This window comes from Paenibacillus tepidiphilus (genome assembly GCF_008635795.1).
GTDB classification, from domain to species: Bacteria; Bacillota; Bacilli; order Paenibacillales; family Paenibacillaceae; genus Paenibacillus_AQ; species Paenibacillus_AQ tepidiphilus.
This window is the reverse complement of the sequence record NZ_VWRQ01000002.1, coordinates 115,344-474,682: the sequence shown is the minus strand read 5'-3', so window position 1 is coordinate 474,682 and position 359,339 is coordinate 115,344. Positions and strand designations below refer to the sequence as shown.

The 359,339-nt window shown below is 53.5% G+C and carries 298 protein-coding genes, 9 tRNA genes, 2 rRNA genes, 1 other RNA gene, 3 pseudogenes and 1 other annotated feature (1 of these 314 only partly in view); of the genes and pseudogenes, 264 read left to right on the top strand and 49 right to left on the bottom strand.

Annotated elements, in window-relative coordinates; translation table 11 throughout:
* The 18 genes and pseudogenes from F1379_RS04210 to F1379_RS30610 form a co-directional block, all read left to right on the top strand.
* A 23S ribosomal RNA gene (locus tag F1379_RS04210) occupies positions 1–141 on the top strand; the annotation flags it as partial.
* Between the two features lie 207 nt (positions 142–348).
* A 5S ribosomal RNA gene (rrf, locus tag F1379_RS04205) occupies positions 349–465 on the top strand.
* 597 nt (positions 466–1,062) lie between these two features.
* Positions 1,063–1,134: transfer RNA gene (locus F1379_RS04200), tRNA-Glu, on the top strand.
* A gap of 70 nt (positions 1,135–1,204) precedes the next feature.
* Positions 1,205–1,280 (top strand) — tRNA-Val (locus tag F1379_RS04195).
* Between the two features lie 29 nt (positions 1,281–1,309).
* Positions 1,310–1,383, top strand: a tRNA-Met gene (locus tag F1379_RS04190).
* Positions 1,384–1,417: 34 nt separating this feature from the next.
* Positions 1,418–1,494 (top strand) — tRNA-Asp (locus F1379_RS04185).
* 34 nt (positions 1,495–1,528) lie between these two features.
* Positions 1,529–1,603 (top strand) — tRNA-Gly (locus tag F1379_RS04180).
* 6 nt (positions 1,604–1,609) lie between these two features.
* Positions 1,610–1,686: transfer RNA gene (locus F1379_RS04175), tRNA-Arg, on the top strand.
* Positions 1,687–2,251: 565 nt separating this feature from the next.
* Positions 2,252–2,701 carry a hypothetical protein gene (locus F1379_RS04170; RefSeq protein ID WP_150266635.1) on the top strand — a complete coding sequence of 150 codons (450 nt, stop codon included), beginning with the start codon at positions 2,252–2,254 and terminating at the stop codon, positions 2,699–2,701.
* A 49-nt stretch (positions 2,702–2,750) separates the two neighbouring features.
* Entirely contained in the window at positions 2,751–4,916 is a 2,166-nt protein-coding gene (locus tag F1379_RS04165) for an anthranilate synthase component I (RefSeq protein WP_150266633.1), read from the top strand.
* A gap of 287 nt (positions 4,917–5,203) precedes the next feature.
* Positions 5,204–6,595 carry an MATE family efflux transporter gene (locus F1379_RS04160; protein ID WP_162551071.1) on the top strand — a complete coding sequence of 464 codons (1,392 nt, stop codon included), beginning with the start codon at positions 5,204–5,206 and terminating at the stop codon, positions 6,593–6,595.
* A gap of 60 nt (positions 6,596–6,655) precedes the next feature.
* The gene (locus tag F1379_RS04155; protein WP_150266629.1) at positions 6,656–7,273 is read left to right on the top strand and encodes a type 2 periplasmic-binding domain-containing protein; all 618 of its coding nucleotides are present in this window, start codon (positions 6,656–6,658) and stop codon (positions 7,271–7,273) included.
* Positions 7,274–7,275: 2 nt separating this feature from the next.
* Complete coding sequence (locus F1379_RS04150; protein WP_150266627.1) at positions 7,276–7,872, top strand: cupin domain-containing protein; 597 nt, start codon at positions 7,276–7,278, stop codon at positions 7,870–7,872.
* Complete coding sequence (locus F1379_RS04145) at positions 7,873–9,507, top strand: B12-binding domain-containing radical SAM protein (protein WP_150266625.1); 1,635 nt, start codon at positions 7,873–7,875, stop codon at positions 9,505–9,507. It begins immediately after the preceding gene.
* 68 nt (positions 9,508–9,575) lie between these two features.
* Positions 9,576–10,892, top strand: coding sequence for a radical SAM family heme chaperone HemW (gene hemW / locus F1379_RS04140; protein WP_150266623.1), 1,317 nt, complete (start codon positions 9,576–9,578; stop codon positions 10,890–10,892).
* A gap of 25 nt (positions 10,893–10,917) precedes the next feature.
* Positions 10,918–12,315 (top strand): phenylacetate--CoA ligase family protein, encoded by a 1,398-nt coding sequence (locus F1379_RS04135; protein WP_150266620.1) that lies wholly within the window; start codon positions 10,918–10,920, stop codon positions 12,313–12,315.
* 1 nt (position 12,316) lies between these two features.
* Positions 12,317–14,026, top strand: coding sequence for a thiamine pyrophosphate-binding protein (locus F1379_RS04130; RefSeq protein ID WP_150266618.1), 1,710 nt, complete (start codon positions 12,317–12,319; stop codon positions 14,024–14,026).
* A 390-nt stretch (positions 14,027–14,416) separates the two neighbouring features.
* Positions 14,417–15,017 (top strand): annotated as a pseudogene (locus F1379_RS30610) (group II intron maturase-specific domain-containing protein); the annotation flags it as partial.
* Between the two features lie 79 nt (positions 15,018–15,096).
* Here F1379_RS30610 and fabV read toward each other — a convergent pair.
* Positions 15,097–16,287 (bottom strand): enoyl-ACP reductase FabV, encoded by a 1,191-nt coding sequence (fabV, locus tag F1379_RS04120; RefSeq protein ID WP_150266614.1) that lies wholly within the window; start codon positions 16,285–16,287, stop codon positions 15,097–15,099.
* 179 nt (positions 16,288–16,466) lie between these two features.
* Here fabV and F1379_RS04115 point away from each other — a divergent pair, with 179 nt between their 5' ends.
* From F1379_RS04115 to yajC, 12 genes are all read left to right on the top strand, one after another.
* A complete protein-coding gene (locus tag F1379_RS04115; protein ID WP_162551070.1) occupies positions 16,467–17,441 on the top strand; it encodes an ornithine cyclodeaminase family protein in 975 nt (324 codons plus the stop codon).
* Between the two features lie 71 nt (positions 17,442–17,512).
* Positions 17,513–18,673, top strand: coding sequence for a dipeptidase (locus F1379_RS04110; protein WP_150266610.1), 1,161 nt, complete (start codon positions 17,513–17,515; stop codon positions 18,671–18,673).
* A gap of 12 nt (positions 18,674–18,685) precedes the next feature.
* Positions 18,686–20,812 (top strand): CocE/NonD family hydrolase, encoded by a 2,127-nt coding sequence (locus tag F1379_RS04105; RefSeq protein ID WP_162551069.1) that lies wholly within the window; start codon positions 18,686–18,688, stop codon positions 20,810–20,812.
* 87 nt (positions 20,813–20,899) lie between these two features.
* Positions 20,900–22,153 (top strand): serpin family protein, encoded by a 1,254-nt coding sequence (locus F1379_RS04100; RefSeq protein ID WP_150266606.1) that lies wholly within the window; start codon positions 20,900–20,902, stop codon positions 22,151–22,153.
* 123 nt (positions 22,154–22,276) lie between these two features.
* Entirely contained in the window at positions 22,277–23,008 is a 732-nt protein-coding gene (locus F1379_RS04095; protein ID WP_162551068.1) for a BofC C-terminal domain-containing protein, read from the top strand.
* Positions 23,009–23,222: 214 nt separating this feature from the next.
* A complete protein-coding gene (gene ruvC, locus F1379_RS04090) occupies positions 23,223–23,726 on the top strand; it encodes a crossover junction endodeoxyribonuclease RuvC (RefSeq protein WP_150266602.1) in 504 nt (167 codons plus the stop codon).
* The gene (ruvA, locus tag F1379_RS04085; RefSeq protein ID WP_150266600.1) at positions 23,723–24,340 is read left to right on the top strand and encodes a Holliday junction branch migration protein RuvA; all 618 of its coding nucleotides are present in this window, start codon (positions 23,723–23,725) and stop codon (positions 24,338–24,340) included. Before ruvC ends, ruvA begins: the two co-directional genes overlap by 4 nt.
* Positions 24,341–24,407: 67 nt before the next feature.
* A complete protein-coding gene (ruvB, locus tag F1379_RS04080) occupies positions 24,408–25,415 on the top strand; it encodes a Holliday junction branch migration DNA helicase RuvB (protein ID WP_150266598.1) in 1,008 nt (335 codons plus the stop codon).
* A 79-nt stretch (positions 25,416–25,494) separates the two neighbouring features.
* Positions 25,495–27,594, top strand: a complete 2,100-nt coding sequence (locus F1379_RS04075; RefSeq protein WP_150266596.1) for a SpoIID/LytB domain-containing protein — start codon at positions 25,495–25,497, stop codon at positions 27,592–27,594.
* Positions 27,595–27,623: 29 nt separating this feature from the next.
* Entirely contained in the window at positions 27,624–28,652 is a 1,029-nt protein-coding gene (gene queA / locus F1379_RS04070; protein WP_150266594.1) for a tRNA preQ1(34) S-adenosylmethionine ribosyltransferase-isomerase QueA, read from the top strand.
* 23 nt (positions 28,653–28,675) lie between these two features.
* A complete protein-coding gene (gene tgt, locus F1379_RS04065; RefSeq protein ID WP_150266592.1) occupies positions 28,676–29,812 on the top strand; it encodes a tRNA guanosine(34) transglycosylase Tgt in 1,137 nt (378 codons plus the stop codon).
* 101 nt (positions 29,813–29,913) lie between these two features.
* The gene (yajC, locus tag F1379_RS04060) at positions 29,914–30,231 is read left to right on the top strand and encodes a preprotein translocase subunit YajC (RefSeq protein ID WP_239004541.1); all 318 of its coding nucleotides are present in this window, start codon (positions 29,914–29,916) and stop codon (positions 30,229–30,231) included.
* A gap of 121 nt (positions 30,232–30,352) precedes the next feature.
* Here the strand turns inward: yajC and F1379_RS04055 are convergent, their stop codons facing one another.
* Both F1379_RS04055 and F1379_RS04050 read right to left on the bottom strand, forming a co-directional pair.
* Positions 30,353–31,192: a phosphatase PAP2 family protein gene (locus F1379_RS04055; RefSeq protein WP_239004540.1), complete on the bottom strand. Its 840-nt coding sequence runs from the start codon at positions 31,190–31,192 to the stop codon at positions 30,353–30,355.
* A 99-nt stretch (positions 31,193–31,291) separates the two neighbouring features.
* Positions 31,292–31,684: a TIGR04086 family membrane protein gene (locus tag F1379_RS04050; RefSeq protein ID WP_150266588.1), complete on the bottom strand. Its 393-nt coding sequence runs from the start codon at positions 31,682–31,684 to the stop codon at positions 31,292–31,294.
* Between the two features lie 210 nt (positions 31,685–31,894).
* Between F1379_RS04050 and F1379_RS04045 the strand changes: the two genes are divergently transcribed.
* Entirely contained in the window at positions 31,895–32,659 is a 765-nt protein-coding gene (locus tag F1379_RS04045) for a YetF domain-containing protein (protein ID WP_150266585.1), read from the top strand.
* A gap of 14 nt (positions 32,660–32,673) precedes the next feature.
* Here the strand turns inward: F1379_RS04045 and spoVB are convergent, their stop codons facing one another.
* A complete protein-coding gene (gene spoVB / locus F1379_RS04040; protein WP_150266583.1) occupies positions 32,674–34,257 on the bottom strand; it encodes a stage V sporulation protein B in 1,584 nt (527 codons plus the stop codon).
* 195 nt (positions 34,258–34,452) lie between these two features.
* Between spoVB and F1379_RS04035 the strand changes: the two genes are divergently transcribed.
* From F1379_RS04035 to F1379_RS04010, 6 genes are all read left to right on the top strand, one after another.
* A complete protein-coding gene (locus F1379_RS04035; RefSeq protein ID WP_150266581.1) occupies positions 34,453–34,707 on the top strand; it encodes a post-transcriptional regulator in 255 nt (84 codons plus the stop codon).
* A 218-nt stretch (positions 34,708–34,925) separates the two neighbouring features.
* Complete coding sequence (secD, locus tag F1379_RS04030; RefSeq protein WP_150266579.1) at positions 34,926–36,176, top strand: protein translocase subunit SecD; 1,251 nt, start codon at positions 34,926–34,928, stop codon at positions 36,174–36,176.
* A complete protein-coding gene (secF, locus tag F1379_RS04025) occupies positions 36,166–37,068 on the top strand; it encodes a protein translocase subunit SecF (protein ID WP_150266577.1) in 903 nt (300 codons plus the stop codon). Before secD ends, secF begins: the two co-directional genes overlap by 11 nt.
* A 122-nt stretch (positions 37,069–37,190) precedes the next feature.
* Entirely contained in the window at positions 37,191–38,156 is a 966-nt protein-coding gene (locus F1379_RS04020; RefSeq protein WP_150266575.1) for a cation diffusion facilitator family transporter, read from the top strand.
* A 29-nt stretch (positions 38,157–38,185) separates the two neighbouring features.
* Positions 38,186–40,585: a single-stranded-DNA-specific exonuclease RecJ gene (recJ, locus tag F1379_RS04015; RefSeq protein ID WP_150266573.1), complete on the top strand. Its 2,400-nt coding sequence runs from the start codon at positions 38,186–38,188 to the stop codon at positions 40,583–40,585.
* A gap of 391 nt (positions 40,586–40,976) precedes the next feature.
* Positions 40,977–41,495 (top strand): adenine phosphoribosyltransferase, encoded by a 519-nt coding sequence (locus tag F1379_RS04010; protein WP_150266571.1) that lies wholly within the window; start codon positions 40,977–40,979, stop codon positions 41,493–41,495.
* Positions 41,496–41,616: 121 nt separating this feature from the next.
* Here the strand turns inward: F1379_RS04010 and uraA are convergent, their stop codons facing one another.
* Positions 41,617–42,924, bottom strand: a complete 1,308-nt coding sequence (gene uraA, locus F1379_RS04005) for a uracil permease (protein WP_150266703.1) — start codon at positions 42,922–42,924, stop codon at positions 41,617–41,619.
* 377 nt (positions 42,925–43,301) lie between these two features.
* Between uraA and F1379_RS04000 the strand changes: the two genes are divergently transcribed.
* The 11 genes from F1379_RS04000 (at position 43,302) to F1379_RS03955 (ending at position 56,797) form a co-directional block, all read left to right on the top strand.
* Positions 43,302–45,482: a RelA/SpoT family protein gene (locus tag F1379_RS04000; RefSeq protein ID WP_150266568.1), complete on the top strand. Its 2,181-nt coding sequence runs from the start codon at positions 43,302–43,304 to the stop codon at positions 45,480–45,482.
* Between the two features lie 24 nt (positions 45,483–45,506).
* Positions 45,507–45,950: a D-aminoacyl-tRNA deacylase gene (gene dtd, locus F1379_RS03995; RefSeq protein ID WP_150266566.1), complete on the top strand. Its 444-nt coding sequence runs from the start codon at positions 45,507–45,509 to the stop codon at positions 45,948–45,950.
* Positions 45,951–46,166: 216 nt separating this feature from the next.
* The gene (locus F1379_RS29705; RefSeq protein ID WP_162551067.1) at positions 46,167–46,322 is read left to right on the top strand and encodes a hypothetical protein; all 156 of its coding nucleotides are present in this window, start codon (positions 46,167–46,169) and stop codon (positions 46,320–46,322) included.
* 146 nt (positions 46,323–46,468) lie between these two features.
* Entirely contained in the window at positions 46,469–46,975 is a 507-nt protein-coding gene (locus tag F1379_RS03990) for a type 1 glutamine amidotransferase domain-containing protein (protein WP_150266564.1), read from the top strand.
* A 47-nt stretch (positions 46,976–47,022) separates the two neighbouring features.
* A complete protein-coding gene (locus tag F1379_RS03985; RefSeq protein WP_150266562.1) occupies positions 47,023–47,463 on the top strand; it encodes a hypothetical protein in 441 nt (146 codons plus the stop codon).
* A gap of 801 nt (positions 47,464–48,264) precedes the next feature.
* Entirely contained in the window at positions 48,265–49,521 is a 1,257-nt protein-coding gene (gene hisS, locus F1379_RS03980; RefSeq protein ID WP_150266560.1) for a histidine--tRNA ligase, read from the top strand.
* A gap of 73 nt (positions 49,522–49,594) precedes the next feature.
* Positions 49,595–51,370: an aspartate--tRNA ligase gene (gene aspS, locus F1379_RS03975; protein ID WP_150266558.1), complete on the top strand. Its 1,776-nt coding sequence runs from the start codon at positions 49,595–49,597 to the stop codon at positions 51,368–51,370.
* 67 nt (positions 51,371–51,437) lie between these two features.
* Positions 51,438–52,193: a tRNA threonylcarbamoyladenosine dehydratase gene (locus F1379_RS03970; RefSeq protein WP_150266556.1), complete on the top strand. Its 756-nt coding sequence runs from the start codon at positions 51,438–51,440 to the stop codon at positions 52,191–52,193.
* Positions 52,190–52,840: a YdeI/OmpD-associated family protein gene (locus F1379_RS03965; RefSeq protein WP_150266554.1), complete on the top strand. Its 651-nt coding sequence runs from the start codon at positions 52,190–52,192 to the stop codon at positions 52,838–52,840. Before F1379_RS03970 ends, F1379_RS03965 begins: the two co-directional genes overlap by 4 nt.
* A 298-nt stretch (positions 52,841–53,138) precedes the next feature.
* The gene (locus F1379_RS03960; RefSeq protein ID WP_150266552.1) at positions 53,139–54,440 is read left to right on the top strand and encodes an NCS2 family permease; all 1,302 of its coding nucleotides are present in this window, start codon (positions 53,139–53,141) and stop codon (positions 54,438–54,440) included.
* 149 nt (positions 54,441–54,589) lie between these two features.
* Positions 54,590–56,797, top strand: a complete 2,208-nt coding sequence (locus tag F1379_RS03955) for a HelD family protein (RefSeq protein ID WP_150266550.1) — start codon at positions 54,590–54,592, stop codon at positions 56,795–56,797.
* Positions 56,798–56,987: 190 nt separating this feature from the next.
* Here the strand turns inward: F1379_RS03955 and F1379_RS03950 are convergent, their stop codons facing one another.
* From F1379_RS03950 to F1379_RS03935, 4 genes are all read right to left on the bottom strand, one after another.
* Positions 56,988–59,003: a methyl-accepting chemotaxis protein gene (locus F1379_RS03950; protein ID WP_150266548.1), complete on the bottom strand. Its 2,016-nt coding sequence runs from the start codon at positions 59,001–59,003 to the stop codon at positions 56,988–56,990.
* Positions 59,004–59,184: 181 nt separating this feature from the next.
* Positions 59,185–60,177 (bottom strand): hypothetical protein, encoded by a 993-nt coding sequence (locus tag F1379_RS03945; RefSeq protein ID WP_150266546.1) that lies wholly within the window; start codon positions 60,175–60,177, stop codon positions 59,185–59,187.
* A gap of 45 nt (positions 60,178–60,222) precedes the next feature.
* Positions 60,223–60,996 carry a PHP domain-containing protein gene (locus F1379_RS03940; RefSeq protein ID WP_150266544.1) on the bottom strand — a complete coding sequence of 258 codons (774 nt, stop codon included), beginning with the start codon at positions 60,994–60,996 and terminating at the stop codon, positions 60,223–60,225.
* A gap of 15 nt (positions 60,997–61,011) precedes the next feature.
* On the bottom strand, positions 61,012–61,764 hold the full coding sequence (locus F1379_RS03935) for a radical SAM protein (protein WP_150266543.1): 753 nt from the start codon (positions 61,762–61,764) through the stop codon (positions 61,012–61,014).
* 549 nt (positions 61,765–62,313) lie between these two features.
* On the opposite strand from F1379_RS03935, the gene F1379_RS03930 reads away from it, so the two are divergent.
* The 6 genes from F1379_RS03930 (at position 62,314) to F1379_RS03905 (ending at position 70,918) form a co-directional block, all read left to right on the top strand.
* Positions 62,314–62,595, top strand: coding sequence for a CD3324 family protein (locus F1379_RS03930; RefSeq protein WP_150266541.1), 282 nt, complete (start codon positions 62,314–62,316; stop codon positions 62,593–62,595).
* 119 nt (positions 62,596–62,714) lie between these two features.
* Complete coding sequence (locus F1379_RS03925; RefSeq protein ID WP_150266539.1) at positions 62,715–64,019, top strand: replication-associated recombination protein A; 1,305 nt, start codon at positions 62,715–62,717, stop codon at positions 64,017–64,019.
* A gap of 19 nt (positions 64,020–64,038) precedes the next feature.
* Positions 64,039–64,443 (top strand): fluoride efflux transporter CrcB, encoded by a 405-nt coding sequence (gene crcB / locus F1379_RS03920; RefSeq protein WP_150266536.1) that lies wholly within the window; start codon positions 64,039–64,041, stop codon positions 64,441–64,443.
* Positions 64,440–64,793: a fluoride efflux transporter CrcB gene (crcB, locus tag F1379_RS03915; RefSeq protein ID WP_150266534.1), complete on the top strand. Its 354-nt coding sequence runs from the start codon at positions 64,440–64,442 to the stop codon at positions 64,791–64,793. Before crcB (F1379_RS03920) ends, crcB (F1379_RS03915) begins: the two co-directional genes overlap by 4 nt.
* Positions 64,794–65,201: 408 nt before the next feature.
* The gene (locus F1379_RS03910; protein WP_338046057.1) at positions 65,202–67,889 is read left to right on the top strand and encodes a glycoside hydrolase family 9 protein; all 2,688 of its coding nucleotides are present in this window, start codon (positions 65,202–65,204) and stop codon (positions 67,887–67,889) included.
* A gap of 83 nt (positions 67,890–67,972) precedes the next feature.
* Entirely contained in the window at positions 67,973–70,918 is a 2,946-nt protein-coding gene (locus tag F1379_RS03905; RefSeq protein WP_150266700.1) for a glycoside hydrolase family 48 protein, read from the top strand.
* 183 nt (positions 70,919–71,101) lie between these two features.
* Here the strand turns inward: F1379_RS03905 and mnmA are convergent, their stop codons facing one another.
* Positions 71,102–72,223 carry a tRNA 2-thiouridine(34) synthase MnmA gene (gene mnmA, locus F1379_RS03900; RefSeq protein ID WP_150266530.1) on the bottom strand — a complete coding sequence of 374 codons (1,122 nt, stop codon included), beginning with the start codon at positions 72,221–72,223 and terminating at the stop codon, positions 71,102–71,104.
* A gap of 314 nt (positions 72,224–72,537) precedes the next feature.
* Between mnmA and cymR the strand changes: the two genes are divergently transcribed.
* Together cymR and F1379_RS03890 are read left to right on the top strand one after the other, a co-directional pair.
* A complete protein-coding gene (gene cymR / locus F1379_RS03895; protein ID WP_150266528.1) occupies positions 72,538–72,957 on the top strand; it encodes a cysteine metabolism transcriptional regulator CymR in 420 nt (139 codons plus the stop codon).
* A 960-nt stretch (positions 72,958–73,917) separates the two neighbouring features.
* The gene (locus tag F1379_RS03890; protein ID WP_150266526.1) at positions 73,918–74,175 is read left to right on the top strand and encodes a GlsB/YeaQ/YmgE family stress response membrane protein; all 258 of its coding nucleotides are present in this window, start codon (positions 73,918–73,920) and stop codon (positions 74,173–74,175) included.
* Between the two features lie 179 nt (positions 74,176–74,354).
* Here F1379_RS03890 and F1379_RS03885 read toward each other — a convergent pair whose 3' ends face one another.
* The gene (locus F1379_RS03885) at positions 74,355–74,546 is read right to left on the bottom strand and encodes a hypothetical protein (RefSeq protein ID WP_150266524.1); all 192 of its coding nucleotides are present in this window, start codon (positions 74,544–74,546) and stop codon (positions 74,355–74,357) included.
* 155 nt (positions 74,547–74,701) lie between these two features.
* Here F1379_RS03885 and F1379_RS29970 point away from each other — a divergent pair, with 155 nt between their 5' ends.
* The gene (locus tag F1379_RS29970; RefSeq protein ID WP_203457025.1) at positions 74,702–74,872 is read left to right on the top strand and encodes a hypothetical protein; all 171 of its coding nucleotides are present in this window, start codon (positions 74,702–74,704) and stop codon (positions 74,870–74,872) included.
* Between the two features lie 216 nt (positions 74,873–75,088).
* Here the strand turns inward: F1379_RS29970 and F1379_RS03880 are convergent, their stop codons facing one another.
* The 8 genes from F1379_RS03880 to F1379_RS03845 form a co-directional block, all read right to left on the bottom strand.
* Entirely contained in the window at positions 75,089–76,105 is a 1,017-nt protein-coding gene (locus tag F1379_RS03880) for an ABC transporter ATP-binding protein (RefSeq protein ID WP_275262106.1), read from the bottom strand.
* A complete protein-coding gene (locus tag F1379_RS03875) occupies positions 76,102–77,118 on the bottom strand; it encodes an ABC transporter ATP-binding protein (RefSeq protein WP_150266522.1) in 1,017 nt (338 codons plus the stop codon). The genes F1379_RS03880 and F1379_RS03875 overlap by 4 nt, the downstream gene beginning before the upstream one ends.
* The gene (locus F1379_RS03870) at positions 77,085–78,095 is read right to left on the bottom strand and encodes an ABC transporter permease (protein ID WP_150266520.1); all 1,011 of its coding nucleotides are present in this window, start codon (positions 78,093–78,095) and stop codon (positions 77,085–77,087) included. Before F1379_RS03870 ends, F1379_RS03875 begins: the two co-directional genes overlap by 34 nt.
* Positions 78,092–79,063: an ABC transporter permease gene (locus tag F1379_RS03865; protein WP_150266518.1), complete on the bottom strand. Its 972-nt coding sequence runs from the start codon at positions 79,061–79,063 to the stop codon at positions 78,092–78,094. Before F1379_RS03865 ends, F1379_RS03870 begins: the two co-directional genes overlap by 4 nt.
* 112 nt (positions 79,064–79,175) lie before the next feature.
* Positions 79,176–80,915, bottom strand: coding sequence for an ABC transporter substrate-binding protein (locus F1379_RS03860; protein WP_150266515.1), 1,740 nt, complete (start codon positions 80,913–80,915; stop codon positions 79,176–79,178).
* A 513-nt stretch (positions 80,916–81,428) separates the two neighbouring features.
* Entirely contained in the window at positions 81,429–81,863 is a 435-nt protein-coding gene (locus F1379_RS03855) for a hypothetical protein (protein ID WP_150266513.1), read from the bottom strand.
* A 201-nt stretch (positions 81,864–82,064) separates the two neighbouring features.
* Positions 82,065–82,733, bottom strand: a complete 669-nt coding sequence (locus F1379_RS03850) for an SOS response-associated peptidase (protein WP_150266511.1) — start codon at positions 82,731–82,733, stop codon at positions 82,065–82,067.
* Positions 82,734–82,838: 105 nt separating this feature from the next.
* Positions 82,839–85,694 carry a glycosyl hydrolase 115 family protein gene (locus F1379_RS03845; protein WP_150266509.1) on the bottom strand — a complete coding sequence of 952 codons (2,856 nt, stop codon included), beginning with the start codon at positions 85,692–85,694 and terminating at the stop codon, positions 82,839–82,841.
* Positions 85,695–86,027: 333 nt separating this feature from the next.
* On the opposite strand from F1379_RS03845, the gene F1379_RS03840 reads away from it, so the two are divergent.
* The 5 genes from F1379_RS03840 to leuS all read left to right on the top strand — a co-directional run bounded on the left by F1379_RS03840 (position 86,028) and on the right by leuS (position 92,163).
* Positions 86,028–87,173, top strand: coding sequence for a cysteine desulfurase family protein (locus F1379_RS03840; protein ID WP_150266507.1), 1,146 nt, complete (start codon positions 86,028–86,030; stop codon positions 87,171–87,173).
* Positions 87,174–87,270: 97 nt separating this feature from the next.
* Positions 87,271–87,792, top strand: coding sequence for a PRC-barrel domain-containing protein (locus F1379_RS03835; protein WP_150266504.1), 522 nt, complete (start codon positions 87,271–87,273; stop codon positions 87,790–87,792).
* A gap of 14 nt (positions 87,793–87,806) precedes the next feature.
* On the top strand, positions 87,807–88,016 hold the full coding sequence (locus F1379_RS03830) for a hypothetical protein (RefSeq protein WP_150266502.1): 210 nt from the start codon (positions 87,807–87,809) through the stop codon (positions 88,014–88,016).
* Between the two features lie 195 nt (positions 88,017–88,211).
* Positions 88,212–89,279: an AI-2E family transporter gene (locus F1379_RS03825; protein WP_150266499.1), complete on the top strand. Its 1,068-nt coding sequence runs from the start codon at positions 88,212–88,214 to the stop codon at positions 89,277–89,279.
* A gap of 82 nt (positions 89,280–89,361) precedes the next feature.
* Positions 89,362–89,622, top strand: a binding site (T-box leader).
* A gap of 90 nt (positions 89,623–89,712) precedes the next feature.
* Positions 89,713–92,163: a leucine--tRNA ligase gene (gene leuS, locus F1379_RS03820; RefSeq protein ID WP_150266497.1), complete on the top strand. Its 2,451-nt coding sequence runs from the start codon at positions 89,713–89,715 to the stop codon at positions 92,161–92,163.
* A 140-nt stretch (positions 92,164–92,303) separates the two neighbouring features.
* On the opposite strand, the gene comER is transcribed toward leuS, so the two are convergent.
* Positions 92,304–93,155 (bottom strand): late competence protein ComER, encoded by an 852-nt coding sequence (comER, locus tag F1379_RS03815; protein WP_150266495.1) that lies wholly within the window; start codon positions 93,153–93,155, stop codon positions 92,304–92,306.
* 246 nt (positions 93,156–93,401) lie between these two features.
* Between comER and F1379_RS30225 the strand changes: the two genes are divergently transcribed.
* From F1379_RS30225 to F1379_RS03780, 7 genes are all read left to right on the top strand, one after another.
* Positions 93,402–94,118, top strand: a complete 717-nt coding sequence (locus tag F1379_RS30225) for a ComEA family DNA-binding protein (RefSeq protein ID WP_150266493.1) — start codon at positions 93,402–93,404, stop codon at positions 94,116–94,118.
* Positions 94,119–94,247: 129 nt separating this feature from the next.
* Positions 94,248–94,766, top strand: coding sequence for a deoxycytidylate deaminase (locus F1379_RS03805; RefSeq protein ID WP_150266491.1), 519 nt, complete (start codon positions 94,248–94,250; stop codon positions 94,764–94,766).
* A gap of 132 nt (positions 94,767–94,898) precedes the next feature.
* Positions 94,899–97,769, top strand: a complete 2,871-nt coding sequence (locus F1379_RS03800; protein ID WP_150266489.1) for a ComEC/Rec2 family competence protein — start codon at positions 94,899–94,901, stop codon at positions 97,767–97,769.
* A gap of 136 nt (positions 97,770–97,905) precedes the next feature.
* Entirely contained in the window at positions 97,906–99,162 is a 1,257-nt protein-coding gene (locus F1379_RS03795) for an MFS transporter (RefSeq protein WP_150266486.1), read from the top strand.
* A 181-nt stretch (positions 99,163–99,343) separates the two neighbouring features.
* Positions 99,344–99,883, top strand: a complete 540-nt coding sequence (locus F1379_RS03790; protein ID WP_239004539.1) for an RNA polymerase sigma factor — start codon at positions 99,344–99,346, stop codon at positions 99,881–99,883.
* Positions 99,880–100,953 (top strand): hypothetical protein, encoded by a 1,074-nt coding sequence (locus F1379_RS03785; protein ID WP_150266484.1) that lies wholly within the window; start codon positions 99,880–99,882, stop codon positions 100,951–100,953. The genes F1379_RS03790 and F1379_RS03785 overlap by 4 nt, the downstream gene beginning before the upstream one ends.
* Before the next feature lie 126 nt (positions 100,954–101,079).
* A complete protein-coding gene (locus F1379_RS03780; protein WP_150266482.1) occupies positions 101,080–102,132 on the top strand; it encodes a LacI family DNA-binding transcriptional regulator in 1,053 nt (350 codons plus the stop codon).
* A gap of 155 nt (positions 102,133–102,287) precedes the next feature.
* Here the strand turns inward: F1379_RS03780 and F1379_RS03775 are convergent, their stop codons facing one another.
* Positions 102,288–103,232, bottom strand: coding sequence for a sugar kinase (locus tag F1379_RS03775; RefSeq protein WP_150266480.1), 945 nt, complete (start codon positions 103,230–103,232; stop codon positions 102,288–102,290).
* 351 nt (positions 103,233–103,583) lie between these two features.
* On the opposite strand from F1379_RS03775, the gene F1379_RS03770 reads away from it, so the two are divergent.
* The 5 genes from F1379_RS03770 (at position 103,584) to holA (ending at position 108,107) form a co-directional block, all read left to right on the top strand.
* A complete protein-coding gene (locus F1379_RS03770; RefSeq protein WP_150266477.1) occupies positions 103,584–104,225 on the top strand; it encodes a bifunctional 2-keto-4-hydroxyglutarate aldolase/2-keto-3-deoxy-6-phosphogluconate aldolase in 642 nt (213 codons plus the stop codon).
* A gap of 269 nt (positions 104,226–104,494) precedes the next feature.
* On the top strand, positions 104,495–104,737 hold the full coding sequence (locus F1379_RS03765; protein ID WP_150266475.1) for a hypothetical protein: 243 nt from the start codon (positions 104,495–104,497) through the stop codon (positions 104,735–104,737).
* A 248-nt stretch (positions 104,738–104,985) separates the two neighbouring features.
* The gene (locus F1379_RS03760) at positions 104,986–105,534 is read left to right on the top strand and encodes an RNA polymerase sigma factor (RefSeq protein WP_150266473.1); all 549 of its coding nucleotides are present in this window, start codon (positions 104,986–104,988) and stop codon (positions 105,532–105,534) included.
* Positions 105,531–106,784 carry an anti-sigma factor family protein gene (locus F1379_RS03755; RefSeq protein ID WP_150266471.1) on the top strand — a complete coding sequence of 418 codons (1,254 nt, stop codon included), beginning with the start codon at positions 105,531–105,533 and terminating at the stop codon, positions 106,782–106,784. The genes F1379_RS03760 and F1379_RS03755 overlap by 4 nt, the downstream gene beginning before the upstream one ends.
* Before the next feature lie 300 nt (positions 106,785–107,084).
* Positions 107,085–108,107, top strand: coding sequence for a DNA polymerase III subunit delta (gene holA / locus F1379_RS03750; protein ID WP_150266469.1), 1,023 nt, complete (start codon positions 107,085–107,087; stop codon positions 108,105–108,107).
* Positions 108,108–108,293: 186 nt separating this feature from the next.
* On the opposite strand, the gene rpsT is transcribed toward holA, so the two are convergent.
* Positions 108,294–108,566, bottom strand: a complete 273-nt coding sequence (gene rpsT / locus F1379_RS03745; RefSeq protein WP_150266467.1) for a 30S ribosomal protein S20 — start codon at positions 108,564–108,566, stop codon at positions 108,294–108,296.
* Between the two features lie 273 nt (positions 108,567–108,839).
* On the opposite strand from rpsT, the gene gpr reads away from it, so the two are divergent.
* The 12 genes from gpr (at position 108,840) to dnaJ (ending at position 123,211) form a co-directional block, all read left to right on the top strand.
* A complete protein-coding gene (gpr, locus tag F1379_RS03740; RefSeq protein ID WP_150266465.1) occupies positions 108,840–109,856 on the top strand; it encodes a GPR endopeptidase in 1,017 nt (338 codons plus the stop codon).
* Positions 109,857–110,024: 168 nt separating this feature from the next.
* Complete coding sequence (locus F1379_RS03735; protein WP_150266463.1) at positions 110,025–110,873, top strand: helix-turn-helix domain-containing protein; 849 nt, start codon at positions 110,025–110,027, stop codon at positions 110,871–110,873.
* 48 nt (positions 110,874–110,921) lie between these two features.
* Positions 110,922–112,244 carry a serine hydrolase domain-containing protein gene (locus tag F1379_RS03730; RefSeq protein WP_150266461.1) on the top strand — a complete coding sequence of 441 codons (1,323 nt, stop codon included), beginning with the start codon at positions 110,922–110,924 and terminating at the stop codon, positions 112,242–112,244.
* 173 nt (positions 112,245–112,417) lie between these two features.
* Complete coding sequence (locus F1379_RS03725) at positions 112,418–113,776, top strand: stage II sporulation protein P (protein ID WP_150266459.1); 1,359 nt, start codon at positions 112,418–112,420, stop codon at positions 113,774–113,776.
* 55 nt (positions 113,777–113,831) lie between these two features.
* Positions 113,832–114,338, top strand: coding sequence for a hypothetical protein (locus F1379_RS03720; protein WP_150266456.1), 507 nt, complete (start codon positions 113,832–113,834; stop codon positions 114,336–114,338).
* A gap of 98 nt (positions 114,339–114,436) precedes the next feature.
* Positions 114,437–116,251, top strand: coding sequence for a translation elongation factor 4 (gene lepA, locus F1379_RS03715; protein ID WP_150266454.1), 1,815 nt, complete (start codon positions 114,437–114,439; stop codon positions 116,249–116,251).
* Positions 116,252–116,342: 91 nt separating this feature from the next.
* On the top strand, positions 116,343–117,515 hold the full coding sequence (gene hemW / locus F1379_RS03710; RefSeq protein WP_150266451.1) for a radical SAM family heme chaperone HemW: 1,173 nt from the start codon (positions 116,343–116,345) through the stop codon (positions 117,513–117,515).
* A 75-nt stretch (positions 117,516–117,590) separates the two neighbouring features.
* Entirely contained in the window at positions 117,591–118,100 is a 510-nt protein-coding gene (locus tag F1379_RS03705; RefSeq protein ID WP_150266449.1) for an N-acetyltransferase, read from the top strand.
* A gap of 163 nt (positions 118,101–118,263) precedes the next feature.
* Positions 118,264–119,295 (top strand): heat-inducible transcriptional repressor HrcA, encoded by a 1,032-nt coding sequence (gene hrcA / locus F1379_RS03700; RefSeq protein WP_150266447.1) that lies wholly within the window; start codon positions 118,264–118,266, stop codon positions 119,293–119,295.
* A gap of 71 nt (positions 119,296–119,366) precedes the next feature.
* A complete protein-coding gene (gene grpE, locus F1379_RS03695; RefSeq protein WP_150266445.1) occupies positions 119,367–119,960 on the top strand; it encodes a nucleotide exchange factor GrpE in 594 nt (197 codons plus the stop codon).
* Between the two features lie 164 nt (positions 119,961–120,124).
* The gene (gene dnaK, locus F1379_RS03690) at positions 120,125–121,963 is read left to right on the top strand and encodes a molecular chaperone DnaK (RefSeq protein ID WP_150266443.1); all 1,839 of its coding nucleotides are present in this window, start codon (positions 120,125–120,127) and stop codon (positions 121,961–121,963) included.
* Positions 121,964–122,086: 123 nt separating this feature from the next.
* Positions 122,087–123,211, top strand: coding sequence for a molecular chaperone DnaJ (gene dnaJ / locus F1379_RS03685; RefSeq protein ID WP_150266441.1), 1,125 nt, complete (start codon positions 122,087–122,089; stop codon positions 123,209–123,211).
* 140 nt (positions 123,212–123,351) lie between these two features.
* On the opposite strand, the gene F1379_RS30510 is transcribed toward dnaJ, so the two are convergent.
* The gene (locus F1379_RS30510) at positions 123,352–127,467 is read right to left on the bottom strand and encodes a S8 family serine peptidase (RefSeq protein WP_150266439.1); all 4,116 of its coding nucleotides are present in this window, start codon (positions 127,465–127,467) and stop codon (positions 123,352–123,354) included.
* Between the two features lie 538 nt (positions 127,468–128,005).
* Between F1379_RS30510 and F1379_RS03675 the strand changes: the two genes are divergently transcribed.
* From F1379_RS03675 to F1379_RS03600, 16 genes are all read left to right on the top strand, one after another.
* Entirely contained in the window at positions 128,006–128,377 is a 372-nt protein-coding gene (locus F1379_RS03675) for a hypothetical protein (RefSeq protein WP_150266436.1), read from the top strand.
* 34 nt (positions 128,378–128,411) lie between these two features.
* On the top strand, positions 128,412–128,591 hold the full coding sequence (locus tag F1379_RS03670; RefSeq protein WP_150266434.1) for a YfhD family protein: 180 nt from the start codon (positions 128,412–128,414) through the stop codon (positions 128,589–128,591).
* 188 nt (positions 128,592–128,779) lie between these two features.
* Positions 128,780–129,505, top strand: a complete 726-nt coding sequence (locus F1379_RS03665) for an NPCBM/NEW2 domain-containing protein (protein WP_150266432.1) — start codon at positions 128,780–128,782, stop codon at positions 129,503–129,505.
* A gap of 252 nt (positions 129,506–129,757) precedes the next feature.
* Complete coding sequence (locus F1379_RS03660) at positions 129,758–130,852, top strand: LCP family protein (RefSeq protein WP_150266429.1); 1,095 nt, start codon at positions 129,758–129,760, stop codon at positions 130,850–130,852.
* A gap of 267 nt (positions 130,853–131,119) precedes the next feature.
* Complete coding sequence (locus F1379_RS03655; protein WP_150266427.1) at positions 131,120–133,552, top strand: bifunctional diguanylate cyclase/phosphodiesterase; 2,433 nt, start codon at positions 131,120–131,122, stop codon at positions 133,550–133,552.
* A 115-nt stretch (positions 133,553–133,667) separates the two neighbouring features.
* Positions 133,668–134,228 (top strand): RNA polymerase sigma factor, encoded by a 561-nt coding sequence (locus F1379_RS03650; RefSeq protein WP_150266425.1) that lies wholly within the window; start codon positions 133,668–133,670, stop codon positions 134,226–134,228.
* Entirely contained in the window at positions 134,188–135,885 is a 1,698-nt protein-coding gene (locus tag F1379_RS03645) for a DUF4179 domain-containing protein (protein ID WP_150266423.1), read from the top strand. Before F1379_RS03650 ends, F1379_RS03645 begins: the two co-directional genes overlap by 41 nt.
* 235 nt (positions 135,886–136,120) lie before the next feature.
* Positions 136,121–136,699, top strand: a complete 579-nt coding sequence (locus F1379_RS03640; RefSeq protein WP_150266421.1) for a DNA-3-methyladenine glycosylase I — start codon at positions 136,121–136,123, stop codon at positions 136,697–136,699.
* 196 nt (positions 136,700–136,895) lie between these two features.
* Positions 136,896–137,954, top strand: a complete 1,059-nt coding sequence (gene prmA, locus F1379_RS03635) for a 50S ribosomal protein L11 methyltransferase (RefSeq protein WP_150266419.1) — start codon at positions 136,896–136,898, stop codon at positions 137,952–137,954.
* A gap of 2 nt (positions 137,955–137,956) precedes the next feature.
* Positions 137,957–138,643, top strand: coding sequence for a site-2 protease family protein (locus tag F1379_RS03630; RefSeq protein WP_150266416.1), 687 nt, complete (start codon positions 137,957–137,959; stop codon positions 138,641–138,643).
* A gap of 156 nt (positions 138,644–138,799) precedes the next feature.
* Positions 138,800–139,564, top strand: a complete 765-nt coding sequence (locus F1379_RS03625; RefSeq protein WP_150266414.1) for an RsmE family RNA methyltransferase — start codon at positions 138,800–138,802, stop codon at positions 139,562–139,564.
* Between the two features lie 3 nt (positions 139,565–139,567).
* Positions 139,568–140,911, top strand: a complete 1,344-nt coding sequence (gene mtaB, locus F1379_RS03620; RefSeq protein ID WP_150266411.1) for a tRNA (N(6)-L-threonylcarbamoyladenosine(37)-C(2))-methylthiotransferase MtaB — start codon at positions 139,568–139,570, stop codon at positions 140,909–140,911.
* 282 nt (positions 140,912–141,193) lie between these two features.
* Positions 141,194–143,437: an Ig-like domain-containing protein gene (locus tag F1379_RS03615; protein ID WP_150266409.1), complete on the top strand. Its 2,244-nt coding sequence runs from the start codon at positions 141,194–141,196 to the stop codon at positions 143,435–143,437.
* A 285-nt stretch (positions 143,438–143,722) separates the two neighbouring features.
* Entirely contained in the window at positions 143,723–144,283 is a 561-nt protein-coding gene (locus F1379_RS03610; RefSeq protein ID WP_203457024.1) for an ECF-type riboflavin transporter substrate-binding protein, read from the top strand.
* 87 nt (positions 144,284–144,370) lie between these two features.
* Positions 144,371–146,077: an ABC transporter ATP-binding protein gene (locus F1379_RS03605; protein WP_150266405.1), complete on the top strand. Its 1,707-nt coding sequence runs from the start codon at positions 144,371–144,373 to the stop codon at positions 146,075–146,077.
* A complete protein-coding gene (locus F1379_RS03600) occupies positions 146,074–146,901 on the top strand; it encodes an energy-coupling factor transporter transmembrane component T family protein (RefSeq protein WP_150266403.1) in 828 nt (275 codons plus the stop codon). The genes F1379_RS03605 and F1379_RS03600 overlap by 4 nt, the downstream gene beginning before the upstream one ends.
* A gap of 85 nt (positions 146,902–146,986) precedes the next feature.
* Here the strand turns inward: F1379_RS03600 and F1379_RS03595 are convergent, their stop codons facing one another.
* Complete coding sequence (locus F1379_RS03595) at positions 146,987–147,976, bottom strand: Na/Pi cotransporter family protein (RefSeq protein ID WP_150266401.1); 990 nt, start codon at positions 147,974–147,976, stop codon at positions 146,987–146,989.
* 129 nt (positions 147,977–148,105) lie between these two features.
* Between F1379_RS03595 and F1379_RS03590 the strand changes: the two genes are divergently transcribed.
* The 5 genes from F1379_RS03590 to F1379_RS03570 all read left to right on the top strand — a co-directional run bounded on the left by F1379_RS03590 (position 148,106) and on the right by F1379_RS03570 (position 162,320).
* Positions 148,106–149,503: a class I SAM-dependent rRNA methyltransferase gene (locus F1379_RS03590; RefSeq protein WP_150266399.1), complete on the top strand. Its 1,398-nt coding sequence runs from the start codon at positions 148,106–148,108 to the stop codon at positions 149,501–149,503.
* A 539-nt stretch (positions 149,504–150,042) separates the two neighbouring features.
* On the top strand, positions 150,043–153,564 hold the full coding sequence (gene addB / locus F1379_RS03585) for a helicase-exonuclease AddAB subunit AddB (RefSeq protein WP_150266397.1): 3,522 nt from the start codon (positions 150,043–150,045) through the stop codon (positions 153,562–153,564).
* Complete coding sequence (locus tag F1379_RS03580) at positions 153,561–157,658, top strand: UvrD-helicase domain-containing protein (protein ID WP_150266395.1); 4,098 nt, start codon at positions 153,561–153,563, stop codon at positions 157,656–157,658. Before addB ends, F1379_RS03580 begins: the two co-directional genes overlap by 4 nt.
* Before the next feature lie 58 nt (positions 157,659–157,716).
* A complete protein-coding gene (locus F1379_RS03575; RefSeq protein ID WP_150266392.1) occupies positions 157,717–158,907 on the top strand; it encodes an exonuclease SbcCD subunit D in 1,191 nt (396 codons plus the stop codon).
* A complete protein-coding gene (locus F1379_RS03570; protein ID WP_150266390.1) occupies positions 158,904–162,320 on the top strand; it encodes an AAA family ATPase in 3,417 nt (1,138 codons plus the stop codon). The genes F1379_RS03575 and F1379_RS03570 overlap by 4 nt, the downstream gene beginning before the upstream one ends.
* 284 nt (positions 162,321–162,604) lie before the next feature.
* On the opposite strand, the gene F1379_RS03565 is transcribed toward F1379_RS03570, so the two are convergent.
* Complete coding sequence (locus F1379_RS03565; RefSeq protein WP_150266389.1) at positions 162,605–163,177, bottom strand: RNA-binding protein; 573 nt, start codon at positions 163,175–163,177, stop codon at positions 162,605–162,607.
* A 293-nt stretch (positions 163,178–163,470) separates the two neighbouring features.
* Between F1379_RS03565 and F1379_RS03560 the strand changes: the two genes are divergently transcribed.
* From F1379_RS03560 to rnpB, 24 genes are all read left to right on the top strand, one after another.
* Positions 163,471–163,830: a histidine triad nucleotide-binding protein gene (locus F1379_RS03560; protein WP_150266387.1), complete on the top strand. Its 360-nt coding sequence runs from the start codon at positions 163,471–163,473 to the stop codon at positions 163,828–163,830.
* A 138-nt stretch (positions 163,831–163,968) separates the two neighbouring features.
* Entirely contained in the window at positions 163,969–164,142 is a 174-nt protein-coding gene (gene rpsU / locus F1379_RS03555) for a 30S ribosomal protein S21 (RefSeq protein WP_005547957.1), read from the top strand.
* A gap of 15 nt (positions 164,143–164,157) precedes the next feature.
* Positions 164,158–164,601 carry a GatB/YqeY domain-containing protein gene (locus tag F1379_RS03550; protein WP_150266384.1) on the top strand — a complete coding sequence of 148 codons (444 nt, stop codon included), beginning with the start codon at positions 164,158–164,160 and terminating at the stop codon, positions 164,599–164,601.
* Positions 164,602–164,754: 153 nt separating this feature from the next.
* Positions 164,755–166,119, top strand: coding sequence for an NfeD family protein (locus F1379_RS03545; protein WP_150266694.1), 1,365 nt, complete (start codon positions 164,755–164,757; stop codon positions 166,117–166,119).
* Between the two features lie 51 nt (positions 166,120–166,170).
* Positions 166,171–167,172: a flotillin-like protein FloA gene (floA, locus tag F1379_RS03540; RefSeq protein ID WP_150266382.1), complete on the top strand. Its 1,002-nt coding sequence runs from the start codon at positions 166,171–166,173 to the stop codon at positions 167,170–167,172.
* A gap of 15 nt (positions 167,173–167,187) precedes the next feature.
* On the top strand, positions 167,188–167,805 hold the full coding sequence (locus F1379_RS03535; protein ID WP_150266380.1) for a hypothetical protein: 618 nt from the start codon (positions 167,188–167,190) through the stop codon (positions 167,803–167,805).
* Positions 167,806–167,927: 122 nt separating this feature from the next.
* Positions 167,928–168,221 (top strand): sporulation protein YqfC, encoded by a 294-nt coding sequence (gene yqfC / locus F1379_RS03530; protein ID WP_150266377.1) that lies wholly within the window; start codon positions 167,928–167,930, stop codon positions 168,219–168,221.
* On the top strand, positions 168,218–169,408 hold the full coding sequence (gene yqfD / locus F1379_RS03525; RefSeq protein ID WP_150266374.1) for a sporulation protein YqfD: 1,191 nt from the start codon (positions 168,218–168,220) through the stop codon (positions 169,406–169,408). The genes yqfC and yqfD overlap by 4 nt, the downstream gene beginning before the upstream one ends.
* Before the next feature lie 6 nt (positions 169,409–169,414).
* Complete coding sequence (locus tag F1379_RS03520; protein WP_150266372.1) at positions 169,415–170,386, top strand: PhoH family protein; 972 nt, start codon at positions 169,415–169,417, stop codon at positions 170,384–170,386.
* 17 nt (positions 170,387–170,403) lie between these two features.
* The gene (locus tag F1379_RS03515) at positions 170,404–172,659 is read left to right on the top strand and encodes an HD family phosphohydrolase (RefSeq protein ID WP_150266370.1); all 2,256 of its coding nucleotides are present in this window, start codon (positions 170,404–170,406) and stop codon (positions 172,657–172,659) included.
* A complete protein-coding gene (gene ybeY, locus F1379_RS03510; protein WP_150266367.1) occupies positions 172,656–173,153 on the top strand; it encodes an rRNA maturation RNase YbeY in 498 nt (165 codons plus the stop codon). The genes F1379_RS03515 and ybeY overlap by 4 nt, the downstream gene beginning before the upstream one ends.
* Positions 173,153–173,548, top strand: coding sequence for a diacylglycerol kinase family protein (locus F1379_RS03505; protein WP_150266365.1), 396 nt, complete (start codon positions 173,153–173,155; stop codon positions 173,546–173,548). The genes ybeY and F1379_RS03505 overlap by 1 nt, the downstream gene beginning before the upstream one ends.
* A 1,128-nt stretch (positions 173,549–174,676) precedes the next feature.
* Entirely contained in the window at positions 174,677–175,570 is an 894-nt protein-coding gene (era, locus tag F1379_RS03500; RefSeq protein ID WP_150266363.1) for a GTPase Era, read from the top strand.
* A gap of 107 nt (positions 175,571–175,677) precedes the next feature.
* The gene (locus F1379_RS03495) at positions 175,678–175,821 is read left to right on the top strand and encodes a YqzL family protein (RefSeq protein WP_150266361.1); all 144 of its coding nucleotides are present in this window, start codon (positions 175,678–175,680) and stop codon (positions 175,819–175,821) included.
* Positions 175,822–175,857: 36 nt separating this feature from the next.
* On the top strand, positions 175,858–176,613 hold the full coding sequence (gene recO, locus F1379_RS03490; RefSeq protein WP_150266359.1) for a DNA repair protein RecO: 756 nt from the start codon (positions 175,858–175,860) through the stop codon (positions 176,611–176,613).
* A 421-nt stretch (positions 176,614–177,034) separates the two neighbouring features.
* On the top strand, positions 177,035–177,922 hold the full coding sequence (gene glyQ, locus F1379_RS03485; RefSeq protein ID WP_150266356.1) for a glycine--tRNA ligase subunit alpha: 888 nt from the start codon (positions 177,035–177,037) through the stop codon (positions 177,920–177,922).
* A complete protein-coding gene (gene glyS, locus F1379_RS03480) occupies positions 177,915–179,996 on the top strand; it encodes a glycine--tRNA ligase subunit beta (protein ID WP_150266354.1) in 2,082 nt (693 codons plus the stop codon). The genes glyQ and glyS overlap by 8 nt, the downstream gene beginning before the upstream one ends.
* 220 nt (positions 179,997–180,216) lie before the next feature.
* The gene (locus F1379_RS03475) at positions 180,217–180,690 is read left to right on the top strand and encodes a YaiI/YqxD family protein (RefSeq protein ID WP_150266351.1); all 474 of its coding nucleotides are present in this window, start codon (positions 180,217–180,219) and stop codon (positions 180,688–180,690) included.
* A 40-nt stretch (positions 180,691–180,730) separates the two neighbouring features.
* A complete protein-coding gene (dnaG, locus tag F1379_RS03470; RefSeq protein ID WP_150266349.1) occupies positions 180,731–182,551 on the top strand; it encodes a DNA primase in 1,821 nt (606 codons plus the stop codon).
* A gap of 40 nt (positions 182,552–182,591) precedes the next feature.
* Positions 182,592–183,722, top strand: coding sequence for an RNA polymerase sigma factor RpoD (gene rpoD / locus F1379_RS03465; RefSeq protein ID WP_150266347.1), 1,131 nt, complete (start codon positions 182,592–182,594; stop codon positions 183,720–183,722).
* A 92-nt stretch (positions 183,723–183,814) separates the two neighbouring features.
* Entirely contained in the window at positions 183,815–184,639 is an 825-nt protein-coding gene (locus F1379_RS03460) for a hypothetical protein (RefSeq protein WP_150266345.1), read from the top strand.
* Entirely contained in the window at positions 184,636–185,415 is a 780-nt protein-coding gene (locus tag F1379_RS03455; RefSeq protein WP_150266343.1) for a tRNA (adenine(22)-N(1))-methyltransferase, read from the top strand. Before F1379_RS03460 ends, F1379_RS03455 begins: the two co-directional genes overlap by 4 nt.
* Complete coding sequence (locus F1379_RS03450; protein ID WP_150266340.1) at positions 185,391–186,506, top strand: Nif3-like dinuclear metal center hexameric protein; 1,116 nt, start codon at positions 185,391–185,393, stop codon at positions 186,504–186,506. Before F1379_RS03455 ends, F1379_RS03450 begins: the two co-directional genes overlap by 25 nt.
* A gap of 135 nt (positions 186,507–186,641) precedes the next feature.
* An RNA gene (gene rnpB, locus F1379_RS03445) (RNase P RNA component class A) lies at positions 186,642–187,049 on the top strand.
* Positions 187,050–187,166: 117 nt separating this feature from the next.
* On the opposite strand, the gene F1379_RS03440 is transcribed toward rnpB, so the two are convergent.
* Positions 187,167–188,387 carry an aminotransferase-like domain-containing protein gene (locus tag F1379_RS03440; protein ID WP_150266338.1) on the bottom strand — a complete coding sequence of 407 codons (1,221 nt, stop codon included), beginning with the start codon at positions 188,385–188,387 and terminating at the stop codon, positions 187,167–187,169.
* A gap of 93 nt (positions 188,388–188,480) precedes the next feature.
* Between F1379_RS03440 and pdxR the strand changes: the two genes are divergently transcribed.
* A complete protein-coding gene (pdxR, locus tag F1379_RS03435) occupies positions 188,481–189,923 on the top strand; it encodes a MocR-like pyridoxine biosynthesis transcription factor PdxR (protein WP_150266336.1) in 1,443 nt (480 codons plus the stop codon).
* Here the strand turns inward: pdxR and F1379_RS03430 are convergent.
* Positions 189,920–191,812 (bottom strand): S8 family peptidase, encoded by a 1,893-nt coding sequence (locus F1379_RS03430; protein WP_150266334.1) that lies wholly within the window; start codon positions 191,810–191,812, stop codon positions 189,920–189,922. The genes pdxR and F1379_RS03430 overlap by 4 nt on opposite strands.
* 216 nt (positions 191,813–192,028) lie before the next feature.
* Here F1379_RS03430 and F1379_RS03425 point away from each other — a divergent pair, with 216 nt between their 5' ends.
* From F1379_RS03425 to F1379_RS03375, 11 genes are all read left to right on the top strand, one after another.
* Positions 192,029–192,526, top strand: a complete 498-nt coding sequence (locus F1379_RS03425; RefSeq protein WP_150266332.1) for a YpuI family protein — start codon at positions 192,029–192,031, stop codon at positions 192,524–192,526.
* 199 nt (positions 192,527–192,725) lie between these two features.
* Positions 192,726–192,947: a DUF1540 domain-containing protein gene (locus tag F1379_RS03420; RefSeq protein ID WP_203457023.1), complete on the top strand. Its 222-nt coding sequence runs from the start codon at positions 192,726–192,728 to the stop codon at positions 192,945–192,947.
* A gap of 11 nt (positions 192,948–192,958) precedes the next feature.
* The gene (locus F1379_RS03415) at positions 192,959–193,354 is read left to right on the top strand and encodes a hypothetical protein (protein ID WP_150266329.1); all 396 of its coding nucleotides are present in this window, start codon (positions 192,959–192,961) and stop codon (positions 193,352–193,354) included.
* A gap of 185 nt (positions 193,355–193,539) precedes the next feature.
* Positions 193,540–194,253 (top strand): lytic transglycosylase domain-containing protein, encoded by a 714-nt coding sequence (locus F1379_RS03410; RefSeq protein ID WP_150266327.1) that lies wholly within the window; start codon positions 193,540–193,542, stop codon positions 194,251–194,253.
* Positions 194,254–194,365: 112 nt separating this feature from the next.
* Positions 194,366–195,514: a cysteine desulfurase family protein gene (locus F1379_RS03405; RefSeq protein WP_150266325.1), complete on the top strand. Its 1,149-nt coding sequence runs from the start codon at positions 194,366–194,368 to the stop codon at positions 195,512–195,514.
* A gap of 6 nt (positions 195,515–195,520) precedes the next feature.
* Positions 195,521–196,798, top strand: a complete 1,278-nt coding sequence (thiI, locus tag F1379_RS03400; protein WP_239004538.1) for a tRNA uracil 4-sulfurtransferase ThiI — start codon at positions 195,521–195,523, stop codon at positions 196,796–196,798.
* Positions 196,799–196,890: 92 nt separating this feature from the next.
* Positions 196,891–197,550, top strand: a complete 660-nt coding sequence (locus tag F1379_RS03395) for a TerC family protein (RefSeq protein WP_150266323.1) — start codon at positions 196,891–196,893, stop codon at positions 197,548–197,550.
* A 225-nt stretch (positions 197,551–197,775) separates the two neighbouring features.
* Positions 197,776–198,285 carry a hypothetical protein gene (locus F1379_RS03390; RefSeq protein ID WP_150266321.1) on the top strand — a complete coding sequence of 170 codons (510 nt, stop codon included), beginning with the start codon at positions 197,776–197,778 and terminating at the stop codon, positions 198,283–198,285.
* A 229-nt stretch (positions 198,286–198,514) separates the two neighbouring features.
* A complete protein-coding gene (typA, locus tag F1379_RS03385) occupies positions 198,515–200,359 on the top strand; it encodes a translational GTPase TypA (RefSeq protein ID WP_150266318.1) in 1,845 nt (614 codons plus the stop codon).
* Positions 200,360–200,538: 179 nt separating this feature from the next.
* Positions 200,539–201,606: an LCP family protein gene (locus F1379_RS03380; RefSeq protein WP_150266316.1), complete on the top strand. Its 1,068-nt coding sequence runs from the start codon at positions 200,539–200,541 to the stop codon at positions 201,604–201,606.
* Positions 201,607–201,679: 73 nt separating this feature from the next.
* Positions 201,680–202,135: a pyridoxamine 5'-phosphate oxidase family protein gene (locus F1379_RS03375; RefSeq protein ID WP_150266313.1), complete on the top strand. Its 456-nt coding sequence runs from the start codon at positions 201,680–201,682 to the stop codon at positions 202,133–202,135.
* A 109-nt stretch (positions 202,136–202,244) separates the two neighbouring features.
* On the opposite strand, the gene F1379_RS03370 is transcribed toward F1379_RS03375, so the two are convergent.
* Positions 202,245–202,805: a YhcN/YlaJ family sporulation lipoprotein gene (locus tag F1379_RS03370; protein ID WP_150266310.1), complete on the bottom strand. Its 561-nt coding sequence runs from the start codon at positions 202,803–202,805 to the stop codon at positions 202,245–202,247.
* A gap of 105 nt (positions 202,806–202,910) precedes the next feature.
* Here F1379_RS03370 and F1379_RS03365 point away from each other — a divergent pair, with 105 nt between their 5' ends.
* Both F1379_RS03365 and F1379_RS03360 read left to right on the top strand, forming a co-directional pair.
* The gene (locus tag F1379_RS03365; protein ID WP_150266308.1) at positions 202,911–204,242 is read left to right on the top strand and encodes a PhoH family protein; all 1,332 of its coding nucleotides are present in this window, start codon (positions 202,911–202,913) and stop codon (positions 204,240–204,242) included.
* Between the two features lie 224 nt (positions 204,243–204,466).
* A complete protein-coding gene (locus F1379_RS03360; RefSeq protein ID WP_150266306.1) occupies positions 204,467–205,696 on the top strand; it encodes an extracellular solute-binding protein in 1,230 nt (409 codons plus the stop codon).
* Here F1379_RS03360 and F1379_RS03355 read toward each other — a convergent pair.
* Positions 205,688–206,824, bottom strand: a complete 1,137-nt coding sequence (locus F1379_RS03355; protein WP_239004537.1) for a coiled-coil domain-containing protein — start codon at positions 206,822–206,824, stop codon at positions 205,688–205,690. The two genes, F1379_RS03360 and F1379_RS03355, sit on opposite strands and share 9 nt — an antisense overlap.
* Before the next feature lie 411 nt (positions 206,825–207,235).
* Between F1379_RS03355 and F1379_RS03350 the strand changes: the two genes are divergently transcribed.
* The 10 genes and pseudogenes from F1379_RS03350 to F1379_RS03305 all read left to right on the top strand — a co-directional run bounded on the left by F1379_RS03350 (position 207,236) and on the right by F1379_RS03305 (position 218,001).
* On the top strand, positions 207,236–207,886 hold the full coding sequence (locus F1379_RS03350; protein WP_150266304.1) for an RsfA family transcriptional regulator: 651 nt from the start codon (positions 207,236–207,238) through the stop codon (positions 207,884–207,886).
* A 124-nt stretch (positions 207,887–208,010) separates the two neighbouring features.
* Complete coding sequence (locus F1379_RS03345) at positions 208,011–208,997, top strand: ketopantoate reductase family protein (RefSeq protein ID WP_150266302.1); 987 nt, start codon at positions 208,011–208,013, stop codon at positions 208,995–208,997.
* Between the two features lie 6 nt (positions 208,998–209,003).
* Entirely contained in the window at positions 209,004–209,390 is a 387-nt protein-coding gene (locus tag F1379_RS03340; protein WP_150266300.1) for a DUF3397 domain-containing protein, read from the top strand.
* Between the two features lie 150 nt (positions 209,391–209,540).
* Complete coding sequence (locus F1379_RS03335; RefSeq protein ID WP_150266298.1) at positions 209,541–211,268, top strand: peptide ABC transporter substrate-binding protein; 1,728 nt, start codon at positions 209,541–209,543, stop codon at positions 211,266–211,268.
* A gap of 227 nt (positions 211,269–211,495) precedes the next feature.
* Entirely contained in the window at positions 211,496–212,428 is a 933-nt protein-coding gene (locus tag F1379_RS03330; protein WP_150266686.1) for an ABC transporter permease, read from the top strand.
* Between the two features lie 3 nt (positions 212,429–212,431).
* On the top strand, positions 212,432–213,379 hold the full coding sequence (locus tag F1379_RS03325) for an ABC transporter permease (RefSeq protein ID WP_150266296.1): 948 nt from the start codon (positions 212,432–212,434) through the stop codon (positions 213,377–213,379).
* Between the two features lie 9 nt (positions 213,380–213,388).
* Positions 213,389–213,796 (top strand): annotated as a pseudogene (locus tag F1379_RS03320) (ATP-binding cassette domain-containing protein); the annotation flags it as partial.
* A gap of 162 nt (positions 213,797–213,958) precedes the next feature.
* Positions 213,959–214,879: an ABC transporter ATP-binding protein gene (locus F1379_RS03315; RefSeq protein ID WP_150266294.1), complete on the top strand. Its 921-nt coding sequence runs from the start codon at positions 213,959–213,961 to the stop codon at positions 214,877–214,879.
* Positions 214,880–215,070: 191 nt separating this feature from the next.
* The gene (gene bshC, locus F1379_RS03310; RefSeq protein WP_150266292.1) at positions 215,071–216,702 is read left to right on the top strand and encodes a bacillithiol biosynthesis cysteine-adding enzyme BshC; all 1,632 of its coding nucleotides are present in this window, start codon (positions 215,071–215,073) and stop codon (positions 216,700–216,702) included.
* A 27-nt stretch (positions 216,703–216,729) separates the two neighbouring features.
* Positions 216,730–218,001 (top strand): adenosylhomocysteinase, encoded by a 1,272-nt coding sequence (locus F1379_RS03305; RefSeq protein WP_150266290.1) that lies wholly within the window; start codon positions 216,730–216,732, stop codon positions 217,999–218,001.
* 79 nt (positions 218,002–218,080) lie between these two features.
* On the opposite strand, the gene F1379_RS03300 is transcribed toward F1379_RS03305, so the two are convergent.
* On the bottom strand, positions 218,081–218,887 hold the full coding sequence (locus F1379_RS03300; protein WP_150266288.1) for an alpha/beta fold hydrolase: 807 nt from the start codon (positions 218,885–218,887) through the stop codon (positions 218,081–218,083).
* Positions 218,888–219,202: 315 nt separating this feature from the next.
* Here F1379_RS03300 and mraZ point away from each other — a divergent pair, with 315 nt between their 5' ends.
* From mraZ to F1379_RS03160, 28 genes are all read left to right on the top strand, one after another.
* A complete protein-coding gene (mraZ, locus tag F1379_RS03295) occupies positions 219,203–219,640 on the top strand; it encodes a division/cell wall cluster transcriptional repressor MraZ (protein ID WP_150266285.1) in 438 nt (145 codons plus the stop codon).
* A gap of 42 nt (positions 219,641–219,682) precedes the next feature.
* A complete protein-coding gene (gene rsmH, locus F1379_RS03290; RefSeq protein WP_150266283.1) occupies positions 219,683–220,636 on the top strand; it encodes a 16S rRNA (cytosine(1402)-N(4))-methyltransferase RsmH in 954 nt (317 codons plus the stop codon).
* 24 nt (positions 220,637–220,660) lie between these two features.
* Positions 220,661–221,038 (top strand): cell division protein FtsL, encoded by a 378-nt coding sequence (locus F1379_RS03285; RefSeq protein WP_150266281.1) that lies wholly within the window; start codon positions 220,661–220,663, stop codon positions 221,036–221,038.
* 56 nt (positions 221,039–221,094) lie between these two features.
* On the top strand, positions 221,095–223,335 hold the full coding sequence (locus F1379_RS03280; protein ID WP_150266279.1) for a PASTA domain-containing penicillin-binding protein: 2,241 nt from the start codon (positions 221,095–221,097) through the stop codon (positions 223,333–223,335).
* Positions 223,336–223,453: 118 nt separating this feature from the next.
* A complete protein-coding gene (locus F1379_RS03275; protein ID WP_150266277.1) occupies positions 223,454–225,379 on the top strand; it encodes a stage V sporulation protein D in 1,926 nt (641 codons plus the stop codon).
* A 47-nt stretch (positions 225,380–225,426) separates the two neighbouring features.
* Entirely contained in the window at positions 225,427–226,917 is a 1,491-nt protein-coding gene (locus F1379_RS03270) for a UDP-N-acetylmuramoyl-L-alanyl-D-glutamate--2,6-diaminopimelate ligase (protein ID WP_150266275.1), read from the top strand.
* A complete protein-coding gene (locus tag F1379_RS03265) occupies positions 226,917–228,308 on the top strand; it encodes a UDP-N-acetylmuramoyl-tripeptide--D-alanyl-D-alanine ligase (protein WP_150266684.1) in 1,392 nt (463 codons plus the stop codon). The genes F1379_RS03270 and F1379_RS03265 overlap by 1 nt, the downstream gene beginning before the upstream one ends.
* Before the next feature lie 56 nt (positions 228,309–228,364).
* Positions 228,365–229,330 carry a phospho-N-acetylmuramoyl-pentapeptide-transferase gene (mraY, locus tag F1379_RS03260; RefSeq protein ID WP_150266273.1) on the top strand — a complete coding sequence of 322 codons (966 nt, stop codon included), beginning with the start codon at positions 228,365–228,367 and terminating at the stop codon, positions 229,328–229,330.
* A gap of 3 nt (positions 229,331–229,333) precedes the next feature.
* Entirely contained in the window at positions 229,334–230,752 is a 1,419-nt protein-coding gene (murD, locus tag F1379_RS03255; protein WP_150266271.1) for a UDP-N-acetylmuramoyl-L-alanine--D-glutamate ligase, read from the top strand.
* Between the two features lie 49 nt (positions 230,753–230,801).
* Positions 230,802–231,899, top strand: coding sequence for a stage V sporulation protein E (gene spoVE / locus F1379_RS03250; protein WP_150266269.1), 1,098 nt, complete (start codon positions 230,802–230,804; stop codon positions 231,897–231,899).
* Between the two features lie 6 nt (positions 231,900–231,905).
* Positions 231,906–233,024, top strand: a complete 1,119-nt coding sequence (murG, locus tag F1379_RS03245) for an undecaprenyldiphospho-muramoylpentapeptide beta-N-acetylglucosaminyltransferase (protein ID WP_150266267.1) — start codon at positions 231,906–231,908, stop codon at positions 233,022–233,024.
* A 238-nt stretch (positions 233,025–233,262) separates the two neighbouring features.
* Positions 233,263–234,546 (top strand): UDP-N-acetylglucosamine 1-carboxyvinyltransferase, encoded by a 1,284-nt coding sequence (gene murA, locus F1379_RS03240; RefSeq protein ID WP_150266265.1) that lies wholly within the window; start codon positions 233,263–233,265, stop codon positions 234,544–234,546.
* Positions 234,547–234,612: 66 nt separating this feature from the next.
* Complete coding sequence (locus F1379_RS03235; RefSeq protein WP_150266263.1) at positions 234,613–235,383, top strand: cell division protein FtsQ/DivIB; 771 nt, start codon at positions 234,613–234,615, stop codon at positions 235,381–235,383.
* 355 nt (positions 235,384–235,738) lie between these two features.
* Positions 235,739–236,998 carry a cell division protein FtsA gene (ftsA, locus tag F1379_RS03230; RefSeq protein WP_150266261.1) on the top strand — a complete coding sequence of 420 codons (1,260 nt, stop codon included), beginning with the start codon at positions 235,739–235,741 and terminating at the stop codon, positions 236,996–236,998.
* 63 nt (positions 236,999–237,061) lie between these two features.
* Positions 237,062–238,180 carry a cell division protein FtsZ gene (gene ftsZ / locus F1379_RS03225; protein WP_150266259.1) on the top strand — a complete coding sequence of 373 codons (1,119 nt, stop codon included), beginning with the start codon at positions 237,062–237,064 and terminating at the stop codon, positions 238,178–238,180.
* Positions 238,181–238,301: 121 nt separating this feature from the next.
* On the top strand, positions 238,302–239,186 hold the full coding sequence (locus tag F1379_RS03220; protein WP_150266256.1) for an Rpn family recombination-promoting nuclease/putative transposase: 885 nt from the start codon (positions 238,302–238,304) through the stop codon (positions 239,184–239,186).
* A gap of 219 nt (positions 239,187–239,405) precedes the next feature.
* Entirely contained in the window at positions 239,406–240,359 is a 954-nt protein-coding gene (gene spoIIGA / locus F1379_RS03215) for a sigma-E processing peptidase SpoIIGA (RefSeq protein WP_150266682.1), read from the top strand.
* 88 nt (positions 240,360–240,447) lie between these two features.
* A complete protein-coding gene (sigE, locus tag F1379_RS03210; RefSeq protein WP_150266254.1) occupies positions 240,448–241,167 on the top strand; it encodes an RNA polymerase sporulation sigma factor SigE in 720 nt (239 codons plus the stop codon).
* A gap of 93 nt (positions 241,168–241,260) precedes the next feature.
* Positions 241,261–242,043 carry an RNA polymerase sporulation sigma factor SigG gene (gene sigG, locus F1379_RS03205; RefSeq protein WP_150266251.1) on the top strand — a complete coding sequence of 261 codons (783 nt, stop codon included), beginning with the start codon at positions 241,261–241,263 and terminating at the stop codon, positions 242,041–242,043.
* A 176-nt stretch (positions 242,044–242,219) separates the two neighbouring features.
* The gene (locus F1379_RS03200) at positions 242,220–242,564 is read left to right on the top strand and encodes a YlmC/YmxH family sporulation protein (RefSeq protein WP_150266249.1); all 345 of its coding nucleotides are present in this window, start codon (positions 242,220–242,222) and stop codon (positions 242,562–242,564) included.
* Between the two features lie 229 nt (positions 242,565–242,793).
* On the top strand, positions 242,794–243,648 hold the full coding sequence (pgeF, locus tag F1379_RS03195; protein ID WP_150266246.1) for a peptidoglycan editing factor PgeF: 855 nt from the start codon (positions 242,794–242,796) through the stop codon (positions 243,646–243,648).
* Positions 243,645–244,352, top strand: coding sequence for a YggS family pyridoxal phosphate-dependent enzyme (locus tag F1379_RS03190; RefSeq protein WP_239004536.1), 708 nt, complete (start codon positions 243,645–243,647; stop codon positions 244,350–244,352). Before pgeF ends, F1379_RS03190 begins: the two co-directional genes overlap by 4 nt.
* A complete protein-coding gene (locus F1379_RS03185; RefSeq protein ID WP_150266244.1) occupies positions 244,352–244,792 on the top strand; it encodes a cell division protein SepF in 441 nt (146 codons plus the stop codon). The genes F1379_RS03190 and F1379_RS03185 overlap by 1 nt, the downstream gene beginning before the upstream one ends.
* A gap of 7 nt (positions 244,793–244,799) precedes the next feature.
* Positions 244,800–245,069, top strand: a complete 270-nt coding sequence (locus F1379_RS03180; protein ID WP_150266242.1) for a YggT family protein — start codon at positions 244,800–244,802, stop codon at positions 245,067–245,069.
* A gap of 9 nt (positions 245,070–245,078) precedes the next feature.
* On the top strand, positions 245,079–245,861 hold the full coding sequence (locus tag F1379_RS03175) for a YlmH family RNA-binding protein (RefSeq protein ID WP_203457022.1): 783 nt from the start codon (positions 245,079–245,081) through the stop codon (positions 245,859–245,861).
* A 201-nt stretch (positions 245,862–246,062) separates the two neighbouring features.
* A complete protein-coding gene (locus F1379_RS03170) occupies positions 246,063–246,551 on the top strand; it encodes a DivIVA domain-containing protein (RefSeq protein ID WP_150266238.1) in 489 nt (162 codons plus the stop codon).
* Between the two features lie 1,415 nt (positions 246,552–247,966).
* Positions 247,967–251,059 (top strand): isoleucine--tRNA ligase, encoded by a 3,093-nt coding sequence (ileS, locus tag F1379_RS03165; RefSeq protein ID WP_150266235.1) that lies wholly within the window; start codon positions 247,967–247,969, stop codon positions 251,057–251,059.
* Positions 251,060–251,376: 317 nt separating this feature from the next.
* Positions 251,377–251,661, top strand: a complete 285-nt coding sequence (locus tag F1379_RS03160) for a DUF5665 domain-containing protein (protein WP_420850472.1) — start codon at positions 251,377–251,379, stop codon at positions 251,659–251,661.
* Between the two features lie 237 nt (positions 251,662–251,898).
* Here F1379_RS03160 and F1379_RS03155 read toward each other — a convergent pair whose 3' ends face one another.
* Positions 251,899–252,630 carry a TraR/DksA C4-type zinc finger protein gene (locus F1379_RS03155; protein WP_150266231.1) on the bottom strand — a complete coding sequence of 244 codons (732 nt, stop codon included), beginning with the start codon at positions 252,628–252,630 and terminating at the stop codon, positions 251,899–251,901.
* 241 nt (positions 252,631–252,871) lie between these two features.
* Between F1379_RS03155 and lspA the strand changes: the two genes are divergently transcribed.
* The 3 genes from lspA to F1379_RS03140 all read left to right on the top strand — a co-directional run bounded on the left by lspA (position 252,872) and on the right by F1379_RS03140 (position 255,710).
* Complete coding sequence (gene lspA, locus F1379_RS03150; RefSeq protein ID WP_150266678.1) at positions 252,872–253,375, top strand: signal peptidase II; 504 nt, start codon at positions 252,872–252,874, stop codon at positions 253,373–253,375.
* The gene (locus F1379_RS03145; RefSeq protein WP_150266229.1) at positions 253,372–254,334 is read left to right on the top strand and encodes an RluA family pseudouridine synthase; all 963 of its coding nucleotides are present in this window, start codon (positions 253,372–253,374) and stop codon (positions 254,332–254,334) included. Before lspA ends, F1379_RS03145 begins: the two co-directional genes overlap by 4 nt.
* 122 nt (positions 254,335–254,456) lie before the next feature.
* On the top strand, positions 254,457–255,710 hold the full coding sequence (locus tag F1379_RS03140) for an LL-diaminopimelate aminotransferase (RefSeq protein WP_150266227.1): 1,254 nt from the start codon (positions 254,457–254,459) through the stop codon (positions 255,708–255,710).
* 70 nt (positions 255,711–255,780) lie between these two features.
* Here the strand turns inward: F1379_RS03140 and F1379_RS03135 are convergent, their stop codons facing one another.
* Together F1379_RS03135 and F1379_RS03130 are read right to left on the bottom strand one after the other, a co-directional pair.
* Positions 255,781–256,380, bottom strand: coding sequence for a hypothetical protein (locus F1379_RS03135; protein WP_150266225.1), 600 nt, complete (start codon positions 256,378–256,380; stop codon positions 255,781–255,783).
* Between the two features lie 151 nt (positions 256,381–256,531).
* Complete coding sequence (locus tag F1379_RS03130) at positions 256,532–257,092, bottom strand: GNAT family N-acetyltransferase (protein ID WP_150266223.1); 561 nt, start codon at positions 257,090–257,092, stop codon at positions 256,532–256,534.
* Between the two features lie 99 nt (positions 257,093–257,191).
* Between F1379_RS03130 and F1379_RS03125 the strand changes: the two genes are divergently transcribed.
* From F1379_RS03125 to F1379_RS03075, 12 genes are all read left to right on the top strand, one after another.
* Complete coding sequence (locus F1379_RS03125; protein WP_150266221.1) at positions 257,192–257,776, top strand: TetR/AcrR family transcriptional regulator; 585 nt, start codon at positions 257,192–257,194, stop codon at positions 257,774–257,776.
* A gap of 182 nt (positions 257,777–257,958) precedes the next feature.
* Positions 257,959–259,896, top strand: a complete 1,938-nt coding sequence (baiCD, locus tag F1379_RS03120; RefSeq protein WP_150266220.1) for a bile acid Fe-S flavoenzyme BaiCD — start codon at positions 257,959–257,961, stop codon at positions 259,894–259,896.
* Positions 259,897–260,290: 394 nt separating this feature from the next.
* Positions 260,291–260,872 (top strand): bifunctional pyr operon transcriptional regulator/uracil phosphoribosyltransferase PyrR, encoded by a 582-nt coding sequence (gene pyrR, locus F1379_RS03115; RefSeq protein WP_150266218.1) that lies wholly within the window; start codon positions 260,291–260,293, stop codon positions 260,870–260,872.
* 2 nt (positions 260,873–260,874) lie between these two features.
* Positions 260,875–261,783: an aspartate carbamoyltransferase catalytic subunit gene (locus F1379_RS03110; protein WP_150266216.1), complete on the top strand. Its 909-nt coding sequence runs from the start codon at positions 260,875–260,877 to the stop codon at positions 261,781–261,783.
* Positions 261,784–261,892: 109 nt separating this feature from the next.
* Entirely contained in the window at positions 261,893–263,167 is a 1,275-nt protein-coding gene (locus F1379_RS03105) for a dihydroorotase (RefSeq protein ID WP_420850471.1), read from the top strand.
* 130 nt (positions 263,168–263,297) lie between these two features.
* A complete protein-coding gene (gene carA / locus F1379_RS03100) occupies positions 263,298–264,476 on the top strand; it encodes a glutamine-hydrolyzing carbamoyl-phosphate synthase small subunit (RefSeq protein WP_150266212.1) in 1,179 nt (392 codons plus the stop codon).
* Position 264,477: 1 nt separating this feature from the next.
* The gene (carB, locus tag F1379_RS03095) at positions 264,478–267,696 is read left to right on the top strand and encodes a carbamoyl-phosphate synthase large subunit (protein WP_150266210.1); all 3,219 of its coding nucleotides are present in this window, start codon (positions 264,478–264,480) and stop codon (positions 267,694–267,696) included.
* Between the two features lie 121 nt (positions 267,697–267,817).
* Positions 267,818–268,555, top strand: a complete 738-nt coding sequence (gene pyrF / locus F1379_RS03090) for an orotidine-5'-phosphate decarboxylase (RefSeq protein ID WP_150266208.1) — start codon at positions 267,818–267,820, stop codon at positions 268,553–268,555.
* Complete coding sequence (gene pyrE / locus F1379_RS03085) at positions 268,552–269,193, top strand: orotate phosphoribosyltransferase (protein WP_150266206.1); 642 nt, start codon at positions 268,552–268,554, stop codon at positions 269,191–269,193. The genes pyrF and pyrE overlap by 4 nt, the downstream gene beginning before the upstream one ends.
* A gap of 182 nt (positions 269,194–269,375) precedes the next feature.
* Positions 269,376–269,540: a hypothetical protein gene (locus F1379_RS29960; RefSeq protein ID WP_019909365.1), complete on the top strand. Its 165-nt coding sequence runs from the start codon at positions 269,376–269,378 to the stop codon at positions 269,538–269,540.
* A 75-nt stretch (positions 269,541–269,615) separates the two neighbouring features.
* Positions 269,616–269,689: transfer RNA gene (locus F1379_RS03080), tRNA-Met, on the top strand.
* Between the two features lie 47 nt (positions 269,690–269,736).
* Positions 269,737–269,810 (top strand) — tRNA-Ile (locus F1379_RS03075).
* Between the two features lie 467 nt (positions 269,811–270,277).
* Here the strand turns inward: F1379_RS03075 and F1379_RS03070 are convergent.
* A complete protein-coding gene (locus F1379_RS03070; RefSeq protein ID WP_162551065.1) occupies positions 270,278–271,279 on the bottom strand; it encodes a VanZ family protein in 1,002 nt (333 codons plus the stop codon).
* Between the two features lie 252 nt (positions 271,280–271,531).
* Here F1379_RS03070 and F1379_RS30795 point away from each other — a divergent pair, with 252 nt between their 5' ends.
* Complete coding sequence (locus F1379_RS30795) at positions 271,532–271,690, top strand: YhjD family protein (protein ID WP_476739479.1); 159 nt, start codon at positions 271,532–271,534, stop codon at positions 271,688–271,690.
* Between the two features lie 63 nt (positions 271,691–271,753).
* On the opposite strand, the pseudogene F1379_RS30790 reads toward F1379_RS30795, so the two are convergent.
* Both F1379_RS30790 and F1379_RS29955 read right to left on the bottom strand, forming a co-directional pair.
* Positions 271,754–271,822, bottom strand: a pseudogene (locus F1379_RS30790) (helix-turn-helix domain-containing protein); the annotation flags it as partial.
* A 345-nt stretch (positions 271,823–272,167) separates the two neighbouring features.
* Positions 272,168–272,326, bottom strand: a complete 159-nt coding sequence (locus tag F1379_RS29955; RefSeq protein WP_203457021.1) for a glycine zipper domain-containing protein — start codon at positions 272,324–272,326, stop codon at positions 272,168–272,170.
* 338 nt (positions 272,327–272,664) lie between these two features.
* Here F1379_RS29955 and F1379_RS03060 point away from each other — a divergent pair, with 338 nt between their 5' ends.
* The 3 genes from F1379_RS03060 (at position 272,665) to F1379_RS03050 (ending at position 276,394) form a co-directional block, all read left to right on the top strand.
* Positions 272,665–275,061, top strand: a complete 2,397-nt coding sequence (locus tag F1379_RS03060) for an alpha-L-arabinofuranosidase C-terminal domain-containing protein (protein WP_150266199.1) — start codon at positions 272,665–272,667, stop codon at positions 275,059–275,061.
* Between the two features lie 173 nt (positions 275,062–275,234).
* Positions 275,235–275,366 carry a YjcZ family sporulation protein gene (locus F1379_RS03055; RefSeq protein ID WP_150266197.1) on the top strand — a complete coding sequence of 44 codons (132 nt, stop codon included), beginning with the start codon at positions 275,235–275,237 and terminating at the stop codon, positions 275,364–275,366.
* A 254-nt stretch (positions 275,367–275,620) separates the two neighbouring features.
* Entirely contained in the window at positions 275,621–276,394 is a 774-nt protein-coding gene (locus tag F1379_RS03050; RefSeq protein ID WP_239004534.1) for a 2-phosphosulfolactate phosphatase, read from the top strand.
* 3 nt (positions 276,395–276,397) lie between these two features.
* On the opposite strand, the gene F1379_RS03045 is transcribed toward F1379_RS03050, so the two are convergent.
* The gene (locus tag F1379_RS03045) at positions 276,398–276,610 is read right to left on the bottom strand and encodes a hypothetical protein (RefSeq protein ID WP_150266193.1); all 213 of its coding nucleotides are present in this window, start codon (positions 276,608–276,610) and stop codon (positions 276,398–276,400) included.
* 58 nt (positions 276,611–276,668) lie between these two features.
* On the opposite strand from F1379_RS03045, the gene F1379_RS03040 reads away from it, so the two are divergent.
* Positions 276,669–277,265: a hypothetical protein gene (locus F1379_RS03040; protein ID WP_150266191.1), complete on the top strand. Its 597-nt coding sequence runs from the start codon at positions 276,669–276,671 to the stop codon at positions 277,263–277,265.
* 166 nt (positions 277,266–277,431) lie between these two features.
* Here the strand turns inward: F1379_RS03040 and F1379_RS03035 are convergent, their stop codons facing one another.
* Positions 277,432–277,974 carry an ImmA/IrrE family metallo-endopeptidase gene (locus F1379_RS03035; protein WP_150266189.1) on the bottom strand — a complete coding sequence of 181 codons (543 nt, stop codon included), beginning with the start codon at positions 277,972–277,974 and terminating at the stop codon, positions 277,432–277,434.
* A gap of 211 nt (positions 277,975–278,185) precedes the next feature.
* Positions 278,186–278,362: a YjfB family protein gene (locus F1379_RS03030; RefSeq protein WP_150266187.1), complete on the bottom strand. Its 177-nt coding sequence runs from the start codon at positions 278,360–278,362 to the stop codon at positions 278,186–278,188.
* 171 nt (positions 278,363–278,533) lie between these two features.
* Between F1379_RS03030 and F1379_RS30205 the strand changes: the two genes are divergently transcribed.
* The gene (locus tag F1379_RS30205; protein WP_239004533.1) at positions 278,534–278,692 is read left to right on the top strand and encodes a hypothetical protein; all 159 of its coding nucleotides are present in this window, start codon (positions 278,534–278,536) and stop codon (positions 278,690–278,692) included.
* Positions 278,693–278,748: 56 nt separating this feature from the next.
* Here F1379_RS30205 and F1379_RS30505 read toward each other — a convergent pair whose 3' ends face one another.
* Together F1379_RS30505 and F1379_RS03020 are read right to left on the bottom strand one after the other, a co-directional pair.
* Positions 278,749–278,883, bottom strand: coding sequence for a hypothetical protein (locus tag F1379_RS30505; protein WP_275262080.1), 135 nt, complete (start codon positions 278,881–278,883; stop codon positions 278,749–278,751).
* Positions 278,884–278,988: 105 nt separating this feature from the next.
* Entirely contained in the window at positions 278,989–279,426 is a 438-nt protein-coding gene (locus F1379_RS03020; RefSeq protein ID WP_150266185.1) for a NucA/NucB deoxyribonuclease domain-containing protein, read from the bottom strand.
* Positions 279,427–279,578: 152 nt separating this feature from the next.
* On the opposite strand from F1379_RS03020, the gene F1379_RS03015 reads away from it, so the two are divergent.
* The 4 genes from F1379_RS03015 (at position 279,579) to F1379_RS03000 (ending at position 283,218) form a co-directional block, all read left to right on the top strand.
* Positions 279,579–279,977, top strand: a complete 399-nt coding sequence (locus F1379_RS03015; RefSeq protein WP_203457028.1) for a cytidine deaminase — start codon at positions 279,579–279,581, stop codon at positions 279,975–279,977.
* Positions 279,978–280,087: 110 nt separating this feature from the next.
* Positions 280,088–281,578: a glycosyl hydrolase gene (locus F1379_RS03010; RefSeq protein WP_150266181.1), complete on the top strand. Its 1,491-nt coding sequence runs from the start codon at positions 280,088–280,090 to the stop codon at positions 281,576–281,578.
* 470 nt (positions 281,579–282,048) lie between these two features.
* On the top strand, positions 282,049–282,684 hold the full coding sequence (locus F1379_RS03005) for a hypothetical protein (RefSeq protein ID WP_150266179.1): 636 nt from the start codon (positions 282,049–282,051) through the stop codon (positions 282,682–282,684).
* A 213-nt stretch (positions 282,685–282,897) separates the two neighbouring features.
* Positions 282,898–283,218 (top strand): YolD-like family protein, encoded by a 321-nt coding sequence (locus F1379_RS03000; RefSeq protein WP_150266177.1) that lies wholly within the window; start codon positions 282,898–282,900, stop codon positions 283,216–283,218.
* A gap of 73 nt (positions 283,219–283,291) precedes the next feature.
* Here F1379_RS03000 and F1379_RS29950 read toward each other — a convergent pair whose 3' ends face one another.
* A complete protein-coding gene (locus F1379_RS29950; RefSeq protein ID WP_203457020.1) occupies positions 283,292–283,441 on the bottom strand; it encodes a hypothetical protein in 150 nt (49 codons plus the stop codon).
* Between the two features lie 140 nt (positions 283,442–283,581).
* Here F1379_RS29950 and F1379_RS02995 point away from each other — a divergent pair, with 140 nt between their 5' ends.
* From F1379_RS02995 to F1379_RS02905, 20 genes are all read left to right on the top strand, one after another.
* The gene (locus F1379_RS02995; RefSeq protein WP_150266175.1) at positions 283,582–284,259 is read left to right on the top strand and encodes a M15 family metallopeptidase; all 678 of its coding nucleotides are present in this window, start codon (positions 283,582–283,584) and stop codon (positions 284,257–284,259) included.
* Positions 284,260–284,339: 80 nt separating this feature from the next.
* Positions 284,340–284,831, top strand: coding sequence for a WGxxGxxG family protein (locus tag F1379_RS30200; protein ID WP_150266173.1), 492 nt, complete (start codon positions 284,340–284,342; stop codon positions 284,829–284,831).
* A gap of 237 nt (positions 284,832–285,068) precedes the next feature.
* A tRNA-Leu gene (locus F1379_RS02985) sits at positions 285,069–285,154 on the top strand.
* A gap of 226 nt (positions 285,155–285,380) precedes the next feature.
* Positions 285,381–286,337, top strand: coding sequence for a prenyltransferase/squalene oxidase repeat-containing protein (locus tag F1379_RS02980; protein WP_203457019.1), 957 nt, complete (start codon positions 285,381–285,383; stop codon positions 286,335–286,337).
* Between the two features lie 211 nt (positions 286,338–286,548).
* On the top strand, positions 286,549–288,687 hold the full coding sequence (locus tag F1379_RS02975; protein ID WP_162551063.1) for an S-layer homology domain-containing protein: 2,139 nt from the start codon (positions 286,549–286,551) through the stop codon (positions 288,685–288,687).
* A 39-nt stretch (positions 288,688–288,726) separates the two neighbouring features.
* Positions 288,727–288,930, top strand: a complete 204-nt coding sequence (locus tag F1379_RS02970) for a hypothetical protein (RefSeq protein ID WP_150266169.1) — start codon at positions 288,727–288,729, stop codon at positions 288,928–288,930.
* A 455-nt stretch (positions 288,931–289,385) separates the two neighbouring features.
* Positions 289,386–289,841: a YhfM domain-containing protein gene (locus tag F1379_RS02965; protein ID WP_150266167.1), complete on the top strand. Its 456-nt coding sequence runs from the start codon at positions 289,386–289,388 to the stop codon at positions 289,839–289,841.
* A gap of 149 nt (positions 289,842–289,990) precedes the next feature.
* Positions 289,991–290,716, top strand: coding sequence for an SDR family NAD(P)-dependent oxidoreductase (locus F1379_RS02960; RefSeq protein WP_150266164.1), 726 nt, complete (start codon positions 289,991–289,993; stop codon positions 290,714–290,716).
* Between the two features lie 531 nt (positions 290,717–291,247).
* Positions 291,248–291,880, top strand: coding sequence for a ThuA domain-containing protein (locus F1379_RS02955; protein ID WP_150266162.1), 633 nt, complete (start codon positions 291,248–291,250; stop codon positions 291,878–291,880).
* Positions 291,881–292,507: 627 nt separating this feature from the next.
* Entirely contained in the window at positions 292,508–293,143 is a 636-nt protein-coding gene (locus F1379_RS02950; RefSeq protein ID WP_239004532.1) for a LysE family transporter, read from the top strand.
* Positions 293,144–293,672: 529 nt separating this feature from the next.
* Complete coding sequence (locus tag F1379_RS02945) at positions 293,673–294,620, top strand: hypothetical protein (protein ID WP_150266160.1); 948 nt, start codon at positions 293,673–293,675, stop codon at positions 294,618–294,620.
* A complete protein-coding gene (locus F1379_RS02940; RefSeq protein ID WP_150266158.1) occupies positions 294,607–294,825 on the top strand; it encodes a hypothetical protein in 219 nt (72 codons plus the stop codon). The genes F1379_RS02945 and F1379_RS02940 overlap by 14 nt, the downstream gene beginning before the upstream one ends.
* Before the next feature lie 108 nt (positions 294,826–294,933).
* Positions 294,934–295,086, top strand: coding sequence for a hypothetical protein (locus F1379_RS29700; RefSeq protein WP_162551062.1), 153 nt, complete (start codon positions 294,934–294,936; stop codon positions 295,084–295,086).
* 141 nt (positions 295,087–295,227) lie between these two features.
* Positions 295,228–296,919 carry a M3 family oligoendopeptidase gene (locus F1379_RS02935; RefSeq protein WP_150266156.1) on the top strand — a complete coding sequence of 564 codons (1,692 nt, stop codon included), beginning with the start codon at positions 295,228–295,230 and terminating at the stop codon, positions 296,917–296,919.
* A 101-nt stretch (positions 296,920–297,020) separates the two neighbouring features.
* Positions 297,021–298,106: a hypothetical protein gene (locus F1379_RS02930; RefSeq protein ID WP_150266154.1), complete on the top strand. Its 1,086-nt coding sequence runs from the start codon at positions 297,021–297,023 to the stop codon at positions 298,104–298,106.
* Between the two features lie 1,281 nt (positions 298,107–299,387).
* Positions 299,388–300,398 carry a LacI family DNA-binding transcriptional regulator gene (locus F1379_RS02925; RefSeq protein ID WP_150266151.1) on the top strand — a complete coding sequence of 337 codons (1,011 nt, stop codon included), beginning with the start codon at positions 299,388–299,390 and terminating at the stop codon, positions 300,396–300,398.
* Between the two features lie 17 nt (positions 300,399–300,415).
* Positions 300,416–301,882 carry an extracellular solute-binding protein gene (locus F1379_RS02920; protein WP_150266149.1) on the top strand — a complete coding sequence of 489 codons (1,467 nt, stop codon included), beginning with the start codon at positions 300,416–300,418 and terminating at the stop codon, positions 301,880–301,882.
* A 104-nt stretch (positions 301,883–301,986) separates the two neighbouring features.
* A complete protein-coding gene (locus F1379_RS02915) occupies positions 301,987–302,862 on the top strand; it encodes an ABC transporter permease subunit (protein WP_150266147.1) in 876 nt (291 codons plus the stop codon).
* A gap of 15 nt (positions 302,863–302,877) precedes the next feature.
* On the top strand, positions 302,878–303,813 hold the full coding sequence (locus tag F1379_RS02910) for a carbohydrate ABC transporter permease (RefSeq protein WP_150266145.1): 936 nt from the start codon (positions 302,878–302,880) through the stop codon (positions 303,811–303,813).
* Positions 303,814–303,915: 102 nt separating this feature from the next.
* A complete protein-coding gene (locus tag F1379_RS02905; protein ID WP_150266143.1) occupies positions 303,916–305,454 on the top strand; it encodes a CehA/McbA family metallohydrolase in 1,539 nt (512 codons plus the stop codon).
* A 229-nt stretch (positions 305,455–305,683) separates the two neighbouring features.
* On the opposite strand, the gene F1379_RS02900 is transcribed toward F1379_RS02905, so the two are convergent.
* A complete protein-coding gene (locus F1379_RS02900; protein ID WP_150266141.1) occupies positions 305,684–305,989 on the bottom strand; it encodes a DUF6809 family protein in 306 nt (101 codons plus the stop codon).
* A gap of 384 nt (positions 305,990–306,373) precedes the next feature.
* Between F1379_RS02900 and F1379_RS02895 the strand changes: the two genes are divergently transcribed.
* The 6 genes from F1379_RS02895 to F1379_RS02870 all read left to right on the top strand — a co-directional run bounded on the left by F1379_RS02895 (position 306,374) and on the right by F1379_RS02870 (position 315,531).
* Entirely contained in the window at positions 306,374–310,216 is a 3,843-nt protein-coding gene (locus F1379_RS02895) for a reverse transcriptase domain-containing protein (protein ID WP_150266139.1), read from the top strand.
* A gap of 35 nt (positions 310,217–310,251) precedes the next feature.
* Positions 310,252–311,517: a hypothetical protein gene (locus tag F1379_RS02890; RefSeq protein ID WP_150266137.1), complete on the top strand. Its 1,266-nt coding sequence runs from the start codon at positions 310,252–310,254 to the stop codon at positions 311,515–311,517.
* A 369-nt stretch (positions 311,518–311,886) separates the two neighbouring features.
* The gene (locus F1379_RS02885; protein WP_150266669.1) at positions 311,887–313,125 is read left to right on the top strand and encodes an FprA family A-type flavoprotein; all 1,239 of its coding nucleotides are present in this window, start codon (positions 311,887–311,889) and stop codon (positions 313,123–313,125) included.
* A gap of 14 nt (positions 313,126–313,139) precedes the next feature.
* On the top strand, positions 313,140–314,366 hold the full coding sequence (locus F1379_RS02880) for an NAD(P)/FAD-dependent oxidoreductase (RefSeq protein ID WP_150266135.1): 1,227 nt from the start codon (positions 313,140–313,142) through the stop codon (positions 314,364–314,366).
* A gap of 221 nt (positions 314,367–314,587) precedes the next feature.
* A complete protein-coding gene (gene rd / locus F1379_RS02875) occupies positions 314,588–314,767 on the top strand; it encodes a rubredoxin (RefSeq protein ID WP_150266133.1) in 180 nt (59 codons plus the stop codon).
* Between the two features lie 50 nt (positions 314,768–314,817).
* Positions 314,818–315,531: a Crp/Fnr family transcriptional regulator gene (locus F1379_RS02870; protein WP_150266131.1), complete on the top strand. Its 714-nt coding sequence runs from the start codon at positions 314,818–314,820 to the stop codon at positions 315,529–315,531.
* Positions 315,532–316,012: 481 nt separating this feature from the next.
* On the opposite strand, the gene F1379_RS29695 is transcribed toward F1379_RS02870, so the two are convergent.
* Positions 316,013–316,159 (bottom strand): hypothetical protein, encoded by a 147-nt coding sequence (locus F1379_RS29695; RefSeq protein ID WP_162551061.1) that lies wholly within the window; start codon positions 316,157–316,159, stop codon positions 316,013–316,015.
* Between the two features lie 204 nt (positions 316,160–316,363).
* Between F1379_RS29695 and F1379_RS02865 the strand changes: the two genes are divergently transcribed.
* From F1379_RS02865 to F1379_RS02845, 5 genes are all read left to right on the top strand, one after another.
* Positions 316,364–317,032 carry a hypothetical protein gene (locus F1379_RS02865; RefSeq protein ID WP_150266129.1) on the top strand — a complete coding sequence of 223 codons (669 nt, stop codon included), beginning with the start codon at positions 316,364–316,366 and terminating at the stop codon, positions 317,030–317,032.
* A gap of 107 nt (positions 317,033–317,139) precedes the next feature.
* Complete coding sequence (locus tag F1379_RS02860) at positions 317,140–318,009, top strand: hypothetical protein (RefSeq protein WP_150266127.1); 870 nt, start codon at positions 317,140–317,142, stop codon at positions 318,007–318,009.
* Positions 318,010–318,034: 25 nt separating this feature from the next.
* A complete protein-coding gene (locus F1379_RS02855; RefSeq protein WP_150266125.1) occupies positions 318,035–318,439 on the top strand; it encodes a putative periplasmic lipoprotein in 405 nt (134 codons plus the stop codon).
* Between the two features lie 44 nt (positions 318,440–318,483).
* Positions 318,484–318,849 carry a hypothetical protein gene (locus F1379_RS29940; protein WP_203457032.1) on the top strand — a complete coding sequence of 122 codons (366 nt, stop codon included), beginning with the start codon at positions 318,484–318,486 and terminating at the stop codon, positions 318,847–318,849.
* 199 nt (positions 318,850–319,048) lie between these two features.
* Entirely contained in the window at positions 319,049–319,243 is a 195-nt protein-coding gene (locus F1379_RS02845) for a hypothetical protein (RefSeq protein WP_150266122.1), read from the top strand.
* 213 nt (positions 319,244–319,456) lie between these two features.
* On the opposite strand, the gene F1379_RS02840 is transcribed toward F1379_RS02845, so the two are convergent.
* Positions 319,457–320,026 (bottom strand): GNAT family N-acetyltransferase, encoded by a 570-nt coding sequence (locus F1379_RS02840; protein ID WP_150266120.1) that lies wholly within the window; start codon positions 320,024–320,026, stop codon positions 319,457–319,459.
* A gap of 264 nt (positions 320,027–320,290) precedes the next feature.
* Between F1379_RS02840 and F1379_RS02835 the strand changes: the two genes are divergently transcribed.
* The 3 genes from F1379_RS02835 to F1379_RS02825 all read left to right on the top strand — a co-directional run bounded on the left by F1379_RS02835 (position 320,291) and on the right by F1379_RS02825 (position 326,524).
* Positions 320,291–324,304, top strand: a complete 4,014-nt coding sequence (locus tag F1379_RS02835) for an S-layer homology domain-containing protein (protein ID WP_150266118.1) — start codon at positions 320,291–320,293, stop codon at positions 324,302–324,304.
* A gap of 307 nt (positions 324,305–324,611) precedes the next feature.
* Positions 324,612–325,619 carry a membrane protein insertase YidC gene (gene yidC / locus F1379_RS02830; protein ID WP_239004531.1) on the top strand — a complete coding sequence of 336 codons (1,008 nt, stop codon included), beginning with the start codon at positions 324,612–324,614 and terminating at the stop codon, positions 325,617–325,619.
* A gap of 197 nt (positions 325,620–325,816) precedes the next feature.
* The gene (locus F1379_RS02825; RefSeq protein ID WP_150266116.1) at positions 325,817–326,524 is read left to right on the top strand and encodes a Type 1 glutamine amidotransferase-like domain-containing protein; all 708 of its coding nucleotides are present in this window, start codon (positions 325,817–325,819) and stop codon (positions 326,522–326,524) included.
* Between the two features lie 124 nt (positions 326,525–326,648).
* Here the strand turns inward: F1379_RS02825 and F1379_RS02820 are convergent, their stop codons facing one another.
* The 3 genes from F1379_RS02820 to F1379_RS02810 form a co-directional block, all read right to left on the bottom strand.
* Positions 326,649–327,212 (bottom strand): chloramphenicol phosphotransferase CPT family protein, encoded by a 564-nt coding sequence (locus F1379_RS02820; protein ID WP_150266114.1) that lies wholly within the window; start codon positions 327,210–327,212, stop codon positions 326,649–326,651.
* 97 nt (positions 327,213–327,309) lie between these two features.
* A complete protein-coding gene (locus F1379_RS02815) occupies positions 327,310–328,179 on the bottom strand; it encodes an RCC1 domain-containing protein (protein WP_150266112.1) in 870 nt (289 codons plus the stop codon).
* Between the two features lie 5 nt (positions 328,180–328,184).
* A complete protein-coding gene (locus F1379_RS02810) occupies positions 328,185–328,877 on the bottom strand; it encodes a DUF6273 domain-containing protein (RefSeq protein ID WP_150266110.1) in 693 nt (230 codons plus the stop codon).
* 157 nt (positions 328,878–329,034) lie between these two features.
* On the opposite strand from F1379_RS02810, the gene F1379_RS02805 reads away from it, so the two are divergent.
* Positions 329,035–329,757 carry a MerR family DNA-binding transcriptional regulator gene (locus F1379_RS02805; protein ID WP_150266107.1) on the top strand — a complete coding sequence of 241 codons (723 nt, stop codon included), beginning with the start codon at positions 329,035–329,037 and terminating at the stop codon, positions 329,755–329,757.
* The gene (locus F1379_RS02800) at positions 329,754–330,551 is read left to right on the top strand and encodes an aminoglycoside phosphotransferase family protein (RefSeq protein ID WP_150266105.1); all 798 of its coding nucleotides are present in this window, start codon (positions 329,754–329,756) and stop codon (positions 330,549–330,551) included. The genes F1379_RS02805 and F1379_RS02800 overlap by 4 nt, the downstream gene beginning before the upstream one ends.
* A 9-nt stretch (positions 330,552–330,560) precedes the next feature.
* Here the strand turns inward: F1379_RS02800 and F1379_RS02795 are convergent, their stop codons facing one another.
* Positions 330,561–331,049: an LURP-one-related/scramblase family protein gene (locus F1379_RS02795; protein ID WP_150266103.1), complete on the bottom strand. Its 489-nt coding sequence runs from the start codon at positions 331,047–331,049 to the stop codon at positions 330,561–330,563.
* Between the two features lie 241 nt (positions 331,050–331,290).
* On the opposite strand from F1379_RS02795, the gene F1379_RS02790 reads away from it, so the two are divergent.
* The 20 genes from F1379_RS02790 to F1379_RS02705 form a co-directional block, all read left to right on the top strand.
* The gene (locus F1379_RS02790) at positions 331,291–331,686 is read left to right on the top strand and encodes a GntR family transcriptional regulator (protein WP_150266101.1); all 396 of its coding nucleotides are present in this window, start codon (positions 331,291–331,293) and stop codon (positions 331,684–331,686) included.
* Positions 331,687–331,688: 2 nt separating this feature from the next.
* The gene (locus F1379_RS02785; RefSeq protein ID WP_150266099.1) at positions 331,689–332,228 is read left to right on the top strand and encodes a hypothetical protein; all 540 of its coding nucleotides are present in this window, start codon (positions 331,689–331,691) and stop codon (positions 332,226–332,228) included.
* Positions 332,229–332,231: 3 nt separating this feature from the next.
* Complete coding sequence (locus F1379_RS02780) at positions 332,232–332,762, top strand: DUF5808 domain-containing protein (RefSeq protein ID WP_150266097.1); 531 nt, start codon at positions 332,232–332,234, stop codon at positions 332,760–332,762.
* Between the two features lie 29 nt (positions 332,763–332,791).
* The gene (locus F1379_RS02775; protein ID WP_150266095.1) at positions 332,792–334,963 is read left to right on the top strand and encodes a serine hydrolase domain-containing protein; all 2,172 of its coding nucleotides are present in this window, start codon (positions 332,792–332,794) and stop codon (positions 334,961–334,963) included.
* Between the two features lie 19 nt (positions 334,964–334,982).
* Positions 334,983–335,576: a DUF2441 domain-containing protein gene (locus tag F1379_RS02770; RefSeq protein ID WP_150266093.1), complete on the top strand. Its 594-nt coding sequence runs from the start codon at positions 334,983–334,985 to the stop codon at positions 335,574–335,576.
* An 89-nt stretch (positions 335,577–335,665) separates the two neighbouring features.
* Positions 335,666–336,544 carry an EamA family transporter RarD gene (gene rarD / locus F1379_RS02765; protein WP_150266091.1) on the top strand — a complete coding sequence of 293 codons (879 nt, stop codon included), beginning with the start codon at positions 335,666–335,668 and terminating at the stop codon, positions 336,542–336,544.
* Positions 336,545–336,798: 254 nt separating this feature from the next.
* Entirely contained in the window at positions 336,799–339,693 is a 2,895-nt protein-coding gene (locus tag F1379_RS02760; protein WP_150266089.1) for a P-loop NTPase fold protein, read from the top strand.
* A 331-nt stretch (positions 339,694–340,024) separates the two neighbouring features.
* Entirely contained in the window at positions 340,025–340,996 is a 972-nt protein-coding gene (locus F1379_RS30195; RefSeq protein ID WP_239004530.1) for a family 43 glycosylhydrolase, read from the top strand.
* A gap of 49 nt (positions 340,997–341,045) precedes the next feature.
* Complete coding sequence (locus F1379_RS30190) at positions 341,046–341,237, top strand: hypothetical protein (RefSeq protein ID WP_239004529.1); 192 nt, start codon at positions 341,046–341,048, stop codon at positions 341,235–341,237.
* A complete protein-coding gene (locus F1379_RS30185; RefSeq protein WP_239004528.1) occupies positions 341,234–341,542 on the top strand; it encodes a hypothetical protein in 309 nt (102 codons plus the stop codon). Before F1379_RS30190 ends, F1379_RS30185 begins: the two co-directional genes overlap by 4 nt.
* Positions 341,543–341,908: 366 nt before the next feature.
* Positions 341,909–342,775 (top strand): ABC transporter permease, encoded by an 867-nt coding sequence (locus F1379_RS02750; protein ID WP_239004543.1) that lies wholly within the window; start codon positions 341,909–341,911, stop codon positions 342,773–342,775.
* A 33-nt stretch (positions 342,776–342,808) separates the two neighbouring features.
* Positions 342,809–343,705 carry a carbohydrate ABC transporter permease gene (locus F1379_RS02745; protein WP_150266087.1) on the top strand — a complete coding sequence of 299 codons (897 nt, stop codon included), beginning with the start codon at positions 342,809–342,811 and terminating at the stop codon, positions 343,703–343,705.
* 62 nt (positions 343,706–343,767) lie between these two features.
* Positions 343,768–345,384 (top strand): extracellular solute-binding protein, encoded by a 1,617-nt coding sequence (locus tag F1379_RS02740; protein ID WP_150266085.1) that lies wholly within the window; start codon positions 343,768–343,770, stop codon positions 345,382–345,384.
* 618 nt (positions 345,385–346,002) lie between these two features.
* Positions 346,003–348,378, top strand: a complete 2,376-nt coding sequence (galA, locus tag F1379_RS02735) for a beta-galactosidase GalA (protein WP_239004527.1) — start codon at positions 346,003–346,005, stop codon at positions 348,376–348,378.
* A gap of 88 nt (positions 348,379–348,466) precedes the next feature.
* Positions 348,467–350,206, top strand: a complete 1,740-nt coding sequence (locus tag F1379_RS02730) for a sensor histidine kinase (protein WP_150266083.1) — start codon at positions 348,467–348,469, stop codon at positions 350,204–350,206.
* A 45-nt stretch (positions 350,207–350,251) separates the two neighbouring features.
* A complete protein-coding gene (locus tag F1379_RS02725) occupies positions 350,252–351,811 on the top strand; it encodes a response regulator (protein WP_150266081.1) in 1,560 nt (519 codons plus the stop codon).
* Positions 351,812–352,063: 252 nt separating this feature from the next.
* On the top strand, positions 352,064–352,990 hold the full coding sequence (locus F1379_RS02720; RefSeq protein ID WP_150266079.1) for an ABC transporter permease: 927 nt from the start codon (positions 352,064–352,066) through the stop codon (positions 352,988–352,990).
* A gap of 39 nt (positions 352,991–353,029) precedes the next feature.
* Positions 353,030–353,935: a carbohydrate ABC transporter permease gene (locus F1379_RS02715; RefSeq protein WP_150266657.1), complete on the top strand. Its 906-nt coding sequence runs from the start codon at positions 353,030–353,032 to the stop codon at positions 353,933–353,935.
* Positions 353,936–354,004: 69 nt separating this feature from the next.
* Positions 354,005–355,591, top strand: a complete 1,587-nt coding sequence (locus F1379_RS02710; RefSeq protein WP_150266077.1) for a DUF3502 domain-containing protein — start codon at positions 354,005–354,007, stop codon at positions 355,589–355,591.
* Between the two features lie 105 nt (positions 355,592–355,696).
* On the top strand, positions 355,697–359,339 hold the 5' portion of the coding sequence (locus F1379_RS02705) for a glycosyl hydrolase 53 family protein (protein ID WP_150266075.1). 146 nt of this gene lie beyond the right edge of the window; only the first 3,643 of its 3,789 coding nucleotides appear in the window; its start codon is at positions 355,697–355,699; its stop codon lies off the right edge, out of view.

The window sequence follows — 359,339 nt, the reverse complement described above, 5'->3', positions numbered from 1 at the left end:
GCATCTAAGCGTGAAGCCCCCCTCAAGATGAGATTTCCCAGTATGTAAGACCCCTTGAAGACGACGAGGTAGATAGGTTGGAGGTGGAAGTGCAGTAATGCATGGAGCTGACCAATACTAATCGGTCGAGGGCTTATCCAAAAACTACCCCAAAAAGTGAAGAAGAGGCTGATGAAGCGGATTCCGAATACTTTCCGGGGGCCCCGAAGAGATGAAGGGCAAACACAAATTCGTTTCGATCCAGTTTTCAGGCGATTGAGGCCTGCAACACCTTAAGCTGCATGTCCTTTTGAAGGACTGATATTTTCTCGCAGCGATTTCGAGGAGCGTAAGCTTCGAAAAATCATGTTTGGTGGCGATGGCGGAGGGGTTCCACGCGTACCCATCCCGAACACGACCGTTAAGCCCTCCAGCGCCGATGGTACTTGGACCGAAGGGTCCTGGGAGAGTAGGACGCCGCCAAGCACTGAAGACCACTGCTGATTAGTCAGCGGTGGTTTTTTGTTTTACGTTAAGAAGGAATATGAGTATAGGAGGTTGCTGCAGTATGATCATATGGATCAATGAAGCTTTTGGGTCAGGCAAAACATCGGCTGCACTAGAACTGCACCGGGCTGCTTGAATTAGCCGGGAATTATCCCGGGGTGGTAATTGTGCTTATGGCGATTACGGATCCGGGATTATTATTATGACATCCTTGGCAGATTACAGGAGCAGAAAGTGACTGTTCAATCCACATTACCCTCTACGTGCCCCGGGAGACGTTTCTGGCACGATTAATCGGGCGATGGGAAGAGGTGGACTCCTGGCCGGCCAGACAGATTGGCAGATGTCTGGCTGGCTTTGAGCATCTGCTGTTCTTCCTGCGCCTGTATAGAGAAGGAATGATATCCCTCAAGTGGCCCAGTCGATTGCAGAAATGCTAAACCAGCATGTATTGCCGGATGCCGCCTTAGACACCTGAAAATATTTATGAAAAACTACTGAAAAGAGCAATTAAACTATTGCATTATAATCTTATAGTTGATATAATCTTATTTGTTGCTAAAAGATATTACATACGGCCCGTTGGTCAAGGGGTTAAGACACCTCCCTTTCACGGAGGTAACATGGGTTCGAATCCCATACGGGTCATTGATTTTTTTGAAAAAATACTTGCTTTTTGAATAAAATCATGTTATGATAATTAAGTTGCTTCTTCGATGGAGGCTTAGCTCAGCTGGGAGAGCATCTGCCTTACAAGCAGAGGGTCGGGGGTTCGAACCCCTCAGCCTCCACCAGCAGAACTCAATAGCAATACTTTTACTGACGCGGGGTGGAGCAGCCCGGTAGCTCGTCGGGCTCATAACCCGAAGGCCGCAGGTTCAAATCCTGCCCCCGCAATTATCTCCATTTGCTGGAGAGAGCTTTAAATCGCGGAACCGTGGTGTAGAGGCCTAACATGCCTGCCTGTCACGCAGGAGACCGCGGGTTCGAATCCCGTCGGTTCCGCCATTCATTTATTAGTTTGCTTCACCAGTTACCTATTGCGGACGTGGCTCAGCGGTAGAGCATCGCCTTGCCAAGGCGAGGGTCGCGGGTTCGATTCCCGTCGTCCGCTCCATAATTTGCGCCCTTAGCTCAGCTGGATAGAGCGTTTGACTACGAATCAAAAGGTCGGGAGTTCGAATCTCTCAGGGCGCGCCATTTTATACATGTTAATGAAGTGTCCATGAGGTGCGGCTAACGCATTGCTTGGGCGTTTTTTATTTTATAGCTTTATATTGCTTTGCATAGATATTGTGGTGGCGTTACAGAATGGCAGACGCGCTGCATTCAAATAAAACTAACAAAGAAATCGCCTGTTTTGGTAAATGGAGGTACCACCTGACCATTCCCAAATAGGGCGATTTTTTTGTATATTCAAATTTCTGCAAACAAGCGTCATTACCGAAGTACAGGTTGCCAAGTTCAAGGAACGATGATCGAAAACAGCGGGTGACCGGAGAATTGTCGTGAGGCTCGACCCTTTTTCTTATTTGTGCATCGCCATTGTGCCTACATTATTATTTTAGCTTGATCACAGAAAAGCGGAGAGCAGAAAGATACAAAATGCCTTGACGCTGAGATTTCGATATGAGATTATATTACAAAAAAATAAAAAAAATCTAAAAATATATTATTAAAAATATATTCATAATACTTCTATAGAGAATGGTGTTCCTTAATATAAGTCAGGATTTTTTATAATGTTTATTATGGGGGCAAAGGTATGGAGAATACTATAAAGATTCAGGATATGATCCTTGGATTGTTTAAGGGAATCGATCTGGAGAATCACTTTAGTGTGGATGCACAAGTCACCTATAGAGTAAGCCAAAAGGACAATGTCTTTTTTCAGAAGAAGTTGGGACTGAATACAATTAAGCAACAGATCGCCTCTGTAAAGGTTGTATATGATTTGTTGTTTAAAAGTTACTCGACGCACCTATTGCAGATCATTGAAAAACATAACATGGTCGTTGCTGAGTGGTGCCTGGATGCGGTTACAATCGAAGATGAAGACATTGGCATTCACATCTTATCCTTATTTGAAGTGAATGACGAACATAAGATCGTCAAGGAGGTACAGTACTGGGAAGACAGCGACATGATAAGTCGGCTAATACATAAATTAAAATTGGCGAATAGGGTAGAGGAGGGCTTGAAGAAAATGGGCTAATGCTCCAAGAAATATATGATAACAATAAATTATTGAGGGAGCTAATCCGATGAATATTTCATCTCAATTTTCATTCATGCCATATGTAAGTGAACAAACGACCCAGGGAGATATTATTGTGACTTGTTCAGCTGAGAAGCTTAATCTGGAAAACGCGCTGGATGATATATTGAACAATATCAATCATCAAAGAGGAGCGATATTTTCCAGCAGCTACGAGTATCCCGACCGGTACTCCAGATGGGATGTCGGTTTTGTTAATCCATGTATTGAAATCAAAGCCTACAGTAAACATTTTCAGATTAACGCTCTGAATGAACGTGGGCAAGTATTGTTGATAAGTATATATAATAAGTTAAATCTGTTTAACGAAATCCAATTGCAAGATTGCTCAGAGTCCAGCATAAATGGGCAAATTATCGAGAGTGATAATGTCTTTTCTGAAGAAAAACGCAGCAAGCAACCAACTGTCTTTACTATGATTCGGGCGATTAACGAGTTATTATACTTGCCGGGAGAAAATATTCTTGGCTTATATGGAGCATTTGGATATGATCTTATATTTCAGTTTGAACCGATTGAGTTCAACCATCTTCGGGATGATGCTCAGCCAGATATGGTATTGTATTTGCCTGACAGTTATGTGGTTGTTGATCACCAATTGGCCATTGCCTACAATGTTTCATATGAATTTCGTGCCGAAGGGAAGGATACAGCTGGTTTGGAACGAAGCGGGCCCTGGATGAATTATGAACCGGAGACAGATAATTATGAGATGAAGGAACATAAATACGGAGATTATGCAAAAATAGTTAAAGAAGCGCTGAAATCTTTCAAGAAAGGGGATCTCTTTGAGGTCGTAGCCTCCCAAACAATATATAAACATTGCAGTTTAAAGCCTTCAGAGATATTTCAAAGACTGAAGAAAATTAATCCTAGCCCTTACGGCTTTATTATTAACATGGGCAGCGAGTTTCTAGTCGGAGCCTCTCCTGAAATGTTCGTCAGAGTTGAGGGCGACAGGGTTGAAACTTGCCCGATTTCAGGTACGATAAAGCGCGGGAAAAATGCAATTGAGGATGCAGAACAAATAAGATTATTGCTCGATTCACGGAAAGAAGAATCGGAACTGACGATGTGCACGGATGTCGACAGAAATGATAAATCAAGAATTTGCATCCCTGGCTCGGTCAGGGTGATCAGCAGAAGACAACTGGAGATCTATTCACGATTAATTCATACTGTGGACCATGTTGAAGGTACATTGGACCAAGGATATGATGCCCTTGATGCATTTTTAACTCATATGTGGTCTGTTACAGTTACCGGAGCGCCGAAGAAAGCGGCCATAAAGTGGTTGGAAACTCACGAGAGCTCTACGAGAAAATGGTACGGCGGTGCTGTAGGGTTCATGACTTTTGACGGGAATCTCAACACAGGACTCACACTGAGGACTATTAATCTCAAGAATGGCCTTGCCGAAATAAAGGTGGGAGCTACTTTATTGTACGACTCCAATCCTGAGGATGAGGAGAACGAAACATATATTAAGGCATCTGCCCTCCTAAGTTCGATTGATACTGGATTTCATATTGAGGATAATCATGATATAGAACCGAGTAGGGTGGGCCAAGGAAAGAGAATTCTTTTTGTCGATCATGAGGATTCATTTGTCCTAACCTTAGCTAATTATTTCAAACAAACGGGTGCGGAGGTCAGTGTTTTCAGGGCTCCTTATGCAAGACAAATGCTAAGTGAGGGGAAGGAGCATTATGATTTAGTCGTGCTATCCCCGGGACCAGGCCAGCCTGCAGACTTTCAACTGAATGAAACGATCAAAATTTGTATAGCCAAGAGGATACCAACTTTTGGGGTATGTTTAGGGTTGCAGGGAATCGTAGAGTATTTTGGCGGTGTACTTGATGAATTAACCTATCCCCAGCATGGCAAATCCTCCATTGTAAAGACAAGCGGTCACAGTAAATTGTGGGTGGGGCTCCAATCTGAATTCACAGTGGGAAGGTACCATTCCCTCTATGCCCTGGAAGTCCCTGAAGAACTATGCATTACAGCGGTTTCTGAAGATGGCGTTGTTATGGCTATAGAACATGTTGATTTACCGATCGTTGCTGTTCAATTTCATCCAGAGTCTATTATGACGCTTAAAGATGATGTTGGGCTAAGAATCATCGAAAATATGATTTCTTATCTTTAGACATGTGAAGCAATTTATATAATCGAGAAACAGCGCTTTTCGGGTTGCTCCGAGGAGCGCTGTTTGTTGTGCGTCGGCAGATAGATGAGGAATATCCGCATTGAAGGTAAAATATGTATGTACAAACGAAAGTGAGAAATATTAGAAAAAGTGTATTTATTCACAAAAAGTATACAAATGAGTATTTCAAAAAAACGGAAATATAGTAATATAATATATTAAGAAATATTGAATAAAAAGTAAAAATTATTAATATTTATAACATGAACTTGAGAGGGGGGTGCCGGATGAGCGAAAAGGCCGGAATGGATTTAACAGTAGGGAGCGTGCCAAAGAAGTTGATTATGTTCTCCATACCAGTACTTTTGTCAAATTTCTTGTTCACTGGCTACAGCATCATCAATATGGTATGGGTTGGAAATATACTGGGTGATGACGCAGTAGGAGCGATTGCAGTGAGTTATCCGGTAGTTTTGCTGCTTATCGCGGTTGCCCAGGGCTTAACGATCGGTGCGTCCATTCTGGTCGCACATTATTATGGGGCTAAAGACAACGGGGCTATAGAGAAGATAGTATTTAACTCCTTTATAATTACAGTATCCCTTATGGTTATTCTGACAGCAGGCAGTCTTCTTTTGTCGGATACAATTCTATCCATGATGGGGACTCCTAGCATTATTTTCAGGATGGCATCTGAATATTTATTCATTAGCATTATCAGTTTCATTTTTACATATCTTTATTTTTTGTTCAGTTCAATCCTCAGAGGAATTGGAGTCACATGGACGCCCTTAGTCATCCTTGCCATTTCAACGGGATTAAATGCGATTTTAGATCCACTGCTGATTATTGGCATTGGCCCGTTCCCGCGCCTAGGACTTAACGGAGCGGCATTAGCTGACCTGATCGCCCAAGGTGTGGTATTCACAGTGGGGTATATATACATATTGAGAAACTATCCGCTTGTCCGAATCAGGTTCGGCAATGGAAAACTGAGCCGAAAAATGATGGCCAGCTTAATAAAGATCGGAATTCCAATTGTCGTGCAGCAAACCCTCGTTTCGCTGGGTTCAGTATTCGTTACATCGTTCGTGAATGGCTTCGGAAATGTTGCGATATCGGCCTTCGGAGCTGGCAGTAAGATCGATTCAATGGTCTCGCTGTTAACACTGGCGGTCTCCATGTCAGTAAACTCATTTACAAGCCAGAATATCGGTGCCCAGAAGCTGGACCGGGTAAAAGAAGCTTTTAAATACGGTATGATCATCAATGTTGCTGCTGTTTCGCTTATCGTCGCAGGATCACTGTTGATCCCTCAGCAAATGATATCCATCTTTGTGAGCGACAAGGAAGTCCTTGATATAGGCAGCATCTATCTCAGGATATCCGGCTTAGGATACCTGCTATTGGCAGTTGCCTTTGTATCAAATGGAATTATTAATGGTGCCGGGAAAACAATGGTGACGATGATGATCTCCGTGTTTTCGCTATGGTGCGTCCGTATTCCTTTAGCCTGGGGACTTTCAAGAACAAGGATGGAATTGAAGGGAATCTGGATCGCTATCGTAATCAGCCTGGCTGTGACAACCATTATTAGTTTATTGTATTATTCTTCAGGAAAATGGACGAAATCCTTAGCTACCAAAGAACTTCCCTCCAAAGAGGTGTCTGTTCCCTGAATGACAGCATGAGTTTAGCTTAGTTGAGATGAGTTGTTTTTGAGATGAGGAGGAGAATAGGTGAAAGGAATTGCGGAAAGCTTATTTTTGGATGAAGAAGAATTACGGGGGTTCATTTACAGAACAAAGACCGTCAGGCTTGGAACCATGGGTCCTGAGCAAACCTCAAGCGCACAAGTGGCACAATTTTTGTCAGGCATCATCAAGGAGAACTATGCTTGCGATTCAATCCAGTTGAGCCTGGAGAATAATTTTGATCGAGTGCTGGAAAGTTTGCATGGCAATCGAACCAACCTCATATTGGTGCCGAACGCGTATGAGAAAATTAAGGACATCTATTGGAACGGGCAGATCCGCTTTCTATCCGTATTTCTTAAGGCAACTACCGATTATGGAATTGCTGGGAATACTGCGAACTGTCTGTCTGAGAAGCGCCGTTTCCAAATTGCAAGTTGCTCTGCAGTAGATACATTGGTGGATCAATTATTGCCTGGAATCGAATATGAAATCATTGATGTGTATTCTACAGCAGCGGCAGCCGAATGTGTAAAGAACAATAAAGCCGATTTAGCTATTACAAATGTGAAATCGGCAGCGGCATATGAGCTGAGCTTCTGCTCACCCATATTTCACGCTAAGATTCCATGGTCATTATTCACTTTAGCGGAGGGTAATTGAGCATGAGAGTTAATAATTTTATTAAATGGGATAGCGGAATAATACAGAATAGTTCTTTTCACCGCAACTTGACCCTCATCGTTTCTTACATTCCTCCTTTGACAAATCTAAGCCCCCACAATCACATAGAGCCACAGATGGGGATTTGCCTCTCCAACGAATTTATGTTCAGCGCAAATCATACACAGAGAAATCTTCATCCGGATGATGCCTACATTATTGGTTCCAATGTTCAACATTCAGCAGTCAATACATCCCACAAAGGCGCCTATGGGGTTGATATCAAGTTTTACGATGAGTGTATAGGAGATCATGAGCCTCTTTATCTGAAATTGGACGCTGGATACGAGAATCAATATATAAAGATAACAAAAGTATTCGGTGACGATCTTAAATACAGCATAGCAGAACTCGCTCATTATCATTATTTAATCGCCGGAGTGGGTACTGCAGATGATGCGGATTACGATATCGATCACGGCTATCAAATGTTCAATATCCAGGATAATCCTAACATAGTCTCATATGCCCTCTCCGGACAAGCTGCACTTTTGATCCAAGTGAAGGAAGATGTGTTTCATACGGGAGGAGGCTTATAAATGGATAAGGAAAACTTCAAAATTTCACTGATTGCGACAACACAAGTGAATTTAGGAATTAAGGCCATCTCAGGAGCGCTGCTTGCCGACGGATTTCTGCCAGATGTTCTTTTTCTGGATATTGTCGATAAGTACTATCCGCAGAGGATCATTGACCAAGTCATGGAGGTTGTACGCCAGTCTTCAATTATAGGAATTTCTACGGTCGAAATTGGTTTTGAAAGAGCGAAGCAATTAATTAGTGTGATAAAAACCGAATCTCCTGAGACAGTAGTATTAATCGGAGGGATTTATGCGATACTCAACCCCGACAATTGTATTGAAGTTGCGGATATTGTTTGCATCGGCGAAGGTGAGCAGACGGTAGTCGATCTGGCGAATAAGTTAGCAGACGGGGACGACTATTCACAGATTCCGAACCTATGGATCCGTCATGCTGACGGGAGTATTCAAAGAAATGATAGAGCTGCTCTGGTTCACGACTTGGATGCTTTACCGTATTCCGACCATTTTTCGCAAACCAGGCATTACTACATCAATGAATTAGAATTGAAAACCTCCGATCAATTAATACAGCCGGAGCGGGCCACACTTAAGTATTCATACAATTTTTATATCATGCTGTCACGGGGCTGCCATCTTGCTTGCTCCTATTGCAGCGCTCCTGCGCTAAAGAGCGCCTTGAAGGGGACAGGACGCTTTCTGCGGCATCGTTCCATAGCCAGCGCGATGGATGAGCTTCAGCATGTGATTCGGACAGTTCCCAGGATTGATTTCATATACTTCTTCGATGATGATTTTTGCCTGAGGAGCGAGGAGGATATAGAGGCGTTTTCCCGTGAGTACAAAGAGAAAATCAATATCCCCTTTTTTTGTTATGGCACACCCAAGACGGTGACATATACGAAGATAAAAAATTTGCTGAGCGCCGGTCTGGATAAATTTGTGTTTGGAATACAAAGCGGAAGCGACCGGATTTTGAAAGAGGTCTATAACCGGCGCGAGTTTCAAGAGCATGTATTTAAGGCTGCGGACAGCTTATCCCGAGCAATCGATGATCATTACCGGGAGACGGGGAACCGGTTAATCCCGACATTCGACATTATATACAATAATCCATGGGAGCAGAAAGAAGACCTGATCGCATCCATTGAGGCGGTAATGAGGCTACATGATTATTTTAAGGAATTTATTCTGTTTACGATGCCTTTAAACATTTTTAGATCTACCCCTTTATATGCTAAGGCAATAAGAGACGGCGTAATAACGGAGCAGACTAGTGATTCGGAACGTAAGGTAGACATCAGTTATCAGCAAGCAGTAGAGAACTTGAGGAGAGATTCCAAGCATCTATATTTGAATTCGATTATGTATCTAATGAGGTATGACCATACCGAACAAAAAGCAGGCTTTCTGCCGGTAAACTTTGTGCGGAATTGGCTTATGAGCTCCAAAAATATCGAAAGGGCCGAAAAGTGGGACAGTAACCGGGCGTTTAGAGGCCTGATAATATTCGTCCTGTACATTCTGCCTACCAGGGACCGGAAATTCTTCCTGAAGCTCAGGTTCAAAAATGTGCTTGCTTCGCATGAATCCAATAAAAAAGTCAGGAGTATCCAAGTCAATGACCGATGAGGGCAAGAAGCAGAAGGATGTTCCGCAGGAAAAGTCCAAAGTGATAACTCAGATAGGGGATTATTGAAATGAAGAAGATAAACTTTGATTGGGACAGAAGTAAGCAGTATTTTTTTCTTTACCCGCCTATGGCTTTGCTCGAACCATTACATCCGGATGTTCTGTTCAGAAAGGAACTGGCATTATACTTTCATGTTCCGTTTTGTGAAAAGAAATGTACGTACTGCTATTATGTTTCGCTACCCAAAAACCAGCAGAAGGATGAGATCGTCCAACGATATTTCGAAGCATTGAAATCGGAATTTCGGATGTATATTAAATTATTGAAGCATATGAAAGTCGTGATTAAATCTATATACTTCGGGGGAGGTACACCCACGCTGGTGGCTCCCAAATACTTGATCGAATTAATTGATATGGTGTACGACAACTTTGAAGTTTCCGAAGAAATCGAGATAACGACCGATAGCTGTCCCAGCACGCTTAGCGAAGAAAACATCGGCCGGCTGAAAGAGAACAAGGTTAACCGGGTGTGCATGGGCGTTCAAACCTTTAATGATGATATATTGAAGAGAATCAACAGAAGCCACACTGCCGAGCTTGCTGTTGAAAAGCTGGGATTGCTTAAGAAAATGGGGATACAAGAACGGATTATTGATATCATGTATGGTTTGCCTAATCAGAGCCTGGATCAGTTCCATAAAGATATTCAAGTCATTAAAGAAATGGAGCCGGAAGGCGTTTCCTTTTACAAACTGAGCATTAGGCCGAGTACAGAGATGTATCATAGCTTAAATCAAAGGGATGACCGGTATCCTTCCAATGAAGATATTTCTGAATTTATTGATACCCTTATCCGCGAAATGCGCTCAGCCGCCTACAAGCATGTTGCATCGCCCTCCTTCTCTAAACAGCCGTATGATTTCAAGCACCAGCATCATTGCTGGAGCGGCGGAGAGTATATCGGGATGGGGGTCTCCTCCTTTTCGTATTTCAACAATTTCACGTATACAAATGTGCGCTCCATCTCTAAATATCTCAAATGCATTGAAGAAGGGACTTTTCCGCTAGATGTGGGTAAGGAACTAAGCTCAATTGAGCGGCTACATCGCGATGTATCCTTCCAGGTGAAGCTGTTGGAAATTGAAAGAGTCAAATTGTCGCAGAAGCATGGTATCAATGTCAGTGAATATTTCCAAGACGAATTCGGATTCTTGCTTGCCAATAATTTGGCTTGTGAAAAACCGGAACGCAATGAATTGTATGTTACGGATCACGGCGTAGAATACAATGACAGCATTTCACGAATTTTTTACAGCAGCAGCATTAATGATCAACTGGATCGGATAAACACTGCAGATAATCTGAAAAGAAATTTGATTTAATAAATCCGAGCATGGAGGCTACCAAATGACGATAATGAATGTACATGGAGATTTTGAAAAAGATTATCTTGAACTGTTAAATGATTTCCATAACCACAAGCTGGATGCCGGTGATCTGAATGCTTACCGTGAGGAAATGCTTCATGAAGTTTTTAAATATGTAAAAGTACACTCTGAATATTATGGCACAAAATTTAAAGATATTGATGAAGCCGAATTTGCCTTGAACGGACTCTCTTCACTGCCGTTTACGACCAAAGCTGACCTGCGTGAGGCAGAGACAGGGATTCTGAGCGGGAAGTTAAAGGATTCAGGATATTATTATGAAACAACCGGAACAACAGGGAAAGCGACGCTGTGCTTAAGAAATAAAAATGATATTATCCGGATCAATAACAGCATTATGGAAGGCGTAAAGCCTTTATTGCAGAAGGTCTCGGCATTGTCACAAAAGGCTATTGGAATTATGGGGCCGACCGAGCTGCATTCCACCGGCGATACCATTGGAAAAATCTTTTTGGATATGGATTACTGCATTTTTAAAATATGGCCTTACTCCCCCGTGGTCGGATTCAAGAAAACGCTGCAGCTGCTCAGAGACCATCAGATTGAAGTCCTCCTTGGGACACCAGGCGTTGTTCAGACGTTATATAAAGCCAGTATCAAATACGGTTACGCAATCAGTGATTTCAACATTAAGGTTATCCTGTTAATAGGAGAAATGTGTACAGCAGAAATGCAGCGCAATATCGGAAATATCTGGAGTGCGGATGTTTATAATTTTCTTTACGGCTCGCAGGAAGTGGGTCATGCTGCAGTGCTGGCTCCAGACAGGAAGTTCTACACGCTTCCGTTCAACTATATGTATGAGATCGTTGAAGTCGAAGGCGACCGGTTACTAAGCAGTGGGGAGAGCGGCGAACTAGTGCTTACTATGATACAGCCGAATTCTGCCAAACCGTTAATTCGCTACCGCACCGGCGATGTAGCTATACTGCATGCGCATGTTCACAATCATCTAGGTTGCTCACAGCAAATTGAATTTAAGGGGCGAATCAAAGACCTCATTACGATTGAGAACAAAACCTATTATCCCGAAGATATAGAGAATATAATTATGAGACACTTCAACACATGCATCGGGTACCAGATAACCATTGATCATGAGAATGGCACAGATCGTGTAGCAATCGATTTGGAGTTTGCCAGCCCTGTAAACAGCAGCGAGCTTAATCATTTACAGCAGGAATGGATTCATACCATAGGCGGAAAATGCCAGATTTATGCCGTTGATGAGCTGGAAGCGATCGCTAATCTAGGGGCGCTGGTCAGCTGGAAATCAGCACGGATTACCGATAAACGGTGTGCAGAAGACAGCGAAAAGACGGTTGCGCGCACGTTAGCGGCAAATCGGGGGTATTGATATGGTCAGCGGTCTTAATGGTTCTACGATACTAGCCCAAAGTCTCAAGCTATTAGGGGTAGAACAGGCATTTGGGGTTGTGGGATTGGTGGCCAGTTCCCTCATCGATGCACTCTGCAACGAAGGGATTGAATATATCGGTGCCCGGCATGAAGCGTCAGCGGTATATATGGCAGATTCGTGGATACAGGTAACCCGAAGGGTGGCGGTGTGTATCCTGCCGGGTGCGCCCGGAGTTACAAATGCAGTGTCCGGAATTGTTCGTGCGAGTTTGGCCAATACGCCCTTACTTGTAATTATCGGCACCAATGTCAGCACCAAAAACGATCGAGGGAATTTACAGGATATGAAATGCGAGCCCATGTTGTCGGAATATGTGAAAGATTATAAAATAGTGCCGACTGCGGAACGAATTCCTGAATATGTGAGAATGGTGTGCAAAAAAATGCTAGCGGGAAGACCAGGCCCCGTATGTCTGGAAATACCTTTTGAGGTCCAGCTCTCCCGGCGTGACTCTGGCCAATATGATCTATCTATTGTGCAGGAGAACAGGCTATGGAATAAAAGTGTTGCCGTTGAAGAGGACATCGTATCCCTGGCGGGTATGCTTGTACAGTCGGACAGACCGGTTATTATCGGAGGAAGCGGAGTCTGGTGGTCATATGCAGAGCATGAAGTATGCGAGTTGTCGCGATTGCTGGAAATTCCGTATTTCGGAATCAGCCTGGCCCGCGGTGTTGTGCCCGACGATAATGAATTGTCTATGGGGGTTGGCAGCCCGATGACAAGTACACTCACCCATTATGCTTTTGCGAATGCCGACTTAATTGTGGCTATCGGAGCAAGATTCAACTTCGCGCTCGCCTTCGGAAATGAACCCTATTACGGGAGTTCAGAACGGCAGGCAATCGTCCAGATTGATATTGAGCCCGGTGAATTGAACGCGAACAAAATGAATTTGAAATTGGGCTTGGTCGGCGACGCCAAAGAAACGCTAAAAGCACTATTGCGCCAACTCGGCAAGCTGGATTGCCGGAAGCGAAGCAGGGACTGGGTTTCCGACTTAATATCGCTAAAAGAAGAGGAACAGCTTATGCTGCAAACGAAGAGTGAATCACAGGGCCAGGTTCATCCATATGATGTCATGCAGTCGATCAATTCCCTGTCAGGACGAGGGAATTATTTTGTTAGAGACGGGTCCCATGCGGGGCAATGGCTGATAAAGCATCTGCGTGTATTTTCTCCAGGTAGAGTCCTCAGTTCTCCGAATGGCACGCTTGGCCTGATGGGTGCCGGTTTACCAATGGCCATTGGAATCAAAGCCGCTTATCCGCAAGAGGAGGTCGTGCTGTACACCGGAGACGGTTCATTCGGGTTTCACATCGGAGAAATTCAAACGGCGATCCAATATAACCTGAAAATTATCATTATCATTCATAATAATAGCGCATGGGGATCATGTAAATTTGAACAAAGAAACACTTTTAACATGAAAGCGTACCGCGGGGTAGAGTTACCTTGCAATGCGTATCACGAGGTTGTCAAGGCTTTTGGTGGCGAGGGAGTAAGTGTAAGAACAGTTGAGGAGTTTAATAATGCTTACCAAACTGCCTTAGCCAGCACCAAAACTTATTGTATTAATGTTGAACTGTCTGAATGCAATGATGTCCCTGACTTTTACTTAATGGATATCCATAAGAAAACGCTGTAATCTATCTACTGAAATAAGATTCGGGCAGGAGAGAGAACGGGGCTATTTTGTTTATCCATGGTCGGTACGAATCTGAAGATGTGAAGCCGGCGGAAACGTTTAGATAATGTTAGGTTGTGTTATTTATTGCTGGTGAGAAAAGAGCCGATTCCGATTAAGGAACGGCTCTTATTATTAGTACGCCCAGCATGGGCGTCATCTCTAGGGTGAAAGTCCCGAGCGGGGGCTGGCAAGCACCTACCGTTAGCCAAGAGCAAGGGTGTCCATCGCGAGGTGGAATATGAAGGAAGCTGGAGGCAAATGAACGAGCCAAGGTACACGAACTCGATTTGAGGCAAGGCTAGCTGGATGAGTCACCATAACATGACGAAATCCGAAGTCGCCAAGAGTTTCGTGCGCTATGCGGACGACTGCAACATCTTTGTAGCGAGTTAAACGAGCAGGAACACGCGTCATGGAATCGGTAAGTCGGTTTGTAGAAGGAAAGCTAAAACTAAAAGTGAAGCGGGAGAAAAGTGCGGTGGCCAGACCTTGGCACCGAAAGTTCTTAGGATTCAGTTTCCTGAGTCAGAAACAGGCGACGATTCGAATAGCACCGAAGAGCCTCTCAGCTTTTAAAGAAAGGATTCGAGAGTTAACCAATCGAACCTGGTCCATTTCCATGGAAGAAAGGATTAACCGACTGAATCACTATCTGATGGGTTGGCTCGGTTATTTCCGTCTAGCCGCGGCGAAGACACGCTTCCAAACACTGGACCAGTGGATTCGGAGGAGACTTCGAATGTGTCTGTGGAAACAGTGGAAACGAGTACGTACACGAATCCGTGAGCTTCAAGCACTCGGGGTTCCAAAGTGGGTTTGTATTAAGATGGCCAACTCGCGGCGAGGTGCGTGGGAAATGTCCCGGAACACGAATAACGCCCTTACGACTTCCTACTGGGAAGCGAAAGGGCTGAAAAGTTTGCTTACTCGTTATCTGGAACTTTGTTAACCTTTTTGGAACCGCAGTATGCGGACCCGCATGTACGGTGGTGTGAGAGGTCAGGGGCTAGCCGCCCCTATCTACTCGATTAATATAGATTTGGAATCCCTACCGCCGGATCGGTATCGGCTTCGTAATCCACGCCTGCGGTCCGGAAGCCGAAGAGGTTGAAGAAATCTTCGCGGTAACCCTCCAGATCGGTCAGCTCCGAAGCGTTCTCCGTATTCAGCTCATTCCAGCGGCGCATCACTTCCTCCTGGACGTCCGCGCGCATCTCCCAATCGTCGATGCGGATCAGGTGGCTGCTGTTGCCGGAAGCGGCTCCGCCGGCATAGAGATGTTCCGCGAACAGGCGGTACATTTGCTGGATGCAGTTCTCATGCAGCTCCTTCTCCTTCATCACTTTGTAGAGTGCGGAGATATAGAGTGGTACTACGGGAATGGCCGCGCTGGACTGGGTAACCAGAGCTTTATTGACGGAAACAAATGCCCGTCCACCTGTAGCGCTAAGCTGTCCGTTCAGCTCAATTGCGGTCTTCTCCAGGTCGTTCTTGGCTTGGCCAATCGTTCCTTCCTTGTAGATCGGATGAGTCACTTCCGGTCCGATGTAGGAGTAAGCGACAGTGGTCGCTCCGTCCGCCAGTACGCCCGCTTCCCGCAGCTGGTCGATCCACATTCCCCAATCCTCGCCGCCCATAACAGCAATAGTCTGGCGAACCTCATCGTCAGTAGCCGGCTCAATGGTGGCCGTGGAGACTTCACCGGTATGGAAGTTCAAGGTTTGGTTGGAATAAGCTTCGCCAACAGGTTTGATTACGGAAGAGAAGACTTCTCCGGTAACCGGATGGGTACGCCGCGGGGATGCCACGCTATATACCACGAGGTCTACGGTGCCGTATTCGGCTTTGATCAGTTCGATAGTTTTGGCTTTGATCTCATTCGAGAAGGCATCGCCAACGATGCTGTGGGATTTAATACCCTGCTTGGCGGCTTCACGTTCAAAGGCGGCGGAGTTATACCAGCCGGCTGAGGCGGTGCGGCTGCCTTCCGCGGCTTTGTCGAAATAGACGCCGATGGTATTGGCGCCGGCGCCAAAGGCGGCGGTGATTCGGGAAGCAAGTCCGTATCCGGTGGATGCGCCGATGACGAGTACATTTGCGGGTCCGTTCAATGGCGCTTGCGCTTTTACATAGTCAATCTGCTGCTGAACCTGCTTGGCGCATCCTTCCGGATGGGCGGTGGTGCAGATAAAGCCGCGTGTTTTTGGTTGAATAATCATCAAGGTTATCCCCTTTGTTCAGTATTGGCTTGGTTTCACTATTATTGAGTATAGCAAATGATCGCCTGGAAAGATAAGTTTTGAAGCAATTTTAACCGGGACATCTCTCATCATACAAATAAATGCGCTATGATGAAAGGTGTAGGAGTACGAGTGCTAAGAAAGGGAGGCGGATAAGAATGCTGGTAATTAACCGGACAGAAGCGGCAGAGCTGCTGACCATGGAGGCCTGCATTGAAATCATGGCGGAGGTACTCGCCGATCTGTCGGCTGGAAGGGCACTGCAGAGCCTGCGCCAGGTAATGCCGCTGGAGGCGGGCAACCTGCTCGGGCTGATGCCCGGCTATTTGAAGCAGGAAGCAGTGGCCGGTGCGAAGCTGATCAGCGTATTTCCGCATAATCATGCGCTGGGTTTGCCGTCGCACCAGGGAGCTGTGGCCTTGTTCGATGCGGCTGGCGGCGTTCTCCGCGCCCTGGTGGACGGGCGGGCGATTACAGCCATCCGGACAGCGGCGGCCAGCGCCGCAGCCACCCGTGTGCTCGCCAGAGAAGACGCGGCAGAGCTGGCGATAATCGGCACCGGCGAGCAGGCGGCAAGCCATCTGGAGGCGATGCTGAAGGTGCGGAATATCCGGCGTGTCCGGGTATGGAGCCGGTCGAAGGGCAAAGCGCAGCAATTCGCGGCAGAACAGGCGGCCAGATGGAGCACGGAGGTAACGGCCGCCGGAACGGTTCGCGAGGCGGTACACCATGCGGATATCATCTGTACGGTGACTGCAGCGGCCGAGCCTGTCCTGCGCGGTGAATGGGTGCGGCCCGGGACACATATCAATGCAGTGGGTGCCTGCCGGCCCCATGAGCGTGAGCTGGATTCGGCGCTGGTGGCTTCATCCAGGCTGTTCGTGGACCGGCGGGAATCGGCCGTGAACGAGGCCGGCGACTACCTGATTCCGCTGCAGGAAGGGGTAATAGGCGCCGAACATATTGCCGGCGAAATCGGCGAATGGTTCGAACGCCGTGTAAGCGGCAGAACAGGGGAACAAGAGATAACCTTGTTCAAGAGCCTGGGCCTCGCCGTCCAGGATTTAGCGGCGGCAAACTATATTTACAAGCGGGCCTTGGCACTGCACCGGGGAACTGAGATACCCTGGTGACAGGCTCATTCATACCAAAATATGATTCTCAGAACTTTCATATTCATCAAGAGTGGTGGAGGGACAGGCAGATGAACGAACAGGATGGCTGGTATGATTTTAAATTGACGGTGGAGCAGGAGCGGCGGGCGCAGCGCCTGCATGAGGAGAACATCAATATTGATCTGCTGTTCCAGGGGCCCTTGTCGCCCCGGGCGATTCCCGTAGAGGTCTCCGACCGGCTGCGCACGCTGTGCGAGCCCTACAAGGAGGAACCGCTTGTTTACAGCGGTATGCCCGCCAAGCTGCTGGTCCGCATGGCGGCACGCGGAGAGCTCCCCCAGTACAGGGAAGAATGGTACAAGTCCGGCATCACCGCCGGCAACCGTGAGCTTCATCTGGATGACAGGGAAACTATGATCAGCAGCATGTCCGAGGTGCAGCTGCAGTTCGATTCCGCGGACTGGCTGGTCAAGGCGCTGAAAGCCGAAGATATCCGCAGCGCCAAGCGCAACGGACAGAAGGCCGGGATCATTACGGCGCAGGAAACGGACGGAATCGGCAACGATCTCGGATTGCTCGATTCGCTGTACCAATTCGGTCTGCGGATTCTGCAGTTGACCTACAACAATCAGAATCTGATCGGCTCCGGCTGTGCTGAGCCGGGAAATGGCGGTCTGTCGAGCTATGGCCTCCGGTTTGTCCAACGTCTGAACGAGCTGGGCATCATCGTCGATACAGGCCATTGCGGCCGGCAGACGACGCTTGACGCCTGCCGGGTATCCAGCGCTCCGGTTATCGCTTCGCATACCGGAGCTGAAGCCGTCTATTCGCATATGCGCTGCAAAAGCGATGAGGAAATCACCGCGATTGCCGGTACTGGCGGGGTGATCGGTATTTTTGCGATGCCGTGGTTTGTTCATGGTGATCCGAAGAATACAACCCTGGACCATGTATTGGACCACATGGAGCATGTCATTCACCTCGTCGGCGTAGATCATGTCGGCATTGGCACCGACTGGCCCATGAGCGATGTGGAGTGGTCGCTGATCTATTTCAAGGAGCGGATTGCACCGCGGCTGGGGTTCGCTCCGGGGGATGGGCCATCCACGGAAACGGTGAAAGGGCTGGAGAAATACAGCCGCTTCGGCAATTTCACCCGCGGACTTGTCGGGCGCGGATATAGTGATGAGGACATCGCCAAGATCATGGGCGGCAATTGGCTGCGCGTTTTTGAACAAATTTGCGGATAAGGGGACAGGATGATGAAGTCTTACATACAAGATGCTGTTTATAATTTCTACTGTTCGGGCATTTATGCGGGGAAGATACGTTTTACGGAACATGGAGTCATGCATGCCGGTGTGGATGTCCGCAGACGGACGCAAATGCAGGAGAACAGGCTGGACCCCTTGGGTAAATATGTGCTGCCGCTAAGCCGGATTGCCCAAAGCCTTGATGTATATAGCGGAGCACAATGGAACCAAAACGAGATCATGCTGGAGAATGGTGACGTGTATCAGCGGCATATCACGTATGAAGCCGAGATTGAGGGTAGGAAGCTGGCTTCCCAGGTATGGGCGCTGCGGGGCGGGACGGCACTGGACCTTGTAACGGTGAACGGCGAGATCATTGCTTTTGTAGCGCCTAACCGCTACGGGATTGAACTCATTGTCAAGGAAGGCTTCGAACCGCTTACACCTCTTGCCGTCTACGCTGAGCCGCTGCTGTCCAAACCGGAATACGGGGTCAACGACCTCGGCACCTATCTGGTCCCGATGCGTGACGGGGTCCGCCTGGCGACGGATGTCTACCTGCCCGAAGGCATTGAGCCGGGGACGAAGCTGCCGACCATTGTGGTGAGAACCTGTTATGACCGCAACGGGAAAAAAGAAATTTTCATGCGCTGGGCCAACCGGGGGTATGCCGTTGTTAACCAGGATGTGCGTGGACGTGCTGATTCGGAAGGGCAACTGGTGCCCTTCTATCATGAGCGGGATGACGGCTATGACACGATTGACTGGATCATTGCGCAGGAGTGGAGCAACGGAAAGGTTGGGATGTGGGGCGCTTCCTACCTGGGTTATGTCGTGGTTGCTGCCGCAACCAGCGGTCATCCGAATCTGAAGGCAGTGGTGGATGAGGTCAATGTCGGATCCCCGTTCACCGATACGGCGCGCAAGGGAGGCACGCTCTGCTCCTGGCCGCTGCTGTCCTGGACACTGGCGCAGTCGGTGGGGACGCGGACGGATTTTGACATCTTCGGCGGCATCACAGTGAATCCGGAAGCGGCTGTCGATGCCAGACCCATTAAGGAGATTCCACAGCAAATGATCGGCAAAGCGTCGGGACCGTGGGAGCTTTGGAGCCGTCATCCCGAGTACGACGAATTCTGGAAGAATTGCACCTTCACCGAAAGGGGCGATCAGGTCAAGGTGCCGATGTATGTCATCTCCGGATGGTATGACGGCGACAGCCCCGGTGTCTCGGAAACCTGGCGGATGCTGAGCGAGCATGATGTGCCCCACCGCAAAATCCGTCTTGGCCCCTGGGAGCATGGGCCGAACCGTTCCCGGGATCTGCCCGGCGTGGCCTTCGGCAACGATGCGGTGGTGTATGATTACGACGTCTCCGTGCTGCGCTGGTTTGACCGCTTCCTCAAAGAGATCAGGAATGGCATTGAAGAGGAGCCGCGGGCGTCTTATTATGTGGTCGGCGAAAACCGCTGGCGAACCTCGGAAGATTGGACCCCGGCCGAGGCGGTGGTTACGCCGTTCTATCTGGGCGGAGAGGGCCGGGCCAATTCGTCGCTGGGCGACGGCTTGCTGCTGCAGCAACCAGAAGCGGATTCGCCTGCGGATACCTATATCTACAATCCGGCCGATCCCGTGGCCGACAGCGGTGAACGCGAGCCGGAGAATATGCGGAAGCACGAGCTCCGCAGCGATATTCTGGTATATACAAGCGAGCCGCTGGAGGACGCCTTGACGGTGGCCGGAGAGCTCTCCGCGGTTCTCTATGCCGCAAGCACTGGCCGCGATACGGATTGGGTGGTTACGCTCAGCGATGTGCATGAGAACGGCGATTCCATCCGGCTGTCGAACTACATTGTCCGGGCTAAATACAGGCATGGGCTGCAGCGGCCTGAGCTGCTGGTGCCGGGGCAGGCCGAAAGGTACGATATTTTTCTGCAAAATATCGCTCACAGGTTCGCGGCGGGACACCGGATTCGCGTGACCGTAACGTCCTCGAGCAAGTTCGTGTCCTTCCCGAACACCAATACGGGAAACAACCCGTATGAGGATGATGAGCCGGTGGCCGTGCGGCAAACCATTTACCATAATACGGAGTATCCAAGCCATATCAAGCTGCCGGTTATTTCGGATCTGTAAGGCTTCCGATGCAACTTTCACCGGGTTGTCCGCGTTTATATCAGTAAATATTTTCCTGTACATAGATGTGAAAGGAGAAAGAATCGGATGAATTTGCATTTGAAGCGTTTTGCTCTGGCGGCGTTGCCATTGGCCCTTCTTCTGACGAGCTGCGGTTCAAAGGGTCAGGCTCCGGACACTCCTGAAGTTCAGGCTGCCGAAATACAGCCGGTCACGGGCCTTGGGGAGCAAATCAACCGGCTTGGCCTGGAGTTGTTCGGTAAGTTACGGCAGGAGCAGCAGGGCAATCTCATTATTTCGCCGTATAGCATCTATTCGGCGCTGGCCCTCGCTTATAACGGCAGTGCCGGAGAGACTGCGGAAGAACTGGGTCAACTGCTCGGCTACAAGCCCGGAGAACGCAGTCTCATGAATCAGGAGCATCTGGCATTAATGGAGCATTTGGAGACAACGGCGGAGGACATTGAGCTGAAGATTGCGAACTCGGTATGGGTGGAGCAGGGGCTGACACTACGGGAGCCTTACAGGAAGCAGTCGGACACCTATTATTCAGCCTCCATTCATACCGCAGAGTTAGCCAGTGAACAGGCCGTCACCGACATTAATAAGTGGGTGTCTGAGCAGACAAAGGGCAGGATCAGCAGGATGCTGGAGACGCCGATTACCCCCGATCCCGCTACCGTCCTGCTAAATGCGCTTTACTTCGCCGCAGGGTGGCAGCAGGTCTTCCCGGAGGAGAATACGGCAGCAGGGGATTTCGCCGTGGATAAGGCTACGACTGTGCAGGCCATGATGATGCAGCGCAGCGGCATGTATATGTATGCCGAAACCGAAGACTGGCAGGCGGTCCGGCTCCCCTTCAGCAATAGCAGTATGGGCATGCTGATTCTTCTGCCCGGGAAGCATTCCTCGGTGCAGGAGCTGACGGAGCGCCTCTCCAGGGGGGAGATTCCGCCGGTGGAGCAAATGGAAGGCAAGACGGGATCGTTGACTCTGCCGCAGTTCTCGGCGAGCTTCGATACAGATTTGAAGGAAGCGGTGCGGGCGCTGGGAGTAAAGTTGGCCTTTGATAAACGGCGGGGTGATTTCTCGGAGCTGGTTAAGCTAAAGGACCCGCTGTATATTGACCGTATTCTCCATAAGACGTTCATCCATGTCGACGAGAAAGGAACGGAGGGTGCGGCTTCTACACTGGTTGGAATGCTGGCAGGCGGTGCCCCGCCGCAGGACGAACCGTTTGAAATGCAGGTGAACCGGCCATTTATAATGGCCGTGGAAGATTGGGCGAGCGGGTCCTGGCTGTTCCTGGGGGCCATTGAGAATCCGCTGGACCCGTCGTAACCCGGAGAACCTTGTTATACTGAAGATTTGCTTAACTTGTTCTAACGACCGCATAATTCATCCCTGCACAGGTCATAATAGGCAAAAAACCAGAATGAAGGGATGAACGTGAACGCTTTCCGTTTGAAAAAACAACTGTGGCGGCGCTGGAGACGGTGGAAGAATGCCCCGTGGGTCGGCGCGGCCTGTATCATTCTGACACTGCTGGCCTGGCGCGGCATGCAGGTGCCCGAGACCATGAGCCGCCTGCTGAGCCGTCCGGCCATGAACATGCCGGATCTGCTGAGCGGACTGCCCGGCGGCACAGGAGAGAGCATTGTGGCAGCTGTGGCTCCGGCTCCCCCGGAAGGGCAGGATAATCATCCGGCACTCGAACGCAGCGAGCTGCTGGCAGCGATAGTCAAAGAGAATGTACACCGGAGGGTTCATCTGCAGACGACTTATGTATCCGGCGAGGAAGTAACGACTCTTCCCGGAAAGCGCAGTCCGGCAGAGCAGAAGCTGCTGGTGGAAGGCCATCCGGGCTGGAGCGGCTGGATCAGCGGCGACAGTGATTTGTGGCTGGAGCATAAGGTGAACGATCTGTCACCCCTGGCCAAGAGAGATGCCTATATCGGCGTGGACGAGCACGGCAATCTGACGCTGTTCAAGGGTAAGCCTGCAGCGGAGAAGGCGCTGAAGACTTTTTTTCAAATGGATATGGGCTTGATGAAATCGTCGCTGCCGGCAGAAATCTGGGAGCAGCTTCACGAAGGCATCCGGGTGCAGGACATTGAAGAATACAACAGCGTGCTCTCCACCTTCAGCGATTATGTGCGGGATTCGGCGGAGCAGGCCATGCAGAGAAAACAATAATATAAGAGCCGATTCTTGAAGGTCGTTCCCTGCCGGCTGGCGGGGGCGGCCTTTTTGGCATTCCGGAGATGCATCAGCCTGATTGTAAAGGCTTCGCCTGTTTTTAAGACAGAAGACAAAGTTTTTCGCTCTGCCCGAGGGATTTTTGTTATAATGTTATAAAGGAATACATATGTTCGCTTTAAGCTTGCTTGTGATAAGGGAGAGAATGGATTTGCGCATCTTGGGAATTGACCCGGGGCTGGCGATTGTCGGCTTCGGGTTCGTAGATAAGGAAGGCAATAAAGTAACGCCGGTGCAGTACGGCTGCATTCAGACCGAGGCGCATACGCCTGATGGAGAACGTCTGCAGCATGTCTATGAGGGCATGGTGCAGCTGCTGGACCGGTACAAGCCCGATGCAGTGGCGTTTGAGAAGCTGTTCTTCAGCCGCAATGTGACCACGGCGCTGCCGGTGGCTCAGGCTCGCGGCGTACTGGTGCTGGCGGCGGTGCAGCGGGGGCTGCCGATCGCAGAATACACACCGATTCAAGTGAAGCAGGCGGTGGTCGGTTACGGCAAAGCGGAGAAGAAGCAGGTGCAGGAAATGGTTAAAGTGCTGTTGAAGCTAAGCGCTGTTCCGAAGCCGGACGATGTGGCCGATGCTTTGGCGGTCGCCGTGTGCCATGCCCATTCAGTCAGTCTTAATTCCAAATTAAATGAGGTATTGCGAAAATGATAGATTTCTTGCGGGGACCGGTTGTCCATTTGGAAACGGAATATGTGGTGCTTGACGTTCAGGGGGTAGGGTATCGGGTGTTCTGCCCGAATCCATACGCTTTTGCCAAGACGGAAGGGCCTGTAATGGTATATATCCATTATCATACACGCGAAGATGCAACGCAGCTGTTCGGCTTCGCCACGCGGGAGGAGCAGAAGCTGTTCCGCAAGCTGATTGAAGTGTCGGGCATCGGCCCGCGTGTAGCGCTGGGCATCCTGACCGGGGGAACGCCGGATCAGCTGATTTCGGCAATTTATCAGGAGAATATCACCTTCCTTACCCGGTTGCCGGGCATCGGCAAGAAGACGGCACAGCGGATGATTCTTGATCTGCGCGACAAGCTCGACGGTCTGAGCGCGGTGTCGATGCAGACCGGACTGTTCGCCGTAGCACAGGAGGAGCTGGATACCGCCACGCCGTGGCAGGAAGCCAGGGATGCGCTGAAGGCGCTCGGCTATACGGAAGCGGAGCTGGACCGCGTCTGGCTGACGATGAAGAAGGAAGGCTCGGACCGAGGGACGGTCGATGCGCTGATGAAGAAGGCGCTGGGTCATTTATTCATAGCCAAGTAAGTATATGGTGGGTTCATTCACCGCAGAAGGGTAGGGGGAAGCCCCGGAGAATTGGAGTGATAAAGATATGGACGACCGGATTATATCGGCGAATCTAATGATGGACGAGCAGGCGGTCGAACTGAGCCTGCGGCCCCGTTATCTGGGTGAGTATATCGGACAGACCCAGGTGAAGGAGAATCTCAAGATATATATTGAAGCGGCCAAAATGCGGAGCGAGGCGCTGGATCATGTGCTGCTCTACGGGCCGCCGGGACTCGGCAAGACAACGCTGGCTAACATTATCGCCAACGAGCTGGGGGTTAATCTGCGGACGACCTCAGGCCCGGCGATTGAGCGGGCCGGCGATCTGGCGGCGCTGCTGACCAATCTGCAGGAGGGCGATGTGCTCTTCATCGACGAAATCCACCGCCTGCACCGGACGGTGGAGGAGGTCATGTATCCCGCGATGGAGGATTTCGCGCTGGATATTATGATCGGCAAGGGGCCGAGTGCGCGTTCGGTGCGGCTGGATCTCCCGCCGTTTACGCTTATAGGCGCTACTACGCGCGCCGGGCTGCTGTCCGCACCGCTGCGCGACCGCTTCGGCGTCGTCAGCCGGCTGGAATATTATACGATTGATGAGCTGAGCTACATCATTTCGCGCAACGCCGAGCTTCTGGGTGTGGAGATTGTCGGTGACGCTGCCGAAGAGATTGCCCTGCGCTCACGGGGAACGCCGCGGATCGCCAACCGGCTGCTGAAGCGGGTACGCGATTTCGCCCAGGTGCGCGGCGACGGGATCATCACGCCGGACGCAGCCGGTGAATCGCTGAAGATGCTGCAGGTCGATCCGCGCGGGCTGGACAGTATTGACCATAAGATGCTGCGGGCAATGATTTCTTCCTTCCGCGGCGGTCCGGTCGGGCTGGACACAATTGCCGCCACCATCGGTGAAGAGAGCCAGACCATCGAGGATGTCTATGAGCCGTATCTGCTGCAGATCGGCTTCCTGCAGCGCACACCGCGGGGCCGGGTGGTCACCCCGGCAGCCTATCACCATCTGGGCTTGCCGCTGCCGCCTGAGCAGCATTAAGCGGCTGAGTCTATGGCACCAAGTAAATTCAGGAACGCCACACATAAATGAGATTAAGACATATCTTAGGAGGCTTACGATGAATTTTCGCAGGCGCACATCAGGGCGGACGGGACTTCTGGGCCGCGGCTTGCTGGCGGCGGCGGTGCTGGCCGGCAGCTTCTTCGGTCCTGCAGCCTACAGCCATGCCGCCACAAATACAACCATCCGGGTAGCGTTATATGCCGATATCGGCAGCAAATATAAGTCCACAACACCGCAGGTAACCCTGCAGTCGGACAAGGCCTTTACGTTGAACTCCGCTACAGGCGGTTCGGTACCGCTGATTACGGTGCCGGGCGGAAGCAAAATCCGTGTCAGCCTGGACAATTATAAGGTAAAGGTGCTGGAGACGCCTTCCTGGCAGGCAGCAGCCGACGCGGCGAAGAAGCTGCAGTCGACCTCGGACAAGCCGCAGGTGTTCCTTGCCTCGCGAAGCGGAGGTAATGTGTACCAGCTGTACACCGGACCATACGCCAGCGAAAGCGCGGCCAAGGAAGGACTGGCCCGGGTAGGCAAGGCCAGTCTGTCAATCCCCTCCGGACAGGCGCCGGCACTGGCCGGAACCAAGCATCTGACGGCGGGCCAGTATGCCAGCCTGGAGGAAGCGGGCAGTGCAGCGGGCCAGCTCAGGGCGGCCGGGTACGACGCCTGGCCGGTGGCGGTAGGTAGCGATGGCGGCAGCGCGCGCTATGAGGTATGGACCGGCGAAGCGGCCGGCGACGCGGAGCTCGCCGCGCTGCAAGTGACGCTGGCGGCCGCAATGCCGCAGCTGGCGCTTGCCCCTGCGGCGTCGCCCGGGCTGATTGTCCGCACCGACGCCGGACTCGACTGGAGCAGCGAGACACAGGCCGCGCACTATGTCGTCTCCGGAAGCGGCGCCAAGTTTATGGCGGTGGGCAACGACGCCGGGATTAATATGGCCGAGCGCTCCAAACGGACTTACCGCGGCAATCTGGAGCTCAGCGGGTTATCCGGTTCGCTGGCGGTCATCAACGAGGTTCCGCTGGAACAGTATCTGTATGCGGTTGTCGGCGGCGAGGTATCGTCCAGCTGGCCTGAAGAAGCGCTGAAGGCCCAGGCCGTGGCTGCGCGCAGCTACGCGCTGGCGCAGGGCACGAAGTTCGACGTGGCGCATGTGGTGGATACTACACTTAGCCAGGTCTATAACGGTATCGGGGCAGAAGCGCCAAGCATCATCAAGGCGGTGGACGCGACGGCCGGAGAGGTGCTGATGAACGGCGGCAAGCTTGTGGAGGCCGTCTTCTCCTCCAATGCCGGCGGCATGACGGCTGAGCCGGCAGAGGTATGGGCGAACGGCGGCGATGCCTTTGCAAGTAAGCCGAGCAGCGGGGATGTCTCCGCCGCCGCAGCGAAGAAATGGTATTACCTGCAGCTGGCAAGCGGTGTCTCGGGCTATGCCCGGGAAGATAATATCAAGCTGACCGGACAGACCACTTCCGGGGGACTGCGCATCGCCACAGCCACGACTGACGGCGTCAATATCCGGCCGTTGCCGGTTATTGAGAGCAGCGTGAAGCCGGTGGGCCAGCTGAATCCGGGCGACAATGCCGCGGTACTGGACACAGTCTATGAATCTGGCAGCTATAGTTGGATTAAGGGCCCGTATACCTCTGCCGACCTGCTGAAGAGCCTGTCCGGCAAGACCAGCAGTACGCTGCCCTCCTCGATTGTCAGCCTGCAGGTCACGCAGCGCGGAGCTTCGGGACGGGCCACGCAGGTTAAGGCCAACGGCAATATTTTGCAGGTAAAATATCCGGATTTGTTCCGTTCGGCCTTCGGCGGATTGCCAAGTACGCTGTTTGATATTGTACCGGCCGGCAGTTATACTGTATTAGGCGCTGACGGTACTACATCCACTGTAGGATCTGCCCAGAACGCCGGCGTACTGTCCGCTTCCGGCAAAGTGTCGGGACAAGCCGCAGGAACGGTGGTCTTGGGCGCAGATGGCAAGGCGAGAGCGGTCAGCGGCAGCTCCGGCTTCTATTTCATCGGCTGGGGCAATGGCCACGGGCTTGGTATGTCGCAATGGGGCGTCAAGGGAATGGCCGATCAGGGGTATGATTACAGGGAAATATTGCAACACTATTTTAACAACGTTACTATAGTTAATGAATAAACACTCAAGTTAAGGAATGGATAAACAGCATGAATGTAGAGGACTACGACTTTCATTTACCGGAGGAACTGATCGCCCAGACTCCGCTGGCAGACCGCAGCGCTTCGAGGCTGCTGATGCTGGACAAGGAGAACGGAGCGATAGAGCACCGGATTTTTAGCGATATATTGGAGCAGTTTGCAGAAGGTGACACACTTGTTCTGAACGATACGCGGGTTATTCCGGCCAGGCTCTTCGGTGTCAAGGAAGACACAGGGGCCAAAGCGGAGGTATTGCTGCTCAAGAATCTCGGGGAAGACCGCTGGGAAGCACTGGTTAAGCCAGGAAAGAAGCTGAAGACCGGTGCCGTCATCGTGTTCGGCGAGGAGCTGCGCGCGGTCATTGAGGAAGAGTCGGATATGGGCGGGCGGACGCTGCGCTTTATGTACTCCGGTATTTTCCAGGAAATCCTGGACAGGCTTGGCACAATGCCGCTTCCGCCGTATATTAAGGAAACGCTGGAAGACCGGGAACGTTATCAGACCGTGTATGCCCGCCATGAAGGCTCGGCGGCTGCGCCGACGGCAGGCCTGCATTTCACCGAGGAGCTGCTGGAGCGTATTGCCGCCAAAGGCGTGACCATCGCCTATCTGACGCTGCATGTCGGTCTCGGCACCTTCCGGCCAATGTCGGTAGAGAAGGTGGAGGAGCATGTTATGCATGCCGAGTACTATGAGCTGTCCCGGGAGACCGCAGAGGTGCTGAATGAAGCGCGGGCGCGGGGCGGACGAATTATTGCAGTGGGTACTACTTCCTGCCGGACGCTGGAAACGGTGGGACGGGATTTCGGGGACAAGCCGTTTGAGGCGTGCAGCGGCTGGACTGATATTTTTATCTATCCCGGATACCGCTTTACGGTTGTGAATGCGCTGATCACCAATTTCCATCTGCCGAAGTCCACGCTCGTCATGCTGGTAAGCGCATTGGCCGGCCGGGAGCATATTATGGCCGCTTATGAGGAAGCCGTTGAACAGAAATACCGCTTCTTCAGCTTCGGCGATGCAATGTTTATCTATTAAGCAAGAGAAAGGGTTAAGTATAAATGGCAGCAATTACTTATGAACATATCAAGACCTGCAAGCAGTCCGGAGCGCGACTCGGCCGGGTGCATACACCGCACGGCATTATCGAGACCCCGACATTTATGCCGGTAGGCACACAGGCAACGGTCAAGACCATGAGTCCCGAGGAATTGAAGGATATGAACGCACAGATTATTCTGAGCAACACGTATCATTTGTTCCTTCGTCCGGGGCATGACATTGTACGTGAAGCGGGCGGGCTGCATAAATTCATGAACTGGGATCGGCCGATTCTGACGGACAGCGGCGGCTTCCAGGTATTCTCGCTGAGTGAAATGCGTAAGATCTCCGAGGAAGGCGTGCATTTCCGCTCCCATCTGAACGGTGATCCGAAATTTCTGTCGCCGGAGGTGGCGATGGAGGTGCAGAACGCGCTCGGTTCGGATATTATGATGGCTTTTGACGAGTGCCCGCCTTATCCGGCGGAGTATGATTACGTGAAAAAGTCGCTGGAGCGGACGACGCGCTGGGCGGAACGGTGTCTGAAGAGCCATGCCCGTCCGAATGATCAGGGGCTGTTCGCCATCGTCCAAGGCGGCATGTATGAGGATCTGCGCCGCCAGAGCGCGGCAGATTTGACTTCCATGGATTTCCCGGGGTATGCTATTGGTGGACTCAGTGTAGGTGAATCGAAGCAGATTATGTATGAGGTATTGGATTATACCGTTCCGCTCCTGCCGCAGAACAAACCCCGTTATTTGATGGGGGTCGGCTCGCCCGACGCGCTGCTGGAAGGTGCGATCCGTGGAGTAGATATGTTTGATTGCGTTCTGCCAACCCGTATCGCCCGCAATGGCACGACTATGACCAGCCAAGGACGACTCGTTGTACGCAATGCCCAGTATGCCCGCGACTTCGGACCGCTTGATCCGGAATGCGGCTGCTACACCTGCCGGAATTATTCCCGTGCGTATTTGCGTCATTTGATCAAAGCCGACGAGACCTTCGGTTTGCGGCTGACAACATACCATAACCTGTATTTCCTGGTAGACCTGATGCGCAAGGTGCGCGAGGCCATCATGGAAGACCGGCTGCTTGATTTTCGCGATGAGTTTTTTGCACAATACGGAATGCATAACAATTCCAAAGGATTCTAGTACGCCCGCAACTCTTGAACCATGAGCAATTGACGGCGTTTTTACTTCGAGTACTAGAGAATTAAGATGTGCGGGTACGCATGTCGAAAGGGGGGAATGAAGTGTTTCAATCGCAATTACTGGCAAACGAAGCAGGCAGTGCCGGCGGTATTCTCGGTTTGGTTGGTCCGTTTGTCCTTATGTTTGTCGTGTTCTATTTCCTGCTTATCCGTCCGCAGCAGAAGAAGACCAAGACGCGCAACGCGATGCTGAAGGCGCTCAAGAAAGGCGACAAGATCGTTACGATCGGCGGCCTGCACGGAACGATTATGGAGATTTCCGATGATATCGTCGTGCTGAGAGTCAACGATGTAACGAAGCTGACCTTTGACCGCGGATCGATCAGCCACGCGGTGGCTGAGCCGGAGGATAAAGAGTAGAACATCAATAAGAAAGCGGCTTCTCTCAGGAGAGGGCCGCTTTTTTTGCTGCGTTTTGATTTATACGCTGGTTAATGAAAGTGGAAGTATTGTTCCAACAGCAAGCCAGTCACCGCAATCACTACTGTGTATCAGCAGTACTGCTGCGCAGAGTGAGCGGCTCTTCCTGCCCGCGCAGGGTCAGCTTGGCCAGCCTGACGGCCACGGAGGTCGATACGACGGCCAGCAGCGCTCCTCCCAGCATATCGCTGAGCCAGTGAATGCCCAGATAGAAGATGCCGAAGATAATAAAGGCGGCCGAGACTGAAGTAATGGCCATCCAGCGGCGGTTGCCTGAGCGGTAGGCGAGCAGCGCCGTAGATAATGAAATCGCCGTGTGCAGGCTGGGGAAACAGTTGTTCAGCCCGGAGAGCGGCCGGTATTCCGTCTCGAAGCGGGGGAACACGTCCAGCATTACAAACCGGACTCCCGCAGGAGCGTAGGCCCACACCTCGTTAACCGGATAATAGAGAAAGAACGGAATCGCAATGGCGTAATTCAGAATAATGGCATAGCAGCTGGCGTACAGCATAATGCGGTTCTTATCCAGCAGGTAGACGCCCAGCGAGGCGGCGAGCACGGATTGCAGCATGAAAATATAAAAAAATACGATGACCGGCGTCAGCCAGGGCGAATAGAACAGCTCCTGCACGAGTCGGACGAAATGGCCCTCTATTCCAAAGACAAAGGGGGTGAAATCCGTGTGCAGGTTCAGGCGGTGTTCAATTTGCAGCTCAAACTTGTTCAGGGCGAGTATACCGACCATGCCTAAAACGACCAGTACAAATTTGTACGACCGGAGCATTTCTTTGCCAATCTCGGCGAATGCCAGCAGGGGATTGCGCAGGCTGCCGAGCCAGATCAGCAGAAAGACCAGCGCTACCGTATAGAAAACCACAGCGTTCATGGATTGGTACAGCAAAACAATCGAATCCTCCTTGGGTACTGACTAAAACCTAATGCACACACAGTGTAACATATATTCAGGAACGGTTTCGATTTTTGCCAAATTAAATTTCGGTCAGGACTTCTGTAAGTTAACGCCAAACATTCCGCCAAGCGCCCCGATGGCCGCCGCCGCCAGCACCCACAGGGTATCCATGCCCGATGGTGAGCTGTCCAGTGCCAGGAACCCGATCAAGAGCACGATTATTCCGTAGAAAATCCCCGTCAGCGCACCCTGGTACCAGCCTTTGCGGGAGGCTCTGCGTCCGGCGGTCAGTCCCCCGAATGCGGCTGCAATCCCGTGTACCATGTAAGTGTACGTCGCCAGATCCTGCTCGCTAAGTCCGCTGCCCCATAGCAGCAGGGATAGCACAAATGCGCCCAGCAGCATCCACACGAAGGAACGGCATAAGCCGGATAACACCGGATTAGCGATTCTCCAAGAGAACAGGCGCCGAATAATATGCATGGTCCAACCTCCTAATGATTGATTTGCTATTACCATTCTATGGGTGGGCTTGCCCCATTAGTACAAGAATGACAAGCCCTGCTGATTTACCAGTAATTTATAGAGCGGCTTGCCGAATGTTCCCTTGGCAGGCAGGCCAGAATAGGGGTACATTCCTCCACCTGCCTAATCTTGATGCGGGTGAGACGCGTAAAGGGGAGCGAAGAGAATATGTTCCAGCAGATTCTCAACCATGTAGCGCTGACTGTGCTGATGTACATCTTCATTTTCCTGAGCATGCGGATTATGGGGAAACGGGAAATCGGCAAGCTCTCGGTCTTTGACCTGACCATATCGATTATGATTGCGGAGATCGCCGTGTTTGTCATCGATGATGTCAAACGTCCGATCCGCGACGGGCTGGTGCCAATGGTTACCCTGGTTATGATCCAGGTGATTGTCGCCTGGCTCAGCCTGCGGAGCCGGAAGCTGCGCCTTCTGATCGACGGCAAGCCGAGCGTACTGATCTCCGGCGGCAAGCTGCACAAGGATGAAATGCGCAAGCAGAGATATAATTTGGACGATTTGCTGCTGCAGCTCAGAGGGCAGAATATCGACAGCCCGGCGGATGTGGAATTCGCCATTCTTGAAACCAGCGGCCAGCTCACGGTCATTGAAAAAGATAAGGGTGTATCCTCCTCCAACCAGAGCGGCAACAGCAGCAGCGGCGCCGACAAAAAGCAGCAAAACAAAGCAGACAGCACCCCGCAAACCCCGGCCGTGAAGCTGCCTATAGACAAAATCCGCTACGAGGGGCTTCCGATCCCGCTGATTATGGACGGAAAGGTGCAGGACGATAACCTGGAGCTGATCGGAAAAACACGGTTCTGGCTCCGCACGCAAATCCGGCAAAAAGGGGTAAATGATTTCCGCGATGTCTTTCTCTGCTCCATCGACCACAAAGGTCAGATTTATGTAGACCCGCAGCGGACGTGACCCGCTGCGTCGGGTCAACGCCGCCGCTTCAGAAACGGCAGATGCTCCAGGTCACGCGCGGATATGAGGCCGGTAAGCAGGCATAGACCGAGATAAATGGCCATCCCGCAGATAGCCGAAATCAGGAATTTCAGCCAATCAGCGCCCGGGAGCGGCACTGAGGTATAGATATAGGACATACCCGCCGCCATGATAACCAAGGCGGCTACAGTCTTTATGGGATCGCTGACACGCACGGAAAGCTTGATCAGCCTGACCACGCTGTAGCCATGCAGCAAGGTCACAAGGACACTGTTGACGATGATGGCAATGATCGCTCCGTAGATCCCGAATTCAGGCCGCGAAGCAAGCAGCAGGATCAGCAGGATCTTGATTACGGCGCCGATCAGCGTGTTCAGCAGCGCCCGGCCGGGACGGTCCATCGCCTGCAGGGCTGCCTGCAGGGGGGACTGTATATACAGAAAAAGGGCAAACGGTGCCATCAGCCGGAGCATTGGGGCAGTATCTGCGTTACCATACAATATCGTGCAAAGCGGAACCGCAAAAATATACATAACAGCCACAAAGGGAGCCCCGGTAACCATGGCGAGCCGCAGGGCCTGCTGCAGCCGCTTGTGAATGGTGGGCATATCCTGGCGGGCAGCCGCTTCCGACAAGGACGGCACCAATGAAACCGCCAGAGAGGAGCTGAGCACGCCGGGCAGCAGCAGCAGCGGGATCACCATGCCCTGCAGCGAACCATACTGTGCCGTAGCCGCTGCTGCAGCGATTCCGGCCAGAGCCAGACTGCGCGCAGTGATGATGGATTCCAGCAGGTAAGAGAAGGAGCCGACCAGCCGGCCGGCGGTCACCGGTACGGCGATACGCAGCATCCGGCGCAGCAGTCTTTTGCCGGATGGTTCTTCCCCGGCAGAAGGGGCATCTGGCTGGACCACGGCGGAGGAAGCAGGGGCCGCCTTGTCCTTTTTTAACGAATAGGCATACTGCCAAAGCAGGACCAGCATCCCGGCCAGTTCGCCCACGGTTACGCCCAGCATCGCTCCGGCCGCCGCAAAGGCAATGCCCTTCGGGAGGAGCAGCCAGGCAAACCAAAGCATAAAGAAAATACGGATAACCGATTCCAGCACCGAAGACAAGGCAGAGGGAATCATGTTCTGTTTGCCCTGGAAGTAGCCCCGGTAAACCGCCGAAACTGCCACAATCGAGATCATCGGAATCATGCTGACAAAGGTATAATAGACGCGCTTGTCAGTCAGGATAACGTTGGCCACCCATGGAGCGGCGAAATAAGCAGCCAGTGTAAACAGCAAGCCCAGTGCGGTGCTGAGGGCAAGACCGGTATGCAGAATGCGCCTGGATTTGTCTGTCTGGTTCTCGCCTTCCGCCTCCGCGACCATTTTGGCGATGGCCAGCGGGATGCCGCCGGTAATGACGGTAACCAGCACAATAAAAAAGGGATAAGCCAGCTGATAGAGTCCCACCCCTTCGGCGCCCATGACACGGGGCAGAGCAATGCGGGGAATAAAACCCAGCATGCGGTTGATAATGCCGGCAGCCAGGAGGATCAGCGTACCTTGGATGAAGCTTTGTTTCTTCAATGGGCATTCCTTCTTCCCGTGATAAAATGGAAACCCGTTCACCGGTGTTTGTCCGTATAATTTATAGATATGCTGCATTAGGGCAACTCCATGACAAGCATTGGATGTGCAACTTTCGGCAGGCAAGCAGGAAAGCGAATGGGCGGGGGCGAATAGGTATAGGGATATTAGCGGGATTTGGGAGGTGTAAGACACGTGGAATCGGCAGATTGGGAGTATGACGAGCTTAGTGCGGATATCGAGGCCATGTGCGACAGCAAAGCGGAAGAATTCCGGCTCCTTGGCTACGAATATGTAACCGGGAAGGATATTTGGGAATGTGTCAGCCGCAGCTATGCCAAGGAAGGCAAGCCGCCTCTGCACAAGCTGGTGAACGATATCTATTCACTGAAGGCCGGAACTTATATGAATTATTTGACAATTTCCGCATATCGGGGCTTAAACCTATAAAAAGGAACCTTTTTCTTTTGCAATGAGGTACCGGAAGCAGTAAAGTAGAGTAGTGCCAATCAAGCTTTCTCAATCCAAACGGAGGGCTATCCGCAGGCGGCGGAGCCGGCCGTTTTCTTTGTGCCGTCAATAGTCCGGTAATCTGGTGGAAATTGACGGTGATTTCGCACGTGGCTATAATAGGAATATTGAGTAATGAAAGGGGAACTAGCAAGAGCATGAAAAGACTTATGGGCTTTATCATTACCGTGCTCGTATTAACAGGGGTCATGGCGGTTACCACTCCCGGCCTGCTGGACAAGGTTCGGCTTGGCCTTGACCTGAAAGGCGGATTCGAAATTCTGTACGAGGCAGAGCCGATGGATATCGGGGCCGAATTAACCCGGGCCTCACTGCAGAAGACGGCGGAAAGTCTCGAGAAGCGGGCGAACGCGCTGGGTACAAGCGAGCCTGAAGTAACTACTGAAGGAACGAACCGTATCCGTCTGAAGATTGCGGGTGTAACCGATGAAGCGGAAGTCCGCAAGAAGATGAAGGAACCGGCTGTACTGACGTTCCGCAGCGCTGCTGAAGGCGACGCAGCGGGAACCTACAGCAAGATTGAGATGGTGGGCAGTGACTTCGTCGAAGGCGCAGCCGAGGTTCAACGCGACCAGCTGAACCAGCCGGTTATCCAAATCAAGGTGAAGGATAAGGACAAATTCGCTGAGATCACGAAGCGTCTGCTGGGCAAGAATCTGGCGATTTATCTGGACGAACGCCAGTTGTCCGATCCGGTGGTGCAAGCTGTACTTACTGACGGCACTGCATCGATCTCCGGCAACTACACCCTGGATTCCGCCCGCGAGCTTGCGGATACGATAAACCTGGGCGCCCTGCCGCTGAAGCTGACCGAGAAATATTCACAGAGCGTCGGCGCGACACTAGGTAAGCAATCCCTTGATCAGACTGTCCGTGCAGGCATTGTTGGTTCCATTATTATATTGATTTTCATGATCGGCATGTACCGGCTTCCGGGCGTCCTGGCCAGCTTCGCGCTGCTTCTGCATACGTGGCTGCTGATCGCCGTATTTGTGGTCGCCGACTTTACACTGACCCTGCCCGGTATCGCCGCGTTTATCCTGGGTATTGGGATGGCGGTCGATGCCAATATCATTACCAATGAGCGGATCCGCGAAGAGATGCGCAGCGGCAAGAGCATTCTGTCCTCCGTCAAGGCTGGAAATAAAATTTCGTTCCGGACGGTCATGGATGCCAACGTCACCACCATTATCGTTGCGGCTGTTATGTTTGCCTTCGGTACAGGCGCAGTTAAAGGCTTTGCTCTGATACTGATTGTCGAAATTGTGCTCAGTATCGTAACCAACCTTTATTTTGCCCATTGGCTGCTTACCCTGCTGGTTAAATCCGGCATGCTCAAGAAGCCGAAGCAATTTGGGGTAAAGGAGAGTGAAATCAGTGCGCTTTAAGAAGGAACTGGATTTTGTACACTTAAGCAAGTATTTCTTTATATTTTCGATCGTGCTGACAATTCTCGGAGTACTCTTCCTGGCGATCTTCGGCCTGAACTACAGCGTTGATTTCAAGGCGGGCTCCAATGTGGACGTATCCTTGTCCAAGAATATTACAACCGAGCAGCTCCAGCCTGCGCTGGATTCGCTGAATCTCTCGCATGAGCCCAGCATTACACTCGGTGAGAATCGGGTGAACATCCGTTACGATGAAGTGCTGGATGATACGCAAAGTCAAGCTCTGCAAGCCGAGATTACCAAGCTCGACGATCAGGCATCCTTTGAGATCAATACGGTTGATACGGAAATGGCCAAGGAGCTGGCACGCAATGCCATTTACTCTGTCCTGCTGGCTTCTATCGGTATTATCATCTATGTCAGCATCCGCTTTGAATGGCGCTTCGCGCTGGCGGCGATTGTGGCCCTGCTGCATGACGCATTTATGGTCGTATCGATCTTCTCCATCTTCCGCTTGGAGGTGGATTTGACCTTTATTGTAGCGGTTTTGACCATTATCGGTTATTCCATCAATGATACCATCGTTATCTTTGACCGGATCCGCGAGAACCTGCGGTTCGGTAAACAGAAGACGTATGAGGATTTGAAGGCACTCGTCAACAAGAGTGTGGCACAGACCCTTATGCGCTCCCTGTATACGGCATTCACTGTATTTATTGCCGCGTTCTTCCTGCTTGTTCTGGGCGGAGAATCGATCAAGATGTTCTCGCTGGCCATGGTCATCGGACTTCTCTTCGGGGCATATTCCTCCATCTTTATCGCAAGCCCGCTCTGGCTGCTGCTCAAGAAGCGCCAGAAGCCATCGACGAAGAGCGCTCCGGCCAAGGCCTAATAGTTGCTATGCCTCGAAAAGCCGCGTCAAAGGCGACGCGGCTTTTCCAACTTCTTTCGTTACCAATGATGCGTAAGCCATCATCAAGAGATTACTTGCCAAAGGTAAGGGGGGGCCGCGTTATGAACGATGAACAATCACCGCGCACTGAGACGGTTGCCTGGGGCGGAATTGTCAGTGATATCGCCCTGGCTGTGATCAAGGGAGGCTTTGGGTATTTCTCCGGCAGCAAGGCGCTGCTCGGGGATGCCATATATTCCGGGGCGGATGCCGCTTCAAAGCTTGTGGAGACGTTTCCGTGGCGGCCTGGGCGGAATAGCGCCAAACGGCGGGTCCGCACGTTGGAACGGCGGGACAACAAGGAACCGGTAATGGCGGTTCTGATGTCTGTTTTGATTCTGATGTTCGGATTGCAAATCGCTTTTTCGGCGATCCGCGATCTGACCAGGGGGCATTTCTCAGCTCCGGGCGAGTTCGCCATTGTAGTCGTCCTGCTATCCATTGTGCTGAAAGAGGCCGTATTTCAGTATCAGTACCGGTATTTCCGTAAAAAGGGTGACGGGAGCCATGCGGCTTATGCGGAAAGCCACCGTTTCAGTCTGTACAGCTCATTTACCGTTTCGCTGGGGATTGCGGGGGCAGTCGCCGGCGGCGAGAACTATTTGGATTTCCATCCGCTGCTCTATCTGGATCCGATTGCCGCACTCTTGACCAGTTGTCTGATTGTACGCAAAGGCTACCAGCTGATTGCATCATCTATTTACGGCAAGAAGCATCACGAGCTGCCTGCCTCCGATACAGCCAATTTCGTGGAGACCGTGCAGCGGGTGCACGGCGTAATCCGTGTGGAATATTTAAAGGCGACGGAAGAGGGCAGCTATGTCAATCTCGAAGTCAAAATCAGCGTCAATCCGCGGATCACGGTGATAGAGGCGCAGGATATTTCGGAATGCGCCCGCAAGCTGCTGCAGCACCGCTTTGTACATGTAGGCGAGGTGCACATGGATGTTGTACCGTATGATCCGGGCTATCCCTACAAGAGCAACCACGAGCTCGTGGACAATGAACTTCCCTCGCTGCTTCAGTAGTTTGCAAGGTGAGAGAAAGGTGAGCATAATTGCTTTATTCAAAAACCAAGTGGCATTCTCCGGCAGCCGACCCCGACGTTGTTTCGGGGTTGGCCGGGAGCCTTTCCATTTCTCCTCTGCTGTCCAGTCTGCTGGTAACCAGAGGGCTCCACACGCCTGAAGAGGCTTTGGCTTTCCTGGACGGGGGAGTAGATGACCGGCATGACCCCTTCCTGTTGAAGGGGATGGCTGAAGCAGTTCCCCGTATTAGAAAGGCTCTGCAAGATGAAGAACATATCCTGGTGTACGGTGACTATGATGCAGACGGTGTCTCCAGCACCTCGCTGATGATCTATCTGCTTCGTCATCTTGGCGCTTCTTTTGATATATACATTCCCCACCGGGCCAATGAAGGCTATGGCCTGCATAACCATGCGCTGGACTGGGCGCTTCAGCAAGGCGTATCACTGATTATAACTGTCGATACGGGAATCAGCGCGTATGGGCAAATCGCCTATGCCTCATCGCTGGGTATCGACGTCATTGTAACCGACCATCACGAGCCGCCGGAACAGCTGCCGGAGGCTTACGCGCTGATTAATCCGAAGCAGCATGATTGCCCTTATCCGTTCAAAGGCCTGGCCGGTGTAGGCGTTGCCTATAAGCTGGCGGAGGCACTGCTCGGCGATGAGGTTCCTGCGGAGTGGGCGGAGATTGCCGCCATCGGCACGGTCGCCGATCTGATGCCTCTGCTGGGAGAGAACCGCCGGTTAGTGCGGAATGGTCTTGCGAGCATGCGCAATTCGCCTTATCCCGGCATTCGCGCTCTGTCCGAGGTCAGCGGAATCACGCTGAACACGGTTAGTGCGGTCAACATTGCCTTCGGCATGGCACCGCGCATTAATGCCAGCGGCCGGCTCGATCATGCCGGCCGCGCGGTGGCGCTCCTGACTGCGGAGCAGCCGCAGGAAGCGCTGCGGCTTGCCGAAGAGCTGGACCTGCTGAACAAGGAGCGCCAGCAGGTTGTAGAGCGTATCGTTGCCGAGGCCGTGGCACGGCTGGAGGAGCGGACCGGAGACGGACCGCTGCCGCATATCATTGTCCTGGCGGGGCAGGGCTGGAATGTCGGTGTGGTCGGCATTGTTGCTTCCAAGCTGCTGGAGCGCTATTACCGCCCGGTCATCATCCTTGATATCCATCCCGAGACGGGAATGTGCAAGGGCTCGGCCCGCTCCATTCCCGGTCTTGATATTTATGCGGCGCTTTCCTCCTGTGCCGGGCTTATGGACCATTACGGCGGCCATCCGGCTGCTGCCGGAATGAGCCTGCATATGGATCAGCTGGAGGCGTTCGCTGCGGCGCTAGATGACTATGCGGCCTCCGTACTCACACCGGAGCATCTCGTGCCGGTAACCGCCGCGGACGGTGAAGTTTCGATCGCCGAGCTGACGCTGCAGGCGGCCGGCGACTTGGAGCGGCTCGCGCCCTTTGGCATGGCTAATCCGCTGCCGAAGTTCATCGTACGCGGTGCAGTGGTGAAGGAGACCCGGACAATGGGGCAGGAGTCCAGGCATCTGAAGCTTGTCCTTCAGCAGGGCAGGCAGTCTATTGAAGCAGTAGCTTTCGGCAAAGGCCCGCTGGCCGCTCTGCTGCCTGCAGGTACGCCGGTTGACGTTCTCGGCGAGCTGACGGTCAATGAGTGGAACGGCTCCCGCAAGCCGCAGCTGATGCTCCAGGACCTCGCGGTGCCGGTGCCGCAGCTGTTCGATCTGCGCGGAGCGGCAGATGCGGTGAAGCAGGCGGTGCGGCTGAAGCAGCAGCTGCAGACCGGTGGAGGGAGCTTCAGCGCAGCGGCGGTGTTCCACAGCAGCCGCACTTCGCCGCTCGGCGAGCTGAAGGGGATGCAGCTGTGGGTATACGACGAGGAGACGGGGATCACCCCGCTTCATCCGGGAGCGGACAGCGGCTCCGCCGATGAAAGGGTTTCCCTGCTGTGTCTGCTCGATACGCCGGAAACGCCGGAGCAGCTCGATGCGGTGCTCGCCGCTTTCCCGCAGGCTGACAATATTGCGCTGCTGCATTCGCTGCGGGACCGGCGGGACCGTCTGCAAACTCCTACACGCGAGCATTTCGCCGTCCTTTATAAGCTGCTGGCGGCGGTTGCAGGTTCACCTGCACCGGAGCATGAAGTGCTGCTGCGGCTGAGCCGCCAGTCGGCGCTTGGGATACGGATGGTGGGCAAAATGCTGGATGTATTTGCCGAGCTGGATTTCATTACCCGCGAAAGCGGAATGATTACCTTTGTGACAAAGCCGGCGGCCAAGAGCCTGACGGCTGCGCGGAGTTTTGTCCGTTTAGGCGAGACGGCGGAGATGGAGCGTTACTTCATGGAGGGCAGCCCGGATGAGCTGGAGCATTGGATGCAGACCCGCCGTTTGGGTGCATCCTAAAGAGCGAATCCTAGTTATTGTTGTCCAATTAATTACTGGTTATGGGTGGACAAGTATAAGATGGCCATGCGCTAATGGATCATACAGCCGTTATTTCGCTGAGCAGCCCGGATTTGCCGATATAACGGACCCAGATGCCGCTATTCTTGTAAAACAGACAAGTCAGGCTAATGCTCACAAACCAAGCGCATGCTTTCGAAGCAAGTTTTGTACGATGCAGATACCGTGAGGCTTCCCTCACAAAACTAAGCCTATGCTTCCGAAGCAAGTTTTGTACGATGCAGACACCGTGAGGCTTCCCTCACAAAACTAAGCCTATGCTTTCGAAGCAAGTTTTGTACGATGCAGACACCGTGAGGCTTCCCTCACAAAACTTTTAGGAGATGATCAAATGGATTTTAAAAACAGTATCCGTGTAATACCCGATTTCCCGCAGCCGGGAATCAGCTTTAAAGATATCACCACCCTGCTCAAGGACGGCGAGCTGTACCGGGACGCCATCAACGAGCTGAAGGCACTTGTCGCCCATATGAAGATTGATGTCATCGCCGGTCCGGAAGCGCGCGGCTTTGTGGTTGGCGCTCCGCTGGCTTATGCCTTGGGTGTAGGCTTCGTGCCGATCCGCAAGAGCGGCAAGCTGCCCTATGAGACAATCGAAGTCGGCTACGATCTGGAATACGGCAAGGACACGCTGGCTATGCATACCGATGCAATCCAGCCGGGGCAAAATGTGCTGATCGCCGACGATCTGCTGGCAACCGGCGGCACGATCGCCACTTCGGTCAGTCTGGTGGAGCAGCTTGGCGGCAATGTGGTTGGCGCCGCTTTCCTGATCGAGCTGTCCCAGCTTGCCGGCCGTAACAAGCTGCCGGGCGTAGAGGTTGTATCGCTGCTCACGTACGAGGATTAAACGGGGCTTCTTTTCCCGGGAAATAAAAAGCGGAATGCTGTCGGTTTACGATGGCATTCCGCTTTTTTGCATATGCTTGTCATAAAAATTACTTCATTAATAATATCATACTATTCAGGGCTTAATGAGCGGATTTCTCGCCTTCCTGCTCATTGGACAGACCCAGAACCTCGATCAACTTGAAGAACAGTGCCAGTACCATACCGACAATCGTTGCCAGCGCCATGCCCTTCAGTTCAACTTCACCGAAGGTCAGCTTAGCGCCGCTGATACCGGTTACGAGTACCAGAGAAGCCATGATCATGTTGGTGGCCTTGGAGAAATCAACCTTCTGCTCCACGAAGATGCGCAGACCGGAAGCGGCGATAACGCCGAAGAGCAGTAAGGATACGCCGCCCATGACAGCAGACGGAATGTTGGCGATGACCGACGAGAAGGTTCCGGAGAACGAAAGCAGAATGGCGATGATGGCTGCGCCGCCAATGACGAATATGGAATATACTTTGGTAAGTGCCATAACGCCGATGTTCTCGCCGTACGTTGTATTTGGCGTAGAGCCGACTAAGCCGGAAATGATGGTTGAAATGCCGTTGCCCATCAGCGAGCGGTCAAGACCGGGGTCTTTGGCCAGGTCTTTGCCTACTATGTTGCTTGTAACGAGCAGATGGCCGATATGTTCAACGATAACGACGATGGATACGGGGATAATTGTGAAAACGACCTGCCAATCAAAGGACGGTGTCACAATGGTTGGAGCCGCCAGAAAACTTGCATCGGAGATGGCTGCAGTATCGACTTGTTTCAAAATCAGGGCCAGCACATATCCGGTTACGATACCGATCAGGATATGGATGATCTTGGGGAAGCCGCGGAACAGTACAGCGCCGATTACGGTCACGCCGAGTGTCACCATGGACAACGCAACGGTCTTCGGATCGGGAGACCAGTCTGCAGGGGCATTATTGGGAGCAATCAATCCGGCCATCTGCGCAGCCACTGGTACCAGCTCAAGACCGATGGTGGCGACGATGGCACCCATAGCTGCCGGAGGGAATACAACGTCAATCCAGCCGGTTCCCGCATAACGAATGATTAACGCGATAAGCACGAAGATGATGCCGGTAATGATAAAGGCGCCCAAAGCAAGCGAATATCCATGCTCGTGGTCCCCTTTATAATTATCGAGTACGCTAAGCACCGGTGAAATAAAGGCAAAGCTGGAGCCAAGGTAAGCGGGGATTTTGCCGCGGCAGATAAGAATGTAGAGCAGGGTACCGATGCCGTTCATCAACAGGATCATGCCCGGGTCTACCCCGAACAGGTTAGGGACAAGCACCGTACTGCCGAACATGGCGAACAGATGCTGCAGACTCAGCAGAAATCCGGGACCGAACGGGAGCTTTTCATTAACTTGAATTTCGCGTTGCAATGAGTTCACTTCTCTTTCTCTATGTGGTTTTTAGGAATGCTTGCGGAAAACCGCTTTTTCTAGATTAATGAGTACGGCGACATTTTACAACAACATTTTTTGCCCGCCACGAAATTGACTATTCTTGAGCCTGCACAGTGACAGGAATGCCATGCAATGGGAAGTGTTGACGTAATCCGCCGCAAGCGTCATAATAATAGACAACTTTAAACTTGTGTGCAGTTTGCCCTTGCTTGCCTGGCTTTAACCGTGAAGGAGGCTTAGGGCCGCTTCCGCTTACAGGATAAAACTCCGGCAGGAGTTTTTTCTTAACATATTAAGACTAGAGAAATCCCGGGAGGGATTTTTCATATAGAAAGGAAACGGATACGACGAGAATGGGCATAGAGCAATTAATCGAAAAGGCTAGCGCCTATATAAAAGAAAAGGATCTTCTCCGCATCCGCGAAGCTTACGAATTTGCCGATCAGGCCCATCACGGGCAGGTCCGGAAGTCGGGGGAGCCTTATATCCTGCATCCTCTGGCCGTAGCGGATATTGTCGTCAATATGCAGATGGATCTGATCTCGATTATTGCGGCACTGCTGCATGATGTCGTAGAAGATACCACGGTTTCGCTGGAGCAGATCCGCGAGAAATTCGGCGAGACCTGTGCCATGCTCGTGGACGGCCTTACCAAGCTGGAGCGCATCCGCTTCCGGTCCAAGGAAGAGCAGCAGAACGAGAATTACCGCAAAATGTTTATTGCCATGGCTCAGGATATCCGGGTCATTGTCATCAAGCTGGCAGACCGTCTGCATAATATGCGCACACTCAAGTACCAGTCGGAAGAGAGCCAGCGGCGGATTTCTTACGAGACTCTGGAGATTTTTTGTCCGATTGCTGACCGTCTGGGGATATCAGCGATTAAATGGGAGATGGAGGATATCGCGCTCCGTTATCTCAATCCGCAGCAGTACTACCGCATTGCCAATCTGATGCACAAGAAGCGGGCCGAGCGTGAGCAGTTCATCGACAGTGTCATCGGCCGCATCCGCACCAAGCTGGACGAAATGGGCATTGAAGGCGATCTTTCCGGCCGTCCGAAGCATATTTACAGCGTGTATAACAAAATGAGCACCAAGAACAAGCAGTTCAATGAAATTTACGACTTGCTGGCGATCCGGATCATCGTTGATAACATTAAGGACTGCTACGCGACTTTAGGCATTATTCATACGCTTTGGAAGCCAATGCCCGGCCGGTTCAAGGACTATATCGCCATGCCAAAAGCGAATATGTATCAATCGCTGCATACTACCGTTGTGGGGCCCGGCGGAGAGCCGACGGAAGTGCAGATCCGCACCTGGGAGATGCACCGCACCGCAGAGTTCGGGATCGCTGCCCACTGGGCCTATAAAGAAGGGAATGCGACCGCTGCCAACCCGGAGAACCGGATGCCGTTCTTCCGCGAAATTCTCGAGCTCCAGCACGAAGCGAAGGATGCCGAGGAATTTGTCGAATCGCTTAAAATGGACTTTTTCTCCGACCTTGTATTTGTGTTTACACCCAAGGGAGAAGTGGTGGAGCTGCCGGCAGGCTCAGTGCCGCTGGATTTTGCGTTCCGCATCCACACGGAGGTCGGGAACCGCACAATCGGTGCCAAGGTCAATGGCCGGATTGTGCCGCTTGATCATAAGCTGAAGACAGGCGATATCGTGGAGATTCTTACTTCCAAGAATTCATACGGGCCAAGCCGCGACTGGCTGAAGATTGCCCAGTCCTCGCATGCCCGCAGCAAAATCAAGCAATGGTTCAAGAAAGAGAAGCGCGAAGAGAACGTGGAGAAGGGCCGCGAAGCGGTGGAACGCGAGCTGAAGCGGCTCAGCATGGAGGTCTCCGATTTTCTTACGGAGGATAAGCTCAGCGAAGTCGCCAAGAAGTTTGCTTTTGGCGATGTCGAGGATATGCTCTCCGCTGTAGGCTTCGGAGGGATCACTGCTGCCCAGATTGCCAACAAGCTGACTGAGAAGGTCCGCAGGGAGCAGGAAGAGGCGGCAGGACATCTGGAATTGTCCAGCGAAATGAAGGAGATCAAGTCGAGCGGCGAGAAACGCAATCAGCCGACCAACGGGGTCCGTGTTAAGGGCATCGACAATCTGCTGGTTCGTTTCGCACGATGTTGCAACCCCGTTCCGGGGGATGATATCGTCGGGTACGTAACACGCGGACGCGGAGTATCCGTTCACCGCGCGGATTGTCCGAACATTCCGACCGAGGGCGACGGTGAAGATGCGGCCCGGGTGATCGATGTCGAATGGGAAGGCAGCATGGAGGCGAATTACAGCGTCGACATTGAAATTACCGGCCATGACCGCAACGGGCTTCTCAATGAAGTGCTGCAGGCCGTCTCTGAGAGTAAGACGAATATCTCAGCCGTTACCGGCCGCTCCGACAAGAACAAGATGGCGATGATCCATATGACGATCCTGATCCGTAATACCGATCATTTGCAATCGGTAGTGGACCGCGTTAAACGGGTCAAGGATGTATATACAGTGAACCGTATTATGCAATAGCAGCAAGGAGCTGAACAGGAAGACATGAGAGTGGTGGTGCAGCGCTGCAAGGAAGCGCAGGTGACCGTAGACGGTGAAGTAACGGGGGCAATCAGAGCAGGGCTGATGCTGCTGGTCGGCGTCACTCACGGGGATACCGAGAAGGACGCCGCTTATTTGGCCGACAAGGTAGCCGGCTTGCGTATCTTCGAGGATGAAGCAGGTAAAATGAACCATAGCGTCACCGATACGAACGGGGCAATCCTTTCGGTGTCGCAGTTCACGCTGTACGGCGACTGCCGCAAAGGGCGGCGCCCGAATTTCATGGCTGCGGCGGCTCCGGATGAAGCGAAGCGGCTGTATGACTATTTCAACGAGCAATTACGTCAGAGTGGACTCCAGGTGGAGACCGGCGTATTCGGGGCGATGATGGATGTGTCACTCGTGAACTGGGGACCTGTAACTCTGCTGCTGGACAGCCGCCCGTAAACTCAATAAAGCAAGAATGCTGTGTGCAGGCTCCAAGCGGCACGCAGCTTTTTTTTGTCCAGCTGTCCGGAAATTCCGGATGGCTCGTTGGTGCGCAAGTTGAGCTCATACAGGAAGGCCCTCCACCTCCTCTTACAGGCCGGTTGCAGGCGGATAGAGCGATGCCGGGCTGGTTAAACTAAAGAGAAGCATTCTTTACAGAGGACGGGATAACATATGAGGCAATCGCAGAAAGCCTGGATATTGAGCAGAATCTCCCCCGCAGCGGCTTCGGTTACGGCCGAGGCGCTGGCTGGCGCCAAAGTCACCGGAGAGCTGCATGAACAGCAGCTGCTGAGCGGCTGGCGCCGCACTATGCTCCCACGCACCTGATTGCATACTGCCGCTGCTGCGCTGGCTGTTTACTCCCGGCAGAGGGGGGCGAGCTCATGACGAAAGCGTTAACTTTTGGTTAGAAAGCACTGCAATCAGGGTAATAGAACATCAAGAACAAGAATAGCAGAAAGGAGAACTTATCCATGAGTAAGGTTGCATTTCTGCTCGCCAGCGGATTTGAAGATTCTGAAATGAAGGTTCCTTATGACGAAGTCATCAAAGCGGGGCATCAGGCTGACATTATCGGCCTGAACAAGAATGAGACCCTGCAGGGCAAGAAGGGAGAGGCCTCATATACTGCCGACAAAGCGATCAGCGAGGTCAAGGCGGAAGAATATGATGCCATTGTGATCCCGGGCGGTTCTTCACCGGAGAACCTGCGGCTCGACGCTGACATCATTACCTTTGTAAAGGACGCAGATGCAGCGGGCAAACCGATTGCCTCCATCTGCCATGGCCCGCAGATCCTGATCAGCGCTGAGCTGCTGCAGGGCCGCACCATCACATCCTATCCTCCGCTGCAAGATGACGTGGTGAACGCCGGCGCGGAATTTAAGGATGAAGAAGTCGTCGTTGACGGCAATTTCATTACATCACGCACACCGAAGGATGAGCCCGCTTTTGTGCGTGAGCTGCTTAAGGTGTTGTAATAGAGTATTAAGATATTCCATTAACTACTCCTAAGGAGGGAAAGATCATGAGTAAAAGAATTCAGGCGTATTTCAGGTCGGAGGATGAAGCGGAAGGTGCCAAAACATCACTGATACCGTACGGCGTAGGGGATATGGAGGTCTCTGCACTGACCGACCCGCTGCGTATCGACGGAAAGCATAGACGCAATATTCTTTTGCCGCTGGTTCCGTATAACAATTCCGCAATGGCGGGGGGCGCATTCGGTGCCGTAGGCTCTGCAGATATCGCAGCCGGGACCGTTGTAGTGCCATCCGTTGCCTTGAACGATGATGAACTGGACCGCAGGGATTTGGGCAGAGACCCAGAGCACAGCGAGGTTTATGCGCAGGATGGAGATTTGGACGATATCCGTTACGTGATGGATTTGAAGATTGCCGACGAGAGATATCATGAGGTGGTAGAGGTCCTGCGCGGCAAACATGCTTATGTAGAGGTATTTGATTAAGTCCGGTTTCCATACCACCGGTTTTAGCTTCGGCCATCCCTGCTTAACAGGGGTGGCCGAAGTTTTTTGTTGGACAATATTACTTGCACAAATTTTTTGTCTGAATTATGCAATCATTTGTCATAAACTGCTAGACAATAAATATGCTGATGGTGTACAGTGGATAAGGCGAGATCAGGGGGATGGACGGACTTATAAAACGCTTTCTTGAATGTAATATAACTGTAATATTACATACATGATTCCTTAATATAGCGTGTTTATAATAAAAGCATGACCCCCTTTTTTATAATATATGTTCTTGGACCTGCGGGATTCGCCTGCAGGTCATTTTTTTTGCATTCTGCGGAATCGAAGGGGATTTAGCTGCTTTCCCGTTTTTTTAATTTACTTTCTTGACTTTAGCGCAGTGGTTCAGTAGAATCTAACAATATACGGAATGTTATACACGTTTTGATGACGGGAACAAGTAATCCGGTACCCACAACCCCAGAGAGGAATCCCGGCTAATAGCGGTGATTTTACCGTTATAATGCCTGTGCTGCAAGGATTCTGTTGATGCACGGATGAATGACCTCCCCGAGAACGCACGGCGAAAGCGGGCCAGCCGGTAGTGGCCTGATGTCAGTAGCCGTAGCGCGTAGGCGGGCGTTAACCGCTGTGAGCGGAGCTCAGCTGCTATTGGCTGGTCCGGAATGTGGGTGGTACCACGGGTGATTACATTTGGAATGATAATCCCTCGTCCCTGTTTGTAAACAGGGATGGGGGATTTTTTGCTTTTATATCAGGAGGGATCAGGCTGTGGGTAAAGAAAGATTCGAGAAACCAACGGGTACGCAGGACGTGCTGCCCGGTGCCGTAGAGAAATGGCAGGTCGTGGAGGCCAAGGCAAGAGACCTTTGCCGGCGCTTCAATTACCGGGAGATCCGGACGCCAATGTTCGAGCATACCGAGCTCTTCGAACGCGGTGTAGGGGAAACCACGGACATTGTCGAAGGCGAAATGTATACCTTTAAGGACAAAGGCGAACGTGATTTGGCGCTTCGTCCGGAAGGCACGGCGGGCGTTGTACGGGCATACGTGCAGAACAAGCTGTATGGTGAGCCGGATGTCAGCAAGCTGTATTACATCGGGCCTATGTTCCGCTATGAGCGGCCGCAGGCGGGACGCTACCGCCAGTTCCATCAATTCGGCATCGAGGCGTTCGGTGCAGTTGATCCGGCAATTGATGCGGAGGTCATCTCCCTTGGCTACCAATTTTACAAGGACCTAGGCCTGAAGGAAGTGCGGGTTGAGCTGAACTCCGTCGGCAATGCCCCAAGCCGTGCCGCATACCGGGAGAAGCTGCTCGCTTTCTTAACACCGATGCATGACCGGCTGTGCAAGGACTGCCAGCGCCGGATGGACCGCAATCCGCTGCGCGTACTGGACTGCAAGGTGGATCAGGATAAATTCGGGGATGCGCCGTCGATTCTGGACAGTCTGGATGAGGAGTGCAGCACGCATTTTGCCAAAGTCAGAGGCCATCTGGATGCCATGGGCGTTGCTTATAGCATTAATCCACGATTGGTGCGGGGACTGGATTACTACACCCATACCGCGTTTGAATACAAGGCGGCCGGAATCGGCACCATTGATACGGTCGGCGGCGGGGGCCGGTACAACGGCCTGGTTGAAGAGATCGGCGGGCCGGATCAGCCGGGCATCGGCTTCGGAATTGGTCTGGAGCGTATTCTGCTGATTCTGGAGAATCAAGGCGTGGAGCTGGAGACGGTAAAGCCGCTGGATGTGTATCTGGTGGCGCTCGGCGAAGCCGCTGATCTGGAAATTACGAAGCAGCTGTTCACGCTGCGCGCTCAGGGCATCTCGGCGGAACGGGATTATCTGGGCCGCAAAATGAAGGCGCAAATGAAGTCGGCCGACCGCTTGTCGGCGCGGTATACGGCGATTCTTGGCGATGATGAGCTGCAGAATGGTGTCATTACCGTTAAGGCGATGGCAACGGGCGAGCAGCGCACCGTCAAGCTGGAAGAACTGGCGCAGGCGCTGGCTGATTAAACGGCAGACCTCTGTCACCAAGCGGGTAGAGACAAGATAGCATGTCTATATTAATCATAAAGGGGTAAATGAGATGAGTAGAAGCCATTGCGGACAATTGACACTGGAGCATATCGGCCAGACTGTGACACTGAACGGCTGGGTACAGACCCGCCGCGATCTGGGGGGCGTGCTGTTCATCGACCTGCGCGACCGTACAGGCATTGTGCAAATCGTCTTCAACCCGGACTATTCCGGTGAAGCCTTGCAGACTGCCGATAAGGTAAGAAGTGAATATGTGCTCTCCGTTACGGGTAAAGTTGTAAAAAGAGATCCGGAAACGGTCAACCCGAATCTGCCGACCGGCGAGATCGAGGTCCGTATTACGGAAATCGAAGTGCTGAACTCCGCAAAGACTCCGCCATTCTTCATCGAGGACGGGGTGGAAGTCGATGAGTCGCTGCGCATGAAATACCGTTATCTCGACCTGCGCCGCCCGGAAATGCACAAGACGCTGCTGCTCCGCTCCAAGACGACCAAGATTTTCCGCGATTTTCTGGACGGTGAAGGCTTCATAGATGTAGAAACGCCGATTCTGACCAAGAGCTCCCCCGAAGGCGCACGCGACTATCTGGTTCCTAGCCGGGTGCATGAAGGCGAATTCTTCGCGCTGCCACAGTCCCCTCAGATCTACAAGCAATTGCTGATGGTGGGCGGTATTGAGCGGTATTACCAGATCGCCCGCTGCTTCCGTGACGAGGACCTGCGTGCCGACCGCCAGCCGGAATTCACGCAGGTCGACATCGAGACCTCCTTCATGTCGCAGGAAGACCTGCTGGGCATGATGGAGCAGCTGATGCAGCGCCTCCTGAGAGAAACTATTGGCGTAGAGGTGGCTCTGCCGTTCCAGCGCCTGACTTATGCAGATGCCATGGGTAAATACGGCTCGGATAAACCGGACCTGCGCTTCGGACTCGAACTGGTGGAAATGAACGATATTGTAGCAACCAGCGGCGTCAAGGTGTTCGCTTCCGTTATCGAAAAAGGCGGCGAAGTGAAGTGCCTCAACGCGAAGGGCTGCGGCACCTGGACCCGTAAGGAGATCGACGATCTCGGACCTTATGCTGCCCGCTACGGCGCCAAGGGTCTGGCCTGGATTCAGGTCAAAGACGGCGAATTCAAAGGACCGATCGTGAAGTTCTTCACCGAGGAAGAAATCGCCGCCGTGAAAGAGCGGACCGGTGCCGAGGATGGCGACCTGCTGCTCTTCTCCGCCGACACTAAGAAAGTGGTCGCTGATGTACTCGGCGCGCTGCGCCTTAAGATCGGCCGCCAGCTCGGGCTGATCGACGACAGTGTGTTCAAGTTCGCTTGGGTAACCGACTTCCCGCTGCTTGGCTATGACGAGGAACAGAAACGTTATGTGGCGGAGCACCATCCGTTCACCCGCCCGAATGATGAAGACCTGCATATGCTTGAATCCGACCCGGGCGCAGTCCGTGCACAGGCCTATGACCTTGTGTTGAACGGCTACGAAGTGGGCGGCGGCTCCCAGCGTATCTACAAGCGCGATGTCCAGGAGAAGATGTTTGACGCGCTTGGATTTACTCCGGAAGTAGCCTACGAGAAATTCGGTTACCTGATGGATGCCTTTGAATACGGCACGCCGCCGCACGGCGGGATCGCCTTTGGCCTTGACCGCCTGGTGATGCTGCTGGCAGGACGCAGCAACCTGCGCGAAACCATTGCCTTCCCTAAGACGGCCAGCGCCACCGACCTGCTGATGGACGCACCGTCTCCGGTAGACAATGCGCAGCTGGAGCAGCTGCACATCAAACTGGCTCCAAAGCCGGTAAAAGCGAAAAATTAATCATCCGGCCCGCCGCCAGGCTTGTTATCCGCCTGCGGCGGAGCCGTTTAAAGGAGGATTTATCCTTATGCTGCATCAGTTCTCGCGTACAGAGCTGGCTATCGGGCCGGAAGGCCTGGATATACTGAAGAACAGCACCGTTGCGGTGCTCGGCATCGGCGGCGTCGGTGCTATGGCCGTTGAAGCGCTGGCACGTACCGGCGTAGGCCGCATTATCCTCATCGACAAGGATTCGGTTGATATCACGAATGTCAACCGGCAGATCCATGCGCTGACCACGACGATCGGCCAGAAGAAGGCCGACCTGATGGTCGACCGGGTGAAGCTGATCAATCCGGAAATCGAAGCGATTGCGCTGAACATGTTCTACACGGAAGAAACCTATGAAGAGCTGTTTAAATACAAGCCGGATTTTGTAATCGATGCGTCGGATACAATCATTTACAAGATTCATCTGATCAAGGAATGCCTCTCCCGGGGCATCCCGATGATTTCAAGCATGGGTGCGGCCAACAAAATGGACCCGACCCGCTTCCGGGTAGCCGACATCTCCAAGACGGAGATGGACCCGATCGCCCGCGTCATCCGCCAGAAGCTGCGCAAGGACGGCATCAAAAAAGGCGTGAAGGTCGTGTTCTCGACCGAACAGCCTGTGAAGCCGCGCGTGGACGTCACCGAGCAGATCGTACCGGCGGATGCCCCGGACCGGCGTAAGGCTAAGCAGCCGCCGGCGAGCAATTCGTATGTACCGCCAGTCGTTGGACTCATCATGGTCAGCGTGGCCGTGAAGGATCTGCTGGAGGCCGGCGGCATCAGCGTATGAATACGGCACTGATGAAGAAGCTGCGCCTGCCGGAAGTCGGCAAAGTGCTTGTCCTGCAGCCGCCGGACGGCTTCCTGCAGGAGCTGGGGCTGGATACGGACGCCGCATCCGCTACAGACGGGATGCAGGGCGCCTATGATTATGTCCAGTTATTTGCGGAGAGTGTCAGCGAGCTGGAGCAGTACGGCCCGCAGGCGCTGGCTGCGATCAAGCATGACGGTCTGCTGTGGATCTGCTATCCGAAGGGCAGCTCCAAGCTCAAGACCGACCTCAGCCGGGACAAGGGCTGGGAGCTGGTCTGGAACGCAGGCTATGAAGGCATCTCGCTGATCTCCATCGACGGGACGTGGTCAGCGATGCGGTTCCGGCCACTGGGAGCGACTTCCCGCCGTCGTCCGGAAGGCTCAGGGGCCGTTTCCAAGCCGAAAGCGCCTGCCGCTGAGCTACCTGTGCCCCAGGAGCTGCAGGCGGCGCTGGACCGGAACGAAGCGGCGTTTGCCTTCTTCCAAGAGCTTGCCCTTTCTCACCGCAAGGCCTACATTACCTGGATTACGGACGCAAAGCGGGAGGAGACCCGTACGGCTCGGATCGCTCAGACCGTGGAGAAGCTTGTACTCGGGAGGAGAAATCCTTCAGACAAGGGCTGATAAATAGAGTCAGAAGAGAAAGATTGGAAGGGCGTACGGCCGGACAACCGGCTGCTTTCGCCCTTTTTGCTGCTAATTAGTTAGGGTCTCAAGGTTCCTGCAAGGGTCCTGAACCGGAGGCCGTGTTATAACCCCACTATGTGGGGTTATGTTGTGTTTAAGATTCAAGTTCAGGTTATTCGGTTTTGCCGGCGCCGATTGTTGGCATAATAGTGGGGCCGGGAAGCGGGAGCTGAATAGGGTCCCTCCAATTGGGGTATAGCCTGAGCGGAACCGAAAGATTAGTGGAGGTAGGAATATGAATACGAATTTTTGGCGGAACAGCGTGGGGCTTCAGCCGGGAGATAACTGGAAAAAGGAAATCCCGGCAGGCATCCTGTCTTATTTTGCCTCTGTATATATTGTAATGGTCAATGCAGCGATCCTGCATGATGCAGGTGTGCCGCTGCGTCCGGCGATGGTCGCTACGCTGCTGACGGCGATCACCGGCTGTCTTCTGATGGCCTTCGGCGGCAAATCGCCAATTGTGGTGGTGCCGGGCATGGGGATCAACGCTTTCTTCACCTATACGCTGGTGCACTCGATGAAGCTCGATTGGCGTGAGGCGTTCGCCGTTGTGGTGGTTACGGGCGTGCTCTTTGCCGTTGTTGCCTTTACCTCATTGTACCGGATTCTGAGCGAAGCGATTCCCCGCAATCTGCAGCATGCGATAACAGCGGGCATCGGCCTCTTTCTGACCTTCATCGGTCTGCAAAAAAGCGGAATCGTCATTGCCCATCAGACGACGTTTGTGGCCATCGGGCATTTCAGCGATCCGGCGGTCATTACCTCCTGTGTTACGCTCATTCTGGCCTTGGTGCTGTTCATCCGCGGCACGCGCGGCGGCCTTCTGATCAGTATGGCGGTGGGCACGGGGCTTGCTTATTTGCTGGGCGCCGCGCATAAGCCGGAGCAGACCGGGACGGGGCATGTATTTACCGGATACGGAGGCTTGTTCGCAGGCATGGATTTCGGCGGGCTGATCAGCCTCGTCTTCTGGATTGCCGTGTTTCTGCTGCTCCTTATTGTTGTGTTCGAGAATATCGGGCTGATCGCGTCCCAGACGCTGATGGCCGGACGTCCGGAGCGCTTCAAGAGCAGCCTGCGGGCGCTTTCGCTTGCCAACATCGCCGCCGGCGTCTTCGGCAGCAGCCCGGTCGTGGCCGCCGCTGAATCGACCGCAGGCATCGCCGCCGGGGGACGCACCGGACTGACCCCGCTTGTTACCGGGGGGTTATTCGCTGCTACCTTTCTGTTCATCCCGCTGCTGGCGTATGTGCCGGACAGTGCCATCGCCCCGATCCTGATCGTCATCGGCGGCCTGATGCTGCAGAGCGTCCGGGAAATGGAGCTTGGCGATTTGACGGAGCTATTCCCTGCCTTTCTGATTATGGTCATGATCCCGTTCACCTACAGCATTGTAGACGGCATGGCCTTCGGGTTTATTACTTATCCGATCATCAAGCTGGCGATGGGCCGGGGCAAAGAGGTGCCACCGGCGCTGTATGGTATCGCCGCTCTGTTCGTCGCTAACTTCGTGGTGCATGCCCTGATGGGATAACCCTGCAAGGTAACAGCTCCGCATGAATAATTTCTATATGGGCAAGAAATAAATGGCTTTTCCGGCGTCGCTATGATACAATTGGTTTCCTTTTTGTGTGAGCTTGTTCAGTCTTGCACGAGGAAATAACTTTTAGGAGGTAACTGAAATTGGCGGACAACTTTCAAAGTGCCTATCAAGAGGAAGAAGACAGGCTGAACGACACGCTGACGGAAATTGATTCGGCGCTGGAAAGGCTGCAGAATACTCCGGTATATACGGGACATGATTATACGGAGCAGGTGCTGGAGGATTCAAGGGAGCAGCGGCGCCATGATTTAACCAAGGTCAGACAGGAGCCGTATTTCGGACGGCTCGACTTCCAGGAGAACGGAACGGATGAACCCAAGGCGCTCTATATCGGCAAAATTGGAGTAGACCGCGAACAGGTAAGCGACCGTCCGCTAGTCATCGACTGGCGCGCACCGGTTGCAAGCCTGTTCTATTCGTTTACAGGAGGGACGGACCCGGCTTCTTATGAAGCGCCGGAAGGGCTGATTGAGGGGCTGGTCTACCTCAAGCGCAACGTAGTGATCCGCAAGCGGATTCTGGAACGGGTGGCGGATACGTACGACCGGGACAGCGATGCACCGGCCGTATCCGACGAATTCCTCGTCTACCGGCTGGGAGAGAACAAGGACAACAAGCTCCGCGATATCGTCTCCACGATACAGGAGGAGCAGGATAAGATCATCCGCGCCGCCAAGAACACCGCACTGATTATCCAGGGGGTGGCGGGCAGCGGAAAAACGACAGTCGCGCTGCACCGATTGGCGTTCCTGCTGTATCAGTACAAGGAGCAGGTTACAGCCGAGCGGATGATTATTTTTGCACCGAACCGGATGTTCCTTGATTATATTTCCGATGTGCTTCCGGAGCTGGGCGTCGGCAATATCATGCAGAATACATTTCCGGATTGGGCGGCAGGCATGCTGAATCTTACCCTGCCTGAGCAGGATACATCGGAAACGCTGAACCGCTGGTTTGAACGGGAAGGCGGAATGCCGGAGATCACCGCAGAGACGCCGGGGCGGTTCAAAGGCTCCACTGCACTGATGGGCGTGATTGAGGATGCCGTCCGGCTGCTGGAGAACGGAGCGGTGCCCGAAGGGGATTTCAGCCCGTGGGAAGGGACAGTGCTGCGCCGCTCGATGATTCTGCGCTGGTACAACGACGAATATGCTCCCTACCCGCCGGCCAAGCGCAAGGAGCGTGTGATGGCCCGAATACACCGCTGGATCGAAATGGAGCTGAAGAAGAGCCCGTCGGCGGCTGCCCTGAAGGACCGTAAGAAGAAAGCTGCCGCCCGCGAGAAGGCCTACAGCACCAAATGGCCGAAATATGATCCGCTGACCATTTACAAGCAGATCTTCCGGGCAGCCAAGACGCCGGAGCACTGGCCGTCCGAAGCGCCGGAGGCGATCCCGGCGGGGGTGCTGAAGGAAACAGCCAAGGATCTCAAGAAAGGGCTGATACGCGAGGAAGACCTGCCGCCGCTGCTCTACATCCATTATTTGCTCAGCGGCAACGAAGGCAGCGAGCGCTTCGACCATGTCGTCATCGACGAAGCGCAGGACTTCTCGCCATTTCAGATTGCTGTGCTCGATTTGTATGTACGCGGTCATTCTTTTACGATATTGGGCGATCTGTCCCAGGGCATCCATGCCTATAAAGGTGTGCATGACTGGGATGAGATGCAGCGGCTCTTCGCGGGTGACCATACGGCCTATCACGCGCTTACCCGAAGCTACCGGTCCACCATGGAAATCATCGAGTTTGCAAATGGCATACTGACCACCGGGGTTGGCAGCCCGCTGCTCGCCGTTCCGGTCTTCCGCAGCGGCAACCCGGTCCGGCTGATATCTTACAGTGACAGGCGGCCGGGTGTTCATGAAGCTGTGGAGGCAGGGTCCGCCGGTGAGCGCTTCGAAGCCATCCGCGCGGCTCTGGCCGCGTTGTCTGGGCGGGAATACCGCACGGTGGCCGTATTGACCCGCACGCTGCGCGAAGCGGAGGAGCTGTATGCCGGGCTGACGGCGCATTTTGCCGAGCTTCACCTGATCGACGGCAGCATGACCGAATACCTTGGCGGACTGTCGGTGCTGCCGGTCTATTTGTCCAAGGGGCTGGAGTTCGATGCGGTCATTCTGGCCGATGCGGACAACGGGCATTACGGCCCGGCAGCGTGGGATGCGAAGCTGATGTACGTCGGCTGCACCCGGGCGCTGCATGAGCTGTGGCTGATGTCGGGCGGGGAGTTACCGGCCTATATCAAGGCCCAGGAAGAAGTCAGCGCCATGGGCTGGCCGGAGACATAGCCACTTATAGAGGCAATGGACATGAAAGGCATCTTCAGGCTGTAAATAGCCGGAGATGCCTTTTGTTGCATGTGATGGATGGCTCATCACGAACAAGACCCTCCCAGTGTCGTGGAGGCTCCCGAGGATATATGAGCGGAGCTCGACGCAAAAAAGCCCCTTGAACGAATCATTCAAGGGGCGGCGCATGTTATTTCCCGTTCTCCGGGCGGCTGTCGAAACGGAACCGCTCCACCTGCTTCTGCATGTCTTCCGCCATGGTGGACAAGGAGGCGGAGGAGGAGGTGATTTCCTGCATGGAAGCGAGCTGCTCTTCCGTCGCCGCGGTTACGCTCTGGAAGGAGTCCAGCGACGCACGGGAGATCGAGGCCATCTCCTGGACGGAAGCGGCAACCTCGGCGGAGCTGGCCGACATCTGCTCGGCGACGGCCGAGACCTCGTGAATCTGCTCGCTGACATGGCGGGTGGAATGCTCAATCTGCTGGAAGGCTGCACTGGCTTCCAGGGTAAGCGTAATGCCTTGCTCCACATCGGCGGACACGCGGTGCTTCATCATCTCGTAAGCGCTGGAGATCAGTCCCAGCATCTCGGTAATCGTATCGCGGATCTCGTCCGCGCTCGTATTGGAGGCTTCGGCGAGCTTGCGTACTTCTCCGGCGACGACGGCGAAGCCTCGCCCCTGTTCTCCGGCGCGGGCCGCTTCAATCGCCGCATTCAGCGACAGGAGATTGGTCTGCTTGGCGATGGCCGCAATGGAGGTGCTGGCTTCGGCGACCCTGGCGCTGAGGCCGTTCAGCTCGGCAATCAGACTGCCCGACTGCTGCACAGACTGGCGGATGGTGGACATCTGCTCGCTGACATGGCGGATTTTACCGCTGCCGGTGCCGACATCCTGCTCGGTTGCTCCTGCGGCTTCGACGATGGACTCTGCGGCCGAAGCAATCCTGAGAATGGCCGTGGACATTTCGTCCATCGTGATGGCCACCTCGGCGGATGCATGGGCCTGGGCTTCCGCTCCCCGCGTGGATTCCTCTACCAGCTCGGTGACGTACTCGACCGCTTTGCTGTTCTCGTTCGTGCTGGCAGAGAGCTGCTCGCTGGCTGCGGCGAGCTGTCCCGAGGTATCGGCCACATCCTGCACCATCAGCCGCAGCGAAGTCACCATCGCATTGTAATTGTCGGCAAGCTGGCCGATTTCGTCAACGCGTGTAGTGTGTACCGCCTCGTCCAGGTGCCCCTCGCTTACTCTCCGGGCGGATTGATTAAGCTGAAGGAGAGGCTCGGTGATGCGGCGGATGATGAAGAAGGTTACCACGGCGGCCAGAACTAGCGCCGTGATGAGAACAATGGCTGAATTAATCAGGATAGGATAAGCGGCCTCCGTATATTCCTTCTCCGGTAGCACGCCCGTCAGCTTGAAGCCGGTCAGTGCATTCGTTATATAAAATCCGTCCATATCTGAGCCGGCAGTATCTGTATAAGCGACCTGACCGGAAGGTGCGCGCAACTGGTCCAGCAGCTTGCCGGTTACCGGCTCAGCCACCTCCATGTTCGGATGATAAATAACCTTATTGTTATTGTCCAGGATATATACATAGCCGCTGGAGCCCAGGCTCACCGTCTGGGCAAGCTCCCTGATTCCCTCCATGCTGAGACTGATGCTGATTGCTCCTTGGCCGTCATTTAGTGCACGTGAAATCGGCAGAATGTAAGACTTTGTCACCTGGGAGAAAATCGGATCAATGACCGAAGTCCGCTCAGGGCTCTTGAGGGCATCGATGTACCAGTCCCGAACCCGCGGATCGTAATCCTCCATTTCCGTTTGCGGCGCGAACAGGTATGCTCCAGCGTTGTTGCCGGCGGCAATAATATCGATTTCTGGATGTTCTTCTTTGAATTTATCAATCAGCCGCTGAACCCGGGCTGTGTCGCCTGTCAGGTCTGTGGAGGAAATCTGGTAAGCCAGCTCATTGACACTGGCGCTTTCGAGTTCAATGAGCTGTGTAAGGGTCTGGTCGAGCAGCTCAATGCTGGATAAGGTAGTATTGGCCATCCGGGTCCGCAGCTCCGAGCGGGAGGTTTCCGACGAGATAATGGCCACTAGAAGAGTGGGCAGCACAACTACGGCAATAATGAACAGCATAAGCTCGGTCCGAAGTTTTTTGATGCGGAATATCTGTCTTAAAGGCTTCCGAAGGTGTGGCATAGTAAGTCCCCCTTATCTTCCATATCTCGAAGGTAATAGATAATTACTATATCTTTCGACATTAATCGACTAAAATTTTAGTGATTCGTCAAAATACTTTGATCATGAGAATAAAAAAATAGCGATATAAAGTTTCCTTTATTTCGCCATTTAAGCTTATATTTTATTATGACACTTTAAGTTAAGTATTCTGTATAAGCAGCATACCAATCAGGCCTTTTTCTTTTTCAATTGCCGAATGCAGCCGGCTTTTAATATTTAATAGTAATTTATCATTTTTTTGCAATACATTATATTTGAGAACGATATTCCGCAGAGTCCTGTAGTCATCTTTAAGAGGGGCGTATTCCTTAATGATGGAATCTGCAACATAAAGCGGTGAATGCTCCTTCAAATACATTAAGCGCATTTCCATTAATATTTTATGCTCCATAAATAAATGAAAGGCTCTTTTATCCAGAAAGACGAATTTCTCCTGTTCAATGATCCCATTAATATTATCGAGCATGAATTCCATAGCCTGAATGCCGTAAATCGTATGCTCTTTGATGAACATATTGACCGATGGGGTCGAATGGAGATAATGTCCAAGAGTAGCTAATATCTGAGTCGGATCAATCGCGACACCTTCTTCCGGGTGCCTTTCGAAAAGATGAATATTGTGGTAAAATTCCACATCGGCATGGATGCTCCAGTACCCTTGTTCCATTTCCTCAAAAGAGCATTCAGTCTTTATATACTTCCCGTCCGCCAAGTTGTCAGCTATATATATAGTTTGGCTTGCCCGATCATAGCCGTATACAAGTATTTCGTGCCATAATTCCGCCTTGCGGTAATGCTCTGACATGGATAAATAAAACCGGTCCACGTAAAAATACAGATACATACCGTTATCAATTGAATGGATAATACAATCGACTATTGACCCGTTAAAGCGGTCTGAAGACCACTTTCTCGGAATGATGTAATGATTTAACCATGGACAATTATCAAATAACAGATGGTGATGGTCAAAGAAATAGCTATTCCAGTCTGGGACATATTTAATTTGAATAAAGTTGTTATACACCCAGGGCCATATAGCGGGATCATCTGAAAGGATTGAAAAAATACTGCCGTAGATATTATAAGTATAGATCACAGGGTCATTTAAACTTAAAATTTTGGAGTTCACCTGGAAACCCCCCAGTTAAGATTATTTCTTACTAGGAAAATTAAGTCATGTTAAACTATCGTGAACAGGATTCAAGGCCGCAAAGTGTGTGGTATATCTAAACCCGGTCTGAAGCAGCAATTGTTGATAATATTCAAAGCTGGCGCTTAGCTGTTGAACTGAACCGGATCGTGTAGCAAGTGAAATCAAGCTTCCGCCGAGTTCATGATAACGTGTAAGGAAGGGCGTGAGCTTATCAGCCACGAAAGAGGCCTGTTCACTTTGGGTTGTTATAAAATTCACATTTAACTCAATGCATTTATATTCGCTGATCAGCGCTTTCAGCAGCATATCTAACCAGTCCATTCGATCCTGACGGCTATCAAAGGGCTCGCCTGGGCTAGAACCAGCAGCCATGTAAGCCCATTCAATTAATGGCTCAATGCAGCTGATCCCGTTTATATACCGCAAATACTTTAGTTTCCTCAACTCTTCATCGGGGCTCGACACAGTTAATACTCTGGGATCCGCAGAGGCAAGAACATAATCGACAGGATAACGGCTGGCAATGTTCATAGTAGCCTCGAAATCAGTGAAATCCGTGTGAAGCTCTATGCCTTTGTATATCTTTAACATCTGGAAATAGTGCATTTTCTTTTGAAATATGGTTTCAGCGTTCTCACCGTAATTGGCCCAAGATTTATGGGATTGTTGTGTCTCTGCAGGCAACAGTGGCTGGGTAAAAGCTATACCTTTACGGCCGAGGCGGATGGCCTCGCTGCACACGGTATCGATTAATCCTTCGGAGACTAATGCCATGGATACATGTGAATCGATCATGGTGCACCCCTTAAGTTAATATTTTGGCAGAATTTCTAGAGGGTCGAGGTTATCAATTTGGTTTTGCCAGGTGGGGGAAAGAATGGTTTCATCGTTGACGCCAGTGGCTTTGAGATTATGATACATCCCGCAGAGCGAGCAGACCTTGTCATACATATTCATAAGCGTATCGAAATTCAAGTCTTCTACATTTCTGACGGCAATTTCATGGTTAAACAATCTTGCGATGGACCCGCCGATTGAGCAGCAGTAGAAGCCGGAGAAATTAAGGCCAATTCCGCATTCCTCAGAAACCCAGCAGCCTCTGTAGCGGTGGTTCTTGAAAGCATAAATGTCACGGGGAGCAATATGGCTTAACGAGAAGCCAGGTATGAAGTTATCTACCTTGCCGGAATTCTCGATAATGATATCAGGATAAGCAGTTTGAATCTGATCCAGCTTATTGCGGGTAAAACTGGTTGTCCCGTTCGAAACAACCCTTAAATCGAGCTGTTTGTTGTAATCAGCTTTATATGTATACAGCAACTCAATTATGATATCAATTTGGGGGTGAATGGTTGGCTCGCCACCAATGAGCTTGATTTGTTCCCAAGGATGATTAGAAGTAATAGATTGATCAATAAATCTTCGGATCTGTTCAACACTCATGTTATGCTCTTTGACGGGAGGAGCCACAGAGATACCTCTGTTACAATTATGGCATTTCAGGGTGCATAAGTACGTGATATCGATCTCCAGTTTGTAAATATTAGGTATAAACGGATGCATGAATTCACCTCGGAATTTTTTATGTGAAAAGGAAAAAAAAAGAACTACATATAATACCAAATGTACATTTGTTTTGTATAAATATATATGAAATATGTCTCTGTAAGATCAGGGGTTATAGCATTAAAAGTGATCATACAGTTTAACGGAAATGCTTTTGGGGCTACACTATTTTTCTGGTGAAGAACGGTTAAAACTGTTCTTGGTCTTGTAACCCCCCTGCACCTATGGCTTAATAATAAGTGTCCGGCCGGGCAGAATCTTTCTGGAAGGAGGCTGATTGAAATGATCAAAGTATACGAGGTGGTTTCCGTCTAAGACGGAAACCTTATAAACCGGGAGGCCGCGAGGCCTCCTTCTTACTAAGACGGAAAGCTGCTGTGAAGCAGGCAGAACTTTGAGGATAGACGATAACCGCAGGGTTTAATATAATGAAATTACGGTATTTACCAAATCTGAGGAGAAGAAAGGAGGCAGGTGTTATGGAATGGACTGTTAATGCAGTGGTCGGAACGACGGCAACACACCTGTTGAAGGAGGAAACGCAACGTGAGTTACGTAAATGGAAAGGATGTGCTTCCCCCCCGCCTGCTCGAAGAGCTTCAGGGGTACATCCAGGGTGAACTGCTCTACATACCCAAGAAGAGTGAACAACGGGTAAGATGGGGCGAGAACAGCGGATCGCGGCAGGAGATTGCCAGCCGCAACGCAGAGATCTACTGCAGTCACAGCGAAGGCTGTTCGGTTAATGAGCTGCAGAAGCGCTATCACCTGTCGGAAGAAAGCATCCGTAAGATTATCTCAAAAATGCGGCTGGCGATGAACCGCTAGTCCTTCACTTTGAACAAAGAGCATGGCGCCCGCCCGGAAGCGGAGGTCATGCTCTTTTTAATTTGTGGTATGATAGGGGAAGGTGTTTCACGCGAAATACAGATCAAGGAAGTGGAATGATGGATTTATTCTCGTTCGGGCAAGAACAGACCGGCGGCCGCCTGCTGGCGGACCGCATGCGTCCGGAGAGTCTCGATGAATATATCGGACAGGAGCATATTGTCGGCAAGGGCAAGCTGCTGCGCCGGGCAATTGAAGCGGACCAGGTCTCGTCGATCCTGCTATACGGCCCGCCGGGCTGCGGCAAGACGACGCTGGCCCATATTATATCCAAGTCGACGCAAGGGGAGTTCGTGCGGCTGAACGCTGTGGAAGCTTCCGTCAAAGACGTGCGCGAGGTAATTGAGCGCGCGCAGAGCAACAAAGCGCTTTACGGTACGAAGACGATTCTGTTCCTGGACGAGGTGCACCGCTTCAACAGCTCGCGCCAGGATGCGCTGCTGCCTGCGGTCGAGAAGGGCACGATCATCTTTATCGGGGCCACGACGGAGAACCCGTTCCATTATGTGAACGGGGCCTTGATCAGCCGCTCCACGCTGTTCCAGCTGGAGGCGCTGACCAGCGAGCACAGCCTGCTCGCGATGAAGCGGGCCTTGGCCGACGAGCAGCGTGGCCTGGGCTTCATGAAGCTGCAGGCGGACGAGGACGCCCTGCAGCATATCGCCGCCATGGCGAACGGCGATATCCGCCGCGCGCTGAACGCGCTGGAGCTGGCGGCGATGACCACGTCGCCGGAGCCGGACGGCAGCGTGCATATTACGCTGGAGGTGGCGGAGGAGTCGATCCGCCGGCCGACGGTCAAGGCCGACGAGTCCACGCAGTACGACGTGCTCTCGGCCTTCCACAAGAGCATCCGCGGCTCCAGCGATGCGGCGCTGTTCTGGTTCCTGTATGCCGTCGAGAAGCTCGGCATGGACCCGATGACCTTCATCCGCCGCCTGATCGCCGCCAGCAGCGAGGACATCGGCCTGGCCAATCCGCAGGCGATGGTACAGGCGGTCAGCGCACTGGAGGCATACCGCAACAACGGCTGGCCGGAGGCCAAGCTGAATATCGCCCAGGCGATTCTGTTTGCGGTGGAGAGCCCGAAATCAAATGCGGTCGTTATGGCGATTGACAACGCCATGAATACGATGGAGGAGCTGCGTTCGGCGGAGGTGCCGCTGCATCTGCGCGACGCCCATTATAAAGGGGCGGTGAAGCTGGGGCATGAAGGGTACCAGTATCCGCATAACTTTCCGGGGCATTATGTGAAGCAGGACTACCTGCCCAAGGAAATTGCGCGCCGCGTATTCTACCAGGCGACCGAACAGGGTAATGAGGCCAAGATCCGCCATAATCAGGAGCTGCGCCGCAAGCAGTAGCGGCTGGGAGACGATAAGGATGAACAATCTCGTTTATATTGCGCTGGGTGCTTTTGCCGGCGCCATATGCCGTTATGGCATAACACTCGCGTTGCCTGTGCAGGAGAGTGGATTTCCCCTGGCAATTCTGCTGATTAACTTCCTCGGCTGCCTGTTTCTCGGCTGGTTCTTCACGCGGAGCTCCGGCGCGGCTAAGTTCCCGCCGCAGCTGCGGCTGATGATCGGCACTGGCTTTACCGGTACCTTCACCACCTTCTCTTCATTTACCGTTGATACGGTGAAGCTGCTGGAATCGGGGAACGGAGGCATTGCGTTGCTGTACCTTGGCTTCAGCATCTTCGGCGGCCTGGCCCTCAGCTGGCTTGGAGTTCTGCTGGGCGGATATGCCGCGAAGGGCAAGGGCAGGGGAGGAGATGCAGCATGATCTGGTGGGTAGGGGCAGGCGGGGTGCTCGGAGCAATCAGCCGCTACGGACTCGGCCAATATATCGGCAGGAAGACCGGGGGACGGTTTCCCTGGGGAACGCTGCTGATCAATGTCGCCGGTTCTTTGCTGCTGGGAATGCTGGCCGGAGCCAAAGGCCACCTGCCGGAGGCGGTGTATTATTTTGGCGGAACCGGCTTCTGCGGCGGCTTTACGACATTCTCGACCTTCGGGTATGAGACCATGCAGCTGCTGGAGCGGAAGCAAAAGGGCGGTGCCCTGCTGTATGTGCTGGGATCGGCAGTGCTTGGGCTGGCCGCTGCCTGGGCAGGGTTGGCTTTGTTCAGATAGCTGCTATCATCCATAGATTATAGAGTGCGTACTAAACGCCGTTTTTGTCCGAAGAGGAGCTTTCCTTTTTTGGCAAAAGCGGCGTTTTTTAGGCGGGCTGCAGGCAGAAAACTCGGATTCTCACGAAATACTTACAAAACTTTCTATATTTTATAGAAATTTTACTATATTCGTATAGAATTTTTGTTCGGTATATGGTATATATTTACATAGGATGAAAAACATCCTAGAATATCAGAAAGCGGGGTGGAGCTATTCCAATTAAAAGTATCCTGAGGCGGAAAATATCGCTTGGGGAGGTTTGGTTGTCGGAAAGGTAGTTAAGCACTGGGAAATCTATGTAACGGAAGGAGAAAGGCTAAAATGGGCAAAAGGATCAAAAGAAATTCAGCGTTATCCTTGAGTTTAATGTTAGCGGTTACATTAACAGGTGCTATAAATCATCCCACAGTGAGTAAAGCCGCGGCGGCCGACCAGAATTATGCCGAGGCACTGCAGAAATCGATTTATTTCTATGAGACCCAGCGTTCAGGCGATCTTCCGGCTAATAACCGGGTACAGTGGCGGGGAGATTCCGCGCTGCAGGACGGGGCTGATGTCGGGCATGATTTAACGGGCGGCTGGTATGATGCGGGAGATCATGTCAAGTTCGGATTCCCGATGGCTTATACAGCGACCATGCTTGCCTGGTCAGTATACGAGTATAAGGATGGTTATGTTCAGGCCGGACAGTATGAGGAGATTCTGGACAATATCCGCTGGGCGACGGATTATTTCATTAAAGCCCATACCGCTCCCAATGAGCTGTGGGGGCAGGTCGGCAACGGAACGGCGGATCATAACTGGTGGGGTCCGGCGGAAGTGATGCAGATGGCCCGCCCGGCCTACAAGATTGATGCAACCCATCCCGGTTCCGATCTGGCCGGGGAGACAGCTGCGGCGCTGGCATCGGCGGCAATTATCTTCCGGGATTCGGACCCCGCATACGCGGACAAGCTTCTATTGCACGCCAAGCAGTTGTATTCCTTCGCCGATACGTACCGCGGCAACTATTCCGACAGCATTACCGACGTCAAGCAATTCTATAATTCATGGAGCGGCTATGCCGATGAGTTGAGCTGGGGCGGCATCTGGCTGTATCTGGCCACCGGTGAGCAGGCTTATCTTGACAAGGCAGTAGCGGCCAGCGATTTATGGGGCAAGAACCAGTCGGGCTTGTGGGACTATAAATGGACACAATCCTGGGATGACAAGCATTACGGTGCCCAACTGCTGCTGGCCCGGCTTACCGGCGACAGCAAATTCGTCCAATCGACGGAGCGTAACATGCAGTTCTGGACCACCGGCGTCAGCGGATCGGGTGAACGGGTAACATATACGCCGGGCGGGCTCGCCCATCTGGACCAATGGGGGGCGCTGCGCTATTCTGCCAACCAGGCGTTCCTGGCCTTCGTCTATTCAGACTGGGTCAGTGACTCTGCCAAGAGTACTGCGGCACGTACCTTTGCCGAGAAACAGATCGGTTATATGCTGGGCGACAATCCGCGGAACAGCAGTTATGTGATCGGATACGGCAATAACTCGCCGCAGCATCCGCATCACCGCACTTCGCATGGTTCCTGGGCGGACAGCCAGACAGTGCCGGCCAACCACCGCCACATTCTCTACGGCGCGCTGGTAGGCGGACCTTCCGCAACCGATGCTTATACCGATTCGATTGGCGATTATGTCTCCAATGAAGTTGCAACCGATTACAACTCAGCCTTCACCGGAGCCCTGGCCAAAATGATGCTGCTGCACGGACAGGGAGACCAGCCGCTCGCGAACTTCCCGGCAGCGGAAACGCCGGAGGATGAAATGTTCGTCGAAGCTTCCGTCAATGCCAGCGGCAGCAATTTCGTGGAAATCCGCGCGCTGCTCAACAACCGCACGGGTTGGCCGGCACGCGCCAGCAAGACGATGTCCTTCAATTATTATCTGGACATCAGCGAAGCGGTCGCCGCCGGATACGGTCCGGAGGATATTACCGTTACCGCAGGCGGTTACAACCAGGGCGCAACGGTATCGGCGCTTCAGCCCTATGATGCCGCGAACCATATTTATTACACCAAAGTGGATTTCACCGGTACCAATATTTATCCCGGCGGTCAATCCGCTTACCGTAAGGAAGTTCAGTTCCGGATCGCCGGACCGCTGAACACAACCTTCTGGAACAATGCCAATGACTTCTCCTTCCAGGGAGTATCCACCGGCGCGTCCTCGCCGGCCAAGACACCGTATATTCCGGTATTCGATGCGGGAGTCAAGGTGTTTGGCGAGCTGCCGTCCGGCGGCAATCCGGGTGAACCGCAGGTGCCCGGGCGGCCTGCAGGGCTTGCAGCCGTTGCAGGCGACGGCAAGGTCAGTCTGAGCTGGAACGCAGTCAGCGGCGCAAGCAGCTACAGCGTCAAGCGTTCCACGACCAGCGGAGGACCATATACGGTGCTGTCCACGGTAACAAGTCCCTTGTACACCGACAACACTGTAGTTAATGGAACAACCTATTATTACGTCATTACTGCGTCTAACAGCGTAGGAGAAAGCGTTGCATCCGTTCAAGTCAGCGCGGTGCCTGCGGATACGCCGGATCCGGTCATCGGGGATCTGCGTGTGGAATACCGCACGAACGATACCAATCCGGCGGATAATCAGATGCGTCCGCTCTTCCGGATTGTGAATACGGGCAGCACCACAGTACCGCTCAGCGGCCTCAAGCTCCGTTACTACTTCACGGTAGACGGTGACAAGGCGCAGCAGTTCCATAGCGATTACGCCGTGGTGGGCAGCGGCAATGTCAGCGGCACCTTTGTGAAGGTGGACCCTGCCAAGACCGGGGCCGACTACTATCTGGAAATCTCCTTCAGTGCAGCGGCCGGAAGTCTGGCTCCGGGAGCAAGCAGCGGCGAGATTCAGACGCGTACCAACAAGAGCGACTGGAGTAACTATAACGAGAGCAATGATTATTCCTACAGCGCGGCACAAACCGCATACGGTGAATGGACGAAGGTGACCTTGTACCGCGATGGCGCACTTGTCTGGGGTATTGAGCCTCAATAAAACCTATATTGGAAAGGAGCATGCCGATAATGAAAAGATTAAAAGCTGTTAAGAAATCAAAAATGATAAAAAAGCCGGCTACGATGCTGATGTCCTCCCTTCTGGCCCTCGCGCTTTCTACCGGAGGAGTGGCGTATAGCCCTCAAACGGTCAATGCCGCCGCAGCTTCGACGGAGGCGACAAGATTCCTGACCTTGTACGAGCAATTGAAAAACCCGGCGAACGGTTATTTCTCTGCGGAGGGCATTCCCTACCATGCGGTAGAGACCTTGATGAGCGAGGCTCCGGACTATGGGCATATGACGACCTCAGAGGCTTACAGCTACTGGATGTGGCTTGAGGTTCTGTACGGCTACCATACCGGAGACTGGAGCAAGCTGGAAGCCGCCTGGGATAACATGGAGAAGTATATTATCCCGATTGATGAGGGTGACGGCAAACAGGAGCAGCCGACCATGAGCTACTACAATCCGAACAGTCCGGCCACCTACGCATCAGAATATAACCAGCCTGACAAATACCCGAGCCAGCTCGGCGGCCAGTATGCCGCAGGCAAAGATCCGCTCGACAGCGAGCTGAAGGCTGCTTACGGCAATAACCAGACGTATCTGATGCACTGGCTCGTGGACGTGGATAACTGGTACGGCTTCGGCAATCTGCTGAATCCGACCCATACCGCCGCTTATGTCAACACCTTCCAGCGCGGTGAGCAAGAATCCGTATGGGAAGCCGTTCCGCATCCGTCCCAGGACGACAAGAGCTTCGGCAAGACCGGCGAAGGCTTCATGACCCTGTTCACGAAGGAAGCTAATGTCCCGGCAGCCCAGTGGCGGTATACCAACGCGACAGATGCTGATGCGCGGGCAGTGCAGGCAATGTATTGGGCCCAGGAGCTGGGCTACAACAATACCGTTTATCTGAACAAAGCCAAGAAGATGGGCGACTATCTGCGTTACGGGATGTACGACAAGTATTTCCAGAAGGTCGGCAGTGCGGCGGATGGTACACCGAATGCAGGGACGGGGAAGGATTCCAATCAGTATCTGCTCGCCTGGTATACGGCTTGGGGCGGCGGTCTGGGCACTACGGGCAACTGGGCCTGGAGAATTGGCGCAAGCCATGCGCATCAGGGCTATCAGAATGTAGTGGCTGCCTATGCGCTGTCTGAAGGCGGTCTGGTGCCGGCATCGGCCACCGCAGGCACCGACTGGGCTAACTCACTGAAGCGGCAGCTGGAGTTCTACACCTGGCTGCAGTCTGATGAGGGCGCGATTGCAGGCGGAGCCACCAACAGCTATGACGGAGCATACAAGGCGTATCCGGCCGGTACAAGCACCTTCTACGGCATGGCTTACGATGATGCCCCGGTCTATCATGATCCGCCGTCCAACAACTGGTTCGGCATGCAGGCCTGGAGCGTGGAACGTGTAGCCGAGCTGTACTATATCCTGGCAGCCAGCGGTGACACGACCTCCGAGAATTTCCGGATGGCCAAGCAGGTGGTAGAGAACTGGGTGGATTGGTCCACCGATTACGCCTTTGCCGGCAAGCGGCCGGTGAGCGATGCCGACGGCTACTACCTGAACAGCCAGGGCAGCCGTATCCTCGGCGGAGACAATCCGCAGGTGGCCACCGTATCGGCTCCCGGCGAGTTCTGGATTCCGGGCAATGTGGAGTGGTCCGGCCAGCCGGATACCTGGACCAGCTTCGCAGCAAGCGACGGCAACAGCAACTTGAAAGCCGTCACCAAGAGTCCAAGCCAGGATGCCGGCGTGCTCGGTAGCTACATCAAGGCGCTGACCTTCTTCGCTGCAGGTACCCGCGCCGAGACCGGCAGCTACACAACGCTGGGCGCCCAGGCCCAAACCCTGGCGAAATCCATGCTGGATAACGCTTGGGGCTATAATGACGGCATCGGCATCACGACGACCGAAGCCCGCGGGGACTACTTCCGTTACTTCACAAAGGAAGTCTATTTCCCGGCAGGCTGGACCGGAACCTTCGGCCAAGGCAATACGATTCCGGGCAGCAACACGGTAGCCTCCGATCCGGCCAAGGGCGGAAACGGCGTCTATGCCAGCTACACGGATATCCGCCCGGATATTACGAATGATCCGAGCTGGTCGTATCTGCTGAACAAATACAATACATCCTATAACAAGACCACGAAGACCTGGGAGAACGGAGCGCCGGAATTCAAGTATCACCGCTTCTGGGCCCAGGTGGACATGGCCACAGCCTATGCTGAGTATGACCGCTTGATCAACAACGGCGGACCGGTCGAGCCAGCCGCTCCCAAAGCGCCGTCCAAGCCGGCCGCAACTGCCGGTGACAAGCTGGTGACGCTGAGCTGGAATAACGTTTCCGGTGCAGCCAGCTATACGGTGAAACGCGCAACCGTAAGCGGGGGGCCTTACACGGATGTTGCCACTGTAACGCAGGCGGCATACAGCGACAGCAGCGTGGTGAACGGAACGACCTACTACTATGTGGTCAGTGCGGCCAACAGCGTGGGCAGCAGCCCGAATTCGCCGGAGGTCAGCGCCAAGCCGGCAGCCGTGGTCGTCCCGGCCGGTAATCTCGCCGTCCAATACAAGACCAACGACACCAGTCCGGGCGACAACCAAATCCGTCCGCAACTGCGTATCGTCAATAACGGAACCACTGCAGTGGACCTGAAAAATGTAAAACTGCGGTATTACTACACCATTGACGGTGAAAAGGCGCAGCAATTTAACGTCGACTATGCAACCCTCGGCAGCGGCAATGTGCAGGGCAGCTTTGTGAAGCTGACACCTGGGGTCAGCGGTGCCGACCATTATGTGGAAATTTCCTTTACAGCGGCGGCAGGCAGCCTTGCTCCCGGTGCGAACACCGGCGAAATCCAGCTCCGCTTCAACAAGTCGGACTGGAGCAATTATAATGAAACCGGTGATTACTCCTATGACGCAACGAAGAGCGCTTATGCCGACTGGAACAAGGTCACACTGTACCTGAACGGCAGCTTGGCTTGGGGTATCGAGCCGTAAGCGGCTCCGGTCTGAACCGGCGCTGAGCTGAGCTTAGCTTAGCGCCCGGAGGCGGCAGCGCTTGTCTGCAGGCTTCGCGCCACGCATAAACACAAAACAAAACCTCCTGTCCGGGATATCTCCGGGCAGGAGGTTTTGCATTGATGCTGATGTTGAAACCATGCCTTACGCCGAAGGCTGCTGTTAACCCTGCGGCAGCGGCACGAGCTTCTCCGCGTATTCGATAGTTCCGCCGCCCAGGCATTCGTCTCCCTGGTAGAAGACAACGGCTTGTCCCGGTGTGATCGCTTTCTGCTGTACGTCAAAGGCCACATGCACGGTTCCGTCTTCCCGGGCCGTCAAGGTTACACCCTGGTCAGGCTGGCGGTAGCGGAATTTGGCCGTGCATTTCAGCGGTTCATTGCCGAGCGAACCGCCGGCTGTCCAGGAAATGCCGGAGGCAACCAGGCCGGTGGAGTAGAGGCTCGGGTGCTTGTCGCCCTGGACCACATACAGGATGTTGCGCTCCAGGTCTTTCTCGGCCACAAACCATGGCTCACCGGTACCGGAGCCGCCGATGCCCAGCCCTTGGCGCTGACCCAGTGTATAGTACATCAGGCCGTCATGGCGGCCTTTGACCTCACCGGTGGCGATATCAATCATCTCGCCCGACTTGGCGGGCAGATAATTGCTGAGGAATTCGCGGAAATTGCGTTCACCGATGAAGCATACGCCGGTGCTGTCTTTTTTCTTCGCCGTATACAGTCCGGCTTCCTCGGCAATGCGGCGGACCTCCGGCTTCGGCAGGTGCCCGATCGGGAACATCGCTTTCGAGAGCTGGTACTGGTTCAGCGCATTCAGGAAATAGGTCTGGTCTTTATTGTTGTCCACACCGCGCAGCAGCTTGTACACACCGTCCTCCTGAATTACCCGGGCGTAATGACCGGTAGCGACATAATCGGCACCGAGCTGCAGCGCTTTGTTCAGGAATTCACCGAACTTAATCTCACGGTTGCACATCACATCCGGATTTGGCGTCCGGCCCGCCTTATATTCATCGAGGAAATAGGAAAAGACTTTATCATAGTATTCCTTCTCGAAATTAACGGTATAGTAAGGAATATCGATTTGCTCGCAAACGCGGCGCACATCTTCGGCATCGGTCTCGGCCGTGCATACACCGAACTCGTCGGTATCGTCCCAATTCTTCATGAAGATACCAATGACGTCATAGCCCTGCTGCTTCAGCAGAAGCGCCGTAACGGAGGAATCCACGCCTCCGGACATGCCGACGACGACGCGTGTATCCTGAACTGCTTTGGTCATCGTTTTATCACCATTTTCTATGCCAAAATACCGGTTCTCCAAACAGAGCATCCGGCTCAAACCATATTATATCATACCTGTCTACCCATAGAGGTCTAAGCGAACCCTCAGGAGCGGTTATCGGCAGAAATCGTAACCTTTTGTCCACCGGGGGTGAACATTCGGACAAAAAATTATGTTTTCCGCTCCAAAATTGGCGGGGGATATGTTAACATAAACTAAGAGCAAATATCGGAATAGGGTGATATCGCTACAGCTTATTTTCCCCAATCCCTGACATTTATAGCCACAACTAAACCGAAAGAGGTGCCCCTTTGAAAATATCGACAAAAGGACGTTACGGATTAACCATTATGATGGAGCTTGCGCTGAAATTCGGCGAAGGCCCTACCTCATTGAAGAGCATCGCCGAGAAAAACGGCTTGTCCGAGCATTATCTGGAGCAGTTGATTGCTCCTCTGCGCAATGCAGGACTCGTGAAGAGTATCCGCGGCGCGTACGGCGGCTACATTCTGTCCCGCGAAGCCGGTACCATTACTGCCGGTGACATTATCCGCGTGCTGGAAGGCCCGATCTCGCCGGTTGATTTCACCGAAGAAGACGACCCGGCCAAGCGCGACCTGTGGCTGCGCATCCGCGACAGCATCGCCGAGGTGCTGGACTCCACGACGCTGCTCGACCTGATCAATTACAAAGAAGAGTCACATGTAGACAATTACATGTTCTATATTTAACGGTTGATTTCAGGTTCAGTATGAACTAAAGATAACGAATAATAACCAGAAGATAGTGGTGAGCAGGAACCTGCACAACTGAAAAAACTCGTCCTTCTCAAGAAATGGGGTGGACGAGTTTTTTTCTCGCCGGTTTTTCCATCAATTTTTTATTCTTGATACAGACTAGTACCTTGACCGCATCAAATTGTAGCTATGCACCATCTATTTGCGAGTAAGGCTGGGGACGTCGGTACCTACATCCCTTTCCCGTGAACAGGCCGACAAACAGCACAGTCCGGCTAATCAATCCTATTGTAGGCGAAAAATCGACCACAATGTCTTGCCGTGGAGGAAAACATACCCATTGTAGTCGAAAAACCGACCACAATGGGCTAGCGTGAAGGTAAATAGAGCAAACGTAGGCGAAAAATCGACCATAATCCACAAACCAAGCGAACCGAACGAAAAGCAGGACAGTACCTTAAAGTTTACATATTAGCTCCTTTGCAGGGTTAGTGGAAAATCGCCATCTAATTTCACCTGTACGTTAGTGTTTACATCGCCGAATTGGCTGCATAGAACGGCTCCAGCAAGAAGTGCTTTATAACAGAGCATGCTCGAGGGGAATTAAGCACTTATACCCTGGAATTTGAATTGGTCGAGGTACTAAGCGACTCTTCTCTAAAATAGCCACCGAAGGTTCCGGCACCTCTCTGGTGCCATACTGCCTGCTTTTAATCGTATTTTTCAGCTGGATCCTCTCGGGAAATTATTGGAGGTTCGTCTGATTCTCTCTTTTTTAGGCGGGCGCGGCAGATACCCAACTCGCACTTGCAGAGCTGTATGAGCTGGTCCTGGCCGGTCAACTGCAACCGGAAGTACCCATGGAGGGTGAGTAAAGAGATAAGATTATAGCCTGCGTTCACCTATCCTAATTTCCCACATACCTTGAATAAACCACTCGAAGGGGGAAGAGCAATGTATCTGCTATGGGTAATCATTGTCGGGGGCATTATCGGCTGGTTAAGCGGAAATCTGATTGGCCGTGATGTTCCAGGTGGCGTGCTGGGAAATGTGATTGCCGGGTTCATCGGTTCCTGGCTTGGCACTGAGCTGCTGGGACCAAGAGGTCCTGTTGTAGGCGGCTTTCATATCATTCCGGCCATTGTCGGGTCTATCGTTGCTTTGCTGATATTTTTCGCCCTGGCCCGCAGCGGCGCTTTCCGGCGACGTTAATCCTTCCAGTGGCTCTAGCTGCAAAGCCTTCAAAGAGTCCCTCCTTAAAGCCGAGGAGGGATGTTTATACAAATTTTAAAACACCTTTAAATCGTCAAATCCGGCGTTTCGGATGTACTTGAGATATGAAGCTCGAAAGTGACGGCGACAGCACTGCGGACTGCCATCACGAAGAGGATTTATTTATAGACATAAGAAATATATTCGATGGTCTCCTTAGCAATAGTTATTAATCCGAATCCGGTATCTAACTCTATGAAGTTGTAATCATACCCGTATCCTAACCAGCCTGCGAATATTTCACCACTAATAACTTGAATTTTGACTGGCTCTTGTTTAATAATGGCTTCTTCAATTAAATTATTGTCCATATGATTCCACCACCAAATAGATATATTTGTAAGTATCATTAAACGAATATCGTGAAAATAATCTGAATAAATAGATATTTATGGAAAATAATTTTGAATATTGCACCAGGTAGACTATAATTATTACTATACAATTCTTTGCAGGAGGGGAATGATTGGACAATCAGGAGCTGAAAATTCAGGAGCTGGAAGAACGGGTCTCGAACTTGGAGAAGACAACGGGCCATGGTCCGCGGAAATTCATATGGATCACACTAAGCATCATTCTTGGATTATCAGTGATATTAATGCTGATAGGAGTTCTCCAGTTCGTGTCTAATGGCTAAAACAATTTATTACATTTACCGGATATTCCCTTAACAAACGCATGTTAGTCTAGACATATCCCCAGCATGTATGTAACGCATACGTTCATGAACCTCTTGGCCCTGCCGGTTATCCGGCGGGGTTCTTTTTTGCCGGCAGATGTTGGTCCTACGTAAAAAAAGCAACCCCTGTCCAGTATAGGACAGAGGCTGTTTCTTAAAGCTGCGCCGGGCGTCTCAGCCCAGCGGATAATGGCAGGCCGCCCAGCGTCCGGGGGCCTTTTGCTCCAGCGGCGGCTCCTCCCGCCGGCATTTGTCCTGCACGAACGGGCAGCGTGTATGGAAGCGGCAGCCGGCAGGCGGGTTGGCCGGTGAAGGCACATCGCCCTGCAGGACGATCCGTTCCTGCTTGCGCCGCACGCTCGGCTTCGGAATGGCCGAGAGCAAAGCGGCGGAGTAAGGATGCAGCGGTGCGGCGAATAAGGCCTCGGTCTCTGCGACCTCCACGAGCTTGCCCAGATACATTACGCCGACACGGTCGGAGATATGGCGGACGACGTTGAGGCCGTGCGCGATAAAAAGAAAGGTAAGGCCCAGCTCCCGCTGCAGCTTCATCAGCAGGTTGATCACCTGAGACTGTACGGACACGTCAAGCGCGGAGACCGCTTCATCGGCAACGATGAACTGCGGATTCAGGGCAATCGCCCGGGCGATGCCGATCCGCTGGCGCTGACCGCCGGAGAATTCATGCGGATAGCGGTTTCTGCGGCTGGCATCAAGCCCGACCAGCTCCATCAGCTCCACGACACGGGCATCAATCTCTTTCCCGGACATGTTGCGGTGAATGCGCAGCGGCTCCCCGATAATGTCCTTGACGAGGAAGCGCGGATTCAGCGAACCGAACGGGTCCTGGAATATGATCTGCATCTCTTCGCGCAGCTTGCGCAGCTCCTGCTGGCTGATGGCATGAATGTTGCGCCCGCCATACAGCACTTGACCGTCGGTTGCACTCTGCAGCCGCAGAAGCACGCGCCCGAAGGTGGACTTGCCGCAGCCGGATTCACCGACGAGGCCGAAGGTCTCCCCTTTACGGATGGCCAGATTGACACCATCAACGGCCTTGACCTGGCCGACGGTGCGGTTGAAGAGGCCCTTGGTGATAGGGAAATATTTTGTAATATTCTTAGCTTCCACCAGAATTTCATCCGGCGAAACAAGACGTTGATCCGCGATAGCGGCCGGCTCCTTCATCATCGCTTCCCACCTCGCTCGTTAGTGCCGCTCCAGACCGGCTTATCTTCAAACAGCCAGCAGGCTGCCCGGTGCTGCCCGGAGATAAGGAAATCCGGTGGCTCCTGACTGCGGCAGATGTCCATGGCATGCGGGCAACGCGGATGAAACCGGCAGCCGGATGGAAGCTGGCCAAGCGGAGGAATGGTACCCCGGATTGTATACAGCTCGCCGCCCCGTTCGCCTTCGAATCCGGGAATGGACTGCAGCAAGCCTACTGTGTACGGATGGCTTGGCTGGTCGAAGATGTCTATGGCGCTGCCCTCCTCGACAATGGCTCCGGCATACATGACGGCGATCCGGTCGGCCATCTCGGCGGCCACTCCCATATCATGGGTGATGAGGAGTATGGACATGCCAAGCTCCTCCTGAAGGTTGCGCAGCAGGTCAAGAATCTGCGCCTGTACGGTCACGTCCAGCGCCGTTGTTGGCTCGTCAGCAATCAGCAGCTCCGGCCTGCAGGCCAGGGCAATGGCGATGACCACCCGCTGGCACATCCCTCCGGATAATTCATGGGGATATTGCTTGGCCCGGATCTCCGGGGCGGGAATACCGACCAGCCGCAGCAGCTCGATCGCCTGTTTCATTGCTTCCCCCGGGCTTTTCTCCTGATGCAGCCGCAGGCTCTCGGCAATTTGCTCACCGACGGTGAAGACGGGATTTAGGGAGGACATGGGGTCCTGGAAGATCATCGCGATCCGGTCACCCCGGATACTGCGCATTTCCTCTTGCTTCTTGGCGGTGAGATCCTCTCCGTGGAAATGGATGCCGCCATCCAGAATCATGCCTCCGGCATATTCAATCAGCCGCATAATGGCAAGTGAGGTGACGCTTTTGCCGCTGCCGGATTCGCCGACCAGGCATACCGTCTGGCCTTTGCCGATGGATATGGAGATTTCGTCCGTTGCTTTAACGAGCCCGTGTTCTGTGGCAAAGCCGGCGGTCAGTTTTCGGATTTCGAGTAGGTTTTCCGCCATTTGTCGAGCCTCCTCCGGGATTTGATGCCTTGCTGTCTGGGATCTAACGCATCCCGTATGCCATCGCCGATAAAGTTGACGGCCAGAACCACAACGAGAATGCAAAGGCCTGGATACAGTGCCTGTAGGGGATCAATGAGCATAAACTCCTGAGCGTTGCTGAGCATGAGTCCCCAGCTGGTAGCTGGTGCCTGAATGCCGAGTCCAAGATAGGACAAGGCCGATTCGCTCAGAATCGCGCCGCCGACCATAAGAGTGGCATTGACGATAATCGGAAAGCTTGCATTGCGCAGCAAATGCCGGAAAATAATATCCCAGTTTGATACGCCAATCGCTTTGGCGGCTTCGACATACTGCATTTCACGCAGCTGCAGAAAGTTTCCGCGCACCAGCCGGGCGATGCTCATCCAGCTGGTCAGCGCCAGAATCAGAATCATATATTTGATCTGCGTTCCAAAGATCGCCATCACGAGAATATTCAGAAACAGGGTGGGTACGGAACTCATGACATCGACAATCCGCATAAATACAGTATCTACCCAGCCGCCAAAATAGCCGGAAATCGCTCCGATTACCGATCCAATCACTACAGAGGCGAGTGCAACCGAGAAACCGATAAGCAAGGAAATACGTGCACTGTACAGCAGGCGGGCGAAGATATCGCGGCCCAGTTCATCCGTCCCCAGCAGATGATCCGTGGCACCAGGACCCAGATTGGCGTTCATCAAATCGATGGCTGCCGGATCATAAGGGGTCAGAAGAGGCGCGAGAAAGGCAATTATGATAAAAAAGAGCAATACGATCAATCCGCCCATGGCGAACGGATTACGGGAAAACTTCTTCCACAGCATGACCCAGGGTCCAGGAGGGCGTTTGACAACAGAATCCGCCGGCGGCACAGGCTTCGGGTCGAGCGGAGCCGGGCCGGTGCTTTGGCTGGACAGGGCTCCGGAAAGTCCGGTATTATCGATGCTCATGCAGTTTTCCCCCCTTGCTTGCCCAGCTTCACGCGGGGATCGACGACAGAGTAGAGAATATCGGCGAGCAGATTGCCAATGACAACCATAACCGCTGTGACAATCGTAATGGCCATCAGAACCGAGTATTCACGGGATATGGCCATTTCGACGTACCAGCGGCCCATGCCGGGCCAGTTGAATACGTTTTCGGTCAGAACGGCGCCGCCGACGAGAATCGGCAGATCCATACCCAAAAGCGTAATGATCGGGATCAGGGCATTGCGCAGCGCATGGCGGAATACGACCTTGCGTTCTACGACTCCCTTGGCGCGTGCGGTACGGATATAATCCTGATCCAGCACCTCCAGCATGCTGGCCCGTGCATATTTCATATAGGAAGCCAGGAAGCCGAGAGACAGCACCGTGACAGGCAGCACCAGATGCATGAACAAATCGCCGATCTCCCCTTCATGTCCCCGCGAATACATATCAGACAACGGGAACCAGTCCAGCTTGAGTGAGAAATACTGCTGGAGCATGATACCGAACCAGAAGGTAGGCATGGCGAAACCGAGATATGAAATAAAGGAGGCCGTCTGATCCGAAAGCCCGTACACCTTGGTGCTGTTGTAGATTCCCCAAGGAATGGCAATCAGGATGGAGACCAGCCAGGCCGAGCCCATCAGAATGAAGGTCTTGCCGATTCGGGGCCATATAAGCTCGCCAATAGGGAGATGATTTTTGAATGTATACCCCAGATCCCCCTGCAGCAAACCACCGACCCATTTGAGGTATTGCACAGGCAACGGCTTGTCGAGTCCGAGATTCTTAGCCTGCTGTTCCATGACTTCAGGGGTAAGCCCTGGTGAAAGCATCATCTGGGTAGGACCGCCGGGGGCGGCATGAATCAGTAAAAAGGTAACGATGGTTATCAAAAAAATGACCACTACAGACTGCGCAATTCGACGGATCAGATATTCTGTCATGGATGCTCCTCCTAGAGATTAAAAGGGGAATGATATCCCCACTTGGAAACAAAAGGAGAAGGAGAAAGAGAAACTCTTTCCCCTCCGCAATTTCATTTTCCTGAATCCGTGTCTAGTCTGTTACCCACCATTTGATAGCGTGGAAATACTGGCCGTAGCCGAGCGATGGTTCCGGAGCATCTTCTTCCGCCCATTGTACTCTAGGACCGGTGCCAATGGCTGTTCCGTACTGGTACATGAAGATATATGGCAGGTCAGTGGAAATTTCCTTACCCAGTTCCTTGTAGACAGCCTTGCGCTCTTCCTGATTTACAGTGGAATAGCCGTCTACCCAAAGCTGGTCGAGCTTCTCGTTCTTATACCAGCCGGTATTTTGTCCGGCCGGCGGGAAGTACTTGGAGGAGTAAATGCTTTCAGCATCAGGGTCCGGATTGTTAAGCGACCAGGACAGCAAGATCGCCTGGTATTTACCTGTGTTGACGTTGTTTTCAATCCAGGCGGCGAAGTCAATGGCTTTCGGAGTGACTTCAATGCCGACTTCCTTCAGGTTCTGCTGGATAACTGCTGCTACCTGTTCGCGGCGGCTGTTGCCGGCATTGTACTGCAGCTCGAAGGAGAAGCGGTGGCCGTCTTTGGCCAGAATGCCGTCAGTGCCGGCTACCCAGCCGTCCTCGGCCAGCAGCTTCTTGGCAGTTTCAGCATTGTAGTCATAGTTAACGGCGGCTTCGCCCGGATCAGCCCAGGTGTCAGGCAGGAAAGGCGCGTTCATCAGGGCGCCGACGCCCTTGAGAATGTTGTCAACCATTCCTTGACGGTTTAATGCATGTGCAATGGCTTGACGGGTCTTCTGGCCTTCGAACAATCCGAAGTTACCTTCAAAGTTCTTAGGGTCGAAATTGAAGCCCAGGTACTCATAAATAGGTCCCGGTTTGTCGATAACGGCAATGGAATCATCGGCTTTGACTGCTTCTACCTGTGTTACCGGAATTGCACCAACCTGGTCAACATCGCCTTTGAGCAGTGCCTGAATCTCAGTGTTCTGGTCGGCGTAGATTTTGTAGACGATCTGGGCGATATGCGGTTTAACTTCGCCCCAATAGTTCGAGTCTACATCCAGCGTGTGGCCTTCGCCTTGCTTCCATTCTGTCCATTTCCAAGGACCGCTTGTTACCGTCTTGGCCGGGTCTGTTCCGAAGCCGCTCTTGGCGATTTCAGCCGGAGCAACATCCTTCAGTACATGCTCAGGCACGATTGCCTGGCAAAGGGAATATAAGAACGGTGCGTAAACTTGCTTCATCGTGAACTTGACGGTCTGGTCATCCACTTTCTCAACCGATTTAACCTTGTCGTATTGGCTGATCAGCGGGGAGCCTGTTTCCGGAATTATTGCAGTCTGTACGGTATAGATAACGTCGTCGGCCGTAATGGCTTCGCCGTCGGTCCATTTAATGTTATCTTTCAATTTAACGGTGTAAGTAAGGCCGTCTTCGGAGATTTCCGGTAAATCCGCTGCCAGCGACCAAGGTTCAGCTACTACGTTGCCTGCGCGGTCCAGGTCATACAAGCTGGCAAAAATAAACTGGGCAACATCGCCCGAACTGGTGTCACCAATCAAGAGCGGATTGAGATTGACAATATCAGAGAAGGTACTGAAGACGATAGTGCCGCCGTCAACCGGGCCGTCTGCGGCCGGTTCAGCACTGGCAGGAGCCTCGCTGGTGGTGGGAGCTTCAGTGCTTTCCGCCGTAGCGTTAGGGGTATTTGCATTGTTGTTGCTGCTGCAGCCTGTAAATAAGATTCCGATTAATGAAACGATGAGTAAGATCGACCACCAATTTCTCTTTTTCGCCATTCCTGTTACTCCTCCTTTTTACGGTTAGGGAAATGAGTATTACCGGAGATTGGGCCTGGAGGCGTTAATCTATGATGTCTTCCAATCTGATGTTCCACGTGCTGTGAAGAACCTGTAAGCTTAGTTCCAACCCCCTCGATAATAAATGCCAATACTGTAATTGGGCCTTTAAACATCAGGAGAGTCGCGTCTGCCGAATGCCGGCTCCAAATGACCGACGGTCAATTCAGGAGAAGACGCGGCTCCCGATTGGGAGGCTCACCCTGTACATTTAAATTATGGTTTATCATACATGTGAATAAATATTACGTCAATATATTATTGTCCTTTTTTTGGGCTGTTTTTTGTCGGTTCTGATATGTAAAGACTTTCATTTTAATAGGGTGTCAGATAGTAAAATTCTATTGGATATATAAAATGTATTTATATGGTTGTTATATTTGATGACTTTTGCCCAAAAATAGCTCCCTTGGCAGTGACGCCGGTACGGGAGCTGTTAAAATATTCATATGCTTATCCGGCCACGGCTATACCGCTGAAGCTGCGCGCTCCAAGGTCCGCATTGCGGATTGCCGACACTACGGCAGTGTATTGGATTTGACCTGCCAGTACATCGGCTGCGGGCGGATAATCGACGGCAGTAATGTTCACCAGTTCATTAACATTGCTCTGTTCATTAATGTCACCCGGATACACGGTAGAGAAAATGAGCGTGTTGTTGCGATAGATTCCAAAAGTAATATCATTGCTCACAATAACGCTGGGGTAAATCGTCAACCGCACATAAGCGCTCAGGGTAACTCTGACCAAAGAGACATTCCCTGGAGCAATGCCCGTTGTCTGCAGTCCGATATTGCCGAACTGATATCCATTTCGAGCCAGGCTAACGGGCGGTGTATCCATGGTGCTGTCCTGCGACATCCGCATGTCCAGAAATTGAATCGCCACTTGTACTCACCTAACCTTTCATAGAAGATACTGCAATCTATGAACGAGCTTAGTAGACGGACTGTATCCTTGCTGATAACTGGAGCTTTTTAAGGTAAAAATCAACGGAAGGGAAGAAATGAAGAGGGGGCGGTAAAGATCTGGAGGCAGGGAGGGAGCATCTCTTATCTTGAAGTCCGGGTTATAACGGGCCGGAGCTTCTCAAGCCTCCCTGATAAGCTCCTTGTAGTCATTGCGTACCTTGCCGACTTCAGCAGAAACCGGATAGGCCCGCATGAGACGGGCGTCGTAAGGCTGCAGCAGCTTCATCAGCCCAGAGACATCCTGGTTGCCGCGGTCCAGCCAATACGCTTCCGCGCCCTGCGGGAGAATGACCGGCATCCGGTCATGAATATCCATCATCAGGCTGTTGGATTCCGTCGTAATGATGGTGCAGGTACCGAGCCTGTTTCCGTCCGGACCGACCCAGATATCATAAAGACCGGCCAGCGAGAAGACACCCTCGTCTTTCAGCATGATCCGCATCGGCTGCTTGGCGCCGGACAGCGGCTTCCATTCGTAGAATCCGTCAGCGGGAACGATGCAGCGGCGGGAGCCGACGAGCTTGCGGAACGAAGCCTTTTCCAGCAGCGTTTCGGCGCGGGCATTAATCATTTTGCTGCCGATCCGGTCGTCCTTCGCCCACGAAGGGACAAGACCCCAGCGAAGTTCGCCAAGCCGGTTGTGCTTGCCGTCGTGAATAACCGCCGGAATCATCTGCATCGGGGCTACGTTATATCTGGGCTCATAATGGGCGATGGCGGCATCTCCGGTCAGATAATGCAGCATCAGCTCATCCATAGTAACTGTAATGGTATATCTTCCGCACATGGTGCCCCGCCTCCTGTAGTTGTGCTGTTATCTAATGCTTCTTGCTTCAAATTGTAACGAAACCAGCCCGCCGGTTCAACACGGCGGGCGGAAAAGGAGAATATTTCAAACCGGAAGCCGGAAATAGCTTTCCGGCGGACCTAAGTAGCTTGGCTGCAGGCCGCCTGTATCAATAATGATTTTCTGCAGTATTGTAATGGGGTCCACCATCCAGATCCGGAGAGTGTGATAACCGGCTTCCGCCAGCTCACAGTCTACAGAAGCCGTACGGATATTGTAAATCACGCTTTGCTCCCACTCCTCCGCTTCGGTGGATACTTCCTCGCCGGGATACAGTGCTGCTGCGATAGCGGCCGGACCGTCGTCGAAGGATATACCTGCCCGCAGGCCCATGCCCGGTACGAAATTCAGAGAGGGGGCAAGCAGCAGCGTGACTGTAACCTTGCCAGGCCGCCGGAGGTAGACCCGGTATTCCAGATGGGGCGAATTCGTCCTGTCCGGACTGTCCGCAGCCGGCAGGTCTGGCGGGAATACAGCAATGGATGACAAGGTGCGCCCATAGTCCGGAATTATCCGCCACTGTGCGCCGCATGCCGGATGCTCTGCGCTATAGTGCTCCGCTTCAATAGAGATGACGCCGCCGCTTTCCATGTGGCCGGTAATTGTCCCGCGCTGCGGAGCAGCCGGATAGTCGAGGACTACACCGATCTGGACGGATGTCCCTTCAGAGCCGAAAATGTTCAGTTCAGCCTCCTCCCGAGCATTTGCCGGCGCCGCCTCCCAGTCAATATCCACCCATACCTTTGTCTGTTCCTGGACTTCACCAACCGACGTGGACAGGATAATCCAAGGAGCGCTGCATTCGATGGTAAAAGTAAAAGAATCTTTCCGTTTATTGAAGATTTCAATGTATCGCTTCTCCCGGCTGTAGACACTGAACTCCGGCAAGCGGCAGGGGGTTCCGTCCGCAGTTGGCCACACCTTTACAGACCCTTCAACCGCGATCCCCATTTCGGAGCCGAGAGGAGTGTGTACTGCTCCCAGCTCAGGCATCTCGTTTACCGGCGGCTGGTTCCAGTAGGTGTACCCGATATGCGTCTGATCCATCATATGCTTCCATTTACCTCCGGCCAGCATATGGTTGTAGTAATGCGTCAGCTCTGCATCAGCTGCGAACAGGCGCTTGGCTGCCGCAGCTTCACTATTGGCTGATGCCCTCCCCTGGTCGGCATACAGCAGGCTGCGTGCTGCCCGCAGGTGCAGCTCCAGCACGACTGCCGAGGCCTTGGCCGGGTACAGCACCAACTGGTAGAAGGCATCCTGCAGTTGGCCGGGCATCTCGTTGTACAGAATCTCCGCCCGGCCCACAATCTCATTATAATCGGCCATTACGGTATCGGCTTCCTTATAGTGAATCAAGCTGTACAGTGAAACGGCATTCAGCAGCTCCGGCTTCAGGCGGCCGTTATACTTGGTATAGCGCAGCAGGATCTCGGCCGCATCTTCCGCATAGGCTTCGCCGAATTGCCTTTTGCTCCATTCCACAGCGTAATCCTTCAGGTTATCTGCCGTATATGCCGGGAAATTCCAGGCCAGCCGCAGAAAAAATTCCAGCGGGAATTCCATCGGCTTCAAATCGCCGACATTAAGCACCCAGATCCGGTCTGCACCAAAGGTATAGGCTTTATGCATCTGCTCCCAAATCTTTGGTAGCGGAACCGTGCAGAGCCATTTATAAGAGCGGGGACCGCCGACATAGTCAAGGTGGTAGTAAATACCTGCGCCTCCGGAGCGGCTGCGTTCCCCGGTTGACGGCACACGCCGCAAATTGCCGTGATTGTCGTCCGACCACAGCAGGGTCACATCATCCGGGACGCTCATGCCGTGGTTATAATAATCCTGAACCTCTTTGTACAAAGCCCACAGCTGCGGGGTATCCGCCGGATCGCGGCCGGTTTCCTGCGAGATAATCGTGCGCTGGTCCTCCACGATCTGCTCCAGCAGCCGGATTTTGCCTTCGAAGGACAAATCTCCGCCCATCGCCTCGTCCCCGTCTCCCCGCATGCCGATTGTAACGATATTCTCGAACGCGGCGCTGCGGCGGATGCCTTCCTCCCAGAAGGGGTACAGATTCTCCTTGTTTACGGCATAATCCCACGGCCCCTTCTTGTGTTTCTTCCAGTCGCCGTGCGGGCGCTGCATCGGTTCATGGTGAGAGGTGCCTATAATGATGCCATACTCATGAGCAGTAGCGGCATTGCGTTCATCGTCTTCATAGAAGGTGTTGTCCCACATGGCGGGCCAGAGGAAATTGGCCTTCAGCCGCAGCAGCAGCTCAAATACCTTCTCATAGAAGGTATGGTCAAAATCGCCGAAATTGTCGCGGACCCAGGCCATAAGCGAGGGCCCTTCATCATTCAGGAAGATGCCTCGGTATTTCACAGAGGGTTCTCCCTGCTTGTAAATACCCGGTATGACATACAAGGCTTCCTGCAAAGGCACCGGGACGTCGGCCCACCAATACCAGGGCGAAACGCCGATTTGCTCGCAAAGCTCGTAAATGCCATAGATGGTGCCCCGCCGGTCGCTGCCGGCAATGACCAGGCATTGTCCGAGTTGCCCGGCAGGAGCGGATATTGTTTGAATGACAAAGCTTTCCCATTTGCCGGCAAGACCGGCTGTGTCAAGCTTTCCGCCAGTGGCAAGCGAATGAAGCAACTGACCGTGGACGGTGCCGATAATGACGAGCGGCCGGAGAGGATCACAATGTTCTTCCAATCGGGAGATCAGCTCCGGCTGAACTCCGGTGACCCTGGCGATGTCCTGCATGAGATCTTTGGCGGCACGCAGAATACCCGGCGGTTCTTCCGGGGCGACCAATATGGCTGCGGCGGCATGGTGATGGACAAGCGGCAAATAGTCAGCTTGTTCCGAATACGTGATAAAATTGGCGGTAAACATTCGTATCCTCCAAGGTTTATTTTTGATGCGTCCGTTATTGTGGCTGCGATGCCCCATCATGCTACCATATCGCTATTCGGCTACGGTAGTATAAATGAAAAGGGTTTCACGAGAAAACTATTGAATAATCCCGTAGTTTTGTTTATTTCAACTGTTTATCAATTCAACTATTTAATGAAGGAAGACAGAAGAATTATTGTGCGGGATCAAACCGTCTGTTTCCTAAATGTTACAATATTGTGTTTATTGGTCGGTAGCAAAAGGGGCGTTTCAGCAGTATAATCATATAGCCTGTAAGAACTTTGAGAATAAATAGAAGCGGAGAACACATAGATGAAGCCTATATATCTGGATCACGCCGCCTCAACCCCGGTTCATCCCGAGGTGGCCAGGGTCATGTATCAGATGCTCTTGGAGCAGCACGGCAACGCCTCCAGCGTGCACACGTTCGGACGCGCCGCCAAAAAAATCGTCAGCGGCGCGCGCGACACCATCGCGGGCTTTTTGGGCTGTGCGCCGGATGAATGGATATTTACGAGCGGGGGCACGGAGAGCGACAATCTGGCGCTGTTCGGTGCGGCCGAAGCTTCGGCGGACAAAGGCAAACACATTATTACGACAGCGGCTGAGCATCATGCGGTGCTACATACTTGCTCCGAGCTTGAGAAGCAGGGGTACAGCGTGACTTATCTCCCGGTAGACTCCACCGGGCGTGTCTCCCTCTCCGATGTGGAGGCGGCTCTGCGCGAAGATACCGTTCTAATCAGCGTTATGTACGTGAACAATGAGGTAGGTACAGTTCAGCCCATTGAAGAGATCGGCAGGCTTGCAGGTGAACTGGGCATTCTCTTTCATGTTGATTCCGTTCAGGCGCTGGGCGCGTTGCCGCTCACACTGCGTGAGCTGCCCGTAGACTATATGAGCTTCGCGGCGCATAAGATCAACGGCCCGCAGGGCATCGGCGGACTGTACGTGCGGCGCGGTGCTCCGCTGGCCGCAAGACAGCACGGCGGGCTGCAGGAGCGCGGCCGCCGGGCCGGTACGGAAAGCCTGGCCGGCACCGCCGGCTTTGCCAAAGCGGTAGAGCTGGCTGCCGGCGGGCTCGGCGAAAGACAGGCGCACGCGCTGGAGCTGCGGAATGCGCTGCTGACGGAGCTGGAGCACCGGATTGGACGGGAAGCCTATGTCCTGAACGGCAATCCGGAGCATTTTGTACCGGGGATTGTGAATCTGAGCTTTCCCGGAATCCGGACCGATGTGATGCTGATGAACCTTGATATGGAGGGGATTGCAGCTGCCAGCGGCTCCGCCTGTACCTCGGGTTCGCTGGAGTTGTCGCATGTGCTGCAGGCGATGAAGCTTCCGGAAGAAGTTTTGTACTCTGCGGTTCGCTTTAGCACAGGTTTGGGTAATACTAATGAAGAAATACGGCTGGCTGCACAAAAAGTTGAAACTATTTTGAAACGGCTCCGTAAATAACACTAGGCTTTTTCCAGTCTTGTGTCCGAATATGCGTATATGCGCTTTATAGCCCTGTTAACACTTAACAATCTACTAAGTAAGGGGACTGGGGGCCATGAAACTTCAGGATATGATCGGCCTGACTATATATGAGGTTGAAGATGGTAACGAAATCGGCAAAATTGTTGATTGTTTACTGGATTCAAACTGGAATATTACGGGTATTGAACTGGAAAGCAAATCATTCTTCTCCGGTCATGTGAAAGTTGTGGCATGGGAGGATATCGTAGCTTATGGTGAGGATGCGGTTATGATCCGCAGTAAAGATGCTATTGTTAAGGCCGACACTGACCATATACCATATACTTTTCTTTTGGGAAAGAACAAACTGAAGGATATGCAGGTGCTTACCGCTTCCGGGACGATACTTGGACGGATATCCGATGTTTATTTTGACCAGAAGTTGGGAAACACAATAGTAGCGCTGGAAATCAGTGACGGACTGGTTACGGATTTGATCGAAGGCCGCAAATGGCTGCCTTGTTCTCACGAAATGTCCATTGGGGAGAATGCAGTATTGGTACCCGCAAGGAGTGAAGAACGGCTGCAAAAAGCCATTAATATTGCTAACGGATAGGTGGAATGTATGTTATGAAATGTCCAAACTGTGGCTCCAAGGATATCGGCAAGATCGGTTCACACCAGTTCTATTGCTGGGGTTGTTTCATCGAACTGACGGTTAACGGAGAAAAAATGTCGGTGTATCAAGTGGAAGAAGACGGCACGCTCAGTTCTCTGGACGATTTGTTCTCGGGAGAAGATATTGCACAGGATTTCCCGCAAATCCACGCCTCTTCCTGAACCTGAACGGTTGTCAGCAGCCCTGAACGGGTACATATAATAGTCGAAACAAGCGTCAATCGCCTTTCAGCAAGCTATTTGCTGAGGGTTATTGGCGCTTTTTTGCTTTATTCTCTGCCGGCGGCGGTTAATTTGCATCCAGCATACACATACTTAGGGAGAAGCCCGTCCAGATTGCCGCTAGGGGGTACACGCATGGAGAAATGGTTCCAAAGCAAGGGATTCCGCTGGATGATCGGAGTGCTGCTCGCCTTGATCATTCTTTATTTCATATGGCTGCTGCGTCCGATGCTGCATGTCATCTTCCTGTTTCTCAAAGCGATTCTCGCCCCGTTTCTGGCGGCGCTGATCCTGTCCTACGTCCTTAATCCGGTGGTCAAAATGCTGGGCAAACGCAAAATGCCGCGCGGCGTCGCCGTTCTGCTGATCTACGCCGTGTTCCTGCTGGCGCTTGCGGTTATCGCCATTAACCTGATTCCCATGTTCATTAGGCAGCTGGAGGAACTGAACGAGCATTTGCCGGAAATAACCCTGCATGCCCAGGGTCTGATGAACAATATGAATACCGATCTCATGCCGCGCGGCGTGGAGATGGGGATGAACAGCTGGTTCCTGCAGCTGGAGAACCGGCTGGCTAAAGGAATTTCGCATTTTCTCGACAATATCGGTACAACGATCGGCGTAGTATTCAACGCGTTTATCGTGCCGTTCCTTGTATTCTATATACTTAAGGACTTTGACGTATTTGAACGGATGCTTGTATCCTGCCTGCCCCGTTCACGCCGCAAGTCAATCGTGAAGCTGCTAAAGGATATTGATAACGCTCTGGGAAGCTACATTCGCGGGCAGTTGTTCGTCTGCCTGATCATCGGCATTCTCGCCTATATCGGCTATGAGCTGATCGGAATGCCTTATCCGCTGCTGTTTGCCTGCCTGGTGGCGCTCTTTGACATCGTGCCTTATCTGGGTCCTTTTCTCGGAGCGGCGCCTGCTGTAGTCATGGCTTCGACAGTCTCCTTCAAGCTGGTATTGTATGTGGTGGTGGTGAACACCCTTTGCCAGATGATCGAAAGCAATATTGTCTCGCCGCAGGTGGTCGGACGGACGCTGCATCTGCATCCGCTGCTGATTATTTTTGCGCTGCTGGTTGGGGGCGAGGTTGCAGGCATGCTTGGACTGATTCTGGCTGTACCGGTGTTCGCCGCCGGGAAGGTGGTCATTCAGCATGTGCTCACTTACTATATCCGGCGCAAGCCGGTGTAAAGGGCTGCGCTCCAACCCATTGACTCTGGCGCAGGCTTTTGTATATAATATGTTGTAATCTTACGAATAAGCCTTTCCATATCGCAATTCGATGAAGAGGAGCAGTAGTTCGCGTAACATTATCCAGAGAGCCGGTGTGTGGTGGAAGCCGGTTAATGAAGCGGAATGAACTCACCTCGGAGTAACGGTACAAGCCTCGTACAACCGCAATTACCTGCGGAATACGGCGGTGAACTGCCGTCGCCTCACCCCCGTTACCGGGTGTCTAAAGTGAGTGGCCGGATAAAGTATATCCGCCGCTAACTAGGGTGGTACCACGGGAATTCAACCTCTCGTCCCTAGCGATTATACGCTGGGGATGGGAGGTTTTTTGTATTACATCGTAAGTTTGCCTAACCAATGAGAGCAGCAATACTCCAAGGAGGAGCGTACCATGAGTGACAATCAAACCGGCGGCACAGCCGCTGCAGGCTACCGCGCCCAGCAAATCGAGCCGAAGTGGCAGAAATACTGGGATGAACACAAGACCTTCAAGACCGGAGAAGACGCCGATAAACCTAAATTCTATGCCCTCGACATGTTTCCTTACCCTTCCGGTGCGGGACTTCACGTAGGACATCCAGAGGGGTATACTGCGACGGATATCGTCTCCCGCTATAAACGGATGCGCGGTTACAATGTGCTGCACCCGATGGGCTGGGATGCCTTCGGCCTTCCGGCGGAACAGTATGCCATGGATACCGGACAGCATCCGCGGGAAATTACGATCAAGAATATCGACAACTTCCGCCGCCAGATCAAATCGCTCGGGTTCTCTTATGACTGGGACCGTGAGATCAGTACAACGGATCCGGGCTATTATAAATGGACGCAATGGATCTTCATCCAGCTGTACAACAGAGGCCTGGCCTATGTGGATGAGGTATCGGTGAACTGGTGTGAAGCGCTCGGCACTGTGCTGGCGAACGAAGAAGTCATCGACGGCAAGAGCGAACGCGGCGGCCATCCGGTCGTGCGCAGACCGATGCGCCAGTGGGTGCTGAAGATTACGGAATACGCTGAACGCCTGCTCCAGGATCTGGAGGAGCTGGACTGGGAAGAAAGCATTAAGGATATGCAGCGCAACTGGATTGGCAAATCGACCGGTGCGGAAGTCACATTCGCCATCGACGGCCATGATGCTGTCCTGGAAGTGTTCACCACCCGTCCGGATACACTGTTCGGTGCCAGCTACTGCGTGCTGGCGCCGGAGCATAAGCTGGTTGATCTTATTACAACGGACGCGCAGAAGGGCGCAATTGCGGATTACCGTGAGAAGGCTTCCCGCAAGAGCGATCTGGAGCGGACTGACTTGGCCAAGGAGAAGACCGGGGTATTTACCGGCGCTTATGCGGTGAATCCGGTAAACGGCGCCAAGCTGCCGGTCTGGATTGCCGATTATGTGCTGGCAGGCTATGGTACCGGAGCCATTATGGCCGTGCCTGGCCACGATGCACGGGACTGGGAGTTCGCCAAGCAGTTCGGTCTGGACATCATCGAAGTGGTTGGCGGCGGCAATGTGCAGGAAGAGGCCTTCACCGGTGACGGCCCGCATGTCAATTCCGGCTTCCTGAATGGACTGAGTAATAGCGAAGCTATCGCCAAGATGATTGCCCACCTGGAAGAGCAGGGCAGCGGCAAAGGCAAGGTCACTTACCGGCTCCGCGACTGGCTGTTTAGCCGCCAGCGCTATTGGGGCGAGCCGATTCCGATCCTGCATCTGGAAGACGGCACCATGAAGACCGTTCCGGTTGACCAATTGCCGCTGCTGCTGCCGGAGGTCGATTCAATCCGGCCTTCCGGAACAGGTGAGTCCCCGCTGGCGAATGTGACCGATTGGGTAGAAACCGTGGATCCCAAGACTGGCATGAAAGCCCGTCGCGAGACGAACACGATGCCGCAATGGGCCGGCAGCTGCTGGTATTACCTGCGTTACATTGATCCGCATAACGACAAGGAGCTGTGCTCGCCGCAGCTGCAGAAGGAGTGGCTGCCGGTCGACCTGTACATCGGGGGTGCCGAGCACGCGGTGCTGCATTTGCTGTATGCCCGCTTCTGGCATAAGGTGCTGTACGATATCGGCGTGGTCGACACGAAGGAGCCGTTCCACAAGCTGGTGAACCAGGGCATGATCCTGGGCAACAACAACGAGAAGATGAGCAAGTCGCGCGGCAATGTCATCAATCCGGATGAAATTGTTGATGCTTACGGAGCGGATACGCTGCGCGTCTATGAAATGTTCATGGGACCGCTGGAAGCGACCAAGCCATGGAACGAAAAAGGCGTGGAAGGTATTCACCGCTTCCTTTCCCGCGTATGGCGTTTGTTCGTCGGCGAGGACGGCCGTCTGAACAGCAAGATTACTGCGGACGGCGGCACCGACGAGTTCAAGCGGACCTGGCATAAGACGCTGAAGAAAGTCACTGAGGACTTCGAGCATCTGCGCTTCAATACAGCGATCAGCCAGCTGATGATCTTCGTCAACGATGCCTATAAGCAGGACACCCTGTCCCGCGAAGCGGCAGAGAACTTCGTGCAGATGCTGTCGCCGCTGGCGCCGCATATCGCCGAGGAGCTGTGGCAACTGCTGGGCCATGAGGAGAGCGTCACCTATGTGGCGTGGCCGGCATATGATGAAGCCTGGACCGTGGACGCCGAGGTGGAGATCGCGGTGCAGGTCAACGGCAAAATCGTGCAGCGCGCGATGATTGCCCAGGATATGGGCAAAGAAGCTATGGAAGCATTCGCGCTGGAACTGCCGAATGTGAAGACGGCGACCGAGGGCAAAACCGTACGCAAGATCATTGCGGTTCCCGGCAAGCTCGTCAATATTGTAGTGGGTTAAGCGAAGAACGCATCATTGCCCGCAGCTACGGAGAGATCCGTGCTGCGGGCTTTATTGTTATTGTGGAAGGCGCCGGATAGAGCAGCACAAGTGGGCCTGCATGGACAGTGGAGCGGTTTGGAGGGCTGTCCTGCGAATTTTCAGCGGTCCAGCGGCTCCTGTACAAACCCTGCCTTGCCGAACAGCTCATTAAGCCGCTCTACGTCTTCATCATATTTGTCATGGGTAGTCGTAATAAGCCGTTCGAAGACGCCTTCCAGACTCCCGCGCAGATGATTCAGCGCCTCGGCTGTAATGCCGCCGCGCACGGCCACCCTCTCCTGCAGCTCCTGCGGGGAGAAATGGCCTTCGGTCAGCAGCTTGCCTGTTCCGAGCAGCATCTCGCCGGCCAGACGGCTGACCAGCGATTCGTCAATCCCCGTCGCTTCTACGGCTGCTGCAATCCAGCGCTCCAGAAAGAAGCTGATAAATGCCGGACCGCAAGAAGAGAAATCGGAGGCGATCCGCGTGTGGCTTTCGGGAATTTCTGCCGGAACGCCGATGAAGGACAACAGCTGCAGCAGCATCAGCCTGTCTTGCTTATTGATTCTGCTGCCGAATACGCACAGAGACGTGCCGCTTCTGACGCAGTGGGTGATGCTGGGGATCACCTTGGCAATTTTAGCCGGTAGAGCAGCCTCCAGATGGTACAGCTGAACGGGGCTGGTGATGGAGACGACGATTTGCTCGCTGTGCAGGCAAGAGGCGATTTCATCCGTCAGCGTTTTAAATTCAAGCGGTTTGACGCAGAGGAAGAGTATGTCGCTTCCGGCTGCGGTCTCCCGGTTATTGCTGCAAAGCGTAATGCCGGGATAGCGGCTCTGGAGCTGCAGCAGCTTGTGCCTGCTGCGGTTGCTGGCGAGTACATCGCCGGGCGCAAGCGCGCCGGAGGCCAGAAAGGCCTCGATCAAGAGTCCGCCCATACTGCCGGTTCCGATAAATCCCACCTTCATCCTGTGCTACCTCCTTTCTGGTATTGCTGTGCTTTCAGGAGTGCTCTTCGTTAAATGTATGCATGCGGAACTTGGACTGATGACATGAATCTTCATAAGGCAGCAAATAAATTCCACAGATGCGCTGTATAGGATGGACTCAATCATGTATAAATAATCAGCTTACCGATGTTAAAAAGGTGAGGCTGTACCCTTACAGCTATAATTACTGGCTTTTCAAGTTAATGAATAGGGGAGAACGGACTGATGAATAAAAGTGCAATCCTAACGGGTGTAGCCGCACTGCTGCTGGGCGGGGGACTGGTGTGGGCTGCTGACCACGGCAAGGAAGAAGGTATTGGCGGCTGGAAGACAATGAATGCTTCTATGGCAGAGGCAGTCGGAGCAGAGGACGACGGAGCCGTGAACGGAAGTGGCGGAGACAGCAGTGCTGGCGGGAGCGGTGCCGGAGCGAAGGCTGGAGCTGCCCAAGAGCCGGGCAGCACCGCTGCGGGCGGAGCCATGAACGGTGACACTGGCAGCGCGGCTGCGGGCGGAGCCATGAACGGTAACGCTGGCAGCGTGGCTGCCGGAGGGATAAGCCCGGGAGCGGCAGCGGTGGACGGCTCCGGGCCGGCTACCGAGGGGAGCGCGTCCGCCTTGAGCCGGCCGGACCAGGCCGCCTCCGGGGGCAGCGGAACGGCTGGCGGGTCAACCGCCTCAACCGCCGGAGGGGCTGCCGATGGTGCAGGCGCAGCACCTCCGGCGCCTGCGCCTGCGGTTACCTTGGAAGGCAGAATCAATGTCAACACTGCCGGCGTAGCCGAGCTGATGGATTTGCCGGGAATCGGCGAGAAGAAAGCCCAGGCAATCATCGAATACCGAGGATTGAACGGAAATTTTCGCAATCTGTCCGACCTGGGCGAAGTTAAGGGCATCGGCGAGAAGATGCTGGAGAAGCTGAAGGATAGCGTTGTGTTCTAAGATGGTATTCTGATGGGGTTCTATGGGGTTCTAGGGAATGGACTAAATCGCGTAGCTTGTCATAGTGACAGATGGCGTCAATATGCTACAATAGTGAACAACAATAACGAGAGAAAGTGGAGAGTAACGATGACTGTGGCCTACCGCAAAAATTGGGATACTTACTTTATGGATATTGCCTGCATGGTCTCCACCCGCTCCCGCTGTCCGCGCCGCCATGTCGGCGCTGTATTGGTGCAGGGCAAGAAGCTGCTGGGCACCGCATACAACGGGGCGCCGATGGGCGTTCCCGACTGCTCGGAGGCTGGCTGCATGGTATCCGAGCAGTATGAACGGGAAATCGTGGACGGTGCCGAGACAGTCGTGATGAAGCAGCGCTGCATCCGTACGATCCATGCGGAGCAGAATCTGCTGCTGTTCACCGACCGGAGCGACCGGGAAGGCAGCACCGTCTATGTGACGGACGAGCCCTGCTGGACCTGTGCCAATATGCTGGCCAACAGCGGGATTGTGGAGATCGTGTATTTGCGCCCGTACCGCAAGGATATGGAGAAGGTCGAGGCCATGCTGGCATCGAAGGGCATCATCTTCCGCCGGCTGGAGCATTATGAGCCGCCGAAGGAAACGATGATTTCCATTTCGGAATAACCGCACATAGCGGCCTGAACTGAAGAGCATGAAGGGGAAGAACCCCTGCGGACGCAGCTTGCGTATGCAGGGGTTCTTTGATGTGTGCAGGTGATTGCGTGTTCACCTGTTAGCGGATTTTCTGGGGGAGGGATGATAGTGAAAATAAGACCGCTGGTTAGCATCGCGGTATGGTGGATTGCCGGGAGCGCCGCCGCTTGTCTGTTCTCCGGGACCCGGCTGCTGCTGGCCGGAGCCGGTTGTCTGCTGCTCATAGCTGTATGGACGGTTAGCCGGAAATACGGCTGGAAGTATACGGCGAGCCTCGGAATGGCGCTGCTGGCTTCTGTACTATATTGGGAGTGGAACGAAGGGCGGAATGTCAGTGAGCTGACGGAGATATTGTCAGCCGAAGTCTCTGCCGCAGAGCTTAACGAAATGCCGGTGCAGGTTGAAGGGATCATCGTGTCTGCGGTGGAACGCGACGGCGACCGGGTGGACTTCACCTTGAAGCTCAGCGGCATCGCCAGCGGGTCAGATGGGGTGCATTCCGAGGTGGCGGTCTCGGCAGGTAAAGACGCTGACGAACAAGCTGCGGGTATGCCAAACGCGGCCGGACTGGCCCTATTCAATCAGGCTGAAGCAACTGGAGCTGGGCATACGCTTCAGTCGGTGCACGGGGAACGCACAGTCGTACAGGTCAAGCTCCAGGCGGAAGCAGAGATTGCCGTGGCTGCCGGCTGGCGGCGGGGCGACCGGGTAACGATGAACGGGGAACTGGCGCTGCCGTCCGAGGCCCGGAACTTCGGCGGTTTTGATTACCGTGCTTACCTGCATACCCAGCGCATCCACTGGCTATTGAAGGTTACCGGTACGGACGCTGTGCGGGCGAAGGAGCCAAGCTCATGGAACCCCGCCCGGCTGCTGCGCTGGAACGATGCCGCGCGCGCTGCCCTCGGCTCGGAGATGGACCGGCTCTTTCAGGTCCGTCATGCCGGATATATGAAAGGGCTGGTCATCGGGATACAGGATGAGCTTGACCCGGAGACGTTCCGGCAGTTCTCCCAACTGGGACTAACCCATATTCTCGCTATTTCCGGAATGCATGTGGCGGTGTATGTTGGCGCTTTGCTATTTATCCTGCGGCGGCTGCGGCTGAGCAGGGAGACAGCGCTGACGGTGGTCTTCATGCTGGTGCCGCTGTATGTGCTGCTCTCCGGTGCGGGTCCATCTGTTGTCCGCGCCGGGCTGATGAGCATGACTGGCCTGCTGGCAGCCCGGCTGGGTCTGCTTAAAGACGGAATGAATATCCTTGCGCTTGCAGCATTGCTGATGCTGGTCTGGAATCCCTATTTCCTGCTTAGCGTCAGCTTTCAGCTTTCGTTTCTGGTTACAGCAGGTCTGATGATCTATGTGCCGCTGGCGGCTCCGCTGCTTAGCCGCCTTCCCAAATGGCTGGCGGGCGCATTGAATGTAACCTTGATCGCCCAATGCGTTTCTTTCCCATTGACGATTTATTACTTCAATCAGTTCTCGCTGCTGTCCTTTGCGGCCAACCTGGTGCTGGTGCCGTTCATCACCTTCCTGGTGCTGCCGCTGGGGACGGCGGCGTTGCTGCTGGCACAATTGTTGCCTGAGGCTGCGCACCGAGTGGCGCAGGCGGCAGAGCTGCTGAATAACGCCACCTTCAAGCTGGTGGAGTGGATCAATGGTTATTCCGGAGGTGTACTCATCTGGCGCTCGCCTTCCCTGCTGTGGATCGGGGCCTATTATCTGCTGTTATACGGGCTGCTGTATGTACTGAAGCGGCGGGCAGATGCCAGGGCGGCTCCGCATGATATGGAAGATGAGACCCGGCCGCTCGCGGAGCTTGCCGGAGGCATGAATCAAACAGCAGGTGAGGCTGAAGGCATACGGGGCGGTGTATTGGGGCGGATTAAGAGCGGCTCGCCATTCCGGAAGCAGAAACGTTCCGGCCTTACTGACGGAGATGGACGGCCAAACGGGTCATCAGCGCGCCCCGGGACAGCCCTGCAACCGGACTGGCACGCTGCGTCTTCCTGGACTGGTCTTGCCGCCTGGGGCTGCGCTGCAGGACTAGCCCTGCTGCTGGTGCTCGGCTACCGGCCGGTCAGTCTCGGCGGTGCGGGGCAGATCAGCTATCTCGATGTAGGCCAAGGTGACAGCATCCTGATTACCACGCCCGGCGGCGGACATATTCTGGTGGACGGCGGCGGCACGTTGAACTTTGGCAAGAAGGAGGAGTGGCGTATCCGCCGCGATCCGTTCGAGGTGGGAGCCAAGACGCTGCTGCCCTTGCTCAAGCAGCGGGGCGTCCACCGGCTGGATGCCGTCATTCTGACGCATGGCGATCAGGATCATGCCGGAGGCTTGCAGGCGGTCCTGGAAGGAATGCCTGTCGATGCACTGTTGTTCAACGGCACACTCGCTGACTCGCAGGCGTACGAAGAGCTGATGTGCACCGCACTGCAGAAGAAGGTGAAGCTGTATGCCGTACACCAGGGAATGTCACTTGTACCCGATGCCGGGACGACGCTCCATTTCCTGTGGCCGGAGATGCGCACGCAGGACGGCACTTTGGCTGACGCGATCCCGCTGGCGGAGGAGCAGAACCATGATTCAGTAGCCTTCCGTCTGATGATGAACGGCCACAGTCTGCTTTTTACCGGAGATATGGACAAAGCGGCGGAGCTGGAGATTGTTGAGGCGGCGGAGCGGGCAGGTATCGCGGGAGCCGCTCCGGTCGAAGTACTGAAGGCCGCCCATCACGGCAGCAAGACCTCAACCGGCGCAGGATGGCTTCAGTTCTGGCAGCCGAAGACGGCGGTGATTTCTGCCGGAGTAAATAACCCGTACGGCCATCCTAATGGCGAGGTGCTTGAGCGGCTCAATACAGCCGGGATACAGGTCTACCGCACGGATCTGCATGGGGAAATTCAGATGAAAGTGAGCAAGGAGGGGATCGTGGTGAGGCATAGGCTGGAGGGGAATGCCGGGAACTGAGAGTAAGCGCGTCATGAATACTATTTTGAGTGCAGGGGTGTCGGAATTGTCATAGGCTTTCCATTTCAATTTATTGGATAATAAGCTCCAAAAAGAAAATGTGTTTTTAGACATTTTCACCGGGGGAGGGCCGTAAATGAAAACTTTGCTCAAGGCGGATGGGTCAGGGCGAGCGCTGCATCTAGAAGACAGCTACAAGAAGATCAGTATATTTTACATTCTGCTCATGGGGATTTATCAGATGGCAGATAAAATGTACGGCTCCGGGTTTGTGGCATTTATGAATGCGGGCGGGCTGACTGCCGTGCAAATCGGGTTCGTACTGAGCTTTCAGGATCTGGCCCTGGCCGTATTCGATTATCCTTCAGGAAATTTGGCTGACCGCCATGGCCGTAAGAAGACGGGCAGCGCGGGACTCCTCATCTGGGGAATCAGTCTGATTACTTTCGGCTTATCCTCCAGCTTTGTCCATTTTCTGCTCTCCTCTTTACTGATGGCCATCGGCCTTGCCCTGTTCAGCGGCTCGCATTTCTCCTGGTATATCGACGAGCTGATCAGGCTGAACAAATATGAATTCCGGGCCAAAATCCTGCCGTGGAACCGGGGCATCATTATGAGCTTTTCCGTCGCCGGGGCGCTCCTCGCTTCTTATCTGGTGAGATGGAACATTCAGACCCCGCTTATTGTTGCCGGGATACTGGCGATTGCGGGCGGGATCATATCCTTTCTGGTTTTCCAGGACAATTATGGAGAAGGGGCCGAGACTCGCTTTTTCAGGCAGCTGCATTTCAATACGAGGCAATTTGCCAGGGATAAGGCAATGAAGATTATACTCGCGAAAAATATATTTTCCACCTTCGGGTTCTCAATATTTATTCTTTATTGGCAGCTGTATGCTGTTAACGTGCTGAAGCTGGATTATCGTGTGCTCGGTATTGTGCTGATTGGCATGACATTAATTCTGACCGTAAGTAACTTTATCGTTTCTTATCTTACGAAGTTTTTTGATAACTACCGTATTACGATTTTGGGAGAAGTGCTTGTAATCGCCGGGTTTGCTGTACTTTCTTTCCAGGGGAGTCTGCTGCTCTTTTTCACCGGTATCATCTTGCTGGAGCTTGGTCTCGGTATTGACGGAGCTTCCATGAACACTTGGGTGCAGGATCATATCGGCAGCCAGAACCGGTCAAGCTATAACTCGGCGCTCAGTTCACTGGGGTCTTTGACCGGGTTTGTGATGCTGCTGGTATCCGGACTTATTGTCGACCATGTTGCACCTTCATTCATTTGGCTGATGGCGGGGGCAGGGGGTGCGTTTTCGCTGGGTGTTCTGATTCTATATGCTCCATTTCTTCGGAAGCACGCGGATGTTCTGCTGGAGAAACAAGCATGAAGCTGATAAAGCCTTTTTTTCTGGTTACCGACGATTTTCCGCTTGGTATCCTCATCCCACAGATGAGGATTTTTTTATGGGCAATGTCGCAGAGGCAGATGAGGAAATAAAATATATTTTCTAAAAAACGGGAACCAAATCAGTTCCGGCAAGTCTTATTGGTCAAGGGGGGGGACAACTAATGCTGCAAAGTAAAGAGATTCCGCTGATTGAAGTGAGGGCACAGGCTGTTCCGCTGAGAGAAATGATGGAGCTTTACGGCTCGGATGTATGGCACTACGCATTTTTTCTGACCCGCAGCCGGGAAGCGGCGGATGATATCAGCCAGGAGGTATTCCTGAAGGCATACCGGAGCGCAGGAGCTTACCGCGGACAAGCGAGCTTCAAAACCTGGCTGTTGACCATCACGCGGAATACGTCTTTTAGCTGGAGACGGGGCAGCTTTTGGCGCCGTTTTCTGCCGCTTGGCAGCGATGGCGATACCCGTCAGACACGCTCAGCAGAGACGGAGGCACTTGGCAAACAATATACGAACCGGATCTGGGAGCTGATTATGGAGCTTCCGGACAAATACCGGGAGGTGCTGGTGCTGGATATGCGGGAGGAGCTGCCGGTGGCTGAGATGGCTGTGCTGCTCGGCGTGGCCGAAGGAACGGTGAAGTCCCGTCTGTCAAGGGCAAGAGAGAAGATCAGAACGGCGATAAAGGAGGAGCAGTTATGAGCGGGAATGTTAAGACAGAACAGGGACAAATGACCCCGGGAGAGCGGGACTGGTACCGTAAGGCGGGCAGGCGGCCCTTCCATGAGGATGGCTTTACTCCACAGTTAATGGCTCGAATTGAGGAGGGAGCAAAGGGCCACTCCACTGGTAGAGGGCTTCTCCGGCCGGCGGTGAGATATGCCGGAGCTTGCCTTGCTGCGATGGTGTTGCTGGGAATGTTCTTCTTACCACTCGGTGGATGGGAGCGGGAGAACCTTTCCTCGAAGCTGAGCACAATTCTTATGCCTGAGCATACTGCGGAGGAGGTCTCTCCTGCTTCGGCGGCAGCACCCGCAGTACAAGACGATATCCCGAAGGGCTCGGCGCTCTTCTATATCGACGGACAGCGATACTATATGCCGTTGCCCTACGACCGGGACAGATCCCGTGCCCTCGCTGTGGAGACCTCGGAGGGCATTGTCTGGTCGCCCCCGCCGCCCGTCGTCAATTATCTCAAGCCGAAGCTGAAACATAACACAGAGCCGTACTCGCTATATTTGACGCCAAAGGGTCATGCGGAGCTGTCGGCTGACACGGCTCAGAGGATTTACACTTTTCCGCTGTATGCGGGAGGGGCGAATTCGTATTATGAGCTGGGTTGGCTAACCGGCGTTGAGGATAATATTGTTATGACTTATGCGAGCTATGAACTCGGAAAAACCAGAAGCTATAAAGAGCCGCGACTGGCGGTTATTGATTTGAAGCAAGTGGCTGCTGGAGAACCGGCGGTACCGGGTGTTTTATGGGAATTTAAGAAGAGTAATAACCCGTCCCTGCTCGCTGTGAACAATGAGCAAGAAGAGTTGCTACTGGTATACTATACCGATTTTAAAAATAACAAAAAGCAAATCGATGCAAGCGCCATTGATATGGCTACGGGAACAGTAAGGAAGGTAAGTGAAGTATCCGAAATTCTGTATCCGTCATTTGAGCCTATAGAAATACAATATAAGGTGGGTCAAACGGAGTACACTGCGGAAACGATGCTTTTTGCCGGGAGAGAGTGGTCGGATGGTGTGTTCATGCCCTGATGCTTCTAAAGTGAGGGATATTTAGGTTTCTCGGGACACTTTCCTGCTTGTTTAGGACGGTTCTTATAGTAAATTTACTAAAAAAAAGCTATACTCTTTGGTATACCAAGGAGTGGAGCGGGTAAGATGAAGAAGCTGACCATCGAGGATGTGGCGCAGAAAGCGGGCGTGTCCAAAAGCACGGTCTCGCAATTTTTGAATAAACGCTTTAAGTATATGAGCGAAGCGACCCGGAACCGGATCGCCGAAGTCATCGAGGAGCTGAACTATCAGCCGAACGGCCTGGCCCGCAGTCTTAAGCAGAACCGCACGCATATGGTCGGCATCATTGTGGCCAATATCGATTACTCGTTGTCGATCCAGTGCATCCGGGCGATTGAGCATGAGCTGCAGCGCCACGGCATACAGGTGATTATTTGCAATGCGGACGAGAACGCGGAGAAGGAGAACACGTATGTGGAAACCTTGATCGCACGGCAGGTGGACGGGCTGATTATTTTCCCGGCCGGGCATCATCCTGAAACGTACGGCAGACTGGTGGAAGCGGAGTACCCGCTTGTGTTCATGGACCGGCTGGTGGATGGGGTGACGACGCAAAGCCTGCTGCTGGACAACGAGATGGCTGCCAAGACAGCCGTCCGTGAGCTGGTGCGCCATGGCCATAAGGATATTGCGATCCTCTCCTTGCCGCTCGGCGAGCAGGCGATTACGCCGCGCAAGGAACGGATGAGCGGTTACAAGAAGGCGATGGAGGAAGCGGGATTGCCGCTGCGTGCCGAGTATATGTGCAGTGTGCCCCGGGAGGACATTTCCGCCGCGTTGAACGGCTTGCAGCGTCTGCAAGGGCCGCCCACCGGTCTGGTAGCCGCCAATGATCTGGTGCTGGGCGAGATTCTGAAGTACGCCAACCGCCAGGCTGTTGCAATTCCGGGACAGTGGTCCGTCATCGGCATCGACGATGCGGAGTTTGCGCAGATCTACAACCCGCCGATCACGACCATCCGGCAGCCGGCCTATGAAATGGGTGTGCAGGCAGCCAAGCTGATGCTGTCGCTGATCGAGGATCAGGGCGCGGCGGTGCCGATTACCTACCGTTTTCCGCCGTCATTGCAGCCGGGACAGTCGGTCGGGGCGCCCTCCTTGCAGTCGGGGGCAGTTCACCCGCCTGCCCGGGACTAATCCGGAAAGGCGACGTAGTGTCCGCGAATACCAGTTTACTTGCAAAAGCCCCTCCCCGTTCAGTTACGAACGGGGAGGGGCTTTTTGAGCTGCAGGCACAACGACGAGCCAGCAGCTGTCAGCAAGAAGCCTGCCGGCAGTTAGCCTTACGCGCCCTAGCCCATAAAAGACGCGAGCGCGGCGCGGGTCGGCAGGCCGTCCATGTCGCCCGGCGACATGACCGCCAGTGCGCCGATGGCATTGCCGCGGCGGACGGCTTCGGCGGCCGGCAGCTGCTCCAGCAGCGCGCTGATGACACCGACAGCGAAGCCGTCGCCGGCGCCGACGGTGTCGACGACCTGCTCCACCTTGAAGCCGTCGACATAGCCTTCCTCGCCGGCGGAAGATTTGTAATAGGCGCCTTCAGGTCCGAGCTTGATCACGACGAGGGAGACGCCAAGCTGCAGATAGAAGTCGGCGATCTCTTCCGGCGTGTCGAGTCCGGTCAGCTTCTTGCCTTCTCCGAGTCCCGGCAGGAACCAGTCGCAGCGCCCCGCCAGATCGTTGATCGTGCTGACCATTGTCTCGGTATCGGGCCACAGGGTCGGGCGCAGGTTGGGATCGAGGGAGACTGTCTTGCCTTGGGACTTCATGAACTCCATGGCATGCTTGGAGAATTCCAGGCAGCTCGGCGAGAGCGCCGCTGAGATGCTGGTGACATGGAGGTGTCCCGCGGAAGCAAAGTAACCGGGATCAAAGTCGGCGAGGCTCAGCTTGGAGGCGGCAGAATTTTTGCGGTAGTATTCCACTTTAGGGTCGCCTTCAATTACTTTGGATTTCAGCAGCATGCCGGTAGAGAATTGCTTGGTATACGATATACTGGCGGTGTCGATGCCTTCCCGGTGAAGCGTATTCACGATAAACTGGCCGAAGCTGTCTTCGCCGAGTTTAGTGACATAGCCGGTAGGGTGTTCAAGTCGCGACAGACCTGTGGCCACATTGCTCTCGGCTCCGGCCAGCGCCCGCGAAAATGAAGAAATCTCATGCAGCTCTCCGACTTCATTGGCGTAGAACATCGCCATCGGTTCTCCGAATGTGACAACGTCGAGTGTTTTGCTCATTAATGGTTCCTCCTCAGGGGGATCAGGAATTTTCCCTGTATAAGTGCTTGTGATTCAAAATTATCACATAAATCGGTTTTGTACAATAATCTTCACAGGATTAACTCGGCCTATTGAGCTTGAATAAGTGGACTCAAGGAGCTGAATCCCTTAATGTATTCGGCAATAATCCATATAAGCAGCCGGTTGGAGGCGCTAAGCTTCATAAATAAATATTGACTGGAGCGCTATTTATTATTACTATTTTGGTAGAACATGCGGTTATGGATTAGTAAAATCAATAAAATAATTTATCTAAACTATTATTCTATTGCTTCTTTTTCAAGAAAAGCAGGAGAGGATTGTTAAACGATGAAGAAATTAAAAGTGCTTGATAACCTGTTGTCTGTCGGTGTGGTGGCCGTTATCCGCGCGGATAATGCCGACGATGCCTACCGGATGTCTGTAGCCTGTATTGAAGGCGGACTGAACAACATTGAAGTCACCTTCACTACTCCGGATGCCGATGTTGCGATTAAACGGCTGGCCGCCGATTACGGCGATAAGGCAGTCATTGGCGCCGGCACGGTGCTCGATCCGCTGACCGCAAGAATTGCGATTCTGGCCGGTGCGGAGTTCGTGGTCAGCCCTTCTTTTGAAGAAGAGTCGGCCAAAATGTGCAATCTTTACGGCATTCCTTATATGCCCGGCTGCATGACGCTGAATGAAATGAAGGAAGCGCTGAAGCTGGGAGTTGACGTCCTGAAGCTGTTCCCGGGCAGTGCGTTTGGACCGGATTTCGTCAAAGCGGTCAAGGGGCCAATGCCGCATGTCAACATTATGCCTACAGGCGGCGTAGATCTGAATAATATGGACAAGTGGATCAAGAACGGCTGTATCGCGGTCGGAATCGGGGGCAACTTGACTGCGCCGGCCAAAGAAGGACGCTATGACCAGATTACCGAGCTGGCTGCACAATATGTGGCGAAGTTCAAGGAGATCAAGGGAGCGTAATTCAAGGAAAGCACAGCTGCGGCAACACAAGCATTACACATATAAATAAGAACACTGTGCCCCAGTCGGCGGGGCAACGGCTAACAGGCCGGCCAGATCTCTGGCCGGCCTGTTACCGTTAAGAGCAAAGCGGAATGTGCGGCTGCCTGCGGCTCTTGCCCGTCCTCTGCATATTTCTTCCGGAAAATGCCCAAGGCTAGGATACGAACTTAAGGATGCTCGATCCAGCGCAATCCTCAGGTGCAGGGCGTAGGCCGGAAGGAGCCGACATGACGGAACATAGCAGCGATCAGCGGAAACTAAGCCGGGCAGAGAACGAAGAGGAAGCGACGCATGTGCTGATTACCTCATCCGACCATGGCTGCAAAGTCACAGTGGGCCAAATATACCGGCTGGAACGGAATTACAATAATCCTCATTTATTCATGTACGGAGAAGGGTATGTATTAGATAACGAAGGTAAGGTGAATTTTGCCGTTATGCTTCTCTGCGGCTTGGAATTTCTTAAATAGAACCGCGGTGCCGGACCTGCTTACATTCTTGTAACTTATTTCTGCAAAAAGAGTATTTGAAGATTTCAATCCGCCCTTGTATGCTTAGGAAGGATTACGGACGCTTCCGCAGTGCAGTCTTGCTGAAACGGGAGAACGGATAAGACGTAACAAGTAAAGTTTGGTATGGTAAAAATAAGATTTTACAGGCTTGCAACAAATCCGCAGTCTTGCCCGTCAGTAAGATTGCATAGAGAGGGGGAACCTTCGTGGTGGAGCAGGGACTCATCAGAGCCGCTCAAGCGGGCGATCGCGACGCTCTAATCACCCTATTGCGAGAAATTGAAGGACATGTGTATAAGACGGCCTTCTACATTTTGCATAATGAACAGGATGCCCTGGATGCCTCACAGGAGGCGCTTATCCGGGTATATACCAAAATTGGCTCCTACGAGGAGAAGGCCCAGTTCAAGACCTGGGTGCAGCGGATCGTCACCAACATCTGCATCGACAAATTCAGAAGGACGAAGCCGACGGTCTCCATCGACGAGCATGAAATGGTATTTAAAGACAAAAGCAATGTGGAACGCGAGGTCATGTCCGGGTATTTGGCGGAGGATATCCGCGAGGCGATCGACCAGCTTCCCGAGCATCACCGGACGGTGGTCGTACTGCGTTATTTACAGGATTTATCTTACAACGAGATTGCGGATTGTCTGGACCTGCCGCTGAATACGGTGAAATCGTACCTGTTCCGGGCCAGGCAGCAGCTGCAAAATAGACTTCAGGAGTATCAGAAAGGTGGTGTATCGGGATGAATTGTGCGGAGGTGACAGAATGGATGCACCGCTATTTGGATCATGACCTCAGCCAGGAAGAGATGATTGAAATGTTTCGTCATATCGACGATTGTCCTTCCTGTGCGGAGACATTCGAACGGCTCACACTGCTCTCCAAGCAATTGGAAGAGCTTCCGGATGTCAAACCCCCTTTCAGTCTGGTCGATGCCATTATGCCGCGCTTGGACGAACTGGACCGTGAGAATGCGGTGCCGGTACAGCCGGCAGCGGCGGAAGAGAACCAGCCGGTGCCGATTGGCAGCCGCGCCGGACGCGGCAAATCCGTGCGCAAGAGATCGACGCTGGCCACGCGGACAGGCATCGGCGCCGTAGCGGCCGCGGTGCTGCTGCTGATTGCCGTTGTCCGGATGCCGGAGAGCATGCCGACTGCGGATACAGATAACGCATTGCAGTATTCTATGAATACGGCTTTGGAGAATAACGCGGTCGAACCGGAATTTACGGAGTCAACCGCCGATAGCAGCGAAATGGCAAAGATAAGCACGTTCAGCGGCGAGACAGACGGTACGGATGCAGGCAGCGATGCAGCGGATAGTGCCGCCGTTGACACGGGCGCAGCGGACCTGGCTGCGCCGACGGAGATGGCGACGCCGGCAACCGAAGTGCCTGCAGCGGATGCTACGCCGCGCACAACCAAGGCTCCGGCCAGGGCCAAGCAAGCGCCTCCGGTGAAATCGGGAAGCGGGGCGGCTACGGCTAAGCCGGAGCAAGACAATAACGCGGCCGCCAATGCACCTGCGGCAAATATGGAAGCCGCCGACGTTAATCCTGATCAGCGGGGCGATGAGCGGGCTAATCCTGCCAGTACGGAATTCGGAATTATGGGAATTCTGCCGGGACTGACCGCGTCTGATGAGCCTATGGCCTCCCCGGACGGGCGTTACGCCGCCGAACTCGAGCTGGCCGGGCAGCAACTGGTGATCTACAGCCTGCCCGCTGATGAAGCGGAGACGGAGCGGACAGCCGTCGCTACTCTTCCGTTGACCGGGGTGTGGGTCTCCGGCTCCTGGTCGGAGGACAGTCTGGAGTTCACTTATGTGACGGAAACGAACGGCGTGGAGAGCGCCAGCACATACAGCGTGCTGACAGGGGGAGCTGGTTCGCCATCCGTTGCCCCGGATGCTTCCGCACCGGGCGCAACGCCGTCTGCCGGCGCGAGTGCGACTCCGACTCCGGGGGCAACAGGCACTCCCGGCACCCATAAATAATCGGCAGGCCGAGGAACGTTTTGGCAGCCTGCGGAATATGCTGGTTAATGAAAGAAAAGGATAGAACTGCAAGTGTCTCATCGGTATGACCGGCGGCCGGAAAGTTTCTAGAGCTTCTCCTACCGTCGTTTATATAGATGCGCCGCCGAAACGGAGCAACTGCTTGGCACCCGCTGCCGCAGCTGCTCCGTTTTCTTGCGGGTGCATAACGGACGCCAAATGCTGCCTGCGGCTATGTTTGCAGGCTTTTTTTTGCTAGAATATTTAAATACGACTGAAGAACGAAGGGGAAGTTGCAGGATGGATGCCAAAGCGGCGGCTAAAGACATTAAACAAGGAAAGATATCCCCGCTGTATGTGCTGTACGGCACCGAAAAATTCCGGATGAATGAATTTGCGGCCTTTCTGGAGGAGCAGCTGATCGCCAAGGAGGACCGCGATTTCGCGGTTATTCCGTTTGACCTTGCAGAAACGCCGGTGCAGGCGGTAGTGGAGGAAGCAGAGACAGTACCGTTCATGGTAGAGCGCAAGCTGCTGCTGGTCAAGGATGCCTCCCTCTTTATGGCAGGCGGCAAAGAGAATGCCAGGCTGGAGCACCGGGTGGAGGCGCTGAGCGATTACCTGCAGCATCCCGCCGACTTCAGTGTCATTGTGTTTCTGGTGGCGGGCGACAAGCTGGATGAACGCAAAAAAATCGTTAAAGCGGCCAAAGCCGCCGGCACGGTACTGGCGTTCAATCCGCTTGGCGCGGAGGAGCTGCTGCGCTGGGTGGAGAAGGGCTTCCGTGACCGGGGGTGCAGCGCGGCCCCCGGTACGGCGGAGGCGCTGGTCGCCAGCGCCGGAACCGGGCTGCAGGGCTTGTCCGGAGAAATGGACAAGCTGAGCCTGTTCGCCGGACCCGGAGGCACGGTGGATACGGCGGCAGTGGAGAGCCTGGTGCACCGCGGAACCGAACAGAACGTGTTTAACCTGGTGGAGGATATTGCCAACCTGCGGCTGGACAAAGCCTTGGCGACGCTGTACGAGCTGCTGAAGCAGCGCGAGGAGCCGATCAAAATCGCCGCGCTGATTGCCCGCCAGTTCCGGATGATTCTGCAGGTTAAGGACCTGTCCGCCCAGAGCTACTCCCAAGGGCAGATTGCCTCACAGCTCGGCCTGCATCCCTATGCGGTCAAGCTGGCCGGTGAGCAGGGGCGCAAATTCGAGGGCCGGCGCTTGCGGCTTATCCTCAGTGAGCTGGCCGATCTGGATTACCAAATGAAGACCGGCGGAATCGACAAGGTACTGGGGCTGGAGATGTTCATGCTTCGCCTGGGCGCCTGATTCGGCCTGCAGCTCACAATACCAATAAGCCGGTTACCCCGCTGCAGCAGCAGGGAACCGGCTTATTTCAATTTCAGTACGTCTATCGGAAACGTATGATGACATAAAAAAACCCAACCGTATGCAGCATAACGGTCAGGTTCTTATGGTTGCTCAATATCATTGTCACTCTAAGGATTGGGCGGTTTACGCTTCAGCCTTCAGAGCGTTCAATTTCTTCGCCAAGCGGGATTTCTTGCGGGCAGCCGCATTTTTATGAATCAGGCCTTTGGTTACGGCCTTGTCCAGCTTCTTCGAAGCAGCTTGGAAAGCAGCTTGAGCAGTTTCAACTTCCGTTCCGGCCAGAGCAGTGTCGGCAGTCTTCACGGCAGTGCGGAGCGCAGATTTCTGGGAAGCGTTCAGTGCACGGCGTTTCTCGATCGTCTTCACACGTTTAACCGCGGATTTGATATTTGGCATTACATTCACCTCCTGAAAGACATTACAATCAGCTAATTCACAACTTAAAATATCTTAGCATGACCACCCGCAAAAAGCAAGACTTTAGCTTAAGAGAAAAACTGCCGGTTCCGCAGCTTTTGCACAGAAAAACTGCCAAAGCTGTATAAAGCGCCAGCATCTCTCGCACACTACCCGTGAACAGGCATGAGGCTCCGCAGCGGCTGAAGCTATTACCCAAGCTGATGTAGGGAATAGAGTGCTTAATAACTTTGGAGGAGGCTAAAGCGATCTATGGAACTGGACCTTCAGCTGTATTCAACACGGACGGATCTGGCGCTGGAAGCCAAGGAGATGGCCCAAGGGCCGCAGAAGACCCCGATTCCGGGTGTCAATGAAGAAGTGGACGAAGCGGATGGCATCAAGGTGACGCGGCTGGCTGTGGCCAATCATGCCGGTTCCCAGGCTATCGGGCGGGCCATCGGAAATTATGTCACCCTGGAGGTTCCGGGACTGCGAGGGGGGGACACGGGACTGGCGCAGCGGGTCTCCGAGGTGTTCGCCCGTGAATTTGAACAGTTTCTGGAGCGGATCGGCATCACCAAGGATTCCTCCGTACTGATTGTCGGCCTCGGCAACTGGAATGTCACACCGGACTCCCTGGGCCCGCTGGTGGTGGAGAATGCCCTGATAACCCGGCAGTTCTTCGAGCTGGTCCCCGAGCAGGTGTCTCCCGGCTACCGCAAGGTCAGCGCCATTGCCCCCGGCGTGCTGGGATTAACCGGCATTGAGTCGAGTGAGGTGGTGCAGGGGATCGTGGACCGCACGAAGCCTGATGCCATCATCGCCATTGACGCGCTGGCCTCCCGCTCATTGGAGCGGGTCAATACAACCATTCAAATTGCCGACATCGGCATCCATCCCGGCTCGGGGATCGGCAACAAGCGCCGCGGCCTGACCAGAGAGATTCTCGGCGTTCCCTGCATCGCCATCGGCGTTCCGACGGTATGCTATGCCTCGACAATCGTTAACAATGTGCTGGAAATGATGAAGAATCATTTTGGCCAGATCAATAATGGAAGCGGCGCTGCGCATACCAAAGAAATTATGGGTATGCTCGACGATATTTCCGAGCATGAGCGTCTGGCCCTCGTCAAAGAGGTGCTTGAGCCGCTGGGCCATGATCTCATCGTTACGCCTAAGGAAATCGACGAGTTCATTGAAGAGATTGCCAATATTGTCGCCAGCGGTCTGAACGCTGCACTGCATGATGCCGTGGACCCGGGCAACGTCGGTGCTTATACACATTAACCATGAAGTAGTAACGATCATAGCCTGCACCGGATGCCGTATAAGCGGCGGTGCGGGCTTTTTTGCCGTTCCTTGGGTTAGCTGCTTCATTCTATAAATGAATCACATCCGTAAAAGAGCAGTTGCAGTAGAATCATATACATAGATGTAAGAAGACCAGGAGGAGTTATGAAATCGTTATATACCCCGGTACAGTTCTACTCACCCGTGATCGATCCCGCAGCCGGTTACCGGGAATGGAAGCCGTGCAAGGCACTGGAGGATAGCATTTATTGCTATTGGTACATGCCCAGGTGCAGCGGCTTCGATCCGGCAAGGCTTCCGGCAGGCCGGCATGAAATGATTGCCCCTGACGGTTGTATCGACATCGTGCTGCGCATAGAGCCTTCAACCGCTGCAGAGTGCCTCATAGTGGGGACCTTAGAGCGGTCCCTCATGGCGGATTTGGAGGTGGCCAGGATGCAGACAGTGGGCATCCGTTTTTATCCGGGAGGACTGCAGCGGTTTCTGCGGGAGCCGGCCTGTCTTTTTACCAATCAGATCCGCAGTCTGGGGGAGGTCAGCCGGGCCTTTGCGGCGGAATTGCAGGAAGTGATCGGACTGAGCGGCTCTGCTCCAGAACGGATCCGGGGCCTGGAGCAGTATCTGCTCGGCAGATGGCAACGCAGCGATGTCCGGGATGCGGTGTTTCGGAATGCGCTGAACACTATTTATCTGGCCAAAGGCGATATCACCGTCAAGGAGCTCTCCCGCAGGGAATGCGTAAGCGAGAAGCAGTTGGGACGTATTTTCCGGGAGCACGCCGGTGTGGGCACTAAAACCTTCGCACGGATCATCCGCTTCCAGCATGCCCTTACGGCTCTCCATACCCCTGAGATCCGCACGCTCACCGACGCCGCGATTGGCGGAGGGTATTACGATCAGGCCCATTTCATCCATGAATTCAAAAGCTTCAGCGGCCTCCTCCCCTCTGATTACCGTGAGATGCTGCCGGGCTTGTCCGTTTTTTACAAGTAAGACGGTGCTTCATCCTTTTATAATCAGTTGTGTAAAGGAGGAGAGAAGATGGACAAGCTTCAAGCGGAACTGAAGCAGTATATGAGGGCTTGGGCGGAAGAGGGGCGGTTCAGCGGAAGTGTCATGGTGGCCCAAGGCGAATCTGTGCTTCTGCACGAAGGGTATGGCTACGCCAACCTGGAATTTTGTATCCCCAATACAGCCAGCACCAAATACAATATTGCCAGTGTGACTAAAATGTTCACGGCCGTAGCCGTTATGCAGCTGCATGAACAAGGAAATCTCGATCTTGAGGACTCCCTGGCCGAATATGTACCAGAGTATATACATGCGGGGGCGGTTACCCTGCATCATTTGCTGGCCTCTCTGTCCGGCATACCGGAATACACAGAGCTGCCTGAATACAATGTCAGAATCCCGCTTGCAGTAACGGAGATCCTGGCCTGGCTGAACCGGTATCCGCTGCAGGCTGAGCCGGGTACGCAGGTAGATAAAAGCAACTCCAACTATATTCTGCTGGCTATGGTCGTGGAGCGCGTGTCAGGGATGCCGCTGGAGGAATATTTCAAATGTATGCTGTTTGAGCCGCTCGGACTCACTTCTACAGGGGTCTGCTATAACGAAGATGTTATTCCCGGCAAAGCCTGCGGCTACTCGTATTCCGGCGAAGGTGCCGTGCGTGCGGAGTATTACGAGCAGACCGGTGCTTATGGCAGCGGATATCTGTATTCAAGTGCGGAGGATTTGCTGAAATGGGTCCGTGCCCTGGAGAACGGTGTTATTATCACCGCGGACTCCTACCGGAAGATGACAACACCCTATGGATACCTGTGGTATATGGAAGCTTCGAGCGGATACGGCTGCTTTGTCAAAAATAATCCGGCAGACGAAATGTTCATGGACGGCAACATCTACGGGTACACCTGTACCGTCCGCAGCCATAGCTGCCGGAACACAGTGTTCATTGTGCTCGGCAACAATGATGCCATTGCCATATCCAGACTGGTCCAGGGACTGCAGGCCATGGTGTTCGCCCAGCCAGTCAGCGGCCCGATCCGGCCGCAAACCATCGAAACCGCCGATTGCGAACGGTACAGGCATCTGACTGGGAAATATGTGTTCCCGCCGATGGACTGGAGCTTTACGATCAGCCTGGAAGATGGGCGGCTGCAGGTGGACCGCTTGTTTATCCAGAGGGCCAGACGGGAGAAATTCCGGCTGGGGCTTGTAGCGGAGGCTGAGGATTCAGTTACCTTTGCCTGCGAGGTATGCGACAGTACATATGTTTTTCGCAAAAACACCGCTGATCATGACTTCCAGGCAGACTACTTGTTCGACGCCTTAAAGCTTACCTATGTACGGACAATCTGACTTTCGCGATATGAAGTCTATTGCCTTGATCCCCCTCCCCGCTTTGCGGGGATTTTTTGTGCTGCTATATCGGGTCTATCTTTTTGCTGGATTTTATAGTTCTAGTATTCTCCTTCAGCTCATAGATTTGAAGTATAAGAGATTACAATGGGCTGGAGGAGGACATAACAATAATGAACAGAAAATGGTTTCAGCTATGGAATATGGCCCGGCTGCGGGACAAGCTGCTGGATGTCCTGTCGCTGGGAAGAACGCTGCTGCTGCTGGCCGGAGGTTCGCTTGTGTTTTTTATGCTGCTGGGTGCCGGCGGGGTCGCCGGACAGAAGCTGAATAGTTCGCCTGTTCCGTCGATGAAAGGGCTGGCCGCATCGCTCTCCAGCGGTTTTTTTATGGAGCTGCTGGGGATGGAGGTGCCGCATTTGCCCAAGGGCGAAGAGCCGTCATCCTTTTCTGCGCAAAATATATCCTCCTTCGCCTTCCGGCTGCTGACGAACATTGATCCGGAGAACCCGAAGAGCCTCCTCTCGCGCGAGGTGCCGGGAATGGCGGCGGATGATCCGTTTCTGCTGCGCAAAGGGTCGGGAGGCTCGGCAGGCGCTCCGGCCGATTATCATCCCGGACCGGACGAGCTGGCCGGTGATGTGCCGCCGGATAACGGCGGAAATGCAAGCGGGGGCGATACTGCGGATAAGCCGGAATCCACCCCCGCAGCGGATGCTCCGGTTGTCACTGCCCCGGCGGCTACCCAGGCTCCCGGAGGCGGCGGTGCGGAGTCCGGAGACCCCGGAGATCCAGGCAACGGGGCGATGAGCGCGCAGGATACTTCCATTAAACGGATTCTGATCTATCATTCGCATCCGCGCGAGGCGTATAATCCGCTGCTGGGCGCCACGAGCGACAATCCCAGCTCAGCCGTTCCCGGCAAAAACGTGATGCTGGTAGGTTCATATATTACGAAGCAACTGGAGAAGCACGGCATCGGAACCGTGCATATGCAGGAGGATTACGCTACTGAAGTGGCGGACTATAATTGGAATTTCTCTTATAAATATTCACGGATTACCGTTAAGGCCGCTATGGCGGCCAATAAAGAAATGGATGCGATGTTTGACATTCACCGGGACTCCCAGCGCCATGGCAAGACGACGGCAGTCATCGACGGCCAAAACTATGCGCAGGTCTATTTTATACTGGGACATGGCAACAAGGACTGGAAGAAAAATGAGGCCTTCGCGAATAAAATCCATCAGCGGCTGGAGAAGAGCTATCCCGGCTTGTCGCGCGGCATCTGGGGCAAGTCCTCGGGGAACGGGAACAACGGGGAGTACAACCAGTCATTGTCACCTAACAGTGTACTGATCGAGGTAGGCGGCATCGACAACACGGGCGAAGAGCTGAAGCGTACGGCCGAGGTGCTGGCCGATACGATTGCCGAAGTGTACTGGGAAAGCCAGGGGGCGCAGCAGGCTTCGGTCTCCGGCAAGACTGGCGGCGGCACAGCGGAGGCCGGAGAATCGTCCCCCGCTTCCTGAGTCTGGAACAAGCCGGCACGCAAATTAATATGTTAAATCACGGGAGGGACAGGCAATGTCGCGGATAGGCAGAAGATTGGCAATGGCCGGAATATGGGCGGGGATCGGGTTGTTGGTCGGTCTGCAGTTCGGGAGCGGCGGCACCGGAACGGCAGAAGCGGCATTGCCGGACTGGAAACGGATAAGCGGTGCATGGCAGAATGGGCTAAGCTCCGGAACACAGCAGCCGCCGGCCTCATCCGGACAGGCGGCCCAGAGTGAGCAAACAGGCTATCTGTATGTGCCAGTGGTGATTGATCCGGCGACAGGAGCCTATACCCTGGTTCCGGCCCGGCAGCAGAAGGAGTCCGGAGACAGCGGCAGCGCGCCGCAGAAACAGGATGCGCAGCAGGAGATTCCCGGCTACAGCACCATGAGTCCGGAGCAAATCCTTATTCCGGACAGTCAAAAGCCCACGGTGGATGTGCTGGCGGACAAGACTGCAGGACTCTTACAGCAGGTTTCGCAGAAGGGTATCCGCTGGGTGGTTTCCTTCTTTGACTCGGCGGAAGATCAGCAGTAGCGCATCGTGTAAAGGATTCCGGAAATGGCGGGATTGCTGGAGAAAGCTCGTACTGCTATAATAAGAGGATTAACATAGGCTGTCTGTGGGGGTAAGGAATGACTGACATTCAGAAAAGACAACAACAAATCCGCAATTTCTCGATTATTGCACATATAGACCACGGGAAGTCAACGCTTGCCGACCGTATCCTGGAATACACCGGGGCCTTGTCCTCGCGGGAGATGCAGGAGCAGGTGCTTGACCAGATGGATCTGGAGCGCGAGCGCGGAATCACCATCAAGCTGCAGGCTGTGCGGCTCACCTACCGCGCCGACGACGGTCAGGAGTATTTGCTGAACCTGATTGATACCCCGGGGCATGTGGACTTTACGTATGAAGTATCCCGCAGCTTGGCCGCCTGTGAAGGCGCGCTGCTGGTCGTGGACGCGGCGCAGGGAATTGAAGCCCAGACGCTGGCCAACGTGTACCTGGCACTGGACAACAACCTGGAAATCCTTCCGGTCATCAACAAGATTGACCTGCCGAGCGCCGACCCTGAGCGGGTGAAGCAGGAGATTGAGGATGTAATCGGGCTGGATGCCAGCGAAGCGGTTCTGGCTTCGGCCAAGGCCGGCATCGGAATCAAGGAGATCCTGGAGCAGGTCGTCAAGCAGGTGCCGGCGCCTACGGGCGATGCCGCAGCACCGCTCAAGGCATTGATCTTCGACTCCCATTACGATCCGTACAAGGGTGTTATCGTCTATGTGCGCGTCATCGACGGCAAGATCCGCGCCGGCTCCAAGATCAAGATGATGGCTACCGAGAAAGTGTTCGACGTCATCGAGGTCGGCGCCTTTATGCCGCGCATGAGCATCGTTGAAGAGCTGAACATCGGCGACGTCGGCTTCATCGTCGCCGGGATCAAGCATGTGGGCGATACCCGTGTAGGTGACACAGTGACGGATGCGAAGAATCCGACACCGGAGCCGCTTCCCGGCTACCGTAAGATTAACCCGATGGTATACTGCGGTCTCTATCCGATCGAGACCTCGGATTACAATGATCTGCGTGAAGCGCTGGAGAAGCTGCAGCTGAACGATGCTTCGCTCAGCTTTGAGCCGGAGAGCTCCAGCGCCCTTGGCTTCGGCTTCCGCTGCGGCTTCCTGGGTCTTCTGCACATGGAGATTATCCAGGAACGGATTGAGCGGGAGTTCAATCTGCCGCTGATCACAACCGCGCCAAGCGTAATTTACCGGATCCAGCTGACCAACGGCGAGACGCTCCAGATCGACAATCCGTCGAACTATCCGGAGCTCAGCACCATTGATTATGTGGAGGAGCCGTATGTAAAGGCTGCGATTATCGTTCCGAACGATTTTGTCGGCACTGTCATGGAGCTCTGCCAGAACAAACGCGGCGAGTTCATCAACATGGAGTATCTGGACACGAACCGGGTTACGATCACTTATGAAATTCCGCTTTCGGAAATCGTATACGACTTCTTCGATCAGCTCAAATCGGGCACGAAGGGGTATGCCTCGTTCGACTATGAAGTCTCCGGTTACCGCCAGTCGAATCTGGTGAAGATGGACATTCTGCTGAACGGTGAACAGGTGGACGCCCTGTCCTTCATTGTGCACCGTGACCGTGCCTACAACCGCGGCCGGATCATCTGCGAGAAGCTGCGCGGCATCATCCCGCGGCAGATGTTCGAGGTGCCGATCCAGGCATCGGTCGGTACGAAGATCGTCGCCCGCGAGACGGTTAAGGCGATGCGCAAGAACGTGCTCGCCAAATGCTACGGCGGCGACATCTCGCGTAAGCGGAAGCTGCTGGAGAAGCAGAAGGAAGGCAAGAAGCGCATGAAGCAGGTCGGCAGCGTGGAAGTGCCGCAGGAAGCGTTCATGGCGGTCCTGAAGATCGACGAATAAAGAGGACAATGAACACCAGTGCCTGACCTGAGGGAAGCCGCGAGGCTTCCCTTTTCTGGTCATCCCCATTTAGATAACAAAGGAGACAGCTATGATGAAACCTGACAATGGCCGTCCCCCGGAGGCCGTATATATTCATATCCCGTTTTGCACCAACAAGTGCTTTTATTGCGATTTCAATTCTTATGTACTGAAGGATCAGCCGGTCATGGAGTATTTGCAGGCGCTTGACCGCGAGATGGAGCTGACGGTACAAGAGACGCCGCCCGGCGTCATTAAGACGATCTTCGTCGGAGGCGGAACGCCAACGGTGCTGAAGCCGGATGAGATGGCCTACTTCCTGGCATCGGTCCGCAAGCATTTCCCGGACTGGGATGAGAATATCGAATTCTCAATGGAAGCTAACCCCGGAACCACGGATATCGACAAGCTAAAAGTTATGCAGGAGGGCGGCGTTAACCGGGTCAGCTTCGGCGTGCAGGCCTTCCAGAATGAGCTGCTGAGCGGGATCGGCCGGATTCACAATGTCGATGACGTGTACCGCAGTCTGGAGAATGCCCGTGCGGTGGGTCTGACCAACCTCTCGGTCGATCTGATGTTCGGACTGCCGAACCAGACGGTGGATATGCTCCGCGAGAGTGTACGGCGGGCGCTGGAGCTTGGGCTGCCGCATTACTCTATATACAGCCTGAAGGTGGAGGAGAATACCCTTTTCCACACCCTGTTCAACAAGAACAAGCTGCCGCTTCCGAGCGAAGAGGATGAACTGGAGATGTACCTGCTGCTGATGAACGAGATGGAAGCGGCGGGCTATATTCAATACGAGATCAGCAATTTCGCCAAGCCGGGCATGGAGAGCCGCCACAACATGACTTATTGGCGCAATGAGGATTATTATGGCCTGGGTGCCGGAGCGCATGGATATATAGGCCGGATGCGGCATATGAATATCAAGGGCGTTAATCCTTATAATGAGGCGACGCGCAGCGGGCTGCCGCGCCTGGATACGTTCGGGATCAGCGAGCAGGAGGCGATGGAGGACTTTATGATGGTCGGCCTGCGGATGCGTGAAGGGGTGTCGGAGCAGGCGTTCCGGGCGCAGTTCGGCAAACCGCTGCAGGAGATTTTTGGCGCGCCGCTGCATAAGATGCTGAAGGCGGGGCTGCTTGAACAGAGCGGCGGAATGTACCGGCTCAGCAAGCAGGGCATTCTGTTCGGAAACGATGTATTCGGGGAGTTTGTCGGCGCATTGACGGAAATTTAATTTTTAAAATAACCCTTGAATTGTAATTCACCCTGTTGTATATTTATTCATATTAATAACAAGGGGTGAGTCAGAGTGCTTGTCAAGACGGAAAGTGTCCGGAAGGAAGCTCCCAAGGGAGAATCGGCAGTCATTTGCAGAAAAGCTACAGTGGAGGATGTGGAGCCGCTGTACTTGATGATAGAGGAGTATGCAGAACGCGGAATTATGCTTCCCCGTTCTAGGCAAGCGCTGACCCGCCAGATCGACCAGTTCGTCGTTGCCGAAATTGGCGGCAGATTCGTCGGCTGCGGCTCGCTGTTCAGACTCGGTGCTGATCTGGTGGAAGTCCGTTCCATTGGCCTGCGGGATGAAGGCAAGGGCAAGGGCGTCGGCTCGAAGATTCTGGAGCTCCTGACTGAAGAAGCCCGCCGTCAAGGGATTCCGAAGATTATGGCCTTGACCTATGCGGTGGATTTCTTTCTGAGAAACGGTTTTACCGTCGTGGAGAAGGAGATTTTCCCGGAGAAGGTCTGGACCGATTGTGTGAATTGCAAAAAGCAGCACGCCTGCGATGAAATTGCCGTACTCAAGATGCTTCAATAACATACCGGGATTTAACCGGATAAACACATAGAAAACGCGTTCAAATGCTGAACTGATCTTGACAATGTCAACGTCAGTTTGGTATTTTTGTATTAGCGGTTAGCACTCATCTGGATAGAGTGCTAACGAATCGGAGGACCAGAGCCGGATAGGAGGGAATAACATGTTAACCGAACGCCAAAGAATGATACTTAATGCGATCGTGGATGATTATATTTCTTCCGCCGAGCCTGTTGGCTCGCGCAGCATCTCTAAGCGCGGGGATGTAGGATACAGTCCTGCAACCATCCGCAATGAGATGGCTGATCTGGAGGAATTAGGCTTTCTCGAGCAGCCCCATACATCGGCGGGAAGAATTCCTTCCCATAAAGGCTACCGCTATTATGTAGATCATCTGTTGCCGTGGAGTTCCACCAATCCGGCTGAAATCGGCGCGATCCGCGCTTTTTTCGCTGATAAGCTGAACCAGACGGAGCAGGTGGTCCAGCATGCGGCGATGATCCTTTCCAATATGACGAACTATACTTCCATCCTGCTGGGACCGGAGGTTTTTCATACTTCCTTGCGCCATTTTCAGCTCTTGCCGCTGGACGGCAATCATGCCGTAGCGATTATCGTAACGAGCACGGGGCAGGTGGAGAACCGGACGGTACAGATTCCGCCCGAAATTTCCGTCTCCGAGATGGAGAAGGTTGTGAATCTGCTGAACAGCAAGCTGGTCAACGTGCCGCTGTATAAGCTGAAGAGCCGGCTCTACTCCGAGCTTGCCGAAGAGATGCAGCGCCATATATCCCACTATGAAGAATTGATGAAGGTGCTGGACACGGCGCTTGAGAGCGACCATGAACAGCGCATCTACCTCAGCGGGGCCACGAATATGCTCACCCAGCCGGAGTTCAAGGACGTTGACAAGGTGAAGACCATTCTGGATTTGCTGGAGGAAACGCCGACGCTGCTGAAGATGCTGACTCCGGCTTCCGAAGGCACGGGTATACAGGTGCGGATCGGGACGGAGAATAAGCATGAGGCCTTTGCCAACTGCAGTCTGATTACGGCCACCTATTCGCTGGACGGCAAGGCGCTGGGCAGCATCGGCATTCTGGGTCCGACGCGGATGGAGTATGCGCGTGTAATCGGCATCCTGGGTGTCCTTTCCCGGGATTTGACAGCGATGCTGGCACACTGGTATAAGTGAACATAGTGATTATTACATGAAGTGGATGTTTTCAAAGAATGTGTGGATGATTACAAGGAGGTGAACACAACTTGAAAGAGGAACAGGTTCAAGATACCCAAGAAATTAAAGATCAGGTTATACATGAAGAGCAGGCTGCCGAAGAGGTTGAAGGCGCTGCTGACGCTGCGGCAGAAGCAGCCGGTTCGGAAGAGCCGGGTGAAGCTGCAGGCGGCGGTGAGGCCGCCAGAAAGCTCCAGCAGCTGGCCGATGAATATCAGACGCGTGCACTGCGTGTACAGGCTGACTTCGATAACTTCCGCCGGCGTACCCAGAAGGAGAAGGAGGAACTGGCGCAATATGCCACCTCCAAGCTCGTCACCGAATTGCTTCCGGTACTGGACAATTTCGAACGCGCCATCGCTACAGCTCCCACCGGTTCTGATGCCGAGGCGTTCGGCAAGGGCGTAAATATGATTTTCCGCCAATTGGAAGGGGTATTGAAGTCTGAAGGGCTTGTGGCTATGGAGACGGTAGGACAGCCGTTTAACCCTGAATTTCATCAGGCGATCATGCAGGTGGAGAGCGAGGAGCATGAGGAAGGCATCGTGACGGAAGAAGTCCAGAAGGGCTATTTCCTGAAGGATAAAGTGCTTCGTCCCGCCATGGTTAAAGTCAGCATGTAGTCTGTTCATATAGCCAGGCAGAATCAGCCGCCATATGGAGAGATCCAGCCGCATTTGTATGAGGCCGGACGATTTCCTGCGCGGGTACTTACGATACTATTATCACGCAATGCATATAACAGGAGCCGCGGGCTCCGGACAATTATCTGAGGAGGCACATTACAGTGAGCAAAGTTATTGGTATTGACCTTGGAACAACCAACTCTTGCGTTGCCGTTATGGAAGGCGGCGAAGCTGTTGTAATTCCAAACCCTGAGGGTGCGCGCACAACCCCTTCGGTGGTAGGCTTCAAGAAAGACGGCGAACGCATTGTCGGCGAAACGGCGAAGCGTCAGGCCATCACGAACCCTGACCGGACAATCAGCTCGATCAAGCGCCATATGGGTACCGGCCATAAAGAAAGCATCGACAGCAAGGATTATTCCCCTCAGGAAATCTCGGCGATGATTCTGCAGAAGCTGAAATCCGATGCCGAAGCTTATCTCGGCCAACCGGTAACCCAGGCGGTTATTACCGTACCGGCTTACTTCAATGACGGACAACGTCAGGCAACCAAGGATGCAGGCAAGATTGCCGGTCTGGAAGTGCTGCGTATCGTCAACGAGCCTACTGCGGCTGCTCTGGCTTATGGTCTGGAGAAATCCGAAGACCAGACAATTCTGGTCTATGACCTTGGCGGCGGTACATTCGACGTTTCGATTCTTGAGCTGGGCGACGGCTTCTTCGAAGTAAAAGCTACAAGCGGCGACAACCGTCTCGGCGGCGACGACTTCGACCAGAAGGTTATCGATCACCTCGTAGCCGAATTCAAGAAAGAACAGGGCATCGACCTGAGCAAGGACAAGGCAGCTGTTCAACGTTTGAAGGATGCTGCAGAAAAAGCGAAGAAAGAGCTCTCCGGCGTGCTGACCACGACGGTATCCCTGCCGTTCATCACCGTAGTAGACGGCGTTCCACAGCATCTTGAGGTCAACCTGACCCGTGCGAAATTCGACGAGCTGACTGCTGATCTGGTTGAACGCACGCTTGGACCTACCCGTCAAGCGCTGAACGATGCCGGCATGACTCCTGCCGACCTGGACAAGATTGTTCTGGTAGGGGGTTCTACCCGTATTCCAGCCGTACAGGAAGCGATTAAGAAGCTGACCGGCAAAGACCCGCATAAGGGTGTTAACCCGGATGAGGTTGTCGCTTTGGGCGCCGCTGTCCAAGCAGGCGTACTGACCGGTGACGTCAAGGATGTGGTCCTGCTCGACGTGACTCCGCTGTCCCTGGGTATCGAAACCGCAGGCGGTGTGTTCACGAAGATGATCGAACGCAACACGACGATTCCTACCAGCAAATCGCAGGTGTTCTCGACCTTTGCCGACAACCAGCCAAGCGTAGAAATCCACGTGCTGCAGGGTGAACGCCAAATGGCGAACGGCAACAAGACGCTGGGACGCTTCATGCTGAACGACATTCCGCCGGCACCGCGCGGTGTACCGCAAATCGAAGTTACCTTTGATATCGATGCCAACGGTATCGTTAACGTATCTGCTACGGACAAAGGCACAGGCAAGAGCCAGAAGATCACCATCACTTCTTCCAGCGGCCTCAGCGATGCCGAAGTGGAACAAATGATGAAGGATGCCGAGCTGCATGCCGAAGAAGACCGCAAGCGCAAGGAACTGGTGGAAGCCAAGAACTCCGCCGACCAGCTCGTATACTCCACGGACAAAGTGATCAAGGATCTCGGCGACAAGGTGGACGCTTCCGAAATCGAGAAAGCCAACGCCGCCAAGGATAAGGTGAAGGCTGCGCTGGAAACCGACGACCTGGAGCAGATCAACGCCGCTGTGGAAGAGCTGAACGGAATCGTACAGCAGCTGTCCGTGAAGCTGTATGAGCAAGCTGCACAGGCAGAGCAGGGTGCTGAAGGAGCTCAAGGAGCTGCCGAAGGCGCGAAGAAAGACAATGTTGTGGACGCCGACTACGAGGTTGTTGACGACGAGAAGAAGTAAGGGTAACCTTAAGCGATAAGCTGCATTTTGTAAAAGGGAAGGTCAAACCCGGGGCATCCCGTGTTTTGACCTCCCTTTTAAAATGTCAGGGGAACCATCAGTTGATGTGCGGAGGTGAAGACAGTGGCAGATAAACGCGATTATTATGAGGTCCTGGGTGTCGGCAAGGACGCATCCGACGACGAGATCAAGAAGGCGTACCGCAAGCTGGCGCGCCAGTACCATCCGGACGTCAACAAGGCCAGCGATGCGGAGGCGAAGTTCAAGGAAGTGAAGGAAGCCTACGACGTGCTGAGTGACGGCCAGCAGCGTGCCCGGTATGACCAATACGGGCATATTGACCCGAACCAGGGAATGGGCGGATTTGGCAGCGGAGGCGGCGATTTCGGCGGCCTTGGCGATATTTTCGATATGTTCTTTGGTGGCGGCGGAGGCCGCCGCGATCCGAATGCGCCGCAGCGAGGCGGCGATTTGCAGTATACGATGACCATTGAATTCAAGGAAGCGGTGTTCGGCAAAGAGACCGACATTACCATTCCGCGCACGGAGACCTGCGACACCTGCTTCGGCTCCGGAGCAAAGCCCGGCACCAAGCCGGAGACCTGCTCGGTATGCCGCGGCAGCGGCCAGCAGGAATTCGTACAGAATACGCCGCTCGGACAAATGCGCAATCGCCGTCCGTGCTCCAATTGCAGCGGCACAGGCAAGATTATCAAGGAGAAATGCGGCACCTGCGGCGGCAACGGCAAGGTTAAGCGCCAGCGCAAGATTCATGTACGCATTCCGGCCGGTGTGGACGACGGAGCACAAATGCGTCTCAGCGGCGAAGGCGAAAGCGGTACACGCGGCGGCCCGGCCGGCGATCTGTATATTGTGTTCCGTGTGAAGAGCCATGACTTCTTCGTCCGCGAGGGCGACGATATTATGTGCGAGGTTCCGCTTACCTTTGCCCAGGCAGCGCTCGGTGATGAAATTGAGATCCCGACGCTGACCGAGAAGGTGAAGCTGCGCATTCCGGCCGGCACACAGACCGGCACTTACTTCCGCCTGAAAGGCAAAGGCGTACCCCGCCTGCGCGGAACGGGCACAGGTGACCAGCATGTGCAGGTAATTGTAGTAACTCCAAGCAAGCTGAGTGATGAACAAAAGGACCTGCTGCGTCAGTTCGCCTCTTATGACGGTGAAGAGACCCATGAACAGGAACAATCCTTCTTCGACCGTGTAAAGCGGGCGTTTCGCGGGGACTGATTCATAACGGAAAGATTGCAACGACAAAAAGGATCGTGTACAGCCGTTTGGCCGTACACGATCCTTTTTGTTGTGTTCATTCAAGTCTACCCGGCTCCGGATGAACCGGAGTCGGAGCCGGGTAGGAACTTAGTGAAGGCTTATTCGATTAGACCCGCCTTGCTCAGCAATGCGTAGAGAGCAGCAGCGGCAGCCTCACGGGTTGCCGGAGCGGTCGGATTGAAGCTGTTGCCCTGGTCTGCGCTGACAATGCCTGCGGCAGACAGGATCTGCAGGCTGTCCTTGGCATAAGGTGCAATCTTCGCGCTGTCTGCATACGTTGTGAAGGACGGATTAGCTGCCTTCAGCTCGGTACCGGTCAGCTTCAGCGCTCTGTCCAGAATCACCGCCAGCTCTTGGCGTGTTACATTCTGGGTCGGTGCAAATTTACCGTTACCGATACCCAGAATGAGTCCGGCCTTGGAGGCAGCGGCTACATCCCCGGCGTACCAGGCGGACGCACTTACGTCGCTGAAGGTTACTTTGGCTTCAGTGCGCAGACCCAGTGCACGGGTCAGCAGTGCGGTGAATTCTGCACGGGTCAGGTTGCTCTTCGGCGCGAAGGTGGTGGCCGAAGTGCCCTGGATAATCAGCTTGTTGGCCAGAGCCTGGATTGCGGCAGCCGAACTCGAGGCTGCGATATCCGTGAAGGCTGCAGCCGGTTTACTTACAGCGGCATAAGTCGAGAAGCCCGGACGGGTTACAGTTACCAGTGTTGTGCCATCCGCTTGCGGCTTGAACACGGAAGCTACCGGAGTAACCACACCGTTCTCTTCAAACAGTACGCCGGCGGTTTGCGGTTTAACTTCTCCCGGTACCGTGAAGCTGCGCGGAATGAAGACATTGGTTGGAACCTCGAGATATGTGCTGCTTGTAGCCGTTGTCCAGGAAGCCTCGAATGATACCGGAGTGCCAATTACAGTGGAGCCGGTAACGCTTGCTGTCAGGCTCGCTGCAGCGTTAGTTGCTTGTTTGAGGTCCAGCTTGAAGTTCCCGCCTGCAGGCGCTTTAGCCAGCAGGGATACCGGCAATGCTACGGAAGAACCGTCAACGCTGACGATAATCTGGCTGTCGCTGTGAATAGCCGACAGCTGAGCCACTTGAGAAGCACTCAGTACCAGCTCGGCTGACTTGCCGGTTGTTGAAGCCAGCGAGATAATGACAGCGGTCTTCGTGTTCGCGGCATTGGCCAGTGCAGTCTTCAGATCATTGTCGGAGACGCTGATCGTTGTAACTCCATCCTTCAATGTAGTTGCAGGTGTAACAGAAACCTGCTGTGCTCCTTCTTCTACAAGTGCTGCAGCGCCGGCTGGAGCAGCAGGAGCAGGAACGGCACCACCGCCGCCGCCGGTTCCCCCGTTGCCGGAGACAGGTACATTGCTGTCAATGAAGCGGAACGAAGTGTAGGTGACATAATACGGATCTTCGTCCGGATCGACTTTAACAGGTGTTTTAGAGTTATCTCCCACAGTGGCGGCCAGCACTTGAAGCTTGTAAATGCCGTCGGTCAACGCAGCGGATACCGGTTGGCCGCTGGCGTCCAGAATCGGATCTCCGTTCTCATCATAAGGATGATACGTTGCGCCGATAACGGTGGAATATTTGCCCGGCTTGAAGTATTCGGTGGCGGAAGCGGTGGCTTCGGCTTTGAAGTAGCCTTTGGTCACATCATCCATGCCAACCAGATCCACTTCATAATAGTTCACTTCATCGGCTTTTAACTGGAAATTGAGGGTACTAAATGCATCTTTGTAGACGATCGGATTGCTGATCACGGCTTCCTGAACGCCGGTACCCTGATCCGGTTGCTGTGCAACTGTGTCGACATGAACTGTAAACGGCAGATGCAGCGTCGGTTGACCCGCAGCCTTCAGGACTACGTTGCCTTGGTAGGCCTCTTCAGGGCTGGCATCGGCGGATACGTTAACCTTCAGGTTAAAGGCCTGTGTTCCATAGGCCGCAGCGGTTACGGTTTGTGTATCGAGAGTTGCCGTAACCTCATCATTTCCATAGTTCCATTCTACAGAAGCGGAGTAAGTCAGCTCGCTGTTGCTTACATTCTTGAGCTGCAGCGTCTTGCTTGCTTCTGAGCCCGGCAGCAGTACGCCGAAGCCGGTGGAAGGGTTATAGTTGACTACATCCTTCCAGGCATAGCTTTCGTCCAGAATGCGGATATTCTCCACAGCCTGCAGCAGCGCAGGTGTCAGAATGGCATTCTCGACATTGGCCCGGCCTGTACCTTGATAGTAGAGATCCTCCGGATCTCCGTTGTACAGCAATTCTTGTGCAGTATTTCCAAGAGCTGCCCGGATATCAAACGGAGTATATTCCGGGTGGGCTTGCTTGATCAGCAGCGCCAGGCCTGCGATATGCGGCGTAGCCATACTGGTACCTTGAATACGGTTCAGGGCTTCGCTGTAATCGCCGCCGTATGCCGGCCATGTGGAGAGTACGGCAACGCCCGGAGCTGTAATGTCCGGCTTGATGCTCAGGTTGGCATCCACATTCGGGCCGGCGGAGGAGAACGAGGCTACGGTGTCGCCGGCAGTAGCCTTAGGATCATACGTCTTGTCAAAGGTGAAGTATACTTCATCGCTTTCGCTGGCAAGAATGGCTTTCGCTAATTCGCGCCCTTCTTTACCCTTGATGTCAAAGGCCGGAATGCTTTGATAGGTGTCTCCCAGAATGCTGCCGATATAACCTGTGCGGTCTTCGACATCTAGATTGGCTTCTTTATGCGATTTGCCATCGGGTCCAGTTACCGTTTTGAAGTTTCCGTTGAAAATTACGATGGCTTTAGCACCTTTATTCTTGGCGATGGCTATCTTGTCGGCAAAGGCCAGATCGCCGCGGGACACCAGAACGACAGAATCTGTGATGTCGCCCTCAGGGTAGTCCTCTTCCGCACCCAAGTCGGCATAAACTACCTTTACTGGCTCGGTGCCGATAATATCAGCGAAGTTATCCTTGTCAAGTTCATAAGACATAACGTTAAAAGGATGGTACGTATCGTACGTTACCGATGTAACGGAGTTTGCAATCTCCGCTTTAAATTTGCCGGTGAACCAATCGAGCGGACTATCGACCGCACCGACGGAAATTGCCAGCTGGGATACCGCAGGCGAACCGAGTGTGAAGTAGTCAGGACCGTTGTTGCCGTTGGCAATGACGGCTACTACGCCGGACAATACGGCATTGTTAATGGCAATGCTGTCCGGAGAGTTGACATCCTTCTCGCTGTCGGAACCAAGCGACAGGTTAATGACATCCATGCCGTCCTGAACTGCGCGCTCGATACCGTCGATAACTTGTGCCGAGGACCCGGAGGAAGTGGCTGGATTGTCAAGGTTACGGCCAAGCACCTTATAGGCGTACAGATCGGCACCCGGTGCGACGCCCTTCTGGGACGTTTCAAAGGTCTGCGTGTATTGGCCAATAATAGTTCCGGCTACATGCGTCCCGTGATAAGTTCCGTTATAACCAACTTTGTAAGGATCCTTGTCGGGGGTCAGCGGTACTTCTTCATAAGGATCATTGTCCTGATAGAAGGAATCGTATCCGCCTTTATAGGCAGCCTTAATATCCGGGTGCTTGTAATCCACCCCGGTATCAATGACGCCTACCTTCAGCCCCTCGCCTGTGTAGCCGTTATCCCAGGCCCAGGTCGCGTGAATCTGCTGAAGCGGCGCGATGTCGTTAGTGTAAGTAGCCTCGGTTACCGTCTCGTAAGGCAGCGTATACCAGGTGCTGTTCGGATAAATGGAGGTAACACCGGAGATTTTCGCCAGTTCAGGTATCTTGTTAGCGGGCACAGTCACTTCAAAACCGTTAAGAACGGTATCATATTGATAGTTGACGGTGAGGTCGATCCCTTTCTTCTCTGCAGTGCTCAGTACCGATTCCTGCTGGCTCTTTACGGTCGCTTCGGTAGCCGTCTTGGCCAGGGAGGACAAGCCCTGCTTAGCAGCATATTGGCCGAAGGCAGCCGGCTGGCCGCTAAGCTGTACGATAACGCGGACATCCTTTGCAGAGCTGGTGTCGATCTGAGGAGAGATAAAAGATGATTTCGCGCTTTGCGATAAGGAATTCAATTCGATGGTCGATAATGGCGATTGCAAGCTTTGGGCGGCAAAGGCCGACCCTGGAACCAAGCCGGCCGTTACGCCGAGCGACAAGGTTATGATGGAAAGCTTGCGAGGTAGTTTATTCCACTCCAAATGTAATCCCCTCCATGTATGTTTGTGTTCATCCCCATTTTTCCGACCGCCGACGGCTGCTTCCGGATTCTCCTTTTCTACTAATCCTCTTAATTTCCGTCTAATCTAGTAGGAAAAATATTAAGAAGATTTTACCACCGGTAAAATGTAAAATCCACTCCCAAATCATCATTATTTTGAAATAGTTTAAGAAAGGTAACATCAACTTATCAATTTACTGGTTCTTTTAGCATATAAGAGGGTCGAAAGAGTAAGACTTGAGATGGGAAAAACGCTTCCGAGTTAGGAAATATTACACGCTTTATGAAGGGACTGTTTCAGTGGAGTAAAGGGGTAAAATGTGAAAATGTTGCCGAAAATTGTAGAATGATACGAGGGAATATCTATATCCGAGAGAATATATCGGGAAAATGTCGAGAAGTGTAAAGCTCCGTGTTGCAGAACAATTTTCGCAAATGCGCATAAAAAAAGGTTACCTCCGCACAATAAGCAGAGACCGTTTAAGGTTAGCCATTTCATGCGGAAAGCAGGGATCACCTTGTCCGAAAAAAGTATACTTGCGTACTTCAAATCGCCTGAGGAAGCGGAAGGTGTCTCGCGTAAGCTGCAGGCTTTGCGTGTTATCGACATGTCCATTGACAGCTTCAGTAAATACCCCGGGAACACACAATACTCGGGAAATAATCCGCTTACCGGAGATATTCCCAGTCTGGCGGTGATGACGCTGAATTCGTCGATGGACAGCCATTCAGCCGGAATATTGGCGGCTGCGGATGCCAGCGCAAGCGGAATGAGCCATGGCGGCGACGGCGGACCCACCGGGCGCAACATATTGCTTACCGTTGTTATTGACAGCGAATACCATGACCAGGCACTGCGCATTATTGAAGAGGCCGGAGGTTTGATTTAGTCTAAGAAGCATTAAGGAAACGGAGATGAATGCGATGGACCGGGAAAATTCGAATATTTACTCCAAGACTGACAAAATGAAAATGCTGTATGAAGCCAAGGCGGAGGATGTGGAATTCTCGGCGGCTGAAGCCGATGCGGACGACCTGGAAGCACAGGACCGTGCTCTGGAAGCAGACAAGCGCCAGCTGCATGAGATTCTAAAAAAAGAATAGCCGGCTTTTGGTAATAGAAATATCGGGGATAACGACCTGTGCTAGGGCACAGGTTTCTTTTATTTTGACGTCACATTTTACAAGTAAATAATTTTTGTTTGTACATTATGTGACAATGAAGGGACTATATTGAAAGGATAGAATATATATATTTTAAAAATACATACGTAAGTTGGGAGTGCATTTGGATGAAAGATAAAGCAAAGGGATTAGTTTTTGGAATAGTCATAGGCACTATGATAACGGGGACATCAGCCTTCGCAGCTACTGGTACCAAACTAAACGTAATGCTGGAAAATGTGAAGTTTATGTTTAATGGTGTACATAAGCAAACCACACAAACGATTATTTATAACGGTCAGCTCTATGCGCCGGTGAAAAACATAGCCCAAGGTCTGGGTGAAGGATTTACATATGATGGGGCAAACAAGACTGCTTGGATCGGCCAAAAGCAAGGAGCGTCGAAATATCTCGATGAGCTTAGTTATGCAAGAATTGATGGACCCTATAAAGATCGGTTGTATTTTAAAAATTGGGAAACCCCTAAAGGACTTAAATTCCGTATTGCCGACCAGCAATATTTGCATGGACTGGGAGCAATACTAGATAGTTATTCTTATAATGAAGATGCGGAAGTATCGATTGACTACAACTTTAATGGTAAGTACAAAAAACTTTCCGGTTACATCGGTGTGGATGATTACACTAAGGATACCGACAATACAGGAGCTATTGTTATTATAGGAGACGGTCAGGAACTATACCGCAAAGAAGAAATCCGTGGAGGAGATTTACCCACAAAGCTGGACATTGATGTATCCGGGGTACTAAAACTGCAAATCCAGTTCTTATCTTCACGGGACGATGGTCAGCAAATTGATCTAGTATTTGGTGAGGCTAAATTAAGCCAGTAAATTTAACAATAAAATAAGCAGCCGATGCTCATGCATTGGCTGTATTTTTTTGTGCTAATCGCCATAATGACTCTATACCCCGTTGCCCCTGTCTACAAGAAGTCTTGTTTTATATATTCCAAATAACGTGTCTGTAATTTTCAAGGACAAATAGAGTAGTAAAAGTGACAGGTATCATAGTAACATTATACTCATGTGATATTTTTTACATATTGCTGTATATTTTTCGCAGAAAGAGGTAGCGGAGGAATTATGAAAAATAACGATAAGAAAAAGCCGGCACCGGAATTAAACCGTACGGTCAAGCAAAAAGCCAAAAGACGGAAGCAAAAAAGAAAGAAGTTAGGTCTGATCATTCTGGGCGTTGTTGCTGCGGCGGGTATCTTATCTTTTATTTTCCGTAAAGAATTAATGATGTTCGGATTTGACCATGTTGTGGCGCCTACGGTGGAAGGTACGCTGAAGAATTCATATGAACCGTTGAGCGATGACGGGAAGGAAAACACGGAGACTCCGGCTTCGCTCAAAGGCGATTCGCCGTTCTCATTATTGTTGCTTGGTACGGACCAGCGGAAGAATGAGAACGGACTGTCCGACTCCATTATATATACGGTTGTACGGCCCGAAGACAATAAGGTCCTGTTCGTTTCCATTCCCCGGGATTCCTATACGAAGATTATCGGAGCAGAGGACGTCAAGGGAGCAAGAAGAGAGACGAAGATTAACGCAGCGCATTCTTACGGAGGTGCGCAAATGAGTGTGGATACCGTAGAGAACCTGCTGGATGCACCTATCCAGTATTATGCCACGATCAATTTTCATGGACTTGTGGATGTTGTAGATGCGCTGGACGGAGTGGAGCTCCCTATTACCAAGCTGATCGAGAACAAGAACCCGGCGCATGAGAAGCTGCGGATCGAGCCGAATAAACCGATTTACTCGGGAAAAGAAGCGCTGATGTATGTGAGATACCGTGAGGATTCCGATTTCAAGCGGACGGAGCGGCAGCGGATATTTCTGAAGGCGGTAATGGACCGGATGAAGAATATTAAGAATATCGCCAATATCAAGGACATTATGGGCATCGCGGGCGAGAATTTCAAAACCAACATGAAGGCCGATTTCATGCTCGACCTGGCGAAGCAGGTGATCTTTGAAGGCGGCACGCCGGAGATCACAAGCCATATGCTGCAAGGTTCCGATAAACGGACGGATCAGTGGTACTACATTCTGGATGATGAGGATGTGCAGAATACCCATGAACTGATAGAGTTGTGGCTCGATCCGGATACGGCGGTAAGTGAGCTGGTTACAGAGGCTGGAGACAACGCTCTACCAAATCAGTAAGGAACATTTACGTTATTAATTAAATTCTTATATAATTTTCATTCTGGTTTAAGCTTGGGGCGGTATAGTAATCCCATGACCCCCTTACAATAGACCTTGGCCCCGCCGGTAATCCGGCGGGGTCCTTTTTTTCTCCCGCTGAAAAATGGCGGCGAATAAATCCGGTCATAAAAAGTTTTGACAAAAGTGTCGATTAAGTTGGAATTGTGTCGATATATATACTAATGTCCTTCCGAATTGACCAAAGAAGAGAAAGGGGGGCTGGAAATGGAGCATATGCATGCTTCCCATGACTTGATACTTGTCCTGTTCTCGTATGTAATTGCAGCGGCTTCCTCATATACAGTGCTTGATTTGGCGGCGCGCGTTGGAGAAGCCAAGGCTAGCAGACGGTGGAAATGGCTTGTCTTCGGCTCCGTTCTGATGGGGATGGGCATCTGGTCAGCCCACTTCATCGGGATGCTGGCTTTAAATTTGTCCGTGCCCGTTAAATACAATTTGCTGAAAGTGCTGCTGTCCATAGTGGTCGCAGTCCTTGCTTCATTTATTGCGCTGGCGACGATTGACCGTTGCCGGGCCGGAATCCGGCAAATGCTCGGCGGAGGCATTCTGCTGGCCGCCGGAATTGCGGGTATGCATTACATAGGAATGTCAGCGATGCAGATCGGCATTATGTACCGCCCCGGCTATGTGGTATTGTCGGTTGCCGTTGCCTATGCAGCCGCTGTCGCAGCGCTGAGGCTGTCATTGTCGGCCATGGCCGGAAGCGATAAGCAAGGCGGCTGGAGAAAGCTGTGCGGCGGCCTCGTGCTGGGCGCGGCGATTGCCGGCATGCATTATACCGGGATGCTTGCGGCGCAGTTTGTGCCGGAGCATCTGTACGAGGATATGTCCGGAGTGGTCCTGGAACAGAAATGGCTGGCTTATCTCATTGCCGGCGGGATGCTGCTTACCCTCTGGCTGTCCCTGATTGGCCTCAGTATTTCACGGCGGTTCTCCCACAAGGACACGGAGATTCTGGTGAACGAAAAATGGTACCGCTCTCTCTATGAGCACAATCAGGACGGCATTCTGTCCGTGGATCTCGATTTGCGGATTATCGGCGTTAACCCTGCGGCTTCCCGGATTACCGGGATCAGCCAAGGGATTTTGCAGGAGCGGAGCCTTGATTTCTTTCTCAACATTGTGCTGGAGGAAGACCGCGGGCGGATGCATGAGCTGTTCAGCCGATCTTTTGGCGGAGAGCATGTCAGCTATGAAACGACGATTATTCATCAAGAGGGACACCATGTGGATATCAGCGTCATTAATGCTCCGGTTACGGTAGACGGACAGGTGGTCGGCACCTATGTGATTGCCAGAGATGTGACAGAGGACAAGCGGGCCAAGGAGCGGAATCATTATCTGGCCTTTCACGATGAATTGACCGGACTGCCCAACCGCCGGATGTTCAATCAGCTGCTGGAGCAGGCCATCGAGACGCACAGCGGAAAGCGGGAGCCGTTCGGCGTTATGGTGCTGGATCTCGACCGGTTCAAAATGATCAACGATTCGCTGGGCCATCTGTATGGCGACATGTTCCTGAAAGAGATGAGCAGCCGCATCAGGAACAGCGTGGTGAATGAGAATGTGGTTCTGGCCCGTCTCGGCGGGGATGAATTCGCCCTGCTGTGCCGCTTCACCCGCAAGCAGATGAATGCCACGGACATCGCCGAGTCCATGATTGCTGCGGTAACACAGCCGTATCATCTGAAGGAACGCGAGTTCTACGCCACGATGAGTATCGGGATCGCCTTTTTTCCATATCACGGAGAAGATCCTGTTCAACTGCTGAAGAATGCCGACACCGCCATGTACGAGGTGAAAAAGAACGGCAAAAACGACTATCATTTCTTCTCCGAGGAGTTAAACGGCGAGCTGCTGGAACGCCTTGAGCTCGAAGGGGATTTGCGCAGGGCTCTGGAGCGGGATGAATTTGTGCTCCATTATCAGCCGCAGGTGCGAGAGGACCGCAAAGCGGTCGTCGGGGTGGAAGCGCTGGTCCGTTGGCAGCATCCCCGGCGGGGGCTGCTCTCGCCGGGTGTCTTTATCCCGCTGGCCGAAGAAATGGGCCTGATTGTGGAGCTGGGGCAATGGGTGCTGCGCGAAGCCTGCCGGCAGATGCGCCGGTGGCATGAGGCAGGCGGGCCGCTGGTTCCGGTGGCGGTTAATCTGTCCTCCCAGCAGTTTCATCAGTACAACTTGCTGGAGGAAATTATGGGCATTCTGGAGGAGAGCGGGCTCGCCCCGGAGTATCTGGAGCTGGAAATTACGGAGAGCATGATGATGAACGCGGCGATTTCCTCCGAGGTGCTTAGCGGACTGGCCAAAACCGGAATCCGCATCAGTCTGGATGACTTCGGCACCGGCTACAGCTCGCTCAGCTATCTGAGACTGTATCCCATCCATAAGGTGAAGATCGACAGATCCTTTATCCGGGATATTGTGTCTAACAAGGATGACCGGGCGATCGTAGCTGCGATCATCACGCTGGCGCGCCATTTGAAGATGGAAGTGATCGCCGAAGGCATCGAGACCCGCGAGCAGCTGGGCATTCTGCTGGACAAGGGCTGCCGGGAGTTTCAGGGCTACTATTACAGCCGGCCGCTGCCGGCTCATGAGATTGCCGAAACCTTTTTGCTTGCTGCACGGACCTCATAGGTCCGTGTTTTTTGTGATTTGCAAAATAAGGAAAACAATTATACTGGGTAAAATGAACCTTTTGCCGCCGGCGATTGTTTAATAGACAGTTTGACCGGAAAGGAGGAGCTAACGTTTGAAGAGCAGCCGGGAGTTATTTGAGACCTACAGCAAGGAAGTCTACCGGACTTGTTACTTTATGGTACATGACGCCGGTGATGCCGAGGATCTCTGCCAGGAAGTATTCATCACCGTGCTTCGCAGCCCTTGGCGGGACGTGAAGTATCTGCGGGCCTGGATCCTGAAAATTGCCGTCAATGCCTGCCTGAACCATCTGAAACGCAGCCGCAGCTTATCGCGCAAGGTGTCGGATCATGCGTTTATGCTTGCCGGAAGGGAAGCGGAGGCGCCGGAAGAGGTGGCGGAGGAACGTGAACAGGCGGAGCGGCTTGCAGAGGCCATGGAGAGGCTGCCGGATAAAATCCGTGCCGTGCTTACTCTGCGGTACATGCATGACCTTAGTCTGGCTGAAATTGCGGAAGCCCTGTCCATCCCGCTGGGAACAGCCAAATCCAGGCAGCATAAGGGACTGAAGCTGATGAAAGAACTGCTGAAGAATAGCGGGATGCTTGAGAGTGAAGGGGGAAACGGTGTATATGAACAAGCTGGAACATATACTGAAGCGGCACTTAAATAGTAAGAAGGATGTTCCGTATCCCGATTTCGGCGCAATGTGGGAACGGCTCGAGCAGGAGGAGCGTGCTTCGGCAGAGGCGATGGCAGCCGGTTCCAATCCGGTACGGCCTTGGAATATGCGGGGGAGGAGAACTCCGGGCTCCGGCTCCATGCATCATTGGCGGAGGATGGCCGTTGCAGCTTCGCTCTGCGCGCTGCTGGCTGCTGCACCGGTATATGCAGCCATTCAAAACTATGATGACTGGTCTCCGCTGCTGCGCTTAAGAGAAGGCGTTCAGACGGCACTGGACAGCCAGCTGGGTCAGCAGCTGGAGCAGTCCGTCACCCATGCGGGAAACACACTTACGCTGCATACGGCAGTAGTGGATGAGAACCGGACCGTCATCCTGTATACACTGGATGTGGGCGAGCGGAATCCGGATTATGACTGGCGGTTTCCTGATGCCTTACTGATGAGCGCAAACGGTAAGACAGCTGAAGACAGTATGAACTACGTTTTCTGGGATGAAGAAGCGCAGCGGTATAGCGGTTTTGTTGAAAGCGACTGGGCGCCTAAGCAAAAGACGGAGTCCGTTAGTTTGACATTTCCCGTCCTGGCGGCAACCAGTATCCAGGAAGTAGACTTGCCGCTCAATATCAGCAACCCAGCCAAGCAGAGCTTTGATATCGCTCAGGGGGGCATTGGAACCCTTACGGTCCAGCCTTTTGTCTCCAGCAAAGAAGTGATGCTCTCCTCGGCGGTTACCTTAACAGAACCGGATGCCAGAGAAACGGCTGCTCCGGAAATTACAGTAACCCTCGGCGGAGAACCTGTGCAGCAGCTGCCAAAAGGAAAGGTTGGCGCACCGGGGGACAACGGCGAATATACGATGCTGCAGTATTACAAAACGGAGGATTTGGCGAAGGGAGAGCCGGTCTTTAAGCTGCAATACAGCAGAATGGAAGAACGGATCGAGACCCCGTTTACCTTTGATTTAATGCTGAGCAAGAAGCAGATGGAGAGCGGTACGATTAAAACGGCGGTGAACAAGCCGCTGGAGGCCGGAAGCAATGTAGCGGTCATCAAGAATATGGTGATTACGCCGACGCAAATCCGCGTATATGTGCGGACTAAGGATAGTAATCAGCCTGCATACCGCCAAGGCTTGCTGGAGGTCGGCGGACGGACGCTGGAGGGAACCGGATATTCGGCATATAACAGGAACGATCCAGACCTATATGGACTTACCTTTGAGCGTCCGAGGGATCTGACCGTCCACGCTGATACTCCGATTACCTTCGTTGGCCGCTATAAGGTGACTGAACATAAGGGTGAGAAGGAACCGCTGCTGCTTACGGATATATCAGAAACGAGGCAAACGCTCATTCATCAGACAGGCGGCTATCCCGTTACTTGGACCTACTATATGAAGGGCAATGATTTGTTTGTGGAAACGTACAGCGACGACAGCCGTTTCGGCGGCGTCAATCAGACGCATATTGGTCTGGGCAAGAATAAACTTCTCGGAATGCCGGTTACGATGAATTTTTCTGGAGACGGAGATAATAAGGCTGTGGATGTGTATAAGGATTTCAAGGGTACGGAAGCATCTATTTACATGTTCTCCTACACCACCGATGATCCGGAAAAAGAGACACGCGTGCAGCTTCGGCCGTGAGAATGTTGCGATAAGTCAAAGAACGTTCGGGTTCCATGGGAGCGCGGGCGTTTTTTTCTTTTGTATATCATGCCATAGCCCCACTTTGTGGGGTTATTTTGCTTTACTTAAACTTCGGGTTATTCGGAAACGGGCTGGTATTTTGCCTGGTGTTCCTTTATCTTAAGAAGAGCCGGATCGCGGGCGGAAATGCCCCGATTCATTCTATATTTCTGCAGCCAAGGAGGACAAGCCGATGAACCGTACCCGCTGCGGCTGGGTTAACGAGGACCCGCTGTATATCGCCTATCATGATGAGGAATGGGGCAAGCCGCTTTACGAGGACCGCAAGCTGTTTGAGCTGCTGATGCTGGAAGGGATGCAGGCAGGGCTGAGCTGGTACACCGTCCTGAAGAAGCGCGAGCATTTCCGGGAGGTATTCGACGGCTTTGATCCGTTATTAATTGTACAGTACGATGAAGCCAAGCTGGAACAGTTGATGCAGGATCCCGGCATTATCCGCAATAAGCTGAAGATCAATGCCATCGTCCGCAATGCGGGCGTGTATTTGCAGATTTGCCGCGAAGAGGGCAGCTTTGCCCGTTATGTGTGGAGCTTTGCCGGCGGCAAGCCGCTGGTCAATGCCTGGGGGAACCGGAGCGAGGTGCCGGCAACGACCCCGGCCTCGGATGCCATGAGCAAAGCGCTGGCCCGCAAAGGGATGAAATTTGTCGGTTCGACCATCTGCTATGCCTTCATGCAGGCTTCCGGCATGGTGGACGATCACACGCTGGACTGCTTCTGCCACGGTAAAGGCGCTGCACTCCGGGGATGACGCTGCTTTTGGCGCTCCCATCCTATATAATGGTATACTATATGGGCAACAAAACTAAGCGTATGCTTCCGATGCAAGTTTTGTGAGAAGCTGCACTGAAGGATTAGGCAACAAAACTAAGCATATGCTTACGAAGCAAGTTTTGTAAGAAGCTGTGCTGAAGGATCAGGCAACAAAACTTTTAGGAGGACCCATAATGTTATGGCATGAATTAACGGTACATACAACGGAAGAGGCGCAGGAGATGGTATCCAATCTGCTGTATGAAGCCGGGGCGGGCGGCGTGTCCATTGAGGAGTCCGGCTCGCTCAGCAAGACACGGGAAACGCGCTACGGCGAGCTGTATGATGAGCCGCTGAATGATATTCCGCTCGGCGAAGCGGTAATTAAAGGCTATTACTCTGAGTCGGTATCCATGGATGAAGTGGTCAGCGAGGTCGCGCCGCGTGTAGAGGAGCTGCGCTCCTTCGGCATCGACCCCGGCAAAGCGCTGATCTCCTGGAGAACGGTCGACGAGGATGACTGGGCCCATGCCTGGAAGCAGTATTTCAAGCCGCTGCGCGTCTCGGAGCGGCTGACGATCAAGCCGACCTGGGAGGAGTATACCCCTTCGTCACCACAGGAACGCATCATTGAGCTGGACCCCGGAATGGCGTTCGGAACGGGAACCCATCCTACGACGGCATTGTGTCTGCGCGCATTAGAGAAGCATATCGTGGGCGGCGAAGAAGTCATCGACGTCGGCACCGGCTCCGGCATTCTGGCGGTAGGCGCGGTGCTGCTGGGAGCAGGCTCTGTCCTGGCGCTTGACCTCGATCCGGTCGCTGTGGAGAGTGCCCGCCAGAATGTAGAGCTGAATGGGCTGTCCCGGGCGATTACCGTCAAGGAAAGCGACCTGCTGTCCTTGCTCGGAGGCAGCGGAGCCACGGATACGGATGCGGCCAACCTGTGGCCCGCGGCCAGAGGTGAGCACCGCACGGATGCAGGCGAAGCGGCGCAGGCTGCGGATGCACCGGAAACGCTGGGGGTCAAGCTGCCGGTGCAAATCGTGGTGGCCAATATTCTGGCGGAGATTCTGGTGCTGTTTACAGAGGATGTATACCGGGCGCTGCAGCCCGGAGGCGTATATATCAGCTCCGGCATCTATAAAGATAAGGAGAAGCTGGTGGGCGATGCATTGATTGCCTCGGGCTTTGAGATTATGGAAGTGTCCCGCGAAGAAGATTGGGTGGCGTTTACGGCCGGAAAGAGGTAGACATGGATTTTCTGGAAAGTATTTTAATCGTTCCGCTGGAGCAGCTGCCGTTCCTGCTCATTACACTGGTGATTGCTTTTACCGTGCATGAGTTCAGCCATGCCTATTTCGCCAACAAATTCGGTGATCCAACGGCACGGCTGCTGGGACGGATGACACTGAATCCTACGGTGCATTTCGATTTCTTCGGCATTATTCTGCTCCTGATTGCCGGCTTCGGCTGGGCCCGGCCGGTTCCCGTGAACCGCGAGAACTTCAGCCGTCCGCGTCTGATGGGCGTTATTGTCTCTGCTGCGGGACCGCTCAGCAATTTGCTCCTGGGTATCCTCGGAACGCTGGTCTATGCTGCGTTTGCGGCGACAGGCGTATTCGATGCCGTATCTAACGACAAGCTGCTGCAGGCGCTGTATTGGTTCTTTGGACATTTTATTCAACTGAACTTCTTCCTGTTTGTCTTCAACCTGATCCCGCTTCCGCCGCTCGACGGCTACCGGATTATCGAAGACCTGGCTCCGCGCCCGCTGCGCGGAAGATTGCAGCAGTACGAAACCTGGCTTTCCCTGCTGTTCCTGCTGATTATATTTATCCCGGGCCTGCGGGCATACACCATTACTCCGCTGAGTGCCTTTGCCAGCAGCATGTCACTGGATTTCCTGCAATTGTTCTTTAAATTGTTCGGCGGGGTTTAAAGCTTCCTTTGGGGTGGTCAGCCCGCTGTAAACATTGTATGATGGACTGTGTTGTTTTTTAGGGTGATTTATGTGTCAGAAGCGGCGGCCGTCGTCCTGGAGAATGCAGGAATGCCGCCGCTTTTATGCTGAATAATGAACAGGATGAGGATGACTATGCAGCGTTATTTCGTAAACCCGGAGCAGTTCGGCGCAGATACTGCAGTGATTTGCGGCGAGGATGCCCGCCATATTGCCAAAGTCATGCGCGGCAAGGCCGGCGACAAGCTGATTGTCAGCGACGGCGTGCAGCGCGAAGCCCTGGCGGAAATATCCGCCATTGAAATCGGCGAGGTTACCGTTCATATACTGGAGCCGCTGGCCATGAGCCGTGAACCGCGGCTGAAGATAACCGTGGCCCAGAGTCTGCCCAAAGGGGACAAGCTGGAAACGGTGATTCAGAAATGCACCGAGATCGGCGCCGTAGCCTTTGCCCCGTTCCTCTCGGAGCGTACCATCGTGCAATACGACGAGCGCAAGGAGGGCAAACGGCTGGAGCGCTGGCGCAAAATATGCAAGGAGGCGGCGGAGCAGGCTCACCGCAACATTGTTCCCGAGGTTCATGCTCCGGTCAGCTGGAAGCAGCTGCTGGCGGGCTTCGGCGAATATGATGCTGTATATTTCTGCTATGAGAAAGAGGAAGGGCTGCAGCTGCGCTCGGCGGTTGCCCCGTGGCTGGCTGGGCTTAAGTCTGAAGCACCAGGGAAGGTGCTGGTAGTCGTCGGTCCTGAAGGCGGCTTCAGCGAGGCCGAGTGCGCAGCGGCTGAAGCCGCCGGTGCGGTATCCGTAGGGCTGGGCAAGCGTATCCTGCGCTGCGAGACGGCGGGCATGGTGGCCGCAGCCTGTATCCTTTATGAATCCGGAGAAATGGGGGAAGCTTGAACAATGCCATCCGTAGCATTTTATACTTTAGGTTGTAAGGTCAATTTCTACGACACTGAAGCCATCTGGCAGCTTTTCAAAAATGAAGGTTACGAGCAGGTTGACTTCGAAGGGCCTGCCGATGTGTATCTGATCAACACCTGCACGGTCACCAACACCGGCGACAAGAAGAGCCGGCAGATGATCCGCCGTGCCGTGCGCCGCAATCCGGAGGCGATTGTCGCCGTGACGGGCTGCTACGCCCAAACCTCGCCGGGTGAAATTCTGGACATTCCCGGCGTTGACCTGGTTATCGGCAACCAGGACCGCGACCAGATTATGACTCATGTGAACCAGATTCAGCAGTCGCGCCAGCCGGTCAATGCCGTGCGTAATATCATGAAGACGCGCGAGTTCGAGGAGCTGGACGTACCGGGATTTGCGGACCGGACGCGGGCGTTCCTGAAGATTCAGGACGGCTGCAACAACTTCTGCACGTTCTGCATTATTCCATGGTCGCGTGGGCTGTCGCGCAGCCGTGATCCGCAGTCGATTGTCAAGCAGGCGCACCAAATGGTGGAAGCCGGTTATAAGGAGTTTGTGCTTACCGGTATCCACACCGGCGGCTATGGCGATGATCTGGACAACTACCGGTTGTCCGACCTGCTGTGGGAGCTGGATAAGGTCGACGGGCTGGAACGCGTGCGCATCAGCTCGATTGAAGCCAGTCAGATTGACGGGAGGCTGCTGGAGGTGCTGGGCAGCAGCTCCAAGATGTGCCGCCATCTGCACATTCCGCTGCAGGCCGGACATAATGATGTGCTGAAAGCGATGCGCCGGAAATACACGACGGAAGAGTACTTCACCAAGATGCAAATGATCCGCCAGGCCATGCCGGATGTGGGAATTACAACCGACGTCATCGTCGGCTTCCCGGGCGAGACCGACGAAATGTTCCGGGCTGGCTATGACTTCATGAAGGCGGTCAACTACTCCGAGATGCATGTGTTCCCGTATTCCAAACGGACGGGCACACCGGCGGCGCGGATGACGAATCAGGTCGATGAGGAGATTAAAAATGCCCGCGTGCAGGAGCTGATCGATCTCTCCGAGGAGATGCAGCTGGCGTATGCACAGCGGTTCGTCGGCCAGACGCTGTCCGTTATCGCTGAACGTTCGGCGAAGGATGCACCCGGACGCGAGGTGCAGCATGGCTTTTCTGACAACTACCTGCAGGTCTTCTTTGACGGCGATGATTCGCTGCAGGGAGAGCTCTGCCAGGTCAAGATTACGGAGGCGGGCATCAATGAATGCAAGGGTGAGCTGATCCGCGTCGGCGGTGGCACCCTGCACTCTGCAGTGCGTTAACTGTTGGCGGAAGCATCGCCAGCAGCAGATAACGAAAGACAGGATTCTTCGAAGGGGCGACTTTGCCTCCTTCTATTAACCTATAAGAAACGGCTGGCACTTGTTTGCAAGGTGCCTGCCGTTTTTTTATAGACGAGTGTATAGTTATAAAGTCCTGAATTCGTCTGTCCGCTGACAATCTGCTGATAAAAGGTAAAAAAAACGGGCCCGATTGTCGATATAGTGGAAGAGTGTGGCAATGTCGGCCACAAATATTATTCTTACTGCCTAAGGAGAGAACAGATGACTGTGTACAGGAAAACGACGAAAATGCTCCTCATCATGATATTGCTCATCGCCGCAGCATTTCCGGTAAACGTCTTTGCCGCTACTGGCGACATCAACTCCATTGAGTTCGAAAGCTCGGCCAAAGTGGAGATGACCGTCGGCCAGACACCGAAGCAGCTTAAGGTATATGCGAACCTGGAAGGCTCGTCCTCCAAAAAGGATGTCACGGCAGCAGCCGTATGGACCTCCTCCAAAACCGATGTCGTCAAGGTAATCAACGGCCTGATTACGCCGATTGATACCGGGACAGCCTTAATTACCGCTACCTACAAAGATGCGGTGGCTACACTGGAAGTGTCTGTCACCCACCCGTTCAAGGAATTGACCCTGGAGCGCAGCTCCGAAGGGAATTATAAGCTGGGCGACGACGAGGAGACGCTGCTCGTCAAAGCCACGGCGGTGGGCGGAGAATCCGCCACAGCCAAGAAGGACGTAACGGAAGATGCCGAATGGAGCAGCTCCAGCACCGGCGTGCTGACGATCTCCAAAGGCCAGATTACGCTGGTCGGCGAAGGCACGGCAACCATTACGGCCAAGTACAAGGGATTGACGGCTACTTTCAAGGCCGTGGTGCAGCTCCCGTATTCGGCACTGGTGCTGAAGCAGTCCGGCAAAGAAGTCAAGGAGCTGGAAATGCTGGTCGGCGATGACCCTGTGCAGCTGACGGCAGTGACTAAGGCCACTGCGGACAGCACAGAAGAGAACATCGCTGACAAGGCAGAGTGGACCAGCTCCAGCGAGAATGTAGCCAAGGTGGAAGACGGCAAGATTACAGTATCAGCCGCAGGCAAAGCCGTCGTTACCGCCAGCTACCTCGGCGTATCCAAATCAGTGGATGTCTATGTGCGCGCCCCGTATGAAGCGCTGCTGCTTGATCCTTCCGGCGATCAAAGCCTGTTCCTGGGCGAGAGCCTGGAAGTGAAGGCGGAGATGCGCAACGCTGTTAACTCTACGGTTAATGAATCGGCCAGTGCGGTATGGACCTCCGATAATGCGCTGAATGTAACAGTAACCAAGAATACTTCCGGCACCGCTGCGGAGGCTTCGGCAACCGTTGCCGCCAAGGCCGTCGGCAGTGCAGTGATCAAAGCCGAGAATCTGGGTGTCAGCAAATCGTTTAAAGTTACAGTGTATCCAACGATGACTGAACTGACAGCCGACAAGAACGAGCTTGAGCTTTACACCGCAGATTCCGCAAGCCTGCCGAAGGTGACCGGCACGAAGCTGGACGGTTCGAAGCAGGATATATCCTCAGAGATGGAGTGGAGCTCGGCGGATGAGGATATTGTGACTGTTAAGGACGACAAGCTTGTGGCCGGCGAAGCCGGAACCGTCACGCTTACGGGAAAGATTAAGGAAGGCAATGTCTCCGCTTCGCCGTCCTCCATCCGCTCGGCAAGCGTGCAGGTGAAAGTAACCGTCCAGAACAAAGTGCTGGTACTGATCGGGCCGGACGACGCTTTCGGCCTTGTTATCGGGGAAGAGAGACCGCTGCCGCAGGTTACGGCTGTACTGGAGAACGGCGATGAGCTGGATGTCTCGGATACCATCACCTGGGAGCTCAGCAACAGCAATGCGGTAATTAAACAAACCGCAAGCGGCAAGACCGTCAAGGGGCTTATCAAAGGCTCCTCCAGCCTGAAGGGCACCTATGCCAACAAGACGATCAGCATTCCTGTGACCGTTGAGCAGAAGGTTGTGAAGCTGGTGGTTGAACCGGCCACGCTGGAATTGAATATCAAGGGCTCCAAAACGATCAAAGTGACCGGAACCTACTCCAACGGCAAGACAGCGAATTTCTCCAGCTCGATGAACTGGGTGTCCTCCAATCCGGAGATCGCAACAGTAAAAGGTACGTCCGTCAAAGCGGTAGCCGAGGGTTCCGTTACACTGACCGGCTCGTATCAGGGCATCAGCGCTACCGTTAAGGTCAATATTGTACCTAAGCTGACCAAACTGACGGTGAACGAGAACAAGCTGGCCCTCGCTCCTGGCGGAGTCAAGACGGTGGCTGTTACTGCGCTGTACGATACAGGCAAGACCGCCAATGTAACCGGCGCCGTCGTCTGGACCAGCTCCAAGCCTTCGGTGGCCACGGTAAATGCTTCGGGCACCATTACCGCCGTCTCCAAGGGCTCGGCCTCCATTAAGGGCAAGCTGGGCAACAAGACGGTAACGGTATCCGTTTCAGTGAAATAGAATCAGCGCCTGCCGGTGCCTGTTAATCAAGGCATTCGAATAAGCAGGCAGATCTGAATATCCGCAAAATGCTGCACGGAGCAGCGTTTTGCGGTTTTTTTGTATAACGGTACCCGGCATAACGTAGTTACAACAAGAAGAATGGCAGTGGGATTACATATATGGAATAATAACTGTAGCAATCCCGAGTAATTCGATGTATAATAGCCGAAAAATACATCCGGGCAATCATCCAGAGCGTGGTTACATAGGTTCAAACCATACCATATTAGGGAGATGAGGCTGATGGCAAGGCGGAACGGATTGTCGATCATAACGATTGTAGCGATTGGTATCGGGTCGGCGTTGTTTGTGATTTTGGGAAGATTCGGTTCGATTCCTTCCGGGATTCCCAACACCAGCATTGAAACGACGTATGCGCTGCTCGCTTTGTTCTCGTTGCTGTACGGGCCGGTTGCGGGGCTCTTGATCGGACTGATCGGCCATACGCTTAAGGACGCTTTCTTTTACGGTTCACCTTGGTTCAGTTGGGTGATCTCCTCCGGTCTGGTCGGGCTTATCATCGGTCTGGCGGCTTCGCGGATTTCCATTGCGGATGGTAACTTCGGGCGCAAAGAGATCATTACCTTCAATGTGGCCCAGGTGGCCGCCAACGCCATCGCCTGGTTCGCCGTGGCCCCGGTGCTCGATATTCTGATCTATGCGGAGCCGGCGGACAAAGTATTTACACAAGGACTCGTTGCCGGAGCGGCGAATATGGTGACTGTGGGTGTGATCGGAACGTTGCTGGCCGCGGCCTTTGCGAAGACCCGTACAAAGCAGGGGAGCCTGCGCAAGCTGAATTAGCGGTAGAAGCCAGCAGCAAGACCGGTGAATTTCACCGGTCTTTTTCATTGAAGCTGTTCTGGAAATCGAGGAAGGGGATGTGCAGGCATGAGCCCAAATATTATTGAGTTCGAGCATTTCTCGTTTACATACCGCAGCCAGCAGGAGCCCACGCTCCGGGATATTACGCTCAGTATTGCCGCCGGGGAGAAGGTACTGATTGCCGGTCCATCCGGTTCCGGAAAAAGCACGCTGGCCCATTGTCTGAACGGGCTGATTCCATTTGTACATGAAGGAGCGTCAGACGGGCGCTTGACCGTCAAGGGACGGAATCCGCGTGAGCTATCCATTGCCGCCGTCTCCGAGATGGTCGGAACGGTGCTGCAGGACCCTGACGGGCAGTTTGTCGGGCTGACCGTCGGCGAGGACATTGCCTTCGGCCTGGAGAACCGGGAGGTGCCCCTTGCCGAAATGAACCGGCGGGTCACCGCCGCAGCAGCGGCCGTCGGCATCGAGGAGCTGCTGGGAGCTTCCCCGCAGGAGCTCTCGGGCGGACAAAAGCAGAAGACAATGCTGGCCGGAGTGCTGGCCCTGAATACGGATATTTTGCTGTTTGACGAGCCCCTGGCCAGTCTTGATCCGGCGTCCGGCGCCCAGGTTATTGAATGGATAGACCGGATCGCACAGGAGACCGGCAAGACGGTTATCCTCGTGGAGCACCGGCTGGAGGAGGTACTCCACCGTCCGGTGGACCGCATCATTGTTATGGAGGATGGCAGAATTGTGGCGGACTTTTCTCCTGCGCAGCTGCTAGCCTCGGAAGTACTGGCAGGTGCTGGTCTCCGTGAACCGCTTTATCTGTCGGCGCTGAAATATGCAGGCTGCACAATTACCGAGGAGATGCAGCCGCAGCATCCGGATAAGCTGCAACTTGGGGAGAAGCAGCTCACCGGGCTGCGGGAGTGGCAGGCCAGCCGGGCGGGCAGCCGGAGTTGTCCAGCCTATCCGCCGCTGCTGGAGCTGCAGGAGATCACTTTCGGTTACGGCAAGGAAGGACCGGTGCTGCAGCAAGTGTCCTTCACTGCGGGCAGGGGAGAAATGCTCTGCATCGCCGGCCGCAACGGGGCCGGCAAATCGACGCTGTCCCGGCTCATCTGCGGCCTGTACAAGCCGGACTCCGGCCGTATCCTTCTGAACGGGCGGGATATCGGCAGGGATTCGATCAGGGAACGGGCGCAGCATATCGGCTATGTCATGCAGAATCCTAACCATATGCTCTCGAAGCATCTGCTGCATGACGAAATTGCTCTGGGGCTGCGGCTTCGGGGGTTCGGGGAGGAGGAGATCCGGGAGCGGGTGCGGAAGACACTGCAGATTTGCGGTCTGCTGCCGTTCCGCGAATGGCCGGTGTCCGCGCTCAGCTACGGGCAGAAGAAGCGGGTCACTATCGCTTCGATTCTGGTGCTTGAGCCGGAGATTCTCATTCTCGACGAACCGACAGCCGGACAGGATTACGGCTCTTATCATGAGATGATGGAATTCCTGCTGGAGCTGCAGCAGCGCAGGATTACGGTCATCATCATCACGCATGACATGCATCTGATGCTGGAATATGCGCAGCGGACGGTGGTGCTGTCCGGGGGAAGGAAGCTGGCCGACGGCAGACCTGAGCACGTGCTTGCGGACAAGCAGATTGCGGACAGCGCCAACCTGCGGGAAACCTCGCTCTATTCCCTGGCGCGGCGGGCAGGCTTTACTGAGCCGGAGGAGTTTGTGCGCCGGTATATCGACGATGACAGGAGGCGGCGTCCATGAGGGCAAGAATGCTGACGTTCACCAGGCAGGATTCGCCGGTCCACCGCTTGAACGGAGCCGCCAAGCTGATTATTTTTATCCTCTGGTCAGTCTCGGCGATGATTACATACGATACCAGATGTCTGCTGGCCATGCTGCTGCTGTCGCTTGCCGCCTTCCGGATGTCCAGGGTGAAGTTCGGCGATTATGCTGTTGTGCTCTATGTAATCCTGCTCTTCCTGGTGCTGAACCAGATGGCTATCTTCGTGTTCTCACCGCTGGAAGGAACACGAATATACGGCACACGGCATGAGCTTGTCCATTTGGCAGGACGTTACACGGTGACGGCGGAGCAACTATTCTATCAGCTGAATGTCGCATTGAAATATGCTGTCGTCATTCCGCTGGCCATCCTGTTCCTGCTCACGACGGACCCGGGAGAATTCGCCGCTTCGCTGAACCGGATCGGGGTTAACTACAAGATTGCCTATGCCGTCTCGCTGGCTCTGCGCTATATCCCCGATATCCAGCGCGACTATGAGCAGATTTCCTTCTCGGCCCAGGCGCGGGGAATTGACATCTCCCGCAGGGAGAAGCTGCCTAAACGGATAAAGAACATGATCTCCATCCTGACGCCGCTGATTCTCAGCAGCATTGAGCGGATCGAACGGATCAGCGCCGCTATGGAGCTGCGCGGCTTTGGGACCGGCCGCAGACGTACCTGGTTCCGGTCAAAGCCGTTCACCTTCGGCGATTGGGTCGCTGTCGGCTCCGTATGTGCCATCGTCGCCGTTTCTGCCGTTATTACCTTTTATGACGGATCGCGGTTTTATTCGATTTTTTGAATACGGGAAATATTAGTTTTAGCGTGCGGTTTGAAGTATAATAAGACAGCGATTAGAGGGGCCGGTGCATGCTGCCCGCCGGAATTCAGCTCTGCCAGCGCTGTTCTAGCCTGGACCAGAGCGGCAGATAGCACAGCGGCAGGGCAAGCAGCGAGCAGACCACATTAAAGATGGTCTGGGCATGCGCCAGCTGGGAGGCAGAGCCCCCGCCGAAGGCGGCAGCCAGATCGGCGAGCTGAGCAGTGAAGGGCAGGAACAGCAGGGCACCGCCGACATTGAGTATCACATGGGAGAGTGCGACGAACATGCCGGAGGCCGATCCGCCTACGGCGGAGATGACGGCAGTGAAGCAGGTGCCGATGTTGGCGCCGAGCACGATGGCGATGCCGATCTCGGGCGGCATCACGCCGGAGGCGGCCAGCCCCATCGCCATGCCGATCACCGCCGCGCTGCTGTGCAGGAGCGCGGTCAGGCAGGCCCCGGCGGCCAGCCCCCACAGTGCGCTGGTGGCGGCATGCGCCATGAACCAGCGGAACAGGCCGCTGGCCTCCAGCGCGGGGCCGATGGACTGCATGACCGCGATGCCCCACAGGACCAGCGCGAAGCCGGCGAGCGCCAGGCTGGTGAACTGGAGCGGTTCAGCGGCGCGGCGCAAAGCTCTGCCGGCGGGACGGAAGCCGGGCAGCAATTCGCCGAGCATGACCCCGGCGGCCCACAGGGTAAGGGAGCCGGCCAGCAGCGGCCCGGCCATTCCGCTGATGTTCAGCCCGATCAGCTCGGTGGTCAGGCAGGTGCCGATATTGCTGCCAAGGATAATGCCGAGCGTGCGGGAATAGGTCAGGAGCCCGGCATTGACCATTCCGATGGTCAGCACCGTTACGGCAGTGCTGCTCTGCAGCAATGCCGACAGCAGGGCGCTGACGGTCATGCCTTTGAGCGGGGTGGACGTCGCCTTGTCCATGGCGTGCGCCAGCAGCGGTCCGGCCAGCCTGGACAGGGCGGTCTCCATCAGCTTCATCCCGGCAAGAAAGATCACCAGGCCATATATGACGGGAAACAGGACATCTCGGATCATAAGGGAGCTCCTTCCGGACAGGGTTGTACATCAATATATGAAGCCCGGATGGAGGACATGTATAATATCGCAACACAGAACCGGCCTTGAACAGAATCAGGCCGGCATCAGAACAGGGAGTTGAACGCATTGGTATCGGTAATATTGGAACGCAGCCGCAAGAAGCGGCTGGAGCAGGGACATCCGTGGGTATACGCCAGCGAAGTGGCTTCACTTGAGGGCGAGGCGCAGCCGGGCGGGCTGGTGGAGGTACGAAGCCACCAGGGCCGTTATCTGGGGACAGGCTATTATAATCCTTCGTCGCAGATCCGGGTCAGAATGGTATCGGCGTCTCCCCTGACAGCCATGGATACGGCATTTTTTACAGAACGTCTGGCTAACTGCCTGCAGCACCGGGAGCGCTTCCTGCCGGGGGCGGATGCTTACCGGCTTGTATACGGGGAAGCAGACTTTCTGCCAGGGCTGATCGTTGACCGGTTTGCGGATGTGCTGGTCGTGCAGATTCTGACGCTGGGCATGGACCTGTGCCGCGCCGAAATCGTTGAGGTGCTGACGGCTGTCCTGCAGCCGCGCGGCATTTACGAGCGCAGCGATGTAGCCGTACGCGAGCTGGAAGGGCTGGAGCTGCGGACCGGCGTGCTGTACGGCGAAGTTCCGCGCCATGTGACGGTTGAAGAGAACGGGCTCAAGGTGATCGTTGATATTGAAGAGGGGCAGAAGACCGGCTACTTCTTCGATCAGCGTGAGAACCGGGCCGCCATCGAACCGCTGATCAAGGGCTGGGGGGCGCGCAGCGGTATTACCCTTCAGGAAATCACCGCCGAAGACGGAACGGTGCTCAAGGCTCCGGTGAACAAGAGCGGCAAGCAGGTAAGCTTCCCGTACTGGGATGGAGCCACAGTGCTGGAATGCTTCGCCCATACCGGCAGCTTTACGCTGCATGCCTGCAAATACGGGGCGAAGAAGGTAACCTGCCTCGACGTGTCGGCGCATGCCATCGAAAGTGCCAAGGCCAATGTGGAGCTGAACGGATTTAGCGACCGCGTTGAGTTTGTGGTGGATGACGCCTTCGCGTACCTGCGCAACCAGGTCAAGGGGCTGGAGGAGCGCACGGAGCGGGCGACGGGCGATGGAGCCCAGACCGGCGGCAAACCGGCGGCCAAAGCCGATACCTCGAAGCCGATGACGGCTGGCGGCGGACGCACCTGGGATGTCGTCATCCTTGACCCTCCGGCTTTTGCCAAGACCAAGAGCGCCGTGGCCGGTGCATGCCGGGGCTACAAGGATATCAATCTGCACGGCATGAAGCTGGTCAACGAGGGCGGCTATCTCGTCACCGCAAGCTGCTCGTACCATATGCAGCCGCAGCTGTTCCTGGATACGATCCAGGAAGCGGCCAAGGATGCAGGCAAGGTGCTGCGGCTGATTGAGTGGCGTGCCGCCGGCAAGGATCATCCGCAAATTCTCGGCGTGGATGAAGGACACTATTTGAAATTTGCGATCTTTGAAGTGCGCAGCAAAAAGTAAACTGCCGGAAACGGCAGTATGTACTAACGCCGCGTACGGAATAACGCTGCGGCTGGAGAGACCTGGAACTATGCGGGAGCATGGTTTCCGGGCCTTTTTGCGTTAGGGGATACATTTATATTCCTGATCGCTGACCACGCTCAATGCTGTATGGATGTTTCTGGCTTGATTCCCCGGTTGCCGTTCGATATTCTGCGGCACCTATACTGCGGCTGCGGATGAACGCCCGGACCGGAGATAAAGACTGCCGCTGACAGGGGCTGTGGAGAAATATATGATTTTGTGCAGATATGCTGAGGCAGGGTGTTGAAATTTTGTGCAGATAAGCTGAGGCAGGGTGTTGAAATTTTGTGCAGATATGCTGAGGCAGGGTGTTGAAATCTAGCTTGACAGATTTCAGAGACTTGCAAACATTGGCAAACGTATGTTCCCGCTGGTAGAGTTGTGTTATAATGTTGGGACGAGTATTGTGGCTGCGAACGCTCCTTGTTTTGGGTCCGGGAGCTGACTTTGAAGGCCACGGAAGGAGTCTTTCGGCGATGACGGTACACTTTATGCTTGGCCGCTCGGGCAGCGGCAAGACCACGAAGATACGGGAGGCAATCTCTGCGGAGCTCCGGAAGGAGCCGCTGGGAGCGCCGATTATTCTGCTTGTTCCGGAGCAGGGGTCGTTCGGTGCGGAGCGCGGTCTGCTGGAGACCGGCGGAGTCAAGGGCAGCCTGCGGGCGCAGACCCTGAGCTTCTCGCGGCTGGCTTACCGGGTAAAGCAGGAGACCGGAGGCAGCAGCAGTCTGCCAATCAGCGAGGAAGGCAAGAAGATGCTGCTCTACAAGATTATCCGGCGGCGCAAGGATGAGCTGAAGCTGTTCGGCGCCTCCAGCGACCGGCCGGGCTTTGTCGAGCGGCTTAGCGACCTGCATACAGAACTGAAGCGCTGCTGCTTCGGTGCTTCCGATCTCGAGGAGCAGCTCTCCCGGCTCGGCGATTCTGCCGGCGGCAGCCCGATTCTCAGCGGCAAGCTGGATGATCTGCGCATCGTGTTCGGTGAGCTGGAGCAGGAGATGTCACAGCTGTATATCGATGAAGAGGACCGGATGGCCGAGCTGGCGGGGAATCTGGCGGATTCCGCCTATGTGCGGGGAGCGGAAATCTGGGTGGACGGCTTCCATGGGTTTACGAACCAGGAATATACGGTGCTCCGTGGTCTGATGCTCCATGCATCCAAGATTACAGTAGCGCTGACGCTGGACCGGATCTATCCGGCGGGGGGGCAGCCGCATGAGCTGGAGCTGTTTCATCCTACCGCCGTCACTTATATCAAGCTGCGCGGGATGGCCGAAGAGCTGGGGCTTGACGTCTGGGACGAGCTGCTGAACCAGGCAGTGCCGCCAAGATTTGCAGACCGTCCTGCCCTTGCCCATCTGGAGCGCGGGTTCGCCCGGCGGGTCCGCTGGAGCGGGGAGACCGGGGCGGTTGAAGCGGCGATTGCTGTGAGCGCGGCGGTCTCGCGGCGTACGGAAGTCGAGAGCGCACTTGGCGAGATGATCCGGCTGGCGCGCGAAGAAGGGGCCAGATATGCTGAAATGGCTGTATTTATGCGCAATATTGCCGACTATGAATCGTTTATCGCGCCGCTATTCGAAGAATACAGCGTTCCGTTCTTTCTGGATCAGAAGGCTGAGGAGCTGCATCATCCGCTGGTGGAATTGATCCGTTCCGCGCTGGATGTGGTGCGCCGGCGCTGGCGCTACGAGGATGTGTTCCGCTGCGTGAAGACCGAGCTGCTGCTGCCCGGGGACAGCGGACTTGCCCGCGAGGATATGGATGCGCTGGAGAATTATGTGCTGGCCTGCGGCATCCAGGGCTACCGCTGGACCGACGGAAAGCCGTGGAGGGGCATTCCCAGCCTGTCGCTGGAGAGCACTCCGGCGGTAGACGGCGAGATGCTGGAGCGGATGGAACGCTGCCGGAACGCGATTACGGACGTGCTGCACCCTTTCGAGAAGCGGGTGAAGAAGAGCAAGACGGCGCTTGATTTGTGTTCGGCGGTGTACATGCTGCTGCAGGAGAGCGGCGCCGCCCACAGGCTTGAACAGCTCAGCGCGGCCGCGCTTGAACTGGGTCAGCCGGTGCGGGCCCGGGAGCACACCCAGTTATGGGGAGCGGTGCTGAATCTGCTTGATCAGATTGCTGAAATGATGGGCCCGGAAAGCATGGACTTCGCCATGTTCGCCGGTGTGCTGGAGACGGGGCTGGCTGAACTTAAGATGGGCCTTGTGCCGCCGGCGCTTGACCAGGTGCTGGTAGGGACGATGGACCGTACCCGCGTATCCGGTATTAAATATGCCTTTCTCCTGGGCTTCAATGAAGGCGTGGTGCCCGCCCAGTTCAAGGAAGACGGCATTCTGACCGAAGGGGAGCGGCTGACGCTGGAGCATGCCGGGATGGAGCTTGGCCCAGGCTCTTCGCGCCGCCTGCTGGATGAACGTTTCCTGATCTACAACACGCTTACGGCGGCAAGCCGGAAGTTATGGATCAGCTATGCCACTGCAGACGAAGAGGGCAAAGCGCTGCTTCCTTCGGAGATTATCCGTCATCTGCTCGGGATGTATCCTGAAGGGCTGGCAGTACGTCCGGTTACCGGGTTCCCTTCGGCGGTGCTGCCGGGAGAAGAGGCAGCGGGAGAAGCGCAGCATCTCGGCTTTGTCGGAGGAGCGGAGCAGACGCTGCGGATGCTGATGCTGCAGCTGCGGCAATGGCGTCAAGGCGTAGAGATACCGGCCCTGTGGTGGGATGTCTATAACTGGTTTGCTCAGGATTATGAACAGAGCTCCCGATTGAAGCGGCAGCTTCAGTCGCTCTTTTACCGCAATGAAGGGAAGCCGCTGAAGCAGGAGACCAGCCTGCGTCTGTACGGGGGAACCACGCTGCGCGGAAGCGTGTCGCGGATGGAGAAATTCGTCTCCTGCGCGTTTTCGCATTTTGCTTCCTATGGCCTCAGACTGAAAGAACGCCAGCTGTACAAGCTGCAGGCGCCCGATATCGGCCAGCTGTTCCATGCCGCACTGAGCGACATGGCCAAGCGGCTGCAGGAGAAGGGCCGGGGCTGGGGCAGCATGACGGAGGAAGAGTGCCGCCGCGAAGCCGGGGAGACCGTGGAACGCCTGTCGCCGCTGCTGCAGGGCGAGATTCTGATGAGCAGCAAGCGGTACGGCTACATCAAACGCAAGCTGAAGAACATCGTCAGCCGGGCCACCGTCATTCTGGGCGAGCATGCCCGCCGGGGCAGCTTCGAGCCGGTGGGGCTGGAGCTGGACTTCGGTCCCGGACAGGACCTGCCGCCGCTGCGGATTACACTGCCGAACGGCTGTGTGATGGAGGTGGTCGGCCGGATTGACCGCGTGGATATGGCCGAGGGCGAGCAGGGGGTGCTGCTGCGGGTCATTGACTACAAATCCAGCCAGCAGGACCTTAAGCTGCATGAGGTGTACTACGGTCTGGCGCTGCAGATGCTGACCTATCTGGATGTGCTGCTGACTTATTCCGAGCAGTGGCTGGGCAAGCCGGCGCTTCCTGCGGGCACACTGTATTTTCATGTGCATGACCCGCTGCTCTCTTCGCCGAATGGCTTGAATCAGGAACAGGCCCGGCAGGAGCTGCTGAAGCGGTTCAAAATGAAGGGGCTGCTGACCGCCGATCCGGGCGTGGTCTCCTTGATGGATGCCGGATTGGAGAAGGGGCATTCCTCGATCGTACCGGTGGCACTGAAGAGCGACGGAAGCTTCTACAGCAGCGCTTCGGTAGCTACGCCCGAACAGTGGAGGCATCTGCTGTCTGCGGTCCGCAGCAACATCAGAGATATTGGAACACGAATCACCGAAGGCGATGTGGAGATCAAGCCGTACAAGCTTCAGCAGGAGACGGCCTGCACCTTCTGCGCCTACCGGCCGGTGTGCCAGTTCGACGAGAGCGTGGAAGGAAACGGGTTCAAGCAGCTGGACAAGCCGGGCAAAGAAGCCGTCTGGGATTTGTTATCCCGCAAAGGAGGAGAGAATCTGTGAGCAGGCAAACGAACATCGCACCGAAGCCGGAAGGAAGCCTGTGGAGCGACGATCAATGGCGCGCCATCGCCGAGGGCGGCGACGATATTCTGGTTGCGGCGGCGGCCGGTTCGGGCAAAACGGCGGTGCTGGTGGAACGTATCATCCGCCGGATCGCCGACCCGGAGAGCGGCTTCAGCGTGGAGCGGCTGCTGGTGGCCACCTTTACCAAAGCGGCGGCTGCCGAGATGCGCGAACGTATCCGTGAAGCGCTGGAGCGCAAGCTGGAAGAGGACGGGGCCGAAGAGAACGAGCATCTGCGCCGCCAGCTGGCGATGCTGGGCAGAGCTTCGATCACGACGCTGCACTCCTTCTGCCTGGACGTCATCCGGCGGTACTACCAGATGATCCCGCTTGATCCCGGCTTCCGGATTCTCAATGAACACGAAGCGGAGATGATGCGCCAGGAGCTGCTGGAGGAGCTGCTGGAGGAGAAGTATACAGAGCTTGGCGAGGACGGGGAAGACAGCGTATTCGTCACCTTTGCCGACTGGTTCAGCGGCGAACGCAGCGACGATGCCGTGCATGCGCTGATTCAGCGGCTGCATGATTTTGCACGCAGCCATCCGTGGCCGGAGCAGTGGCTGCGCGATACGGCGGCGGCTTTTGCGCTGAGCGATACAGAGGCGCTTGGGCGCACTTCCTGGGTGCAAAGCATACTGGAGGAAGCGAGGCTGACGCTCGACGGCGCTGTCAGTGAACTGCTGCAGGGACATGAACTAGCATTGCAGCCCGGAGGCCCAGCCCCTTACGCTGAGAACCTGGAAGCAGATCTGGAACAGGTGCGGGCTTTGCGGGAAGCGGTCGAGACCCGGCCGTGGGCGGAGCTTTATGATATTTTCGTGGAAATATCATTTACGAAGCTGAAGCCCTGCAAGAAGGACGCGACCGATCCCCGGCTGCAGGAGATGGTCAAGGAGCTGCGTGAACGCGTCAAGAAAAGTCTGCTGGAGCTGCAGAAATCATTGTTCGGCCGGCCGGCGGAGGCTTATCTGGCCGAGCTTGGCGAAGCGGCTCCGCTGATGGCTGAGCTGGCCGAGACGGTCATCGAATTCGGCGAGCGGTACCGGAAGGAGAAAGCGGGAAGGGCGCTGGTCGATTTCAGCGACCTGGAGCATTACTGCCTGCAGATTCTGCGCCATGAAGATTCCGCTCCGGGCCAGCCACTCCCGTCGGATGCGGCGCTGGAATACCGCAGCCAGTTCGACGAGGTGCTGCTCGATGAATACCAGGACACGAACAGTGTCCAGGAGGAAATTGTGCGGCTCATCTCCCGTGAGTCGCCGGGCAACCGGTTCATGGTCGGCGATATGAAGCAGAGTATCTACCGTTTCCGGCTCGCCGAGCCGGGACTGTTCCTGGACAAGTATAACAGCTTCGGAACGGGCAAAGTGGCCGGCGGGGATGATTCGGGTCACGGAAACGAAATTGGAAGTGCCCGGGGCGGCTCCGGCGGCATAGTCATTGATTTGGCGCGCAATTTCCGCAGCCGCCGCGAGGTGGTGGATGCGGTGAATATGATATTCCGCCAGGTGATGAACCGTACGGTGGCAGAGATCGGCTATGACCGGCGCGCCGAGCTGGTCTACGGGGCGCATTTCCCGGGGACGGCAGAAACGGCGGCGGACCCCTATTTCACGCCCGAGCTGCTGCTGATTGACCGGGGAGCTGCCGGGCGGTCCGGGGATGAAGAGGGCGATGGAGATTCACCTTCTCCGGAGAATGAGACGGCAGAGAGCGAAACGGCACAGCTGGAAGCGCGGGCGATTGCCCGGCGCATCTCGCAGATGACCGGACGAACCGGAACCGCGCCGCTGCTTATCTATGACAAGGCCCTTCGCCTGATGCGTCCTGTGGTTTACGGTGATATTGTCATTCTGCTGCGCTCCGCCCGTCTATGGACACCTCTTATGCTGGAGGAGCTGCGTCTGGAGGGCATCCCGGCGGCCGGCGATGTGAACAAGGGTTATTTCCAGGCGACTGAGGTTGAGATTGCGCTGTCGCTTCTGCAGGTCGTAGACAATCCCCGCCAGGATATTCCGCTGGCCGGGGTGCTGCGGTCACCTGTTGTCAGCTTGAGCGAAGAAGAGCTGGCACTGGTGCGTCTCTGCAGCAGGGGCGCTTTCTATGATGCGCTGCTGGCGGCTGCCGGCGAAGGACAGGAGGCTGGAGGAGCGGATACCGCTCCGGTGCAGTTAAGCCTGGACATCTTCGCAGGCCCGCCGTACGGCGCGGCAGACGCGGAGACGGCCGCTGCACAGACCGCTGCGGCAGCGGAAGCCTTCACGGATGGCGGTTACAGCGCCCCTGCGGATGCGGCGTCGCGCATCACCCCTGAGCTGAAGAAGAAGCTCCGGTATTTCCTGGGACAGCTGGAGGGCTGGAGAACGGCAGCCCGGCAGGGCAGCCTTGGTACGCTCATCTGGAGAATATACTCGGAAAGCGGGTATCTGGAATGGCTGGGCGGCCTTCCCGGCGGCTTTCAGCGGCAGAACAACCTGAAAGCCCTATATGACCGGGCAATACAGTTTGAACGCGACACCTCTGCGCGGGGCCTGTTCCGCTTCCTGCAGTTTATCTCGCGGGTACGGGAGAACGGGGGGGATCTCGGCGTGGCCGGCGGAAGCCCCGAGGAAGCCGGCGGCGTGCGGATTATGACGATCCACAAATCCAAAGGACTGGAGTTTCCCGTGGTCTTCCTTGCCGGCATGGCCAAGCCCTTTAACCGCGAAGACCTGCATTCCCCGTTCCTGATGCATAAGGAGCTGGGCTTCGGGCCGCGGTTTGTACAGCGCGAGACCCGGGTCACTTATCCGACACTCCCCTATCTGGCCATTAACCGGCGCTCGCGTCTGGAGCTGCTGGCAGAGGAGATGCGGGTGCTCTATGTCGGCTTGACCCGGCCCCGAGACAAAATGATTCTGGTCGGCACTGTGCGGGATTTAGCCCGCACTGCAGCAGGCTGGAGCAGCATGCAGAGCCGGGAGGAGCTGCTGCTGGAGGCTCCGCTGCTTGCCAGAGGCCGCAGCTATCTCGACTGGGTCGGTCCGGCGCTGATCCGGCATCCCGCAGCGGCAATCCTGCGCAAGCTGGCCGGTGAGGGCGGCGCCGTATCCGGCGCGCTGCACGGCGATCCGGCGAACTGGAGCATCGCTGTCTGGAATGCCGCCGAGCTGGGACCCGGGGCGTATGCTGCGGCCGGCGGAGCACAGGACGGCGAAGAACGGCAGCTGGCGCAGGAAGCGCTGCGCCGTGCCCGTCCGGTTCCGTTCCCTGGCACCTCCGCTGCCGGGGAGATCGCAGAGAGACTTGAATGGAGCTATAGCCATTCCGCAGCCTCCGTCATTCCGGCCAAGACATCCGTCACGGAGCTCAAAGGCATGCTCGCGCTGCAGGAGCAGCCTTCCTATGATTTGCTGGAAGAGAGAAGTGCTGCCGGACAGCCGGGAGCACGTGTGGAGCAGCTGCATCTGCAGCGGCCGAAATTTATGGAGAAACGGGGCCTGACCGGTGCGGAGCGCGGGACAGCCTATCATACGCTGATGCAGCATGTTCCTCTGGACAGCCCGGTTGATCTTGCGGTTGTGGAGGAAACGCTGGCCCGCCTGACCCGGGTAGCGATTCTCAGCGCGGAGCAGGCGGAGGCCATTGATCCTGCCCAGGCTGCGGCTTTCTACGACAGTGAACTGGGCGGACGTCTGCTGGCGGCCTCCTGGAAGCGCAGGGAGCAGCCCTTCAGCTACATGCTTCCGGCAAGCGAAGCCTATCTTGGACTTGAATTCCTTGATGAGTCTGCATCGGCTGCGGCCGGAGCGGACGGCGGCGTGCTGATTCAGGGAATTATCGACTGCCTGTTCCGCGAGAACGGCCGTCTGATTCTGCTGGACTACAAAACCGATGCCGTACTGGAGCATACGGGCGGCCTCGGGGTGCTCAAGGAGAAATACCGCTTTCAGCTGGAGCTGTATGTAAAAGCACTGCAGGATATTCTGGGTGAGCCTGTAGAAGAGATATGGCTGTACTTTTTTGACGGCGGACATGCCGTGCGACTATAAACTGCTACGCTACTATATTGATGAACACCGCATGGAGCGGCGGGGAAAAGAGGAAATTATGCGCATATTGCATACGGGTGACTGGCATCTGGGACGAACGCTGGAAGGACGGAGCCGGCAGAAGGAGCAGGAGCAGTTCGTAGATGAACTGGTGGATATTGCAGACAGGGAACAGGCTGACCTGATCCTGATGGCCGGAGATGTCTATGATTCGGTCAATCCGCCCGCGGCGGCGGAGCAGCTGTTCTACGAAGCTGCCGCGCGGCTGACGGCCGGAGGAAGACCCCTGGTGGTCATCTCCGGAAACCATGATCAGCCGGAGCGTGTGGCCTCCGTATCCCCGCTGGTCAAGAAATCCGGCATCACGCTGGTCGGGATGCCGACGCTTGAACCGGTAACGGTGGGGGCGGTACGGACCGGGGAGCTGGCGCATATTGCCGCGCTGCCGTATCCGTCGGAAGCGCGGCTTGGTGAGCTGCTGGCCGGGGATAGCGGCGAAGAGGAGCTGCGGCTGGCTTACAGCGCGCGGGTCGGCGGACTGATGAAGCGTCTCGGGAGGGAATTCTCGCCGCGTACGGTCAATCTGGCGATGAGCCACATCTATGTGCTCGGCGGCGTGGAATGTGATTCGGAGCGGCCGATTCAGATCGGCGGTGCTTATACGGTCGATCCGTCCGCCCTCTCCTGCGGCGCACAGTATACGGCACTGGGACATCTGCACCGTGCACAGCGGGTGAAAGGCGACCATCCCATCCGGTACAGCGGCTCGCCGCTCGCTTACAGCTTCTCGGAGGCGGGGCAGGCCAAATCGGTGACGATGCTTGATATCGCGCCGGGCGGCGCTCCGGAGATTTCGGAGATTTATTTGAGCTGCGGACGTCCGCTGGTCACCTGGAAGGTGGGTGGCGGCCTGGAAGAGGTGTACGCCTGGCTGGATGAAGGCCGGGACGCCCATGCATTTATTGATCTGGAGCTGCGGCTGACCGAAGCACTGTCGCTGCCGGACATTCAGCGTCTGCGCAAGGCGAGGGAAGGGATAGTGCATATCCGTCCGGTATATCCGCAAATGGAGGCTGAGCTGGAGGAGACTGCCCGCTCGCGGATGCCGGTGCAGGAGCTGTTCCGCAGGTTCTACCAGCGCCAGACCGGCGGCGCCGAGCCCGAGGACAGCCTGGTTGAGCTGTTCCTCGAGCTGGCACAGGATGAAGCGCGGACGCAGCCGGAAGAGGAAGAGGTGAAGCAGGGATGAAACCGATTCTGCTGAAGGTTGCCGGACTGCAGAGCTACCGGGAACAACAGGAAATTGACTTCACCAGCCTGACCGAGACGGGCCTGTTCGGTATTTTTGGCCCGACGGGCAGCGGTAAATCCAGTCTGCTGGATGCGATTACGCTGGCGATGTACGGCAAGGTGGAGCGCGCTGTAAACGGTACGCAGGGCATTATGAATCACTCGGAGGACCAGCTCAGTGTAGCTTTCACCTTCGAATTGGCCTCGGAGCGCGGTCCACGGCGCTTCCGGGTGGAGCGCCGGTTCAAGCGGACCGGGGAGCAGTCTGTCAGCAATACCATCAGCCGCTTCATCGAGGTGCTCCCGGACGGCGACCAGGTGCTCGCCGACAAGCTGGCCGATGTAACGCGCTGCGTAGAAGAGCATATCGGGCTGAAGATGGATGACTTCACCCGTGCGGTGGTTCTGCCGCAGGGTAAATTTGCCGAATTCCTGTCCCTGCGCGGTGTGGACCGGCGGCAGATGCTGCAGCGGCTCTTTCATCTGGAGCAGTACGGGGATCAGCTGGCCCAGAAGCTGTCGAAGCGCAGCAAGGAGAACGAGGCGGTGCTGCGGGCGCTGGAAGCGGAGCAGCAGGGGCTGGGCAGCGCCGGCAAGGAGGATGTCGACGCCGCCGCGCAGCGGCTTGAGGAAGCGGTCCGCCAGGCGGCGGAATGCCGCGCTGCACTGGAAGCGGCCGAGCAGCTTGCCGCGCGCTATGCCAAGATCCGCGAGCTGCAGGAGGAGCGCTCGCGCCATGAGGCGCAGCAGCGGGAGCTGCAGCGCCAGGAGGAGGGCATCGCGCTCCTGGAGCGGCGGCTGCTGCAGGCTGACGAAGCCGAGAAGCGCCTGCCGGCGCTCAAGGCCTGGCGGAGTGCCGAGGAGGCCTGGCAGGGCCGGCTGGCCCGCGCCGAGGCCCAGGAGACCTTAAGCGCCGCCGCCGAGCGGGAGGCGGAGCGTGCGGCCCGCGCCGAGGCGGAGGCCCAGGCGGCGCTGGCCGGGGAGGAGCCGGCCCTCCGGCAGGGGGCCGACATGTACCGGCGCGCGCTGGAGCTCGAAGGCGAGCTCAGGGCGCTGCAGCAGGAGCGCGCGGCGGCTGCGGCGCGCGCGGAGGAGACCTCCCGCGGGCTGGCGGCCAAGCGGGAGGCGCTGGTACGGGAGCGCGAGCTTTTGGCCAAGGGCCAAAAGCGCCAGCAGGAGCTGCAGCAGAGCCTGCAGCCGCTGGAGGTGCGCTCCCGGGAACGCACATCTCTGCAGGAAGCGATGCAGAGATTGCAGGGGCTGCGCGCCGCCGAAGCGCAGAGCGAGGCGGCGGAGCGCGAGCGCCAGGGCCGCGCGGCTACGCTCGCCGCGGCCCGGAGCAAGCTGGCCGCGGCCGAGGAGCGGCGGCTGGCGCTGGAGAATGCGCGCGGCGGGCAGCTCGCCGCCGCAGCCGTCCAGCGCGAGGCGCTGGCGGCTGCGGCCCGCGAGGCGGCCGGCGCCGCGCTTGCGCTGGAGGACCACGCCGCTGCGCTGGAAGCGGCGCGGAAGGAGCAGGAGGCGCACCGGCTCTCGCGGGTGCTGGCCCAAGGGCTGCAGGACGGTGCGGCTTGCCCGGTATGCGGCAGCCTGGAGCATCCCGCGCCTGCATTGCAGGACGAGGATGGCGGACAGGAGAGTCTGGAGGCCCGGCTGCGCGAGACCCGGATGCTGGAACGCCGTGCGGCGGAGACGCACCGCGACCTGCTCAGTCTGCTGGAGCAGGACAAGACGGCGCTGGAGCAGCTCTTCGGTGCGGACGGGGCCGGCGGCGTGGGACAATCGCCGGCTGCGGCGGCTGCGGAGCACCCTGAGGCGGCACCTGCAGTGACCGGCCCCGTGCCGGATACGGCTGCGCTCGGCCGGCTGGAGAACCGGCTTGCGGAGCTGAAGGACCGCTCCGGCGAGCTGCGCCGCGCCGCCGCCGACTGGCAGCGCGCCTTGCAGGAGCAGGCGCAGGTCTGCCATAAGGAAGCTGCGGCTGCGGAGGCGGAGGCCTCGTGGCTGAACGGGCTAAATGTGAAGGTGGAGGAGCAGGCTGCCGCGCTGCAGGCGCAGCGCAGCGAATGGACCCGGCTGTTCCCCGGGCTGGCACCGGAAGAGGTGGAGGCGGCCTTCCGGGAGATGCAGCGGAAGGATGAGCAGGCGGAGGATATCCGCGGGCGGCTGAACATCAGCGTGAAATTCCTCGACGAGAAGAATGCAGCCGTACAGTCGCTGCAAGAGGAGACTGTGGCGCTGGACAAGGAATTGGCCCAGTGGAGTGCGCAGCTGGAAGGCAAAGAAGCGCTGGCGCGCGAGAAAGAGCAGCGCCTGCTGCAATGGACCGGCGGCAAGCCGGCAGCCGGCCTGCTGGAGGAATGCGAGCGGCGGCTGCAGATGCTGCAGCAGGCGCTGGAGCTCGCTAAGGAAAGCCACCGGAAGGCGGCGGAAGCGGCGCAGCGGGAGAGTAAGGAAGCGGCAATCCTTCGTCAGGCGGCGGAATCCGCGCAGGAGCATGCGAAGGAGGCGGCGGCAAGCTGGGAGGAGAGCCTGAGCGTTTCGCCGTTCGCAACAGCTGCAGAGGTTGAAGGTGCAGCGCTGGGGACGGAGGAGCGCCGTACAGCGGATGAGCGGGTGCGCGCACACCGGAGCGGTGAGGCTGAGGTGACGGCTCAGCTGCGCAGCATTGCGGAGAAGCTGGACGGCGCTTCGCTCAGCGAAGAGGAGTGGCAGGACAGCCGGGAGGCAGTCCGCAGCTGCAAGGAAGGCGATGAGAGCGCCCTGCAGAACAGAGCCAAGGCGGAACGCGACCTTGAGGATTTGCGGCAGCGCCATATCCGCTGGATGGAGCTGGAGGAGCAGAGGGCGGCGGTATCCGTAGTCCAGGAGCGGCTGATCAAGCTGCAGAGCGTGCTGCGCGGCAACGCCTTTGTGGAGTATATTGCAGAAGAGCAGCTGATGCAGGTCTGCCAGGCCGCCTCGCAGCGGCTGCGGTTCCTGAGCAAGCAGCGCTATGCCCTTGAGGTCGATTCCGGCGGCGGGTTCGTGATCCGCGACGACGGCAACGGCGGCGTCCGGCGGCCGGTCTCAACGCTGTCGGGCGGCGAGACCTTTCTGACCTCGCTGTCGCTGGCGCTGGCCTTATCGGCGCAGATACAATTACGCGGACAGTATCCGCTGCAATTCTTTTTCCTGGATGAAGGCTTCGGCACCCTGGATTCAGAGCTGCTGGATACGGTCATCACTTCGCTCGAGCGCTTGCACAGCGACCAGCTGTCGGTCGGCGTCATCAGCCATGTGCCTGAGCTGCGGGCGCGGCTGCCGCGCAAGCTGGTTGTCGTGCCGGCTTCGCCGGGAGGCAGCGGCTCACGCATTGTTTTGGAAAAAATGTGAAATTAGAGGGTTGGTGTGACAGTGATCACAGATACACCACCAACCCCCTGTTATAATACAGCTAAGCCGACATCATTTGAAACACCTCGGCGGACGTATGACAGGGAATTTTCTTCCGTATCATACGTCCGCCGCCGGATCAGCGTTATGCGCTGATAGGGTGTTTCTTTTTTTTTGTCTTTTTTTGTGTTCTGGCGGGATGGGGGTGTTACTTAGCCCCCATTCCGCCAGAGCTGTATCTGATACAGTAAGCGAATATATGAAGATTCCGGCAGGCCAGCGGATCAAAGCGTGGAGAATTGAATTTCGGCTACTGCCGTCCAGCCATTGGCGGCTGCAGTCCGAAAGAAAACCTCGATGGCGTAGATACCCTTTACTTCGAAGCTATTGGTATACTCAGCCGATTTGTACCAGAAGCTGCTGCCCTTCTCCTTGATCTGCCTGGAATCAAGCGTGACGGTTTTGCCGGCGGGATCGGTGAGTGTCATTTTTAGCTCGGAAATTTCTGTTTCCAGACTGTCGACCTGGACCAGCGCCGAGATCTTGTTGCTGACACCGCTTCGCACCTTGCCGAAGATTTGGCCTTCTCCGTCCATCAGCACCAGATTGACGTTGGGCTTAAAGATGCGGACCGACTTGCCGGAGTCATCTGTAGCGAGGATGAAATGCAGGTTGTCAGGCAGTTGTTCGGCAGGAAGATAGGCTTTGCCGCCGGTGATGATCCCGGACTGCTTCAGCAGCTTGTTGTTCAGATAGACGGCAAGCTCGGAATCGCCGGATGCGGCATACAGCACGGACCCGCCGGACAGGCTCAGCAGTAACAGCGTTAATACAGACAGCTTCGTCATTTTCTTCATCGTTTGGCCCCCTATAGCTTGTTTAATGCTGATTATACCGCAAATATGGTAAATAGTTGCAGAATAATCCATCTTGCGGCAAAATAAAAGGTGCTACAGTATACGCGTACAGGAATCCTCTTGGGCATGTTTGTGCGACTTTCACAATCCGGCGTTATCCTGTATGATTTAAAGACTAAGCTATCCGGTTTATCGCCTGTCCGGTCTGTGGCCGGAAGGGAAACGCCTGTTGGCTGCCGCAGCGTATGCGGCCTTGGATAAGCACATTCACCCATTTTTTTAGGAGGCCACCCATGGAAACTGTATTCAGTAAAATCATCGAAGGAACCATTCCTGCACGGAAAGTATTTGAGAATGAGCGGATTCTGGCATTTTATGATATTGAACCTGCCGCTCCCGTCCATGTGCTGATCATCCCGAAGAAGCCGATCCCGTCGATGAACGATGTGACTGCCGAGGATCTGCCCTTGATCGGAGAAATGCACGCGGTGGCACAGCAGATTGCCCGGGAGCTCGGTATCGCAGACACCGGCTACCGCCTGATCAACAACTGCGGACCGGACAGTGGACAGGCTGTTCCCCATTTGCATTATCACCTGCTCGGGGGCGGCAAACTGGGCGCTTTGGTCGGGAATTCGGCTTCTCACGCATAAACATAAATTTAAATTGATAATTCCTGCCAGAAAAAAGAATAACACGAAGGTTGACACCATATTTCGCTATGACCTATAATGAAGTTTGATGAACCGTGTTATGCTCTTGGACGGTCTGGTCGGAGGGAGGGAAAACTGGTGTCTGAAACGAAAGTTCGTAAAAACGAGACAATTGATGCTGCACTTCGTCGCTTTAAACGTTCCATCGCAAAAGATGGTGTCTTGGCTGAGGTGAAGAAACGCAAGCATTATGAGAAGCCAAGCGTTAAGCGCAAGAAGAAGTCTGAGGCTGCTCGTAAGAGAAAGTTTTAGGAGGATTACCCACGCATGAATCTTAGCGAACGATTGAACGAAGATATGAAGCAAGCGATGAAGAGTAAGGACAAGTTCACACTCTCCACCATTCGAATGGTTCGTTCTACGATAAAGTATCTTGAAATAGATTTGAAGAGAACATTAGACGACAGCGAAGTGCTTGATATCCTTAGTCGTGAAATCAAACAGCGCAAAGATGCCCTCCAAGAATTTGAGACAGCGGGTCGCGACGAGCTTGCCGCGAATACGAAGGCAGAAATCGAGATTATCAGCAAGTATCTTCCTGAGCAGCTTTCCGAAGAAGAAATTAAAGTAATTGTACAGCAGACCATCCAGGAAACCGGTGCTTCTTCGAAAAGTGATATGGGTAAGGTCATGAGCGCACTGATGCCCAAGGTCAAAGGTCGCGCCGATGGTAAACTCGTGAACCAAGCGGTTCAGCAATTTCTGCATTAATATGACGCTAACAACACCCCTTTTATAAGGGGTGTTTTTCATTTTCAGGGTAGTTTGAAGAAGACCGTTTTTTGAAACGGCATTCGGTCTGTAACGTACTAAAGAATGCGTACTGGGGGATATTGAAAGGAAGGGGGTTGCAAGTTGAATTCTATGCGAAAATGGATTTTAACCGGCGTTGCGGTCATGCTGCTGCTGATGCTCTTCGTGCCTTCAGTTCTGGCTGCGGCAGGTACAGAAAAGGAAGGTCCGGCTGGCGGAGCTGCCAAACAGGTACCGGTTTTTATTATTCCGGTCGACCAGGAGATTGAACGCGGTCTGCAGAGCTTTCTGGAGCGCGGGTTTGAAGAGGCTGCCAATTACGGTGCCGGGCTGATCGTGCTGGAGATTGATACACCGGGAGGACTTGTGAATACCGCAGAGCAAATCGGCACGCTGGTCAGGGAAAGTGATATTCCGACAGCCGCCTATATTAAAGGCGACGCCGCATCGGCCGGCAGCTATATCGCCCTCAATGCGGATACGATCATCATGAAGCCCGGCAGTATGATAGGCGCCGCTTCACTGGTCGACAGATATGGCAACAGTGTGGACGATGCGAAAATAATCTCGTACTGGAAGTCGAAAATGGTCGGAGCCGCAGAATTAAACGGCCGGGACCCTGACATTGCCGCCGGTATGATGGATAAGAGCCTTGTGCTGAATAAGCCGCAGCTTGGCGTGACTAAGGAGCAGGGTGAGATCATCGCCATGACCGGCGAGGAAGCGCTGAAGGCGGGTTATGCGGAGCATTTGGCCGACACGCCTGAGGAAGCTGTCGCCTGGCTCGGTTACTCCACCGATGATGTCTACCGCATTAAGCAGTCGGGAGCTGAGAAGCTGTCGCATTTTCTGACGAACCCGGTCGTCATGACCGTTCTGCTCTTTGTCGGCATTGCCGGGATCCTCATTGAGCTGCTGGTGCCGGGCTTTGGGGTGCCGGGCATTGTCGGGATTATTGCATTCGTGCTGTACTTCTTCGGCAATTACGTAGCGGGTTTTGCCGGGGCAGAAACGTGGCTGCTGTTCATTCTGGGGCTGGTGCTGCTGATTCTGGAGCTGTTTGTACCCAGCTTCGGTATTCTTGGCCTGCTCGGCTCGGTCAGTCTGGTGGCCGGGGTGGTCCGGGCGGCGTTCAGCTATACCCATGCCTTCTTCAGCCTGGGGATCGCTTGTGCCGCAGCGACAGTGGTCGTTGTCATCGTTGCCGTTGCTTTTAAAGAACGCGGCATCTGGAACCGGTTCATCCTGCAGGAGAATCTGACCAAGGAGCAGGGATTTGTGCCGACCGCGGAGAAATTGAATCTGGTCGGTGCCTTCGGCATCAGCCTGACTCCGCTGCGTCCTGCCGGTACGGCAGAGGTGGCCGGTGAACGGGTCGATGTGGTTACGGAAGGCGGATTCATTGACACCGGTGTGAACATTACGGTTGTAAAGGTTGAAGGAGGCCGCGTGGTTGTCAAGAAAGTCTGGGAATAGCGCGGCGGTATGCAGAGTCTTATCACTAATATCGGAGGTTGGGCAAACATTATGTTAGAAGCGTCTACGATAACGTTATTGCTGGTTGTGGTGCTGGTCATCATCGTGCTGAGTGTATTCTTCAGCTTCTTCCCGGTCATGCTCTGGGTATCCGCCTGGGCAGCCGGCGTAAAGATCAGCATTATTACTCTGGTGGCCATGCGGCTGCGGCGGGTCACGCCGAGCCGGATTGTCAATCCGCTGATCAAGGCGACCAAAGCCGGTCTTGGCGTCAACATCAACCAGCTTGAAAGTCATTACCTGGCCGGGGGCAACGTGGACCGCGTGGTCAACGCCCTGATTGCCGCCCAGCGTGCGGATATTCCGCTGGAATTCACCCGCGCTGCGGCAATTGATCTGGCAGGCCGCGATGTACTGCAGGCGGTGCAGATGAGCGTTAACCCGCGTGTCATTGAGACGCCGATTGTCGCCGCTGTGGCCAAGAACGGGATCGAAGTAAAGGTTAAAGCACGCGTGACCGTGCGCGCCAACATCGACCGCCTGGTCGGGGGCGCCGGCGAAGAGACGATTATCGCCCGTGTCGGGGAAGGCATTGTCACTACGGTCGGCTCCAGTAACTCCCATAAGGATGTATTGGAGAATCCGGATTCCATCTCGCGTACGGTATTGTCCAAGGGTCTGGATTCCGGCACCGCCTTCGAGATTCTCTCGATTGATATCGCCGATGTCGATGTAGGCAAGAACATCGGGGCTTATCTGCAGACCGAGCAGGCTGAAGCGGACAAACGGATTGCCCAGGCCAAGGCGGAGGAACGCCGGGCGATGGCGGTCGCCCATGAGCAGGAGATGAAGGCGCGCGTGGTCGAGATGAAGGCGCTCGTCGTGGAGGCCGAATCCCAGGTGCCGCAAGCGATGGCCGAGGCGCTGCGCTCCGGACAGCTTGGTGTGATGGACTATCTCAATCTGAAGAATATCGAGGCCGACACACAAATGCGCGGCTCGCTCGGCAAGCTGGGCGACGGGGAAGACCCGAACCGCCCAACCAATAAATAAGGGATGTGAATTCCCATGAGCAGCCTGATCTACATCATTGCGATTATTATCTTCGCGCTTGTCTCCAACCGCAGTAAATTCGGCAAGCCGAAGAGCGGTTCTCCTCCGCGCGGCGGTATGCCGACTTTCGGCGGGGGCGGGGATGAAGGGCCTTCCATGTTTCCGCGGCGCAGCGCAGGCGGAGAACGCCCCGCAGGCAAGGCCAGCGGCTTCCCGGCGCCGGTGGACCGTCCGGACCGCCCTGCGGCGCGCCACGCCGACGCAGATTCCCGCGGGCGTACAGAGCCCGCGCAATGGGAGGGGCGGCCTGAACGCTCTGCCCCCGGCAGCGGTGAAGGCCTCTCGCTGGAGGCGGGCAGCGGCGCCCTTGACGACATAGCTGTCCGCAACGCGCAAATGCAGCAGGAGTTCGAACGGCTGCAGGCCGCTTTTGACGCGGCGGGGTCAACGCCGCAGCAGGGTTCATCCGCGCGGGAGCATAATCCCGCCGCAGACGGCCTGGAAGCGGCGCAGACAGCTGCCTGGGGCAGCCTGGCGGATAACCGCGCAGCCTTGCGCAGCGGCGTCATCTGGGCCGAAATTCTCGGCCCGCCGCGCTCCCGCAAGCCGCATTCCACGCGGCGGCAAGGGTAAGACCATGAAGCAGCAAGCCCCGGATCGTTCCGGGGCTTGCTTTTTTATGCGGCAGTTCTTCTCATAAAACCTTGCGCCCGCGCATAAGGTGTACAGAAGGCAGGAAGGGGGCACGTCGATTTATGACCCGTATCGGCCGCAGGCTGCGGGGATGGACAAACGGGGTACTGTCACTTCCGCAGGACGTCCTGCAGGAGCTGCCCCGGATCACCCTGATCGGCAATAAGGAGCTTTATATAGAGAATCATCGCGGTGTGCTGCACTTTTCCTCCGGAGAGATCAAGCTTGCGCTGGCCAGCGGTACGCTGGAGATTTCGGGAGAAGGCCTGAGTATCCGCAGCATTCTCGGCCAGGAGCTGGCCGTAGAAGGGATTATCGGCGAAATCAGATATAAGGGAAGCGAGGAGAAACGATGAAAGCACCGCCTCTGTCATGGCTGCGGGGGTTCGTTACACTGCATGTGACGGGTCCGCAGGTGGAAAGTTTATTGAATGCTGTCACCGAAGCAGGCATCATTATCTGGAATGTGAAGCCTGCCGGGGACGGCGCTTCGCTGCGCCTGCTGCTGGATGATTTCTTTGCGCTTCGGCCGCTGCTGAGGAAGACAGGCTGCCGGATGCATGTCACCGCCAGGACGGGGCTGCCCTTCCGTATTGCGCGGCTGTGGCGGCGTAAGCTTTTTACGGCAGGCATGCTGGTGTTCGGGGCAGGGCTCCTCCTGCTGTGCTCCATGATATGGAGCGTCAAGGTCGAAGGGAACGAGCGGATCGCCTCCGAGGACATTCTGGAAGCCGCCCGCCAGGAGGGGGTATATCCGTTTCAATGGATTTGGCGGCTGGACGAGCCGGACAAGCTGTCGCGGGAGCTTACCTCCAAGGTTCCGGGGTTATCCTGGGTCGGGCTGCAGCGGACGGGGACGAGCATTACCATCCAGGTGGTGGAAGCTGACCGGCCGGAGAACAAGCCTCTGCATACCCAGCGTCACCTGATCAGCCGGAGCGATGCGGTAGTCACCTCCATTTATGCAGAGCAAGGCCGGCCGGTGGTCGGGCCCAATTCACGGGTTAAAAAGGGACAAATTCTGATCTCCGGCGCTCTTGGCGATGAGGAGAATATTGAATACGTTGTTGCCAAAGGGGAAGTCAGAGGGCTGGTCTGGCATGAATATAACATTGAAGTACCGCTGCAAAGAAAAAACAGTTCCTATACAGGTGAACGCAAGGACCGTCTCTATCTGGTGCTGGGCCATTATGCGGTGCAGCTGTGGGGCTACGGCAAATCGGATTATACGGAATCACGGACGCTGACGGAGCAGGATATGCTGACCTGGCGTTCCCTGCGCCTGCCGCTCGGCATGATGACCGAGAAGGAAATGGAAGTATCGGAGACCGCTGTGAAGCTGACGGCGGAAGAGGCCAAAGCGGAAGGCCTGCTGCGGGCGAAAAGTGATATCTATGCCCGTTACGGCGCAGACAGCGTAATAAAAAGTCAAAAAATTTTGCATGAGAAGAGAGAGAATGGTAAAGTTTATATGAAAGTGCTGTTTGAAGTGGAAGAGAGAATTGCGGAAGAGCTTCCGTTAGTAAACAACCGAGGAGAATGAGGCTATTTGTCAGAACAGACTGCAAGCATTCGTATATCTTTGCAAAATGCGGGGGAAGCGCAAGCCTTGTTCGGCCCGCAGGACGGATTTCTGAAATTGATTGAGCAGGGCATCCCTGCTGTGATTGACTCTCGTGAAGCAGAAATTACAGTGCGCGGCGGCGGGCGGGAAGTGGATAAGCTGGAACAGCTGTTTCAGGTATTGTTGTCACTGATCCGCAGCGGCTACATCCTGAGCGAGCGCGATGTGCAATATGCGGTTGAGCTGGCCAAGGACTACCAGGCCGATCAACTGCTTGATTTGTTCAAGGGAGAAATTACGACGACCTTCCGGGGCAAGCCGATCCGGGTTAAGACCATCGGGCAGAAGCATTATGTAACCACGATCAAGAAGAAGGATATCGTCTTCGGCATCGGGCCTGCAGGTACAGGCAAAACCTATCTTGCCGTCGTACTGGCCGTGGCTGCGCTGAAGGAAGGCGCCGTCAAGCGCATTGTGCTGACCCGGCCGGCGGTGGAAGCGGGAGAGAGTCTGGGCTTTTTGCCGGGAGATCTCCAGGAGAAGGTAGATCCGTATCTCCGTCCGCTATATGATGCCCTTTACGATGTGATGGGTCCCGACCAGGTGGCCAAAGCGCTGGAACGGGGATTGATTGAAATTGCCCCGCTCGCCTACATGCGCGGACGGACGCTGGATGACTCGTTTATTATTCTGGATGAAGCGCAGAATACGACACCGGAGCAGATGAAGATGTTCCTGACCCGGCTGGGCTTCGGTTCCAAGATGGTCATCACGGGCGATGTGACCCAGATTGATCTGCCGCGCGGTAAGAAATCGGGATTAATCGAGGCTAAGAACATCCTGTCGGGCATTGAGGAGCTTGGATTCGTGTACTTTGCGGAGCAGGATGTCGTGCGGCATTCCCTGGTGCAGAAAATCATCGTAGCCTATGACCGTTTCGCCGAAAACCTCGAATAACAAAGGGGAATTGTCCCATGGCTTCAAAACAACCTTCGAAATTAAGCGGATTTGTATACAGTAATAACGGCTGGAAGTATAGCGCGGCGACGCGCTATGCTCTTTTCCTGCTGCTGGGGGTGTTTCTGTATGTCAGTCTCGCCCCGGATTTGCTGCCCAAACGCTATGATATTAAAGAGAATACTTACAGTGCCAAAGAGATTCCCGCACCCAAACAGATCCTTGACACCAAAGCGACGCTGAAGGCGCAGGAGACTGCTGCTGAAGCTGTCAGTAACCGCTATACGATCATTCCGCTGCGCGCGGATACCGTGATTAATGCGCTGCTAGACCGGATCGACGGACTCAATCAGGATGATCTGATCTCGCAAACCGAGAAAGTGGATATTTACAAAGAGGTCATTCCGCAGCGGGCCAATGATTATATTGTCAGCTTTATTAATTCCAGCCGCAACTCAGGCACTTATTCCGATACGCTGCTCACTGAAATGCAAAGAGTCATTGAGGAGCAGGCTTACGTTATTCCGGAGGAGACTTATATCAAAATTCCGCGGCTGACCGCCCAGGATATCATTGAGATGAAGCCGGTTGCCCGGGACATCGTCACCAAGCTGATGAACGACCAGATTACGGACGCTCAGGCGGCGCGCGCCAAGGTGGCAGAGCAGGTCAGCACCAGCTCGCTTAGCCAGCGCACTGCGCGAGAAGTGGTGCAGGAGCTGGTACGACTGGTGATTACGCCCAATAAATTTTACGATGAGGAAGCGACCAAAGAAGCCAAGGTGCAGGCACGCGAGAACACGCCGGATGTGTATATTGAGCAGGGGGATACCCTTGTTGCCAAGGGCGATCTGATTACGCCCGAGCTGTATGAGCTGCTCGATGAGAATGATCTGCTCAGCAGTGAGATCAATTACTGGCCGCAGCTTGCACTTCTGCTGCTCTCGGCGCTCCTTGCATCCGGACTGCTGATGTTTATCCGCTACACTGGAGGCACGGCCGGCTTTAAGTATAACAATTCCCAATTGCTGATGCTGGTGCTGGTCATTCTGATTACCATCGTGACGATGCGGCTGGCCGCTTTTCTGCAGACGGATACACGGTATTATGTAGGCTTCCTGGCTCCGGTCGCATTAGGCGCAATGCTGATTGCGATGCTTCTGGATACGTCGCTGGCCTTCTTCTGTTCGGTATTGTTCAGTATTCTTTCCAGTATTATATTAAATGTGCATCAGAATACGGTATTTGACTTCACCTTCGGCTTTTTTGCACTGGTGGTATCGCTGGTTGCCATCTTCGCCACCCACCGTGCGGGCCAGCGTTCCACGCTGCTGAAGGGCGGGATTATGGTTTCGCTGTTCGGTTCTGTCACCGTATTCATGCTGACGCTACTGGGCGGCGGGGTATGGAATGAGACCCAGACGCTGTATGCGATCGGCTTTGCATTTGCCGGAGGATTGCTGACGGCTGTGCTCGTGATCGGCCTGATGCCGTTCTTCGAGGCGACGTTCGGTATTCTGTCCGCGCTGAAGCTTGTGGAGCTGTCGAACCCGAATCATCCTTTGCTGCGTAAGCTCTTGACCGAGACCCCGGGCACGTATCATCACAGTGTAATGGTCGGCAACCTGTCTGAAGCGGCTGCGGAAGCGATTGGCGCAGACGGTCTGCTCTGCCGTGTAGGCTCGTATTATCATGATATCGGAAAGACGAAGCGTCCGTTCTATTTCATAGAGAATCAGAACAATATGGAGAATCCGCATGATTCCATCGAACCGAAGCTCAGTAAGTCGATTATTGTCGCCCATGCCCGCGACGGGGTGGAAATGCTTAAGGAGTACAAGCTTCCGAAGCCGATCCGCGATATTGCCGAGCAGCACCACGGTACGACGTTCCTGCATTATTTTTATCATAAAGCCTTGAAGTTGGCTGAGGAGAAGGGCACTGAGCCGGATTTCACCGAAGAGGATTTCCGTTATCCCGGACCGAAGGCGCAGTCCAAGGAAGCGGCGGTCGTCGGCATTGCCGACAGCGTGGAGGCGGCGGTCCGTTCCCTGCGCCAGCCAACCGTGGTTCAGGTCGAGACCATGATCGAGAAAATTATTAAAAGCCGTCTGGATGACCACCAGTTCGATGATTGCGATCTGACGATCAAGGAACTGGACACCATTGCGCGGACGCTGAAGGAAACGGTAATGGGAATCTTCCATTCGCGGATTGAATATCCCGAAGAAGTGAAAAAGCAGAAGAAAGAGGAAGGAGCCGTAAACCCATGAGTCTGGACCTGGTTTGGGACAACGAACAAGAGCAATATACGATTAGCGATGAGCTGATCGCACTGCTGGATAGAATTCTGCAGCAAGCGGCCGAAGCCGAAGGACTGGACAACGGGGAGGTCGCGCTGACCTTCGTCGATAATGACCGCATTCACGAGCTTAACCGCGAGTATCGGGGGATTGACCGTCCGACGGATGTGCTCTCCTTTGCGCTGAATGAGACCGGGGAAGACGAGCCGGAGATTGTGTATGAGCTGGAAGAGGGCGAGGACGAAGGAGAACTGCCGAATGTCCTCGGCGATATCATCATCTCGGTGGAGCGTGCCCGGGAGCAGGCGCTTGATTACGGCCATTCGCTGGAGCGGGAATTAGGGTTTCTGTTCGTGCACGGCTTCCTGCATCTGCTCGGCTATGACCACCAGGATGAGGCGGCGGAAGCCGAAATGATGTCCAAGCAGGAAGCGGTACTGGCTCAGGTCGGGTTGACGCGCTGATGGTCAAGAACACGGCGGCGGGACATAAGAAGTTCTGGCATTCATTCCGCTATGCGGTGCAAGGGATTGTGGCGGCTTTTAAATCCGAGCTGAATATGAAGGTACACTGCGGCCTGACCCTGATCGTACTCGCCGCCGCCGCCGTATTCAGGCTGCCGGCTTCCAAGTGGATGCTGCTGCTGCTGGCCGTTACGCTCGTACTGAGCACGGAGCTGCTGAATACGGCGATTGAGGCCACGATTGACCTCGTATCGCCGGAGCTTCATCCTCTGGCCAAGAAAGCTAAAGACACCGCCGCCGGAGCAGTACTGCTGATGGCGGTCTTTGCCGTTATCGTGGGGATTTATGTTTTTTATGGCCCGGTGATGGACTGGATCCAGGGACTTATGTCATAATCAGCTTACAACTTTCGGCTTGGCATCAGGCGGACCGTGTATACGCTCCGCCCTATTGGTATCTTTGCGTGTGCTTGTTACAGTAAATTCATTGCTTTGTGCATACACTAATGCTGCTATAAGGTTCAGCGATCCAATGTGGACAAGTGCAGCGTGTAAGTAGAAGAGGAGCAGCAGATACTAACTGGATAGCGCTTGAAAGTAACTGAATGGATTTCACCGCCGGGGTCACGGCACAAGAAGTGGTTTCCTGGTTGTTCACGCTGAAAACAGACGTATTGCTCGGAGAAATACAAGGTAACGGACACAGGAGACGTTATTCTCAGTAAACGCCTCCTAATTTCGCCGTAACGGACCGAGAATCCGCTATTTCGGCAAAAAGAGACTGGAACGCCGACTTTCGGCGTGATTAAGGTCGCTTGAGTCCGTTAACTCTGCAATTTAGCCCTATAAGCTAAAATAAGGGCTCTAGTGTCCGTAAGACGCGCGCAGTTAGTGTCTGGTCACTGGTGTCCGTAAAATGCTGGTGTTTGGTCACTAGTTCCCGTAAGGTGCACGCAGTTGGTGTCAGCTCACTGGTAAGCACCAGAGCTAAAGCGCATCGTACACTGACGATGCGCCTGCAACGCCGCGAAGCGGCCGTTGCCACTAGCCCCACAGAACAGCATCGCTGCCGACTAACTCCTCCCGCGCCGCTGTAAAGCGGGTTCCCGGAGGGAACGAAAAGCGCTCGATGCTCCAATACCGCCAACAATCCTCCGCCGCTGCTCTGCCGCCCAATTCCGGGTGTCCAGAGGGCCGGGGCCCTTGGGGTCCCCCTTGGCTAAGGGGGATTTAGGGGGATCGAAAGGTATGGATTGAAGAGGTATGGATTGAAAGGATGCCCCACAGAACAGCATCGCTGCCCAGTAACTCCTCCCGCGCCGCTGCAAAGCGGGTTCCCGGAGGGAACGACAAGCGCTCAATGCTCCAATACCGCGAACAATCCTCGACCGCTGCTCTGCCGCCCAATTCCGGGTGTCCAGAGGGCCGGGGCCCTTGGGGTCCCCCTTGGCTAAGGGGGATTTAGGGGGATCGAAAAAGCTTTTGAAATAGTTTTTAATGTTTTGAAAAAGAAGGGAAGATTGTATGAAATTCAAATCCGGGTTTGTCGCCATTATCGGCAGACCAAATGTAGGCAAATCGACGCTGATGAACCAGGTGATCGGCCAGAAGATCGCCATTATGTCGGACAAGCCGCAGACGACGCGCAACAAAATCCACGGGGTGTACACGGCGAATAACTCGCAGATCGTGTTCCTGGACACGCCGGGTATCCATAAAAGACAGTCCAAGCTGGGCGATTACATGAATCAAACGGCTATTGGCACTCTTGGTGAAGTCGAGGCTGTTCTGTTTCTCGTCGATGCTTCCGAAGGGCTGGGCGGCGGCGACCGCTTTATCGCCGAGCAGCTGAAGCAGGTGAAGACGCCGGTATTCCTGGTGCTTAACAAGATCGACAAGCTCGCACCGGAGGCGCTGCTGCCGCTGATTGAGCAGTACCGCAAGCTGCATGAGTTCGCCGAAATCGTACCAATTTCCGCTAAGATGGGCAACAATGTGAACACCCTGCTGGAGCAAATCGGTAAATATCTGCCGGAAGGCCCGCAGTATTATCCGGACGACCAGGTGACGGACCATCCGGAGCAGTTCGTCTGCGCGGAGCTGATCCGCGAGAAGATTCTGCATATGACACGCGAAGAAATTCCGCATTCCATTGCTGTGACCATCGAAGATATGCGGGTGGCCGAGAATGGAGTCGTGCACATCTCCGCAGTGATTTTTGTCGAGCGCGATTCCCAGAAGGGGATTATTATCGGCAAGCAGGGCGCTATGCTCAAGGAAGTCGGCAGACGGGCGCGGACCGATATCGAGAATTTGCTCGGCTCGAAGATTTTTCTGGAACTTTGGGTGAAAGTGAAAAAAGACTGGCGCAATCAGGACCGCGTACTGCGTGACCTCGGCTTCCACAAAGACCTGTAAACCCTTCTTCGGCCGTTTCTGGCAGGAATTGCACGGATAGTTCCCGGCTCAGCGCACATCCTATCTTTGAAGAGACATCGTGTTTCCTAAAGAAAGGATGAATACGAATGCGAGATTTTTCGTGGAAGTATTTTGCAATGACTGGAGATGTCGATGCTTATCTGCTGTACAAAGAATCCAGGGCACCGCTGGAAGACAGCGGAATGCTGCTGACGGAAGAAGAGTCGGATCTTGATGAAGAAGCGCAGTAGGGACTGGTTGCTTGCCGAGTGGTTGGGAGACGAGGCATGTTACACAGGGTGGAAGGGATTGTCCTCCGCAACATGGACTACGGCGAGGGGAACGCGATCATTACGCTTTGCACCGAAAATGCGGGCAAAGTAGGCGTGCTCGTGCGCGGTGCCAAAAAAGTCCGCAGCCGGCATGCGGCACTCATCCAGCCGTTTACGGTGGGAGAATTTGTGTTCTTCCGTAACAACGGCGGACTGGGAACGCTGAATGCCGGAGAAATTACACAGTCTCATCATGCCCTGCGCGGGGATTTGTATCTGGCAGCCTATGCCTCTTATGCCTGCGAGCTGCTTGACCGTGTCCTGCATGATGAAGAGACGGGCAGCTTCTGGTACCGCCAATTGTCTGCCTGCCTGAATGCCCTTGAGGATGGTAAGGAGCCTGGAGTTATCATTAATGTTTTTGAGATGAAAATACTGCAGGCCGCCGGCTACGGCCCGCAGCTGGATACCTGTATTGCCTGCGGCCAGGAGCGGCCCGACGAGCAGCTGCGGATCAGCCCCCGCCTTGGCGGGGTGCTGTGCCGCGCCTGCTCGCACAATGATCCGCCGGCGCTTGAGGTCTCACCGCGCGCGCTGAAGCTGCTGCGCTTGTTCGCTGCGGTGGACCTGACCCGACTCGGCAATGTCAGTGTGAAAGAGGAAACTCAGGCGGAGCTGAAGAAAATCATGCGTTCTTTTGTGGACATGCAGCTGGGGCTGCGGCTGAAGTCAAGAAGCTTTCTGGACCAGCTCGATAAATACAATATTTGACGAAATTCGTTTTTTCCGTTACTATAGGAGCAGTTTCTTTTTTAAGGCCGCTCTTGCTTCAGGAAGAAGACGTGCAGTGATCGGGAAAGTAATGAATCATGGTCAACTATAGAGAGCCGGGGACGGTGGAAGCCCGGCGGGACGATGTTCATGAAATGGCGCCCGGGAGTGCGGAAGCGGCGGAATGAAAAGTGGATTTCGCTTTTGGCGTAATCAAGTAGGGTGGAACCGCGGGAGTAAGTAACAGCTCTCGTCCCTATGTCTGAATTTCAGGCATGGGGGCGGGAGCTTTTTTGCCTGTGCAGGACCGGATTGTCAGTTTCCGGTGACCGCGCGGGAATAGAAGCACCGCCTCCATCGCAGAAGCAACGGGTTATAACAATAACCGGCAGTTCACATTAGAAGCGAAGGAGCGGTAGCAATGAATTTTCAGCAGATGATCTTAACGCTGCAGCAGTTCTGGTCCAAAGAGAACTGTATTCTCGTCCAGCCGTATGATACGGAGAAAGGGGCGGGCACGATGAATCCCATGACCTTTCTGCGGTCGCTGGGACCTGAGCCGTGGAAGGTAGCTTATGTTGAGCCTTCCCGCCGTCCGTCCGACGGACGTTACGGGGAGAACCCGAACCGGCTGTATCAGCATCACCAGTTCCAGGTCATCATCAAGCCGTCCCCGGACAACATTCAGGAAATGTACCTGGAGAGTCTGAAGGCGCTGGGTGTGGACCCGCTGCTGCATGATATCCGGTTCGTTGAGGACAACTGGGAGAACCCGTCGCTCGGCTGTGCCGGACTTGGCTGGGAAGTGTGGCTGGACGGTATGGAAATCACCCAGTTTACGTACTTCCAGCAGGTGGGCGGTATTGAGACGAATCCGGTCGCTGTGGAAATCACCTACGGCATGGAGCGTCTCGCCTCCTACATTCAGGAGAAGGAGAATGTGTTTGATCTGGAGTGGGTGGACGGCGTAACTTACGGCGACGTGTTCCATCAGCCGGAGGTTGAGCATTCCACGTACACCTTTGAGGTATCCGATGTCAAAATGCTGTTCAGCCTCTTTAACACCTACGAAGAGGAAGCGAAGCGGGCGATGGAGAAGCATCTGGTGTTCCCGGCTTACGATTATGTGCTGAAATGCTCGCACACCTTCAATTTGCTGGATGCGCGCGGCGCAATCAGTGTAACGGAACGTACCGGTTTCCTTACAAGAGTACGTAACTTAGCCCGTACCGTGGCGGCGACATACCTGGAGGAACGCGAGAAGCTGGGCTTCCCGCTCCTGAAGAAAGAAGGTGCTGACCTTGTCTAAGGATATTTTGTTTGAGATTGGTCTGGAAGAAGTGCCTGCGCGGTTTCTCCGGGCAGCGATGGAGCAGCTGCAGGACAAGACTGAGAAATGGCTGGAGTCCTCACGGATTACGCACAGCGGAGTTCAGGCGTATGCCACGCCGCGCCGCCTTGCGGTGCTGGTGAAGGCTGCCGCCGAGCGTCAGACCGATGTGAGCGAGGAAGTGAAGGGACCATCCCGCAAAATCGCTCTGGACGAGAACGGTGCGTGGAGCAAAGCGGCGCTTGGCTTCGCCCGCAGCCAGGGCGTATCGCCCGATGATTTTACCTTTAAAGAACTGGCCGGTGTGGAATATATTTATGCGACCAAGAACAGCAATGGCGTAGACACTGCTTCCCTGTTGTCCGAAGGTCTAAGCGGGATTGTCAGCGCGATGACATTTCCGAAGAACATGCGCTGGGGCGCCTACGAATTCAAATTTGTCCGCCCGATCCGCTGGCTCGTGGCCCTGTTTGGCGAAGCCGTAATCGAACTGGAGATTACCGGCGTGAAGTCAGGCAACCTCAGCCGCGGTCACCGTTTCCTGGGTACCGAAGCCGTTATTTCCGAACCGGCGCAGTATGTGGAGGCGCTTCGTGCCCAGCATGTGCTGGTAGATGTACAGGAACGCGAGGCGCTGATCCTCAGCCAGATCAACCGGCTGGCGGAAGAGAAGAGCTGGACCATTGCCATCAAGGAAGATCTGCTGGAAGAGGTACTGTTCCTGGTAGAAACGCCGACCGTGCTGTTCGGCACCTTCGATCCCTCGTTCCTGAACATTCCGCAGGAGGTGCTGATCACCTCGATGCGTGAGCATCAGCGGTATTTCCCGGTGCTGGACGACGCAGGCAAGCTGCTCCCATACTTTGTCACCGTACGCAACGGCAACGCCGAATCTCTTGACGTAATCGCCAAGGGGAACGAAAAGGTTCTGCGTGCCCGTCTTTCGGACGCCAAGTTCTTCTATGAAGAAGACCAGAAGCTGCAAATCAGCGACGCGCTGGCGAAGCTTGAGACCATCGTGTACCACGAGGAATTGGGCAGTGTCGGCGATAAGGTGCGCCGTATCCGTGCCATTGCCGACAATATTGCCGCGAAGCTCTCGCTGCCGGCGGATGCTGCCGCAGAGGTCAGCCGCACGGCCGATATTTGCAAATTCGACTTGGTTACACAAATGGTCTATGAATTCCCTGAGCTGCAAGGTACGATGGGCGAGGATTATGCCCGTAAAGCGGGTGAAGCCGAAAATGTTGCCAAAGGCATTTTTGAACATTATCAGCCGCGTTTTGCCGGAGATGCCGTACCGTCCACACAGGCGGGCCTTGTAGTCAGCCTGGCCGACAAGATTGATACCATCGTAGGCTGCTTCTCCATCGGCATTATTCCTACGGGCTCGCAAGACCCGTACGCCCTGCGCCGTCAAGCGGCGGGTATTGTGCAAATGCTGCTGGAGCATCAATTGCCGCTTTCGTTGCAGGAAATTTTTACAATTGCTGTGGAAGTTCATGAAAATTTGCGTCCGGAGAAACATTTGGGCACCGAATTACGTATAAGTCTGTACGAGTTCTTCGGTCTGCGCGTGAAGCGTCTCTTGTCCGACGAAGGTGCCCGTTACGATGTCGTCGATGCGGTAACCGCCGCTGGCTTTGATGACATCGTCGCCGTGGTTGCCCGCAGCCGTGCCCTGACGCAAGCCGTAACCGAACAGGCCGATTTCAAAATCGCCGTCGATTCTCTGACCCGCGTGGCCAATCTTGCCGCCAAAGCCCCGGCAGACGCCACCTTGGAACCGGCGCTGCTGCAGGAAGCGGCAGAGGTGAATCTGTATGAGTCCTGGCAGTCGGCTCATGCAGCATACCAAGCTGCAATTGAGGCGAAGGATGCCGCGAAGGCGTTGGCTGTTCTTTCCGGGCTCCAGGAAGCCATTACCGGATTCTTTGATTCCGTTATGGTTATGGCTGAAGATGAAGGGGTCCGCAATAACCGCCTCGCACTCTTGGCCGCAGTTAACGCCGACTCCCGCAGCTATGCCGACTTCGGCAAGCTGGTCTGGTAAGCTTTTGCGCAAAGCAGTAGATCCTTCAGGAATCCTGCTTCATTTCAGGCTTTGATTTTGAAAGTCCAGCGACTTATGGTATAGATTGAAGGTTTGGGGTATAAATATACGGAACGGTGCCAATGCGTTAGTTGACATTCGTTCCGTATTTATGCTTTTTCGAAAGAAGGATTTCTGTCCGTCAATTGCGTATATATATTACACGGGAACTGGTGATGGTATGGATAAGGCCGGAGAAAGAAGGATTGTCGTCGACGGCGACGCCTGTCCGGTGAAGCAGGAAATTGCCCAAGCTGCCCGCATCTTCGGTATTCCGGTGGTCATGGTCTCGTCTTATGACCATGTGCTGCGGGAGGAGGACGGGGTTACGGTCGTACAGGTGGACCGCGGGGATCAGATGGCCGATCTGTACATCGCCAATCATATTTCTCCCGGCGATGTGGTGCTGACCCAGGATTACGGGCTGGCGGCGCTGGCGCTCGGCAAACGCTGCCGGGTAATGTCATTTCGCGGTCAGGAATACGACGATACCCGAATGGATTTCATGCTGGAGGGCCGGCATGCCAAGGCGGTCCAGCGGCGTCGCGGCGTTTACGGCAAAGGTCCCAAAGCCTTCACCGCAGAGGAGAAAAATTTTTTTCAACATAAACTGACAAAACTTTTAACACTTTTGCAGGAGAATGTGCAGGAATAGCGAATTATATTTATTTGTTAAGAGATGAAGGTGGTTAAAAGTGGCAGGTGGACACGGTACAATCCCGGAAGAGGTTATCGAGAACGTGCTGGCGCGGCATGATATCGTCGACACCGTCAGCAAGGTCGTCCATTTAACCAAGCAGGGGAAATATTTATGGGGCCTCTGCCCGTTCCATTCGGAGAAATCCCCTTCCTTCACCGTGACTCCGGACCGGGGTGTCTTTCATTGCTTTGGCTGCGGCATGGGCGGAAATGCCATCAAATTCAGGATGGAAATCGAAGGGTTATCCTTCCCCGAGGCTGTCAGAATCATGGCGGAAGAAAGCGACATTCCCATTCCCGAGGGCCATGGAGGCGCTCTGCAGGCGCCTGATCCCGAGCGGGACCGACTGATTCAGGCGTATGAATTGTCGGCGAAGTTCTATCATTTTCTGCTGAAGAATACGGAATACGGCACAGCCGCCATGAATTATTTGAGATCCCGGAATTTCAGCGACAAAATGATTGACCAGTTCCAGATCGGCTATGCGCCGGACCGCTGGGATACGCTGCTGCAGTTTTTGGAGAAACGGAATTATGATCTCGCCGAAATGGAGAAGGGCGGACTGCTGTCCCCAAGAGGCGAGGGTAAAGGGTATATCGACCGCTTCCGCGGGCGGGTTATCTTCCCGATTGCGAACCGTATGGGGAAGGTGGTCGCTTTTGCCGGAAGAATCCTTGGGGAAGGACAACCGAAATATTTGAATTCCCCGGAAAGCAGGCTGTTCAACAAAAGCCGTATTCTGTACAATCTGCACCAGTCCAAAGCATCCATCCGCAAAACGCGGCAAATCGTCCTGTTCGAAGGATACGGAGATGTGATTTCGGCTTGGGAAGCAGGCGTGCATAACGGTGTGGCCACCATGGGCACTTCGCTAACGGAAGGGCATGTGGGGCTGATGAAGAGTCTTGCAGATGAAATCGTGCTGGCCTACGACGGCGACAAGGCGGGACAAGCCGCAGCGATAAAGGCGATCCCCATGCTGGAAGACAGCGGACTGCGGGCCAAGGTGGCCGTGCTGCCGAGCGGACTCGACCCCGATGAATTTATCTCCCGCTACGGCGGAGAGCGGTTCATGCATCAGGTGATCGAATCGGCGGTTTCATCCATAAAATTTAAGCTTATATATCTGAAAAAAAACCATATACTCCTAGAGGAAGACGGCAAAATCGCCTATGTCAAGGAGGCGCTGCAGATTATTGCCACGCTGCAATCCTCCACGGAGCGGGAAGTGTATCTCCGCGAAATATCCTCCGAGCTGGAGCTGTCATATGATAGCTTGAAGCAGGATTGCAATTTACTTCGGGCATCGATGCAAAAAAACATTCCCGAAGGGGATAATAACGATAATAGGTGGAATAATGGTAGGCATAAAAAAGGGCAAGTGCAAGCACCGGTCCTGCTGCCCGCCTATCAGGTCGCGGAGCGGCGCATGCTGTCTCTGATGATCCAGGACCCGGAGGCTGCAGCCTATGTGGGTGAACATCTGGGCGAAGCTTTCAACATCGATGATCATGCGGCAATAGCCGCTTATCTATATGCCTATTACGCGCAAGGCAAACCGCCCGGCATCAGCCGGTTTCTCTCATCGTTACAGGATGACCGTCTGGAAAAGACCGCAACGGCGATTTCCATGATGGACACCCCTCCAGAATGGAACACGCAGGTATTGGATGACTACATCCGCGAAGTGCAGAAATATCCCCTGCAGCGCAAGCTGGAGCAGAAACGCGAAGAAATGATACAGGCAGAGAAATCCGGAGATTTTATGCGTGCGGCACAAATAGCAAGTGAGATTATAACCCTAGAGAGACAATAAGAAATCGACAGGATGTATCTAGGGAGGAGGGAGTCGAATTATGGCGAACGATCAGCATACTGAACTGGAAGCGGAATTTACTCTTGATCAGGTAAAGGATCAGCTTATTGAGCACGGCAAGAAAAGATCGTCACTGAACTACAAAGATATCATGGAGAAATTATCGCCATTTGATCAAGACCCCGAGCAAATGGAGGAATTCTATGAGCAGCTCAGTGATCTGGGCATCGAGGTAGTGAACGAGAATGACGAGGAAAGCCCGCTTCGGCCGACCGATGACAGCGAAAGCGAGAGCGGCGACGACTTCAATTTCGACGATGATCTCTCGCTGCCTCCAGGCATCAAGATCAACGATCCCGTCCGGATGTACTTGAAGGAAATCGGCCGTGTGCCGCTGCTGTCGGCCGACGATGAAGTTGAGCTGGCGATGAGAATCAAGAATGGCGATGAGGAAGCGAAGCGCCGTCTGGCCGAAGCGAACCTGCGTCTCGTTGTCAGTATCGCGAAGCGTTATGTAGGCCGTGGAATGCTGTTCCTGGATTTGATTCAGGAGGGCAATATGGGTCTGATCAAAGCGGTGGAGAAGTTTGACCATAACAAGGGCTTCAAATTCAGTACCTATGCCACCTGGTGGATTCGTCAGGCCATCACACGGGCAATTGCCGACCAGGCACGGACCATCCGTATCCCGGTGCATATGGTGGAAACGATCAACAAGCTGATCCGCGTCTCCCGGCAGCTGCTGCAGGAGCTGGGGCGTGAACCTACGCCGGAAGAAATTGCCGCTGAGATGGACCTTACGGTAGAGAAGGTCAGAGAGATCATGAAAATTGCCCAGGAGCCGGTGTCGCTGGAGACGCCGATCGGTGAAGAGGACGATTCGCATCTGGGTGATTTCATTGAGGATCAGGAGGCGCTGGCGCCCGCTGACGCTGCAGCGTATGAGCTGCTGAAGGAACAGCTGGAGGATGTGCTGGATACCTTGACGGAACGCGAGGAGAACGTGCTTCGCCTGCGGTTTGGTCTGGACGACGGACGGACAAGAACGCTGGAGGAAGTGGGCAAAGTATTCGGCGTTACCCGTGAGCGGATCCGCCAGATCGAAGCTAAAGCGCTGCGCAAGCTGCGCCATCCGAGCCGCAGCAAACGGCTTAAGGATTTCCTCGAATAGCTGAAGTACCGGGCCTTCTGCCGCATGGTGGCAGGAGGCTCTTATTGTTAAAGCACTGCTTAAGTTTCAGGTCCGAAATGAGGGAGAGCATTTTGAACACAGAGAAACGTGAGACGATTTTGCGGGAAATCCAGTATTGGCGCAGAAGCAAGCTGCTGTCGGAGCAGTACTGCGACTTCTTGATCAACCTGTACAATGATGAGAATAAGATCAAGGACAGCAATCCGGTCTCACTGCAAAATCTGCAACAGGGAAGCATCAAAATCTGGTTGTTTGGTTTTGGAATAATTTCCTTGATTTTCTTGATTAGTCTTTATTTTAGCGTTTTTCCCTGGCCTTTGCAACTTGCCACCGCATTGTGTGTGCTCGTTGTATGCTACGGTTATTCTGCCGTGTACCGTGACCGCAATCAGGTCATCAGCCTGCTCCTCGCAGGTGCCGGAAGTGTGCTCACGCTTGGTTTTGGTCTGTGGATGATCTCTCTACATAATCTGGACCCTGATTTCTGGCGACCGCTGCTTATCGCAACCTGCGGCCTGCTGTGGTGTGTGCTCGGTTTTATGCTCCGCATCGGTCTGCTGCAATTTTGCGGATATGCCTTCTGGGGACTGCTCTACGCCGGTTTCTTCATCCAAAGAAGGCCGGATGCCCAACTGGTCGAGCTGGAACTGCTCTGGGTGCCGCTTAGCGTACTGATGATTTGGTTAAGCTGGCTATTGTATCATCGTGTCAGCGGTGTTGCGGGCGTTTATTTTGGCGTAGGCGTATGTCTGTGGATTATGCCTGAAATCGATGCGCTTTGGTTGAGGCAGGGCTTCCCGGGCTGGGTTTCCCTTGTACTGATTATGAAGGTTGCGGCGGGGCTCGCCCTGCTGTTTATCTTCCGAAAAAAATGGATTGCGTGGGTGGCAACATGAATAACGTAAAACTATCTGAACGGCTGCGGCTTGTGCTGGAGCAGGTTCCGCCGGGCAGCCGGCTGGCCGACATCGGTTCGGATCACGCGCTGCTGCCGATTGCGGCCATTGAAACCGGACGGGCTGTCGCCGCGGTTGCGGGTGAAGTGAACCCCGGACCGTATGAAGCGGCCCGCAAGGGTGTGGCTGAGGCCGGACTGTCCGCCAGGATTGCTGTACGGCGCGGGGACGGGCTGGAAGTGCTGGCTCCCGGTGAAGCGGACTGCATCACAATCGCCGGCATGGGCGGTGCTCTGATCGCCGCGATTCTTGAGCGGGGGCAGAGCCTGGGACTGCTGGATGGGGTGAAGACGCTGGCCTTGCAGCCGAATGTCGGCGAGGACATCCTGCGCCGCTGGCTCGTCAAGAGCGGCTGGGTGCTGACAAGCGAGCAGATTCTGGAGGAAGACGGCAAGATTTACGAAATATTGACCGCAGTCCGTGAGGATACAGAAGCGGGATTGACCAACGAACAGTTATACAGTGATCTGGCCGTGGGCGGCGGGGCTTTGATGTTATCCAAGGCGATGCTGCTGGAGATGGGGCCATGGCTGCTGCGTGCGCCGAATCAAGCTTTTATGGACAAGTGGCAAGGAGAAATCGCCAAGCTGGAGGGCATTCTGAAGTCGTTGTCGCGCTCGGAGCTGGCTTCGGCAGAAGCGAAACGTAATCAAATTTCGGAGCAAATCCGGACGATCACGGAGGTGCTGGAATGTTTGCCAAAGGACAAACTGTAATCGGCTATATGGATCAGCTGGCCCCTAAGCATCTGGCGGAGGAATGGGATAATATTGGCCTCCAATTAGGGGCTCTGCAGAAGGAAATTACCGGAGTGCTGGTTGCGCTGGATGTCAATGAGGCTGTTGTGGATGAAGCGATACGCAAGGATTGTAATTTGATCATTGCCCATCATGCGATTATTTTCAAGGCTATCAAGGGTATCCGGACAGATACACCGGCAGGCAGACTGTATGAGAAGCTGATCAAGAACGATATTGCCGTCTATATCAGCCATACCAATCTGGATGTGGCCGAAGGCGGCATGAACGACTGGATGGCCGAAGCGCTGGGAATCGAGAACGGCGCGCCGATCCAGGATATTCATACCGACCAGCTGTCCAAGCTGGTGGTCTTCGTGCCGAAGGATCATCATCAGAAGGTGCTGGATGCGATTCTGAATGCAGGAGCGGGCTGGATCGGAAATTACAGCCACTGCAGCTTTAATATCGAAGGGTACGGCACATTTATTCCGCGTGAAGGCGCTGATCCGTTTATCGGCGAGAGCGGCAAAATGGAGCGTGCCGAGGAAGTGCGCATTGAGACCATCGTTCCGAAGTCGATCCGGAATAAAGTCGTCCAGGCGATGCTCAAAGCCCATCCCTACGAGGAAGTGGCCTACGATCTGTACTCTATGGATCTGAAGGGCCGGGCGCTGGGCCTTGGCCGGGTTGGCAAGCTGAAGGAGCCGACGACCCTGGGCGAATTCGTGGAAACTGTGAAGCAGGGACTGAAGGTTGAACATGTGCGTGTAGTCGGTGATTTGAACCGGTCGATCCGCAAGGCGGCCGTTATGGGCGGCTCCGGCGCCAAGTATTATAACAGTGCCATCTTCAAGGGGGCGGATGTGCTGGTGACGGGGGATATTGATTACCATACGGCAATCGATGCCCACCTCGCCGGTATTACGCTGATCGATCCGGGACATAACGCGGAAAAGATCATGAAGGAGAAGGTGGCGGAGTGGATTGCCGAGAAACTGGCGGAGCATAAGTATGCCACGGCCGTACATGCTTCGGAGCTGGAGACGGAGCCTTTCCGGTTTCTGTAGAGCTTGAAAAATGACATGGTTAAGAGACTGGCGCATATAAGGCTTGTTGTACGGGTGCGCAAATTGTTTGCAATTTCCACCGATTTACTCTTGTGCCCGATGCGGCAAGTCTGTATAATATTTAATGTTGTTCGGGAAGTTTGACAGACAATCGCCGGTGGCGCAAGCCACGGGAGGAAAGTCCGGGCTCCATAAGGCAGGATGCTGGATAACGTCCAGTCGGCGCGAGCCGAAGGATAGTGCCACAGAAATGGACCGCCGATGGCTGCGCAAGCAGCACAGGCAAGGATGGAACCGAGGTGTAAGAGACCCCGAGGAGCGTTGGTGACTTCGTTCCTGGTAAACCCCATCTGGAGCAAGACCTAATGAGATACAGTGCTTCCTTTACGGGAAGAACAGCCCTCGCCTGGGGCGTATCTAGGTTGGTCGCTGGAGCTGTGCAGCAATGTACGGCCTAGATAGATGATTGTCGCTTAAGGTGGGAGGGTAGTTCCCGCTTGAACCACGACGAGCACAGAACCCGGCTTACGGCAAACTTTCCAAACTGACAACTTAATGGATGCATAATGAACTGGCGGTCTTCCTCGGAAGGCCGCCTTTTTGTCGTCTGGTGTCCGGTACCGCCCAGCACCGGTGCCAAGGAGGAATTCCCTGCCACTCCTAAGAGAGGGGCAGGCTCCCGTGAGCAAGCTGCTCATACAGAGCGAGGGCTTGCTCCAGCCGCTGCACGGCCAGCGGAATCTGTGCGGGCGGTGTGTGGGTGAAGTTCAGGCGCATGGCGCTGGTCAGCGGCCTGGCGGCATAGAATACTTCACCCGGCACAAAGGCCACGCCCTGCTCCACCGCCAGCGGCAGCAGCTGCGCAGTCTGGATGCCGGCGGGCAGCTTCAGCCACAGGAACATGCCGCCGCGCGGCTCGCGGTAATCGTTCCAGCCGCGTGCGCTCAACTCGCCGGATAAGAGCTTCATCCGCGAGTAATATTCGCGGGAAATCCGGCGGATATGTCCATCCAGATCAAAGGACAGCAGCAATTCATGCAGCGCGCGCTGGTCGATGGCGCTGGAGTGCAGATCCGCGGCCTGCTTCGCTTTTGCCATGACACGGATAACCTCCTGCGGCCCGATGGCCCAGCCGGTACGCAGCGCCGGAGCGACAATCTTGGAGAAGGTTCCGGTGTAAACGACACAGGAATCGCCGTCATTCTCACGCTCAATGGCAGCCAGCGCAGGCGGATAAGCGCCCGGAGTTTCATCGAAAGCAATCTCCCCATAGGGGTTGTCTTCGAGGATCAGTACGCCGTACTTGCGGCACAGCGCCACCGTTTGTTCGCGGCGTTCACGGCTCCAGGTCGCGCCTGAGGGATTATTGAAGGTCGGTACGGCATAGAGCAGCTTCGGACGGTGTGTGCGCAGCTGCTCCTCCAGGTGCTCCGGAAGCATCCCGTCCTCATCACTGGCAACAGTGTGGATGGCCGCCCGGTAAGAACCGAGCACCTGCAGGGCAGCAAGGTAAGTGGGGGCTTCCACCAGTACAGCGTCGCCCGGGTCGAGCAGGATTTTACAGAGCAGGTCAATCGCCTGCTGGGAGCCGGTGGTCAGCAGCATGTTATCGGCAGCGGCGGCAATTCCCTGGCTGCTCAGCCTGGCAGCCACTGCTTCGCGCAAGGGAAGATAGCCTTCGGTCAGCCCATACTGGAGGGCGGCCGTGCTGCCGGAGAGCGCCTGCCCGTAAGCTTCACGCACGGCCTCCACCGGAAATAATTCTTCACCGGGCAAGCCTCCGGCAAGCGAAATAATCTCTTTGCCCTGCGTAATTTTGAGAATGTCGCGTACGGCCGACGATCCCAAGGACCCCGCAGTCGCCGAAAAATGGAATTGCATAAAATTGACCCCCGCATATGAATTTTGTTGTATCATAACGGCATAGCTGTATAACAGTAAAGCGGTAAATATAACAGTTGGGAGGCGGGGGAATTGCATATCGATATATTGCGCGGCACAGCCGTAGCTTTGCCGCAGCAAATCAGTGATACACTGGCCCAGCGGATTACCTCGGGCTTGCTGGCACCCGGCAGCCGGCTGCCATCTGTGCGTACGCTGGCTGCATCGCTGGCGGTCAGCCAGATGACGGTGAGCAAAGCCTACGCCGAACTGGAGAAGCGGGGGCATATTGTCTGCAGCCAGGGGCGGGGCTGCTTCGTCGCCGAGAGCGCCAAGGGGCAGCCGGACGGCTCGGCCTCCTGGCAGGCCGGCTATGACGATTATTTGCCGCGCGCCCAGCTGTGGCGGAACTTTGATTCACTCAAGGTGAAATATCCGTTTCACCTGGCGGCGATTCATCATGAGCTGCTGCCCCTGGCAGAGATCGGCCGGACGATGTCCAGGCTGGTGACGGAGCAGCCGGAGCTGATGGGAACCTACGGCAACTTTCAGGGCGATCAGGAGCTGAGAGAGGTTATGCGGACCCATTTGCAGGCTCGCGGAATCACGCTGCCTTCCACGGAGCTGATGATCACAAGTGGTACCCAGCAGGGAATTGATCTGGTGGCACGCACATTTGTAGGCCCGGGAGACACGGTGTATATGGAAGCGCCGAGCTATACGGGGGCGATTGATGTGTTTGCCGGCCGGGGAGCGGAGATCATCCCGGTTCCGACTGATCGTGAGGGGATGAGGCTGGATGTGCTGACCAGACTATGTGACAGGAGAAAGCCGAAGCTTATCTACACGATTCCTACGTTTCAGAACCCGAGCGGGGTGACGCTGAGCATGGCAAGAAGACAGCGGCTCCTGGAGCTGGCCCGGAGCTACGGCTGCCTGATTGTGGAGGATGACCCGTTCAGTGACCTGTACTTCCGTCATTCCCCGCCGCCGCCTATTAAATCACTGGACCGTGACGGACATGTGGTGTACATCAAAAGCTTCAGCAAAGTGATCGCCCCCGGCTGCCGGATCGCCTGCGTCGCCGGAAGCGGCGACATTCTCTCCCGTCTGATCGCAGCCAAGTCAGCCAGCGATCTCGGAAGTCCGCTGCTGACGCAGCGCGCGGTGCTGCCGTTTATTGCCCGCAAGTACGACGTCTATGCAGCGGGGCTGCGCACGGCCCTCCGTGGGCGCATGGAACAGGCGGCACAGCTGCTGAAGCAGTATGCGCCGCCCGGTGTAAGCTGGAGTCTGCCCGAAGGCGGACTCAATTTATGGCTGAAGCTTCCCCCTTGCGCAAACATCGGCAAGCTGCATACGTTAGCCGAAGCGGAAAGCATTTCGTTTCTTCCCGGTGAGGTCTGCCATGCCGGAGATCAGGAATCCCGCCATATCCGGCTGTGCTACTCGCAGATGGAGGAGGCGGAGATGCTGCAGGGGCTCCGGCGGTTCATGGAGCTGCTCGACAGTTATCTCCGGTCTCTCCAATGCTAGCGGTTGTTCTCCAGCTCACTGCGCAGCGACTTGAGCTGATTGCCGACATGCTGCGGAAAGAGCTGGAGCGGAACACCTCCTCCGGCCGCAGCCTGCAGCGTCCGGTAGATATCGACCTGGCCCCAGCCGAAATATTTGTCATGGCCGGGATCACCGAGATCGACGGCATTGGACGTCATCAGCTCCATCACTTCCTTGTTCGTCAGCTCCGGATTCAGCGAACGTACAAGCCCGGCAAGTGCAGCGACATGGGGACTGGCCATGGAAGTACCGGACAGGGCCGCATACTGGTTGTCGGGATAGGTGCTGGCTATGCTCTCGCCCGGAGCGGCTACATCGATATAATCGCCATAATTCGAGAATGAAGCCCGTTCCCCGTTCTGGCCCGTAGCTGCGACGGCCAGCACTTCATCATAAGCCGCAGGATACCCCGGCCGCTCAGTATTGTCGTTGCCGGAGGCGGCGACGATGACGACATCGCGGTCATAGGCATATTTGATGGCATCATGCAGAAATTGCGATTCGGCATAATTCCCCAGGCTTAGATTAATGACCTTGGCTCCCTGATCCGCGGCCCAGATGATGCCTTCCGCTACAGAATAGGTTGTCCCGGCGCCTGAGTTGTCCAGCGCCTTGACGGGAAGGATTTTGTTGTACCAGCTAATGCCGGCCACGCCCTCGGAATTATTGGTCAACGCTCCGATAATGCCGGCGACATGGGTGCCGTGCCCGACATCGTCATCGGGAGTTGATCCGCCACCGGCAATGGCGTTGTAGCCAGTAAGCAGTTGGCCCTGCAGGTCCGGGTGGCTCGCCTGAACACCGGTATCGACCACTGCAACAGAGACCTCCTGGCTGCCTTTGGTCAGATTCCATCCCGCTTCCGTCTCAATCGCCGGCAGATTCCACTGGTAGGTGGAGAACAGGAGATCATTGGGTGTGATTACATCGGTTTTTCCATTTTCGAAAACGGTATCATTGGTTAAATACATATAGTGGGGCTCCACATACTGCGGGCTCCATTTTTTCACAAAATAAGCCTTAAGCTTGCCGTAGTCCATGGTTTCCGAGCGGAATATATAGGCATAGCCCAGCTTAAGCGGCTCCTTGCCTTGAATTTCTGCCTGGATGGTCCGGAGTTGTCCCGCAGTAATGGCACCGTCCGGAAACCGGACGACAATTTCATTCTCGTAGAAATGGCTGGCGTTCTCGTTGTCGTGTCCGGTGCGCACTGTGATATCCTTGAGTGTATCGGCGTGGACCGACTCCACCCGGTATTTCCCTTCCTTGGGGTAAGGGATGAGCCTGAGGTTCTTGAGCTGGTGGTCGGCCACACGGTCGAGAATCTGCTGGTTCATCAGGGCGATGACGCCGATGTTGCCTTTCGGATCGCGCTGGCCGATGAAGTAGTATTTGCCGCCGCCGACCATGAAGGAGGGAGACTCGTAGGACTGATGGCTTTTGAGCGCTTTTTTGGCCGCAGCCAGATAGTCCTGAAGCTGCTTCTTCTCCTGGCTGGTGCCCTTCGGGGGGGCCGACCCAAAGGTCTCTGATTTACGGGAGTGAAAATCAATCCACATCAGCATGGCAATATGACCGTGTCCCTGCTGCAGGCGCTTCGCATATGCTGAAACAGCGGCGGGCGAAGCCCTACGGATCTCGGTGAGCATCAAGGTCAAATGCCGGGCGGCGTCGTGGCGGTTAAGCCGGTCCGTAGCGTCGACATCCCGGGTCAGCGACGTTTTTTTAATGCTTTTTTCCGCAGACTGATCCGCTGCTTCAGCCTGTTTCGGCGTTCCGGCATCATCGCTGCGCAGGGCGAACACCACCAGCAGAACTGTAAATGCGGCAGTCAGTAAAGCTGCGATGCGCAAATTTTTTCGTGACATATTTTCCGCTCCTCTATGGCAAGGTAATATGTTGTAGGTTGGGGAAAGCAGGCCGGTTTTATGCATCGCAGAAAAGGATACCGTCGTCCTATGATTTATGTTAAGATCAAAAAGTAAACCGCCAGGGTAGCCTGTACGTTCATTGAAGCGGATGTGCAGGGAATGCTTGTCGCAAGCGACTACAACAGCCAGGATTAATAAGGGGGAGCAACCGCCATGTCAGCAGCCAATGTGCAGAAATTGTGTGAAACGACGAGAGAAAAGCTTAAATCCGCAATCGATAAAATGGAAACCTTTCTAAACCATCACGCGCTGCCGCAGCTTGCGGAGGGGAACGATGAAGAGACGGTGCATTTCTACCAGGGATTTCTGTCCGATCTCCGCCACCTGCTGGTATTCTCGGAAATGTCCTATGAGAAGCTGGGAGTAGCCCTGCGCCGTGCCAATTTCGACGAAGACTTCGCGCAGAAAGCGCTTTATAATGTATATCACTACGGTGTGAATAACTTTTTCTATCCGAAAAATGAAAGCTATTCCGAAGACGGACGCTACGCCTATACCGGCCAGGACGCTATCCGTTTCCGCAAGAAGCCGGTGCGTCCGGCGCGCGACATTATTCTCGAGATCACCAAGGTGTACGAAGAGCTTCGCGATGATCTCAGCTATTATGAGAATGACTATTTGACCGAGAAACGTATGCAGAACCAGGTGTAAGCATTCGTTTCCAATACAACATAATGATGGATAAGGGCCGTGTCATCCGGAAGGGTGATGCGGTCCTTTTTGCCTTGTCCCGGAATAAATGGTGCTGTGCGCTATAGAGTCTGGACTAAAATTTGCCGCCCGGTCCGGCAGGTTCGTCACCCGTATAGACCGTGAAGCCCAGGGACAAAATAAGGCCGGGGTGATGATAATGTCAATGGATAAGCCATTCGTCAAGTGCAGTGTGAGCAACTGTCATTATTGGGGCGAACAAAATGTATGCCGGGCCGACGAAATCATTATTGAAATCGACAAGCATGCGGGCAGTGCCTTCAAGGAAGAGTACGCCGAAGAAATGACGAACAACAATCATCATGATATTGCCCGCAATTCCTCGGCCACCTGCTGTTTGACGTTCAGACCTCAGGAATAAGGGAGGCGCCTATGGATTCGCACAGTGATGAAGACAAGCTGAACCAGCCAAGGCGAAAAGTGGTTCTGCGTCCGCGCCGGGTTGACTATCCGCGCCGTGACAAGTCACAGCAGGAGGAGTACGCCGCCGAAATCAGTCCGCTTCCCGCCGCAGTAAACCGCAGCAGCGGTCAATCCGTGGATACGGATGAGTCTGCTGTACAAAGTGACAGCAAGTCGCTTGGATATATCGGGCTGGGCTTCGGACTGGTGTCCTTGTTTATCTGGTCGATCATACTCGGTCCCATTGCAGCCTTGATCGGGTATTTTGCCTTCGCCAAGGGGCAGAAGACGGCAGGGGCCTGGGCCATGGGGCTCGGTCTTGTATCGACGCTCAGTTATTTTGTGTTAATTCCGTTCGCGCAGTAACCGGCTTACCGATGTCCGAAACAGGCTTTTAGACCTAATCTTGCGGGTCTGAAGTCTGTTTTTTCATGCTTGCTTATAGCAATTGCAGCAATTTAATTGTAAAATAAAGCCGAATTTTAGTTTCTAATGCACCTGACGGATTGAATATATATGGCACTATCATAAGGAATGAGGGATCAAGCGGCATGAATATCAATTCTGTTGCCGGTTCGGCCGGACTGAAATGGGTCAATCTCAGGTCCTCGGCCTCCGCTGCGACCGACACCAAGAACGGAACGGCTGCAGGCCAGGTTTCCGGCTCTTCATCCGCAGAGTTTGCGGCGCTCCTGCAGGAGGCTGCTCTGCAGTCGGGAAGCGGTCCGGACGGGACAACACGGCTGGCTTCGCTGGACAGCTCCTATCTTGAGGGCCTGCTCTGGCAGCAGCTGAGCGGCAGCGGGCAAGCTGTAGGTGAAATTTCCGGGGAAATAACGCAGACGCTTCCGACCGATTATGAAGCGCTCATTGCGGCTGCCGGGGCCAAATACGGCGTGCCTGTCGATCTCATCAAGGCAGTAATCGACACGGAGTCTTCGTTTAATCCGAATGTGGTCTCTTCAGCGGGAGCCAAGGGGCTGATGCAGCTGATGGACGGGACGGCCGACGGCCTGGGAGTATCGGATCCGTTCGACCCGGCCCAGAATATCGATGGCGGCGTCCGGTATTTGTCGTATCAGCTGAAACGATATGACGGGGAAGAGAAGATGGCGCTGGCCGCATATAACGCCGGTCCGGGACGGGTGAACAAGCTGGGTGTGAGCAGCGATGAAGAGCTGCTTGAGAAGCTGTCATTGCTGCCGAAGGAGACTCAGGCGTATATTGCGAAAATTGAACGCGCACGCGCCCAATACGCGTTATAATAAAAAGGATCAAACGGGGAAACCTTGGACCACACAGGTGGACGGGGCCGTTTGGTCCTTTTTCAGGCTTATAAGAGCACAGTCACAGTACTTTAAAGGAGATTTTAACGATATGCTTTATTGGGATTACGCCGCTGCCGCGCCGCCATACGAGGAGGTGGTGCGGACGGTGGAGCAGATTATGCGGCTGCACTATGCCAATCCTTCTTCACTGCACCGGGCAGGAATGGAGGCAGCGCAGCTTGTACAGCGGGCCAGAGAAGTCTGCGCTTCCGCACTTGACGTGCGCCCGTCGGAAATCAGATTCACCTCCGGTGCGACCGAAAGCAACAACCTGGCAATCAAAGGTGCTGCTCTTCAGTATCAGGGCAGAGGGCGCCATATTGTCACTACACAGCTTGAACATCCGTCGGTGTACGACAGCTGTCTGCAGCTGCAGCGGCTGGGCTGGGAAGTCAGCTTCGTCCCCCCGGATGCGAAGGGAGTGGTTGATCCGGAGCAGGTGGCGGCTGCCGTCCGCAAAGATACGGTATTGGTCAGCATTATGCATGTCAATAACGAAATCGGCTCGGTACAGCCGGTTGCTGAGATTGGCCGGCGGATTAAGACGGCGAACCGTCGTACGCTATTTCATATAGACGGCGTCCAGGGATATGGCAAGCTGGAAACACAGCTAGAGCAGTGGCAAGTCGACCTGTACAGCCTGTCACCGCATAAAATCCGCGGTCCGCGCGGGGTAGGTCTGCTGGTGGTTAAAGATGGGCTCCACCTGTCCCCGCTGCTGACAGGCGGAGCCCAGGAGAGCGAATTGCGAGCCGGCACGGAGAATGTGCCGGGCATTGTGGCTGCAGCCAAAGCCGTGCGGATGAGCGGGGAGCAGCGCCAGGAATTTGCCGCCCGCGTGATCCCGCTGCGCGACCGGCTGCTGGCGTTTCTGCGCGGCATACCGGAGTTCACGGTCAACAGCAGCGAGGACGGCGCTCCGCACATCGTGAATTTCGCTTATCCCGGCATGAAGGGAGAAGTAATGGCCCGCAAGCTGGAAGAATTGGGCATGGCGGTAGGTACCCGCTCGGCCTGTTCCTCCCGGCTTGCCGAGCCAAGCCGTATCCTTATGTCGCTGGGGCTGGGGAAAGAAGCTGCACTGGGCGGCATCCGCATCAGCTTCGGCGACAGCCACACGATGGAGGATGTAGCCAAGCTGGAAGAAGCATTGCTGGCGGCCAAGTCCGCACTGAAGACTGCCGAAGGGGGCGTATAGAGAACTATGACAGAAATGATAACCACAGACGCAGCCAAAAGTCTGGCTCATGCCGATATGCTGCTGCTCCGTTTCGGAGAATTTACCTTGAAAGGCAAGAACCGCACGCGCTTTGAGAAGACTGTGCTGCGCCATGTGAAGGCATTGCTGCTGCCTTATCCGCGTGCCGTACTCAGCAAGGAGTTCGGCCGTTTGTATGTCGCCCTGAACGGCGAGCCGGCGGAGGAGCTTGCCGAGGCGCTGCACAATGTATTCGGCATTGTGTCGATCAGTCCGGTCAAGGCCTGTCCCTCCCGGCTGGAGGATATTATCGCTGCCAGCCGCACCTTCCTGGAGCTGCTGGCTCCGGCCCCGGGCACGACCTTCAAGGTGGACGCCCGCCGGGTCTGGAAGGAGTTCCCTCACGGCTCGCTTGAGCTGAACAAGCTCGTATCGACACCGCTGCTCCAGGGGTATCCGGGCCTTATAGTCGACGTGAGAGTGCCGCAGCTGGAGCTGAAGCTGGAAGTACGCGAAACGCAGAGTCTGATCTTCTGCGAGAACATCGCGGGTGTGGGCGGCTTCCCGCTCGGTACCAGCGGGAAGGCCATGCTCCTGCTGTCCGGAGGGATTGACAGCCCCGTGGCCGGCTGGTCCTCCATGCGCCGTGGCCTGGAAGTGGAGTGCATCCACTTCTACAGCTTCCCGTATACAAGCGAGCAGGCCCGGCAGAAGGTTGTTGACTTGGCGCGTGTGCTCTCGCGGTATTCGGGGGTCATCAAGCTGCACCTGGTACCGTTCACCGAGGTGCAGACCTCGTTCACCGGCATCGGCCAGGATAATCTGATGATTACACTGATGCGCCGCGCCATGCTGCGGATTGCCACCGGACTGGCAGAGCGTGAAGGTGCGCTGGCCCTGGTGACAGGCGATAGCCTGGGGCAGGTGGCCAGCCAGACCTTGTCCAGCATGAACGCTATCGGCCGTGCGACCGAGCTGCCGCTGCTGCGGCCGCTGGTCATGATGGACAAGAGCGAAATCATTGACTTGTCCAGACGGATCGGCACGTATGAGCTGTCCATTCTGCCCTATGAGGACTGCTGCACGTTATTTGTGCCAAAATCGCCGACGACTAACCCGAACCTGCGCATTCTCGAGAAGATTGAAGCGACTTTGCCCGGATATGCCGAGCGGCTGGCCGCTGCGCTGGAAGGAACGGAGACCGTGCTGATTACGCCGTACGGAAATGAACGCCCCCGCGATGTGATTGCAGCGGAGACGGGAATTCAGGAAGAATGGTTCTAACAAGCCTGCAAGATAAAAAAGTCGGACAGGAAGCATAGCTTGCCCGCTGCGGACATACATGTAATTACATGCAGTTCGGGGAGGGTAAGCCAATGGATTCTTTGTTGCTGCTGGGTCAAATACTGATGATCAATCTGGTGCTGAGCGGAGATAATGCCATGGTCATTGCGATGGCCAGCAAGAATCTGCCGGCGGAAAGCCGGCGGACGGCCGTCTGGTGGGGGGCGGCGGGAGCGGTCGGGCTGCGCTGCATACTGACTTTTGTCGCGGTGCTGCTGCTGAAGGTTCCTTATATTGAAGCCGGCGGGGGAATCCTGCTGCTGTGGATCGCGTTCAAGCTGCTGCTGGAGGATGAGGAAGAAATGCGTGTGGAGGAGAGCTCCAGCGTATGGAAGGCGGTACGGACGATTCTGGTGGCCGATTTCATTATGAGCCTCGACAATGTGCTGGCCATCGCCGGTCTTGCTCAGGGGGATCTTGCGCTGATCGTCATCGGGATTGCCCTGAGCATACCAATTGTTGTCTGGGGCAGCGGTCTCATCGTCGGCTGGCTGCACCGCTTTCCGGTCCTTGTCTATATCGGAGCTTATATCCTGGCCTTCACCGCCGGCAAAATGCTGCTGCAGGATGCCAAGTTCGGTCCGATCGTCTCCTTCCTCCTGCCCTCCCTGCATGCAGCCTTGCCGCTGCTGCTGGGGATCGTGGTCATTCTTTCGGGGGCGCTTAAACGGCGGTTTGTATCGGCCGGATGAAACGTGGCTATACTTGGACTAAGGCTGTGCGGAGGCTCCGGATTCCGGCTTCCCGCACGGTTCTTTTTTATATAACAGGGCAGGATTTCACAGCTGCGGCGATAGCGTTTCAGACCATTTTCCGCTAAAATATAAGAAAGAATTGTACCGCCCGGCGCCGCATTCATTGCCGATGGGTGGTGAATCCTCGGATAATGATGCGAATGTTGAAGGGATGGGTGAAGGATGTCTTCCAAAAATGACATAAAGCTCGGAGTGTTCATCGTTGCTGCCGGCCTTGTGATCTTTCTCGGGAAATGGGGAGTGTTCGGGTTTCTCGGACGGACGCTCTGGCCGCTGGTTCTGCTGATTCCGGGACTGCTCCTGCATGTGCTGTTCTTCACCCGCCGTGCTCCGGCAGCCGTGCTGGTTCCCGGTGGTATGCTGGCCACGTACGGTTTGCTGTTCGGCTTCTGCAATACGTGGGGCTGGGGCTTCATGGCCCATTTGTGGCCGCTGCTGCTGCTCGGCGTTGCCGTTGGAATTTATGAATATGCTTATTATACGCCCCGCAGCGGCGGTCTGGTTGCGGCAGCGGTTATTGGTGGCATTCTGAGCCTGGTGCTGCTGTTCTTCAGTATGCTGGGTACCGGCGCACTTTATTTGCTGGGCATTTTGCTGATCCTCGCCGGAATCTGGATGATAGCCGGACGGGGAAGATCACGCAGCGGCCGTCAATGGAATGGCAGATGGTAAGAAACTGGCAATTTGCCTGGCTGCGCGTGCTGCATAATTTTCACAGCTTGCACGTAAATGGAAGTGTTTTTTTCATAAAAAGACTTGCTTTTCACAGCACTTTCACTATAAAATGAAGAAATGTTGGAGCGTCGGCTTTCTGCCTGGCGCTTCTTTTGTGAGATTGCCGCGACATGTTAAGAATTTAAACATTCTACATTTGATAAATGAGAGGATTTGGATACAAATCATGCATTCAAGAACCGAAATTCGCAACATTGCGATTATTGCCCACGTTGACCACGGCAAAACCACGCTTGTCGACCAGTTGCTGCAGCAATCCGGGATTTTCAGCGCACACGAGCAGCTTCAGGAACGTGCGATGGACTCGAATGATCTGGAACGTGAACGCGGCATTACCATCCTGGCCAAAAATACTGCCATTACCTATAAAGAGTTCCTCATTAATATTGTGGACACTCCCGGACATGCCGATTTCGGCGGCGAAGTGGAACGGATTATGAAGATGGTTGACGGCGTACTGCTGGTTGTCGACGCTTATGAAGGCTGCATGCCGCAGACGAAATTCGTGCTGCGTAAAGCGCTGGAGCAGCATTTGACACCGATTGTCGTCGTGAACAAGATCGACCGCCCGGCTGCCCGTCCGAAGGAAGTCATTGATGAAGTGCTGGATCTGTTCATTGAACTGGAAGCAAGCGACGATCAGCTGGATTTCCCGGTGGTGTACGCTTCCGCACTGAACGGAACCTCCAGTATGGACGCAGAGAAACAGGACGACAACATGCTTGCCCTGTATGAGACTATTGTTGAGCATATTCCGGCACCGACTGAGAAGATCGATGAGCCGCTACAATTCCTGGTTACGCTGATGGACTACAACGAATATCTTGGCCGGATCGCGATCGGCCGTGTTAACCGCGGTGTGATCAAGCAAGGCCAGTCCGTCACTGTTATTATGCGCGACGGCAAGAGCAAGACTGCGCGGATCGAGAAGCTGTTCGGCTTCCAGGGACTGAAGCGTGTGGAGACCGAAGAAGCGGGCGCCGGCGACATTGTGGCCATTGCCGGCATCAAGGATATCAACATCGGCGAGACCATTGCTGATCCGCAGAATCCGGAAGCACTGCCGGTTCTCAAGATCGATGAGCCGACCATGCAAATGACGTTCCTCGTAAACAACAGTCCGTTCGCCGGTAAAGAAGGCAAGTGGGTTACCTCCCGCAAGCTGCGTGAACGTCTGTTCAAAGAACTGGAGACGGATGTCAGTCTGCGTGTGGACGAAACGGACAGCCCCGACGCCTTTGTCGTATCGGGACGCGGTGAGCTGCATCTGGGTATCCTGATTGAGAATATGCGCCGCGAAGGCTATGAGCTGCAGGTATCGAAGCCGGAGGTTATCGTTAAGGAGATCGACGGCAAGAAGATGGAGCCGCTGGAACGCCTCCTGATCGACATTCCGGAAGAAAGCATGGGCGCCGTCATGGAGAGCCTGGGAACACGCAAAGCGGAAATGGTTAACATGATCAACCACGGCACCGGACAGGTGCGTCTGGAATTCCTGATTCCGGCACGCGGTCTGATCGGCTACAACACGCACTTCCTGACACTGACCCGCGGATACGGCGTGATGAACCATGCGTTTGACAGCTATGCACCGCTGATTGGCGGACAGGTTGGCGGACGCCACCAGGGCGTGCTGGTATCCAGCGAGACGGGAACAACGACGTTCTACGGCATGATGGGCGTAGAAGACCGCGGTATTCTGTTCCTGGAGCCGGGTACAGATATCTATGAAGGTATGATTGTGGGCGAGCATACCCGCGACAATGATATCATCGTCAACATCTGTAAGGAAAAGGCACTGACCAACGTGCGTTCCGCTACAAAGGACGAGACCGTTAAGATGAAGACTCCGCGTCTCTTCTCGCTTGAAGCCGCGCTGGAATATTTGAACGATGATGAATATTGTGAAATTACACCTAAATCGGTTCGCCTGCGCAAGAAGCTTCTGAACAAAGGCGAACGTGAGCGTGCGGAGAAGCAGCGCAAGGCGGCACAAGCCAGCCAAGCCTAATATTCGCAGAATATGGAGCCGCCGAATGTTGTTTTTTCGGCGGCTTTTTACTTGGGATGAAAGGCTCGCGGCCGGGAAAAGACAACGGGGCTACGCAACTTTTTGAGCCGAAAACCGTCTATTAATGTAGACCACTGCTGAAACCAGCATACAAACAACGATAAAGGAACGTTCCGATTATGAGTAGAGGCAATGACAGCTTACCTCCAAGAAGAACCGCCGGACCGCAGACGCAGCGCAGAAATCCTTCGAGTGCGCCTCCGCCGGCAAAAGGAAAATCAAAGAAAACGAAAAAGAAACGCAGCTTGCTCGCCCGGATATTCCGGTTCATTCTGATTCTTATCCTGCTTGTCTTTCTGGCGGTGGCAGCCTATGCGGGTTATCTGTACTGGCTGCTGGAGAAACGCGGGGTCGGCATTGACCAGCCGGTAGAGGAAGGCATGATGGCCTCCACGAAGCCTATCACCATGCTGCTGCTCGGAACGGATAACCGTCCTGAGCATCCCTCCAATCTGACAGATGTGATTATGGTCGTATCTATGAATCCTGCGACCCAATCCGCAACGGTCGTATCGCTTCCGCGGGATACTTACGTGGAGCTGAGCGGCTACAAGAAGACCAAGATCAACGCCTTCTATTCGCGCTTCAAGGGCAAAGAGGACAGCTCAGGCATTACCGCCGTGGATGAGATGAAGACATTTATGGGCAAGTATCTGGATGTCGATGTGGATTATGTCACGGTACTGGATTTCCAGGGCTTCCGTGATATTGTCGATGAGCTTGGGGGCGTGGATGTCAACATCAGCCAGGATATGTGCTATACGGACAGCGTGGACGGCACAGATATCAATCTGACCAAGGGACCAGCCACTCTGAACGGTGACGATGCGCTTGATTATGTACGTTACCGCAAATCGAACTGCAGTCCCAAGACGGCGGGTTCCGACGATTTCGACCGCAACCAGCGGCAGAATGAAGTGCTGAATTCACTGATGGATCAAATGCAGTCGCTTGGCGGAGTGCTCAAGATCGGCTCCGTGCTCGATGCGATGTCCAGCAATATGCAGACGGATATCGAGAAAGCACAGATTAAGAGTCTGATCTCCACGTACTGGAAAATTTCAAAGCAAAATGTTACATTCGTTCCCGTTACCGGAACGTGGCGCAGCCCGTATGTATATATTAACGACAAAGAGCTGGAGACAGCCAAACAGAGCCTGCAGAGCACAATTGCCGGAGCAAATTGAATGCAAGTTTTGCGGTATGCTATAATATAGTTAATCGAACGCATTATTGCTCTACAACAGGGGGGCCGTACCTATGTCCGAAGCCGTTGCTCAGCTTAATGAATCGCTGCTATCCATGCTGCAATCCGAAACTTTTGTCCTGCTTAATACGGTCGACGCGGAATCGGGAGGGCCGACATCTACGGCTGTATCCTGGATCTACGCGGTTAGCCCTTCTACCCTGCGTCTGGCGATTGACCACCGCTCCAGACTGGTGAACAACATCAAGACCAACCCTTTAATAACGGTCACCGTCTTCGGCGAGAGCACCGTCTATGCCATCAACGGCCATGCGTCCGTAAGGCAGGACCCGCTGGAAGACGTCCCTTTTAAGATGTGCTGCTTCGATGTGGAGATTGCGGCGGTCCGTAATGCGCTGTTCTACGGCGCGGCGCTGGAGTCCGCCCCGAAATATGCCAAGGTATACGACGCCCGTGCGGCCGAAAAGCTGGACGGACAAGTGTTTGCCGCCATGAAAAAAGCCCAGTGAGTTCCTCACTAGGCTTTTTTTGGTCTTTGGCAGGATTTCGCCCTCCCCATAGGGGTTAGGCACTCCCGCACTTGGTATATTTTGCAGGATGTATCCGCTGTGGCTTCCGTCACTTTGCAGGAAGATCCTCCGGAAGCTGCGGTACGATGCGGCCGATAATATCGGCCATCTCGGCGGCGAAGCCGGACACCGGATGTCCCTGCGAAATATGGCGGCCCATATCGGCCAGCCTGCCGGCGAGATCGACATCCGCCGTCACAAGGGTCCGGACACCGCGCGGATCCTTGCGGATCGCTTCGGCTACGGAATACTTGATCGTACCGACGCGCGAGCGGTCCAGAGCGCCGTCTACATCAATGCCCACCACTGCCATGTTGTTGACAACCACGCAGTGGGCACCCTGGACGCCGGGAACTCTGGCTGCAAGCTGCTCGAAATGGTCTTTTAACGCAAGATCACTGTCGTCCTGAGCATCCTGAACCTCCGTGTACTGCGGAGCGGTATTCAAAGCATCCTCGCCATCGCTCGTCATTTGGCGCATTTCACCGGTTCCCCGGGTGGTTAGTTCACCCGCCGGTTGATTATCCTGAGGAGAGGGTGATGACTCTTTATTGGCGATACCGCAGCTTGTCAGCAGCAGTACCAGCAACAGACATATTGATTTTTTCATATGTGAATACTCCTTTCAGTCCATGATCACAGCTTTATCTTAGGTTACCCGTGCTGAAAAGAGTTATGTATGACCAATCAAACCAGGCGCTGTGGAGGGGATATCATGAAAAAGATATTTGTACTGGATACCAACGTGCTGCTGCACGATCCCAATTCGATCTTTGCTTTCAAGGAGCATGAGGTCATCATTCCGGCAGTAGTGCTGGAAGAGATCGACTCCAAGAAACGCAATGCCGACGAAATCGGCCGCAACGCCCGCACTGTGTCGCGCTTGTTAGACGGACTCCGTGAGCTGGGCCACCTGCATAGCGGGGTAGAGCTTGCGCATGGAGGCATGCTGAAGGTAGAGCTTAATCACCGCAGCTTCGTGAAGGTTCAGGAAATGTTCGGCGAGGTATCCAATGACAACCGGATTCTGGCCGTCGCCCTCAATTATCTGCATGAGGAGAACGAGAAGCCGGAACCGCGTCCTGTAGTGCTGGTCAGCAAAGATGTGCTTGTCCGGATCAAAGCGGATGTACTGGGCATCACACCCGAAGACTATCTGTCCGACCGGACAGGGGATCTGAATGAATTGTATACCGGCTATCAGTCGCTGAAGGTACATCCTTCGCTGATTGACGAATATTACAGCAACCGGTATTTGCTTGTGAAGCAGCTGGAGTTGTCTTACCGCCTGTACCCGCATGAATTCGTGATCCTGAAAGATGAGATCGGCACAGGCAAATCCGCCCTGCTGAAGGTGAATGCCGACGCCACCCGACTGGAGCCGCTGTATCTCGGCAACGATTCCGTATGGGGCATCAGCGCCCGCAACGCCCAGCAGCGGATGGCGCTGGAGCTGCTGCTGAATGAGGACATCCCGCTGGTGACCATCACCGGCAAAGCCGGCACCGGCAAGACGCTGCTGGCGCTGGCCGCCGGATTGTTCAAGGTGGAGGATGAGCACCGCTACAAGAAGCTGCTTATCGCCCGCCCGGTAGTGCCCATGGGCAAGGATATCGGTTATCTGCCCGGTGAGAAGGACGAGAAGCTGCGTCCGTGGATGCAGCCGATCTATGACAACCTGGAGTTTCTGTTCGATACGAAGAAGGCCGGCGATATTGATAAAATTCTGATGGGGCTGGGCAGCATCCAGGTAGAAGCACTGACGTACATCCGCGGCCGTTCGATTCCGTCGCAATTCATCATCATCGATGAGGCGCAGAATCTGTCCCGGCATGAGGTGAAGACCATTGTGTCCAGAGCCGGAGAAGGCAGTAAGGTGATCCTGATGGGCGACCCTGAGCAAATCGACCATCCGTACCTCGATGCCGCGAGCAACGGCCTCAGCTACATTGTGGAGAAGTTCAAGCAAGAGGGGATTGCGGGCCATATTACGCTGGAAAAGGGCGAGCGTTCACGCCTGGCACAGTTGGCTGCGGATTTGTTGTAGGGGCCGCAGCTGCGAAAGCAGCCTGCGTGCCATAAGCCGGGAGTCCGCTGCGAAGCGGCTCCCGTTTTTTTATTTTTGCTTCCAGCCGCAGAATGGTGGGGATGCTTGTCCGGAGATGCTGGAGTGGAGGAAGATAACGTTTTCAATCATCACAGACAAGCAGACGTACATCTGGTAAAATAGGGTGGACGAAAAACGGGAGCGGAAGCGGAAGGAGGAACAGTGTGCTGAAACGTAAAAATTACTGGATGCTGTTCATCATCCTGCTGCTGGCATTGACAAGCCTGTCGCCTACGATTGAGCTGGATACGGGAATCGGCAGCCGGCCGCCCCACCAGCTGCAGAATCCGCTGGCCGGCACAGACACCGGAGAACAGGAAATCCCCACGCTGGTAATTCAGGTCACACTAAGCGGCGATGAATTTCGTGAGCTTACACGGATCAGCAATAATTATACATTATCTACAGGGGTTCAAGTGACCTTGAGCAACACTCCTACTAACCAATCGCTGGATGAATTGAAGGAAGAGTTAACCACCGGGGCAAATCCGGATATCGTCATGACAGCCGGACGCAATATTCCGGATCTGGCAACCAGGGGTTATCTGCTGCCGGTGGACGTCTACCGCAGTGTCCCAGGGAGCGCACCGCTGACTGCGCTGATTCCGCAAATGCAGTGGAACGGGTATGACTGGGGGGTACCGCTGGATGTTGATCCTTATGTACTGGTGTACTCCAAGAGCAGGCTGTCCGAGCTGGGGATGACGCAGGCGCCGCGCAGTCTGGAGCAATGGAATCTGCTGCTCGGAAGCCTGCTGGCGGATACAAGCAAACCACAGTACCTGCTGTCCATGGACAGTCTGGAGCCCTACGGTTATTCCTTGCTTCTGGAGAGTATGGGGCTAAGCCTCGAGGAAGTAACGGATGAAGCGCTGCTATGGACCGAACAGGCCCGCAGCTATTTCTACCTCACCGGCAAGACAAATACACAGGTCTGGGAGATGCTGGGTGATGGCACGCTGGCGCTGGCGGCGGTCCCGGTATCAGAGTGGCGGCGGCACGGTAATTCAACAATGGGCGCCGAAGCGCCTGCGGCCGCCGGCAACGGGCAAAGCTATGAAGCGATGGACAGCCGCTTCTTCGCTCTCCCGGCGGAATCCGGCAATCCGGAAGCGGCGGTGGACTGGCTCGGATATATGACCTCCAGCACGGCACAGCTGGAATGGCTGCGGAGCACCGAGCGCCTTCCCGCGCTGGATGAGCTGTACCGCTCCGGAGCGGCAGACATTCCCTGGCTTCCCTTCGACCCCGGCGTACTCCTGGCTGATGAAGCCGCTGCCGGCGCTTCCACCCAAGATGAGCAGAATAGGGCAGCTGCGGTGAGCCAGTTTCTGACCGGCAAGCTGGATACGGCCGGTTACAAGGCACTGATCAGCGGAGAGCGTTTAGAATGACAGGGCGAGCTTTACCGCCAGCACGCCATCCCGGCTGTCGACTTCGGTGGCCCGCAGAAATGAGACAATCTTTTGCGGGTAGAAGCCCAGATCGAATTTCTCCTCCAATGAACGGCAAGTCGATTCGGGCAGCTGCAGTCCGTTAAAGACCACCTGCTCGACATGGAACATCAGGGCATTCTCCGGTTCATCCTGAATAACATACCGGCCGGTAAGCGACAGGGTGAGACCGCCGCTTGTCCCCGAAGCGATGACCTTGCCATTCTCGAAGCGGAACCCGAAATCCTTGAACAGCGGGTTCTGCGAGACGAGAAACTGGTTCAAATCTGCTTCGCCCACAGCCAGCTGATAGGTCATTCCTTTGCGCTTCAGCATCCCCTTCTGGCTCTCCACAAACTGCGGCAGCCCGTTCATTGCCTTGGACAGCGCCCGGAAATAAGTCTCCACTTCATGGAGACCGACACTCTCCCAATATTTGGTGAACTCATCAAGCAATGCGCTCATGGCCTCCGGATCACTGCTGGCCACAATCCCGCCTTCAATATCCTCATTTAAAGCAAGCACACGCAGCTTCTGCTGCTCCAGCGTCTGCTTCAGTTCCTCCAGCCTACGTGCGCTGCGTTCAGCGGCTGCCAGGATGTTCTTCAAATCCTTATACTGCTTCTCGTACTGCGACAGGATGTCACGGTCACGCCCCATAATAATCTCATAATAATCATATAAAGCGAGCACACGGCTGATGCTTTTGGCGGAAAGCAGCGCAGCCAGCAGGCCATCACGCTCTCCCATATAATAAGCGCGGATGACGGCTCCCGCCCGTTCCCGCTGCCCCTCAATATCCAGCTCCTTCTCGGCCGCCTGCTCCTGAAGCAAAGCGGATTTGTGTTCCAGTGCTTCTTGTTCCCGGCCGATCCGCTCAATCTCACGCTCGATTTCTGCCACTGACAAGGTCTTCTCGAGCAAGGAGCGGGTTTCCTCATTGCCTTCAAAAGCCGGAGGCGAGTCAAACCGCTGTGCTCCCGGGCCTGCGGATAAGTATGCTTGCTGCGGCGGAAGGGTACACAGCAGCAGAATAGGCAGAATGAACAGAATGGCAAACCGGCGGCCTGCTTTGTAACGGAAAAACACCGCATCACCACCTTTGTCGGATATGGATAAGCTATTCTCATCTTATGTTTTGCGGCGCGAAAATAGCATTAATGCTTGGCACACTCCGGCTTCCGGTTTTTTCCTTCTATAATAGTCTGATTATAACTGATGGAATCTTCTGTGCAAGGTAATGGTTTGAAAAAATATACATATTTATGAGTATTGTGATGTTTGGCATTGCATTTATTGGCTGCCATATTAAGAGAAATTATAGCAACCGCGTATGATGCGGGGAGAAAATGGAAATACAATTTAGTATCAAATAGATTCTATGAACTCTATCAGAGGCATAGAAATGGAGTAAGCAGCTTTTATCCCTATTCACTACCCGGCAGTGCTGCCGGTTATGAAGATGGTTATTTCATGATGTTGTTAGGAGGGTTAGGCTTTATGACAGCCGTTAGACAGGATGCTTGGAGTGCTGAAGACGATCTGGTTCTGGCCGAAATCACATTGCGTCACATTAGAGAAGGAAGCACACAGCTCGCCGCTTTTGAAGAGGTGGGCGAAAAAATCGGCAGAACCTCGGCCGCCTGCGGGTTCCGCTGGAACAGCTGTGTCCGCAAAAGCTATGAAGATGCCATTGGCATTGCCAAGGGCCAGCGTCAGAAGCGCAGTTATTTAAAGAAACAGCCGATTGCGCGTGGGGCGCAGGTTGCCGGGCTTATCCTCAGCGATGCCGACGAAGAGTACGGGCGCAGTGAAGGACTGAATGAGAACACGCTATCTATCGATGCGGTCATCCGTTTTTTGCGGCAATGGAAAGGGAGCTTTCAGGAAGCTGGCCGCCAGCTGAAAATGCTGGAGCGGGAATTGCGCGAGAAGGACGATGAGCTGACAGAGCTCAGAGCGGAGAATGAACGGTTGTCCAAGGAGGTCAATCTCGCGCAAAGTGATTACCGGGTGGTCAATGACGACTACAAGGCCTTGATCCAGATTATGGACCGTGCGCGCAGGCTCGCCTTCCTGAATGAAGAAGAGGAAGAATTAAAGACCCGATTCAAAATGGATGCCAACGGAAATTTGGAGCGTCTGGAATAAGGCAGTTCAGAAAATAACATACCCCGTAACAAACAAGCAACCCCAGACTGTGGGGTTGTTTTGCTTTTGCGCAAAGGCCCGGGATATAATAAGGAAAATTGTGGGGGAGTGAAGCGTAACAGCTATGAAAGTGGATATTATCGGCGCCGGCTCACTGGGAATGCTGCTTGCCGGCCGGCTGGCCAAAGCCGGAACAGAGATCAGACTGTGGTGCCGCAGCCGGGAACAGAGCGATGCGCTGCACAGGGAAGGGCTGGTAGTCAGCTATGAGAATGGGCAGGCCCCCGTTGAATTGTCTGGTAATCAAGTGGCCGCTGCACCGGTCAGCGGGTTTGCCGAAGCCTGGCTTGCAGAGCCGGGGGATATAATTGCAGTTGCTGTTAAACAAAATGCGCTGCACGAAAGTCTGCCGGAGCTATTGGCCCCGCTCAGCGGTGAACGGCTTCAAGTGGTTTGCTTTCAGAACGGCTACGGGCATTTGGAGATGCTGCAGGAGCTGTTGCCTGCATCGGAAGTGTGGGCAGCTGTAACTACCGAGGCTGCGAAGAGGAAAAATTTAACGGAGGTTATTCATGCCGGAAGCGGGGAAATCTGTATAGGGATGCAGACTGCCGGAGGATCGGCACTTGTGCCGGAGGAACTGGAGGGCGGAACGGGCTCCAAGGCAGTATTAAGTTTTATAGAAGCACTGAATACAGCAGGATTTGCGGCGTATCTGTCGAATGAAGTGGATATTATGATTTACCGCAAGCTGCTGATCAATGCCGTAATCAATCCGTTGACAGCAATCTGGCGCATCCCGAACGGCGAGCTGCTGCACTCGCAAAGCCGTATACGGGTAATGAAGGAATTATATGAGGAAACTATTGCGGTCTATGATGCCTGCAGCATCGGCTATGAAGACGGCATGTGGGAAAGAATCCTGGAAGTCTGCCGGACAACTGCGGCCAATATTTCATCTATGCTTGCCGATGTCACGGCCGCAAGACCGACGGAGATTCGCTGGATTAACGGCAGCATTGTCGATTTGGCGCAGCGCAGCGGTGTGGATGCTCCGATGAACGTAATGATCTGCCGGCTTCTGGAGGGCATGAATGCGAAGGAGGGGTGAGGCTATTTGACGTTGTTGCGGGATTCTTTTGTATTGCTGAGCGTGATTCCTTTTGTTCCTTTTGTGTTGATTTATTTCATTGGAACCGCTCTGAAGAAGGACAGACGGAAGGTTCTTTTTCTCGCCATGGACGTGACGACTTTATTTTTATTGCTTTCGGTTTCAGCATTGTTCAACATGACGTTTGACTCGCGGTTTGGATTGTTTCTTATACTGATTTTTGTATTAATATTCGCCGGACTGATTGGCGGAGCCCAAAACAGGCTGAAGGGTGAAGTGGATAAAAAGCGATTATTACGGGCGGTATGGCGGTTCTCATTCTTCCTGATGAGTGTATCTTTTGTGTTCTTCACAATTCTAGGCCTTATCAAATACATATCACAAGCGATGTAATGTTTCACTGCTTCGTTAAAGCGTCAATGTCACAAAATTTTTAAGAATTAAAAAAAAAGCATTTTCAGAAAATATAGCTCTAGATTTTTTTGACCACTGGTTGTATAATCATAAACCATATACCACATTCTATTTAGGGGGAACTGCTAGATGAAGAAGAGTAAAAGTCTTTTGCTCATGATTGCATTGGTTCTTGTAATCGGCACAGTGCTTGCTGGCTGCGGCGGTAACAACAACAATGCAAACAGCGGCAACAACGCCAGCCCAACGAACGCGGCGGCAACTGACAATGCAGGCACGAACACAGGCACCGCTGGTGAAGAAACACTGGCCGCTGATCAAACGCTCAGAATCAACCTGAGTGCAGAGCCACCTACCTTTGACCCTGCTCAAGCTCAAGACAGCCAAGCAAACACTGTCCTGAAAACTATGTACGAAGGCTTGACTCGCATGAATGATGAAACCGGTCAGGCTGAGCCAGGTATCGCTGAAAGCTGGGAAATCTCCGCTGACGGTCTGGTATATACCTTCAAACTGCGCGATGCAGTATGGAGCAACGGCGATCCAGTAGAAGCTGTTGACTTCGTTAACGCTTGGAAACGCGTGCTCGATCCTAATACGGATCCAACTGCTCCTTATGCTTACCAATTGTACTACCTGAAGAATGCTGAAGAGTACTACACTAAGAAAGTTGCAGACTTCAATGAAGTAGGCGTGAAAGCCGTTGATGCGAAGACTCTGGAAGTTACGCTGAAAGCTCCAACTCCTTACTTCCTTGGATTGCTGTCCTTCTATACTTATTACCCTGTACACAAATCCGTTGAGGGTAATGCTAAATGGGCTACAAGCAAAGACACTATGATCACTAACGGTGCGTTCACTCTGACTGAATGGACTACCGGACAATCCCTGCAAGTAACCAAGAACGACAAGTACTGGGATGCTGCAAGCATCAAGCTGAGCAAAATCGACTTCTCTCTGGTTAACAGCGGCGCAACCGAATTGCTGAGCTACAAGAACGGCGAGCTTGACCGCGCCGGCGCACCTACTGGTGATCTTCCATCGGACCAACTTCCGATTATTGAAAAAGAACTGCCGAACGAGTTCAACAGAAAAGGTATTGCTTCTGTTTACTACTATGAGTTCAACGTAACTGAGAAACCATTCTCTAACGCTAAGATCCGTAAAGCATTGGCTATGTCTATCAACCGCCAAGCTCTGATTGACAATGTTACTCTGGGCGGACAACTGCCGGCATTCGGCTTCGTTCCTCCGGGCATCGCCGGCGCTGACGGCGAATACCGTACTGCAATTAAAGACAGCTACTTCACTGAAGATGTAGAAGCAGCTAAGAAACTGCTGGCTGAAGGTCTTGCAGAAGAAGGTCTGGATAAACTGCCTACCTTCGAACTGTCTTACAACACAAGTGAAAACCACAAGAAAATCGCTCTGGCGATTGCTGACATGTGGAAGCAAAACCTGGGTGTAGACGTACAAACTGTCAACCAGGAATGGGCTGTATTTATCGACAACCGTCAGAACCTGAACTACCAGGTAGCACGTGCCGGCTGGACTGCGGATTATAACGATCCAATGACCTTCCTCGACATGTGGGTAACTGGCGGCGGTAACAACGATACCGGCTACGCTAACCCTGAATACGACAAGCTGATCAACGATGCGAAAGTAAGTTCCGATCTGGCTGCACGTCAAGAAATGTTCGCTAAGGCTGAACAAATGGCGATTGGCGACGATATGATCCTGATGCCAATCTACTACTACACCAACAACTCTCTGACCAAAGAGTACTTGAAGGGTATTACTCTTGACTTCAGTGGCGCAATCGACCTGACTCGCGGTTATCTGTTGGAACACTAAGAGCAAAGACTTTAGTCAACTAAACTGAATAAAGTTATTGTCTGAAGTTTATGATACACTTCGGGATATATATGTGGAATTCCATATATATCCCTTTTTTTTGCATTTTCGGCGCTGTGTTATTAATTGAGGGATTTTACAAAATTAGAAAATAGACAAACTGCCGTTTTTTTCATAAAATCTAATTATGTGTCGAAAATAATAGAAGTGAGGAGGTGTTGATGGGGATGGTTCGTTATATTGCAAATAAATTGTTTTATATGCTCGTTTCGCTGTTTGTGCTTGTATCAGCGACTTTTTTTCTGATGAAAGCTATTCCGGGGGATCCGTTTACCTCGGAGAAAAAAGTCCCGCCTGAAATTAAAGCGCGTTTATACGAACAATATGGGTTGGACAAGCCGCTCTATCATCAGTATTTCAAGTATTTGGGTGATATTGCACAGGGAGATCTGGGCGTGTCGATGAAACGGCTTAACCAGGATGTATCCCACTTAATCGGACAAACGTTCTCGGCTTCCCTGAAGCTGGGGGCAGTAGCGATTGTTGTGTCGGTTATTGTCGGTGTAGTGCTGGGGATGCTTGCGGCACTGTATCACCGGAAATTCATCGACAGCGCTGCTATGGTGCTAGCCGTGTTGGGGATTGCAGTTCCGAGCTTTGTAGTGGCGTCCGTATTGCAATACGTGTTCGCCTATAAATTCGGCTGGTTCCCGGTTTCCGGATTTAAGGGTCCGCTGAATTACTTCCTGCCGGTGGCCGCTTTATCAGCGCAACCGATTGCGTTTATTGCCCGTCTGACGCGATCCAGCATGCTGGAGGTATTGAATGCCGATTATATCAAGACAGCCAAGGCAAAGGGTCTCAGCTGGATTCAGATCTTGAGCAAGCACGTGCTGCGCAATGGTATTTTGCCGGTAGTTACTTACATTGGGCCAATGACCGCCAATGTTGTAACCGGTTCTGTGGTTATCGAGCAAATCTTCGGGATTGGCGGTATCGGCAAGCAATTCGTGGAAGCGATTGGGGTCCGCGATTACACTGTCATTATGGGGATCACGATCTTCTATGGTGTTCTGCTGATGTTGGCGCGCTTCATTACGGATATTGCTTATGTGTTTATTGATCCGCGTATTAAACTTTCTGGAGGAAAGGAGGGCTAACGGGTGGCATCTGACAACAATTTGGTTTCGGTAGAAGCGAACCTGAAGCCGGAAGATTTCCGCAAAGTCGGCATTGACGAGAGACAAGCTGAGGTTATCCAGCGGGAAAGCCTTTCCGCCTGGAGAGATGCGTGGCAGCGTCTGCGCCAGAACAAATTGGCAATGACAGCACTGGGCATTCTGGGTCTGATCATTCTTTCTGCGATTTTCATGCCGTTTATCTCGAAATACAATTATTACAGCAACGACCTGATGAATACCAACAAGCCCCCTTCATCCGACCATTGGTTCGGCACTGATGATTTGGGCCGTGATATCTTTGTCCGTACCTGGTACGGTGCACGCATCTCACTACTCGTCGGCTTGGCGGCTGCGGCAATCGACTTGATTATCGGTGTTATCTACGGCGGCATTATGGGTTACTTCGGCGGCCGTGTTGATAATATCATGAACAAGTTCTCTGAAATCCTGTACTCCATTCCTTACCTGCTGGTAGTTATCCTGCTGCTGGTCGTTATGGAACCAAGTCTGGGCACCATCATTCTGGCCCTTACGATAACCGGCTGGATTAACATGTCCTGGATTGTGCGGGGCGAAATTATGCAGCTGAAGAACCGCGAATTCGTTCTGGCTTCCCGTTCCATGGGTGCCGGCTCCAAGCGTTTGCTGTTCCGCCACTTGCTGCCGAACGCAGTCGGCCCGATCATCGTAACCATTACGCTGTCGGTACCAAATGCAATCTTTGCTGAAGCATTCCTGAGCTTCCTGGGCCTTGGTGTACAGGCACCGATTTCTTCCCTGGGCTCCATGATCAATGACTCTCTTACCGGCTGGTTGTACTACCCTTGGCGGTTCCTGTTCCCGGCGGTATTGGTAAGCTTGATCATGCTTTCCTTTAACATTTTCGGTGATGGATTGCGCGATGCGCTCGATCCTAAGCTGAAAAAATAAGGAATGACTGTGAAAATAGGTGAATTACTCTTTCAAGGACAGAATTTGCTGACCAAAAACATGAATTAAATGAATACGATTCGCGGCAAAGATATTGGCATGATATTTCAAGACCCGATGACCTCTCTCAACCCAACGATTAAAGTGGGCAAACAGATAACCGAAGTTTTGATTAAACATCAGAAAATGTCAGCGGCTGAAGCGAAGAAGCAGGCGATCCAAGAAGCTCGACCTGGCTGGCATCCACCATGCGGAGGCTCGCTTTAACCAATATCCCCACGAATTTTCAGGCGGGATGCGCCAAAGTGCTATGATGGCCATGGCCTTGGCGTGCCGCCCTGCGCTGCTCTTGCGGATGAGCCAACCACGGCCCTTGACGTAACGATCCAGGCGCAAGTCATGGATGTCATGAAAGAGTAGAAGCAAAACGTAATCCGCCGGCCGGTTACCCGTTTAATTCACGCTGCAGCATAGCGATGCATGTATGCGGGAAGATCGTCCCCGGCGCCACAGACTTTAGCGGGACGCATATGACGCACTGCTGAGTCTGCATTCGATGGCCAAGGAGGTGCAGTACGTTTGAGTAAGAATCTGATTGAAGTAGAAGGTCTTAAGAAATATTTCAATGTTGGCAAAGGCAAGGTTCTTAAGGCTGTTGACAATATCAACTTCTCCATTCGCGAAGGGGAGACCCTCGGGATGGTAGGGGAGTCCGGTTGCGGCAAGACGACTGCCGGCCGTACGGTTCTCCGTCTGTATGAACCGACTGCAGGAAGTGTAAAGTTTAACGGAACCGACATTTACAAGCTGCCTCCCGGCAAGATGAAAACGATGCGCCGCGATATGCAAATGATTTTCCAGGATCCTTATGCCTCGCTTAATCCGCGGTTTACGGTATCCGATATCATTGGTGAAGCGCTCGATATTCATGGCATGGCCGGAAGCCGTGCGGAACGCAAGAAACGGATTGAAGAGCTGCTGGATATGGTTGGTCTCAACCATGACCATGCTACGCGGTATCCGCATGAATTCTCGGGCGGTCAACGCCAGAGAATCGGGATTGCCCGTGCGCTTGCGGTGAATCCGAAGTTCATCGTCTGCGACGAACCGATCTCGGCCCTCGATGTGTCCATTCAGGCGCAGGTTGTCAACCTGCTGAAAGAACTGCAGGACCGACTCGGTTTGACTTATCTGTTCATTGCGCATGACCTTTCGATGGTTAAGCATATCAGTGACCGCGTAGCGGTAATGTACCTGGGCAGAATGGTGGAGCTGGCAGATAGTGAAGAATTGTATGCCAACCCGATTCATCCGTACACCAAATCACTGCTGTCGGCTATCCCTGTTCCCGATCCGGAACTGGAAGCGAGCAAAAAACGTATTCATCTGCATGATGAGCTGGGCAGCCCGATTTATGCAGCCGGCGAGAAGTCCAATGACAGTGACTTTGAACTGGTTGAAGTGTCCAAAGGTCATTTTGTGGTCAAGCAATACGCCTAGGATGCTTGTAGTAAGCCTCTTGATGCAATTTCGGAGAAATTTCCGCAATTCGTCTCAAGAGGCTTTTTTATGCTAGTTATATTTATGGAAAGACCTCTTTGACGCAGCCCCTTACATTAGATACAATCATAAGGAGTTTATGGACTTCAAAGTTACATACAGCAAGGGAAAGGGACAGGAGGCAATTACAGATGAACGTTATACCGGAACCGCTCCCGGGCGGGTCTGCGCTTGCGCGCGATTATATAGAGCAATACGAGAAGGTGAGCAAATTCTACGGCGGAGATTTCCGCAGCCGTGATAACCGGGTGGAGCGGGCGCAATGGCTGGACAACACTGAGTCAAGCCGTGCCGACCGGAAAGAAATTGCCGCAGTTCTGCGCACATATAATAGAAGATTTAATTCGCATCCTGCGGTGCAGGACTCTCTGGCACTGCTGGAACAGCCGGAGACGCTGGTTGTGACCGGTGGTCAGCAAAGCGGACTGTTCACAGGTCCGCTGTTCGTGGTCTACAAAGCAATGACCACCATACTTGCGGCCCGGGAGGCGGCGGAGCAGCTCGGCCGCCCCGTGGTGCCGCTCTTCTGGATCGCCGGCGAAGACCATGACTGGGATGAAGTCAACCACACTTATGTGTTGAACCGGTCCGGTGAGATTACCCGGATCAAAATGGACAGACCAGAGGCACCGCGCGGCTCTGTCAGCAGCTTGCCTATCGATGGGGAGAGCTGGCAGCAGACATTGGCGGAGCTGGATAGTCTGCTGCAGGACAGCGACTTCAAACCGCTGATGCTGGAAATGGCTGCGGAGGCGGCTCGTTCTGCGGAAAGCATGAGCGATGCGTTTGCCAAGCTTCTGGGCTCGTTGTTTGGCAAATTCGGACTCATTCTGCTGGATTCCGCCGATCCGGCACTGCGGCGGGTGGAGCAGCCGTTCTTCCGTACCCTGATTGAACGGAATGATGAACTGGAAGGGGCTTACCGGGAAGCTGCCGAAGCGCTGACTTCCGGAGGCTATGAGCTGCAGGCCGATGTTACTGCAGGCAACGCCAACCTGTTCTACATCCATGAAGGGGCACGGCTGCTGCTGTACAAGCAGGAGGGACGGTTTGCCGACCGGAAGGGACAGGTTTCCTTCTCCCGTGAGGAACTGCTGGATATGCTTGAAGAGCATCCCGAGCGCTTCAGCAACAATGTACTGACCCGCCCGCTCATGCAGGACTATGTGCTGCCGGTGCTGGCAACGGTGCTGGGTCAGGGCGAAATTGCCTACTGGGCAATCCCTCACCTTGCCTTCCGGACGATCGGCGGGCAGATGCCGCTGATCCTGCCACGGATGTCGTTCACCATTGTGGAAGGTACCTTGCAGAAGCATATGGACAAATTCGGCCTGTCTTTCGGCGATGTGCGTATAGGCCTCGACAGCAAACGGCAGGCGTGGCTGGACAGCCAGGACGAGCTGGAGCTCGGCCGCCGGTTCTCCGAAGCGAAGCAGACCTTCATTGCGGTGTATGAACCGCTGATCGAACAGCTAGGCCTGATCCAGCCGGGCTTGATTAAGCTGGGAGAGAATAACAAAACGAAAATTCTGGAGCAAATCTCTTTCTTGCAAGAAAAGGCCAAGGATGCCCTGGAGAAACGCAATGAAGCCGCGCTGCGTCAGTGGGAGCGGATTGAACTGTCGCTGATGCCGCTGGGCAAGCTGCAGGAGAGAGTATATAATATCATGTATTATTTGAACCGTTACGGCCTTTCCTGGCTGGATGAGCTGATGACGGTGCCGGCGGATTTCAGCGGTACTCACCGCATGATCTATATGTAGTTACCAATAACTTAGTGGAGGTTTGTTATGAGTTCATTGTCGAAAGAAAACAGCATTGTCGCCGATATGTCGCTTGCTCCCGAAGGCCACCTGAAGATCGACTGGGTCCGCCAGCATATGCCGGTGCTGAACCGGATCCGCGAGCAGTTTGAAGCGGAGCAGCCTTTCAAGGGGCTTAAGGTGTCGATTACACTGCATCTGGAAGCCAAAACGGCATATCTGGCCAAAGTCGTGCAGGCCGGCGGAGCTGAGGTTACCATTACCGGCTCCAATCCGCTGTCGACGCAGGACGATGTCTGCGCGGCGCTTGTGGAAGACGGCATTACCGTCTTTGCCAAATACAATCCGTCTCCGGAGGAGTTCAAAGCGCTGAATATCAAGGCGCTGGAGAGCAAGCCCGACCTGATCATCGACGATGGCGGCGATTTCGCCACTCTGCTGCATGCCGAACGCCCGGACCTGATGGAGAATATTCGCGGCGGCGCGGAAGAAACAACAACCGGCATCATCCGGCTTAAAGCGCTGCAGAAGCAAGGCATCCTCAAATTCCCGATGGTCGCCGTCAACGATGCTTATTGCAAGTATCTGTTCGACAACCGCTACGGTACCGGACAGTCCGCCTGGGACGGCATCGTGCGTACCACCAACCTGATCGTGGCCGGTAAAACGGTCGTCGTTATCGGTTACGGCTGGTGCGGAAAAGGCGTAGCTATGCGGGCCAAGGGTCTGGGAGCGAATGTCATCGTTACGGAAGTGGATGCCATCAAGGCGGTAGAAGCCCACATGGACGGGTTCCAGGTGATGCCGATGCTCGAAGCGGCGAAACAAGGCGATTTCTTCGTAACCGTTACCGGCAACCGGTATGTTATCCGCGGTGAACACTATGATGTGATGAAGGATGGGGCCATTCTGTGCAATGCCGGCCACTTCGACGTAGAGGTCAACAAGCCGGAGCTGGCGGAGCGCTCTGTCTCGCAGCGTACAGTGCGCAAGAATATTGAGGAATATCAGCTGAAGGACGGACGCAAGCTGTATCTGCTGGCTGAAGGCCGGCTCGTGAATCTCGGTGCGGCCGACGGACATCCTGCGGAAATTATGGATACCACCTTCGCACTTCAGGCGCTGTCGCTGAAATATGTGAACGACAATTATCAGAGCATCGGCGTTAAGGTAGAGAATGTGCCTTATGAGCTGGACGAGCAGGTTGCCCGCTATAAGCTGGAAAGCCTGGGCATCTCCATCGACAGCCTTACGCCGGCGCAGCTGGAATATTTGGACAGCTGGAAGCTGACAGACTAAATAGATCGTGTCAGGAATCAACAAAATGCCCGAAGCCATGTCAATGGCTCCGGGCATTTTGCAGTTCTGCCGGCTGTGGCTAGCCGATGATAAAACGATGCAGATTTTCGGCGAATTTTTGCGGCTCGTCAAACATCAGCCCGTGGCCGCTTTCTTCAAACGGAATAAGGACCGAGCCCGGAATCAGGAGCTGCGTCTGCTCGGCAAGCTCATACGGGGCGATCTTGTCCTGGCGCCCGTGGAAGATAGCCGTTGGCACCTTGATGAGCGGGAGCTCGCTGCGCAGGTCCTCGTCTCGCAGCGAGGCAGCAGCTTTCAGCGTTCCCTGGGCTGAGGCTTCCATGCCGAGTGAGGTAAACCAGGCCGTGAAGCTGGCGCTGCCTTTCTTGGCGAAGAACTTCATCCCCAAATCGGTAACCATCTTCGGACGGTCCAAATGAGCGCCGATAATCAGATTGTTAACCGCATCTACCGGTGAGCCGAAGGCAAAGTCGGTACGCTGGGTAAACGAAGGAGTGGCCGCACCCAGCAGCAGGAGCTTCGAAATGCCGTATCCGGAATGCCGGGCCATATATTTGGCGGCAATAGCGCCGCCTATGGAGAATCCGACCAATACGGCATTCTGCAAATTCAACTGGTCAATAACAGCGCGTACGTCATCTGCCAGCCGGTCATAGCTGTAACCGTCCAAGGGCCCATCCGATTTCCCGAAGCCGCGGAGATCAATTCCGATGCAGCGGTACCCTTTTTCGGCCAGATCAATGAACTGATATTCGAACATCTTATGATGCAGGGGCCACCCGTGGATAAAGATGACTGGTGTTCCGGAGCCGATATCCTCGACGTAAAGCTTGACGTTGCTTTCCACTTCAATATATTTACCCATGGTGTACCTCCTGTAAATAGATCAGCTTGGTTTTGGATTCAAGATATTATGTACCCAATTTCCCGTAGGCTCACGCGAAGGGACAGACAGTTGAACATAAGAACAACACAAAAAGAGCGGAGTGCGGAGGGGAAGTTTGGAACTGTAGGAGCGATAGCGTTCGCGATGAACCGTTTACATAAGCAGACTTGACAATGAAGAAAAAATTACCTTGGCTGTGAAGAAGGTTTTTGATTTTTAACGGCGAATCTATTATGCTTAGGTGGTGTAAAGTGGGGTAAAGTGGGGAATCGGTTACAAGGAGTGGGGCAATCGATGTTCATGGGGGAATTCCAGCATAGCATTGACGACAAAGGCCGGATCATAATCCCGGCTAAATTCCGTGAATTGCTCGGAACCTCATTCGTTGCTACCCGCGGCCTCGATTCCTGTCTGTTTGTTTATCCTATGGAAGAATGGGGAATCATGGAGCAAAAGCTCAAAAGCCTTTCCCTGATGAAGTCGGATGCCCGGGCGTTCAGCCGCTTCTTTTTCTCGGGAGCGACCGAATGCGTATGGGACAAGCAAGGGCGTGTCAATCTGCCCGCCAATTTGCGGCAGTATGCCAAGCTGGACAAGGACTGTGTTATTCTGGGCGTTTCGAACCGGGTGGAAATCTGGAACAAAGAGCTATGGGAGCAGTACTTCGAACAGTCAGAGGAATCGTTCAACGAAATCGCCGAGAAATTGGTGGATTTCAATTTTGACCTATAACACACATAACACAATTCGAATACTGCGCTGGAGGGATGCAGCTTGTTTCACCACATCACGGTGCTTAAGGAAGAAGCGACAGAAGGGCTGCACATCAAGCAGGATGGCATATATGTCGACTGTACACTCGGAGGAGCGGGGCACAGTTCTCTGATTGCTTCCAGACTAAGCGGGAACGGCCGGCTGATCTGTCTGGACCAGGATGACTGGGCCTTGGAGAATGCCAAGGAGCGACTGGCCGAATATGGAGAAAAGGTAGTTCTGGTTAAGACCAACTTCCGCGACCTGGAAGAGGTGCTAAAAGAGCTTCCGTTTGTTCCGCAGAAGGACGGAGTACCCCAGGTAGACGGTATCCTGTTCGATCTGGGCGTATCCTCGCCCCAGTTCGATGAAGGGGAACGGGGCTTCAGCTACAATCATGACGCACCGCTGGATATGCGGATGGACCAGTCCGGAACGCTTACGGCCGCCGAGATTATCAATACCTGGCCGGAGCAGGAGATCGCCCGCATTCTTTTTATGTATGGCGAAGAGAAGTTCTCGCGGCGGATTGCCCGTAAGATTGTAGAGCGCCGCGAACAGCAGCCTATAGCGAGCACAGGAGAGCTGGCTGAGCTGGTCAAGGAAGGTATTCCTGCGGCGGCGCGCAGAACAGGCGGACATCCCGCCAAGCGAAGCTTTCAGGCACTGCGCATCGCAGTGAACGATGAACTGGGCGCGTTTGAGGAAGGGCTGCATGGAGCGGTCCGTTGTTTGGCGCCCGAAGGCCGTGTGTCTGTTATTACGTTTCATTCGCTGGAAGACCGGATTTGCAAGCAGATTATGAACAGTTATGTCAGCAAATGCACCTGCCCGCCTGACTTCCCGGTCTGCGTATGCGGGGCCGCCGGCGTTCTGAAGCTGATTGCCCGCAAGCCGATTGTGCCTTCCGAAGCGGAGCTTGCCCAGAATCCGCGCGCGCGTTCGGCTAAGCTGCGCATCGCAGAAAAATTATAATCAGACGATAAAGGAGAGTCAGAGATGGCCTATACCCGCGGCAACTTGGCAACACAGCCTCAAAGAAAAGAAGAGAAACGACAGCTATACCGCGAGAAGACCAAGGTTGTCACCAGACGCCGGGTCCTTCCGATGAAGGAAAAGCTGCTCTATATGCTAACCGTAAGTGTGTTTGCGCTGGTTGCAGTCGCCCTGATCTCGCGTTACGTCCACATTTATGATTTGAATATGCAGGCGCAGAATCTGGACAGGAAGATCTCGAACACAAAGAAGGAAATTGCCGTGTATCAGAAGGAAAAGCAGACGCTGCTGGAGATGGTGCCGCAGAAGGCGGAGAAAATGGGATTTTCCCGGCCGCCGGAGGATTCCAATATTTACTTGAAGGAAACCGGTGGAGAATAGAAGCTGAAGCTGCTTGAAGATACCGAGTCCATAATCTAGGTTTGTGAGGTTTGCTTATGGTGAAAAGAATAAAACTTCGCACGCTGTTTATAGGAGGGTGTATTACCCTCTTTTTTCTTGTTTTGATCGGAAGGGTGTTCTGGATTCAGGTGCTGGACCGGGAATTCTGGCAAGCCTATGCCGCTGAGAAAAGGGCTCACACCTCAGTGATCAAGGCGGTTCGCGGTACGATAGAGGACCGCAACGGCAAGGTACTGGCCAGTGATGTCCCTGCCTATACGGTGGTAGTCAATCCGCAGGCCATTGCCGAGCTTGGGATCGGCGAAGAGGTCATCTCCGGGCTGCATGAATTGCTGGGCAAGCCGGAGAGTGAGCTCAAGGCGCTGGTGGAAGCCAAAGACAAGGACGGGGAATACCTGAAGAACCGGGAGATCCGCAATGAAGGCTGGAAGATCGATCAGGAGCTGCGCGACAAGGTGGATGAGTTCATCGAGAAGCTGAAGGATGAACATGATATCCTGGAGACCGGTGTCGGTCTGATTACGGAGCAGAAACGGTATTATCCGCAACAAACGCTTGCTGCACATATTTTGGGTTACACAGACCGTGACGGCAATGCGATTATGGGGCTGGAGAAGTATTTTGACAAGCAGCTTAAGGGTGCGGACGGTAAGCTGCTTTACCAAAGCGACGGCAAGGGCGTCAAGCTGCCTAACTCGAAGGATACGTACCAGCCAGTGGTCAATGGAAGTAATTTCAAGCTGACGATTGACAGCACAATCCAGTATTATATCGAACAGGCGATGCAAAAAGCATACGACGAATATAAGCCCAAGAGTATTACGGTCATTGCCGCCGATCCGAGCACCATGGAAATACTGGGGCTGGCCAATATGCCGACCTATAATCCCAATGAATTCTGGAATTACGCCTCCGATCCCGGGGTGTTCTTCAACCATGCCATCAAATCCAGGTTTGAACCAGGCTCCACGTTCAAGATTGTACCGCTTGCCGGCGCAGTGGAGGAGAATTTATTCGATCCCGACGCGACCTTTATGTCCGGTTCCATCCGGATCAAGGGCTATGGCAAGCCGCTGTATGACCAGAACAGAAGCGGCTATGGCGAAATCTCCTTCCTGGAAGGCGTGAAGCGTTCAAGTAACGTGGCCTTCGTCAAGCTCGGGTATGAAATGCTCGGTCCGGACAGGCTGCTGCAATACGTGGATGATTTCGGATTTAACGATCTTACCGGGATTGACCTGCCGGGCGAAATCAGCGGACGCGTCAATCCGACCCCGAACAATGCTTCGGAGAACGCAACGATCGCATACGGGCACGGCAAGGTAGAGGTGACTCCGATTCAGCAGCTTACCGCCATCTCGGCCATCGCCAACGGCGGTAAGCTGATGGTGCCGCATGTGGTCAAGGAGATTACCGATCCCAACACCGGCAAGACTACCGTAACCCAGCCGAAGGTGGTGCGGCAGGTTATTTCCGAGGAGAGCTCCAGGGAAACCGGCAGCTACCTGGAGCAGGTCGTTGCTGACCTGGACCATGGAACCGGACGCCATGCCTACATTGAAGGCTACCGGGTAGCGGGCAAGACCGGTACGGCAATTAAACCTGACGGCAAGGGCGGGTATGACCGTGACAAGGTGCTCTCGTCCTTTCTGGGATACGCACCGGTCAATAATCCGAAGATTGCGGTGTATATCGTCATTGACGAGCCTGCTGATGCCGCCGGCGGTGGTGCTGCAGCGGGACCGGTGTTTAAAGAAATCGTATCCCAATCGCTGGAGTATATGGGCGTGCCGAAGGTGGATGACAGCTCCGGGGATGATAAGAAGGAAGCTCAGACTTCTCCCAAGAAGACCGCTGCCGCTTTGCGCACGACTCCCGATCTTGCAGGCAAAACGGCTGCTGGAGCCAGAGAAATGCTGCTGAAGCAGGGCTACAATTTCGTAACGGTCGGTGAAGGTGCTTCGGTCATTTCACAGTATCCCGAAGCCGGGGGCGTACTTTCCTCCGGGCAGAAGATCTTCCTGCTGACACAGCAGGGAGATCAAGCGGTAGTTCCGGATCTGCGCGGACAATCGCTGCGCGATGCGCTGGAAATTCTCAATCTGCTCAAGGTTGGAATTACGGTGGATGGCGAAGGATATGTAACCGAGCAGAAGGAAGAGAAGTTGAACGGCAAGACCGTAGTCACCCTGTCCCTGGCTCCATTGAATGAATACGGCGAGGATATTCCGGTAGCGCCCGCTGCAGAGAAGACGGAGGAAGAGGCTCCTGAATAGGCGCCCGTCCGAAAAGGGCCGGGTCACGGCACGACAGCTTGTTCTAAGCCCTGTTTGTCCCGAATAGTCATGAAGATAAGAGATCATGTCTATACGAGTGAAAGCGGGGAGAACGCCAATGAAGGTGTCAAAAGTCGTAACCCGGCGCAGAATGCTGTGGACGCTGCTGGGACTTGCCGTATTGTTCGGCTCGCTGGCCGTGCGTCTGGCCTACGTTCAGCTGCTGCAGGGCGAGAAGCTGAGCGCCAGAGCGGAAGAGTCCTGGCGCCGCAATATTCCGTATACCGCCAAGCGCGGTGAAATATTGGACCGTCAGGGAACTGCGCTGGCGTATAATATCAGTTCCCCGACGGTATATGCCGTGCCTGTCCAAGTCAAGGATAAGCAGGGAACGGCCAAACAGCTGGCTCCGCTGCTCGGCATGTCCGAGATGAAGCTGACCACGCTGTTGTCCAAAAGTGAATCCTCCGTGAAGCTACAGCCCGGCGGCCGCAAAATTACGATGGAGCTTGCAGCCAGCGTCCGTGATTTGCAGCTTCCGGGCATCATTGTGGCTGAGGACAATAAGCGGTATTATCCTTATGGGGACTTGGCTGCGCATATTCTCGGATTCACGGGAATCGACAATCAGGGGATCACCGGTGTAGAACGTATATACGACAAGCTGCTCAAGGGAATGGACGGAAATGTCTCGTATTTATCCGATGCGGGCGGCAGACTGATGCCAGGCTCATCCGAGAAATACACGGAACCGCAGGAGGGCTTAAGCCTGCAGCTGACCATTGATAAGCAGATTCAGTCGATTATGGAGCGTGAGCTGGACCAGGCGATGGTCAAATACCAGGCACAGGGTGCCTGGGCGATTGCGATGAACCCGCAGAATGGGGAAATACTCGCCATGGCCAGCCGCCCGGGCTATGAGCCGGGGCAATACCAGCAGGTGGACCCTGCCGTCTACAACCGCAATTTGCCGATCTGGATGACCTATGAGCCGGGGTCCACCTTTAAGATCATTACACTTGCCGCCGCTTTGCAGGAAGGAAAAGTGGATCTGCAGAACGAGCACTTTTTTGATCCGGGTTTTATTGAGGTGGGAGGTGCCAAGCTGCGCTGCTGGAAAAAAGGCGGCCACGGCAGCCAGACCTTCCTGCAGGTGGTGGAGAATTCCTGCAATCCGGGCTTCGTCGCGCTTGGCCAGCGGCTGGGGAAAGAGAGCCTGTTCCAGTACATCCGGGACTTCGGCTTCGGCGCCAAAACAGGCATTGACCTGAACGGCGAGTCGGGCGGCATTCTGTTCAAGCTGTCGCAGGTCGGACCGGTGGAGCTGGCGACCACGGCCTTTGGCCAAGGCGTATCGGTAACCCCAATTCAGCAAATCGCCGCTGTCTCGGCTGCCATCAACGGCGGTAAGCTGTATACGCCCCATGTCGCCAAGGCCTGGGTGAACCCGGAAACCGGAGAGAAGGTGTCGGAGGTGGAGCCGAAGCCTGTGCGCCAGGTTATCTCTGAAGAGACTTCGGCGAAGGTGCGGGCCGCCCTGGAGAGTGTGGTTGCCAAAGGTACCGGCCGGCCGGCGTTCATTGACGGCTACCGTGTGGGAGGCAAAACCGGGACGGCACAGAAAGTAATCAACGGGCGATATTCTCCGACGGAGCATATCGTTTCCTTCATCGGGTTCGCCCCTGCGGATGATCCGCAGATTATCGTTTATACCGCAGTCGATAATCCAAAGGGCATCCAGTTCGGCGGCGTGGTGGCTGCGCCGATTGTACAGAATATTCTGGAGGATTCCCTGCATGTGCTGAAGGTACCTCCGCGTAAGGACCAGCTGCCCAAGACGTATAAATACGGCGAAACGCCGATCGTGACCGTACCGGACCTGACTGGAGCGACCGTACAGGACATCTATGAGGATTTAAACATGAACTTCAATCTTGTCCGCTCCGGTACCGGAAATACCGTCATCAACCAGGCCCCGAAGGCGGGAGCCAGAGTGGAGCAGGGCTCAACGATCCGTATTTATATGGGTTCCGCTGCCGAATGAGACTCACCTTCAATATGTATCCGAAATGATTAAAGTGAGGGATAGCTATGAAATTACAAGAACTGGCATCTTGCCTCGCGGCCGCCCGGCTGTACGGGGACGGAGAGACCGAAATCACCGATTTGCAGACGGACTCCCGCAAGGTAAAGCCGGGCGATCTGTTTATCTGTCTGCCGGGGTTTACCGTGGACGGACATACCTTTGCACCGCAGGCCGCGGCAAGCGGCGCCGCCGCGCTGGTGTGTGAGCGGAAGCTTGACGATGTTGCGCTTCCGCAGCTTGTGGTCGATGACAGCCGGTTTGCAATGGCTGTGCTGGCTAATGCCTTCTTCGGCTCGCCAAGCAGCCGCATGCGCATGATCGGAGTGACCGGGACCAACGGCAAGACGACAACGACCTACCTGATCGAACGGATTATGGAAGACCACGGAATCAAGACCGGACTGATCGGTACCATTCAGATGCGTTATGACGGACAAAACTTTCCGATGTCCGGCACCACCCAGGAGGCGCTGGAGCTGCAGCGTACCCTGCACGACATGACCCAGAAGGGCGTGCAGTGCTGTGTGATGGAGGTGTCTTCCCATGCTCTGGAGCAGGGACGCGTAAAGGGGACGGACTACCGGACGGCGATATTTACCAATCTGACCCAGGATCATCTGGATTATCATCATACGATGGAAGAATACCGCGCGGCCAAGGGCCTGTTCTTCTCTCGGCTCGGCAATGTGATCTCTCCCTGGAAGGAGGAGCGCAAATACGCCGTGCTGAACGCGGATGATCCGGCGAGCGCCTATTATTCGGCACAGACGGCGGCGGAAGTCATTACATACGGCATCGACAACAAAGCCAATGTCAGAGCTTCGCAAATCTCCATCACGTCCAAAGGAACATTTTTCCATGTGGAGACGTTTAAAGGGGAGACGGATATTTCCTTGCGCATGGTCGGCAAATTCAATGTCTATAATGCTCTGGCGGCGATCACCGCCGCACTGCTGGAGGATGTGCCTCTGGCAGAGATCAAAGCCAGCCTGGAGTCGGTTCCGGGCGTGGCCGGCCGGGTTGAGGCGGTCGATGCCGGACAGGACTTCGCTGTCATCGTCGATTATGCCCATACGCCGGACGGACTGGAAAATGTGCTGAAGGCTGTGCGTGAGTTCGCTACCGCCCGGGTGCTGACCGTCTTTGGCTGCGGCGGCGACAGGGACCGTACCAAGCGGCCGCTTATGGGTAAAATTGCCGCCAAATACAGCGATGTTGTACTGGTCACCTCCGATAATCCGCGGACTGAAGATCCGCTGCTGATTTTGAAGGATATTGAAGCGGGCCTGACCGAGGCCGGGGTAGCCGAGGAACGTTACGAGATGATTCCTGACCGCCGGGAGGCCATCGGAAAAGCAATTGAAATGGCAAGCCACGGCGATGTAGTATTGATTGCGGGGAAAGGTCACGAGACCTACCAGTTGATCGGCAAAGAGGTTCATGATTTCGATGACCGCGTTGTCGCCAAAGAAGCTATAAGGGGCCGAAGCCATTGATAACCAATACGCTGCAAAATATCGCGTCCATGTGCGGAGGCGAGCTGTCCTCCGCCGGGGCAGCCGATAAGCTCATTGCGGGAGTCGTAACCGACTCCCGCCGGATCACGCCCGGCTGCCTGTTCGTGCCGCTGGCCGGCGAGAAGTTCGACGGCCACGCCTACGCGGAAGGTGCATTGGCCGCCGGTGCTGCAGCCACGCTGTGGCAGCGGGACCGGGGAGAAGCGCCGGCTGCAGATGCCATCCTCGTGGACGATACGCTGGAGGCGCTGCAGCAGCTTGCCGCCGCTTATCTTAACGAGGTTGCCCCTAAGGTGGTCGGTGTCACCGGCAGCAACGGCAAGACGACCACCAAGGATATGATTACCGCGCTGCTCAGCCAGAAGTTCAAGGTGCATAAGACACAAGGGAACTTCAACAATCACATCGGGCTGCCGCTGACAGTGCTTGCTATGGAGTCCGATGTGGAGATTGCCGTGCTCGAGATGGGGATGAGCTCAAGGGGCGAAATCGCCCTTCTGGCCTCACTGGCACCCCCCGATGTGGCGGTAATCACAAACATCGGCGAATCCCATCTGCTGCAGCTCGGATCGCGGATGGAGATTGCCCGCGCCAAGCTGGAAATCGCTGAAGGGCTGAAGCCGGGCGGACTGCTGATTTACCATGGCGACGAGCCGCTGCTGGCGGCGGGTCTGCAGGAGGAGAGCTTCACTGCGCCGCAGGGGCTGAAGCTGTTCCGCTTCGGACTGGGTACGGACAATGATGATTATCCGACGGGAATGATGAATCATTCTGCCGGCATGACCTTTACCGCCCATCTTTATCCGGAGCAGGCGTTCACCCTGCCGCTGCCGGGCCGTCATAATGTGGTTAACGCGCTGGCTGCGCTGGCGGTAGCCCGACACTTCGGCGTCGATGAGGCGCAGATAGAGCAGGGCTTCCGGGGCCTGAAGCTGACCGGCATGCGCATTGAGGTGCTGCAGACCTCCGGCGGAGTGACTCTGCTGAATGACGCCTACAACGCCAGTCCGACCTCGATGAAGGCGGCGATTGATGTGCTGCAGTCCTATAAAAGCGGCGGCATCCGGATCGCTGTGCTGGGCGATATGCTGGAGCTCGGACCGGATGAAATCTCCTTCCACCAGGAAGTCGGCGCGTATCTCGATCCGGAACTAACGGATTGCGTCTATACCTACGGGCCGCTGGCGGGGCACATTGCCGAGAGTGCCAAAGCCACCTTCGGTCCTGGGCGCGTGCAGGCTTTTACCGATAAAGAGAAGCTGGCCGATGCCTTGATCGCCAAATGCAGAGCGAAGGACGTTGTGCTGTTCAAAGCCTCGCGGGGGATGCGCCTTGAAGAGGTGCTGAACCGCCTGAATGAGTCGCTCTGATAACAAGTTATATGAATCATACACAGAGAAATCAATAGATTGGAGGGGGTGTGCCCATGGATTACCAACTGCTCTTGCTGACCATTGCTGTATCCTTTATCCTTGCGGTCATTGCCGCTCCGCTTATCATACCGCTGCTGCGCAGGTTGAAATTCGGACAGCAGGTTCGTGATGACGGACCGCAGACCCATTTGAAAAAAGCCGGAACGCCGACGATGGGCGGCATCATCATCATGCTGGCGTTTACGCTGTCTTTTCTGAAATTTTCCGTTGTCGATTCGGACTTCTATGTCCTGCTCGTGGCTGCACTCGGGTACGGGCTGATCGGGTTCCTTGATGATTACATCAAGATTGTGTTTAAGCGTTCCCTCGGATTGACTCCCCGCCAGAAGCTGCTGGGACAGTTGGTCGTAGGGGCCGTCATGTGTGTGCTGTTGTTCGCGGCGGGCCATGATACGGGCATCAGTATTCCCGGCACGGATGTTCATTTTGATTGGGGCCCATGGTTCTACTATCCGTTTATTATCATCATGATGATGGCGGTGACCAATGCCGTTAACTTCACAGACGGTGTGGACGGCTTGCTGTCGGGTGTCAGCGCGATTGCCCTGGCCGCCTTTGCCGTTGTGGCCATGCAGGCGACCTCGATTGCAGCCGGTGTGTGTGCGGCAGCAATGATCGGTGCCGTGCTGGGCTTCCTGGTGTTCAACGCCCATCCGGCGAAGGTGTTCATGGGCGACTTTGGCTCATTCGGTATCGGCGGCGCTATCGGTGCCATCGCGATCGTGACGAAGACCGAGCTGCTCTTTATTGTCATCGGCGGCGTGTTCGTCATCGAGATGCTGTCTGTAGTACTGCAGGTAGCCTCCTTCAAAACGCGCGGCAAGCGCATCTTCCGCATGAGCCCGATTCACCATCACTTCGAGTTGGGCGGCTGGTCGGAATGGCGTGTCGTCGTTTCCTTCTGGGCAGTCAGCCTGCTGCTGGCGGCAGCCGGACTAATCTTGAGCAAGGGGTTGTAGGGTATGAAGCATCCAGATCAGTACCAAGGGGAAGAGGTGGTCGTCCTGGGACTCGCGAGGAGCGGTGTCCAGGTGGCCAAGGTGCTGCATGAGCGCGGCGCCGTCGTGACGGTCAACGACAAAAAGGAAAGAGATCAAAGTCCCGAAGCTTCCGAACTGGAGTCTTTGGGAATTTCTGTTATATGCGGCGGACATCCGGAGGGGCTGATTCATGAAGGTGTCAGCCTTGTCGTCAAGAATCCGGGAATTCCGTATTCGGTGCCGCCGGTGCAGAAGGCGCTGGAGCTGGGCATCGAAGTGGTGACCGAGGTTGAGGTGGCTTACCACCTGTCCCCGGCACCGATGATCGGCATTACGGGCTCCAACGGCAAGACGACGACGACCACCTGGGTGGGCAAGATGCTGGAAGCCGCCGGAATGAAGCCGATTGTGGCGGGCAACATCGGTACGCCGCTCTGCCAGGCGGCACAGGAAGCGCAGGGCGACAACTGGATGGTCGTGGAGCTCAGCAGCTTTCAGCTCAAAGGCACGGAGAGCTTCCGTCCCAAGGTGGGCGCGCTGCTGAATGTCGCCGAGACCCATCTGGATTACCATGGGGATATGGACGATTACATCGCCTCCAAAGCCAAGCTGTTCGCCAATCAGGGGCCGGGCGATACGGCGGTGCTGAACTGGGATGATCCGGTCTGCCGCGGGCTGGTGCCGTATGTCAAAGCGGGCATCCTGCCGTTCTCGATGACCGAGGAGCTGGTTCAGGGGGTGTTTGTTCGCCCGACGTATGTGCCTGACACCGAGGACGATCTCAAGCGCACCATCATTTACCGCGATTATACAGAGAGCGAGACGGTCATCGCCGAAGTCGATTCCATCGGCCTGCCGGGCCGCTTCAATGTGGAGAACGCGCTGGCTGCCTGCGGGATTGCCATTGCCGCCGGCGCACCGCCGGAGGCGCTCGGCGATGTGCTCGCTTCCTTCCGGGGCGTCGAGCACCGGCTGGAGTATGTAGCCGATAAGCAGGGCGCGGCTTATTACAACAATTCCAAAGCGACCAACTCGAAGGCCACGGCAATGGCGCTGGGCTCCTTCAAGCAGCCGGTCGTGCTGATTGCCGGGGGACTTGACCGCGGCTCCGATTACATGGAGCTGCTGCCTGTCCTCGGCGGCGTCAAGGCGCTGGTGGCGCTCGGGCAGACCCGGGACAAGCTGGCCAAGGTCGCGGAGCTGGCAGGAGTAAAGCGCGTAATCTCCGTCGATAATGGGGAGAGCGCCGCCGCCGTGCTGCAAGAGGCCGTGCGGGAAGCAGCCTCTCTCGCTGAAGCGGGAGATGTCGTGCTGCTGTCTCCCGCCTGTGCCAGCTGGGACATGTTTACATCCTATGAGGAGCGCGGGCGTATTTTTAAAGAGGCGGTGCATAACCTTTAAGTAGGGGGGTGGATAAGCCCCTACTACGGATTGCAAGAGGTGTGCTCCGATGAACAAATCGCGTCATGCGCCGGATATCTGGCTGCTGGTATCCATCCTAAGCCTGCTGGCGATCGGCATGGTGATGGTCTACAGCGCCGGATCGGTGCTCGGCTTCCGCAATTATGGCGATTCGTTTTATTTTGTAAAGAGACAGCTGCTGTTCGCCGGTATGGGGCTCTGCGCGATGTTCTTCTTCGCGCGTATGGATTACCCGGTGCTGAAGAGATTCGCCAGGCCGCTGCTGATCGTCTGCTTCGCGCTGCTCGTGCTGGTGCTGATTCCCGGAATCGGGGTCGTGCGCGGCGGGGCGCGCAGCTGGCTGGGCATCAGCTCGTTCGGCATCCAGCCCTCCGAGTTTATGAAGATGGGGATGATTCTGTTTCTTGCCAAATGGCTGGGCCAGGATGACTATGACATCTCCGGCTTTACCCGCGGACTGCTGCCCCCGCTGCTGCTGATCGCCAGCGCCTTCGGGCTGATCATGCTGCAGCCGGATCTGGGGACGGGTACCGTCATGTTCGGAGCAGCGCTGATGATGATCTTCACCGCCGGTGCACGGATGAAGCATCTGCTGTCGCTGGGAGCGGTGGGTATCGCTGGGTTCGTCGGTCTTGTCGCCGCAGCGCCTTACCGGCTGCAGCGGATTACGGCTTTTCTCGATCCCTGGTCCGATCCGCTGGGTGCCGGTTATCAGATCATCCAGTCGCTGTACGCCATCGGGCCCGGCGGCCTTGGAGGGCTGGGGCTCGGAATGAGCCGCCAGAAATACAGCTATGTGCCCGAGCCGCAGACCGACTTTATCTTCTCTATATTGGCCGAGGAGCTGGGCTTTATCGGCGGCCTGATCGTGCTGCTGCTGTTCCTGATTCTCATCTGGCGCGGCATGCGGGTGGCGATGAGCCTGCCCGACCGGTTCGGCAGCTTCCTGGCGGTGGGCATCGTGTGCATGGTCGCTGTCCAGGTGGTCATCAACATCGGTGTGGTCATCGGACTCATGCCGGTTACGGGGATCACGCTGCCGCTGATCAGCTACGGCGGTTCGTCGCTGACGCTGATGCTTACCGCCCTCGGCATCCTACTGAATTTATCCCGTTATGCGAGGTGAACGCGAATGCGCGTCGTATTAAGCGGCGGCGGCACCGGCGGACATATCTATCCCGCCGTCGCCGTCGCCAGAGCGCTTGAGGACGAAACTGAGAATTCGGCCTTTCTGTATATCGGAGGCAAGCGCGGCCAGGAGAGCAGACTTGTTCCCCAGGAGAATCTTCCGTTCAAAGCGATTGATATCACAGGCTTCCGCCGCAAGCTCTCTATGGATAATGTGAAGACAGTCATGCGTTTCCTGAGGGGAGTTAAGGAATGCAAGGAGATGCTGAAGGAATTCAAGCCGGATGTCGTCATCGGTACCGGCGGCTATGTGTGCGGTCCGGTGGTCTATGCAGCCTCCCGGCTGGGCATACCGACATTGATTCACGAACAGAACGCGATTCCGGGGCTGACCAACAAGTTCCTCAGCAAATATGCCGACACCGTCTGCGTCAGCTTTGAAGGGACCGAAAAGGCCTTTCCCGGGGGCAAACGCGTCGTCTATACCGGCAACCCGCGGGCAACTGCCGTTACTGCGGCCAATCCGCTGCGCGGATTCGCTTCTCTCGGCATTCCCGAAGGCAGCACGGTCGTGCTCGTGGTCGGGGGCAGCGGAGGGGCCAGGGCCATTAACCGGGCCATGATCGAGATGGCACCGATGCTGGAAAAATCGGGTGGCGTCCATTACGTCTATGTTACGGGTGAATCCTATTTCGAAGAGACCCGCAAGGAGCTGCGCGAGCAGCTAGGAAGCCTCCCTAACTGGCTGCATGTGCTGCCGTATGTGCATAACATGCCCGAGGTGCTGGCCTGCACCTCACTGATTGTCAACCGTGCAGGAGCCTCCACACTGGCCGAAATCACCGCCCTCGGCATTCCTGCCATTCTGATTCCTTCGCCGAATGTGACGAACAACCATCAGGAAGCCAACGCCAGAGCGCTTGAGCGCGAGGGAGCGGCTACGGTACTGCTGGAGAAGGATCTAAGCGGCAAGGCGCTGCTGGAGGCCGTGCGGCAGATTACAGGCTCGGAGGAAGTGCGGGTAGGCATGGCGGAGGCCTCGCGCCGGCTGGGCAAGCGGGATTCAGCCATGCTGGTGGTGGAGGAGATGCGCAGGCTCACGGCTGCGCAGCGGAAGAAGTAGCAAGACGCATCGCTGCAGGCTCTGCTAATCAAGGCTCGGCGCAAGATTACTTGCCGGGTCATATGCGCCGTATTGTCACACTCCCGGGGCGATGAACATAGGATAATCCTATAATCGTGACAATCACCCAAGGCGCTGGCGGCCGGAGGCCAGCGGGAAGCTGTTCCCTGCCACACTCCGATGGCCCCAGAGGGAAGCGCCTTGCATGCGGGTGAGCGGTAATCTCGGAGGTGATACATTGGACAAATTGGTGATTGAGGGTGGATATCCCCTGTCAGGCACCATTCGTATCCATGGAGCAAAAAATGCGGCGCTGCCGATTATGGCGGCGAGCCTGCTGGCCGAAGGAGTTCACCTACTGCACAATGTGCCGAAGCTGCTGGATATTGAGACTATGCTTCATATTCTGGAACGGTTAGGCGCAAAGGCTCAGCATGAGGATGACACAGTAAGCATCGACACCTCATCGCTGAACACCTCGCATGTTCCCGAGGACCTGATGAAGCAGATGAGATCCTCCATTTTCCTGATGGGGCCGCTGTTGTCCCGTTTCGGCGAAGTGACGATCTACCAGCCGGGCGGCTGTGCGATCGGCGAACGCAAGATTGATCTGCACCTGCAGGGGCTTAAACAGCTCGGTGCGGAGATTGAGGAGTACAACGGGCGGATCTCCTGCCGGACTGAGGGCTTGAAGGGCGGCGACATTCACCTGGATTACCCCAGCGTCGGAGCGACGGAGAATATTATGATGGCTGCTGCGACGGCGGAAGGCACCACGACAATATCCGGAGCGGCCAGAGAACCGGAGATTCAGGATTTGCAGAATTATCTCAATGCCATGGGCGCCCAGATTATCGGCGCCGGAACGGATACCATTACAATCCAGGGCGTAGCCCGGCTGCATCCCTGCGAGTATGAGGTCATTCCCGACCGGATTGTGGCAGGGACTGTGATGATCGCTGCGGCGGCCACCCGGGGCAACGTCACCTTAACCCATACCAATGCCAGCCATCTGACCTCGCTGATCCATGTGCTGCGGCGTGCCGGTGTTCAAATTACCGTCTGCAATGATATAATTAATATCAGCTGCATGGGACGCCCCCGTGCGGTGGAACGAATCGTTACGTCGCCTTATCCTTCTTTTCCTACGGATTTGCAATCCCAGGTGATGGTATTATTGTCGCTGGCCGACGGTTTCAGCGTCATCAAAGAGACTGTATTTGAAGGGCGCTTCAAGCATGTGGAAGAAATGGCCCGGATGGGCGCCGATATCTCCATCGATCTCAACCGTGCGTTTATCCGCGGGGTGCAGCGCCTCTACGGCGCGACGGTGGAAGCGACCGACCTGCGGGCGGGAGCGGCGCTTGTGATTGCCGGCCTGGCCGCGCAGGGCACTACAGTTGTCGAGCAGGCGCATCACATTGACCGCGGTTACGACGGCATCGAGAAGCTGTTCCAGAAGCTGGGCGCGCACATCAGCCGCAAGGTGCCTGTGCCGGGCCCGTATGATTTGGCCAATTAAAGCTCCCTGTCTCCTTTGGCTCCGGCCGCGAGGAAGGAGACAGGGCCTTATTATGGAGATATGAGCATGCCTAAAACCCGAATGCCTCTTTTGAAAGAGGACAAGCCTAGCAAAAAAATGAGCCGCAAAGTCATCTTCATCCTCCTGCTGCTGTTTCTCGCGCTGCTGGCGGTGATTTTATTCCGGTCCTCTCTCAGCCGCATAACAGAGATTCATATTCAGGGAAATAAATACTCGACCAAGGATGAGCTGCTGAAGAAGAGCGGGCTTAAGACCGGAGGGCAGTTCTTTGCCGTCTCGGGCCAGGATGTAGAGGAGCAGCTGAAGAAACTGAAGACCGTGCAGGATGCCGTAGTGAACAAGAGCTTCCCCGGTGTCGTCGACATCCGGATCACAGAATATCCCGCTGTTGCCTATGAGCTCGACGAGCAGGGAACGACGCTTGAAGCCATTCTATCCAGCGGTGCTACCGTACCGGTGAGCGAGACGGGAATGCCGGTGGAGAAGCCGATATTGACGAACTGGGATGCGGATGATCCATTTAAGGCCAAGCTGAGCCAGGCGCTTGCTGACATTCCGAATGAGCTTACGGGTGATATCTCGGAAATTGTGCCGTCGCCGACGCTTTCTTTTCCCGACCGGATCAAGATGTATACACGCTCGCACTTTGAAGTGATTACGGCCATCTCGCTCCTCAAGGAGAAGGTGGAGTATTTGAATCAGGTCATCGAGACGGAAGAGCCGGGGCTGATCAAAATGCTGGAGGCGGATTCCTATGTGCCTTTCCACAAGGAAAGCCAGGATGAGGAAACGGAGGAGGGGACAATAGAAGAGTAAAAAGTCCCTACTAATGAACCGGGAAAAATGCTACAATCGATTTTACGGGCATTAAGCACATCCCTCTTTTTTCTCCGAATTTTTGAGACCTGGCTTCTATTTATGGAATTTAATTTATGCATTTACTGTTATTCCCGCTTATATTTGACAGCCAAGTATGCCCAGTTTGAAATATAACATCCATATAATAACATTCGAGGTTGTTGTGTAATTATTCCATTCAAAAAATTTGTAGAAAAAAGAGGGAAAGGATTAGGAACGTTGAATATGTACAGTGATGTTTCCCGGGACCGGGAACCAAGACGGATGATCCGTCTACTATTTATAAAGATCATAACAGGAGGTGCCATAGGGCTTGAGCAACAATGACATCATTGTTAGTTTGGACATCGGTACATCCAAAGTTCGGGCGATAATTGGAGAAGTTACCAATGGAACCTTTAATATTATTGGCGTTGGATCTGCCGACTCGGAAGGAATACGCAAAGGTGCGATTGTAGATATCGATCAGACTGTGCAGTCGATCAGAAGTGCCGTGGAGCATGCGGAGCAGATGGTCGGTATTCAAATATCCGAAGTGTACGTGGGAATCTCCGGAAATCACATCGGGCTGCAGTCCAGCCATGGCGTCGTAGCCGTCCAGAATGAGGACCGGGAGATTGGTGAAGACGATATCGACCGCGTGATTAAAGCTGCGGAAGTTATCGCTCTGCCGCCTGAGCGGGAAGTCATTGATGTGGTTGCGAAGCAGTATATCGTCGATGGCCTCGAAGGCATCCAGGACCCGCGAGGAATGATCGGAGTCCGTCTGGAAGTGGAGGCGACGATTATTACCGGGGCAAAGACGCCAATACATAACCTGCTGCGCTGTGTGGAGAAATCAGGCCTGAAAGTGAAGGATCTGGTGCTGATGTCTCTGGGCGCAGGAGGATTGGCGCTGTCGAAGGACGAGAAATCGATGGGGTCTGTTCTGGTTGACATCGGTGCAGGCTCAACGACCATTGCCATTTATGAAGAAGGTTCCCTTAGTGCTACCTCTACGATTCCGATCGGCGGTGAATTTGTAACCAACGACATTGCTTACGGACTGCGCACATTGACCGACCAGGCCGAGAAGGTGAAGCTGAAATACGGCTGTGCCTGGATTGACGATGCCGCTTCGGATGTAGTGTTCAAGGTTCTGCGTATCGGCAGCAATGTGGAAAAGGAGTTTACGCAGGAGGACCTGGCGGCCATTATCGAGCCGCGGGTACTGGAAATCTTTCATTTGATCAGACAGGAAGTCAAAAGGCTGGGTTACAATGAGCTCCCGGGAGGTTATATACTTACGGGTGGCACTGTATCGATGCCGGGCGTATTAAAAGCGGCTCAAACCGAGCTCTCCGCCTCTGTGCGCATTGCCGTGCCTGACTACATTGGTGTCCGCGACCCCGGTTTCACTGGCGGCGTAGGGATTCTGCACAATGTGGTGCGCAGATACCGCTGGCGTAGCGGCGGAAGCGGCAATAAGAAAACGGCGGGCCGGAGCAAGCAGAGCACTGCTCCAAGCCAGGAAACCGTTTCGAAGCCGGGCTTCGTAGAACGTCTCAAGAATATGTTCAGCGAATTCATATAAGTGTAAGTCCAGATATACTTGGACTGGCCATCCAAGCACTATTCTAGGGGGAGATGGAAGGATATGTTGGAATTTGATTTTGAAATGGAGAGCTTGGCGCAAATAAAGGTCATCGGCGTTGGCGGCGGCGGAAGCAACGCGGTCAACCGGATGATTGAAAACGGCGTTCAGGGTGTTGAATTCATCACGGTTAATACAGATGCCCAAGCGCTGCATATGGCCAAATCGGAGCATAAGCTGCAAATCGGGGACAAGCTGACCCGCGGTCTCGGCGCCGGAGCAAATCCGGAGGTTGGGAAGAAGGCGGCAGAGGAATCCCGTGATCTTATATCGAACACGCTTAAAGGTGCCGATATGGTTTTTGTTACAGCAGGAATGGGCGGGGGAACGGGCACCGGAGCTGCGCCTGTAATTGCCGAGATTGCCAGAGAATGCGGTGCGTTGACCGTTGGTGTCGTGACGCGTCCGTTTACTTTTGAAGGAAGAAAACGTTCGACTCATGCGGAGCTCGGGATTGAAGCTTTGAAAGAGAAAGTGGATACCCTGATCGTTATCCCGAATGATCGGCTGCTCGAAATCGTCGACAAGAAGACGCCGATGCTTGAAGCGTTCCGCGAAGCGGATAACGTGCTGCGCCAGGCGGTACAAGGCATCTCTGACCTTATCAAAGTGCCCGGCCTGATCAACCTCGACTTTGCGGATGTGAAGACGATTATGACTGAGCGCGGTTCGGCTCTGATGGGTATCGGCATCGCCACCGGCGAGAACCGGGCCTCGGAAGCGGCGCGTAAGGCAATCATGAGCCCGCTGCTTGAAACCTCGATTGAAGGCGCACGCGGTGTAATTATGAACATTACCGGCGGTTCCAATCTGTCACTCTATGAGGTCAACGAAGCTGCAGAGATTGTTACCTCCGCCTCTGATCCGGAAGTGAATATGATCTTCGGTGCAATTATCGAAGAGAGTATGAAGGACGAAATCAAGGTCACCGTAATTGCTACCGGCTTCGATCACAAAATCTCGCCGGCTGCGGCAACCCGCAAGCCGACAGCAAGCAGTGAGCAGCCTGCGGACAAGAATAACAACAATAACCTGCGCCCGTTCGGTAACCAGGCGACGGCCTCGGATCAGCTTGATATTCCGGCCTTTTTGCGCAACCGGACACGGGGTCATAACGACTAGAACTAATACAGTATACTTACGGAAGCACCGTATCTTTTCTATTAGCCAAGGCTATGGAGAGATACGGTGTTTTTTGTTTGATCGGACTGCTATAATAACGGGTAACGGGAGTGAACGAGGAATGGAATTGCTTGATCCCCGGATAGATTTTGTGTTTAAGCGTATATTTGCCAGCGAGAACAACAAGGATGTGCTGCTGGCGTTCCTGAACGATATCTTCGCCGACGCCGGAGAAGCTCAGCTCTGCGAAGTCGTGGTGCTTAACCCGTTCACGGACAAAGACGACCCGCTGGACAAACAATCGGTATTCGATATTTGGGCCAGAGCGGCGGACGGAAAGCTGATTAATATCGAAATGCAGCTGTTCAACAAATACGATATTGAGAAGCGGACATTATATTACTGGAGCAAACGCTATTCCGGGCAGCTGCAGGAAGGCGGGAAATACAAGGATCTGAACAAATGTGTTACGGTCAATATATTAAATTATAATGTGCTGCCGAATGAACATACCCACAGTGTGTTTCATTTGCGGGAGGATAAGTATGGGACGCCGCTTTCAGATGATATTGAAATTCACTTCCTGGAGCTCCCGAAGCTGGGGAGGCTGCAGAGCCCCGTTGAGAGCGGACTGGTCGACTGGCTGCTGTTCTTGAAAGGAAAAGAAATTCCGGATTGGGAGGCCTTGAGCATGAACAACCCTGCTTTGCAGAAGGCGATGGACACGCTGCGTTACTTGAGCCAGGATGAAGAGGCCCGGATGAAGTACGAGGCCCGGATGAAGGTGCTGCTGGATGAAGCCTCACAGATGGATGGCGCGCTGAACGAGGGTTTTGCCAAAGGAAAACAGGAAGGAAAACAAGAAGGCATAAGAGAAGGGCAGGCAAAGGGCGAAAAGACCGGCCGGCTGGAGGTCGCCAGAAGGCTTGCTGCCATGGGAATGGACCGGCAAACCATCCGCGAGGCCACCGGACTTGACGACGAAGAGCTGTCCTCCCTGCTGTAACTTAAGCTGTATACCGCATAAAGCCTGCTCCGCCCGGAGCAGGCTTGTTCCGCTTTGCCTGATAAATCCTCCGCTATAACTCGACAAAAAAACTCCTGGAACGCCCCCCAAGTTTGACAGACTTTGAACCTTAGAGTTCCTATACTAATCATATCGTCCAAAAAAGAGAGCCGGACCCCGGCGGGAGACCGCACGCGGCTTAGCAGGCAGGTGAAAGCGCTGGTAGTTTATATCGACCTTATTTTCCTGGCCAATCTGCTGATTGACGGAGTGCTCATCTGGCTGGCCGGCTGGCTGGTCAAAATGAAGGTCACATGGTGGCGGCTCCTGCTCTCCGCGCTTGTCGGCGCCCTTTATGTGGTGATGATGTTTGTGCCGGAGCTGTCCTTTCTCTATACCTTTCTGATCAAATTCGGATTATCGCTCCTCATGCTGCTCATTGCTTTCGGGTACCGGAGTCTGCAAAGCTATCTCAGGGTTCTGGGAGCCTTTTATATTATTAATTTTGCGGCGGCAGGCGGTATTGTGGGCATTCATTATTTGCTGCAAAGCTCCGGAGACCTTTGGAACGGCATTCTCTTTACGGCTACAGGAGGCCAAGCTTTCCGCCTCAAAATCGCCTTCTGGTTCGTGCTGGCGGCCCTTCCGCTGGTGCTGATGCTGTTTAAGCTGGTCCAGTCGTCCCGGCAGCGGAGAGAGCGGCTGGAGACGTATATTGGTGAGGTATACGTGGAGATTGAGGGTGTGGGGGTGACATGCACTGGCCTCTTGGACACAGGCAACCGCCTCAGCGACCCGCTTACACATATTCCGGTAATGGTCATGGAAGCCTCGCTGTGGGAAGAGCATTTACCGGCGTCGTGGAAGGGCAGGCTGAACCGGACCGGTGCGGACCGGCTGCTGCTCGAAACGGACGGGCAGTCCTTTGCCTGGCAGGACCGTCTGCGGCTTGTCCCCTACCGGGGAGTTAACCGGGGGTCTGCGTTCATGCTGGCACTGAAGCCTGATCTGGTGCGGATTACTCTTGGCGGGGAAAGCTTCAGCAGCCGGAGGGCGCTTATCGGACTCGATGGCGGTGCGTTGTCAGGGGATGGGGCCTACCGGGCGGTCATTCACCCGGATCTGGCCGAACCGTCCAAGACGGAAGCGGCGGCGGTCAGCTGCTCTATATAACACTGACGCCTGAAACTATGGATGGATAGAGCGGGACGTTAACGTCCTTATAAGCTTAAGCTGTGCTACTCGTGGAGGAGGAAACTTAATGTTCAAATGGAAGATTGCGCTGCAGCTTCAGTACTATCGCATGTTATTCCTGCTGGGACTCAAGAGCCAGGAAATCTACTATATCGGGGGGAGTGAGGCGCTGCCGCCCCCGCTAACCCGGGAGGAAGAGGAGTATCTGCTGCAGCGGCTGTCCGGCGGCGATGCGGCGGTTAGGGCCATGCTGATTGAGCGAAACCTGCGTCTGGTCGTGTATATCGCCCGCAAATTTGAGAACACCGGCATCAACATTGAAGACCTGGTCTCGATCGGTGCGATTGGACTCATTAAAGCGGTCAACACTTTTGATCCCGACAAAAAAATCAAGCTGGCCACGTACGCCTCGCGCTGTATCGAAAATGAAATTCTGATGTACCTGCGCCGCAACAGCAAAACGCGCAGCGAGGTCTCCTTCGATGAACCGCTGAATATCGATTGGGACGGCAACGAGCTGCTGCTCTCGGATGTGCTGGGCACGGAGAATGATACGATCTACCGCAACATCGAGGAGCAGGTGGACCGCAAGCTGCTGCAGAAGGCTCTGGAAAAGCTCAGTGAGCGCGAGCGGCTGATTATGGAGCTGCGCTTCGGACTGCGGGGCGGCGAGGAGAAGACACAGAAGGACGTGGCCGATCTGCTGGGCATCTCCCAGTCCTATATTTCGCGTCTGGAAAAGCGGATTATCAAGCGGCTGCGCAAGGAGTTTAATAAGATGGTGTGACGGGTCTGCCGATTCAAGGCATGATGTGAGGAATAAAATGACTGGCCGGGGAGATAATGTACATTAATGTTTCTCCTTGGGAGGTAAATCATCATGACCCGAAACAAAGTCGAGATATGCGGTGTGGACACCAGCAAGCTGCCCGTTCTTACGAACGCAGAAATGAGGGAGCTGTTCACGTCGCTGCAGCAGCAGGGCGAGCGGTCCGCCAGAGAGAAATTGGTTAACGGTAACCTTAGACTCGTGCTTAGTGTAATTCAACGCTTCAACAACCGGGGAGAGTTCGTGGACGATCTGTTCCAGGTAGGCTGCATCGGACTGATGAAGGCCATCGATAATTTTGATCTTTCGCAAAATGTCAAATTCTCCACCTACGCTGTGCCGATGATTATCGGCGAAATCCGCAGGTACCTGCGGGACAACAATCCGATCCGGGTATCCCGTTCACTCCGCGACATCGCCTACAAGGCGCTGCAGGTGCGGGACAGCCTGACCAACCAGAATTCGCGGGAGCCTACAATCTTTGAAATCTCCGAGGCGCTGGGGGTGCCGAAGGAGGATGTCGTGTTCGCCCTGGATGCCATCCAGGACCCGGTTTCCCTGTTCGAGCCGATCTATCATGACGGCGGAGATCCGATTTATGTGATGGACCAGATCAGCGATGACAAGAACAAGGATGTCTCGTGGATCGAAGAGATTGCCCTCCGCGAAGCGATGCAGCGGCTGGGGCAACGGGAGAAGCGGATATTGTCGATGCGCTTTTTTGAAGGGAAGACACAGATGGAGGTTGCCGACGAAATCGGCATCTCGCAAGCGCAGGTATCCCGGCTGGAGAAATCTGCTATCCAGCAGATGCAGAAGCATGTAAAGTCTTAAAAATACCCAAAGCCCATATATGACAATTCCCGAGGGTATTCCGTAAGCTGCGGCTCCGCCGCCTTGCGGAATACCCTTATATATTTCCCTGGATAAGCACGGGAATCCGCAGTCATGTAGCCAAGCCCAGGGAACATATTATTGACTATAGGTCAGAATGTACAGGGGTGGTTATAATGAACGAAGATTCCCTGGGCACGGGTAAGAAAATGAAGATATCCGATTTCCAGACAAAGGATGTTATCAATATCGTAGACGGTAAAAGACTCGGGCAGATCAGCGATCTGGACCTGGATCTGCGCCGGGGTGTCATTGATGCGATTATCGTTCCGGGCTATACGCGGTTCATGGGGCTGTTCGGAAGCGGAGCCGACCTGATCATCCCCTGGCGTAATATCGTCAAGATCGGCGCCGATGTCGTACTGGTCAAGCTGGAGGAGTCCAGGCCGCAGCAAAGCCAGGAAGAGCGCGAGACCATCTACCTCGAGCGGGGGGAACGCAATGAACGGCGCACTTACTAACAAGAGTGCGTCTTTTTTTGCCCGGACGCTTATATACATGTGTAGGCGTACAGCCGGGGCCGGCTGGCAGAACTTGCTTGGCTGACGGGCCGTAGAGGCGCTGAATGAACGAAGGCATCGGCAAAATAACTGGAATTAGGCTTCGGTGACAGTCGCCACTTCGTGGTAAAGCTGCGCCTGGGGTTGTTTTGGGGTCCCTGCAAAGGTACACTTAGGCGGAGGTGAGAGGATGGAACCCTTTAAGGTAAATAGTGAAACACCGGCGCTGCTCCATCTGGAGCCTTGGCGCACGAAATATCCCGGACTTACAGCCGGATTCACCACACGGCAGGGCGGTGTGGGCGAGACGCCATACGACAGTCTCAACTGTGCGCTGCATGTCGGCGATTCTCCGGAGCATGTGCGGGAGAACCGTATCCGGCTGGCCGGCGGGCTTGGCTTCCCGCTTGAAGCCTGGACCTGCGGCGAGCAGACACATGGCAAGCATATAGCGCTGGTTACTGAGGCGGAACGCGGGCGCGGAAGCCTGGACCGGACTTCAGCATTCCAGGCGACGGACGGTCTGTTGACGGATGTCCCCGGCGTGCTGCTGACTTCTTTTTATGCGGATTGCGTACCGCTCTTCTTCTACGACCCGGTACAGGGCGTTGCCGGACTGGCCCATGCCGGATGGAAAGGGACGGTAGCGGAGATAGCGGCAGAAATGGTGGCAGCCATGGGAACTGCGTATGGCAGCCGTCCGCAGGATATTGCCGCAGCTATCGGCCCTTCCATCGGTGACTGCTGCTACGAGGTCGATGATTATGTGATGGATCATATCCGCCGTTTCGAGGCGGAGCTTCAGCCTGCTGATTGGGCGAACGAGCCTGAACTGTACCATGCGGTAAAGGGCGATACGCACAAAAGCATGCTGAACTTGAAAGAAATGAACCGACGCATTATGATTAAAGCAGGAATTTTGCCGACTCATATCGAATGTACCAATTGGTGTACAAGCTGTAACAGCGATCTGTTCTTCTCCTACCGCAAGGAGAACGGCGTTACAGGACGAATGACGAGCTGGATCGGACTAAAGGAGAGTTGAACACCCTGAGTTTAACACTGAACGAGAGAATTGCCGCAGTTAAAGCGCGCGTATCCCAAGCTTGCGCGGCAAGCGGGCGCGATGCGGCGGACGTCAAGGTCATTGCTGTGACCAAATATGTGTCCCTGGATACAATGTCCGCCGTTCTGGAAGCCGGGATGGAGGATGTCGCCGAGAGCCGCTGGCAGGATGCCGAACAGAAGTGGAAGGCTCTTGGGGATAAGGGCACGTGGCATTTTATCGGCCATCTGCAGACCAATAAGGTGAAGGATGTCATCGGCAAATTTCAATATATACATTCGCTTGACCGTCTGTCGCTGGCCGGGGAACTGCAGAAGAAAGCGGATGCCGCCGGCATTGACGTTAAGGTCTTCTTGCAAGTGAACATCTCCGGAGAGGATACGAAGTTTGGACTGCCGCCGGAGGCGGTGGCGGACTTTCTCCGTGAAATTGCTCCGTTTCACCGCATCAAAGTGATCGGGCTGATGACGATGGCACCCCATGTGGAGGATCCCGAGCTGGCGCGTCCCGTGTTCCGCGGACTCCGCGAGCTGCGCGACCGGCTGAATTCTCTGACTCTGACGCCTGAGCCTATCCAAGAACTGTCGATGGGAATGTCGAATGATTTTGAAGTGGCGATACAGGAAGGAGCCACCCAGGTGCGTCTGGGTTCGGTATTAGTAGGTCATGAGGAGGGAGCTTGATGGGCGTGATGAACCGGTTTATGAGCTTTTTGGGCTTGCAGGAGGAAGAGGAAATCGTGGAGCGGGAGCAAATCACCCGCGATGAGGAAGAGCTTGAACCAACACCTGTGGAAACCCGCAAGAATCAGCGGGCCAATGTCGTCAGTATCCATTCGCAGAAGAATGTGAAGGTGGTCCTCTATGAACCCCGCTCTTATGAGGAGGCCCAGGAAATCGCCGATCATCTACGCTCACACCGCACCGTGGTCATTAACCTGCAGAGAGTACGGAATGACCAGGCGATGCGGATCATTGATTTTCTCAGCGGAACAGTATACGCCCTTGGCGGAGGAATATCCAAAATTGGGGGCAATATATTTATGTGCACACCGGATACTGTGGAAATCCAAGGCTCTATTACGGAAATGTTAATGGATGAACAAGAATTCAGAATGAGGTGACAACATCTTGGCATACGAGATCAACCAGATAATCTCTATACTCTTCAACATATACTTCTACATGATTTTCATTTACATTCTGATGTCCTGGTTACCCAACTCCCGTGAGAACTTTATCGGGGAACTGCTTGCCAAGCTGGTGGAGCCGGTGCTGTCGCCGTTCCGCCGCTTTATTCCGCCGCTGTTCGGCATGATCGATATTTCTCCGATCGTCGCACTGTTCGTGCTGCGGATGGCCATTATGGGCCTGCAATACATTATTGCGAGCATATTCTAGGCTGCGATGATGAAGAACGAAATTTACGGGCATTTCCATCCGGATGAGCGGCCTTTTGTCGATAAAGCCTGGGAGTGGGTCCAGAACGCGGGAGAGTATCATGAGAGCAAGCTGACCGAATTTCTCGATCCCCGCCAGGCTTATATTTTGCAGAGCTTGGTGAACCGTCACCCTGATGTTGCCGTGAGGCTGGACGGCGGGTTCACCGGTGCAGAACGCAAAAGGGCGCTCGTGGGCCCGGATTATCGGGATCTGGATGCCGAGGATATGGAGCTGAAGGTGCTGGAAATCACCTCGGGCGAACAGAAATTTCTGACGCTGGAGCACGGTGACTACATGGGCGCCATTCTGGGACTCGGAATTAAACGGGGGAAAATCGGCGATATTCATGTGCTGGACGACGGTTGTCATGTGGTCGTGTCGGCGGATATCGCCAGTTTTCTGTCCGGCCATTTGACCGGTGTCCACCGGGTTATGGTCCACACCGAAATCCTTCCGGTCTCTGCCTTGCGAACCAGGGAAGAAAAGCTGGAAATTCAGGAGTTCACCGTTGCCTCCCTGCGTCTGGACGGTATCGCCGCAGATGTGACCCGGATGAGCCGCAGCAAAATTCTCGCTCCGATCAAAGCGGGACGGGTTCGGGTGAACTGGAAAGTAGAAGAAGATCCCTCCTGCAGCCTGAAAGACGGGGACATGGTGTCAATTCAGGGCTTCGGCCGTTTCCGTGTGCTGGAGATCGGGGGTTTGACGAAAAAAGGCCGCTACCGGGTTCAGGTCGGCAAATTTGTCTGAAGATCTTGCAGGATTCCGGGTTTCGCTGTCGAAAATGAATATCTCTATAAGGGAAACGCGTTTTATTGAACTTACTGAAACGGGGGCCTGCCTCTGAATGCGGGTACCGCGGATTTTTCTTAAAGCTTGTTTCTTGGCCGCCGAAGCTTGGTTTCGGGCAGCAGGGCCTATGAGGTTTGACATTTCTAGGAGGTGCACAGCATGCCATTAACGCCGCTCGATATACATAACAAGGAATTCTCCCGGAGAATCCGCGGTTATGACGAAGACGAAGTCAACGAATTCCTGGATCAGGTCATCAAGGATTATGAAAGTGTTATCCGTGAGAACAAGGAGCTGCACAATCAGCTTCTGGCCCTTCAGGAGCGGCTGGATCATTTCACCAATATTGAAGAGAGCCTTTCGAAGACCATCATCATCGCCCAGGAAGCGGCGGATGACGTTAAGAATAATTCCAAGAAGGAATCTCAGCTGATTATCAAAGAAGCGGAGAAAAACGCCGACCGCATCATTAACGAGGCGCTCGCCAAATCCCGCAAGGTGGCTATAGAGACGGAAGAGCTGCGCAAGCAGGCATCTATTTACCGCACCCGGTTCCGTACACTGCTGGAAGCACAGCTGGAGCTGCTATCCCAGGATGATTGGAACGCACTGGAGAGCCGGGAGCCGAGCGAAAGCCAGGTTATTTAGCGATTGTCTTTGGCTACGCTTGTCAGGGTTATCTCATGCCGGGGCTTCCGGAGGGATTCGAGCAGGAGAAGCACATGGAGTATGAATGAAGTGGAAAATGCATACTTAATTTGGGCAAATGCGGCTGAAACCCGGAACTAAGTGGAAAAAAGCAATCTAATTCACCCGTTTTTGCTTGATTATCCTTGCGATGCGCTAATTAAGTGGCGATTATCGAACTAAACCGCTTAAATCATCAAATAAGGGTAAAATAAGTGGACAAAATCCAACTACCTTCCAATCTCGGCCCGGATGTTGACTTTTGCGCTTAAACAGTCTATAACTAGAACATATCTGTACATCGTTAATACTTATTCGATGACGGGACAAGTACGATAAGATCACGTTCTCCAGAGAGTCGGTGTCTGCTGCAAGCCGATGTTCACGTCTTATCCGAAGATCTTCCCCTAGAAGCTAAGCTGAAGCGCTCCTGCGTGTGTAAGCTTATGCCGTCTGCCGGACGTTATCCCGGCCCGTGCTTGAAGTTAAGCGCGGACTGAGATTGTGCCCGTTCACGCCTTATGGCGGGGTCGGCACAGAATTAGGGTGGTATCGCGAGCGCTGTCTCGCCCCTTTGGGGGCGGGGTGGCGCTTCTTTTGCGTGATGATCCCCCTAAATCCCCCTTGGCAAGGGGGACCCCAAGGGCTGCTGCCCTCTGGACACCCGCAAAGGGTGAACCCGAGCAGTGTGCGACTTTGGCGGACAGGGAAGGATTACTGCGGCGTAGGGAGCGGCACTTCTTAGGCTCCCCTGGCGGGTTCGCCTGCGGTGCCTTCCATGCGAAGGCAGCGGCGCGCTACGCCCGCGCCGCGTTGAGGGCCTCCCGCCCCCAAAGCTGCCCTACGGGGTCGCGGGGCGGGTCGGCCGGCCTTGAGGCAGCGGCGCTTCGCTCGCCGCGCCGCTGAAGGGTTGGCGGCGCGCTACGCCCGCGCCGCAGTTGAGGGCCTCCCGCCCCCAAAGCTGCCCTACGGGGTCGCGGGGCGGGTTGGCCCTGAGGCAGCGGCGCTTCGCTCGCCGCGCCGCTGAAGGGTTGGCGGCGCGCTACGCCCGCGCCGCGTTGAAGGCCTCCCGCCCCCAAAGCTGCCCTACGGGGTCGCGGGGCGGGTCGGCCCTGAGGCAGCGGCGCTACGCCCGCCGCGCCGCGTTAAAGGCCTCCCGCCCCCAAAGCTGCCCTACGGGATCGCGGGGCGGGTTGGCCCTGCCCTGAGGCAGCGGCGCTACGCCCGCCGCGCCCTGGAGGATAGGCGTCGCGCTTCGCTCGCCCGCCGACCAACAACAACAAAAGATTAAAGCAACAACCAACAATCAACACCAACAAGCAACAACCTAAAGCAACAAACCAATACGAGCCTACCAAGGAAAGGATAGATTACACATGCAGAAAGTGGATGTCAGAGAAAAAGCGCGTGACAGAGATGTCCGTGTCCTCAAGAAATGGAACGAGGAGGACACGTTCCGCAAATCAATGGAGAACCGGGCAGGCAAGCCGAATTATGTATTCTACGAAGGTCCGCCTACAGCCAACGGCGCGCCGCATATCGGCCACGTGCTTGGCCGTGTAATCAAGGACTTCATCGGCCGATACCAGACGATGAGAGGCTTCCGCGTCGTGCGCAAAGCGGGCTGGGATACGCATGGCCTGCCGGTCGAGCTGGGCGTGCAGAAGAAGCTGGGTCTCGCCGGCAAGCAGGAAATCGAGAGCTACGGCGTAGAGAAGTTCATCAAGGAATGTAAGGCCAGTGTCTTCGGCTATGAGAAGCAATGGCGTGAATTTACCGAAGCAATCGGTTACTGGACCGATTTGGATAACCCGTATGTCACGCTGGACAACACGTATATCGAGAGCGTGTGGAACATCCTCGCTACTGTGCATGAGCAAGGCCTGATGTACCGCGGTCACCGCGTTAGCCCTTACTGCCCGAGCTGTATGACGACGCTGAGCTCGCATGAAGTAGCGCAAGGCTACAAGACCGTCAAGGACCTGAGCGCCACCGCCAAGTTCAAGCTGGAAGGCAGCGGCGACTACGTGCTGGCCTGGACGACGACGCCTTGGACGCTGCCGGCACATATGGCCCTGGCCATGAACCCGGAGATGGAATATGTACGTGCTCAGCAGGAAGACGGCGTATACATCCTGGCGAAGAACCTCGTAGACGAAGTGCTGAAGGGCGAGTATACGATCCTCTCCACGCACAAAGGCTCCGATTTTATCGGACAGAGCTACACACCGCCGTTCAGCTACATCAAGGCGGAGAAGCACAATGTGATCGTCGGCGCTTCTTTTGTTACTGACTCCAGCGGTACCGGGATCGTGCACATGGCTCCGGCGCACGGCGAGGATGACTACAAGAGCTGCCGCGAGAACGGCATCAGCTTCGTGAGCGTGGTGGATGCTTCCGGTAAATATACGGATACGGTGAAGGATTTTGCCGGCCGCTTCGTGAAGGATTGCGATCTGGATATCGTGAAGCTCCTGTCCGAGCAGGGGCTGCTCTACCATAAAGAGAAGTACGAGCACAGCTATCCGTTCTGCTGGCGCTGCGATACCCCGCTGCTCTATTACGCAACAGACAGCTGGTTTATCAACACGACGGCAATCAAGGATAAGCTGGTTGCCAACAACAGCAGTGTGGACTGGTATCCGGAGCATGTGCGCGAAGGACGCTTCGGCAAATTCCTCGACGAGCTGGTGGACTGGAATATCAGCCGTAACCGTTACTGGGGAACGCCGCTGAACGTGTGGGTCTGCGAAGCGACCGGCAAGGAATTCGCGCCGCACAGCATCGCCGAACTGCGGGCGATGGCTGCCCAGGAAGTACCGGAGGATATCGAGCTGCATAAGCCTTATGTAGATAACATCAAGCTGAAGAGCCCATTCCAGGAAGGTGCCCTGATGGTACGTACCCCGGAGGTCATCGACGTGTGGTTCGACAGCGGTTCGATGCCGTTCGCCCAAAGTCATTATCCGTTCGAGAACGAAGAAGCCTTGAGCGACCAGTTTCCGGCGGATATGATCTGCGAAGGGATCGACCAGACCCGCGGCTGGTTCTACAGCCTGCTGGCTGTATCTACCCTGTTCAAGGGTGTAGCGCCTTACAAGGCGGTCATCGCCACCGGCCATATCCTCGACGAGAACGGGCAAAAAATGTCCAAATCCAAAGGCAACGTTATCGACCCTTGGGATATCATGAACGAATACGGTACGGATGCGTTCCGTTGGGCGATTCTCTCCGACAGCGCGCCGTGGAATAACAAGCGCTTCTCGCGCGGCCTGGTCGGCGAGAGCAAATCGAAGGTAGTAGATACACTCGTTAATACCCATGCGTTCCTGACGCTGTATGCCGGCATCGACGGCTATGACCCTGTCGATCATCCGTTCAAGGTGTCGGAGCACAAGCTGGACCGCTGGATTCTGTCCCGCCTGAACAGCCTGATCCTGGTGGTCGAGAAGACGCTGGCCGTCAATGACTTCGTCAACGCCTCCAAGGCGATTGAGAATTTCGTCGATGAGCTGAGCAACTGGTATATCCGCCGCTCCCGCGACCGGTTCTGGGGCAGCGGTCTCGGCGAAGAGAAGCTGGACGCTTACCGCACGCTGACCCACGTGCTGCTGGTTACCTCCAAGCTGCTGGCCCCGTTTATGCCGATGCTGTGTGAGGACATCTACACCAATCTGGGCGGCGGCGAAAGCGTCCATCTGGCCGATTACCCGCAGGCCGACCAGAGCCTGATCGATCTGGAACTGGAACGCGATATGGAAAGTGCGCGAGGCATTGTCGAGCTTGCCCGCAATGTGCGCAACGAGACCGGCATCAAGAACCGCCAGCCGCTCTCCGAGCTGATCGTATCCATCGACCGCAGCTTCAATCTCGCGGAATACGAAGAGATCATCAAGGACGAAATCAATGTGAAGCACATCAACGTGGAGAACAGCGACAGCGGCTTTGTCGACTTCACCCTGAAGCTGAATCTGAAGGTAGCGGGCAAAAAGTACGGCAAAAACGTCGGCTTCCTGCAAGGCTTCCTGAAGGGAATGGACAGCGAGGCGACCCGAAAGGTGGTACAGGACGGCCAAGTGGCTGTAGTATCGCCGGACGGCGAGGAGCTGCAGATCACCTCCGAGGAGCTGCTGATCGAGAAGCAGGCGAAGCCGGGCTTTGCCGCTGCCTCGGGCTATGGCCTGACGGTAGCCCTGAATACCGAAATCACGCCGGAGCTGGAGCAGGAAGGCTGGGTGCGCGAGATCGTGCGCGCCGTCCAGGATTACCGCAAGCGGCTTGACCTGCCGATTGATAAGCGGGTGGCCCTGACACTGCAGGTAGATGAGGAACTGAAAGCTGCTGCAACGGCGTTCGAGCATGTGCTCCGTGAGAACGTGCTGGTGACGACCATTGAGTTTGACGGAGAACTGGACTTTGAAACAGTGGATGCCGGCGGCAAGTCCATCGGAATCCATATCGGAGCGTAAAGTGAACCCGGCTTGTATTAGCTTCGCCTGATCGGTAAATACTAGCGGAAAAAGAACCGCCGGCACCGTCCTGCCCCAAGAGGCGGTGTGACCGTGAACTTAGGGCGGAGGCTGCGGCTACCGCCTTCGTCTCCGGCTTCACAAGACAATTGAAGCGAGTCCCGTGAACGGAAGAGGGCGGCCTCTTCCTCCGGGCTCGTTTCTTTTGTGAAGAGAGGCGGTGAGGGGAAGGAGCCTTTCAGGTGCAAGACAAAGAGAAGAATCACGGGGAGCAGCCTCCTCCGGAAGACGATGCCGGACTTGATCCGGAAGCGAAGCTGAATGCAGTCTACCGCCTAACTCATGAATTGTCCCAGCAATTGGAGAAATCGCGGATTGCCCAATATACCGAGCTGCTCTTCTCTCCCTGGCGGCTGATCTGGCTGAATGTGTTAACCGGTGCGGCGCGCGGGGTGGGGATTGCGCTCGGTTTTACCTTTTTTGCGGCTACGATTATTTATGTCCTGCAGGTGCTCGGGGCGCTGAATCTGCCGATTATCGGGGACTATATTGCGGATATTGTGCGGATTGTGCAGCATCAGCTGGAGCTGAAGACGTATTAGCGCGGAATTGGTGGAATAGCCGGAATAGGAATGGTGCACGTGACGGCCTTAGCCGGAGAAAATATCGATTAGCTGAGTAGGACAGGGCTTTACGCGAATTAAAGAACAGGTGAGGTTGCCGGGAAGTCAGTTGAACAGAAGGACAGCTGAAGATTGTGAGCTTAGAGTAACGGAAGCTTCGCTCAAGTCTTAACCCGCTGCAGGTTCAAGAATAAAAAAGGAAGGAGCAGCCGTCGGCTACTCCTGCTCTTTTTTGCCGTAAGGGTCCAGGAGATAGTCGCCTTCCTCGGAGTCCATATACTGGCGGTAACTGTTGCCGCGGATCACGGTCAGATGATTGCCGGCAATATCTGTGGCAATAAAATTCTCCCAAGGCTCGACAAAGCCTTCGGTTTCATCGGCCTCAATCTCCATGTCATTGTAGGAAGTAATCTCATTGTTCTCGGCCATAGCCGGTGAGTTGGAGCTGCCCCAGCTCTCGACGATCTGCCAGGCGTCTTCGCCGTCAAAACGGTTCTGCTCTGTCCGCTCATCCCCGCTGGTACGGCCAAAGGGCGGGTAGAGGAGCTCTTCCTCAGCGGGCCGGTTAAGCTCCGTAAACTGACGTGGGTTGTCTTCTTTGCAGTAGCGGGTGGAAGGAACTGCCTCCAGCCGTTCATAAGGAATGTCCTTGCCGCAAACGATGCAGAGCCCATAGGTTCCTTCTTCCATAGCCTGCAGGGCAGCGTCAATCTCGTTCTGTTCATGCTCGTCCCGCTCCAGGAGGGAGATGTCCATGGAACGGTGGTAGAGCTCGGTTGCAGCGTCGCCGGGATGATTGTCGATTTCCGTAAGCTCGCCCGTCGTGTCGCGCATGGAATTTTCCAGATCATAATGCCGGTTATTCAGCAGTCTCTGCTGGATGTCGTCCTGCTGCTGCAGGAGAGTGACACGCAGGTCAGAGAGCTGCTGTTGTGTAAGATGGCTCATTGGGATGCTCCTTTCAGAGTGCGGATGCCGGCCCTTGTGCTGCCCCGCTTTGCATGTCCTTATCTGTAGATAGCTTGGCCGGAGACGAACGTTTTTAGCGCTGGTAAATAGTCCATAGGACCGCCTCCCGCAAAAGCTGCGCAATAGACGGTTTCTTGAAGCCTGTGCTACAATATACAAGTCTTTATACAGTATTCGTACCGCTTTCGGCGGGAAAAATAAGAACGGAGTGACAACTTCTGTGGTGTACTATCTGATTGCGCTAATCGTATTTTTGATTGACCAGGGTACCAAATATTTGATCGCTACCCGGCTGGAGCTCGGAGAGCAGATTCCGGTCATCGGGGATTTCTTCATCATTACCTCACACCGGAACACGGGAGCCGCATTCGGCATTCTGGAGGGGCAAATCTGGTTCTTCGTGATTGTAACGGTGATTGTAGTCGCCGGAATCGTCTGGTATCTGAATAAATCCATGGGCTCGCGCAAGCTCCTGCCGACTGCTCTGGGGTTGGTGCTGGGCGGTGCCGTAGGCAATTTCCTGGATCGTATTCTCGCCGGCGAGGTTGTCGATTTCCTGATGTTTAATTTCGGAAGCTATACGTTCCCGATCTTTAATGTTGCCGACTCCTGTATTGTCATCGGGGTGGCCTTGATCATTCTCGATACGCTGCGCGATATCAAGGGCGGAGAAGAAATCACAGAAGTCAAGGAATCCAAGGAAGTCAGAGAAGGGAATGAATGATTGTGCAAAATAACGCGGGCGTAGATGCGGCAGGCGCGGAAGACAGAGACGTCAGCGAATGGACCGTTGCCGGTGAAAATGCCCGGGAGCGGATTGATAAATATATTACGGAATCCTGGGAAGAGGATATTTCACGCTCTCAGGTGCAGCAGTGGATCAGCGGCGGATATATTACGGTCAACGGAGCGGCGGTTAAAGCGAATTACAAGCTGTCAGAAGGCGACGTAGTGGCTGTAACCGTTCCCGAGCCGGAGGCCACCGAGCTGCTTGCGGAGAATATTCCGCTGGAGGTTGCTTACGAAGACAGCGATGTGATTGTGGTGAACAAGCCGCGCGGCATGGTGGTCCATCCGGCTGCCGGTCATCCTTCGGGAACGCTGGTCAATGCGCTGATGTACCACTGCCATGATCTTGCCGGCATCGGCGGGGAGATCCGTCCGGGGATTGTGCACCGCATCGACAAGGATACATCCGGCCTGATTATGGCGGCCAAGAACGATGCCAGCCATATCTCTCTCGCCGCACAGCTCAAGGAGCACAGTGTGACACGCCGCTACATCGCTATTGTTCACGGAAACCTGTCTCATGACCAGGGCACCGTGGATGCGCCGATTGGCCGTGATCCCCATGACCGCAAGCTGTATACGGTGACGGAAAAGAACAGCAAGCGTTCGGTGACCCATTTTACCGTGCTGGAGCGGTTTGGCGATACGACAATGCTGGAGCTGCAGCTGGAGACCGGCCGTACGCATCAGATCCGGGTTCATATGAAATTTATCGGGCATCCGCTGGTAGGTGATCCGGTATATGGGCGCAGCAAGGGGATTACGATGAATGGACAGGCTCTGCATGCTGCAGTACTCGGCTTCGTGCACCCGTCCTCCGGAGAATATATGGAATTCAGCGCTCCGCTTCCGGGAGATATGGAAGAGCTGCTCTTCAGGCTGCGCAGCAGATAAGTACAAATGAAGTGACGATAAATCCATGGTTTTACGGGGATTTTTGCGGCATATTTAGAACGTGGAATGTAAATGGGTGCAGTATTCTATTAATTTATTTAGCCAGGAGATGAATAGCCATAATGAGTATCGAACAATACCAGGAAACTTACATTCAGAATAGCTTTGCGGACCGCATTGGCGGGGCTAACTACGGCAAAGACACCAGCATCTATAAATTCGAGAAGATCAAACGCGCCAAAGCTGCTGCCAAAAAGGATTTCCCTGATATCGAGCTGATCGACATGGGCGTCGGCGAGCCGGACGAAATGGCGGATGCGGGCATTGTTGCCAAGCTGGCCGAAGAAGCGGCTAAGGAAGAGAACCGCGGTTATTCCGACAACGGGATTCCGGAGTTCAAAGAAGCTGCAGCTGCTTATCTGAAGGAAGTATTCCAGGTTGAAGGGATCGACCCTGTCACCGAAATCGTGCATTCCATCGGCTCGAAGCCGGCGCTGGCTATGCTGCCGTCCTGCTTTATTAATCCGGGCGACATCACGATCATGACGATTCCCGGCTATCCCGTGCTGGGCACACATACCAAATACCTGGGCGGAGAAGTATATCCGGTTGAACTGAAGAAAGAAAACAACTTCCTGCCGGATCTCAATTCCATTCCGGAAGAAGTGGCTTACAAAGCGAAGCTGCTGTATCTGAACTACCCGAACAATCCGACGGGTGCCAGCGCCACTCCTGAATTTTTCAGCGAGGTTGTAGCCTGGGCCAAGAAATATAACGTGGTCGTTGTGCATGACGCTCCTTATGCCGCTCTGACCTATGACGGTGTGAAGCCGCTCAGCTTCCTGTCCGTACCGGGCGCGAAGGATGTCGGTGTGGAGCTGCATTCCCTTTCCAAGTCCTATAATATGACAGGCTGGAGAATCGGCTTTGTCGCCGGTAATCCGCTGGTGGTTAAAGCGTTCAGTGACGTGAAGGACAACAATGACTCCGGTCAATTCATCGCGATCCAGAAAGCGGCTGCTTTCGGTCTGGCTAATCCTGCTATCACCGAAGCGATTGCCGAGAAATATTCCCGCCGCCACGGCATGCTGGTTGACGCGCTGAACAGCCTTGGCTTCAAAGCCGAGAAACCGAAAGGCTCCTTCTTCCTGTATGTGGCTGCTCCTAAGGGCATCAAAGGCGGACGCCGCTTCGAGTCCGGCGAGGATTTCTCGCAGTTCATGATCCGCGAGAAGCTGATCTCCACTGTACCTTGGGATGATGCCGGCCCGTTCGTCCGTTTCTCCGTGACCTTCGTTGCCAAGGGCGAGGAAGAAGAGAAGCGTGTAATTTCCGAGATTCAGAGACGCCTCAGCGACGTTGAATTTGAATTTTAATTAGTTGAATGTGAAGAAGTCCGGTGCGGGATATCCGCGCCGGACTTTTTTTGGCAAGTTGAGACATGATCTAGACCGGTTTATTTTCATTCAGATAATTCATAAGTTTTTTGGAAGGCTCTGCATTTACTAAAATGAATTCACTCCTATGTGTTTTATCCGGGTTTTCCCATGAAATATGTACATACACCTTTTTATATATTTCAAGAAATTCTTGATCAATGGAGCTAGAGTTAATGATAAAGGCCCGGAATGCCGTGGTTCCTTTAACCTCTCCGTCAGGTTGTAAATCAGTGAGAGTTTTGCCATCATCATTTAAGTTTGTGAAAAAAACGTCATTGGTAACCTGCTTAACATTCATATTATCCTCTAAGAGGAAGCTTATAGTAACATTATTCATATGGATTTTTGCTTCATCGACAATGACGTTATAAACAATCCTTGAAATATTGTCTTCAATATACAAATCTGCCTCTGCACGAACATTGAAATCCTTTATAGATTGGGCAGAGACGAAGACATTTTTATCATTTATTTTGTCTAACAAAATGTTCATTTCTTTTTGCCTAAGCGCTGTAAACTCCCCATTACTAGATGCCGTTTTGTTTTGTGTACATCCAGTTAAAAAAAATACAATACAACAAGTAAAAACAATAAAAAATTGTTTCATAAGTTCGCTCCTTAGTAAGAAGGAGTCTCATGGAGACTCCTCTAATAGGCTCACAGTATCTTCATTGCTGGCAGCTAACCAGGAGAAGAAACTGATAATAAAAGACAGACAGAAATAACTAGAGAAGTAATGGTGACTTCACGGAAAAACCTTATTGCAGCCGAAACGACTGGTTGTGAAAGGCTGTGATATGGCGGAATAGAGCCTGCCCGTCATCCGTTACGTTGATTCCAGGCTCCAGGGGCCGTAGCATTGCCTGATAAGGCTCCGGCACCCAGATATATTGATGCACATAAGGTGTCAGGATGAAGCCGTTCTTCTCCCAGAAGTGCACCCGTTTCTTATCTGCTTCGGTTGTTCCCGATTCGACTTCGATGATAACCGCTTTGACCTGATGCTCCTGCTTGGCCCAGTCGATGATGGCCTCGAGTAAGCTTGTCCCCAGCCTGCGTCCACGCTGCATTCTGCCTACCGCCAAATAATCGATGAGCAGCCGCTGCCCTCCGGCGGCATCCACTATACCGGTAACTGCCATAGCGACCATTCGTCCGTCAATCCGTCCGAAGTGCATCGCTGCCAGTTTACGGTCTAACATACCGCGCAGGATCCGCACCGGCTTGGCCCCATGCGGGAACGCCTCATGATACAGCGCCTCCGCCATCTTCCACAATTGCTCGTCCCATTCGTGGATCGTAATGATTTCCAGTTCCATCGCTTTTCGCCTCCGATATTATCATAGCGCTTTTTGCTTTCTTGTTTAAGCCGCAGGTGTATACTATGCTAAGGATTAACCAATGGATTGAGGTGGCATATGAGAGAGCTTAAAAATGTAGAGGAACGCATTCTGGACCGGGCGCTTTATTTAATGGGCACTAATAGAACCTGTGATATCTCCATCCGGGCCATTGCCAAGGAAGCGGGCGTGAATGTCAGTGCCATCAATTATTATTTCCGCTCCAAGGAAGAAATGCTGCGGATGGTCAAGGAATTTTATATCGAGAACACGATGTCCGTATTATCCATATTGAAGGAAGAGGCCCTGGACGTTGAAGATAAGCTGGTCCTGGCTGCTAATGAGATTATGGAATATGCATTGCGTTTTCCAGGCAATCTGGTTATTAACAGTCATTCCAGGAAGCTGATGCAGAGTGACGAGATCTCCAAGAGAATCATCGATTTGGCACAGGAAATCGGGGACCGACTCCAGCATCTGTTGCGTCTGCTTATCCCTGGAGATGAAACAAGCAGTCAGTATAAATACTTAATCTTCACCTCAGCCATCAATTATCCAACCGAATATGAAGGTACCGCTGACGTTGGAGCTTCGCTCCTGGCGGATAAACCGGGGAGAATGGAATATATCCGTCTGCTGGTTCGGGCTTTGAGGTCTGTGTAAGCCTAAGGAGTCAGAAGGGAGGAGGGGATCAAGCAACTTCTCAGAAAATTCAAACATTTTGTTTTAAACATATTGATTGAATATCATAGCTGGGCTATATTGATTGTGTAAGCCGGCTTGATATGCAAATGAATGTGAATTTAATTACAAAGTGGCGAGTGACTAAGAGAGGAAGATTTCAAATGGCGTACAAGAATCTGTTTAGCCCCATTCAAATTAAAGACTTGAAATTGAAGAACCGGGTAATCCTGCCGGCAATGGGTACGAAGATGCCGACAGAGGACCGTTTTGTCACCAAGCAACTGATTGATTATCATGTAGCCAGAGCAGCAGGCGGGTGCGGGTTGAATTTTACGGAAGTCTGCTCGGTATACGGCCCTGCTTCCCCGAAGAACTTTCTGGCTATCTCGGACGACCGGTATATTCCCGGCCTGAAAGAGCTGACGGATGCCATCCACGACGCCGGCGGCAAAGCCGGAATCCAGCTCTGGCTGGGCGGCCTGGCGGTTGCCAGTGATCCAGAGCAAAGAATCATCATCCCGAGTCCTGTACCTGTCGCGGGGACGGAGCATATGCTGCCTGGTGCGGACACGGCAACGATCAAGGAAGCGGCTGAGGCCTTTGGCGAAGGAGCCAAGCGGGCGGTGGAAGCCGGGTTTGATGCCATCGAGTTCCATGCCGGACATAATTACACCCCGCACTCCTTCCTGAGCCCCTATTTCAACCGGAGAACGGATGAGTATGGCGGGAATCTGCCTAACCGGGCCCGTTTCCTGATCGAATGCATTCAGTCCATACGCCGGAATATTCCGGAAGGCATGCCTCTCTTTATGAGGGTCGATGCGCATGATGATTATTTGGAAGGCGGTCTGACGATTGAGGAAGTGATTGACTTCTGCAAAATGGCAAAGCAAGCCGGTGTAGACGTTGTGGACGTCTCGCGCGGCAATTTCTCCTCTTCGGCGATTATCTATGAGGTTCCGCCTATCGATCTTCCCCGGGGATTCAATGTAGACAATGCGGCCAGAATCAAGGAAGAAACAGGATTGATCACTGTGGCGGTGGGACGGATCAATGAGCCTGCACAGGCAGACGCTATCCTGGCGAGCGGCAAAGCGGACATGGTCGTTATTGGACGGGCACAGCTGGCCGATCCCGAATTCTGCAATAAAGCTCAGTCCGGCTGTCCGGAGGATATTGTTCATTGCGTCGCCTGCAATCAAGGATGCTACGACGGCTTTGTCTCCGATAATTTCCCGCATATTACATGTCTGCGAAATCCGGCACTGGGCAGAGAGGCGGAATACAGGCTGCAGGCTACCGGTTCGCCGAAAAAAGTTCTTGTCGCCGGCGGCGGGATCGCAGGGCTTGAAGCGGCCATGCTGTTAAAACGCAGGGGGCATCATCCCGTTGTATGCGAGGCTTCATCTGCCCTTGGCGGCCAATTTGCCTTAGCCGGAGAAGCTCCTAGGAAAGAAGAGATGAAGGCAGCGGCGTTGGCACGGGGAGAACAGGTATTGCGGGAAGGTATTGAAGTTCGGCTAGGTACACCGGTTACGGCAGCTCTGCTGGAGGAGCTCCGGCCCGATGAGGTGATCGTTGCGGTTGGCTCTGCCCCGATAGAGCTTAAGGTTCCGGGCAGCCAATTGCCGAACGTAACCAATTCCCATGATATCTTATCCGGCAAAGCATCCGTCTCCGGTAAGGTTGTCGTGATCGGCGGCGGACTAGTGGGACTTGAGGTGGCCGAATATCTGCATGGCAAAGCGGCGGAAATCACCGTCGTTGAAATGCGGGACCGGGTGGCCAAGGATTTGGGTCAGCTGCGGTCCATCTGTGTCATGGAGAACCTGCAATCTGCCGGGGTAACAACGATTACGGATACCACCTGTGTGGAGATCAAGGAGCATACGGTTGTCCTCGAACGTATGGGCGAGCAGTCGGAATATGCCTGTGATGCCGTTGTGGTGGCCATCGGTGCCAGATCGCGGAGTTACGATGAAATCAGGAGCTATTGTGCAGAGCATGGTATTCCGTGCCATGTGATCGGGGACGCCGTACGTGCCCGCAGAGCACTGGACGCCGTCGCTGAGGCCAACGAAATCGCCAGAGCGATTTAATTAAGGCAATAGACGGGACGAGAAAGGACCACCTGGACAGGGCGGTTCTTTCTTTATTAGGTGCGGACTGTGGGGCACATACCTTCGCTTGTCTCACTTCCATATTTTGATCTCCATAGTCCCCCTCCACAAAGTTGACACAAGCCATCACATCTGTCATAATCACAGGTAGTTAAATATGCGCCTTTAAATCAGTCCCGTGAGGCTGGCAAGGTAACGTGAATCGAGGTTCGCGACACTCAGGAAGGAATCCGTCTGTAGGATGGAGGGCCTTTTTGCGCGCGGACACGCCACTTTCTGAATCTTCGGATTTCACTCCTTGCCTGTTTCGGGCAAGGAGTTTTTTGATTTCCGGGAACTTGAGCAGGCGATCAAGCAGGAGGATGGTACGAGAATGGTTACTGAGAAAAATGTCATTATGGACGAAACGGCAATCCGCCGGGCGCTGTCCCGCATTGCCCATGAAATTCTGGAGAAGAACAAAGGGATCGAGAATTGTATCCTCATCGGTATCCGCACCCGCGGGGTGTATCTGGCCCAGCGGATTGCCGAGAGAATCCGTGAAATCGAAGGAGCGGAGGTGCCTTGGGGCGAGCTGGACATCACACACTACCGGGATGACCGCGAAGGCGGGAATGATAACCGCGAAGAGATGGAGCAGGCGGTGTCGAGAAGCACGCTGACGCTTCCAGCGGAATGCGGAAGCATCCGCGACAGGAAAGTGATCTTGTTCGACGATGTGCTCTACACCGGACGGACGATCCGCGCGGCGATGGATGCCCTGATGGATTGCGGCCGGCCGCACATGATCCAGCTCGCCGTATTGGCCGACCGCGGGCACCGCGAGCTGCCGATCCGGCCCGATTTCATCGGCAAGAACGTTCCTACCTCCAAGCATGAGCAAATCGAAGTCGCGATGACCGAATATGACGGCAAGGACGAAGTGTACATTATATCGAATCGGGAGGAACGATAAGGATGACAACGGCAACGAAAGTGAAGGAGCGCAGCCTGCTGGGAATCAAGGAGCTGGATGCTACGGAGCTCCGGGCGATTTTGGACAGAGCGGCTTATTGGGAAGGGCAGAAGGCGAAGCTGACGCCGGTGCTGAATTCGCATTTTGTTGCCAACATGTTTTTTGAGAACAGCACACGTACGCGGTTCTCGTTCGAAATGGCGGAGAAGCGGCTGGGTGTACAGGTGCTGAACTTCTCGGCGGCGGCTTCCAGTGTGGAGAAAGGCGAGTCCATCTACGACACGGTACGGACGCTGGAGTCGATGGGCATCGACGCCGGAGTGGTGCGGATGAAGCCGGCAGGCGTACTGCAGCAGCTTTGCGAGAAGGTGGAGATCCCGCTGATCAATGCGGGAGACGGCAACAACGAACATCCGACACAGGCGCTGCTCGATATGTACACGATGACCAAGCATTTTGGCGAATTAAAGGGATTGAAGGTATCCATCATCGGGGATATTATGCACAGCCGGGTGGCCCGCTCCAATCTGTGGGGTCTCAGCAAAATGGGGGCAAGCGTGCAGTTCTGCGCACCGCACAATATGCAGGCTCCTGAACTCGGAGAATATGCGCGGTATGTGTCCATGGAAGAAGCGCTGAAGGCGGATGTGGTGATGATGCTGCGTGTACAGCTGGAGCGCCATGCGACGGGCATTCTGCAGTCGGCCGAGGAGTACCGCAAGCAGTTCGGGCTTACGGAGGAACGCGCAGCCAAGCTGGACAAGAACACAATCATTATGCATCCGGCGCCGGTCAACCGCAATGTAGAAATCGACGATGCGGTGGTGGAAAGCAGCCAGTCCAGAATATTCCCGCAAATGTCGAACGGCGTTCCGATTCGGATGGCCGTCATTGAGCGCGCCCTTTCCTAAAAAAGCTGACAGCAATACGCTAATAAATATACACATGAATGAATTTTTATTATATAATATACATCAGAGCCCGGAGCCCCCGTGCTGCCGGGAAAAGGAGAATGTGACTGTGATCATCAGAAACGCCAGTGTGCTGGGCAAGGAAGGCGAGCTTGCGCGTAAACATATCGTTGTTCAGGACGGAGTTATCACCGCGGTCAAGGATGTGCTGGATGCCGCAGAGGAAGCGGGCGAAGTCATTGAAGCGGAAGGAAAGCTGCTGATCCCGGGGCTGATCGATATGCATGTGCATCTGCGCGAGCCGGGCTTTGAACATAAGGAGACGATTGAGACAGGCTCTCGGTCGGCAGCCAAGGGCGGCTTCACCACCATCGCCTGTATGCCGAATACCCGTCCGGTGACGGATAGCCCGGAAATCGTCGAGCTGGTAAAGAGCAAGGCACAAGAGGCTGGTCTGGTGAAGGTACTGCCGTATGCCGCAATTACGAAGAATGAGCTGGGACGCGAGCTGACGGATTTTGCCGCGCTGAAGACCGCCGGAGCCATCGGGTTCACCGATGACGGCGTCGGCGTACAAAGCGCCCAGATGATGAAGGATGCGATGAAAATCGCCGCCGGACTCGATATGCCGGTCATCGCCCACTGCGAGGACAACTCGCTGGTAGAAGGCGCTCCGGTGGCTGAGGGAACTTTTGCCGATAAGCAAGGACTGAAAGGAATTCCGAACGAATCCGAAGCGATTCATGTCGGACGGGACATCCTGCTGGCTGAAGCAACAGGCGTGCATTATCATGTATGCCATGTCAGCACCGAGCAGTCGGTGCGCCTGATCCGCCAGGCCAAGCAAATCGGCATTAAGGTGACCGCTGAGGTGTGTCCGCATCACCTGCTCCTGTCGGAAGAGGATATTCCGGGTATGGACGCGAATTGGAAAATGAACCCTCCGCTGCGCTCCCGCCGCGACGTGGAGGCCTGCATCGAAGGGCTGCTGGACGGTACGCTGGACATCATCGTCACCGACCATGCGCCGCACAGTGCGGAGGAGAAGGCGAAAGGCATGCAGCTTGCCCCGTTCGGCATCGTCGGCTTCGAGACGGCGTTCCCGCTGCTGTATACAGCCTTCGTAGCGACCGGCAAATGGGATTTGTCCCTGCTGGTGCAGCGGATGACCGCTGATCCGGCGAGAGTGTTCCGGCTGAACACAGGCAGCCTGAGCGTCGGCGCCCCGGCGGACCTGACACTGATTGATTTGAATGAAGAGAAAGAAGTAGATCCGGAGACGTTTGCCAGTAAGGGCCGCAACACTCCGTTTACCGGATGGAAGCTGAAGGGCTGGCCGGTGAAGACCTGGGTGGACGGCAAGGAAGTATGGACTGATAAGTAACTGACGGATGGGCCAGGCGGGATGCGCTGTATGCATGATAAACCATACGGCGGCATTTGCCCGCGCGTACACTCCGGAAGTATAGGCAAATACAAGAAATACACTACAGAACAAGAAGGAGTGGAAGGTAATGCAGTCGAGATTGCTTCTGCAGGACGGAACGCTGTTTACAGGCACCGCTTTTGGCGCCGAAGGCGAAATGACGGGTGAGGTTGTTTTTAACACAGGGATTACAGGTTATCAGGAGGTGCTGTCGGACCCGTCTTACTGCGGACAGATCGTGACCATGACTTACCCGCTGATCGGGAACTATGGCATTACCCGCGATGATTTTGAATCCGTGCGGCCTTTCGTCCACGGCTTTGTGGTCCGTAACCATGAAGCGGTGCCGAGCAACTGGCGCGCCGAATACAGTGTAGACGATCTGCTGAAGGAGTACGGCATTCCCGGCATCAGCGATATCGACACACGGATGCTGACCCGCATTATCCGCCACTACGGTACGATGAAGGCCATCCTGACGACCTCGAACAAACGCGTCGAGGAACTGATGGAAATGATGAACGATACGACGATTGAAGAGCTGCGCAACCAGGTTGCCCGCACGTCCACAAGCAAGTCCTACAGCAGCCCGGGACATAAGGAAAGAATCGTGCTGGTTGACTATGGCGCAAAGACCGGCATCCTGCGCGAGCTGAACAGCCGCGGCTGCGACGTGGTTGTTGTGCCGCATGATGTAACCGCAGACGAGATCCGCCGCCTGAACCCGGATGGCATCCAGCTCTCCAACGGTCCCGGGGACCCCAAGGATGTACCGTATGCCGTGAAGACCATCTCCGAGCTGCTCGGTGAATATCCGATCTTCGGCATCTGCCTGGGTCACCAATTGTTCGCTCTGGCTTGCGGCGCCGATACCGAGAAGCTGAAATTCGGCCATCGCGGCGGCAACCATCCGGTCAAGGAGCTGGAAAGCGGACGCTGCTTCATCACTTCGCAGAACCATGGTTACACGGTCAACGAGGAATCGGTGAAGGGAACCGAGCTTGAAGTGACCCATATCAATAACAACGACAAGACCATTGAAGGTCTGAAGCATACCCGCTACCCCGCATTCTCGGTGCAATACCACCCGGAAGCGGCGCCGGGACCATATGACAACAGCTATCTGTTCGACCGTTTCCTGGAGATGATCCGCGAACATAAGGCGAAGACGCCAACCGTCTCCCGCCAGGCGCAGCTTGCCGCCAATGCCAGAATCACGGCACCGAAACCGACAATGAAGCTTGAAGCCGTGAAAGGAGCACTATAACATGCCTAAGAACGATAAACTCAAAAAAATTCTCGTGATCGGCTCCGGTCCGATTGTCATCGGCCAGGCTGCCGAGTTCGACTACGCCGGTACCCAGGCCTGCCAGGCGCTGAAGGAAGAAGGCGTCGAGGTAGTGCTGATCAACAGCAACCCGGCGACGATCATGACCGATACCAATATGGCCGACAAGGTCTACATTGAACCGATTACGCTGGAATTCGTAACCGGAATTATCCGCCAGGAGCGTCCGGACGGCCTGCTGCCGACGCTGGGCGGCCAGACCGGACTTAACATGGCTGTGGAACTGGCCCGTGCAGGCGTGCTGCAGCAGGAGAATGTGAAGCTGCTGGGCACCCAGCTGGGGTCCATCGAGAAAGCGGAAGACCGCGACCTGTTCCGTGAGCTGATGCGCGAGCTGGAGCAGCCGGTGCCGGACAGCACGATTATTACCACGGTGGAAGAATCACTCGCTTTTGCAAGAGAAATCGGCTATCCGCTGATTGTCCGTCCGGCCTACACGCTGGGTGGAACCGGCGGCGGCATCTGCGACAACGAAGAAGAGCTGGTGGAAACGGTCAAAGCGGGCATCCGCTACAGCCCGATCGGCCAATGTCTCGTCGAGAAGAGCATCGCCGGCATGAAGGAAGTCGAATATGAAGTCATGCGCGATGCCAACGACAACTGTATCGTAGTCTGCAACATGGAGAACTTTGATCCGGTTGGCGTGCATACCGGTGACAGTATCGTCGTGGCGCCAAGCCAGACGCTGTCCGACCGCGAGTACCAGATGCTGCGCAGTGCTTCGCTGAAGATTATCCGTGCGCTCAACATCGAAGGCGGCTGTAACGTGCAGTTCGCGCTCGACCCGCACAGCTATCAATATTATGTTATCGAAGTGAATCCGCGCGTCAGCCGCTCTTCGGCGCTGGCCTCCAAAGCGACCGGCTACCCGATCGCCAAGATGGCTGCAAAGATCGCCCTCGGTTACACGCTGGATGAAATCGTCAACCCGGTTACGGGGCAGACCTATGCCTGCTTCGAGCCTACACTGGACTATATTGTCAGCAAAATCCCGCGCTGGCCGTTCGACAAGTTCACCTCGGCCAACCGCAAGCTGGGCACGCAAATGAAGGCGACCGGCGAAGTAATGGCCATCGGCCGTACCTTCGAGGAGTCGATTCATAAGGCGGTCCGTTCCCTGGAGATCGGCGTTCACCGCTTCCGGCTGCCGGGTGCGGAGAAGCTGGAAGACCAGGTGCTGCGCACACGGCTGGCCAAGGCCGACGACGAGCGCCTGTTCCTGATCGCCGAGGCCTTCCGCCGCGGCTATGAGCTGCAGGAAATCCAGGACATCACCCGTGTAGACTGGTGGTTCCTTTCCAAGATCGAAGGTCTGGTACAGTTCGAGGATGTACTGCGCAGCGAAGAGAAGCTCAGCGCCGAAACGCTGTATCAGGCCAAGCGCAAAGGCTTCACCGACCGGGCGATTGCCGAAATCCGCGCTGAAGGCGGACTTGACGAGCAGGTTAAGGAAGCGGAAGTACGCAAGCTTCGTCTCGGCCAGGGACTGACGCCGGTATTCAAGATGGTCGATACCTGCGCCGCAGAATTCGAGGCGTCCACGCCTTATTACTACTCGACCTATGAGACAGAGAATGAAGTGACCCCATCCGACAAGCAGAAGGTTGTAGTGCTTGGCTCCGGCCCGATCCGTATCGGTCAGGGGATTGAGTTCGACTACTCCACGGTGCATGCGGTATGGGCGATCCAGAACGCCGGCTATGAAGCGGTTATCATTAACAACAACCCGGAGACAGTGTCCACGGACTTCAACACTTCGGACCGGTTATATTTTGAACCGCTGTTCTTTGAAGATGTGATGAACGTCATTGAGCAGGAAAAGCCAATCGGCGTTATCGTACAGTTCGGCGGACAGACGGCAATCAACCTGGCTGCGCCGCTGGCAGCGGCAGGCGTCAACATTCTCGGCACCAGCCTGGAGAGCATTGACGAAGCCGAAGACCGCAAACGGTTCGAAGCGCTGCTCGGCCGCCTGCATATCGCCCAGCCCAAAGGCAAGACGGTCACGAACGTTGACCAGGCTGTAGAAACCGCGCAATCGCTCGGCTATCCGGTGCTGGTGCGTCCATCTTATGTCCTCGGCGGCCGCGCGATGGAAATCGTCTATAACGATGCCGAGCTGATGAGCTATATGGTCGAAGCGGTGAAGATTAATCCGGAGCATCCGGTGCTGATTGACCGTTATATGCTGGGCAAGGAAGTGGAGGTCGACGCCATCTGCGACGGCGAGACTGTAGTGATTCCGGGAATCATGGAGCATGTGGAACGCGCAGGGGTTCACTCCGGCGACTCCATCGCCGTATACCCGCCGCAATCGCTGGATGAAGGGCTGAAGCAGAAGATTACGGACATTACGATCCGCATCGCCAAAGAGCTGAAGACCGTCGGTCTGGTGAACATCCAGTTCGTCATCTTCCAGAACGAGGTGTATGTCATCGAAGTGAATCCGCGCTCCTCGCGTACGGTTCCATTCTTAAGCAAAGTAACGGGAATTCCAATGGCGAACCTGGCTACCAAAGTAATTCTGGGCGGCAAGCTTACGGAAGAAGGATACACCGAAGGGCTGTGGCAGGAAAGCGAATATGTCTCGGTTAAAGTGCCGGTGTTCTCCTTCGCCAAGCTGCGCAGAGTAGAGCCGACGCTCGGACCGGAAATGAAGTCGACCGGTGAAGTCATGGGCCGCGACAAGCTGTATGCCAAGGCACTCTACAAAGGGCTGATCGGTGCCGGAATGAAGATACCGGCCAGCGGCGCCATCATCGTCACTGTTGCGGATAAAGACAAGGCAGAAGCGGTAGAGCTGATGAAGGGCTTCCATGCCATGGGCTACAAAATCATCGCCACCGGCGGTACCGCCAGCGCCCTGGAGCAAGCGGGTCTTAACGTCATGAACGTTAACAAGCTGGGTGAAGGCGAGCCGACGATTCTTGATCTGATCCGCAGCGGCCAGGCGAACTTCGTCTTCAATACGCTGACCAAAGGTAAAACGCCGGAGCGCGACGGGTTCCGTATCCGCCGTGAAGCCGTGGAGAACGGCGTGGTCTGCATGACCTCGCTTGACACGGTAGCGGCGCTGCTGAGCATGCTGCAGACGATCAACTTCTCGTCGCAGTCGATGCCCGCTTTTATCGGACAATAACAGAAGAGCATGAACACCCGCCAGATGGAACGGTTTGCGTGATTACGCAGACCGTTCCGCTGCGACCGGGGCTAAACATATACTGTGCGGCATTCCGCACAGCTAAGGAGCGGTTAGATTAATGGTATCCACACGCGATGAAATGGCCGGAAGACTGATGATTCCGCTCGATTATCCCACTGCCGACCACGCCAGGGCGCTGATCGAGAAGCTGGAAGGCATCCCATGTTACATGAAGGTGGGTATGCAGCTGTTCTATGCGGCCGGACCGGATTTCGTCAAGGAACTGAAAGCGCGCGGCTACTCCGTGTTTCTGGATGTTAAAATGCATGATATCCCCAATACGGTGCGCGGCGGCGCCGAGAGCATCACCAGGCTGGGCGTTGATATGTTCAATGTCCATGCCTCCGGCGGCACGGCGATGATGAAGGCGGCCCTGGAGGGGGCGGCTAAGGCGGTAAGCGAGCTGCCTTCGCTGCAGCTGCCGCTGATCATTGCAGTAACACAGCTGACCAGCACAAGCAAGGATGTCATGAACAGTGAGATCGGTATTCCGGGGGAAGTCGAGGATACCGTAGTACACTATGCTCGGCTCGCGGCAGAAGCCGGTCTGCACGGCGTAGTGGCCTCGCCGCAGGAGTCGGCGGCCATTACAGCGGCCTGCGGCCCGCAGTTCCGTACCGTAACGCCGGGTATCCGTCCGGCAGGGGCGTCGCTGGATGACCAGACACGCGTTATGACGCCAGGGCAAGCCATCCGTCAGGGCAGCCATTACCTGGTCGTGGGGCGGCCCATCACAGGCGCACCGGACCCGCGCCAGGCAGCACTTAATATAATCGAGGAGATGATTCAGGCATGAGCCAAGTACTGAGCAGAAGTGAACAGGTGGCAAGCTATCTACTGCAGATCGGAGCGGTGGCGCTGCGTCCGCAGGAGCCGTTCACCTGGACCTCGGGCATCAAATCGCCGATCTATTGCGACAACCGGCTGACCTTGTCCTACCCGGAAATCCGCAACTATATCGCGGCAGGCTTCGCCGAGCTGGTTAAGGCGGATTATCCGGATGCCGAAGTCATAGCCGGAACGGCGACGGCGGGGATCCCCCATGCCGCCTGGGTAGCGGACAAGCTGGACCTGCCGATGGCTTACATCCGTGACAAAGCAAAGGGTCACGGCAAGCAGAACCAGATCGAAGGTCTCATCGCCCCTGGACAGAAGGTCATCGTCATCGAGGATCTGATCTCCACTGGAGGCAGCTCTATCAAGGCTGCGCAGGCTGTACAGGAAGCAGGCGGCGAGGTGCTGGCCGTACTGGCGATTTTCAGCTATGAGCTGGACCGGGCGGTGAATGCCTTCACAGAGGCTGGTGTACCACTGCAAAGCCTGTCCAATTACAGCACGCTGATCGGCGTTGCGCTGGACCAGGGGAAGATTGCCGAGAGTGATGTCTCCCTGCTGCAGGCGTGGCGCAAAGATCCGGCTTCGTTCGGAGTATAAGCGTATAGCGCCGAATCGCTGGAACAATAGTGGAGCCCTCTGCCTTTAGGTGGGGGCTTTTCCATATATTTAACACGGCGGCGGGTACCAAGATGGCAGGGGAATCTGAGTACTTTTGCGCAAAGTGGGTATCATAAGTTCTGGGCAGAGATCATACATTGCGTAAAGGAGAAGCATTCATCATGAATTGGATCTACTTTGCAAAGCTGTTCAGAACAAGGTTTCAGGCCGGTTGTCTGGCCAAGCGGCTGGAGCAGGACGGCTGGATTTACGGCTATCATGATCCGCGTTTTGTGGAGATTTACCGTTCCCGCAAAGGGCGTTACGGCGTCCGCTTTCTCCCTTGACCAAATTCATCCTTGACTTATGGGCCCGGAATGATGTATATTAACTATTGTCGCTGTTTGAATATATCTTAACGACGCGGGGTGGAGCAGCCCGGTAGCTCGTCGGGCTCATAACCCGAAGGCCGCAGGTTCAAATCCTGCCCCCGCAATTCTTTTATGATCAAACAGCCATTGTTAATACGGACATTTGAGATCCGGGCCCTTAGCTCAGTTGGTTAGAGCGGTCGGCTCATAACCGATTGGTCACAGGTTCGAGTCCTGTAGGGCCCACTTCCACGAAACCCTTGCCTAGCAAGGGTTTTTTTCTGTCTAAAGGTTGGTGAAGCGGGTAAGTTGGCTATTCATTGCAACCGCCAAAAAGGCAAATGGTCACATTTTGGTCACGGCGTGATTTCACTCTCGCTTTTTTGGCTCATTCTCATCTTGGCATCGATGAGATCGGCCACCAGATGGATTATGGCGGAGTCGTCGAGAAATTTACTCCGGACTCCATCAAGCTTTCAGGAGCATACTTCGTGAGGCAGCGATTTGAATTTGAGCAGAGACAAAATAATCCGGTTTACCTCTGCGCCTTTTCATATTGGTTCGTTACGGATACTTATCAAGCAAGTCACAGCTCCTTGCTTCTAAATTTAGCGTTCATACCATAATAAATTTACCCGCCGGGCATCAGCCTGACGGGTTTTTGCTATACAATAAACTCAGAAAATACTGGGCTTCGAGGCACCCCAAACGCACTAACTGCCGCCCAGCAACCGATGAATTCGCGTAGCCCACTTTTGGCCGGCATTGGCTTCTATTAGCGTGAGATCCCAAAATACCGCGTTGGTTTGAGGGTCGGTAGCATCGTTGAAGATGGCAATCGTGAGCTGCTGCTTGCCTCCAAGCGGCACCCTAAAAGATTCCGGCTGATTTTCGCCCGGTCCGATATTAACATGCATGGAGTAAATCACTTCTCCGTCGGCGCTAATAATGACGCGGCTGCTGCCGCTGCTCGTTCCATTTATCGCGTCGTCAGGAACGGCAAAATTACCGGAAAATTCTTTATACTGTCCGTCAAGGTGTAGTGCGAACTCGTGGTGTCTCGGATTATCGCGGCTGTATAGATTGATCGTCGGTTCGATCGGCTCCTGCCCTACAGTGAAACCGTTGAACCTTGATTCCCACCGCACTTCGCCATGCTCAAGGGCGAATTGGTCCAAAGCCTTGATCTCACCGTGGCCGTGATCCAGATAATGATTGAGACCACTCACGGCGGAGTAGACGATCGACGTCAAAACCGCTCCGGAGAACAGGATCTTGAGTAAACCTCTTGGCGACGTACGATCGCGGCGGATCAGTCGTTGGGCGCCATAGCCGACAATCGCACCCAGTGTATTAATGACGATATCATTGATATCAAACGCACCCAAATGCGTCACCATCTGGATCAGCTCAACCCCGGTAATGGCTGCTAAGAAGACCAGGGAGAACGGCAGGAAGCGGCAGCGAATCAGTAGCGGAATTACTAGCCCGAACGGTACGAATGCCAGATAGTTACCCAGGTTGAAGACCCAAAGCTTCAAATATCCATCACTCGGAAACCGCAGCGGAATCCCGTCAAATGCCAAATGATACCGAAAGCCCGTATCTGGCAAAGTCGATGAGCGGCTGAAGCCGACGAACAAGAAAAATAGTGTGAGGCTTACATATAACCCGAAGCCGATCCAAGAGACTCTCCTCATTTTCCCATGAAACATGATGCATGACCTCTCTTTAATACTCAGTATATTGTCCATAGCCGGGAGAAGACGCATAGGTCGAATGTAAGCAATCTCCGTCAGGGCCAGCAAGTCAAGCAGCGACAGGCTAATAAAAGCAAATCAGCAGTCAACGCTTACAAGTGATGAGCATATCATAATCAGGGATCTGATACTACTAAAAGCCCGTCGGCGGGGAGCGTTGCTCTCCAATGCGGAACGGACAATGGTCCGGGATCTAATTTTGCTGCCATACATTTTATACCGGACGAGCAGGATGACTTCATTTCGTACTATAAAATCTTCTTCCGCGGATACGAGAAGCAGTTCGGGCTGACCCGGGATGTGATGCGCACGGAGATCAGCCTGCAGCTCACCAAATATACCTCGGAGCTGGGGATGGTAATGTAAGAACACATGAAATGAGAAGACCCGCCGATTATTCGGGCGGGGTTTCTCGTGCTCTATGTACTCGATCAATTCCCCGGTATCCATATTCAGGTATCGACAGAGCTTATCCAACGTCTCAAAGTCTACGCGCAAATTGTATTTTGCGCAGTGCGAAGATGCAGGGACAGAAGGATTAAGGTTTATGAGATTACTTCTTCTTTTTAAAAAAACCAAAGACAAACAAGAGAATTAAAACAACAATTATAAATTTCACAGCTATCACCTCTTTTTCGGATTATAGCATGATCTGCACGGTTGCTCGGCTGTTGAATACCGGGATATAAACTTTAGTCGCTGTAGAATTGTCCATCCGTTACACCTTCTTTCCTGAAAATAATGACTCCGTACCGGAAAGTGAACTTGTACTGCTTCTACAGCACTTTGTAATAGTGCTAGATTTACCTCACACCGTATCAAGTGGGGATGGTTATACGCCGATCAGTCCTTCGGTTTCTTGGATTTACCTGCTGCGGAGAACGCGATCCCGAAGAGGATTCCGAGACTGATCCCCAGAGCGACATTGTCGAGTGTTAACCAGAAAATTACGCCAAAGCATACGCCTATTGCCATTCCGCCAGCTGCCGGTTTATTGGACATGCCGGACACCTCCTGCTCTTGTTTTTTTAAATGTACGAATTTAAAATACCTGGCGTTTCAGGAAAAAGTAAAGAAAATAAATATTAGTTAATGTTTTTATTAATAAAATAAACAGCCCATCAATAAAGCCTGCCGTAAAAGTGCCTCTTAATCCGCTGAATTCACCTTCGGTACTCCATACCTTGGGACTCTTTTTGACATTGACGTTCCCGGATTTAACTCCTATAATTGTTCGGAGAAGAGTGAATTAAATAATATTATTGTTAATTAAAAGTTACTGTTCTACCATTCCTTAACGTGCAAGTATCAGCCAACCGATCGGGGAGGAACCACTATTTATGGAAACGCTTGCCAAACTGAAAGTGTATACGAAACAGACGGGAGCCGAGCTGGGAGATTTGTTCGGTATCTTCTTTGAGGATTTGAACCATGCCGCCGACGGGGGATTGTATGCGGAGCTGGTGCGGAACCGGTCCTTTGAATTCGAGCCGGTGGATCATCCGGACTATCATGCCTTGTCCGCTTGGGAGAAGGTAGAACGCGGAGGTGCACGCGCCTCGCTGCGGGTGGGCAGCGAATCGCCGATTCATCCTGCCAACCCTCACTACGCGGTGCTTGAAATCGATGAGCAGGGAAGCGGCGCGGGCCTTATGAACACCGGCTTCAATTCGGGTATTGCGGTGAAGGAAGGGGAGCGCTACATCTTCTCTGTATACTTACGCTGCGGGGAGCACAGCGGACAGCCGGTACAAGTCGCCATTGAAGACCGGAACGGAAGGGTCTGCGCCGCTGCGGAGATTCCGGCCTATGCCGCCGAATGGCAGAAATACGAGGCTGTATTGACCGCCGATTGCACCGATCACGCCTGCCGGCTTGTTATTTTGGCCGAAGGACGCAGCCGACTGGAGCTTGATATGGTGTCGTTGTTCCCCGAGAACACCTACAAGAACCGCCGCAACGGCCTGCGCGCGGATATTGCCGGGCTGCTGGCAGAGCTGAAGCCGAAATTCATGCGTTTTCCCGGCGGGTGCCTGATTCACGACGGGTCACTGAGTCCGGAGGACCGCGATTCGATGTACCGGTGGAAGAATACCGTCGGCGATCTCGCTGCGCGTCCGCCACGGCGCAATAACTGGCGATACCATCAGACGCTCGGGCTCGGGTATTACGAGTATTTTCAATTCTGCGAGGATATCGGCGCCAAGGCTATTCCGGTATTGCCGGGCGGGTATGATCCGCACCACCGGCGGATCGTGCCGATTGATGACCTGGGCCCGTGGATTCAGGATGCGCTCGATGTCATTGAATTTGCAAGAGGTGACGAATCGACGGAGTGGGGCGCGATTCGCAGCTCGATCGGCCATCCCGAGCCGTTCGGCCTGGAGTATATTGCTATCGGCAACGAGGAAGTAGGCGAGCCGTTCTTCGAGCGGTATCCGTATTTTCACCGGGCGATCAAAGAACGGTATCCGGACATGCAGGTAATCAACAGCAGCGGTCCGTTCGCAGCGGGCGGCGAATATGAGCGGGGCTGGGCTTCGGCGAGAGAACACGGCTCGGATCTGGTCGATGAGCATTATTACTCTTCACCGGAATGGTTCCTGGCCAACATCGACCGGTATGACAGCTTCAAGGCGGATGATCCCAAGGTGTTCCTGGGAGAATACGCGACCTGGGGAAATACCTACTACAATGCGCTGGTTGAGGCGGCGTTCATGACCCGGCTGGAGCGCAATGCCCATGCGGTAGCCCTGGCTTGCTACGCGCCGCTTCTGTGCAATGTGGATTATGTCAACTGGAAGCCGGATATGATCTGGTTCAACAATCATCAGGTCTGCGGCTCGGCGAATTATTATGTGCAGAAGCTGTTTATGAACCATCAAGGCGACCGTCTGCTGCGGATTGAAGCGGAGAACCTGCCGCCTATCCAGACAGCCGCGGCGCAGCCTGTACAGGGCGGTGTGGTGCTGGCCGCAGAGCGAGCCGCTGTTACTTACCGGAATATTTCGCTGACAAACAATCTTACAGGTGAACAGCTGCTGTATGCCGATCAGGTAGCGCTGAATGATACGGATAGCGTGAAGGGCACTGACGATCATGTGCAGTCCTTCAGCTTAGGCCAGGCCGAGTGGACGGATTGCACATTGCGCCTGACCGCAAGAAGAACAGCCGGGCCGCGCGGCTTCCTGATACATGTGGGCGTCAAGGATGACGATAACCGGCTGACCTGGGAAATCGGCGGCTGGCAGAACCAGGACACCGTACTCGTGTCCCAGGTCAGCGGCAGAGGCTCCTGTCTGACCCAGAGTCTCTTTACCGTAGAGAGCGAGGTCGATTATGAGCTGGAGCTGCATATTAAGGGCCGGACAATCCGGGCTTCGATCGACGGCGTTCCGGTCAATGTGGCCGAGGATCGGCTTCCGGACATTCAACCGCTCTATTATACGGCCAGTGTGGAGGATGCCGGCGGAGATCTGATCGTCAAAGCAGTGAATGTGAAGGAGACCCCTCTGCCCGCCCGGATAGAACTGATGGAGCTTTCCGGCGATGTGAGTGAAGTGGAGGTTACCGAGCTATCCGGCTTTGAGCTGGACGATATCAACAGCCTCGATGATCCGCATAAGGTTAGCCCGTCAACCCATATACTGGCGCTCAAGGATCATGTGCTGGAATATGAATTTCCGAAGCATTCGGTGACGGTATTCCGCGTGAAGCGAAAAGCAGTAAGGCAGTAAGGGCAGTGAGGCAGTAATAACCTGAGGATACCCCTAGGGAGACGGAGCCCGTTTCACAGCTTTAGCGTAATCCGGAAATTCCATATTTTTAGCGGCCCTGCGTCATTCACCCAGTCAGCGTCGGGTAATTTGCATATTCTGTGCTGTACCCACAAATGAAGGAGGAATGGGAAATGGGCGCTTGTTATGGTGAAAATACGGGTCCTGTGGCTGCAGCAGCAGCTTGTGGACTGGGAACTTCGACTGCTGCAATTCTGGTGTTGTTCATTCTGCTCGTCATCATCACGAAAGCATTCTGGGTGTAGTCCTGTCGTAAGCTAACTTTTGAAAAAGCAGCTGTACCATGCAGCGGCGGCCGGAAGACTGCTAAAGTCACGGCTGGCCGCTGCTTTATTGTGCACTCGCGAATTAGGGTATGGAAAGAGCATGCGTCAAAGGATATAATTTCATAAACGGGCCAGCGATAGACAAGCCCGATTGTGGGGTAATGTGCCTAATAGGCTGTACATATTTGCCGGCGTTAAGAGCAGCCGCCGGGGACAGAAAAGGGGTCGTTTCATTGTTTTATGACCAGGTACCATATGACATCAAGGTAGAATGGGGCCCTAAAGGTGCCCGTAAGGCTGCGGAGCGCGGAGAGATCGTTATTATTGTGGATGTGTTGAGCTTCTCTTCGACAGTCGTTACTGCGGTCCAGCATAAAGCGAGGGTCTACCCGTTTGCGCCGCCCATCAACGAAAATGCGAAAGCGTTTGCGAGAAGAGTGGATGCCGAGCTGGTGAGAGGCAGGGCCGAGGCTCTTAGAGAAGGCGGCCATTCCCTGTCGCCGTTATCCTTCAGTTCGGCGGATGCCGGGCGCGGCTTCGTCTTGTGCTCGCTGAACGGAGCGGCCTGTACGACCATTGCCGCCCAGGTTCCGGCGCTTCTGATCGGCAGCCTGCTGAACGCCGCAGCGGTGGCGGAGGCCGCAGAACGGTTAAGACAGGAGCTGCAGCGGAGCGTCACGGTGATTCCTTGCGGGGAGCTGTGGCCGGATACCGGCCCACTCCAGCATCTGCGCCCGGGCATAGAGGATTACCTGGGTGCCGGCATGATTCTCTCCCGGTTGTCAGGCAGCAAGTCGCCCGAAGCGGAGGTATGCCTTGGCGCGTACAGGTCCAGCGAGTCCAGACTGAGCGAGCTGATCTGGGACTGTGCCAGCGGCCGGGAGCTCCGCGAGCGCGGCTACGAGGACGATGTAACCTACTGCTGTCAGGCGGACATCTGCCGTGCCGTGCCGCTGCTGCGTGAAGACCGGTTCGAGAATGCCGGCGAGCGGGGCAGTTGGGTGTAGTCTCTAAGACTTCTCCCTGCCCACAAGCAGCGAGGTACAGACCAGGGACACTAGAAGTATGACGCCCATAGCCGCCATCTGAACAACGTTATTGTAAGGATCGGGCACGGTGAGCAGATCGAACACGATCTCCTTCAGTGCCCAATACAGTATCCTGGACAGGCTGAGGAATACAAGACCTGCCACAATCCAGTGCCGCATTGCTCTCCAATTCATGGAATCAACTCCTTGGCGGGAATTCCGCCATGTTTTTTATGTATTAGCGGTTTAATATATGGTAAAAAATGCTTGTGAGTCATACAATACGTTCAGGGAGGTGTTAACGACCATTAAAATATACTCTAAATTTCTGGTCATGTTTAGTTTATGCTTTGTTGCCTTGACTGGTTGTGCCAATACAGACAACGTTGCAGCCCCCACACCCACTGCCGAAACAGAGCGTATACAAGGTGACTGGATCAGAAAAAAGCTTGATGATTATACAAACATAATGTTTCGCTTTGCCGAAAGGCTGGAAATCACAGAGAATGAGAATGAATACAGCCTGGTTCTCAGTTTTGTTCCCGAAGTCGGATCAGCGCCTGTCAAAGAACTTATTTATCAATCAATGGCCGAGTATGCATGGAGCATTCATCAATTCTTCCCGGAGGTTACCCGGTATGAATTCCATGTGCTTTGGGATGATCGCAGTAAAGATGATGTAATGCAGGCTTTGATTGATGAAGAAGGTGTAAACGAGCTTAACAACAATTATTATAGTGTTAAAATGGATCAAAGAGGAGAACTGGAGGCTTCGTGGCGAAAGGTCTTCTCCAATATTACGGAGAACGAAATTTCGCAAAAGTGGCATGATAAAGATACGGGTGCTTAGCACAGAAAGCAAGTTTCAGTGTACATTCAGCGGGATTTCATATGCGGTTAAGCAACCGGGAGTATAGTTACATCCATACCCCCCTTATTATATAGCTGGACCCTGCCGGATACGGCAGGGTCACTTTTTTGTAGGGCGGCACCGGATGGTTGCTTCGGGCTTCTGCTTACACGGGACTCGAGGAGCTCAGGCAGCCAGTCTCCTGCTTCTCCATGACGGCGATCAGCTGCCCCTGAAAGATGCGTCTCTGGATCTGGTCGATCCGCTGCAGAGCGAGTGCACCGGGTACCTGAAAGACGGCACCCAGAAAGGAGACGGCGGCTTCACGCTGCTCCGGCACCGGAAGCTGTGAGATCATCGAGATCGGCATGGCCGCATACAGCAGGAAGCGCTCCGATTCATCCTGCTCTCCCCGGGTGAATTGTTCGGGCATCAGCGCATTGCTGCCGGAATGGCGCAGCAGATGGCACAGCTCCTGGAGGAACTCCAGACGCTGCCAAGCAGCCGGGAGCCGGCTGTCAATGAACATGGTGTACATCCCGCCGGAGGCTTCCATGGCCTTGCTGCGCATCTCCAGGTAATGCACCCGGATGTTCAGCCGTGCGGCGATGTAATCAATCGAGATATGGGCAGGCTCACGCACATTCAGCTGCCGGTACAGCTCTTCCGTCCATTTCTCAAGTGCGGTCGTCTGATAATAGGAATACATCGGATCACCCCTTAACATAAGATCGTATGTTCGTATTTATCCCGAAAAAGAAAAGCCCGCAGGCTTTATAAAAGAATATAAGACTGTATGAGGTGAACCTAAAAACAGTCTTATGCTTCCCGCAGAGACGGACACCGTCCGTATAAGGACGGCGCAGCCGCTTCTGCTCGATTCAGGAACAAATGTTCTTATGTATTTAAGGATAATGCAATTACACCTGAATATCAAGTGTTTTCCCCAGCGTAGGGTGCGTGCTTTGGTTAAGCATTTGTACCATGTTCTGGCTGTTGGTTTCCGCGGTATTCTTGGCGATATTCATTACCGCCAGACTGGCAGCCTGCTGCAAGGAAGCCTGGCTCATTACGGTTGACAATGCGGCAATATCCATGAGGTTCCTCCTGACCGTATGTTATTGTTGGACTGCTGTACTTTAGTAATATCGACTTCACGCGGCTCATTCATTAGCTGAAGATGAGTTCTTTACCGATTGGCCCATGCGGCCTACGGGTCATATACATATGCTGTTTCTGAACACAAACTTCACAGGGAGGAATCGAATATGGGTATGGAATATGGTTGCGGTTGCGGTAATAACGTAGGCGGGGTTAATCAGGGCCCTCCGGTAGCTCCGATTGTCAACCCTTGGTACACATCCACCAACGCTATTCTGGTACTGTTCATTCTGCTGGTCATTATCCTGAAAGCCTGTATATTCTAAAGCTCTGCCGCCTCAGCGGTGCACCCCCGTCCCGGTTAACGCCAGGACGGGGCTCGTTACTTCTTCCTCCGGTGTGCCGGACCGATCTGGCGGATGGTTCTGCCAGTGTCCACATCGATCTGGACAATATATAAGTCCCTCACCGTACCCGAGAGTGTAAACCATTCTCTAAATGCCTCCGCTTCGGTCATAGGGCCGTACAGCCTTCTTCCCCGGTAACAAATATAAAACACTCTTCTCTCCGTCTTTGGAATTATATTCCACACCATTGTACGCTTTTTTGTGAATGATGTTGCTTATTTGAACATAAATTCAACTCGTGTGCCGTTGGCATAGTCCTCCAGCTGGTTGCCTACCCAGCTGCCGGCCCCGCGGTTATCGCTTGGCGTTATGTATTCAATGTCGGCCCCCGCGCCGCCTTCGGCGCACATGGCCATCGGCCATTCATCCCGGTCGTAGCCCTCCTTGGTCGGTACCCCCTTCAGCGATTCCTTGCGGTTACCCTCAGCATTGTCCCGGTCGATCGTGCAGACGGCAGATTCCCCGTTCCTGATCGCTTCCTGAATATGCTCGGCCGTCTCCGGGTAACGGTCCTCCGGAAAGACCAATTGAATGACCTCAGAGTCATTCTTAACCGGCGGTTCTACCGGTACCCCGTTCTCTTCGAACCAATAAGCGGCCAGCAAGAGAAGGACGAGCAGGGTGAGGGTGGAGACCATTTTGCGCTTCTTCATGTTGTTCCTCCTGAAATAGATGGTCGGCGGCTATCGCTAGCCTAACTTATTTAGTATAGCTTAAATTCCCGGCATTTTAGTATACTGGGCTATGATCACAACCAGTGAAAAGAGTGAAACAGGAGGACAATTCCGTGAATTATGAGATTTCTATGGAAGACGAAACATTGATTGCAGCCGCGCAGGAGATGATCCGTAAACGTTATCAGTGGGAACGCCATCATGTCGGTGCAGCGCTGCGGACCCGCAGCGGAGAAATCTTCGCCGCCGTACATCTGGAAGCCAGCTTGTCACGGGTGACGGTGTGTGCAGAGGCGATGGTCATCGGCAAAGCGATTTCCGAGGGGTATACGGATTTCGATACGATTGTCGCGGTCCGCCATCCAGACCCGGATAGTGAGGACCGTGAGATCAAGGTGGTATCGCCCTGCGGAATGTGCCGGGAGCTGATTGCGGATTACGCACTGAATTGCAAGGTGATTCTTCAAATGGAGGACGGGCTGTCCAAAGCGGATATCACTGATCTGCTTCCGCTGCGGTACACCAGATAGGCCGGAGCAGCAAGCGTTGCGGTTTTGTCAAAAAAATGTTCATCCGCCGCCTCCTTGTCCCGCCCGCTGTCATAGAATGGAGCAAAACTTCCAAAGGGTGGTGTTCAACAATGGCGGAGCAACGACATCTTCGGAGCATGCTTGATTCCGCATCGCGGCTGGTCGGCGATGCCGCGTGGCAGGCCTCCTTCCGCGAGCTGCTGATGACGCCGGCCGACGATGCATTGGCGGTGCCGGCACGCAATCTGCTGGCAGCGTTGTACGCTTTGCAGGGCAGCGGTATTATCAGCGGCCAGCATGACTATCTGGAAAGCCCGGATGAATACACGTACAAGCTGATGAATGTGACGGGGAAGCATGCCGTGCTGCACGGCTATGAGATGGGTGCGATCAACAATCAGACTGAGGCGGTCATTGCCGCCCAGCGGCAGGCCGTGACCGACAGCGCCATCCGCTGGCACAAGGCCGGCGGGATCGTCACGATGACCTATCACGCGAATCTGCCGGGAACAGCCCCGGCGTGGTCCAACGTCTCCAGAGGATTAAGCGAAGAGGAATTCGCGAAATATATCACGCCCGGAACCGGTGAGCACGCCAAGCTGCTGGCGGAGCTGGATAAGGCGGCCGTATACCTCAAGAGGCTGAACGACGCCGGTGTTCCGGTTCTCTGGAGACCGTATCATGAAATGAACGGCGGCTGGTTCTGGTGGGGCCGCAAAAGCCGTTTCCGTGAGCTGTGGCAGCTCATGTTCGAGCGGTATACCGGCCACCACGGATTGCATAATCTGCTGTGGGTGTGGAGTCCCAACGCCAAGAACCAGTGGTGCGACGACCCGGCGGGTTATTATCCCGGAGCGGGCGCCGTCGATGTGCTGGCCCTCGATATTTACGAGGGAGATTACAAGAACAGCCATCATGACCAGCTGTGGGACCTGGGACGCGGCAAGCTGATTGCCATCGGCGAGAACGGCGAGCTGCCTGCGGCGGCCCTGCTTGCCAAGTCCCAGAAAAAATGGTCCTACCAGATGACCTGGGGCAAGCTGCTCTTCGAGAAGAACAGCAATGCGGTCATCAAGGCTTTTATGCTGGATAGCTTCGTATATAACCGCGATGAATATGCCGTCAAGATAGCGAACCTGAACGCTGGGCCGCCGGAAGACAGTATGCTGGTGTCGGGTCTGACGGGTGAATATTTCAATAACATGACCCTTGGCGGTACTCCGGTACTGGTGCGCACCGACGCCAATATTAACTTCAGCTGGCAGCAGGCTGCACCCGATCCCGCCGTCTCTGCCAACGCGTTTTCGGTGCGCTGGAGCGGCCGGATCTGTCCATCCTACAGCGAAAGCTACACCATTTACTCTTCCTCCGATGACGGCATCCGGGTCTGGATCGACGGAGCGCTGGTCATCGACAGCTGGATCAAACAGAGCGGGCAGGAACGTAAAGGAACGGTCACGCTTACGGCCGGCCGGCTGCATGCACTGAAGGTAGAGTATTACGAGAACGCGGGTGACGCCAAGGCGGTGCTGATGTGGGAAAGCGCCAGCCAGACCAAAGGCGTGATCCCTGCGGAAGCTTTTTACCTTCCTGAAGAATAAACCGCAGGCCCTACAGACTCCCGGCTTATACTGGGAAGTTGGGCTGCCGGTGAGCATATGCGCTGCAAAGCTGGCTTAATTGTATCTCGTACAATTAAAACGCCGGCTAGTCGCGAGAATATGACTTTAGTTGTATCTGGTACATCTAAATATCAGCGTTCCTTTGAAAAGGCGCGATTCTGGCGATTTTAGTTGCAGAGAATGCAGTTAACCGGCCTGCTCCATTATTTTTCGTCCGAATAGATGTACAAAGTGCAGCTATTCACCATAAAAGAAACTCACAAGCCCAAGCCCGGCGTCCGCAATGATTCGGCTTTCCCGGATATTGGATTCCCGTCATCGGCGGGAGTCTTTTTGTGCATTACTGTAAACGCTTCCATATAAGCGGAACGTATTTTGTGCGGATTTACATTATTTTTTATTTGCACTTTACAAACCTCGACATTATTCTGATATGTGGAGGGATAGAAATGAGAACAATTATACTGACAGGAATGCTGCTCATGGGGATCTTCCTCAGTGCGTGCGGCAACGGCAACAACGATGCGGCTCCTCCCACGGAGGCAGAGGTGCAGGAGACCGTCCAGAATTTTTACAATGAAATGTCCAAATTCGATCAACTTGGCAAGGATGCCCTCGAGAACTTCAATATGACGCTGACCTCTTACGGGGCCGGAGAAGCTACCGGCGAAGAGCTGACGGAGGCCGTAGACAGCTTCCAGGATACGTCTGCCGACATTGCCGAGCAGGTGAACGACGTGAAGATCGCCAGCAATCTGCCGGATGAGATTGAAAAGCTGCTGCGGGACTCGGTAATCGCTTTTCAAAGCGCATACTCCATTAAGGAGCAGGCCTCCAAAGGCGCTGTATCACCGGATGTGACGGCGGAGGAATTCGATTCGCTCAACCAGCAGGCCGACGTGGCAATGCTCTACGGCATTTCCAAGCTGAATGAGGCGCGGGTATCCGTCGGTCTGATTGAGGCAGGCAGTACGGAGGCAGCCGTTATGGGAGCCGAAGGCGCTGATGGCAGCGATAATGCTGCAGAACCTCAGACCGAGCCGGCCAAGGTGACAGGAAGCGAAGCAGGGAACACGGCGGATTAGGGCTAATCTGCCCAATAGTCAGGAACTGAAAGGCGCTCGGCCATACATTGCCGTCGGCGTCTTTTTGCTGGGGAGAATTCAATTTCAGTCTTAAACCGGGGTGTGGCGGGTGCGTTAATGTCATTTTTTTCAGATTGTTAAAAAAGACAATCCCCGCATATAATACAAACATGTGTTCTTGCTATCGATAAATTTCATGCTGGGGTGACACGAATGGGTGGAAAGCTTGAAGAGAACAGCCGGAGGATGCTGCCGGAATATAAGGGCCGTATGATCCTGGAGGAACGTGAGACAGCATGCCGTGTAAAGCCCGTGCTGGAAGAACAGAAGCTGAGAGAAATTCAGGACGCGCTTGCCCGCTCTCTGCGCTCGCATGTACGCGTAACGGTTGTGCTGTTCGAGCCGGAGGCAGACAGGATCTGCAGCGGTTTTGTGACCTCGATTCATGCCCATTCCCGGGAGCTGAAGCTGCAGTGGGCCGGAGACAGTGAGTGGATTCGGGTGGATGATATTATGGAAGTCAGGCTATCCTAGGAGCAACGGCTGCAGCAGGTAAAAAGGCACTTCGTTGAAGCGCCTTTTTGTCATATCCGGTTGTGTGAACGCACTATTGTTCCGTCTTCTCGTAGGCGATCAGGGTAACATCCTTGATGCCCGTGATCCGGGCCAGCTGTGATTCGGCTTGGCGGATCACCTCAACGGCATCCTCCTGGCCGGCAATGGCTGCGATTTTGTAGCTGTCGCTGTGAATATCCATGCATGCTCCCACCTTTCGCCTGTAGTATATCCTGATTAGACCTTAATCATCCTTATCCGGTGATAAAAAAGGCCTCTGCCCGCTGCTTCGTACAAGCGGATGACGCAAGGAGGGCATTTACTGTACCAGGGGGTGATATCATGCTGACCTTGGATCAGGTCAAGAGCAAGTCCGCCGGACGGCTGGGCGATCTGCATCCTGTCGTGCTGACGGCCACAGGAGCGCTGCTGCAGCGGAGTTATGCCAGGGGGATTCCGATTATGATTACCCAGGGCAGACGGACCATTGCCGAGCAGAATGAGCTGTATGCGCAGGGCCGCACCAAGAAGGGCCCGATCGTCACTAATGTCAGGGGCGGCAGCAGCTACCATAACTATGGGCTGGCCATTGATTTCGCACTGCTCCTGCCGGACGGCAAGACACTTTCCTGGGACGAACGGCGCGACGGCGACAATGACAAGGTGGCCGATTACCGGGAAGTGGCGGAAGAAGGCAAGAAGCTGGGTTTTACCTGGGGCGGAGACTGGACCTCCTTCAAGGATTATTCCCATCTGGAGATGACCTTCGGCCTGACCACCGCCCAGCTGCGCGCCGGCAGACAGCCCACTGCACAGCAGGTTAAAGACGCGTTGGCGGTCATCAATGGAGGCAGCGGCCAGGCAGATGAGCTGACGATAAGCCTGAATGGACGGAAGATTACGGCAGGAATACTGGAGAACGGAACGACCATGGCGCCGGTCCGGGCGGTGGCCGAAGCGCTGGGCGCCAAGGTGACTTACGATCCGCTCACGCGCACCGTGAACATCACGACAGCGTAAATGTTGGCTTGTATAGATGTTATGCCTAACGGGGAAATTATCAGGGTCAAACCATCCATCCTTTAAGGGGGCATAACATCTTGAACAAGCTGATCACAAGCCTTGCTTGCGGTACACTGTTATCCATGAGTCTGATGGGCGTAGGCTTCGCCGAAAGCGCAGCCGGAACAATGGGCAACACGGTTCCTGACACCGGAGCCAGAGGGGGCCAAGGGGTCGTCAACAACCTGACCAATGATGCCCATCGCATGTACAACGAAGGCACTGGCCGGTTGAATCAGGCCGGAAACAACATGATGAACCAAGTGACAGGCACAGGCAACCGTACAGACAATATCATGCGCGATAAAGTCCGTACCGGGGACAACAACAACGGCGTCTCTCCGCTGTCGACCACCAATGACAACGGCCGCTACCGTACGAACAACACAACCGACAATGGACGCTACCGCGCCAACGCCACCACGAACAACAACGACAATGATAACGGCAACTGGGGCTGGCTCGGTCTGATCGGTCTCCTTGGTCTGGCCGGCATGCGTAACCGCAGCGTCGACCGCGAACGCCATTAGGCGTTAGCTGATGAATGCAAACAAGCAGCCCGTCTTTGGCTCATGCCAGAGACGGGCTGGCTTGTGTGCGGTGCGGGATGAACAGGTAAACATGAACCTGCAAGCATGAGCTGGCAATATATTAACCGGCAAAACATGAACTGGGACAGACAGGTGGTTATACTTTCAGGTTGACAGCGCTCTACATTGCGTGATATGATCTAATTCGTTCGGTAAACGAACAATCCTTTATATCATGCCGGGGTGGCGGAACAGGCAGACGCACAGGACTTAAAATCCTGCGATGGGTGACCATCGTACGGGTTCGACCCCCGTCCTCGGCAGTATATTGAAAACCTTGAGAAATCAAGGTTTTTTTGTTTTTCATTTTTTCAGTGCGTATTGCATTACAAGTTCTGAATAGGAGTTTTTCATTATAGGCCCGGTTTTTAGCAGGATCAATGCCTAACTTGTACTATAGAATTTGCATACATATTGTTCCAAATCAACTATACTAAAATAAATAATACTTTTTTCAATAGAATCCGCGTGTGATTGGAGGGCATCATTATGAGCGATTTCAAGAAACGCGATTGGAAGCAGGATATGCTTACAGGCCCGGTAATTGAGTGGTTGCTGGATTCAGATCCTGCGATCCGTTGGCAGGTGATGCGCGACTTGCTGCATGAACCGGAAGACAGGGTTGCCGCGGTACGCTCGCAGGTTGCCGTGGAGGGATGGGGTCAGCAAATCCTTGCCAGGCAATCGGAGGAGGGCCATTGGTGGGCGGATGCGGACGCTTGGCCGCTGCAGAATACATTGTTCGCCTTGGTATTATTAAAGGATATGGGGCTGGAGCCGCAATGTGCGGAATCCGGCAGAGCCATTGCGTTGGTACGGGACCAATTAATTTGGGAGTATCATGAGGGCAGAGCTTTTTTTGAAGGAGAAGTGGAGGCTTGCATCAACGGGAGAATTCTGGCGGCGGGTGCTTATTACGGGGAGATAAGTAAGCGGTTGGTTCAGTATCTTCTGGACGGGCAGCTTTCGGATGGCGGGTGGAATTGTGAAGCCCCTCCAAGCACGCGAGCCTCTTTTCACAGTACGATCTGTGTACTTGAGGGTCTGCTGGAATATGAGAAAGCGGTTGGCCCTGATCCTGCAGTGGCCGTTGCCCGCAAGCGGGGAGAAGAATATCTGCTGGAACGAGGCCTGTTCCGGTCCCGTTCATCTGGCGAGGTGATTGAACCCCGCTTTACCTGTTTGTTTTATCCGCCGTCTTATCACTATGATATCCTGCGTGGACTGGAGTATTTCCGCGAAGCCGGTGCGGAGCCCGATGAAAGGATGACAGAAGCTGTCGATCTGCTAATTGCAAAGCAGGGCGCAAACGGCCGGTGGCCGCTGGACAGACCGCGACCCGACCATATTCCTTTCCATATGGAGGACCCGTCAGGTAAGGAAAGCCGCTGGAATACGCTCCGCGCATTGCGGGTGTTAAAGTGGTGGTTTGCATCAAACCGGTGATAATTATAAAAGAGCTGGTCAAGGTCTGTTCTCGGAATAAAATGCCAAATGCAGTATTCACCCGTACACCCATAACAGAGATATCCAAGCGGTCATGGCGGCCGCCGGGATATCTCTATTTGTGCATATTGCTGCATGGACAGGAACAAAGTTCCAACGGATTGCGTCTAACCTTACAAGAACCAGCAAACTGCAATGGAGGAGAATAGAGATGAGAGCAGCATCTATGAAGCAGACACTAGGAAAGGCTACACTTCTCGCATTATGTATACTGCTGATAGGGTTCGATGGCAGGGCAATGGCGGAGCCGGCTGCGTCACCCAAGGCAGCGGCGGTATTCACTGCGGATATGCAGCAGGCACTGGATGAAGCAGAGCGTGCACTGCTGGCGGTGCAGCCGTTTCCCGATGAAGCGGCAGTAGGCTTCTTCAAGAATGGGCGCAGTCTGCCGTCAGGGTATAAGAAGCAGATTGCAGACCGGATTCTGGAGCAGCGGGGCAAGTTCGCCACGGTGTCTGAGCTGACCCGCACAGCGCTCGCTTACAGTGCGGCAGGCGGCAATATGAACAACATCGCCGGCATTGATCTGTATCCGTTCCTGATGAACCATGCCGGTATAGATACCGAAGGAGCGGCCATGGTAGCCGCCGCCTATATGACCTCCAATAACTCGGTCTCTAATTCTATGGAGCGGACGAACCGTTATCCGGATCTGCTCTACTATCAGCTGCTCGATATGCAGCTGGCGGACGGCAGCTGGCCCGGTGCCGGTCAATCACAGGGAGACCCGGCAGTAACGGCCCGGGTATTGACAGCGCTGACGCCGGCAGGAGGTTCGGAGCAAGCGGTGCAGCCGGTCCGCCAGGCCCTGCAGTGGCTCAAGGACAAGCAGCAGCAGGACGGCGGATATGACGGCAAGACTTCAACTACGGCGCAGGTGATCATTGGATTATCCTCGATGGGAGTAGATGCGGCAGAAATTTCGAAGGAGGGCGGCGCTTCGCTGCTGGAGCATTTGATGGCCGCGAAGCAACCGGGCGGCGGCTTTGCTCAGATGCCGGGAGGCGATAGGGATACTTCTGCCACCGTGAACGCCTATCTTGCCCTGACATCCTATAAGCTGCTGTCCAGGCAGGCCAGTCCGCTGTACAGCGGACTGCACCATGCCGGAGCTGAGCAGGCAACGATTCAGGTTGAAGGTCCCGGCGGTACTTTTGCCGGGGGACGTATCCCGGGTGGCGACGCGGTGAGGGCGGCAGCGGCTTTTTTACAGTCGAAGGGTCTGGCCTATAAGCTGAACGCGGATGCAGTCAAGCCGGCCTTCACAGCGATTGAGGGAATTCAGAACGGTAGGTACAGCGGACGCGGAGAATGGAAGATTGCTGTCTACTGGGGGGGCTCGTGGCGGTATCCCGAGAATAATCCGTCCAGGATGACCATCGGCGACGGAGGCCAGCTGCTGGTCTACTATGCGGCTGATACAGAGCTGCCGGAGCAGATGGAAGTGAAGTGGAAGGACAAGAATGGACAGGAGATGGGCGGATACGCGAATGCCGACACGCCGGTTACCTTGCGGATCACCAAATCAAACGGTCAGCTGGGCGGCCTCCCGGCCTCTGGTATTACCGTAACGCTGCGAGGAACAAGCAAAGTGGCCGACAGCACCGGAACGGTGTCTTTTGGCGGAATGAAGCCCGGTGTCTATCCTGTTGAAGTCACCAAATACCGCAAAGACGCCGCGCCGGCCATAGCCAAACGAACCTTTGCCCTGCATGTGGCTTCCCCTGAGCTGGCGAGCTTCAAGGATGCGGATAAAGTCGCCGCTTGGGCGCGTTACGATATCGCTTCGGCGCTGAGCAGCGGATATCTCCAGGGCGTAAGTGCCAGCGGGGATGTGCTTGCACCGAAGCAGAAGCTGACCCGGGCCGAATTTCTGACGCTGCTGCTGCGGCTCATGCATGAGTTCCCTGATGCCAGGGCAGTCTCCGTCTTTAAGGATGTTCCGGCCGGCAAATGGTACAGCGGCACTGTCGCTAAGGCCGTGGACCTGGGCATCGTCAGCCCCGCTTCCGGCAAGTTCGAGCCGGACCGCGGCATTACGCGGGAAGAAGCGGCAGTCATGGTGGCCAAGGCGGCACCGTTGTCCACGTACGGCAGTCCTGAGCGCATGAGCTTAGCCGATGTGACGGGCCTGCCGGAGGCCAGCCGCCGGGCAATTCAAGCGGTGTATGAACATGAGGTGATGACCGGCAGCGGCGGCCGCTTCGCACCGAAGCAGGTTCTGGTGCGTGAACAGGCTGCGGCGATACTGGTCAGATTGCAGCAATTGATTCCGGCGACCTTTTATTAATAGAAGAAATTTGTTGGAATGTGAAAGGATGAGATGGCTATGCATAATCAACAAGATCATAGCGGGATACGAGAAGTGATAGACACGTTCTATGCGATTATATCGGGGAATAAAGGGGAAGAGCGGGAGTGGGATGAATTCAGGTCATTGTTCCTGTCCAAAGATTCAACCTTAACTCCTGTGAAGTTAAACGCAGTGAAAGAGCTTGTAGCGAAACCTTTGAATGTTGCATTAACGGACTGAAGAGCTTTTTATATAAGTTGAACAAAAGAATAAAACAAAGAGATGGGAGTGCGGAGGGGAAGTTTGGAACTGTAGGAGCGATAGCGATCGCCTTTGTCACCGGATTTCAACCGCTAAGAGCGGTTTGAATTAAGAAATCTGGGGACAATAGCGGCCGGAAGTCCAAACATTCCCCGCAGTTACGACCCATTCCATTTGACTTTCAAAAGTTCAACTTATATAGGGGCAAATGATTTTTATGAATATGGATTAAATTATGAAGTTAACGTATTTGGAAATATTGCACAGGTCTATAGTGAATATGAAGCAAAAAGAAGAAGGGAAGAACTAGATATAATAAAGCGAGGTATCAACCTGATTCAACTAACCTATGATGGGGAAAAGTGGAGAATTCATAGTATGCTCTGGCAGGATCGATGATGTAAAAAGAGGATAAGAGGGGGCTGGGAGCGGTAATGAGAAACAAATTATTAGCTGCCGGGGCGGGGCTTCTGCTGTTGGCCGGATGCAGTACGTTACAGGAGAACGCTGTTACTAATGCTGGTGTTAGTAATGAAGGCCAGGATACTGTTATCATTTCCGGCATCAGCGGGGTTAAGACCTTTCTGGACATAGACGATGACAGCAAAAGCTTAATAGCCGAGATCCGTGCTTTGGAGGAAGTGGAGCAGATTCGGAAAGCTCTGGATGACTCGGAGACAGTAAAGGGAAATGTTAACCTCACTGTACCGAATTTCGAGCTGGTTATCCATGCGGATGGTGCGGAGCAGGAATATTATTTGTGGCTTGCGGAGCAGCATCCGGAAATGTTGGCCATGCTTATGAAGCCGAGCAACCCCGATGTGTTCTATTCGTTATCCCAGGAATCTACACAATCGCTTACCGAAGTTATCAGTGCACATAGAGAATAGTGCCCGGTGAACAGTAAGGCGCCTACGGTGAGTAAGTTTACAGGCAATGTGTCATTATACTATAAACTGCTGCCATTATATTATGTCTGCTTCTATCCGGATGGTCTACAATAAAATAGACATCTGAAGGGAGACAGGAGGAGAAGCATATGAACCGATGGGCGTTCGTTACCGGAGCCGACCGGGGAGTCGGACTGAGCTTGGTGAAGGGGCTGCTCGAACGGGACTATCACGTGTTGGCCGGACAGTACGCCGAAGCCGGAGATGAGCTTGAACGGCTGGAGCAGCTAGGCGGCGGACGGCTGAAGCGGATTCCGCTGGACATTGGCGATGAAGATAGCGTCAGTAAAGCGCTGGAGTCGGTAGCGGCCGTTACGGACCGGCTGGACATTCTGATCAATAACGGGGCGATACTGGGGGATATGGAGGCCACGATCGAAGATGAGCTGGATTTTGCAGAGATGGACAAGGTATTCCGCGTGAATACGCTGGGAGCTCTGCGAATGTCGAACGGGCTGATCGGCCCGATTCTGGAGAGCGGGAGTAAACTGATCGTCAATATCTCCTCCGAGGCTGGCAGTATCGGGGACTGCTGGCGGACCGGCTGGTACGCCTACTCCATGTCCAAAGCGGCTCTTAATATGCAGTCCCGGCTGATCTACAACCAGATCACACCTAAGGGTGGCAAGGTGATGGTAATCCATCCCGGCCATGTCCGGACCTATATGCAGGGCAAGCTGGATACGGCGGGGAAGCTGACTCCGGATGAGTCCGCCGGATATATCCTGCGGCTGGTTGACCAGCGGCTTGACCCGGGTTATTCCGGTGAAGGGCTCGCTCTCATTGATTATGAGGGAAATACGCTTCCCTGGTAAGGGGCGGGTGAAGTTGCTCATTGCACACTGCTCATTGCACACTGCTCACAACATTTTCGCCGCTTCTGTGACCCGTTGGTGCTGTTTAGCTATAGTCTAGTTCGATAATCGCTATGATCCACTTGAAAATAGCTCATTCTGCCAGCGCCAGCGATAGCTTTCACCATGGTCTGCGGCCGAACATTCCTAAATGTAGTCGAAAAACCGACCACAATGTGCTGCCGCGAGGATGAACGGGGCAAATGTGTATGAAAAAACGACCACAATGTACTGCGGCGAGGGTAAACGGGGCAAATGTGTATGAAAAAGCGACCACAATGTGCTGCGGAGAGGGTAAACGGGGCAAATGTGTATGATAAACCGACCACAATGTGCTCCAGCGAGGGTAAACAGGGAAAATGTAGGCGAAAAACCGACCTCAACAACTCCACAGCCAGGCTACGCTTCTGCGCCTACCTAGAGTTCCAAACTTCCGCTCCATTACTTTTGCGTTCCAATTTATATAGTCATAATTCAAGGAGGCTGATCGAAATGGCAATTCGCACGCTGCTTATCGGGACTTACACAGCTGCTCCATATCACCCGCTGGGGGCTGTGGAGGGGCGCCTGCAGCATATCCTGGCAGATACCGCCGAGCTGACTCCGGTTGAGGGAACCGGACTGCTGCGGCGGGAGAGCCTTGAACCCTACGAGCTGTGCATTTCATATACGGACAGCTGGAAGCAGGCTCCGGCTGCGGAAGAGACGGCCGGGCTTCTGCAATTCGTGGCCGGCGGCGGTGGGCTGCTGGTTATTCACAACGGGATTTCGCTGCAGGCCAGCCCGGAGCTGAGCCAGTTGATCGGCGCCCAATTCACCGGGCATCCGCCGTACACGACGCTTCCGTTCCAGCTTGCCGACGTCGGCCATCCGCTAACGCAAGGACTTGAAGCCTTCACGTTGGATGAGGAGCCGTACCGGTTCGAGCTGGACCCGCTCGCAGAGCTTACTGTTCTGCTGACCTACTCGCACGAGGGAGAGGAGTGGCCGGCCGCCTGGGTACGGCATTACGGGCTGGGCCGCGTGGTGTACCTGATGCCCGGTCATCATCTGCCGTCCTTCGAGCATGAGGCTTACGGGCAATGGATCGTGAATGCCGCGAAATGGGCGGCAGGGAAGCTGTGACGGAAGTCTGAGCCCGGGAGATCAAGCACGGTTTACTACAACGATCACGGAACAACACGCGGTCAGGGAACGCTGCAACGGCATAAAGCCGTTATTTGCTCACAGCTCGCTTACTATAACCGCCAATAGAGCCTGACCTCACATACCCTGTCCTCACAGGTCACTCCAAACAGAGCCTGTCCTCACATAGCCTGTCCACAAGACCCAGTCCAAACAGAGCTTGCCCAAACAGGGCCTGTGTTGGAGTTGGAGGCGGTTATTGTGTCATGATTGCGGCCCGCCGGATGCTGGATGTTACAGCTTGGCGGGCCGTTTGAGCTTTTTCCGCAAGAGGATGACGCCAAGCAGCAATAAGGGAAGTGCCGCCTGGAACAAAGGTGTAATGTAGGTTAATACCGGCCCCCGGCCAAGCTGTATATGATGGGTGTAGTTAGGCGATATAAAAGAAAGTCCCCACATACTTCCCAATGTTGCGGCGGAAAAGCAGGAAGAGGTCTAATTGCGGGTCCTGATGGTGGATAGCCAAATGGCAGCAGCGACACTTCGCGTCTGGTACAAGATGTATGAACGGCCATTCCCCATCATAAAGTGTACAAGTCAGTACCTTGCAAGGGGGAGTGAGGAAGGTTGAGCGTCCAGCTGTTATTCAGTTATATCTTTCTCGGGTTAACATTGGCCGCGCCTATGGGGCCGGTCAATTCCGCACGGCTCGACAAAGGGATTAAGAACGGGTTCTGGAATGCCTGGGTTGTCGGGGCCGGCTCGATGATCGCAGACGGCATCTTCATGCTGCTCATCTATCTGGGGATGGTCCGGTTTCTGAATCTGCCGGAGGTGCAAATCTTTCTGTGGCTGTTCGGGGGGCTGGTGCTGGTGTATTCCGGTGTGGAGAGTATGGTCTCCGCGGAGCGAATCGATATCCAGGCTACGATGCGCAATAAAGAATCCTTATTCCGGAGCTTTATGACCGGCTTCATGGTCTCCATTACCAGCCCGCTCTCTATCCTGTTCTGGCTGGGCATTTACGGCTCAATTCTGGCCAAAACCGCTTCCTCCTACGGCACGGCCCATCTGTTGATCTACAGCAGCATGATCTTCCTGGGACTGGCGCTGTGGGATCTGTGCGTAGCTTCGCTGACTACGGGGCTGCGGCGTTACCTGAACGAGCGGATGCTGAAGGGGATTTCCATGATCTCCGGCGCCTCCCTGATCGGATTCGGAGTCTATTTTGGCATTCAGGGGGTCATGGCGATCTGGGGGTAACGTTGACCGGGTGGTAACCTTTTCTCCGGAGACTCATAAGATACATGAGTGTTGCACGGGCTTTTGCCCATAAATAGGAGATTATTGGAGGAAACCCGACATGTCAACTGTAAGCATTCCCAAGGGCTATGAAACCATCCTGAATCTGCATCTGACGGAACAAGCAAAGGACAAGCATCATTAACCCGGCGATGGACAACCATTTCTCCTTCATTTGGGCTGAAAGGCTAAGCTATCCGGTCCTTTAACGTTTGAAGACTTCAACGGACAGCTTGTGGTCCGCAGTCTGATCGACAGTTACTTCTAGCGCACGGAATAGCTCAATGCAGAGATTCGTCATAACCTTCTGGCAAACATTAATCTATGCTATATTTGGAATATTATAGATTAAGGAGGGCGTATGTTTGCCAGAGGAACAAAATAGAGAATACGAGGATCGCGTAACACTCTTTAGCTGGCTTGAAACGATACAACGGAGCTTTGATCCAAAACTCCTGGCTGCTCGTCAACGGTTTAATGAATCAGCCGGTTGGGTTGGCAAACCTGGGGAACGTATTTAGCGGCTGCCGGGATTACTTGGGGAGCAGCTTCCTCCAATAATAACTTCACCTTACCCGTATGGTCGTTTATCGTGGGCTATGGCCTAATTGCGGGTTCTTTGATCTCGTCCCTCTTTGCTAATCTTAACCGTATGCTGACGCTGGATGATCCATACTTCAATTCCAATGCGTACAGATTGTTTCGACGTCAGGAATACTTTATGTTTCTGACCTATTTCAGAGAGAATAGATATACTGTTGAGACCGTACTGAACATGGTTAAAATGTGGTATAGGGAAAATAGTTTGGAATCTATTGTTGCCGAGCATAGAGAAAACAATCAACAATTACAAAGCAGGGCGGAAGAATTGCGAAAAAGCTTGCAGGAGAAAGAAGAAGCGCTGAAGCAAAGCAAGGAGACTGAGACTGCGCTGCTCCAGCACATTAGAGATTTTGACCGATTGGCGAAAGTGCTTGAGAATGGGTTTAACTCGGCGATTAGCACGCTGTACCGTCTGAAATCTAGTGATACACTCTTTTGCCTATACGACCTGAGAGTTGTCACTGACTTCTCGCTATTTGAATATAAAGCACCTATGCTTCTTCGGCTTGGTGAATTAGGAACTACCGAAACTCCAGAGGTAATTGATGTCGATGATCCGGATTATGCTCACTATTCCTCGGTAAGGCTTGTTCATGGCGATGGAACGATTGAATATGCTACCAGTGACCGGGTAGGTCGTACAGTCGCCAGCTACTGGATCGATATGCCCTCTGGTCGTGCATTAATCTATAATTTTCACTATGACTCTACAAATGAGCATATGGATGTTATGATAGAGATGAAAGAGATGTACCGGTATATTAAGGGAATCTGCATTCATTTGGATGAACGGGGATTATTGAGATGGGAGGGATCGCATCATGCCGCGAACTAGACGGGTGAACTTCAGAGCCAGCAATGAGATGCTGAAGGCCATAACAGATGATGTAGAGAAGATTCAGGAAGAAAGTGCGCAGATTTGGGCGGTCCTGAGAGTTAATAATACCCGGACACAGGAAGCCGCTGAAACTATGACTAAGTTGCTTGAACAGCAAGAAGAGAGTATTCAGAAGCTGATTACTATTGCCGGCAGAGCCTAATAGAATAGAAGAAACATAAAGAGAGAGCCCGCAAAGGCTCTTTTTTCGTGTATAAGACTCTCATAGTTTTGACCATACTGCTTCTATCACCTTTTGGAGGTAGAAGAGATGAAATCTAAAGAATCGAAGGTTATCCGCGGCAAATTTCGCTCTGGAGAAAATACGTTCCCTTCAGCGAGAGAGCGAAGAGAAGCGATCATGACAGATGTAGAACGGATTGCAAAGAAGTCTGCTGAGTCCAAAAAGAAAGCCCGAAAATAGCGTCTAATGGACTGAATGGGTTTAAAGCGCCAATATCCTTCGGATTAAATTGCGAAAATCAAACGATGTAATTGAAGTTTTGGTTTTCACTTCCATATAGTATAATGTACTCTATCTGGTAGAGAAAGGGTGTTGAGCTAAATGAAATTCTCCGAATATCCTTATGAGCGTCCTGATGTGGACAAGTATAAGCAGGAATTTACGACCCTGCTCAAAGGCTTTGAAGCGGACTCCTTGGAGGAGCAGAAAGCTGCTGTTGCTGCGCTGAATCAGCTTCGCAGCGAATTCGATACGCTGCAAGATCTGGTCTACGTCCGCCATTCAATCAATACAGAGGATGAGTTCTACAAGGCGGAGCAGGAATTTTTTGATGAAGTGGGACCCGTCTTCCAAGAGTACATAACCGATTATTACAAAGCTATCGTCAACTCCAAGTACAGAGCGGAGTTCGAACAGGAATGGGGCCCGCAGCTGCTGGCTCTGGCCGAAATGTCGCTGAAGACCTTTAGCCCGGACATTATCGGCGATCTGCAGCTGGAGAATAAGCTGTCCACGGAATACGCCCAGCTTATTGCCTCGGCCAAGATCAAGTTTGAAGGAGAAGAGCGAACGCTGTCGCAGCTCACCCCGTTTGAGATGTCCCCGGACCGCGAGACACGCCGCAGTGCCTTTAACGCCAGATTTGACTTCATGGCTGAGAACGAAAGCGAGCTGGACCGCATTTATGACGAGCTGGTCAAGGTCCGCACCGGCATTGCCCGGAAGCTCGGCTATCCCAGCTTTGTGGAGCTCGGCTATGACCGGATGAACCGTACCGCTTATGACGCCGCTATGGTAGCGGGCTTCCGTAAACAGGTGCTGGAGTATATCGTCCCGGTAGCGCAGAAGCTGAAGCAGCGTCAGCAGGAACGCCTTGGTCTGGAGAAGCTGAAAGCCTATGATGAGAGCCTTAACTTCATTAGCGGCAATGCGGCTCCGAAAGGTGATCCGGAATGGATCGTAAAGAATGGCGCCAAGATGTACAAGGAACTGTCGCCGGAGACAGATGAATTCTTCACCTTCATGCAGAACAATGAGCTCATGGATCTGCTGAGCAAGCCCGGCAAGCAATTCGGCGGATACTGCACGTTCATCAGCAAATACAAGGCCCCGTTCATCTTCTCCAATTTCAACGGAACCTCCGGCGATATTGATGTGCTGACCCATGAAGTGGGCCATGCGTTTCAAGTGTATTCCAGCCGGGGGCTAGATGTGCCCGAGTATGCGTTCCCGACCTACGAAGCTGCGGAGATTCATTCGATGAGCATGGAATTCCTGGCCTGGCCGTGGATGAATCTGTTCTTTGAAGAGGATGCGGACAAGTACCGTTTCACCCATCTGGCCGACAGTCTGGAGTTTATCCCGTACGGCGTTGCTGTCGATGAATTTCAGCATGTGGTGTACAGCCGCCCGGAAGCGACACCGGCGGAGCGCAAGCAGGCCTGGCGGGAGATTGAGCAGAAGTATCTGCCCCACCGCGACTACGACGGCAACTGTTATCTGGAGCAGGGCGGATTCTGGCACAAGCAGATGCATATCTTCCGCCGTCCGTTCTACTACATCGATTACACCCTGGCCCAGCTCTGTGCCTTCCAGTTCTGGAAACGGGCGAACGAGGATTTCGACGCAGCCTGGAGCGATTATCTGCGGCTCTGCAAGGCCGGCGGCAGCCAGGACTTCGTCAGTCTGGTGAAGCTGGCCGGGCTGATCTCACCGTTCGAGGACGGCTGCGTCAGCTCAGTGATCGGTTCCATTAAATCCTGGCTGGACTCGGTGGATGATAAGGCGATGTAGTATACCAAAAGGTCAGTTTCCAGTCTTGGCACAGGGAACTGGCCTTTTGTAAACTTCTATGGTTAAGGATTGCTGACTATAGACTGGAAGCGGGTGAAATAATGGACAAGCTTAAGGCGGATATGGTCTCTGAAATTAACAGCAGCCTAGAGGATGAATCTGACATTAAGATGGATGAAGTCGAGTTTGAAAGCTTAAATGATATCATGTGGTTTGAACGAGAAAATCGAAAATTTCAAAATGTAATTAAGGCGAAAGCTGCACTGGTTTTGGAATTGATTCAGGACAGTTCGCAAGTACTAGAGAGCAAGCATCCGGCAAGAACAAAACATGAAGTGAGTGGAGGAGTGAAGAAAGCAATCCAACGGGGAGCGCGTCTTAATGAGGTAGAAGTGTTCAACTTATATTTTCGATTCATCACTCCCCTCATTAATGCAGACGGACCTGCTTGTATGTATCGTTCACTTAGTAGCAGCAAAGAAAGAATTCTTCTTTTACCAGATGATACTAGAGTGCGGATTGAAAAAGAGGTGGAGCATTATAAAAGAGAAGCACTGTCATTGGTGTTTTCTGGGCTGATGAATCCTGATGAACAAAGCTCGTTATTAGATAATCTTAATATGATAAATGTCCATGAGCGTTGTGCACAGTCGTTGCAGCATGAATACGGCCATGTTCTTAATATAAGGGAATTTGATTCTTTAAACTATTCGCCTTATATGCTTGAAGAGATCTATTTATGGTTCTTGCATTACGGATATCTACACTGTGTGGAAAAACGTTACCCATATTTTGTTGGACTAACAGCCATCGAAAAAATACATATTTTGAAGGAAAGCCTTGTGGAGGATTACCGCATTTCGTTGAATATGGGGTATGAACGTGGTAAATTTATATTACCAAATGTTTTTTGCTTTTCCGGGGATTTTCAGGATCCAAGTTTATTAAGCGAAGGAGTTGATATCATGAAGCGTATGCTGAACAATCAAATTGTATCGTCGGATCAGAAACCAGCCTCTTTTCAAGAGGAAGATACACTCGAAATAATACGCAAGGTATCAAACCGTCGTAAAAAGTATAATTGGAGCGTTCCCGATAAAACCAGCCTAACGGATGAACAAATCAATGACGATTTAAAGTCACTTCGTGCACTATCAGAAGCTGCGGCAAGTAAAATTAGATTATAAAATATATTGTAGCTATATAAGTTGAACTAAGATTAGGCTGAATAAGGCCGGAAAGTGAATTAAAGTTATGGACTTCCGTACGCCGCTGCCCATTCCCGATCTCCAGATGAATACCGCTAGTTGCTGGTTGGATTCGCTGGCAGCAGGCTCTGTCCGGCTCTGTTTAGGTATGATGAACGAAAAGCAACCCCTATTTCACAAGGGTAAATGTATTTCGTACAACTATTTGTTAGGTATGCACCCATTTTTGAGGGATAGCTGTATTTCGTGCAACTAAAATCAGCAAATTGGGATCAAACTGCCTTAAAGCAACAAAATAGATGTACAAAATGCAACTATAGCCGGGAAACGGCCTGTTTAGGTGGATATAGTTGTACAAACTGCAATTAGCAGCTTAGCGGCGGTTAGTGAGGTCATGAAGAGCTCGTTATTTCATTGCGGCTGATGGCTTCTGAAAGGCAAACTCCAGTTGGAAAATCGCCAATTGATTTGACCTGTGTGGAGGATAATCACGATCTGCATTTCAGCAGCTTAAAACGATGACAGCCCGTGCTGCGCCTATCAGCTTGCGGAAAGCCATCAGGCGGAGGCCGGAACCGCAACAAGCGGTATCAATCAAGAAATCTACGGACGGGAAACGACCGGAAGTCCAAATGTTTTCTTGCGTCACGGCTAATCCCAACACAAAAATCTTAGTTCATTCTATATAGGACGCACTTTCGTGTGTCTTTTTATATGCCATTTATTATGGATTAACCTAAAATTCAACGACTTGGTTTTAATGAGCAAATAACCACCACTGCATCGGTTACTTTACTTTCTTTCGTTATTTCGTGAAAGAGAACCAAGGGTACGGATAATGGCAGGCTGTTGGAGGAGCATTCCTTCGGCCTGCCCTTTTTATGTTTTCATCTAGTGCTGTTGTTCAGTTGTATCAAGTGGGTATATATGTTAAATACTGATGCTATCGTATGGGATATATTACCTCGTACTTGTAAGGAGGCGCCGACGATTATGTCAAAAAATAAAGTATTATGGATCATTGCAGGTGTTGTTGTAGTATTCATTGCATTGACCTCTTCCATCTATTTCTTTGCTTCAAATCATTAACCCTCCCTTCATTAAAAAGCAGCCCGTTCCGTAAACCACCCATGGCTTACGGAACGGGCTTATTCGTTTGCCGTCGAACTGGTTCGACGCTTTTTACATAAGAGCAAAACCAAGCTAACGGCAGTTTAATAACGGGACGTTATCCTAACCATAAGGCGAAAGGAGGATGGGATGGCAACCATTACAGATGTAGCCAAGAAAGCAGGCGTCTCCAAGAGCACGGTTTCCAATGTATTCAGCAAGAAACGGCCGATTGGACAAGCCGTGACGAAGCGGGTGATGGAAGCGGCCAAGGAGCTGGGGTATCATCCCACCTATTGGGCGCGCCAGCAGGGGCTGCCGAGGAACCGGATTATCGGTCTGCTGCTGCAGAACCCGTCCGCCTTTACTTCCTTTCATTTCGCGCTGCTGAACGGCATTGTGCAGGCCTGCCGCGAATACAGCTACCGGCTGCTGATCAACACCGTGCCGCAGCCGTGGACGATGGAGCCGGAGTATGTGGCGGAAAGTCCGGTGGACGGCGAAATTGTGCTCGACCCGACCGATCCGGACAAGCGGATCGAAGAGCGGATCAGGCAGGGCATGCCGATGGTGGTCATCGGCCGCCCGCCGTATGCCTACGCGCCCCATCTCAGCTCCGTCGACAATGACAATGCCGGGGCGGCGCAGCAGGTGACGAATTATCTGCTGGAGCTGGGGCACACGCAGATTGCTTTCCTGAACGCGGCCAGGGAGACGACCGTCGCACTGGCGCGCGAAGCAGGCTTCCGCGCGGCGTTCCAGACGCGGAGGACACCTGTCCCGGAGTCGCTGCTGTTCCACCGGGAGCAGGACATGACGGAAGAGACGCTGCTGGAGCATGTCCGCCAGCTGCTCCGGCGCAAGCCACAGGTCACGGCGATTGTGACCGACTCGTCCTGGGAGGCGGCCATCGTCTACCGGGCCGCAGCGGAAGCGGGCATCGACATTCCTGCCCGGCTGTCCGTATTCGCGTTCATGAACATTGGGGAACAAATCCGGCTGAAGCCGGAATTATCGACGGTGAATCTGAATGCCGAGGGCCTGGGCTTCGAAGCGGCCAAGCTGCTGATCGAACGCTGCGAAGGCCGGGGAGCGCAAATCAAGCAAGTGGCTATCGGCACAACACTCGATCTCAAGGGATCATGTGCCACTAAAATATAGCGGGAGGGTTCTAATTCATGTCCAGTATCCGAAGATCCACCGGTTTCACACTGCTTGTCGCTGCGGCGATTACACTGTCGGCCTGCGGGAACAACGCGGCGGGCAACGGCAACACCGCCACCGCCTCAGGCAGTCCGTCGCAAGGCAACGCGCCGGCCCAGACAGCGGCGGCCACAGAGAAGCCCGCCAAGCAGACGCTGCGCATCCTGTCCGGCGTCGCCGGCGGCAAAACGCCCGAAGAGAACGAGCAGTTCGAGCAGGAGATCGAGCGCCTGACCGGCATCGAGATCGAAATCGAGAAGCCGGCGGCCGATTACTCCAAGAAGCTGATGGCCGCGCTGGCCGGGGGCGAGAAATACGACCTCGTCTACATGGGCAAGACGGAGATGGACCAGTTGGTGGACCAGGGCGTGCTGACACGCCTGAACGATCTTATCGAGGCCTCGCCGGTATTGTCCGACCCTGCGGTAATCGAGCCCGGCGAGTGGGAGCAGGTGAAATACGGGGACGGCGATATCTACTCCATCTTCAATAAGAAGGAGGGCGGCACGCTGCCAATCGTCCGTCAGGACTGGATGGACAAGCTGGAGCTGGATCAGCCGACAACGCTGGATGAATTCTACACCGTGCTCAAGGCGTTCAAGGAGCAAGACCCGGACGGCAACGGACAAGCGGACACTTATGGTCTCAGCACCTCTGGGCTCTATGACATTCAGGGCTTCATGAGCGCGGCGGGCGTGAAATACCGCTATGTCATTGACAGCGAGGGCAAGCGCAGCATTCCGTATGCCACCGAAGCGGCGGTTCCGGTCTACGAATGGTTCGCGAAGCTATATAAGGAAGGGATTCTCGACCCGAACTTCGCCACCAACGATACGGCCAAAATGCGGGAGCTGTTCCTCTCGGACCGTGTCGGAATGGTCACCTATTGGGATGCCTGGGTCGGGCTGTTCAACAATATGCGCCAGACCGAGGACCCGGATACGGCCTTCGTCGCCAAGGGCATCACGGGAGCGGCGGCCCCGGACGGCAGCTATATGCTGCGGCGCGGCGACCCCAGTGTCTGGGGCATTCCGGTGAATGCGGAGCATCCCGATGCCGCCATCGCTTTCATGGAGTTCTGGCACAGCGAGCCCGGGAATATTTTGTCGACACTGGGGATTGAAGGGGTGGACTGGACCAAGGGCAGCGACGGCAGCTATGCCTTGACCGAGACAGGGGGGGAGCATGGGATGGATCACGGTGCGCCTTTTCCGAGCAACACCAAGTTCGTGAACCCGATCGGCACCCTTCCGGGGGCGATGGAGGCGCGGGAGATGATCTTCAGCAACAATTCCGCGGTGGAGTTGTCGACGGCGGATTGGCCTAATGCCGAGAAGATCGTCCAGAGCTACGCCTTCAAAGCGATGATGGGCGAACTCCCCGCAGCCGAAGCGGTGAAGTCCATGAATGCCGAGCTGAAATCCGCCGGACTTATTGATTAATAAGATTGAGGAGCAGCGCGCCGCGGGCAGTTGGTGCCGTGCTGCTCTTTCCGCTTGCTTGTCCGACGTAACAGACTATTAAGCAGAAAAGAGGGGGCAGCGCTATGCCGAGATTCCGCCAGCACACCGGTCTCTACCTCATGTTCATACCGGTCATTGTGTATTTCCTGATCTTCTTGTATTTCCCGCTGCTGCGGGCCTTCACCATCAGCCTGCAGGAGTTCCGGATGATCGGCGACCGGCCGTTCGTCGGACTGGACCAGTATAAGGCGGTGCTTGCCGACCCTTTTTTCTGGCAGGCGTTGAAGAATACCCTGATGATCGGGGCGGGGCAACTGGCCTTCGGATTTGTTGCGTCGCTGCTGGCCGCCCTGTCGCTGGGTGAAGTCCTGAATCCGCTGTTCCGCAAAATCAACCAAATGATCCTCTACCTCCCGCATCTCTTCTCCTGGGTCATCGTCGGCGGGATCTGGATTGTCCTGCTCTCCCCGGACGGCGGGATGATTAACGAGCTGCTGAAGCTGGCGGGTCTGGGACAGCCGGTGCATTTTCTGGCGGAGGAGCGGTATGCGCGGTGGATCATGATCGGCACCTCTGTGTGGAAGGAGATGGGCTACACCTGCATTATTTATCTGGCCGCGATGACACTCATTAACCCGTCGCTGTATGAGGCAGCGCGGATCGACGGGGCGGGGCGGCTGAAGCAACTGCTGTATGTGACGCTTCCCCAGCTCGTTCCCACGATGAAGACGGTGTTCGTGCTGCAACTGCTCGGTGTGCTGCGGATGTTCGACCAGCTGGTTGTCATGCGGAATCCGGCGATCTACCGGGAGGTGGATGTGCTGATGACCTATGTATATGAAAATGGCATCCAGCAGTTCCAGATGGACCTTGCTTCGGCGGCCAGCTTTCTGATCATTGCAGCCACGCTGCTGCTGACCTTCATCTTCTCGCGGGTGTCGAAATATGACCTTTCGTAAAGGAAGAACCGGGCCATGCAATCTTACAAAATAGCAGCACCTGCTGCCAGCAAGCGCGGCAAGGGGCTGAACCGGCGTCCCCGGCTCTGGTCCGGGGCAGCCGACACCCGGCTGCATCCCGCGCTCCGGGCGGTCAACGGACTGCTGCTGATTCTATTGTCGCTCACAATGATTCTGCCGATCTGGAACTCTTTGATTATCTCCTTGTCCGGCAGCCTGGCGTCCATGCAGCCCGGTCTGCGCTTCCTGCCGGCCGACTTCAGCCTGGAGGGCTACCAGCGGGTGTGGTCGAGGATGGCGCTGTGGCGTCCGTTTATGAACAATGTGATTGTTACTTTTGCCGGTACACTCCTGCATGTCCTGCTCTGCTCGATGGCCGGGTATACCCTGATGATCCGTTTCTTTCCGTTCAAAAGACTGCTGGTCGGTTTCCTGTTCGTGACCATGACCGTTCCCAGCGAAGCGATTCTGATTCCACTCTATATCGTGAATAAGGAGCTGGGCCTGCTCAACACGCTGTCGGCGCTGGTGCTCTCCGGCATTGTCTCGGGCTTCAGCATTCTGCTGATGGCCTCCTTCTTCCGTAGCGTGCCCTATGAGATGCAGGAGTCGGCCCGGATCGACGGCGCCGGGGATCTGCGAATTCTGTTCCGGATCTATATGCCGCTGGCGGCCTCCGGGATCGCCACCGTAACGTTATTCGAGTTCGTCAGCCGCTGGAACCAGTTCACCCCGGCGCTGCTGTATATCAGCGACTCGTCGAAATACACGCTGCAGATCGCGCTGCGCTCGCTAATTATTCTGTCCGACTCCACCTCCGGCAGCGATGTGACGACCCCGAACGTCCGCATGGCGGGCGTGATGATCGCGATCCTGCCGCTGCTGGCTATCTATCCGTTCGTCCAGCGGTACTTTGTGCAGGGCCTGACGGCCGGGGCGATGAAGGAGTGAGGGCGAGAATGACTGAGACTTCGGAAGGAGTGCAAGGGGTTAGCTAAGAGTTCGGAGGGAATGGAAGGGAGACTGGCTGAGACTTCGGAAGGAGGCAAAGGAATGAGCGAGTTGGCGGGGAAGGAATGGGTGAGGATTAGAGTTCAGGCGGAAGAGTTAGCGATAGGTGAAATTGAAAGGTCAGGTGAAAAGGTGGTGGAAGCACCCGAGGTACAAAGCCAATCCTGCGAGTTTCGGTTGGAACGGTGTATTGAGGCCCGGGAGCAGGGCGGGTATCTCGAAGTGAAGTTTCCGGTGCCTGAGCGGACGGAACGGATCGAGGTATCCTACACGGTCCAGACGCAGGACAAGGGGCAATCCGTGATTGATCTCGGCGTGCGGGACGAAGCGCGGATGCGCGGCTGGAGCGGTGGAGCCCGGACCGGCTTCGCTATCGGGCTGCACCGGGCGACGCCAGGCTACATTGCCGGAGCCATCGCGCCCGGAGAGTGGGCGGTGGTGCTGGGCACGCACCGGGTAGCCCCGGAGGGCTGCACCGTGCAGATCGACGTGCGCCTGCAGATCGCGAAGCCGCGCTGGCTGTGCGGCGATCTGCATCTGCACACCGAGCACAGCGACGGCGTATTCACGGTGGAAGAGACGATACAGCTGGCCCGCCGCGCCGGGCTTGATTTTATCGCCCTCACCGACCACAACGCCGTCAGCCAGAATGAGTCGTCCGGCTGGCGGGACGGCTTGCTGCTGATTCCGGGCATGGAGCTGACCACAGGCCGCGGACACTGCAACCTGTACGGCGTCGCCGATCCGCTGCGCGATTTCCGCGCCGTGACAGCGGACCAGCTCAAGGAACGGCTGGCCGAAGCCCGCGCGGCTGGCGCCTACATCTCGCTCAACCATCCCCATGACGCGGCCTGCGGCTGGCACTGGGGCTTCGATGTCGACCACGACTGGGTCGAGATCTGGAACGGCTCCTGGTCGGGCGCCAATGCCCGCACCCTCGCCTGGTGGCAGGACCAGCTCACCGCCGGCCGCCGCATCACCGCCATCGCCGGCAGCGATACCCACCGCCCACACCCCTATGTCCGCCACGGCTGGCCGACGGCCTGGGTATTCGCGGAGGGGAATAGTGCGGAGCAAATCCTTAAGGCTGTGGATCAAGGGCGCGTGACCCTGTCGTATGCACCGGATGGGCCGTTTGTGGTGATTAGTTGTGGGGGAGTGATGATGGGTGGAGAGTGGAAGGAAAGCAGGGATGGGAAGATGGATGGAGAGATAGGTGGGGAGTTGGATGAAGAGCTGGATAGAGTACAGGATGAGGTGCCTTATAGAAAGCTGAATGAAGAGCTGGGTGGAGATATGGGTGTAAAGCAGGACGAAGAGATGCATGTGAATGCAAAGTTAAACGGCGGCCAGCCTGTGCTTCGCCTGCAGATGAAGCGGCTCGCAGCCGGGGACGAAGTCCGGCTATGGTCTGATCGCGGACAGGAATACGCGATCACTGCGGAAGCGGACGGTGAGATGGACTTGGAGCGTGAGCTGCCGCTCCGCCGATTTTGGCGTGCGGAGGTTTGGCGGGCGATGGAAGAGGCAGGCGGGCAGAAGCGTTTGGTTGCTGCGACGAATCCGGTTTATTTTGGGTGAGGATATTTCACTAAGCCTAGATATGTTTTTTTATTAGAGGGAGAGGACGGAGTGATTTCCGTCCTTAGTGGGCAGTTTGTGGACAGGAACCTTGAGAGATCGAGGTTTTTTTGTGTTAGATCAAAGAGCAGTTTGTAAAAGATAGAGGGGATTGTGAGTGATATTACAAGCAATTTCTCGAACTGAATTTTTTGAATGAATAAGACCTTTTGTTTCAAGCTTACAGATACTAATCGGGAAAATTGTTCAGTTTATGCGTCAGTTCGTCTTGTCCGGTTAAGACTTCAACCATTATACCCGCCCCAAGACGGAAGCCATGGGTAAATGTTGATGCTAACTGTATACCATGGGTTTGATTGTATAAGTCCAGCAATTCTTCAAGTTCATTAAATTCTTTCTCAGAATGCCGGACTTTCCAAGCTTCTATTGCTTCGGATGTCTTTCGACTTACTAGACGATAGTGGGGATCATTGGGAATCACTTCTTCATCGGGATACAAATTGCCATGGTATAGTTCGTTTAATAGAATTCGCATAAAGACCATCCTTTTTAATTATTTATATAATCTGTTTCATGTACATTATTTGTTCATAGCGGGAAAATAATCCACGGAGTATACTCTACCTTTCCGAAATAAAGTTAAGTTTTTATTATTAACCTTCTCGTGGTTTAAGTTACTATTCGGTAGAAAGATTGTTGAAGTTTTATTTCCTGTTATTAGATACGTTATTAGACGTTGAACTGCAAGTTCATCAATTCGACAAACCTACCATATTCAAATGACATATATTAACGTAATTGAAAGGAATGATTTCTTATTTTGCCGAATTATTCTTATATCTTTAGCTTAGGACTAAAGTCATGATTGTAGATAATTTTAAGAGGATGATTTGAGAACGATATTTTTATGAGGTGAAATATGAAGGAAGAAACTAATAAATATGAATTAATTGCACCAAAAGTAACATATTTACGTGATATAGTTGTCATTGCTCAAGCATGGAAAAAAACTCATAAGTATATTCGACGTCATAATTGGTACGCAGATACTCTAGAATTGGATTGTTCAACAATTAATCTTGAGGAGAATATAAAAAATTGGAGTAAAAAGAGCAGCTTTAAACCAGATGCAATGAAAGTTGTACCTGCTCCAAAGAATGCAGCTTGGGATTTTGAAAATAGTGATTCTGAAGCTGTTAATCCTTGGTATCCTCAAAAAGATGAAAATGGCAAGCCATCGCAAGGACTGAGACCGTTAGCGCATTTAAACATAAAGGATCAAACACTCGCAACTACTGCAATGCTCTGCTTGGCAGATGCTATTGAAACTGCTCAAGGACCATCTGATGAGCAGGATTTTTTGGAAGCTCAAAGACAACTCGTCTTTAGCTATGGGAACAGATTACATTGCGAATGGGAAAGTGTTGATGATCAACGAAAAAAAGCTAAGTTCAGTTGGGGGAATTCTCAATCGTATCGAAAATTTTACGAGGATTATCGCTTGTTTTTATTAAGACCTAAAGAGATATGTCAATATTTTGCGCCAAAATTAAAAGGTAATCAGAATATTTTTGTTGTATCAATGGATATTAAGGGCTTTTTTGATAATATAGATAGACAAGCTTTACTGAGGAAATTAAAGAAAATTTGCGAAGATTATTCATTTGAATATAAATTAGGAAGCGACTATTATAATCAAGATGATGAGTTTTGGACACTGCTGGAAAGAATATTTACTTGGAAATGGGAGAAATCAAGTGAGATCTCAGAGCTGTTTGAAGGAGATAGTTTGCCTGAAGGAATTCCACAAGGCTTAGTAGCGAGTGGTTTTTTTTCAAACGCTTATTTAATAGGTTTTGATGAACAGATTTCCAAACTCATAAATAAAAAGGTCAGCAAAAAGGGCAAACCCTATAAATTAGTTCTGCGAGATTATTGTCGATATGTGGATGATCTTCGTTTAGTTATAGAAACTACTGATGTAGAAGATTTAGATTATAGCATGGTGAAAGAAGAAATAAGTCTCTTAGTAGAGGCTGAGCTGAAGAAATGCATGGAAGAGTTACAAGCATCAGTGAAATTAGAGATAAAGCATACAAAAACCAAAATATTTCCCCATAAAAAAATGTCAACACAAAGCAATGTATCATCACTAATGACACTTTTTCAGAGTGTTCTCAGTGGTACTCCAGATGTTGATTCCCTAATGCATATGGCCGGAGGGCTTGACGGTTTACTACAAATATCAGATCAATTATTAATTGATCAATCAAATATAAAAAACATTTTAGAGTTATCACGTATTTCTTCTCCAAACATTGATGTGCGTGATGATACGTTAAAACGGTTTGTTGCGACTCGATTGGCCTCTTCACTAAGATTGCGGAGAGGAATGACGGATCTTCATGATTCTCTGGCAAGTAAGGATGAATTTCTTAAGAATGTTACTGCCGGTCAAATGTTAGATCATGAATTTGAAACGACGGCTAGAAAATTAATCGCATGTTGGGCAAGTAATCCTTCACTTACGCTATTGCTAAAAAGTGCTTTTGATTTGTTTCCAGATAAAATTCTATTAGACGTTGTTTTAGATGCGCTAGAGTTTAAGCTTTTCTCGAGTACATCAGAGGAAGACATTTTTGAGGTAAAAACTTTAGAGTATGTATCGGCTGAAATATTTCGAGCGGGGGCAGTTGAGATTGGATTTCGAGATAAAATAAATTATCCTGACTCGGCAAATATTTCTGCTTTCCGCAAGGAACTTGGCGCCTTTGCAAGGAGATTTTTGAATAGGCCGAGAACACCTTGGTACGTAATGCAACAAGTTTTACTTTATCTTGCTTCCATTGGTGATGCAGTGGCACTTGATGATAAAAAAAGGGCACCTCAAAATTGCGAGAGCTATAAAATTTTACATCAAGCTTTGCAGTATGAACAGATTGACAGTAAAAAGATGGTGACAAATTGGTTCCCAATTTCTCTAATTGCACAGCAGTTGCATCCTGATGATGATAGGTTTGCCCATTGGTTTGTAAATTTAGTGAATGCATTACCCGAAAATGAACAAAAAGAGGTAGTTTTACTGCTAACTCTAAACAGACCAGACTCTTTGCGTAAAGTATTAAATACGAGAAGTGCCCAAAGTCAGAGCTGGCGTTCATATGTTCCAAAGGAAATTGACTTTACTTCATCAAAAGAACTCAACTTATTGAACAATGAAAAAACACCATTATTACGAATTATTCAAAGTAGTGAAAATCATTTTTCTCAAGAAAATGCACTTTTATTATTAGTATATAAAATTTTGAAGTATGAAAACATTGAAAATATATTAAAAAAGGGATTGTCCGTTAGTTCGATTTCAGTACAGTGTATGGATTGGGAAAAAATACAAAATCTAAACTATAAAGATAAAGATTATTTCGAATTAACAATTGATGACTCACAACCATCAATTGTTCCTTACTACACGCAACCCGCGTGGAATGATAAAAAAATTCCTTGGTTATATAGTTTAGGCTGTATAATTCGTTCTTGCTTGACTGGAGAATTTGACTTTACGACATCAACATTTTTAACTCGAGAAGATGCACCCCAACGATATAGAGGTTTGCGATCTACCTGGTTTAGTAGACGTCTCGGCTTGGCTAATTCTCCGGGTGGATTGAATCAATATCAAGACCCAATTTCGCCTTGGATAAGTGAATTACTTATTCACTTATTACAGTGGCCTGGAATTGAAGTACGTGAGGAGCTTTTGGAGGAATTCGGAAAAATAAAAGCTCCGGCAGATTTAATTAATATATTTTTTGACAGGATTCGATATCAACAGAAAATATTCGGAAAACTTACAGGCACTCCTGTTTATGAAATTCCAACCATAAGTGTTGAACATTCTGAAACAAATAAGTTTAGAGTTGCGATTGTACAGACGCTCTTACCAAAATCTAAAGATTTTGATGATAAAGATCCACTAAATTGGACACCATCATATCGTGCGCGTCATCAAGCACATATTGCTTCGGTATGTAATCTTGTAAGGTTACAGTTAAAAGCCTGGTGTACAGCGCAACAAAGAAAAAATGCAAGTATGGTAGATTTAATCGTCTTTCCTGAATTATCAATTCATCCTGACGATATCTGGATCTTACGAAGATTATCTGATGCAACTAAGGCGAGTATATTTGCTGGATTAACATTTGTTCAAGATCGAACTAAGAAAAATATTATCAATCAGGCTATATGGATTCTTAGATCTGAGAGAAGAACAGGAAGGGAGTTTGTTGAGGTTAGGCAGGGAAAACAACATATGACAAAAGGTGAACTACAGTTGGGCATAACTGGATTTAGGCCATATCAGGTGTTAGTTGAATTTAAAAAAGGGACAGAGTCTATACGAGTAGCTGGAGCTATTTGTTATGATTCCACTGATCTGGCTCTAGTAGCAGACCTACGAGATGTATCAGATGTATTTGTGGTTTCAGCTTTAAATAAAGATGTTCAAACATTTGATAATTTAGTAGGAATGTTAAATTATCACATGTATCAACCAGTAATATTAGCAAATTCGGGAGAGTTTGGCGGTTCGACAGCTCAGGCTCCGTTTGCTAAACATGAAAAGCTTATTTCTCATATTCATGGAAGTAACCAAGTCGCTATTAGTGTTTTTGAGATGGATCCAACACTCTTTAAAACGATAAAAAAGCCAGTTCAAACTCCCGAATTAAAAACATCACCAGCGGGGTACAATGGTAGATTTTAAAGTAAAGAATACTTGAAATAAGGAGTCAATCTACTATGACAGGATCAATTAATAAGATGCTATACAATCACTTTAAAGAGGGAATGGGGGCTTCGGGTTATCTAAGATCCTGTATACCAGGATTGGCTAGTGAACTAAAAGATTTTTTCAACTGTAGATCTGACATTCAAAGAATTCAAAAGGCAGAAACACTTGCTGAACAGATATTAAAACTTACAGATTTCGGTGAATTTGTGTCCATCAGATCTGCAGTCGCAACTATTGAAATACGAAGAAGGATATCTTACAAAAAACAATCTGATCATACAGCACATACATTATATCTATTTTTATTAGGCATTTGGGTTTATGATAATTTACCGACTATAAAAGATAAAATTGATCAATTCATTTGTAGTAAAAACCCGATGCATATGTTTTTGCTTCAGTGGACATATGCATCACTGCTCCATGACGTTGGTTACCTTTTCTCGCAAGAAGATGATAAGAATGAAATAGATAAAACGTCATTTGAATCATTCGATAATCTATTTGATTTTGAACATATTAGAGACTCCTCTGGCGGGTTGACCGCTGAAGGTATGTTAAAGTTGAAAAGTTTATGGGATAGTTTTGTTTCTAAGTACAGTCAGTATATTCACTCAAATGGAGAGACAAAATCTCAAGTCATTGAAAACCTAGATCATATACCTTGGTTGTCAGATTTAGATATTGAAACAAATTCTGGTTTGGAACTATTAAACGATAGTTCGTTGTGTCCTATTCACCTAAAAGAATATGCTTTTAAAATGGCGAATGAAGGATACTCAGGTGTTACAGTGATTGATCATGGTATAGCTAGTGGTTTAATGCTCTTGAAATATACATCGATTTGGTATTGGATTTGTAAGGAATCTGAGAAGTTGAATAATGGTTTATATGAAGAACTAACTAGAGACTTTAAATATCCTCTTGCTGTGTTTACAAAACACGTTATAAAAGCATGCCGCGTTGTTGCATACCATAATTTGAACGTGAGTGAATTTAGGTTTAGCCAATCCAATCCGTTACTGTATTTGTCGGTATTATGTGATGAACTTCAAGTATGGGATAGGTTTTTATCGGGTCAAGAACACATCGAAAACTGGAGTACACTTAATCATTGCATGGCTGAAGATATTTTGGCTGAACGGACAAATAATATTTTGGGAAACCCTATGCTTCATTTAACTTGCGCTGAGGTATTTTCAAATAAAATAATTAGTACATTAGATAAAAGATTAGAGGCGTGGCGTGAGTATGTACAAATCTCAGTAATCTAATATATTTATGATATCAAAGTCAATCCTAATCTCCCACGAAAGAGAGCTAGGATTGACTTTGCATATTTATAAGTGAGATAAAGCGAAGAGTACTATATATGGATAGCTATGTAAAACCATGAATTATTATTTTCTTATGCAAAAAATGGGGCTGATAAAACAGAACTTTTCATTTTAAGGCCGTCATTTCACCCCAAGTGACCCCACTCACAACCCTCCCCCACAAACAGTGTATAGTCAGATTTGTAATATCTTTTCTACCCCAAACTTTCAAAATTTGATTTCAATCCTCCTTTTGACCCCGGTGCCCATTATAGAATGAGTGTGTTGATAAACATTATCATTTGGAGGGCGAGAGAGATGAGAGAGATGACTGTTGCGGATATCCAGATTGCGAAGGATACGTATTGGGTAGGCAAAATCGACAACCGGGAGGTTCCCTTTCACCGGCTGATTCTGGCCAAGGGGACGACCTATAATTCATATTTGCTCAAGACCGGCAAGCCGACGGTGATTGATACGGTGGACATGGAGTTTGGCCGGGAGTATGCGGACCGCATGGCGGAGCTGATTGATCCGCTGGACATTGCGTACATTGTGATCAACCACACCGAGCCGGATCATTCCGGCGGGCTGGCGGCGCTGGCGATGCGGGCGACGAACGCGACGATTGTGTGCACGGAGATTGCCGTGCCGGAGCTGCAGGAGATGTATAAGCTGCACAGCCGCAACTTCCTGGCGGTACGGGATGGGGATACGCTTGACATCGGCGGCAAAACGCTGCTGTTCAAGGAGACGCCCTACCTGCACACCGCGGAAACGATGATCACCTATTGTGTGGAGGATCGGATTCTGTATCCTTGCGATATTTTCAGTACCCATGTGGCGGTGGAGAAGCTGTTCAGCGATGAGGCCGGGTTCGATATTACTGAGGATTTCAAAGGCTATTACAGCGCCATTATCCACCCGCACCGCCGATATGTCCGCACCCTGATGGAGGCCGTCAAGGATCTGGAGATTGCCATGATCGCCCCTTCGCACGGGTTCCTGATCCGCGAGGACGTCCGCAAGTACATTGACCTGTATGCCGAGCTGAGCCGGGAGACGACAGTGGGGAAGAAAGCGGCCATCGTCTACACCACGCTGAAAAATAACACGAAAAGAATGGCGGGCATCCTCCAGAGCACCCTCCAGGAGAATGGAATCGCAGCTGAAGTATGGGATGCGGATAAAAGCGACCTGTCCGCCATCCTGGACAGTATCGCCGCAGCAGACGCTGTGTTCATCGGCAGCTCCACCCGCTACGCCGATATGATCGGTAACCTGGAGCCGCTGCTGAAGGAGCTGCAGCAGATGAATCTGGAAGGCAAGCTGGCGGCGGCCTTCGGCTCTTACGGCTGGAGCGGCGAAGCCATCGAGGTCATTCAGGACTACCTGAATGGTACCAACATGACGGTGCAGAGCACCTCCGATGTCATCAAAACCACCGGGATGACCCATGTGGAATTCCCGATCCGCATCCGTTTCTCACCGAAAGACGCCGAGAAGACGCAGAAGATCAAGAACGCGGCCGAGTTCGTGTCCGATCTGCTGCTGAGCGCGATCTAAGGGGGAGAGCGGAGATGAGCAAACATTATGTTATTGTCGGCAGCGGCGTTGCGGCAGTCCATGCCGCCAAGGCGATCCGGGACCGGGATGCGGAGTCGGAGATTACGATCTACGGTGAAGAGAACCACCTGCCATATAACCGCATCAAGCTGACCAAAGGCCTGTTCAGTGACCTGCACAGCGAGAAGGTGCTGATCAAGAAGGAGAAGTGGTATCGGGACAACCGGATCACACTGCATACCTCCAGCCGGGTGACTTCGATCCATCCGGAGCGGCAGCAGATTGAGACGGCGGACGGCAAGGTGACGGCGTACCATAAGCTGCTGCTCTGCATGGGGGCGCGCAACCGGGCGCTGACTGTGGACGGAGCCGGCCTTAGGAATGTCCACACGATCCGCGAGCTGGGCGATGCCGACAGGCTGAAAGACAGCCTGACCAGCGGACAGCGCGTCGTCGTTATCGGCGGCGGGGTGCAGGGGCTGGAGACAGCCTGGGCCCTGCATGAGGGCGGCTATCCGGTGACGATTGTCGAAGCCGCCCCGCGCCTGATGGCCAGACAGCTGGACGAAGCTTCTTCGGAGAAGCTGCGCCTGATTCTGGAGCAGTCCGGGGTGCAGGTGAAGCTCCATGCCGGAGTCACTGCGATCACAGGCGAAGAGGCAGTATCGGGCGTGGTTCTGGATGATGCGACGTCCATCTCTTGCGGGCATGTGGTGTACTCTATCGGCATCGTGCCGAACACGGATCTGGTGCAGGAGACGGGCATCCGCACCCGTGCGGGCGTGCTGGTGAACAGCCACCTGGAGACGAGCGCTCCCCATATCTACGCCGCCGGAGACATTGCGGAGCTGGACGGATTGGTGGAAGGCTTATGGGGCGGGGCCATTGAGCAGGGCAAAGTAGCCGGAGGCAACATGGCCGCCGCCGAGCCTGCCGCTTACCGGCGTACGGTTCCGGTTACGTTGTTTAACGCTTTTGGCATCTCATTGTTCTCCATCGGGAACACGGATGAGCGCCAGTGCGACCGGACGGTTGCGGCAGAGGTGGACGGCGTGTACACGCGGATCTATGTGAAGGACAACCGGCTGACGGGAGCGATCTCCTGGGAAGGTGCAGCGGCCTCGCTGCTCTATAAATCAGCCGTGGAACAGGGCGTCAGCCTGGAAGGGCTGGATGTGGAGAACGGCAGCCTCGAAGCGATTATGGCCGGGGTTGCGGCCCGGCTGGAGGAAATATTGTGATATAGATTGAACATGAATATTTCCAACAAAGGGAAGAGTGGCGGAGGAGAAGTTTGAAACTGGAGGAGCGATAGCGTCCGCCTTTGTCTGCAGATTTCTACCGGAACCCGGTAACAATCAGAGAAATCTGCAGACAACAGCGGCCGGAAGTTCAAACGTTCTCTGGAGTCACAGCCACCCTAAATCAGAATAAGTTCAATAAATTACAGGAGGAATTGATCATGACCAAATATATATGCAAGCCTTGCGGTTATATCTACGACCCGGCGGTGGGCGATCCGGATGAGGATGTGGCACCGGGTACGGTCTTTGAGGATTTGCCGGAGGATTGGGTCTGTCCGGTGTGCGGGGAGGATACGAGCCATTTTGAGCCGATCGTGGAGAAAGGGGCGGCTTCCTAGGAAGCTGTCACCTGGCTTCAGCCAGTAGAAGAATCAAGGAGGGATACGATATGCCGGAACATTCCTGCCGGGACGCTGCGGAGCCTTGTACCCGTAAGGTCCCGATCTTCGCCTCGCTCAGCGACGGGGAACTCGGGCGGATCAGCGCGATGATCAGGCACCGCAAATACACCAAAGGACAGGCGCTGATTCTGGAGGAGCAGCCGACGGATACGCTGTATATTATCCAGCAGGGACAGGTGAAATTGTCCAAAATGACGCCGCAGGGCAAGGAGCAGATTCTGCATGTGCTGAGCAGCGGGGAATTTTTTGGCGAGCTGAACATTCTCAGCAGCGAAGAATTGAGCAACTTCAGTGCTTATGCGCTGACGGATACGGCGATCTGCATGCTGACCCGCACGGATATGGAGCAGCTGATGGCCGAGAACCCGGACATTACGATCAAGCTGCTGAAGACCGTCGCCAAGCGGCTGGCGCATACCGAGAATCTGGCGCAGAGTCTCGCGACCAAGGACCCGGAAATCCGCATCGCCTCCATGATTCTGGAGCTGAGCGACAAGTACGGCAAGCCGCGCAGCGGCGGCATTACGGTCAAGCTGCCGTTGTCCCGGGAGGAGCTGGCAAGCTACGTCGGCGTCACCCGGGAGACGATCAGCCGGAAGTTCTCCAGATTTGAGGACCTGGGCCTAATCGAGCTGGTTGGCAACAAGCAGCTGATCGTGAAGGACCGGATGTCTTTGGAGCGATATATGGCTATGGCGTAGAAGAGCACGGGCCGCCCCGAGTTGTATCGGTGGCGGCCCGTGTTTTGGTATGCGCGTGGAGGTGAGCGGTGGGATTGCTTTGTTTTACGAAAAACTAATTTCGGAATTATTCCTTATACACTTTGATCGCTTCTTTCAAAGCATCTAAGGCCTTTCCATTCATTGACTTGCCTGACTTACCAGCAAAGCTCACTTCGCCCTGTTCTTTACTCTCGATGAATGACAATCATAGTTATCGTCTACCACTAATATTCCCTATTTTGAAAAGCTATAATTGCTCTCTGGATGTCCTAGTGTTTTAAAGAGTGTTACACCTAAACTGGTTACCGGTTCTAAATTGGGCTTAATATCCAGTTTACCAGCGATAAGGTCCTCTATTTTGACCTCTATTTTGAGTGAATTTTCCTTTAGTGTATCAGAAAACGACAATCCTTCAGCTACGGCATCGTGCAGTATGGAAAAATTCTCCCGGTATTCTGCTCTAAGTTCCCCAATACGATCTTTGTGAAAGTGTCTTATCTTGAGATAACTCGATTTCTTTGTTTCTTAATAAAATTCCTGCTGCACTACCAGCAATTACAATCAGTATAATTAACATTCGTAAATATGTTGTGTTAGTAGTCTTCATACTGTTCTCTCCCTTTTTTAGTACTGTCAAAATGGTTAATCTACTATAAAGTGTTATTTATGGTAAATTAGAAAATGTAATATATTTCATAAATATATATTTTTATCAAAACGGAAGTGGGTGGTTATATTGGCTTATCTATGAGTTATTCCTATTAAGTTTGAAATTAAAATAACTAATTAAATAAGGAGAGTGTTATTTGTAATGTTTAAAAAAAGTGAATTTAAGATGGCTGGTTCAGTAAAAAAAGAAGAAGGAACACGAACTAAAAAAGCGGTTAGAAAAATACTTCCAGTTTTTCTTGCGTGCTCTTTTTGCTTCGGACTAAGTTCCACAGCCTTTGCTTCATTTGAAGATCAAGACACTATTACAGTGAACGAAGAAGGTGCAGTTGAAACATACATCGGTAATTATACAACCAAGCAAAATATTACGTCCGAACAGGAGATAACTACTCCGAATCAGTTAAATAAAGCTGATTTTTCTCCTTATGCGTCATATACCATTTCAAATATAAGAAAAAGTACATGGAACCTATTTACACCTGTAGGACCTTATGTTGCTTATCCGGGTACTGTGTCAGTATCAAAAGGAGAAAGCTCGACTGTTACTGCTTCAGTTACAGGTGGGGGAGGTGTAGATATTAAGTTTTTGAAGACCAATCTTTCAAAAACTGTCGGCGATAGTGTTACAATAACAGCGACGGAAACAATTACTTATTCAGCTGCGCCAGGCACTAGAGGAAGAATTGTTTTAAGATATTCACAGGATGAATATACGTATACTATCAACAAATTGGGCATTAATTATCCAGGTAGTGCATTTACTGCGGCATATGACGAGTACTACGCGTTGCAATCGGTTTCACTGTAAGCGACACTACGATGCATTGTTGAGATAGGGTTTGCTAATAATTAATGGGAGTGAATGTTAACATTCACTCCCAAGCTGTGTTATACATCAGGAAGGATAGAGTATATATGAAAAAAATAATTGGTTTGTTGATAACAATTCTTTTATTGGCGATATCAGGATGTGAAACCAATAGGTTTAATAACATAATGGAAAAGATCGAATTTAACCAAGTCATCGGATTATATACTATTAATGTGAACCATTCAGAGGACAATGTTCCTTCAGTGCTGTTATTTGGAAAAACATTGAATTTAACAGAAGATATGATTAATGAACTAAATGAATTAAATACATCTATAACTTTATTAAATGAAAATAAAGATGAGATAATATTTGATTCAGATGACATAGAGTGGGGATTATCTGACCCTAAATTACATAAGGGAGGATTTTCCTTAAGGTTAACTTCTAACAATATATTAATAAATAATGAATTAGTTTTTGATAAAATCATAATCGTTGCAAATAAGAAAATAATAAAAAGAGACATTAATCCAATCTACTTACAGTTTTATTCTGGAGAGAAGAATGGGATTTCGATAATGGAATCACCCATAGCTCCTAAGGATAAAGTAATACTTGGGAAAGAATATTCATACTCTTATAAAGTTTTAGATTCAAATCATGCTATTACTAATTTTAATCGAGCAGAATTGATTTATCCTGATGAAGTAAGAAAATTTATAGAGATTATAAATGTGAACGTAATTCCTGACATGTATACAGAAGAACAGATAAAGAAAGAGTATAAAGGTAGAGTGGATGAAAAAAAAATAAAAGGGCTAAAGGTTTATGAAATTCAATGTACATATAGTGTTAAGAAAGAGGGGATTATAGTTTTTCAACCAGAAATAAAACTCTTTTTTAATAAGTACGAACAGAGTTTAGCCCCCTTTGAACCAATCAGTTTTTTTAATTTTGTAGAAGCACAATAGAATATGAGATTGGAGAGATAAGCTAATGCTTGGTAACAAAAAAATAACAATATTCTTTCTGTCATTAGTCTTGTTATCAGGATGTGAAGGAAAAAGCTCTGATTCTTCAAGGGATATAAAGATAGCAAATGATCAAGAGTATAATTTGATGATTACTAATAACAGCCCGTTATTTTTAAAAAGTGTAGTTGTGACTGTGAACGAAAAGGATAATAATATATTGAACTCATTAATTGGTAGTAATGTTAATTATGGAGAAAACGCAAAGTTCAAGATTAAAAAGGGAGAGCATGTATTTAAAATAAAAATTAATCCCAAAAAAAACTACTCAGTAAGTAAAGAATTTAGCGAAGATTTTGAAGATGAGAAAGTTGTAGAGTATGTAGTGGAAATAAAAGAAAACGAAGTAGTTATACACAAAAAAGACTGAGTCTGTAAATTAATTGTTAAACACTTCTGCTGGAATACCGGTGGATGGCTACGATGAGAATACAGCCTTGTCGCTATGGCTATGGCTTAGAAGAGCACGGGCCGCCCCGAGTTGTATCGGTGGCGGCCCGTTTTGCATATGGATTCGCTGACTGCTTGCTGAATGCGCCGAAGGGTTATTTTGAAGCTGGTATGTTATACTTATGGCAAGATTTCAGAGCAGGCGGCAACTTAATGGACCTCATTAAAGACATGCATAAATTCATTAAACTTACCGGGGAACGGGCGAGGCTCGATGCCAAGGCAAATGGGACATATATTGTATATAAATCCAATAGAGGTCAAATCGTAAAGGAATTTATAAACGGCGAAATAGTGGTTATCAATGATCAAGAGGCAACCCATGAATGAATTTTCCGCAATGATGTATGTATTTGCCGGAAACAATGGTAGCGGTAAAAGTACGATCCGGAATTTGATTGTGGACAGATTGGGCATGAATATTGATCTATTGATCCAGGATCGGTAGGAAATGACATCCCAGCTTTCAGCTGTAGTTGGATGTACCCCATAAATAGGATTAAACAAACTATAGTAATGGAGGCGAACCGTGGATAACCGAGAAGAATTTGAGCGAAAACAATTTGAAGAGTATAAGCAGAAGCCCTTCGTCAATTTAGACGATTCGCACAACCGCTCTGTGATTGGAGACTTGGGTGCTTTGACAAGAGGGGGCTGGTTAACAAGAATTGTGACGACCTTAGTTATCATCGGGGGATTGCTTGCCCTCATATATTTTAAATAAAACGGGCCGAATGTAGTCGAAAAACCGACCACAATGTGCTCCTGCGAGGGTAAACGGGCCAGATGTAGTCGAAAAACCGACCACAATGTGCTCATGTGAGGGCAAACGGGCTAAATGCTGTACGAAAAACCGACCACAATGGGCTCCTGCGAGGGTAAACGAGCCAAATGTAGTCGAATAACCGACCACGATGTGCTACCTGCCGCCAGAGGGCTACACGCCATTCCCCTCAATAAACTTAGGCACAAACAAGAACGACAGCGGACCGCCAACAAATGCGTGCATCAACCCGCGGTACTCCCGGGAAGTTACGTTATCTCCGTACACCAACACCTCGTATAATTGCCCATACTCCACCAGCGAGAACCCCGCATTCCGAAATCCGTTGTTTAGGTAAAAATTCTTCCGTTTAACCCGCTGCTCAGCGTTGCTTGCTCCGTCTTCCAGGGCTTCGATGTTCAGGATGATGCGGCTATCGGCGTATTGCTTTTGCAGGAGGGACAAGATGTCGGTACCGTAGCCCTTGGATCTTAGTTCTGGTGAAGTGGCCAGAAATAAGACGAAGGTAATCCCCTTATCCATGACCAGATAGGCAAACCCCACGAATGTATCCTCGTCATAAAAAGCAACGAAATCCACAAATTTCTTCCCCGACTTCCAAAGCAGGAACGGCATCGGTATCCGCTCATGCTTTGGAAAAGAATTTACATATAATTCCTTGACCTGACCGAAATCCTTACATTTTCGGGTTACTGGTTCTGTTCGCAACGCTCTTTTCTGCATGTCGCCGGGCTCCTTTATTCTTTTATAAGCTGAGTATAAGGCATCCGCTAGGTATAAAGAAAATATCGCTGCAGCCGCTCATTTTTACACTCCACAAACAATTCCCCGGAAACTGCATGAACTCTTAACATACAAAGCACATACAAATGACAAACCGGCGCTAGTATTAGCATTAGCCTTTGAAATTTTTCGTGGAATACTGTGAGATTTTATGAAAAGTTTCTTGAGGTTGCAAAAATACATACATTATAGGAGGTAGGAGTGTTGTTTACAAGACTGAGGTTTCAAAAGATCACCGCCGTCGTGTTGGTGACCATGCTGCTATTAGGTGTGCTGATGCCGGGCGGACTTAAGAGCGCCTACGCTGCCGATGGCGGCGGAACGGTGAGCAGTCCGGTGTATAACGAAGATGGAACGGTTACGGTGAATACCTATTCCACTAAGAGTGAGATGTATATCAACGGCAATTTCACGGATTGGGCCACATTTAAGCCCATGTCCTTATCGGGGACGACTACGGTAGACGGCGTTCAGCAGAACGTATTCTCCTACAACCTGAGCACGCAAGACCTCAATAAGACGGGCGGCGTTGTTCAGTACAAATACATTCCGCAGGCCTCCTGGTCGGGCGATTATGTGGATTTTTTGAATGCCGGCCCGAAGGTTGGCGGGAACTCGGCGGTGCATTTCCTGAAGCTTGGCCTGAGTCAGAAGCAGCTGCAGCCGGGCCAAAGCGCAAAGGTCGAGGCGTTTCGCTACCTGGCGGACGGCAATCAAGCCGATCTGACCGCTGATGTACAGTGGACAAGCAGTCAGCCGGATGCTGTTACATTCGCGAATGGAACCGTTCAGGTTGCCCCTGACGCTCCGCTGGGAACGTTGACCCTTACCGGTGTGTATCAGGGCGTCAGCGCGACAACGGCTCTGGAAATTGTGGAAGCATTAGCCGTTCCAAAGGTGAAATCAGTAGCCAACCTGACAGATCTGAATGACCGCCTGATGATAGGCCAAGCGACGCCGGAGATCACCGGTGAGGTGGAGATCGAGGATATCACGAACGGTGCCGGCAAGGGGAACAATCTGGTGGCCCAGCTGGGATACCGTTTCGAGACGGATGCAGATTATACATGGACCCAAGCGGTGTATAAAGACGATGTGGGCAACAGCGACCGGTTCAGTGCACAGTTTACGCCTGATCGTGCAGGCAAATGGTATTATGCTATGCGCTTCTCGGCAGACAACGGCCAGACATGGGACCCGAAGCTGCTGGGGTATAAGGTCAATAAATTTTTTGACGAACAGACCATTGTTAAACCGTATGATGTGGTGCTGACCTGGACTCAAGATGCGAAGACAACGCAGACCATTACCTGGAAAACCGCAGCGGATGTTAACGAGAGTTATGTCCAGTATGCCGAGAAATCCGGCGAAGCCTCGTTCCCTGGTGTGAACACCACGGTGAAGTCAGAGGAGCAAGGGTTTAGTGCGCCGCAGAGTGCAAACGTTAGCGCAAAGTTCAATACTGCTACGCTGACGGGTCTGAAGCCGGGCACGGCTTATGTGTACCGGGTTGGAGCGGGTACGGAATGGAGCGACACGGCTACTTTTACAACAGAAGCTTCTACTGCCGAGCCCTTCCAGTTCCTGATCTTCGGTGACAGCCAGAGCGGCAGACAAGAGGAGTCGGATTATGCGAAGTGGGGAGAGACGGTCAACGCCGCTTATCTTGCGAACCCGGAAGCCAAATTCATCGTTAATAACGGTGATCTGGTGGAAAAAGGCAGCGACGAGCATTGGCACAAATGGTTCGAAGGCGCCGAAGGGGTCATCGAGAATATCCCGGAGATGCCGGTTGCGGGCAATCATGAATACTACTCCACCTATGGCGTGAATGAGCAGGCAGTTCATTTCAAGCAGCAGTTCAATCTCCCGCAGAACGGTCCGGACCGCCTGAAGGGCCTGGTCTATTCTTATAACTATGGGGATGTGCATATTGCCGTACTAAACTCGCAGAATACGGAAGCGAACACGGATCAGACGGAGAAAATGGGGGACATTCTGGCCGAGCAAGCGGCTTGGCTGGATCAGGACCTGAAGAACAACGATAAGAAGTGGACCATCGTGTTCTATCACAAGGCGTCTTATTACAGCAGAGCCGGCCGGGCAGCCGATGCGGAGCAGGTAAAACTGGCCTTCCAGCCGATCATCGACAAATATCATGTGGATCTGGTCTTCGGTGCCCATGACCATACGATTACCAGAACTTTTCCGATTTACAATAACAACTTTGTAGACAATACGGCCAAGGGAACCGTGTACTATATCACCGGCCGTTCGGGCAATAAGAACTACAGTGATCCGTTTCAGCAGGTATGGGATGCGTATTACAAGAACGATACGGAAGATACCAACTATCTCTCGGTCCATGTCAACGGGGATCAGCTGACGGTCAAAGCCATTGAGAAGAACGGCAATCTGCTGGACGAATACACCATTGATAAAATCACCGGGACGCCGAGCCCAGCCTTGCCTAAGCTTCCGATCACCAGAGCAGAGAGCTTGACGGCACTGGCCGATGAACTTACCGCAGGTACTGCAAGCGGCGACATTACAGCCGAAGTGAATTCAGCGAATGTGACGAATTACACGGGACGCGGAGTTCATATTCAAGCGCAATTGGGATACAAGCTCAGCGGAGGCGATCAGTATCGTTGGGTGGATGCCGTATATGTCCGGGACAATGGCAATAACGACGTCTATCAGGCAACATTCACTCCGGATACAGCCGGGAATTGGGAATATGTTATGCGGTTCTCCGGTGACGGCGGAAGCACCTGGACAGCTACAGAAGCCAAGACAGTGAAGGCAAATGCCAGTAATACCGGAGGAGAAGCTCCGGGACCGGCAGTCTTGAGCGGCTTGTCCGTGGATCAGGGCACGATATCCCCGGCATTCTCTTCATCGGTATTCAGCTATCGTGTAGATGTAGCGAATTCCGTTTCCGGGCTCGGGATCTTCCTGGATACAGGAGACGCCCAGCCGGTTCTGTCCGTGACTGGTGCAACCTATGTCTCGGTGACCAGCAGCGTGTATGAATATCGCCTGGCCAATCTGGTTACCGGACCGAATCCATTGGAGATTAAGCTGGCAAATGAGCAGGGCTCGACCAATACCTATACGCTGGTAGTGAACCGCGCCCAGAGCAGTAATGCCAACTTGAGCGGACTTACCCTGTCGAATGCCACCATTAGCCCAGCCTTCGGCGCCGGGATCACATCGTATAGCGCTACCGTTGCGCACGGAGTAGCCAGCACCAACGTAACGGCTACAGCCTCTGACAGCACTGCGACGATTAAAGTGAATAATGCAGCGGTTGTAAACGGTCAGGCCAGCGGATCAATCGACTTAAACGTAGGCAGCAATGAGATTACGATTGCAGTAAAAGCGCAGGATGGCACAACGAAGAACTACACAGTAACGGTGAACCGGCAAGCTGTGTCGGGCGGCGGACAACCACCGGAGACAGCTTCACCGACGCCGGCACCAACGGCTTCGGCAACATCGACGGCTTCGCCGACACCACCGCCACCGGCGACGGGCGCAACACCGGTACCTTCACCGGCGGATGTCTTCCAAACGAAGGTGGTCAACAAGGAAGAGGTAGTTCAGGCCGTCAAGGAATCGCTTGAGGCCATGAATAACATGAGCGTTTCATTCAGTGATATCTCGCAGCATTGGAGTCGCAATGAAATTGTCGCGGCAGTGAAGCTGCGCATCATCAATGGTTACGAGAATGGTACGTTCCAGCCTGAGGCTTCTGTAACCAGAGGGGAATTCGCAGCTATGGTCAGCCGTGCCTTCGGATGGGCTACCGCTCAAGGCTCAGCGCCGTTTACAGATACGGCAACGAATTGGGCTTCCGGTTACATTGGGACATTAGCTGCGAAGGGGATTATTAACGGGTATTCCGATGGTAGCTTTAAACCCGGAGCGCCAATGTCCCGGGCAGAGATGGTTTCGATCCTGGCCCGGATTCTGAACCTCGGTCAGCTGGCAACAGGGAACGCGGCTGCTTTCACGGATGTAAGCAGCGGCCATTGGGCGAAAAATGTAATTGAGGAAGCTTACAAAGCCCAGTTAATTCAAGGGGTAACGTCTTCTGCGTTCAAGCCCGATAACCAGACTACACGTGCGGAAGCTATAACCGTCCTCCTGCGCGCATTAAAGAGTGACAGCACCATTAAGGAACTGATTGAAGGAATGCAGCACAAGTTGTAACCTGAGTTTTAACACAAGGCAAATGAACAAGGCTGGCTGGAGACAAACTCCGGGCAGCCTTGTTCGTTTATTAAGGTAATGCATGTTCGGCTGCCGCTGAATAACCATGGCGCAGGTTAGTGAAACCGCACCGTTTTACTAACGTATAACCCGTATTCAAATTTTTCCATTCTGGAGCAGAAACGGGGGTGAACTGGACTGGAGCATTTCTATGACTTCATTCAATTGGTATTCTCGATCGCGCTCATCTCTTCTGTTGTGTTACTTCCATTTACTTATTTCTCTTTACAAAAGGTACACCACGGTCATGAAATTGCTGCAGCCGGTTCAACCTGGTTTGTTGCCTTCAGACTGCCTGAGCCCACCAGCATTCAGCGGTGGATCGCACGTATCGCCAGACGCAGAGAAGCGCCAGATGAAGAAGACCATGGTCCTTCCCCACATTGATGTTCCATATTTTCAATTAGGGAGGACTACGATGACAAAGTTTCAATGGCTGCAACCATGGGCCAAGCCCATTCTCGTCACAATGATTGGAGTTATTCCCATCCTTATGCTCAGCGGGTGTTCGGAAGCATCCCAATTAAGCTCTATTAATGCGGATTCAACCGGGTTATTTAACCAATATTTTATATATCCATTGTCGGTCTTGATTAAATTCTTCGCGAATGTATTTCACGGAAACTACGGATTATCAATCGTGCTGATGACGTTCATCATCAGACTGGCGATTATGCCGCTCATGATGAATCAGACCAAGAAGCAAATGGACATGAAAGAGAAGATGGCCGTCCTCCAGCCGGAGTTAACTGCACTTCAGGAGAAGTATAAGAACGACGCTAGTAGCGAGGCCAAAAAACAACAGCAGGCCGAGATGCTGCAGCTCTACCAGAAGCATCAATTTAATCCTTTAAACATGGGGTGTTTGCCGATGCTTCTGCAATGGCCGATCACTCTCGCCTTTTACTACGCCATCCGCCGTACTCCGGAGATTGCAGCTCATGATTTCCTGTGGTTCAGCTTGGGGAAGACGGATCTGATATTGCCGCTTATTGCCGCTGCGGTGTATTACGTTCAGTTCCGCGTGTCGCAATCCATGTCAGGGCAGAATCAGCAACATCCCAATAACCAGATGGCATTCATCGGATGGTTGTCGCCGGTCATGATGGGGATATTTTCTTTTCAGATGCCCGCTGCATTACCGTTATATTGGGCGGTTGGCGGTATATTCATTATCGTGCAAACGATCATACTTAATAAAATGTACGCGAAGCCCAGCAGAACTCCGTTGATTCCAGAATCGCCAGCCAAATAATCATAGGCAGGAGCAGGACATCAGTGTCCTGCTCTTCTTCATGCAACCAGCATAAGCGGTTTCCTGTTTTTCTGCTCACGCGCAGGTTGACGTAAGGACATATTTTACAACCTTAAATACCAGGTTAAGGTAGTGTGAAGCCGGATTTATGATAGAATGGATGAAATTAAAATGTACATATATGGAGGTCATTCAGTTTGAGTACGCACTACTATTTCAGTTGGTTTAATCATTTTTTTCCAGAGGAGCTGGTCGAGTGGTTGCATGAGGATATTGAAGACAGACAATCGCTTGTGATGATTAGCGCTCAGCCTTCCGATTATACAGATGAGCACATTAACTTTGATGATATTTCTGAATGGACCTGGCTCAATCAGGCTAATCTTATTTTTGATGAAACTCATTACATTGATTACCGCATGCAGAAGGAAGATGCCCGGCGATTGATTCAGAACGCTTCTGTCATTTTTTTATGCGGTGGAGATCCTGTTCAGCAGAACGATTTTTTGGCGGAATATGAATTATCGGATGTGATTAAGCACAGCAATGCCGTTATCCTGGGTGCCAGTGCCGGTGCGCTAAATATGGCTGCCCAATGGTTAAGCTTGAACAACACTGACGATGACGCTGAAACAGGTACTGTTTATGCTGGTATTGGCTTTGATCATTTTGCCTATGAATCTCATGCTAAACGCGACTACGCCACGTTTGTTCAAGGCTACCTGTTCCCCTTGTCTGAAGAGATTGATGTGTATGCGGCAGAACAGGAGAGCGCTATTCGTGTAAAGGACGGCAGAATTGACAGTATGGGTCCTTTATATTTAATTTCACATTCCAGGATTCAGAAATTGAGAGAAAGGTGGTACAGGCAGTATCAAGTTGAAGCATTTAACTGTTTGGAATAGTCTTTGTTGAAGTTTAATCCTGAACCCCCTCGGCGACCCGAGGGGGATATAGCCCCAATGCAATGCTTGAATATGTCGTTTTCTGATTGATTCTCCTTCTATGAAACAACAATCTCTCATTTACTTAAATTCTTAAACCAGAGTAATCCTGACCGGATTTAATAAAGCTTAGTATTTTTTCGGCACATTCTGTCGGGCTCAGCTCTTCAGTGTTTACTTTAAGGTCATATTCATTAAAGGAATATACTTGGTCGTATTGGGAGTTCGCTAGTCCAATCTGCCGGTCTCCTCTGATTTGCTCTCTTCTTGTGAGTTCTTCTTTCGAGCATAATACGCCTACAAACAATGTAGGATGATCGGACAATAGATTTCGGTAATCATTAAACCGCTTGTCATTGTCGATTACTTTATCGACAATGACATTCAAACCCATTTCTGAAAACAATTTAATGGTTGCGTAGTACACGGAGATTATGGGATCTAAAAGTATTTTCCCGACATTAGCCACTTCCCTTGTAAGATCAATATCTGGAAAATTGTTATGAATAAAATCCTTGTACTGACCGAAAAAGTCATCTATGGATAAATGGTAAAACATAATCTCTTTCTGATTTATCAGTTCCATAGAAATACTAGTCTTTCCGGAACTTGAAGTTCCGTTCAAGAATACAATAAGTCCCCGCTTCACATGATTCACCCTTATTTATAAGATTTGCCTTTCATTTTCATTCAGAATAAAACATTCGAGAGACTATTAAATTATCCTGCCCGTTAACATAATCAAATCACAGCCTAATATCGTCCCAGCCGCCATTATGGCATTGGCCTTCAAGATTTCGGCCCGCCGCCACCACTGTGCCGTCCGATTTCAGGCCAAGCGTATGGGCGCAGCCCGCCGCAACGGCCACCATATCGCGCCAGCCGCTGACCTCGCATTGGCCGTGCTCATTCCAGCCCGCAGCCACGACCGAGCCATCCGCTTTAAGACCGACGGTATGATGGCTGCCCGCCGCGATCGCCACGATGCCATACCAGCCGCTGATCTCGCATTGGCCCCGCTGGTTCATGCCTACCGCAACGACCGTTCCATCCGTTTGCAGCCCGGCCGTATGCAGGTAACCCGCTGCAACGGCCACGATGGAACGCCAGCCGCTCACATGGCATTGGCCATAGCGGTTATTGCCTGCAGCCGTCACGCTGCCGTCCATTTGCAGCCCGGCCGTATGCCAGTCGCCCGCCGCTACCGCCACGATGCCCTGCCACTGGCTCACATTGCATTGGCCTTCATTGTTCCGGCCCACCGCCATGACCTTGCCATCCGCCTGAATCCCGACGGTACGGCGCCAGCCTGCCGCAATCGCCGCGATATTGCGCCAGCCGCTGACCTCGCACTGGAGATGCTTATTCCAGCCCACGGCCACCACTGTGCCATCCGCCCGCAGCCCGGCAGTATGGCTGTTGCCTGTATGTGCATTCCCCGCTGCCACCGCTACTATATCGCGCCAGCCGCCAGTCTCACATTGACCGTACTTATTGTCACCTGTAGCTGTCACCGTGCCGTCCGCTTTAAGCGCTACGCTATGGCGATAACCGGCGGCCAAAGACGCTTTGGGCCATCGGTTGATGGTTAACTTCAATGTGTTAAATGAATTCATGCGAGTTACACCTCGTCCTTCAGGTTCAGTGTCAGCGCAGGGCGCACACCATAACCGTTGATGCTGTTATTCCCGTAGCTGCGGATGCTGCAGCCGGTACCGACAAAGGACACGCGCGAAGGCTTGTTCCCCTGAGTCCGCAGCCACCACCAGGAACAGCCGGTTTCTTGTCCGTCTCTGAGGATATAGTTGTCTTTGTCTGATTTATCATACACATACAGGCTGCATCCGTCAGGCTTGCGGATTCTGGCGTAACCGGTGCCGGCAGCGCGCCTCCATTCCTTGCCGTTCAGTCGGGATAATTCCTGAACCTCGGCGGCGCTGAGCAGGAACACCTTGTCCTCCGTATCCGGGCAGTTCTCTCCGTTATCCGTGCATAAGGTGGTCTTAATGAATGATTTCTCGGCTTCATGAAAGGCGGTGTTGTAAAATTCATCATTCAGCCACGCGCGCAAATCGCAGTCCTGCCACGAAATCTCCGTGCTGTCCCGCCACTTCAGCTCCGCGCTTTGACCGTGGAATCTCCGGCAGTCCAGTATATCCTCGCTCAGTACCAGCAGCCCGCGGTCCGATTGCTCCAGCACACGCCATAGAATGGCCTGCTCCTGACCGTCTGTGGTCTGCGGGTACATGCCGAACGTAAAGAAGTCGCCGGGCTTCAGGCTCCGGTGTGTGACAGGCAAATAAGCTTGCTCCATAAGTTAATCCTCCCTGATAAGTCATTTCTACATTCAATCATATAACATTCATGCAAGATTTCGTTTAGGGGTACCCGCAAGCCTTGTATAGCGGGCTGTTGTCTTTTATGATATTGTTGCCGTACTTTAGTGTTTGACTTTAAGGAAGGTGAGCCGGATGAACTCGAACATTACCCCGAAACAGATGGCTGGCAGACTGCAGGTCAGCACCACAACCTTAAGAAGATATGAAGAGCTGGAGCTGGTGCCTGACGTCCCCCGGACTGCCAGTAACAGAAGGTGCTATACGCCGCTGCATGCCCAGGCTTTTCTGGCCTTGCGATCCTTGATTAGCGGATTCGGGCTGCCGGTCGCCTATGATGTTATGAGCTTATTAAAGAAAGGCGAGGTGGAGACAGCGCTCTGGAGGATCAATGTGGAGCAGTACAACCTGCAGGCGGAGAAGCAGCGGCTCGCGGAGGTGATGAGGCTCATTCACCAGACGGATTTCACGATGTACCGGAATATTCAGGTCACGGATGAATTGAAGATCGGGGAGGTCGCCGAGATCGCAGGTGTGAATCCGTCAGCGATCCGGCATTGGGAGAAGGAAGGGCTGATCCGCGCGCAGCGGAATCCGGAGAACGGGTACCGGGTCTTTACCTCACGGGAGCTTAAGAAGATTATTGTGCTGAGCAGCCTGCGGAAGACCGTGTTTCATATCGAAAGCATGAAGCAGCTGCTGGAAGCTCTGGAGGCCCAGGAGCTGGCCGTCATTGAACGCTCCTTCAAGGTGGCGCTCCAGAAGCTGAATGAGCAGCTGGCAAGGCAAATGAACGGAATCGCCGAGATGATGAGGTATAATCAATTGGCCAAACGTGAGAAGGGGGAGACACAGTGACTCAGGAAGAAGTATTAACTGGCGGTAATGTTAATTACATAGTCCGTAAGGACAAGACGGTTCTACGACCCACGGGTTATTGGAGCCAGAGTGTACACGAACTGCTTGAACATTTAGAGAAACAAGGCTTCGAGGGTGCACCAAGATTTCTGGGGATCGACGACGCTAATCGTGAAATATTAACCTTCATCCCAGGAGAAGTCCCGGGTAACGCTTACCCTGAACTTGAAGCTTACATGTGGTCGGATGAAACGCTGGCGGGTCTAGCACGTCTATTACGCCGTTTTCATGATGCGACTGAAGGCTCTGCTCTCATGACGAAAGGCAAATGGCAGCTTAGCTATGGCGATGAACGCCAGCACGAAGTGATATGTCACAATGACGCAGCGTTATACAATGTAGTCTTTCAAAAAGGTTCTCCTGTAGCGCTGATTGATTTGGATATGGCTGGACCTGGTCCGCGGATGTGGGACATTGCCTATTCCCTGTACACGTCGGTTCCGCTTGCGAGCTTCTCACCCGACCCCATTTCCGGAAAGACAGTAGCGTATCGAACTGATTTACACGCTACTGAGCGGCGGCGGCGAATTCATTTGTTTTTTGAAGCGTACGGAATTACCGTCCCCAAGGAACTGCGCCAGTGGATCATTCAGCGGTTGACTGCAATGTGCGATACGCTGCGAAACGGTGCGGCCGAAGGAAATCCTGCTTTTCAAAAAATGGTGGATGAGGGACATCTGGCTCATTATGAGCGCGAGATTTGCTTTACAGCAGAGTATTTCAATGATTGGTGATCCTGATAGTCACTGATGTGAAGCAGCAGCTTCATCCGCCTTCACACAATCAATGGCGACAACAAGCGCAATCATAATTGCCTCCATCTCCTCCTTCCATATTTGAATCCTGTAGCTATCCCCCCATGTGAACCACTCCTTGTTCACTTCACCTGCAGCTGCTCCATGCTGGAAGACCTGAAAATTCATGTCCCACCAATTGCCGTACACCTCAATGTCAGCCGAATCAATCGTATAGCGTGCTTTCAGGAATGAGAATTCCTTCTTGATCGTTAACACCTCCCGGCCATCTACCTCGACAAAAAACTTCGGTAAAAAACTGAACATTTTTTTCGTAATCAGCGCGACTTCATTTCTGGCTGTATTCCTAATGGAGAACGTCTTTGGAATTTGCATAAAGCTGCCCCCTACATAATAAACATCCTCTTCCTGCTGATTCTTGACTGTGAATTTTTCACCTAGACTGAAAACCTTCTGCTTCATATATAACTCTTTCATCCCCAATCGTCCCTCCATTTCTTTTCTTATATACAATATAAACCCAAACGCGATTAACTGTCTTTGTTGCAGTTACGGCAGGGGTGGTTAGTGCTATAGCCAATGATCATATGGAATTATTTTCAACCTGAGCTTGAGTTGTATTGTTATCTGTGTTATATATGTAATATAACAAACAAACGAAGGGGTTGGTTTGCTATGGAACGCCGGAGCGCAGCTGCGGCCAGAAGGAGGGATCAGGGTGTTCATAGAGCTCGATCTGCAATCGGAAACGCCGATTTATACACAACTGGTTGACCAGATTGTCGAAGGGATCGCTTCCGGCGTCTTGCAGCCGGGGGACCCGCTTCCATCGATCCGGAGCTTGGCGGAGGACCTCGGTATCAACCTCCATACGGTTAACAAAGCCTACAATTTGCTCAAGCAGGAGGGCTTGCTTCAAGTGCACCGCAAGAAGGGCGTGATCGTTCAGCCGGACGGGATGCCCGGCGTGACGGAAGCGTTCGAGGAGAAGCTCCGGCGGCAGCTGCGTTCGCTTGCGGCGGCAGCAGCGGTACGGGGCATGGCGGAAGAGGTATTCGCGCAGGAGAGCCGAGCGGTGTACCGAGAGATGATTGCGAATCGCGGGAGGGGATAACGTTGGTACAAGGAACGGTAATTGGGATATCCAGCATATATTTGATGATTGCGCTGATGCTTAGCTTACAGTCCTATCTCGGACTTAAGACCGTGCTGCTCGGCATTGTGCTGCCCGCGGAGGCTCTGCAGGACTCTGCCGTCCGAGCCATTCGCCGGAATTACACTTTGTTCACCGCCAGTTGTGCCGTCGTCATCGGCGGGGGGGCTTGCTGGTTGTGGTTGCGTTATCGACCGGCGCAGGGGCTCCTGATCTGGACGGCAGCCATCCTGCTTGCAATTACTGTGTCAATCTTCGCCATATGGATCAGCCGGAGGTCCGCGCAGCGCCTCAAGGCAGCCAGAGGCTGGGAGGTTATTGTGCAGACGAAGCGCGCAGCAAGCCTTGCGGCAAGGCGGATGCATAGACCGGTGCTAAGCCCGTGGTGGTATTCGGCCAATGCCGCAGTAATGGTGCTATGCATCTTCTTTGCTATTGCGAGGTGGGATACGATTCCGCAATGGTTGATTCTCGGCAATTTTCACTTTACCAAATCGGTGTAGGTCGTGTTCCTACTGAACATGGTGCAAGCGCTAAATATCACCGTTTTCTTCTGCTATCATGTGCTGATCAGCCGCGCCAGGACATCGCTGGACCCCCAGGACCGGGAAGGCTCGCTGCAGAAGCAGTTCAAGCACAAGAGAATCCATTCGATATTCGCTTGGGGCGCTTCGCTCCTCATGGTTATATTCTATGGAGTGGCGCAAGCCATAGCGTTGTACGGTTGGAAGGGAGAGCTGCTCATTCTCTCCGGCATGTTGCTCTGCGTAGCACTTCTCCTGGCACTGATCTGCGTTATGCTTTATCTTCGACTCAAAGGTGTTGATCAGCTAAAGGACGTTCCGTCGATGGAGGAAAGGCACTGGAAGTGGCTTGGCAGCATTTACGTGAATCCTGAAGATCCGGCGTTGATCGTTCCGAACATTAACGGTTTCGGCTGGATGATCAATATGGCCAATCCGCAGGGTAAAATCATCATCGCCGCGACGTTAGCCATTCCGGTCATCGAGCTTATCTTGATTTGGCCTATCCTATAAATAAGGTGATAGCTGGAGGGAGTCTTCAAATGGTAACAATGAGGCGGATCATCCTGGCATTGCTCATTATGTGCCTGCTGCTAACAGGCTGTGATGACAACACATCAGTGGCTGAGCTGCAGAATATAGCAGAGGCACTGAATACCTCCGAGGTGATCGAGTCAAGTGCTGCTCCGGTAACCGTGTCCACGGCGGAAGTGGACCCGCCTGCGAACGAGGCTGAAATTACATACGAATTAACCAAGTACGCTGCAAAGGTGAAAGCCGATCTGCTCACGACAACTTACGATACGAACAGCGTGCAATACGCCCTTATCGATCATGGCCGCATCACCGTATCCGGGCAATCCGGCAAGAATGATGAGCAGGGACAGAGGCCGCTCACGAAAGACACGCTGTACGGGATCGGCTCGACGAGTAAAATGTTTACAACGGTTGCCGTGATGCAGTTGGCCGATCAAGGGAAAATCGCTCTCGATACCCCGGTCGTCCAGTATATCCCCGGGTTTACGATGAAGGATGAACGTTACAGGCAGATTACGCCGCGTATGCTGCTCAATCATTCCTCCGGGCTGAAGGGATCCTCGTTTACGAACGCCTATCTATTTGAAGATAACGATACTTATGACCACGACACACTGCTGATGCAGCTGTCCGGTCAGACCTTGAAAGCGGACCCGGGGGCTTATTCCGTTTACTGTAATGACGGATTTACGCTGGCCGAGATTCTGGTTGAGCAGGTCAGTGGTCTGGATTTCACCACTTATATTCATCAATATATTACGGAGCCTCTGGGTATGAAGAATACGAAGACGCCGCTCGATTCTCCGGACCCGGCGAAGATGGCGGGACTCTATTATCCTACCTATACAGGACAACTTCCGGGCGAGACGATCAACGTGATCGGAGCTGGAGGTATCTATTCCACGGCCGAAGATTTGGCCCGGTTCTCGCAGGTTTTCATGGAGGGAGCGGAGGAAGTCTTGTCTGGTAAATCAGCTGCCGCTACCGCTCAGGAGGAGTATAGGACAGCTTTGTGGCCTAACGATGCGGACAACTCAGTGGGATACGGTCTAGGCTGGGACAGCGTCCATCTGTATCCCTTCAGCGAATACGGAATGAAGGCGTTGACCAAAGGCGGGGACACGACTCTCTATCACGCGTCGCTCGTTGTTCTTCCCGGACAGGACATGGCGGCAGCTGTTGTCACTTCCGGCGGGAGCAGCACATACGATCAGCTTCTGGCGAACGAAATCCTGCTTCAGGCGCTGAAGGAGAAAGCGACCATTGCTGAATTCAAGTCTGAGAAATCGTACGGTGCGCCGGTAAAGGCGGAAATGCCGGAGTCCGTGCTGCAGTATTCAGGAATTTATGGCGCAAGCGGTACGACGATGAACATCAATATTGCCGAAGGCGGCATCATGTCTATCACTTCGGAGCAGTCGCCTGATCATCCGGCTCAGAGCTTCGAATATTCAGCGGACGGTATGTTCCATAGTTCGGATGGAAATGTAATGATCAGCTTCGTGACGGAGGAGAACGGCCGTACCTACGTATGGTTTCGTCAATATATTACAGTGCCAGGTCTTGGGCAAACGGCTATATCCATGTACAACGCCGAGAAGCTCCAGCCTCAGGAGCTTCCGGCAGAGACAATAGAGGCATGGATTAAGCGCGATGGAAAGAGGTATTATCTGCTGAATCAGAAGTATACGTCGCTCGTTTATTTGATGTCGCCGTCGAGCCTATTTAATGTGTCGAAGCAATTGCCGGGGTACGTGCTCGATAAGCGGATAACCGGCCCGAATACGGCCGTCTCCGAATTGCAAATTCCGGGGATGAACGGGCGGGATCTTATGGGACTTACGTTCTTCACACAAGACGGCGTGGAGTACCTGGAGACGGGTGGCGTCCTCCTGGTGAACGAGGACGCCGTGAATCCTTACAATTTTGCTAAGCAGTCAACCGTTACGATTCCGCCCAGCGGATATGCCAGTTGGTATACGATAAGCGATAAAGACGGGGGTAAGGTACTTAAGGTGAGCATGCCGCCGAGCGCTTCCTTCGCCGTGTATAATAAGAAGGGAACATGCCTCTACTTCAGTGTTATCGGAGGCAAGGATGAGGTCGTACTGCCCTTGGGGGGAACGATTGTTTTCGCCGGGGATGCCGGCACGAAGTTCGAGATTTCCGTACAGTAATGTTGATAGGGGGCAGATTATGCAAGAAAGAGAGAGGGTTGTGTACCACCTTGTAACCGGGAAGAAGATGGCCTTAGGCCAAATCATCAGCTTTGACAGCAATCAAAAGAATTCCTTGTATCACTTCTTCTTTGAGAAGGAACGGCTTAATTCCAAGGGCGAGGATTTTATCCGAATCATGGAAGGCCACTATACGGCTGATGGCCTGCAGCTGGACAAAGAGAATGCAGAGGTAGCCGCTAAATATGTGGGGCAAACCATCAGAGCCATCAGGGAAGTCATCGTGGAAATGGTCAGACTGCAGGAGTATCCTGAATACCCTTCACGATTGTCGTGCTTATATGCTGCGAAAAGCTACCAGGACGCTCTGAGATGGAAAGACATATTTGATTCCTACCATCGGCGGGTTCTGCAGCTCGTGAAGCTTCGGGTTACCGGGGCTATCTTTGAAGGTGACGGCAGTCTTTTGCCCAAGGAAGACGGAGTTCCTTTCTCCCGAAAAATCGAGCAAGCCAGAGAATATTGGCAGGGCAATATTCATAACGAGCTTCCCGAGCTGTTGATCAACGGAAGAATTGAAGTGGCAGAAATTATGGAGGAGTTCCCCGGTTAATACATACCTAAGGTCTTTTGTCCTTTACTTAACCCGGATCGAGGCGTATAATCCGTTCAGTTATAGAGTTGAGTAGAGGGGAATTGAAAATGAACAACGGGTTGGTCAACGCTATTATTGCGTATATCATGTGGGGGGTTCTCCCGCTGTATTGGAAGCTGTTCAATGATGTGCCGGCAGGTGAGATTCTGTCGCACCGGGTGGTCTGGTCGTTCGTCTTCATGGGGATTCTCGTTGCCGTTCAGCGCCGGTGGGGGGATATGAAGCGGATTGCCGCCAGCCGCTCACAGCTGCTGTCGCTCGCTGCCAGCGGTCTGCTGATCGCTGCGAATTGGCTCATCTTCATCTGGGCCGTCAACAACGGGCATGTGGTCGAGACAAGCATCGGCTACTATCTGAATCCGCTGCTGAATGTGTTGCTGGCGGTCGTCTTCCTGCATGAGAAGCCGAACCACGGCCAGTGGCTCGCGATTGCCATCGCCAGCGCCGCGGTGCTCATCATCGCCATCGACTACGGGCGCTTCCCGTGGATCTCGATCTCGCTCGCCACGACGTTCGGCCTGTACGGCCTGGCCAAGAAGAAAATGGTGCAGGACGCTTCTGTAGGCCTGCTATCGGAGACGGCGGTGGTTCTCCCCATCGCGCTCGGCTACTGGATCTATCTGGCGGCCACAGGAGAGTCGACGGCATGGACGTTATCTCCGTCCATGCTGATCGGGCTGCTGCTCTCCGGCGTAGTTACGGCCCTGCCGCTGCTGTTCTTTGCGCGGGCGGCTGCCCGGATGCCGCTGTCCACGCTCGGCTTCGTCCAGTACATCGGGCCGACAATCATGCTGGTACTGAGCGTATTTGTGTTTAAGGAATCGGTCTCCCCGGTGCTGCTTACCGGCTTTGCGCTCATCTGGACGGCGCTCGTCGTCTACGCTACGTCATCGATTCGGGGCGCCAAGCTCGCGAAGGCGAATTAGTGCTTAGTGGTTGGGCTTGAATGATGGTAGCCCGTTGAAACTGAAATAGATGGATATTAGTAACAAAAATATTCACAACTTGGCAGCCGGTTCATAAATCGGCTGTTTTTTGTTGCGGGCAGATTAGCTCAATTCCCTCCTAACTATGATATTAGAGCTACTGTAAACTATATCCTTTGTACTAAAATAAATATGTGTATCTGGTATAAGCAAGACTGCTGCAACTGTGCAGAAGTCTATTAGGGGGATAAATAATGTTTTTACACGATGTTGAACAAAGAATCAGTAAATGGATCGACTATGGTGTGAAGGAGATGGGATCTAAACTTGTAAATTTAAATCTTTTTTATCATGAGAACAGGTTTTGGTTTCTCATTGCTATCATTATAGCCGTTTCATTATTGCTAGGGTGGATGAGAAGAAGAGGTTTAAATCAGATCGAGCGTAAGGCCTGGTCCGATGGAGGATTCAGTCTAATTCTTACTATAGGGTTAGGTTATGTCTTTAGCTTGATCAGCAAGTTCGATGGGTTTATGCAAAGCGCAAGATGGACTATCCCGTTAATGATTCTCATCTTTTTGGCTATGTTCATACGTGACCTGTGGCTGTATTTCAAGTCGAGATATAAAATCGTGGTGTTCTTCGGTACTATAATGCAATTAATCGTGTTAAGTGCGCTCTCATTAGGATGGGCCGTTCACTTCGTATGGACAACTCAAGGGATCCTGGTATCTTTTTATATTTTATTCTGGCACTTACGGAACGCAAAAAGAAAAGAAGGGGAATTGGGATTCCCGGACATCTTATCGGACCAACCTGTTGTTAGAAAAGATGACCTTTTCCCCTCTAGACAGCGGGAGTATGCGCGATTTCTTCAACTCCTAAAGTCGCAGGATTCGGATGAACCCTTCGCGACCGCCATTTGTGCACCATGGGGTGAAGGCAAGACGAGTTTCATCTTGCCTCTTATTAAAGAGGACCAAGGAGCGTACATTATCTTTATTCAACCTTTGGTCATGGATAATCGAGAAAGACTGGTGGATTATTTCTTTGGGAGACTGAAGGACATTTTGGACAAGAACGGGATCTTTACCGGAAAGGGGAGTTCATTTCAAGCCTACATGGATGTCGTCATGAAATTCGTAGGCGACTCTAAGGTCGCGGCATTGCCGGATTTGCTAATGTGGAGCAGCAAGAGTGAGCCTTTGGATTACCGGGAGACGAAGCGACGATTTGAAGAGGATATCTTGATGATGTTAGAAAAAATCAATAGTGGAAATCATCAACCGAGCAAGAAGAAGCTTTACATCATCGTCGATGATATGGACAGACTCGATCAGCCAAAAGAAACCCTGATTTTTATTAAGGAGATAGCTGATTTTCGAGGATGTGCTGTAGTGTTCCTCATGGACTATAGTAAAACAACGGAGAATAGCTCTTCGGAATATTTGGAGAAATTCCTGCAGAATCGCTTCGATTTGGATGTGGTGCCGTTCGAGGAGATGATCCAGTTCTACTTTGGACGTCAACAGAGAACGGAATCGCTGAAGCATAGCGTTACGCAACAACATGCCCAATCCATGGCCAATGATATCGTAAATGAAGTGAGCCAAATCAGAGGCCGGGTAGAGATAATACTGGCAAAAAAAAAACATGAAATTGAGCAGGTCAAGTCTAATGAAGAATTGGAAAGCAAGAGGCACAAGAATCTAGTTGCAGAGACGAGCGAGTTAGAGCAGGCGCATGCTGAATTTAATCAAAGGCTCTTGAATGCGCGAAAGGTCAAACGGATGGTTCGTACTTGTATTGAGTTACTGGAATACAGTGATGATTTGATCGAGAAGCTTAACATGTCGGAGAAGATGGAAAATAACTGGAATTTTTTGGATTTACATATGGTGGTCATTCAGGTGGCCTTGCTCAAAACTTGGTACGAACCCCAATATACTGAATGGGTAATGGGGAAAAAATCATCCGACTTCATACGAAAGCTTACCCATCCAATGATACGCTGTATATTTGCTGATTATCTGAACATTATGTCTTCAAATGAAAGGATGCTGCTACATGCCGATGCAAAGATGAGTTTTATGGATGCACTTATATTCTCAAGGACTAACGATGCGATGTTCCTTGATACTCTCAAAACGCGTGTTGAAAAGAATTTAGCAGAGATCGACGACAGGCGCCTAAATTTAAGTCCAATGCCTAAAGAACGTATACGAGAGTATGCTGACTTGTTGAATAAGTATAGCTCTGGAAACAAGTTTCAGGAGCGAATGGACAATTTCTTGATTGCATTAATGGACAGTGGTATTCAATTTTCGGAAATTTGGGTGATTGTGGAGGAGATTGATAGCTCCAAGTTGATCAGGTCAAGCTTTTTCCCAAAAATACTTGAATACCTCCGGCAACAGCAGCCGGAATTTGACAATCTTAAGGTGAAAAAATGGGTGCAGGGGCAAATCAATTTGCTCAAGGATGCTTTTGCACGTGAGTTTGCTGTTCCTTTCGGCAAGCTCTACCTTTTGCAGACTTACCGCAACTCCCAAATCACCGAGAATAGTATTAAGAACATGACGGATCAATGGAACAGTCTGAAAGATATGATGAGTGGGCAGGATATCTCTAACGCCAACTTCTTTGATAAAGAGAAGGGTCAGGCATCGGTGGTCTTCGCGCACTGGCTAGAAGATGTAACGAATTCACTAAAGAGAGAGGGGGACACTATACAACATAGTGCGCCTTATAAAGGGGCCATAAGATATTATAGTGAACGCTTTGAATACCTAATTGAAAAACTGCGTGATTTAGAGGAATTAGAGGAAGAAGTCAACCGTGTAGGCCAAGGGCGTTCTCAGACTGATTGGTACATGTACTCTAGAGATGAAGCATGGATTTCATTGGGTAAGCTGAATGACATGCTTGATGAGCCGGAATTGATGATTAGTTCTAATCTTTGTAATCAATTTGTTCAGATCATAGAATGGTTAGAAACGCAGCGTCTTACGGAAACAGAGGTAGAGCGAATTCATCAAGTGTGGTCGAAGCTCATTACCTTGAAGCCGGTTCAGGGCATAGATGAAGAGTTTTGGGTCTCGATCGACCTGCGAGTATGGATTATAACCGATCGTTTGGATCGTATGTAATAATACTTACTGATATAAGCCGGGCTCATTTCATGAAATATACACCAAATCAATCTGAACAATCACAACTCAGCAGCCGATTAAAAGATCGGCTGCTGTTTGTTGTGGTCATTGTAATTCAATGGAGTGGACTAATATAGCATTCTTTGCCCTCCAAACACCCCCAAACCTTAACTTATATAAGGAAATCGCAGATTTACCATCTATTATGCAATCCCGCCACTCGATATAATCTGATCGCGGTTCAATACAGCTGCAGGGAGGGGCGATGCGGGCCGGACTGTAATCTCCGGCGATGGTCTGATTCCATGTTGAGGAGAGGGTGCGAAAGATGAGGAGAAGCAAATGGTTCACTGCGCTTTATTATGTGCTGATTATGATGATTACGGCGGCTGTTTACGGGCCGGCTCCGGCCCAAGCTGCAAGCGGTACCATTACCAACGATGTGTTCTGGAAGGATACCTCCGGCAATCCGATTTATTCCCAGGGCGGCAACATACTCAAGGTCGGCAATACGTACTATTGGTACGGCGTCAAATACAATGGGGCCGTTACGTATTACAATAACCCCAGCTCGAAGAACAGTGATACAAGCTTTGCAGCGGTTACCTGCTATTCTTCGACCGACCTGGTGAACTGGACGTTTCAGGGGAATGTCATCACAGCCGGAGCAGAAGGGACAACCTGGGACCCCGATTGGCTGGGCCGCCTCGGTGTTGTCTATAACACCAATACGAAAACCTACGTCTTGGTGACGCAATATATCGGCCCTGCAGGCAGCGGAGTGGCCTTCGCCACCAGCAGCACGCCGACGGGCACCTTCGCCTTCCACCACGTTCAGACTTCAATAGCGAACGTAGTCAATAATATGTCGGGGGATCAGTCTACGTTTGTTGACGATAACGGCAAAGCTTACCTGATCTTCAGCAATACAAGCGGAAGAAACCGGACCTATGTATCGGACCTGCGCGCTTCGGACTATCTGAATATCGAGCCCGCAACCGAGGTGTACCGCAGTACTATAGGCGGGCGCGAAGGCAATGCCATGTTCAAATACAACGGCAGATATTATATCGCATCCTCCGACTTGCACGGCTGGAATGCCTCACATGCCTATGTGATTTCGTCTACGAATATTAAAGGGCCGTACTCGGCAGAATCCATTATGGCCGGTTCGGAGAAAGACTACTCTCATGTCTCGCCAGACCGGATTCTTCGTTCCTGTACAGGGGAGTGCGGGAACGACGATTCTGTTCGCCGGGGACCGCTGGAGCGATTTTGCCGGCAATGGCTTAGGGTATAACCAGTGGACGCCGCTGTCGTTCAATGGGACGGAGCCGGTATTTAACTCCTTGAGCAAGTTCAACCTGGACGCGGCTGCCGGTACGTGGAGCGTTGCCGCCGGGAACAACTATGTCATGAATCCCAGCTATGAAGCGGACCGGATCACCCTCAGCACACTCACCGGCTGGTCCAACTGGAAGAACGTTCCGTTGATCCCAATTCCAACATCTCACCCGGACGCACAGGCCGGTATGCCATGACACAGTATAGTGACACCGCTTACAGCGCCAGCATGTATCAGAATGTGACCGGGCTGCCCAATGGAACGTATACGCTGAAGGCATGGGTCAAGAGCGGCGGGGGACAGTCCGTTGCCCAGCTCTTCGTCAAGAATTACGGAGGCACCGAGAAGAATGCGGCCATCAACTATTCAATGAGCAACTGGACGGAGATTACGATCCCTAATATTGCGGTGACGAACGGATCGGCACAAATTGGCGTATACAGCGTAGCCAACGCGGGGAACTGGCTGCGTGTAGACGACTGGTCATTGACACGCAACTAAACAGTAAGGCTAAGCGGCAGACGGGAGATGACCCGGCTGCCGTTTTTTATATAGGTTACGGGTTCCCCGCAAAGTACCTGAACCACATTCAATGCAGAGGCCCCGCTTTGCAGGGGATTCAATAATAACTCATTCACGAGCTTAAGTTATCGAAGGTTATCGTAGGTTTGACGCGTACTGCCGTCCGGTGCGCTCTTTTACAATAACGGTGGAGAGAGACAAACAGAAACTAGTTGGAAGGTGATGAATGTGAATATGAACGCCCAGCCCAGAGCCGGGGCCAGAAGAGGATCGGCGGGAAGGAGGAGAAGCGGGATCAAGACCGGCTGGCTGCCGGATTTACGGGCCCACTGGGTGCTGTATCTGATGTTTGCTCCCATTGCGATTTATTTTGTGATCTTTGCCTATATTCCGATGGCCGGCATCGTGATGGCTTTTCAGTCTTACACGGTAAAAGGCGGAATCTTCGGCAGCGAGTGGGTGGGCTTCGATAATTTCAGTTACTTTTTTCAATCAGGCAAAGCCTGGCTGGTCACCCGCAACACCATTATCTACAATGCCGCTTTCCTGACCTGCTATACGTTGTTCTCGATACTGGCCGCTGTCGTCATCTCGGAAATCCGGCTGAAATGGTTCAAGAAGCTGTCCCAGACCCTGATGTTCCTGCCGTACTTTATTTCGTGGGTAACTGTATCGGCGTTTGTCTACAACTTCTTGAACTATGAATATGGCATTGTGAACCGGCTGCTGGCCTTTTTCAATGTGGAAGCGCTTGATATTTACTCGACGACCTGGTACTGGTATCTCCTGCTGCCGTTCCTCTACGTGTGGAAATGGGTGGGCTACGGCAGTGTGCTGTATCTGGCGGCCATCGTCGGCATTGATCAGGAAATATACGAAGCAGCTACCATCGACGGGGCATCGAAATTTCAGAAAATCACAAAAATCACCCTGCCGCTGCTGAAGCCGACCATGATTATTCTGCTGCTGCTCGGACTGGGGCGGATCATGCGCGGCGAGTTCGATATGTTCTACCAATTGATCGGCAACAACGGGCTGCTGATGGATGCGACGGATATTATAGATACGCTGGCGTTCCGCTCGCTGATGGGCACGGCCGATTTCGGAATGGCTTCCTCGGTCGGATTCTACCAATCCGTGCTGACGCTGATCATTATCCTGGGTGCCAACTGGCTGGTGCGCAGATACGACAAGGACCAGGCTTTATTCTAACCCCACACTCTATAAAATAAGCAGGTGATTCATATGAGCAGCAAAGCTGCCGAACAAAAACTGGACTCAGCCCCGCTATACACGGCCATTGCCTATACGTTAGTCGCTGTCATCGCGTTAATCTGTGTGTTACCGTTCATCGTGCTTGTATCCGGGGCCTTCTCTTCGGAGAGCGCCATTCTGAAGGAAGGGTACTGGTTCTGGCCGCGGGACTTCTCGTTTGATGCCTTCGCGTACATTTTCCGCTACCCGGAGGATTTGCTGAACGGCTATAAAGTCTCCATTATTGTCACTGTAATCGGGACTACACTGTCGCTGTTTATTTCGATGATGGCCGCGTATGTCCTCTCCCGCAAGGATCTGAAGCACCGAAACGCGTTAGCCTTCTTTCTGTTCTTTACGACGCTGTTTAACGGCGGACTCGCACCCTATTACATCTGGCTCAGCCGCAATCTGCAGCTGACGGACACCTATGCCGTGCTGATCCTGGCCCCGATGTTCAATGTAATGTACATCCTGATTCTCCGCAGCTTTATCCGTGAATCGGTACCGGAGCCGCTGATTGAATCGGCCAAGATTGACGGGGCAGGCGACTTCCGGATCTTTATGAAAATGGTGCTGCCGCTGACGAAGCCTGCGCTGGCCTCCATCGGCGTCTTCACGGCGCTGGCCTACTGGAATGACTGGTGGACCGCCATGATGTTTACGAATAAGGATGATCTGATTCCGCTGCAGTACCTCCTGTACAAGATGCTGTCCTCTATCAATCTGTCGGCGGCCATGTCCCAGCATGTGACCAATCTGGATATGCCGAAGGAGACGTTCAAGCTGGCGATGACCGTCATCGCCACCGGTCCGATTGTGCTCATCTTCCCGTTCGTTCAGAAATACTTCGTCAGCGGCATTACGATTGGCGCCGTCAAGGGCTGATATAGGCTCCGGCTTCTCCGGAGTTTATATAGATGCTTATCCAGATTAAAGGAGGCAGTACTATGAAGGGGTTAACAAGAAGGGGTCTTTCCTTATTAAGCGGGGTATTGTTATTATCCATGGCGCTTACAGCCTGCGGGGGAAACAATAATTCCGGCAGTGAAGCGACGAATGCACCCGGCGGGGCAGCCACCAATACACCCGCTGCGGCGGAAGAGAGCGGCAAGCCCGATCATTCCAAGGAGGTCAAGCTGGTCGGCTATTTGCTCGGTGAAGCGCCCAAGGGCATGCCGGAGGTCATGGCGGCCGTCAACGAGAAGCTGAAGCAGGACATCAATGCCACGCTGGAAATCAACTACATCGGCTGGGGGGATGTGGCTTCCAAATATCCGCTGATTCTGGCTTCCGGCCAGGATGTCGATTTTGTCTTTGCAGCGGACTGGAACTTTTATGTGTCGGAATCGAATAAGGGGTCGTTCCTGGAGTTAACCGAGGACATGATTAAGACGAATATGCCCAAATACTATGCTAACCAGGACCCGGCCGCTTACCAGGCGGCACAGGTCAACGGCAAACAGTATATGATTCCGACGACCACGCCTGACCGCAAGGTAAATGTCATTGTACTCCGCAAGGATATTATGGATGAGGCCGGACTGGTTAATCCCACGAAAATATCCGAGCTTGAGCCGTACCTGGCTGCGGTCAAGCAGAATCATCCCGATATGATCCCGCTGAACCTGGATTCCCAGTATGACCTGCCGACTCCGTTCGGAGCCCTTGTCAGCGAGAAATTTGCTTATGCGGGTGCGCCTATGGACTCCGGCGATCCGTTGGCCGTCGGTATGTTCACCGACAACGAAGATCCTGCAGGTAAGGTGCTGAGCATCACCGACGATCCTGTACAAAGCGCATTTAAATATGCGGCAGAAACGATGAAGAAATGGTACGATGCCGGATATGTAAACAAGAATCCGTACTCTAACAAGGTCCGGTCCAAGGATAATTTCGTTGAGGGCAAAGCAGGCATTGCCTTCGGCAATACCATCGACATTCAAGCCGCCTTGGCCGCATGCACCGACAAAGGCATTGAAACCTATGTTATGCCGGTGCTCTCCCCGACCGGACATGCTCCGACCAGCAGCTGGCTGAACAACGGTGTAGCCATCGCTGCGAACTCGCCGAATCCGGAGCGGGCGCTAGAGGCGCTCGACCTGATTATGCAGGATGAAGCCTATGTATATTTGACTTACTACGGTATCGAGGGCAAGCACTATGCGGTGACGGCTGACGGCAAGCTGACCCTGCCTGAAGGCGTTACTCCCGAGACGAATACGTATCCGGCCGATGCCGCCGGGTTCTGGTTCGTCAATAAGGATTATTTCAAGCCCGACATCTCCTGGACCGACTCCTACATCGAGCTGAACAACTCGATTAAAGATTTGCTGGCTCCGGTCACCTATCTGGGCTTCTCCTTTAATTCGGAAAAGGTGAAATCGGAAATCGCCAACCTGAAGAATGTCTCGTCCCAGTACTATCTGCCGATCACCATCGGAGCCGTCAAGGATGTCGGCAAAGCCTTCGATACGCTGAATGACAAGCTGCAATCCGCTGGTATCGACAAGGTGAGAGCGGAGGTTGAGGCGCAGACCAGCGCATTTCTGGCGGGGAAGAAATAAAAACGTAAAGGGTATGAAGAAATCCGGGACGGAATGTGCCGGATTCTTGGTGTATGGAATTGTGAAACTGCGGGGCAACTGGCTTTGCCGTTTTCACAGATTTCAAGGTTGTTGCCCCATTGTGCTGCCGCGAGGGTAAACGGGCAAAATGTGTATGAAAAACCGACCACAATGTGCTGTCACGAGGGTAAACGGGCAAAATGTGTATGAAAAACCGACCACAATGTGCTGTCTCGAGGGCAAATAGGCAAAATGTGTATGAAAAACCGACCACAATGCGCTGCCGCGAGGGTCAACAGGCAAAATGTGTATGAAAAACCGACCACAATTCACTAGACATAACCTTACACGAAAGCAGGAATAGTTTTACGTCTAACGATAAAGAAGGACAGTTTCTCTAGAGTGTTCCTAGCTGCAATGAAGTGGCGATTCTTCGACTACGGTGCGGATAGGGGATGTCTATCGCTAAGTCCAGGCATTTGCACGACTGATCCAGAATAATTACGAAAATCCGATGTAGTTCATTTTGTCCTATTAATTATTCTCATTGTACTAACTGTGAAATGCCAATCTGCTCTACAATATGATTACTAGTTCAACAAGGGGGCAGCTGCAGACGTGAGAAGCGGGACGGTAAGAATTAAGCGCAGATTTGATGAGGATTGGAGCTTTTATCAGGGGGAGCTGCGGATTCCCTATGCAGTGAAGGCCGGAATGACCGGCGGTATTACCGATGCCGGCGTGCTCCGGGACGGGGAATGGCTGGATATCGCGTATCATGACCGGGGGATGGGCGAGCAGAAGCTGGAATGGACTCCCGTCAGCCTGCCGCATGACTGGTGTGTGGAGCAGCAGTATGTTCAGGATGAACTACTCGGCGCCAGAGACGGCAGCCACGGATATTTGCCGGGCGGCATCGGCTTCTACCGCAGAACCTTTGCGCTTCCGGCAGAGGCTGCGGGGAGCAAATGGCTTATCCGCTTCGACGGGGTATCCGGCACCTCCACGGTATGGGTCAACGGGCATCTGATCGGCTCGCATCATGGAGGCTATATCGGGTTCAGCTACGATCTGTCGGATGTGCTCCGCTACGGGGATGAGGGCGTTAATGTCATTCTCGTCAAGGTCGATGCCACGGAATGCGAAGGCTGGTGGTATGAGGGCTGCGGGATCTACCGGCATGTGTGGCTGGAGAATACGGACCTGCTGCATGTGGCTGAGCACGGCACCTATGTAACGACGCCGGAAGTGACCAGGGAACAGGCGACGGTCAGCATCCGCACCCGCATCCAGAACGGGTATACGGAGGACCTTCCGTTAACGCTCCGGACGGTGATATATGATGGCTCCGGCGTGCAGATCAGTGCCGGTTCGGTGGATGCCCGGGCACAGTGGCATGCCGAGACGGAGCTGGAGCAGAGCTTCCGGGTGGAGCAGCCCAAGCTCTGGAGCCCGGACTCGCCTTATCTGTATAAGGCGGAATCGGCGGTGATCTGTGATGGGAAGGAGCTGGACCGCTATGAGACGGTATTCGGCATTCGCAGCATCCGCTTCGATGCCGAGGAAGGGTTCTTCCTGAACGATGAGCCTCTGCTGATCAAAGGGACGTGCAACCACCAGGACTTCGCCGGGGTCGGCGTGGCGCTGCCGGACAGCCTGATTGAATACAAGCTGCGGCTGCTGAAGGAGATGGGCTCGAACGCCTACCGCAGTGCGCATCATCCGCCTACCCCGGAGCTGCTCGATATTTGCGACCGGATCGGGATGCTGGTGATGGACGAGAACCGCAAGCTGGACAGCAGTCCGAACGGGCTTAGCCAGCTGGAGCGGATGCTCTACCGGGACCGCAACCATCCCTGTGTGATCATCTGGAGCATGGAGAATGAGGAAGTGCTGGAAGGCACGGTGACGGGTGCCCGCATCCTCAAGACGCTTGCGGATACGACGCGCCGGATCGATCCGACCCGTCCGACCTGCGCAGCCCTGAACCATGGCTGGTACGAGAACGGCTACAACGACTCGGTAGATATTACGGGGTACAATTACGGGCACCGGGATCATCTTGACCTCCGCGATCATGCCCGGCACCCGGAGCGGCTGATGATCGGCAGCGAATGCGCCAGTTATACGGCCACCCGGGGCATCTATGAAGATGATCCGGTGAAAGGGTACTGCTCCGAATACGGCACGAATATCCCATCCTGGGGCTGCACGCCCCAGCAGGCGTGGAGCGATCTCGTGAACAACCGCTTCCTGACCGGTGTCTTCATGTGGACCGGGTTCGATTACCGGGGAGAGCCGACGCCGTATCTGTGGCCATGCATCAACTCGCACTTCGGGCTAATGGATACCTGCGGCTTCCCGAAGGACAGCTATTATTATATGAAGGCGGTATGGCAGGAGGAGCCGGTGGTCCATGTGCTGCCGCACTGGAACTGGCCCGGCTCGGAGGGTATGCCGATTGAGGTACGCGTATTCGCCAATACCGATATCGTAGAGCTGAGTCTTAACGGGAGAAGTCTGGGAGAACGGCAGGTGGAGAAGACCGGGTATTTGTCGTGGGAGGTCATCTATGAGCCGGGAGAGTTAAAAGCCGTCGGCAGACGCGGCAGCCTTACGGTTGCCGAGAAGACTGTGGTTACTGCCGGTCAGCCTTACCGGATTGCCTTATTCCCTGACCGGCAGGAAGGATGGGCGGACGGCTCGGATACGATTCCTGTGCGCGTAGCCATTCTGGATGAGCAGGGTGTTGTTGTCCCTACGGCAGACAACGAGATTCACTTTGAGGTGGCGGGAGCAGGGACACTGCTCGGCGTCGGCAACGGAAATCCAAGCAGCCATGAAGCGGACAAGTCTACGCTGCGGCGTGCTTTTAACGGCTGGTGCCTGGCTCTGATTCAGACCTCATCCGCTGCGGGCCCGGTGCAATTGAAGGCTGTATCGGCAGGGCTTTTGGCGGCGGAAACCGTCATTCAGGCCACCCTGAAGAATTAGTTAATTTCTTCTTGGGCTTTTTATTTCGGGCCGGCGGAACGATAATAGTATAGACTTGATAATCTACACAAGAGGATGTTTCGCCGAGATGATGCCCAAATTGAAGAAGTACATGCCTTTCACGTACAAAATGATGATCCCCTACCTGCTGCTGGTGCTCCTGACCGACGTGGTCATCGGTTATATCTCGATTACCATGCTGACGAACTCCAGAACAGAGATGGCGGAGTCCAATATCCGCACCGGGATGGAGCAGGCCCGAAGCAATATCCGCTATCAGATGGACGAAATCCAGCGGATGTCGGATAATCTGTTCGGCAGCCCGCAGTTTCAGCGGGCGCTGGAGCAGAAGGGGACGCCGTTCGAGATTTATCTGGCGATGATTGATGATATTGTTCCGCAAATTACGGCGCCGCTGCAGCTGTTCGGCAACGATATCCGGTTCATGCTCTACACGCCGAACAGCGACCTGACGATTATATCCGGCGATAACCTGAATGAACCGATCTATGACAGCGATTATTATATTCTGCCCCTGCAGGAGATAACGAACAGCGGGTGGTACCAGTCGCTTGAAGGGAACCGGCAGGATAATATCTGGCTGCAGGTGGATACAGACCGGAAGCTCGACAATCTCTCCCATGTCCGCAAACTGGTCAACTTCAGCGACAACAAGACGCTGATCGGCTTTGTCCGGATAACGGTATCCCTGGAGGATCTGTTCGGCGGCTTTGATACATTCCCTGTAGAGGAAGGGATCACCCTGAGGCTGGTAGAGAAGACGGAGGCGTCCATCCTGTTCCAGCGCGGGCCGGCCGATTCCGATGCTGAGCGCGACCAGTTTCTCACCCTGTATGAGCCGATCCCGGCCAGTGACTTCGTCATTGAAGCGATGGTTCCGCAGGAATATCTGACCCGCGATGCTGTCCGGCTGCGCAATGTAATTATTGTAGCCTGCACGATCGGCTTCCTGGTCATGACCCTGATCGGCTTCGTCGTCGCGCGTATTTCCGGGCGCAAGATGAACCGGATCGTCGGGCTAATCCGTTCCTTCCAGGAAGGGAATTTGCAGAAGCGGATTCACTTCTCCGGAAATGACGAGTTTGTGCAGATTGCCGATTCGTTCAATGACATGGCGACCAATATTCAGGAGCTGATCAACAGGGTTTACGTGCAGGAGATCCAGAAGAAGCAGGCGGAGCTGGAGGCCCTGCAGGCACAGATCAACCCGCATTTTCTCTATAATACGCTCTCTACCATCAGCAGTCTGGCCAACCTCGGGGAGATCAGCAAGGTCACAGAGATGGTGGAAGGATTATCGCAATTCTACCGGCTGACGCTGAACCAGGGCAATGTGTACATTGAGCTGGAGAAGGAGCTGGAGCAGGTGGGGACCTACCTGGACATCCAGCGTGTCAAATATGCGGGGGCCTTCACCCTGTATGTCGATGTGGATGAGGATATCCGGCATATGCAGGTGATTAAGCTGGTGCTGCAGCCTTTTGTGGAGAATATCTTCAAGCATGCCTGGTTCGACGAATCCATCGGAATCCGGCTGACCGGCCGCAGAATCGGCGACGCGATTGAGCTCAAGATTATTGACAACGGCATCGGCATGCGACCGGAGGATGTCGAGCGGATGCTGCAGGGTCCGTCACCTACCGGGGGCTTTGGGGTTAAGAACGTGCACGAACGGATCAGACTGAGATACGGGGAGCCGTACGGCGTGACCATTGCCAGCATCTACGGGGCGGGCACCACGGTTCGTCTGCTGCTTCCCGCCGGTCTTAAGGAGAGCCAGGAGACAGACGAGCAGTTCCTCTTATAGATTACCGGGCAGCAGCTTTTTACAGGCACAGGAGGAAGTGATGGAATGAGCATCAATATCATGCTGGTTGACGATGAGGCTGTGGATTTAGAGTGGCTGCGGCGCAGAGTGCTGGCCAGCGAGCTGGATATAGAAGTCGTGGGGACAGCCAATAACGGGTTCAACGCCCTGAAGATTATGGAAAAAGAGCATGTGGACGTCATCCTGTCCGACATCCGCATGCCCATTATGACCGGCACGGAATTCGCGCGCCGGGCCAAAGAGATTGATCCGAAGACGAAGATTGTCTTCATCAGCGGCCACGAGGACTTCAGCTATGCCAAGGAAGCCATCGAGATCAACGCTTCCGGCTATTTGCTGAAGCCCGTCAAAGCCAAGGACCTGTACGATATGCTGAAGTCCTTGTGCCTCTCCATCGAACAGGAGCGGGAGCAGAGCCGCTCCTTCAACGAAGCGCTGTCGCTGATCCATAAGGAGCTGATCCTGCGCTGGTTCGAGGAGCTGGAACCGGAGCCTGCCGAGCCGCATTTGCACAATGCCCTGCTTCCGCTGCTGCTCAAGGGAACGGCCGCAGCGATTGTAGAGATTGATGATCTGGAATGGAAGCTCAGGGATTTGTCCGAGGAGGAGGCCCGCGCGAAGACGCGGCAAATGGCCGGATGGATGAAATCCATGGTGGAGGAGGCCCAGATCGGGACCCTGATTGCGGCCCCGCTGCACCGATTCGTCATTCTGGGCAGCCTCCCGGAGGACAGCTTCCTGAACCTGCTGGGAGAGCTGGTCCGCAAGGCGGCAGAATCCTCGCTGTTCACTGTGACCGTAGGCGTGGGCCGCTACGCCCAGACCGAAGCGGGCCTGCATGAATCGTATCAGCAGGCACTGGCCGCACTCAGCGCGAAATGGCTGCTCGGCAAGAACCGCCTGATCCGCGATAATCTGGAGCCGGTGCCGCGCGGGACGCCAGGCGCCCATATGGAGCAGACGGTAGACCAGCTGCTGGAGGCCATTATCCAATACGATCTGGTGGCCATCGACGACCGGCTGCTGGAGCTGTTCATGCATGCCGGCAAGAAGGATGTCTATGAGCTGATCATCCGGATCACCTCCAAGCTGCATGCCGATCTGCAGCAGCAGAACGAGAATCTGTACGAGCTGCTGCAGTGGGAATCCCATCAGCCGGAGATCCTGTTCCAGTTCGAGACCATTCATGACATTCTGTCCTGGATGAGACGCCGGTTCTTTGAACTGTCGGAGCTGCTGTATGTCAAGCGGCAGCGGCAGAAGCGCAGGCTGATCGATGAAGTGACCAAATATGTGGAGGAGAACCTGGAGCAGAAGATTACGCTGAAGGAAGTAGCCGCCCACTTCAGCTTCACCCCCAATTATCTGGGCTTCCTGTTCAAGGAAGATTACGGCCTGCCCTTCAATGACTTCGTGAAGGAGCGCAAGATCAGCCGGGTGCTGGAGCTTCTGAAGGATCCGACCCTCATGGTCTATGAGATTGCCGAACGCATGGGCTACAAGAACCTGATCTATTTCAACCGGCAATTCAAGCAATTGACCGGAATGACACCGGGTGAGTACCGCAAAAAGCATAAAGTATAGCGAGCAGAACGTTGCCCGGGCCGAAGAGAGCGGCCCGGGCAACGTTTGTTTAACCAGTAAGCATTTATGAGTTTCCGGGGTCCCCGCAAAGTACCTGAGTCAGCTTCCATGTAAAGGCCTCACTTTGTGGGGCTATTTTTATTGTATCGTTGGAAAAGTATTAGGATTTGTTGGCTAGCTCAATCCACAAGGCCTTGCTGCCTCTTTATACTAATTACATAGAGAGATTGAGGACAGGAAAGGGGATTCGAGATGAAGCAGAATAAATACGGGTTCTGGTATAAGGTCAAGAAACATAGAACCTTGCTTCTGATGCTGACGCCGGCGGTGCTGTTTTTTCTGATCTTTGCCTATGTACCGATGGCGGGGATTGTGCTGGCATTCAAACAATACAACTATAGCGGCGGTGTTTTTCACAGTCCGTGGAACGGGCTGGACAACTTTAAATTCTTCTTTGATTCCGGAGATGCCTGGCGCGTAACGCGCAACACGGCGCTGTACAATATTGCTTTTATAATTGTGAATAATGTACTGCAAATATTTGCCGGTATCCTGCTCTTCGAAGTTGCGGGAAAATGGTTCCGGAAGATTACACAAACCGTACTGTTCCTGCCATACTTTATTTCCTGGGTTGTGGTCGGGGCTATTGCCTACAACCTGTTCAACTTCGATGTCGGCACACTGAATGTGCTGCTGAAGGGACTCGGCATGCAGCCGGTGGACATCTACAATACTGCCTCCTACTGGCCGTTTATTCTCGTCATTGTGTCTGCATGGAAGGCGCTGGGCTACGGAACGATTATGTACCTTGCGGCCATCACCAGCATTGATACCGAAATGTATGAAGCGGCCCAAATTGACGGTGCGAACATCTTCCAGCGCATTATGAAGATTACGATTCCGAACCTGATTCCTACCGTAATCATTCTGGTCCTGCTGGCCATCGGCAATATCTTCCGCGGCGACTTCGGGATGTTCTACAACATGGTCGGCAACAACGGCCTGCTGTTCTCGTCCACCGATGTTATCGACACATTCGTATTCCGCTCGCTGACCACTTCCAATGAAATCGGAATGTCTGCTGCGGCCGGCTTCTATCAGTCCCTGCTGGGCTTTGCGACGATCATGCTCGCGAACTATGCCGTACGCAAATACGATAAAGACCGCGCCCTGTTCTAGAAAAAGGAGGTAGCTCAAGTGAGTTCAACTACGGCAAAGATTCCTGCAACAAAAGCGCGCAAGCGTACCAATTTAGATCAACTGGTGCTATCCCTTGTCGGATATATCACCCTTACCCTGCTAGCCATCTTCTGTATTATTCCTTTCTTGCTGGTGATTTCGGCTTCACTAAGCGAAGAAAGCTCGATTATAGAGAAGGGGTTCCAACTGATCCCGTCTACTTTCTCTACAGAAGCGTACAGCTTGCTGTTCAAGTATCCTGCTGATATGCTAAGAGCTTATGGCGTAACGATTACGGTTACTGTTGTCGGCACGGCGCTTGGATTGTTTCTGACCTCGATGACGGCGTATGTGCTGTCCCGGAGAGATTTCGAATGGCGCGGCCGCTTCTCGTTCTACTTCTTCTTCACCACCTTGTTCAGCGGCGGACTAGTGCCTTCGTATCTGCTGATCATTAACTTCCTGCACCTTAAGGATACGCTGCTGGTGCTGATTCTGCCGATGCTCCTGAACGTGTTCTATATCATCGTCATGAAGTCGTTCATGAGCAGTATCCCCGATGCGATCACGGAATCCGCCAAGATCGACGGGGCTGGCGACTTCCGCATCTTCCTGCAGCTGATTATCCCGTTGTCCAAGCCGGCACTGGCTACCATCGGATTGTTCATTGCCCTGGCTTACTGGAATGACTGGTATAACGCGCTGCTCTATATTTCGAAGTCGGAGCTTATGCCGCTCCAGTATTATCTGTACAAAATGTTGGGCAACATGGATGGTATGCGCAAAGCGATGATGGCCTCCGGGGCGGTCGTAAATTCCGATCTGCCGACCGAAAGCCTCAAGATGGCGATGACGATTGTCGCTACAGGGCCGATCCTGTTCGCTTATCCGTTCATCCAGAAGTATTTCGTGCAAGGCCTCACCATCGGTGCTGTCAAGGGATAATTCCGGGGCAACCCGGTTATCAATATATTTTTTCAAACCAATCATTCAACAACAGGGGGAATACAGGTCATGATGACTAAGAAAAAGAAACTCTCCATTACACTGGCAACGATGATGGCGTTAGGCTCCATTCTCAGCGCCTGCGGCGGCGGTAACAATGCCGCCAATACCGGCTCGGAAGCGACGAACGCACCGGCCAACGCTACAGAAGGGGCAGCCGCCAACTCCGGCGCCCCGGATACGTCCAAGGAAGTGAAGCTCAAGATGATCCTGGTCGGCGGCCAGCCCGGCGACTACGACAAGGTATTCGGCGAGCTGAACACCATCCTGAAAGAGAAGATCAACGCTACTGTAGAGACGGAATTCCTGGACTGGGCGGACTGGACACAGAAGTATCCGCTGAAATTTGCCGCCAATGAGGATTTCGACCTGGTGTATACTGCGAACTGGGCGTTCTATAATGACCAGGCTCTGAAAGGCGGCTTCCTGGAATTGACCGAGGATATGCTGTCCAAGTATATGCCGCAAACCTGGGAGAACATGCCTAAGGTAAACTGGGATCAGGCCAAGGTGGACGGCAAGATCTTTATGGTTCCAAACAATAACGTTGAGGTAACCGATAAGGTTGTACTGTACCGTGAGGATCTGCGCAAGAAGTACAATCTGCCGGAAATCAACAGTCCTGAAACTTATGCCGATTACTTGAAAACGGTTGCTAAGGAAGAAACCGGAATCAATGCCTTCGGAGCAAAGCCAGCCGACGGCTGGAAATTCCATGAACTGGACCAGACTCTGCTGGAGCAGAACAACAATTTCAACCTGGTAGACGCCAACCTGCTGCCGCTGGCCTACAAGCTGGATGATGCTTCGGGCCAAATCTTCAACATCTATGACACGCCTGAATTCACCGAGCTGCTGAAATACTACAAGGATTTGGCCGATAACGGAGCCTGGTCCAAAAACGTAGTCAGCAACAAAAATGATGTATGGCAGGATATCAAAGCCGGAAAGGTATCGTCCTATGCACACAATCTGGGGACGGTAGCCGCCAACCTGGCCGAAATGCGCCGCGATAAGCCGGAAGTAGAGCTTGGCATTGCCGATCTTACTCCGGACAAGAAGAAGATCGCCGCTATTGCAACCCAGAACGGTATGTCCATCCATGCCACCTCCAAAAATCCGGAGCGTGCGCTGATGCTGATTGACCTGCTGCAGAACGACAAGGAAATTCACGACCTGACCATGTATGGCATTGCCGGAACCCACTACAATCCGGAGGGTGACGACAAGTACACTGCCGGTCCTGCAGCTGCCAACTACACCGGGTTCTCGAACTGGGGCTGGAACTCCCCGCTGAACCGTCAGGATGCAGCGTATCCGAAGGAAGCCGACGACATGTTCAACGACTGGCAGGCCAATGTGTACCACTTCCCGCTGGAAACCTTCGTCTTTGATACGGCGAATGTGAAGAACGAAGTGGCCAATATCGGCAACGTGATGCTGCGTTATGCCATTCCGCTGGAATACGGTCTGATTGATGATCTGGAGAAAGGCCAGGCCGATCTGATCAAGCAGCTGAAATCGGCCGGCATCGACAAGGTTCAAGCCGAAATGCAGTCCCAGGTTGACGCCTTCCTGGCGGCTCAGCAGCAATAGAGTCATGCTTCCGGGCTGCTCCAAAGTATAGCTTTGGAGCAGCCTTTACTATACAAGCAGGTAAGTGGCTCCAGTGTTTACAACATTCCTCGGGGAGGTCCTAATGTGAAAAGCAGGAAAAGAGTTCTGGCCCTTATTCTATTCATGGCAATGCTACTGTCCACGGTATCCGCCCTTGCACCGGCACAGGCGGCAGCATCCGCCGTTCCCGGATCGTTCGCCAAAGGAGCGGATATCAGCTGGCTGCCGCAGCTGGAGGCGCTGGGATATAAATTTTACAATGACAACGGACAAGAACAGGATTTATTGCAGATCCTTAAGGATCATGGAATCGACTCGATCCGGATCAGAGCCTGGGTTAATCCGTCGGATGATCCGTCCAACGGACATAACAGTACGGAAGAAGTTGTTGCTTTGGCTTCACGTGTAAGCGCTCTCGGATTCAGGGTGATGATTGATTTCCACTACAGCGACAGCTGGGCGGACCCGGGAAAGCAGATCACACCTGCCGCATGGACGGACGCTGATCTGGAGCAGCTCAAGGTCCATGTATCGGAATATACCTCCGAGGTCATGAATGAGCTTAAAGCAGCTGGCGTTACTCCGGAGTGGGTGCAGATCGGAAATGAAATCAATAACGGTATGCTGCATCCGCTGGGGAGCTACAGCAATATTTCCAATCTGGTCCAGTTGCTTCAGGCAGGATCCAGTGCAGCCAAATCGGTATTTCCCGATATCAAGGTCATTATCCATAGAGCAAACGGAGCCGACACAGGAGTTGATCCCTTCTATGCCGGCCTGGTAGCTGCCGGTCTTCAGGACAGCGATTACGATATCATCGGGTTGTCTTATTATCCTGACGCAATATTTACAACTTCAATTAATGAATTAAGCGAGAATATGAATAATCTTGAGCAAAAATACGGCAAGGAAGTTATGATTGTTGAAGTCGGAGGGAACGTCTCCGAGGATGTCGACAGCGTATACAACATGCTTGTAGCCGTGCAAGAGAATTTGCATAATGTTCCAAACAACAAGGGAACCGGTATATTCTACTGGGAACCTACGGGGATCTTGTTCGACTACCCGTTATCCGCATGGAACAGAGACGGTTCACCGACGATTGCAATGGATGCATTCATTGACGGTGCAGCCCAAATCAACCGCTATCCGGTGGAATCGGTAACGCTGGATAAGGCTCAGACTACGATTGAAGTAGGCGGGAATGACCAATTGAACGCTGTCTTCACTCCTTCGAATGCAACCTACAAGGGAGTAAAATTTACAAGCTCCAATCCGGATGTGGTCAAAGTGGACCTGTACAAGGGCACCATTTCCGGGATCTCTGCGGGTAGTGCAACGGTAACGGCGGTTACCTATGATGGCGGATTTACGGCCGCGAGCGAAGTCACTGTTATCCCAAGCAGCAATCTGGTCCAGAACCCCGGGTTTGAGGACGGGTTGAATTCATGGACCCTTACAGGAGATGAAAGCGCAGTCACGATCGAAAATGACATGTACTCCGGCTCGTCGGCACTGCACTATTACAGTCCGTCTCCTGCCGAATTCACGGTTTCCCAGACCATCACGGGACTGGAAAGCGGAGCTTATTCGTTGTCGGCCTGGGTTTCGGGCGGCGGCGGTGAAGAAGTCTCGGAGATCTTCGCCGGCGATGCAGCGCAGAGCTTCACCAATACCGGCTGGAGAGAGTGGAGTAATCCGGCGATCCATGATATAGAAGTCACAGATGGAACACTGACGATAGGCGCACGTTATAAACTGGGGGACGGGGAGTGGGGCAACCTTGACCACTTCGAGCTGAAGAAAATAGACAATACCCAACTGAAAGATTTGACGGTCGATGGCGTAACGGTTCCCGGCTTCGATGCCAAGATTCAGGACTATCACGTAGTTCTGCCTTATGGTACGGATACGCTGCCGTTAATAGCGGCGACAACCGAGACCGGAGGAACCGCCGAGATTTCCCAGGCGACCGCATTGCCTGGCGTTGCCAAGGTGGTTGTAACGGGTGACGGGACAAGAACGTATACGATTCACTTCACAGTGGATTCGAATCCTGTCATCAACTCAAGCTTTGAGAATGTCAAGGAAGACGGTACTCCGGAAGGCTGGACCCTTCCTGACGCAACGGCATTGACGGAGGGCTCCGCCTACACCGGAAGCAGATCGCTTGGATTCTGGAAGGAGACGGCCTATACCTTTGAGGCTTATCAGGAGCTTACCGGCCTGGAGAGTGGAACCTACACGCTGACGGCCTGGTCGCAGGGCGCCGGAGATGAAGTGAAGAATCAGCTGTTCGCCGCTGCCGGCGATCAGACGCCATTAACGGCCAGCTTCACGAATAAGGGCTGGAATGTGTGGAATCAGGCAACCATTGAACAGATTAAGGTTACTGACGGGACGCTGAAGATAGGGGTGTCACTGGACGCCAAAGCCAAGAACTGGGGCTCTTATGACGACTTCGTGCTGGTGAAGACCGGTGAAGAGCCGGGCACGCAGCCAGAGCCGCAGCCAGAACCAGAGCCACAGCCAGAGCCACAGCCGCAGCCGCAGCCACAACCAGAACCAGAGCCACAGCCACAGCCACAGCCAGAAACGCAGGTGCCGCCATCCAGCGGGGAGACAGGAAATCCTTCTTCCGGTAACGCAACCGGAGGCAGCAGTACTCCGGCGGGAGAGCCTGTCGTTACTGTTACCGGTAACACTGCGGTCTACAGCGTGCCGGTCAAGGCAACAACAGCTGCTGGAACAGGTATATCCACGGCCAAGCTGGACACGGCTGTCAACAGCGGATTGCTGCTGAAGGCTAAAGCCTCCGAAGCGGCCGGGCAGCAGACGGCCATTGAACTCAAGCTGGAGGCCGCAGCCAATGCACAGGCTATCCATTTGTCTGTTCCGAAGGAAGCGCTCAAGCTGCTGACAGATGGCACATTAGCGGATTTAAGGGTGAACACAGGCATTGTCTCCGTCACCTTTGATCATCAATCGGTAGCTGCCATGAACCGTGCGGCAGCGGATAGCGAGATCAGCATCACGAAGCTTGCCGGCTCCGGCTTCCCGGAGACGGTCCGGAGCAGAATCGGGGACGGGCCTGTAGTTGACGTTTCGGTTACATCAGGCACCGCTGAAATGACCGAATTTAACGGGGGGACAATCAAGATCAGCCTGCCGTATGTTCCTAAGCCGGGTCAACAGGTGAATGCCATTGTCGCCTACTATATCGACCAGACCGGCAGCCTGAAGGCCGTCCGGGGAGGTTATGATGCTTCCGCAGGAACGGTAAACCTTCAGACCACCCATCTTTCCCGCTATGCGGCAGGATACAACGAAGTGAACTTCTCTGATGTCGGCTCCGGGCATTGGTCTAACGGGGCGGTTGGTTATCTGGCGGCAAGAGAGATTGTGAACGGTGTAGGAGGAAACGCCTTTGCACCGGAGAACAAGGTAACGCGGGCTGATTTCCTGATGATGATCATGAAAGCTTATGGAATCGAAGCGGATGCCGCCATCACCGGCAATTTCGCAGATGCCGGGAACAGGTATTACTCCGGCTATGTGGGCACCGCGCGCAAATTGGGATTGGTATCCGGTACAGGAGACAATCAATTTAAGCCGGAGGCAGTCATCAGCCGCCAGGATATGTCCGTTATGTTCTACAACGCCCTGAAGCACCTGGGCGAACTGCCTGGTGGTATAAACGGAAAGAGCTATGACAGCTTTGTCGATG

Bases quoted from the DNA above. Each gene is read 5' to 3' on its own strand.
- F1379_RS04170 (WP_150266635.1), top strand. From the start codon at position 2,252: ATGGAGAATACTATAAAGATTCAGGATATGATCCTTGGATTGTTTAAG.
- F1379_RS04165 (WP_150266633.1), top strand. From the start codon at position 2,751: ATGAATATTTCATCTCAATTTTCATTCATGCCATATGTAAGTGAACAA.
- F1379_RS04160 (WP_162551071.1), top strand. From the start codon at position 5,204: ATGAGCGAAAAGGCCGGAATGGATTTAACAGTAGGGAGCGTGCCAAAG.
- F1379_RS04150 (WP_150266627.1), top strand. From the start codon at position 7,276: ATGAGAGTTAATAATTTTATTAAATGGGATAGCGGAATAATACAGAAT.
- F1379_RS04145 (WP_150266625.1), top strand. From the start codon at position 7,873: ATGGATAAGGAAAACTTCAAAATTTCACTGATTGCGACAACACAAGTG.
- hemW (WP_150266623.1), top strand. From the start codon at position 9,576: ATGAAGAAGATAAACTTTGATTGGGACAGAAGTAAGCAGTATTTTTTT.
- F1379_RS04135 (WP_150266620.1), top strand. From the start codon at position 10,918: ATGACGATAATGAATGTACATGGAGATTTTGAAAAAGATTATCTTGAA.
- F1379_RS04130 (WP_150266618.1), top strand. From the start codon at position 12,317: ATGGTCAGCGGTCTTAATGGTTCTACGATACTAGCCCAAAGTCTCAAG.
- fabV (WP_150266614.1), bottom strand. From the start codon at position 16,287: ATGATTATTCAACCAAAAACACGCGGCTTTATCTGCACCACCGCCCAT.
- F1379_RS04115 (WP_162551070.1), top strand. From the start codon at position 16,467: ATGCTGGTAATTAACCGGACAGAAGCGGCAGAGCTGCTGACCATGGAG.
- F1379_RS04110 (WP_150266610.1), top strand. From the start codon at position 17,513: ATGAACGAACAGGATGGCTGGTATGATTTTAAATTGACGGTGGAGCAG.
- F1379_RS04105 (WP_162551069.1), top strand. From the start codon at position 18,686: ATGAAGTCTTACATACAAGATGCTGTTTATAATTTCTACTGTTCGGGC.
- F1379_RS04100 (WP_150266606.1), top strand. From the start codon at position 20,900: ATGAATTTGCATTTGAAGCGTTTTGCTCTGGCGGCGTTGCCATTGGCC.
- ruvA (WP_150266600.1), top strand. From the start codon at position 23,723: ATGATAGATTTCTTGCGGGGACCGGTTGTCCATTTGGAAACGGAATAT.
- ruvB (WP_150266598.1), top strand. From the start codon at position 24,408: ATGGACGACCGGATTATATCGGCGAATCTAATGATGGACGAGCAGGCG.
- F1379_RS04075 (WP_150266596.1), top strand. From the start codon at position 25,495: ATGAATTTTCGCAGGCGCACATCAGGGCGGACGGGACTTCTGGGCCGC.
- queA (WP_150266594.1), top strand. From the start codon at position 27,624: ATGAATGTAGAGGACTACGACTTTCATTTACCGGAGGAACTGATCGCC.
- tgt (WP_150266592.1), top strand. From the start codon at position 28,676: ATGGCAGCAATTACTTATGAACATATCAAGACCTGCAAGCAGTCCGGA.
- F1379_RS04050 (WP_150266588.1), bottom strand. From the start codon at position 31,684: ATGCATATTATTCGGCGCCTGTTCTCTTGGAGAATCGCTAATCCGGTG.
- F1379_RS04045 (WP_150266585.1), top strand. From the start codon at position 31,895: ATGTTCCAGCAGATTCTCAACCATGTAGCGCTGACTGTGCTGATGTAC.
- secD (WP_150266579.1), top strand. From the start codon at position 34,926: ATGAAAAGACTTATGGGCTTTATCATTACCGTGCTCGTATTAACAGGG.
- F1379_RS04020 (WP_150266575.1), top strand. From the start codon at position 37,191: ATGAACGATGAACAATCACCGCGCACTGAGACGGTTGCCTGGGGCGGA.
- F1379_RS04010 (WP_150266571.1), top strand. From the start codon at position 40,977: ATGGATTTTAAAAACAGTATCCGTGTAATACCCGATTTCCCGCAGCCG.
- F1379_RS04000 (WP_150266568.1), top strand. From the start codon at position 43,302: ATGGGCATAGAGCAATTAATCGAAAAGGCTAGCGCCTATATAAAAGAA.
- dtd (WP_150266566.1), top strand. From the start codon at position 45,507: ATGAGAGTGGTGGTGCAGCGCTGCAAGGAAGCGCAGGTGACCGTAGAC.
- F1379_RS29705 (WP_162551067.1), top strand. From the start codon at position 46,167: ATGAGGCAATCGCAGAAAGCCTGGATATTGAGCAGAATCTCCCCCGCA.
- F1379_RS03990 (WP_150266564.1), top strand. From the start codon at position 46,469: ATGAGTAAGGTTGCATTTCTGCTCGCCAGCGGATTTGAAGATTCTGAA.
- F1379_RS03985 (WP_150266562.1), top strand. From the start codon at position 47,023: ATGAGTAAAAGAATTCAGGCGTATTTCAGGTCGGAGGATGAAGCGGAA.
- aspS (WP_150266558.1), top strand. From the start codon at position 49,595: ATGAGTAGAAGCCATTGCGGACAATTGACACTGGAGCATATCGGCCAG.
- F1379_RS03970 (WP_150266556.1), top strand. From the start codon at position 51,438: ATGCTGCATCAGTTCTCGCGTACAGAGCTGGCTATCGGGCCGGAAGGC.
- F1379_RS03965 (WP_150266554.1), top strand. From the start codon at position 52,190: ATGAATACGGCACTGATGAAGAAGCTGCGCCTGCCGGAAGTCGGCAAA.
- F1379_RS03960 (WP_150266552.1), top strand. From the start codon at position 53,139: ATGAATACGAATTTTTGGCGGAACAGCGTGGGGCTTCAGCCGGGAGAT.
- F1379_RS03950 (WP_150266548.1), bottom strand. From the start codon at position 59,003: ATGCCACACCTTCGGAAGCCTTTAAGACAGATATTCCGCATCAAAAAA.
- F1379_RS03940 (WP_150266544.1), bottom strand. From the start codon at position 60,996: ATGATCGATTCACATGTATCCATGGCATTAGTCTCCGAAGGATTAATC.
- F1379_RS03935 (WP_150266543.1), bottom strand. From the start codon at position 61,764: ATGCATCCGTTTATACCTAATATTTACAAACTGGAGATCGATATCACG.
- F1379_RS03925 (WP_150266539.1), top strand. From the start codon at position 62,715: ATGGATTTATTCTCGTTCGGGCAAGAACAGACCGGCGGCCGCCTGCTG.
- crcB (WP_150266536.1), top strand. From the start codon at position 64,039: ATGAACAATCTCGTTTATATTGCGCTGGGTGCTTTTGCCGGCGCCATA.
- crcB (WP_150266534.1), top strand. From the start codon at position 64,440: ATGATCTGGTGGGTAGGGGCAGGCGGGGTGCTCGGAGCAATCAGCCGC.
- F1379_RS03910 (WP_338046057.1), top strand. From the start codon at position 65,202: ATGTTAGCGGTTACATTAACAGGTGCTATAAATCATCCCACAGTGAGT.
- F1379_RS03905 (WP_150266700.1), top strand. From the start codon at position 67,973: ATGCTGATGTCCTCCCTTCTGGCCCTCGCGCTTTCTACCGGAGGAGTG.
- mnmA (WP_150266530.1), bottom strand. From the start codon at position 72,223: ATGACCAAAGCAGTTCAGGATACACGCGTCGTCGTCGGCATGTCCGGA.
- F1379_RS03890 (WP_150266526.1), top strand. From the start codon at position 73,918: ATGTATCTGCTATGGGTAATCATTGTCGGGGGCATTATCGGCTGGTTA.
- F1379_RS03885 (WP_150266524.1), bottom strand. From the start codon at position 74,546: ATGGACAATAATTTAATTGAAGAAGCCATTATTAAACAAGAGCCAGTC.
- F1379_RS03880 (WP_275262106.1), bottom strand. From the start codon at position 76,105: ATGATGAAGGAGCCGGCCGCTATCGCGGATCAACGTCTTGTTTCGCCG.
- F1379_RS03875 (WP_150266522.1), bottom strand. From the start codon at position 77,118: ATGGCGGAAAACCTACTCGAAATCCGAAAACTGACCGCCGGCTTTGCC.
- F1379_RS03870 (WP_150266520.1), bottom strand. From the start codon at position 78,095: ATGAGCATCGATAATACCGGACTTTCCGGAGCCCTGTCCAGCCAAAGC.
- F1379_RS03865 (WP_150266518.1), bottom strand. From the start codon at position 79,063: ATGACAGAATATCTGATCCGTCGAATTGCGCAGTCTGTAGTGGTCATT.
- F1379_RS03860 (WP_150266515.1), bottom strand. From the start codon at position 80,915: ATGGCGAAAAAGAGAAATTGGTGGTCGATCTTACTCATCGTTTCATTA.
- F1379_RS03850 (WP_150266511.1), bottom strand. From the start codon at position 82,733: ATGTGCGGAAGATATACCATTACAGTTACTATGGATGAGCTGATGCTG.
- F1379_RS03845 (WP_150266509.1), bottom strand. From the start codon at position 85,694: ATGTTTACCGCCAATTTTATCACGTATTCGGAACAAGCTGACTATTTG.
- F1379_RS03840 (WP_150266507.1), top strand. From the start codon at position 86,028: ATGAAGCCTATATATCTGGATCACGCCGCCTCAACCCCGGTTCATCCC.
- F1379_RS03835 (WP_150266504.1), top strand. From the start codon at position 87,271: ATGAAACTTCAGGATATGATCGGCCTGACTATATATGAGGTTGAAGAT.
- F1379_RS03830 (WP_150266502.1), top strand. From the start codon at position 87,807: ATGAAATGTCCAAACTGTGGCTCCAAGGATATCGGCAAGATCGGTTCA.
- F1379_RS03825 (WP_150266499.1), top strand. From the start codon at position 88,212: ATGGAGAAATGGTTCCAAAGCAAGGGATTCCGCTGGATGATCGGAGTG.
- leuS (WP_150266497.1), top strand. From the start codon at position 89,713: ATGAGTGACAATCAAACCGGCGGCACAGCCGCTGCAGGCTACCGCGCC.
- comER (WP_150266495.1), bottom strand. From the start codon at position 93,155: ATGAAGGTGGGATTTATCGGAACCGGCAGTATGGGCGGACTCTTGATC.
- F1379_RS30225 (WP_150266493.1), top strand. From the start codon at position 93,402: ATGAATAAAAGTGCAATCCTAACGGGTGTAGCCGCACTGCTGCTGGGC.
- F1379_RS03805 (WP_150266491.1), top strand. From the start codon at position 94,248: ATGACTGTGGCCTACCGCAAAAATTGGGATACTTACTTTATGGATATT.
- F1379_RS03800 (WP_150266489.1), top strand. From the start codon at position 94,899: ATGATAGTGAAAATAAGACCGCTGGTTAGCATCGCGGTATGGTGGATT.
- F1379_RS03795 (WP_150266486.1), top strand. From the start codon at position 97,906: ATGAAAACTTTGCTCAAGGCGGATGGGTCAGGGCGAGCGCTGCATCTA.
- F1379_RS03790 (WP_239004539.1), top strand. From the start codon at position 99,344: ATGCTGCAAAGTAAAGAGATTCCGCTGATTGAAGTGAGGGCACAGGCT.
- F1379_RS03785 (WP_150266484.1), top strand. From the start codon at position 99,880: ATGAGCGGGAATGTTAAGACAGAACAGGGACAAATGACCCCGGGAGAG.
- F1379_RS03780 (WP_150266482.1), top strand. From the start codon at position 101,080: ATGAAGAAGCTGACCATCGAGGATGTGGCGCAGAAAGCGGGCGTGTCC.
- F1379_RS03775 (WP_150266480.1), bottom strand. From the start codon at position 103,232: ATGAGCAAAACACTCGACGTTGTCACATTCGGAGAACCGATGGCGATG.
- F1379_RS03770 (WP_150266477.1), top strand. From the start codon at position 103,584: ATGAAGAAATTAAAAGTGCTTGATAACCTGTTGTCTGTCGGTGTGGTG.
- F1379_RS03765 (WP_150266475.1), top strand. From the start codon at position 104,495: ATGACGGAACATAGCAGCGATCAGCGGAAACTAAGCCGGGCAGAGAAC.
- F1379_RS03755 (WP_150266471.1), top strand. From the start codon at position 105,531: ATGAATTGTGCGGAGGTGACAGAATGGATGCACCGCTATTTGGATCAT.
- holA (WP_150266469.1), top strand. From the start codon at position 107,085: ATGGATGCCAAAGCGGCGGCTAAAGACATTAAACAAGGAAAGATATCC.
- rpsT (WP_150266467.1), bottom strand. From the start codon at position 108,566: ATGCCAAATATCAAATCCGCGGTTAAACGTGTGAAGACGATCGAGAAA.
- gpr (WP_150266465.1), top strand. From the start codon at position 108,840: ATGGAACTGGACCTTCAGCTGTATTCAACACGGACGGATCTGGCGCTG.
- F1379_RS03735 (WP_150266463.1), top strand. From the start codon at position 110,025: ATGAAATCGTTATATACCCCGGTACAGTTCTACTCACCCGTGATCGAT.
- F1379_RS03730 (WP_150266461.1), top strand. From the start codon at position 110,922: ATGGACAAGCTTCAAGCGGAACTGAAGCAGTATATGAGGGCTTGGGCG.
- F1379_RS03725 (WP_150266459.1), top strand. From the start codon at position 112,418: ATGAACAGAAAATGGTTTCAGCTATGGAATATGGCCCGGCTGCGGGAC.
- F1379_RS03720 (WP_150266456.1), top strand. From the start codon at position 113,832: ATGTCGCGGATAGGCAGAAGATTGGCAATGGCCGGAATATGGGCGGGG.
- lepA (WP_150266454.1), top strand. From the start codon at position 114,437: ATGACTGACATTCAGAAAAGACAACAACAAATCCGCAATTTCTCGATT.
- hemW (WP_150266451.1), top strand. From the start codon at position 116,343: ATGATGAAACCTGACAATGGCCGTCCCCCGGAGGCCGTATATATTCAT.
- hrcA (WP_150266447.1), top strand. From the start codon at position 118,264: ATGTTAACCGAACGCCAAAGAATGATACTTAATGCGATCGTGGATGAT.
- F1379_RS03670 (WP_150266434.1), top strand. From the start codon at position 128,412: ATGGACCGGGAAAATTCGAATATTTACTCCAAGACTGACAAAATGAAA.
- F1379_RS03665 (WP_150266432.1), top strand. From the start codon at position 128,780: ATGAAAGATAAAGCAAAGGGATTAGTTTTTGGAATAGTCATAGGCACT.
- F1379_RS03660 (WP_150266429.1), top strand. From the start codon at position 129,758: ATGAAAAATAACGATAAGAAAAAGCCGGCACCGGAATTAAACCGTACG.
- F1379_RS03655 (WP_150266427.1), top strand. From the start codon at position 131,120: ATGGAGCATATGCATGCTTCCCATGACTTGATACTTGTCCTGTTCTCG.
- F1379_RS03645 (WP_150266423.1), top strand. From the start codon at position 134,188: ATGAACAAGCTGGAACATATACTGAAGCGGCACTTAAATAGTAAGAAG.
- F1379_RS03640 (WP_150266421.1), top strand. From the start codon at position 136,121: ATGAACCGTACCCGCTGCGGCTGGGTTAACGAGGACCCGCTGTATATC.
- prmA (WP_150266419.1), top strand. From the start codon at position 136,896: ATGTTATGGCATGAATTAACGGTACATACAACGGAAGAGGCGCAGGAG.
- F1379_RS03630 (WP_150266416.1), top strand. From the start codon at position 137,957: ATGGATTTTCTGGAAAGTATTTTAATCGTTCCGCTGGAGCAGCTGCCG.
- F1379_RS03625 (WP_150266414.1), top strand. From the start codon at position 138,800: ATGCAGCGTTATTTCGTAAACCCGGAGCAGTTCGGCGCAGATACTGCA.
- mtaB (WP_150266411.1), top strand. From the start codon at position 139,568: ATGCCATCCGTAGCATTTTATACTTTAGGTTGTAAGGTCAATTTCTAC.
- F1379_RS03615 (WP_150266409.1), top strand. From the start codon at position 141,194: ATGACTGTGTACAGGAAAACGACGAAAATGCTCCTCATCATGATATTG.
- F1379_RS03610 (WP_203457024.1), top strand. From the start codon at position 143,723: ATGGCAAGGCGGAACGGATTGTCGATCATAACGATTGTAGCGATTGGT.
- F1379_RS03605 (WP_150266405.1), top strand. From the start codon at position 144,371: ATGAGCCCAAATATTATTGAGTTCGAGCATTTCTCGTTTACATACCGC.
- F1379_RS03600 (WP_150266403.1), top strand. From the start codon at position 146,074: ATGAGGGCAAGAATGCTGACGTTCACCAGGCAGGATTCGCCGGTCCAC.
- F1379_RS03595 (WP_150266401.1), bottom strand. From the start codon at position 147,976: ATGATCCGAGATGTCCTGTTTCCCGTCATATATGGCCTGGTGATCTTT.
- addB (WP_150266397.1), top strand. From the start codon at position 150,043: ATGACGGTACACTTTATGCTTGGCCGCTCGGGCAGCGGCAAGACCACG.
- F1379_RS03575 (WP_150266392.1), top strand. From the start codon at position 157,717: ATGCGCATATTGCATACGGGTGACTGGCATCTGGGACGAACGCTGGAA.
- F1379_RS03570 (WP_150266390.1), top strand. From the start codon at position 158,904: ATGAAACCGATTCTGCTGAAGGTTGCCGGACTGCAGAGCTACCGGGAA.
- F1379_RS03565 (WP_150266389.1), bottom strand. From the start codon at position 163,177: ATGAAGAAAATGACGAAGCTGTCTGTATTAACGCTGTTACTGCTGAGC.
- F1379_RS03560 (WP_150266387.1), top strand. From the start codon at position 163,471: ATGGAAACTGTATTCAGTAAAATCATCGAAGGAACCATTCCTGCACGG.
- F1379_RS03550 (WP_150266384.1), top strand. From the start codon at position 164,158: ATGAATCTTAGCGAACGATTGAACGAAGATATGAAGCAAGCGATGAAG.
- F1379_RS03545 (WP_150266694.1), top strand. From the start codon at position 164,755: ATGCGAAAATGGATTTTAACCGGCGTTGCGGTCATGCTGCTGCTGATG.
- floA (WP_150266382.1), top strand. From the start codon at position 166,171: ATGTTAGAAGCGTCTACGATAACGTTATTGCTGGTTGTGGTGCTGGTC.
- F1379_RS03535 (WP_150266380.1), top strand. From the start codon at position 167,188: ATGAGCAGCCTGATCTACATCATTGCGATTATTATCTTCGCGCTTGTC.
- yqfC (WP_150266377.1), top strand. From the start codon at position 167,928: ATGACCCGTATCGGCCGCAGGCTGCGGGGATGGACAAACGGGGTACTG.
- yqfD (WP_150266374.1), top strand. From the start codon at position 168,218: ATGAAAGCACCGCCTCTGTCATGGCTGCGGGGGTTCGTTACACTGCAT.
- F1379_RS03515 (WP_150266370.1), top strand. From the start codon at position 170,404: ATGGCTTCAAAACAACCTTCGAAATTAAGCGGATTTGTATACAGTAAT.
- ybeY (WP_150266367.1), top strand. From the start codon at position 172,656: ATGAGTCTGGACCTGGTTTGGGACAACGAACAAGAGCAATATACGATT.
- F1379_RS03505 (WP_150266365.1), top strand. From the start codon at position 173,153: ATGGTCAAGAACACGGCGGCGGGACATAAGAAGTTCTGGCATTCATTC.
- era (WP_150266363.1), top strand. From the start codon at position 174,677: ATGAAATTCAAATCCGGGTTTGTCGCCATTATCGGCAGACCAAATGTA.
- F1379_RS03495 (WP_150266361.1), top strand. From the start codon at position 175,678: ATGCGAGATTTTTCGTGGAAGTATTTTGCAATGACTGGAGATGTCGAT.
- recO (WP_150266359.1), top strand. From the start codon at position 175,858: ATGTTACACAGGGTGGAAGGGATTGTCCTCCGCAACATGGACTACGGC.
- glyQ (WP_150266356.1), top strand. From the start codon at position 177,035: ATGAATTTTCAGCAGATGATCTTAACGCTGCAGCAGTTCTGGTCCAAA.
- F1379_RS03475 (WP_150266351.1), top strand. From the start codon at position 180,217: ATGGATAAGGCCGGAGAAAGAAGGATTGTCGTCGACGGCGACGCCTGT.
- rpoD (WP_150266347.1), top strand. From the start codon at position 182,592: ATGGCGAACGATCAGCATACTGAACTGGAAGCGGAATTTACTCTTGAT.
- F1379_RS03455 (WP_150266343.1), top strand. From the start codon at position 184,636: ATGAATAACGTAAAACTATCTGAACGGCTGCGGCTTGTGCTGGAGCAG.
- F1379_RS03450 (WP_150266340.1), top strand. From the start codon at position 185,391: ATGTTTGCCAAAGGACAAACTGTAATCGGCTATATGGATCAGCTGGCC.
- F1379_RS03440 (WP_150266338.1), bottom strand. From the start codon at position 188,387: ATGCAATTCCATTTTTCGGCGACTGCGGGGTCCTTGGGATCGTCGGCC.
- F1379_RS03430 (WP_150266334.1), bottom strand. From the start codon at position 191,812: ATGTCACGAAAAAATTTGCGCATCGCAGCTTTACTGACTGCCGCATTT.
- F1379_RS03425 (WP_150266332.1), top strand. From the start codon at position 192,029: ATGTCAGCAGCCAATGTGCAGAAATTGTGTGAAACGACGAGAGAAAAG.
- F1379_RS03420 (WP_203457023.1), top strand. From the start codon at position 192,726: ATGTCAATGGATAAGCCATTCGTCAAGTGCAGTGTGAGCAACTGTCAT.
- F1379_RS03415 (WP_150266329.1), top strand. From the start codon at position 192,959: ATGGATTCGCACAGTGATGAAGACAAGCTGAACCAGCCAAGGCGAAAA.
- F1379_RS03410 (WP_150266327.1), top strand. From the start codon at position 193,540: ATGAATATCAATTCTGTTGCCGGTTCGGCCGGACTGAAATGGGTCAAT.
- F1379_RS03405 (WP_150266325.1), top strand. From the start codon at position 194,366: ATGCTTTATTGGGATTACGCCGCTGCCGCGCCGCCATACGAGGAGGTG.
- thiI (WP_239004538.1), top strand. From the start codon at position 195,521: ATGACAGAAATGATAACCACAGACGCAGCCAAAAGTCTGGCTCATGCC.
- F1379_RS03395 (WP_150266323.1), top strand. From the start codon at position 196,891: ATGGATTCTTTGTTGCTGCTGGGTCAAATACTGATGATCAATCTGGTG.
- F1379_RS03390 (WP_150266321.1), top strand. From the start codon at position 197,776: ATGTCTTCCAAAAATGACATAAAGCTCGGAGTGTTCATCGTTGCTGCC.
- typA (WP_150266318.1), top strand. From the start codon at position 198,515: ATGCATTCAAGAACCGAAATTCGCAACATTGCGATTATTGCCCACGTT.
- F1379_RS03380 (WP_150266316.1), top strand. From the start codon at position 200,539: ATGAGTAGAGGCAATGACAGCTTACCTCCAAGAAGAACCGCCGGACCG.
- F1379_RS03375 (WP_150266313.1), top strand. From the start codon at position 201,680: ATGTCCGAAGCCGTTGCTCAGCTTAATGAATCGCTGCTATCCATGCTG.
- F1379_RS03370 (WP_150266310.1), bottom strand. From the start codon at position 202,805: ATGAAAAAATCAATATGTCTGTTGCTGGTACTGCTGCTGACAAGCTGC.
- F1379_RS03365 (WP_150266308.1), top strand. From the start codon at position 202,911: ATGAAAAAGATATTTGTACTGGATACCAACGTGCTGCTGCACGATCCC.
- F1379_RS03350 (WP_150266304.1), top strand. From the start codon at position 207,236: ATGACAGCCGTTAGACAGGATGCTTGGAGTGCTGAAGACGATCTGGTT.
- F1379_RS03345 (WP_150266302.1), top strand. From the start codon at position 208,011: ATGAAAGTGGATATTATCGGCGCCGGCTCACTGGGAATGCTGCTTGCC.
- F1379_RS03335 (WP_150266298.1), top strand. From the start codon at position 209,541: ATGAAGAAGAGTAAAAGTCTTTTGCTCATGATTGCATTGGTTCTTGTA.
- F1379_RS03330 (WP_150266686.1), top strand. From the start codon at position 211,496: ATGGTTCGTTATATTGCAAATAAATTGTTTTATATGCTCGTTTCGCTG.
- bshC (WP_150266292.1), top strand. From the start codon at position 215,071: ATGAACGTTATACCGGAACCGCTCCCGGGCGGGTCTGCGCTTGCGCGC.
- F1379_RS03305 (WP_150266290.1), top strand. From the start codon at position 216,730: ATGAGTTCATTGTCGAAAGAAAACAGCATTGTCGCCGATATGTCGCTT.
- F1379_RS03300 (WP_150266288.1), bottom strand. From the start codon at position 218,887: ATGGGTAAATATATTGAAGTGGAAAGCAACGTCAAGCTTTACGTCGAG.
- mraZ (WP_150266285.1), top strand. From the start codon at position 219,203: ATGTTCATGGGGGAATTCCAGCATAGCATTGACGACAAAGGCCGGATC.
- F1379_RS03285 (WP_150266281.1), top strand. From the start codon at position 220,661: ATGGCCTATACCCGCGGCAACTTGGCAACACAGCCTCAAAGAAAAGAA.
- F1379_RS03280 (WP_150266279.1), top strand. From the start codon at position 221,095: ATGGTGAAAAGAATAAAACTTCGCACGCTGTTTATAGGAGGGTGTATT.
- F1379_RS03275 (WP_150266277.1), top strand. From the start codon at position 223,454: ATGAAGGTGTCAAAAGTCGTAACCCGGCGCAGAATGCTGTGGACGCTG.
- F1379_RS03270 (WP_150266275.1), top strand. From the start codon at position 225,427: ATGAAATTACAAGAACTGGCATCTTGCCTCGCGGCCGCCCGGCTGTAC.
- mraY (WP_150266273.1), top strand. From the start codon at position 228,365: ATGGATTACCAACTGCTCTTGCTGACCATTGCTGTATCCTTTATCCTT.
- murD (WP_150266271.1), top strand. From the start codon at position 229,334: ATGAAGCATCCAGATCAGTACCAAGGGGAAGAGGTGGTCGTCCTGGGA.
- spoVE (WP_150266269.1), top strand. From the start codon at position 230,802: ATGAACAAATCGCGTCATGCGCCGGATATCTGGCTGCTGGTATCCATC.
- murG (WP_150266267.1), top strand. From the start codon at position 231,906: ATGCGCGTCGTATTAAGCGGCGGCGGCACCGGCGGACATATCTATCCC.
- F1379_RS03235 (WP_150266263.1), top strand. From the start codon at position 234,613: ATGCCTAAAACCCGAATGCCTCTTTTGAAAGAGGACAAGCCTAGCAAA.
- ftsZ (WP_150266259.1), top strand. From the start codon at position 237,062: ATGTTGGAATTTGATTTTGAAATGGAGAGCTTGGCGCAAATAAAGGTC.
- F1379_RS03220 (WP_150266256.1), top strand. From the start codon at position 238,302: ATGGAATTGCTTGATCCCCGGATAGATTTTGTGTTTAAGCGTATATTT.
- sigE (WP_150266254.1), top strand. From the start codon at position 240,448: ATGTTCAAATGGAAGATTGCGCTGCAGCTTCAGTACTATCGCATGTTA.
- sigG (WP_150266251.1), top strand. From the start codon at position 241,261: ATGACCCGAAACAAAGTCGAGATATGCGGTGTGGACACCAGCAAGCTG.
- F1379_RS03200 (WP_150266249.1), top strand. From the start codon at position 242,220: ATGAACGAAGATTCCCTGGGCACGGGTAAGAAAATGAAGATATCCGAT.
- pgeF (WP_150266246.1), top strand. From the start codon at position 242,794: ATGGAACCCTTTAAGGTAAATAGTGAAACACCGGCGCTGCTCCATCTG.
- F1379_RS03185 (WP_150266244.1), top strand. From the start codon at position 244,352: ATGGGCGTGATGAACCGGTTTATGAGCTTTTTGGGCTTGCAGGAGGAA.
- F1379_RS03175 (WP_203457022.1), top strand. From the start codon at position 245,079: ATGAAGAACGAAATTTACGGGCATTTCCATCCGGATGAGCGGCCTTTT.
- F1379_RS03170 (WP_150266238.1), top strand. From the start codon at position 246,063: ATGCCATTAACGCCGCTCGATATACATAACAAGGAATTCTCCCGGAGA.
- ileS (WP_150266235.1), top strand. From the start codon at position 247,967: ATGCAGAAAGTGGATGTCAGAGAAAAAGCGCGTGACAGAGATGTCCGT.
- F1379_RS03155 (WP_150266231.1), bottom strand. From the start codon at position 252,630: ATGAGCCATCTTACACAACAGCAGCTCTCTGACCTGCGTGTCACTCTC.
- F1379_RS03145 (WP_150266229.1), top strand. From the start codon at position 253,372: ATGATTGTGCAAAATAACGCGGGCGTAGATGCGGCAGGCGCGGAAGAC.
- F1379_RS03140 (WP_150266227.1), top strand. From the start codon at position 254,457: ATGAGTATCGAACAATACCAGGAAACTTACATTCAGAATAGCTTTGCG.
- F1379_RS03135 (WP_150266225.1), bottom strand. From the start codon at position 256,380: ATGAAACAATTTTTTATTGTTTTTACTTGTTGTATTGTATTTTTTTTA.
- F1379_RS03130 (WP_150266223.1), bottom strand. From the start codon at position 257,092: ATGGAACTGGAAATCATTACGATCCACGAATGGGACGAGCAATTGTGG.
- F1379_RS03125 (WP_150266221.1), top strand. From the start codon at position 257,192: ATGAGAGAGCTTAAAAATGTAGAGGAACGCATTCTGGACCGGGCGCTT.
- baiCD (WP_150266220.1), top strand. From the start codon at position 257,959: ATGGCGTACAAGAATCTGTTTAGCCCCATTCAAATTAAAGACTTGAAA.
- pyrR (WP_150266218.1), top strand. From the start codon at position 260,291: ATGGTTACTGAGAAAAATGTCATTATGGACGAAACGGCAATCCGCCGG.
- F1379_RS03110 (WP_150266216.1), top strand. From the start codon at position 260,875: ATGACAACGGCAACGAAAGTGAAGGAGCGCAGCCTGCTGGGAATCAAG.
- carA (WP_150266212.1), top strand. From the start codon at position 263,298: ATGCAGTCGAGATTGCTTCTGCAGGACGGAACGCTGTTTACAGGCACC.
- carB (WP_150266210.1), top strand. From the start codon at position 264,478: ATGCCTAAGAACGATAAACTCAAAAAAATTCTCGTGATCGGCTCCGGT.
- pyrF (WP_150266208.1), top strand. From the start codon at position 267,818: ATGGTATCCACACGCGATGAAATGGCCGGAAGACTGATGATTCCGCTC.
- pyrE (WP_150266206.1), top strand. From the start codon at position 268,552: ATGAGCCAAGTACTGAGCAGAAGTGAACAGGTGGCAAGCTATCTACTG.
- F1379_RS29960 (WP_019909365.1), top strand. From the start codon at position 269,376: ATGAATTGGATCTACTTTGCAAAGCTGTTCAGAACAAGGTTTCAGGCC.
- F1379_RS03070 (WP_162551065.1), bottom strand. From the start codon at position 271,279: ATGTTTCATGGGAAAATGAGGAGAGTCTCTTGGATCGGCTTCGGGTTA.
- F1379_RS29955 (WP_203457021.1), bottom strand. From the start codon at position 272,326: ATGTCCAATAAACCGGCAGCTGGCGGAATGGCAATAGGCGTATGCTTT.
- F1379_RS03060 (WP_150266199.1), top strand. From the start codon at position 272,665: ATGGAAACGCTTGCCAAACTGAAAGTGTATACGAAACAGACGGGAGCC.
- F1379_RS03055 (WP_150266197.1), top strand. From the start codon at position 275,235: ATGGGCGCTTGTTATGGTGAAAATACGGGTCCTGTGGCTGCAGCAGCA.
- F1379_RS03045 (WP_150266193.1), bottom strand. From the start codon at position 276,610: ATGAATTGGAGAGCAATGCGGCACTGGATTGTGGCAGGTCTTGTATTC.
- F1379_RS03040 (WP_150266191.1), top strand. From the start codon at position 276,669: ATGGTAAAAAATGCTTGTGAGTCATACAATACGTTCAGGGAGGTGTTA.
- F1379_RS03035 (WP_150266189.1), bottom strand. From the start codon at position 277,974: ATGTATTCCTATTATCAGACGACCGCACTTGAGAAATGGACGGAAGAG.
- F1379_RS03030 (WP_150266187.1), bottom strand. From the start codon at position 278,362: ATGGATATTGCCGCATTGTCAACCGTAATGAGCCAGGCTTCCTTGCAG.
- F1379_RS30205 (WP_239004533.1), top strand. From the start codon at position 278,534: ATGGGTATGGAATATGGTTGCGGTTGCGGTAATAACGTAGGCGGGGTT.
- F1379_RS30505 (WP_275262080.1), bottom strand. From the start codon at position 278,883: ATGACCGAAGCGGAGGCATTTAGAGAATGGTTTACACTCTCGGGTACG.
- F1379_RS03020 (WP_150266185.1), bottom strand. From the start codon at position 279,426: ATGAAGAAGCGCAAAATGGTCTCCACCCTCACCCTGCTCGTCCTTCTC.
- F1379_RS03015 (WP_203457028.1), top strand. From the start codon at position 279,579: ATGGAAGACGAAACATTGATTGCAGCCGCGCAGGAGATGATCCGTAAA.
- F1379_RS03010 (WP_150266181.1), top strand. From the start codon at position 280,088: ATGGCGGAGCAACGACATCTTCGGAGCATGCTTGATTCCGCATCGCGG.
- F1379_RS03005 (WP_150266179.1), top strand. From the start codon at position 282,049: ATGAGAACAATTATACTGACAGGAATGCTGCTCATGGGGATCTTCCTC.
- F1379_RS03000 (WP_150266177.1), top strand. From the start codon at position 282,898: ATGGGTGGAAAGCTTGAAGAGAACAGCCGGAGGATGCTGCCGGAATAT.
- F1379_RS29950 (WP_203457020.1), bottom strand. From the start codon at position 283,441: ATGGATATTCACAGCGACAGCTACAAAATCGCAGCCATTGCCGGCCAG.
- F1379_RS02995 (WP_150266175.1), top strand. From the start codon at position 283,582: ATGCTGACCTTGGATCAGGTCAAGAGCAAGTCCGCCGGACGGCTGGGC.
- F1379_RS02980 (WP_203457019.1), top strand. From the start codon at position 285,381: ATGAGCGATTTCAAGAAACGCGATTGGAAGCAGGATATGCTTACAGGC.
- F1379_RS02975 (WP_162551063.1), top strand. From the start codon at position 286,549: ATGAGAGCAGCATCTATGAAGCAGACACTAGGAAAGGCTACACTTCTC.
- F1379_RS02970 (WP_150266169.1), top strand. From the start codon at position 288,727: ATGCATAATCAACAAGATCATAGCGGGATACGAGAAGTGATAGACACG.
- F1379_RS02965 (WP_150266167.1), top strand. From the start codon at position 289,386: ATGAGAAACAAATTATTAGCTGCCGGGGCGGGGCTTCTGCTGTTGGCC.
- F1379_RS02960 (WP_150266164.1), top strand. From the start codon at position 289,991: ATGAACCGATGGGCGTTCGTTACCGGAGCCGACCGGGGAGTCGGACTG.
- F1379_RS02955 (WP_150266162.1), top strand. From the start codon at position 291,248: ATGGCAATTCGCACGCTGCTTATCGGGACTTACACAGCTGCTCCATAT.
- F1379_RS02940 (WP_150266158.1), top strand. From the start codon at position 294,607: ATGCCGCGAACTAGACGGGTGAACTTCAGAGCCAGCAATGAGATGCTG.
- F1379_RS29700 (WP_162551062.1), top strand. From the start codon at position 294,934: ATGAAATCTAAAGAATCGAAGGTTATCCGCGGCAAATTTCGCTCTGGA.
- F1379_RS02935 (WP_150266156.1), top strand. From the start codon at position 295,228: ATGAAATTCTCCGAATATCCTTATGAGCGTCCTGATGTGGACAAGTAT.
- F1379_RS02930 (WP_150266154.1), top strand. From the start codon at position 297,021: ATGGACAAGCTTAAGGCGGATATGGTCTCTGAAATTAACAGCAGCCTA.
- F1379_RS02925 (WP_150266151.1), top strand. From the start codon at position 299,388: ATGGCAACCATTACAGATGTAGCCAAGAAAGCAGGCGTCTCCAAGAGC.
- F1379_RS02920 (WP_150266149.1), top strand. From the start codon at position 300,416: ATGTCCAGTATCCGAAGATCCACCGGTTTCACACTGCTTGTCGCTGCG.
- F1379_RS02915 (WP_150266147.1), top strand. From the start codon at position 301,987: ATGCCGAGATTCCGCCAGCACACCGGTCTCTACCTCATGTTCATACCG.
- F1379_RS02910 (WP_150266145.1), top strand. From the start codon at position 302,878: ATGCAATCTTACAAAATAGCAGCACCTGCTGCCAGCAAGCGCGGCAAG.
- F1379_RS02905 (WP_150266143.1), top strand. From the start codon at position 303,916: ATGAGCGAGTTGGCGGGGAAGGAATGGGTGAGGATTAGAGTTCAGGCG.
- F1379_RS02900 (WP_150266141.1), bottom strand. From the start codon at position 305,989: ATGCGAATTCTATTAAACGAACTATACCATGGCAATTTGTATCCCGAT.
- F1379_RS02895 (WP_150266139.1), top strand. From the start codon at position 306,374: ATGAAGGAAGAAACTAATAAATATGAATTAATTGCACCAAAAGTAACA.
- F1379_RS02890 (WP_150266137.1), top strand. From the start codon at position 310,252: ATGACAGGATCAATTAATAAGATGCTATACAATCACTTTAAAGAGGGA.
- F1379_RS02885 (WP_150266669.1), top strand. From the start codon at position 311,887: ATGACTGTTGCGGATATCCAGATTGCGAAGGATACGTATTGGGTAGGC.
- F1379_RS02880 (WP_150266135.1), top strand. From the start codon at position 313,140: ATGAGCAAACATTATGTTATTGTCGGCAGCGGCGTTGCGGCAGTCCAT.
- rd (WP_150266133.1), top strand. From the start codon at position 314,588: ATGACCAAATATATATGCAAGCCTTGCGGTTATATCTACGACCCGGCG.
- F1379_RS02870 (WP_150266131.1), top strand. From the start codon at position 314,818: ATGCCGGAACATTCCTGCCGGGACGCTGCGGAGCCTTGTACCCGTAAG.
- F1379_RS29695 (WP_162551061.1), bottom strand. From the start codon at position 316,159: ATGAAGACTACTAACACAACATATTTACGAATGTTAATTATACTGATT.
- F1379_RS02865 (WP_150266129.1), top strand. From the start codon at position 316,364: ATGTTTAAAAAAAGTGAATTTAAGATGGCTGGTTCAGTAAAAAAAGAA.
- F1379_RS02860 (WP_150266127.1), top strand. From the start codon at position 317,140: ATGAAAAAAATAATTGGTTTGTTGATAACAATTCTTTTATTGGCGATA.
- F1379_RS02855 (WP_150266125.1), top strand. From the start codon at position 318,035: ATGCTTGGTAACAAAAAAATAACAATATTCTTTCTGTCATTAGTCTTG.
- F1379_RS29940 (WP_203457032.1), top strand. From the start codon at position 318,484: ATGGCTACGATGAGAATACAGCCTTGTCGCTATGGCTATGGCTTAGAA.
- F1379_RS02840 (WP_150266120.1), bottom strand. From the start codon at position 320,026: ATGCAGAAAAGAGCGTTGCGAACAGAACCAGTAACCCGAAAATGTAAG.
- yidC (WP_239004531.1), top strand. From the start codon at position 324,612: ATGAAATTGCTGCAGCCGGTTCAACCTGGTTTGTTGCCTTCAGACTGC.
- F1379_RS02815 (WP_150266112.1), bottom strand. From the start codon at position 328,179: ATGAATTCATTTAACACATTGAAGTTAACCATCAACCGATGGCCCAAA.
- F1379_RS02810 (WP_150266110.1), bottom strand. From the start codon at position 328,877: ATGGAGCAAGCTTATTTGCCTGTCACACACCGGAGCCTGAAGCCCGGC.
- F1379_RS02805 (WP_150266107.1), top strand. From the start codon at position 329,035: ATGAACTCGAACATTACCCCGAAACAGATGGCTGGCAGACTGCAGGTC.
- F1379_RS02795 (WP_150266103.1), bottom strand. From the start codon at position 331,049: ATGAAAGAGTTATATATGAAGCAGAAGGTTTTCAGTCTAGGTGAAAAA.
- F1379_RS02775 (WP_150266095.1), top strand. From the start codon at position 332,792: ATGGTAACAATGAGGCGGATCATCCTGGCATTGCTCATTATGTGCCTG.
- F1379_RS02770 (WP_150266093.1), top strand. From the start codon at position 334,983: ATGCAAGAAAGAGAGAGGGTTGTGTACCACCTTGTAACCGGGAAGAAG.
- rarD (WP_150266091.1), top strand. From the start codon at position 335,666: ATGAACAACGGGTTGGTCAACGCTATTATTGCGTATATCATGTGGGGG.
- F1379_RS02760 (WP_150266089.1), top strand. From the start codon at position 336,799: ATGTTTTTACACGATGTTGAACAAAGAATCAGTAAATGGATCGACTAT.
- F1379_RS30195 (WP_239004530.1), top strand. From the start codon at position 340,025: ATGAGGAGAAGCAAATGGTTCACTGCGCTTTATTATGTGCTGATTATG.
- F1379_RS30185 (WP_239004528.1), top strand. From the start codon at position 341,234: ATGACACAGTATAGTGACACCGCTTACAGCGCCAGCATGTATCAGAAT.
- F1379_RS02750 (WP_239004543.1), top strand. From the start codon at position 341,909: ATGTTTGCTCCCATTGCGATTTATTTTGTGATCTTTGCCTATATTCCG.
- F1379_RS02745 (WP_150266087.1), top strand. From the start codon at position 342,809: ATGAGCAGCAAAGCTGCCGAACAAAAACTGGACTCAGCCCCGCTATAC.
- F1379_RS02740 (WP_150266085.1), top strand. From the start codon at position 343,768: ATGAAGGGGTTAACAAGAAGGGGTCTTTCCTTATTAAGCGGGGTATTG.
- F1379_RS02730 (WP_150266083.1), top strand. From the start codon at position 348,467: ATGATGCCCAAATTGAAGAAGTACATGCCTTTCACGTACAAAATGATG.
- F1379_RS02725 (WP_150266081.1), top strand. From the start codon at position 350,252: ATGAGCATCAATATCATGCTGGTTGACGATGAGGCTGTGGATTTAGAG.
- F1379_RS02720 (WP_150266079.1), top strand. From the start codon at position 352,064: ATGAAGCAGAATAAATACGGGTTCTGGTATAAGGTCAAGAAACATAGA.
- F1379_RS02710 (WP_150266077.1), top strand. From the start codon at position 354,005: ATGATGACTAAGAAAAAGAAACTCTCCATTACACTGGCAACGATGATG.